The organism is Rhizobium sp. BK376, from assembly GCF_004341625.1.
In the GTDB taxonomy this organism is placed as follows: domain Bacteria; phylum Pseudomonadota; class Alphaproteobacteria; order Rhizobiales; family Rhizobiaceae; genus Rhizobium.
Genome location: NZ_SLZG01000003.1, coordinates 240,813 through 694,420, shown reverse-complemented (window position 1 = coordinate 694,420; position 453,608 = coordinate 240,813). Strand labels below are relative to the sequence as shown.

At 60.3% G+C, this 453,608-nt stretch carries 429 protein-coding genes, 4 tRNA genes, 6 pseudogenes and 1 riboswitch (1 of these 440 only partly in view); of the genes and pseudogenes, 165 read left to right on the top strand and 274 right to left on the bottom strand.

Features of this window, described 5'->3' with window-relative positions; translation table 11 throughout:
* Window positions 1-221: 221 nt before the first annotated feature.
* From EV561_RS11770 to EV561_RS11720, 11 genes are all read right to left on the bottom strand, one after another.
* Complete coding sequence (locus EV561_RS11770) at window positions 222-713, bottom strand: F0F1 ATP synthase subunit B (protein ID WP_132521508.1); 492 nt, start codon at window positions 711-713, stop codon at window positions 222-224.
* A gap of 2 nt (window positions 714-715) precedes the next feature.
* Window positions 716-1,300, bottom strand: a complete 585-nt coding sequence (locus tag EV561_RS11765; protein WP_132521506.1) for a F0F1 ATP synthase subunit B — start codon at window positions 1,298-1,300, stop codon at window positions 716-718.
* Window positions 1,301-1,375: 75 nt separating this feature from the next.
* Window positions 1,376-1,603, bottom strand: coding sequence for a F0F1 ATP synthase subunit C (locus tag EV561_RS11760; RefSeq protein WP_003588243.1), 228 nt, complete (start codon window positions 1,601-1,603; stop codon window positions 1,376-1,378).
* 67 nt (window positions 1,604-1,670) lie between these two features.
* Window positions 1,671-2,423: a F0F1 ATP synthase subunit A gene (locus EV561_RS11755; RefSeq protein WP_132521504.1), complete on the bottom strand. Its 753-nt coding sequence runs from the start codon at window positions 2,421-2,423 to the stop codon at window positions 1,671-1,673.
* A 79-nt stretch (window positions 2,424-2,502) separates the two neighbouring features.
* Complete coding sequence (locus tag EV561_RS11750; protein ID WP_132521502.1) at window positions 2,503-2,844, bottom strand: AtpZ/AtpI family protein; 342 nt, start codon at window positions 2,842-2,844, stop codon at window positions 2,503-2,505.
* A gap of 312 nt (window positions 2,845-3,156) precedes the next feature.
* On the bottom strand, window positions 3,157-4,323 hold the full coding sequence (locus EV561_RS11745; protein WP_132521500.1) for a cell wall hydrolase: 1,167 nt from the start codon (window positions 4,321-4,323) through the stop codon (window positions 3,157-3,159).
* A gap of 189 nt (window positions 4,324-4,512) precedes the next feature.
* A complete protein-coding gene (locus EV561_RS11740; RefSeq protein ID WP_132521498.1) occupies window positions 4,513-6,414 on the bottom strand; it encodes a potassium transporter Kup in 1,902 nt (633 codons plus the stop codon).
* 17 nt (window positions 6,415-6,431) lie between these two features.
* On the bottom strand, window positions 6,432-7,409 hold the full coding sequence (locus EV561_RS11735) for a magnesium transporter CorA family protein (protein WP_132521496.1): 978 nt from the start codon (window positions 7,407-7,409) through the stop codon (window positions 6,432-6,434).
* Between the two features lie 412 nt (window positions 7,410-7,821).
* Entirely contained in the window at window positions 7,822-8,970 is a 1,149-nt protein-coding gene (apbC, locus tag EV561_RS11730) for an iron-sulfur cluster carrier protein ApbC (RefSeq protein WP_132521494.1), read from the bottom strand.
* A gap of 414 nt (window positions 8,971-9,384) precedes the next feature.
* Complete coding sequence (locus EV561_RS11725) at window positions 9,385-10,122, bottom strand: autoinducer binding domain-containing protein (protein ID WP_132521492.1); 738 nt, start codon at window positions 10,120-10,122, stop codon at window positions 9,385-9,387.
* Window positions 10,123-10,356: 234 nt separating this feature from the next.
* Window positions 10,357-11,166, bottom strand: coding sequence for an IclR family transcriptional regulator (locus tag EV561_RS11720; protein ID WP_132521490.1), 810 nt, complete (start codon window positions 11,164-11,166; stop codon window positions 10,357-10,359).
* Window positions 11,167-11,286: 120 nt separating this feature from the next.
* On the opposite strand from EV561_RS11720, the gene EV561_RS11715 reads away from it, so the two are divergent.
* The 5 genes from EV561_RS11715 to EV561_RS11695 all read left to right on the top strand — a co-directional run bounded on the left by EV561_RS11715 (window position 11,287) and on the right by EV561_RS11695 (window position 15,432).
* Window positions 11,287-12,057 (top strand): SDR family oxidoreductase, encoded by a 771-nt coding sequence (locus EV561_RS11715; RefSeq protein ID WP_132521488.1) that lies wholly within the window; start codon window positions 11,287-11,289, stop codon window positions 12,055-12,057.
* Entirely contained in the window at window positions 12,057-12,992 is a 936-nt protein-coding gene (locus EV561_RS11710; RefSeq protein WP_132521486.1) for a 2-dehydro-3-deoxygalactonokinase, read from the top strand. The genes EV561_RS11715 and EV561_RS11710 overlap by 1 nt, the downstream gene beginning before the upstream one ends.
* On the top strand, window positions 12,989-13,621 hold the full coding sequence (locus EV561_RS11705) for a 2-dehydro-3-deoxy-6-phosphogalactonate aldolase (RefSeq protein WP_132521484.1): 633 nt from the start codon (window positions 12,989-12,991) through the stop codon (window positions 13,619-13,621). The genes EV561_RS11710 and EV561_RS11705 overlap by 4 nt, the downstream gene beginning before the upstream one ends.
* A gap of 6 nt (window positions 13,622-13,627) precedes the next feature.
* Window positions 13,628-14,515 carry an SMP-30/gluconolactonase/LRE family protein gene (locus EV561_RS11700; RefSeq protein WP_132521482.1) on the top strand — a complete coding sequence of 296 codons (888 nt, stop codon included), beginning with the start codon at window positions 13,628-13,630 and terminating at the stop codon, window positions 14,513-14,515.
* Window positions 14,516-14,811: 296 nt separating this feature from the next.
* Window positions 14,812-15,432, top strand: a complete 621-nt coding sequence (locus EV561_RS11695) for a PRC-barrel domain-containing protein (protein ID WP_132521480.1) — start codon at window positions 14,812-14,814, stop codon at window positions 15,430-15,432.
* Between the two features lie 71 nt (window positions 15,433-15,503).
* Here the strand turns inward: EV561_RS11695 and EV561_RS11690 are convergent, their stop codons facing one another.
* The 3 genes from EV561_RS11690 to EV561_RS11680 form a co-directional block, all read right to left on the bottom strand.
* Window positions 15,504-17,549: an NADH:flavin oxidoreductase gene (locus EV561_RS11690; RefSeq protein WP_132521478.1), complete on the bottom strand. Its 2,046-nt coding sequence runs from the start codon at window positions 17,547-17,549 to the stop codon at window positions 15,504-15,506.
* Between the two features lie 151 nt (window positions 17,550-17,700).
* Window positions 17,701-19,059 (bottom strand): EAL domain-containing protein, encoded by a 1,359-nt coding sequence (locus tag EV561_RS11685; protein WP_132521476.1) that lies wholly within the window; start codon window positions 19,057-19,059, stop codon window positions 17,701-17,703.
* Window positions 19,060-19,188: 129 nt separating this feature from the next.
* Window positions 19,189-20,928 carry a response regulator gene (locus EV561_RS11680; RefSeq protein ID WP_132521474.1) on the bottom strand — a complete coding sequence of 580 codons (1,740 nt, stop codon included), beginning with the start codon at window positions 20,926-20,928 and terminating at the stop codon, window positions 19,189-19,191.
* A 326-nt stretch (window positions 20,929-21,254) separates the two neighbouring features.
* On the opposite strand from EV561_RS11680, the gene mutL reads away from it, so the two are divergent.
* Complete coding sequence (gene mutL, locus EV561_RS11675) at window positions 21,255-23,108, top strand: DNA mismatch repair endonuclease MutL (protein ID WP_132521472.1); 1,854 nt, start codon at window positions 21,255-21,257, stop codon at window positions 23,106-23,108.
* 129 nt (window positions 23,109-23,237) lie between these two features.
* Entirely contained in the window at window positions 23,238-23,468 is a 231-nt protein-coding gene (locus EV561_RS11670; RefSeq protein ID WP_132521470.1) for a DUF2093 domain-containing protein, read from the top strand.
* 57 nt (window positions 23,469-23,525) lie between these two features.
* On the opposite strand, the gene lpxK is transcribed toward EV561_RS11670, so the two are convergent.
* The 6 genes from lpxK to EV561_RS11640 all read right to left on the bottom strand — a co-directional run bounded on the left by lpxK (window position 23,526) and on the right by EV561_RS11640 (window position 29,405).
* Window positions 23,526-24,572, bottom strand: a complete 1,047-nt coding sequence (gene lpxK / locus EV561_RS11665; protein WP_132521468.1) for a tetraacyldisaccharide 4'-kinase — start codon at window positions 24,570-24,572, stop codon at window positions 23,526-23,528.
* Between the two features lie 116 nt (window positions 24,573-24,688).
* On the bottom strand, window positions 24,689-25,417 hold the full coding sequence (locus EV561_RS11660) for an HAD family hydrolase (RefSeq protein WP_132521466.1): 729 nt from the start codon (window positions 25,415-25,417) through the stop codon (window positions 24,689-24,691).
* Window positions 25,418-25,439: 22 nt separating this feature from the next.
* Window positions 25,440-26,756, bottom strand: coding sequence for a lipid IV(A) 3-deoxy-D-manno-octulosonic acid transferase (waaA, locus tag EV561_RS11655; protein WP_132521464.1), 1,317 nt, complete (start codon window positions 26,754-26,756; stop codon window positions 25,440-25,442).
* Window positions 26,757-26,924: 168 nt separating this feature from the next.
* On the bottom strand, window positions 26,925-27,170 hold the full coding sequence (locus EV561_RS11650) for a DUF4170 domain-containing protein (RefSeq protein WP_132521462.1): 246 nt from the start codon (window positions 27,168-27,170) through the stop codon (window positions 26,925-26,927).
* Window positions 27,171-27,232: 62 nt separating this feature from the next.
* On the bottom strand, window positions 27,233-28,042 hold the full coding sequence (locus tag EV561_RS11645; RefSeq protein ID WP_132521460.1) for a 3'(2'),5'-bisphosphate nucleotidase CysQ: 810 nt from the start codon (window positions 28,040-28,042) through the stop codon (window positions 27,233-27,235).
* Window positions 28,043-28,058: 16 nt separating this feature from the next.
* Window positions 28,059-29,405: a TldD/PmbA family protein gene (locus EV561_RS11640; protein WP_132521458.1), complete on the bottom strand. Its 1,347-nt coding sequence runs from the start codon at window positions 29,403-29,405 to the stop codon at window positions 28,059-28,061.
* A gap of 117 nt (window positions 29,406-29,522) precedes the next feature.
* Here EV561_RS11640 and EV561_RS11635 point away from each other — a divergent pair, with 117 nt between their 5' ends.
* Window positions 29,523-31,337 (top strand): monovalent cation:proton antiporter-2 (CPA2) family protein, encoded by a 1,815-nt coding sequence (locus tag EV561_RS11635; protein ID WP_132521456.1) that lies wholly within the window; start codon window positions 29,523-29,525, stop codon window positions 31,335-31,337.
* A gap of 68 nt (window positions 31,338-31,405) precedes the next feature.
* Here the strand turns inward: EV561_RS11635 and EV561_RS11630 are convergent, their stop codons facing one another.
* From EV561_RS11630 to EV561_RS11620, 3 genes and pseudogenes are all read right to left on the bottom strand, one after another.
* Complete coding sequence (locus EV561_RS11630; protein ID WP_132521454.1) at window positions 31,406-32,284, bottom strand: patatin-like phospholipase family protein; 879 nt, start codon at window positions 32,282-32,284, stop codon at window positions 31,406-31,408.
* 19 nt (window positions 32,285-32,303) lie between these two features.
* On the bottom strand, window positions 32,304-32,864 hold the full coding sequence (rsmD, locus tag EV561_RS11625) for a 16S rRNA (guanine(966)-N(2))-methyltransferase RsmD (protein ID WP_132521452.1): 561 nt from the start codon (window positions 32,862-32,864) through the stop codon (window positions 32,304-32,306).
* Window positions 32,845-34,895, bottom strand: a pseudogene (locus tag EV561_RS11620) (pseudouridine synthase). The gene rsmD and the pseudogene EV561_RS11620 overlap by 20 nt, the downstream one beginning before the upstream one ends.
* 87 nt (window positions 34,896-34,982) lie before the next feature.
* On the opposite strand from EV561_RS11620, the gene EV561_RS11615 reads away from it, so the two are divergent.
* Window positions 34,983-35,441, top strand: coding sequence for a nucleoside deaminase (locus EV561_RS11615; RefSeq protein ID WP_132521448.1), 459 nt, complete (start codon window positions 34,983-34,985; stop codon window positions 35,439-35,441).
* Window positions 35,442-35,499: 58 nt separating this feature from the next.
* On the opposite strand, the gene EV561_RS11610 is transcribed toward EV561_RS11615, so the two are convergent.
* The 6 genes from EV561_RS11610 to EV561_RS11585 form a co-directional block, all read right to left on the bottom strand.
* Entirely contained in the window at window positions 35,500-36,135 is a 636-nt protein-coding gene (locus EV561_RS11610) for a hypothetical protein (protein WP_132521446.1), read from the bottom strand.
* A 135-nt stretch (window positions 36,136-36,270) separates the two neighbouring features.
* Window positions 36,271-39,177 (bottom strand): isoleucine--tRNA ligase, encoded by a 2,907-nt coding sequence (gene ileS, locus EV561_RS11605; protein WP_132521444.1) that lies wholly within the window; start codon window positions 39,175-39,177, stop codon window positions 36,271-36,273.
* 291 nt (window positions 39,178-39,468) lie between these two features.
* Window positions 39,469-40,944 carry a sodium:solute symporter family protein gene (locus tag EV561_RS11600; protein WP_132521442.1) on the bottom strand — a complete coding sequence of 492 codons (1,476 nt, stop codon included), beginning with the start codon at window positions 40,942-40,944 and terminating at the stop codon, window positions 39,469-39,471.
* Window positions 40,934-41,131 (bottom strand): DUF3311 domain-containing protein, encoded by a 198-nt coding sequence (locus EV561_RS11595; protein WP_132521440.1) that lies wholly within the window; start codon window positions 41,129-41,131, stop codon window positions 40,934-40,936. Before EV561_RS11595 ends, EV561_RS11600 begins: the two co-directional genes overlap by 11 nt.
* A gap of 172 nt (window positions 41,132-41,303) precedes the next feature.
* A complete protein-coding gene (locus EV561_RS11590; RefSeq protein ID WP_132521438.1) occupies window positions 41,304-42,284 on the bottom strand; it encodes a bifunctional riboflavin kinase/FAD synthetase in 981 nt (326 codons plus the stop codon).
* 27 nt (window positions 42,285-42,311) lie between these two features.
* Complete coding sequence (locus tag EV561_RS11585; protein ID WP_132521436.1) at window positions 42,312-43,160, bottom strand: TIGR01459 family HAD-type hydrolase; 849 nt, start codon at window positions 43,158-43,160, stop codon at window positions 42,312-42,314.
* Between the two features lie 336 nt (window positions 43,161-43,496).
* On the opposite strand from EV561_RS11585, the gene groES reads away from it, so the two are divergent.
* The 3 genes from groES to EV561_RS11570 all read left to right on the top strand — a co-directional run bounded on the left by groES (window position 43,497) and on the right by EV561_RS11570 (window position 46,541).
* A complete protein-coding gene (gene groES, locus EV561_RS11580) occupies window positions 43,497-43,793 on the top strand; it encodes a co-chaperone GroES (protein WP_065689628.1) in 297 nt (98 codons plus the stop codon).
* Between the two features lie 71 nt (window positions 43,794-43,864).
* Window positions 43,865-45,505, top strand: coding sequence for a chaperonin GroEL (groL, locus tag EV561_RS11575; RefSeq protein ID WP_132521434.1), 1,641 nt, complete (start codon window positions 43,865-43,867; stop codon window positions 45,503-45,505).
* A 589-nt stretch (window positions 45,506-46,094) separates the two neighbouring features.
* Window positions 46,095-46,541: a hypothetical protein gene (locus EV561_RS11570; protein ID WP_188079913.1), complete on the top strand. Its 447-nt coding sequence runs from the start codon at window positions 46,095-46,097 to the stop codon at window positions 46,539-46,541.
* Between the two features lie 74 nt (window positions 46,542-46,615).
* On the opposite strand, the gene EV561_RS11565 is transcribed toward EV561_RS11570, so the two are convergent.
* The gene (locus EV561_RS11565; protein ID WP_132521432.1) at window positions 46,616-47,326 is read right to left on the bottom strand and encodes a glutathione binding-like protein; all 711 of its coding nucleotides are present in this window, start codon (window positions 47,324-47,326) and stop codon (window positions 46,616-46,618) included.
* A gap of 217 nt (window positions 47,327-47,543) precedes the next feature.
* On the opposite strand from EV561_RS11565, the gene EV561_RS11560 reads away from it, so the two are divergent.
* Window positions 47,544-47,990, top strand: coding sequence for a DoxX family protein (locus tag EV561_RS11560; RefSeq protein WP_132521430.1), 447 nt, complete (start codon window positions 47,544-47,546; stop codon window positions 47,988-47,990).
* A 78-nt stretch (window positions 47,991-48,068) separates the two neighbouring features.
* On the opposite strand, the gene hisG is transcribed toward EV561_RS11560, so the two are convergent.
* Genes hisG through hisS form a run of 4 tightly spaced genes read right to left on the bottom strand, consistent with a single transcriptional unit; the run spans window position 48,069 to window position 51,792 of the window.
* Complete coding sequence (gene hisG / locus EV561_RS11555; protein ID WP_132521428.1) at window positions 48,069-48,764, bottom strand: ATP phosphoribosyltransferase; 696 nt, start codon at window positions 48,762-48,764, stop codon at window positions 48,069-48,071.
* Window positions 48,761-49,879, bottom strand: a complete 1,119-nt coding sequence (locus EV561_RS11550) for an ATP phosphoribosyltransferase regulatory subunit (RefSeq protein WP_132521426.1) — start codon at window positions 49,877-49,879, stop codon at window positions 48,761-48,763. Before EV561_RS11550 ends, hisG begins: the two co-directional genes overlap by 4 nt.
* A gap of 16 nt (window positions 49,880-49,895) precedes the next feature.
* A complete protein-coding gene (locus EV561_RS11545) occupies window positions 49,896-50,264 on the bottom strand; it encodes a VOC family protein (RefSeq protein WP_132521424.1) in 369 nt (122 codons plus the stop codon).
* A 4-nt stretch (window positions 50,265-50,268) separates the two neighbouring features.
* A complete protein-coding gene (hisS, locus tag EV561_RS11540; RefSeq protein WP_132521422.1) occupies window positions 50,269-51,792 on the bottom strand; it encodes a histidine--tRNA ligase in 1,524 nt (507 codons plus the stop codon).
* 180 nt (window positions 51,793-51,972) lie between these two features.
* On the opposite strand from hisS, the gene EV561_RS11535 reads away from it, so the two are divergent.
* The 7 genes from EV561_RS11535 (at window position 51,973) to EV561_RS11505 (ending at window position 54,744) form a co-directional block, all read left to right on the top strand.
* Complete coding sequence (locus EV561_RS11535; protein WP_132521420.1) at window positions 51,973-52,200, top strand: DUF6290 family protein; 228 nt, start codon at window positions 51,973-51,975, stop codon at window positions 52,198-52,200.
* The gene (locus EV561_RS11530) at window positions 52,184-52,453 is read left to right on the top strand and encodes a type II toxin-antitoxin system RelE/ParE family toxin (RefSeq protein WP_132521418.1); all 270 of its coding nucleotides are present in this window, start codon (window positions 52,184-52,186) and stop codon (window positions 52,451-52,453) included. The genes EV561_RS11535 and EV561_RS11530 overlap by 17 nt, the downstream gene beginning before the upstream one ends.
* Window positions 52,454-52,459: 6 nt before the next feature.
* Window positions 52,460-53,224 (top strand): hypothetical protein, encoded by a 765-nt coding sequence (locus EV561_RS11525; RefSeq protein ID WP_132521416.1) that lies wholly within the window; start codon window positions 52,460-52,462, stop codon window positions 53,222-53,224.
* Window positions 53,225-53,280: 56 nt separating this feature from the next.
* Window positions 53,281-53,544 carry a BrnT family toxin gene (locus EV561_RS11520; protein WP_132521674.1) on the top strand — a complete coding sequence of 88 codons (264 nt, stop codon included), beginning with the start codon at window positions 53,281-53,283 and terminating at the stop codon, window positions 53,542-53,544.
* Window positions 53,525-53,836, top strand: coding sequence for a BrnA antitoxin family protein (locus tag EV561_RS11515; RefSeq protein ID WP_132521414.1), 312 nt, complete (start codon window positions 53,525-53,527; stop codon window positions 53,834-53,836). Before EV561_RS11520 ends, EV561_RS11515 begins: the two co-directional genes overlap by 20 nt.
* Before the next feature lie 60 nt (window positions 53,837-53,896).
* Complete coding sequence (locus EV561_RS11510) at window positions 53,897-54,268, top strand: hypothetical protein (protein WP_245512647.1); 372 nt, start codon at window positions 53,897-53,899, stop codon at window positions 54,266-54,268.
* Window positions 54,269-54,345: 77 nt separating this feature from the next.
* Entirely contained in the window at window positions 54,346-54,744 is a 399-nt protein-coding gene (locus EV561_RS11505; protein WP_132521412.1) for a DUF305 domain-containing protein, read from the top strand.
* 63 nt (window positions 54,745-54,807) lie between these two features.
* On the opposite strand, the gene EV561_RS11500 is transcribed toward EV561_RS11505, so the two are convergent.
* Window positions 54,808-55,707 carry a LysR family transcriptional regulator gene (locus tag EV561_RS11500; RefSeq protein WP_132521410.1) on the bottom strand — a complete coding sequence of 300 codons (900 nt, stop codon included), beginning with the start codon at window positions 55,705-55,707 and terminating at the stop codon, window positions 54,808-54,810.
* 109 nt (window positions 55,708-55,816) lie between these two features.
* On the opposite strand from EV561_RS11500, the gene EV561_RS11495 reads away from it, so the two are divergent.
* The gene (locus tag EV561_RS11495; protein ID WP_132521408.1) at window positions 55,817-56,842 is read left to right on the top strand and encodes an NAD(P)-dependent alcohol dehydrogenase; all 1,026 of its coding nucleotides are present in this window, start codon (window positions 55,817-55,819) and stop codon (window positions 56,840-56,842) included.
* A gap of 63 nt (window positions 56,843-56,905) precedes the next feature.
* Here EV561_RS11495 and EV561_RS11490 read toward each other — a convergent pair whose 3' ends face one another.
* Window positions 56,906-57,955 carry an aldo/keto reductase gene (locus tag EV561_RS11490; RefSeq protein WP_132521406.1) on the bottom strand — a complete coding sequence of 350 codons (1,050 nt, stop codon included), beginning with the start codon at window positions 57,953-57,955 and terminating at the stop codon, window positions 56,906-56,908.
* Window positions 57,956-58,230: 275 nt separating this feature from the next.
* Between EV561_RS11490 and EV561_RS11485 the strand changes: the two genes are divergently transcribed.
* A complete protein-coding gene (locus EV561_RS11485) occupies window positions 58,231-58,935 on the top strand; it encodes an HAD family hydrolase (RefSeq protein ID WP_132521404.1) in 705 nt (234 codons plus the stop codon).
* A 3-nt stretch (window positions 58,936-58,938) separates the two neighbouring features.
* On the opposite strand, the gene EV561_RS11480 is transcribed toward EV561_RS11485, so the two are convergent.
* From EV561_RS11480 to EV561_RS11470, 3 genes are read right to left on the bottom strand one after another with little or no spacing between them, the layout of a single operon-like run.
* A complete protein-coding gene (locus tag EV561_RS11480) occupies window positions 58,939-59,514 on the bottom strand; it encodes a hypothetical protein (RefSeq protein ID WP_132521402.1) in 576 nt (191 codons plus the stop codon).
* A 54-nt stretch (window positions 59,515-59,568) separates the two neighbouring features.
* Window positions 59,569-60,177 carry a hypothetical protein gene (locus tag EV561_RS11475; RefSeq protein WP_132521400.1) on the bottom strand — a complete coding sequence of 203 codons (609 nt, stop codon included), beginning with the start codon at window positions 60,175-60,177 and terminating at the stop codon, window positions 59,569-59,571.
* Window positions 60,174-60,803: a DNA-3-methyladenine glycosylase I gene (locus tag EV561_RS11470; protein WP_132521398.1), complete on the bottom strand. Its 630-nt coding sequence runs from the start codon at window positions 60,801-60,803 to the stop codon at window positions 60,174-60,176. The genes EV561_RS11475 and EV561_RS11470 overlap by 4 nt, the downstream gene beginning before the upstream one ends.
* A 209-nt stretch (window positions 60,804-61,012) precedes the next feature.
* On the opposite strand from EV561_RS11470, the gene EV561_RS11465 reads away from it, so the two are divergent.
* The 3 genes from EV561_RS11465 (at window position 61,013) to EV561_RS11455 (ending at window position 63,431) form a co-directional block, all read left to right on the top strand.
* The gene (locus EV561_RS11465) at window positions 61,013-61,777 is read left to right on the top strand and encodes a L,D-transpeptidase (protein WP_132521670.1); all 765 of its coding nucleotides are present in this window, start codon (window positions 61,013-61,015) and stop codon (window positions 61,775-61,777) included.
* Between the two features lie 138 nt (window positions 61,778-61,915).
* Window positions 61,916-62,593: a L,D-transpeptidase gene (locus EV561_RS11460; protein ID WP_132521396.1), complete on the top strand. Its 678-nt coding sequence runs from the start codon at window positions 61,916-61,918 to the stop codon at window positions 62,591-62,593.
* A 166-nt stretch (window positions 62,594-62,759) separates the two neighbouring features.
* Entirely contained in the window at window positions 62,760-63,431 is a 672-nt protein-coding gene (locus tag EV561_RS11455; protein ID WP_132521394.1) for an outer membrane beta-barrel protein, read from the top strand.
* Between the two features lie 33 nt (window positions 63,432-63,464).
* Here EV561_RS11455 and EV561_RS11450 read toward each other — a convergent pair whose 3' ends face one another.
* The 4 genes from EV561_RS11450 to EV561_RS11435 are packed head-to-tail and all read right to left on the bottom strand — an operon-like array spanning window position 63,465 to window position 67,939.
* Window positions 63,465-63,902, bottom strand: a complete 438-nt coding sequence (locus tag EV561_RS11450; protein ID WP_132521392.1) for a hypothetical protein — start codon at window positions 63,900-63,902, stop codon at window positions 63,465-63,467.
* A gap of 44 nt (window positions 63,903-63,946) precedes the next feature.
* Window positions 63,947-65,260: a glycolate oxidase subunit GlcF gene (gene glcF / locus EV561_RS11445; protein WP_132521390.1), complete on the bottom strand. Its 1,314-nt coding sequence runs from the start codon at window positions 65,258-65,260 to the stop codon at window positions 63,947-63,949.
* A gap of 43 nt (window positions 65,261-65,303) precedes the next feature.
* Complete coding sequence (locus tag EV561_RS11440) at window positions 65,304-66,503, bottom strand: FAD-binding protein (protein WP_132521388.1); 1,200 nt, start codon at window positions 66,501-66,503, stop codon at window positions 65,304-65,306.
* Window positions 66,500-67,939: an FAD-linked oxidase C-terminal domain-containing protein gene (locus tag EV561_RS11435; protein WP_132521386.1), complete on the bottom strand. Its 1,440-nt coding sequence runs from the start codon at window positions 67,937-67,939 to the stop codon at window positions 66,500-66,502. Before EV561_RS11435 ends, EV561_RS11440 begins: the two co-directional genes overlap by 4 nt.
* Window positions 67,940-68,060: 121 nt before the next feature.
* On the opposite strand from EV561_RS11435, the gene EV561_RS11430 reads away from it, so the two are divergent.
* Entirely contained in the window at window positions 68,061-68,957 is an 897-nt protein-coding gene (locus EV561_RS11430; RefSeq protein ID WP_132521384.1) for a LysR family transcriptional regulator, read from the top strand.
* A 5-nt stretch (window positions 68,958-68,962) separates the two neighbouring features.
* Here EV561_RS11430 and EV561_RS11425 read toward each other — a convergent pair whose 3' ends face one another.
* Window positions 68,963-69,814 (bottom strand): LysR family transcriptional regulator, encoded by an 852-nt coding sequence (locus tag EV561_RS11425; protein ID WP_132521382.1) that lies wholly within the window; start codon window positions 69,812-69,814, stop codon window positions 68,963-68,965.
* A gap of 110 nt (window positions 69,815-69,924) precedes the next feature.
* Here EV561_RS11425 and EV561_RS11420 point away from each other — a divergent pair, with 110 nt between their 5' ends.
* Complete coding sequence (locus tag EV561_RS11420; RefSeq protein WP_132521380.1) at window positions 69,925-70,917, top strand: zinc-dependent alcohol dehydrogenase family protein; 993 nt, start codon at window positions 69,925-69,927, stop codon at window positions 70,915-70,917.
* 191 nt (window positions 70,918-71,108) lie between these two features.
* On the opposite strand, the gene EV561_RS11415 is transcribed toward EV561_RS11420, so the two are convergent.
* Both EV561_RS11415 and EV561_RS11410 read right to left on the bottom strand, forming a co-directional pair.
* Window positions 71,109-72,275: an adenosylhomocysteinase gene (locus tag EV561_RS11415; RefSeq protein ID WP_132521378.1), complete on the bottom strand. Its 1,167-nt coding sequence runs from the start codon at window positions 72,273-72,275 to the stop codon at window positions 71,109-71,111.
* Window positions 72,276-72,388: 113 nt separating this feature from the next.
* The gene (locus EV561_RS11410; protein ID WP_132521376.1) at window positions 72,389-73,291 is read right to left on the bottom strand and encodes a LysR substrate-binding domain-containing protein; all 903 of its coding nucleotides are present in this window, start codon (window positions 73,289-73,291) and stop codon (window positions 72,389-72,391) included.
* 252 nt (window positions 73,292-73,543) lie between these two features.
* Between EV561_RS11410 and EV561_RS11405 the strand changes: the two genes are divergently transcribed.
* The 5 genes from EV561_RS11405 (at window position 73,544) to EV561_RS11385 (ending at window position 78,918) form a co-directional block, all read left to right on the top strand.
* Window positions 73,544-74,053, top strand: coding sequence for an NUDIX hydrolase (locus tag EV561_RS11405; RefSeq protein WP_132521374.1), 510 nt, complete (start codon window positions 73,544-73,546; stop codon window positions 74,051-74,053).
* Window positions 74,054-74,115: 62 nt separating this feature from the next.
* Window positions 74,116-75,615: an inorganic phosphate transporter gene (locus tag EV561_RS11400; RefSeq protein WP_132521372.1), complete on the top strand. Its 1,500-nt coding sequence runs from the start codon at window positions 74,116-74,118 to the stop codon at window positions 75,613-75,615.
* A gap of 30 nt (window positions 75,616-75,645) precedes the next feature.
* Window positions 75,646-76,383: a 16S rRNA (uracil(1498)-N(3))-methyltransferase gene (locus tag EV561_RS11395; RefSeq protein ID WP_132521370.1), complete on the top strand. Its 738-nt coding sequence runs from the start codon at window positions 75,646-75,648 to the stop codon at window positions 76,381-76,383.
* Between the two features lie 150 nt (window positions 76,384-76,533).
* On the top strand, window positions 76,534-77,907 hold the full coding sequence (locus tag EV561_RS11390) for a glutamate--cysteine ligase (RefSeq protein WP_132521368.1): 1,374 nt from the start codon (window positions 76,534-76,536) through the stop codon (window positions 77,905-77,907).
* Window positions 77,908-78,060: 153 nt separating this feature from the next.
* Window positions 78,061-78,918, top strand: coding sequence for a DUF937 domain-containing protein (locus EV561_RS11385; RefSeq protein WP_132521366.1), 858 nt, complete (start codon window positions 78,061-78,063; stop codon window positions 78,916-78,918).
* A 113-nt stretch (window positions 78,919-79,031) separates the two neighbouring features.
* Here EV561_RS11385 and EV561_RS11380 read toward each other — a convergent pair whose 3' ends face one another.
* The gene (locus EV561_RS11380; protein ID WP_245512652.1) at window positions 79,032-79,289 is read right to left on the bottom strand and encodes a hypothetical protein; all 258 of its coding nucleotides are present in this window, start codon (window positions 79,287-79,289) and stop codon (window positions 79,032-79,034) included.
* 253 nt (window positions 79,290-79,542) lie between these two features.
* Between EV561_RS11380 and EV561_RS11375 the strand changes: the two genes are divergently transcribed.
* Window positions 79,543-80,496, top strand: a complete 954-nt coding sequence (locus EV561_RS11375; protein WP_132521362.1) for a LysR substrate-binding domain-containing protein — start codon at window positions 79,543-79,545, stop codon at window positions 80,494-80,496.
* Window positions 80,497-80,499: 3 nt separating this feature from the next.
* On the opposite strand, the gene EV561_RS11370 is transcribed toward EV561_RS11375, so the two are convergent.
* The 4 genes from EV561_RS11370 to EV561_RS11355 all read right to left on the bottom strand — a co-directional run bounded on the left by EV561_RS11370 (window position 80,500) and on the right by EV561_RS11355 (window position 83,709).
* On the bottom strand, window positions 80,500-81,135 hold the full coding sequence (locus tag EV561_RS11370) for a TetR/AcrR family transcriptional regulator (RefSeq protein WP_132521360.1): 636 nt from the start codon (window positions 81,133-81,135) through the stop codon (window positions 80,500-80,502).
* 268 nt (window positions 81,136-81,403) lie between these two features.
* A complete protein-coding gene (locus EV561_RS11365; RefSeq protein ID WP_132521358.1) occupies window positions 81,404-82,279 on the bottom strand; it encodes a dienelactone hydrolase family protein in 876 nt (291 codons plus the stop codon).
* 148 nt (window positions 82,280-82,427) lie between these two features.
* Window positions 82,428-82,844 (bottom strand): MAPEG family protein, encoded by a 417-nt coding sequence (locus tag EV561_RS11360; protein ID WP_132521356.1) that lies wholly within the window; start codon window positions 82,842-82,844, stop codon window positions 82,428-82,430.
* 115 nt (window positions 82,845-82,959) lie between these two features.
* Complete coding sequence (locus EV561_RS11355) at window positions 82,960-83,709, bottom strand: SDR family oxidoreductase (protein WP_132521354.1); 750 nt, start codon at window positions 83,707-83,709, stop codon at window positions 82,960-82,962.
* 110 nt (window positions 83,710-83,819) lie between these two features.
* Between EV561_RS11355 and EV561_RS11350 the strand changes: the two genes are divergently transcribed.
* A complete protein-coding gene (locus EV561_RS11350; protein ID WP_132521352.1) occupies window positions 83,820-84,734 on the top strand; it encodes a LysR family transcriptional regulator in 915 nt (304 codons plus the stop codon).
* A gap of 9 nt (window positions 84,735-84,743) precedes the next feature.
* Here EV561_RS11350 and EV561_RS11345 read toward each other — a convergent pair whose 3' ends face one another.
* Together EV561_RS11345 and guaB are read right to left on the bottom strand one after the other, a co-directional pair.
* Window positions 84,744-85,304: a hypothetical protein gene (locus EV561_RS11345; RefSeq protein WP_245512646.1), complete on the bottom strand. Its 561-nt coding sequence runs from the start codon at window positions 85,302-85,304 to the stop codon at window positions 84,744-84,746.
* A 71-nt stretch (window positions 85,305-85,375) separates the two neighbouring features.
* Entirely contained in the window at window positions 85,376-86,860 is a 1,485-nt protein-coding gene (guaB, locus tag EV561_RS11340) for an IMP dehydrogenase (protein WP_132521348.1), read from the bottom strand.
* A 327-nt stretch (window positions 86,861-87,187) separates the two neighbouring features.
* On the opposite strand from guaB, the gene EV561_RS11335 reads away from it, so the two are divergent.
* Window positions 87,188-87,496, top strand: a complete 309-nt coding sequence (locus tag EV561_RS11335; RefSeq protein ID WP_132521346.1) for a DUF1476 domain-containing protein — start codon at window positions 87,188-87,190, stop codon at window positions 87,494-87,496.
* Window positions 87,497-87,543: 47 nt separating this feature from the next.
* Here the strand turns inward: EV561_RS11335 and EV561_RS11330 are convergent.
* Window positions 87,544-88,460 (bottom strand): annotated as a pseudogene (locus EV561_RS11330) (MBL fold metallo-hydrolase).
* A gap of 324 nt (window positions 88,461-88,784) precedes the next feature.
* On the opposite strand from EV561_RS11330, the gene EV561_RS11325 reads away from it, so the two are divergent.
* Window positions 88,785-90,224: an MFS transporter gene (locus EV561_RS11325; RefSeq protein ID WP_132521342.1), complete on the top strand. Its 1,440-nt coding sequence runs from the start codon at window positions 88,785-88,787 to the stop codon at window positions 90,222-90,224.
* Window positions 90,225-90,230: 6 nt separating this feature from the next.
* On the opposite strand, the gene EV561_RS11320 is transcribed toward EV561_RS11325, so the two are convergent.
* The 5 genes from EV561_RS11320 to EV561_RS11300 all read right to left on the bottom strand — a co-directional run bounded on the left by EV561_RS11320 (window position 90,231) and on the right by EV561_RS11300 (window position 95,745).
* The gene (locus tag EV561_RS11320) at window positions 90,231-90,614 is read right to left on the bottom strand and encodes a VOC family protein (protein WP_132521340.1); all 384 of its coding nucleotides are present in this window, start codon (window positions 90,612-90,614) and stop codon (window positions 90,231-90,233) included.
* A gap of 64 nt (window positions 90,615-90,678) precedes the next feature.
* Window positions 90,679-91,398 carry an RlmE family RNA methyltransferase gene (locus tag EV561_RS11315; protein ID WP_132521338.1) on the bottom strand — a complete coding sequence of 240 codons (720 nt, stop codon included), beginning with the start codon at window positions 91,396-91,398 and terminating at the stop codon, window positions 90,679-90,681.
* Window positions 91,395-92,987: a Ppx/GppA phosphatase family protein gene (locus EV561_RS11310; protein ID WP_132521336.1), complete on the bottom strand. Its 1,593-nt coding sequence runs from the start codon at window positions 92,985-92,987 to the stop codon at window positions 91,395-91,397. Before EV561_RS11310 ends, EV561_RS11315 begins: the two co-directional genes overlap by 4 nt.
* A gap of 184 nt (window positions 92,988-93,171) precedes the next feature.
* Complete coding sequence (galE, locus tag EV561_RS11305; protein ID WP_348633731.1) at window positions 93,172-94,257, bottom strand: UDP-glucose 4-epimerase GalE; 1,086 nt, start codon at window positions 94,255-94,257, stop codon at window positions 93,172-93,174.
* Between the two features lie 561 nt (window positions 94,258-94,818).
* Window positions 94,819-95,745 (bottom strand): SDR family oxidoreductase, encoded by a 927-nt coding sequence (locus tag EV561_RS11300; protein WP_132521332.1) that lies wholly within the window; start codon window positions 95,743-95,745, stop codon window positions 94,819-94,821.
* A gap of 206 nt (window positions 95,746-95,951) precedes the next feature.
* Here EV561_RS11300 and EV561_RS11295 point away from each other — a divergent pair, with 206 nt between their 5' ends.
* A complete protein-coding gene (locus EV561_RS11295) occupies window positions 95,952-96,527 on the top strand; it encodes a sugar transferase (protein WP_245512651.1) in 576 nt (191 codons plus the stop codon).
* 201 nt (window positions 96,528-96,728) lie between these two features.
* On the top strand, window positions 96,729-98,087 hold the full coding sequence (locus tag EV561_RS11290) for an O-antigen ligase family protein (protein ID WP_132521668.1): 1,359 nt from the start codon (window positions 96,729-96,731) through the stop codon (window positions 98,085-98,087).
* A gap of 14 nt (window positions 98,088-98,101) precedes the next feature.
* On the opposite strand, the gene EV561_RS11285 is transcribed toward EV561_RS11290, so the two are convergent.
* The 3 genes and pseudogenes from EV561_RS11285 to EV561_RS11275 form a co-directional block, all read right to left on the bottom strand.
* Window positions 98,102-98,719, bottom strand: a complete 618-nt coding sequence (locus tag EV561_RS11285) for a pyridoxamine 5'-phosphate oxidase family protein (protein WP_132521328.1) — start codon at window positions 98,717-98,719, stop codon at window positions 98,102-98,104.
* A gap of 11 nt (window positions 98,720-98,730) precedes the next feature.
* On the bottom strand, window positions 98,731-99,195 hold the full coding sequence (locus tag EV561_RS11280) for a nuclear transport factor 2 family protein (RefSeq protein WP_132521326.1): 465 nt from the start codon (window positions 99,193-99,195) through the stop codon (window positions 98,731-98,733).
* A 65-nt stretch (window positions 99,196-99,260) separates the two neighbouring features.
* Window positions 99,261-99,810, bottom strand: a pseudogene (locus EV561_RS11275) (peroxidase-related enzyme).
* 106 nt (window positions 99,811-99,916) lie between these two features.
* Here EV561_RS11275 and EV561_RS11270 point away from each other — a divergent pair.
* A complete protein-coding gene (locus EV561_RS11270; RefSeq protein ID WP_132521324.1) occupies window positions 99,917-100,816 on the top strand; it encodes a LysR family transcriptional regulator in 900 nt (299 codons plus the stop codon).
* Here the strand turns inward: EV561_RS11270 and EV561_RS11265 are convergent.
* From EV561_RS11265 to EV561_RS11255, 3 genes are all read right to left on the bottom strand, one after another.
* Entirely contained in the window at window positions 100,813-101,616 is an 804-nt protein-coding gene (locus EV561_RS11265) for an anti-sigma factor (RefSeq protein WP_245512645.1), read from the bottom strand. The two genes, EV561_RS11270 and EV561_RS11265, sit on opposite strands and share 4 nt — an antisense overlap.
* The gene (locus tag EV561_RS11260; protein WP_132521322.1) at window positions 101,613-102,242 is read right to left on the bottom strand and encodes an RNA polymerase sigma factor; all 630 of its coding nucleotides are present in this window, start codon (window positions 102,240-102,242) and stop codon (window positions 101,613-101,615) included. Before EV561_RS11260 ends, EV561_RS11265 begins: the two co-directional genes overlap by 4 nt.
* Before the next feature lie 63 nt (window positions 102,243-102,305).
* Window positions 102,306-102,845, bottom strand: coding sequence for a hypothetical protein (locus EV561_RS11255; RefSeq protein WP_132521320.1), 540 nt, complete (start codon window positions 102,843-102,845; stop codon window positions 102,306-102,308).
* Window positions 102,846-103,039: 194 nt separating this feature from the next.
* Between EV561_RS11255 and EV561_RS11250 the strand changes: the two genes are divergently transcribed.
* The 3 genes from EV561_RS11250 (at window position 103,040) to EV561_RS11240 (ending at window position 105,924) form a co-directional block, all read left to right on the top strand.
* Window positions 103,040-104,092 (top strand): type III polyketide synthase, encoded by a 1,053-nt coding sequence (locus EV561_RS11250; RefSeq protein ID WP_132521318.1) that lies wholly within the window; start codon window positions 103,040-103,042, stop codon window positions 104,090-104,092.
* On the top strand, window positions 104,089-104,592 hold the full coding sequence (locus EV561_RS11245; protein WP_132521316.1) for an isoprenylcysteine carboxylmethyltransferase family protein: 504 nt from the start codon (window positions 104,089-104,091) through the stop codon (window positions 104,590-104,592). Before EV561_RS11250 ends, EV561_RS11245 begins: the two co-directional genes overlap by 4 nt.
* Before the next feature lie 84 nt (window positions 104,593-104,676).
* Window positions 104,677-105,924 (top strand): FAD-binding oxidoreductase, encoded by a 1,248-nt coding sequence (locus tag EV561_RS11240; RefSeq protein WP_132521314.1) that lies wholly within the window; start codon window positions 104,677-104,679, stop codon window positions 105,922-105,924.
* Between the two features lie 3 nt (window positions 105,925-105,927).
* On the opposite strand, the gene EV561_RS11235 is transcribed toward EV561_RS11240, so the two are convergent.
* The 7 genes from EV561_RS11235 to rirA all read right to left on the bottom strand — a co-directional run bounded on the left by EV561_RS11235 (window position 105,928) and on the right by rirA (window position 112,858).
* Window positions 105,928-106,455 carry a gluconokinase gene (locus tag EV561_RS11235; protein ID WP_132521312.1) on the bottom strand — a complete coding sequence of 176 codons (528 nt, stop codon included), beginning with the start codon at window positions 106,453-106,455 and terminating at the stop codon, window positions 105,928-105,930.
* Between the two features lie 25 nt (window positions 106,456-106,480).
* Window positions 106,481-107,434: a peptide ABC transporter ATP-binding protein gene (locus EV561_RS11230; protein WP_132521310.1), complete on the bottom strand. Its 954-nt coding sequence runs from the start codon at window positions 107,432-107,434 to the stop codon at window positions 106,481-106,483.
* The gene (locus EV561_RS11225) at window positions 107,431-108,447 is read right to left on the bottom strand and encodes an ABC transporter ATP-binding protein (RefSeq protein ID WP_132521308.1); all 1,017 of its coding nucleotides are present in this window, start codon (window positions 108,445-108,447) and stop codon (window positions 107,431-107,433) included. Before EV561_RS11225 ends, EV561_RS11230 begins: the two co-directional genes overlap by 4 nt.
* Window positions 108,448-109,341: an ABC transporter permease subunit gene (locus EV561_RS11220; RefSeq protein ID WP_132521306.1), complete on the bottom strand. Its 894-nt coding sequence runs from the start codon at window positions 109,339-109,341 to the stop codon at window positions 108,448-108,450.
* A 10-nt stretch (window positions 109,342-109,351) separates the two neighbouring features.
* The gene (locus tag EV561_RS11215) at window positions 109,352-110,356 is read right to left on the bottom strand and encodes an ABC transporter permease subunit (RefSeq protein WP_132521304.1); all 1,005 of its coding nucleotides are present in this window, start codon (window positions 110,354-110,356) and stop codon (window positions 109,352-109,354) included.
* Window positions 110,357-110,444: 88 nt separating this feature from the next.
* Window positions 110,445-112,040 (bottom strand): ABC transporter substrate-binding protein, encoded by a 1,596-nt coding sequence (locus EV561_RS11210; protein ID WP_132521302.1) that lies wholly within the window; start codon window positions 112,038-112,040, stop codon window positions 110,445-110,447.
* 329 nt (window positions 112,041-112,369) lie between these two features.
* On the bottom strand, window positions 112,370-112,858 hold the full coding sequence (rirA, locus tag EV561_RS11205; protein ID WP_132521300.1) for an iron-responsive transcriptional regulator RirA: 489 nt from the start codon (window positions 112,856-112,858) through the stop codon (window positions 112,370-112,372).
* A gap of 142 nt (window positions 112,859-113,000) precedes the next feature.
* Here rirA and EV561_RS11200 point away from each other — a divergent pair, with 142 nt between their 5' ends.
* Window positions 113,001-113,435 (top strand): NUDIX domain-containing protein, encoded by a 435-nt coding sequence (locus EV561_RS11200; RefSeq protein ID WP_165927796.1) that lies wholly within the window; start codon window positions 113,001-113,003, stop codon window positions 113,433-113,435.
* A gap of 29 nt (window positions 113,436-113,464) precedes the next feature.
* Here the strand turns inward: EV561_RS11200 and EV561_RS11195 are convergent, their stop codons facing one another.
* Entirely contained in the window at window positions 113,465-113,806 is a 342-nt protein-coding gene (locus tag EV561_RS11195) for a VOC family protein (protein ID WP_132521296.1), read from the bottom strand.
* Window positions 113,807-114,035: 229 nt separating this feature from the next.
* Window positions 114,036-115,532 (bottom strand): CoA-acylating methylmalonate-semialdehyde dehydrogenase, encoded by a 1,497-nt coding sequence (locus tag EV561_RS11190; protein WP_132521294.1) that lies wholly within the window; start codon window positions 115,530-115,532, stop codon window positions 114,036-114,038.
* 195 nt (window positions 115,533-115,727) lie between these two features.
* Here EV561_RS11190 and EV561_RS11185 point away from each other — a divergent pair, with 195 nt between their 5' ends.
* Together EV561_RS11185 and EV561_RS11180 are read left to right on the top strand one after the other, a co-directional pair.
* Window positions 115,728-116,042, top strand: a complete 315-nt coding sequence (locus EV561_RS11185) for a putative quinol monooxygenase (RefSeq protein WP_132521292.1) — start codon at window positions 115,728-115,730, stop codon at window positions 116,040-116,042.
* Entirely contained in the window at window positions 116,039-116,920 is an 882-nt protein-coding gene (locus EV561_RS11180) for a LysR family transcriptional regulator (RefSeq protein ID WP_132521290.1), read from the top strand. The genes EV561_RS11185 and EV561_RS11180 overlap by 4 nt, the downstream gene beginning before the upstream one ends.
* On the opposite strand, the gene EV561_RS11175 is transcribed toward EV561_RS11180, so the two are convergent.
* The 4 genes from EV561_RS11175 to EV561_RS11160 all read right to left on the bottom strand — a co-directional run bounded on the left by EV561_RS11175 (window position 116,915) and on the right by EV561_RS11160 (window position 118,376).
* Window positions 116,915-117,094, bottom strand: a complete 180-nt coding sequence (locus EV561_RS11175) for a hypothetical protein (RefSeq protein ID WP_132521288.1) — start codon at window positions 117,092-117,094, stop codon at window positions 116,915-116,917. The two genes, EV561_RS11180 and EV561_RS11175, sit on opposite strands and share 6 nt — an antisense overlap.
* Window positions 117,095-117,173: 79 nt before the next feature.
* Entirely contained in the window at window positions 117,174-117,614 is a 441-nt protein-coding gene (locus tag EV561_RS11170; RefSeq protein ID WP_132521286.1) for a DUF4174 domain-containing protein, read from the bottom strand.
* A 106-nt stretch (window positions 117,615-117,720) separates the two neighbouring features.
* A tRNA-His gene (locus EV561_RS11165) sits at window positions 117,721-117,797 on the bottom strand.
* 129 nt (window positions 117,798-117,926) lie between these two features.
* Window positions 117,927-118,376: a phasin gene (locus EV561_RS11160; RefSeq protein ID WP_132521284.1), complete on the bottom strand. Its 450-nt coding sequence runs from the start codon at window positions 118,374-118,376 to the stop codon at window positions 117,927-117,929.
* A 228-nt stretch (window positions 118,377-118,604) separates the two neighbouring features.
* Between EV561_RS11160 and EV561_RS11155 the strand changes: the two genes are divergently transcribed.
* Entirely contained in the window at window positions 118,605-122,663 is a 4,059-nt protein-coding gene (locus tag EV561_RS11155; RefSeq protein WP_132521282.1) for an ATP-binding protein, read from the top strand.
* A gap of 240 nt (window positions 122,664-122,903) precedes the next feature.
* Here the strand turns inward: EV561_RS11155 and EV561_RS11150 are convergent, their stop codons facing one another.
* Window positions 122,904-124,856 carry an acetoacetate--CoA ligase gene (locus EV561_RS11150; RefSeq protein WP_132521280.1) on the bottom strand — a complete coding sequence of 651 codons (1,953 nt, stop codon included), beginning with the start codon at window positions 124,854-124,856 and terminating at the stop codon, window positions 122,904-122,906.
* Window positions 124,857-125,007: 151 nt separating this feature from the next.
* Here EV561_RS11150 and EV561_RS11145 point away from each other — a divergent pair, with 151 nt between their 5' ends.
* Window positions 125,008-126,891, top strand: a complete 1,884-nt coding sequence (locus EV561_RS11145) for an AsmA-like C-terminal region-containing protein (RefSeq protein WP_132521278.1) — start codon at window positions 125,008-125,010, stop codon at window positions 126,889-126,891.
* A 64-nt stretch (window positions 126,892-126,955) separates the two neighbouring features.
* Here the strand turns inward: EV561_RS11145 and EV561_RS11140 are convergent, their stop codons facing one another.
* The 8 genes from EV561_RS11140 to EV561_RS11105 form a co-directional block, all read right to left on the bottom strand.
* Window positions 126,956-127,774, bottom strand: coding sequence for an ABC transporter permease subunit (locus EV561_RS11140; protein WP_132521276.1), 819 nt, complete (start codon window positions 127,772-127,774; stop codon window positions 126,956-126,958).
* Window positions 127,775-127,777: 3 nt separating this feature from the next.
* Entirely contained in the window at window positions 127,778-128,689 is a 912-nt protein-coding gene (locus tag EV561_RS11135) for an ABC transporter permease subunit (RefSeq protein ID WP_132521664.1), read from the bottom strand.
* Between the two features lie 4 nt (window positions 128,690-128,693).
* A complete protein-coding gene (locus tag EV561_RS11130) occupies window positions 128,694-129,836 on the bottom strand; it encodes an ABC transporter ATP-binding protein (RefSeq protein ID WP_132521662.1) in 1,143 nt (380 codons plus the stop codon).
* A gap of 135 nt (window positions 129,837-129,971) precedes the next feature.
* A complete protein-coding gene (locus EV561_RS11125) occupies window positions 129,972-131,072 on the bottom strand; it encodes a polyamine ABC transporter substrate-binding protein (RefSeq protein WP_132521274.1) in 1,101 nt (366 codons plus the stop codon).
* A gap of 247 nt (window positions 131,073-131,319) precedes the next feature.
* Window positions 131,320-131,706 (bottom strand): hypothetical protein, encoded by a 387-nt coding sequence (locus tag EV561_RS11120; RefSeq protein ID WP_132521272.1) that lies wholly within the window; start codon window positions 131,704-131,706, stop codon window positions 131,320-131,322.
* 144 nt (window positions 131,707-131,850) lie between these two features.
* On the bottom strand, window positions 131,851-132,879 hold the full coding sequence (locus EV561_RS11115; RefSeq protein WP_132521270.1) for a DUF1254 domain-containing protein: 1,029 nt from the start codon (window positions 132,877-132,879) through the stop codon (window positions 131,851-131,853).
* 17 nt (window positions 132,880-132,896) lie between these two features.
* Window positions 132,897-134,267, bottom strand: coding sequence for a DUF1254 domain-containing protein (locus EV561_RS11110; RefSeq protein WP_132521660.1), 1,371 nt, complete (start codon window positions 134,265-134,267; stop codon window positions 132,897-132,899).
* A gap of 193 nt (window positions 134,268-134,460) precedes the next feature.
* The gene (locus EV561_RS11105) at window positions 134,461-134,922 is read right to left on the bottom strand and encodes a cupin domain-containing protein (protein ID WP_132521268.1); all 462 of its coding nucleotides are present in this window, start codon (window positions 134,920-134,922) and stop codon (window positions 134,461-134,463) included.
* Between the two features lie 479 nt (window positions 134,923-135,401).
* On the opposite strand from EV561_RS11105, the gene EV561_RS11100 reads away from it, so the two are divergent.
* Entirely contained in the window at window positions 135,402-136,109 is a 708-nt protein-coding gene (locus tag EV561_RS11100; RefSeq protein ID WP_132521266.1) for a hypothetical protein, read from the top strand.
* A 36-nt stretch (window positions 136,110-136,145) separates the two neighbouring features.
* On the opposite strand, the gene EV561_RS11095 is transcribed toward EV561_RS11100, so the two are convergent.
* Window positions 136,146-137,015, bottom strand: coding sequence for a LysR family transcriptional regulator (locus EV561_RS11095; protein WP_132521264.1), 870 nt, complete (start codon window positions 137,013-137,015; stop codon window positions 136,146-136,148).
* Window positions 137,016-137,103: 88 nt separating this feature from the next.
* Here EV561_RS11095 and EV561_RS11090 point away from each other — a divergent pair, with 88 nt between their 5' ends.
* Window positions 137,104-137,349: a hypothetical protein gene (locus EV561_RS11090; RefSeq protein ID WP_132521262.1), complete on the top strand. Its 246-nt coding sequence runs from the start codon at window positions 137,104-137,106 to the stop codon at window positions 137,347-137,349.
* Here the strand turns inward: EV561_RS11090 and EV561_RS11085 are convergent.
* Window positions 137,331-139,169 carry a methyl-accepting chemotaxis protein gene (locus tag EV561_RS11085; RefSeq protein ID WP_132521260.1) on the bottom strand — a complete coding sequence of 613 codons (1,839 nt, stop codon included), beginning with the start codon at window positions 139,167-139,169 and terminating at the stop codon, window positions 137,331-137,333. The two genes, EV561_RS11090 and EV561_RS11085, sit on opposite strands and share 19 nt — an antisense overlap.
* 374 nt (window positions 139,170-139,543) lie before the next feature.
* Between EV561_RS11085 and EV561_RS11080 the strand changes: the two genes are divergently transcribed.
* The gene (locus tag EV561_RS11080) at window positions 139,544-140,539 is read left to right on the top strand and encodes an aldo/keto reductase (protein ID WP_132521258.1); all 996 of its coding nucleotides are present in this window, start codon (window positions 139,544-139,546) and stop codon (window positions 140,537-140,539) included.
* Between the two features lie 75 nt (window positions 140,540-140,614).
* Here EV561_RS11080 and EV561_RS11075 read toward each other — a convergent pair whose 3' ends face one another.
* From EV561_RS11075 to EV561_RS11070, 3 genes are all read right to left on the bottom strand, one after another.
* Complete coding sequence (locus EV561_RS11075; RefSeq protein WP_132521256.1) at window positions 140,615-143,149, bottom strand: HAMP domain-containing methyl-accepting chemotaxis protein; 2,535 nt, start codon at window positions 143,147-143,149, stop codon at window positions 140,615-140,617.
* 336 nt (window positions 143,150-143,485) lie between these two features.
* Window positions 143,486-143,626, bottom strand: coding sequence for a hypothetical protein (locus tag EV561_RS37165; RefSeq protein ID WP_165927794.1), 141 nt, complete (start codon window positions 143,624-143,626; stop codon window positions 143,486-143,488).
* Window positions 143,627-143,813: 187 nt separating this feature from the next.
* Entirely contained in the window at window positions 143,814-144,947 is a 1,134-nt protein-coding gene (locus EV561_RS11070; RefSeq protein ID WP_245512650.1) for an NAD(P)/FAD-dependent oxidoreductase, read from the bottom strand.
* Window positions 144,948-145,125: 178 nt separating this feature from the next.
* Between EV561_RS11070 and EV561_RS11065 the strand changes: the two genes are divergently transcribed.
* The 5 genes from EV561_RS11065 to edd all read left to right on the top strand — a co-directional run bounded on the left by EV561_RS11065 (window position 145,126) and on the right by edd (window position 152,164).
* Window positions 145,126-146,562 carry a glutamine synthetase family protein gene (locus EV561_RS11065; RefSeq protein WP_132521252.1) on the top strand — a complete coding sequence of 479 codons (1,437 nt, stop codon included), beginning with the start codon at window positions 145,126-145,128 and terminating at the stop codon, window positions 146,560-146,562.
* A gap of 13 nt (window positions 146,563-146,575) precedes the next feature.
* Window positions 146,576-147,874, top strand: a complete 1,299-nt coding sequence (locus tag EV561_RS11060) for an FAD-binding oxidoreductase (RefSeq protein ID WP_132521250.1) — start codon at window positions 146,576-146,578, stop codon at window positions 147,872-147,874.
* 129 nt (window positions 147,875-148,003) lie between these two features.
* Window positions 148,004-149,479 carry a glucose-6-phosphate dehydrogenase gene (gene zwf / locus EV561_RS11055; RefSeq protein WP_132521248.1) on the top strand — a complete coding sequence of 492 codons (1,476 nt, stop codon included), beginning with the start codon at window positions 148,004-148,006 and terminating at the stop codon, window positions 149,477-149,479.
* A gap of 10 nt (window positions 149,480-149,489) precedes the next feature.
* Window positions 149,490-150,188, top strand: a complete 699-nt coding sequence (gene pgl / locus EV561_RS11050; RefSeq protein WP_132521246.1) for a 6-phosphogluconolactonase — start codon at window positions 149,490-149,492, stop codon at window positions 150,186-150,188.
* A 152-nt stretch (window positions 150,189-150,340) separates the two neighbouring features.
* Complete coding sequence (gene edd, locus EV561_RS11045; RefSeq protein ID WP_132521244.1) at window positions 150,341-152,164, top strand: phosphogluconate dehydratase; 1,824 nt, start codon at window positions 150,341-150,343, stop codon at window positions 152,162-152,164.
* Window positions 152,165-152,384: 220 nt separating this feature from the next.
* On the opposite strand, the gene EV561_RS11040 is transcribed toward edd, so the two are convergent.
* From EV561_RS11040 to EV561_RS11015, 6 genes are all read right to left on the bottom strand, one after another.
* Window positions 152,385-152,738 carry a hypothetical protein gene (locus tag EV561_RS11040; RefSeq protein WP_165927793.1) on the bottom strand — a complete coding sequence of 118 codons (354 nt, stop codon included), beginning with the start codon at window positions 152,736-152,738 and terminating at the stop codon, window positions 152,385-152,387.
* A 174-nt stretch (window positions 152,739-152,912) separates the two neighbouring features.
* Window positions 152,913-154,001 carry a sn-glycerol-3-phosphate ABC transporter ATP-binding protein UgpC gene (ugpC, locus tag EV561_RS11035; RefSeq protein ID WP_132521240.1) on the bottom strand — a complete coding sequence of 363 codons (1,089 nt, stop codon included), beginning with the start codon at window positions 153,999-154,001 and terminating at the stop codon, window positions 152,913-152,915.
* A gap of 80 nt (window positions 154,002-154,081) precedes the next feature.
* Window positions 154,082-155,734: an alpha-glucosidase gene (locus tag EV561_RS11030; RefSeq protein ID WP_132521238.1), complete on the bottom strand. Its 1,653-nt coding sequence runs from the start codon at window positions 155,732-155,734 to the stop codon at window positions 154,082-154,084.
* A gap of 33 nt (window positions 155,735-155,767) precedes the next feature.
* Window positions 155,768-156,928: a carbohydrate ABC transporter permease gene (locus tag EV561_RS11025; protein WP_132521236.1), complete on the bottom strand. Its 1,161-nt coding sequence runs from the start codon at window positions 156,926-156,928 to the stop codon at window positions 155,768-155,770.
* 1 nt (window position 156,929) lies between these two features.
* The gene (locus EV561_RS11020) at window positions 156,930-157,940 is read right to left on the bottom strand and encodes a sugar ABC transporter permease (protein ID WP_132521234.1); all 1,011 of its coding nucleotides are present in this window, start codon (window positions 157,938-157,940) and stop codon (window positions 156,930-156,932) included.
* Window positions 157,941-158,032: 92 nt separating this feature from the next.
* Window positions 158,033-159,394: an ABC transporter substrate-binding protein gene (locus EV561_RS11015; RefSeq protein ID WP_132521232.1), complete on the bottom strand. Its 1,362-nt coding sequence runs from the start codon at window positions 159,392-159,394 to the stop codon at window positions 158,033-158,035.
* A 315-nt stretch (window positions 159,395-159,709) separates the two neighbouring features.
* Here EV561_RS11015 and EV561_RS11010 point away from each other — a divergent pair, with 315 nt between their 5' ends.
* Complete coding sequence (locus EV561_RS11010; protein WP_132521230.1) at window positions 159,710-160,735, top strand: substrate-binding domain-containing protein; 1,026 nt, start codon at window positions 159,710-159,712, stop codon at window positions 160,733-160,735.
* A 247-nt stretch (window positions 160,736-160,982) separates the two neighbouring features.
* On the opposite strand, the gene folD is transcribed toward EV561_RS11010, so the two are convergent.
* Window positions 160,983-161,882 carry a bifunctional methylenetetrahydrofolate dehydrogenase/methenyltetrahydrofolate cyclohydrolase FolD gene (folD, locus tag EV561_RS11005; RefSeq protein WP_132521228.1) on the bottom strand — a complete coding sequence of 300 codons (900 nt, stop codon included), beginning with the start codon at window positions 161,880-161,882 and terminating at the stop codon, window positions 160,983-160,985.
* Between the two features lie 329 nt (window positions 161,883-162,211).
* On the opposite strand from folD, the gene EV561_RS11000 reads away from it, so the two are divergent.
* From EV561_RS11000 to EV561_RS10970, 7 genes are all read left to right on the top strand, one after another.
* On the top strand, window positions 162,212-162,763 hold the full coding sequence (locus EV561_RS11000) for a hypothetical protein (protein ID WP_132521226.1): 552 nt from the start codon (window positions 162,212-162,214) through the stop codon (window positions 162,761-162,763).
* A gap of 38 nt (window positions 162,764-162,801) precedes the next feature.
* Window positions 162,802-163,359 carry a DUF6790 family protein gene (locus EV561_RS10995; RefSeq protein ID WP_132521224.1) on the top strand — a complete coding sequence of 186 codons (558 nt, stop codon included), beginning with the start codon at window positions 162,802-162,804 and terminating at the stop codon, window positions 163,357-163,359.
* A gap of 99 nt (window positions 163,360-163,458) precedes the next feature.
* Window positions 163,459-163,827 carry a metalloregulator ArsR/SmtB family transcription factor gene (locus EV561_RS10990; protein ID WP_132521223.1) on the top strand — a complete coding sequence of 123 codons (369 nt, stop codon included), beginning with the start codon at window positions 163,459-163,461 and terminating at the stop codon, window positions 163,825-163,827.
* Window positions 163,824-164,357, top strand: coding sequence for an SRPBCC family protein (locus EV561_RS10985; protein ID WP_132521221.1), 534 nt, complete (start codon window positions 163,824-163,826; stop codon window positions 164,355-164,357). The genes EV561_RS10990 and EV561_RS10985 overlap by 4 nt, the downstream gene beginning before the upstream one ends.
* Before the next feature lie 147 nt (window positions 164,358-164,504).
* Window positions 164,505-165,296, top strand: coding sequence for a thioredoxin family protein (locus tag EV561_RS10980; RefSeq protein WP_132521219.1), 792 nt, complete (start codon window positions 164,505-164,507; stop codon window positions 165,294-165,296).
* 80 nt (window positions 165,297-165,376) lie between these two features.
* Window positions 165,377-165,673: a hypothetical protein gene (locus tag EV561_RS10975; protein ID WP_132521217.1), complete on the top strand. Its 297-nt coding sequence runs from the start codon at window positions 165,377-165,379 to the stop codon at window positions 165,671-165,673.
* 126 nt (window positions 165,674-165,799) lie between these two features.
* Window positions 165,800-167,611 (top strand): tetratricopeptide repeat protein, encoded by a 1,812-nt coding sequence (locus EV561_RS10970; RefSeq protein WP_132521215.1) that lies wholly within the window; start codon window positions 165,800-165,802, stop codon window positions 167,609-167,611.
* Here EV561_RS10970 and EV561_RS10965 read toward each other — a convergent pair.
* From EV561_RS10965 to EV561_RS10860, 22 genes are all read right to left on the bottom strand, one after another.
* Window positions 167,608-169,647 carry a succinoglycan biosynthesis protein exop gene (locus tag EV561_RS10965; RefSeq protein WP_165927792.1) on the bottom strand — a complete coding sequence of 680 codons (2,040 nt, stop codon included), beginning with the start codon at window positions 169,645-169,647 and terminating at the stop codon, window positions 167,608-167,610. The two genes, EV561_RS10970 and EV561_RS10965, sit on opposite strands and share 4 nt — an antisense overlap.
* Before the next feature lie 143 nt (window positions 169,648-169,790).
* Entirely contained in the window at window positions 169,791-170,639 is an 849-nt protein-coding gene (locus tag EV561_RS10960) for a WecB/TagA/CpsF family glycosyltransferase (RefSeq protein ID WP_132521211.1), read from the bottom strand.
* A 473-nt stretch (window positions 170,640-171,112) separates the two neighbouring features.
* Window positions 171,113-171,652, bottom strand: a complete 540-nt coding sequence (locus EV561_RS10955; protein WP_132521209.1) for a hypothetical protein — start codon at window positions 171,650-171,652, stop codon at window positions 171,113-171,115.
* Window positions 171,652-172,017, bottom strand: coding sequence for a hypothetical protein (locus tag EV561_RS10950; RefSeq protein WP_132521207.1), 366 nt, complete (start codon window positions 172,015-172,017; stop codon window positions 171,652-171,654). The genes EV561_RS10955 and EV561_RS10950 overlap by 1 nt, the downstream gene beginning before the upstream one ends.
* Before the next feature lie 14 nt (window positions 172,018-172,031).
* Window positions 172,032-172,628, bottom strand: coding sequence for a rod-binding protein (locus tag EV561_RS10945; protein WP_132521205.1), 597 nt, complete (start codon window positions 172,626-172,628; stop codon window positions 172,032-172,034).
* A gap of 31 nt (window positions 172,629-172,659) precedes the next feature.
* Window positions 172,660-173,079: a hypothetical protein gene (locus EV561_RS10940; RefSeq protein ID WP_132521203.1), complete on the bottom strand. Its 420-nt coding sequence runs from the start codon at window positions 173,077-173,079 to the stop codon at window positions 172,660-172,662.
* A gap of 18 nt (window positions 173,080-173,097) precedes the next feature.
* Window positions 173,098-173,850: a flagellar biosynthetic protein FliR gene (locus EV561_RS10935; RefSeq protein ID WP_132521201.1), complete on the bottom strand. Its 753-nt coding sequence runs from the start codon at window positions 173,848-173,850 to the stop codon at window positions 173,098-173,100.
* A complete protein-coding gene (gene flhA, locus EV561_RS10930; RefSeq protein WP_132521199.1) occupies window positions 173,847-175,934 on the bottom strand; it encodes a flagellar biosynthesis protein FlhA in 2,088 nt (695 codons plus the stop codon). The genes EV561_RS10935 and flhA overlap by 4 nt, the downstream gene beginning before the upstream one ends.
* A gap of 183 nt (window positions 175,935-176,117) precedes the next feature.
* Complete coding sequence (fliQ, locus tag EV561_RS10925) at window positions 176,118-176,384, bottom strand: flagellar biosynthesis protein FliQ (RefSeq protein ID WP_132521197.1); 267 nt, start codon at window positions 176,382-176,384, stop codon at window positions 176,118-176,120.
* Between the two features lie 33 nt (window positions 176,385-176,417).
* Window positions 176,418-176,918, bottom strand: coding sequence for a flagellar hook assembly protein FlgD (flgD, locus tag EV561_RS10920; RefSeq protein WP_132521195.1), 501 nt, complete (start codon window positions 176,916-176,918; stop codon window positions 176,418-176,420).
* Entirely contained in the window at window positions 176,909-177,358 is a 450-nt protein-coding gene (gene flbT, locus EV561_RS10915; RefSeq protein WP_132521193.1) for a flagellar biosynthesis repressor FlbT, read from the bottom strand. Before flbT ends, flgD begins: the two co-directional genes overlap by 10 nt.
* Window positions 177,355-177,702, bottom strand: coding sequence for a flagellar biosynthesis regulator FlaF (gene flaF, locus EV561_RS10910; protein ID WP_132521191.1), 348 nt, complete (start codon window positions 177,700-177,702; stop codon window positions 177,355-177,357). Before flaF ends, flbT begins: the two co-directional genes overlap by 4 nt.
* Before the next feature lie 33 nt (window positions 177,703-177,735).
* A complete protein-coding gene (locus EV561_RS10905; RefSeq protein WP_132521189.1) occupies window positions 177,736-178,797 on the bottom strand; it encodes a flagellar hook-associated family protein in 1,062 nt (353 codons plus the stop codon).
* A gap of 3 nt (window positions 178,798-178,800) precedes the next feature.
* A complete protein-coding gene (flgK, locus tag EV561_RS10900; RefSeq protein ID WP_132521187.1) occupies window positions 178,801-180,312 on the bottom strand; it encodes a flagellar hook-associated protein FlgK in 1,512 nt (503 codons plus the stop codon).
* Between the two features lie 18 nt (window positions 180,313-180,330).
* Window positions 180,331-181,611 (bottom strand): flagellar hook protein FlgE, encoded by a 1,281-nt coding sequence (locus EV561_RS10895; protein ID WP_132521185.1) that lies wholly within the window; start codon window positions 181,609-181,611, stop codon window positions 180,331-180,333.
* Window positions 181,612-181,740: 129 nt separating this feature from the next.
* Window positions 181,741-182,412, bottom strand: coding sequence for a winged helix-turn-helix domain-containing protein (locus EV561_RS10890; protein WP_132521183.1), 672 nt, complete (start codon window positions 182,410-182,412; stop codon window positions 181,741-181,743).
* A gap of 280 nt (window positions 182,413-182,692) precedes the next feature.
* Entirely contained in the window at window positions 182,693-183,304 is a 612-nt protein-coding gene (locus EV561_RS10885) for a transglycosylase SLT domain-containing protein (RefSeq protein ID WP_132521181.1), read from the bottom strand.
* Window positions 183,213-184,709, bottom strand: coding sequence for a flagellar hook-length control protein FliK (locus EV561_RS10880; RefSeq protein WP_132521179.1), 1,497 nt, complete (start codon window positions 184,707-184,709; stop codon window positions 183,213-183,215). Before EV561_RS10880 ends, EV561_RS10885 begins: the two co-directional genes overlap by 92 nt.
* Window positions 184,710-184,711: 2 nt before the next feature.
* A complete protein-coding gene (gene motC, locus EV561_RS10875; protein ID WP_132521177.1) occupies window positions 184,712-186,016 on the bottom strand; it encodes a chemotaxis protein MotC in 1,305 nt (434 codons plus the stop codon).
* Between the two features lie 5 nt (window positions 186,017-186,021).
* Window positions 186,022-187,386: a MotB family protein gene (locus EV561_RS10870; RefSeq protein WP_132521175.1), complete on the bottom strand. Its 1,365-nt coding sequence runs from the start codon at window positions 187,384-187,386 to the stop codon at window positions 186,022-186,024.
* Window positions 187,383-188,018 carry a hypothetical protein gene (locus EV561_RS10865; protein WP_132521173.1) on the bottom strand — a complete coding sequence of 212 codons (636 nt, stop codon included), beginning with the start codon at window positions 188,016-188,018 and terminating at the stop codon, window positions 187,383-187,385. The genes EV561_RS10870 and EV561_RS10865 overlap by 4 nt, the downstream gene beginning before the upstream one ends.
* A 279-nt stretch (window positions 188,019-188,297) precedes the next feature.
* The gene (locus tag EV561_RS10860; RefSeq protein WP_245512644.1) at window positions 188,298-189,266 is read right to left on the bottom strand and encodes a flagellin; all 969 of its coding nucleotides are present in this window, start codon (window positions 189,264-189,266) and stop codon (window positions 188,298-188,300) included.
* Window positions 189,267-189,687: 421 nt separating this feature from the next.
* Between EV561_RS10860 and EV561_RS10855 the strand changes: the two genes are divergently transcribed.
* From EV561_RS10855 to EV561_RS10845, 3 genes are read left to right on the top strand one after another with little or no spacing between them, the layout of a single operon-like run.
* On the top strand, window positions 189,688-191,175 hold the full coding sequence (locus EV561_RS10855; protein WP_132521169.1) for a pyridoxal-dependent decarboxylase: 1,488 nt from the start codon (window positions 189,688-189,690) through the stop codon (window positions 191,173-191,175).
* Window positions 191,172-192,437: a tetratricopeptide repeat-containing protein gene (locus EV561_RS10850; RefSeq protein ID WP_132521167.1), complete on the top strand. Its 1,266-nt coding sequence runs from the start codon at window positions 191,172-191,174 to the stop codon at window positions 192,435-192,437. Before EV561_RS10855 ends, EV561_RS10850 begins: the two co-directional genes overlap by 4 nt.
* Window positions 192,434-193,981, top strand: a complete 1,548-nt coding sequence (locus EV561_RS10845; RefSeq protein WP_132521165.1) for a hypothetical protein — start codon at window positions 192,434-192,436, stop codon at window positions 193,979-193,981. The genes EV561_RS10850 and EV561_RS10845 overlap by 4 nt, the downstream gene beginning before the upstream one ends.
* 156 nt (window positions 193,982-194,137) lie before the next feature.
* On the opposite strand, the gene EV561_RS10840 is transcribed toward EV561_RS10845, so the two are convergent.
* The 15 genes from EV561_RS10840 to flgF all read right to left on the bottom strand — a co-directional run bounded on the left by EV561_RS10840 (window position 194,138) and on the right by flgF (window position 206,477).
* Window positions 194,138-195,331 (bottom strand): flagellin, encoded by a 1,194-nt coding sequence (locus EV561_RS10840; RefSeq protein WP_132521163.1) that lies wholly within the window; start codon window positions 195,329-195,331, stop codon window positions 194,138-194,140.
* A 244-nt stretch (window positions 195,332-195,575) separates the two neighbouring features.
* Window positions 195,576-196,772 carry a flagellin gene (locus EV561_RS10835; protein WP_132521161.1) on the bottom strand — a complete coding sequence of 399 codons (1,197 nt, stop codon included), beginning with the start codon at window positions 196,770-196,772 and terminating at the stop codon, window positions 195,576-195,578.
* A gap of 559 nt (window positions 196,773-197,331) precedes the next feature.
* A complete protein-coding gene (gene fliP / locus EV561_RS10830; protein ID WP_132521159.1) occupies window positions 197,332-198,069 on the bottom strand; it encodes a flagellar type III secretion system pore protein FliP in 738 nt (245 codons plus the stop codon).
* Entirely contained in the window at window positions 198,066-198,593 is a 528-nt protein-coding gene (locus tag EV561_RS10825) for a flagellar basal body-associated FliL family protein (protein ID WP_132521157.1), read from the bottom strand. The genes fliP and EV561_RS10825 overlap by 4 nt, the downstream gene beginning before the upstream one ends.
* Before the next feature lie 45 nt (window positions 198,594-198,638).
* Window positions 198,639-199,352, bottom strand: coding sequence for a flagellar basal body L-ring protein FlgH (gene flgH / locus EV561_RS10820; RefSeq protein WP_132521155.1), 714 nt, complete (start codon window positions 199,350-199,352; stop codon window positions 198,639-198,641).
* A complete protein-coding gene (locus tag EV561_RS10815; protein ID WP_132521153.1) occupies window positions 199,349-199,924 on the bottom strand; it encodes a MotE family protein in 576 nt (191 codons plus the stop codon). The genes flgH and EV561_RS10815 overlap by 4 nt, the downstream gene beginning before the upstream one ends.
* Window positions 199,921-201,039 (bottom strand): flagellar basal body P-ring protein FlgI, encoded by a 1,119-nt coding sequence (locus tag EV561_RS10810; RefSeq protein WP_132521151.1) that lies wholly within the window; start codon window positions 201,037-201,039, stop codon window positions 199,921-199,923. Before EV561_RS10810 ends, EV561_RS10815 begins: the two co-directional genes overlap by 4 nt.
* Window positions 201,036-201,536: a flagellar basal body P-ring formation chaperone FlgA gene (gene flgA, locus EV561_RS10805; RefSeq protein ID WP_245512643.1), complete on the bottom strand. Its 501-nt coding sequence runs from the start codon at window positions 201,534-201,536 to the stop codon at window positions 201,036-201,038. Before flgA ends, EV561_RS10810 begins: the two co-directional genes overlap by 4 nt.
* A 17-nt stretch (window positions 201,537-201,553) precedes the next feature.
* The gene (gene flgG, locus EV561_RS10800; RefSeq protein ID WP_132521149.1) at window positions 201,554-202,342 is read right to left on the bottom strand and encodes a flagellar basal-body rod protein FlgG; all 789 of its coding nucleotides are present in this window, start codon (window positions 202,340-202,342) and stop codon (window positions 201,554-201,556) included.
* A 19-nt stretch (window positions 202,343-202,361) separates the two neighbouring features.
* Window positions 202,362-202,730, bottom strand: a complete 369-nt coding sequence (locus tag EV561_RS10795; protein WP_132521147.1) for a flagellar hook-basal body complex protein FliE — start codon at window positions 202,728-202,730, stop codon at window positions 202,362-202,364.
* Window positions 202,727-203,146: a flagellar basal body rod protein FlgC gene (gene flgC, locus EV561_RS10790; protein WP_132521145.1), complete on the bottom strand. Its 420-nt coding sequence runs from the start codon at window positions 203,144-203,146 to the stop codon at window positions 202,727-202,729. The genes EV561_RS10795 and flgC overlap by 4 nt, the downstream gene beginning before the upstream one ends.
* Before the next feature lie 4 nt (window positions 203,147-203,150).
* The gene (gene flgB / locus EV561_RS10785; RefSeq protein WP_132521143.1) at window positions 203,151-203,543 is read right to left on the bottom strand and encodes a flagellar basal body rod protein FlgB; all 393 of its coding nucleotides are present in this window, start codon (window positions 203,541-203,543) and stop codon (window positions 203,151-203,153) included.
* Window positions 203,544-203,784: 241 nt separating this feature from the next.
* Entirely contained in the window at window positions 203,785-204,333 is a 549-nt protein-coding gene (locus tag EV561_RS10780; protein ID WP_132521141.1) for a flagellar protein, read from the bottom strand.
* 2 nt (window positions 204,334-204,335) lie between these two features.
* A complete protein-coding gene (gene fliI / locus EV561_RS10775) occupies window positions 204,336-205,733 on the bottom strand; it encodes a flagellar protein export ATPase FliI (protein ID WP_132521139.1) in 1,398 nt (465 codons plus the stop codon).
* 12 nt (window positions 205,734-205,745) lie between these two features.
* Window positions 205,746-206,477, bottom strand: coding sequence for a flagellar basal-body rod protein FlgF (gene flgF / locus EV561_RS10770; RefSeq protein ID WP_132521137.1), 732 nt, complete (start codon window positions 206,475-206,477; stop codon window positions 205,746-205,748).
* Between the two features lie 260 nt (window positions 206,478-206,737).
* Between flgF and motA the strand changes: the two genes are divergently transcribed.
* The 6 genes from motA to EV561_RS10740 all read left to right on the top strand — a co-directional run bounded on the left by motA (window position 206,738) and on the right by EV561_RS10740 (window position 211,942).
* The gene (gene motA / locus EV561_RS10765; protein ID WP_132521135.1) at window positions 206,738-207,610 is read left to right on the top strand and encodes a flagellar motor stator protein MotA; all 873 of its coding nucleotides are present in this window, start codon (window positions 206,738-206,740) and stop codon (window positions 207,608-207,610) included.
* A 5-nt stretch (window positions 207,611-207,615) separates the two neighbouring features.
* Window positions 207,616-208,560 (top strand): FliM/FliN family flagellar motor switch protein, encoded by a 945-nt coding sequence (locus EV561_RS10760; protein ID WP_132521133.1) that lies wholly within the window; start codon window positions 207,616-207,618, stop codon window positions 208,558-208,560.
* Window positions 208,561-208,625: 65 nt separating this feature from the next.
* A complete protein-coding gene (gene fliN, locus EV561_RS10755) occupies window positions 208,626-209,216 on the top strand; it encodes a flagellar motor switch protein FliN (RefSeq protein WP_132521131.1) in 591 nt (196 codons plus the stop codon).
* Window positions 209,217-209,245: 29 nt separating this feature from the next.
* Window positions 209,246-210,289, top strand: a complete 1,044-nt coding sequence (gene fliG / locus EV561_RS10750) for a flagellar motor switch protein FliG (RefSeq protein WP_132521129.1) — start codon at window positions 209,246-209,248, stop codon at window positions 210,287-210,289.
* A gap of 127 nt (window positions 210,290-210,416) precedes the next feature.
* Window positions 210,417-211,496, top strand: coding sequence for a flagellar biosynthesis protein FlhB (gene flhB / locus EV561_RS10745; protein WP_132521127.1), 1,080 nt, complete (start codon window positions 210,417-210,419; stop codon window positions 211,494-211,496).
* Window positions 211,497-211,501: 5 nt separating this feature from the next.
* Window positions 211,502-211,942 (top strand): hypothetical protein, encoded by a 441-nt coding sequence (locus EV561_RS10740; protein ID WP_132521125.1) that lies wholly within the window; start codon window positions 211,502-211,504, stop codon window positions 211,940-211,942.
* Window positions 211,943-212,041: 99 nt separating this feature from the next.
* On the opposite strand, the gene EV561_RS10735 is transcribed toward EV561_RS10740, so the two are convergent.
* The 13 genes from EV561_RS10735 to EV561_RS10675 form a co-directional block, all read right to left on the bottom strand.
* Window positions 212,042-212,788 (bottom strand): helix-turn-helix transcriptional regulator, encoded by a 747-nt coding sequence (locus EV561_RS10735; protein ID WP_132521123.1) that lies wholly within the window; start codon window positions 212,786-212,788, stop codon window positions 212,042-212,044.
* A 10-nt stretch (window positions 212,789-212,798) separates the two neighbouring features.
* Window positions 212,799-213,539 (bottom strand): helix-turn-helix transcriptional regulator, encoded by a 741-nt coding sequence (locus EV561_RS10730; protein ID WP_132521121.1) that lies wholly within the window; start codon window positions 213,537-213,539, stop codon window positions 212,799-212,801.
* A gap of 431 nt (window positions 213,540-213,970) precedes the next feature.
* Entirely contained in the window at window positions 213,971-215,650 is a 1,680-nt protein-coding gene (gene fliF / locus EV561_RS10725) for a flagellar basal-body MS-ring/collar protein FliF (protein WP_132521119.1), read from the bottom strand.
* A gap of 180 nt (window positions 215,651-215,830) precedes the next feature.
* Window positions 215,831-216,220 carry a hypothetical protein gene (locus EV561_RS10720; RefSeq protein WP_132521117.1) on the bottom strand — a complete coding sequence of 130 codons (390 nt, stop codon included), beginning with the start codon at window positions 216,218-216,220 and terminating at the stop codon, window positions 215,831-215,833.
* A 17-nt stretch (window positions 216,221-216,237) separates the two neighbouring features.
* A complete protein-coding gene (gene cheD, locus EV561_RS10715) occupies window positions 216,238-216,789 on the bottom strand; it encodes a chemoreceptor glutamine deamidase CheD (RefSeq protein ID WP_132521115.1) in 552 nt (183 codons plus the stop codon).
* Window positions 216,786-217,175 (bottom strand): response regulator, encoded by a 390-nt coding sequence (locus tag EV561_RS10710; RefSeq protein ID WP_132521113.1) that lies wholly within the window; start codon window positions 217,173-217,175, stop codon window positions 216,786-216,788. Before EV561_RS10710 ends, cheD begins: the two co-directional genes overlap by 4 nt.
* The gene (gene cheB, locus EV561_RS10705) at window positions 217,175-218,221 is read right to left on the bottom strand and encodes a protein-glutamate O-methylesterase CheB (RefSeq protein ID WP_132521111.1); all 1,047 of its coding nucleotides are present in this window, start codon (window positions 218,219-218,221) and stop codon (window positions 217,175-217,177) included. Before cheB ends, EV561_RS10710 begins: the two co-directional genes overlap by 1 nt.
* On the bottom strand, window positions 218,218-219,123 hold the full coding sequence (cheR, locus tag EV561_RS10700; RefSeq protein WP_132521109.1) for a protein-glutamate O-methyltransferase CheR: 906 nt from the start codon (window positions 219,121-219,123) through the stop codon (window positions 218,218-218,220). The genes cheB and cheR overlap by 4 nt, the downstream gene beginning before the upstream one ends.
* On the bottom strand, window positions 219,120-219,587 hold the full coding sequence (locus EV561_RS10695) for a chemotaxis protein CheW (protein WP_132521107.1): 468 nt from the start codon (window positions 219,585-219,587) through the stop codon (window positions 219,120-219,122). Before EV561_RS10695 ends, cheR begins: the two co-directional genes overlap by 4 nt.
* Before the next feature lie 4 nt (window positions 219,588-219,591).
* Window positions 219,592-221,916, bottom strand: a complete 2,325-nt coding sequence (locus tag EV561_RS10690) for a chemotaxis protein CheA (RefSeq protein ID WP_132521105.1) — start codon at window positions 221,914-221,916, stop codon at window positions 219,592-219,594.
* Window positions 221,917-221,931: 15 nt separating this feature from the next.
* Window positions 221,932-222,297, bottom strand: coding sequence for a chemotaxis response regulator CheY1 (cheY1, locus tag EV561_RS10685; RefSeq protein ID WP_132521103.1), 366 nt, complete (start codon window positions 222,295-222,297; stop codon window positions 221,932-221,934).
* Window positions 222,294-222,590 carry an STAS domain-containing protein gene (locus tag EV561_RS10680; protein ID WP_132521101.1) on the bottom strand — a complete coding sequence of 99 codons (297 nt, stop codon included), beginning with the start codon at window positions 222,588-222,590 and terminating at the stop codon, window positions 222,294-222,296. The genes cheY1 and EV561_RS10680 overlap by 4 nt, the downstream gene beginning before the upstream one ends.
* A 63-nt stretch (window positions 222,591-222,653) precedes the next feature.
* Complete coding sequence (locus tag EV561_RS10675) at window positions 222,654-224,312, bottom strand: globin-coupled sensor protein (RefSeq protein WP_132521099.1); 1,659 nt, start codon at window positions 224,310-224,312, stop codon at window positions 222,654-222,656.
* 744 nt (window positions 224,313-225,056) lie between these two features.
* Between EV561_RS10675 and EV561_RS10670 the strand changes: the two genes are divergently transcribed.
* The 4 genes from EV561_RS10670 to secD all read left to right on the top strand — a co-directional run bounded on the left by EV561_RS10670 (window position 225,057) and on the right by secD (window position 231,533).
* Window positions 225,057-226,514 carry a glycosyltransferase family 39 protein gene (locus EV561_RS10670; RefSeq protein WP_207910519.1) on the top strand — a complete coding sequence of 486 codons (1,458 nt, stop codon included), beginning with the start codon at window positions 225,057-225,059 and terminating at the stop codon, window positions 226,512-226,514.
* Window positions 226,515-226,587: 73 nt separating this feature from the next.
* Window positions 226,588-228,432, top strand: a complete 1,845-nt coding sequence (locus tag EV561_RS10665) for a cation:proton antiporter (protein WP_132521095.1) — start codon at window positions 226,588-226,590, stop codon at window positions 228,430-228,432.
* 14 nt (window positions 228,433-228,446) lie between these two features.
* A complete protein-coding gene (locus EV561_RS10660) occupies window positions 228,447-228,869 on the top strand; it encodes a hypothetical protein (protein ID WP_132521093.1) in 423 nt (140 codons plus the stop codon).
* Window positions 228,870-228,968: 99 nt separating this feature from the next.
* Window positions 228,969-231,533: a protein translocase subunit SecD gene (gene secD, locus EV561_RS10655; protein ID WP_132521091.1), complete on the top strand. Its 2,565-nt coding sequence runs from the start codon at window positions 228,969-228,971 to the stop codon at window positions 231,531-231,533.
* Between the two features lie 64 nt (window positions 231,534-231,597).
* On the opposite strand, the gene EV561_RS10650 is transcribed toward secD, so the two are convergent.
* The gene (locus EV561_RS10650; RefSeq protein ID WP_132521089.1) at window positions 231,598-232,473 is read right to left on the bottom strand and encodes an SMP-30/gluconolactonase/LRE family protein; all 876 of its coding nucleotides are present in this window, start codon (window positions 232,471-232,473) and stop codon (window positions 231,598-231,600) included.
* Window positions 232,474-232,713: 240 nt separating this feature from the next.
* Between EV561_RS10650 and EV561_RS10645 the strand changes: the two genes are divergently transcribed.
* Window positions 232,714-234,783 (top strand): ATP-dependent helicase, encoded by a 2,070-nt coding sequence (locus tag EV561_RS10645; RefSeq protein WP_132521087.1) that lies wholly within the window; start codon window positions 232,714-232,716, stop codon window positions 234,781-234,783.
* A 109-nt stretch (window positions 234,784-234,892) separates the two neighbouring features.
* Here EV561_RS10645 and EV561_RS10640 read toward each other — a convergent pair whose 3' ends face one another.
* On the bottom strand, window positions 234,893-236,053 hold the full coding sequence (locus EV561_RS10640; protein WP_132521085.1) for an alkene reductase: 1,161 nt from the start codon (window positions 236,051-236,053) through the stop codon (window positions 234,893-234,895).
* Window positions 236,054-236,137: 84 nt separating this feature from the next.
* Here EV561_RS10640 and EV561_RS10635 point away from each other — a divergent pair, with 84 nt between their 5' ends.
* The 3 genes from EV561_RS10635 to EV561_RS10625 all read left to right on the top strand — a co-directional run bounded on the left by EV561_RS10635 (window position 236,138) and on the right by EV561_RS10625 (window position 238,318).
* A complete protein-coding gene (locus EV561_RS10635) occupies window positions 236,138-236,515 on the top strand; it encodes a helix-turn-helix domain-containing protein (RefSeq protein WP_132521083.1) in 378 nt (125 codons plus the stop codon).
* Window positions 236,516-236,709: 194 nt separating this feature from the next.
* Entirely contained in the window at window positions 236,710-237,936 is a 1,227-nt protein-coding gene (locus tag EV561_RS10630; protein WP_132521081.1) for an alpha-D-ribose 1-methylphosphonate 5-triphosphate diphosphatase, read from the top strand.
* Between the two features lie 202 nt (window positions 237,937-238,138).
* Entirely contained in the window at window positions 238,139-238,318 is a 180-nt protein-coding gene (locus EV561_RS10625; RefSeq protein ID WP_207910513.1) for a hypothetical protein, read from the top strand.
* 488 nt (window positions 238,319-238,806) lie between these two features.
* On the opposite strand, the gene mmsB is transcribed toward EV561_RS10625, so the two are convergent.
* From mmsB to EV561_RS10585, 8 genes are all read right to left on the bottom strand, one after another.
* Window positions 238,807-239,688: a 3-hydroxyisobutyrate dehydrogenase gene (gene mmsB, locus EV561_RS10620; protein WP_132521077.1), complete on the bottom strand. Its 882-nt coding sequence runs from the start codon at window positions 239,686-239,688 to the stop codon at window positions 238,807-238,809.
* Window positions 239,685-240,782 (bottom strand): enoyl-CoA hydratase/isomerase family protein, encoded by a 1,098-nt coding sequence (locus EV561_RS10615; RefSeq protein WP_245512642.1) that lies wholly within the window; start codon window positions 240,780-240,782, stop codon window positions 239,685-239,687. Before EV561_RS10615 ends, mmsB begins: the two co-directional genes overlap by 4 nt.
* A 93-nt stretch (window positions 240,783-240,875) precedes the next feature.
* Window positions 240,876-242,471: a GMC family oxidoreductase N-terminal domain-containing protein gene (locus EV561_RS10610; RefSeq protein ID WP_132521654.1), complete on the bottom strand. Its 1,596-nt coding sequence runs from the start codon at window positions 242,469-242,471 to the stop codon at window positions 240,876-240,878.
* A gap of 19 nt (window positions 242,472-242,490) precedes the next feature.
* Window positions 242,491-243,483 carry a branched-chain amino acid ABC transporter permease gene (locus EV561_RS10605; RefSeq protein WP_132521075.1) on the bottom strand — a complete coding sequence of 331 codons (993 nt, stop codon included), beginning with the start codon at window positions 243,481-243,483 and terminating at the stop codon, window positions 242,491-242,493.
* A 1-nt stretch (window position 243,484) separates the two neighbouring features.
* Entirely contained in the window at window positions 243,485-244,372 is an 888-nt protein-coding gene (locus EV561_RS10600) for a branched-chain amino acid ABC transporter permease (protein WP_132521073.1), read from the bottom strand.
* Between the two features lie 249 nt (window positions 244,373-244,621).
* The gene (locus EV561_RS10595) at window positions 244,622-245,323 is read right to left on the bottom strand and encodes an ABC transporter ATP-binding protein (RefSeq protein ID WP_132521071.1); all 702 of its coding nucleotides are present in this window, start codon (window positions 245,321-245,323) and stop codon (window positions 244,622-244,624) included.
* 1 nt (window position 245,324) lies between these two features.
* Window positions 245,325-246,107, bottom strand: a complete 783-nt coding sequence (locus EV561_RS10590) for an ABC transporter ATP-binding protein (protein ID WP_132521069.1) — start codon at window positions 246,105-246,107, stop codon at window positions 245,325-245,327.
* An 8-nt stretch (window positions 246,108-246,115) separates the two neighbouring features.
* Window positions 246,116-247,324: an ABC transporter substrate-binding protein gene (locus tag EV561_RS10585; protein ID WP_132521067.1), complete on the bottom strand. Its 1,209-nt coding sequence runs from the start codon at window positions 247,322-247,324 to the stop codon at window positions 246,116-246,118.
* A 173-nt stretch (window positions 247,325-247,497) separates the two neighbouring features.
* Here EV561_RS10585 and EV561_RS10580 point away from each other — a divergent pair, with 173 nt between their 5' ends.
* Window positions 247,498-248,427, top strand: coding sequence for a LysR family transcriptional regulator (locus EV561_RS10580; protein ID WP_132521065.1), 930 nt, complete (start codon window positions 247,498-247,500; stop codon window positions 248,425-248,427).
* On the opposite strand, the gene EV561_RS10575 is transcribed toward EV561_RS10580, so the two are convergent.
* From EV561_RS10575 to mscL, 4 genes are all read right to left on the bottom strand, one after another.
* A complete protein-coding gene (locus EV561_RS10575) occupies window positions 248,424-250,385 on the bottom strand; it encodes an EAL domain-containing protein (RefSeq protein ID WP_132521063.1) in 1,962 nt (653 codons plus the stop codon). The two genes, EV561_RS10580 and EV561_RS10575, sit on opposite strands and share 4 nt — an antisense overlap.
* A gap of 211 nt (window positions 250,386-250,596) precedes the next feature.
* Window positions 250,597-251,631 (bottom strand): UDP-glucose 4-epimerase GalE, encoded by a 1,035-nt coding sequence (gene galE, locus EV561_RS10570; protein ID WP_132521061.1) that lies wholly within the window; start codon window positions 251,629-251,631, stop codon window positions 250,597-250,599.
* 223 nt (window positions 251,632-251,854) lie between these two features.
* The gene (locus tag EV561_RS10565) at window positions 251,855-253,021 is read right to left on the bottom strand and encodes a pyridoxal phosphate-dependent aminotransferase (protein WP_132521059.1); all 1,167 of its coding nucleotides are present in this window, start codon (window positions 253,019-253,021) and stop codon (window positions 251,855-251,857) included.
* Window positions 253,022-253,148: 127 nt separating this feature from the next.
* Window positions 253,149-253,583 carry a large conductance mechanosensitive channel protein MscL gene (mscL, locus tag EV561_RS10560; protein ID WP_132521057.1) on the bottom strand — a complete coding sequence of 145 codons (435 nt, stop codon included), beginning with the start codon at window positions 253,581-253,583 and terminating at the stop codon, window positions 253,149-253,151.
* A 211-nt stretch (window positions 253,584-253,794) separates the two neighbouring features.
* Between mscL and EV561_RS10555 the strand changes: the two genes are divergently transcribed.
* A complete protein-coding gene (locus EV561_RS10555; protein ID WP_132521055.1) occupies window positions 253,795-257,298 on the top strand; it encodes a PAS domain-containing hybrid sensor histidine kinase/response regulator in 3,504 nt (1,167 codons plus the stop codon).
* Window positions 257,299-257,362: 64 nt separating this feature from the next.
* On the opposite strand, the gene EV561_RS10550 is transcribed toward EV561_RS10555, so the two are convergent.
* Together EV561_RS10550 and EV561_RS10545 are read right to left on the bottom strand one after the other, a co-directional pair.
* Window positions 257,363-258,688, bottom strand: coding sequence for an MFS transporter (locus EV561_RS10550; protein ID WP_132521053.1), 1,326 nt, complete (start codon window positions 258,686-258,688; stop codon window positions 257,363-257,365).
* 228 nt (window positions 258,689-258,916) lie between these two features.
* Window positions 258,917-259,360, bottom strand: a complete 444-nt coding sequence (locus EV561_RS10545) for a nuclear transport factor 2 family protein (RefSeq protein WP_132521051.1) — start codon at window positions 259,358-259,360, stop codon at window positions 258,917-258,919.
* Window positions 259,361-259,505: 145 nt separating this feature from the next.
* Between EV561_RS10545 and EV561_RS10540 the strand changes: the two genes are divergently transcribed.
* Window positions 259,506-259,988, top strand: a complete 483-nt coding sequence (locus tag EV561_RS10540) for a GNAT family N-acetyltransferase (protein ID WP_132521049.1) — start codon at window positions 259,506-259,508, stop codon at window positions 259,986-259,988.
* A gap of 3 nt (window positions 259,989-259,991) precedes the next feature.
* Here EV561_RS10540 and EV561_RS37160 read toward each other — a convergent pair whose 3' ends face one another.
* Window positions 259,992-261,422 (bottom strand): diguanylate cyclase, encoded by a 1,431-nt coding sequence (locus EV561_RS37160; RefSeq protein WP_165927791.1) that lies wholly within the window; start codon window positions 261,420-261,422, stop codon window positions 259,992-259,994.
* Window positions 261,423-261,638: 216 nt separating this feature from the next.
* On the opposite strand from EV561_RS37160, the gene EV561_RS37155 reads away from it, so the two are divergent.
* Window positions 261,639-262,340: a hypothetical protein gene (locus EV561_RS37155; RefSeq protein ID WP_165927790.1), complete on the top strand. Its 702-nt coding sequence runs from the start codon at window positions 261,639-261,641 to the stop codon at window positions 262,338-262,340.
* A 67-nt stretch (window positions 262,341-262,407) separates the two neighbouring features.
* Here EV561_RS37155 and EV561_RS10530 read toward each other — a convergent pair whose 3' ends face one another.
* A complete protein-coding gene (locus EV561_RS10530; protein ID WP_132521045.1) occupies window positions 262,408-262,809 on the bottom strand; it encodes a hypothetical protein in 402 nt (133 codons plus the stop codon).
* A 608-nt stretch (window positions 262,810-263,417) separates the two neighbouring features.
* The gene (locus tag EV561_RS10525; protein ID WP_132521043.1) at window positions 263,418-265,460 is read right to left on the bottom strand and encodes a transposase; all 2,043 of its coding nucleotides are present in this window, start codon (window positions 265,458-265,460) and stop codon (window positions 263,418-263,420) included.
* A 419-nt stretch (window positions 265,461-265,879) separates the two neighbouring features.
* Between EV561_RS10525 and EV561_RS10520 the strand changes: the two genes are divergently transcribed.
* Both EV561_RS10520 and EV561_RS10515 read left to right on the top strand, forming a co-directional pair.
* Window positions 265,880-266,596, top strand: coding sequence for a nitroreductase (locus EV561_RS10520; protein ID WP_132521041.1), 717 nt, complete (start codon window positions 265,880-265,882; stop codon window positions 266,594-266,596).
* A 43-nt stretch (window positions 266,597-266,639) separates the two neighbouring features.
* Window positions 266,640-267,044, top strand: a complete 405-nt coding sequence (locus EV561_RS10515) for a cupin domain-containing protein (RefSeq protein WP_207910512.1) — start codon at window positions 266,640-266,642, stop codon at window positions 267,042-267,044.
* Between the two features lie 60 nt (window positions 267,045-267,104).
* Here EV561_RS10515 and EV561_RS10510 read toward each other — a convergent pair whose 3' ends face one another.
* The 4 genes from EV561_RS10510 to EV561_RS10495 form a co-directional block, all read right to left on the bottom strand.
* On the bottom strand, window positions 267,105-268,541 hold the full coding sequence (locus EV561_RS10510; protein WP_132521039.1) for a DUF1254 domain-containing protein: 1,437 nt from the start codon (window positions 268,539-268,541) through the stop codon (window positions 267,105-267,107).
* A gap of 206 nt (window positions 268,542-268,747) precedes the next feature.
* Complete coding sequence (locus tag EV561_RS10505) at window positions 268,748-269,623, bottom strand: dienelactone hydrolase family protein (protein ID WP_132521037.1); 876 nt, start codon at window positions 269,621-269,623, stop codon at window positions 268,748-268,750.
* Between the two features lie 56 nt (window positions 269,624-269,679).
* Window positions 269,680-270,114, bottom strand: a complete 435-nt coding sequence (locus EV561_RS10500) for an SRPBCC domain-containing protein (RefSeq protein ID WP_132521035.1) — start codon at window positions 270,112-270,114, stop codon at window positions 269,680-269,682.
* Window positions 270,111-270,446 (bottom strand): metalloregulator ArsR/SmtB family transcription factor, encoded by a 336-nt coding sequence (locus tag EV561_RS10495; RefSeq protein ID WP_132521033.1) that lies wholly within the window; start codon window positions 270,444-270,446, stop codon window positions 270,111-270,113. Before EV561_RS10495 ends, EV561_RS10500 begins: the two co-directional genes overlap by 4 nt.
* Before the next feature lie 179 nt (window positions 270,447-270,625).
* Between EV561_RS10495 and EV561_RS10490 the strand changes: the two genes are divergently transcribed.
* Complete coding sequence (locus EV561_RS10490) at window positions 270,626-271,402, top strand: adenylate/guanylate cyclase domain-containing protein (protein ID WP_132521031.1); 777 nt, start codon at window positions 270,626-270,628, stop codon at window positions 271,400-271,402.
* Window positions 271,403-271,487: 85 nt separating this feature from the next.
* On the opposite strand, the gene EV561_RS10485 is transcribed toward EV561_RS10490, so the two are convergent.
* The 3 genes from EV561_RS10485 to EV561_RS10475 all read right to left on the bottom strand — a co-directional run bounded on the left by EV561_RS10485 (window position 271,488) and on the right by EV561_RS10475 (window position 276,920).
* Window positions 271,488-273,701: a 3-hydroxyacyl-CoA dehydrogenase NAD-binding domain-containing protein gene (locus tag EV561_RS10485; RefSeq protein WP_132521029.1), complete on the bottom strand. Its 2,214-nt coding sequence runs from the start codon at window positions 273,699-273,701 to the stop codon at window positions 271,488-271,490.
* 136 nt (window positions 273,702-273,837) lie between these two features.
* Window positions 273,838-275,046, bottom strand: a complete 1,209-nt coding sequence (locus tag EV561_RS10480; protein WP_132521027.1) for an acetyl-CoA C-acetyltransferase — start codon at window positions 275,044-275,046, stop codon at window positions 273,838-273,840.
* Window positions 275,047-275,123: 77 nt separating this feature from the next.
* Window positions 275,124-276,920 carry an acyl-CoA dehydrogenase C-terminal domain-containing protein gene (locus EV561_RS10475; protein ID WP_132521025.1) on the bottom strand — a complete coding sequence of 599 codons (1,797 nt, stop codon included), beginning with the start codon at window positions 276,918-276,920 and terminating at the stop codon, window positions 275,124-275,126.
* A gap of 212 nt (window positions 276,921-277,132) precedes the next feature.
* Between EV561_RS10475 and EV561_RS10470 the strand changes: the two genes are divergently transcribed.
* The 3 genes from EV561_RS10470 (at window position 277,133) to EV561_RS10460 (ending at window position 283,099) form a co-directional block, all read left to right on the top strand.
* The gene (locus EV561_RS10470; RefSeq protein WP_132521023.1) at window positions 277,133-277,978 is read left to right on the top strand and encodes a protein-L-isoaspartate O-methyltransferase; all 846 of its coding nucleotides are present in this window, start codon (window positions 277,133-277,135) and stop codon (window positions 277,976-277,978) included.
* A gap of 83 nt (window positions 277,979-278,061) precedes the next feature.
* Window positions 278,062-278,799, top strand: coding sequence for a glycerophosphodiester phosphodiesterase family protein (locus EV561_RS10465; protein WP_132521021.1), 738 nt, complete (start codon window positions 278,062-278,064; stop codon window positions 278,797-278,799).
* A 349-nt stretch (window positions 278,800-279,148) separates the two neighbouring features.
* Window positions 279,149-283,099: a peptidoglycan-binding protein gene (locus tag EV561_RS10460; RefSeq protein ID WP_132521019.1), complete on the top strand. Its 3,951-nt coding sequence runs from the start codon at window positions 279,149-279,151 to the stop codon at window positions 283,097-283,099.
* 180 nt (window positions 283,100-283,279) lie between these two features.
* On the opposite strand, the gene EV561_RS10455 is transcribed toward EV561_RS10460, so the two are convergent.
* Window positions 283,280-284,308 (bottom strand): cell wall anchor protein, encoded by a 1,029-nt coding sequence (locus EV561_RS10455; protein ID WP_132521017.1) that lies wholly within the window; start codon window positions 284,306-284,308, stop codon window positions 283,280-283,282.
* A gap of 362 nt (window positions 284,309-284,670) precedes the next feature.
* Between EV561_RS10455 and EV561_RS10450 the strand changes: the two genes are divergently transcribed.
* Complete coding sequence (locus tag EV561_RS10450; protein WP_245512641.1) at window positions 284,671-285,012, top strand: hypothetical protein; 342 nt, start codon at window positions 284,671-284,673, stop codon at window positions 285,010-285,012.
* Between the two features lie 45 nt (window positions 285,013-285,057).
* Here the strand turns inward: EV561_RS10450 and EV561_RS10445 are convergent, their stop codons facing one another.
* Window positions 285,058-286,686: an ABC-F family ATP-binding cassette domain-containing protein gene (locus tag EV561_RS10445; protein WP_132521015.1), complete on the bottom strand. Its 1,629-nt coding sequence runs from the start codon at window positions 286,684-286,686 to the stop codon at window positions 285,058-285,060.
* A gap of 291 nt (window positions 286,687-286,977) precedes the next feature.
* Here EV561_RS10445 and EV561_RS10440 point away from each other — a divergent pair, with 291 nt between their 5' ends.
* Complete coding sequence (locus tag EV561_RS10440) at window positions 286,978-287,901, top strand: sulfite exporter TauE/SafE family protein (RefSeq protein WP_132521013.1); 924 nt, start codon at window positions 286,978-286,980, stop codon at window positions 287,899-287,901.
* Complete coding sequence (locus tag EV561_RS10435; protein WP_132521011.1) at window positions 287,901-288,707, top strand: TIGR02186 family protein; 807 nt, start codon at window positions 287,901-287,903, stop codon at window positions 288,705-288,707. Before EV561_RS10440 ends, EV561_RS10435 begins: the two co-directional genes overlap by 1 nt.
* A gap of 93 nt (window positions 288,708-288,800) precedes the next feature.
* Here EV561_RS10435 and EV561_RS10430 read toward each other — a convergent pair whose 3' ends face one another.
* Both EV561_RS10430 and EV561_RS10425 read right to left on the bottom strand, forming a co-directional pair.
* Window positions 288,801-289,718, bottom strand: coding sequence for an MBL fold metallo-hydrolase (locus EV561_RS10430; protein WP_132521009.1), 918 nt, complete (start codon window positions 289,716-289,718; stop codon window positions 288,801-288,803).
* 189 nt (window positions 289,719-289,907) lie between these two features.
* Complete coding sequence (locus EV561_RS10425; protein WP_132521007.1) at window positions 289,908-290,402, bottom strand: helix-turn-helix domain-containing protein; 495 nt, start codon at window positions 290,400-290,402, stop codon at window positions 289,908-289,910.
* Window positions 290,403-290,517: 115 nt separating this feature from the next.
* Here EV561_RS10425 and EV561_RS10420 point away from each other — a divergent pair, with 115 nt between their 5' ends.
* Window positions 290,518-291,081 (top strand): dihydrofolate reductase family protein, encoded by a 564-nt coding sequence (locus tag EV561_RS10420; protein ID WP_132521005.1) that lies wholly within the window; start codon window positions 290,518-290,520, stop codon window positions 291,079-291,081.
* A gap of 9 nt (window positions 291,082-291,090) precedes the next feature.
* Here EV561_RS10420 and EV561_RS10415 read toward each other — a convergent pair whose 3' ends face one another.
* Window positions 291,091-291,669 (bottom strand): TetR/AcrR family transcriptional regulator, encoded by a 579-nt coding sequence (locus EV561_RS10415; protein WP_132521003.1) that lies wholly within the window; start codon window positions 291,667-291,669, stop codon window positions 291,091-291,093.
* A gap of 91 nt (window positions 291,670-291,760) precedes the next feature.
* Here EV561_RS10415 and EV561_RS10410 point away from each other — a divergent pair, with 91 nt between their 5' ends.
* A complete protein-coding gene (locus EV561_RS10410; RefSeq protein ID WP_132521648.1) occupies window positions 291,761-292,726 on the top strand; it encodes an alpha/beta fold hydrolase in 966 nt (321 codons plus the stop codon).
* Between the two features lie 12 nt (window positions 292,727-292,738).
* Here the strand turns inward: EV561_RS10410 and EV561_RS10405 are convergent, their stop codons facing one another.
* From EV561_RS10405 to EV561_RS10395, 3 genes are all read right to left on the bottom strand, one after another.
* A complete protein-coding gene (locus tag EV561_RS10405) occupies window positions 292,739-293,206 on the bottom strand; it encodes a DUF3828 domain-containing protein (protein ID WP_132521001.1) in 468 nt (155 codons plus the stop codon).
* Between the two features lie 57 nt (window positions 293,207-293,263).
* Window positions 293,264-293,992 carry a ligase-associated DNA damage response endonuclease PdeM gene (gene pdeM, locus EV561_RS10400; RefSeq protein ID WP_207910518.1) on the bottom strand — a complete coding sequence of 243 codons (729 nt, stop codon included), beginning with the start codon at window positions 293,990-293,992 and terminating at the stop codon, window positions 293,264-293,266.
* A 374-nt stretch (window positions 293,993-294,366) separates the two neighbouring features.
* A complete protein-coding gene (locus EV561_RS10395) occupies window positions 294,367-296,877 on the bottom strand; it encodes a ligase-associated DNA damage response DEXH box helicase (RefSeq protein ID WP_132520999.1) in 2,511 nt (836 codons plus the stop codon).
* Between the two features lie 401 nt (window positions 296,878-297,278).
* Between EV561_RS10395 and EV561_RS10390 the strand changes: the two genes are divergently transcribed.
* Together EV561_RS10390 and EV561_RS10385 are read left to right on the top strand one after the other, a co-directional pair.
* Window positions 297,279-297,779 (top strand): Rrf2 family transcriptional regulator, encoded by a 501-nt coding sequence (locus EV561_RS10390; RefSeq protein ID WP_132520997.1) that lies wholly within the window; start codon window positions 297,279-297,281, stop codon window positions 297,777-297,779.
* 27 nt (window positions 297,780-297,806) lie between these two features.
* On the top strand, window positions 297,807-298,268 hold the full coding sequence (locus EV561_RS10385) for a carboxymuconolactone decarboxylase family protein (RefSeq protein ID WP_132520995.1): 462 nt from the start codon (window positions 297,807-297,809) through the stop codon (window positions 298,266-298,268).
* A gap of 89 nt (window positions 298,269-298,357) precedes the next feature.
* On the opposite strand, the gene EV561_RS37150 is transcribed toward EV561_RS10385, so the two are convergent.
* From EV561_RS37150 to EV561_RS10375, 3 genes are all read right to left on the bottom strand, one after another.
* Entirely contained in the window at window positions 298,358-298,525 is a 168-nt protein-coding gene (locus EV561_RS37150; RefSeq protein ID WP_165927789.1) for a hypothetical protein, read from the bottom strand.
* Between the two features lie 122 nt (window positions 298,526-298,647).
* Complete coding sequence (locus EV561_RS10380) at window positions 298,648-299,283, bottom strand: YitT family protein (protein WP_132520993.1); 636 nt, start codon at window positions 299,281-299,283, stop codon at window positions 298,648-298,650.
* A gap of 216 nt (window positions 299,284-299,499) precedes the next feature.
* Entirely contained in the window at window positions 299,500-300,444 is a 945-nt protein-coding gene (locus EV561_RS10375) for a methyltransferase domain-containing protein (protein ID WP_132520991.1), read from the bottom strand.
* A 144-nt stretch (window positions 300,445-300,588) separates the two neighbouring features.
* Between EV561_RS10375 and EV561_RS10370 the strand changes: the two genes are divergently transcribed.
* From EV561_RS10370 to EV561_RS10360, 3 genes are read left to right on the top strand one after another with little or no spacing between them, the layout of a single operon-like run.
* Window positions 300,589-300,855 carry a DUF6460 domain-containing protein gene (locus EV561_RS10370; RefSeq protein ID WP_132520989.1) on the top strand — a complete coding sequence of 89 codons (267 nt, stop codon included), beginning with the start codon at window positions 300,589-300,591 and terminating at the stop codon, window positions 300,853-300,855.
* 1 nt (window position 300,856) lies between these two features.
* The gene (locus EV561_RS10365) at window positions 300,857-301,366 is read left to right on the top strand and encodes a CAP domain-containing protein (RefSeq protein ID WP_132520987.1); all 510 of its coding nucleotides are present in this window, start codon (window positions 300,857-300,859) and stop codon (window positions 301,364-301,366) included.
* 18 nt (window positions 301,367-301,384) lie between these two features.
* A complete protein-coding gene (locus EV561_RS10360) occupies window positions 301,385-302,746 on the top strand; it encodes an MATE family efflux transporter (protein ID WP_132520985.1) in 1,362 nt (453 codons plus the stop codon).
* Here the strand turns inward: EV561_RS10360 and EV561_RS10355 are convergent.
* On the bottom strand, window positions 302,722-303,810 hold the full coding sequence (locus EV561_RS10355) for a quinone-dependent dihydroorotate dehydrogenase (protein WP_132520983.1): 1,089 nt from the start codon (window positions 303,808-303,810) through the stop codon (window positions 302,722-302,724). The genes EV561_RS10360 and EV561_RS10355 overlap by 25 nt on opposite strands.
* Window positions 303,807-304,163: a DUF952 domain-containing protein gene (locus tag EV561_RS10350; protein WP_132520981.1), complete on the bottom strand. Its 357-nt coding sequence runs from the start codon at window positions 304,161-304,163 to the stop codon at window positions 303,807-303,809. Before EV561_RS10350 ends, EV561_RS10355 begins: the two co-directional genes overlap by 4 nt.
* A 112-nt stretch (window positions 304,164-304,275) precedes the next feature.
* Here EV561_RS10350 and EV561_RS10345 point away from each other — a divergent pair, with 112 nt between their 5' ends.
* From EV561_RS10345 to EV561_RS10325, 5 genes are all read left to right on the top strand, one after another.
* Entirely contained in the window at window positions 304,276-304,704 is a 429-nt protein-coding gene (locus EV561_RS10345) for a hypothetical protein (protein ID WP_245512640.1), read from the top strand.
* 57 nt (window positions 304,705-304,761) lie between these two features.
* Window positions 304,762-305,409, top strand: coding sequence for a response regulator transcription factor (locus tag EV561_RS10340; RefSeq protein ID WP_132520979.1), 648 nt, complete (start codon window positions 304,762-304,764; stop codon window positions 305,407-305,409).
* Window positions 305,410-305,561: 152 nt separating this feature from the next.
* Entirely contained in the window at window positions 305,562-306,227 is a 666-nt protein-coding gene (locus EV561_RS10335) for a helix-turn-helix transcriptional regulator (RefSeq protein ID WP_132520977.1), read from the top strand.
* 15 nt (window positions 306,228-306,242) lie between these two features.
* Complete coding sequence (locus EV561_RS10330; protein ID WP_132520975.1) at window positions 306,243-307,745, top strand: thermonuclease family protein; 1,503 nt, start codon at window positions 306,243-306,245, stop codon at window positions 307,743-307,745.
* Between the two features lie 140 nt (window positions 307,746-307,885).
* Window positions 307,886-308,299 (top strand): tellurite resistance TerB family protein, encoded by a 414-nt coding sequence (locus EV561_RS10325; protein WP_132520973.1) that lies wholly within the window; start codon window positions 307,886-307,888, stop codon window positions 308,297-308,299.
* A 71-nt stretch (window positions 308,300-308,370) separates the two neighbouring features.
* Here the strand turns inward: EV561_RS10325 and EV561_RS10320 are convergent, their stop codons facing one another.
* Window positions 308,371-309,258 carry a transporter substrate-binding domain-containing protein gene (locus EV561_RS10320; protein WP_132520971.1) on the bottom strand — a complete coding sequence of 296 codons (888 nt, stop codon included), beginning with the start codon at window positions 309,256-309,258 and terminating at the stop codon, window positions 308,371-308,373.
* Between the two features lie 60 nt (window positions 309,259-309,318).
* On the opposite strand from EV561_RS10320, the gene EV561_RS10315 reads away from it, so the two are divergent.
* Window positions 309,319-311,241: a glycosyltransferase family 2 protein gene (locus tag EV561_RS10315; protein ID WP_132520969.1), complete on the top strand. Its 1,923-nt coding sequence runs from the start codon at window positions 309,319-309,321 to the stop codon at window positions 311,239-311,241.
* 60 nt (window positions 311,242-311,301) lie between these two features.
* On the opposite strand, the gene EV561_RS10310 is transcribed toward EV561_RS10315, so the two are convergent.
* On the bottom strand, window positions 311,302-311,622 hold the full coding sequence (locus EV561_RS10310) for a low molecular weight protein tyrosine phosphatase family protein (protein WP_132521642.1): 321 nt from the start codon (window positions 311,620-311,622) through the stop codon (window positions 311,302-311,304).
* 11 nt (window positions 311,623-311,633) lie between these two features.
* Here EV561_RS10310 and EV561_RS37145 point away from each other — a divergent pair, with 11 nt between their 5' ends.
* Both EV561_RS37145 and EV561_RS10305 read left to right on the top strand, forming a co-directional pair.
* Window positions 311,634-311,864 carry a hypothetical protein gene (locus EV561_RS37145; protein ID WP_165927774.1) on the top strand — a complete coding sequence of 77 codons (231 nt, stop codon included), beginning with the start codon at window positions 311,634-311,636 and terminating at the stop codon, window positions 311,862-311,864.
* 215 nt (window positions 311,865-312,079) lie between these two features.
* Window positions 312,080-314,095, top strand: a complete 2,016-nt coding sequence (locus tag EV561_RS10305; RefSeq protein WP_132520967.1) for a methyl-accepting chemotaxis protein — start codon at window positions 312,080-312,082, stop codon at window positions 314,093-314,095.
* Between the two features lie 105 nt (window positions 314,096-314,200).
* Here EV561_RS10305 and EV561_RS10300 read toward each other — a convergent pair whose 3' ends face one another.
* Window positions 314,201-314,755, bottom strand: coding sequence for an acyltransferase (locus tag EV561_RS10300; RefSeq protein WP_132520965.1), 555 nt, complete (start codon window positions 314,753-314,755; stop codon window positions 314,201-314,203).
* A gap of 393 nt (window positions 314,756-315,148) precedes the next feature.
* Between EV561_RS10300 and EV561_RS37140 the strand changes: the two genes are divergently transcribed.
* Together EV561_RS37140 and EV561_RS10295 are read left to right on the top strand one after the other, a co-directional pair.
* On the top strand, window positions 315,149-315,313 hold the full coding sequence (locus EV561_RS37140; protein ID WP_165927788.1) for a hypothetical protein: 165 nt from the start codon (window positions 315,149-315,151) through the stop codon (window positions 315,311-315,313).
* Complete coding sequence (locus EV561_RS10295; protein ID WP_132520963.1) at window positions 315,313-315,558, top strand: hypothetical protein; 246 nt, start codon at window positions 315,313-315,315, stop codon at window positions 315,556-315,558. Before EV561_RS37140 ends, EV561_RS10295 begins: the two co-directional genes overlap by 1 nt.
* Before the next feature lie 270 nt (window positions 315,559-315,828).
* On the opposite strand, the gene EV561_RS37570 is transcribed toward EV561_RS10295, so the two are convergent.
* Window positions 315,829-316,032 (bottom strand): hypothetical protein, encoded by a 204-nt coding sequence (locus tag EV561_RS37570; protein WP_132520959.1) that lies wholly within the window; start codon window positions 316,030-316,032, stop codon window positions 315,829-315,831.
* 41 nt (window positions 316,033-316,073) lie between these two features.
* Between EV561_RS37570 and EV561_RS10280 the strand changes: the two genes are divergently transcribed.
* The 4 genes and pseudogenes from EV561_RS10280 to EV561_RS10265 form a co-directional block, all read left to right on the top strand.
* On the top strand, window positions 316,074-317,510 hold the full coding sequence (locus tag EV561_RS10280) for a DUF1254 domain-containing protein (protein WP_132520957.1): 1,437 nt from the start codon (window positions 316,074-316,076) through the stop codon (window positions 317,508-317,510).
* 14 nt (window positions 317,511-317,524) lie between these two features.
* Window positions 317,525-319,051: a DUF1214 domain-containing protein gene (locus EV561_RS10275; RefSeq protein ID WP_207910511.1), complete on the top strand. Its 1,527-nt coding sequence runs from the start codon at window positions 317,525-317,527 to the stop codon at window positions 319,049-319,051.
* 60 nt (window positions 319,052-319,111) lie between these two features.
* Window positions 319,112-321,577 carry an arylsulfatase gene (locus tag EV561_RS10270; protein ID WP_132520955.1) on the top strand — a complete coding sequence of 822 codons (2,466 nt, stop codon included), beginning with the start codon at window positions 319,112-319,114 and terminating at the stop codon, window positions 321,575-321,577.
* A 352-nt stretch (window positions 321,578-321,929) separates the two neighbouring features.
* A pseudogene (locus tag EV561_RS10265) lies at window positions 321,930-322,919 on the top strand (sulfatase-like hydrolase/transferase); the annotation flags it as partial.
* Window positions 322,920-322,963: 44 nt separating this feature from the next.
* Here the strand turns inward: EV561_RS10265 and EV561_RS10260 are convergent.
* Together EV561_RS10260 and EV561_RS10255 are read right to left on the bottom strand one after the other, a co-directional pair.
* Window positions 322,964-323,037 (bottom strand) — tRNA-Gly (locus EV561_RS10260).
* 57 nt (window positions 323,038-323,094) lie between these two features.
* Window positions 323,095-324,189 carry a 2'-deoxycytidine 5'-triphosphate deaminase gene (locus EV561_RS10255; RefSeq protein WP_165927787.1) on the bottom strand — a complete coding sequence of 365 codons (1,095 nt, stop codon included), beginning with the start codon at window positions 324,187-324,189 and terminating at the stop codon, window positions 323,095-323,097.
* 73 nt (window positions 324,190-324,262) lie between these two features.
* Window positions 324,263-324,341: riboswitch (SAM riboswitch) on the top strand.
* 45 nt (window positions 324,342-324,386) lie between these two features.
* Here EV561_RS10255 and EV561_RS10250 point away from each other — a divergent pair.
* Complete coding sequence (locus EV561_RS10250) at window positions 324,387-325,571, top strand: O-succinylhomoserine sulfhydrylase (RefSeq protein ID WP_132520951.1); 1,185 nt, start codon at window positions 324,387-324,389, stop codon at window positions 325,569-325,571.
* 236 nt (window positions 325,572-325,807) lie between these two features.
* Window positions 325,808-326,200: a Co2+/Mg2+ efflux protein ApaG gene (gene apaG / locus EV561_RS10245; RefSeq protein ID WP_132520949.1), complete on the top strand. Its 393-nt coding sequence runs from the start codon at window positions 325,808-325,810 to the stop codon at window positions 326,198-326,200.
* A gap of 5 nt (window positions 326,201-326,205) precedes the next feature.
* Here the strand turns inward: apaG and EV561_RS10240 are convergent, their stop codons facing one another.
* From EV561_RS10240 to EV561_RS10230, 3 genes are all read right to left on the bottom strand, one after another.
* Entirely contained in the window at window positions 326,206-327,195 is a 990-nt protein-coding gene (locus tag EV561_RS10240; protein WP_132520947.1) for an Hsp33 family molecular chaperone, read from the bottom strand.
* Window positions 327,196-327,297: 102 nt separating this feature from the next.
* Complete coding sequence (gene argF, locus EV561_RS10235) at window positions 327,298-328,215, bottom strand: ornithine carbamoyltransferase (RefSeq protein WP_132520945.1); 918 nt, start codon at window positions 328,213-328,215, stop codon at window positions 327,298-327,300.
* Between the two features lie 72 nt (window positions 328,216-328,287).
* Entirely contained in the window at window positions 328,288-329,487 is a 1,200-nt protein-coding gene (locus EV561_RS10230; protein ID WP_132520943.1) for an aspartate aminotransferase family protein, read from the bottom strand.
* A gap of 425 nt (window positions 329,488-329,912) precedes the next feature.
* Between EV561_RS10230 and EV561_RS10225 the strand changes: the two genes are divergently transcribed.
* Complete coding sequence (locus EV561_RS10225) at window positions 329,913-330,437, top strand: GcrA family cell cycle regulator (protein ID WP_132520941.1); 525 nt, start codon at window positions 329,913-329,915, stop codon at window positions 330,435-330,437.
* 70 nt (window positions 330,438-330,507) lie between these two features.
* Here EV561_RS10225 and phoB read toward each other — a convergent pair whose 3' ends face one another.
* The 7 genes from phoB to phoR form a co-directional block, all read right to left on the bottom strand.
* The gene (phoB, locus tag EV561_RS10220) at window positions 330,508-331,191 is read right to left on the bottom strand and encodes a phosphate regulon transcriptional regulator PhoB (protein ID WP_132520939.1); all 684 of its coding nucleotides are present in this window, start codon (window positions 331,189-331,191) and stop codon (window positions 330,508-330,510) included.
* Between the two features lie 30 nt (window positions 331,192-331,221).
* Window positions 331,222-331,935 carry a phosphate signaling complex protein PhoU gene (gene phoU, locus EV561_RS10215; protein ID WP_132520937.1) on the bottom strand — a complete coding sequence of 238 codons (714 nt, stop codon included), beginning with the start codon at window positions 331,933-331,935 and terminating at the stop codon, window positions 331,222-331,224.
* Window positions 331,936-331,980: 45 nt separating this feature from the next.
* Window positions 331,981-332,796, bottom strand: a complete 816-nt coding sequence (gene pstB, locus EV561_RS10210; RefSeq protein WP_132520935.1) for a phosphate ABC transporter ATP-binding protein PstB — start codon at window positions 332,794-332,796, stop codon at window positions 331,981-331,983.
* Window positions 332,797-332,809: 13 nt separating this feature from the next.
* On the bottom strand, window positions 332,810-334,144 hold the full coding sequence (gene pstA / locus EV561_RS10205; protein ID WP_132520933.1) for a phosphate ABC transporter permease PstA: 1,335 nt from the start codon (window positions 334,142-334,144) through the stop codon (window positions 332,810-332,812).
* Window positions 334,141-335,622 (bottom strand): phosphate ABC transporter permease subunit PstC, encoded by a 1,482-nt coding sequence (gene pstC, locus EV561_RS10200; protein ID WP_132520931.1) that lies wholly within the window; start codon window positions 335,620-335,622, stop codon window positions 334,141-334,143. The genes pstA and pstC overlap by 4 nt, the downstream gene beginning before the upstream one ends.
* Before the next feature lie 57 nt (window positions 335,623-335,679).
* Complete coding sequence (locus EV561_RS10195; protein WP_132520929.1) at window positions 335,680-336,714, bottom strand: substrate-binding domain-containing protein; 1,035 nt, start codon at window positions 336,712-336,714, stop codon at window positions 335,680-335,682.
* Window positions 336,715-336,893: 179 nt separating this feature from the next.
* Window positions 336,894-338,114, bottom strand: a complete 1,221-nt coding sequence (phoR, locus tag EV561_RS10190; protein WP_132521638.1) for a phosphate regulon sensor histidine kinase PhoR — start codon at window positions 338,112-338,114, stop codon at window positions 336,894-336,896.
* A gap of 283 nt (window positions 338,115-338,397) precedes the next feature.
* Here phoR and ppk2 (EV561_RS10185) point away from each other — a divergent pair, with 283 nt between their 5' ends.
* Window positions 338,398-339,294, top strand: a complete 897-nt coding sequence (gene ppk2 / locus EV561_RS10185) for a polyphosphate kinase 2 (protein WP_132520927.1) — start codon at window positions 338,398-338,400, stop codon at window positions 339,292-339,294.
* Window positions 339,295-339,309: 15 nt separating this feature from the next.
* Here ppk2 (EV561_RS10185) and EV561_RS10180 read toward each other — a convergent pair whose 3' ends face one another.
* Complete coding sequence (locus tag EV561_RS10180; RefSeq protein ID WP_132520925.1) at window positions 339,310-340,542, bottom strand: hypothetical protein; 1,233 nt, start codon at window positions 340,540-340,542, stop codon at window positions 339,310-339,312.
* Between the two features lie 321 nt (window positions 340,543-340,863).
* Here EV561_RS10180 and EV561_RS10175 point away from each other — a divergent pair, with 321 nt between their 5' ends.
* Both EV561_RS10175 and EV561_RS10170 read left to right on the top strand, forming a co-directional pair.
* Window positions 340,864-341,838, top strand: coding sequence for a nitronate monooxygenase family protein (locus tag EV561_RS10175; protein WP_132520923.1), 975 nt, complete (start codon window positions 340,864-340,866; stop codon window positions 341,836-341,838).
* A gap of 115 nt (window positions 341,839-341,953) precedes the next feature.
* A tRNA-Thr gene (locus EV561_RS10170) sits at window positions 341,954-342,029 on the top strand.
* A gap of 65 nt (window positions 342,030-342,094) precedes the next feature.
* Here the strand turns inward: EV561_RS10170 and EV561_RS10165 are convergent.
* Window positions 342,095-342,901: a hypothetical protein gene (locus tag EV561_RS10165; RefSeq protein ID WP_132520921.1), complete on the bottom strand. Its 807-nt coding sequence runs from the start codon at window positions 342,899-342,901 to the stop codon at window positions 342,095-342,097.
* Window positions 342,902-343,325: 424 nt separating this feature from the next.
* Complete coding sequence (locus EV561_RS10160) at window positions 343,326-343,745, bottom strand: hypothetical protein (protein ID WP_132520919.1); 420 nt, start codon at window positions 343,743-343,745, stop codon at window positions 343,326-343,328.
* Window positions 343,746-343,777: 32 nt separating this feature from the next.
* On the opposite strand from EV561_RS10160, the gene EV561_RS10155 reads away from it, so the two are divergent.
* The 3 genes from EV561_RS10155 to EV561_RS10145 all read left to right on the top strand — a co-directional run bounded on the left by EV561_RS10155 (window position 343,778) and on the right by EV561_RS10145 (window position 346,585).
* The gene (locus tag EV561_RS10155) at window positions 343,778-345,811 is read left to right on the top strand and encodes an acyltransferase family protein (protein WP_245512639.1); all 2,034 of its coding nucleotides are present in this window, start codon (window positions 343,778-343,780) and stop codon (window positions 345,809-345,811) included.
* Window positions 345,812-345,950: 139 nt separating this feature from the next.
* The gene (locus EV561_RS10150) at window positions 345,951-346,175 is read left to right on the top strand and encodes a hypothetical protein (RefSeq protein ID WP_132520917.1); all 225 of its coding nucleotides are present in this window, start codon (window positions 345,951-345,953) and stop codon (window positions 346,173-346,175) included.
* Window positions 346,176-346,372: 197 nt separating this feature from the next.
* Window positions 346,373-346,585, top strand: coding sequence for a hypothetical protein (locus EV561_RS10145; RefSeq protein WP_132520915.1), 213 nt, complete (start codon window positions 346,373-346,375; stop codon window positions 346,583-346,585).
* A gap of 169 nt (window positions 346,586-346,754) precedes the next feature.
* Here the strand turns inward: EV561_RS10145 and ppk2 (EV561_RS10140) are convergent, their stop codons facing one another.
* The 4 genes from ppk2 (EV561_RS10140) to EV561_RS10130 all read right to left on the bottom strand — a co-directional run bounded on the left by ppk2 (EV561_RS10140) (window position 346,755) and on the right by EV561_RS10130 (window position 349,657).
* Complete coding sequence (gene ppk2 / locus EV561_RS10140; RefSeq protein WP_132520913.1) at window positions 346,755-347,669, bottom strand: polyphosphate kinase 2; 915 nt, start codon at window positions 347,667-347,669, stop codon at window positions 346,755-346,757.
* Window positions 347,670-347,835: 166 nt separating this feature from the next.
* A complete protein-coding gene (locus EV561_RS37135; RefSeq protein WP_165927786.1) occupies window positions 347,836-348,009 on the bottom strand; it encodes a hypothetical protein in 174 nt (57 codons plus the stop codon).
* Window positions 348,010-348,125: 116 nt separating this feature from the next.
* Window positions 348,126-348,386: a BON domain-containing protein gene (locus EV561_RS10135; RefSeq protein ID WP_132520911.1), complete on the bottom strand. Its 261-nt coding sequence runs from the start codon at window positions 348,384-348,386 to the stop codon at window positions 348,126-348,128.
* Window positions 348,387-348,460: 74 nt separating this feature from the next.
* Window positions 348,461-349,657, bottom strand: coding sequence for a LysR family transcriptional regulator (locus tag EV561_RS10130; protein ID WP_132520909.1), 1,197 nt, complete (start codon window positions 349,655-349,657; stop codon window positions 348,461-348,463).
* Window positions 349,658-350,104: 447 nt separating this feature from the next.
* Between EV561_RS10130 and EV561_RS10125 the strand changes: the two genes are divergently transcribed.
* The 6 genes from EV561_RS10125 to EV561_RS10100 all read left to right on the top strand — a co-directional run bounded on the left by EV561_RS10125 (window position 350,105) and on the right by EV561_RS10100 (window position 355,301).
* Window positions 350,105-351,013 carry an ABC transporter substrate-binding protein gene (locus tag EV561_RS10125; RefSeq protein WP_132520907.1) on the top strand — a complete coding sequence of 303 codons (909 nt, stop codon included), beginning with the start codon at window positions 350,105-350,107 and terminating at the stop codon, window positions 351,011-351,013.
* Window positions 351,014-351,091: 78 nt separating this feature from the next.
* A complete protein-coding gene (locus EV561_RS10120) occupies window positions 351,092-352,285 on the top strand; it encodes an ABC transporter permease (RefSeq protein ID WP_132520905.1) in 1,194 nt (397 codons plus the stop codon).
* The gene (locus EV561_RS10115) at window positions 352,282-353,241 is read left to right on the top strand and encodes an ABC transporter ATP-binding protein (RefSeq protein WP_132520903.1); all 960 of its coding nucleotides are present in this window, start codon (window positions 352,282-352,284) and stop codon (window positions 353,239-353,241) included. Before EV561_RS10120 ends, EV561_RS10115 begins: the two co-directional genes overlap by 4 nt.
* Complete coding sequence (locus EV561_RS10110) at window positions 353,238-353,987, top strand: ABC transporter permease (RefSeq protein WP_132520901.1); 750 nt, start codon at window positions 353,238-353,240, stop codon at window positions 353,985-353,987. The genes EV561_RS10115 and EV561_RS10110 overlap by 4 nt, the downstream gene beginning before the upstream one ends.
* A 76-nt stretch (window positions 353,988-354,063) precedes the next feature.
* Window positions 354,064-354,459 (top strand): VOC family protein, encoded by a 396-nt coding sequence (locus EV561_RS10105; protein WP_132520899.1) that lies wholly within the window; start codon window positions 354,064-354,066, stop codon window positions 354,457-354,459.
* Between the two features lie 47 nt (window positions 354,460-354,506).
* Window positions 354,507-355,301 carry a carbon-nitrogen hydrolase family protein gene (locus EV561_RS10100; RefSeq protein ID WP_132520897.1) on the top strand — a complete coding sequence of 265 codons (795 nt, stop codon included), beginning with the start codon at window positions 354,507-354,509 and terminating at the stop codon, window positions 355,299-355,301.
* Here EV561_RS10100 and EV561_RS10095 read toward each other — a convergent pair.
* A complete protein-coding gene (locus tag EV561_RS10095) occupies window positions 355,289-355,681 on the bottom strand; it encodes a PRC-barrel domain-containing protein (protein ID WP_132520895.1) in 393 nt (130 codons plus the stop codon). The two genes, EV561_RS10100 and EV561_RS10095, sit on opposite strands and share 13 nt — an antisense overlap.
* A 280-nt stretch (window positions 355,682-355,961) precedes the next feature.
* Between EV561_RS10095 and EV561_RS10090 the strand changes: the two genes are divergently transcribed.
* Window positions 355,962-357,671 (top strand): long-chain fatty acid--CoA ligase, encoded by a 1,710-nt coding sequence (locus EV561_RS10090; protein ID WP_132520893.1) that lies wholly within the window; start codon window positions 355,962-355,964, stop codon window positions 357,669-357,671.
* 513 nt (window positions 357,672-358,184) lie between these two features.
* Here the strand turns inward: EV561_RS10090 and EV561_RS10080 are convergent.
* Window positions 358,185-358,559, bottom strand: coding sequence for a VOC family protein (locus EV561_RS10080; RefSeq protein ID WP_132520889.1), 375 nt, complete (start codon window positions 358,557-358,559; stop codon window positions 358,185-358,187).
* A gap of 234 nt (window positions 358,560-358,793) precedes the next feature.
* On the bottom strand, window positions 358,794-359,723 hold the full coding sequence (locus EV561_RS10075; protein ID WP_165927773.1) for a hypothetical protein: 930 nt from the start codon (window positions 359,721-359,723) through the stop codon (window positions 358,794-358,796).
* A gap of 267 nt (window positions 359,724-359,990) precedes the next feature.
* Here EV561_RS10075 and EV561_RS10070 point away from each other — a divergent pair, with 267 nt between their 5' ends.
* The 3 genes from EV561_RS10070 (at window position 359,991) to EV561_RS10060 (ending at window position 364,120) form a co-directional block, all read left to right on the top strand.
* Window positions 359,991-361,175: an aspartyl protease family protein gene (locus EV561_RS10070; protein ID WP_132520885.1), complete on the top strand. Its 1,185-nt coding sequence runs from the start codon at window positions 359,991-359,993 to the stop codon at window positions 361,173-361,175.
* Between the two features lie 366 nt (window positions 361,176-361,541).
* On the top strand, window positions 361,542-363,167 hold the full coding sequence (pgi, locus tag EV561_RS10065; RefSeq protein ID WP_132520883.1) for a glucose-6-phosphate isomerase: 1,626 nt from the start codon (window positions 361,542-361,544) through the stop codon (window positions 363,165-363,167).
* Window positions 363,168-363,322: 155 nt separating this feature from the next.
* On the top strand, window positions 363,323-364,120 hold the full coding sequence (locus EV561_RS10060) for an alpha/beta hydrolase (RefSeq protein ID WP_132520881.1): 798 nt from the start codon (window positions 363,323-363,325) through the stop codon (window positions 364,118-364,120).
* Between the two features lie 3 nt (window positions 364,121-364,123).
* On the opposite strand, the gene EV561_RS10055 is transcribed toward EV561_RS10060, so the two are convergent.
* On the bottom strand, window positions 364,124-365,050 hold the full coding sequence (locus tag EV561_RS10055; protein WP_132520879.1) for a carbohydrate kinase: 927 nt from the start codon (window positions 365,048-365,050) through the stop codon (window positions 364,124-364,126).
* Between the two features lie 86 nt (window positions 365,051-365,136).
* On the bottom strand, window positions 365,137-365,826 hold the full coding sequence (locus EV561_RS10050) for an orotate phosphoribosyltransferase (protein ID WP_132520877.1): 690 nt from the start codon (window positions 365,824-365,826) through the stop codon (window positions 365,137-365,139).
* A gap of 412 nt (window positions 365,827-366,238) precedes the next feature.
* On the opposite strand from EV561_RS10050, the gene EV561_RS10045 reads away from it, so the two are divergent.
* Window positions 366,239-367,231 (top strand): GGDEF domain-containing protein, encoded by a 993-nt coding sequence (locus EV561_RS10045; RefSeq protein WP_132520875.1) that lies wholly within the window; start codon window positions 366,239-366,241, stop codon window positions 367,229-367,231.
* On the opposite strand, the gene EV561_RS10040 is transcribed toward EV561_RS10045, so the two are convergent.
* From EV561_RS10040 to EV561_RS10015, 6 genes are all read right to left on the bottom strand, one after another.
* Complete coding sequence (locus tag EV561_RS10040; protein ID WP_132520873.1) at window positions 367,192-368,370, bottom strand: GGDEF domain-containing protein; 1,179 nt, start codon at window positions 368,368-368,370, stop codon at window positions 367,192-367,194. The genes EV561_RS10045 and EV561_RS10040 overlap by 40 nt on opposite strands.
* 180 nt (window positions 368,371-368,550) lie before the next feature.
* On the bottom strand, window positions 368,551-369,591 hold the full coding sequence (gene pyrC, locus EV561_RS10035) for a dihydroorotase (RefSeq protein ID WP_132520871.1): 1,041 nt from the start codon (window positions 369,589-369,591) through the stop codon (window positions 368,551-368,553).
* A gap of 92 nt (window positions 369,592-369,683) precedes the next feature.
* Window positions 369,684-370,316 carry a nucleoside triphosphate hydrolase gene (locus tag EV561_RS10030; RefSeq protein WP_132520869.1) on the bottom strand — a complete coding sequence of 211 codons (633 nt, stop codon included), beginning with the start codon at window positions 370,314-370,316 and terminating at the stop codon, window positions 369,684-369,686.
* Window positions 370,313-371,101, bottom strand: a complete 789-nt coding sequence (locus tag EV561_RS10025) for an ATP-binding cassette domain-containing protein (RefSeq protein ID WP_132520866.1) — start codon at window positions 371,099-371,101, stop codon at window positions 370,313-370,315. The genes EV561_RS10030 and EV561_RS10025 overlap by 4 nt, the downstream gene beginning before the upstream one ends.
* Window positions 371,098-372,213, bottom strand: a complete 1,116-nt coding sequence (locus tag EV561_RS10020; RefSeq protein WP_132520863.1) for an ABC transporter permease — start codon at window positions 372,211-372,213, stop codon at window positions 371,098-371,100. Before EV561_RS10020 ends, EV561_RS10025 begins: the two co-directional genes overlap by 4 nt.
* 81 nt (window positions 372,214-372,294) lie before the next feature.
* Window positions 372,295-373,311 (bottom strand): sugar ABC transporter substrate-binding protein, encoded by a 1,017-nt coding sequence (locus tag EV561_RS10015; protein WP_165927785.1) that lies wholly within the window; start codon window positions 373,309-373,311, stop codon window positions 372,295-372,297.
* Between the two features lie 330 nt (window positions 373,312-373,641).
* On the opposite strand from EV561_RS10015, the gene EV561_RS10010 reads away from it, so the two are divergent.
* Both EV561_RS10010 and EV561_RS10005 read left to right on the top strand, forming a co-directional pair.
* Entirely contained in the window at window positions 373,642-374,886 is a 1,245-nt protein-coding gene (locus EV561_RS10010) for an ROK family transcriptional regulator (protein ID WP_132520860.1), read from the top strand.
* Entirely contained in the window at window positions 374,870-375,307 is a 438-nt protein-coding gene (locus EV561_RS10005; protein WP_132520857.1) for an RbsD/FucU domain-containing protein, read from the top strand. The genes EV561_RS10010 and EV561_RS10005 overlap by 17 nt, the downstream gene beginning before the upstream one ends.
* A gap of 23 nt (window positions 375,308-375,330) precedes the next feature.
* Here EV561_RS10005 and EV561_RS10000 read toward each other — a convergent pair whose 3' ends face one another.
* Window positions 375,331-375,921 (bottom strand): TetR family transcriptional regulator, encoded by a 591-nt coding sequence (locus EV561_RS10000; RefSeq protein WP_207910510.1) that lies wholly within the window; start codon window positions 375,919-375,921, stop codon window positions 375,331-375,333.
* Window positions 375,922-376,017: 96 nt separating this feature from the next.
* Between EV561_RS10000 and EV561_RS09995 the strand changes: the two genes are divergently transcribed.
* On the top strand, window positions 376,018-376,887 hold the full coding sequence (locus EV561_RS09995) for an SDR family oxidoreductase (protein WP_132520854.1): 870 nt from the start codon (window positions 376,018-376,020) through the stop codon (window positions 376,885-376,887).
* Window positions 376,888-376,930: 43 nt separating this feature from the next.
* Here EV561_RS09995 and EV561_RS09990 read toward each other — a convergent pair whose 3' ends face one another.
* From EV561_RS09990 to EV561_RS37130, 3 genes are read right to left on the bottom strand one after another with little or no spacing between them, the layout of a single operon-like run.
* Window positions 376,931-377,980 (bottom strand): 4-hydroxyproline epimerase, encoded by a 1,050-nt coding sequence (locus EV561_RS09990; protein ID WP_132520851.1) that lies wholly within the window; start codon window positions 377,978-377,980, stop codon window positions 376,931-376,933.
* A gap of 14 nt (window positions 377,981-377,994) precedes the next feature.
* Window positions 377,995-378,705 (bottom strand): SDR family oxidoreductase, encoded by a 711-nt coding sequence (locus tag EV561_RS09985; protein WP_132520848.1) that lies wholly within the window; start codon window positions 378,703-378,705, stop codon window positions 377,995-377,997.
* Between the two features lie 11 nt (window positions 378,706-378,716).
* Window positions 378,717-378,878, bottom strand: coding sequence for a hypothetical protein (locus tag EV561_RS37130; protein WP_165927772.1), 162 nt, complete (start codon window positions 378,876-378,878; stop codon window positions 378,717-378,719).
* A 209-nt stretch (window positions 378,879-379,087) separates the two neighbouring features.
* Here EV561_RS37130 and EV561_RS09980 point away from each other — a divergent pair, with 209 nt between their 5' ends.
* The gene (locus tag EV561_RS09980) at window positions 379,088-379,471 is read left to right on the top strand and encodes a hypothetical protein (protein ID WP_132520845.1); all 384 of its coding nucleotides are present in this window, start codon (window positions 379,088-379,090) and stop codon (window positions 379,469-379,471) included.
* 282 nt (window positions 379,472-379,753) lie between these two features.
* Here the strand turns inward: EV561_RS09980 and EV561_RS09975 are convergent, their stop codons facing one another.
* Window positions 379,754-380,587: an SDR family oxidoreductase gene (locus tag EV561_RS09975; RefSeq protein ID WP_132520842.1), complete on the bottom strand. Its 834-nt coding sequence runs from the start codon at window positions 380,585-380,587 to the stop codon at window positions 379,754-379,756.
* A 105-nt stretch (window positions 380,588-380,692) separates the two neighbouring features.
* Between EV561_RS09975 and EV561_RS09970 the strand changes: the two genes are divergently transcribed.
* A complete protein-coding gene (locus EV561_RS09970) occupies window positions 380,693-381,619 on the top strand; it encodes a LysR family transcriptional regulator (protein ID WP_132520839.1) in 927 nt (308 codons plus the stop codon).
* A 72-nt stretch (window positions 381,620-381,691) separates the two neighbouring features.
* On the opposite strand, the gene EV561_RS09965 is transcribed toward EV561_RS09970, so the two are convergent.
* Entirely contained in the window at window positions 381,692-382,570 is an 879-nt protein-coding gene (locus tag EV561_RS09965; protein ID WP_132520836.1) for an aldo/keto reductase, read from the bottom strand.
* 34 nt (window positions 382,571-382,604) lie between these two features.
* On the bottom strand, window positions 382,605-383,441 hold the full coding sequence (locus tag EV561_RS09960; protein ID WP_132520833.1) for an oxidoreductase: 837 nt from the start codon (window positions 383,439-383,441) through the stop codon (window positions 382,605-382,607).
* A gap of 122 nt (window positions 383,442-383,563) precedes the next feature.
* On the opposite strand from EV561_RS09960, the gene EV561_RS09955 reads away from it, so the two are divergent.
* A complete protein-coding gene (locus EV561_RS09955) occupies window positions 383,564-384,493 on the top strand; it encodes a LysR family transcriptional regulator (protein ID WP_132520830.1) in 930 nt (309 codons plus the stop codon).
* Between the two features lie 60 nt (window positions 384,494-384,553).
* On the opposite strand, the gene EV561_RS09950 is transcribed toward EV561_RS09955, so the two are convergent.
* Both EV561_RS09950 and EV561_RS09945 read right to left on the bottom strand, forming a co-directional pair.
* A complete protein-coding gene (locus tag EV561_RS09950) occupies window positions 384,554-385,204 on the bottom strand; it encodes a TetR family transcriptional regulator (RefSeq protein WP_132520827.1) in 651 nt (216 codons plus the stop codon).
* On the bottom strand, window positions 385,204-385,920 hold the full coding sequence (locus EV561_RS09945; protein WP_132520824.1) for a methyltransferase domain-containing protein: 717 nt from the start codon (window positions 385,918-385,920) through the stop codon (window positions 385,204-385,206). Before EV561_RS09945 ends, EV561_RS09950 begins: the two co-directional genes overlap by 1 nt.
* A 219-nt stretch (window positions 385,921-386,139) precedes the next feature.
* Here EV561_RS09945 and EV561_RS09940 point away from each other — a divergent pair, with 219 nt between their 5' ends.
* The 4 genes from EV561_RS09940 to EV561_RS09925 all read left to right on the top strand — a co-directional run bounded on the left by EV561_RS09940 (window position 386,140) and on the right by EV561_RS09925 (window position 390,110).
* Complete coding sequence (locus EV561_RS09940) at window positions 386,140-387,087, top strand: SDR family oxidoreductase (protein WP_132520821.1); 948 nt, start codon at window positions 386,140-386,142, stop codon at window positions 387,085-387,087.
* A 194-nt stretch (window positions 387,088-387,281) separates the two neighbouring features.
* Window positions 387,282-388,001 carry a hypothetical protein gene (locus EV561_RS09935; RefSeq protein ID WP_207910509.1) on the top strand — a complete coding sequence of 240 codons (720 nt, stop codon included), beginning with the start codon at window positions 387,282-387,284 and terminating at the stop codon, window positions 387,999-388,001.
* Between the two features lie 121 nt (window positions 388,002-388,122).
* Window positions 388,123-388,572 (top strand): MarR family transcriptional regulator, encoded by a 450-nt coding sequence (locus EV561_RS09930; RefSeq protein ID WP_132520818.1) that lies wholly within the window; start codon window positions 388,123-388,125, stop codon window positions 388,570-388,572.
* A complete protein-coding gene (locus tag EV561_RS09925) occupies window positions 388,569-390,110 on the top strand; it encodes an MDR family MFS transporter (protein WP_132520815.1) in 1,542 nt (513 codons plus the stop codon). The genes EV561_RS09930 and EV561_RS09925 overlap by 4 nt, the downstream gene beginning before the upstream one ends.
* A 27-nt stretch (window positions 390,111-390,137) precedes the next feature.
* On the opposite strand, the gene EV561_RS09920 is transcribed toward EV561_RS09925, so the two are convergent.
* Entirely contained in the window at window positions 390,138-390,560 is a 423-nt protein-coding gene (locus EV561_RS09920; RefSeq protein ID WP_132520812.1) for a lipocalin-like domain-containing protein, read from the bottom strand.
* A gap of 92 nt (window positions 390,561-390,652) precedes the next feature.
* On the opposite strand from EV561_RS09920, the gene EV561_RS09915 reads away from it, so the two are divergent.
* Entirely contained in the window at window positions 390,653-391,126 is a 474-nt protein-coding gene (locus tag EV561_RS09915) for a nuclear transport factor 2 family protein (RefSeq protein ID WP_132520809.1), read from the top strand.
* Window positions 391,127-391,200: 74 nt separating this feature from the next.
* Here EV561_RS09915 and EV561_RS09910 read toward each other — a convergent pair whose 3' ends face one another.
* From EV561_RS09910 to EV561_RS37125, 3 genes are all read right to left on the bottom strand, one after another.
* Complete coding sequence (locus EV561_RS09910; protein ID WP_132520806.1) at window positions 391,201-392,238, bottom strand: MBL fold metallo-hydrolase; 1,038 nt, start codon at window positions 392,236-392,238, stop codon at window positions 391,201-391,203.
* Window positions 392,239-392,289: 51 nt separating this feature from the next.
* A complete protein-coding gene (locus EV561_RS09905; protein ID WP_132520803.1) occupies window positions 392,290-392,949 on the bottom strand; it encodes a peroxiredoxin in 660 nt (219 codons plus the stop codon).
* Between the two features lie 172 nt (window positions 392,950-393,121).
* Complete coding sequence (locus tag EV561_RS37125) at window positions 393,122-393,295, bottom strand: hypothetical protein (protein WP_165927784.1); 174 nt, start codon at window positions 393,293-393,295, stop codon at window positions 393,122-393,124.
* A gap of 388 nt (window positions 393,296-393,683) precedes the next feature.
* Here EV561_RS37125 and EV561_RS09900 point away from each other — a divergent pair, with 388 nt between their 5' ends.
* The gene (locus tag EV561_RS09900; protein WP_132520800.1) at window positions 393,684-393,896 is read left to right on the top strand and encodes a hypothetical protein; all 213 of its coding nucleotides are present in this window, start codon (window positions 393,684-393,686) and stop codon (window positions 393,894-393,896) included.
* 77 nt (window positions 393,897-393,973) lie between these two features.
* Here EV561_RS09900 and EV561_RS09895 read toward each other — a convergent pair.
* The 3 genes from EV561_RS09895 to EV561_RS09885 all read right to left on the bottom strand — a co-directional run bounded on the left by EV561_RS09895 (window position 393,974) and on the right by EV561_RS09885 (window position 397,910).
* Window positions 393,974-394,050 (bottom strand) — tRNA-Arg (locus tag EV561_RS09895).
* A gap of 126 nt (window positions 394,051-394,176) precedes the next feature.
* Window positions 394,177-395,691, bottom strand: coding sequence for a HAMP domain-containing sensor histidine kinase (locus EV561_RS09890; RefSeq protein WP_132520797.1), 1,515 nt, complete (start codon window positions 395,689-395,691; stop codon window positions 394,177-394,179).
* 215 nt (window positions 395,692-395,906) lie between these two features.
* Window positions 395,907-397,910 (bottom strand): methyl-accepting chemotaxis protein, encoded by a 2,004-nt coding sequence (locus EV561_RS09885; RefSeq protein WP_132520794.1) that lies wholly within the window; start codon window positions 397,908-397,910, stop codon window positions 395,907-395,909.
* Window positions 397,911-398,357: 447 nt separating this feature from the next.
* Here EV561_RS09885 and rpmH point away from each other — a divergent pair, with 447 nt between their 5' ends.
* The 3 genes from rpmH to yidC are packed head-to-tail and all read left to right on the top strand — an operon-like array spanning window position 398,358 to window position 400,736.
* The gene (rpmH, locus tag EV561_RS09880) at window positions 398,358-398,492 is read left to right on the top strand and encodes a 50S ribosomal protein L34 (RefSeq protein ID WP_016552555.1); all 135 of its coding nucleotides are present in this window, start codon (window positions 398,358-398,360) and stop codon (window positions 398,490-398,492) included.
* Between the two features lie 31 nt (window positions 398,493-398,523).
* Entirely contained in the window at window positions 398,524-398,913 is a 390-nt protein-coding gene (rnpA, locus tag EV561_RS09875; protein WP_188079900.1) for a ribonuclease P protein component, read from the top strand.
* Entirely contained in the window at window positions 398,913-400,736 is a 1,824-nt protein-coding gene (gene yidC / locus EV561_RS09870) for a membrane protein insertase YidC (protein WP_132520788.1), read from the top strand. The genes rnpA and yidC overlap by 1 nt, the downstream gene beginning before the upstream one ends.
* Before the next feature lie 92 nt (window positions 400,737-400,828).
* Here yidC and EV561_RS09865 read toward each other — a convergent pair whose 3' ends face one another.
* Together EV561_RS09865 and EV561_RS09860 are read right to left on the bottom strand one after the other, a co-directional pair.
* Complete coding sequence (locus EV561_RS09865; RefSeq protein WP_165927783.1) at window positions 400,829-401,548, bottom strand: DUF1194 domain-containing protein; 720 nt, start codon at window positions 401,546-401,548, stop codon at window positions 400,829-400,831.
* A gap of 135 nt (window positions 401,549-401,683) precedes the next feature.
* Window positions 401,684-402,649, bottom strand: coding sequence for a lytic transglycosylase domain-containing protein (locus EV561_RS09860; protein WP_245512638.1), 966 nt, complete (start codon window positions 402,647-402,649; stop codon window positions 401,684-401,686).
* 191 nt (window positions 402,650-402,840) lie between these two features.
* Here EV561_RS09860 and yihA point away from each other — a divergent pair, with 191 nt between their 5' ends.
* Window positions 402,841-403,503, top strand: coding sequence for a ribosome biogenesis GTP-binding protein YihA/YsxC (gene yihA / locus EV561_RS09855; protein ID WP_132520782.1), 663 nt, complete (start codon window positions 402,841-402,843; stop codon window positions 403,501-403,503).
* 57 nt (window positions 403,504-403,560) lie between these two features.
* Here the strand turns inward: yihA and EV561_RS09850 are convergent, their stop codons facing one another.
* From EV561_RS09850 to EV561_RS09840, 3 genes are all read right to left on the bottom strand, one after another.
* On the bottom strand, window positions 403,561-404,118 hold the full coding sequence (locus tag EV561_RS09850) for a fasciclin domain-containing protein (RefSeq protein ID WP_132520779.1): 558 nt from the start codon (window positions 404,116-404,118) through the stop codon (window positions 403,561-403,563).
* A gap of 190 nt (window positions 404,119-404,308) precedes the next feature.
* Window positions 404,309-405,016, bottom strand: a complete 708-nt coding sequence (locus tag EV561_RS09845; RefSeq protein ID WP_132520776.1) for an anti-sigma factor — start codon at window positions 405,014-405,016, stop codon at window positions 404,309-404,311.
* Window positions 405,013-405,552 (bottom strand): sigma-70 family RNA polymerase sigma factor, encoded by a 540-nt coding sequence (locus tag EV561_RS09840; protein ID WP_132520773.1) that lies wholly within the window; start codon window positions 405,550-405,552, stop codon window positions 405,013-405,015. Before EV561_RS09840 ends, EV561_RS09845 begins: the two co-directional genes overlap by 4 nt.
* A 173-nt stretch (window positions 405,553-405,725) precedes the next feature.
* Between EV561_RS09840 and argB the strand changes: the two genes are divergently transcribed.
* The 3 genes from argB to EV561_RS09825 all read left to right on the top strand — a co-directional run bounded on the left by argB (window position 405,726) and on the right by EV561_RS09825 (window position 408,788).
* The gene (gene argB, locus EV561_RS09835; RefSeq protein ID WP_132520770.1) at window positions 405,726-406,613 is read left to right on the top strand and encodes an acetylglutamate kinase; all 888 of its coding nucleotides are present in this window, start codon (window positions 405,726-405,728) and stop codon (window positions 406,611-406,613) included.
* 233 nt (window positions 406,614-406,846) lie between these two features.
* Window positions 406,847-408,406 carry a DHA2 family efflux MFS transporter permease subunit gene (locus tag EV561_RS09830; protein WP_132520767.1) on the top strand — a complete coding sequence of 520 codons (1,560 nt, stop codon included), beginning with the start codon at window positions 406,847-406,849 and terminating at the stop codon, window positions 408,404-408,406.
* 43 nt (window positions 408,407-408,449) lie between these two features.
* Window positions 408,450-408,788 carry a DUF2147 domain-containing protein gene (locus tag EV561_RS09825; protein WP_132520764.1) on the top strand — a complete coding sequence of 113 codons (339 nt, stop codon included), beginning with the start codon at window positions 408,450-408,452 and terminating at the stop codon, window positions 408,786-408,788.
* A gap of 16 nt (window positions 408,789-408,804) precedes the next feature.
* Here EV561_RS09825 and EV561_RS09820 read toward each other — a convergent pair whose 3' ends face one another.
* Complete coding sequence (locus EV561_RS09820; protein ID WP_132520761.1) at window positions 408,805-409,569, bottom strand: isocitrate lyase/phosphoenolpyruvate mutase family protein; 765 nt, start codon at window positions 409,567-409,569, stop codon at window positions 408,805-408,807.
* Between the two features lie 134 nt (window positions 409,570-409,703).
* On the opposite strand from EV561_RS09820, the gene EV561_RS09815 reads away from it, so the two are divergent.
* Both EV561_RS09815 and EV561_RS09810 read left to right on the top strand, forming a co-directional pair.
* Entirely contained in the window at window positions 409,704-410,408 is a 705-nt protein-coding gene (locus EV561_RS09815; protein WP_132520758.1) for a pyrimidine 5'-nucleotidase, read from the top strand.
* Between the two features lie 107 nt (window positions 410,409-410,515).
* Complete coding sequence (locus tag EV561_RS09810) at window positions 410,516-411,163, top strand: calcium-binding protein (RefSeq protein ID WP_132520755.1); 648 nt, start codon at window positions 410,516-410,518, stop codon at window positions 411,161-411,163.
* A gap of 71 nt (window positions 411,164-411,234) precedes the next feature.
* Here EV561_RS09810 and EV561_RS09805 read toward each other — a convergent pair whose 3' ends face one another.
* The gene (locus EV561_RS09805; protein WP_132520752.1) at window positions 411,235-412,134 is read right to left on the bottom strand and encodes an LOG family protein; all 900 of its coding nucleotides are present in this window, start codon (window positions 412,132-412,134) and stop codon (window positions 411,235-411,237) included.
* A gap of 219 nt (window positions 412,135-412,353) precedes the next feature.
* Here EV561_RS09805 and dapD point away from each other — a divergent pair, with 219 nt between their 5' ends.
* The 3 genes from dapD to EV561_RS09790 all read left to right on the top strand — a co-directional run bounded on the left by dapD (window position 412,354) and on the right by EV561_RS09790 (window position 415,132).
* Entirely contained in the window at window positions 412,354-413,211 is an 858-nt protein-coding gene (gene dapD / locus EV561_RS09800; protein ID WP_132520749.1) for a 2,3,4,5-tetrahydropyridine-2,6-dicarboxylate N-succinyltransferase, read from the top strand.
* Between the two features lie 144 nt (window positions 413,212-413,355).
* On the top strand, window positions 413,356-414,546 hold the full coding sequence (gene dapE, locus EV561_RS09795) for a succinyl-diaminopimelate desuccinylase (protein ID WP_132520747.1): 1,191 nt from the start codon (window positions 413,356-413,358) through the stop codon (window positions 414,544-414,546).
* A complete protein-coding gene (locus EV561_RS09790; protein WP_132520744.1) occupies window positions 414,533-415,132 on the top strand; it encodes a hypothetical protein in 600 nt (199 codons plus the stop codon). The genes dapE and EV561_RS09790 overlap by 14 nt, the downstream gene beginning before the upstream one ends.
* A gap of 7 nt (window positions 415,133-415,139) precedes the next feature.
* Here the strand turns inward: EV561_RS09790 and truA are convergent, their stop codons facing one another.
* The 6 genes from truA to EV561_RS09760 all read right to left on the bottom strand — a co-directional run bounded on the left by truA (window position 415,140) and on the right by EV561_RS09760 (window position 419,753).
* Window positions 415,140-415,931: a tRNA pseudouridine(38-40) synthase TruA gene (truA, locus tag EV561_RS09785; RefSeq protein WP_132520741.1), complete on the bottom strand. Its 792-nt coding sequence runs from the start codon at window positions 415,929-415,931 to the stop codon at window positions 415,140-415,142.
* Window positions 415,931-416,866 carry a methionyl-tRNA formyltransferase gene (fmt, locus tag EV561_RS09780; protein WP_132520739.1) on the bottom strand — a complete coding sequence of 312 codons (936 nt, stop codon included), beginning with the start codon at window positions 416,864-416,866 and terminating at the stop codon, window positions 415,931-415,933. Before fmt ends, truA begins: the two co-directional genes overlap by 1 nt.
* 20 nt (window positions 416,867-416,886) lie before the next feature.
* Window positions 416,887-417,306 carry a type II toxin-antitoxin system VapC family toxin gene (locus tag EV561_RS09775; RefSeq protein ID WP_132520736.1) on the bottom strand — a complete coding sequence of 140 codons (420 nt, stop codon included), beginning with the start codon at window positions 417,304-417,306 and terminating at the stop codon, window positions 416,887-416,889.
* Window positions 417,303-417,590, bottom strand: a complete 288-nt coding sequence (locus EV561_RS09770) for a plasmid stabilization protein (RefSeq protein WP_132520733.1) — start codon at window positions 417,588-417,590, stop codon at window positions 417,303-417,305. Before EV561_RS09770 ends, EV561_RS09775 begins: the two co-directional genes overlap by 4 nt.
* Window positions 417,591-417,655: 65 nt before the next feature.
* Entirely contained in the window at window positions 417,656-418,171 is a 516-nt protein-coding gene (gene def, locus EV561_RS09765) for a peptide deformylase (protein ID WP_132520731.1), read from the bottom strand.
* 79 nt (window positions 418,172-418,250) lie between these two features.
* Entirely contained in the window at window positions 418,251-419,753 is a 1,503-nt protein-coding gene (locus EV561_RS09760) for a globin-coupled sensor protein (protein ID WP_132520728.1), read from the bottom strand.
* A gap of 205 nt (window positions 419,754-419,958) precedes the next feature.
* Between EV561_RS09760 and EV561_RS09755 the strand changes: the two genes are divergently transcribed.
* The 3 genes from EV561_RS09755 to EV561_RS09745 all read left to right on the top strand — a co-directional run bounded on the left by EV561_RS09755 (window position 419,959) and on the right by EV561_RS09745 (window position 424,709).
* Window positions 419,959-421,170, top strand: a complete 1,212-nt coding sequence (locus EV561_RS09755; RefSeq protein ID WP_132520725.1) for a DNA recombination protein RmuC — start codon at window positions 419,959-419,961, stop codon at window positions 421,168-421,170.
* Window positions 421,171-421,218: 48 nt separating this feature from the next.
* The gene (locus tag EV561_RS09750) at window positions 421,219-422,118 is read left to right on the top strand and encodes a ribokinase (protein WP_132520722.1); all 900 of its coding nucleotides are present in this window, start codon (window positions 421,219-421,221) and stop codon (window positions 422,116-422,118) included.
* 248 nt (window positions 422,119-422,366) lie between these two features.
* Window positions 422,367-424,709 carry a methyl-accepting chemotaxis protein gene (locus EV561_RS09745; RefSeq protein WP_132520719.1) on the top strand — a complete coding sequence of 781 codons (2,343 nt, stop codon included), beginning with the start codon at window positions 422,367-422,369 and terminating at the stop codon, window positions 424,707-424,709.
* Between the two features lie 83 nt (window positions 424,710-424,792).
* On the opposite strand, the gene EV561_RS09740 is transcribed toward EV561_RS09745, so the two are convergent.
* A complete protein-coding gene (locus EV561_RS09740; RefSeq protein ID WP_132520716.1) occupies window positions 424,793-425,737 on the bottom strand; it encodes a nucleoside hydrolase in 945 nt (314 codons plus the stop codon).
* Window positions 425,738-426,110: 373 nt separating this feature from the next.
* On the opposite strand from EV561_RS09740, the gene EV561_RS09735 reads away from it, so the two are divergent.
* Window positions 426,111-426,542 carry an Hsp20 family protein gene (locus EV561_RS09735; RefSeq protein WP_132520713.1) on the top strand — a complete coding sequence of 144 codons (432 nt, stop codon included), beginning with the start codon at window positions 426,111-426,113 and terminating at the stop codon, window positions 426,540-426,542.
* Between the two features lie 46 nt (window positions 426,543-426,588).
* Complete coding sequence (locus EV561_RS09730; RefSeq protein WP_132520710.1) at window positions 426,589-426,846, top strand: DUF1150 family protein; 258 nt, start codon at window positions 426,589-426,591, stop codon at window positions 426,844-426,846.
* 39 nt (window positions 426,847-426,885) lie between these two features.
* Here EV561_RS09730 and EV561_RS09725 read toward each other — a convergent pair whose 3' ends face one another.
* From EV561_RS09725 to EV561_RS09645, 17 genes are all read right to left on the bottom strand, one after another.
* Complete coding sequence (locus EV561_RS09725; RefSeq protein WP_132520707.1) at window positions 426,886-427,299, bottom strand: hypothetical protein; 414 nt, start codon at window positions 427,297-427,299, stop codon at window positions 426,886-426,888.
* Window positions 427,300-427,362: 63 nt separating this feature from the next.
* Entirely contained in the window at window positions 427,363-428,064 is a 702-nt protein-coding gene (locus tag EV561_RS09720) for a tRNA (guanosine(46)-N(7))-methyltransferase TrmB (RefSeq protein ID WP_132520704.1), read from the bottom strand.
* Complete coding sequence (gene metK, locus EV561_RS09715; protein WP_132520701.1) at window positions 428,061-429,314, bottom strand: methionine adenosyltransferase; 1,254 nt, start codon at window positions 429,312-429,314, stop codon at window positions 428,061-428,063. The genes EV561_RS09720 and metK overlap by 4 nt, the downstream gene beginning before the upstream one ends.
* 178 nt (window positions 429,315-429,492) lie before the next feature.
* Window positions 429,493-429,912 carry a helix-turn-helix domain-containing protein gene (locus EV561_RS09710; protein WP_132520698.1) on the bottom strand — a complete coding sequence of 140 codons (420 nt, stop codon included), beginning with the start codon at window positions 429,910-429,912 and terminating at the stop codon, window positions 429,493-429,495.
* Window positions 429,913-430,067: 155 nt separating this feature from the next.
* Window positions 430,068-431,669 carry an apolipoprotein N-acyltransferase gene (gene lnt / locus EV561_RS09705; protein WP_132520695.1) on the bottom strand — a complete coding sequence of 534 codons (1,602 nt, stop codon included), beginning with the start codon at window positions 431,667-431,669 and terminating at the stop codon, window positions 430,068-430,070.
* A gap of 91 nt (window positions 431,670-431,760) precedes the next feature.
* Window positions 431,761-432,939, bottom strand: a complete 1,179-nt coding sequence (locus tag EV561_RS09700) for a hemolysin family protein (RefSeq protein ID WP_132520692.1) — start codon at window positions 432,937-432,939, stop codon at window positions 431,761-431,763.
* Window positions 432,940-432,944: 5 nt separating this feature from the next.
* Window positions 432,945-433,454, bottom strand: a complete 510-nt coding sequence (gene ybeY / locus EV561_RS09695) for an rRNA maturation RNase YbeY (protein ID WP_132520689.1) — start codon at window positions 433,452-433,454, stop codon at window positions 432,945-432,947.
* Window positions 433,454-434,512, bottom strand: a complete 1,059-nt coding sequence (locus EV561_RS09690) for a PhoH family protein (protein WP_132520686.1) — start codon at window positions 434,510-434,512, stop codon at window positions 433,454-433,456. Before EV561_RS09690 ends, ybeY begins: the two co-directional genes overlap by 1 nt.
* A 29-nt stretch (window positions 434,513-434,541) precedes the next feature.
* Window positions 434,542-435,939 carry a tRNA (N6-isopentenyl adenosine(37)-C2)-methylthiotransferase MiaB gene (gene miaB / locus EV561_RS09685; RefSeq protein WP_132520683.1) on the bottom strand — a complete coding sequence of 466 codons (1,398 nt, stop codon included), beginning with the start codon at window positions 435,937-435,939 and terminating at the stop codon, window positions 434,542-434,544.
* A gap of 49 nt (window positions 435,940-435,988) precedes the next feature.
* On the bottom strand, window positions 435,989-436,786 hold the full coding sequence (locus EV561_RS09680; protein WP_132520680.1) for a lysophospholipid acyltransferase family protein: 798 nt from the start codon (window positions 436,784-436,786) through the stop codon (window positions 435,989-435,991).
* 30 nt (window positions 436,787-436,816) lie between these two features.
* Complete coding sequence (locus EV561_RS09675) at window positions 436,817-437,245, bottom strand: Fur family transcriptional regulator (protein ID WP_132520677.1); 429 nt, start codon at window positions 437,243-437,245, stop codon at window positions 436,817-436,819.
* A 39-nt stretch (window positions 437,246-437,284) separates the two neighbouring features.
* On the bottom strand, window positions 437,285-437,779 hold the full coding sequence (locus EV561_RS09670; RefSeq protein ID WP_132520674.1) for an N-acetyltransferase: 495 nt from the start codon (window positions 437,777-437,779) through the stop codon (window positions 437,285-437,287).
* A 2-nt stretch (window positions 437,780-437,781) separates the two neighbouring features.
* A complete protein-coding gene (tsaB, locus tag EV561_RS09665; RefSeq protein ID WP_132520671.1) occupies window positions 437,782-438,438 on the bottom strand; it encodes a tRNA (adenosine(37)-N6)-threonylcarbamoyltransferase complex dimerization subunit type 1 TsaB in 657 nt (218 codons plus the stop codon).
* Window positions 438,439-438,539: 101 nt separating this feature from the next.
* Window positions 438,540-439,106, bottom strand: coding sequence for a NifU family protein (locus EV561_RS09660; protein WP_132520668.1), 567 nt, complete (start codon window positions 439,104-439,106; stop codon window positions 438,540-438,542).
* Between the two features lie 119 nt (window positions 439,107-439,225).
* Window positions 439,226-439,717 carry a universal stress protein gene (locus EV561_RS09655; protein WP_132520665.1) on the bottom strand — a complete coding sequence of 164 codons (492 nt, stop codon included), beginning with the start codon at window positions 439,715-439,717 and terminating at the stop codon, window positions 439,226-439,228.
* Between the two features lie 285 nt (window positions 439,718-440,002).
* Window positions 440,003-441,070: a tryptophan--tRNA ligase gene (trpS, locus tag EV561_RS09650; RefSeq protein ID WP_132520662.1), complete on the bottom strand. Its 1,068-nt coding sequence runs from the start codon at window positions 441,068-441,070 to the stop codon at window positions 440,003-440,005.
* A gap of 111 nt (window positions 441,071-441,181) precedes the next feature.
* Entirely contained in the window at window positions 441,182-441,577 is a 396-nt protein-coding gene (locus tag EV561_RS09645) for a VOC family protein (RefSeq protein ID WP_132520659.1), read from the bottom strand.
* Between the two features lie 983 nt (window positions 441,578-442,560).
* Between EV561_RS09645 and EV561_RS09640 the strand changes: the two are divergent.
* Window positions 442,561-443,025 (top strand): annotated as a pseudogene (locus tag EV561_RS09640) (DUF882 domain-containing protein); the annotation flags it as partial.
* 23 nt (window positions 443,026-443,048) lie between these two features.
* Here the strand turns inward: EV561_RS09640 and murJ are convergent.
* The 4 genes from murJ to mutS all read right to left on the bottom strand — a co-directional run bounded on the left by murJ (window position 443,049) and on the right by mutS (window position 450,749).
* Complete coding sequence (gene murJ, locus EV561_RS09635; protein WP_132520656.1) at window positions 443,049-444,650, bottom strand: murein biosynthesis integral membrane protein MurJ; 1,602 nt, start codon at window positions 444,648-444,650, stop codon at window positions 443,049-443,051.
* Window positions 444,647-447,550 carry a [protein-PII] uridylyltransferase gene (locus EV561_RS09630; RefSeq protein ID WP_132520653.1) on the bottom strand — a complete coding sequence of 968 codons (2,904 nt, stop codon included), beginning with the start codon at window positions 447,548-447,550 and terminating at the stop codon, window positions 444,647-444,649. Before EV561_RS09630 ends, murJ begins: the two co-directional genes overlap by 4 nt.
* A gap of 158 nt (window positions 447,551-447,708) precedes the next feature.
* A complete protein-coding gene (locus tag EV561_RS09625; RefSeq protein WP_132520650.1) occupies window positions 447,709-448,002 on the bottom strand; it encodes a hypothetical protein in 294 nt (97 codons plus the stop codon).
* A gap of 17 nt (window positions 448,003-448,019) precedes the next feature.
* On the bottom strand, window positions 448,020-450,749 hold the full coding sequence (gene mutS, locus EV561_RS09620; RefSeq protein WP_132521628.1) for a DNA mismatch repair protein MutS: 2,730 nt from the start codon (window positions 450,747-450,749) through the stop codon (window positions 448,020-448,022).
* A gap of 321 nt (window positions 450,750-451,070) precedes the next feature.
* Here mutS and EV561_RS09615 point away from each other — a divergent pair, with 321 nt between their 5' ends.
* Window positions 451,071-453,359 (top strand): NADP-dependent malic enzyme, encoded by a 2,289-nt coding sequence (locus EV561_RS09615; protein ID WP_132520647.1) that lies wholly within the window; start codon window positions 451,071-451,073, stop codon window positions 453,357-453,359.
* A gap of 90 nt (window positions 453,360-453,449) precedes the next feature.
* Here the strand turns inward: EV561_RS09615 and EV561_RS09610 are convergent.
* Window positions 453,450-453,608, bottom strand: a pseudogene (locus EV561_RS09610) (type II toxin-antitoxin system RelE/ParE family toxin) (it continues 135 nt past the right edge of the window).

Genomic DNA, 453,608 nt, shown 5'->3' with positions numbered 1-453,608 from the left:
TACAAGTGGCTTGGGATTTCCCTCTTTCAACCGTTTCGATGTGCAGAAATGCCAATTGTTTGGGGAAGCCCGTGCGCCCAGCCAATCTCCCCACCTGTGGGGCAGATGCCCGGCAGGGCAGAGGGGGTTGGCACGACGCAAGCTTTTCGGAATAGCTGCACCCCCAAAAACAAAAAACCCCGCCGAAGCGGGGCCTTTCAAAATCATCAGATGCGAGCTGCTTAGTTCAGGCGGCTCTTCACTTCGCCGACGGCGTTCTGGAAGAGCTGCGACTGAACACCGCCATCTGCCTTCTTGGCGATAACCGAGCCTGCAGCAGCGATCGCGAGGTCAACGGCAGCGGAACGAACCGCCTTCATTGCGTCAACTTCAGCCTGCTTGATCTTGGCTTCCGAAAGCGCCGTGCGGTTGGCAACGAATTCTTCCGTCTTCTTCCGTGCTTCGGCCGTCAGCATCTCTGCCTCGCGCTCGGCGGCGGCAACGATATGGGCGGCTTCGGCTTCGGCTTCCTTGCGCTTGCGCTGGTATTCGGCCAGCAGGTGCTGGGCTTCTTCGCGCAGACGCTTGGCTTCCGCCAGCTCGTTACGGATTTGATCAGCGCGGTCGTCAAGCGACTTCGCCATCATGCCCGGAACCTTGAGGTAGACCATCAGGCCCAGGAAGATGATGAGGGCGACGAATGCAAAGAAAGTTTCGTCAAAACCGAATTCCATGATCAACCCTCCCGCTTGGCGGATGCGTCCGCGACGGCTGCAGCGACGTCACCCTGGGCGCCAGCTGCGCCGATCAGATGCTCGACGACGCTCGATGCTGTTTCCTCGGCGATCGATCCGACGTCGGCGAAAGCCTTGGTCTTCACTTCGGCGATACGTGCCTCGGCAGCCTTCAATTCTTCCGAAAGACTTGCCTCGATCGCGCGGCGATCTTCTTCGGCCTTGACCTTTGCGGCGTCGCGGGCTGCCGTTCCGATGGCATTGGCCTTGACGCGTGCTGCAGCCAGCTCGCTTTCGTAGGTCTCGACAGCAGCGTCTGCTTCAGCCTTCAGGCGGCTTGCTTCCTCGACGTCCTGTGCGATGCGGGCATGGCGGCTTTCGAGAATGCCGCCGACGCGCGGAATGACGGCCTTCTGCATCACGATATAGAAGATGACAAACGTGATCACCAGCCAGAGCAGCATCGACGGATACCACTTGGCGTCAAATGGCGGGAAAGTCGGATGTGCTCCAGGCGTGCCGGTCTCGGTCTGTGTCTCGCCGGCTGCCGGCGCGGCTTCTTCTGCGTAAGCCGGGGTCACGAACATGCTCACCTCCAGGTGTACAAATGTAAAAAATCACGGCCCGCTGGCCGCAGACCGTGATCTATCAAGCCGCTGAAATCAGACGGCGAAGAGCAGGAGGAGAGCTACGAGCAGCGAGAAGATGCCCAGAGCTTCCGTAACGGCGAAGCCGAATACCAGACGGCCGAACTGGCTGTCAGCGGCAGACGGATTGCGCAGAGCGCCGGAGAGGTAGCTGCCGAAAATGTTGCCGAGGCCGAGAGCCGTACCGGCCATACCAAAGCAAGCCAGACCTGCACCGATGAACTTTGCTGCTTCCGCTTCCATGTTGAACTCCTTTGAATGGTTGTTGCGGCGAATGACTGACGCCCTGAAGACGTCAATGTTGATATCCTCAGTGCCCGCCAGGATGGATTGCGTCGTTGAGGTACATGCAAGTCAGCACCGCAAAGACATAGGCCTGGAGAAAGGCGACGAGGAGCTCAAGACCGGTCAGGGCGACGGTCATGATCAGGGGAAGGATGGCACCGCCGACACCAAGCGCGCCAAGGGCTCCGAGCGAGGCAACGAAGCCTGCGAACACCTTGAGCGTGATATGGCCAGCGAGCATGTTGGCGAAGAGACGAACGGAGAGCGAAATCGGACGGGACAGGAAAGAGATGATTTCGATCAACACCACCAGCGGCAGAAGTATGCCGGGGACGCCTTGCGGCACGAAGATGTTCAGGAAGCCGAAGCCGTGCTTCCAGAAACCGTAGATGATGACCGTCAGGATAACGAAGAGCGCCAGCGCGAAGGTGACGATGATCTGGCTGGTGACGGTGTAGAAGTAAGGCACCATGCCGAGCAGGTTTGCAGTCAGCACGAACATGAACAGGCAGAACACCATGGGGAAGAATTTCATCCCCTGCGTCCCTGCCCCTTCCTTGAGCATCTTCGCGATGAATTCATAGGACATTTCCGCCACGGACTGCGAGCGGGTCGGGATAACGCCGCGGCTGGAGGTGGCAAAATAGAGGAAGCCGGCAGAAATGACGGCAGCAGCGACCATAAACAGCGAAGCATTGGTGAACGAAAAATCAATCCCACCGATTTCGATCGGTACAATCTTGTGGATCAGGAACTGATGGGTAGGACCGTTTGCCACCGCTTGTTCTCTCTTCTTTGTCCGCCGTCACGACGGAAACCAATGCCTTGAAAACCACGCTGTCAGCGAAGCTTCCGTCTCATTTCTTTCCTGTTCTGAGATCAGCGCCAGGTGATGCCACCTTTCCGGCTGCCCGCAGAACATTCAATACACCAGCACAGAAACCGAGAAGCAGCAGTATAATCATACCCCACGGCGCCGTGCCGACAAAACGGTCGAAGAGATAGCCCAGAACAGCGCCCACAATAATGGCGGCGATGAACTCGCTCGAGAGTTTCATCGCCTCAGCATAGCCTTTGCGGCTGGCCTCGGCGCGAATTTCCCCCTGCTCGTCCTCTCCCTCCGCAGCGCGCTTGCTCGCCAGTTCGGCTCCCAGTTGCGCCCGTCGCTTTTCCAGACCCTCGTCCCGATCATCCGACATGGTGCCATTCCTCCTCGTCTTTTCGCTGCTTACGCTACCGCTACCCCGGTAAACGCACGAACGAACGGGAGGTTTTGCCACCTTTCGGCCCGTTTTGAAGTCGCGCGCAACATAGTTTTAGGAAAAAGCATAGTCAAGGCGTAGGCAGTATATGTCCAGCCATAAATTAGCCATGAAGAATCATGGGCTTATGACAAATCGACGACGATCGCTCAAAACGGTCGCAAAGAATCCCTTGGGCGGAGGGCACATTCATCCGGCGGTTTCCCGCGGAAGCGCTGCTCATCCGGGCGATTAACCCAGCAGAGGTATTCAGATCCAGCCCCCGCCATAGGTGCGATAGAAGATGTGCATGCCGATGCGCCCGACCTTTTCCATCGTCGATGCCCAGCGTGGGTGAACGTAGACTGCATGGTAATGGGTGGCCGAGCCGATCTGCGGCAGCCAGATCTTGCCAGCGGTAACTGCCATGGCAACCTGCCGGGCGACCTGCCAGTGATAGGCGGAATTGACCTTGTCCTTGATCTTGTCGCAGGCGAAGGAGAACTGGCAGCCATTGTGCCAATCCTCGTTCTGGTAGACGACGCCGCAAATGGTCTTGGGATAGGCCGGATTGCGGACGCGATTGAGAATGACCTGCGCAACGGCTGCCTGGCCTTTCAGCGATTCCCCGCGCGCTTCGAAATAGATGCCGGTCGCAAGGCACTGCTGCTCATCGGGCGAGAAGACCGTCGGCGGCAGGATGCTTGCGGCCCAAGCGTGATCCTCAGGGCCGATCTGCGGCACGAAGCGGCCTTCGGTCCCCTGATCCTTGGTCAGAATGGAATCGAAGGGCGAAACCTTGCTGTCATCAGCCTGCGGCGACGCATAACCCAGCGCGAGAGAATCGGCGTTCTGATTTGTGACAAGGCTCGCCAGATAGGACGGAACGACATAGGCCGGCGGAGGCGGTAGCGGCTTTTCAAAGGCTGAGGCAACCACGATCGACTTGTCGGTGATGCGGGGCTTCGCAAAGGCAAGCTTCGTCGAGAGTGCCGATGGCGGCGGCGAGAGCAGGCTCTGCCGCTGCAGGATCGAGCCGGCGGTAAAATCCTTGGGCGGCTGCATGGGAAGGACCGACACGAGCCGAGGCTTCTTCTCGCTGCGGTTGATCCGATCCTCGTCCGGTCTCGGATCACTGCCCTTTTCGCCTTCGGAAAAGGCTATGCGGCGACCGTCCGGCAGCACCATGCCGCCCTCAGCACCGATTTTCTGAGCGTCCGCATTTGCAAAGGCGAGTTCGCCCTGGTGGATGGAACCGGCCGGCGAATTGGTGAGCACCATGCGCCAGTTGTCCCCTCCCCGGTCGAGCCCGGCGAGCAGACCCGCAAGATCGGCATGGGCAGCGACGGATGGAAAGATCAGCCAGGCGCAAAAGCCAAATACGGCAGGCGAAGTCCAGTTCTTCGGCAGCAGGCGCTTGCTATTTGAACTCATCATGCGACGCAACACCGGACTCCAACCGCACTCGGAAACATGAGACGCGATAATCCCTCATTAACCTTGATGGATGGTTAATTCTAATATGCGACAATTCATGCATGAGCCTTCAGTGGGGGAAGCGCTGTTTACACGCATGAAAAAGGCCCCGCGGAAACGAGGCCTTGATCAGCGTAATCTTGTTGCCGATCAGATGATGACGTGCGAACCCAGCTCGACGACACGGTTGGCCGGCAGGCGGAAATAGTCGGACGGATCGGTCGCTGCGTTGGCGAGCGCGATATAGAGCCTGTCCTGCCAATGCGGCATGCCGGACTTCGCGTCGGGCACGAGCTTGCGCCGGCCGAGATAGAAGGAGGTCGACATGATGTCGAACTTCAGCCCGGATTTACGCAAGGCAGCGAGCGCCTGGGACACATTCTGCGATTCCATAAAGCCGAAGCGCAGCTCGACGCGCGAAAAGCGCTCGGAGATCTTCTCCACCGTATAGCGATTGTCCGGTGAAACGCGCGGCTTGTTGATCGTACGGATTGTCAGGATGACGTTCTTGTCGTGCAGGACGTGATTGTGCTTCAGGTTATGCAGCAAAGCCGCAGGCGCGGATTCCGGGTCGCTGGTCAGGAAGATTGCCGTTCCGGGGACGGAGGCCGGAGAATGTTCGCTCTTGCGCTCGATGGAGCTTACGAAGGCGGCGAGCGGAATGTCGGTGTGACGCGTCTTTTCCATCAGGATCGCCGTGCCGCGACGCCAGGTCCACATGATGAGCGTGAAGACGGACGCGATCAGAACAGGGATATAGCCGCCATCGTGGATCTTCAGCAGGTTGGCGCCGAGGAAGATGAATTCCAGAACCAGAAGCGGCAGAAGCACGACAGTTGCCGTCAGCAGCGACCATTGCCAGCGCATCCGGACGAATTCGAAGGCCATGATCGAGGTGACGACCATCGCGCCGGTGACCGATATGCCATATGCGGTCGCAAGCGAATCAGAGGTGCGGAAACTTAAGACCAGGAAGATGACACCGAAGAACAGCACGGTATTGACCGACGGCAGGAAGATTTGCCCGGTATTCGTCTCCGAGGTGAACAGGATCTCCATGCGCGGCAGGAAGCCGAGATGGATCGCCTGGCGCGTCAGCGAGAAGGCGCCAGTAATGACCGCCTGGCTGGCGATGATGGTGGCGCAGGTCGCCAGGATGACCACGGGCAGGATCGCCCAATGTGGATACATCAGGAAGAACGGATCGGACATGGCCAGCGGCTCGTGCAACACGAGCGCACCCTGACCGAAATAATTCAGCGTCAGCGACGGGAAAACCAACGCAAACCACGCCCATTGGATCGGCCGACGGCCGAAATGGCCCAGGTCCGCATAAAGCGCCTCGGCACCCGTGACCGTCAGGAAGACGGCGCCGAGAACGACGATGCCGAAGAAGCCTTCATGCAGCAGGAAATTGATCGCGTACCAGGGATTGAAAGCGGCAAGGATGCTCCAGTCGTCGGCGATATGCATGATGCCGGAGAGACCCATGACGATGAACCACAATGCCGTGATCGGGCCGAAGAAACGCGCCACCGCACCTGTTCCATGCGACTGTATGGCGAAGAGAAGTGCCAGAATGGCAACGGAAATCGGCACTATATAGTCCGAAAGCTCCGGCGCCACGAGTTTCAGGCCTTCGACGGCAGACAGCACCGAGAGCGCCGGCGTGATCATCGCATCGCCGAGGAAGAGTGCCGCACCGGTCAGGCCGAGCAGCATCAGGACCGCTGTGTGACCGTTGGAAGTCTTCAATAGGAGGGCCAAAAGCGACAAGGTCCCGCCTTCGCCGTCGTTGTCGGCGCGCAGCAGAAAGAGAACGTATTTTATGGTGACGATGATGGTCAGGGTCCAGAACATCAGCGACACGAGGCTGATGACCTCGCCGCGCGTCAGGCCATCTGCAGCAACCGGCTTCAACGCCTCACGAAAGGCATAGAGCGGGCTGGTACCGATGTCGCCATAGACCACGCCGATCGAGCCGAGGGCGAGGGCAAAGAGTTTGTTCTTGCTCATTTTCCCTTCGGGAGAATGATCGGTTTGTTCAGACATTCAGGATCACTAGGCTCTCAGAGCCAGCCTTTCCAGCGAAAAAAGAAAAACGGGACGACGGCGGAAATCACCATCAGAAGCAACGATGCCGGATAGCCGAAGACGGCGTGCAATTCCGGCATGTGTTCGAAGTTCATTCCGTAGACCGAAGCGACCAGCGTAGGCGGCAGGAAAACCACCGATGCGATCGAGAAGATCTTGATGATTGCATTCTGCTCGATATTGATCAGCCCCAGCGACGCATCGAGCAGAAAGGTGATGTTGCTGGCAATGAAAGACGCATGCTCGGACAGCGACTGAATATCGCGAGATACATTGCGACACAGTGCCTTTGTTTCCCGATCCTCGTGAACAGCGGGGATCGTCTGCACAAATGTAAGAAGCCGGGATAGCGACATCAAGCTGTCGCGCACCTTGCTGACGAGACGGTGATAACTGGCAATCGTCTTCAGCTTTTCTTCAAGATAGTTGGAAGGATGCCGGACCTTCTTTGCCTTATCCCCGAATACATGGGTGGAGAGGATGTCGATGCGCGCAACGGACTGTTCCAGGATTTCGGCCGTGCGGTCGATGATCGTTTCCAGAAGCTTCGCCAGGAGTGCTGCGCCACTGCGCATATTCTCCGGAACCCGATGCATCCCGGCAATAAAGAGAGCGAGAGATTTCGGATGGGCATAGCGGATGGTCACCAGCCTGTTGCCGACCAGAATGAAAGCGACATCGGTCAGTGTCGGCGTTTCCGTATCGGCCTTCCACACCAGCGAAGCGGTCATGAATACCGCGCCATTCTCGACATAGAGGCGGCTGGAGGGTTCTATGTCCTTGAGATCGTCACGTGTGGGCAATTCGACACCGAGCAGTTTCTCGATACCGATTTCTTCCTCGTGGGTGGGCTCAAGCAAATCGATCCATAACGCATCGTCGGGAAGACTTGCGGACTCGGAAAGGCCGGTAAGCTCGAACGACTTGCAGTCTGTTCGGTAGGCCGTGATCAAAGGATCACTCCCTTCGTCCGGCGCGCACGACAAAGGCCATGGCGCTCGATGCGCTCCCGTTCCGATCCAGACTGCGACAAATGAAAAAAGCTCATAAAACTCCGGGCGTATCCTTTAGGCTTTCGGCCACGAATACCTGTTCATGCTTCATTGCGCAGCAGTACCAATCCTTCGACTGACACGATAACTTCGACCGAACGAAGCAGCTGGAACCACCTTGAGGCCCGAGGCTGTCGTCAAGCATGTCTGACCATAATCACGCCGGCGGCGCATATGCAGCAAAGCTCGGAAAGAATCAAGCCATAGCCCTCAATTGCGCGCATTCACCGCAGATTCCCGATGTCGGCAGAGTCATAGCACAGGCTTGGCTCAAGACAACCGGCACGAGGGCGCCACAGGGACGCCGGCCATCTTATTCGAAGACGATCGCGGGTGCTGCGCGCTGGGGCGCACCGCTGAGCTGCTCCCAAACCTTCACGGCTATGTCCCGATAAATCTTGGCGACCGGACCATCCGGCTCGGAAACCACGAGCGGCGTCCCCGCATCCGAGGTCTCGCGGATGGCGATCGTCAACGGAACCTCGCCAAGGAAGGGCACATCGATGCGCTCCGCCTCGCTGCGGGCGCCGCCATGGCCGAAGATGTCATAGCGGGCGCCGGTATCCGGGGCGATGAAATAGCTCATGTTCTCGATGATGCCGAGGACGGGCACCTCGACCTTGCGGAACATGTTAAGGCCCTTGCGGGCATCAATGAGGGCCAGATCCTGCGGCGTGGAGACGATGATGGCGCCGGCGAGCGGCACCTGCTGCGCCATGGTCAGCTGCGCATCGCCGGTGCCGGGCGGCATATCGACAACGAGGATGTCGAGCTCACCCCAGGCGACTTCCCGTAGCATCTGCATGAGTGCCGATTGCACCATCGGCCCACGCCAGATCATCGCGGTCTCCTCATCCACGAGGAAGCCCATCGACATGACCTTGAGGCCGTAATTCTCCATCGGGTTGATGATGCGGCCTTCGATCTGCGTCGGGCGGCCGGAGATCTTGAGCAGCCGCGGCATCGAGGGACCATATATATCCGCATCGAGGATGCCGACCTTCAGGCCGTTTGCGACGAGGCCGAGAGCCAGATTGACTGCGGTCGTGGACTTGCCGACGCCACCCTTGCCTGATGCCACGGCGACGATCGCGCCGATGCCGGGAACGCCGATCTTGGCAGCACGGGCCGGCTGCTGGGGGGCATGGGCATGACCATGGGAATGAGGCTGGGGCGCCGGGCGGGCGGTGGGGGCTCCGCCGGAGCCGACCTTCTTGTCGGCCGTCAAAGCGACAAGCGCTCCCTTCACACCCGGCATTTCCTTGATGACGCGCTCAGCGGCCTGGCGCAGAGGCTCGAGTTCCTTTGCACGCTCGGCGGGCACAGTGATGGAGAAATAGACCTTGGCATCGGAGATGAAGACGTCCGAAACCATGCCCAGCTCGACAATATTATGCTCCAGGTCCGGACCGCGAACGGTCTTCAGCGTTTCCAGAACCTGTTCTTTGGTGACGTCGGTCATTCCATCCTCACTGAAAGTCTTTCAGCTTAGATAGTCGAGCAATGGGAATTCGCCAATGGAAATCAGGGAATGGCAAGAAACCATTCCCATCCCTATGCGTTGCGTGGGGCCTCCCCCAGATGCAACAACACCGCCGGCACCAGGTCGCCAAGGAGAAGACGACCGATATCGGCGGTGTGTTACCATTCGCGCCTGTTTGATCAGCGCTGATATGAAAGTCCCCTCTGGACCTCTGAAAAATAAGATGCAGAAAGCGTGCCAATTCCTATCTGGTGGAGAAATATTAGTTTTTTCAGAGGCTTAATACATTTCTCGACCAACAGGTGTTGCCCGTCCTAGAAGAGGCAGCCCATTCTGCAGGCAGCAACGTCACGCCCTGCGCAAAAACTGGTCAAATGGGAAATATCAGGCAGTTTACTTGATGAGGCCGATGCGCAATGCCTTTGCGACCGCCTGCGTCCGGTTGACCGTATCGAGCTTCTTGGTGGCGCGATTGAGGTAGTGATTGACCGTATGTTCGGACAATCCAAGGATATCGGCGATTTCGGCGCTGGTCTTGCCGGCGGCTGTCCAGTTCAGACAATCGATCTCACGATCATTGAGCGTGTCGCTGATGCGGGTATCCATATTGCGGATTTCCGCCAGCCGATCAAAGACGTGGATGGAAATATAGCTCAGGTCCTTCATCTCTTCCGGCGAGAACGGCTCCCGGTCTCCCGCCAGCGATATCGCACCACGCATTCCCGATGCATCATGTGTTGGAAAATACGCGCAGCGCGGCATCCGGAAGCGCTCGAACAACGTCACGATGAGGTTTGTCTTGCCGTCGTCGCGCGCGGCGCTGCTTCCAACGGTGTCGTGGAAGAACGGCAGCGTCGAATTGCGCAGGCGCCGCAGAACGGGGCTGTTCACCATCAGGCCTTCCTGGTCGTAGATCGCCAGAAGTTCCGCCGGCCAGCTGGTGATCACGGAATTGCTCTGCAGATCGAAGGAGGTGATGGCCGGAAGATTGATGATCATGAAGGCCCGGCTGCGAAAGGCCTCCGTCAAGCGTTTCATGAAGCGGAAAACATCGAACTGGGTCTTCAGACCGGCGATCTCCTCGATGTAATCCTCACCTCGGGGAGATTTTCCTGTCTCTAATGCTGTCATTGTCAGTCTTCCAAGTATCACCGAATCGAAGAATTGCGGCCATGTCGCATGCCCGGCAACATGACCACGCCTAACGCAACGCTACGGACCTTGATCGCTGGCCTAACACCGCAGCGGCACGATTGTTCCCGCTGCGATTCAAAACCAACACACTCAAGTTAATCGGTAAAGTTACCCGAGGTCCAGCAGGACACGGGCTAAAATTGGAAAATTTCCAGTTGCAGGCGAATAATTCTACCGCCGAGGGCCGAGCAGGCTGTGCATATCGTTGATAATCGCTGCCGCTGCAGTGCTTGCCAGTGGAGCCCAGCATTCCAGATTTTCTAGCGTAACGCGATACGATGGACCGGTCACCGAAACTCCTGCGAGAATATTATGCCGGTCGGACCGTATGGGAGCGGCAACACAGCAGATGCCCGCCTCATGCTCCTCGCGGTCGAATGCATAACCTCGCGCTCTTATCGCCGCGATGTCGGCAAGCAGCGCGGAGGCATCGCGGTGCGTCCAGGCAGTGAAGGGCTGAAACGCGATCCCCGCAACAAGGGTGCCAAGGCTTTCGTCATCCATGGTGGAGAGGGCAGCCTTCCCGACGCCGGTGCAATAAGCGGGCGAAGCATTGCCGATCTGCGAATACATGCGCACCGACTGCCGCCCCTCCACCTTGTCGAGATAGATCACCTCGACACCGCGCAGCACGCCGAGATGAACCGTTTCACCCGTCTGCTCCTGAAGGCGGCGGAGATGCGGTTCGGCGACGATCCTGAGTTCATTGCGGGCCCAGCTACGCGAGGCAAGGTTGAGCAGACGAATACCGGGCTGGTAGCGCCCCTCGCGGTCGACGTCGAGCAGCCCCTCGCCGACCAGATGCGTCAACTGACGATGAAGCGTTCCGCGCGGCTGACAGGAGAGGGAGAGGAGATCGGTGAACCGCATGGGACGATCGGACATCGCCACGAGGTCAAGAAGCGCCATCAGCTTGCCAAGCGTGCCGGTATCCCCGCCCTGACCCTTGCCTTCGATCGCGTCGCCTTGTCCAGGGCTCATTTTCGAGTTCCTCTGTTGCCTTGACAGCTCGGCAGCGTAGATCGATAATTCCACATAGTCAAATTCAGTTCCAAATAATGGAACTTAATGGTTCGCAAATCGACAAATTGGGAGAGGAAATTGACCGGTCCAGTGGCTCAGTTTCCCGATCTAAAGGATCGGGCCGTACTCGTGACAGGTGGCGGCTCCGGCATCGGCGCTGCTCTGGTCGAAGGTTTTGCGCAGCAGGGCGCGAAAGTCGCCTTCATCGATATTGCCGAGGCGGAAAGCAAGGCGCTGGCCGAGCGGATATCCGCAACCTCGGCGCATCCGGTCTCCTTCTATCATGCGGACCTGCGCGACGTGGACAATGTCCGCAGCACGGTCGCCGCGATCGAATCCGATTTCAACGCGATCCGGGTGCTCGTCAACAACGCCGCCTGGGATGACCGGCATGACTTCGATACCGTAACGGAAGAATATTGGGACAACAGCCAGGCGATCAATCTCAAGCAGGTGTTCTTCGTCTCGCAGGCGGTCGCTCCGCTGATGCGGGCGGCGGGCGGCGGATCGATCATCAACTTCTCGTCGATCGCCTTCATGCTGAACATGCCACAGCTCTCGGTCTATACGACGGCCAAGGCTGGGATTATCGGGCTGACCAAGAGCATGGCCGGGCGTCTCGGGCCTGAGAATGTGCGGGTCAATGCTGTCCTGCCCGGCATGATCGTCACCGAGCGGCAGAAGGAGCTTTGGTTGACCGAGGATATCATCGCCAAAAGCGTCCAGCGCCAATGTCTCAAACGCGTACTGAAGGCGGAGGATCTGGTCGGTCCCTGCCTGTTTCTTGCATCCGACTGCTCGGCAAGCATCACCGCGCAGTCCATTATCGTTGATGGAGGCACTTTCTGATGGCGAAACCCGCATATGTCGCGGTTGACTGGGGCACGAGCAGCTTTCGGCTCTGGCTGATCAGCGAGGACGGCGAGGTGCTCGGCGAGCGCCGCAGCGGCGAAGGCATGACGACGGCGGCGCAGACAGGCTTTGCCAACGTGCTGCAATCGCATCTGACGGCCCTGTCCGCCCCCGAGGGCATTCCGGTCATCGTCTGCGGCATGGCAGGCGCACGGCAGGGCTGGGTGGAGGCAGGTTATATCGACACGCCGACGTCGCTTTCCGCGATTCTGACCGGCGCAGTCTCCGTGCCCGGCCAGTCGCGCGACGTGCGCATCCTTCCGGGGCTGGCCCAGAGATCCAAAGAAGCGCCCGACGTCATTCGCGGCGAGGAAACCCAGCTTCTCGGCGCGATCCCGACCGATAGCAGCGGCGAGCAGATCGTCTGCATGCCGGGCACTCATTCGAAATGGGTTCGCGTTGTCGACGGCATGGTCACCGGCTTTTCGACCTTCATGACCGGAGAACTCTTCGACGTCATCACCAAGCACAGCATCCTTGCCCATGCGGTGGCAGGGGCGCAGGACATGCCGGCCGATGACCAAGCCTTTGAGGCCGCCCTTCTCGCAGCCTTCAAGCAGCCCGCACTTGCCACCAACCTGCTCTTCGGCGCTCGCGCCGGCCAGCTGCTGCACGGCCTGACGGCTGCGGGCGCGCAGGCGCGCATATCGGGCACGCTTGTCGGCGCCGAGATCGCGGGCGCGCTTTCCGCAGCCGGCAAGGATGCGGCGATTACGCTCGTTGCGTCAGGGCGTCTGCAGACCCTATACGAAACCGCATTCCAATCCCTGTCTTTGTCCTATCAGACCATTGATGCCGATGCTGCCGTCCGCCGCGGGCTTTCCGCTGCGGCAAAGGCGATCTGGCCAGATCACGAAAGAAAAAGCGCATGAACCGCGTCCCCTTCCCTTCCATGAAGCGTCCCCTGATCGCCATCCTGCGCGGCATCAAGCCCGAAGAAATCGAGGCAACGGTCGGCGGCCTGATCGAAAACGGCCTGACTGCGATCGAAATCCCGCTGAATTCGCCGGACGCCTTCCGCTCGATCGAGATCGCCGCGAAGATGGCGCCGGCCGATTGCCTCATCGGCGCGGGTACAGTGCTGACAGTCGAAGATGTCGATCGGCTCGACGCCGCCGGCGGCCGATTGCTGGTCACGCCGAATGTCGAACCTGCGGTCATCAGCCGCGCCCATGAAAAGGGCATGGTCAGCATGCCGGGCTGCTTTACGGCAACGGAAGCGCTCGCGGCCGCCCGCGCCGGCGCAACGGGCCTCAAGTTCTTCCCCGCCGGCGTGCTTGGCGCTTCGGGCATCAATGCGATCCGTGCCGTCCTGCCGCCGGAACTGGTCATTGCGGCCGTCGGCGGTGTCTCCGACAAGAATTTCGCCGACTATACCAAGGCCGGTATCCTGGCTTTCGGTCTCGGCACGAGCCTTTACAAGCCCGGCATGACCGCGGCTGAGGTTGCCGAGCGCGCCAAGGTGACCATCTTAGCCTATGACGCCGCCATAGGAGCCTAAAGCGCAATGACCGACATTCATGATTTCCAGGGCAATATCCTCTGCAATACTTCTTCAGTCCTTGGAGAAGGCCCGACCTACGATCCCGATACGGATACGGTCTGGTGGTTCAATATCCTCGGCAAGGAACTGCACGAACTCAATCTTTCGACCGGCAGGAAAGACGTTCACAGCCTGCCTGTCATGGCAAGCGTTCTGGCGCGCGTCGATGCCGAGCGACAACTGATTGCGACGGAAGAAGGGCTCTTCATTCGCGATATCGGCACGGGCGAGCTGACTTTTTATGCCGCTCTCGAAAACGATAAGCCGGAGAACCGCTCCAACGACGGCCGTACCCATATTTCCGGCTCGCTCTGGATCGGCACCATGGGCAAGCGGGCGGAAATGCAGGCCGGCGCCATCTATCACGTTGCCGGCGGCAAGGTGACGAAGATCTTCGACGGCATCAGCATTCCGAACTCGATCTGCTTTTCGCCCGATGGCTCGATCGGCTATTTCACCGATACGCGCATCAGCCGGCTAATGCGTGTCCTCGTCGACCCGCAGACCGGCCTTCCGGCCGGCGAGCCGATCGTCATGGTGGACAGCATGGAAGATCCTGGCGGCATCGACGGCTCTGTCTGCGATGCGGATGGCTATATCTGGAATGCGCGATGGGGTTCCGGCTTCGTCGATCGCTACAGCCCCGACGGGTTGCGCATCGAGCGTTACCGTGTACCGGCGATGCAACCCTCCTGCCCTGCCTTCATCGGCAAGAACGCCGATCGGCTTGCGGTGACGACCGCCTGGGAAGGCCTTGACGAGGACGCCCGCTCCATGCAGCCGGAAGCGGGTGCTTTGATGGAACTCGGCATCACCGTTCGCGGCGTTTTTGACCCGGTTTATACGCTTTAAGATTGCATCATTGGTGAAGGCCTGCAAAGGCCTTCATTCTCCCATTTCCTACCCAATCATTTGCGGTCCTCAGCGTCGTCGTACGCGCGCTACTTGTGTCGAAACCGACGGAAAATTGGCGAATTTCGCACCTGCATTTCCGAAAAGTTCCATCAAGCATCTATATTCTTTCGCTTTTTTTCTGTGGAACCAAATAAAGCGCCAGTCATTCCCTTACTGAACCGGCTCGATGATGGTTAGTCTAGGAGAGACGCCGCGGAGCTGGATCAGCCATCTGAATGAAAGGTAGGTTCACGATGACAGGCAGGTTTCTCACTTCCGTAGCGGCGGGTGCAATCTTTGCGACAACATCGGTGCTCGCTCCCGCAGCTTTCGCACAGGCCACGCAGCCTTCCAACAACAATGCTCCGGCAGCAACGCAGACCGCTCCGGCAGCATCTGACGCGATGAAGCCAGCTGCCCCCATGGCGCCGGCTGACAACGCCCAGGCTCCGGCACCGGCTGCGACCACAGACACCGCCCAGGCCGATAGCTATCTGACCCAGCAGTCTCCGGACCAGGTCAGCGCCAACACCTATATCGGCCAGTCCGTCTATAACGGCAGCAATGAAAGCATCGGTAAGGTCAACGACCTGATCATGCAGAAGGAAGGCGGTATCGTCGCCGCTGTTGTCGGCGTCGGCGGCTTCTTGGGCATCGGTGCCAAGAACGTTGCGGTGCCGATCAAGAAGATCACGATCGCCCAGAATACGCAGGACGGCAGCGTCAAATTGTCGACGACCGAAACGGCCGACTCGCTGAAGGCCGCTCCGGAGTTCAAGACCCTTGAAATGCAGTCTGCGGCGAAGGCTCCGAGTTCGGGTGCAGGTATGACCGGTACGGACACTACGACCACCGGTTCCACGACGAACAAGTAGTGAGTAAGCATCCGGCAGCGCCTGAACAGGCGGAAACGGCGGCGCCCCACACGCCGCCGTTTTGCTATGTTTTACAGCAGAGAACAGTAGCGCAGCGCGTCATAGATCGCGGCGTGAATGTTGCGACTTGAGACGGCATCGCCGATGCGGATGAGATCGAACCGGCCTTCGTCGTTTCTGACCGGCAAAGGCGGCTGGCGGCGGATCAGGGCATCGTAGTTGACAGCACCTAGATTGCGCGACATCGGCTTGAGCTCGAGATAGAGATCGGCATTGGCCATCGTGCCGTGCTCGACGACCACCTGCGAGACGCGTCGTTCGGTCGCCGTCGTTTCGGAGAAATCCGAACCCAGTGTCGCAACCAGCGAATTTCCGTCGCGGCGGACGGATTTCAGCCTGATATTGATCGTCACGCGAACGTTCCTCTCGGCGAAAGTCTTCGCATAGGGCACATGGTTCATGCCGCCCATCTCCGGTGCGAAGAAACGCTCCGGCGATACGAGTTCCAGTTCGGCGCCAGCATTCGCGATGACCTCCGCGGCAGACATGCCTTGATGACCGCCATTGTCGTCGAACAAAAGCACGGAGCCTTCAGGCTTGATCGCACCCGCCAGGATATCCCAGCTCGACGTGACCAGTTCCTCGCCCGCATCGAGTTCGGGAGATTGGGCAATGCCACCTGTGGCGACGATGACGAGATCCGGCTCGAAGGCTAGGACGTCGTCAGCACCGGCATAGACGTCATAGTGAATGTTCACGCCGAGGCGTTCCAGCTCCGAGAGGCGCCAGTCGATGATGCCGACCATCTCCTTGCGCCTGGGATTGCGGGTAAGCAGGTTGACTTGCCCACCGGCCTGGCTCGTCGCTTCCAGCACCTCGACCTTGTGCCCGCGTTCCGCGAGGACGCGGGCGGCTTCCAGACCGGCTGGACCGGCACCGATGACCACGGCCTTCCGCGAAAGCTGGGCCTTGGCGATATCGTGCGGTATTTCGGCCTCGCGACTGGTGGCGGCGTTGTGAATACAGAGCGCCTCGCCGCCCTCGTAAATGCGGTCCAGGCAATAGGTGGCGCCGACGCAGGGGCGAATGCGCGCCTCTTCGCCGGCCATGATCTTCTTGACGATATGGGGGTCTGCGATATGGGCGCGTGTCATGCCGACCATATCCAGCTTCCCCTCCGCGATCGCGTGACGGGCGGTGGCGACATCGCTGATCCGCGCTGCGTGGAAGACCGGAAATTTCGTCGCCGCTCTTACTTCGCCTGCAAAATCCAAGTGAGGCGAAGCCGGCATGCCCTGGATAGGGATAACCTTGTTCAGCGAGGCGTCATGATCGATGTGGCCGCGAATGATGTTGAGGAAATCAATCGTGCCTGACCTTGCGAGGCGGCTGGCGATTTCCACGCCTTCTTCGCGCGACAGGCCCTTTTCCCAGTCCTCGTCGGCGACCAGGCGAATACCGACGATGAAATCCGGCCCGACAGCCTTGCGCACGGCTTCCGTCACCATCGTCGAAAACCGCATGCGATTTTCCAACGATCCGCCGAATTCGTCGTCTCGACGGTTTGTGGCGGGCGACCAGAAGCCGTCCATCAGGTGGCCATAGGCCTCGAATTCTATCCCGTCGAGGCCGGCTGCCTGCATGCGCTGGGCGGCGCTCGCATAGTCCGCGACGATCCGCTCGATATCCCACTCCTCCGCCTCCTTGGGAAAAGCACGGTGGGCAGGTTCTCGGATCGGTGACGGGGCAAGGACAGGCAGCCAGTCGCCCCTGTTCCAGCCGGTGCGGCGGCCGAGATGGGTGAGCTGGATCATCACGGCCGTGCCATATTCATGACAGTCGTCCGCAAGCTTTTTCAGCCACGGCACGATCTCGTCGCGATAGGCGTGAAGATTTCCGAAGGCCGGCGGCGAGTCCGGCGACACGACAGCCGAACCAGCCGTCATCGTCAGCGCTATTCCGCCCTTTGCCTTTTCCAGGTGATAGAGCCGGTAGCGATCCGTCGGCATGCCCTCCTCGGAATAGGCCGGCTCATGTGCCGTCGACATGATGCGGTTCTTCAGCGTCAGGTGTTTCAGCTGGTAGGGTTGCAGCAGCGGATCATTGGACGCGGTCATGTCTTACCCTCGGATTGCGAGCCGGTCTGAATAGCAGCTCTCAAAGAGGCATCATCACTACGACAAACAAGGAGGTGCCCTCCAAAGGCGGCGCTGAATGGCCCCGATGCGCCGCGAAGGGAAAAAGAAAGACGGTCAGCCGCTGGCGTTATCAGGCGCTGACGCGTTCGCCGGCGGCTTCGTAGTGGTTTTCGCGCAGATAGCGCAAGGTCGCGGCTCCGTCGACCGGCTTGCCGTAATAATAACCCTGCCCCATGCCACAGCCCAGCGCCCGAAGCTTGGCGGCCTCGCTGCGGTCCTCGATGCCCTCGGCCACGACCTGTAGGTCGAGGCCTTCGCACATGGCAAGGATCGCCTTGATGATATGCTCCGACGCGCGGTCGGAATTGATGCGGGACACGAAGGCGCGGTCGATCTTGACCTTGTCGAAGATGAAATCGCGCAACCGTCCCAGGCTCGACTGCCCCGTTCCGAAATCGTCGAGCGATATGCGAACGCCGGCAGCGCGCAGATCGGCGATGATGCGATGGGCGGTATCGGCAGAACTCATGACCGCGGTTTCGGTGATCTCCAGTTCCAGGCGATGCGGATCCAAACCGACACGGCTGAGGATGGCGAGGATACTGCCGCTTGTCCCGGGATCCATGAGCTGGGCCGACGAAAGGTTGAACGAGAGGAAGAGTTCACGCGGCCAGGAGAGGGCCGCTTCAGCAGCCTTTCTCAGAAGGGCTTCCGAGAGGGCATCGATGAAGCCGCGCTCTTCGGCAAGCGGAACGAAGACGGCTGGAGAGACAAAGCCGAGATCCGGATCATTCCAGCGCGCCAGTGCCTCGAAGCCCACCGTCGCATTGTTGGCAAGCGATACGATCGGCTGGAAATGCACTTCGATGGCGTCGGAAATGATGGCATTGCGCAGCGCCTGTTCCAGCTGCGTCGCACGTTTCATTTCCTGGGCGATTTCCTTGGAATAGACGGTGATCTGGCCGCGTCCGCGCCGCTTGGACCGATAGAGCGCCGTGTCGGCGTTCTTCAGCAGATCCTCGAATTCCTCGCCGGCGAAGGGATAGATCGCAAAACCGAAGGAAGCCGAAAGACGGACATTGCGGTCGCCCAGATCATAGGGCGCCGACAAGACTTCACGGATCATCTGGCCGAATTTTTCAGCACCGACGCGCTCGAAGACGAGCGGCAGGACGAAGGCGAATTCATCACCCTCATGGCGCGTGACGACAGCGCCGTCGGGAATGCAAGCCTTGAGCCGGTGGGCAACCTGGCAGAGAATCTCGTCACCGGCCTCAGTGCCGAAGAGATCATTGATCGGCTTGAAGGCGTCGAGATTGGCGATGCCGACGGTGAACGGCGCAGGATCGCTGGCCCGCTCCGCCGAGAGCAGCCGCACCTTGTCGCGCATTCGATAACGATTTCCCAATCCGGTCAGCGGATCGGTGTATGCCATCGCCTGCAACTCGTTCTGACTGACTTGCATGAGCGGTATTTCAGCCGATTTCATTTTCAGTCCCGAGGTTTCCTCCCACTAATGGGCGAGAATGGGGGGGAAGTCTTAAAAAAAAGATAGCGGTAAACGCGTTGAAAGCCCAAGTTCTGCCCCAATTTTAGGGGGTTGACGCAACTAAAAACTTCAAAGCGATTGGCGTAACTGATCGTCCTGCATGTATTTCTGAAATATCGTTTCAAGCATATCCGGACTGACCGGCTTGAGGATTACGTCATCCATGCCTGATGCACGGCATTCGGCACGATCCTTTTCGAAGGACTGGGACAGGACGCCGATGATCGGGGTTTTTGTTCCACTTTCCCCTTCCACCTGCCGAATGAGCCGGGCGGCTTCGAAACCGTTGAATCCCGGCAATGAAATATCCATTAGGACGAGCTTCGGGCGGAATTCGTTCCACATGCGTACCGCCTCGTCGCCCGTGGCGGCGATCCGGTAACGATAGCCGAGACCCTCTAGAATCTGGGAGAAGACGATCTGGTTGATTTCATTGTCTTCGGCCACAAGTATCTGGCACTCGTTGCTTTGAACGGTCGCCGGCGTCCACTTTTCGGCCGAAACCGTCTCCGCGCTCGAGCCCGTGGAACCGCCACGGCGCTCGCGGTTGAAATGACGGGCAATCAGGAAGGTCAGCTCATTTGCCAACTGAGAGCCGTCAACCAGGAGCGCAGGCACGTTCTGCCGTTCGGCGAGTTCGATGCAACGCTTGCAGAGCTGATTGTCGGCGATGACGAGGTCGATCCTGATGCCGTGGGCGGCCGAAACATCGAGGAAGGCGGCCAGCTCGTTTTCGTCATGAACAAGGCAGGTCTCGAATCTATATTTGGCGAGCGTTTTCAGGGCCGCTGACCCGGCCGCCATATCCGCCGTGACGACAAGGACCTTCCTGCCGGAGAAGTTCTCCGGGACGAAGGTCTCCATCGCGACGGGTTTCTGAGAGGCGGCATGCAAGGCGGCCGCCGGCACATAGGCGCGCCGGTAGGACAGGTCACCGGATTCCTTGATCGAGGAGGCCAGGGTGAACTCGTCGAAATCCCCGCCCTCCTTCGGAAGGTCCTGCATGGTCGCGACCAGGAAATAGCGGCCCGGCTTGCCGATCCTCTGCTTGCGCGTGACGATGTCGCGTTCGATGCCGTCGCGTGCGATCTGTCGCTGCCGCGAGATGGACATCTCGCCGGTTTCCAGTACGTGGCGGTCGCTCTCCTCGAAACGAATGGCGACTTCGCTGGAAAAGAGATCGACGCCTTTCCTGCCCAGCACTTCGTCAGCTGTCGTCTGGTATTTGCTGCAGAAAGCCTTGTTGACCGCGACATAGGTCATTTCCCGGTCTTTGACGAACAGCGGGAAAGGCAGATTGTCGAGGATGTCTTCGGTCAGCTGCACGCGTTCGAGATCGGCGCGCCATTGATCTTCGCGCTTCTTCTCCTCGGAAATATCCGAAATGATGCAGATGCCGAAGCCGGACGGAAGGCGGCGCTTGACGAAGCGGATCCATCGATCGGCACCATGGCGCTCGACGGTTTCGAAGCGCTCGCGCCAATGCGAGGCTATGTTCTGCGATATCCAGTTTTCGCGATTGACGGCGGCATTGGAATTGGCCGACGCGTCGCGCGGACGAATGCCGGTATCGAAAATCGCGCCCAGCATGTCGCGCAGGCGCGTGGTGGGGCGCAGGATATGCGCCGGCAGCGGGAAGAAATTCAGGACCTGACGGCTGGCAAAGAGCAGCAGATCGTTCCGGTCATAAACGAGAAACGCGGTGGTCAAGCCATCGCACACGGCATCGAGCAGCGCTGCCTGAAGACTCGCATCCGGCGGCACGTCTTCCAATCCCGAAACGACTGTCGTCCCAACACCGGCGGTCATTTTCTAGGTTCCCACATTTTTCCGGTATCACGGCATGCAGGCCGGCGCCCGAGGGCCGGGCCAATTGCGATGGCATGCTGGGATGGAGACTTGAAACAGACAGCCCTCGGCCGGAGGATGTGGCGATTCCAGCATCGGCGCCACTCAGCCTTAAATTGCGAAAATGCTGCCTGCGATCATTTCAAGCACTACAGCGCAGAATGTCATTTTTGTCTTAAGGTCAGATTAATTTTTAATCATAGGGTAGCGCCCACAATCGGGTGGACGGAAGCGCGATGGCGCCCTTTCTCCCTTTTCACGACGCAGCGAATCCCCGAGAATAGGCCATGGCCATCAGACAGCTTACAGAAACCCTGATCAACCAGATCGCGGCCGGCGAAGTCATCGAGCGACCTGCCAGTGCTGCAAAGGAACTGATCGAGAATGCCCTCGATGCCGGCGCGACGCGCGTCGAAATCGCCACCGCCGGTGGCGGCAAGGCTCTTTTGCGCGTCAGCGACAACGGCTCCGGCATGAATCAGACCGATCTCGAACTCGCCGTTCGACGCCACTGCACATCGAAGATATCGGACACGCTTGACGATATCCGCACGCTCGGCTTTCGCGGCGAAGCGTTGCCATCCATCGGATCGGTGGCGCGGCTGACGATTTCCAGCCGCAGGGCAGATGGCGAAGGCGGCGCGGAAATCGCGGTTGCCGGCGGCAAAGTGGTCCATCTGCGGCCGGCCGCGGCCAATGTCGGCACCATCGTGGAAGTGCGCGACTTGTTTTTCGCGACCCCGGCCCGGCTGAAATTCCTGAAGACGGAGAAGGCGGAAGCGGCTGCGATCACCGAGATCGTCAAGCGGATGGCAATCGCCTTTCCGAAGGTGCGCTTCGTGCTGTCTGGCAGCGACCGCTCGACGCTGGAGTTCCCGGCAACCGGCGACGATCACCTGGCGCGCATGGCTCAGGTACTCGGCAGCGAGTTCAAGGACAACGCCATCGAGCTCAATGCCGAGCGAGAAGATGTGCAACTGACCGGTTTTGCCGGCGTGCCGACCTTCAATCGCGGCAACTCGGCGCATCAATATGCTTTCGTCAACGGCCGCCCCGTCCAGGACAAGCTGATCCTTTCGGCAATTCGCGGTGCCTATGCCGAGACCATTCCGGCCGGGCGCTATCCGGTGGCCGTCCTGTCGATCGCTCTCGATCCGGCCTTGGTCGACGTCAATGTCCACCCGGCCAAATCCGACGTGCGCTTCCGCGATCCCGGGCTCGTGCGCGGCCTGATCGTCGGTGCCGTCCGCGAGGCGCTGGCGCGCGAAGGCGATCGCGCGGCAACGACAGGCGCCGACGGCATGATGCGGGCGTTTCGGGCCGGCTATCAACCTGGATGGCGGCCGTCTCCCGGCGCGAACGGGGCGGCGTGGAGCCCCCAGACTTCCCCTTATCGACCGATCGATAGGGAAATTGAGACCATAGGCTCCTCACGCGGCAGCCTCGGTGTTTCGGAGCGTCCACAGGCGTCGTTCGATGGTTTGACCATGCCGACCGCAAGGGCGGACGCTTCGCCGGCGCAGCGTCCGGAGCTGCCGCAGGGCCAGGAGGCGAGTTCACAGTTTCCGCTCGGGGCAGCCCGCGCGCAATTGCACGAGAACTACATCATCGCGCAGACCGAAAACGGTCTCGTCATCGTCGACCAGCATGCGGCCCATGAGCGGCTGGTGTTCGAAGAGCTGCGCAAGGCGATGCATTCCAAGCGAATGCCCTCGCAGGTGCTGCTCATTCCCGAGATCGTCGACCTGCCGGACGAGGATTGCGATCGGCTGATGGTGCATGCCGAAGGGCTTGCGAAACTTGGGCTCGCGGTGGAGCGCTTTGGCCCAGGCGCGGTCGCCGTGCGCGAGACGCCGGCCATGCTTGGCGAGGTGGATGCGCAGGGGCTCGTCCGGCAGCTTGCCGACGAGATCGCCGAGTGGGACACCTCCTCCGGCCTTGCAGCCAGGCTCGAATATGTGGCGGCGACCATGGCCTGCCATGGCTCGGTGCGGTCAGGTCGACGGCTGCGGCCGGAGGAAATGAACGCGCTGCTGCGCCAGATGGAGGCCACTCCCGGTTCCGGGCAGTGCAATCACGGACGGCCGACCTATATCGAGCTGAAACTCTCGGATATCGAGCGACTGTTCGGCCGAAGCTGAAAAAGCTGGAAAAATCGGTTTCGCAAGGGTAAGGCAGTCGAAGGGATGTGGAGGCCGCGTGCTCCATTGGACGCGCGCAAGCCTGTATAGTATATTTCATTCTTCTGATGGACGTGGAGACGGCGTGCGATGAATCTTTTCGAAGGACATGGAAATCGCGAGGCGAAAATTCGTTATCTCGACGGCGACTTCCAGATCCTGATGCCCGGCTCCTATGTCGTCTGCGCCATGTCCGGCAAACATATTCCCCTCGATGAGCTGCGCTATTGGAGCGTTGCCCGGCAGGAACCCTATGCCAATGTCGCGCTGGCGCTGGAAGCGGACAAGCGCGCCGGCGCCCTGCCAAACCAGAAGCGCTAAGCGGTTCCAACAAAAGCGTGCAGCGGTTTGCGTCCGGAATTGCGGAAAGCGCTACCGCTATTTTCCGGCCTTGCGCCCTTCCCTTATGCGACGCTGACGACAGGCTTCCATCGCACGGTCGATGATCAGATACGGCGCGCGCGGATCGGTGAAGGCCATTTCGACATCGATGACGCGGGCGCGATGCGCAAGTTCTTCGGCCTTGCCGTGACGCCCTGCTAGACGGACCATGTCCTTGGACGTCGTGACGATTTCAAGCCCTTCGCGGGTAGCAGCGTCAAGCATGTCAGTGATCTCGTCGTCGCTCAGATGCTCATGGTCGCCGAACGAGCGACGGCTTGCGATCTCCGCCCCTAGCGATCCGACTGTCCGGAAGAATTTTTCCGGATCGGCGATGCCGGCAAAGGCAAGCACCTTCCGGCCAGCCAGATCGCTTTGACCCAGCACCTTGAGCGAGGCTGCGAAGAACGGTTTTCCGGCGCGAGCGGCCATGCGCACGATCGCATCCGCGGCATTGCCGCTACCGACCTTCAGAAGGGCCGAAGCATAGTGTAGCTGCCGCCTGATTGGCGCGCGGACGGGGCCTCCTGGCACGATATGCCCATTGCCGATGCCGCGCATGGTATCGATCACCACAAGCGCATAGTCGATGACCAGCCGGGCGCTCTGGAAACCATCATCCATGATGATGAGATCGACACCTTCCCTGACAAGACGCTCCGCGCCTTCCGCCCGGCGCCGCGAGATCACTGTCAGCGCTTCGCGCGCCAGAAGCAGGGGTTCGTCGCCCACGGCTGTCGAGAGATGATGGGCGGGATCGACGACCGTCGTGACATCGAGAAGGCCGCCATAGCCGCGGCTGAGAAAGCCCGGCTTCAGGCCCTTCTCCTTTGCGGCACGGGCAATCGCGAGAGCCGTCGGCGTCTTGCCGGCGCCGCCGACAGTGAAATTTCCGATGCAGATGACAGGCAGCGGAACAGAGGCACGCTTGGCATGCGCCATGCGGTAGCCAGCAACACGACCATAGAGAAAGGAAAGAGGCCAGAGGAGCCGTGCACGCCAATCGGGCTTCGTCCACCAGAAAGGCGGTGCTTCAGATACCATGCAGTCTTACCGCCCCCATGACCCACATAGCTGATGTTGCGGGCAGAACCCTCAAAAATATTCGATTTGGCATGAAAGAAAGGCCAAACCGGCAGAAAAAGCAAGCCGTTGCCTAATCAGGCCGGCTGCGGTTCGGAGAGCAGGCTTTCCAGCTCCGTAATGTCGTTGAGGCAGTAGTCGGAGGCAGCCGCCAGCGACTCCCGCGAACCGGTCCCGGTCAGCACGGCGATCTTCAGGCCGGCACCGGCATTATGGCCCATGTGGAGATCGTGATTGTTGTCACCGACAACGGCGATCTGCTCCGGCGAGAGGCCGGTTGCCCGGCAGAAACCAAGGACCATTCCCGCCTCGGGCTTGCTGCCAAAACCGCTGTCATAGCCGGCGATATAGTCGACATGGTCGTGGAAACCGAAGCGGGTGGCCAACTGACGGATCGAGCGTTCATTGTCGCTCGAGGCAATGCCCAGCTTGTAGCCGCGGGCGTGCATGCGGCCGAAGAAAGCCTTGAGATCCGTTACCGGAACCGAGAAATCCGCAGCATTGGAAAAGAGTTGATCCAGGCGGTGTACGAGTTCCTCAAGATCGACCTCCGATCCGGCCGCAATCAGCCCCTCGGAAATCTGGCGCGTATTGCCGGCCGCAAGCAGGCTGTCCGGGACGATATGTCCGGTCTCCGGGTCCATGCCGCATTCGCGCAGGAGATGATCGGCAAGATCGGGATCATTCTTCGCGGCGATGCGGGCAAGCTCGCGATTGACCGGCAGCCAGCTATCGTCATAGTCGAGCAACGTACCGTCCTTGTCGAACAGGATGCCCGCAATCTTCAAAAGCTTCTCCGCCGTCATCCGTTTCCCCCTGCCCTCTTCTTCAGCCCTGGGCCATTTTGGGAAGAAGCCGCGCCTTGACCGTCAGCGGATTGATGTAGGGCTCAAGCCCCTTCAGCGTCGCCGTCAAAGCGCCGCGCATTTCCTGGACCGTGGCAAAACCTGCCTCGATCATGCCGCGTCGGGCCGAATCATTCGTCAGCAGGTAATGCACGCCCTTGGCCAGCATTTCGGTATCGCGCACCATCCTGGCGCTGCCGCTGCGGGCAAGACGCTGATAGGCCTCACGGAAATTCTGCACATGGCCGCCCGACAGAATGGCGCAGCCGAGCATGGCTGATTCCAGCGGGTTCTGGCCGCCCTCGGCGAACAGCGAGCGGCCGACGAAAGAGACTTCGGTCAGTCTGAGATAGAGGCCCATCTCGCCGATCGTGTCCCCGAGAAAGACATCGACATCGGGCGAGAGAATATCGTTGCGCGTCCGGCGAGCGACCTTCAGGCCCTGTCCGACCAGCATCTTTTCGATCTCGTTGGACCGTTCGGGATGGCGCGGGACGATGATGGTCAGCTGGCTGTTTCGCTCCTTCAGGGCACGATGGACGGTCGCTGCCGCACTCTCTTCGCCGTCGAAGGTGCAGACGGCAGCCCAGGTCTTGCGATCGCCGATCTGCTTTGCGTATCGGGCAAGAAGTGCGGCGTCATAGGGCGGCGCGTCGGTATCGACCTTGAGATTGCCCGACATGATGACCTGCCGGACGCCGAGATCACGGAAACGCTCGGCATCGATATCCGATTGGGCAATCACCAACGCCAGGTTCTCGAACAGCGCTTCGGCCAGCGACAGGCGGGTTTTCCAGCGGGAGAAGGAGCGATCCGATATACGAGCGTTGACGAGAATCTGCGGAATGCGGCGCTGGCCGAGCTCCATGATGGTCGTCGGCCAGATCTCGGACTCGGCAATAATGGTGCAATCGGGCTGCCAGTAGTCGAGGAAACGGCGAACAGCCGGCTTCAGGTCGAGCGGGACATATTGATGGATGACATCGTCGCCCAGCCGCTCCCTGACCAGCCTGGCCGATGTCACCGTTCCGGTCGTCAGGACCACGTGAATATCGCGTCGGCGGATTTCCCGGATGAGAGGCATGACGGCGAGGCTCTCGCCGACGCTTGCGGCATGGAACCAGACCAGCGGACCCTGGGGGCGATTGGCACTGGCATAGCCGAAACGTTCCAACCGGCGCGCGCGCTCCTCCTTGCCTCTGGCGGCACGGACGGCGAGGTAGGGGCTCATCAGTGGATAGATCGCGATGCCGCCCAGGCGGTAGGCACCCAAGGCAAAGCGCGCCCTCAGGCTGCTCATCTTGTTCGCCTCCGATCGCTGCTGATCGTCATCAAAGCCAAATCCCGATTATTGTTATGGCGGAAGGCCTGCAGTTAAGTTCTGAATGCGTCAAAAATAGTATTTATGGAACGACAGGCGGCAGATTGCCGCCTTAACTGACCGCATCAAATTTCCACGGGACGAAAATCAGCCCTTGATGGCAGATTCCGGGTCAAGCAGGCGATGCATGTGCACGATGAAGTAACGCATATGGGCGTTGTCGACGGTCTGATGTGCCTTTGCCTTCCAGGCCACGAGCGCACTCGCATAGTCGGGGAAAATCCCGACGATATCGAGATCCTTCAGATCGCGGAACTGAACCTCTTCAAGGCTTTCCAGTTCGCCGCCAAATACGAGGTGCAGGAGCTGCTTTTTGCTGCTTGAGTCCGTCATGATTGTCTCTTTTCTGCTGTCTCTCTCCTCCCCCCTTCATCTGAGGGATTTTGACCGAAAGGTCAACCATCTCGACGATGGGAGAGCTGACGTAAAAAGGCCTCAAGATGGGCGGCAGGAGCGCCGCAAAGCTCGCCGTGGCTAAGCTCGGGGCGATTATAGTTCAGCGCATGGCCGGATAGGTCGACGAGTGCGCCGCCCGCACGCTCCAGAATGAGATCAGCCGCCGCCAGATCCCAATCGTGGGAGTCGCGCTTGACCAGCGTTCCTTCCAGCCGCCCGTCGGCGACCATCGCCAGACGATAGGCGAGCGACGGCACATGCTTGGCACGCTCAATCGTCTTGCGAAAATCGGGATCGAAGCCGCTCAGCATTTCCTCGGCAGTCGCAAGCCTCTGCATCTCGGTTGCCGGTCGATCGGAGACGCCAATGGGGGTTCCGTTCTTCAATGCCGGGCCACCGGTCTCGGCGGTGAACAGCTCGCCCAGCGCCGGCGCATAAAGCACGCCGGCCGTCGGACGGCCGTTGGTCACCACGGCGACGCTGACGCACCACATTTCGAGTCCGGCAATAAAGCCGCGAGTTCCATCAATTGGATCGACGACGAAGAGCGTCTCGGAATTGAGCCTGGCCGGATCGTCGTCCGTTTCCTCCGAGAGCCAGCCATAATTCGGGCGGGCGCTTCTGAGGATCGATGCCAAGGCCTCGTTGGCGGCGAAATCGGCGGCGCTGACGGGGGAGCGCCCCTCGTTTTTCCACCAGACTTCCGGTTCACGGCGAAAGTAGCGAAGGGCTATCTCTCCTGCCTGGCGGGCGGCATCGACGATCAACTCCAGATCGTTCTGGCGACCGGCCTCGGCAATATCACTCATCGTTGCGCACCTCGCCTTACAGACCTGCCAGCGTCATGCCCTCGATGGCAAGCGTGGGAGAGGCGACGCCGAACTTGCGGTCGATGTCGTTTGCCGGCGTCGTGCGCATGAACATGTCCTTGAGGTTGGATGCGATCGTGACTTCGGAGACCGGGAATGTCAGTTCGCCGTTCTCGATCCAGAAGCCGGTGGCGCCGCGGCTGTATTCGCCTGTTATCATGTTGACGCCCTGGCCGATCAGCTCGGTCACATAGAAGCCGTTGCCGATGCCCTTGATCATGTCCTCAGGAGAAATATCGCCTGGCTCCAGCGCCAGATTGGTCGAAGACGGGGAAACCGTGGTGCCGCCGCGCACGCCGCGACCGTTGGTTTCCATGCCGATCTCACGGCCTGTCGACGTCGAAAGGAACCAGTGCTTCAGCACGCCGTCCTCGATCATGACCATCCGCTCACCGACGACGCCTTCGCCATCGAAGGGACGGGAAGAAGGACCGCGAACGATCAGCGGATCGTCTGTGATCGACAGGCCCGATTTCAGGACCTGTTCGCCCATGCGGTCGCGCAGGAAGCTGGTCTTGCGCGCCACCGAGGCGCCGTTGATCGCGCCGGCGATGTGACCGACGAAGCCGCGCGCAACGCGCGGATCGAAAATGACGGTCAGGTCCTTGCCCGTCGGCACCTGGCGCGGGTTGAGGCGCTTGATCGCGCGCTCGCCGGCGCGGCGGCCGATCTCGGCGGGATCGTCAAGCTCTGCGAAATAGAGGCGGCTGTCGAAATCATAATCGCGTTCCATGCCGGTGCCTTCGCCGGCAATCACGCTGACGGAGCGACCGAAGCGCGAGCCCATGTAGCTGCCGGCAAAACCGTGGGACGTGGCGAGCACCAGGCCGCCCATGCCGGAAGACGCGCCGGCGCCCGAGGAATTGCTGACGCCAGAAACGGCAAGGGCCGCCTCTTCCATGGCGAGCGAGGCTTCACGCAGCTGCTCCGTCGACACTTCGGTCGAGTCGAACAGCTCGAGATCCTTGTAGGTGCGGGCCAGCCTGCTTTCATCGGCGAGGCAGGCATAGGGGTCTTCCGGAGAGACCTTCGCCATGGCGACGGCGCGTTCGGCGAGCACCTGCAGGTCGAAGCCCGGATTTGCCGAGACGCTGGCGACGCGCTGACCCACGAAGACGCGGAGCGCGAAATCGTCGCTTTCGGAGGATTCGGTACTTTCGACCTTGCCGAGGCGAACGCTGACCGATTGAGAGCGCGAGCGCACCACGACGGCATCGGCAGCGTCGGCGCCGGCCTTTCGGGCGAGATCGATCAATTGGCTGGCACGGGAAAGAAGCTGAGCGGAATCGATTTCTGAGGACATGATTTGGCCTTTCCTTCGCGTTCCATTTATTGTGCACTACGAAAAGCATCAAGGGCGGGAATGTCGATTCTTCCCCGGGATGTCCGAAGCACCGCCTGCCCATGAAAGAAACAGACGATGTCAGCGCCCAACGCCCTCTTTACCGAAACACTCCTGCTGCTGGGCGGAGCCGTGGTCACGGCCCCGATCTTCAAGAAGCTAGGGCTCGGAACCGTGCTTGGCTACCTTGCTGCCGGCGTTGTGATCGGCCCGATCCTGCATGGCATCGGGGACGGGGAATCCGTTCTCGGCGTGGCCGAGCTCGGCGTCGTCTTTCTGCTTTTCATCATCGGACTGGAGCTTAAGCCTTCGCGGCTGTGGCAGATGCGGCGCGACATCTTCGGCCTCGGCACCGCCCAGGTCGTCATCACCGGCATTTTGCTGACCGGCGCCGCCTATCTCAGCGGCGTGACCGGATGGCGCGGAAGCATCATTGCCGGTTTTGGCCTTTCCCTTTCCTCGACCGCCTTCGCCATGCAGATCCTGGAGGAACAGGGCGACGTCAATACGCGCTACGGCCAGCGCTCCTTCTCCATGCTGCTGTTGCAGGATCTTGCGATCGTGCCGCTTTTGGCGCTGGTTACCGTTCTCGACGGTCCGAAGGAGGCAACCAATCCCGTTCCCGATTTCGCCATCGCCGTCGGCGCGGTCGGCGCGATGATCATTGCGGGACGCTATCTGCTGACGCCGCTCTTCCAGGTCATCGCCCGCACCGGCGCGCGAGAGGCGATGATCGCGGCCGCGCTGTTCGTCGTCATGGGCTCGGCGACGTTGATGCAGCTTGCCGGCCTGTCGATGGCAATGGGCGCCTTCCTCTCCGGTGTGATGCTGGCGGAATCCTCCTACCGGCACGAACTGGAGGCCGATATCGAGCCTTTCCGCGGCGTGCTGCTCGCAATCTTCTTCATTGCCGTCGGCCTGTCGCTGCAATTGCAGGTCATTCTCGATAATGTGCTTCTCATCATCGTGGCCGTTCCCATCATCATGGTCGTCAAGGCGGCAGTGATCTATTCGATCTGTCGCGTCTCGGGTTCGCCACACAATGACGCGATCCGCATTGCTTTCCTGCTGCCACAGGGCGGCGAATTCGGCTTCGTGCTCTTCAGCACCGCAAGTGCCAGCGGCGCCCTGCTGACGGGCAGCACCGCTTCGCTGCTGATTGCCATCGTGACGCTTTCGATGGCGCTCACGCCGCTGAGCACCGCGCTCGCAAAGCGCTTTCTGCGCGACGATGCGCATGAGGAGCTGGACGAGGATTTCGAAGGTGCCGGCTCGGATGTGATGATGATCGGCTTTTCGCGCTTCGGCCAGATCGCCGCGCAGATTCTGCTTGCCGGCGGCCGTGACGTCACTGTTATCGACTATTCCGCAGACCGCATACGGCAGGCATCCGCCTTCGGTTTCCGCATCTATTTCGGCGACGGCACGCGCAAGGACGTGCTGCGCTCCGCGGGTATCGACAAAGCCAAGATCGTGATGGTTTGCACGCATGATCGTGAGATTACCGACAAGATCGTGGAGCTCGTGCAGACCGAATATCCGCATGCCAAGCTATTCGTGCGCTCCTATGACCGCATCCATTCCATCGCTCTTAGAAACAACGGCGTCGATTATGAATTGCGCGAAACGGTGGAATCCGGCCTGCTCTTCGGCCGCAGGACGCTGGAGGCGCTCGGCATCGGCGAGGCCGATGCCTACGCAATCGAAGAGGATATCCGCAAGCGGGACGAACAGCGGCTGGTGCTGCAGACGACGGAAGGCCTGCAGGCCGGCCGCGACATGCTGTTCTCGCATCCGGTCAAGCCGGAGCCGCTGATGAAGCCGAAGCGGACGATGGACGTCTTCGACGACGATCTTGCTGCACCGACGGAAAAACAGACCGCCGATGCGTAGCCTAGCTCGTGGTTTCGTTCTCGGCCTCTGCATAAGTATCCGACGCCACGGCCAAAAAATACAGGCGATTAGCCATGCGCCTCGATCGCCTGCTCCAGCGCAAACTTGAGCTCGTCCTTAACGCCTGCCGACATGGCAAGCACTTCCCGAGCCTTCAGGAAATCCATGACGCCGGTGCGGCCGACTGTCGGCCTCAGGAAGATTTGCGGCGGCCTCAGCTTCAATTTCAGCGAGATCGAAGTCTGCATCATCAGCTGGCCGGAGCCGAAGATGCTTTCCATGCGGTTAGGGATATGCGCGCCGTCGCCTTCAGGGGCGCCGACGACATCGATGCCGATGACGATATCGGCGATATCCATCAGGCATTCATAGGGAACCGGATTGGCGATGCCGCCGTCGATCATCACGCGATTGTGCAGGCGCACCGGCATGAAGACCGCGGGGATGGCGGAAGAAGCAGCCAGCGCCGGGAAAAGCTCGCCCTCCTCCACGATCACTTCGCACTGTCCATAATAATCGGTCGTGATGACCTTCATGGGGATGAGGAGATCTGAAAACTTGGCGGGCAGCTCCTCCGGCAGGAAGGCCCGCAGGATCCGCTCCAGATTGAACTGGCCGATTCGAATGCCTTTGGCGACGGCATCGCGCACCGTTTGCGGGCGCATGCCCCAGATGCGGCTGACGACGGCCGCCTTGTTGCCGACGGTTGCCAGCGCATGTTCGCGGATCTCGGCGCCGCTCATGCCGGCTGCCATGCCTGCGCCCATGATCGCGCCGATCGAGGAGCCCGATATCGCCACTGGGCGGATGCCGAGTTCGTCCAGGGCTTCGATGATATGGATGTGCGACAGACCGCGAGCACCACCGCCGCCGAAGGCGACTGCCACGGAAGGCCCTGATGCAGCCGGGGTCAGAAGACTGAAACCCGCTCGCTCGGCGCTAGCCATTCGACACCCCAACCACCGTTTAAACCGGCTGATAGCGGAAGAAATGCATCTTGCTGTCGCCGAAGGTTCGTTCCTCCAGGAACATATAGGAAGATGGTACCGATACGACGACATCTGCGCGTTCTTCGAGGATCGCCAATGCGCCCGGCACCAGCCAGCCGCCGTTGGCCGCCGCCGCAAAGGCCTTTTCGCCCAGTCCCTTGCCATAGGGCGGGTCGGCGAAAAGCATGTCGAAGGGTTCGAGATTGCCGACACTGCCGAGATCGGTGGCATCGCGGCGCAGCATTCGCGTCCGCCCGTGGAGCCCGAGAGAATCGATGTTTTCCCAGAGAAGGCCGCGCCCTTCGACGCTGCTCTCGACAAAAAGCACATGACGGCATCCGCGGGACGCCGCCTCCAGGCCGACAGCACCGGTGCCGGCAAACAGATCCATCATCCGCGTGCCGTCGATGGCATCGGGATAGGCATGGCTCAGGATATTGAACAGGCTCTCGCGTGTCCGGTCGGCTGTCGGCCGGATCTCGTTCGATTTGGGCACGGCGAGAGGCCGTCCGCGAAATTCACCGCCGACGATCCGCACTGCCCATCAACCCCTTTTGCCCTTGGGACCGCCCCTGCCGGGACCACCCGACGGCCGGCCACCGCCTGCACCGTCACCGCGCGGCCTGCCCGAGAAGCCCTTCGCTCCCGGCTTTCCGCCCGGCTTGCCGCCAAAGGACTTTCCGCCCGGCTTGCCGCCGAAAGATTTGCCCGCAGGCTTGCCACCAGCAGGCCGCTCCCCGAAGGAACGCTCGCCGCCGGCGCGCTCGGAGCGCTGCTCGCCACCGAAAGATTTTGCACGCGGCCGCTCGGCGCCATCCGGATGGGGGCCGCGATTGCCGCGCGGCTTGTCGCCGTAAGACTTGGAACCGAAGGGCTTGTCGCCGCCAGCGGGATCGCCAAAAGACCTTTCGCCGCGAGGGCGTTCTGCACCTTCAGCGCGCGGCCGGCGATCACCGCGCGGCTTATCGCTAAACGGCCTGTCGCCACGAGGCGGACGATCACCGAAAGAACGCTCACCACGGGGACGCTCTTCGCCTTCAGCACGCGGCCTGCGGTCACCGCGCGGCTTGTCGCCAAACGGTCTGTCGCCGCGAACCGGACGATCGGAGAAGGAACGCTCGCCGCGGGCAGGACGATCCCCTCGCTCGGGACGGTCACCACGCGCCGGGCGATCTCCAAAGGAGCGCTTGCGGCCGAAACCGCCCTCGTCATCACGCGTCTCGCTGGAGCGGATCCACTCGCCATCCTCTTCCCGGACACGATTGACCTGGACTCTCGGCGCTGATGCCGGAGCAGCAGCGGGTGCGCCACGCTGCGGACGGTCGCGCTCACCGCGCTTGGCGTCGGTCTTGGCATTCTTTGCTGCTTTCTGGGCCGCCTTTTCGCCGAGCGGGCGGGCGCCGGGCGCCATCCAGACATTGGCGTTGCGGCGCGAGCCGAGCGCCGGGCGCTTCGGACGATCGTCGTCGCGGTGATCGTCACGCTTCGTATCGAGGCGGCTCAAGGCGCGCTCGCGCTTGTCGGCCGGCTTTTCGCGGCGCGGGCGCTGCTCGCGCTGGCCCTCGCCCCAGGAGCGCTGATCGTCCTTGGCGCGATCACCCTTCGATACGCTGCGCTGCGGCTTGTCGTCTTCTTCTTCGTCATCGGCCGAAGTGACGGCAGGCGCATTATAGATCGGCGCGTCGAAATTCGCCTTGGCGTCTTCGACGAGGCGCGGGCCGAGCTGGTCGCGCAGCGTGCGTCCGCGCACCTCGACGACCTCGCCCTCCGGCAGGTCGCCGAGCTGGAAGGGGCCGTAGGAGATGCGGATCAGGCGGTTGACGTCGAGGCCGAGCGCGCCGAGCACGTTCTTGATTTCGCGGTTCTTGCCTTCGCGCAGACCCATCGTGATCCAGACGTTGGAGCCCTGGGTGCGATCGAGCGTCGCGTCGATCGAGCCGTAGAGCACGCCGTCGACGGCAATGCCTTCCTTCAGCTTGTCGAGCGCTTCCTGATCGATCTCGCCATGGGCGCGCACGCGGTAGCGGCGCAGCCAGCCCGTCGTCGGCAGCTCGAGGACGCGGGCAAGGCCGCCGTCGTTGGTAAGCAGCAGCAAGCCTTCGGTGTTGATGTCGAGGCGGCCGATCGACATGACGCGCGGCAGCTCTTCCGGCAGGTTGTCGAAGACGGTCGGGCGGCCTTCCGGATCGGAATTGGTGGTCACGAGGCCGGACGGCTTGTGATAGACCCAAAGCCGGGTGCGCTCGATGCCGCGGATCGGCATTCCGTCCACTTCGATCTTGTCGGTCAGCGTCACGTTGACGACGGGGCTGTCGAGCAGCACGCCGTTCAGCCTGACACGGCCTTCCATGATCATGCGCTCGATGTCGCGGCGCGAGGCGACACCGGCGCGGGCCATCACCTTGGAAATGCGCTCGGCCTTTTCGCCGCCTTCGGTTTCCACCGCAGCGACCTTTGCCGAGGCCGTCTTCACCGGCTTGTCATCGCCGCGTTTGGCAGCCGGCTTCGTCTGCTTGTCGCGAAAAACGGGCTTGGACCCAGGCCGCTTGGGCTTGTCATTGACTGTCATTTGCTGTTTGCCTGAATTTTTAGACCCAAATGGCCTTTCGCGTGTCCTATCAGGTCACGCCGCTGCGGTTAAGTGGAAAAAACCTGAATGGTGAAGACAAATCACTTTATGGAGCTTGCGCTTGCCGAAGCCACCGCCGCCGGGGAAAGGGGCGAGGTGCCGATCGGCGCCGTCGTCGTGCTCGACAACCAAGTGGTCGGCAAGGCCGGCAACCGCACGCGCGAGCTTCGCGACATCACCGCCCATGCCGAGATTGCGGCCATCCGCATGGCCTGCGAAGCGCTGGATCAGGAGCGGCTCGTCGGCGCCGATCTCTACGTCACGCTGGAACCTTGCACCATGTGCGCGGCGGCAATTTCCTTCGCGCGGATCCGTCGCCTCTATTACGGCGCCGAGGATCCCAAGGGTGGTGCGGTCGATAACGGCGTGCGCTTCTATGCGCAACCAACCTGCCATCACGCGCCAGAAGTATATTCCGGATTAGCGGAGCAAGAGGCCGGGCAGATATTGAAGCAATTTTTCGCGGAAAAGCGGGACACGAATTAAGGCCGGAGATTTGCCTGGCCGCAGATGCAACGGCCCGGTTGACCGAGCCGTTCGATCATCAATTGCTGTCGAAGGGGTTCCACCAGGTGGCCTTGCCCTGCGCGGCTTCGGCATCCTTCTTACGCTTCTTTTCCTTCTTCGATTCCGGCGTGCCGAGATCGCTGAGGGCTGCCGGATCGGAAACCTGGCGATATTGCTGCGGCGGATCGATCAGATAGCGGCGCTGGTCGATATAGGTGCCGTCCTGGTCCTGGCGAGCGGCGCGATAGGCGGCCGTCTGCTGGGTTTCGGTCATCCGGGCGCTGGCGCTGTCGGCTTTCGCCAGCGGCGAGCGATAGTTGGGGTTGTTCTTGTTCGCCTCGGCGTCATCGATCAGACGCTTGCGGGTATCTTCCGGCGATTCCAGCCATTGCGGATTGTCCTTGCTGGCAAGCGACTGCTCGGGCTGCGCCAGCTGTTGGCGATTGTTTTCCGCGGGAACGACAAGGCCTGGACGGTTGGGGTATTTTACGCCCTTGTCCTTCGGCGCCACAGCCGAAATGGACGCGATGTCGCTGAGGTCATCGAAGAGCTGTTCGTTGGCCGTCTTGCCGGTACCATATGTCGGGCTGCTCATGCAGCCGGACATCATCCCGCATCCAGCCAAAAGTGCCGCAAAGCAGACGCCTACGCGAACCCTGTGCATCGCAATCATGAAAACCCTTCCCAGCCGCGCCGGTGCATTCATTGCCCGCCACGATCCTTGCGCTCAGTGGCGGAAAAATCGGGCCATTTTCAGGCAGCTTTTACCGGATGAACTGCGCAAACGCAATTCATCCGGTAACTTTCTTCACTGCAAGGCTGCAAGTTCACGCAATGCGGCAGCGTCGCGTGCAGACACCTCGGGATAAGCGGGGTCGGAGCCGACATCCCTGGTGATGCGCCAGGAGCGGGCGCACTTTGTGCCCTCTGCCAGTTTCGGCTCCACGCTGACGCCCGCAACCTCCGAAAGACGGAAGGCGTCAGCCGGGCCTTCGTCCGATAGGAGCGAGATATCCGAGGTGATGCAGATCTCCGCGAGATCCTCGCCCTCAAGCGCCTTCAGCAACTCCGGATCCGTCACATGCACGACCGGGGCGGCCTCAAGCGACGAGCCGATGCGCTTGTCCTTGCGTTCGATTTCGAGCGCGCCGGTCACAACCGAGCGAACCGCACGGATATTCTTCCACTTCTCGACCAGCGCCTCGTTCTTCCATTCCGCCGGAATGGTCGGGAACTGCTCGAGATGGATCGAGACTGCCGAAGGATTGCGCGAAAGCCACGCCTCTTCTGTCGTGAAGGGCAGCATCGGCGCAAGCCAGGTCACCATGCATTCGAAGATGGTGCGGATGACATGCAGGCTTGCACGGCGGCGCAGGCTGGAGGGCGCGTCGCAATAGAGCGCATCTTTGCGGATATCGAAGTAGAAGGCCGAAAGCTCGATATTCGAGAAATCGATGAGCGCACGGGCGATCTTCTTGAATTCGAAGGCGTCGTAGCCTTCGCGCACGACCTTGTCGAGTTCGGCCAGGCGATGCAGCATCAGCTGTTCCAGCTCCGGCAGATCGGCAAGCGCGATGACCTCGCCCTTGTCATGCGCCAGCGTGCCGAGCATCCAACGGATGGTGTTGCGCAGCTTGCGATAGGCATCGACGTTGGTCTGGATGATTGTCTTGCCGAGACGCTGGTCTTCCCAATAGTCCGTGGTCATGACCCAGAGACGCAGGATATCGGCACCAGCATCCTTCATGACGTCCTGCGGCGCCACGACGTTGCCGAGCGACTTGGACATCTTCTGGCCCTTTTCATCCATGGTGAAACCATGGGTGACGACCGTGTCATAGGGCGCGCGGCCGCGGGTGGCGGCGGATTCGAGCAGCGATGAATGGAACCAGCCGCGATGCTGGTCGGAGCCTTCGAGATAGACGTCGGCCGGCCATTTCAGATCGGGGCGATCTTCCAGCGTGAAAGTGTGCGTCGAGCCCGAGTCGAACCAGACGTCGAGGATGTCCATGACCTGTGCCCAGTTGGACGGATCATGCTCGTTTCCGAGGAAGCGTTCCTTCGCGCCTTCGGCGAACCAGGCGTCAGCACCTTCTGCGTCGAAGGCGTCGAGGATTCGCTGGTTGACAGCCTGATCCTTCAGGACATCGCCTTCCTCGTTCACGAAGACGCAGATCGGCACGCCCCAAGCACGCTGACGCGACAGAACCCAATCCGGGCGCTGCTCGATCATCGCGCGCAGGCGGTTCTGGCCAGCGGCGGGAACAAAGCGCGTATCGTCGATCGCCTTCAGCGCGCGGCTGCGCAGCGTCGTGCCATCGGCAAGGTCCTTGTCCATGTAGACGAACCATTGCGGCGTGTTGCGGAAGATGATCGGCTTCTTCGACCGCCAGCTATGCGGATAGGAATGCTTCAGGCGGCCGCGGGCAAACAGCATGTTGCGCTCGATCAGCGCCTTGATGACGCGATCATTGGCATCACCCTTCTTGCCGCTGTCGTCCATGACACGGGCGCCCTCGAAGCCGGGGGCATCAGCGGTATAGGTGCCTGAATCGTCGACCGGGAACGGGATCTTGGTGTCGATGCCGCGGGCTTCGAGCTCGCGCGCATGATCCATCCAGGCCTCGAAGTCTTCGCGGCCGTGGCTGGGAGCGGTGTGGACAAAACCGGTACCGGCATCGTCGGTGACGTGATCACCGGCGAGGAGAGGGACAGCGTATTCGTAGCCGCCGCCGAGGCCCTTGAGGGGGTGGGCAGCGGTGATCACGGCAAGTTCGTCGGCCGACACATCGCGCAGGCGCTTGAAGGCAAGCTTCGCCTTGGCGGCGGATTCCTCCGCCAGCTTGTCGGCAAAGATCAGCTTTTCGCCCGGGCGTGGACCAAACTCGTTCTCGGCAGCCGTGACCTCATAGAGGCCGTAGGCCACCTTGGGCGAATAGGCGATGGCGCGGTTGCCGGGGATGGTCCAGGGCGTGGTCGTCCAGATGACAACATGCGCGTCGGCGAGCTCGGCCGGACCGCCCATGATCGGGAACTTCACCCAGATCGTGTCGCTCTCATAATCATGATACTCTACCTCGGCTTCCGCCAGCGCTGTGCGCTCGACGACCGACCACATGATGGGCTTGGAGCCGCGATAGAGCTGACCGCTCATGGCGATCTTTAGGAGTTCGCCGGCGATGCGGCTTTCGGCATGGAAGTTCATCGTGAGGTACGGATTGTCGAAATCGCCGATGATGCCGAGGCGCTTGAACTCGTCGCCCTGGATCTTGATCCATTTTTCGGCATAGGCGCGACATTCCTTGCGGAATTCGATCATCGCATCGGGCTGCGTCAGGTCCGGCTTCGCCTTGCCCTTGGAGCGGTAGTTCTCTTCCTCGATCTTCCATTCGATCGGCAGGCCGTGGCAGTCCCAGCCGGGAACATAGTTCGAGTCATATCCGCGCATCTGGAACGAGCGGGTGATGACGTCTTTCAGGATCTTGTTCAGCGCGTGGCCGATATGGATGTTGCCGTTGGCATAGGGCGGGCCGTCGTGCAGTACGAATTTTTCGCGGCCGGCGGCGGAGGCGCGCAGCTTCTTGTAGAGGTCCATCTGCTGCCAGCGCGCAACCGTTTCGGGCTCCTTCTGCGGCAGGCCTGCTCGCATCGGAAAATCGGTCTCGGGCAGATAAAGGGTTTTCGAATAATCAATCTTTTCGGCGGTGTCGGTCATTGTCCTGACAATCGTTTGCTGCAGCCTTCAAACAGGCGCGTCTCGTTTGGGATTTTTGTGGCGTAACGGCGCTCTGAACAAGCGCCAAGAACCCGGACCTTCCGGCAGGTCACTGCACGCGGAAGGCCGGGCCAATAATTCGCATTGCTATGGACAGCCGAAATTGGGTCATCGCTGGCGGTTATTACGGCGTTTTTGGAGGAAAAGGAAGAGGAGATTCGCCGCTACCTCAAAGACAGGGCCGCGGGCGTTTCCGCCCGCGGCCCTGTCTTTGCAATAGAGATTTCGAGATTACGCCCTAGCGGCCACCCTTGCCGGCGTCAGCACGTTGATCACCACGGCAACGATGATATTGGCCACCAACGCCAAAAGGCCGATATAGACGGTGAAAGGCGCGCCGCCGAGGCTGATCGCCTGCAGCGGTTTCAGGCCGTTGATCCAGACCAGGTAGGTGCCGCCGAAGAAGCCGACGAACCAACCGACCAGCAGGCCTGGCGCGCGGAACCAGTTGGTGAACAGGCCGAAGACCAGCGCCGGCAAGGTCTGGAGGATCCAGATGCCGCCGAGCAACTGCAGGTCGAGGGCGAACTGCGTCGGCAGGAAGAGGATGACGAGGAGCGCGCCGATCTTGACGATCAGCGACGTTACCTTGGCCACCTTCGCCTCGCCGGCATGGCTGACATCAGGATTGACATAGGCCTTCCAGAAATTGCGGGTGAAGAGATTGGCCGCCCCGATCGACATGACGGCGGCCGGCACCAGCGCGCCGATTGCGATCGCGGCGAAGGCAAAGCCCGCAAACCAGCTCGGGAAGAGCGTCTTGAAAAGCTGCGGCACGACGTCGTTCGGGCTTTCGAGCGTCAGATGGGCGGCGTGGCCCATGTAACCCAGGAGCGCCAGAAGACCGAGCAGCAGCGTGTAGGCCGGCAGAAGTATCGCATTCTTGCGGATGGTATTGCCGCTGTTGGAGGCGAAGATGCCGGTCAGCGTGTGCGGATACATGAAGGCGGCAAGTGCCGAGCCAAGCGCCAGCGATGCATAGGCCACGTACTGGTTGCTACCGAGCAGGATGCTGCCCGATCCCTTCGCCTGGAAGGCCGCGTCCGCCGAGGCAAAGACGTTGGCATAGCCGCCAAGCTTTGCCGGAATTGCCGCCACTGCCGTAAGCACCACGATATAGATCATGATATCCTTGACGAAGGCGATCAGCGCCGGCGCGCGCAGGCCTGCCGAATATGTATAGAGCGCAAGGACGATGAAGGCGATCGCCAGCGGCAATTCCCCCTGCAGGCCCAAAGCCTTGAGAACGGCAGCCATGCCGACGAGCTGAAGCGCGATATAGGGCATGGTGGCGATGACGCCTGTGATCGCGACGGCGAGCTCAAGGCCGCGCGAACCGTATTGGCCATGAACGACGTCGCCGGCGGTCACATAACCGAAATCCGACGCCCGCTTCCAGAGCACCGGCATGACCATGAAGACGAAGGGATAGACGACGATCGTATAGGGCAACGCGAAGAAGCCATAGGCTCCGACGGTATAGACGAGCGCAGGCACAGCGATCACGGTATAGGCCGTATAGAAGTCGCCGCCGACGAGGAACCAGGTGATCCAGGTGCCGAAGCTGCGGCCGCCGAGGCCCCATTCATCGATATGGGCGAGCGTTTCGGGCTTGCGCCAGTGTGCCGCGATGAAGCCCATGACGGTGACGAGCAGGAAGAAGAAGATGAAGACGGCAAGCGCCGTGCCATTGATATCAGTCGTCATTGCGCATGCTCCGATAGGCGATCCAGATCAGGAAAGAGGTAATGGGAACCCAGAGGAGCTGGTACCAATAGAAGAACGGGAAGCCCCACAGCACCGGATCGTGACTGTTGTAAAAGGGAACCCAGAGAAGGCCGATATAGGGAATGATGAGCAGCCAGCAGGCTGCTGTTCCAAAACGTTTATCCATGATTTTCGACGCCTTTCGGAGATTTTGCGCAGCCCCACCACGCCTTTATGGGCCGCTCCGAATCCCTCGCAGCCCTAATATTAGGAATAGTGCCTGAGCATTTGAGCGCAAGCACTTTTGCCTTGAAATCTCCACAATTCCTGTGAGCGCCGCGTCACCTGCAAGCGCCGGGTCAGGCGCAGAGAATACGATCGAGTTCGCTGAGAGGTGTGACGCCTGACAGCACCGCCCTCGCCTCCTCCTCATCCCGCTTGATCTGCGCGACAAGCGGATCGAGGCCATCGAATTTCAGCTCCGGCCTGAGATAGGCGAAGAATGAGACGGAACAGACCTGGCCGTAGAGATCGCCGCTGAAATCGAAGACATAGGTTTCGAGCAACGGAGCGCCGTTCTCGGTCACCGTCGGGCGGCGACCGTAGCTTGCGACGGCATCATGCATTTTGCCGTCGGCGGTACGGAAACGGACGGCATAGATGCCGGATTTCAGTTCAGCTTCCGGCGGAAGCTGCATGTTGGCGGTCGGAAAGCCGAGCGAACGGCCGAGCTTTTCGCCGCCGATCACCTCTGCCTCGACCGTATAGCGATAGCCGAGCAGGCCCGCCACCTCGGCGACATCGCCTTCGGCAAGCAGGCTCCGGATACGGCTCGACGAGACGACTTCGGCATTCTCGTCGCGAAAGGCGTCGATTAGGGTAACACCGAAGCCATTATGGCTGCCGGCATTCATCAGGAAGGCCGGTCCGCCCTCGCGGCCGTGGCCGAAATGGAAATCGAAACCGGTGACGACTTCCGATGCACCGAGCCAGTCGATCAGGATCGAATGCACGAACTCATCGGCCGAGCGCTGCGAAAACGCGCGATCGAAAGGGTATTCGATAACGGCGCGGAAGCCCATCGCTTCCAGGATGCGAGCCTTCAAGGGCGCCGGCGTCAGCCGGAAGACAGGCTGATCGGGCCTGAAAACGGTGCGCGGATGCGGTTCGAAGGTCAGCACCAGCGCCGGGACGCCGCGACTTTCCGCAATCTCCAGCGCACGATTGAGCACGGATTGATGACCGCGATGGACGCCGTCGAAATTGCCGATGGCAACGACGCCTCCCTTCAGACCTTCGGGTAGCGGATCACGGGTCTCGTTGCGGTGGAAAACGGTCATCGGCACTCCTCGGATCAGGCCTGGGGATCAGACCAAGCGCGGCATCCAGTATTTCGGCGAGGCCTGCTCGCGGGCAAGGAAGGCGCCGAGAGCGGCTTCGTCGGTCTTGCCCTCGACCATATATTCACGCGCATGGATGCCATGGCTGATGTAGAGCAAATCCAAGCCGTAATCGAGCGCGCCGCGCACATCGGTCGGCATGCCGTCGCCGATTGCCAAAACGCGCTCCAGCGGAAATTCGCCGCGTGCGTCGCGGGCAGCCGCGATCGTCGCTTCGTAGATCGGCTCATGCGGCTTGCCGGCGACCAGCGTTTCGCCGCCGATCCGCGCATAGGCAGCCGCCATTGCACCGGCACAGGGGATCATGCGATGACCGCGCTCGACGACAAGATCGGGATTGGCGCAGATCAGGGGTACATTGCGGGCGCGGAAGGCGGCCAGCATGTCGCTGTAATCGTCCGGCGTCTCCGTTTCGTCGTCGAAAAAGCCGGTGCAGACGATGGATTCGGCTTCATCTGCCCCTACCCGTTCGACACCCAGACCGTCCAACAGCGGCGTGTCTCGATTTGGGCCGAGCAGAAAGACCTTTTTCGGTCCCTTGGCGATCAATGAGCGAGTAACGTCCCCTGACGTGACGATCCGGTCATAAGCGCTGTCGGGCACGCCGAGATGCCGGAGTTGCTCGACCACCTGCCAGCCTACACGCGGTGAATTGGTGATGAGAACCACGGTAAGGCCGCGGTCGCGCGCTGCCTCGAGTGCGACGGATGCTTCCTTATAAGCAGAGACGCCGTTATGGACGACACCCCAGACATCGCTGAGCACGACATCATAATGGTTGCTGATCTCGCTGAAGCTTTCGATGCGCTTTCCCATGCCGATCCCGTGCCGCTTGATGAGGATAAGCGGTCATGTCGCAAAACCGCCGCCAGAATACAAGGGCGGCGCCAAGGTTTTTGCATTGCAGTATAAATCGTGGCCGCGCGGCAGGCGGGTCGAACGAGGCCGCTATTTTTCGGAACGTTCGAGAAACAAAACTAAGTTGCGCTGATTTTCATAATTCCGGCACAAAATTTCGCGATAGGTCTTCTTGACTCAATTCCAAGCCGTCCCTAAATGACCCCTGCTAGCACTCGCCGAGACAGAGTGCTAGCATCAGTTCCGTGCGGATCAAGCCGATCCGCTGATGTCATTTGATCGAGGGATTAGACAATGGCAAGCACCAACTTCCGCCCCCTTCACGATCGCGTCGTTGTTCGCCGCGTTGAGTCCGAAGAAAAGACCAAGGGTGGCATCATCATTCCTGACACCGCCAAGGAAAAGCCGCAGGAAGGCGAAATCGTCGCCGTCGGTTCCGGCGCTCGTGACGATTCCGGCAAGGTTGTCGCACTCGACGTCAAGGCTGGCGACCGCGTTCTGTTCGGCAAGTGGTCGGGCACCGAAGTCAAGATCAACGGCGAAGACCTTCTCATCATGAAGGAAGCCGACATCATGGGCATCATCGGCTGATCAGCCGTCTTCCCTTTCCGATTTAGCCACGGGCCCAAAGCCCGGACAACTCGAATTCAGGAGTTTCAATCATGGCAGCTAAAGAAATCAAGTTTGGCCGCACCGCGCGCGAAAAGATGCTCAAGGGCGTCGACATTCTCGCTGACGCAGTCAAGGTAACGCTCGGCCCGAAGGGTCGTAACGTCATCATCGACAAGTCCTTCGGCGCTCCGCGCATCACCAAGGACGGCGTTTCGGTCGCCAAGGAAATCGAACTTGACGACAAGTTCGAAAACATGGGCGCCCAGATGGTCCGCGAAGTTGCTTCGAAGACCAACGACATTGCCGGCGACGGCACCACGACTGCAACCGTTCTCGCCCAGGCGATCGTTCGCGAAGGCGGCAAGGCTGTTGCAGCCGGCATGAACCCGATGGACCTGAAGCGCGGTATCGACCTCGCTGTTGCTGAAGTCGTCAAGGATCTCCAGGCCAAGGCCAAGAAGATCAACACTTCGGAAGAAGTCGCACAGGTCGGCACGATCTCCGCAAACGGCGAAAAGCAGGTCGGCCTCGACATTGCTGAAGCTATGCAGAAGGTCGGCAACGAAGGTGTTATCACCGTCGAAGAAGCCAAGACCGCTGAAACCGAACTCGAAGTCGTCGAAGGCATGCAGTTCGATCGCGGCTACCTCAGCCCCTACTTCGTCACCAACCCGGAAAAGATGATCGCCGACCTCGAAGACGCGTTCATCCTCCTGCACGAGAAGAAGCTCTCGAACCTCCAGGCTATGCTGCCGGTTCTCGAAGCTGTCGTTCAGACCGGCAAGCCGCTCCTCATCATCGCTGAAGACGTCGAAGGCGAAGCTCTTGCTACGCTCGTCGTCAACAAGCTGCGCGGTGGCCTGAAGATCGCTGCTGTCAAGGCTCCTGGCTTCGGCGACCGCCGCAAGGCCATGCTCGAAGACATCGCTATCCTCACGGGCGGCACTGTCATCTCCGAAGACCTCGGCATCAAGCTCGAATCCGTAACGCTCGACATGCTCGGCCGTTCGAAGAAGGTTTCGATCTCCAAGGAAAACACCACGATCGTCGACGGCGCTGGCGCCAAGTCCGACATCGAAGGCCGCGTTGCCCAGATCAAGGCTCAGATCGAAGAAACCTCTTCCGATTATGACCGCGAAAAGCTGCAGGAACGCCTTGCCAAGCTCGCTGGTGGCGTCGCCGTCATCCGCGTCGGCGGCTCCACGGAAGTCGAAGTCAAGGAAAAGAAGGACCGCATCGACGACGCTCTGAACGCAACGCGCGCTGCTGTTCAGGAAGGCATCGTACCGGGCGGCGGCGTTGCCCTGCTTCGTTCGTCCACGAAGATCACCGCAAAGGGTGAGAACCAGGACCAGGAAGCCGGCGTAAACATCGTTCGCAAGGCGCTTCAGTCGCTGGTTCGCCAGATCGCTGAAAACGCTGGTGACGAAGCTTCGATCGTTGTCGGCAAGATTCTCGACAAGAACGAAGACAACTACGGCTACAACGCTCAGACGTCTGAATATGGCGACATGATCGCCATGGGCATCGTCGACCCGGTCAAGGTTGTTCGCACGGCTCTGCAGAACGCAGCTTCGGTTGCTTCGCTGCTGATCACCACCGAAGCCATGATCGCCGAACTGCCGAAGAAGGATGCCCCTGCTGGCATGCCGGGCGGCATGGGCGGCATGGGCGGCATGGACATGATGTGATAGGCTGAAGGCCTATTACTCAGATGTCTTTGCCAATCAGGCATTGACGAAGGGCGGCTCTCGGGCCGCCCTTTTTGCGTCTATCATACACAACCAAAAACAATTTCCTGTTGTCTTCGGCCTATTATCTCTTTATTCTTGCATTAAATGATTTACCCGTGGATTTAATGCACCCCGGCTAAAGTATGACAACTTTTTGATGAATTGATCGCAAAACAATTGTCTTTGCGGCGAAAGCCCCATTGCCGTTTTCTTAAAACATTCTATAAGTCCATCCCCAGCGATTTAAAGGGGTTTGCTGGGGTTGCTCATCAATCCTCCTCAAATCGACACGTACGGCGCGCAATTAAATAAAATTGAAACTTGCGCGCGAAAACCGTACATGCAATGTTATCTGCAGCGACGTGGCTTGTTCTGATATTTCCAAGGCGCCCATGATGTCGCCGGGTGAATTTCAGTCGGGCTTTACTGCTCCATTACGCTACCCGCGACGGCGCTATGCGGTCACCGTCGCAGCATTCTGATATCGAAATGCAATTTGGTTACAATGCGCGGCTGTGGAGAAGTCCCGCCTGATCTGGGGAACATCTTGTTTAAGATTGCCAAAGCCAATCTTGCCACACCTTTTCTTTCCGGTTTGCCGGAGGCACAGACTTCTGAATACGATCTCCTGTCGCAATTCTGCGTGTCGGAAGGCTGGGTCGGAGACCTTGCGAACGGTGTCATCAGACTAGGGAGCTGGAGTGCCGTGATGCATGGCCTCACCTCTTCCGAGTGCGGCCTCTTAAGCCTGATGCGCTGCTACGAAGCCCATGACCGTGCCCATATACTCGAACTGTTCGAGCAGGCAGCAACGTCATCCTCGTCCTTCTGCTTTTCCACCACGGTCCTTGCCGCCAGCGGTCATCGCCAACCGGTGTTCTGCATCGGGGAATCGATCGGCACAGAGGAAAAATATACCGGCAGCATGGTCGGCGTCTTCATGTTCCCGCGCTTCAAGCTGGAGCCGGGCAGCCAGCTCTCCGCGAGGCAATAGACGCAGGATTAGCGGATCTCTTTGCAAAGCCGGCCAAAATGGCCGGCTTTTCTGGTTTTAAGAGGACGAGGGCCTTAGGACGGACGCTTCGGCGTATTCAGTCCCTTTTCGCTTGCAGGGCGCGCCGCAGCGCGGGCAACCCAGTCCATGACCCGCGGGAAGCTTGCGAGTTCCAATACCTCTCTGCCCCCGTAGAAAATGTCGACGCCGCGAACCCAGGGGAAGCTTGCGATGTCGGCGATGGTATATTCATCGCCCATGATCCACTGTCGGCCTTCCAGACGCGCTTCCAGTATGCCGAGCAGGCGCTTTGCCTCGTCGCGATAGCGTTCTACCGGATAGGAATTGTTGGCGACCTTGTCGGCAGCGAATTTAAAGAAGTGGCCGAACTGGCCGAACATCGGACCGATGCCTCCCATCTGGAAGAACACCCACTGGATGACTTCGTAGCGGCGAGCGGCATCGGCCGGGATCAGCTTGCCTGTCTTTTCAGCCAGATAGAGGAGGATGGCGCCAGACTCGAACAGACCGATCGGATTGTCGCCGGGACCATGGGGATCGATGATCGCCGGGATACGACCGTTCGGATTGAGCGAAATGAATTCCGGGCTCTTCTGGTCATTTGTGCCGAAAGAGATGGTGTGCGCCTCATAGGGAAGGCCCATTTCTTCAAGGGCGATCGAGATTTTCACGCCGTTGGGCGTCGGCAGCGAATAGAGCTGGATGATGTCGGGATTGCTGGCCGGCCAGCGCTTGGTGATCGGAAAAGAGGATAGATCTGCCATGGGGTCTCACTTATCGGTTTGTATGGAATGGTTTAGCAAAACGCCGCGAGCACCATAAAGGATGCGACGGACATGAAAAGAGCGCTTTGGCTGAAGGTCGTTCTCTTTTTGTGAACAAAGTGTCTGTGGTTGTTTATCTTTTCAACTCTCCTGAAACAACGGATATTCCACTCCAGAAATTGCCCGACCGGCAATCAACCCATCAGCGGAGAGTTCCATGTCCAACGTCAACAACACAGTCATACTCGTGGCGCGCATCCTGCTCGCCTTCATGTTCATCTATACCGGTTTCGGCAAGCTCAGCGATCCGTCCGCCACCGCGGGCATGGTTGCTGGCGCAGGTATCCCCGCCGCCACGTTGCTGACCTATGTCGCCGGCCTCTTCGAACTTGTAACCGGCCTTTGCGTTCTCGTCGGCTTCCAGGTTCGTATCGTCGGCTGGCTGCTTGCTGCCTTCTGTGTTTTCACCGGCGTCGTCTTCCATCTGCCGACCGTCAACGTTCCGGACTTCCCGGCAATGGCAAACGGCTGGATCAACGGCCTGAACTTCGTGAACTTCCTGAAGAACATCACGCTCGCCGGCGCCTACATCATGCTCGCCACCAACGGTGCAGGCGCCTACTCGCTGGACGCACGTCGCGGTGCCCAGGTCGCTCACGCCTAATTACTTGACGAATAGCCTCCCAAGCATCCCTGCCCGCCGTCACAAACGGCGGGCATTTTTGTATTCTGAGATAGTTGATCAGAGAGCCATATTCACGGCTTCGATGATGCGTGAAACGGTCGGATTGCCTTCGTGTGCATCCTTGCGCGCCCTGACGAGGCAGGCCTGCGAGCGCAGGATCACGCCATCGGACAGGACCTTCAGATGGTTTGCCTTCAGTGTGGATCCGGTCGAAGTAATGTCGACGATGATATCGGCCGAGCCGGAGGCGGGTGCGCCTTCCGTGGCGCCCAGGCTTTCGACGATACGATAGAGCTGAATGCCGTGCTGGCTGGAGAAGAACTGCTGCGTCAGCCGCCAGTATTTGGTGGCGATCGTCAGGCGGTGGCCACGGCGGGCACGAAAATCGGCGGCCACATCATTAAGGTCGGCCATGCTGTCGACGTCGAGCCAGATTTCCGGCACGGCAACAACGACATCGGCCTTGCCGAAGCCGAGGGGCGCACAGAATTCGACGCGCCGGTCGGCCTCCGCCAGGCCTTCGCGGATCAGGTCTTCGCCGGTCACGCCGAAATCGATCGAGCCGCTGCCGATCTCGCGAGAGATTTCCGACGCCGACAGAAAGGCGATCTCGACATCCTCCCAGCCTTCGACCCGGCCGCGATAGGAGCGATCATTGCCGACCGCGGAGATCTTCATTCCGGCTCGCTCGAAGATTGCGGAAGCGTCTTCCTTCATCCGACCCTTGGAGGGCAATGCGATGGTGATTGTCATGCCACCCTCTCCTCTTCGATCCTGTCGAGCCAGAGCGAAAAGCCGACGGCGGGAATGTGATCCTTGGCACCAAGCAGCGTCAGCAACCGGTCGAAGCGGCCGCCGCCCGCAAGCACGGGCGCGGTCTCATCAGCCGTGACCTCGAAGACCAAGCCCGTATAGTAATCCAGGGGGCGGCCGAAGGCGGCGCGATATTCGATCGATGCGGTGTCAATGCCGCTATTGGCAAGGGCTGCGACACGCGCATCGAAGCGTTCAAGCGCCGGCCCCAACTTCAAGCCGGCAGCATCGGCAAAGCCTGCCAGCGCCGAGGCCGCGTCGTCCAGCGGGACGCTCAGCGACAGGAATTCCTGAAGGATGCCGAAGGATGCGTCGTCCATCCTTGTCGAGGAGAGGACGAGCTTTTCGCGCAGCCGGCGCGCGATATCCTGCGGCGAGCGGCTGACATTGCTGGCGTAGCCCGTCGCCTGCATCGTCTCGGCAATGTGGGCGACCAGCGCCGGCTCATCTCCGAGCGCAACCAGTTCCAGAATTCGCGGGTTAAGCCCCGTCACCGGCTGCGGGCTTGAAAGCCGCGCCAGCAGCGCTTCGAGCTGCACCATGTTGCCGAAGGCGTGTACGAGCCGCTTCTGCCAGCCGGAGGGCAGGCCGAGCGCCTGCACGACCGCCTCGAACACGGCCTGATCGCCGAGAACGACCCTCAATGCCTTGCCCGGCAGCAGCCGATTGAGGATGCCGACCGCATCGCCGATGGCGCGGGCGTCAGCGCTTGCCATGTCCTTATCACCGAGATCTTCGATACCGGCCTGATAGAATTCATTCGAACCGTCGCGGCGCTGGCGGAAGACTTCGCCCAAATAGGAGTAGCGCTTCGGCGTGCCCGTCGCGGTCTCGATGTGGCGCAGGCAAACGGGAATGGTGAATTCCGGGCGCAGGCAGAGGCTCGCGCCCGTCTCGCTTTCGGTCATGAAGATGCGGCGGCGCAGGTCTTCGCCGGCCATGTCGAGAAAGGGTTCCGCCGGCTGGATGACCGGCGTTTCGGCCCGCGTCGTCTTGCGGCTCGTGAACTCCGTCAACAGGTCTTCGGCAAAATCAGGTAGGCCGATCAAAGGCATGGAGCGATACTTTTCTTCACGGTTCAACCGGCTGCATCAGTTCGATGCGGTTTCCGAAAGGGTCGTAGGTGTAACACCGCTCATACCCTTCCCAGGGCTCATCCTCAACCACACGGCAGACCGCTGCTTCAAGTCTTTTCCTCAGCGCAGAGAGATCATCGACCAAAAATGCCGGATGCGCCTTGCCCGCAGGCTTGAATTCGGGGTCTACGCCCAGATGAACGCGGACATGGCCCGCCTCGAACCAACAGCCGCCTCTGGCGGCGAGATTGGCAGGCTTCACACGCTCGGGAATACCGAGAATATCCTGGTAAAATTCCCGAGCCTTGTCTTCTTGCCCCGCCGGCATCGCCAGCTGCACATGATCAAGTGCGACGATGCCCATGGCCTTACTTACCGTCCGCGGCTCGGCGCCTGTCTTCCGCCTGTGCCGCCAGAATCTCCCTGACCTTGGCCACGAGCGCTGCCTCCGGAACCGTCTCCTGCGCGACACGCGCCTCGCGCCATGTCGCGTTATCCTCAATCTCGCCGGAGAGGCGCTTGCCCTCGATCAGGTCCTTGATCTGGATCACGCCTTCGGCCCGCTCGTCGCCGCCCTGGATGATGGCGATCGGGCAGCTGCGGCGGTCGGCATATTTCAGCTGGTTGCCGAATTTCTTCCAGTTGCCCTGGTACATCTCGGCGCGAATGCCTGATGCGCGCAGTTCCTGCGTCATCCGCTGGTAGCGGCCCATAGCCTCGACATCGCCGTCCATCACAGTGACGAGAACGGGTTCGATGACATCGTTCTGGCCGAGCTTGCCGAGGTTCTTCAGCGCCGTCATCAGGCGCGAGACGCCGATCGAAAAGCCCGTTGCAGGAACCGGCTGGCCCATGAAGCGCGAGACGAGACCGTCGTAACGTCCGCCGCCACCGACGGAGCCGAAGACGACCTTTTCGCCCTTCTCGTTTGTCACGTCGAAGGTCAGTTCCGCTTCGTAGACCGGACCGGTGTAATATTCGAGGCCGCGAACGACTGACGGATCGATCTTGATGCGGTCCGAGTTGTAGCCGGCACCGGCAACGAGGCTGCCGATGAAATTCAGCTCCTCAACACCCTCGACACCCTGCGACGTTCCGGCCACGAGGTCGGCGAGTTGCGCAGCACTTTCCGCATAGTCCTTGATACCGACGAAGAAGAGAACCTTCTGGATCTGCTCCGCGTCGAGGCCAGCGCCCTTGGTAAAATCGCCGGATTCATCCTTGCGGCCGGGGCCGAGCAGGAGAGACACGCCTTCCGGGCCGAATTTGTCGAGCTTGTCGATGGCGCGCAGCACGTTCAGCCGCTGGGCCGCCTTGTCGTCGCCGCCGAGGCCAATCGCTTCCAGCACGCCGTCGAGAACCTTGCGGTTGTTGACGCGGATGACATAGTCACCGCGCTTGATGCCGAGCGCTTCCAGCGTGTCGGCCATCATCATGCACATTTCGGCATCGGCCTGGACGCCGGGCGCTCCGACGGTGTCGGCATCGAACTGCATGAACTGGCGGAAGCGACCTGGACCGGGCTTCTCATTGCGGAAGACGTAGCCGGCGCGATAGGTGCGATAGGGCAGCTGGATTTCGTTGAAATTCTCCGCGACGTGACGGGCGAGCGGCGCCGTCAGGTCGTAGCGCAACGACATCCACTGATCGTCGTCGTCCTGCAGCGAGAAGACGCCCTCGTTCGGGCGGTCCGCATCGGGCAGGAATTTGCCGAGCGCATCGGTATATTCCAACAGCGGCGTTTCGACCGGATCGAAACCATAATGCTCATAGACTTCGCGGATCTTGGCGATCATTTCGTTGGCAGCCCTGATATCGGCGGCCGAACGGTCTACGAAGCCCCGCGGCAGGCGGGCCTTGAGCTTTTGCGGTTTCTTCTGCTTGTCGTTCATTTTGAGGTGCGATCCGGTCATTATGACAGTGGCGGTTACCTAGCGGATTGGGCGGGGTGCGGCAAGTGTAGGCCGACAAAACAGACGCTGGCAGACAGCAAACTAAGATGATAAATTGGGATACACGCATCCCAAGGAACATTCGGGCCAGAGAAAAATCGGCCAAGGAAAATTCAGGCCATGAGCAAGCAAACTGCTATCCGGCTTCCAGACGAAACATATGAGCGGCTCCAGATCCTTGCTGACCGAACCGGACGCACAGCCACTTACTATATTCGCCAGGCGATAGAAACGCATTTGGAAGATCTCGAAGATCTTTATCTGGCCGAAGAAGCCGTAAAGCGGCTCAACAACGGGGAATCCGAGATCATCAGCGGCGAGGAATTCTGGCGTGGCCTGGACGATTGAGTTCGACCGTCTTGCACGCCGCAATGTCCAGAAACTTGACCAGCAGACCAGACGTCGTATTCGCTCTTTCCTTTATGAGCGCCTTGCGCCTCTGGACGACCCACGTCAATTGGGCGAAGCCTTGCAAGGATCGAAGCTCGGCAACTTTTGGCGCTATCGCATCGGCGACTACCGCATCATCTGCGATATCCGGGATCAGCAACTTGTCGTGCTCGTTGTCGAGATCGGCCATCGACGCGAAATTTACCGATAAAGAACAATGATTGCCGAAGCAGCCGTCTATCTCGCCACCCTGCCCGTCACAACCAAGCCGCATCGTCCCTTCATTCGCTACTCGGTCAACCTATGGTCGCGTGCCCGCCGTTGCAGCAAGGAATGGGCGGAACACGAGGAGCGCAGCCGGAAAGCGGTTCTCGATGCGATAGCGGGCCTTAGGCAGAAGCGCACCGCAGTCGTCCTCGGCTCTGGATTGCTGCGCGATGTGCCGATCGAGGTGTTGGCGAAGAATTTCGACACCGTCGTGCTGATCGATCTCGTCCATCTTGCATCGGTGCGGCTCTGGCTGAAGGCGCGGGGCTATCGGAACATCCGATTGATCGAGCGCGACCTGTCCGGCTATGACGAACTGATCTCCGGCGGATCGCCGGAGCCGCTGGCATTCCTGAGACAAGTGCCCTACCTCGATTTCGTCGTATCCGCGAACCTGCTATCGCAGATCGGCCGCGGCGTCGTCCGCAGGATCGAAAGCGAACCACAGGGCACGGTGCAAGACGGAGCAAGCAGGCTGATCGCCGCCCACATCGAAGGCCTTGCCGCCATTCCCTGTAGGACATGCCTGATCACCGATATCTCCTACGCCGTCATCGACCGGATGGGGAAGACGCATGAGGAGGCCGATCTGCTGCTGGGTATCACGCCGCCCCTCGCGCCGGATCGCTGGACATGGCCCGTCGCGCCGCTTGGCGAGGAAAGCCGCGACTACCAGATTATTCATCAGGTGATTGCAGCAAGATCCGGCGTGTAATAGCCTGGGTGCAATCAAAGATTTATTGTATCACTTTTATTTTCAGGTATTGTCCGATGAGAATTTTATGGGATGAGCCGAAGCGCCTCGCCAATCTCGACAAGCATGGGCTCGATTTCGTCGATCTGGATCTCGAATTCTTTTTTACGGCCGTCGTTCGCCCGGCGAAGATGGGACGTCTCATGGCCATCGGGCGTCTTGGTAACGGCGTTATTGTCGTGATTTTCGTAAGGCTGGACTCTGAGGGATTATCGATCATCTTCATGCTGGCGGCTAGAAAGACAGAAAGGGGATTGCTGAATGGAAAAGAAAAGATCTGAAGCACCTGCCGAATTTCAGGAGGGCCGCGGCTACTCCGGAGAAGACTGGGATGACGTATCCGACAACCCCGAGTGGACCGAAGAGGATTTCAAGAATGCCCGGCCTTTCGCCGAGGTTTTCCCAAAGCTTGCCGAAAGCATCAGGCGCGCCCGCGGACGGCCCGCGGTGGAAAGGCCGAAGCGGCAGATTTCGCTGCGGCTCGATCCTGATGTCATCGATGCCTTCAAGGCGACCGGCAAGGGCTGGCAAGGTCGCATCAACGATGCGCTCCGCAAGGCGGCGAAGCTTTAACGCAGAACGACGACGGAAACCCCGTTGGCTTCCCATCCTCGGTGACCTATCTTTGCCGCCATGAAGCGCCCTTTCGCCATTGCCCTAATGATCATCGCCTGGCTGCTCTATGGCGCCATGCCGACGCTAGCGGAGTGTCCGATCTGCGATTCCGCTGTCCCGATGAGCGCCGAGATGGCCCAATCACCGGTAATGGAAGGCATGAGCGGGATGAGCATGCATGGCGATGGCGGGTTCGCCGGCCATCGTAGCAATCCATGCGCCGGAGATATGGCACATGTGGCCTTCTGTGCCGCCTGTCTGATCCTGCCGCCTTCCATTGCAATCGATACGGATAGACCGCTCGCCTTCTCCTATCCGACACCGGGCCTTTCCGATCCGCTTCACGACAATCGCCCTGTCCCGCTGGCGCCTCCTCCGCGACTTGCCTGACGACGTCATCTTGTTCACGACGCGGCGGGACATCCTGCCCGCGATCCAGCATCCTCAGACAGCGAAAAGGAAAACGCATGTCTTTGAAGTCCATTCTCCTCACGGCTGCGCTTGCATCCGCCTTTGCAGCCCCCTCGATCGCCGATGACATGTCCGGCATGAAGATGTCCGGAAAAGGCATGTCCATGTCGATGGACATGAGCAAGCCCACGGGAGACCAGGGGCCGTCGAGCCAGGCCTTTGCCAAGGCCAATGCCAAGATGCACAAGGACATGGCCATCGACTACAGCGGCAATCCCGATGTCGATTTCGTCCGCGGCATGATCCCACATCATCAGGGCGCGATCGACATGGCCAAGATCGAACTGCAATATGGCAAGGATCCGGAGCTTAGAAAGATGGCGGAAGCCATCATCAAGGCGCAGGAAGCGGAAATTGCCGAAATGGACGCCTGGTTGAAGAAGCACGGCAAGTAGGCCTTTTGCAACTTGAAGTGCCGGAGATATCTCCGGCATTTCCTCGCTGCCCTGGCTCCGGTATCATTCCATCATTCCCGGCAGCCTTGCGGCCAGCATATCGATGACCGCGCGCATCTTCAGCGGCAGATGCGGGGTTCGCGGCCAGACGGCATGGGCCTCGTAGCTTATGCAGGAGAAATCCTTCAGGACCGGCACAAGAGCACCGGATTGAAGATCGTTGCGGACCAGCCAGCGGGTGAGCCATGCGAGCCCCATGCCGGCGACGGCGGCATCGGCAATCGCTTCCAGATCATCGAAACGCAGACGCGCAGGGGGAACGAATTCCTGCTGTGTGCTGTCCTGCGAGAAGAACCAGGTTCGCAGTTCGCCCGACCTTACATAGGCCAAACAATCGTGGCCATCGAGATCCGCGATAGATAGCGGCGTGCCGCGGCTCTCCAGATATTCGGGCGAGGCAAAACAGAGCATGCGGTGATGCGCGAGCCTGCGGGCCAGCAAACCGGAACTATCCTTCAATGGCCCGTTGCGGATGGCGAGATCAAAGCCCTCGTCGAGGAGATCGACCACGCGATCGCTAAAGGAAAGATCGAGTTCGAGTTTCGGATGCTGCCGGGCAAACTCCATCAGCAAGGGCGAGATGCAGCGCCGTCCGAACAGTACCGGCATGGAGATGCGAAGACGGCCGGTGACTTCGCTCTTGCCTGATTCCAGCATCGCCTGGCCCGAGCGGATCTCGTCGAGCGCACGGCGGCAGCGCAAATAGAGGGCCTGCCCTTCGTCAGTCAGGCTCTGCGTGCGGGTCGTGCGATGGAAAAGCCGGACGCCGAGGCGCGCTTCAAGCCGGGCGATGGTCTTGCCGATCGCCGAGCGGGAGAGGTTCATTCGGACGGCGGCCGCAGAAAAACCTCCCGCCTCCACGGCTTCCACGAATTCCGGGATGCCTGAGATCACATCGTTCATCGCGATTGTTTCCTATTAGGAACCAAAGTTCCGCAATCTTATCGCCACTGGCGAAATCAGATCAACGATAAAAGAAAATCCTTGTTTGATATCAGCAGGGAGAAAATGCATGCCCAAAATGATGAAGCGCTGGACGCTCGACACGGTCGGCATCGATGCGGAGTTGAAGTTCACCGAGGCCGCGGTTCCCGACCCCAGCCCGGGCGAGGTGCTGGTGCGAGTGAAGGCCGCCTCGCTCAATTACCGGGACAAGCTTGTCCGGGAAACCGGAATGGGGCTGCCGTTACAATTTCCCTTCGTGCCGGCTTCCGATATGTCCGGCGTGGTCGAAGTGGTTGGCGAAGGCGTGACGCGATTCCACTCCGGCGACAGGGTCATATCCACCTTCGCTCCCGGTTGGATCGACGACAAGCCGCTCGGCTCTGCCCGAAACCCACCCTACCGGACGCTCGGCGGCTTCCATCCCGGCGTTCTCTCGGAATATGTCGCCTTTCCCGCCGATTGGTTCGTAAGCGCCCCGGAAACCCTCGACCATGGCGAGGCAAGCACGCTGACCTGCGCCGGCCTGACGGCCTGGTTCGCGCTGGTGGAGCGCGGCAAGGTCAAGCCCGGCGATACAGTGCTGGTACAAGGGACCGGCGGCGTCGCAATGTTCGGGCTGCAGATTGCAGCGGCCCAGGGCGCAGATGTCATCGTCACCTCGGGTGACCGGGAGAAGCTCGAAAAGGCAAAGGCACTGGGCGCGCGTCATGGCATAGACCGCAAGACCGGCGACTGGGTCGAGCAGGTCTATCAGCTCACCAATGACCGGGGCGTCGACCATATCTTCGAAATCGTCGGCGGCCCGCATCTCGGCCAGTCGCTAAAGGCAGTCGCCCTGAATGGTCGGATCTCGCTGATCGGGGTCTTCGAGGGCTTCGATATATCGGGGCCGGCCGGACCGCTATTGCTGAAATCGCCTGTTATACAGGGCATTGCAGTCGGCCACCGCCGGGCGCTCGAAGACTTCGTCCGCGCTGTAGATCGGATCGGGCTGAAGCCGGTCATCGAGCATCGCTATTCATTTTCCGAAGTCCCCGCCGCCTTCGACCATCTCGATCGCGGCGCCTTCGGCAAGATCGTCGTCGAGATCTGATGGAAACGCCGCCGCTGCGAATAACAGCGGCGGCGTCTGTCTTTCACGGGGCGACTAAGCCGCTCAAGCCTTCGGTTCGAAAGGCTGCGGGCGGCGGCCGGCGGCCTGGCGGGGAAGCATCCAGCCCGGATATTCCGGAGCCAGCGCGCTGACCTCGTCGAGCTTGGCCATATCGTCGGCGTCGAGTTTCAGCTTGACGGCGTCGAGGTTCTCGTCGAGCTGTTCTAGACGCTTGGCGCCGATGATGATGCTGGTCACGAAGGGTTTTTCAAGTATCCAGGCGAGCGCGACCGTTGCCACGTTGGTGTCATGCTTGGCAGCAATTTCGCGCATGGCGGCGACGCAAGCCCAGGCGCGGTTCTCGTCGACAGGCGGGAAGTGGAAGTTGGCGCGACGGCCTTCGCCGTTGCCCGGAGCGCCCGGACCGTACTTACCGGACAGCAGACCGCCTGCCAGCGGCGACCAAACCATCAGGCCGAGCTTTTCCTCGTTCATCATCGGCACGATCTCGCGTTCGAGGTCGCGGCCGGCGATCGAATAATAGGCCTGGACGGTCTCGAAGCGGGCAAAGCCCTTGCGTTCCGAAATGCCGAGCGCCTTGGCGATGCGCCAAGCCTGCCAGTTCGAGACGCCGATATAACGAACCATGCCGCTGGACACGAGGTCGTCGAAGGCGCGCAGCGTCTCGTCAATCGGGGTCACCGTGTCGGTCGCGTGGATCTGGTAGAGGTCGATATGGTCCGTCTGCAGGCGCTCGAGGCTTTCTTCGACCGAGTCCATGATATGGCCGCGCGATGCACCGCGATCGTTCGGCTTGTCGCCCATGACGCCATAGACCTTGGTGGCGATGACGACATCCTTGCGCGGGACTTCGAGGTTCTGCAGCGCCTGGCCAAGGATCTCTTCCGAAACGCCGAAGGAATAGACGTCGGCCGTGTCGATAAAGTTGACGCCCGCAGCCAGCGAACGCTCGACGATCTTGTCGGCCGTATCCTGATCGACATCGGCGATGGCGCCCCAGGTCGAACCGGCGCCGGCTTCGCCAAAGGTCATGGTGCCGAGGCAAAGTTCGGAGACGAACAGGCCGGTATTGCCGAGTTGATTATAACGCATGGTGAAAATTCCTTATGTTCAGCCGCAAAAGCAAAGCCGCTGGCTGGCGAATGTCCGTTTCTTTCTTATTGGCCGTCGCATGTTGGCGGGAGAGAAGCACATGCCTGGCGAGCAGCGAGATAATGCACCAGGATCGCTTTTCAACGCGAGCCCCTTTTGCCCTCACAAAACTGTTACCTCGCCGGCGCTCTTGCCTCTCTCCTCTACTTGAATAGATTCCCTTGCTTGCATTCCTGTGACGGGCCTGTGACGAGGAAGCATCGGAGGATATTTTGATGACTCTGCGTCCGCTTACGACGATCGGCTTCGATGCAGACGATACGCTCTGGCAAAACGAACAATTCTACCGCCTGACCGAACAGCTCTTTACCGAACTGCTGGGAGACTACGCCGAGGGCGAGCGTATCTCGGAACGGCTGCTGGAGGCCGAGAAGCGCAACCTCAGCCAGTATGGCTTCGGCATCAAGGGGTTCACGCTCTCGATGATCGAAACTGCGATCGAGATTACCCAAGGCGAGGTGCCGGCGTCAGTCATCGCGCAGATCCTCGACATCGGTCGCGACCTGCTCTCTCATCCCGTCGAAACGTTGCCGGAGGTGAAGGAAACGCTTGAGGCATTGGCGGGTCGTTACCTTCTCGTGATGATCACGAAGGGCGACCTTTTCGATCAGGAGCGCAAGCTCGCCCAATCAGGATTGGGGGATTTCTTCGATGCGGTCGAAATCGTCTCGGACAAGACGGCGGTCACCTATCGCCGCATCTTCTCGAAACTCGGCGACGGACCGGAGCGGGCGATGATGGTCGGCAACTCGCTGAAATCGGATGTGGTGCCGGCGATTGCCGCGGGCAGCTATGGTGTCTTCATACCGCATGCGCTGACCTGGGTGCTCGAACATGTCGAAGAACCGACGGAAGCGCCGCGCTTCCGCAAGATCGAGCATATCGGCGAGCTCAGGCCGTTGATCGAAGGGCTGTCTTAGCCATCAGGGTGTCCGAACGATAGTCTGGGGAGACGATGGTCGCTGATTTTGCTTCAGGTAATCTCGGTAGCTACTGATGGCCCGGGGCGCGAACTGTTCGAGATTTGAAAGATAGTGGCTGCCGTCCAGCACGATATACAGCTGCCGGTCTTTCCCTGCTTCCTCCAGTGCCAGATAGTTTAATTCGTGCGTTCGTCCCCCTTTGCCCGAGGAAATTTCCGTGATGTAGTGGACGACGGTTTTCGATCGATCAAGCTGGTAATCGCCGGAAAAAGGGCCGTAACAGCTCGTCTCGACAACTGAGTTGTCATCCGTCGAGATCATCGTTTCGGTGCGCAGAAGCATGCAGATGATTGCGACGATGAGGGTGACCAACACCCATATGCCGGCGAGAAAGACGCGGGCGGGCGTAAAAAATGGCGTGCCCCTCAAGGTTTCGACTTTGTCACCGTCCCCTTTCCACCAAAAAACACCGAAGCCGACCATGGCGAATTGCGCGACGACTGCACCGAGAAATACGATGCCCATGCGCTGACCGCATCCAAAACCGGACAGAGCGCCCTGATCGAGAACAAGCATGACCCCACCCCTGCAGACGAAGATCGTCTGTAGCAGGAAAGTCCCAACAAACGCTTATTGTGGTTGCGCTTCGCCTTTCGGCGGGAATAGCGAAGGTTGCGGCGACGGTGCGACAGGCGCCTTGGGCGGGAAGAGCGAAGGCTTATCGGCGGGCGCGCTTTGATCCGGTGTCTGCGATTGCGCAGGCACCGACCCTGTCGGATTGGGGTCGATCAGGATTTCATAGGGCGCGCCGAGGCCGCGGCGGCGGGTGACGCGGGAATAGTAGGGCTTGATCAGCCAGGTCGTATCAGCCTGCACGGTCACGTCGGCGATGTTCCCATCCTCATCCGTACCGAAGAAGGATTCGTCTTCGCTGGAGGAGAGATCGAAGATCGCCATGAAGGCATAGCGGCTCTTCGAGGAAAAGGTGATCCTTACGTGCTGACCCTTCTTGAGCGGCAGCGTATAGACCTTGCCCTTGCCGAATTTCGTCCAGCCCGCAAGCCGCATGGTAACGGCGGGAAAACCCAGCTTTTCGATCGTTTCGCCGGGATCGAGCTCGGGAGGCTGCTCACCCTGTGCCTGCGCCGGTTTCTGGTCCCCGGCGTCCTGCGCGCAGACGTGCTGGCCCGCCAGGGCAATTGCGGAAAAAAGCGAGAGGCCGAGGACGAGGCCCTTCATGGACGCACCAATGCGGCTCGCATCGCCTCGACGTCGTGGCGGCAATAACAACCTTCAAGGTGATCGTTGACGAGACCCATAGCCTGCATGAAGGCATAAACTGTGGTGGGACCGACAAAGGTCCAGCCCCGCTTCTTCAGATCCTTCGAGATACGGACGGATACGGGCGTCGTCGGATTGGCGGCAATCGTCTCGCGGTCGACGCGCGCCGGTCGTTCCTCGGGCCTCGGCTCATAGGTCCAGAAATAGTGGGCGAGCGAGCCGAACTCGCCTCTGAGATCGATGGCGCGGCGGGCATTGTTGATCGTCGAGACGATCTTGCCGCGATGGCGGATGATGCCAGCGTCGGCAACGCAGCGTTCGATGTCCGCGTCGTCGAACAGGGCCACCTTCTCGAAGTCGAAACCGGCAAAAGCTGCGCGGAAATTCTCGCGCTTGCGCAGGATGGTCAGCCAGGAAAGCCCGGACTGGAAGCCTTCAAGGCAGATCTTCTCGAAAAGGCGGATATCGTCGGTGACGGGACGCCCCCATTCCTCGTCGTGATAGCGCAGGTATTCGGGAAGCCCCCCGTGCCACGAACAACGGTCCCTGCCGTCCTCGCCAGTGATAATGCCCGTGCCGCTCATTTTTGCGATTCGCCCCTGTTTTTTCTAAGCTTTACCATTTGCAAACCCTCTTTCCATACCGGCCAGTAACCCTGACGAAAAGTTTATAGGCTTCGCGGCATTTTAATGAACACCCGTTTACCTTTCGCTGGCGCGCCGGTGACACGATGCCCCATCGAAAGGGTGCCCGCGCGCCCATCCTCGGTCCATTGTAGAGAGTTTGTCCGATGATGAAAAAGTGCTTTCTGCTGCTGGCCGGCATTGCCGGCTTGATTGCCTCCCCCGTTCTTGCAGACGACCGCTATCAGTCGCGTCCGCCTGTCATCGTCAGCCCCGATCTGACCGCGCCGTGGATCAACCAGCTCGGCGGCGCGCGCGTGCAGCCGGTGGTCTATCCGCGTGCGCCGGCACCTGTTGTCGCCCAGCAGCAGCCGCGCGGCCTCTTTGCGCCGCGTGTTGTCCATCCGCTCTTCGGCGGCGCGCCGGTACAACAGGTCGCGATGGGTCGGCCGGGCATCCCGGCGATCCAGGGTCACCTCGATCCGCAATTCCTGCCGCAGGTGGTCGACTACCAGACCAAGGAACGTCCCGGCACGATCGTCATCGATACCAATAATCGCTTCCTTTATCTCGTGATGGAAGGCGGCAAGGCACGGCGCTATGGCGTCGGCGTCGGCAAGCCCGGCTTCGAATGGGCGGGCGCCCATACGATCACCCGCAAGCAGGAATGGCCGGATTGGACGCCGCCCTCCGAAATGCTTTCGCGCGAAGCTGCAAAGGGTCATTACCTGCCGGCACATATGGAAGGCGGCGAGGCAAACCCGCTCGGCGCCCGCGCCATGTATCTCGGCTCCACGCTCTATCGCATTCACGGAACCAACGCTCCCTGGACGATCGGCAATGCCGTTTCCTCTGGCTGCATCCGTCTGCGAAACGAGGACGTCACCGACCTCTACGACCGCGTCAAGGTCGGCACCCGCGTCATCGTGATGTAAATTCGCAATTAAGGGTGGCGAGCGGCCAGTTTATCTGCTCGCCATCGTACAAAAAACCGTGTTGTCGCCTTCTTGAGCTTGAAATCTAATCCGGTTTGATTAGCCTCCCGTGCGATTTGTACACGAGGGGAATTCAGGATGAAGCATTTTATACGGCTCGTGGCGGCGAGCGCCGTTGCGATGGCATGCATGATGGCTGTCGCTGACGCAGGCCCCACGACGACGGCGACGGACGCAGTCCGCGGCATCAAGCCGACCAACCAGATCAAGCCGCAGTTTCACAAGCGTCTGGTCCGACTGGCGACCGATGAGGCTCCGGGCACCATCATCGTCGATACCAACAATAAGTTTCTCTATCTCGTCGAAGGCAACAACCGCGCCACCCGCTACGGCATTGGCGTCGGTCGCGACGGTTTCGGCTGGTCCGGCGTGGTGAATGTCGGGCGCAAGGCCGAATGGCCGACATGGACGCCCCCTGCTGAAATGCGGGTCCGCGAAGCCAAGGAAGGACACAAGATCCCGCCCTTCATGCCCGGCGGTCCGGACAATCCGCTCGGCGCACGTGCCATGTATCTCTACCAGAACGGCCACGACACGATCTTCCGCATTCACGGGACCAACCAGCCCTGGACGATCGGCCTCAACCTTTCTTCCGGCTGCATCCGCATGATGAACCAGGACGTGACCGAGCTCTACGATCGCGTCCCTGTTGGCACCAAGGTCATCGTCGTCGGCCCCGGCAACAAGCAGGGCGAGGTCAGCTACCAGGATCGCGGGGTCGACGTCCTGCGCACGCTGTTCGGCCTCGGTGGCTGATTTGCAACTGTCGTGAATTGCGTTTCGGAAGGGGGGCAGCCAAGGGCTGCCCCTTTCAGTTTACTGTCAGATTCGCCGATTATGCAGTTTACAGAGTCGGAACTGTAATAGCGTTGTCACGAAAGGCAGCCATCAATGCGGTTCCATTGCGATCCGGGGAATCCAAATGAATCGTGCATGCCGCATTCGCCAGTCGGCCCTTGCCGCACTGACTCTCGCCGCCCTCGTTTCCGTTGCGGGCACTGCCTCTGCTGAAATGCAGCTCTCCATCTATGGCGGCGTGCAGGGAGCAACCGGCAGCAACGTCAAGACATCTGATGGTGCCGATTTCGATCCGAACTGGTCGGGCAAGTCCTTCGCGAACCCGCCCTATTACGGTATCCGCGGCACGTGGTGGCTGGACGACCTCAACAAGCCCGATTGGGGCATCAGCCTCGACTATACCCATGCCAAGGTCTATGGCGACCTCGGCAACACGCCGGGCTGGAGCCATTTCGAATTCACCGACGGCCTTAACCTGCTTACGGTCAACGGGCTCTATCGCTTCCAGGATCCGAGCCGCAAGTGGACGCCGTATGTCGGTCTCGGCGCCGGCATCAACGTTCCGCATGTCGAGGTCACCCGGGCATCGGGCCGGACCTTCGATTATGAGTTCGGCGGTCTCGCGCTGCAGGCCCAGGCGGGCGTCAGCTACCAGATCACCAAGCACTGGTCGACGTTCCTCGAGTACAAGGGCAACTACAGCTTCGTGAACGACGTTCCGATCGATAGCGGTGCAACGCTGAAGACGAATGTCTTCACCAACGCCCTGAACTTCGGCGTGTCCTTCAACTTCTGACGTTGCGAGCGTGCCGCCGTTGGCGGCAAGCTCTTATTGCTCGGAACAGGTCAGCCGGCCCTTGAACTGTGCCGGCTGTGACTGACCCTTGGCATTAAAGGTCAGAAGATAATTTCCCCGCATGGGGTTCGCGCTGCCATCGACCGTGAGCAAGAGGTCGAAATTGTTGGCGGGATCATCAACGTCGTTCTGCGCATAGATCCTCAAGCGTAACTCGCTATCGGACGCCCAGCTCTGCATGAGCTGATCGGAGTCGAGCATCAGCCGCCGGAAGCCTTCCGGAACGCGGTCGGACTTTGTGACCAAGGCACCACGAAAATGGTTGAGCTTGTGGCCGCCGTCTTCAGCAAAGCCTGCATCGATATTCAACTTGATATTCGTGTCGTCGACCGCACAGTTGTAGCGATTTGCGGCGTAAGTCGGTTCGATACCGATAATCATTGCCGCCGCCAGGAAGAACAGATGCCGCATGCTGTGATCTCCCATTATCGGGGACGCAATGTCTCCCGCTGTGACTATGCTATTTTGAGGCCTCTTAATTTTCCCGGAAGTTCGCCCCCATAAATCCAATCGAGCAATTCTACGGTATGGAGGATGGGAATATCAGTTCCGGTTGCGATCTGGGTAATGCAGCCAATATTGCCGGTTGCGATGATATCCGGTTTCGTCGCTTCGATGTTCCTGATCTTACGGGCTTTCAGCTCGGTGGAGATTTCCGGCTGCATAATATTATAGGTGCCGGCCGACCCACAGCAGAGATGGCCCTCGGCGGGATCGCGGACGATAAAGCCCGCCGCCTTAAGCAGTTGCTTGGGCAGGCCTGTTATCCTTTGGCCATGCTGCATGGAGCAGGCGGAATGATAGGCGACAGTGATGCCGCGCGGCAAATGGGTAGGTAAATCCAGGGTCGCCAGATATTCGGTGACATCCTTTGCGAGCGCCGAAATCTTCGCCGCCTTTTCGGCATAGGCGGGATCGAGACGCAGCATATGACCATAATCCTTGATCGTCGTGCCGCAGCCTGATGCCGTGATGATGATGGCGTCGAGGCCGCCATTGTCGATCTCGCGTGTCCATACATCGACATTCGACCGCGCGCTTTCGAGCGCCTGTTCCTTGCGCCCCATATGATGAACCAGCGAGCCGCAGCACCCCTCGCCCTCTGGCCCGACGACCTCGATGCCGAGCCTTGTGAGCAGCCGAATCGTCGCTGCATTGATCGCTGGGTCGAGCACCGGCTGGGCGCATCCGGTCAGGATCGCAACGCGGCCGTGCATCGGCCCCTCGGCGGGATGCAAGCCGGGACTTGAGAATGATGAGGGCGCTGGAACGGAGCGTGGGGCGAGGTCGAGCATGGCCACAAAAGGTTTCAGCGCCGGCATGCCCTTCAGCAACCCCTTGAGGGGACGGCCGAGCCTCGCAAGATTGAGGGCGAGGCGAAAACGGCCGGGATAGGGCAACACCGCCGCCAGGATGCCGCGCGTCAGCCGGTCCATGAAGGGGCGCTGGTAAGTGTTTTCGATATGCGCACGGGCATGGTCGACCAGATGCATATAGTCGACGCCGGACGGACAGGTGGTCACGCAGGCGAGGCAGGACAGGCAACGGTCGATATGGGTGACCACCTCGGTATCGGCCGGACGGCCATTTTCCAGCATGTCCTTGATCAGATAGATTCGCCCGCGCGGACTATCGAGCTCGTTGCCGAGCGTCACATAGGTGGGACAGGTCGCCGTGCAGAAGCCGCAATGCACACATTTGCGCAGGATCTTTTCCGATTCGGCCACATCGGGATCTGCAAGCTGTTCGGCGGTGAAGTTGGTTTGCATTAATCGAGCCTCTCTCGGAAGGTCGTGGCACTCGACATCGCCATCACCCCATCTTCCCCGGATTGAAAATCCCTGCCGGATCGAAGCTCGCCTTGACCCCCTGCGACAACAGCGCGACAGCTTCGGGCTGCGGCTGGAAGGCGGCCTCCCCTGCCCTTGCCGTCGCAGACGCGCGGAGCAGCGTGGCATGGCCGCCGCCGAGGGCGTGGATGAAACGGCGGATGAGGGCGCCGTCCGGCTCTGCTTCCATGCGCAGCCAGACCAGACCGCCCTGCCAGTCGTAAAATGCATCGACGCCCGCCTCGAGCCGGAGGGCTGCCACCAGCTGATGGCCGGTGCCGGGCGCGACGGATACCCGCCAGACCGGGCGTTCCGTGCCATCGGCAAAGGGAAGCACATCGCGGATTTCACGCCAGAGCCGACCGCTGTTCTCCGCATCCAGGCGGGCAACCCGGCCGAAGGCTGACATGGCCGCGCCGAGCTTTTTCATCCGCACGTCGACGGAATCAGGCAGGCCTTCGATACGCAGTACGGTCGCCTCACCTTGCGGCAATTTGCCCCCTAGGAATTTCCAGGCAACCGTCAGCGGCAGATGCGCTGCTCCCGAGACTTCGACCGGCAGCGCCATTGCAGCTGCCATTGCCTGCGCGGCTTCCGCGTCGTTGAGCCCTGAGACAATGAGCGTTGCCTCGGTCTTCGGCGCGGGCGGCACGCGGAAGGTCACTTCGGTCAAAAGGCCGAGCGTCCCATGCGAGCCGGCGATGACCTTGGCGAGGTCGAGGCCTGTCACGTTCTTCATGACGCGCCCACCGGCCTTGACGATCTCTCCCTTGCCGTTGACGAAGCGGACACCGAGCATGCTGTCGCGGGCAGCACCGGCCACGAAGCGCCGTGGACCGGAGACGTTGGCGGCAAAGACACCGCCGATGGTCGGCTCGCCCGATGTCGCCATCAGCGGCCTGTGATCCATCGGCTCGAAGGCCATCATCTGGTTGTTGGTGGCAAGTGCTGCCTCGACCTCGGCGACCGGCGTGCCGGACCGAGCGGTCATCACCATCTCGCCGGGATTATAGGCGACGATGCCGCTCATCCCCGTCGAGCGGAGCCTGGCGCTTGCCGCAACCGCATTGCCGAAGCCTGAGCGGGTATCACCACCAGAAATGGCAAGCGGCACGCTGACCCTGGCATGAGAGCGGATGAATTCCGCCGCCTCTTCCTCTGTCGTCGGTATCAAGTCGCTCATGCGGCGCTGCGTCCATCGAGGGGGAAGACCTTGGATGGATTGAGGATCCAGCCCGGATCGAAGGCGGAGCGGACCGCCATCATCTGCTTGAGGTCTGCCTCGGCATATTGGTGGCGCATCAGGTCGCGCTTCTCGATGCCGACGCCGTGTTCACCGGTCAGGCAGCCGCCGGCGTCGACGCAGAGCCGCAGGATATCGTTGCCGGCAGCTTCGGCCTTTGCGGCATCTTCGGGGTCATTGGCGTTGAAGAGGATCAGCGGATGCATGTTGCCATCGCCGGCGTGGAAGACGTTGGCGACGCGCAGGCCATAATGATCGACGATCTCGGAGGTCTTCTTCAGCACATAGGAGAGCTGGCTCAGCGGCACCGTGCCGTCCATGCAGATATAATCGGCGATGCGGCCGGTCGCGCCGAAGGCAGATTTGCGGCCCTTCCAGATCAGCGCCGCCTCTGTTGCCGACTGGCATTCGCGCACGGTCTTGACGCCATGGTTGCGGGCGATATCGACAATGCTTTTCAACATCGCATCCATTTCCGCCTCCGACCCCTCGACCTCGACGATCAGCAGCGCGCCGACATCGAGCGGATAGCCGGCCTGGGCAAAGGCTTCGCAGATCTCGATCGCCGGCTTGTCCATGAATTCGATGGCAACGGGAATGATGCCGGACGCAATGATATCTGACACGCAGGAGCCTGCCTGTTCCGACGTGTCGAAGCCGAAGAGCACCGGCCTTGCCCCTTCCGGCTTGGCAATCAGGCGCACCGTCGCCTCGGTGACAATCCCGAGCTGGCCTTCCGAGCCGCAGACAAGGCCGAGGAGATCATAGCCGGCCGCGTCGAGCGCCTTGCCACCCAGCTCGATGACCGTGCCATCAGTTAAAACCATGGTCACGCCGAGCAGATTGTTGGTCGTGACGCCGTATTTCAGGCAATGGGCGCCGCCGGAATTCATGCCGACATTGCCGCCGATCGTGCAGGCCAGCTGCGAGCTCGGGTCCGGTGCGTAGAAGAAGCCGTCCGCGGAGACTTTTTCGGAGATGTTCAGGTTCGTCACGCCGGCTTGAACAGTCATGGTGCGGTTTGCGAGATCGATGTCGAGGATGCGGTTCATCTTCGAAAGGCCGAGAACGACGGCATCCTCCTGCGGTATGGCACCACCGGACAGCGACGTTCCTGCTCCCCGCGGCACGACCGGAATTCCATAGCGATTGCAGTATTTCATCACCGCTGCGACTTCTGATGTCGAGCGTGGCAGGGCAACCGCCAACGGCACGCGCCGATAGGAAATGAAGCCGTCCGTTTCGAAGGGAACAACTTCGCGCGGTTCATGGATCAGGCACTCCCGCGGCAGGAGATCGACCAGATCGGCAACGATCTCGGTACGGCGCGCCAGCACCTCGGCGCGCGGCGCCAGAAATGGAATGGCGTGGGCCATGATTTCTCCTCCCCCGGAGATAGTTCGCACATTTCCTCGTAGCTCAAGGCGTAGCACTTTCCCGAATTCGGCGCAAATGCTAAGCACTTATGTAAAAAGGGGAAAAAGTGGCCAGCAACGCATGACCAATCTCGGCGATCTGGAAATTTTCGCAAGCGTGGTGTCGACAGGCAGCATGTCGCTGGCAGGGCGTGCGCTCGGTTTTTCGCCGGCCGTCATCTCCAAGCGCATCAAACGGCTGGAGGATCGGCTCGGCACCCGCCTACTGCAGCGAACGACACGCCAGATTTCGCTGACCGAGGCCGGCCAGGGCTTTTACGATCGCGTGCTTGCGATCCTCGCCGGCCTGGAGGAAGCAGAGGATTATATAGCCGGCCGTTCCGCGCAGATGCATGGCACACTGAAGATATCCGCCCCTACCTCGTTCGGGCGCATGCATATCGCGCCGCATCTCAAGGCCTTCATGGATGCGCATCCGGAGCTTGCCATCCATCTGGTGCTGACGGACGAATTTACCGATATCGTCGGCGGCGGCTTCGACCTTGCGATCCGAATTGCGGAACTCACCGATTCCAGCCTGGTTGCCCGCCGCTTGGCCCCCGTACGCCGCGTGCTCTGCGCCTCCCCCGCCTATATCGCCGCCAGAGGCCAGCCCGGAGATATCGAGGAGCTTCGCAGGCATGTCTGCCTGCCGGCACACAATAACGACGCCTGGCGCCTCGATGGTCCGAAGGGCTCTATGACCCTGCGTCCCGAAGGTATGCTCGTCACCAATTCCAGCGAGGTCATCCGCGAAGCCGTCATAGCCGGCCTCGGTATCGCACTGCGCTCCACCTGGGATATCGGCCAGGAGCTGCAGGACGGCCGGCTGGTTCAGGTCTTGCCCGCCTATGAGGGCTCGCACAATGTCACGCTTTCGGCCGTCTATCCGAGCCGCCAGTTCCTGCCGGCCAAGGTGCGGCTCTTCATCGATTTCCTCGCGGAGCTCTATGGGCCGGTGCCCTACTGGGAGCGGTGATTGCTTCAATTCGCCAGCCGCTCGATCACAAGATCGAGCAAAGCCCTCAGTCTCGCCAGCCGTTTCAGGTCGCGGTGATAGCCGACCCAGGTGTCACGGCTGGGCGGAGCGCCGTCGACCTCAATGCGCTCGAGTGCCGCAATGCTGTCGCCGAGAGGGCGTGGCAGGACGGCGAGGCCGGCGCCGTTGGCGCAGAGGGTTGCCTGGACATCGCGATTGTTGCTGCGCATCGCAACCTCGGCCTTGGGCAATACACGCTTGAGCCAGGCGACATCGGGCATGCCGCCGAAGGCTTCGTCCATGGTGATCAGGCGGGCGTCTGTTCCATCGCCGAGGCGAGGATGGTCGCCGCCTTTCTTCACGTAGAGGCCGTATTCGATGCGCATCAGCCTGCGAGAAATCACCTCCGGCTCCGTGAAGGGCGCGATGCGGAAGACGAGATCGGCCTCGCGGCGGGCGAGACTGAGCAATCGGCTTTCGGTGATCAGCTCGACGACGATCCTGGGATAGGCGGCGGAGAATTCCGCGAGGACAGGTGAGAGAACATGCGCGCCGAACCAGTCGGATGAGGATAGCCGCAGCATTCCGTCCAGTTGCTGGCCCTGGCCGGCGAGCGAGCGGCGGAGCGCGAGAGCCTCCTCCTCCATCCGTTCGGCATAGCCCATGATGGCAGCGCCCTCATCGGTCAGTACGAAGCCATCCGCCGTACGTTGGAACAGCGTCTGGCCGACCGCTGCCTCCAGGCTCCTCAGGCGCCGGCCCATGGTGGGCTGTGTCAGCTTCAACTTTCTGGCTGCCGCACCGAGCGTTCCCTCGCGGGCAATGGCCAGGAAGATTTCGATGTCGCTCCATTCCATTGCCGGACCTCCATCCAAACAAAAATGCATGGATAGCGTACGATCTCTTTTATTTCCATTCCTTATTCGAGGGAACATAGTCTCGACATCGAAAGCCAAGGAGCAAGGCGATGTCCACTTCAACAGTCATGAAAGCCCTCGTCGTCGACAGCCATAACGCTGCTTTCCGGCTGGCTGAGGTACCGCAGCCGTCGCCGGCTACGGGAGAGGTTCTCGTTCGCATCAAGGCGAGCGGCGTCAATCCGCTGGATACCAAGATCAGGGCGGGCGCAGCAGGGCATGCCCGCCACCCCCTGCCCGCCATTCTCGGCATCGATCTTGCCGGGATCGTCGAGGCCATCGGTGACGGCGTTTCCGGTTTCCGGGTCGGCGACGAGGTCTATGGGATGACCGGTGGCGTCGGCGGCATCCAGGGATCCCTAGCGCAATATGCTGCCGTCGATGCGCGACTGCTCGCAGTCAAGCCCGGCAATCTATCGATGCGCGAGGCAGCTGCCCTGCCGCTGATCTTCATCACCGCATGGGAGGGCCTTGTCGACCGTGCCCATGTCCAGGCCGGGCAGAGGGTGCTGGTCATTGGCGCGGGAGGCGTCGGCCATATCGTCATCCAGATCGCCAAAGCATCCGGTGCCGATGTCTATGCCGTCGATAGCGCGAGCAAGGCCGACGATATCAGAAGCCTGAGCGCGACACCGATCGACCGGAATGAGAGCATCGAAAGCTACGTCAAGGCCCATACCGGTGGAAAAGGTTTCGACCTCGTCTATGACACGGTTGGCGGCGCGGGGCTCGACGCCGCGTTCCAAGCCGTCGGCCGTTTCGGCCATGTCGTCAGTTGCCTTGGCTGGGGCACCCATGCGCTGGCGCCGCTATCCTTTAAGGCCGCCACCTATTCCGGCGTCTTCACGCTCTTGCCGCTGCTGAGTGGCGAAGGTCGCGTCCATCACGGAGAGATCATGGCTGAGGCCACGAAGCTCGCCGAGGCCGGCAGGCTGGTGCCGAAACTCGACAGCCGCCGCTTCACCTTTGCCAATGCGGGGGATGCGCATGCGCTGATCGAAAGCCGTGGGGCGGATGGGAAGCTGGTGGTGGAGGTTGATTGAGGGTGCGGCTTGGTCTCTTCTCCCCTTGGGGAGAAGGTGCCGGCAGGTCAGGCGCAACGCGTTGCGCCGGGGATGAGGGGTTCCTACACGCATAAAACTGCTATTTGCTTTCGCTCATAGCGTCGCTTCGCTCCACCCCTCATCTGCCCTTCGGGCATCTTCTCCCCAAGGGTAGAAGATGGAAGCACCCCTTACCGCGCCAATTCCAGATAAGCGCCAGCCACCATCGCATCGATATCCGCGGGGACCGGCACGACGCAGGCCTCGGCACCGAGGCCGCCCTTGGCGACACGTTCCAGGCAGCGGGCCTGCAGGGTGAAGCCGAGGTCCATGGACTCGACCGTATTGCCGAGGGGGCGCGGACCGGCGAGGTTGGCCATGTGGCCGGCACCCAGAACATGGAAGCTGCGGCCATCCTTCAGGTGGAAAGTCTCGATGTGATCGGCCTCGAAGCGATCGATGCCTTTAACCTCAGGGCTGTTGCGGAAGGCTTCGACGTCGATCTCGTGCGGGAAATGGCCGCCGTTCATCAGGATAGCGCCGTCCTTGATCAGCGGCAGGTCGGCGGCTGTGACGATTGCGGGAAAGCCCGTGACTGTCACGAGGATATCGGCAGAGCGGATCGCCTGTTCGCGCAGTGGTGTGACGAAACCGTCGAGATGGGCTTCGAGCGTGGTGACCGGATCGATATCGACGACGCTGACGGTCGAGAACGCGTTGCGGAAACAGGCCGCCGTTCCCTTGCCACAGGCGCCGTAGCCGAAAACCGTCACCCGCTTGCCGTTGGTCGAGCGGTTGGTGAAGCGCAGATAGCTTTCGAACAGGCTCTGGCCGACGGCGTGCTTGTTTTCCGCGAACTGCTTGATGGGGCTGTCGTTGATGACGAGAACAGGCATGGCAAGCTTGTCGCGCATGGGCATCAGCCGCGTGCGGCCCGATGTGGTTTCCTCGGTGCCGCCAAGCAGATTGGCATAGGGGCGCTCGGCGACGCGGGCAAAGAGATCGCCGCCATTGTCGAGCAGCATGTCCGGCCTTTCGGCAAGGATGGCGTCCAGGCTGGCGGCGTGCTCCGCCGGATCGGTTGTCTGCGTGGCGAAAACCTTGATGCCCTGGCTGCGCAGATATTCCACAGTCTGAGGCTGCGTGCTGTTCAGGTTGCCGGTGCAGACAAGCTGCGCGCCGCCGGCTCTCAGCGTCATCAGCAGCGCTACCGTCTTCGGCTCAAGATGAATCCCTGTCCCGATCGACAAGCCTTTGAAGGGACGCGTATCGCGAAATTCCGACGCGGTCGCCTGCAAGAGGCGGCAGCTGCGGCCGACCCAGTCGATGCGGGAAAGAGAAGAGGAAGCATTGTCCATGAGAATGACCTGGCCTGAGAGATTGATCCGGCATCATTCCTATCGGCAATGGACGATCTGTCCATGGACATAAATCTGCGCCAAGGAGCAGAAAAACTGCCCTTTGGCCGATCTCAAAGCTCCAGCGAACCCTGCAGCGTCAGCCATTCGCCAAGCGCCGAGAACGGCTTCTTGGATGCGTCCGCGGTGCGAAAGCTAATGCTAAAGCCGGCCGGACGGCGGATAAAGCCGTATGGGGCAATCAACGTCTTGCGCGCGAGGTCATCTCCAACAGCAGTCTTCGGGGCGATGGCAACACCGATGCCCGAGCGGGCTGCGGCGATTGCCAGGAGCAGATCCTCGAACTGCTGCAGCCGCGCGAAACCGCGAGACGGCACGCCGCTTTCGGCAAACCAGTCGTCCCACAGGCGCGGTGCGGAGCGGATGCCGAGGCCGGTCGCCTTTCCCAATGCATCGGGGCCGTCATTGAGGTTCAAACGGGAGGCGAGCTCAGGCGTGGCAACCGGGCCGAACTCGTCCTCCATGAAGCGGATCGCCGTTATATCCGGCGACGGGCGATATTCGCCGCCCATGATCACGGCGTCGAATTCCGGATGACGCGACAGCGGTTCGACGACTGTGATAGGAATGATGTCGAGATCGATGTCGGGCAGCGCCGCCTGCAAAGCGCCGAGCCGCGGCATCAGCCACCAGACAGCGAAGGCGGAGGGCACGCCGATCCTGATTTTCGGGCGGCCGGCTGCCTCGAGCTCCATGGCTGCCCGCTCCAGAATACCGAAGGCGGCGGCAACGGATTCGGCCAAGCTGCGGCCCTTTTCCGTCAATTCAAGGCGACGGCCGTTTCGCTCGAAAAGCGTCATGCCGAAATGTGCGTCGAGCACAGCCAACTGTTGACGGACCGCGCCGCGCACCACGCCGAGCTCCTCGGCAGCCTTGAGAATGCTACCGCAGCGGGCGACGACTTCGAAAACGCGCAATGCATTCAGGGGCGGCAGACGGCGAGACATAGATTTCATCTAAAGCATCGTGACGACCTATGGAAAGTGCCGGACGATTATATTACATAAGCGGCATTCCATACCTGTGAATTGTCGCTTTCAGGATATCCTTCGGCGGAGATCCAAGGCCGGATCGCGACGTGTTTCCCATATGTAACGGAGATCAAATTTTCCGGTGGATACGCATTTTTACCGAATACGTGCCATATGTATAACGTACAATGCTTATATACGGCTGATTCTTTACTAAACTCAAAGGTGACCCGACAATTGACCCTTATCGCTCGACTGGCAAATGATGTGCAGCTCATGTTTCGGCGCCCGCCGCGACAGCAGTATGGCGCGCTTTGCTATCGAGTGAAGAAGAAGAGCGGCGAACCGGAAATGCTGCTTTTGACGAGCCGCGATACCGGCCGCTGGGTCATTCCGAAGGGCTGGCCGATGTCGGGCAAGCTGTCGCACGAAGTGGCTGCCCAGGAAGCCTATGAGGAAGCCGGCGTGCGCGGCACGGTCGAGACCGAAATGCTCGGCGCCTTCATCTATAACAAGATGCTGCGCGACGGCGTCAAAATTGCCTGCCGGGTGCAGGTCTATGCGCTTGAAGTCTCGGACCTTGCCAAGAATTTCAAGGAAAAGGGCGAGCGCAAGCTGGAATGGGTTTCCTTCGAGGAAGCCGCAATCCGCGTCAACGAACCTGAGCTGAAGGCTCTGATCCTGGCCTTTTCCCGCCGTCTGGGCAATCGGCAGACAACAAGCGAAGGCCAAGTTTCTTCAAAGTGATCGCCGCCGTTGCATTGCTGCCGTTGCGGCAGTAGAGCACGGCAAGCGACAGAAGGAACAGAATGCCTGACCGACCGGTAAAACTGGCTAAACGACAGCTCGACAAGGACCTCGACAAGATAAGCTATGTCGAGGATGCGAGCGAGCACGTCTCCCAGCGGCTGGTGGCGCCCGGCTTCGGTCTGATCTTCCTCGGCCTTGCGATGCTGTTTGCCGGCATCTACGTGCTCGACAGGCCCGATGCGACGCTTGCCATCGCGGCTGCTGCGCTCGCCGCCTACATGGCCATGAACATCGGCGCTAAAGATGTTGCCAACAATGTCGGCGCTGCCGTTGGCGCGCGGGCTATCGGCATGTCGCAGGCGCTTGTCATGGCGGCGATCTTCGAGGTTCTCGGCGCTATCATTGCTGGCGGACCCGTCGTCACGACGATCTCCACCCATATCATCGACACCACGCAATTCGCCACTAACGGCAAGCTCGGCTGGCTGATGATGGCCGCACTCCTGTCTGCGGCAGTCTGGATCAATCTCGCCACATGGCTGAAGGCGCCTGTTTCCACCACCCACGCGATTGTCGGCGCCGTCATGGGGGCGGGCATTGCGGCGGTTGGACCGGAGCTGGTCAACTGGCGCGTCATGGCGGTCATATCGGCGGGATGGGTGTTCACGCCGCTCCTTGGCGGCCTGATTGCCGCCGGCTTCCTGTTCTTCATCAACACTTTCATCGTCTATCGCGACGACAAGATCGCCGCCGCGCGATACTGGATCCCGATCCTGATCGGCGTCATGGCAGGTGCATTCGCGGCCTATCTCTCCGTTCAGGTGGCTCCGACCGAATGGTTCTCGGATGTTTCCACGATCCTCTTCGGTATCCTGTGCGGATGCCTGGCATGGCTTGCCGCGCGGCCGCTTGTCGCCGCGCAATCGCAGGGCCTCGAAAACAAGAACAACGCGTTTCGCACCCTCTTCCGCCTGCCGCTGATCGGCGCGGCGGCGCTGATGTCCTTTGCGCATGGCGCCAACGACGTCGCCAACGCGATCGGGCCGCTGGCGGCGATCGTGCGCTCGGGCGCGTCGGCGCTTCTTTCCGGCAACAACGCGCCGCTATGGGTAACGCTGATCGGCGCCTTCGGCATCTCGGTCGGTATTCTCCTCTATGGGCCGCGCCTGATCCGGCTGATCGGCGAGCAGATCACCAAGCTCAATCCGGTGCGCGCCTATTGCGTTGCGTTGTCGGCGGCGCTTACGGTCATCGTTGCGTCCTGGTTCGGCCTGCCTGTCAGTTCGACCCATATCGCCGTTGGGGCCGTCTTCGGCGTCGGCTTCTTTCGCGAATGGTACAATCGGCATTCCAAGCGCCGCGCGAACTACATGCGCATGCGGGCGAAGCAATGGGAGATCGAGGATCCGAAGGTTCACAATCCGGATGAGGCGCATCGCCGCCTGCTGGTGCGCCGATCGCATTTCATGACCATCATCGCCGCCTGGGTCGTCACCGTTCCTGCTTCGGGTACGCTGGCTGCTCTCACCTACTGGCTCATGGCCGCGCTTTTCGTTTAAGGGACTTTCGTTCAGCAACCGGGGACAATCATGCGCGCAAACTTCCGCATGCAGCGGCTTTTCGTCGAGGCAGACATCCGAGCGGGCGTCGGGATCGAGGTCGGGCAGGACCAGTTCAACTACCTGGTCAACGTGCTGCGCATGGGCGACGGCGCCGAGATTCTGCTCTTCAACGGCCGCGACGGAGAATGGAGGGCAGTCTTAAGCTTTCCAAGCCGCAAGCGCCTGCTGCTGACGCCTGTCGAGGAGACGCGGCCGCAACCGCCGGCATCGGATCTGCACTATCTGTTTGCGCCGCTGAAAGTCGGCCGGCTCGACTACCTTGTGCAGAAGGCCGTCGAGATGGGTGCGGGCATTTTGCAGCCGGTCATGACGCAGCACGTGCAGGGCAAGATCACCAGTATCGATCGCCTGAGGGCGAACGCGGTCGAGGCGGCCGAGCAGTGCGGCATCCTCGCCATTCCTGACGTGGCGGAACCGGTGAAGCTTTCCGAGCTTCTCGATCGGTGGCCGAGCGAACGCCGCATCATCTATTGCGACGAGGGTGATGCCGGGCAGAACCCGCTGCCGCTGCTGTCTGGCATCAAGGAGAAACATCTGGCCCTGCTGGTCGGTCCCGAGGGCGGGTTTTCCGAAGACGAAAGAGCAAGGCTGCGCAGCCTTGATTTCGTCACAGCGATCCCGCTCGGCCCCCGCATCTTGCGCGCGGATACGGCGGCCGTTGCGGCGATGGCGGTCATTCAGGCCGCAATCGGCGACTGGAACTGACTTTCCTGTTTTAGGGGATCAAGGTAAAATCCTATTTTTTTGATCCTCTATTGAAAGAATTTCACTTGCACCGTACCTGAGTGCGGTCCTATCAGCCTTCCCAGTCGGCCTCAGGTTTTTCCGGGCCTTTCCAGAGTTCAAGGTAATCCCATGGCCCGCGACACCACCGACCAGACACCGCTCTCTTCGGTTTCCGAACTCACCACCTACCTTGCCGAGGGGAGCAAGCCGACGGAGCGCTTCCGCATCGGCACCGAACACGAGAAATTTGCCTTCTTCCGCGCCGACAACAGCCCGGTTCCCTATCTTGGCGACGCCAGCATTTCGGCGCTGCTCAAGGGCATGCGCGACAAGCTCGGCTGGGAAGAAATCGTCGACGCCGGCAATATCATCGGCCTTGCCGAACCCCATGGCATGGGCGCGATCTCCATCGAGCCGGGCGGCCAGTTCGAACTGTCGGGCGCACCGCTTGAGACCCTGCACCAGACCTGCAAGGAATCGAACCAGCATCTGGCAACCGTGCGCGAGATCGCCGAGCCGATGGGCATTCGCTTCCTCGGCATCGGCGGCAGCCCGAAGTGGACGCTGGCCGAGACGCCGCGCATGCCGAAATCGCGCTACGACATCATGACCCGTTATATGCCGAAGGTCGGCACCAAGGGTCTCGACATGATGTACCGCACCTGCACGATCCAGGTGAACCTCGACTTCTCCTCCGAAGAGGACATGCGCAAAAAGATGCGCGTCTCGATGAAGCTGCAGTCGCTTGCGACGGCTCTTTTCGCCTCCTCGCCCTTCACCGAAGGCAAGCCGAACGGCCTCAAGTCCTGGCGCGGCGATATCTGGCGCGACACGGACAATCAGCGCTCAGGCCTGCTCGACTTCACCTTCCGTGACGATTTCCGTTTCGAGCATTATGTCGAATGGGCGCTCGACGTGCCAATGTATTTCATCGTGCGCGACGGCCGCTATCATGACTGTACGCATGTCACATTCCGCCAGTTCATGAACGGCGCGCTGAAAGGGGAGGTCGCCGCGTGGGAGCCGACCATGGGCGACTGGACGAACCATCTGTCGACGCTCTTCCCCGACGTGCGGCTGAAGCGGTTCCTCGAAATGCGCGGCGCCGACGGCGGCCCCTGGCGGCGCATCTGCGCACTGCCGGCCTTCTGGGTCGGCCTGCTCTATGACGATGGTGCGCTCGAGGCTGCCGATGTCCTGACCAAGGATTGGTCGTATGATCAGGTCAACGCACTGCGCGACGTCGTATCCGTCGAGGGTCTGAAGGCTTCGATCGGCGGCCATGGTCTCTATGACATCGCGCGCGAAGTCGTGGAAATTTCCCGCCTCGGATTGAAGTCCCGCGCCCGGTTGAATGGCGAAGGTCAGGACGAGACCGTGTTCCTCGCGCCGCTCGACGAAGTGCTCGCCAAGCGGGGGACACTCGCGGACGATCTGCTGATGCTCTATAACGGCCGCTGGAACCAGTCGGTCGAGCCCGTCTTCGAGGAATACCAGTACTGATCCGACTACCGATCGGCTTTCATACCGATTTTCAGCAATTTTCTTGGGCAGGCGCAATCGGCAAAAAGCGGTTTGCGCCCTCCCTTTTCCCGCTATACTGCCACCACCATAGGCAATGCGATTCCGGGCTTCCCGGGGGAAAAGGGGACTTCCATGCTGCCACTCTTCGATATGATGATGCAGGCCCAGAACGGGGCGGCGATGGAGGCGATGAGCAAGCAGTTCAACCTTGCCCAGGAACAGACCACCAAGGCGATGGCCGCGCTGATGCCGGCCTTTTCCTCCGGCTTCAAGCGTAGCGCCACCGATCCCTATAATTTCACCAGCCTGATGCAGTCGATCGCGTCTGGCAACTATGCCAAGTATTTCGAGGATATGAGCAAGGCCTTCACGCCCGAGGGCATTGCCGATGGCAACAATGTGCTGGCGCGGCTCTTCGGTTCCAAGGACGTCTCGCGGGCGATCGCAGCACAAGCCGCGCAGATGACGGGTATCGGCCAGGAGATCTACAAGCGGATGTTGCCCGTCATGGCCGACACGCTGGTCGGCGGGTTGTTCAAGGAGACGACGGGGCAGATCAATGTCGCAGCCAACCCCTTCCTCAACACTGACATGGGCGAGATGATGCAGACCTGGCTGCAGACGATGGGCTTTGCGCCGAAGCAAAAGCCGACGCCGCAGCAAAGCATCTTCGACAACCCCTTTACCCAGGCGATGGAACTGATGTTCGGCGAACAGGCACCGGAGCGCGCGCCCGCCAATCCTTTCCTCGACAATCCCTTCGCCAAGGCTTTCCAGGATATGATGCGCGGCGCTGCCCGCCCGCCTGAGCCGGCCAAGGAGCCGCCGCCGGCTGTAGCCGGCATCGACATGGCGCAGTATACCAACATGCTCAACGCCATGTTCGACAGCGGTCTCGAGGTTCAGAAGAACTATCAGAAGAACATGGAAGCCATCTTCGATACCTATCTGAAGCCGGCGGATACGCCGTCTGCTCCCGCGAAAAAGTAAGCGATCACTTACAAAGCGAACAAAAAAACCCGGTGCTGGTTGGGAAACCGAACACCGGGTAAAAGGCAGGGCTATTGGCTATCACCCTGCGGGGAACTGTTTGACGTCAACCGCTATCGGCGCAACGAGTCCAGAAAGGCCATGCGTGAGCGGCGGCTGACACGCCGGCTGGCGGCTGCAGTCAGATGGCTCGACGGATCCTCGAAGTAGGCCGAGGATAGAAACGCCGAATCCAAGTCGTGACGCGTCAATCCGATATCACGCAACTGGTTGTCGTCGAGATCGTACAGGCTGCTGATCTCCTTGCGATTTCGCAGTGCGCCCAAAAGGGACGTCACTGTTGCAAGGGTAAGCACAATACGCGCTACCATCGTCGGTCGCCGGGACGTTGCGAGGTCGCAGTCCAATATCTGTTCAGGCATATGATATCCTCCTTTCGGCACACAGCGGCCCTCCCCTTCCCCAGGAGGTCCCAAGGACGAGCGAAGGCTGAAATCCCCGGACGAGGCAGGCTGTCCGGTCGATCACTGTGCTGATTTGCAATCGAAAGATGCCAAAGCCCTATTGATCAGTCCAACGAATGTTTCTAATGATTATCATCAAGCACATTTATAGGTGGAACCCATGGCCACGCCGCTCGATATCGATCAGTTGCAGACCTTCATCGCCATCGTGGATTCCGGCAGCTTCACGAAGGCGGCCGATCGCGTCTTCAAGACGCAGTCCGCCGTCTCGATGCAGATGCGTCGCCTGGAAGAGCGCGTCGGCAAGCAGCTTTTCATCAAGGACGGCCGCGGCAACCGGCTGAGCGCCGAGGGCGAGAAGCTGCTCAACTATGCAAGGCGCATCATCCGGCTAAACAACGAGGCGATCGCCGCCTTCGACGACAACAGGCTGGAAGGCACGCTGCGGATCGGTACGCCTGACGACTATGCCGATCGCTTCATGCCCGAGATCATCGGCCGTTTCGCCAAGACCCATCCGAATGTCGAGATGTATATCGTCTGCGAACCATCGCCCGACCTTGCCGATCGCATGCTCAAGGGCGAGCTCGACATTGCGCTGGTAACGCACAATCCGCGGCTTCGGGTCTCGGATGTGGTGCGTACCGAGCCGCTCTGCTGGGTCAGTTCCGCGAACCATCCGATCCGCGAGGATGCGCCGGTGCCGCTCGCGGTCGGACGCCGCGACTGCCAGTGGCGGCAGGTCGCCTGCGCGACGCTGGATGCCGTCGGCCGCGATTATCAGATCCTGTTCACCAGTTGGTCCTGTACGGTTGTTGCCGCAGCGGTGCTCGCCGGCATGGCCGTTTCCGTCGTGCCGGAATCCGCGCTGCGCACCGGGATGAAGGTACTGAGCCAGGCCGATGGTTTTCCGCCTCTGCCCCCGGTGCAGATCGGTATCATGAAGCGCGCCGGCGTATCGCCTTCCCTCATGAACGCCATCACCACGCATATTTCGGCTTGCCTGGACAACATGACGCCGCCGATGGTCGACGACGATCTGGAAGGCGATGTGAAGTCCATCACGCGTATTTATCCGCGCATGCGATCGGGGCAGATACTTCCCAGCTGGTGAGCGTCAGGCGGGATCCGGTTCGGCAAACAGCGTTGCCCGGATCACCGTCTTCCATTCCGCAAGCATGCGGGACGCAAGCTCGTCGTCGCTCATGACCGCCAGACGGATCGATGCGCCGATCAGATGGCTGAACATGTAGCTTCTCGCCTGCATGTCGATACGGCTGTCTGGCGGAATGAGATGGCTGATGCCCTCTCGGAATATCTCGGCCGAGCGCTTGCTATGCTGAATATTCAAGCGAAGCAGGTCCTTATCGGTTTCGGTACCGAGCCAGACGCCAAGATAGGCAAGATCGTTGCGGTACTCCCGATAGTACCAATCGATAATCGAGCAGACGATATCCAGCGCATGGTCGAGCGATTCCACCGAGGCGAAAGCTGTTTCGCTCTTCGCCTGGACCGCAACCGAATGACGATCGAACAGCGCTTTGACGATTGCCGCCTTTTCCGGAAAATACTGGTAGAGCGAACCAATCGGCACGCCGGCCTCGACGGCCAACTCCGTCATCTTCATCGCGTTTACGCCCTTGTCGGCAATCAGCTTGGCCGCAGCGGCAAGAATTGCATCCACGCGCTGTATGCTGCGCTCCTGCTGAGGCTGCCTGCGTGGCCTGATGCGGGACAATCTGTCTGGGCTCATCCTGTTTCCATCGTCTGACATCGCACGATCCGTAGCCGGATTCGAACCGGAGAGGATCGTCCCGATATCACACGACCGCGTTCAGGCCGCGTAAACATGGATATTTCAATTTTAAGTATTATATCTCAAAATGAAAAAACGGGGCCACGAAGCCCCGAATTAGTACGTCCCGAGGCAGGAATCGCCTTATTTGCCGGTGATCAACGACGCGCTGACTGTCCCGATCTCAAGCAGCAGTAGTCAAGCGGCGAACTCGGTTACGGCCTGCTCAGGCAAGGTTTTTCTTCAGGAAATCCACCGTGCGCTTCCAGGCGAGGTCTGCCGCGGTCTTGTCATAGCGTGCGGCTGATGTGTCGTTGTTGAAGGCGTGATTGGCTCCATCGTAGATGTAGATTTCGAAGGTCTTGTTGTTTGCGGCCAGCGCGTCGCGATAGGCATCGATGCCGGCATTGGTGCGGTCGTCGAGACCGGCATAGTGCAGCATCAGCGCTGCCCTGATGGTCGGCACGTCCTCGATTGGCGGCTGCATCCCGTAATAGGCGACTGCCGCCTTCAATTCCGGCGATTTGGTTGCAAAAAGATTGGCAAGACCACCGCCCCAGCAGAAACCCACCACTCCGACATTGCCGTTGACGCCATCGATATTGGCGAGATAGCTCAGGCTCGCCTCGGCATTGGAAACGGTCATCGTTCGGTCTAGCTTGCCGAACATGTCACGGGCCTTGTCTTCGTCATTAGGCGTTCCGCCGAGCGGCGCGAGAAAGTCGGGGGCAAGAGCGACAAAGCCTTCCAGCGCCATGCGGCGCGCGACATCGCGGATATGCGGATTGAGGCCGCGGTTTTCGTGGATGATGATGACGCCCGGTGCCGGCGCAGACACATTCTTTTGCCGGACGAGATAGCCTTTCATATCTCCGCTGGTGCCGGGATAAGTGACATCCTTCGCCTCCAGCCTGTCGTCGTCCGGCTTGATCATTTCGGCAACCGCCTTGTTGGCCGAAAGCAACGGAGCGATGGCTGCGGCGGCACCTGCCGAACCGGCGAGCTTCGTCAGCTTTTCCATGAAAGCACGCCGGTCGAGCGTCAGATGCGTATATTCATCATAGGCATTGATCATCGCCTGTGTGACGACGGGCTTTTCCATCTTGATCCTCCATGGTCATCGCAGGCCCTCTGCCGACGAGGAAACCGTCCCATGGGAAGATATGTCAGGGACGACTTATGGAAGAACACAAGTGCGTTACCGCTTGCGGTTGACTACACTGGCGTGTGGTTGACCGCGTCGGCGCGTGTCAGGAAAAGGCCATCCAGATGCCGAGCCATCCCCACATCGCGACGACAACCAGAAAACCCAGCGCGAACAGCGGGCTGCGATAGCGCAGATTGTTGCTCGTCACGTGGACGAAGGCATGCGCATAGCGCGAGACAACGAAAATCCAGGCGAGGATAAGCGCCGGCAGGTTATCGGCCTCGGTGATGAAGAGCACGATGGAGACGGCGTAGAAGAGGACCGGGAGTTCGAACTGGTTGGCGATGCTGTTGCGAACAACGAGGCTTTCGGCGGGCTCGTCACGATTTTCGCGGAACTGTTCCTTCTGTATCTTCCCCGCCTTTACCCCCGCGGAACGCCGGATGCTGAGAAGGCCATAGAGAATGAAGACGAGGACGGCATGCGCCAAAAGAGGCCAGAACATTTCATAGCCGGTCATTCGGCGCTCCTGTGCGGTTCAAGTTCGGCAGAAGCAGTAAATGAAATCGACTGCCGCTGCCAGCATCCGCAACAAGCATCCGCCGCTATTTCGCGGCGGATGTTTCATTCAGCAATCAGACCTGTGCCTGTCCGCCGTCAGCGAAGAGTTCGGCGCCGTTGACGAAGCTGGAATCATCCGATGCCAGGAAGAGCGCGGCGCCGGCGATCTCGTCGACATGGGCGACGCGACCAAGCGGGACCTGGGTTGCCATATAGTCGAGAAGGCCCTTCTGCTGGGCGGCGTCCTCGCCGGCAAGACCCACCAGGCCGGGCGTTTCGGTGGGGCCTGGGCTCAGCGTGTTGATGCGGATGCCGCGATCCTTAAGGTCGAGGATCCAGTTACGGGCGAAGTTGCGGACCGCGGCCTTGGAGGCGCTGTAGACGCTGAAATTCGGCGTGCCTGTTATGCTGGTCGTCGAACCGGTAAGGATGACGGAAGATCCCTTGACCAGCAGCGGCAGGGCCTTCTGCACGGTGAAGAGGACACCCTTCACATTGCGGTCGAAAGTATCGTCATACTGCTCCTCGGTGATTTCTCCGAGCGGCAGCATCGAGCCGCCGCCGGCATTGGCGACGAGCACGTCGATGCGACCGGCTTCGGCCTTCACCCGTTCATAGAGCCGATCGAGATCGGCCAGATTGCTGGAATCCGCCTGAACGGCAATTGCGCCGATCTCTTCGGCTGCCGCCTTCAATGCATCGGCGCGGCGGCCGGTGATGAAGACGCGGGCACCTTCTGCGACGAAGCGTCTGGCTATGCCAAGACCGATACCGGAATTGGCACCCGTGACCACGGCAACCTTGCCCTGAAGTCTTGCTGTCATTGTTCTTCTCCGTTTGAACTCGACTGCAGTGTCGATGCCAATTGAGATATGGACGCGGCCATCGTTTCTAAATAGAAAGAAATGAAAACTATCATTGCAGGATTGAAACGATGGCACTTCCCGATTTCGAGGGCCTGGCAATGTTCGCCAAGGTGGCAGAGGAGCGATCCTTTGCGCGGGCAGCGAAAGCGATGGGGCTTTCCGTCGCCACCGTCTCGCGCGGCGTGGGCAGGCTCGAGGAGCGGCTGGGCGCGCGGCTTTTCAACCGCACGTCACGCAAGTTGTCGCTTACCGATTTCGGCCGCCAGCTCGCGGAACGGGCATCGCGGATCTATTGCGACGCAGAGGAGATCGAGAATGCGGCGCGCGAGCTTTCCAGCCGGCCGCGAGGCTTGATCCGGCTGGCGGCGCCGATGACGTTCGGCGTCCATTGGGTGGCACCGATCCTGCCCGATTTCTTCGAGCTCTATCCTGATATTCAGATCGACCTTCATCTGAGCGATGCCGTCGTGGATCTTGTGGCAGACGGTTTCGATGCGGCCTTGCGCATCGCCGTCCTGCCAGACTCGTCGCTTGTCGCGCGCCGGATCACGCCGGTATCGCCGTTCATTCTCGCAGCACCGGCCTATCTTGAAAAGCACGGCTGCCCGCAACATCCGCGCGATCTCGCCGCCCATCATATCCTCGGCTACACCTATCGGCCGCGGCAGGATGTCTGGCGGCTCAGAAGCAATGCCGGAGAGGAAGAGGTGGTCACGCCGAACGGGCCGCTGCGCGCCACCAATTCGGAGGCGCTGGTGCCGCTTGCCCTGCGCGGCCTCGGCATTTGCGAGCTGCCGGAATTCATGGCGAGCGAGTACATTGCCGATGGGCGTCTCAAACCAATCCTGACCGACTGGTCGCTGCCGAGCGGCGCGCTCTATTTCGTCACGCCATCAGCACGCGCTCGCCCCGCCAAGGTCGATGCACTGGCGGATTTCGTGGCGACTCGGCTTTCCAATCCGACATGGCGCTGGCCGCGCTGAGGCTTGATGCTACTCGGAATCGCCGTGAGAGAGGCCGCGATAAGCGGCAAAGCGCGCCAGCATGATGACGATGACGACCAGCAGCGCGAATTTCATCCGCACGAGGATCGGCAGGGTGACTGATAGAAGAGTAACGGTCCCGTCCGAGGGACTGGCCGGCGGGTAGAGCAGCAGGCTTGCCATATTCTCCGCATAATCCACCAACGTATAGAGGACCGGCAGCGCGAAGATGACCGCGACGGCGCCGGGCGGGAGCGCCCGACCGAAAAAGAAGCCTCCGGGCTCCGCCTTCTGCATCAGAAGGAAAAGGAGTGCGCCGAGCAGCGCAGGGAAGATCAGCTCGGGGCCGAGATAGAGTGCGTGCTGGATGGCAGCGGCATCGGGATGAGTACGCAGAAACTGCAGCATGTCGAGAACGTCGCCGCTCTCATAGCCGGCAATGCGGGCGTCGAGCATGTCCCGTCCCGCGGCAACAGCGCGGAACGGCAGAACGAAGCCGAGATAGGTCCAGGCGAAGAGAGCAGCGCAGAGGACGGCGAGGATCGCCGTCACTGCTCTGGTTTTACGCAATTCCGGACGCAAAACCGCATCACACTTTTGCTGGAATTGCTCTCTCGGGGGCTTGCGGCCCGACATATCGATCAGGCGCCGGCGCCGGGATAGTTCGGGCTTTCGCGGGTGATCGTCACGTCATGCGGGTGGCTCTCGCGCAGGCCAGCGCCGGAGATGCGCACGAAGGTGGCGCGTTCCTGGAACTCCTTGAGGTCCTTGCCGCCGACATAGCCCATGGCAGCCTTCAGGCCGCCTGCGAGTTGGTGCAGAACGCCCGAGACCGGGCCCTTGTAGGGAACCTGGCCTTCGATACCTTCAGGCACGAGCTTCAGCGTATCGCGGACTTCCGCCTGGAAGTAACGATCCGCGGAGCCGCGCGCCATGGCACCTACGGAGCCCATGCCGCGATAGGCCTTAAAGGAACGGCCCTGGTAAAGATAAACTTCGCCCGGGCTTTCGTCGGTGCCGGCCAGCAGCGAGCCGATCATCACGGCGGAGGCGCCCGAGGCGATCGCCTTGGCGACGTCGCCGGAGAACTTGATGCCGCCATCGGCGATGACAGGAATGTTCTGCGCCTGCGCTGCCTCGACCGCCGACATGATGGCGGCAAGCTGCGGAACGCCGACGCCGGCGACGATACGCGTCGTGCAGATCGAGCCCGGGCCAATACCGACCTTGACCGCATCCGCACCGGCATCGATCAGCGCCTTGGTGCCTTCGGATGTCGCGACGTTGCCGGCCATAACACGCACCGAGTTGGAGAGCTTCTTGACGCGGGTGACGGCTTCGAGAACGCGGGCCGAATGGCCGTGTGCCGTATCGACGACGAGGAGGTCGACGCCAGCCTCGATCAGACGTTCGGCGCGCTCGAAACCATCATCGCCGACGCCGATGGCGGCAGCGGCACGAAGGCGGCCCTGCGCATCCTTTGACGCATTGGGGTTCAGCTGCGACTTTTCGATATCCTTGACGGTGATGAGGCCGACGCAACGGCCTTCGCCGTCGACGACAAGCAGCTTTTCGATGCGGTGCGCGTGCAGCAGGCGCTTGGCTTCCTGCTGTTCGACGCTTTCCTTGACCGTGACCAGGTTCTCCCGCGTCATCAGCTCGTAGATCTTCTGGGACGGATCGGATGCAAAGCGGACGTCGCGGTTGGTGACGATGCCGACGAGGCGGCCGGACTTCTCGACGACGGGAATGCCCGAGATGCTGTGCATCTTCATCAGGCCCAGCGCATCGGCCAGCGTCGCATCGGGACCGATGGTGACGGGATTGACGACCATGCCGCTTTCGAACTTCTTGACCTGGCGGACCTGTTCGGCCTGCTCGCTGGGGGTCAGGTTCTTATGGATGACGCCGAGGCCGCCGGCCTGCGCCATGGCGATGGCAAGGCGGCCTTCAGTGACCGTGTCCATGGCGGATGAAAGGATCGGAATATTCAGGTCGAAATCAGTCGCAATCCGCGTTGCGACACTGGTCTGGCCAGGCAGAACCTCGGAATGCCCGGGTTGCAGCAGCACGTCATCAAAGGTGAGAGCGTCTAGGCCGGTTGGCGTTTCTACGATGCGAGCCATTGCCAATTCCTTCATTCTTCAGGAAATGCAGAACCATCCGGAACGAATCGTCCGCCCGGCGGCGTTGCAAGAGTTACTTGGAAGTTGGCGAGGGCTGGTAACACGTCTATGACAGGAAGGGAATACCAAAAGCGCATGTGCGACATGCGCAAATGAGGGAGGTGACGACCTTCCCTGCCAAAATTATCGACCTCAAAAATTTTGCACTGCATCGAAGAATATCTTCTGCATCTACACCAATTTTAAAATACTTCCATGTATAACTCCCCTCATAGCCTTCGGACAAGAGAGGCTAATATTTAATTTACCAAAACGGGGACTTTAATTATGACAGCATTACAACGCCGGGCACGTGCGCTCGAGAATAACTATGCCTATGAGCAGGAATTCATGTTCAAGGCGCAGGCTCGCCGCAACAAGCTGATTGCGCTCTGGGCCTCCGCCATGATGCATCATGACGATGCGCAGGCCTATGCCAACGAATTGATTGCAGCCGACATTGCCCAGCCGGATGGAGCTTTCGATCGCCTTCGCCACGATTTCAACGAGTCCGGTGTCGTTGTGCTCGACGACGAACTTCGCACCCGCATGGCCAACATGCTGAAGGACGTCGCTGCCGAAATGTACCGCAGCTGATCGTCGAAGGCCGGCGAAACATGCGCTTCGCCGGCATCTCTTCTTACTTATAGGTCGAACTGATAGCTCTTCGGCACGTAGCGGAAGCCGCTGCCGTTCTTCTCCACAAAACCAACAGCCGGGAACGGCATGTGAAAGCCGAGGAAGGCGATCCTGTCCGTTGCGATCATGTCGAAGACGCGGCGGCGGCTTTGTGCTGCCTGCGCCTTGTCCATATCGAAGCGAACTTCCCAATCGGGATTCTGCAGCGACAGAATATAGTGATTGGCGGTATCGCCGGTCATGACCAGTTGCTTGCCGTCGGACTCGACATGAAAGACCATGTGGCCGGGCGTATGGCCCGTTGCAAGCATCGCAGTCATTCCCGCTACAACCTGATCGCCTTCCCCGATGAACGTCGTCTTTTCGGCAAACGGCGTGACGTTCGACAGAACGAGCTTGTGGCCGCCTTCGGCTGCGGTGCCTTCACGCGCTTTGTCGGACCAGAAGTCATATTCCTTGCGGCCAGCGACATAGCGCGCATTCGGGAAGGCCGGAGCCCCGTCTTCCACCATGCCGCCGATATGGTCCCCGTGCAGATGGGTCAGCGCGACCACGGTTACCTGTTCGGGCGCATAGCCTGCCGCCTTTAGGCCGGCGAGCAGCAATCCGTTGCCCCTCTCCCGTCCCGGTTTGCCGAAGCCGGTATCGACGACGACCAGATCAGAACCGGTGTCGATGATAGCAGGCGCATAGGTGTTCACGAACCTGTCGGTCGGCAGGAAATTGTCGGATAGCATTTTCTGAACCGTCTCAGGCTGCTGGTTCGCGCCGAAGGTTTCCCAGGGCTTCTCGATAATGCTCAAGCCGTCGCGGACGACTGTCACAGTGAAGGAGCCGAGCTTGAACTGGTGTACCGGCGGAAGCAATGCGGCAGTCATGTTTTCATTTCTCCAGTTTGCGCGGCTGATGCCGCGCGGGTCATCATCAAATGGTTTGCCAAAAGAGCTGTCGTCTTGCGACGTTGGATAGAGCCTGCGGGTGAAGGCGGGCGAATTGGTCACGCCTTCAGGCCCTTTAAAATCGCCTTCGAACCGAGTATCTACTCTATGCGTTTAGCAATTCGATGCGTTTAGCATATGTCAAACATATTGCCGTAGACTGCAGTGCAAGTGGCTTCACGAAGACGTGATCGCGAGAGGTTTCCGGAGCGGATTCCGGGATTGGCAGCGGCCACGCTTAGGACTACAGAGCGGGTGCCCGCGCCAGCGGCCCTTTCCAGAAATGACAACTTCCAAGGCGCCCGCCTATGAATCGTATTGTTCCTCTGATCCTTGCCGTCGCCCTTTTCATGGAACAAATGGACTCCACGGTCATCGCGACCGCGCTGCCAGCCATCGCTGCGGATCTTCATGTCGGGCCTATTACGCTAAAGCTTGCACTCACCTCCTACATGGTGGCACTGGCAGTCTTCATCCCTATCAGCGGCTGGATGGCTGATCGCTTCGGGGCAAAATTCATTTTCCGCTGCGCCATCGGCGTCTTCGTCGTCGGCTCGATCATGTGCGCCTTCTCGGGCGGGTTGCTTGAATTCGTCTTCGCCCGCTTCCTTCAGGGCGTCGGCGGCTCGATGATGACGCCGATCGGACGACTTGTGCTGGTGCGCACGACGAAGCGCAGCGATCTGGTTTCCGCCATGGCGCTGCTCAGCATCCCGGCTCTCGTCGGACCGCTCGCGGGACCGCCGCTCGGCGGCTTCATCACCACCTATTTCTCCTGGCACTGGATCTTCCTGATCAACGTGCCGGTCGGTGTCCTCGGCGTCGTCCTGGCGACGATCTTCCTGCCTGAGGTCGAGGCCGTGCAGCCGCCGAAGCTGGATTTCATCGGCTTCCTGCTCACCTCGTTTGCGGCTGCAGGCGTCGTCTTCGGCATGTCCGTCATCAGCCTGCCGGCCCTGCCGCCGATCGTCGGTATCAGCGCCGTCGTCATCGGCTTCGTTTGCGGCTTCGTCTATATCGGCCATGCCCGTCGGCATCCGGCGCCGATCCTGAACCTCAATCTGCTGCGCAACGGGACGTTCCGCGCGTCGGTCACAGGCGGCACGCTGTTCCGCATCTGCATCGGCGCGATGCCGTTCCTCACGCCGCTGATGCTGCAGCTCGGCTTCGGCTTGAACCCGTTTCAGTCAGGCCTTATCACCTTTGCCGGTGCGATCGGGGCGATCACAACGAAGTTTATCGCACGTCGGGTCTTTGCAGCCGTCGGCTTCAAGACGGCGCTTCTGTCGGCCGCTTTCGTGACGACAGTCACGACCATCACCACGGGAATGTTCGAGCCATGGACCTCACATCTGCTGATCGTCGGCGTGCTTCTGATCGGCGGCTTCGCGCGCTCGTTCTTCTTTACCGGCATCAATGCGCTGGCCTTTGCCGACATCGATGACAAGGAAGCAAGCCAGGCGACCTCGATGAGTTCAGTCATGCAGCAGATCAGTCTTGCGCTTGGCGTTGCCGTTGCCGCGCTGATCCTTGAAACCAGCACCTTCTTCAGCGGAACGTCGCTGACGGTCTTCGACTTCCATGTCGCGTTCTACGCGATTTCGGTGCTGACGGTCATTGCGACCATCCCGTTCATCCGGATGGATCGCAGCGCCGGCGCCGTCGTCTCGGGCCACAAGGCCGGCCTGAAGCGCGTGGCACAGCTTCAGCCGCAGTTGCAGCAGACCCAATCGCCGATGGTCAAGTAGGAAGGGCTATTCCGCGGTCTCGCAAACGGCGGACAGCTTGTTGCCGTCAGGATCCCTTACATAGGCCGCATAAAAATGCGCGTGGTAGGATCGCAGGCCAGGAGCGCCTTCGTCCACGCCGCCATGGGCCAATGCCGCAGCGTGGAAGGCATCGACATCGGCACGGGTTTCCGCATGCAGCGCGACCATCGATCCATTGCCGACAGTTGCTGAACGGTGGTTGAAAGGGGTGACGACCCATAGCCGGCAGCGCGTGTCGCCATCCGCCGCATAGCCGATCTCCTCCTCAGCATCGCGCTGGCGCCTGTAGCCGAGGATCGGCAGTACGGTGTCATAGAAGCTTCGTGCGCGGGGCATATCGTTGGTGCCGAGGGTTACATAGAGAAGCATGTGTTGATGTATACGCCTTTGACTATCGATGAACGTACATCATCGAACGAAAGGCCCGGCTAAATCAACCCTCTGCGGCTTCGCCCACGGTTTTGCGGCCCTTGAAGCCTTTTGCCAGCAGGAACATCTCCACGGATTCCGCGCGTGACGACGCCGGCTTGACGTGCACGACCTGGCGGAAATTCTGCTTCAGCAGCGTCAGCAGGTCGCGTTCCGTGCCACCCTGGAAGGTCTTCGCCAGAAAGTGCCCGCCTTCTGCCAGAACCTCGACGGCGAAGTGAGCCGCCACTTCGCAGAGATGCATCGTGCGCAGATGGTCGGTGCGTTGATGGCCGGTCGTGGGAGCTGCCATGTCCGATATGACGAGATCCGGCGTTCCGCCGACAGCCTCCATGAGCATCTGCGGCGCCTGGGGATCGAGGAAGTCGAGCTGCAGGATCTTCACCCCGGGCAGTTGCGTCATTTCCAGGAAGTCGATGGCCGCAACGCGGATGTCTTCATCCGTTGAGCCCGTAACATTGGCGGCGATCTGCGACCAGCTGCCCGGCGCAGCGCCCAGATCGATGATGCGGCGTGCACCCTTCAGGATGTGATGCTTCTCATCGATTTCCAGCAGCTTGAAGGCTGCACGGGCGCGATATCCCTCGAGCTGCGCGCGTTGGACATAGGGATCGTTGATATGCCGCTGCAGCCATTGCCGCGACGAGGCTTTCAACTTCTTCTTCTTGACCGTCTGGCCAAGTTTACGGCCGGTTCGGTTACCGGCGATCGGCGGCTTGGTCATTCCTGCGGCCCTTTCGAATCCCTTGGGCGGTGGCGGCGCGCGCGGTTGCGGCGCCATACGCCATCATCGGCCATCATATCGGTGAGCAGCCCTTCGCGAAGGCCGCGATCGGCAACCCGCATGCGCGGGCTCGGCCAACGGCGGCGGATCGCCTCCAGGATCGCACAGCCGGCAAGCACAAGGTCGGCGCGATCAGGGCCGATGCACGGATTGGCGGCGCGGCCGGCAAAATCCCATGACAGCAGCTTTGCCTGCATCGCCGTCACCTCCGCATCGGAGAGCCAGACGCCATCGACCTTGCGGCGATCGTATCGCGGAAGATCGAGATGAACGCCGGCAAGCGTCGTCACCGTTCCCGATGTGCCGATCAGATGAAAATTGCCGGCTTCGACAAGCGCCTCATGGATAGGCGGGCAATCGAAGCTCGCCAGCATCCCCTGCACTTCAACGACCATCGTCTCGAATACGTCGGGCGTCACGTCGCGGCCACCGTGGCGCTCGGACAGCGTCACGACGCCAACAGGCAGCGATGTCCAATGGGTAATGTGATTGGCAAGGCGGCTGGAACGGTTTTCGTCGATTCTGATGACGGCGATTTCGGAGGAGCCACCACCGATATCGAAGAGGACGACCGACCGTGCTTCGGGACCGACCAGCGACGAGCAGCCCGATACGGCCAGCCGCGCCTCAGTTTCGCGATCGATGATTTCCAGCTCAAGCCCCGTCTCTGATGTAACGCGGGCAAGGAAGGCTTCGCCATTCTCAGCCGCGCGGCAAGCTTCGGTCGCGATCAGCCGCATGCGGCGAATCTCGCGGCTCTTGAGTTTAGACGCGCAGATGCGCAACGCCTCGACAGCGCGATCCATGGCATCGCCGGACAGCCTGCCGCTGGCGCCAAGCCCCTCGCCCAGGCGTACGATACGTGAAAAGGCGTCTACGACGCGGAACTGCCCCGGCCGGGTCGGCTGTGCGATCAGCAGCCGGCAATTGTTGGTGCCGAGATCGAGCGCCGCATAGAGATCGGCCGGATAGGAGCGTTCTTCATCGGCCGCCGCATGCGATCGAGCCGACCCGCCATCGCGACGAGAATGAGGAGGTCGCGCGTCATGAACCCTGTTATCGGCATGGCCCGGTGCGTGATCGCCACCGGATCTTCCGGTCGGCGTCACGATTTGCGGCTGCTTTTCCTGCGCGAGCGGACGGCCCTGCAAGCCGCGTTTACCGCGGTGCTTGCGTCTCTGCTTTCCCTTTCGGGAAACCGATTGGGAATTCTCCTCCGTAACGGTCCGTTGGGGAGCAGCCTTGCTGGCTTGCATGGGAGCGGGTGGCGTTGCGCCAGCCTGCGAGCCGCCACGGGAACGGCGGCGACGCTTGCGCTTATGGGCCGGGGAGCCAGCATCGTCTTCTGTCGGGCGCATCGCCGCCAGATCGGTCTTGCCGCTCTGGCTGGATTCGGCAGAAAAAGCGGCATTGCGGGGAGGCCCGCTACGCTTACGCTTGCCACGCCGGGAGGATTTGCCCTTCCTGCGTTCTTCTGCCGTCGATGCCCCGCCGGATTGCGGCTTTGCGCCGCTGTCGGGGTCTCTCACTGTGTCTTTTCCACCGCGCCGCGCAACGCCAAAAAGGCATGCAGCAGGCGCTCATTCGATTTTTCGTTGGCGTGAGGATACCAGCAGGACAGGCTTTAGCCAAATTCTTTTTGATACCAGAGATTTCGGGCGCTTCTGCACCCTTGCGGGAGCAGAAGCAATCTCATCGAAACAGCCTGTAAACCTAGCCGGCTACCGGATTTCCACGAAACTCCCAGTTGCTTGGCGCGCGGGTCCGCGGCATCTCGTCCTGCAGCAGCGATGCCTGCCAATGCCATGTGCTGGCGCACATGTCCTCCAACGTTCTCGTCGCCGTCCAGTTGAGATAGCGCGCAGCCTTTTGCGGATTGGCATAGCAGACCGCGACATCGCCGCGTCGCCGCGGCTCCAGGCGATAGTGGACGCTTCGCCCGCTGACGGCCTCGAAGGTCCTTGCCATCTCCAGGACACTGTGACCTTTTCCCGTTCCGAGATTGAAGGTGTGCCAACCGCGGCTTTCCCGAAGGAAATCCAGTGCTGCCAGATGACCTTCCGCAAGGTCCATCACGTGGATGTAGTCGCGAATGCCGGTACCGTCGGGCGTTTCGTAATCGCTCCCGAAAACGCTGAGGCGCGGCAGCTTACCCGCAGCTACCTGAGCGATATAGGGCATCAGATTGTTCGGCAGGCCGATCGGATCCTCGCCGATGAGGCCGCTCTTGTGAGCGCCGACGGGATTGAAGTACCTCAAGCAAGCGATCCGCCAATCGGAATGCGACTGCGCCACGTCATACAGCATATCCTCGATATGCAGCTTGCTTCTTCCATAGGGATTGGTCGTCCGCTTGGGATGATCCTCATCGATCGGCGTGTAGTCCGGATGGCCGTAGACCGTGGCACTCGAGCTGAACACCAGTTTCCTGATCTCCATGGCGTCCATTGCCTTGAGGAGGCTGATCGTCCCCTGGACGTTGCTCGAATAATAGTTCACCGGCGCGATGATCGATTCATTCACGGCCTTCAGGCCCGCAAAGTGAACGACGGCGGTGACCTGATGCTCCCTTAGAACCTTTAGAAGGAGCCTGGTATCGGCGACATCGCCTTCCACGAAAGCCAATCGCTTTCCCGTAATCGCAAAGAGGCGGTCGACCACCGTAGCGCTGCTATTGCAGAGATTGTCGTAAAGAACGACCCGATGGCCTGCCTGTGTGAGAGCCACGGCCGCGTGACTCCCAATGTACCCTGTACCCCCAGTCAGCAGAACGCTCACACTATTACTCCGCTGTATCATGGCATCGACGGTAGTTTTCCCGACATCCGTCTTTGCGTCCCCACAACTATCCGGTCATCGTCCTCAGCAGAACGAAGCCAGACCCCCGATACTCACTCGAAATCCCCACCTTACAAACAAGAAACGCGCACCAAATAGTATTTCCGGGAGCCATCATTACGAAGACATGCAACATACAGCATTACATTATCAAAAACTGACGAATGTATTTACATATTACTTATAATATATTTCGTATTTCACAACTTTGCCTTCTCAATTCACACAGTGCGCCTTCCGTCACGAGAGGTCAATGCAACCCTTAATAAGTACTTCGAGCTAGACACCTGCCTCAGCCATAATCAGAGACGGGTTGCAATGACGCGCAGCGCTCGTTAAGGCCGAAAACGACTACCAAAAGGACTAGCGATCCAGTGAGAGGGTCTAAATTGCCCTTCCGTCCGGGCTAACGCTGCGTAAGGTCGCCGAAACCTTACGCTTCGGTAAAAAAGTGGTGATAAACGGGATGTTTCACCGCTTCTACGGGGCATACCGATTGCACAGCGAGAAATTGATCTACGGCTATACTGAGGTTCGTTCGACTGTAAGTAGAAGTCCCTCATCAATCGAATAGGGCGGCGTCCAGCCCGTAATCGTCGTGGTCTCAGTCATATCGACCTGCAGCGAGCCCAACAGTCGCTGCGAAGCCGCGCTGCGTCCGAGAAGCGAAGCAGCGTGCTGCAGAATGGCGGTCGGCACCGGCAGAAGACGCGGCTTGACCCCCATCGCCCCGGCCAACCGCCGTAACAGATCCGCGATGGAAAGGTCCGCACCGTCGCTGACAAGGAAAACATGGCCCGACGCTTGAGGATGATCGGCACTCAGCAGGATGAAATCCACCAGATTGCGGACAAAGACCAGCGAGCGTTTGTTCGCTACGCGTCCCAACGGTAGGGGAATGCCGCGGCGGACCCATTTCATCATGCTGGCAAAATTGGCCTTGACGCCCGGCCCGTAGACGAGCGGAGGCCGGATGACCACGATTTCCAGTCCTGTCGCCTGCCCCAATGTGAAAAGCGCCTGTTCGGCCTCCCATTTGGATTGTCCGTAGGGGTCCTCGGGTCGAGGGACGTCGGAGGCCGTGAACGGCCTTCCCTTCTCCGTCGCCTCACCATTCACCTTGATCGAGCTTACGAAGACAAAGCGCTTCGCCCCTGACGCAACGGCCTGGCGAGCCAGGTTGAGCGTCACATCGACGTTGGCTGCGCGGAAGGCGGCAAGCGGATCGGCCGCCTCATCATTCATGACGTGAACGCGGGCGGCCAGATGGATGACGGTATCAATACCTTTGAGGGCCTCAGACCAGTCCGTGGCGGCATCAATCGCTCCGATCGGATGGAAGCCGGTTTGCGGTTTGCGACTAACCGGCCTGTAGGGCAGCTGCCGCCTGGAAAGCTCGGCGCAGAGCGCCTGCCCCACGAAGCCCGTTGCCCCCGTCACCAATATCATGCGGCGCTCCATCCATTGTCCCCCGCCTGCTTAGGCGTCGATCGGGCCTTTCGCAACATATGTCCGGCCGTTTGCACAGGCGCGGAAGCCAGCCAATTCGAGCAAAACGCGATCAAAGCGATTGTGAAAGGCAGGCGGATATGAGATTTCACGCGACACCACCACGTTCGCCAGAGATAAAGCCGCTGAGAGCGGTGCAGGGAATAATCGTGTATCCGATTGCCAAACGCCTTTTCGATCTGTCGGTCGCCTGCTTGGCCTCGATCGTTTTCCTCATTCCGATTCTGATCATCGCGGCGGCGGTCAAGATCACCTCCAAGGGTCCCGCGCTCTACTGGTCGGACCGGGTCGGGCGTGGCAATCACATTTTCCGCATGCCGAAATTCCGTAGCATGCGGGTGGATACGCCTGCCGTCGCGACCCATCTGCTCACCAATCCCGGCGCCTATCTGACGCCGATCGGATCTTTCCTGCGCAAGTCCAGCCTAGACGAGCTGCCGCAGCTGTGGTGCATCCTGAAGGGTGAGATGAGCCTCGTCGGGCCACGGCCGGCATTGTTCAACCAGCACGATCTGATCGCGCTTCGAACGGAACGCGGCGTCGAAGCGCTGGTCCCCGGGCTGACCGGGTGGGCGCAGATCAACGGGCGCGACGAGTTGCCGATACAGCAGAAGGTGAAACTCGACGAAGACTATCTGCGCCGGCGCTCGTTTCTTCTGGATTTGCGCATCCTCTTCCTGACGGCTGCGCAAGTAGTTCGCAGCCACGGCGTGACCCATTAACAACAGTGGACACTGATTTAGCTTGAGAGACGTGATCGCCTCAATCTCGGCAAAAAGAGTTGTGTAATTGCCGGCCACGATCTCTCGCAGGCGCGTAGAAATCTCGATATAGCAACTATAGCATTGCGTGTAGACGAAGGCGGCTGTCTACACGAAAGCCGATCGATCGAGGAGCCGCATGATGAAGTTGTGTCGGTGTCCATGACCTTTGAAATTTCCAAGACCAAGATGCCATTGCTTCTTACACTGTTCGGAAGCTTGCTATGGATCCTTGCAGCATCAGCGCTTCTGGTCGAAACGGACACCTATCGCTACGTCTGCGGTATACTTGCCCTGATAGGGCTGACCTACTATCTGCGCATGCCCAACCGACCGCGCACGAACCGGCTCGGGTGGCTTTGCATGGCCTGGGGCGCTTATGTCATCATTCGCTATCTGATCGTCTATTTCACGACGTCGCCGCATGAAGTCGGTGCATCCGACTGGCTCTACGCCTTTCCCTTTTTCTTCCCGATCCTGGGCTTCGCGTTCGCCCTCTATACGCCTTACATGGAAAGGATCATCGCTGCCTTTCTTGGCATAACGCTGGTCATGCTTGCGGTAACCGTCAGCCTGCATATCCGGGAGATTTTTGCCGGCGACACGATCCGTCCTCTCATCATGAACAACCAGATCCATGGCGCGGTCGCCTGCGGCCTCATCATCATCTTCACGAGCTTCTGGTTGCTGCATTACCTGACTGACAGCAGGGCAAATCCGCTCATCGCCCGTTTTGCTTTCGTCGCGTCGCCGCTGATTTTCGCGCTCTGTCTGATCGCCATCTATGGCGCCAAGTCAAAAGGCGTGTGGCTCGCGATGGGCATCACGCTGCCTGTGCTTGCCGTCGTCATGCTGCGCTATGTGAAGCTGAAATCCGGCATCCTCGTCATTGCCTGTCTCGCCGTAGCGCTCGTTGCCGCCATTTACGGGGTGCGTGGAAACCTGATCCAGACGGCCGGCCCGACCGTAACCTCGGCCGCGTTGATGATCGACGAAATCACCGGCGGCCACGATATCAATGGCGTGGTCAATGGAACGATCGGCTCCACCGCCACGCCCGTTTCCATGGATCAGCGGCTTCAGCTCTGGTCTAACGGTTGGGAAGTCTTTTCCTCGGCACCGATTTTCGGCTGGGGAAGCAGATGGCTGGAGCGTTGGTACCACACCAAATATGCGGATGTCCCCTATACGCTGCTTCACAATGGCTATCTGGAAATGCTCGTTCGCTACGGTCTCTTCGGCGCCGTCGTGATGTCGATCATTCTTGGCATGCTCGTCGTCTCCGTCCGCCGTGCCTTGCAGGTCGGCGTGATCCCGAGGGCCGCGATGCATGCCTATATGGTGGGGCTGTTCTTCTTTGCCCTGACGCTGCTCAGCAACTCCAACAACAGGCTGGCGATCGGCGAAAGCTTTGCCCTCGTCAGTTCCGCCTTTGCCTGCTGGTGCAACATGCGCGTTCATGGACTAGCCGCAACCTCCAGGCTACAAACGACAGCGCGGGCGGTTGCCGTCAACGAATGACCGGCAACCGGAGCCTATGACTTGCTTTTCAGCTGAGCGATCTCGGCTTCGAGCGCCTTGATCCGCGCGTCCTTCTCGGTCATGAGAGCAAGGACCTCAGCCGCTTCGAAACGCTGCGGAATATGCTGCGGGCAATTCGCGTCCCAGGCCTCGACGGTAAAGAGGATCACCTGCTCCGGGCGGGCGCGGTAATCATGGGGCATCAGGCGGCCGATCAACGCGGCATCGTCTTCGACGACGCGAGCGGTCCCCCAGATTTTCACCCGCTGGCGCGTGCCGTAGTCGATCAGGAAGAGATGAGCCTTGGGGTTTTCAGCCAGGTTGCCCTGGCTGATATATTGGCGGTTGCCGGAGAAATCAGCGAAGCCGATCGTCTTTTCGTCCAGCACCGTCAGAAAGCCCGGCGGGCCACCGCGGTGCTGGATATAGGGCTGGCCATCCTTGCTGGCTGTGCCGAGGAAAGCGCTGATCTGGCTTTCGATGAAGACCTTCAGATCCGGCGTAATCTCCGTCATCCACGACCCGCGCTCTTCCATGCTCGCATAGCCGTGCCGCGAGCCCTTGCGCGCCTGGATCTCCTTGACGACGGGAGTAAATGCGATATCGCTGGAATAAGTGCGGGACATGTCCATGACGTTAGCCTCTAGAAGCCGAGGTCGCTCAGCGACGGATGATCGTCGGGCCGGCGGCCGAGCGGCCAGTGATATTTACGGTCTTTCTCGGCGATGGGGGCATCGTTGATGCAGGCCAGCCGGCGGCGCATCAGTCCGTCATCGTCGAATTCCCAGTTCTCGTTGCCGTAGCTGCGGTACCAGTTGCCGCTGTCGTCGTGCCATTCATAGGCAAAGCGCACTGCAATGCGGTTGCCATCGAATGCCCAGAGTTCCTTGATGAGGCGGTAATCGAGTTCGCGGCTCCACTTGCGAGTAAGAAAGGCGACAATGGCCTCGCGACCTTCGATGAATTCGGCGCGATTGCGCCAATGGCTGTCGACGGTATAGGCGAGCGACACGCGCGCAGGATCGCGGGTGTTCCAGCCATCCTCGGCCAGGCGCACTTTTTCGATGGCGGTTTCGCGGGTGAAGGGCGGAAATGGTGGGCGGCTCATAGCTTTCGTCCTTTTTCAAGAGAACCCGCTGGCGCGAATGACGCCAACGGATAAATCAATCTACATCAAGCGGCGTCGCGTGCGCGAACCAGCGGAAAATCGATTTCGGTCTTCAGCGCTTCGTTGAGATAATTGGTCCAGGTGTTGAGAGCGACGTCCAGTATGATCTCTATCACCTGCGCGTCCACTGTAACCTGCGGATTTGACCGCATCGACATCGGCTTCGCTGACGCGGCCACGCGCATGAGCAAGCTTTGCCGCAAAATGTACGGCCACGTCAGCCTTGGCGTCGTTCGAATGGCCGTCGCGATTGGCCGTGATTTCGGCTTCGTCCAACTTGGCGATATTCTTCGCGAGATAGCTATGGGCGGAAAGGCAGTAGCTGCAGCCGTTAACCTCGGCTACGGCGAGAGCGATGCGCTCACGCGTTGCTGCTGAAAGGGTGCCCTTTGCGAGTGCTCCAGAGACGCCGAGATAACCCTCCAGCGCCGCCGGGCTTGTCGCTACGAGACGGAAGAGGTTGGGGACCACCCCAAGCTGCTTCCCGGCCTCAAGCATAGGCTGAGATTTTGCGGGGGCGTCCTGGACTGTTGCCGGGGTTGGAATGCGAGACATAAATTTTACCTCCAAAAGATATTCCACGAGTTGTATGTAATTTCTTCCATTTCTTTGCGCTATCTGGCAAATTCGAGAGCGTTGTTCTCAAAAAATGGGAGGATGAATGGACCGTCTGGAATCCATGTCGATCTTTGTGATGGTGGTGGAAACCGGCAGCCTTTCCGCCACGTCGCGTAGGCTCGACATGCCGCTCGCAACGGTTAGTCGAAAGGTTGCCGATCTCGAGGATCATCTGCGGACACGGCTTTTCAGCCGCAGCGGCCGAAAACTCTCGCTGACGGACAGCGGGCTGGCCTATTTGGCCTCCTGCAAGCGTATTCTCGAACAGGTGGACGACGCCGAGCGCACCGCGGCCGGGGAATACCAGACGCCGCGAGGCGAGTTGACCATCACGGCGCCCGTGGTCTTCGGCCGGTTGCACGTTCTGCCGGTCGTCGTCGCCTTTCTACGGGCCTTTCCAGAGATCGACATCAGGCTCGCGCTCGTCGACAGGGTCACACATCTCTCCGACGAGCATCTGGACCTGGCGCTACGCATCGGCAACCTGCCCGACAGCGGCATGATTGCCACGCGTCTCGGCTCCATCCACCGCGTCTTCTGCGCAAGTCCTGCCTATCTTCTGGAAAGGAGCACACCGACAGCACCGGAGGATCTGCAGCATCATAGCCTCATCGCCTTCGAAGGCATGGGAGCGTCGCCATCGCAGGCATGGTCATTCAGCAGGGGCGGAGGCGATTTCCAGGTGCCCGTCCGGCCGCGGCTGTCTGTTACGACGGCGGAGGCGGCCATCGATGCTGCCGCCGCCGGCCTTGGGATTGCCCGGGTCCTTTCCTATCAGATTGCCGAGCAGCGCAAGGCCGGGACGATCGTCACGATCCTCGAGGAGTTCGAGCCGGCGCCGTGGTCCGTCAATTTCGTCTATGTCGGGCAAGGTCTGCTGCCGCTGAAATTGCGCGCCTTTCTCGACTTCGCCATTCCCCGGCTACGCACACGGCTGAGCTAGGCCGTCAGCCTTCCGCGCACGCTGTCGGCGAGTTCTTTCATCCGGTCGGCGGAATCATGGCCGATCAGCATGAAGGCGTGGGTGGCATTCGACCAATAGACGACGTTCATGCCACGGCGGCGCTCCATGTCGGGTGCCGCCGCGCCCTTGTCGGAAGGTATGATGCAGAGCGCCATGGGGCCGGTTTCAGGATCGAGATAGGCGATCTGCGCCAGCGGTCTGTTGTCATATTCAAGGATCTGCGCCCGGCGGAAATCCACACCGGGAAGAGCCACGGTTTCCGGCGACAACGGCAGGCCGACTTTGAAGCCGACCTCGGCGAGCTGCGCCATCTGCGTATTGCGGTCATTGGGAAGCGCACTCAGCGTATCTGTCGTATAGAGCGCCAGATACTCCGCCACCACGGCCCGCCAGTCGCTGCCCTCGTCCGGCCTTGAAATTTCGCGGCCGACCCGGCTGATGGTCTGGTCGACGGCGATGCCGGCGACGAGACACGCTGCGGCCGCGGCGAAGAAACTCCGGCGGCTCATGCCACCCGATGCCTGCCTGCGTCCAGATGTTGTGGGAATGGCGGCCAGCATGGCGTCGAGCCTTGCTGCAGGCGCCTTGTCAAGCAACGGTTGGAAAGCTTCGCCGAACGGCAGGTTGCTGCGCGACAGGAAATCGAAGCGTTCCGCCACGCGTTCATCCGTCTCTATCAATTTCTCGATGTGCTCACGCTCGGGCGAGCCAAGCTCACCGTCCATGAAAGCGACCAGCAATTCATCCGAGGGCATCTGTCTGTCTTCGTTCTGGGTCATCCCTGGCCCCCACTTGTTCGTCTTGCACCATCCGGCGGTCCCATGCCATCCGCCAGTTTCGCCCGCGCTGTCGCCAGGCGGCTCATCACAGTCCCGATCGGCACGTCGAGAATTTCCGCCACCTCGCGATAGGAAAGGCCTTCGACATAGGCGAGGAAGACTGCGGTGCGCTGGGCCTCCGGCAAGGCCTGCACCTGCTTCAACACCTGGCCGGCGAGAATATGCGTCTCGGTTTCCCGGGCCCCATCGAAAACCAGCGTCTCATCGGCATCCACGAAACCCTGTCCCATACGCACGCGGCGAGAACGGATTTCGTTCAGCCAGATGGAATGGAGGATGGCAAACAGCCAGCGATCCAATCTCGTTCCGGACACGAACTGCCCGGCGCGTTCCAGCGCCCGCACACAGGTCGCCTGAACGAGGTCGTCCGCCACGTCGCGCTGACGCGACAGGACGACGGCATAGCGCCAGAGCCGCGTCAAATGCTGCGACAGCCCTTTCCTGATGTCGTCTTCGCTCGCTATGGCACCCTCCGCGATGACTGCCTTTTTCGGAGTCGCCGGCCAACCCGGCGACTCCCTTTGTGGCCGACTATAAGCAGGAAATGAAGAATGAGCGATTGACACGCGCATATTCCTTTCGCAAGTGCCGAAATCATTCGCCGATCTGCTCATGCCGGCTCTGGCGCATCAGATCTTGGAGGGGTTCTGGATCGCTTCGTTGAGGTCCTGATATTCCTCGCAGCCGGTGCCGCAGAGCGTCTGGATGGTCTTCAGCTGATCCTTGGCGAGATCGATCTGGCCCTTGATGACGTAGGCTTCGCCGAGATATTCGCGGACCTTCGGATATTTCGGGTCCATCGCGACGGACTTGAGGTAGTAGGAAATGCCTTCATCCGTGCGGCCGAGCTTGCGGGTGGCATAGCCGCGATAGTTCAGGGCTTCCGCGGTGTTCGGATCCTTCATCGTGTCGAGGACTTCGAGGGCTTCCTCATAGCGATGATCCTTCTTGGCGAGCGAATATGCATAATCGGCGCGATTTTCATCGGTGATGTTCGCACCCTGCTGCTTCACGCACTTCTTGGCCTTCTTGTCGTAGATTTCGCCTTTCTTGCAGGTCGGCGTGTCGCTGCTGTCATCACCGATCGCAAAGACCGGAACGGAAAGCGCGCCGAGGGTCAGGCAGGCGCCGAGAGCGACAGAAGCAATGCGGATCATGGCAGACGTCATGGAATTTCTCCTTGGCAAATGGAACGTTGCGGCCAGAGAACACGCCATCTTCCGATTTTATTCGGCCGGTCATTCTTTTTTTCGATGAGTGATCTAGCCGGCCGCGATCACATTTTCGTGATCACGGTTAGTGAATATTACTGCCGGCAAAAGTGTTCCTAGATCGCTGCCGAGGGCCTCCAAGGAGAAACACATTGATCGATTCCGTAAAGCTACTGAGCTTGGCCGTCGCCGCTCCGGAGCATGTCATCTACCAATCGGACGCGGCCGAAACCGCCGCCAGGCTTTTCTCCAGCCGCTTCAGCGACTTCGGACATCTGGCACGTGTTTTTGGAAATGCGGGTATCTATAAGCGCCACACAGCGCGGCCGCTCTCGTGGTTCGAACAACCGCATGCATGGCATGACCGCATGGAGGCTTACACCGAGGTCGCCGGGCAGCTGTTCGTCGAGGTGACGAACAAGGCCCTTTATCGCGCCGGATTGAAGCCTCGGGATATAGATTGCATCGTCACCGTCTCGTCGACCGGCTTTGCGACGCCGAGCCTGGAAGCACGGTTTGCCGCCGAAATGGGCTTCCGCAGCGATATTGAGCGGGTGCCGATTTTCGGCCTCGGCTGCGCGGCGGGCGTTTCCGGCTTCGGTATCGCGACGCGGATGGCGAAAGGCCGGCCAGGCGCCACGGTTCTCTTTGTTTCCATCGAGCTTTGCTCGCTCGCATTCCGGCTCGATGAACTGACCCGCCCCAACATCATCGCGACGGCGCTCTTCGGCGACGGGGCCGGTGCCTGCATCCTCAGAGCCGGTGAAGGCGGATTGGCGGAAGTGGAATCGACCGGCGAACATCTGTTTCCGAATACGCTCGGCATCATGGGCTGGAAAATCGACGACATCGGCTTCGGCATCATCCTGGAGCAATCGCTGCCGCCCTTTGCCGAGAAGTATCTCGGAGAGGCAGTCGCCGGGATCCTTGCGCGTTCTGATCTCAAAATGGCGGATATCGATCGCTTCATCTGTCATCCCGGCGGCGCCAAGGTGCTGACGGCGATCGAGAGCTCGCTTTCGTTGGAGCCGGGGTCGCTGGACCATGAACGCGACGTGCTGAGCGACTATGGCAACATGTCGTCGCCCACGGTTCTTTTCGTACTGGAGCGGGCGATCATCGCCGGCCTGCCAAAGCGTTCCGCGATGATCGCGATGGGCCCGGGCTTTGCGGCAAGCTGCGTCACGTTGAAGGCACTGGCATGATGTGGCCCTCGGTCGCGCTCCTGCTCTTCGTCACGCTGCAGCGGCTTGGCGAACTCCTCTATGCCCGCCACAATACGCTGGCACTGCTTTCCCGCGGTGCCAGGGAGGTCGCTGCCGAGCATTATCCTTACATGGTGATGCTGCATACCGTCTGGCTCGCCGGATTATGGCTGCTGGCTCCGGATCGGCCGATCGATCTTCTCTGGTTCGCCGTCTTCATGCTCCTGCAACTGCTGCGCATCTGGGTGCTCGTCACCTTGAAGGAGCGCTGGACGACGCGGATCATCGTGCTGCCAAATGCTCCGCTGGTGCGCTCGGGGCCCTACAGGATATTGCGGCATCCCAACTATGCGATCGTCATCGGCGAGATTGCGGCGTTGCCGCTTGCTTTCGGCCTGCCCCTCTATGCGCTGGTTTTCTCTGTCTTCAATGGCGTGATCCTGACCGTTCGAATCCGGGCTGAGAACGCCGCCTTGTCCAGAACGATGCTTCAGGCTTGAAATATTTTTGTTTTTCCCGTTGCGTCGCAGCAATTCGATAGGCATTTTCATCCTTTAGAATGAATGCAGTAGATCGCAGGGTTCATGACAAAAGACGCAATCGTGCTTGGCGCCGGCATTGTCGGCGTGTCAACCGCCATCCATCTCCAGCGGCGCGGACGTCAGGTAATACTCATCGACCGGAAGGCTCCCGGCAAGGAAACCTCCTTCGGTAATGCCGGCCTCATCCAGCGCGAAGGCGTGGTGCCCTACGGCTTTCCGCAGCAGATCGGCATATTGCTGCGCTATGCGCTGAACAATCGCATCGATGCCCACTACCACCTGCGGGCGCTGCCCAGCCAGCTTGCGTTCCTTGCGCGCTACTGGTGGCATTCGAATGCCAAGCGGCACGAGATGATCGCCAGGGCCTATGCGCCGCTGATCGAGAATTCGATCCTGGAGCACAAGGATCTCATCGAGGCCTCGCATGCCGAAGCGTTGATCCGCAAGGACGGCTGGATGAAGGTTTTCCGCACGGCGGCTAGGCGGGACGCGGAGCTTGCTGAAGCTTCGAAGTGGCAAAAGGAATTCGAGGTCTCCTATGAGGCGCTCAGTGCGTCCGATATCGCCCGCATGGAGCCGAACATCACGGAAAGCTTCGTCGGCGGTATCAGATGGACCGATCCGTGGTCGGTGCTCGATCCGCATGCGCTGATCGCCGCTTACCGCAGCTATTTCGAAAGCCTCGGCGGACGTTTCGTTACCGGCGATGCCGCTTCACTCGGCCAGTCGGGTTCGGGCTGGAAGGTGATGACGTCGGAAGGCTCCATCGCGGCCGACGATGCGGTCATGGCGCTCGGCCCGTGGGCGGATATCGCGACGCAGCGGCTCGGCTATGCCTTCCCGCTCGGCGTCAAGCGCGGCTACCACATGCATTATTCGACGCAGGGCAATGCCATCCTCAACAACTGGACGCTGGATGCCGAGCGCGGCTATTTCCTGGCGCCGATGAACCAGGGCATCCGGCTGACCACCGGTGCGGAATTCGCATCCCGTGATGCGCCGAAGACGCCGGTCCAGCTCGACCGCGCGGAAGCCGTTGCCCGCACGATATTCCCGATCGGCGAAAGGCTTGATCCGGAACCCTGGATGGGCGCCCGCCCCTGCACGCCCGACATGATGCCCATTATCGGCAAGGCGCCGCGTCATAACGGGCTGTGGTTCGCCTTCGGCCACGCCCATCATGGCCTGACGCTCGGCCCCGTCACCGGCCGTGCGCTGGCCGAACTCATGACCGGCGAGACGCCGTTCATCGACATCTCGGCCTATTCGCCGCAGCGTTTCGGAGTCTAATAGCTATCTAATCGCGGCAAGCGCCTCGACTGCGGCATCGACGATGCCGTGGACCGTGTTGTCTATACCAACGGTGACGACGCCGGGTTCGCCGGTCGGGACTTCGAGCGTGCTCAGCTGGCTTTCCAGCAGCGCGGCCGGCATGAAGTGGCCTTTTCGCTCGCCCATGCGCTTGGTGAGCAGTTCCTTGGAACCTTCAAGATAGACGAAATAAAGATGGCCGCCGGCGGCAGCGCGCAGCCGGTCGCGATAGGAGAGCTTCAGGGCGGAGCATGTGACGACGACGCCCTCGCGGCGGGTCGTCCTTGCATGCAGCCTTTCGCCGATCAGGTCGAGCCAGGGCATCCGGTCCTCGTCGGTCAGCGGAATGCCCTTGCTCATCTTCTCGACATTGGCGGCCGGATGCAGGCTGTCGCCCTCGACATAGGAGAGACCGAGGCGGGTAGCCAGCGCCTGACCTACAGACGATTTTCCGCTGCCGCTGACACCCATGACGATGATCGCGGGCGGCTTCTTCCGTCGGTCCTGCATACCTTTCTCCTTCTATGCCACGTCGTCAGTCGAGCGGGAAATGGCAGGCATATTGATGCGTGCCTTCGCCACCGAGCTCTGGCGTTACGTTACGGCAACGGTCCTGAGCTTTCCAGCAACGCGGATTGAAGTGACAACCGGTGGGCGGGTTGAGCGGCGACGGCAGCTCGCCCTGCAGGCGGATACGGTTCTTCTCACGTTCGGGATCGGCGATCGGCGTCGCCGACAGCAGAGCCGCCGTATAGGGATGGCGCGGCTTTGCAAAGACTTGTGCGGCAGGGCCAACCTCGACCGGACGACCGAGATACATGACCATAATGTCGTCAGCGATATGATGGACAACGGAGAGGCCATGCGAGATGAAGAGATAGGCAAGGCCCATCTCCTTCTGCAGGTCCATCAAGAGGTTCAGCACCTGTGCCTGGATCGACAGGTCGAGTGCGGATACAGGCTCGTCGAGAACAAGCACCTTCGGCCGCAGCATCAGGGCGCGGGCAATCGCGATACGCTGGCGCTGGCCGCCGGAGAACATGTGCGGATAGCGGTCGTAGTGCTCAGGCCTGAGACCGACGCGCGCCATCATCTCCTCCGCCTTCTTACGGCGAGCGGCTGCATCGAGATCGGTGTTGATCTTCAACGGCTCTTCCAGGATCGAACCGACCTTCTGGCGCGGATTGAGCGAGCCGTAAGGGTTCTGGAACACGATCTGCACCTGGCTGCGCAGGCTGCGGTCACCGACATGCGCCGGCTTGCCGTCGATCAGCAATTCGCCGGCCGTCGGATCCTCGATCATGGTGACGAGGCGGGCGAGCGTCGACTTGCCGCAACCGGATTCGCCGACGACGGCGAGCGTCTTGCCCGACTGAAGGCTGAAGCTGACGCCGTTCAGCGCCTTGACCGTGGCCTCCGGCTTGAACATGCCGCGGCGGACTGTGTAGTAGCGGGCGAGATCGCGCCCTTCGAGAACAGCACCCGTCATGCGAGGCCTCCTGCGGATTCGGTCGCGACAAGGCCGGGATGGCCGACCGGCTTGCCGCCTTCAAGTGGATAGTTGCAAAGCGTCCGGCCGAGTTCCGGCCCCTGGCGCTTGACGCCGCGATCGCATTCGGGCGTCGCGAAGGAGCAGCGCGGTGCGAAGAGACAGCCGGTTGGGCGGTCATGCTGCCCGGGAACGACGCCTGCGATCGACGGCAGGCGCTGGCCGACCTCGGCACGCTCGGGCAGGGCCGAAAGCAGGGCTGCCGTATAGGGGTGATGCGGGTTGCGGAACAGGTCCTTGACCGGCTGTTCTTCAACCTTTTGCCCGGCATATTGCACCTGGACGCGCTCGGCGGTCTCGGCGACGACGCCCATGTCGTGGGTGATGAGGACAAGGGCCATGCCCTGTTCCTGCTGCAGGCGCACCAGGAGGTCGAGGATCTGCGCCTGGATTGTCACGTCGAGTGCCGTCGTCGGTTCGTCGGCGATCAGGAGCTTGGGATTGCAGGCGAGCGCCATCGCGATCATCACGCGCTGGCTCATGCCGCCCGACATCTGGTGCGGGAAGTTCGACAGGCGATCCTCCGGCGCCGGGATGCCGACGAGGTTCAGAAGCTCGATCGAGCGATCGCGGCGCTCCTTGCGGCCCATGCCCATGTGCACGCGCAGGGTCTCGCCGAGCTGGAAGCCGACCGTAAAGCACGGATTGAGGCTCGACATCGGCTCCTGGAAGATCATCGCCATGTCCTTGCCGATGATCTTGCGACGCTGGCGGCCGGAAATGCCACGCAGGTCCTGGCCATCGAACGACATGCGGTCAGCGGTAATCTTTGCCGTCCAGGGCAGAAGCCCCATCATGGCGAGCATCGAGACGGACTTACCCGAGCCGGATTCGCCCACGATGGAGAGGATTTCACCCTTGTCGCAGGTGAGCGAGACACCATCGACGGCACGGAACAGGCCGGACGCAGTCTGGAATTCGACGGTGAGATTTTCAATATTGAGAAGCGGCATTTAAGACCTCTTCAGCTTCGGGTCGAGCGCATCGCGCAGGCCGTCGCCCATCAGATTGATGGCGAGAACCGTGATCAGGATGCAGAGACCGGGGAAAGTGACGAGCCATGGGTTGCTCTGGAGGAATTCACGCGAATCCGCCAGCATCGTGCCCCATTCCGGCGTCGGCGGCTGGGCGCCCTGGCCAAGGAAACCGAGGGCGGCGGCGTCGAGGATCGCCGCAGAGAAGGACAGCGTCGCCTGGACGATCAGCGGCCCGAGACAGTTCGGCAGGATCGTCTTGAACATCAGCCGCAAAGGACCGGCACCGGAAACGCGCGAGGCGACGACATATTCCTTCTCGCGTTCGGACATGACGGATGCGCGGGTCAGGCGCACGAAATGCGGCTGGTTGACGATCGAGATCGCAATCATCGCATTCGTCAGGCCCGGACCGAGGATCGCGACCAGCACCAGCGCCAGCAGCAGCGACGGAACGGCGAGAATGATGTCCATCAGGCGCATGATGATCGTATCGGTGCGGCCGCGGACATAACCCGCGACGAGACCGATCAGCACGCCGGCCAAAGCCGACAGCGAGGCGACGACGAGGCCGATGAACAGCGAGAAACGCGTGCCGTAGATCAGGCGCGACAGGAGGTCGCGACCGTTCGCATCAGTGCCGAGCAGGAAGGAATCGTTGCCCCCGGCCGCCCAGGCGGGTGGGAGACGCTGCAATTCACTTCCATAGGGCAGGTTCGGATCATGCGGAGCAACGACGCCGGCGAAAACAGCCAACAGGAAGACAAACAGGAAGATCGCCAACCCGATGACGGCGCCCTTGTTACGCGAGAAATAATACCAGAACTCCGCCGCTGCGGAGGGTCGATCAGATTTGGCGCTTGCCACACTCATGAGCCGCTCCTTAGTGACGAATACGTGGATTGATGAAGCCGTAGAGCAAGTCCACGATCAAATTGACCAGCATAACGATGCCAGCGATCAGGAGAAGCCCGCCCTGGACGACCGGGTAGTCGCGCTTGAAGACAGCGTCGATCATCCATTTTCCGACGCCCGGCCAAGAGAAGATACTCTCAGTCAGGATGGCGCCGCCGAGGAGCACGCCGACCTGCAGGCCAATCGTCGTTACGACCGGGATCATGGCGTTGCGCAACGCATGGACGCTAATGACGCGCGTTGGAGTCAGGCCCTTAGATCGGGCGGTGCGCACATAATCCTCGCCAAGGATTTCCAGCATGGCCGAGCGCGTCTGGCGCGCGATGACCGCAAGTGGAATGGTACCAAGCACGACGGTCGGCAGGATCAGCGAATTCAAAGCCGAGGCAAAAGCGCCCTTCTGCCCGGACAGGAGACTGTCGATGAGCATGAAACCTGTAACGGGCTTGAAGAAATACATCAGCGAAATGCGGCCCGACACCGGCGTCCAGTGCAGCCAACCGTTGAAGACGATGATGAGGAGCAGGCCCCACCAGAAAATCGGCATGGAATAGCCGACCAGCGCCACGCCCATGATGCCCTGGTCGAACCAGGTGCCGCGCTTGACGGCGGCAATGACACCGGCTGGAATGCCAAGACAGATCGCCAGGATGATAGCGCAGAGCGACAGCTCAAGCGTGGCCGGAAAGAAGGTCAGGAATTCGGTCAGAACCGGCTTTTTCGTGAAGAGCGACAGGCCGAGGTTGCCGTGCACGATGTCGTTCAAATAGCCGAGATATTGCATCACGATGGGGCGGTCGTAACCGAGATCGTGCATGATCTGCGCATGACGCTCCGGCGCCATCACGCGCTCGCCGGACATCAGCATGACCGGATCGCCGGGTAGCAGGCGAATGAAGGAAAAGGCGATGATCGATACACCGAGGAATGTCGGGATCAGGACCGCAAGACGGCCCAGAAGAAATCGCAACATGGTAGTTGTCCAATATTTTTCCGGCGGTCAGGACTGATCCTGACCGCCGGCTAGCCCGGCTTCACCGGGCATTCTTACATAATGTTGCTTATTCGGCGATATCGACGCCGTCGAAGCGGTGAACACCGACCGGATCCTGTACAAAGCCGGAGACCTTGGCGCTCATCGGAACGAACTCGGTCGAATGGTCGAGCGTTGCCCAGGGGGCTTCCTTCTTGAAGACTTCCTGCGCCTGTTCGTAGAGCTTGGTGCGCTCCGCAATGTCAGCCGTCTGCTTCGCCTTCTTCGTCAGGGCGTCGAAGTCCTTGTTGCACCACTGAGCGCGGTTGTTGCCGCCGACGGCATCGCAGCCGAGCAAGGTGTCAAGGAAGTTGTCCGGGTCGCCGTTATCGCCGGTCCAGCCGAGGATTGCCGCACCGTCGCGGTCCTTGGCGGAGGAGAGCTTCAGGTACTGAGCCCAGTCATAAGTCACGATCTCAACCTTGACGCCGATCTTGGCAAGGTCTGCCTGCATCAGTTCAGCAGCGCGACGAGCGTTCAGCATGTAGGGACGCGAAACCGGCATCGCCCAGATCTTCATGCTGAGATCCTTGACGCCAGCATCGGCCAGCATCTTCTTGGCTGCATCCGGATCGTACTTATCGTCCTTGATGTTCTTGTTGTAGGACCACATGGTCGGCGGGATCGGGTTGGTTGCAACCTGTGCGGAGCCCTGGAAGACGGCATCGACGATCGCCTGCTTGTTAATCGCCATGTTGAGCGCCTTGCGCACTTCCGGCTTGTCGAACGGAGCAACCAGCGTGTTGTAGGCGAGGTAGGCGACGTTCAGGCCCGGCTGTTCCAGAACCTTGAGGCTCTTGTCGGCCTTGAGGTCCTTGATGTCGGCAGCGTTCGGGTAAGGCATGATCTGGCATTCGCCCGACTTCAGCTTCTGAGCGCGGACGGATGCATCCTTGGTGATCGCGAAGACGAGATCGTCGATCTTTTCCTTACCCTTGAAGTAGGTTTCGTTGGCCTTGTAGCGGATGACGGCATCCGGCTGGTAGGCAACGAAGGTGAAGGGGCCGGTGCCGAGCGGCTGCTGGTTCAGCTGCTCCATCTTGCCGTCGGCCTGAAGCTTGTCGGCATATTCCTTCGACATGATCGAGGCGAAGTCCATGGCGAGGTCGGCGATGAACGGCGCTTCAGGGTGGTTGAGGGTGAACTTGACGGTCAGATCGTCAACCTTTTCAACCGACTTGATGAGCGTCGGGAAACCCATGCCGGCGGCATATTCGTAGGATACGCCAGAGATGTACTTTGCCCACGGGCTGTCTGCCTTAAGCTGGCGCTCAAAGGAAAAGACAACATCGTCGGCATTGAGATCGCGCGTCGGCGTAAAGAAATCGGTAGTCTGGAACTTCACACCCTTGCGGAGCTTGAAGGTGTATTCCTTGCCATCGTCGGAAACCTTCCAGCTCTCGGCAAGGCCAGGCTCGACTTCGGTGCTGCCATGCTTGAATTCGACGAGGCGGCTATAGACGGTGCGCGAAGACGCATCAAACGTCGTGCCTGCGGTGTAGATGCCGGGATCGAAACCTTCCGGAGAATCCTCAGAGCAATAGACGAGCGTTTTGGACCAGGCGGACGTCGCCATGACCGAAGCCAAGACGGTCGCTGCCATCAGGACAGAGAACTTTTTCATTGTATCGTTTCCCAGGTTGTTCTTCTTCTGAAGTCGAGGATCCAGGCACCCCTGCCCCGATCGACGGCAGATGGAACGATATTTGAAGTGTGAAAGCAACACGCCGTTTCGAAAATTTTTCCGGTTGGTCCAGTTTGGAAATTTTCAATCAAAAATCGTCTTGGATAGGAAATAATCGGATTAAAAAATGAGCAAAATCGACGGATTCGGAACAATTCTGTCATATTTCCGACGCCTTATGAAGTGAATGCGACGCACCCCCGTAGTCCGCGTAAAAAAAAGGCGGCCGTGGATACGACCGCCTTCTCGTTGAATTGAAACTTTGAACTTCACGCTGCCGGTGCAGCGATGACAGCCTTCTTGGCTACAACCTTGTGGTCGAGATCGGTAAGGCCAAGTAGGAAATTGATCTGCGGGCGCGCCTTAACGAGATCATCGATCGAGTACTCGGTCAGCACATCGAAGAAAGCGTTCAGCGCCTTGCGCAATGCCGAATTCAGGCCGCAGCTATCGACCAGCGGGCATTCGACGGCGCCATCCTCGAAACATTCCGCCATGGCGAAGCTGTCCTCGGTCACACGCACGACATCGAAAAGGCTGATCTTCTCCGCCGACTTGGCAAGACGCACGCCACCATTGCGGCCGCGCACGGTTTCAACGAGACCCGCCTTGGTCAACGGCTGGAGAATCTTGAAGAGGAACAGTTCGGAGACGCCGTAAGCTCTTGCGATTTCCGGAATACGGCTCAGATGACCGTCATTGGCCGCACAATACATCAGCATGCGCACCGCATAGTTGGTCTGCTTCGTCAAACGCATGCCGATCTCCTGAATCACAGCCTTCTGGACGGTATATAGTGCCTTTCGTAGTTTTGAACAATTCCAAAAGATGAAATTCATAGTCACGTTAACAGGACCGTGATACCCGATGCGTTCTGCAATCGGGGACGGAGAACAGGCCATGGAACAAGCGATCCGCGCAATTGCGCTCGCCTGCATCATCCACCCGTCGACGAAACGGCTGCTGGTCTTCGAAGGGCGAGACCGGACACGGGACCTCACCTATAACCGGCCGTTCGGCGGTGGCATCGCATTTGGTGAAACTGCGGAAATGGCGGTCCGGCGAGAAGTCATGGAAGAGATCGGCGTCGAGATCGTTCCGCAACGATTGCTGACGGCCATGCAATTAATCTTCGTTTCCGAAAACAAGCACCGGCATGAGATAGCCCTGCTCGTAGAATGCCGCTTCGCTGAAAACAGCCTTTACGCCCACGATATCTTTCCCGACCTCGAGGGCAATGGCGAATTTGGATTCTGGCGATCCGCGGAAAGCCAAACTACTCTATTTCCCGACGGGCTGCCGCATGTCCTGGCATCGTTCCATCTGCTTGGATGACGCAAAGGCAGCCGGCACGCGGACGGGCGTCAAGCAGAAACCCAGACCGCCATCTCCATTCCGCCGGGTTCGCGGAAATGAAAGCGGCGGCCGCCGGGGAAGTTGAAGGGCGCGCGGGTGACGACACCGCCTGCCAGCTCGACCGTGCGCAAGGCCGCTTCCAGATCGGTGGTGCGCACGACAGGCAAGGGTGCGGCCGTGGCTTCCGCAGCATCGCCCTGGATGCCGGCGTCTATGCCGGCCGCCTCGATGGCATGATAGGTCGGGCCGTAGCTGACGAAGCTCCATTCGAAAGCCTCCTCGAAGAAGCGCCGGGTCTTCAGCCCATCCGATGACGGAAATTCGAGATAGTCGATCTGGTACGTGACCATGGAGCTCTCCATCGCTGCGCCGTATTTCGTGAAATTGCGCAGTAAGGTGTTGGTTCCGTTCACGGGCTCGATCAAGCGATTGCTTTAGCAGGCCCGAATTTAGTTCATGTTTTGTTCTAAATCATCCCCGCTGATGCGGCAAGAGAAAATCGGACTTGGTTGCAGAAACAAAACTGCCGCCAATCCACGAGGGAAATGGCGGCAGGAAAATTTCGACTGAAGCCGGCCCTTACTTCATGGTCGGCATGACGAATTCAGCGCCGTCCTTGATGCCTGATGGCCAGCGGGCAGTGATCGTCTTGGTCCTGGTCCAGAACTTGATCGAGTCCGTGCCGTGCTGGTTCAGGTCGCCGAAGCTCGATGCCTTCCAGCCGCCGAAAGAGTGGTAGGCCAGCGGAACCGGGATCGGGACGTTGACGCCGATCATGCCGATGTTGATGCGCGAGGCGAAGTCGCGGGCGGCATCGCCGTCGCGGGTGTAGATCGCAACGCCGTTGCCGTATTCATGCTTCATCGGCAGGTCGAGCGCTTCTTCATAGTTCTTGGCGCGAACGACCGAGAGGACAGGCCCGAAGATTTCGGTCTTGTAGATATCCATGTCGGGCGTGACGTGGTCGAAGAGGGTGCCGCCGACGAAATAGCCGTCCTCGTAGCCCTGGAGCTTGAAGCCGCGGCCGTCGACGACGAGCTTGGCGCCCTGCTCGACGCCACGATCGATCAGGCCGTTGACCCTATTATAGGCGTCCTTGGTGACCAGCGGTCCCATGTCGGCCTTTTCGTCGGTATAGGGGCCGATGCGCAGCGATTCGATCTTCGGCGTCAGCTTTTCGACAAGGCGGTCGGCGGTTTCTTCGCCGACCGGAACGGCAACCGAGATCGCCATGCAGCGCTCGCCGGCGGAGCCATAGCCGGCACCCATCAGCGCGTTGACGGCCTGGTCCATGTCGGCGTCAGGCATGATGATCATGTGGTTCTTTGCGCCGCCGAAGCACTGGGCGCGCTTGCCGTTCATGGCAGCCGTGCCATAGACGTAGCGGGCGATCGGCGTCGAGCCGACGAAGGTGACGGCGCCGATATCCGGATCGGTCAGGATCGCATCGACGGCTGCCTTGTCGCCGTTGACGACGTTGAGGATGCCTGCCGGTAGACCAGCCTCGATCATCAGCTCGGCCAAGCGGATCGGCACGGAAGGATCGCGCTCGGAAGGCTTGAGGATGAAGGCATTGCCGCAGGCGATCGCCGGCGCAAACATCCACATCGGGATCATGGCCGGGAAATTGAACGGGGTGATGCCGGCGCCGATGCCGACGGGCTGGCGGATCGAATACATGTCGATTGCCGGACCTGCGCCCTCGGTGAACTCGCCCTTCTGCAGATGCGGGATGCCGCAGACAAATTCGCAGACTTCGAGGCCGCGGATGAGGTCACCCTTGGAATCCTCCACCGTCTTGCCATGCTCGCTGGAGAGCAAGGTGGCCAGCTCGTCCATATGCTGGTTCAGCAATTCGACGAACTTGAAGAAGACGCGGGCGCGGCGCTGCGGGTTGGTTGCTGCCCATTTCGGCTGCGCCGCCTTGGCGTTTTCGACCGCTGCGCGGATCTCTTCAACGCCCGCAAGCGCGACAGTCGCCTGCACTTCGCCCGTTGCGGGATTGTAGACGTTGCTGACGCGTCCGCTCTTGCCGGCGACCTGTTTGCCGCCGATGAAATGGCCGATCTCACGCATGGATGTTCTCCTCCTGATTATTGGATGGGCAACAATTGCACTTCAATTTGCACAAATCAATGCGCTGATATAAGCAACCGTTGTGCAGAAATTGCAGTTCCATCGCACCGGCTGTCTCTTCAGCCGTTATGCGAGACTTGGCGCAGCAAAGCGGCGGGACAAGATGTCGGAGGCGGACAAAGGGACCTGAGAGCGATGAGCGAAAAGCATATTGTCAGAATGGCGGAGTTGGAGATCGATCCCACGCGGCTCGATGCCTATCGCGCGTTGCTGGCCGAGGAAATCGAGGCGTCGATCCGGCTCGAAGAGGGCGTCCTTTCGCTGAACGCGGTCACCATCAAGGACAAGCCGCACCAGATCCGTATCCTCGAAGTATACGCCAGCCAGGAGGCTTACGAGGCGCATCTGAAGACGCCACATTTCTTGAAATACAAGCAGCAGACCGCCGATATGGTGGTATCGCTGACGCTGATCGACGTCGAGCCGATCATTATGCGCGGCAAGCCATGAACTGGGACGACGTTCGCATCTTCCTCGCCGTTGCCCGGACAGGGCAGCTTCTGGCCGCTTCCAAGCGGCTGGGCCTGAACCATGCCACGCTTTCGCGACGGCTGACCTCGTTGGAGGAGGCGCTGAAGACCCGGCTCTTCATCCGGCGCACCAATGGCTGTGAACTGACCGAGGAAGGGGGAAGCTTTCTCGTCTCGGCGGAACGCATGGAAACCGAAATGCTTGCGGCCCAAACCAAACTGGGCCGGACCGACACTGCAATCGCCGGCACGGTCCGCATCGGAGCGCCCGACGGCTTCGGCGTTTCCTTTCTTGCGCCGCGAATGGGAAGGCTGATCGAGCGCCATCCGGAACTGCGCATCCAGTTGGTGCCGGTCCCCCGCTCCTTCTCGCTGTCGCAGCGCGAGGCCGATATCGCCATCACGCTGGAGCGGCCTGAAAAGGGCCGGCTCATTTCCTCCAAGCTCATCGACTATACGCTCGGCCTTTATGCGTCGCGGACCTATCTCGACAAGGGGGGCGCGCCTGAAACCGTGGACGCGCTGAAACAGCATCCGCGCATCGGCTATGTGGAAGACCTGATCTTTACCGCCTCGCTGGATTTCACCGGCGAAGTGATGCGCAGCTGGGATGCCGCCTTTGAGATATCGACGGCGATCGGCCAGACGGAAGCCGTCCGTTCCGGTGCCGGCATCGGCATCCTGCACGACTACATCGCCCGGCAATATCCGGAGCTCGTCCGCATCCTGCCTGACATCTCCATCCGCCGCGCCTATTGGACGACCTATCACGAAAGCGCCCGCGATCTCGTTCGCGTGCGCACCGTTGTCGATTTCCTGCAGGAGCTGGTGGGCGAAGAGCGACAGATATTCCTATAGGCGGAAATTGCTGCCGGTCACGTGCTTCGGCGGTTCGTTGTTCTCGTCGGGATTGGGCAAGGGCACCTCGTCGGGAAGCGTATCGGGCTCCGGTTCCTTGATCGGCGGCGTCGGCTTCCCGCCAGGCCCCGGCATTGGCGGCTGATCGGGGATAGGTTCGTTCGGTACGGACATGACCAAACTCCTTTCTCTGTCTCGCGTCTTGGCTGGGCTCGCGTCTTGGCTGGGCTTTCATCTCAGCTGCGGATGGCCGCTATTGCTGCGCCTGCGGGCCGGGTTCGGCAGCGCGAACGGGCATGCCGTCGATGATGGCGAAGAGTTCGTCTGCGACGACGGGCTCGGCGGCCCTGAGCTTCACCGTGCCATCCTTCCCGATCAGCACCATGGCAAAATCGCCATCCTCCGGCCTGTCGAGATCCCTGCGGATCGCTTGACCGTCAATATCCTGACCGGACCCAAAGAGAAACGAAACGGCGTCGCCACGCAGGCGCAGAATGATCATGTCCCGCTCTTCGAGGTCGTTTCTCTGAGCCAGAAGCAGGTTTTCCTGACGGGCAGCGCGGGCATAGTTCTCATCGGAAAATACAATGAGAACGCGGTTCTTCCACTGGAACTGATCAAGGCTTGCAACAGGCGCATAGGCCCCGCTCGTCTCGTCTACCTTGGTTGCGCCGTAAAGAAGGGATTTCGTCATGCTCGCATCTCCACTTGTGTAGGGAGAACGGAGGCCACCCATGATGGGTTCCATGGAACGTGACGGGTGACGGGAATCACCGGGGAGAATGAGGATTTTAGTGGAATGGTACGGTTGGGGGGTCTCGAACCTCCGACCTCAGGTGCCACAAACCTGCGCTCTAACCAACTGAGCTACAACCGCACAAATCGTCGCCTTGGCGCGACGGGGTCCCAATACGAGGACTTCGAAATTATTTCAAGTCCTATCTGGCATAATATAGAAAAAGGCCGGACATGAAGTCCAGCCTCTTGCCTTGGGAGGCTATTTAATTCAGGCAGCCTTGAAGGAAGACATGGCCTTTTCAGCGGCTGTCTTGGCAGGCTTTGCAACGGTCTCGACAACCTTCTTGGAGGCTTCCTGCATGGCCTTGGCCTGCTCGACGGTCACTTCCGCCTGCTTGCGGATGAAGGAGGTCTGAAGCTCGACGAATTCGGCAACCGACTTGACGCCAAGCAGCGCTTCCATGTGCGCGAAGGAGTTTTCAGCGTTGGTGCGCAGGGCGTCGATCGCCTTGAGGCCGAGTTCCACGGTGCCGGCCTGTGCGCTCTGCATCGTAGCCTCGACGGTCTTGCTTGCATCTTCTGCAGCGACCTTCATCTTGGCAAAGGCTTCCTTGGACTGGAAAGCGCCCTTTTCAGCGAAATCGCGCAGGGTTTCCTGGAACTTCGAAGGGTCGAAGGAGGAGATTGAAAAAACGTCATCTTTCTTTACGGTAGCCATGCGTAAGCGCTCCTGTTGGCGGGCCCTCTCCGGAGGCGCCCGATGATGAATTCGATAAACGTCATATAATGCAGTTCGTTGTGCGTTGCAACATTTTTTGTGCATCGCACAACGCGTTAACCTTTCCGCCCGAAAGCCGGGCGCCTCGCTGGACCTCAAACGGGGGCGCCGTTATTAATGAAACGTTAATTGAAGGAAGGCCTTGAAGCCCGAGCAGCAGGTTGGAAAATGCCCGCAATCCAGTATCCGTTCATCGATATCGCCGTCCATCCGCGTGTGCGGGAGCGCTTTGCACGCGGCGAGGCGATGGTCCTGTTCTCGACCGGATTGGACCGGGTGCTCTGGGCCAATGGCGCGGGCGCCGATCTGTTCGGCTATTCGGCCATTTACGATTTTCTTGAGCAGGGCGCGCGGCCCGGCGATGTCTCTTTCCGGCAGATCGCGGCCACGGCCCACCAACTGGCATCGGTCGGCGACAACCGGAATTTCCTGATCCGCATGGCATCGGGCTTCCGACGCACCGTCGTCAACGCCGCCGTCGAAATGATCCGCGTTCAATCCGGCGAAGATGCGGTTCTCTTTTCTGCGCCGGTCTCGACCCAGCCGCTTTCGGCCGCCGAGAGCGCCCGGCGCATGCTCGACGGTTTTGACGATGCCGATACGCATATGGCCGTGATCGGCCGCGAGGGCGACGTCATCGCCGCATCCAGCCATTTCAAGGCGCTCGACATCACGCCGCAGACGGCGCGGATGCTGATCAACATGGCCGGCGCCCAGCCAGACCGGCTGATCAAACGGCCTATCCCGACCGGCCAGGGCTACCTGCCGGCAGCGCTTGGCAAGCTTTCCGAAATTCCGGCGCTGAACCTGCTCTTCGTCGTCGAAACCGTCATCGGCCATCTCGATCCGGTCGAGAACTTCGAGCCGGAAGAAGAGGCAGGCGCGCCGCAAGCTGTTACCGCTGCCGCAGCCGTTGAATCTGCAACAGCCCTGGAGGATGCGACTGAAGAAACAATGCCGGTCGTCGAGCAGCGGGTCCCAACGCTGGAGACGGTGCCGCATCCAGCCGAGCGAGCGGCAGATGGCCAATTCGCCGATGTCCTCGACGCCGTCGCCGACATCGAGGAGACTGCGGACGATGTAGCGCTGGACGCCGAGGCGCCGGATGAATCCGATGCAAGCCTCGAGGATGTCGACGCGCTCGCCGTGGTCGATGGCGCGACGGTGGAGGATATCGAGGCTGCCGGCCGGTATGAGGTGACTGACGTATCTGGCGAGACCGAAGAGCCCAAGCTCGAGCAGACGCAAACGGCCTTCGACGAAACCAATGCTCGCGCCGAAACGCATGATGAGGCATTGCCAGAAGCTGAGCCCGCCGCGCCCGCCGTCGATACGGCTTCGGTAAGCGAACAGCTCTTCGGGCAGAGCGAGCCGACTGAAGAGACCACGCGACCCGAGGAAAGCCACGTCGCCGAGACCGCACATGCCGCATCTCCGGTAGAGCCCGTCGTTGAGCATGCGGCAATCGAAGCCGCTGCCAATGAGCCCAAGCAGCAGGAAATTCAGGCAGCGGCTGCCGAGACGGCAGCACCGGATGGACCGCAGGCCTTTGCCTACAAGCCGAATGGTCGCGCCACCCGTTTCGTCTGGAAGATCGATGCCGAGGGACGTTTCAGCGAAGTCTCCCATGAATTTGCCGATGCCGTAGGCCCGCATGCCACCAATGTAACCGGCGTCGCCTTCACCGATATCGCAGCGCTCTTCAATCTCGACCCGGACGGAAAGATCGCCGAGTTGCTGGCGCGGCGCGATACGTGGTCCGGCCGCACGATCTACTGGCCGATCGAAGGGACGAGCCTGATGGTGCCCGTCGATCTGGCCGCCCTGCCGACCTATACGCGCAGCCGCGAATTCGACGGCTTCCGGGGTTTTGGCGTGGTGCGCCTTTCCGACGCGATCGAGGATCCGTCGAGGCTTGGCCTGACGCTGGCCCCGGCCTCCGATGAAGCGAAGCAAGCCGAGGAAACGCAGTCGGAGGCTGGAGAGCCGTCCGAGAATGAGGTCGCGCCAATCTTCGACGCAATTGAGCCGGAGACGGATAGGTCTGATGAAGCGGTGGAGCCTGTTGCCGGCCACGGAATTGATGTGGCGCAAAGCGAAGCCGAGTCCGAGCAGCTAGAGACGCATCAGGATGAGGAAATAGCGGACCACGCTGCCGCCGAGGAGCTTGAGACCGACAATCCCGAGCTTGAATTCCCACCGTTGTCGGAACCCCCTGCGCTGAAAATCTCCGATTCGCCGAACAGGCGTCTTTCGGACAAGATCGTACGGCTGCACGAGCACCGCCTGAACATTCGTGATGGCCTCTCCGCAAGCGAACAAGCCGCTTTCAACGAGATCGCACGCCAGCTCCAGCCATTCGGCCAGCGCAGCGAGCAGGCGACGGAGGCGGCGGAGGCCGAACCCGCGGCGAATATCGCTGATGAGGCCCTTGCTGGTGATGCCGGAAGGCAGAACATCCCGGCAGACCAAGAGGCACAAACGGAAGCTCCCCGCGAGAGCGAGAGCATGGCTGAGGCTGAGACTGCAGCCGAACAGGAGCAATCGGTTGCCGCGCCGGAATCCGTGGCCGTGGCCGTCGAAAGCGACAATGACAATCAGGAGCCGGCAGCAGACGAACAGGACGGAGAGCGTACGTCGGCAGCAGTCAGCGAACCGGAAGAGGATTTCAATCCGCTGGACGTGCTGAGCACGGCTATTCCGCCGCGCGTGAAGATGACGAGCGGACTTTCCGCCGACACGGTCGACCAGATGCCGGTGGCGCTTCTCGTCCATGCCGGCGACAAGCTGATGCACGCCAACCCCGAACTGTTGCGCCTGACGGGCTACGAATCGCTTGCCGATATCGAACGAGTGGGCGGTCTTGATGCGCTGCTGCAGCGCCATGACCTCGAGGGCAAGACTGAGCGGCCGGGCACGATGATGGTGGTGCGTTCCGACGATGCGCTGATCCCGGTCACCGCACGGCTGCAGTCGATCCGCTGGGAAGACGGCAGCGCCCTGATGCTGGCGCTGATGCCTGTTGAAAAGGATGAAGGTCGCGACGAAACGCCCGCCGATATCAGGGAAGAGGCTCGCCCCGAACGCATGCTGGAAAAGGTCGCCAAGCTGCAGGTCGAGGTCGAGGAACTTCAATCGATCCTGGAAACGGCAACCGACGGCGTGGTCATCATCGGGCCGGAAGGCGAGATGCGTTCGATGAACCGGTCTGCAAGCGCGCTGTTCAACTATGACGACCAGGAAACGCGCGGAAAGCCCTTCGTCATGCTGTTTGCGCATGAGAGCCAGAAGGCGGTGCTCGACTATCTGAGCGGGCTTTCCGGCCATGGCGTCGCGAGCGTGCTGAACGACGGCCGCGAGGTCATCGGTCGCGAGGCGTCGGGCGGCTTCGTGCCGCTGTTCATGACCATGGGCCGGCTCACCTCGTCGAACGGCTACTGCGCCGTCATCCGCGATATCACGCAATGGAAGCGCACCGAGGAGGAACTCCGCAACGCCAAGCGCGCCGCCGAGACCGCCAATGCCCACAAGAGCGATTTCCTGGCGCGCGTCAGCCATGAAATCCGCACGCCGCTCAACGCGATCATCGGCTTCTCCGACATGATGGCCGGCGAGCGCTTCGGCCCGATCGGCCACTCGCGCTATATCGAATATGCCAACGACATCGGTCGTTCCGGTCGGCATGTGCTCGACATCGTCAACGACCTGCTCGACATTTCCAAGATCGAAGCGGGCGAGATGGACCTCGAATTCGGCGCCGTCGGCCTGAACGAGGCGATCTCGGAGGCCGTCTCGCTGGTGCAGCCGCAGGCCAACAGCCAGAGGGTCATCATCCGCACGGCGCTGTCGCAGTCGGTACCGAACGTGGTCGCCGACCTGCGCTCGATCAAGCAGATCGCCCTCAACATCCTGTCGAACGCGATCCGGTTCACGCCCTCAGGCGGCCAGATCGTCGTCTCCACCTCCTACGAGCCGTCAGGCACCGTCGTCATGCGCATTCGCGACACGGGCGTCGGCATGACCCGCACGGAGCTGGAACAGGCGATGAAGCCCTTCCGGCAGGTATCGACCAATTCCCGCCAGCGCGGCGACGGCACTGGCCTCGGCCTGCCTCTCACCAAGGCCATGGTCGACGCCAACCGCGCGATCTTCTCGATCAACTCCGCACCGAACGAAGGCACGCTGGTAGAAATCACCTTCCCCTCGCCGCGGGTTCTGGCGAATTAGGTTTTTTGTCTTGCACCCAACGAAAAAAAGGCAGCCAGAGGCTGCCTTTGAGAGTGGATGCTGTTCAAGGAGAGCTCGAGTCGATCAACGTCATGTTTCGGGAGCGGGGAAGCTCCTTGCCGCCTAACTCATGAGGCGGCCCCAAGTTGGTTTTACCTTTGACCCACGCCTCTTAACGCGGGGTTAAGATCGGAAGGCCAGCTTTTGCCTGTTAAATCTGGCCTTCGGGTCCCCGATTCCTCAGCTCTTCAATTCCTCGAGCCCGTCGAACAGGCGCAATGCATCCGGGTTGGCGAGCGCTTCCCTGTTCTTGACAGGGCGGCCGTGGACGACCTCGCGTACGGCGAGTTCGACGATCTTGCCCGACTTGGTGCGCGGAATATCGGCAACGGCGATGATCTTTGCCGGCACGTGACGCGGCGAGGCGCCGGAGCGAATGCGATTGCGGATTGCCTTGGCAAGGCCCTCCGTCAGCTCCACCCCTGAGGCGAGGCGGATGAAGAGGACGACGCGGACATCATCTTCCCAATCCTGGCCGATGCAAAGCGCCTCCGCGACCTCGGGCATTTGCTCGACCTGATTATAGATCTCAGCTGTACCGATCCGCACGCCGCCCGGATTGAGCGTGGCGTCGGAACGGCCGTGGATGATAAGGCCGCCATGCTCCGTCCATTCGGCGAAATCGCCGTGGCACCAGACGTTGTCGAAACGCTCGAAATAGGCGGCGCGGTATTTGACGCGATCCGGGTCGTTCCAGAACATGACCGGCATTGAGGGAAATGCCCTGGTGCAGACCAGTTCGCCCTTCTCCTCGCGAACGGGTTTGCCGTCCTCGTTCCAGACATCGACCGCAAGGCCAAGGCCCGGCCCCTGGATCTCACCACGCCAGACCGGCGACAGCGGATTGCCGAGCACGAAGCAGGAGACGATATCGGTGCCGCCGGAGATGGACGCAAGCTGGATATCGCTCTTGATTCCGTCATAGACGAAGGTGAAGCCTTCTGGCGACAGCGGCGACCCGGTCGACGTCATCAGCCGCAGGCTGGAGAGATCATGGGAGCTGATCGGCGTGATGCCGCTCTTGCGGACAGCATCGATATATTTTGCGGAGGTGCCGAAGATCGCGAACTTCTCTTCCTGTGCATAGTCGAAGAGGACATTGCCATCGGGCGCGAAGGGCGAGCCGTCATAGAGGCAAAGCGTCGCACCTGCCGCCAATCCGTTCACCAGCCAGTTCCACATCATCCAGCCGCAGGTGGTGAAATAGAACACCTTTTCTCCGGGCCGCACGCCGCAATGAAGACGATGCTCCTTGACCAGTTGCAGCAGCGTTCCGCCGGCGGAGTGGACGATGCATTTGGGAATGCCGGTCGTGCCCGAGGAAAACAGGATGTAGAGCGGGTGTGCAAAGGGCAGCGGAACGTACTCCACCGCCTTTGCCGGGAACGGCGCGATGAAGGCATCAAGCGTCTTCGAACCCGGCACTGCCGCTGCGACGGAGGGTGCATCGCCGGCATAGGGGACGATGACTGCAGGCGTGTTCAGGCGGCTGGTGATGGCGGCGACTTTCTCGCTCACCTCCTGGAGCTTGCCATTATACCAGTATCCGCTGCAGGCGATGAAGAGCTTGGGCTCGATCTGGCCGAAGCGGTCGAGAACGCCCTGTTCGCCGAAATCGGGCGAGCAGGAGGACCAGATGGCACCGATCGAGGCTGCTGCAAGCATGCAGGCGATGGTTTCGGGCATGTTCGGCATCATCGCAGCGATGCGATCACCCTTGCGAATGCCGATCGCGCGATAGGCCTGCTGCAGCCGCGAGACCGTTGCCGTCAGCCGATCCCAGGACCAGCGGTCGCGCACCTTGTCTTCACCGCGGAAGATCAGCGCATCCCCCTCGCCGCTCTCAGTCAGAAGATTCTCGGCGAAGTTCAGCTCGGCATCGGGAAAGAAGCGCGCGTCCAGCATCCGGTCGCCATCGACGAGCGCTCTTTCGCCTCTGTTTCCCTTGATGCCGCAGAAATCCCAGACAGCCGTCCAGAAGCTCTCCCGATCTTCGATCGACCAGGCATGAAGGCCGGCGAAATCCGACAGGGACAAGCCGAAACGCTCGTTGCAGGCCTGCATGAAGGCATACATCGGGGCTTGCCTGCGGGCCTCTTCGGAAGGCGTCCAGAGCGGTATTTCATTCTGCATTGCATCACCTCCATTTCGTGACTTCTATATCATGCTGCATCGCCTATAAAAACGATGTTCGCCGAGCGGCATTTGCATATCAGAAGCATTTCCTATATCGGGCAAACGCAGGCAAAATCATGCGCAACTGTTTGAAAGTTTCTGCAGCATCATGAGGGCGTCAAGAAATAGAAGATGGCGGCTTGCCATGAGGTCTGTGGGGCGATGGCTGCCTGCCGTTGCGCGCACGACGGGCACGGTCGTGCTCACGATCGTCATCGTTTTTGCCGTATTCCGGGCAACGGCCCCCTTCCTGATTTCCAGCGGCCTCGTGCGTTCGGGCATCGAGGACGTGCTGTCGAAGTGGACGGGCTACAAGGCGGAGATCGAGGGCGCGCCGACGCTCGACTTTTGGCCGACGCCGCGTGTCACGCTCAACCAGGTGACCATTCGCGAGCGTACCACCGATGGCAAGGTGCTCGGTCATGTCGACAGCCTGTCCGCCGATTTTTCGCTGTGGGCCGCCATCAGGGGCCGTGCAGATTTTCATGAATTTCATTTCCTCCGCCCGATCATCTACATCCGCCGCGACGAAGCCGGCCTGATCGACTGGACGAATGAGGGGCTTCTCGCCAAGGCGATCGACCGGGCGGAACGTTCTTCTTCCACTACGCCGGGCATGAGGCCCGACCAGGACGCCAAGATCGGCACGCTAACCATCGAAGACGGCATATTGCAGATGGCCGACGAGCGCAGCGGCAACACCTACAAGCTCGACAGCATCAATGCGGATATTTCCTGGCCCCGCCTTTCCCGTCCGATGAGCGCCGTTCTACTGGCCCGTCTCAACGGTCAGGACATCAAGGTCGATTTCAATTCGGATCAGCCGCTGCTCTTCTTTGCCGGAAAGAACGTCGACGCCAAGACGACCTTCACCTCTCCCATGATCAGGGGCAGCTTCACCGGAACTACCAATATCTCCAATTTTTCGGCTCTCGCAGGCAACCTTGATCTTGCCATTCCAGACGTGCCGTCATTCCTGGTCTGGAGCGGCGAGCATTTGCCGGGCGGCGACACGCTGAAGAGCGTCTCGCTCAACGCCAATATCTCCACAGTCTCCAGCGGCCTGCGCTTCAACGACCTCAGCTTCAAGGTCAATGACGCGGCCGCAACAGGCATCATGGATTTCGGCTACACGGCCGCCGGCAAGCCGAAAATCTCCGGCACGCTCGCCTTCGACCAGATGAACCTCAATCCGTTCCTGGCAGCCTTTTCGATGCGGCTTGCGGCGGATACGGCAATCGACGCGTTGCTCAACGGCAATCCCCTGCAGCGCCTGGACATGGATGTCAGGCTGTCGGCAAAAAATGCCGCGCTCGGTCCGTTCCGGTTCGACGACATCGGCGCAAGCCTGCTCGTTGCCGGCGGTACAGCCAAATTCGATATCGGCGACAGCTCTTTCGAGGGCGGCGACCTGACCGCGCATCTCGAAGTGATGGAGCGCGATTTCGACGGTGGCGGCAAGCTGCAGATTTCCATCCGCGATGCCGATTTCGGCGGATTGATCAGCCGTTTGAAACTGCCAGGCCCGCTGCCTCTTACGACGGGCTCGCTCGATCTGTCGCTCGCAACGTCAAAGCCGATCTGGGCCGCCAATCTTTCCGACGTAACAGGCACGCTGCATTTCCGGGGCAAGGCCGGTTCCTTCCGTGAATTCAATATCTCGGCCTTCCGTGCACTCGCAACCCAGAAGACCTTCTTCCGAATGAGCGACGTTGCCGATACTGCCTTCGATTTCGACAGCATCAGCGCCAACGCAACGGTTGCCAAGGGATCGGCAGATGTTCGCGATCTCAAGATCGTCGGACGCAACGAGACGATAACGCTGAACGGCTTGATACCCTACCGCAGCAATGGCCTGGCGCTTTCCGGGACCCTTGCGGCGACCGATCCGGCAAACGCGGCTGACCTGCCGATGCTACCGTTCTTCCTTGGCGGCACGTGGCCGGACCCGGTCGCCTCGCCCGTCACAGCCCTTCTGCAAAAGCCACAATAGAACTCCGGCGCTTTCCCCCTGAAGCGCCGGCGATCTCTAACCTTTTTGCTTTTTCAATTCGGCTTCAGCGGCCTGCGGCAGCTGCCTGCTCGTCGCGCTGACGCTGCACCTCGCGGCGCTTGGTCACGACTGACGCGCAGATGACGCCGATCGCTACGATGCCGACGAGAATGGTGCAGATCGCGTTGATCTCGGGCGTCACGCCGAGCTTCACCTGGCTGTAGATCAGCATCGGCAGCGTCTTGGCACCGGCCCCGGATGCGAAGCTTGCAATGACCAGATCGTCGAGCGACAGGGTCAGCGCCAGCACCCAGCCAGAAAAGACGGCTGGCGCAATGATCGGCAGCGTCACCTCGAAGAAGGTGCGAACCGGGGTCGCGCCGAGATCGAGTGCAGCCTCCTCGATCGAGCGATCGAAGCTTAGCAGCCGCGATTGCACGACGATGGCGACGAAGCACATGGTCAGCGTCGTATGCGCCAGCGTGATCGTCCAGAAGCCGCGCTCCACACCCGCCGTCACGAAGAGCAGAAGCAGCGACAGGCCGGTGATGACATCAGGCATGACCAGCGGTGCATAGACCATGCCTGAAAACAGGATGCGCCCGCGGAACCGCGTGTAGCGCACCAGCGTCAGCGCCGCGAGGGTGCCGAGAACGGTGGCGAGCGTTGCCGAGAGCAAGGCGATGCGCACCGTCAGCCAGGCCGCGTCGAGCATGTCCGTGTTCTGCAGAAGGCGTCCGTACCACTGCGTCGAAAAGCCGGCCCAGACGGTAACGAGCCTGGACGCATTGAAAGAGTAGATCACGAGCAACAGGATCGGCAGATAGAGGAAAGCAAGGCCGAGCGTGACCGAAACGATGTTGAAGCGGGACCATTTGAGCATCGTCTATCTCCCCGCCTCGTCGGCCTTGGCCTGCGCGTTCTGGAAAAACACAATCGGGATGACGAGGACCAGAAGCAGGATGGTCGCGACCGCCGATGCCACCGGCCAGTCGTGATTGCCGTAGAATTCCGACCAGAGCGTCTTGCCGATCATCAGGGTTTCGGAACCGCCGAGCAGATCGGGGATGACGAATTCGCCGACGGCAGGAATGAAGACCAGCATGCAACCGGCGATGACGCCGGGAATCGACAGCGGAAAGGTCACCCGCCAGAAGGCCGTGATCGGCGGACAGCCGAGATCCTGCGCCGCCTCGATCAGAGTGCCGTCCATCTTTTCCAGCGAGGAATAGAGCGGCAACACCATGAAAGGCAGATAGGAATAGACCATGCCGATATAGACGGCCGTGTTGGTATTCAGGATCACCAGCGGCTGATGGATAATGCCGAGATAGAGCAGCAACTGGTTCAACAGTCCCGTCGTGCTGAGGATCGCCATCCAGGAATAGACGCGGATGAGGAAGCTTGTCCAGAAGGGCAGGATGACCAGCATCAGCAGTGTCGGGCGAATAGAGCGCGGCGCCTGCGCCATGCCATAGGCGATGGGATAGGCGACCAGAAGCGTCAGCAGCGTCGAGATGCCGGCGATCTTCAGGCTCTGGAGATAGGCGTTGAAATAGAGCGGGTCTCCCGCAAGCCAGGTGTAATTGTCGAAGCTCAGTTGCTGGAACTTGTCCCACAGGCCGCTGATGCCGTCGGCGAGGTAGAAGGCCGGCGTATAGGGTGGCACTGCGACTTCAGTCGTCGACAGCGAAATGCGGAAGACGATGAAGAAGGGCGCGAGGAAGAAGAGCAGCAACCAGGCAAAGGGGATGATGATGACGAGGCGCTGGGTGAATGACGAGCCGATCGATTTCATCATCTCAATCCTTCAAGAGCACGCCGGCATTCTCGTCGAAGGATACCCAGACCTGCTGGTCGTAGCCGAAGGGTTCCTCGACCGCTCGCACGGCGTTCAGCGAGGAGGCCTTCACCACCTGGCCGTTCTTCAGCTTGACGTGGAAGACAGTCATGTCGCCGAGATAGCCGATGTCCCAAATTTCGCCTTCGGTCGCGTTGGTGGAGGCGTTAGCCGGCGCATTCCTGCTGACGCGCAGCTTTTCCGGGCGGACGGCAAAGCCAGCGCGGCTGCCTGTGGCCGGGCTTTCGGTCGTGGCGGTCCTTATCGTGAAGCCGTTGTCCACCGCGATCTCGACGATGCCTGATGCGGCTGTTGTGACATTTCCGTCGAAGATGTTCACGTCGCCGATGAAGTCAGCAACGAAGCGGCAGTTCGGGGCCTCGTAGACCTCAGCCGGCGTTGCCACCTGCACCACCTTGCCGTGGCTCATGACGGCGATGCGGTCGGCCATGGTCATCGCCTCTTCCTGGTCGTGGGTGACGACGACGAAGGTGAGGCCGAGGCTCTGCTGAAGGTCCATCAGCTCGAACTGGGTTTCCTCGCGCAGCTTCTTGTCGAGCGCGCCGAGCGGCTCGTCGAGCAAGAGCACCTTGGGCCGCTTGGCGAGCGAGCGGGCGAGCGCCACACGCTGACGCTGGCCGCCGGAAAGCTGATTGGGCTTGCGCTTGGCGAATTGCTCCAGCTTCACGAGCTTCAGCATCTGCGCGACGCGCTCGGCGATTTCGTTCTTCGGCATGCCGTCCTGTCGCAGGCCGAAGGCGATGTTCTTTTCGACCGTCATATGCGGAAAGAGCGCGTAGGACTGGAACATCATGTTGACGGGGCGGCGATAGGGCGGCGTGCCGGCAAGGTTCTGGCCGTCGAGGACAATTTCGCCCGAGGTCGGCTGCTCGAAGCCGGCGAGCATGCGCAGAAGCGTGGACTTGCCACAGCCGGAGGCGCCGAGAAGTGCGAAGAATTCGCGGGTGTAGATATTGAGCGAGAGATCGTCGACGGCGGTGAAATCGCCGAATTTCTTAGTGACATTATTGAAGGAAATGAACGGCTTTTCAGAAGGATCCGTCCAGGGAGCAAAGGAACGCCGGATATTGCCGAGAGACTTCATCATCTATCCCCAAATGAAGCGCAGCGAAGACGGCTCTTCCCCATCCGCCCTGCCCGCTTAAAGCGTGCTGCACACTTTTGCGCGACATGCTCTAAAGAAAGGCCCGGGCGTTGCCGCCCGGGCCGGATGTGTCGGTTATTGGCCGGTCAGGACCTTGGTCCACAGTCGCGTCGCGAGACGCTGCGTTTTCGCATCCCATGGCTTCACGGTGAAGAGCAGGTTCTTCATCATGTCTTCAGTCGGATAGACGGCCGTGTCGTCCAGCACTTCCTTGTTCATGAACTGCTGCGATGCCTTGTTGCCATTGGCATAGGAAACGAAGTTGGATGCCTTGGCAATGACCTCAGGCTTCATCATGTAGTTCAGGAATTCATGCGCTTCGGCGACATGCGGCGCATCGGCCGGGATCGCCATCACGTCGAACCACATCTGCGCGCCCTGCGACGGGATGGAGTAGTCGACGTTCACGCCGTTCTTGGCATCGGCTGCGCGATTGCGGGCCTGCAGTACGTCGCCGGAATAGCCGAAGGCGACGCAGATGTCGCCGTTTGCCAGCGCATTGATGTATTCGGAGGAGTGGAACTTGCGGACATAGGGCCGGATCGAGGTCAGCAGTTCCTCGACCTTCTTGAAATCCTCAGGCTTGTTGGAATTCGGATCAAGGCCGAGATAACGCAGGGCTCCGGGGATAACGTCCTTCGGCGCATCAAGAATGTAGATGCCGCAATCCTTGAACTTGGCGGCGATCTTCGGATCGAAGATCACTTCCAGGCCTGGCTTGGCGTCGGTGCCGAGAATCTGCTTCACCTTGTCGACATTGTAGCCGATGCCGTTGGTGCCCCACATGTAGTCGACGGCATATTCATTGCCGGGATCGTAGGCGGAGATGCGCTGCTGCACCATGTCCCACATGTTGGACATATTCGGAAGCTTGGACTTGTCGAGCTTCTGGAACACGCCGGCCTGGATCTGGCGCTGCAGGAAGTCGGCGCTCGGCACGACGACGTCATAACCTGTATGGCCGGCGAGCAGCTTGGTCTCCAGCGTCTCGTTGGAATCGAAGGTGTCGTAAACGACCTTGATGCCGGTTTCCTTGGTGAAGTCGGCGAGCACGGAATCGTCGATATAGTCGGACCAGTTATAAATATTGACCACCCGGTCTGCGGCGGAGGCGGAGGCTACCAGTCCGACGGCAAAGAATGCGGTCGCTGCCAAGCGCTTGAAAATGGATTTCATTGTCTCTCCTGTTCCGTTCAAGGGCATCTTTGCGATACCCAACCCTCTGTTTTTCCCGTCAGACTAGAAAGGAATTCGGACGGCCACAAGGGGAAAGATGAGGAGCGAGACGGTTTTGCAAAACTGCGAAAATGGGAAGGCCGACGCCCGCTGGTCCCGGCTTGCGAAACCGCAGGCGCCTTCTTTCCTGTCGTCTCTCAGCGACCCTTCCTGCTTCGCAAGCGGTTGGGACATCGCAAGCGCACGATCAGCGGCAGTAATCCCAGTACCCGCGAGTCTGGGAGCTGTTGGACCAGTACCAGCACAGGCTAGGACTTGGCGGACGCGGTGCCACCGCAACTGCCGTTGCGGCAACGACGGTACCAAGTGCTACGCCTGCCACGACCGTCCCGTAATATGGCCGGCGGACCCAGGGTCGATAGTATGGACGCCGCGCGACTGTCGTCGAGCCGTGGTGCACGACTGTGTTGCCGGCTGGTCCACGACGAACCGTTGTGCCATGGCGCCTGATAACCTCGACCTTATGGACCAGTGGATTGGCAGGCGCTACTTGGATCGTGGGAATATTACCCATCGGCATGGCGCCTGCCACTTCCGGCGAAACGACCATCGTCAATGCCATCAAAAATTTCATCGATTTCCTCATATCGCGATCTCCTCAATCGTCGTCTTTCAGGTTTTCAATGGGGCCGTTTTCCCAGCGCTGCTGGCGAAATTTATATTAGCGCATTCTGCATTTCCTGCCGGGGCTTTGCGAACCGCTGGACTATCCGCGGTGTCAATCCACCGGCTCTGCCTTCGGAAAGGTCCACTTGCCATCGACGATGTCGGGCGAAGGGCGATAGAGCCGCACCATGTAATTCCAGCCCTTGGTGATCGGCAGGCAATTGGCAATCTTCCCGTCGCAGCCACCGAACTGGACATGCACCGATCCATCGCCGTCTGCTTTGGCCGTCAGGTTGTTCAGCGTATAGGCGTTCAGCTTGTTGGCCCGGTAGTAGCCCTTCGCGTCATAGACGCTTATCGACCAGAAGCCGTCCACCGGCACGTCCTTGACGTCGAGACCGTAGACGGTCTTGCCGTCGTTCTGGTCTGGCGTGACGTTGAGATAGATCGCCTCCTTCCCGGGATTGCCGCCCCACGCGGAGGCAGCGCCGATCAGTCGTCGAACGGGATCGACCTCATCCTTCGTCCCGAACATGCGGTTCGTGTCGGGCAAGGTCGCAGCAAGCTCAAGGAGCGCGGCTCTGACCTTGGCCTGGCTTGCCTGATCCCATTTCGGAACCTCGAAACTGCCGGGCGCGGATTGTTCCACCTTGATTGCATCCTGCAGGTCATGCGCCTGCTTCATATCGTCCGGGTCCTGCGGGTTAACCAGCGTCCGCACGCCCACGATCACATATCGCGTGCCGATCTTATCCTTTGAAAGCGTATAGCTTCCGGCCTTATAGGTGACCTCGGGCGTGTATTGATCCTCATCGATCACCTGCATCGACATGAAGCGCTTGCCGGCATCCGGCATCGTGATGGTGACAGGGCCGGCGTCGAGATCGAAGACTGCAGCGGAATAGAGCGTGTCGCGGTTCGTCCGGATGACGAGCTGCTTGTCGATCGGGCTGAGCTGGCGATGGTGCATGAATTTTCCGAAGCCGTCGTCCTTGGCTATGTTGCTGAAATAGAGATCGGATTCAGCCCGGACGAAATTGTCCGGCGTAACGGGAACGGCATCCCCCTTCGTCTGCGGGAATGCCGGACCGGCGCAGATCAGCGCCAGAAACGCAACCGTGGTCAGGTATCTATTCGTCATGGCGGCCTTCTCCTCGATCAGCTCGTGCGTTCCAGCGGCGGTGCCTTCCATTTTCCGTCGATCGCCTCCTGCTTCGGCCAGTAGAGACGCATGACCACGAAGAACGGCCCTTCCGGCGCGGGCAACCAGTTGGCCTCAATGTCCTTGTCCGGCGAGTCGTGCTGGATATGGAGGGTGATACCGCCGTCGGCGTCGCGCTTGAGATCGGGAAGCATCGGCGAGTTGATGAGGTAGCGATTGAGCGGATTGGCGCTGAGCAGGCTGGATGGGAGCTTGTAGAGGGTCAGCGACCAGAAGGCATTGACCGGTGGCAATCCGTCCGGTCCGAAGTGAATTGTGTACTTGGCGCTGCCATCAAGCGACTTGCCATCGGAATCGATGAAATAAACGGGATAGAGCGCCTCTTCCTTGGAGTTGCCGTAGATGCCGAGCACTGCGCCCGCCATGCGGGACATATAGTCGCCGTTCAGGAAGGCACGTGTCCCGAAGCCGTTGGCGCTGGAGCGCTTGCCGGTATCTAGCTCGGTTTTCTTGTAGTCGGCGAATTCCGCCCAGGCATCGGCCATGCCCGCCTTGATCGCCTTCTGCAGATCTGGCGACAGCGCCTTCGGATCGAATACCTTGCCTCCCCCGACGCCGATCCTGGCGAAGCGCGCCATGATGTCAATTTCGGCAGGATTGGTTGGGCAGAACGGCAGGATGAAATTAAGAACGGCGAAGAAGCGCGGCGACGTCTTCTCCGCCTTGCCGCTCAACGGCTTGATGAAATCGATCTTCGGCGCTGCCGCGGGCGCAGGCTTGCCGAGAAATGCCGATAGAGGCTCCACCTTGTAGCCGGCCTGTATCTTCTTAACATTGTCTATATCGGTGGGGTTGAAGAGCTGCGTGCGATAGAGCGCCATTGCGAGTTCCGTCTCGCAGTGGATGACTGCCTTGATGCCGGGAGGCGTCTCGCCCGTCCAGCCGGGTCCCGCCAGCAGGAACTTGCCGGCCTCGTTGCCCGTGGCGCGGCTGCCGACATAGGCGAAGTTGAAAGTGTACATGTCGATGAACTGGATCGAATAGTACCGGCCCTTCTCGACCTCGGGCACGGTGAAGACCAGCGGCTCCGCCCGCAGATCGATACCGACAGAGGAATAAGGCGTATCGGAATTCGGCGTCTGGATCGCCTTGTCATCGGGCGTATAGACCCTCGCCGTATTGAAGAGCGTGTTCCAGGTGCCCTTGTATTCCGGGTCCTTCCTGTCGACGAAATAGGCGTACTGGATGCGATAGTTGTCGACCATCGGGAAGCCGTAGATCGTGGCCTCCTTGGCGATTGCCCGCGCCTCCTGAGGCGTCACATCCGGCACCGCCCCCTTTGCAGCAGCCGCATTCGGCATCAGCATCCGGGGCAGAAATGCGACGGCCGCGCCCGCTGCCACAAAATCCCGTCTCCGCAGCATCGCAAATCTCCCCATGACGCCGACCATTCGGATCTGGAGTGTCGGATGGCGATGGTTCGAAAGGAAGTACGCAACGGTAAATGCGACGTAACAGGAGAGGTCTGACACTATCCCGTTTCAGCCAATCTTCGATGTCTCACGATTGCTGAAAGGGCGTGCCGTCCTTGTGTACGAAGCGCCCATCAGCATTCGAACTCATCATGTCTATATCGGAGCAGGTCGTCAGATCGGCCGGCTGGCGCGAGCCGACTTCGAGATAGATTGCCGCTGCACCCGACCTGTTGATCATGTGGTGGCCATTGCCTGTACCTTTGGCAAAGGTTGCGCAATCACCGGCCCGCAGAACCGTTTCCCCGCTATCCTCGACGAGCGTCAGCTCTCCTTCCAGCACATAGACCAATTCGTCTTCGTGCGAATGCCAGTGGCGCTGGCTCGACCAGCCGCCCGGCGGCAGATGCATGAGGTTGACCCCGAAATCCGTCAACCCGCCTGCGTTGCCCAGGCGCTGCCGCACACGCTCGGCACAGGGCCTGTCGAATGGTTTCGGATAGCCGGAACCTTTGATTTTCGGCACGGTGGCGACATCAATCCTGGGCATGAGGGCCTCCTAGAGAGTGGCGAAATGGATCTGGATTATCGGCTATCCGCGAGTGATATGGGGCTCGAACGACTGAAAGCTCGTCTAGTGTTGCAGGCGGAGCCAAGAACCCCTCATCCGGCTGCCGCCACCGACCAGGGCCGAGCTGCGGGTCTCGCCCCGTCCTTCGGACCCCCGAGTGGAGAAGAGAGATGCCGCACCGACGATGTCCTTGACGTTGAGGTTTGGCAAGACGGCGCGGCTTGCCTCCATCCTCGCGATCTTACAGAGTTTTGAATTGTCTATTTTAGCTACGCGTAAAACGCGCAATGGCCGTCAGCTATGCGCAAGGGCCGCCGCCTAGATTGAATCCACAAACGAACCTGGCGACATGATGAGCATAGAGGCAATCCGGGCCTGCCGCCTGCAGTCACCGCGATCAGCGACAGATTGAAGGTTTTCCGCTTCGCTCAATCAATAGCAACAAAGGATAATAACCCATGAGACTGGCGATAATGCTTCGGGGACATCATTTTGTGCAGAGCGACCGTTTCGGGAACCCGATGGATGCGCGGCACAATATTCCGTCATTGCTGGATAGGCTGATCAATCCAATACGAAGAATTAGCCCGGGAGCGAAAGTCTATCTCGTCACCTATGACAGTCCAGTGCTCGAAGACATCAAGGCGCAGATAGGACCTTGTGAAGTTGTTCTGATCAACCCGATCGGAAGCAGTCAGGCGGAAACGTACAAGGAAGGCTTGGAATACATTCATGGGAAGGGCGATTTCGATGCGCTCGTCGTATCCCGTTTCGATCTCAAGTTTAAAAAGAGCTTCGATACCTGGGCGGTCAAACCAGATAACCAGTCCATCTTTTTCCCCTGGCGTGAATTTCTGAGCTACTGGCGAGATCATCGCCGCGTTGGCGACGCGGTTCATATCATAGGCAATGAGGCACTTCCGGCGTTTCATGCCGCATTGACTATGTGCCTGCTGGCCCAGCGAAACCATCTTCACCTTATGTACTATTTTCTCCGGACCATGCGATCCGAGTTGCGATTCATCGAAGGTGGTTATTGGTCGTCAAACACTCTGTTTGCCAATCCGGAATGCGACAATCCGCTGTATGACATATTCAATCGGCAACGTTTGCAGCAGATGGCTGGAACCACTGGCATGATACTCGATGAAATCAGAGCCGAGTGAGCGAAGAGCCGGTATTTCGATGCCAGCTCCGCGCCATCAATAGGTCGGCCGCTTGCCGGCGAAGAGATCGGCGTGGCTTTTCAACAAACGCGCCATGCGGTCGATCACTGTGCGAATCTCGCGGCGGTGGCGGTCTTCGTTGTTCATGACGATCCATTGGAAATGACGAAGTGCCGTAATCTCCTCCCCTGCCCGCTCCAGCCTCGGTTCCAGATCGCCGACGAAGCAGGGCAGCACCGCGATACCAGAGCCTGCCAGCACAAGGTCGTAAAGCGAGCGGGGGCGATTGACTGTCAGCGCAATCTCGGCCTGGCGGTTCTGGTGCGGCCAGCGCAGATAGGCGGAAATCGCCTCGTCCTCGCTGACGGCGATCCACCGTTCCGGACCTGCGGCGCGCAAGTTGCGGGCGCGATAGGCGGCATAGGCGACCTCGCCGGCCTTGATCGCCGCCAGATTGGCCTCTTCCGGCTCGAAGGCACGGAGACCGATGTCGCTCTCGCGGTGGGCGAGGCTCGCACGGCGTTCGGCGAGATAAAGGTCGATGCGGAAATCATCGCGCTCCGAGCAAATGGCCGGCATGTTCTGGCTCATCAGCCAGCCGACCCAGGTTCCGGCCGCAATACGCACGACCGGCCTGCCTGACGCCTCGCGTTGCCAGCTGTCGATGCTACGAGCGGCCGACTCCATGTCCAGCAGACGGTCGAACAGCGCCTGCCCATCGCCCGTCAGGCTGTAGCCGGTCTGGCTGCGCAGGAAGAGCGTTCGGCCAAGCTGCTGCTCGAGATCCAGCATCCGCCGGCCAATCGTCGCGGGGCTCAGGCCGCTTGCAGAGGCCGCGCCAGTGAGCCCACCGCCGCGGGCGACACCGAGAAAGAGCTGATAGGAATCCCAAGTCGCGTTTTTCATAGGTGAAAAACATAAGCGGATTTCAGCCGTTTATAAAGCAAAAGGTGATGCGTAATTGAGGGGATGGCTTCACGAAAGGAGGCATCTCATGATCGACTATATCGGCATCATCGCGTGCATTGAATTGAAGGCCGAGGCCAACCGGGCCCGGTGGCTCAGAGATGAGGACGCCTATTACGACGATTTCGGCAATGCGCCCAATCTCGACGGCTGGCTGCGGAGGCTGTCTGGGTTCTTTCAACCGCGAGCCGCAGCGCTGAGATCCGCCGGGGAGGACTGCAAACCTGCCGCCCCGCCCCTTGCCGATCGTCGGTGTCAGGCAGCGCGCCTGTAATCGCCAGGCCGGTCAGTTGCGAGACGGAACTGGCCGATCAATGCCATCAGGTCGTCCGCCTCGCGGGCCAAGCGGCGGCTGGATTCGGTGGCTTCCTCGACCATCGACGCATTCTTCTGCGTCATCTGGTCCATGGCGTTGACGGCGCCGTTGACCTCTTCCAGCGCTGCCGACTGGTCCTTGGCGGCGGTGGCGATCACTTCGACATGGCTGCTGATTGTGATGATCTCGCGGCTGATCGTGGCGAGCACCCGTCCCGTCTCCTGAACGAGACCGGAGCCGGCGCCGACTTCGCGGCTGGAATCGTTGATCAGCGTCTTGATTTCCTTTGCGGCGTCGGCCGAGCGCTGCGCAAGTTCCCGCACTTCCATCGCAACGACCGCAAAGCCCTTGCCCGCCTCCCCGGCGCGAGCGGCTTCGATGCCTGCGTTCAGCGCCAGCAGATTAGTCTGGAAGGCGATGTCGTCGATCACCTCGATGATCTGCTCGATCTTCTGGGAGGATTCCTCGATGCGGCCCATCGCGCTGATCGCATTCTCGACGACGGCGCCGGAGCTGTCGGCCGTCTTCTTGGTGGTCGAGACGGCCTGGTTCGCTTCCCGCGCGCGGTCGGCCGAGGAGCGGACTGTCACGGTGATCTCATCCACGGCGGCTGCCGTCTGTTCCAGCGATGCCGCCTGCGATTCCGTCCGTTTGGACAGTTCGTCGGCGGAATGGAGCATCGAGTTGCTGTTGTTCTGAATGGCGCGGGCATTGTCGCTGATCTTCGACAGCGTATCCTGCAGCCGCGAGAGCGAACCGTTGAAATCCGTACGCAGCTGTTCCAGGCGGCCGACGAAGGGCTTTTCGATCGTCTGGGAAATATCACCACGCGAGAGGCGACCGAGGCCGGCTGCCAGCTCCGTGACGGCGAAATCGATCTGGTTGTCGAGGTTGCGCTTGTCTTCGTCGTTGCGGGCGCGCTCGGCTTCGGAGAGTGCGCGCTGCTCGGAGGCGCGGATTTCCATCTCCTGCTTGGCATGGGCATTGTCGCGGAAGATCGAGAGCGCGCGGGCGATGGCGCCGAACTCGTTCTTCTTCTCGATATAAGGCACCTGCGCCGACAGGTCGCCATTGGCGATGCGGCTGACGGTTCCGGTCAGGGTCTCGATCGGACGGACCGAATTGCGGATCGTCAGATAGGCGAGGCCGCAGACGATGAGCATGACCGCCGCGCCGACGCCGAGCACCAGCACCTGGAGATCGCGCATGTCGGCATAGTAGACTTCCATCGGGATGCCGATGAAGAGGATGCCGACATTCGCACCCGATGCATTCTTGATCGGGAAATAGCCGGTCATGAACTTATGGCCGAAGAGATCGGCAGGGCCATAATAGGCCTCGCCCCGAGCAAGCACCGGCTGGGCCGGATGGTCGGGCGCAAGGCTGGTGCCGACGGCGCGGTCGCCGTTTTCCTTCTTCAGGTTGGTCGAGACGCGGACATAGCTGTCGCCGCGCTTTTCGAAGATGGTGGCAACGCCGGCAATCGACTGGGCGACACGATCGACGATGGAATGGTCGGCGAATACAGGGATCTTGTCCTCCGTGACACCCGACAGCGCGTTGTCGCGCATATCGACCCTGGCATCGGCAAGGGCTGCCCCATAGAGGACGGCCATGGCGCGGCTGGCATCGCGCGCATCAGACACTGCATTGCGCATCACATAGCCGCTGAGATTGTAATAGGTGACGCAGCCGATCACCGCCGTGCTGATGCATAACAGAGCGAGCGTGATCGCAACGATCTGGCGGACGATCGACGTGGAGAACAGGCGCGGCATTACAATTCCTCATTGATACAACGGACAACATGGTAAACAAAAACGGTTAAGGAAAATCGTCCTCCTGAACAGTAAAAAGGCGAGGTATATTGCGGTACCGGCGACCAGGACTTCGCCAATGACTGAATTCCTTCAGCGTTGAAGGAATTTTATTTCTACCATGTCAAAAAATATAAACCAGGGATTGAATTTGCGATTTCGCAAACGAAAATTGCCCCACAGTCTCGAAGAGCCGATCCCGAATTCGTGACTTTTTCCCTTCGCAATTCGGCGCTAGCCTTGTCACCGTGCCGTCTTCAACGGCGAGGTCGACGCCGCCTGCCCTTCATTCGAAGATTCTCCAAGGCGCCACTTCATCATTTCAGGAGCTTCAGATGCAGTATTGCAAGTTTGGCAGCACGGGCCTTACCGTTTCCCGCCTTTGCCTCGGAACCATGACCTTCGGGCTCCAGACCGAAGAGGCGGGCGCGCACACGATCCTCGACAAGGCGGCCGAGGGCGGCGTCAACTTCATCGACACGGCAAACGTCTATCCGCTCGGCGGCGGCCCATCGCTCGCCGGCACGACGGAGGACATCGTCGGCCGCTGGCTGAAGGGCAAGCGCGACGATTTCATCATCGCCACCAAGGCCGTCGGCAAGATGGGCGCCCATCCCTGGCAGCAAGGTGCATCGCGCAAGAGCCTGCTGGATGCGATCGATGCGTCGCTGCGCCGTCTCGGCACCGATTATGTCGACCTCTATCAGCTGCATTCGGACGACCAGGAAACGCCGCTCGACGAGATGCTGCTGGCGATGGAAACCATCGTGCAGTCGGGCAGGGCACGCTATGTCGGCGTCTCGAACTACCTTGCCTATCGCCTCGCCCGGGCGCTCGGGCGTGCCGATGTCATGCGTGTCGCCCGCTTCGTTTCGGTCCAGCCGCGCTACAATCTGCTGTTCCGCCAGATCGAGCGGGAATTGCTTCCGCTTGCGACAGAGGAAGGGCTGGCGGTCATTCCTTACAATCCGATCGCCGGCGGGATGCTGACCGGCAAGCATCAGGTCAGCGACAAGCCGACGGAAGGCCGTTTCAGCTCGCAGATGCGCGATGCCGGCGCCCGATACCAGGAGCGTTACTGGCACGAGCGCGAGTTCTCGACGGTCGAGAAGCTGAAGGGCATCGCGGCTGAAAGCGGCATTCCGCTGGTCAAGCTGGCTATCGCCTGGGTCGCGGCCAATCCAACTATCACCGCGCCGATCATCGGTGCCAGCCGTGCCGAACAGCTGACCGACACACTCGATGCGATCGACATTACCCTCGATCCGGCGCTTAAGGCACGGCTCGATGATGCAACGGTCGAATATCGCTGGGGCGACGCCGCGCGCTGAGTCGGCAGTTTCCGAAAGTAAAAAGCCCGCCGCACCTCCGTGCAGCGGGCTTTTTCAATGGGTGGCCTGCAATCCTCAGGCGGCGCGGTAGTAGGACTGGTCGGCGCCGCTATCGATCTTGAACTGCTGGATGAGCCGCAGGAGCGAATCCGCCTCGTTCGCCAGCTCGCGGCTGGAGGCGGTGGTTTCCTCGACCATGGCGGCGTTCTTCTGGGTCATCTGGTCCATCTGGTTGACTGATGAGTTGACCTCCTGAAGCGCGCTTGCCTGGTCATGGCTAGCGCGGGCGATCATCTCGACATGCTGGCTGATGGTGACGATCTGGCCGCTGATCTGCGCCAGAACCGTACCCGCTTCCTGCACGAACTGTGATCCGGAATTCACTTCGCGAGACGAGGTATTGATGAGACCCTTGATCTCCCTTGCCGCATCGGCGGAGCGCTGGGCGAGTTCGCGGACTTCCATGGCGACGACTGCGAAGCCCTTGCCGGCTTCACCGGCGCGGGCTGCTTCAATACCGGCGTTGAGCGCCAGCAGGTTGGTCTGGAAGGCGATCTCGTCGATGACGCCGATGATCTGCTCGATCTTCTGCGAGGCATCCTCGATGCGGGCCATGGCGTCAATGGCGTTGGCGACGACCACGGAACTATCGTCGGCGCTACGCTTGGCTTCTCGAACGATCGCATCGGCATCCTTGGCGCGCTCGGCAGACGAGCGGACGGTGACCGTGATCTCGTCGACGGCGGCTGCGGTTTCCTCGAGAGAAGCCGCCTGCTGTTCGGTGCGCTTGGAAAGATCCTCGGCTGACGCAGCCATTTGGTTGCCGTTGCTCTGGATCATCTCCACATTGTCGCGCACCTGGCTCAGCGTTTCCTGAAGGCGCAAGAGCGAGCCGTTGAAATCCTGGCGGAGCTGTTCGAGACGGCCGATGAAGGGCGTTTCGATGGTCGCCGAGATGTCGCCATGCGCAAGACGCTCGAGGCCGGCTGCGAGTTCGCTGACCGCAAAGTCGATCTGGCGGTCGAGTTCGCGCTTCTCTTCATCGTTGCGCTGGCGTTCGTGTTCGGCAGCCGCACGTTCCTCATCGCTCTGCTCCTCGATGCGGATCTTGGAGATGGCATTTTCCTTGAAGATGCCAAGGGCACGGGCCATGTCGCCGATTTCGTCGCGGCGCTGCTCGCCCGATATCGAGGTTTCCAGGAGACCGTCGGCGATGCGACGCATGGCGGCCGTGATCTGGCCGATCGGACGCTGCAGGGTGAGCACCAGCGCAATGCCGCCGGCGACCGAAAGGACGATGCCGAGGACGGTGGCGAGGATCGAGATCCAGTTTGCCTGCTCGCGCTCGACCCCGGCGCTCTGCTTCTGCGTTTCAGCAAAGGTGGTCAGCTTGCCCCAGACTTCGTCGAGCTGCTGGCGGGCGCTTGCATATTGTGTCGTGCGCTGGGTGATCGTGTCGACAAGCTTGGTGCTGTCGCTATCGAGCGACTTCAAAGCCGGGTTGATCGCGTCGTTGATGTCGCCGACGAAATCCATGCCCGTAGCACTCTGATCCAGCGTATTGAGATCCTGGCCGAGCTTGGCGATTTCCTGATGGAAACGAACCAGATTGTCCTTGTTGATGCCGGCAAGAAAATCCGCCATCACTAGCTGCAGCGAATAGATCGAGGCCTCGACGCGGCGGGTGTCCTCGATGACGGCGTTGGTCTGCACCACGCGGCTGTCAAGCTCAACAAAGGTGGTCGTGGCCGACCGCATCATCTGCGTCGCCTGCAGCTGGGTGTAGGTCGACATCTGACGGAAGCGGGAAAGCAGGCGGGAGATGCCGCCAATGGTGTCGTCGGTCGTGGATGCGGTTGCGGCGTCGATGCCGGCATTCAGATCCTTGATCGTGCCTGCAAGCGAGTCGACCATGCTCTTCTGGTTCTGCGGCAGGGCGAGCGCGATCGAGCGCTGAGCCTTGACGACGTCGCCGATGCGATCCTTGATCGCCTTCAGCTTGTCTGTAGGCGTCTGCGCCTTGTTGAAGTCATCGGCAACGCTGACGAGCGTGTCGCCACCCTTTAGCAGCCGGTCGGCCGAGCGAAGCGTCGCTGTGGCATTGCCCTCGTCGGTGCGGACCGAATCCTGCATCTGCTGGGCGTCGAAATCGATGTTGAAGCGAACGCCGATCAAGGCGCGCTGCGCGTCGCTGATCGATTTGCGAAGGTTCACTTCCTGCTGGTGCAGATCCCAGAGGCTGCCGACGACCTTGGAGATATCGGCCGTCTTGGCGGCGGCATCTGCCAGGCTGTCGCGACCATCGGAATCCTTGCCGAGCTGCGACAGGGTGGCATCGAGCACCGAGCCCTGCGACTTGACGTCGGCATAGAGCTTGTCGCGCGCCTGCTCGTTGGTGATGCGCAGGAAGTCGTCCATGGAGCTGTAGAGGTTCTTGAAACCCGTCAGCGACTGCAGGACGTTGTTTGATATCTCCATGCGCCCCTGCAAAAGGCCGGAGGCGTAAAGGCCGGTCAATCCGACCGCTGAAATGCTGATGACGAAAGGCAGGACGAAGAGCAGAACCTTCGTCTGGATCTTGAAGCGGGAAAGAATCTTATCGATGAACATGGTGGTTCGGGCCTTTCATACACCACTCCCCCGCCGACGCCTGCACGGCGTTGACTGGGTGCACAACAGCAACCTCGGATTTTTGACAGGCGGGGTTTCGTCGGTGACGAAGGCAGTCATTGCCAGGTTCTAATCGATTAGAACCCCCTTTATCGTTGACGAGATTTTGGAGGCCATATCTTAATTTTCAGATAAGGGGTCGTAGCGCGAAACAGCAGTGGGACTTAAATCCAAGCATTGCGCTGAAAGGTCGCCGATCGGCAAGTATAAACCAGTCTATACATGCACAGCGCAAGCAAATGCGGCAGTGCTTCGATAAAAATCAGACCGGAATAATCAGAAGCTGCGTGCCGCCAGGTAGGCAATGCAGGCAGCGGTCACGCCGGTGGCCAGCATCAAAAGCCGGGCAGCCAGCAATTTTGTGTTTGTCTGGGTATCAGCAATTGCGATGGCGCGAGCGCGCTTGGTCTTGTTCATGAGTCCGTTTCCCATTTCACACCGACACGATAACCGCTAATGCGGCAGACCGGCAACTGCTAATATAGGAAATCGTGCAGCTGACGACATCGGGACAGAATGGCGCAGGTCCCTTAAGGAAGTCTTGAACGCAATGGTGAAGAAGAGGTAGCCGGCTCAGCGGTCGGGCAAGCCACTATGCAGGCTCTCAGGCTGCCTCCCCGGCAACATGGCCCGATGCCCAGGCCCACTGGAAATTGTAGCCGCCAAGCCAGCCCGTGACATCGACGCATTCGCCGATGAAGAAGAGGCCGGGGATCGTCTTGACCTGCATGCTGCGGGAATCGAGGCACGCCGTATCGATGCCGCCAAGCGTAACCTCGGCGGTACGATACCCTTCCGAGCCTGATGGCTTGATCCGCCAGTCCTGGACCGATGCCGCGAGGCGCTGCAGACGCTTGTCGGACTGGTCGGCCATGTTGCCGTCCATCTCTTCCGCCTCGACCACATGTTGCGCAAGACGCTTCGGCAGGATCTCCGCAAGAGCCGTCTGGGCAGATTGGCGGCCATTGGCCTGCCGTGCCGCCTTCAGGCGTTCGAAGACGTCGATATCGGGTTCGATGCCGATCGATATCTCATCCCCTTCCCGCCAATAGGAGGAAATCTGCAGGATCGCCGGTCCGCTCAGGCCGCGATGCGTGAAGAGCAATGCTTCGCGAAACGAGGTCTTGCCGTGGCGAATTTCGGCAGGCGCCGCAATGCCCGACAGTGGCGTCAACCGCTGCAGCAGGGAGGGCTCGATGGTGAGCGGCACGAGGCCTGGGCGTGTCTCCACGACGGGCAGCGAGAATTGCTCGGCGATGCGATAGGCAAAGCCTGACGCTCCCATTTTCGGGATCGATTTGCCACCGCTTGCGATGACCAGGGAGGTTGCGTCGATCGGGCCATCCGATGCGTGGATGCGGAAACCGTCTCCATGGCGCTCGACCGAGGCGATCTCCGTTCGCAACCTGAGATCGACGGAGGCTGACCGCATCTCGTCGACAAGCATGCGGATGATGTCCTTGGCGCTTTCATCGCAGAAGAGCTGGCCGAGCGTCTTCTCATGCCAGGCGATGCCATAGCGTTCGACCATGGCAATGAAATCCTGCGGCGTGAACCGCGCAAGCGCCGACTTGGCGAAATGCGGGTTGGCGGAGAGAAAGTTCTTCGGGCCGGCGTTTATATTGGTGAAGTTGCAACGGCCGCCGCCGGAAATGCGGATCTTCTCACCGGGTGCGGCGGCATGATCGAGCACTGTCACCGAGCGCCCGCGCCTGCCGGCGCGAATGGCGCACATCATTCCCGCTGCGCCCGCGCCGATGACGACTACATCGCATTTCTGAGCCAAACCACATTCCTTTTAGTGTCCGACGCTCTCATTTTTCCATCAGGGAGCGAATGTCAACGCCGCCACCCCCTCGCCAATTGCCAAACTGCGGTTATGATGACAATTCCGACCAACCCGATGACGGTGTTTTATGCCCGCCAAGAAGACTCCGCTGAAAGCTTCCAAACAGGTTTCGAAAGTCGTGACCATGCCACCCAGCCTCCGTTCGGCCCGTGGCGTCAACAACTGGAAGGACGCAGCGCAATGGCTGCGGATGCGCGGGATCGAGGACATAGAATGCATCACGCCCGATCTTGCCGGCGTGCCGCGCGGCAAGATGATGCCGACCTCCAAGTTCACCTCCAACACCTCGCTGGCGCTGCCCTCGGCCATCTATCGCCACACGATATCGGGCGAATACCCCGAGGAAACCGAGAGCTTCCGCTACGAGCCGCGCGACAGCGACCTGAAGCTCGTGCCCGATCTTTCGACGCTATCGGTCGTACCTTGGGAGACGGATCCGACGGCGCAGGTGATCTGCGACATCGTCAATTCCGAGGGCCAGGAAGTATCCTATACGCCGCGCAACGTGCTGAAGCGCATTCTGGCGCTCTATGCGGACCGAGGCTGGAAGCCTGTCGTGGCGCCCGAGATCGAATTCTATCTGGTTGGGACCAATGACGACCCGGACTACCCGCTGCGTCCGCCGAAGGGCCGGTCTGGCCGCTCCATCCTTGGCGGACAGGGTTATTCGATCGCCGGCATCAACGAATTCGACGAGCTGATCGATGATATCTATCACTTCTCCGAGAAACAGGGGCTGGAGATCGATACGCTGATCCATGAGGAAGGACCGGCGCAGCTCGAGATCAACCTACGCCACGGCGATCCGATCGAGCTTGCCGACCAGGTCTTCCTGTTCAAGCGCACGATCCGCGAGGCAGCGCTGAAGCACAATATCTATGCCACCTTCATGGCGAAGCCGATGCAGGGGCAGCCGGGATCGGCGATGCATATCCACCAGTCGGTGGTCAATATCGAGACCGGCAAGAATGTCTTCTCGAACGCGGATGGTTCGCCCTCGAAGGAATTCTTCCATTTCATCGGCGGCATGCAGAAATTCGTGCCGAATGCGCTGGCGATGCTTGCGCCCTACGTCAACTCCTATCGCCGGCTGGCGCCGAACATGTCCTGCCCGGTCAACAACGCCTGGGGTTACGACAACCGCACCACGGCATTCCGCGTGCCGGTTTCCGATCCACAGGCGCGCCGCGTCGAGAACCGTCTGCCGAGTTCCGATGCCAATCCCTATCTGGCGCTTGCCGCCTCTCTTGCTTCGGGCCTGCTCGGCATCATGAAGGAGATCGAGCCGACGGCGCCGACGGACGATGCGGCCAACGAAGGATCGATCGACCTGCCGCGCGGGCTTCTGGAAGCCGTCGCCCTGATGGAGGAGGAAGAAGCCTTCGAGGAGGTCTTCGGCAAGGAATTCATCGGGCTCTATGCCGGCGTCAAACGGGGCGAATTCGAAACCTTCATGCAGGTGATCAGCCCCTGGGAGCGGGAATTCCTTCTGCTCAACGTGTGAGGGAGCATTCCCCATGAAGCTGCAGCAGACGTGGCAGAGCCCGATCGCGCCGGGCCTGTCCCTCTATCAGGCAACGGTCGGCGATCGAGAGACCTATCCCGCCCTCGACGGATCGCGGCGGGCCGACGTCGCGATCATCGGCGGCGGCTATACCGGTCTGCAGGCGGCCTACACGCTGGCAAAGGCGGGCGTCGACATCGTGCTGATCGACGCCAACCGCTTCGGCGACGGCGCTTCGGGGCGCAATGGCGGCCAGCTCGGCACGGGGCAGCGCTGGTGGCCGGAGGAGATGGAAGAGACGCTCGGCTACGAGCGCTCGAAAGCGCTGTTCGATCTTGCCGAACGCGCCAAGCAGCATCTTCTCGATTTCGCCCAGGAACACGCCATCGACATTGATTTCATCCCCGGCCAGATGAATGTGGCGCACAAGCGGAGCTATGTCCGCAGCTACGCCGAGAATGCCAGGATCGCAGCAGAGCGCTATGATTATCCGCATGTGCATTTCATGGACGAGGCCGAGACACGGGAGCGGCTGGGCTCGAAGCGCTACTATGGCGGCGTCCGCGATATGGGCACCGGGCATATCCACCCGCTGAAGCTTTTGGTCGGACTGGCGCGTGTCGCGCAGGCGGCGGGTGCTGCCCTGTTCGAAATGACCAGCGCGACGGCAATCCGGAAATCCGGCAGCGCAACCGTCATCGAGACATCGACCGGCACGATCACCGCCGGCCGGGTTCTGATCGCCTGCAACGGCCATATTGGCGACCTCGAGCCGATCACGGCAAGCCATGTCATGCCGATCCGCTCCTTCATCGGCGCGACGGCCCCTCTCGACCGATATCCCGATATCCTGCCCGGCGGCGAGGCGGTGGCCGATTCCCGTTTCGTCGTTCGCTATTTCCGCAAGTCGATCGACGGGCGGCTGCTCTTCGGCGGACGCGAGGCCTATACATCGGACAATCCGCGCGACATCACGCAGCATATCCGCCGCCAGATCGCCGAAATCTATCCGGCCCTGAGCGAGGTAGAGATCACCCATTCCTGGGGCGGCACGGTCGGTATCACGATGCCGCGTCAGCTTTTCGTGCGCGACGTCATGCCCGGCGTGACCTCGATCGGAGGCTATTCAGGCCATGGCGTCATGCTGTCAAATTACTGCGGTAGGCTTTACGCTGAATCGGTACTGGGGCGTCCCGGCGAACTTGATCTTTTCAAGGCGTTGGACATTCCGCCGTTTCCGGGAGGCCGCCGCATGCGCAGCCCCCTGCTCTTCCTGGCGCTTACCTGGTTTGCGTTGCGCGACAGGTTTTGACAAGTCGCGGTTTCCTCTTGGAGGAATCCGTTTTACAAGCAGGATTGAGATTCACCGCAATGCACACTGGCCTTTTTAAATCGATTAGATTAAAAGAGGCCTCAACCAAGTCTGATTGAGAGATACCTCATGAGCAGCCAAATCATTCCCGTTGAGCCATTTGACTATGTCGTTTTCGGCGGTAGCGGCGACCTCGCCGAGCGCAAACTCCTCCCTGCCCTCTATCATCGCCAGATCGAGGGCCAGTTCAGCGAGCCGACCCGCATCATCGGCGCCTCGCGCAGCGCGCTGTCCGATGACGAATATCGCAAGTTCGCACAGGATGCGTTGAAAGAGCACCTCAAGAAGGGCGAATATGACGAGGCTGAGGTCGCCAAGTTCTGCGCCCGGCTGTTCTACGTTCCTGTCGATGCCAAGACCGACAGCGGCTGGGACAAGCTGAAGAAGCTTCTCGACGAAGGCAAGGATCGTGTTCGCGCCTTCTACCTCGCCGTCGCACCCGGCATCTTCGGCGATATTTCGCAGAAGATTCACGACCACAAGCTGATTACCAAGTCGACCCGCATCGTCGTCGAAAAGCCGATCGGCCGCGACCTCGCTTCCGCCCTGCAGCTGAACGACACGATCGGCAAGGTCTTCAAGGAAGAGCAGATCTACCGTATCGACCATTATCTCGGCAAAGAGACGGTGCAGAACCTGATGGCGCTGCGCTTCGCAAACGCGCTCTACGAGCCGCTGTGGAACGCTGACCACATCGATCACGTGCAGATCACGGTTGCCGAAACCGTCGGTCTGGAAGGCCGTGCCGGCTATTACGACACCGCTGGCGCTCTGCGCGACATGGTGCAGAACCACATCATGCAGCTCGTCTGCCTGACGGCGATGGAAGTTCCCTCCTCGATGGACTCCGAGGCCGTTCGCGACGAGAAGCTTAAGGTTCTGCGCGCGCTGAAGCCGATCGATGCTTCGAATGTCGAGCACTACACCGTTCGCGGCCAATACCGCGCCGGCGCCTCTGCAGGCGGAGCCGTCAAGGGCTACCTCGACGAGCTGGAAGGCGGCGTTTCCAACACCGAGACCTTCGTCGCCATCAAGGCGGAGATCAACAACTGGCGCTGGGCCGGCGTTCCCTTCTACATCCGCACCGGCAAGCGTCTCGCCGGCCGCGTGTCGGAAATCGTCATCACCTTCAAGCCGATCCCGCACTCGGTCTTCGATAGCTCCGCCGGCCGCATCAACCAGAACCAGTTGATCATCCGCCTGCAGCCGGACGAAGGCGTCAAGCAGTCGCTGATGATTAAGGATCCGGGTCCGGGCGGCATGCGCCTGCGCAACGTCTCGCTCGACATGAGCTTTGCGTCTTCCTTCAACGTCCGCAACCCCGACGCCTACGAGCGCCTGTTGATGGACGTCGTCCGTGCGAACCAGACCCTGTTCATGCGCCGTGACGAAGTCGAAGCGGCGTGGAAGTGGGTCGATCCGATCCTCAAGGGCTGGGAAGAAGCCGGCCAGCAGGTGCAGGGCTACACAGCCGGCACATGGGGCCCAAGCCAGGCGATCGCGCTGATCGAGCGCGATGGCCGCACATGGCACGACGACCTGTAAGGTGATAGCGATGACAGCGAACATGAATGCATTTGCCAGCGGCGCGGAACTTGCCGCCAAACTCGCGGACAAAGTGGCCGAGACACTCTCTGCCACCATCTCGGCCCGCGGCTCCGCAAGCATTGCGGTCTCCGGCGGCTCGACGCCGAAGGCCTTTTTCGGTGAGCTGTCATCGCGCGCCATCGACTGGGCAAAGGTGACGATCACGCTCGTCGACGAGCGTTTCGTGCCCATCGAAAATCCGCGCTCGAACCATCAGTTGGTCAAGGACAACCTGCTGAAGGACAAGGCTGCGGCAGCGACCTTCATCCCGCTCTATCATGAGGCGGCAACCGTTCAGGAAGCCGCCGCCATCGTCACCGAGAAGACGAAGGGCATCTGCAATCCGTTCGACGTCGCCATCGTCGGCATGGGTGGCGATGGCCATACCGCTTCGTTCTTCCCAGGCGGCAATAATCTTGCCACCGCGCTCGATCCGAAGACGCCGCGCGGCGTCATGACGATGGAAGCGGAAGGTGCGGGCGAACCGCGCCTGACCTTCACCTTCTCCAGCCTTCAGGATGCCAAACTGCTGGTTCTCCATATCGAGGGCGACAGCAAGAAGGATGTGCTCGCCAAGGCCGAAGGGCCGGGCGACGAAATGGAAATGCCGATCCGCTCCTTCCTGCGTCGGGCGGCTTCCACAGTCGAGATATACTGGGCTCCCTAAAGGCCGCCTTCGGGCAGCGTCGGAGCTGATGCGAACAAAATGTGCAATATGCCGTGCGCCCTCGGGCGCGCGGACGGATAGTCTTTGTCTTTAATCCATGCTGGCGGCTCGATGATCGTAGCGGCCTGCGAACAACCAGCCAGGGGGTGACCATGTCCGCTGACGCACGCATTTCCGCGATTACCGCACGCATTGTCGAGCGCTCGAAGCCTACGCGGGAAGCCTATCTCGCACGTCTGCGCAGCGCCGCATCAAAGGGTGCCCAACGCAGCGTGCTCGGTTGCGCCAACCTTGCCCATGGCTTTGCGGTCTGTTCCACCTCCGAGAAGGAGGCGCTTGCGGGCGACCATGTTCCCAATCTCGGGATCATCACCTCCTATAACGACATGCTCTCGGCCCACCAGCCGTTCGAGACCTATCCCACAATCATCCGTGCGGCAGCGGCCGAGGCCGGCGGCATCGCGCAGGTCGCCGGCGGGGTGCCTGCCATGTGCGATGGCGTCACTCAGGGCCAGCCGGGCATGGAACTGTCGCTGTTTTCCCGCGACCTGATCGCGATGTCGGCGGGTGTCGGCCTGTCGCACAACATGTTCGATGCAGCGCTCTTCCTCGGCGTCTGCGACAAGATCGTGCCGGGCCTCGTCATCGCTGCACTCTCCTTTGGCCATCTGCCTGCGATCTTCATTCCGGCCGGGCCGATGACCTCGGGCCTCGCAAACGACGAGAAGTCGCTCGTGCGCCAGCTCTTTGCCGAGGGCAAAGTCGGTCGGCCGGAGCTTCTGGAAGCGGAATCCAAGTCCTATCACGGTCCCGGTACCTGTACCTTCTACGGCACGGCCAATTCCAACCAGATGCTGATGGAGATCATGGGCTTCCATATGCCCGGCGCGTCCTTCGTCAATCCCAACACGCCGCTGCGCGATGCGTTGACCCGAGAGGCGACCAAGCGGGCGCTTGCCATAACAGCACTCGGCAACGAATTCACGCCGGCGGGCGAGATGATCGACGAGCGATCGATCGTAAACGGCGTTGTCGGCCTGCATGCGACCGGCGGCTCGACGAACCACACGATGCACCTCGTCGCCATGGCGCGCGCGGCCGGCATAGTGCTCACCTGGCAGGATATTTCCGAGCTTTCGGATCACGTCCCGCTGCTGGCGCGCGTCTATCCGAACGGGCTTGCCGACGTGAACCATTTCCACGCAGCCGGCGGCATGGGTTTCCTGATCAAGGAGCTCCTGAAGCACGGGCTTATCCATGACGACGTGCGCACCGTCTTCGGCCACGGGCTCGACGCCTATTCGATCGACGTGAAGCTTGACGCGAACGGTACCGTCAAACGCGAACGGACGGCCGAGAAGAGCGCCGATCCGAAGGTGCTTACCGGCGTCGACACGCCCTTCCAGCCGACTGGCGGGCTGAAGATGCTGCGCGGCAATATCGGCAAGGCGGTCATCAAGATCTCCGCCGTCAAGCCGGAGCGTCACATCATCGAGGCTCCCGCCGTCATTTTCCACGACCAGTTGGAAATGCAGCAGGCTTTCAAGGACGGCAAGCTCAACCGCGATTTCGTCGCCGTTGTGCGCTTCCAGGGACCGAAGGCGAACGGCATGCCGGAACTGCACAAGCTGACGCCGGCGCTCGGCGTCCTGCAGGACCGCGGCTTCCGCGTGGCGCTTCTGACCGACGGGCGCATGTCGGGTGCTTCAGGCAAGATCCCGGCGGCGATCCATGTGACGCCGGAAGCCGTCGACGGTGGGCCGATCGCTCGCATTAGGGAAGGCGACATGATCCGCATCGATGCGGTAGCCGGCACGCTGGAAGTGCTGGTCGACGCCGCCGATATGGCCGAGCGCGAGCCGGAGAGGATCGATCTCTCCGCTAACGAATTCGGCATGGGCCGCGAGCTCTTTGCACCGTTCCGCCATGCTGCGGGGCCGGCGGATCAGGGGGCGAGTGTGCTGTTTCATCATTGATGGGGTATGGATGAACGGGCGTCTGGCCTTCGCGCCCTGCCGCCCCCTCATCCGCCTGCCGGCACCTTCTCCCCCGCTGGGGAGAAGAAACTCGTGGCGATGCTTCGCCTGGTATTGAACGGCGAGATAAGAATGGCGCGGGCACGTCATTCCCTTGTCCCTTCAGGGAAAAGGTGGCGGCAGCCGGATGAGAGGGCCATTGGCACACCCCTCAAATAGCTTATCCGCGAATATCCAGAACGCGATCCCGATGCGCCGGATGGGTAGAGTAGACGAAGATCTTGTTCAGTTCCTTCTCCGTCATCAGACGCAGGAAGCGGACTTCGATCGTGTTGTTGGCGAAGACCTTCATCAGCATGCAGCCGACCTTGGTGATGCGGGCGTCGGGAATATCAAGATAGAACTGCTGCGGGAGATTGTATTGCGTCAGGATCGCGAGGATCGCGCCGCTCTGTGAGATGCGGATGATGTCGCAGCGACGGGACGCCATGTGCATGACGCCCTTCTCGGTAAATTCGATGCGCGCGGCATTCATCGTATCCTCCATGCGGAACCGCACTTCGCGGTCGTACATGAAGGATTCTTCCTTGTTCAAAAAGTGGTTGTGACCCGGAGTCCCTGGCGCCGCCATCTCTAAAATCCCTAAAACATTGGCAACCATAACGCTAACATCGGAAGGCTTAACAGATGGTTTTGAACCATGGGTTTCCGGGGGCGAATATGAATTATGAGTGGACTTTTTTTGGGGTTATCGGCGGTACGTCTGCCCCTCGGAATCGAAGAGATGAAGCTTGTTACGATCGGCGGCAAAACGCATCTTCTGGCCCCTATGGGCATCGAGAATTCCTGGAATCTTGGCGATGATCGGCTCGCCCTCGACCAGGCCTTCGATATAGAGCAGGGTTACCTCGCCGAGCGCTTCGACAATCGATATCTCGCCCTCGAAAAGATAGTCGTCGCCGGTCGCGACGCGCAGATCCTCGGGACGCACGCCGAAGCTTGCCTTCTTGCCCTTTTCGGACTCGGCGCTCGGGACATCGAGCGTGACAGACTTGCCGCCGGTCAGGGTGACCGTCGTCGTTGCGCCGCTGGCCGTAACGGTCGCCGGGATGATGTTCATGGCGGGCGAGCCGATGAATTTGGCGACGAAGAGGTTGGCGGGACGCTCGTAAAGCTCCAGCGGCGCACCGACCTGCTCGACGCGACCGGCCGACAGCACGACGATACGATCCGCCAGCGTCATCGCCTCGACCTGGTCGTGCGTGACGTAGATCATCGTCGTGTCCGGCATGGAATCGTTCAGCCGCGCAATCTCGATGCGAGTGGCGACGCGCAATGCGGCATCGAGGTTCGACAGGGGCTCGTCGAAGAGGAAGACCTTCGGGTTGCGGCAGATCGCCCGGCCGATCGCCACGCGCTGGCGCTGGCCGCCGGATAGAGCCTTCGGCAGCCGTTCCAGATATTGGGTCAGTTGCAGGCTGGCGGCGGCAGCCTTCACGCGCCGGTCGATCTCCTGCTTGTTCTCGCGGGCGATCCGCATGCCGAAGGCCATGTTGTCGTAGACCGTCATGTGGGGATAGAGCGCGTAGGACTGGAAGACCATGGCAATGCCGCGACGCGATGGAGGCACCTCGTTGACCACCTTGCCGTCGATCACCATCTCGCCGCCGGTGATGCTTTCCAGCCCGGCGATCATGCGCAGCAGCGTCGACTTTCCGCAACCGGAGGGGCCGACGAAGACGATGAATTCGCCCTGCTTGATGTCGAGATCGATGCCGTGCAGCACGTTGACTGCGCCGTATGACTTTTTGATGCCCTTCAATTCAAGTGCGGTCATGCCCTCTCCCCTCCCCTTGATATTTTTGGCTTTGCGCAATTCCAGACGCAAAACCGTTTCACACTTTTGCTGGAATTGCTCTAGGCCAGACGCGCGAAGTAAGCTCCCCAGGCCGGAATATCGATCTTGTTGCCGTAGTTGTTGCTCGCAAATCCGTGCCCTGACAAAGCCTGCCAGTTTCCATCGGGCAGTTCGGTCAGCGTCTCTGCCGCACCCATGTTGAAGACGCAAAGGATGGTCTCGTTGCCGTAGGTGCGGGTGTAAAGCAGCGCGTCGCCCTGCGGCTCGAAGAAGGCGATCTCGCCCTTGGCGAAGGCAGGGTATTGCTTTCTGAAGCCGATGAAGCGGCGATAGTGCTCCAGCACCGAATTCTCGTCGCCGCTCTGGACGCTGACGGCGCGCAGGATGTGCTCGACCGGCACCGGGAGCCAGGGCTTGACTGTCGAGAAGCCGCCCTGTGCGACCTGGCTGTCCCAGACCATCGGGGTGCGGCAGCCGTCGCGACCCTTGAATTCCGGCCAGAACTGGATGCCATAAGGGTCCTGCAGATCCTGATAGGCGAGATCGGCTTCGGTGAGGCCCAGTTCCTCGCCCTGATAGAGGCAGACGGAGCCACGCAGCGTCATCAGGATCGAGGAATAGAGCTTGGCGAAACTGTCGCGATCGGCAACCAGGCTGCCCCAGCGGCTGACATAGCGCATCACGTCGTGGTTGGAGAATGCCCAGCAAGCCCAGCCATCAGGAGCCGCCTTGCCGAAATCCTGCATGACCTCCTCGACGCGCTCCGGCGAGAGCGGATCGGGCGCCAGGAATTCGAAGGCGTAGCACATGTGCATCTTGTCGCCGCCTGACGTGTATTCGCCGACGATCTCAAGGCCGCGCTGGCTGTCGCCGACTTCGCCGACCGCTGCGATCGCCGGATATTCCTCGAGCACGGCGCGGAAGCGCTTCAGGAAGGCGAGGTTCTCCGGGCGGTTCTTGTCGTAGACATGTTCCTGAAAATTGTAGGGATTGACCGCCGGCGCCGTCGACGCATTGCGGCGGGATACCTCCAGCGCCGGATTGTCGCGCAGTTCGCGGTCATGGAAGTAGAAGTTGATCGTATCCAGCCGGAAGCCGTCGACACCGCGGTCGAGCCAGAAGCGCACGACCTCCAGCAGGCGGTCCTGGACCTCGGGATTGTGCAGATTGAGATCGGGCTGCGAGACCAGGAAGTTGTGCATGTAATATTGCATGCGGGTGGGGTCCCAGGCCCAGGCGGAGCCGCCGAAGATCGACAGCCAATTGTTCGGCGGCGTGCCGTCCGGCTTCGCATCGCTCCAGACGTACCAGTCGGCCTTCTTGTTGCCCTTGCTGGAGCGGCTTTCGACGAACCAGGGATGGCGGTCGGAGCTGTGAGAAATGACGAGATCGATCAGAACCTTGATACCGAGACGGTGTGCCTCCGCGATCAGGCTATCGAAATCGGCAAGCGTGCCGAAGATCGGGTCGACATCTTCGTAATCGGACACGTCGTAACCGAAATCCCGCATCGGCGACATGAAGAACGGCGAGATCCAGATGGCATCAGCGCCGAGGCCCGCCACATGCGGCAGGCGCGCGGCGATGCCCTTCAGATCACCGATGCCGTCGCCGTTGCTGTCCTGATAGGAGCGCGGATAGATCTGGTAGATCACAGCACCACGCCACCAGTCCTTATCAGGTGCCGAGAGGGATTGAGGGGCAACGCTCATTACTTAGTGTCCTGTATCAATGCGGATTATGGATCAGCCCCCCTTCACCGACCCGGCAAGCAGACCGCGCACGAGATAGCGCTGCAGACCGAAGAAGACGAGGAGCGGGACTACGATGGTGACGAAGGCCGAGGCCGTCAGGATTTCCCAATTGCCGCCGCGCGAACCGAGCAGCGCGTTGAGCGCCCCTGTTAGAACCAGATGGTCCTTGTCGGTGCCGAGGAAGACCATGGCGATCAAAAGGTCGTTCCAGACCCACAGGAACTGGAAGATCGCGAAGGAGGCGAGCGCGGGGAAAGACAGCGGCAGGATGATCTTCACGAAGATATCGAAATCGCTGGCGCCATCGACACGGGCGGATTCGATGATCTCGCGCGGCAGGCCGGCGATATAGGCGCGCAGCAGATAGATGGCGAGCGGCATGCCGAAGGCGGTGTGCGCCAGCCATATGCCCGGATAGGTCTTGGAAGGCACACCGAAGAGCTGGCCGATCTCGTTATAGATGCGAAGAAGCGGGATCAGCGACATCTGCAGCGGCACGACGATGAGGCCGACCACGACCGCAATCAACAGCGCACGCCCGGGAAACTCCATCCAGGCGAGCGCATAGGCGGCGAAGGCTGCGACCAGGATCGGGATGATCGTGGCCGGGATCGTGACTGTCAGCGAGTTGATGAAGGACTGGCCGATGCCCTCGCTCGTCAGAACGTTCTTGTAGTTTTGCATGGTGAATTTCGGCGGGGTCGCAACGGAGAGATAGACGCGCCGGCCGCTTGCGTCGCCGAAGGGGGCGTTCTTGCTGTAGCGATAGGTGCCGTCGCTGTTGATCAGCAGCGTTTCGCCATCGCCAAGATCGGCAGTCGTTCCGGCCTCGTAGGCCGAGGGCGCCTGGACGCGCGTGCCGAATGAGCGAACGGTGCCGCCACCACCGGGACCAAAGACGGAACCGGAGATGACATAATTGGCGCCGTCCTGCTGCGCCTTGTCGCCGCCCGCGAGACGAACGGCCGACATCTGCGAGGAACCGGCAAATGCCGTCCACCAGCCGGAGACGGTGATCTGATCCTTGTCGCGCAGCGCGCTGACGAAGATGCCGAGCGTCGGCACCAGCCAGATGATGACGATGATGAGGACGACGAGGTGGACGAAGAGGCGCGCCGCACCGATGCGGCGAAGGCTTGATGTGGCCTGCATCTTAGCGCCCTCCCAGTTCGCGATTGGCGCGACGCACGTTCCAGATCATGATCGGCGTGACGGCGAGCATGATGATCAGCGCGATGACGGCGCTTCGGCCGCTATCGCCGCCGCCACGGAACAGCCAGTTGAACATGAGATTGGCGAGAACCATCGTGTTCCACTGACCATTGGTCATGGTCAGCACGATATCGAAGACCTTGAGCACGAGAATGGTGATCGTCGTCCAGACGACGGCGATCGTGCCCCAGACCTGCGGCACCATGATCTTCCAGAAGATCTGCCAACCATTGGCGCCATCGATGACGGCAGCCTCGATGGTCTCTTCCGGAATGCCGCGCAGGGCCGCTGACAGGATGACCATGGCAAAACCTGTCTGGATCCAGATCAGGATGATCATCAGGAAGAAATTGTTCCAGAAGGGTACCGAGATCCAGACTTCAGGCGTGCCGCCGAAGAGCTGGACGATGGCGTTCAGGAGGCCGATCTGCACGTCGTTGCCGCCGCGATACTCGTAGATGAACTTCCAGATGACGGATGCGCCTACGAAGGAAATCGCCATCGGCATGAAGACGATGCTCTTGGCGATATTGCCCCACCAGATGCGGTCTGTCATGACGGCGATGACGAGGCCGAAGAAGGTGCAGGCGGCCGGGACGACGGCGAGCCAGAGGATGTTATTGAAGATCGACTGGCGGAATTCATCGTCGTTGATCGCCCAGTGATAATTGGCAAGACCGACGAACTGAGCGCCGTTGCGATCGTAGAAGGACAGGATGAAGGTCGCGATGACGGGATAGACGAGATAGACGGCCAGCAGGATCAGCGCCGGCCCGAGAAAGAGCCAGGGGCGAATGACCGAACGATAGCGCAGATTGCGCGAAGCCACCTGGACATCCCCCTTGTCCGGCAGCGCCATGTCGAGCAACTTGTTCGAGGCCCAGAAATAGAGCACGCAGGCGCCCACTCCAAGCACGACGGCCCCCAAGGCCGACAGGATTTGCGAAAGCATCCACCCCTCCCCTTATCTCGTTTTTATTGGCAGTCGCGGCAGGCGAGATCACCGGCCACCCCACGTGACCGGTGATTTGAGCGATGAGATGCTTACTTGATGCCGTCCCAGGACTTCTGGATGGCGTCGCCAGCTTCCTGCGCCGACTTGCCGCCGACGAAATCGACCATGCCGGTCCAGAAGGAACCTGCGCCGATCTTGCCGGGCATCAGGTCCGAGCCGTCGAAGCGGAAGGTCGTTGCCGTCGTCAGGAGTTCACCTTCCTTGCGGAGCGTGTCGTTGGCATAGGCAGCCTTATTGACGCCCTTGTAAGGGGTCAGGAAGCCTGATTGCGCCATCCAGATTTCCTGAGCAATCGGCGTCTGCAGGAACTGGATGAAGGCGCGAGCGGCCGGCGAATCCTTCGTGATCGTCGCAAGCGTACCGGCGCCGAGGACAGGCTTGCCGAGTTCCGGATGGGCAGCGGCGGGCGGGAAGTAGAAGAAGTCCGCATCCTGGCCGAGCTTCGTGCCTTCAGGGAAGAAGCTTGGGATGAACGAGGCCTGCTTGTGCATGTAGCACTTCGGCGGAACCGCAAAGAGGCCCTTCGGGCTATCGCGGAAGTCGGTCGATGCTACGGCCGCAACGCCACCGTCGACATATTTCGGGTTCTTGGCGAACTTGCCGAACTCGTCGATCGCGGCAACGACCTTCGGATCGTTGAACTTCAGCTCGTTGGTGGTCCAGTTGTCGTAGTCCTGCGGCGTGTTGATGCGCAGCATGATGTCTTCGACCCAGTCGGTTGCCGGCCAGCCCGTGGCGCCGCCCGAGCCGAGGCCGATGCACCAGGGAACGCCGCCGTCCTTGGCGATCTGGTCGGTCAGCTTTTCAAGGTCCTCCAGGGTGGTCGGGATCTGGTAGCCGCCTTCCTTGAAGTTTTCCGGCACGTACCAGACGAGCGACTTCAGGTCGGCCTTGTAGGGGAAGGCATAGAAGGCTTCCTTGCCGTCCTTGCCCTTGTAGGTGCCATAGCCGACCCAGCTGTCGCCGGCGCCGTAATTGTCCTTGACCCACTTTGCCAGGTCGTCGCCGAGCGGCGTCAGGTGCCCCTGACTTGCGAGGTTTGCCAGAAGACCCGGCTGCGGCAGGATCGCGACATTCGGCGGCGAACCGGCCTGCGTGTCGATGACGATCTGCTGCTCATAGTTTTCGGAGGAGGAATACTTGGCGTTCACGCCGGTCGCTTCGGTGAAATAATTGAGAACGCTGGTGAACAGCGCTTCGTCTTCGCCGCGCCACGGGCCGAAGATGGTCAGTTCCTGACCCTTCAGGTCGGCATGGCCGGCCTTGAAATCGTCATAGCTCTTCCAGTTGAACTTGGAATCCTGGCCAGGCGGAAATTTCAGGTCGGCGGCGGATGCGGTGCCGGCGACCATTGCCGCCACGGCAACGCTCAGCAAAAGTATCTTCTTCATGTGATCAACCTCCCATCACATAAGGGGATCGTCCCCCAAAGCTCAAAATGCGCAATTCCTCAAAGCGCTTTGGCTACTAAATTCATTCTACTGAGGCGCGTTTGAAGTCAAGTGAATTTGCGAAATCGACCGTTATGCAGCGGAAATCTCGCAATGCAGCATCGATTAAACGGAAATATGGAGCGATTTTTCTTGAGTCAAGCCGTTCGCGTGCTACATATTTTAAAGCGCTTTGGAAGACGTTAAGGCGCTGAAGCAGCGCGGCTCGTAACGTTTCGAAGACGTTCATGCGCGCCGGGAAGAGGATTGCAGGCCGTGAATCTGAAGCAGCTATCGCAAATGTTAGGCCTGTCGCAGACCACAGTCAGCCGCGCCCTCAACGGATATCCGGAAGTCAACAGAGAAACGCGCGAACGCGTGCTTCAGGCTGTCCGCGAGACAGGATATCGTCCCAACAAGGCCGCACAACGGCTGGCGACCGGAAAGGCCGGGTCGCTCGGCCTCGTCATGCCGACGGCGCCCGGCCATCCCTCCGACGTGCATTTCGGCGAGTTCCTGACCGGCCTTGGCGAGGAGGCGCTGCGGCACGACTTTCACTTCGTCATCACCCCCGCCGACCCGAACGACGAAGTGGGTGCGCTCCGGCGGCTTGCGATCAGCGGCAACGTGGACGCGTTGTTCGTCGCCTATATGCGCGGCCACGATCCGCGGCTCGACATGCTGAAATCGCTGTCCATCCCTTTTGTCGTGCATGGCCGCTCAATCGGCAGCGAGCCGGACTATCCCTATCTCGACATCGACAACGAGGCGGCCTTCTACGACGCGACGAAACTGCTGCTCCAGCTCGGACATCGCCGGTTCGCCGTCATGAACGGGCCAGAGCATCTCGACTTCGCGATCCGCCGGAAGATGGGCGTGAGTGCTGCCCTTGCCGAACGAGGGCTGACGCTTGACGAGGCCTGTGTTACCCACACCGCAATGACGGACGAACAGGGGCTGTTTGCCATGGAGCGCTTCCTGCAGCTACCCGAGCGGCCGACGGCCATCCTCTGTTCGAGCACGGTGCTTGCGCTCGGCGCCATCCGCATCATCAACCAGGCCGGCCTGAAACTCGGCGAGGATATCTCGCTGATTGCCCATGACGACGTGCTGCCGCTCTTGAAACCGGAAAATTTCTCCGTTCCGCTGACGACCACCCGCTCGCCGCTGCGCGCCGCGGGCGTGCGCATCGCCGAGCGTCTGATCGGCCAGATCAAGGATCTCGGCAGCTATCCGGAACAGGAATTGTGGAAGGCGGAGCTGATCGTGCGGGCGTCTACGGGGGCGGCGCCGGCGGGGTGAAGTGACTTGTAATGCGACGCAAAAATTCAAAGTAGGCGTGTGACCGTGGGGACCCCTCATCGCCTCGCTATCGCTCCGGCACTTCTCCCCAAGGGGAGAAGAGACAAGTGGCGGCGCTTCGCCGATTTCTACCGTTGAGGAGTGAGCGACTCGGGCGCCGCGCCCCTCTTCTCCCCTTGGGGAGAAGGTGCCCGAAGGGCGGATGAGGGGTTCCCACGCGCCCTATCGGCAGTCTCGCCAGCCACCATCAAAACTTCGGCGCGACCTTCCCGGCGGCGCGGTAGGCGGCGATGACGGTGTTTGCCATCAGCATGGCGATCGTCATCGGACCGACGCCACCCGGGACCGGGGTGATGACGGAGGCGACTTCGGCGCATTCCGCAAAGGCGACGTCGCCGACGAGGCGGCTCTTGCCCTCGCCGCGCTCCGGCGCATCGATGCGGTTGATACCGACGTCAATGACGGTTGCACCGGGCTTTACCCAATCGGCCCTCACCATTTCCGGACGACCGACGGCGGCGACCAGGATATCGGCGTTGCGGGCGACGGATGGCAGGTCCTTGGTGCGCGAATGGGCAATGGTGACGGTCGCGTTGGCATTGAGCAGAAGCTGCGCCATCGGCTTGCCGAAGAGGTTGGAGCGGCCGATGACGACGGCGTTCAGGCCCGACAGGTCCTCGCCATGGGTGCGGCGCACGAAGAGCATGGCGCCAGCCGGCGTGCAGGAGATCAGGCCGGTTGCGAGATCGCCGGTCGCAAGCTTGCCGGCATTGACGACATGCAGGCCATCGACATCCTTTTCCGGCAGGATCGACTGGATGATGGCGTCTGAGTTCAGGTGCTTTGGCAGCGGCAGCTGGACGAGGATGCCGTTGACCTTGGGATCGGCATTGAGCGAGGCGACAAGGCTTGCGAGCTCTTCCTGCGTGGTCTCGGCCGGCAGCGTGTGCTGGATGGAATTGAAGCCGCATTCCTTGGCCATGCGGCTCTTGGCAGCGACATAGGTGTGGCTTGCCGGATCGTCGCCGACGATGACGACGGCAAGGCCCGTCTTCAAGGCGGTTTCCGTCTCAAGGGCGCTCGCAGCGGCCTTGACCTCATCGATTACCGAAGCTGCAACCTGCTTGCCGTCGATCACATCAGCCACGCGTTTCTCCCCGAGAATGGTTTCTGCGGCAATCTACAAGCCGAAGGACGAGCAGATTTGCCTCCTAGCGCCCTATGCTGTCAAAAAGCGCCAATTGCAAGGAGAATCCAACGCCACTGGGACGCAAGGGCCTTCGCGGATATTGCCCCATCCTTCGGGACCTGCGCCGAATTTCCATTTACAACGCTGCCGTTTGCTCGTACGTTAATATTCTACCTATAGCATCATATAGACAGAAGCATCCCCCAAGCGGATGCTCGCCATTCGGCCAAGGCCGATGCGCAAGGAAACCTGACCAGCCCAGACATTTCGCAGCGCCGGAGGAAGTGATGGGAATTGTACTGGCCTTCGTTCCGTTTGTCGTCTTCGCAGTCGTCGACCATTTCGTCGGTGCGACAGAAGGGCTGATTGCCGGCGCCGTGGTATCGGCAGCAATGCTCATCCGCGATCTCGTGACGCCCGGTCGCGCCCCGAAGGTGCTTGAGATCGGAACGGTGATCCTGTTTACCGCGCTCGCGCTCTACGCCATCCTTGCCAGTCCGACATGGCCGATCGTGGCCGTCAGGCTGCGAGTCGACCTGGGCCTCCTTTCCATCGTCCTCATTTCCATGGCGATTCGGCGGCCGTTCACTCTGCAATATGCAAGGGAAAGCGTTCCCCGCGAGCTTTGGGACAGTCCGGTATTCATCCGCACGAACTATATCATCACGGCGGTATGGGCCTTGGCCTTCGTCGTCATGGTCATCGCCGATCTCCTGCTTCTCTACGTCCCCTCGTTGCCGCAGCGGGTCGGCATCATCGCAACGATCGCAGCACTCGTCGCAGCGGTCAAATTTACCCAATGGTATCCCGAGAGCATAAGGGCAAAGGCCACGAGTTGAATTGACGTTCGCCCAAAGGGCGACCCGGAGGAAACGTGATGGCAGACATTGTCAAAGGGACAATTTCCTTCGCCGCGTCGAACTACTCCTTCACCTTTCTCATCAGCGGCCTGTTGTTTTCGATCGCCGCCATCGCGCGAGCGACGAGACCTGCCGGCCTGTCGTTCATCATCGAAAAGCTGCTTGCCTGGCACGTATTCTGGGTCGTTGGCGTTGGCAATTTCTACAATTTTGTCATGCATGCCTTTTTCGGGCGAATGTCCGCCGCCTTCATCGGTTGGGCAGACAGCCCATTCCAATTCGAAGTCGCGACCGCGAGCCTCGGTTTTGCCGTCGTCGGCTTCATCGCGGCATTCCGCAGCTTCGATCTGCGCCTCGCAGCCATCGTCGGTCCCAGCGTCTTCACGCTCGGCGCCGCTGCGGGACATATTTGGCAGATGATCATGGAGCACAATTTCGCTCCCGGCAACGCGGGCGTCATTTTCTACATGGACATCATCATCCCGCTGTTCGGTTTTCTGCTGCTGTGGCTGCAGCATCGCTACGGGCTGGCCTCATTGGGTTTGCGGCCGAAGTTCGAGACGCAGAGACCGTAAGTGCGCGACGCCGCAGCACAATGATGGGTAATTCGGGCGCCCGCCCGTCATTCAACTAATCGGTTGACTATTAATTCGCGCGGGTCCATATTCAACCACATGGTTGAATTAGAGACGATTGAGATGGATTCGATCTTTCACGCCCTCTCCGACGCCACGCGCCGGGAGATGCTTCATGAACTCGCCGATGGCGAGCGAACGGTCGGCCAGCTTGCCGAACCCTTCGCAATCTCGCTTGCGGCGGCCTCGAAGCACATCAAGGTGCTGGAAGGCGCCGGGCTGATCCGTCGCGAAATACGAGGCAGAACCCATCTGTGCCGCCTCGAGCCTGGACCGCTGGCCAGCGCACATCAGTGGCTGGGCTTCTACGAACGCTTCTGGACCGGCCGTCTGGATGTGCTCGAACGACTGCTGCGCGAGGAGGACGCACGCCAATCCCCCAACCCCAAAAGAGGAGATGACCAATGACCGACATTGCGAGCCCGAGCGCCTATGGCATGCTGACCGAGCCGGCGACGATGAAGATCCAGCGCCTTCTGCCCGGCCCGATCGAGCGCATATGGGCGTATCTCACCGATGGAGATCTGCGCCGCCAGTGGCTGGCCGCGGGCCAGATGGAGATGAAGGTTGGTGCGCCTTTCGAGCTGGTCTGGCGAAACAATGAACTTACTAACCCGCCCGGTCATCGGCCGTCCGGCTTCTCCGACGAGCATCGAATGGAGAGTCATATTGTCGAGCTCGAACCGCCCCACAAGCTCACCTTCACCTGGGGAAACGGCGGCGAGGTTTCCTTCGAACTGGAAGAGAAGGACGCCGGAGTCTTGCTCACCGTCATCCATCGCCGCCTGCCCGACCGGGCTATCACGCTGATGGTCGGCGCCGGCTGGCACATGCACCTCGACATTCTGGTCGCCCGCGTCACGGCCACGGAGCCCGAGCCTTACTGGGACGGCTGGAGCCGCCTCAGGGCGGACTATGACCGGATGCTGCCGGCCTGACGGCAGGCAGACGAACTGAACGACAGAAATCGAAACCCATGCCGACGGCGCGCTGCGCCGGCGGGAGGGCGAGGTCGACCCGCTGAAAGGCAGTTCGACCGGAATTGATCGTCAACGCAACAGGCATACACCAACAGGAGGTTCGCTATGCTTAATCAAGTTGTTTCACGCGATGAATGGTTGAAGGCGCGGCTCGGGCTGCTCCAGGAGGAGAAGGAACTGACGCGGCGCAGCGACGAACTGGCGCAATGGCGTCAGAAGATGCCCTGGGTTCGGATCGACAAGGAATATCGGTTCGAAACCGACAAGGGAACCGTTTCTCTGGTCGATCTCTTCAAGGGACGCTCCCAGCTTCTCGTCTACCACTTCATGTTCGGGCCGGACTATAGCGCGGGCTGCCCGTCCTGTTCGTCGATCGCCGACGGGTTCAACGGCATCGCCGTCCACTTGCAGAACCACGACGTGATGTTTTCCGCCGTGTCGCGCGCTCCCCTTGCGAAGCTCAAAGCGTATCAGGAGCGGATGGGATGGACCTTTCCCTGGGCCTCGTCCTATGGCGGCGACTTCAACGCCGATTTCAATGTCTGGTTCAGCGAGGAGCAACAGCGCGGCGGAGGCATCGACTACAATTACCGGCGCGAAGCGGCGTGGCAGCCACGCGAGGACGAAGGTTCTGTCGCAGTCCCCTCGCGCAAGACACCTGACGGAGCGGCCTCTGGTGCTGCAATGTCCGGAACCGACACGGCGACTTACGCACGGGAAAGGCCGGGCCTGAGCGCTTTCGCGATTGAAGACGGCGTCGTCTACCATACCTATTCCGCCTATTCCCGCGGGCTCGATGGGCTGTGGGGCATGTACCAGTGGCTCGACCGCACCCCGAGAGGCCGAAACGAGACAGGCATGTGGTGGCGCCGCCACGACGAATACAAGCTGGGCTGAGTGAGACGCGCAAAGGCAGGACCGGGATTTCAACTCCCGGTCCTGTGCCGCGTAGCCGCATCTCGGCGGAGGAGGAAAACATGAGCAATATTCATATTGACGACGGCGCCCGCGGCGCTGGCAGCGAGAATGGCGGCAACGCCGCCGCCTTAGGCGCAATCGACTTGCTATGCCTCGCGGCCGCGCCGACCTTTGCGATCATGGCGCTGATGACGGTTGCCCTCGGCGGCGACCAGATGGCTATGATGTGCTCGACGGCGCAAGCTGGCTCGCTGCTAGGCGGCATGGTGCCGATGTACCTGCTGATGAGCGTCTTTCACTCAGCGCCCTGGCTGCGATTGATCACCAATTATCGAAGCGGTCCGCTTCAATCCTGAAACGCGTTCGTTGTCCGCGATCCCCAACGCGCGACGGGAAGGTCAGCCTATGGCAAGGCTGAACCTCTAAAATACGAGAGTTACAGCGTTCAGCTGCCGTCCTTCCGTTTTTGAAAGCCGCCTTGAATGAACCAGTCGCCAGCCGCTTCCTCGTTTGATGCTTCGGCGCTTCTGTCCGTCCTGACGCAGGTCAGCAATCTGATGGGTGCGGGCGACAATGACGGAGCGATCGCCCTGCTCCTGTCGTCGGATCATCTCGTTCGCCGCGCGCCTGTTGCCTGCAACATGCTGGCATTTCTGCTTCTGCAGGCGGACAGACCGCAGGAAGCGGTTGCGTGGTTCGACGCGTCGCTCGCCATCAAACCTGAGGATGCCCAAGTGGTTGCCGGCCTCGGCATGGCATACCAAACCGTCGGCGATCTGGGACGAGCATTGGAATGTTACGACAAGGCAATTGCGCTAAGGCCGGAAGATGCCGGGCACTGGTATCACCATGGGGTGGTACTTGCGGACCTCGGCCGCTCGGACGAAGCCCTCTCCAGTCTCGACCGGGCAGTCGCCCTGAAGGACGACTATAACCTGGCATGGGCGAGACGCAGCCGTCTGCTGATGTCCGCCGGGAACCTGGCGGAGGCCGTTGCCTCGGCGGCGCGGTGCTGCCGACTGGCGCCGGGTGAGGTATCGTCCTGGGTGCTGCTCGGCGATGCCCTGCAGACGGATGATAATCTTCAGCAGGCTATCGCGGCCTACGACCGGGGGCTGTCGCTTGCCCCGACTGATTTTTACTGCCTTTGCAACAAGGCGCAGGCACTGAAGAAGGCAGGGCTCACGGAACCGGCGCTGGCATGCGCCCAGAACGCGCTGCGGGCCGACCCGACCAATCGGGAAGCGCTTCTCCTTTGCGGAAACCTCGAGTACGAACTCGGCAATGAGCAGGCAGCGCGCATCTGCTTTCGCTCCCTCGCCAGCATGGGAGCAGTTCGCAGCTACCCGGCAGCGCACCAGCCCGCAAGACTTCGCGCGCTCATGCTTTTCTCGCCCATGGCCGGCAACACGCCCTATGAGGATTTGATCAAGGGCGCCAGCTTCGATGCGGATGTCGCGATCGTGCTGCCGGATTACCGCTACGATCCAGGCGTCTTGGGTCACAAGGCCCACGTCGTCGTCAATCTGGTTTCGGAGACTGATTTCGGACTTGATGTGATCGCCTCTGTTGCCGACCTCATCAGCACCCTTCAAAAGCCGGTCATCAATCATCCCGGATTGATATCGGGAACGGATCGCCAATCGATCTCGCAGCGTCTTGCCGGGATTTCGGGTGCGGTCATGCCAACGACGGTCCGCATGGATGGCGCCGATCTTCGGCACCTGCTCAGTGAAAGTGAGATCCAGGGCTTTCCATTGATCGTCCGCCATGCCGGGACGCATGGCGGCGAGAAGATGGAACTGGTTTCCGATCCGGCCGCGTTGCTTAGCTTTGCCGAAGAGGCGGGAGACCGTGCCCTCTATCTGACCGACTTCGTCGACTACAGTTCCCCGGACGGCTTTTTCCGGAAATACCGGCTGATCTTCGTCGGCGAAGAGATCCTTCCCTATCATCTGGCGATCGGCGATGTCTGGAAAGTGCATCACGCGTCGACGCGGATGGCCGAAGCGGAATGGATGCGCAACGAAGAGCAGGCCTTTCTCGACAACCCGGGCCGTGTCTTCGGACCGGAGGCGATGGCGACCCTTGACGCGATCCGGCGCGAAATCGGTCTCGATTATTTCGGCATAGATTGTTCGGTCGATTCCGACGGACGGATCGTGATCTTCGAGGTGAATGCCTCGATGCTCATCCACCTTCACAATGAGGGGTTCGACTACAAGACGCCGCACGTCATGAGAATCAAGGCTGCTTTCGAGCGCCTGCTGGAGCGGCGGTCGAACGAAGCCTAGCGGCGGGCGCCGTTTCGCTTCGCGGCATAGCTTTCCACCTTTGCTCGCAGGGATGCCATGCGAGCCTGGAGTGCGGCGATATCCTCGGTAACTCCCGGGGTCTGGATCGGGGTCGGGACCGGCGCGGCAGTTGGAGCGGCGGGCGGTGCCTTCGGCAGATCGTTGGCAACAGGAATGGCGGCGTCGAATTTCTGCGGCGACGGAGCGATCGACGAGCGGCGCGGCTCCATGACCGGCTCGCTGCGGTGGAGGGAATGCTCAGCCGCGATGGCCGCCTCGCCTTCCACTCCATCGAGCAGGGCATCGACGATCCACTTGCGAAGGAATACGAGGCAAAGGGCAATACCAAGGCCCATCAGGAAGCCGACGGTCTCAGCGGCCGTGAGATTGTCTTCGATCGGCGCGTTCGGAGCGACGGCAGGGCTGGCCACGGATAGCGGCACGGGCGCTGCCGACGGCTTTGTCTCAGCGCCGCCCTGAAGGCTGTTTTCGTAGCGTTCGCGGGCCGCCTCGACTGCATCCTGCAACTGCCCGAAGCGCGCCATGTCGACCCCGATATCCTTGCTCTTCATTGCGGTTGCGCGATCCGCAGTCGCCTTCTGGTCGGCAAGCGCTGCCTTCAGGTCGGAATCGCCGGCAGCGACGAGGCGCTGAAGTTCCGTTTGTATGTTAGTGCGCAGCTCGTCGACCGTTGCCTGCTGGGCGAGCAGGCGCGGGTGGCGCGGGCCAAGCTCGGCCGAGAGCTGCGAGAGCGTCGTCTTCGCTGCGGCATAACGGTCGCGCATATCCTCGAGCGCCGGCGAGGAGCGCAGGTCCGGCGAAAGGGAGCCGTCGAGAACATCCGACAGCTTCGCGGTCTTTGCCGCGGTGAGTCGGATGCGGGCGGCGTCGACGGCCTTATCGGCATCAGCAGCCTGCTTATCGAGCTCACTCTTGTCCTGCTGCAGGTCAATCGCAGCCTTTATCTTGTCCTGGCCAGTTTGCGTGTTGAAGGCGGTAAGCGCTGCCGATGCCTGGTCATAGGCCTTGCGGTTCGCATCGATGGCGGATGCCTGTCCCGGCGTTTGCATTCCCTGCGAGATGACGGCGTCATAGACTGTCGCATCGGCCAGCATATTGGCGATCCGCGCCGATTTCTCTGCGCTGGGCGCCGTGACGGAAAGATACAACAGTCCTGCCGGACGGTTCGGGGTCACCTCGATCGCGCTTCGTAAGGTAGCCTGGGCGCGGGACAGCGCGTCCGACGCGGCGCCGCTGCTGGACAGGAGATCGACGGCGACGCCGATCGGCCCTGCCGTCCCGCCGGTGAATTCCGGGTCACGGTCAAGCTTGAGCTTCGCCACCACCTGGGACAGGAGGTGTGGGGAGGCGATCCGCTTGGTAAGAATATCCATAAAGCCGGGTTGCGACGCTGCTCCCGACTGAAGCTGGAGACGAGCGGTCGCAACATATTGTGGCGGCCCTGCCAGGAATGCCGGCAGAACTGCGCCTGAAATCGCGACGGCGGCAACGAAGGCGATGGACGATAGGCCAAAGCTCCAGCCCCGACGGGTAGGCTTCGCTGCTTGGTTGATTTTCACGATTTCGGGTGCTGGGCCGATTTTCGCTTCCCGCGGTGCGACCTTGGCCACGGGCTGAGGCGCCGGCGGTGCGATGCGTTCCTCGGCAATCTCCTGCTTCGGCAAGATTTGAGGCTGGGGCGGCAATGCTGCAGGAGTTGGCAATGCTGCCGAAACAACGGCTCGCGCCGTGTTTCTCGTCATCGGCGGATCGCTACGCAATATGCCGCGGATGCGGTCTGTCAATGGAGGTTCGGCGACTGGCTCGGAAACAGTCTTGCGTCCGGAAACGGGATAGGGGTCGCCGCGGAGAGCGCGCTGCAGGATGTCGATCAGCTCGGCATCGCTGGGTCCCTGGATATTGGCGGGAGCGGGATAGCGGTCGTCCTCGCGATAGGGCGCACTGCCTCCGCGCGATGCCTTTTGGGCATCGATCTCAGGAAAAGGCGAGTTCCTGTTCGCATGGCTGAACGACATTGAGGGCCCATCTCGCGCACTTCTTGGCCGACGCAACATCGCCGCTCAAGGTCCGATTGATTAACCCACTCTAAATTACTATGGCAAAGAAAGTGTTAACGTGGCGGCAATGACGAGCTGCCGGGACGGCCTGCCGGCAGCCATCAGCGACCGAACTTTTCGGGCGCCGGCAGTCTCCTTTGGGCGTCGGCGCGTACGGAACCGACCGTCTGCCGCAGTGTCGAATAGCGTGGGCCGAAGCGATGCCACACGACCTGGAAGAGGAAGACCGGCACGCCGACGATATAGCGGCGCCAAAGTCGGGACGGCTCCTGCAGGAGGCGGAAGATCCACTCCAGCCTGAGCGCACGTACCATGCGGGGCGCACGCGGAACCGTCCCGGATACGAAATCGAACAGAGCGCCCACGGTCATGACAAGGCGTGCATGCTGCGGTCGGATATGATCGGCCACCCATTTTTCCTGCAACGGCGTCCCCATTCCGACGATCAGGACATCGAGCTTCTGCCGTTCGATCTCCGATGTAACGGCGCTGCTGTCGACCTTGTCGAAATAGCCGTCGGATATCACGACGAATTCGTGCCATGGCGCATGATTGCGAAAATTCTCTGCCGCCTTTTCGACGATGTCGCGGCGACCGCCGACGAGACCTATACGCTTCGGCTGTTCCATGAAAGTCAGGAGGGCCGGCACGAAGTCAGTGCCGTTCAGATTGGCCGGGAAGGAGGCGCCGTGAGCGACGCGCGAGGCAATGTCCACGCCGATGCCATCGGGGAGAACGAGGTTGTGCACCAAGACATCGCGGTAGTGCTCATCGCGCAGCATGACGAGCATATTATGCGCGTTGACGAAGGAAATGACCGTCTGCCCGAGCGGCAGGGAAGCCAGCTCGTTTATGAATGTCAGGGCATCATCCCAGCCGAGGTCGCAAACCGGCAAGTCGAATATCATTCGACGTGACGCAAGAACGGCAAAGTTCGCGATCAAGTTCACTTACACCTCCTGCCATGGACGCGTCATGCGCCCTACTCTGGCAAACCCGTTACGCACGCAACGCGCCGGCACGCAGCAGCGGCCGGCCAACCCCTATGGCAGTCACTCTTCTTATGATCGGGTGGGACCCGTCTGCCCGGCTGAAAGCCTCTGCGGTCTGTCGCAGCGGCCATGGACAAGGAAAAAGCGATCGCTTGCGATGCTTATAACAAAGCTCTCACAAGCTTCCCTTACGGAAACCACTAGAAATTGCATTGGTCCCGCAACACATTGTTAACTATGGGCGCGCCGAACGCCGCCTCGCCTTTGGGAAGCGTCCCATTTTCGTCTGCGCACCGGTGAGCCTGTTTACGGCTCTCTAACCCTGCTTTGCCCCAGGAGCGAACAAGCGGTTAACGCAGAAGAGGCCGCAACGCGAGCGAAGCGGCCTCCTCCGAATAAAACCATGGATCGAATAATCTGCTCGGCAGACGTCAGTGCGCAGGGGCCTTGGCGTCGGCCGGCACGGGATCGCCCGGGACGATCTTTACCGGCTTCAGGTTCTTCTTGACAGGAGCGGCATCGTTGGCACGAACCTCGTCCTTGGAGAGATAATCGAGCTGTTCGACCAGAACGCTGTCGACATAGTCGCCGCCAAGCCGCTCGTTCATGTTCTTCTTGATGTCGTCGCGAAACGCAGCAAGGTTGAAGTTGGAAGTGTGCGAGAGGTCGACCATCTTGTTGCCGACCAGCAACGAGAAGAGCTCGTCCGTGGTCAGCTGAGTGAGCGGGACCTTGAGGTCCTTCGCCTTGTCCTTGTCCATCATGAAGGAGATCGTGGTCAGAAAATAGCCGGTCACCTGCTCATTGGCGATCACCGGAATGTTGATCGACTCGCCCTTCACATATTCCTGCTGCGCCTTTTCGGTAGCAGCCGGATCAGGCGCAGGCCTCGTCGCCATCCACACGGAGCCATAGACGGCTCCGAGCGCGACCACGCATGCCCAAACACCTGTAATGATGAACTTGACCATCAGGCCTCACGGACGATGAATTGTTCCTGGGAATAGGTGCCATCGGTTTCGGCATCATGCATGGCATTCTTCAGGATCTCGGTGACGGCGCGAACCGCCTCCAGATGCGCCTCTACGCGCCGGGCGTTGAGGACCAGCTTTTTTTTCAGGCCATGAAGCTGCTCGATATGAACGAGCGCAAGTTCGGCCGGATCCGTATCCCTGAACAGCATCGACAGCTCGTAAAGGCACCGGCTCTTGTGCGTATTCGACAGCTTGAGGTCGAATTCCGGATCACGGCCGATACGGGTATTCTCGTTGTCGATGATCATTTCAAGCCGGCCGAGAACGGACTTGATGCGGTAGTCGTTCGAAATTATTTCCATTTCCCCACCCCTGCTTACGCTTTTTTCGCCATCAAGCTCTGATTGGTCGCAGACGCATCCGAGCTCCCGTCTGTGGAGGCGGTATCAAGCGTCTTGCGCTGGAAATCGGTGATCATGCTCAGCGCCATCTTGCGATCGTTCTCATCGGTCGATGCGTTGACGATGCCCTTGCTGCGCGTCTTGTCGAGCTGTTCCTTGTACATCTGCTCGGCAATACCCACGCCGCCGTTCTTGGCAATCGTGTTGCCGAGCTGTTCGGCCATCATGCCCTTCCACATTTCGCCCGCAGTGCCCTTGCCGTACAGCGTTTCGCTGTTCGGCAGCATGTTCTTGACGAAATTCTGCAGGACCATGGCTTCGAACTTGTGGTAGGTCGCCGGGACCTTCTCGGTCGAATGAGTGCGATCCTTGGCATTGCCGAGGCCAGCCTTCGTCGCTGCGCTGTTCAGGACATCCACCGTCGACTGAAAGCCGTTGCCGGCTTCTGCAAGACTGGTTGCGGCAAATGCCGCGCGGTTTGCCTGGAGTTTGGCCTGCGCTGCCTGGACATCGGCCGGATCGGCCGCCTTGACAACGTCCAGGACCAAATCACTTGGCGGTGAGATAGCCACGTCACGTTCCTTTCACTTGAAATCGCGACGATTATGTTTCGTGAACCTTGCTGGAGGCTGGCGTTAGCGACGCCATGCGCTGGTCCATCAAATCGTAGACTGCATTATCGTCAGCCTCGCGGTTTTCCAGCTCGCGGGCCTCCTTCATGTTGTCCTCGAGACGATCCGCCTTGGTGCGCTCCTTCATGATCTTCATCTCGATCACCGTCTGCATGCCCGCAAGCTGCTGGTCCTTGACTGACAGACGGGCGAATCGCTGGGTGTAATGATGCGAAAACGCCGCATGCATCGGGTCGGTGGAGCTGATGGCTGCAATGGTCTGATCGATCGACTGTGAGACTTCGGTGCGCTGCCGCGTGTTGTCGGCCAGCTCCTGTTCGGCCATGCGCTCGAGATGCCGCTGAACCGTAACAAGGCGCTTCAATTTTTCAGATCGCGTTTTTTCGACCATTCGGTGCCGCCGTCGTTGCTAGTGACCATTGTAGACGCTGAGGAACGAATCGGAAAACTGCGTGACCAATTCGGCGATGCTCAAATAGAGCATGAACAGGCCGCCCATCACCAGATAGGGCGTGGAAATGAAATAGACCGGGACATGCGGCGCCAGCTTGTTGATGAAGCCGATCGAAAACTGGAACATCAGCGCATAGAGGATAAATGGGCTGGCAAGGCGCAGCATGATGAACGTGGTCTGCTCCAGCGTATCCGTCACCGAGACCAGTGTGGCGCGCACTTCGATATGGCCGCCGAAAGGCACGACCGAATAAGAGTCGATCAGCGCGCGGAAAACATAGTGATGGAAGTCCAGGATGAAGAGGACCATCATCGCGCAGAGGTTGATGAGAGCGGTCACCGTCGTCTCACTCGAATCGTCAAGGATGTCCGGCCCGCTCGGAGAGCTCAGGCCGATCATCGTCGAGATCACGGTTCCCAGGAACTGCAATCCGAGCGTGTATAGGCGTGCCATAAGACCATACATCAGGCCGATCAGCGTCTCGCTGAAGATCAGGCCGACATAGGTCGCGTCGCCTGCCGAGGCCTTGGGATAAATGGTGCTCCATAGCATCGGCATGACGGCCAACGACATTGTCAGCGCCAGGAAGAGCCTGATCTGCGGCGGGAGACGCCCAGAGGAAAATCCCGGGAGAACCATCACGCAAGTGCCTATCCGGCAAAAGGTGAGAAACAGAGCGAGGATGGTCCCCTGGGGGTCAGAAATCATGCAATAGAGCCTAGAATCTTGATTTCGATCCCCCTTGCCAATTCCAGATGAGACAGGACCGGGAGAGTCGCGAACAAGCGTTCGATGATCATGCGCACATAGGAGCGCGTTTCCGGCGACGTGACAAGCACGAAGGGTAGCCCGCGGTCCATGAATTCACGGATAACTCCGGTCGCCTGCTCGCTGAACTCTTCGAGCGCACGCGGATCGATGTCGAATTCGATAACGTCGCCCTTCGCATCGCGCTTGAGCGCCTGGTGGAAGGCGAGGTCCCACTTGCTACCGAGTCGCAGGACACGCAGCACGCCGTTGTCCGCAAGGTCGCCGCAGAGCTGCTGGGCCATACGCACGCGCACGTGCTCGACGATCTGTTCGGTCTTGCGCACATGCGGCGCGAGTTCGGCGACCGCTTCCAGGATGAGGTGAAGATTGCGGATCGAGACGCGCTCGGCAAGGAGCAGCTTGAGTACCGCCTGCAGGCCCGAATAGGACATGTGCGAGGAGCAGATTTCGTCGGCAAGCTTCTTGTATTCCGGATCGAGGCGTTCGATCAGCACCTTGACGTCCTTATAGGACAGCAGCGCGGGCAGGTTGTTGCGGATGACCTCGCTCATATGGGTCAGAACAACCGAAACGTTGTCGATCGGCTGGAAGCCCTCGCGCTTCAGATCTTCCGTGAAGGCTTCGAGTACTGAATAGGCCGGCAGACCGAAGGCTGGTTCGCGGATCTCGTCGCCCGGAACGGTCGGCTTGCGACCGGAGCCGGTGACTACGAGCACTTCGCCAACGCGCAGCATATTGGAGGCAACCGTCGTGCCGTGGATGCGGATCTGGTAGGATTTGTCGGCTATGGCGAGATCGTCCGTGACCTTGATTTCCGGCACCACGAAACCGTATTGCGTCGCGAATTTCTTGCGCATCTTGCCGACGCGGAAGGCGAGTTCCTGATGGGCGCCGAGCAGGCGGGTGGAAACGATCTTGCCCAGGGCGAGCTCGACTTCGGCGGTCTTCAGCGCAGACTTGACCGAATCCTTCTCGTCTTCCTTCGTCTGCATCACCTTCTTTTCTTCCTGCTCGCGGAGAAGCTTGTTTTCAGCTTCCGCCTGACGCGGGATGAACCAGGCGCCCGTTGCCATGAGGCCACCGAGGATCGCGAAGGGAATGAACGGAAGACCCGGCATGATGGCGAGGATGCCCATCAGCACGGCGGCAACGGCGAGCGCTCGCGGATAGCCGCTCAGTTGGCGGACGACGGCCTGGTCGGTCGAGCCGACGGAGCCGCCGCGGGTAACGAGGAAGCCGGCCGCGAGAGAGATGACCAGCGCCGGCATCTGCGAGACGAGACCGTCGCCGACGGAAAGCTTCACGAAGACGTCGGCAGCCTGACCGATCGGCATTCCGTGACGGAAGTAGCCGATGATGATGCCGCCGAAGATGTTGATGGCCGTAATGAGAAGGCCGGCGACAGCGTCGCCTCGAACGAATTTCGACGCACCGTCCATCGCACCGAAGAAGGAGCTTTCCTCTTCGAGATCCTTGCGTCGCCTCTGAGCTTCCTGCTCGTTGATGATGCCGGCCGACAGATCGGCGTCGATCGCCATCTGCTTGCCGGGAATGGCGTCGAGGGTGAAGCGGGCGCCGACTTCCGCGATACGCGTTGCACCCTTCGTAATAACGATGAAGTTGATCGTGATCAGGATCAAAAAGACGATCAGACCGATGACGAAGTCGCCGGACATCACAAGGCTCGCGAAGCCGGCGATCACGCCACCCGCTGCATGGTTGCCCTCATAGCCGTGAGACAGAATCACGCGCGTCGTTGCGATGTTTAGCGATAGTCGCGTCATCGTGGCGATCAGGAGGATCGTCGGAAAGGACGAGAATTCCAGCGGCTTCTGGATCCACAGTGCGACCATGAGGATCAGCACCGAAAGTGCCAGCGAAAACGCCAGGCCCATATCGATGAGGAACGGCGGGATCGGCAGGAAGAGCACGCAGATGATGATCATCACGCCGAAGGCGAAGCTGACATCCCGCAGGCTCGGGTTGGCTTTTGGAACCGGTATTGCAGCTGGCTGTGCCATGGTTCAGATCCATCTCTTCATGAGAGGGGGCAAGCGACAACGCCATTTGCCCTATTCGATCCGAGCGATAGAAGACGAAGCTTGCGCGAGGGTGGCTTCGTGGCCTTTTAACGAAAACGCCACGCACCGGTTTCGGCGCGTGGCGGGTGGCTTTCGCAAATGGCCAGGCCGGACGGCTCTTCGCTAGAATCCCGACTGTATCCGGGAGAAGACGAGATTTGTGAAAATCCCGATATGAGAGCCGATGAAAGGGGCCGTGATGCCGGCTACCAGCATCACCGTAACGATCTTCGGCACGAAGGTCAGGGTCGCTTCCTGGATCTGTGTCAGCGCCTGGATCAATGCGATCACGACGCCCACGATCATGGCTGCTGCGACGGCAGGGCCTGCCGCGACAAGAACTGTCCAGAGCGCCGCCCGAAAGATATCCAGTGCATCGGCTTCATTCATTGAAGCGACCTTCCCTAATTGTTTAGCGGCTCGTCATGAACTGCTGCCATCGCCTGAACCCGACGAATCATCCGACGAAGGCGGCGGATCGATGGTAGTGCCTGCCGGGGCGACTGTCACGCCTGCCTGAATCAGCACCTTCTGTCCATCATCAGTAATGGCAATGACACCGTCGGAATAGATGCTGACTTCCTTCACGGTTCCGGTAACCGATCCGTCTGCACTCATGATCTGCTTGCCGATGTAATCGGCAGCCTGCGAGACATATTGATTCTGCAGCGCAGTTTCGAAGTGCGAGTTTGTCTGGATCTGTTGCTCGACCTGCGAGAAGCTTGCCAGCTGGGCAATCTGCGCGCTGGCGTCCATCGGCTCGGTCGGATCCTGCGTCTTCATCTGAGCGATCAGAAGCTGCAGAAAGTCGTTGTAGTTGACGGTCGCGGCCGCGCCGGCGGAGGCAGCGTCGTTGGAACCGCTGGCACTGTTGCTACCCGAGGCCGAATTGGCCTGCATCTGGCTGACTGGATCTATCGCCATGGAGCAATCTCCCTACGAATCTGCTCGACCGTTGCCGCCGGCATTTCCAGGTTGTGCAGGATCTTGTCCTCGGTCGCATAGAGACCGCGGATCGCCTTGAGAGCATCGAAGGCGCGACCGGTTGCCACCAAGCCATCAACACGCTTCAGTTCTGCCAGAACTTCCTCGTTCTTGAAGCAGGAGAGCAGCATGACAACCGACTTGCGGAACATCGCAGTCGACTGCTCCTTGCCTTCAGGGTTTATGAGGATCATCTGAGCGATGAAATAGAGCTGGCGAAGTGGTGTCGTCGCATCCTCAGGCTGGAGAACGTGATTCTCCAACAGGAACGTCACGTCATTCAGGAACTCCAACGCAACCTTACGGTCAACGCGCAGCACGGCCCCATTTATAAATATTTTTTCTCCGGCTTTAAGCGATATGCGAAGAGTACTTTTCATTTGAGTCCATCCCTGATGATGGTGGTGACGTCAATAATGCTCTGGTAGTTGTTCGACTGCCGCTTCCTGATCCTGTCGCATTCCTTCAATATCCAGATTGCGATTGAGATGAGATTTGCGCGCAGTTCGATATCAAGTTGGTTCTCCGGATTCTTCAGATCCTCGATGAAGCTGATCCAGACGCGCCGCGTATAAAACAAGGCTTCGATAGCCTCTTTGCCATACTTCTCCTTGTCGCGGGCGGCCGATAGAAGTCCGACCGACCGCTCCAGAACCTGGCGTTCCCGCTCCCTGGCGTCTGCCACCGCGTCCTGCATGACTTCCGCATATGAGAACTGATACATTCATGCATCCTTCTGATCATCGACCTTTGATCATCAAAGGTAATTTACGAGACTCAACTGCTGGATCTTCGAGACCAGCGTGTAGGCTGTCTCTAGCTGTGTTTGCAGAGCGTTTGCCCTCGTGGAGGCTTCGTAGGGATCAACACCCTGAAGATCCGCGATGTTGTTGTTGATGATGTCCTTTTGCGCACTGAGGGCATCATTGGCTTTGCTGACGCGAGACTGGGAGAGGCCCAGTTCGCTCGCCGAGGCATTGAGCGCATCAACCGACTGGCGCGAGTAGCTGATCGCCGCATCCGTGACCGCATTCATCGTGTCGGAGCTCAGATTCTGGCCCATCAGCGCTTTCGTGACGGTGGCGGCGAGAGCGAGATATCTCATTCCATCGCCGTTCGAGTTCGTCGACGATTCCACCACTTCGGAGTTGCTGATCCGGCTCGTCATGTTCTGATCCGACGCGCTGGACCAGCTTGCCCAATTATCGGGCGCAGGCGAGCTGTCATCGGTAAACATCGGCTGGACGGTGTTCTGGATGAAGTCCGTCATCTGGGCATTCGTCAGATCAGCGGTCGACGTGACCGGAGGCACGAGATTTCCCATATAGGTGGTCAGCGCGTCGTTAATCGCCGATACGGCAGCATCACTGTTGTCTGTCATGGGCTGCACGTCGGTGTTGATGCCGGCAAAAATATACTCGCCGTTGACCATCGTATTCGCATCGCCGACAAGCGCTGAAAGCGCGGAATTCGCGGTGTTCTGGGAGAGCGTAACGTTGTCGCTCGTCTGGTTGCCGCGCAGGGCGAGAAGCTGGTCCAGAAAATCCTGCGACTGGGTGGACATATCGGACAGAGCGTTCTGCGACGCCGTCAACCGTCCTGCCGCGATGGAATTGCTGCTGACAATAGAATCGATGCGCGACACTTCGCGAGTGAAGTCGATGCTCTCGGAGACGTTTCCACCGAGAGACACGCCGAAATCCGCATAAACACCCGTCGTCGCCTCCTGAGAGGCGTCGGACATCTGGTTCTGCGTCTCGCGAATCGTGAGACGCATGGCATTTTGAATTGCATTGCTTGAAATGAAAGAGGTCTTCATAATTTAGCTCGCAGAATCCAATAGCGCTTGCAGCATATCGTTTACGGCAGAGAGAAGCTTCGTACCTGCCTTGTAGGATTGCTCGATATCCATCATCAGCGTCAGTTCCTCGTCCAGATTAACGCCGGTGCTATTGGAATAAGCGTCCGACGAACGGGTAAGGGCGGCTGACGTATTCTCTGCAGCCGTATTTGCCGAGCTGCGCTGACCTTCGACCCATCCAACCGAATTGGAGGCGAAGCTGAGAATGCTGGAGCTTGTGTCGACCCCTGTCGAAGGGTCGAAGCTCATGTCTGCATCCATGCCGTTCGAATAACTGTCCAGGAGAGTGGAGTAACCACTATCGCCGGTGGGATTCTGGCTGGTGCTGAGAGGATTGATGGTGCCGTCGCGCAGACGAGTGGGATCGCCGCCCTGCGATGTCACGACTTGCGCGCTAACCGCAATGGTCCCGGCCATCCCGTCGATGACCGTCGCGCTGGTGGGCGTCTCGCCATCACCCGCGCTGTTCTGGGTCCAGACGAACAGGCCGGGCTGCGTGCTCAGCGTGGTGGGCGGCGTGCCGCCATCCGTCGTCGTTTCCGAGAACATCGTGACGAGACCGCGAGCGATTTCATCGAGCTGCTTCTGATAGGTCGGCGCAACATCGTCCCGAAGCTGTATCAGCGACTGGAGACTGCCCTGCCCGTTCGTATCCGACCCCTGCCCCGAAGCCAACGGCACGCCGTCGATGTAGATGGCATTGCCGGTCGTTCCGGCCGTGTAGCCATTCGTCGGCTGGAAAGTCACCGTCCGCGGGAGCGTCTCGAAAAGCACCGTTCCCGTGGACGTGTAGATCGCCATGTCGTTGTTGTCGCGGGTGACGGTCTTGATGCCGACCAGCTGCGAAATCTGACCGAGAACGGCGTCGCGCTGATCGAGCGCATCCGAGAGTGCGGGCGAAGCCGCTCCTGACGCGGAAGCTGCAGCGACGGTCGCCGACTGCACTGCATCATTGGCCTGCTTGAACTGCGCCAGAAGATTGTTCAGCGAGTCGACGTCGGTGCTGATTTCCTTGTCAGCATCCTCCCGGAGGCTTTGGACAGCCTGCGTCGACTGATTGAGCGAGGTTGCAACGTCCTGAGCGGCCGTCACGGCGCCCTGCGCCGCCGTGAGGCTGCTCGGCGAACCGGCATAGGTCTGGAGTGCCGTCTGGAGCGTTGCAAGGTAAGTCGCGGGCGACGTCTCGTAGTCGTTGCCGCCCATCGTGGCCTTGATGTCCTCCAGGCCTTTCAACAGCCGTTGCTGCGCTGCGTCATCCGACGTGCTTGACAGGAACTGGGTCTGAAGCGAGGCATCCTGGGATCGCGCAATCTGCACAACGGTTGCGCCGGCCGACGTCGTCGATACAACCGCTTCGCGGCGGTTGTAGTTCGTGTTGCCGGCATTCGCGATATTGTTCGATACGACACTGCTTTGCGTGCCGGTATTGTTGAATATCGATTGTGCAGTGTTGAGTGCAGACGTGAGCGACATGACTTAACTAAGGTCCTGTTATCGCGCGAGGTTGACCAGAACGTCGAGCAGGTTGGCGCCGGTCTGGAAGACCTTCGAGTTTGCGGTGTAGTTTTTCTGCGCCTCGATCATCTCGGTCAGCTGGCCTGCGAGGTCGACATTCGATTCTTCGACCGCGCCAGAAACGAGCTTTCCGAACTGGGCAGACTGGGGGAAGCCCGTGATCGTCACGCCCGAATCGCCATTGGCGGAATAGACGTTGCCGCTGAGCGACGTCAGATTGTCTTCGCTCGGAACCGTTGCAAGCGGGATGCGGTAGATCGGCTTGCTGCTGCCGTCCGCGTAGAGAGCCGAGACCGTACCATCTGTACCGATCGTCACGCTCTTGACCGCCGACGGTGCCTGGCCGTTGATGTCGCCGGTCGCGCCGAAGGTGGCCGCAAGCTGCGTGAAGCCCGTGAGATCCATCGAGATCGACAGCCCGTTGGTGGGATCGTTCATGGTGAAGGATCCACCGTTGGTCAGCGCGCCATTCGCGTCGAAATCCATCGTATCCGTAGCGACCGGACCGTTCGCATACGGGAACGGCGAGCTGCCGCTCGCAGCATCGGCGTGATTGTAAACCGCAACGTCCCATTCATCGCTCGGGTCGGCCGGAAGATCCTGCGTCTTGGTGAAGTAGACGTCGTAGGTGACGGCATTGCCCTGGCTGTCGTAAGCGATGACCGAGCTCTTCTCCGAATAAGTCGTACCACTCGTGTTCGGATAGGTCGAAGCAGGATCCTGCGTAGCTGAAATCTTCGCGTCGTTGGAGTTCAGGTTACCCTTCAGCGTGCCTGACGTCGAAGCAATCGCGGTCAAACCGCTCTGGGCGGTATTAACGGGAACGAGACCGGTGAAGCCGTTGACGACAACGGAGGGCGAGCCCGAATTGTACGAGTAGCCCATCAGCGTGAAGCCGGCGCTATTGACCAGATTGCCGTTATTGTCCGGCGCGAAATCGCCGGCGCGAGTCAGGAAAGGCGTTCCATTGGCGTCCTGAACAATGAAAAAGCCGTCGCCGCTGATGGCCATATTCGTCGTCGTCGTCGTGTAGGAAATGTCGCCCTGATCCGAAATGGCGCGCTGGACGGAGGTTTCTACGCCACCGGAATTGTAATTTCCGGTGCCCGAGGGCAGCACCAGCGTGGAAAATGCGGTCGATGCTGACTTGTAGCCCGTAGTATTAACGTTGGCGATATTGTCTGAAACCGTGCTCAAACGGTTCGCCTGGGCATTCATCCCAGCGACCGACGTTTTCATACTGCCGAAAATGCTCATCTGAAAATCCTCATTTTCCTCGTAGTACCAAGTTATTTTATGGGCCTTGCGTGAAGCTGGCTGGAAGGAAGAAAAGCCGGATCATCATGAAACAGCTTTCCGGAGGACGTTATCGTCGGCTGCTCGACGTCAATTCCAGTCGATGCAGTAGCCAAGGAAGCGCTTGGAATCGACCGGGTCGAAGCCGAGCTTCTTGCGCAACTTCTTGCGCAGCTTGGAAATGTGGCTTTCCACGACGTTCTCTTCGACCTCTTCGTCGAAGATGCCGTAGATGGCGTTGAATATCTGGGTCTTGGTAACCCGGCGCCCGCGATTGGAAATCAAATATTCCAGGATACGACGCTCGCGCCGCGGCAGGGCAAAGATCTCGCCATTGATTTCCGGATCACGGCCGTCCGCAAACACGCGGATCGCCCCGATGTCGGTGTAGTTGGTGATTGCCTTCAGGCGGCGACGGATAGCTGCCGCGCGCGCCAGGATTTCCCGGGGATGAACCGGCTTGCGCACCACGTCGTCAACACCGCAATCAAAGAGTGCAAGAGTCGATTCTAGTGATGGTTGATCGCTGACCGCGATGACCGGCGCCATGGAGCGATCACGAATCGCCCGCGGCAGCTCGTGCACGTGCTGTCCCTGACCGATCAGGAATGCCTCAACCGCCGCGATGTCGCCCTCGGCCGCCGTCTGGACCCATTCGCCAAACTCGCGCGGATCAAAACCCGTCGAGGGAATTCCTTCGCGCCCAAAAAGAGATGTATAGCCATCTTTAACAAGCTCACGCTCATCAACCACTACGATCATTCGTCCGCCTCCGAATCAGTGTGGTGTTACCCGATGAGCGATGAGTACGAATCGCGGGAATCACGAACAACTGTGGGAAGTCAGTGGCAGAAATTAATAATTGATTAAGATTCAAGCGCCGATTTGAACTACATCTAGTGGCTATTGAACCAAATTGACACAAAAGGACGGTGGAAAAGTTAAGAGATTATGACGGTCACTCTTGCCGTCCTTTTTCTTTCCGCATTCTCGCCACATTGGAGGACTCTTGGATGTGGCAGAAATACAACTTAACAGCTTATCAATTCTGGCAAAATGAGGCCGCGTTCGGGGTCCATTTGCCATAGCCTGTCGCCACGAGATTGGCGATCACCCGACACACATATACCTTCTGCGCGGGATTGTTGTTCGGGCCGGCGTGATAGCGTGCAACCGCCATCGTCCAGGTCTCATGCCTGTCATGGAGATCGCGCAGGAATTTGGCCGCATATTCGACATTGCTATGCGGATCGAACATGGCTTCCACAGAAGAAAAATTCTCGCCATGGAAGTATTGGTTGATCTGCATGCAACCAACGTCGATCAGCTTCGCGCCGCCTTGACGGGCTATCGCAAACTCCTGAAGCGCTGCACTTTCCGAAGGCGGAAATACCGCCTTCCCCTCGATGTTCATGGCGTAGGCATCAAGCGATCCCTTCCGCCCCGTTTCCGTCAACCCGACCGAGTAAAGGATGCCCTCCGGGATGCCATATTTCGCCGCTGCGGACCGGATCTCGCGTTCACACAGGCCCGACGCAGAACTGCCGGCGGAGGCCTGTGCGTCAGAGATAGACGTCGCCAGAGCCGCCGCGCCGATAGCTGCCAGAAGTGTTATCTTCCGTGCCCATTTCGCCCGAGGTCCTACCGATGTCATTTCCATCGAACTGCTGCCCTGAATAGTTTTGTCCGCGTGCCTGTCCGTTGCTCTGTCCCTGGTTTGGCAGGGATTGCTGCTGGGACTGACCCTGGAAGCCAGACTGGGAATTCGCCTCCGTCTGCGACGGAGCCACGAGCGTCACGGTGATCTTGTCGACCGAGTAGCCCTGAGAGCGCAGCGCGTCCATCATTGCGCCCTGATCGTTATGAAGCTGGCGATAGGCCTCGCCGGATTGAACCTTCAAATCGACCGTGAGATCATCGCCCGACAAGCGCATCGTCGCCGTGACGACGCCGAGATCGGCGGGGTTCAACTCGATTTTCAAAGTGTTGACGACCTTGCCGGTGCCTGTCCAGCTTGCCTCGTTGGAGAGCGCCGAACCCGGCTGCATGGCGCTCGACCATTCCCCGTCGCCGCTCATCGAGCCGATGACGGCCGAGGAATTCGATCCCGGCGCGAGACCGAGATAGCGACGTGAATCGAGCACGGTTACATCTGCACCCGATGCGCCGCCGGTCGATGCCTTCACATCGACTTCTGCGGCCTGATCCTTGCCCTTGCCGATCGACATATCGAGCGACTGTCCGCGTCCGTCGGCACGGCTCAACCTGAAAGCCTTGCCGGAGGCATCGGCGTCGCCAGTGTCGGCAACCGATGTATCAGCTCCGGCATGGAGCGATGCCGACTGAACGTCCTTTACGGTCGCATTGCGGTCCGCGTCCTTCGAGGAACGCTGACTACCTGAGGCCTGCGGTGCATTGCTCAGGATCGCCTGTGCCGCAAGCGCCGGATCGCCACCGGATTGACCGTGAAGCAGTGACAGCGCATCGGAAGCGGCGCCCTTGGAATGAGATTGTTCAGACTTGCTGCCGTCGTCGCCGATTGAGGACGCCGTGTCCTTGGTCGTCTTGCCGACGTGTTGCTCTTCCTTGAGCCCGTCGCCCGCAGAGGAGGTTTCGAGGGAAGACGCGCCCTTTCCGCCCTGCTTCTGACCCTTGGCCATCTGAGCCGCATTTGCAGCCTGCAGCTTCGACGCCGCAGTTGCCGACTTTTCGTCGGTGCCGGTCTTTTCGGCAGCGTGGTTCACTTGTCCATTGAACGATGTCTTTTGAAGATCAATCAACGGCTTGCTTCGGCGTCCGCGGCCTGATGCGCCGGTGACCAACCCTGTCAGGGCACCGGCGCTCCCGCCGTCCTGAGCACCATCGTTGCCGTCCAATGCGCCCGAGGCTTCGCCATCGGACTGATCGTCACCGTCGCCACCCGCGGCCTTGCTCAGAACATCGAAGAAATCGTCACCATGGCTACCGCCATGGCCGTGGCCCTTGGCGCTGCTGGCGCCTTTCGTAGCGACAGTTGAACCCGCCCCTACCGGAGCGCTTGGAATACCGACACCCACCATGATCAATGACTTTCCTGTTTCAACAGGCCGTCGATTGCATCCAGCTTCGAGCGGCTTGTCGTGACGAATGTATTGAACGGAGAAGCGGCCTCCTGCCCATCTCCCTTCTGGGTCGGGGCCGCATCAGCGGCTCCTTGCCCAACACTCGCCGCAATCTGGGGTTGGTTCCCCTCCGTCTGCGAAGCAGCGGCGCCACCGTGTTCAGCATTATCTTCATTAGAAATATTAATTTGCGAGCCTTGCGCGAGGCTTTTGGCATCCGGTTCGCGCATAACGGCATCTGCTACAGCCTTTGCGGCATCGCGAAGAGCACGGTCTCGCGGGTTGAGCTCGCCCTCGGGGATCTGATTGATATCCCGGACTGCAACGCCGATATCTGGTGAGGAAATATTGGCGATGCCGCCGTAAAAACTTGCGAGCGCATTGAACGAATCACTGCCATCGCTGCCGATATCCTGCGCTCGGGTGGAAGCAAGCTTTGCCAGATCCATCTTGCCGGCGACCGCCGATCGCCGCGCAATGCGCAGGTAGACTTCCCGCTGCCGCGGTGGGTCCATGAAGGAAAGAATGTCGATAATATCCTGCTGCTTGACGTCGGCGCTGTGATCAACCACCAGCTGCACAAACTGATCGGCGAACTGGCCGGCATAGGGCGAATGCAGGAACCGGCGGACATACCGCTGCGAGTAGCCGAGAGCCTCGGGAATCATTCCAGCTTGCGCTGTCAGCGTGACAGAGCGACGCAGGGCGGCCTCTTCGACAATCGTTCCGGGCGCAGTCAACCTCGCCCAATCGAAGAGCTGCAGCGCCGCCTTCGGGTTCTTCCCCATCATGACGTTTCCGGCAACCAGCGAAAGGTAAGGACCGATCTTCTTGTCGCGATATTCCTTGGCGACATCGGCCAGCGAATTGACGACGAGCAAACCCTTGCCGCTCAGATATTTCCGCAGGAGGTCGGCGACGCGGTTGTCGAAATGTCCATCGACATCGCGGGACATAAGATATTCGAGCGTGTCGGGATTGCCGCCGCTCATCGCGTAGATCATGACGGCATCGACGTTGCGGCCATCGTCGAAAACGGACTTGTCCGCGTTGCGCAGGCGCTCGTCCAGCGTCGACAGCATGAAGCGCTGCATTTCGCCGGCGGAATTGTCGCCAAGAACGACTGAATCCTGGACGAATTGCAATGAGCGCAGCATCTTGTAGGGAGGAAGATCGCCCTGATCTTCAGCGCGACCGGCTCCCGACACGAGCGTGCCGAGAGCCAGGGCCAATGCGATGCTGTAGCGATGCCTTGCGCGCGCCATTGAAGCTAGCCTTGGTTACCCTGAATCAGAATCTCGATACGCCGGTTGGCATCATTGAAGGGGTCGTTCGGCAGCTTCAGCCGCCGATCGGCGAAGCCCGATACCTGCGATATTCTCTTCTCGTCCAGCCCGCCCTGAACCAGCATGTAGTAGGCGCTTTGCGCACGGTCCAGAGACAATCTCCAGTTGTCGTTCTGCCCATCCTTGAGGAAAGGCCTGCCGTCCGTGTGGCCGCGTATCACCACCGCGCCCTTCTTGTCGGAAAGGATCTTACCGATCTTTTCCATGGCAAGAACCATCTCCTTGCGCGGCACTGCTGAGCCGACGTTGAACATCGGATCATTGCCCTGGTCGGAAATCGTCACCAGCAGGCCGCCTTCGGCCGGGGTCACCTGCAGTCCCTCTGCCAATTGGCCGGCGACGCCGCTGATCTGCTTGTCGATTGCCTGCTTCAGATCCTGGGCCTGCTGCTGCTCAGCCTTGGTGGGAGGCGGCGTCGATGCCTTGTTCGGCGACGCCTGATCCAGCGCGGCATCCGCCTTATCGTTGGCTGCCTGATCCTGCGCGCCCTGCGACGGAGTTTGCGGCTGCTTGCCCGGATGCTTTTTCTGATCCGGCGTTTGCGGCTTCGTCACCTGGCTGTCGGCCTGGTCCTCGGGCGTCTGCGGCTGCTCTGTCACTTCGCCCTGATCCGTCGCCGTGGCCTTTGCCATCGCGACGACCTCACCCTTCGCCGCAGCCTCGGCAGCGGTGCTCTCCTCGCCCTGCGGCGTATTCTTCGACGTTGTGGAGATCTGAACCTGCTTGGTCCAGAAATCCGGGTCGAAGGGGTCGCGATAGGCCTTCCCGCCGTCGGCACCCGTTGCGGGACCGGATTCGGCCGCACCGCCCTCGCCCTTGGCGCTCACATTGGCCTGTTGCCCGACTTCCTGGGCGATCTCCGCCAGAACGGAATAGGGGTTCTCGAAGAAATCCGCCTCGGAGTAGTTCGTCTGGTCGCCGCTCGTCGAGGTCTGGTCGTCTCCGGTCTTGGCAGAAGCACCGTTGGTCTGCTGGTCTTCCTTCTGCTTTGATTTCTCAGCTTTTTCTTCGCCGTCCGCCTGATCGACAGGCTTCTTCAACCCCTTTTGCGTCGGCTTCTCGTCGGCTAGCTTGATGGGATTGAAATAGGATGCGACCGAGGCCTGCGTCTGCTGGTTTGCAGCATTGACCAGCCACATCACAAGGAAGAAGGCCATCATCGCGGTCATGAAGTCCGCATAGGCGATCTTCCAGGCGCCGCCATGGGCGCCGTCATGGGCGCCGCCGCCATGACGCTTGACGATGATGATCTCGTGCTTGCCGCTGTGGTGGTTTTCGCCCTCACTCATTCCAGAACCTTCCTCAAGCTATCGGCCCAGGCAGACATGCGGGTCACCAGAACGCTTTCACCAATCGTCACAGTGAGATCGACATCCTCCGCCTCGACGTGCCGCAGCAGTTCCGCGTGCTCGCCGAGATGCTCGGAAAGATTGTCGAAGAGATCGCGAGGACCGCTGACTGTAATCGGCCCGGCCTCCCCGTCGAGGATGGCGACCGTGACCAAAGTTGCAAGGTCAGCCACTGCCCTCTCGATCAATTCCTCGGTCATGATGGGCGAGAGCGCCTTTGCAGTCTCGACGCTGACAGCGTCACCGAGCGCCGCCGCAATGGCCTTCAGCTTCTCGGCGATCTGTTCGGCCATCTCCACCTTGTACTTGGCCTCGAGTGCTTCCAGTTCTTCGCGATGGGTGGCCTCGATCGCTTCCAGTTCGGCGCGATGCTTCTCACCCAGCTCGAGCGTCGCGGCTTCCTGCCCTTCGGCATAGGCCTCGCGCCGCTCTGCCTCCACATCGACCGGGGGCTCTGCGGGAATATCCGCAAAGATCGGCTCCTCTGCGAAGGATATCGTCGGAATGACTGGAGGGGGTGGCGCCTGTTCGGCGCTGAAGTCCTTAAGATAACGGGAAAGAGAGGGGCTCATGATTCGTACGCCTCCTCTGTGAGCGGATATTGCTGCCAGACGTGGCCCGCTGGGCCTTCAATCTCATTCTTCATGCTCAAAACGTCGATCATCACGCTTGCGGTTTCCGTCCTGCAGCCGAAAATTCGGCCTGGGCATACCGGCCAGAGCAGCGGGAGCATGCCTTCTGGTCCGAAAGTACGAAGTCAAACTTGTGCGAAGATGAATGATGCCGACACATGATCCGCGGAAAGCGATCGACCTTGTGGTCGACCGCCTCCGCGTTTGGAACGCCCGCGGTCATTTACCCTGAAGCAGAATGAGAATCTTGCTTGCCATGGTGTTGGCCATTGATACCGACTGGACGGCCATCTGCTGTGCTGCCGTCAGCGCCGATACGCGGCTGGACGCCTCGTCCATATCCGTATCGACGAGATTGCCCACAGTCTGGGTGACGGTATCGCCGAGCTGCGAGACGAATGTCGACTGCTCGTCGACGCGCTTGCTGACAACACCAAGATCTGCTGCCGAGGAGGTCAGCTGCTTCAGGATCGAATCCACGACGCTGATCATATCGCTCATCTGATCATCGCTGGTGGAATTCGATATGGTGACGGCAGTGCCGTCCGCAGGGGGCGTGCCGCCGGTGGCTGCAAGCAGATAGTAGTTCCGCGCCGGTGACGAGGCTCCATCCGGATTGAGCTGACTGGCGTCGATATCCTTGGTAAACAATCCGCGGCTCGGATCAACGGTATCGATGAGCACGGCCGGCGTCGCATCATAGTTTACGGTTGCGAGAGAGACCGATCCATCGGTCCCACGGACAAAGTTACTGACGATCGTCTTCGTCGAGTTGACGTTCTGGTCGTCGTTATAGAGCCAGTTCTCGCCGGAAATGGTTGCCGCCTGCGTGATCGTATTGAGCTGGTCCTCATACTGACCGAGGGTGACGTTCATCTGATCTTTGTCGACACCCGGCGATTTCGCCGAGACCAGCAAGGATTGGATCTTGGTGACGACGTCAATCGCCGAGGTCAGTCCGGTATAGGCGGTATCGACCTTCGCGGCACCGAGCGAAAGTGCGTCCCCGATCGTCGACAGGGTCGAGGTGTCGGAACGCATCGTCGTTGCCATCGACCAGTAGGACGGATCGTCGGCAGCCGTCTGAATGCGCAGGTTGGACGACACCTGCTTCTCAACGGTATCCAGATCCTTGTTCACCCCGCGTAGGATGACAAGCGCGCCGAGTGTGAAAGCGTTGGATGTCACGGTGCTGCTCATGGAATGGCCCGTTGTTTTCATGGAAAGGAGCAGGCCGGAGAAACCGGCAGCGACCATTCGGCATCATGCCCACCAGCGGGAAAATCCCGGCGTGGCTCGTCGCTTGGAGCAAATCACTTGCGATTTATAGTTAACAAAACCTGATGGCATCAGGCAAGTGACTAGCTGCCATGGCGTTGTCAGACACAAGCTACGATCCAGTTCCGTCGATCGGGTCGCTGCTTTTTGCAGGCCATAAGTGCAATGACCCCATTCAAATTCGCCTAAACGGCAAGTCAGCCTCGCGCCAACTTAGGGGGGTTACTGTCTCCCGACGACAAATTGCGATCGATCACCGGAATGCCATCCGCATTGCGACACATTGATTAGCCGCCATAGGCCGCGATATTTTTTAACATGCGGAGCAGGGATGCTGACCCTTCAGAGTGCAGGAATTCAGGGAGAAGACGAGCGCCGCCCGGCGACAAGCCTTGACCCGGAGGATTGGCAGGCACTGCGCGACCAGGGTCATCGGATGCTGGACGATATGCTGGATCATCTGGAGACGCTACGCGAGCGACCACTATGGCAGCCCGCGCCTTCTTCCGCCCGCGCGCTGTTTGACGAAGAGCTGCCGGCCCAGCCCATGGAACTGGCTGACGTCCATGCGATGTTTCGGGACAATATTCTCCCCTACGGCGGCGGAAACATCCATCCCGGCTTCATGGGCTGGGTTCAGGGCGGCGGCACGGTTGCCGGAATGCTGGCCGAGATGCTGGCGGCCGGGCTGAATGCCAATCTCGGCGGCCGCGACCATATGCCGATACAGGTCGAACGCCAGATAGCTGCCTGGGCACGGGACCTGTTCTCCTTCCCGAAATCGGCGGGAGGGCTGTTTCTCACCGGCGCGTCCCAGGCGAATTTCGTCGCTGTCCTCCTTGCGAGAACAAAAGCCCTCGGCGCGGCGGCTCGCACCCAGGGAGTAGCCTCAGGCCCCCGACTTGTGGCCTACACGTCGAGTGAAGTGCACGGTTGCGTGCCACGCGCGATGGAGATGGCGGGGATCGGCAGCGATAACCTTCGACGCATTGCCGTCAACGCGCTTGGGCAGATGGATGTTGCGGCCCTTCAAACACAAATTGCCCGCGATCTGGAAGCCGGAAACCAGCCGTTTCTGATCGTCGGAACCGCAGGCACTGTCAATACCGGCGCCGTCGACGATCTGATCGCACTCCGCAAAATCGCCGACACCCATGACCTCCATCTTCACATAGACGGCGCGCTGGGCGCTTTGGGAGTCTTGTCCGAAGAGTTGGCGCCGCTCTTTGCGGGCATCGAAACATGCGATTCGCTTGCGTTCGACTTTCACAAGTGGGGTCAGGTCCCCTATGACGCAGGCTTCCTTCTTGTGCGTGACAGCGAACTGCAACGCGAGACATTCGCCTCCCAATCAGCCTACTTGACGCGCGCCAAGACTGGCCTGGCGGGTGGCGACTGGTGGCCCTGTGACTATGGTCCGGATCTGTCGCGCGGCTTTCGAGCATTGAAGACCTGGTTCACGATCAAGACCTATGGCCTCAGGGCCATCGGAGATTCGATCAAGGCCAACTGCCTCCTTGCCCGCCGTCTGGGCCAGAGGATCGAAAACGAGCCGGCTCTGCGCCTTCTTGCGCCTGTCGCGCTCAATATCGTGTGCTTCTCCTATTCAGGCCGTGGGGGCAACGTGCCTGCTGAAATCAACGCGCGGATCGTCGAACGGCTCCATGCCGAAGGCTCCGTCGCACCATCCCTGACCCTTATCGACGGCCGGCCTGCAATCCGCGCTGCCATCGTCAATCATCGTACGCATCACTCGGACATCGACGCGCTCGTTCGCAGCGTCCTGAAGTTCGGGTCACAAGAGGAATTTGCCCCATGAAGAGATCTTCTGCGCTGGCCCTAGACGCCGCTCGCCACGAAATCGATGAATCCGGTCGTGTCATCGGCATGGCAGCACTCGTTTCAATGGCCTATGAGCAAATCGATATGACCCCGCTCTGGGACAGATTGATGGAGCGGGCCATGAAGCAGGGTAGCGATTGCGCGGCTGCAATGTTCGACCTGGCGACGATCCTGCAAAGCCGAGGAAGCACCGAGGCTGCGCTCCAGGTCTTGCGTGGAGCGGTGGAACTCCGCCGCGACTTCTCGATTGTCCACGGGAACGGCAAGGGGCCTAGACTGCTGGCATTTGTCACGCCGGGCGATTTCATGGCGAACACGCCGCTCGATTTTCTGCTGGTCCACAGCGATTGCGTTCTTCATCTTTATCATGTCGACGCCGAAATGACTGAACTGACGGACCTGCCTGCCCATGATGTGGCGTTCATGGCGATCGGCGAGTCGGCCGAAAGCGCTCCCGTTCTGGAGCGGATGCGACAGCTGCTGGCTGAGTTCCCGGGACCTGTCATGAACAACAAGCCGGAATTGATCAGCAGGCTGACGCGCGACGGCGTCAGCAGCATGCTCGCCGACGAACCTTCAATTCTGTCTCCGAAAACCTTTCGCATCAGCCGCGAGGAGGCCCTCAATATCGCTCTGAGCAGGAGAGCCGTCGATGACTTAGCGCCGGGTCTTTCGCTTCCGATCATCGTGCGGCCGATCGGCACGCATGCCGGAAATGGCATGAAGCTTATCGAGAAACTCTCTGATCTGATGGAATGGCTCGATAGGGACACGGCATCCGAAATCTACATCGCACCATTCATCGATTTTCGCGGCCCGGATGGCCTTTATAACAAGCAGCGCGTCGTATTCATCAACGGCAAGGCATATGCGAGCCATATGGCGCTGTCCGAACACTGGATCGTTCATTACCTGAGCGCCGGCATGGCCAAGAATGCCGCAAAGCGCGCGGTCGAGCAGGAATGGATGGAGAATTTCGACACCGATTTCGCCGCCCGGCACCGCGCGAGTTTCGAGGCGCTCTATCGCCACGTCGGGCTTGACTATTTCGGTATAGATTGCGCCGAACTGCCTGACGGACGCCTACTTGTCTTTGAACTGGACGTGGCGATGTTCGTCCACAGCATGGATGATGCCGTGGTATTTCCCTACAAGCATGTCGCCATGCGCAAACTGTTCGCCGGCTTCGTCGAGGCCGTCGGCGAGGCTGCCGTCAATGGGACAGTGTCGCGCGCATGAATGAAACAGCTGATATCAGGAATGCACTGCTTGCCGCTCTGACTTCGGGCGGTGACGAGAGATTGGACTGCGATCCCGCGACCGGTCTCAACATGTATGGTTACGGCCCCCTGCCCCGGCCACAGGATCTCGCTTTCAGCTCATCGACGGCATCCACCATTTCCGCGCAGGCTTTCAGCTTCGTCGAAACCTATTACGCGCAGCTTCTGCAGGATATGGAGCGCCAACCGGCTGCCGACATCTATGCGCGGGAAATGAACCACATCCGCGCCGATCTGCTCAGGCTGCTCGGCATCAGGGATGATCTCGATCTTTCCGGGGTCGAGGCCATCATGGCGGCCTCGGGAACGGATATTCATCTCTTCGCAGCCGCGATCCTGTCCCGCCAGGGCGGCCAGCCGCTGATAACGGTCACCCTCATGGGCAGCGAAACCGGAAGCGGCGTCATGACGGCCGCGTCGGGGCGTCATTTCATGCAGCGCGTCAGCAGTGGCAGCAACGTCACCAGGGGCGATGAAATCAATCCTGGTGACTCCACGATGAACACGTCAGTCGCCGTGCGAAACAAGGATGGCACGCTGCGCTCAGAGGACGAAGTCGAGGACGAGGTCCGGGGCGTCGTCGAACTGGCGCGCGCTGCCGGCATGCGCTCACTCCTCGTCTCCGCCGACGTTTCAAAGACCGGGCTCATTGCGCCGGGTCTGGAAAGCGTCTTCCGACTCAAGGCCCGTTTCGGGTCGATGCTCGATGTCCTGATCGATGCCTGCCAGTTCAGGATCTCTGCTGCAACGATTCGCGCCTATCTGGCGCATGAGTTCCTCGTTGCCCTCACCGGGTCGAAATTTCTGACAGGCCCGGTCTTCAGTGGCGCGCTCCTGTGCCCGCCCGGACTGGTCCATTCACTGAGCCTGCGGCGCCTGCCTCCCACGCTTGCCGACTATTGCACGAGAACGGATTGGCCCGAAGGTTGGGCGGCGCAGGACATACTGCCGCACCGCGCGAATTTCGGCCTTCTATTGCGATGGAAGGCGGCGCTGTTTGAACTCGATCGGTTCGCGGCCATCCCGGTGGACAAGGTGAGGATGGTCATGTCCGCTTTTGCGGAGGCCATAGGCATCCGGCTTGAGCGAGACGAAGCCTTCGAGATGCTCGATACCCGGCCGATAGATCGAAACCGGTTGTGGTATGGGGCGGATCCCGCAAGCTGGGACGAGATACCGTCGATCTTCTCGTTCTATCTGCGCAATCCCTATAGCGGCACTATTTTGACGGCCGCCGAGACAGCATCAGTCTACAAGGATCTTGCTTCCGGGAAGGACGCCGCCCTCATACGCATCGGCCAACCGGTTTCCTGCGCGGCGGATTTGAACGGCCAGCCTGCAAGCGCGCTTAGAATATGCTTGAGCGCGCCGCTGATTGCTGAAGCGAGCCAGGGTTCGGACGCACTGCAAAGACTTATCTCGCAAGCCATGACAGCCTTGGACGGCGTAGCCTATAGCGCTGCGAAACTCTCGGCCCGGTCGGTTCACGCACGATCCGCCTAGAGCGTCGTCCGGCAGATCAGCAGGTAATGACTTTTGCCTAGTGGGTCGATCGGTACCCTCTGATGAACTCACTGCAATCGACAGAACAATGAAAACAGAAAGCCGCGCCCTTCCGGGCGCGGCTTTTTGATTTCGAAGATCTGGCTCTGCCGAAGATTAACGGAAGAGCGACAGGATGTTCTGCGAAGAGGAGTTGGCGATCGAGAGCGACTGGATCGCGAGCTGCTGTTGGGTCTGGAGAGCCGTCAGCTTGCTCGATTCTGCTTCCATGTCTGCGTCAACCAGCTTGCCGACGCCCGAGTTGACGGAGTCGCTGAGCTTGGAAACGAAGTCGGTCTGGAGGTCGATACGCTGCGAGATCGAACCCAGCGATGCTGCCGCACTCGTCATCGCCGTCAGAGCCGCGTCGACGCCCTTGAGCATCGCGTCGAGGTCCGACTCGTTCATGTTGGTGACGTCCATGCTCAGGATAGAACCTGGAGCCTGTATGGTATTGCTTCCCGGCGTGTTGGTCGTGTCGACACCCCAGCTCGTGGTGCCGTCGTTGGCGACAACTTCCTGATTGGTTCCGGTGACGTCCGCAGCCTTGACCCAGACACCCTGAACCTGGACGTAATCGCCGGCGGCTATGCCATTGGCACTAGCCGCGACATTTGCGTGCGTGCCGTTGGTGTCGAAGGTGGCGCTTGCGCCCGTCAAGTCATCCTGGGTGTAGGACAGAACGGTCGTGTCCGTAGTGGTACCGTTGTTGTTGACCGGGACCGTGACGGTGTTCGGCGTGACATCGTATGTGTGATCGAGAATGCCGCCGTTGCCACCAGTCGTGTCGATCAGAACGTTCGTGCCGTCGAGCGTGTAGCTGATCGTCTGGACCGAAACTTGGCCGCTGCTGTCACGAACGAAAGCACCGAGGACGCTCTTGGTGGTAGAGCCGGACGGATCGCCCTGCAGCCAGTTTTCGCCGGAGAAGGAAGCGGAGGAGATGATGGTCGACAGCTGGCCCTGGAGCTGTTTGATGTCGCCCTGGATCTTCGACTTGTCAACGCCTTCAGCCTGAGCAGCAACGATCTTGGCCTGCATCTGGTCGACGAGGTCGATAGCGCTGTTCATGCCCTGATAGGCGGTCTCAGCAGTTGCCGCACCGAGGCCGAGAGCGTCGGAGATTGCGGAGTTTGCGTCGTTGTCGGAACGCATGGTGGTTGCGATCGACCAGTAAGCGGCATTGTCAGATGCCGAACCGACGCGCAGACCGGACGATACCTGAGCCTGGGTCTTGTCGAGACTGGTGTTAACGCCCTGAAGGGTCTGAAGAGCAGACATTGCTGCGCTGTTGGTCAAAATACTAGTCATAAATAGGTGCCCCAATTGATTGGTTAAAGAAGGGCATTCCGGATTTCGCCGGGAACGACAGTCGGCCTCATGCCTGTCAACTGGTTAATCTTTATAGTTAACTCGTCGTTTCGATGACGATAGATAACCACGGTATGGTTAACGAATGTTAAACAGAGCCGTATCACCGGTAACGATTGGCAATAAAAAAACCGCGCCCCCGGAGGGGCGCGGCTCTTGATTTCGAAGACCTGTCTCTGCCGAATTAACGGAAGAGCGACAGGATGTTCTGCGAAGAGGAGTTGGCGATCGAGAGCGACTGGATCGAGAGCTGCTGCTGGGTCTGGAGAGCCGACAGCTTGCTCGATTCTGCTTCCATGTCTGCGTCAACCAGCTTGCCGACGCCGGCGGTAACCGAGTCGCTGAGCTTGGAAACGAAGTCGGTCTGCAGGTCGATACGCGAAGAGATCGAACCCAGGTTTGCTGCGGCGCTCGTCATTGCGGTCAGAGCCGCGTTGACGCCCTTGAGCATCGCGTTGAGGTCGTCCTCGCTCATGTTGGTGACGTCCATGCTCATGATCGAACCTGGAGCCTGGATAGTGTTGGCAGCCGTCGGCACGTTGCTCGTGTCTACGCCCCAGCTCGTGACGCCGTCGTTGGCGACAACGTCCTGGTTGGTTCCGCCAACGTCCTTTGCCTTGACCCACTGGCCCTGAACCTGGACGTAATCGCCGGCCGGGATGCTAGCGTTGCCGGTCGCGACATTTGCGTGCGTGCCGTTGGTGTCGAAGGTGGCGCTTGCGCCCGTCAGGCCGTCCTGGGTGTAGGCCAGAACGGTCGTGTCCGTGGTGGTACCGTTGTTGTTGACCGGAACGGTCACGGTGTTCGGCGTGACATTGTAGCTCTGGTCGAGAATGCCCTGGTTGCCACCAGTCGAGTCGATCAGAACGTTCGAGCCGTCGAGCGTGTAGCTGATCGTCTGGACCGAAACATCGCCGCTGCTGTCACGAACGAAAGCACCGAGAACGTTCTTGGTGGTCTGACCGGACGGATCGCCCTGCAGCCAGTTTTCGCCGGAGAAGGAAGCGGAGGAGATGATGGTCGACAGCTGGCCCTGGAGCTGCTTGATGTCGCCCTGGATCTTCGACTTGTCAACGCCTTCAGCCTGAGCAGCAACGATCTTGCCCTGGATTTCGTCGACGAGGTCGATAGCGCTGTTCATGCCCTGATAGGCGGTCTCGGCAGTTGCCGCACCGAGGCCGAGAGCGTCGGAAACAGCGGAGTTTGCATCGTTGTCGGAACGCATGGTCGTTGCGATCGACCAGTAAGCAGCGTTGTCAACAGCCGAACCGACGCGCAAACCGGAGGAAATCTGAGCCTGGGTCTTGGTGAGGTTGTTGTTAACGCCCTGGAGGGTCTGGAGCGCAGCCATTGCTGCAGAGTTAGTGTGAATACTAGTCATAAGGTGTCCTCTCGAAACGAGATAAATATTGAAGCGAGGACATACCGGACTTAGACCGGCGATGGCGGTTCAGCTTCATGCCACTCGGCTCCCCCGTTTTCTGGAGCCAAATCCGTCATGTGCTGAGAATGTCGCAGCTATTGTTTGCCAAGTGATTAATTACATGCAGAAGATTTCCGCTTGATTCGGGATAGTTTCCCAGAGGTAAAGTTATCCTCAACCGACGCGTTTACTTGCGGAAATCGCCTCGCGCCATGGCCGCATTGCTAAAGTAGTGAAGGCGCAATTTTCTGATTGCGGCATTGAACGCGTCGCCGATCGGACAGCCGCCCTATATCTCTCTAAAGATCTGATTTTGCAGCATATATTTCCGAGACCCTACCGATTACGGACAGGTTTAAGAAAACGGCGCCGGGAGATCTTCCAGCCCGTGAGAACCTGGCAATCGAACCATCGGAAAAGTTCGGCGATCTTTAAAAAATATCGGAGGAGACCTGGGGATAACTCTCCGAAAGGGTTCCTCGATCGTCTATTTGTGATCAGGACACCGCGCCAGTCGTTAATGAAACGAGCGCACCAAGCTGCCGACCAAAAGGTTCCAGCCGTCAATCAGGACGAAGAAAAGGATCTTGAAGGGAAGAGAGATCGAAGTCGGCGGCAGCATCATCATGCCCATGGCCATGACGATGGTGGAGACGATGAGGTCGATTACCAGGAAGGGCAGCACCACGAGGAAGCCGATTTCGAAGCCGCGGCGGATTTCCGAGATCATGAAAGCGGGGATGAGGACCCGGTAGTCGATCTTGTTGCCATCCGTGGTCGCCTGCCCGCGTTCCTGTGCCAGATCGACGAAGAGTTTCAGATCCTTGTCACGCGTGTTGTTCGACATGAACGTGCGGAAGGGTTCGGCGATGCGCTGCACCGCCTCCGTTTCGATTATCTGATTGGCAATCAGCGGCTGGGCGCCGTCCTTCCAGGCCTGATCGAAAGTCGGCGCCATGACATAGAAGGTCATGAACAATGCCAGGCTGAGCAGGATCATGTTGGACGGCGTCGTCGACAGGCCCATGCCGGTGCGCAGGATGGAGAATGCGATGATGAATCGCGTGAAGCTGGTCACCATCATCAGGATGCCGGGCGCGACGGAAAGAACCGTCAGCAGGCCGAACGTACGAATGATCCAGGACGCCGCCGAACCGTTGACAGGCAGGTTCAGCAAATCCGCCGGCGACTGCTGAGCCACCGCCAGTTCCGGTATCGCCATCATGACGAGAAGCAGGATAAGAAATCGAATCATTCAATCACGAAGGTTCTAAACATAACCTTCGATACGCGTCCTTCCGAGCGCAGGTCAACACGCTCCTGGATGTCATCCCTAAGATATTGAAAGCCACGCGGACCCTCGATCTGCTGCAGCGAGACCGTGCGGATATAGGCGAGGATATCCTGATGAATATCCTCAGCCATTTTGACATCTGGCGGTCCCTTGAACATCAGCGCGACCTCTAGCCGCACCCAGTTTTCCGAGGGATAGGCGAGGTTTGAGGTAATCGGCTCCAGTTGGACGATACCGTTCGCTTCGGTGGCGATGTGCGGCAGCCCGGCATCGTCGGGCTTCTTGCCCGCCTCGGGCTTCTTTGCGTCGGCCGCCTCCTGCTCCTTCTTGGCTTTTTCGGCCGCGGAGATCGACGGGGCGATCAAGGTGCCCACAAACCAGCCGCCGCCGCCGCCGATTACGGTCACCACCGCAAGGCTCACGATCAGCATGATCAGCGGCGACGTTTTTTTTGCCGGTGTACCCTCGGCTTCCTGCTCTGCCATGGCCTGTCCGCCTGTTGCTTTCTGTTCCTGTACCGCGCCGGCCCGTCAGAGCGGCGACAGAAGATCGACGGCCTGCTGGCCCCGCGGCGGCTGCTGGATTTCCGTCAGGCGGCCGCGACCACCGTAGGAGATGCGCGCCTCGGCGATCTTGTCGTAGGAAATCGTGTTGTCCGACGTAACGTCTTGCGGCCGGACGATGCCGGCGACGTTGAGAATGCGGATCTCCTGGTTCATGCGTACTTCCTGCGAGCCACTGATCATCAGGTTGCCGTTCTCCAGCACGCCGGTCACAACGGCGGCGACGAGGAGGTTGACCTGCTCGGAACGCTGCATCTTGCCCTTGGCATCGGTGCTGGTGTCGGAACCGGACGTGGCGGTGCCCTGCGTGGTCGGCTTCCAGCCGAAAATCTCGGCAGCGACGTTGTAGTTCATGTCGCTCTTGTTCGTTCGGTCGCGGTTGGTCTCGTTGTCCCAGTTCGCCTTGTCGTTGATCGAGATGTTCACCGTCAGGATGTCACCCACGTTCAGAGCGCGCGAATCCTTGAAGAGCGCTGCCTGGGAGTCGCTCCAGAGCGAATATCCCTGAGCGACCTGATGCGGCCGCTTGGGATAGAGCGACATCTGCGGGGTCTGGGCATATTGAAGCCCGCTGCCGATCGGGCTCATGGCCGGCGCCCTGCCGATCTCTCTCAAGGCCTGGCTCTGGCAACCGGCGAGGGAAAGGATAGCGGCGATCGCGACCGGTAGACGCATGTTCATTGTGTATCCTTCGACGTATTCGGGTCACTGGCGCTTGATATGATATTGGTCACGACGGCCGCTTTCTGCGGGTCCATTTCAGCCATGATCAGACTGGACTGCCGAGGCGTGAGCTTCATGATGATGGCAGCCGCGATGGTGATCTTGGTACCGTCCAGGCTGGCCGCCGCCGCATCGGGCTTCATGTTCTTGTAGATCTCGACCAGTCCGGTGTCCGCGTTTTTCAGGAAGTCGTCACGGCGCTTCAGCCAGTCGGTATATTCAGCCTTGCGCTTATCCATGATGGCTATGCGGGCATCGACGTCGGCCTGAAGCTTTTCCAGCTCCTGCTTCTGAAGAAGATAGCGCTGGTCGCGCGCCGGATCAGCAATATTGGTGCAGAACTGCCGGATTTCGTCCTGGCTGTTGGCCGGATTGGCGTTTGCGACATTTGCCGGCGCGGCGGCAGCGGGTGCCGCCGGAGTGCTGTCCTCTGCTAGGGCGCTGGAGCCAGCAACCATGGCGAGGATCATCGCCGGCGCCATGAGGCCGCGGCAGGTCGAGAGCATTTTCGTCTTGATATCCGTCATCATTGCAGGACGAGCTCCGCTTGAAGTGCTCCGGCTGACTTGATGCCTTGGAGGATCGCTATGATACCGTCCGGCTTGACGCCGATATTGTTAAGTCCGGCCACAAGTGTCTTGAGATCGGGACCATCGAGTACGGCGACCCGTCCGCCGGTCTTCTGGGCTGTGATGTCCGTCTGGTTTTGAATGGCCGTCTGGCCGTCGGTAAAGGGCTCGGGCTGGATCACCTGCGGATTTTCGCTGACCTGGACGGTGAGCGTTCCATAGCTGACCGCCACCGGCGATACGCGCACATCGGCCCCGATGACGATGGTGCCGGTGCGCTCGTTGATGACGACCTTTGCCGGCGTATCCGTCTGGACTTCGAGGTTCTCGAGATCCGCCATCAGCCGCGTCAGGTCGGCCATTTTCGGCTTGTCGATCGCAACTTCCTGAGAATCCTTGGCCTCCGCGATCGGCGCGCCGAAACGAGAGGTGGCGTAGGCGTTGACCGTATCGGCAATGCGGATGGCCGTTGAAAAATCCGGATTGCGAAGCTGCAGGACCAGATTGACGGAATCCTTGAAGCGCGAGGGCAGCTCGCGTTCGATAATGGCGCCGCCGGGCACGCGGCCCGCGGTCGTCACGCCTTCTGTCACGGTAGCCGCCGCTCCCTGAGCCTGAAAGCCGGAAACGATGACCGAGCCCTGGGCAACGGCGTAGATCTGACCGTCCGCACCCGTCAGAGATGTCATGATGAGCGTACCGCCGCGCAGCGACGTCGCGTCACCCAGCGAGCTGACAGTCACGTCGATGCGGCTGCCTGGGCTTGCGAAGGGAGGCAGATTGGTGGTCACCATGACCGCGGCCGTGTTCTTGGCGGCCGACTGGCCGCCCTGTGTCGAGATGCCGAGGTTCTGCAGCATCGCGCGCATGGACTGTTCGGTAAACGGCGAGGAACGCAGCCCGTCGCCGGTTCCCTGCAGGCCCACGATCAAGCCGTAGCCGATGAGCTGGTTGTCGCGCCCTGATTGCAGCGACGCGATATCCTTGATGCGCGAATTCATTGCCAGGGCCGGGTCGGCAAAGACCAGGCCGGGCAATGTCAGCAGCGCTGTTATGATGCGACGCAACCGTTTCATTTTGCTACCACACGAATGGTCCCGTCCTGAAGAACGGTGCCTGTAACGATGATGCCGGAATCCATGTTCCTGGCGCGAACGACATCGCCGACAGATCCGTCGTCCAGCGGCGTGCCTGCCGCCGTGATCGTCATGGCGCCGACGCTCATGACAAGGCGAGCATTGGCGCCGCGCGTGACCGCAAAGGGCTGGCGCAGCGCCGACATGGAGATGGTTCGGCCGGGCAGCAGCGTCCGCTTGGAGACGAAGCCTACGACTTCGTTGATCTTCTTGGCGTAGTCACCCGTCAGATTGGGATTGGTGACATCGAGCTCTTCCAGCTGTGCGCTGCTGATGACGTCGCCGGGATAGATGACCTCGGTCGGAACGACCGCGGTGCCCATGTTCGCGGTGCCCATATCCTGGGCTCCGGCATAAGACGCAGGCAGAAGGCCGGCGCAGAAGCCGGCGATCGCGAAGGCTGTCATTGCAATGCGCTTTGCCCGGCGAAACATCATGTCCGGCCCCTTTTCCGTTACTTGAGGTTCTTACTGACGATCTGTTCCATCTCGTCAGCGGTCGTGATTACTTTGGAATTCATCTCGTATGCGCGCTGTGCCGTGATCAGCTCGGTGATTTCCTTGACCGGATCGACGTTGGACGATTCCAGGTAACCCTGCTTGATGTAGCCAAAGCCATCCTGGTTCGGATTGCTGATGACGGGGTCGCCCGAAGCCGAGGTCTGCTGGAAGAGGTTGCTGCCCACGGCCTGAAGGCCCGCTTCGTTGACGAAGTTGGCAAGCTGCAGCTGTCCGAGCACCGTCGGTACGGTCGCCGTTCCGATCGTCGCCGATATTTCGCCTGTTTCGCTGACCTGCAGATTCGTAGCGTTGCTTGGGATGGTGACGTTCGGCGTGATCAGATTGCCGTCGACGGTCACCAGCTGACCAACGTCGTTCTTGTTGAGCGAGCCGGCGCGCGTGTATTCGGTCGTGCCGTCAGGCATCTGCACCTGGAACCAACCCTTGCCGACGATCGCCATATCGAGATCGTTCTCCGTCTGTGAGAGTTCACCCTGGATATGGATATTGCGGACGGCTGCGGTCTGAACACCGAGACCGATATTGGCGCCTTCCGGCACCGTCGCCTGATTGGGACGATTGGCGATGCCCTTGGCGCGTTCGGTCTGGTAGAGAAGGTCGGAGAATTCAGCGCGCGAACGCTTGTAGCCGGTCGTGTTGATGTTCGCGATGTTGTTCGCGATCACTTCGAGATTGGTCTGCTGGGCATCCATGCCGGTCGCAGCAATGGCGAGCGCTCTCATGTGTCTTCGTCCTATCCCGTTAGATCGTCATTTTTGTAATGTCTTGCCAGGCTGAAACCAGCTTGTCGCGGAAGGCCATGGCCGTCTGGAGCGACTGGTTGGCCTGCATGACCGCATCGACCACCTTACGGGTGTCCATCGTTCCCTTGATGCCGGCGAAGGAGGCGTTTTCCGCCTGCTTGAGATCGCCGACCATGTTGTTGGCCACATTGCCCAGGACCGAGGCGAAGCTCTGGCCGTTCGAGCCGTCGGATTTCGCCATGCCGGGAGTGGCTAGGCCCGGGGCGATCAGGCCGGTGGCCTGCGAGGGGGCGGCGTCGTCGGTGGCGATGTTGCCGAGACCGCGGGTCATCGACAGGGATGAAATGCTCTTGATTGCGTCGATCATTGGGAGTTCTTCAGCAGGTCGATGGTGGAGGAGATCAGATCACGCGATTGCTTGATCGTCTGGAGATTAGCCTCGTAAGAGCGGTTCGCTTCACGCATGTCCGCCATTTCGACGAGGACGTTCACGTTCGGCATCTTGACGTAGCCCTTGGCGTCGGCAGCCGGATTGTCCGGGTCGTATTCGTTCACGAACTTCCCCTCATCCTGGCCGACCTTCTTCACCCCGACTGTGGTCACGCCGCTAGCGCGATCGACTTCGGCCCCGAATGTCACCGTCTTGCGGCGATAGGGATCAGCGCCGGGCGTGTCCCCGGTCGAGCGGGCGTTGGCGATATTTTCCGAAACGACGCGCAAGCGTGTCGACTGTGCTTCCAGGCCTGAGCCTGCGATCTTCATTGCGGCGGACAAGGGGTCCATGGGTTTATCCCTTTACTGTCATCATCATCATGCGATGAAAGGAACTGACCAGCGCCGTGTTCAGGTTGAATTGGCGCTGTATTTCGCCGGTCTTGGCCAGTTCTTGCTCCAAGCCGACGGTATTTCCTGATTCCTGAACGCCGATTTCCTGGTTCAGCTGAGCGTCCTCGACATTGACGTCGCCGCTTTCGCTGAACTCATTGCCGGAAAAATGCGCCGGATTGGTCCTCGCCATGCCGACATTGGTATCGTCGAGCACCGCGTTGAACGGCGTTACGTCCTTGGCGCGAAATTTCGGCGTGTTGGCATTGGCGATATTGCCGGTAACAACCTCTTGACGCACCTGCAGCCATTCGGCTTGGCGTGACGCCAGGTCAAAAAGTTGAATCGGTTGCATGGCTTCTCTCCGTTCTTACAACGTGAAACTAGGGCGATAATCTTGCGTGGGACTTACGGGAAATTCGAACTTCCGAATAAAGTCCAAAAGCTTTGCCGGCAGGCGATTCGCTGATGTCAACACCCCGTATTTTCGGGCCGGCTCACAGCCTTTCCGAATTCCGGAAAAATTAAGCGAATCACCCACAATCCTGACGTGTGAACGCATTCCCGCGGATCCTTCGATCCCCGGAAGAGCATGTTCAATCATGCGCATAGATCTCGCCTTTCGATGTGACGATGACCCACTTGCCGTTACGCTGTTCGATGGTCGCGAGCCTGCTGTTGTCGGGCAGGATCGAGCCGACGCGCACGAGGTAAATGCCGGAACCATCCTGGATCAGGGCGCGGCCGTTCGCTACGTGGAGGAGGTGAAAGGCAGATTTTCCGGGGAACGGCTGGTCTTCCGGCGGCTGACCCTTCGGATCGTCTTTGCCGATATCGGTGATGGTGGCCGTGTTGATCTGATCGGGAAGCGTCGTCTGCGGTGTCGTGTCGTTCTTGTTGACCATGGCAAGAGGCGAAACGCTGAAGACATTGCGTGCTGGCCAATCGGGAAGGATACGGGTGCGGTCATCCTGGGTCGCATGAATACCGAACTTGTCGGGATTGAAGAATACGTACCAGGGAAAGAAGGCCGACAGGGCGGCCAGCACCAGACCCGTGCCCTTCAGCAATTTGTCCGACAGGGCGGACTTTCTGGCGGCCCCTTTCAGCGGAGCGACTGGCACATCTGCATCGGAATCGGTCACGTCTAGTTTCTCCTTGCCACGGCCGGCTGGGGCGGCGGTGCGGCACCATTTTTCAAAGCAGTGGCGAGATCGGTGAAGGCATCAAGCGACGGTCGCTCGCCGGGAGACTGCTTCAGGATGTCGTAGATGATCGGCACCTGCCTCACCGCCATATCGAGATCGGAATCCATCCCCGGCCGGTAGCCACCGATAAGGCGCAGGTCCCTTGTTTCCTCGAAGCGGTGAACGAGTGCCTTGAGCCGTGACACCAGCTTTTCCTGATCCGGAGTCCAGGCTTTTCTGGCGAGACGCGAAACCGAGGCGAGCGGATCGATCGGCGGATAACGCCCCTCTTCAGCCAGGCTGCGCTGCATCACGATGTGGCCGTCGAGAATACCGCGTGTAGAGTCAGCAATCGGGTCGTTGTGGTTGTCGCCGTCGACGAGGATCGAGATGATCGCGGTGATCGTCCCGGTTCCTTCCGCACCTGGACCTGCTCTCTCAAGCAGACGAGGCATTTCGGTGAAGACCGAAGCCGGATAGCCGCGCGCGATCGGCGGTTCGCCGGATGCGGTGGCGACCTCGCGGATCGCGTGAGCAAAACGCGTGACGCTGTCGATGATCAGCAGCACGTTGTCGCCGGCATCGCGAAAATGCTCGGCGATGGTAATGGCCGAAAGCGGCGCCATCTTGCGCAGCATCGGGCTCTCGTCGCTGGTCGCGACGACCGCGATCGATTTCTTCATATGCTCGCCGAGCGTATCTTCGATGAACTCGCGAACTTCGCGGCCGCGCTCGCCGACGAGTGCAATCACGACCTTGTCGAAGGCTTCGGCCCTTGCCAGCATGGACAGCAGCGTCGACTTGCCGACGCCGGAGCCTGCAAAAATGCCGAGACGCTGCCCGAGGCAGAGCGGGGAAAAGATATCGATCGCGCGGACGCCGGTCTTGAAGCCCTTCTCGACGCGGCTGCGCGTCATCGACGGAGGCGCCGAGTTGGAAATGGAGCGACGCTCGGTGCCGTGATCCAGCGGCCCCAAGCCGTCGATCGGTTCGGCAAGCGAGTTGATCGTGCGCCCACACCAGCTGTCGGTCGGCGCGATGCGAAAGGCGCCCCTGCGGATGACGGTGTCATGGATGCCGATCGGTTCGCCGGGCTCGATCGGACAGACATATGCCAGTTCCGGCTCTACGCGAACGACCTCGCCAAGATGAATACCGGTCGAGGAGCGGTGCGCGACGAATTCGCCGAGCCGCACATGCCTGGAGAGGCCGGCGACTGTGTAATGTCCGGCCGCGATCGTGCGGACATGGCCGCCATGGGCGACCAGATGGTCCGGCATCGTATAACGCCCGGCAAGGCTCGCCAATTGCCCGAGCTTCGGAGACAAAGCGTTCTCCGGCAGCAGATCCTCGATCATCAATCAGCCCTCTTAACTGCCGCCGAGGGTCTTGATGGCGTCGCTGATGGAGCCTTCGCTGGTGCTGGTCAGCGACGAAATGCTGTCGAAGGCGCGGCTGACCTCGATGAGTTCGGTCATCGCGCGCATGCCATTGACGTTGGAATTTTCGAGATAACCCTGGGCAACGCCGAAGTTCGAATTGTCAACCACAGCCTGGGGCGGGTCCGTCGTGATGACGCCGCTGTTGGAGTAGCGCTGGAACCCCTTGCTGATATCGGCGGTGTAAAGGCCGATCTTGCCCATCTCCTTGCCGTTCTGGAAGACAGAGCCATCATAGGCGATGGTCGGTTCGCCGCCCTTGGGGTCAAGCTGAATGGGTGCGCCGCCGGCATCGAGAATGGAATAGCCGCGGATCGATTGAAGTTCGCCGGTCTGCGACATCGTGAGACGGCCGTCTCTTGTCAGCACCGTGCCGGCGGGCGTGTTGAGGGCAAACCAGGCATCGCCCTTCACGGCAACGTCCAAAGGGCTGCCGGTGTTTTCGAGCTCGCCATTATCAGTGGAGAGATAGTCGTTGCCTTGGGAGACGAACGCGACTTTGGAGTTGAGCTTGTTCTCGGTATTGCTGAGAACCTGGTCGAATTTGACCTCGGTTGCGCGAAAGCCCGTCGTATTGATGTTGGCCATATTGTCGGCGATCGTCGTGAGACGCCGCTCGAGTGCCATCTGCGACGATAGCGAAACGTAAATACCGGTCTGCATTTTCTACGCCCTCCGAACATTGGAGCATAACGAAGAACCATCGGCGGCCGCCGGGGTTCAGCCATCTCGTTAACCGGGCATGGATGCCCTTACCCGGGACCATGCACCCGCTTGCTTGTGCGAAGCTGACATGTCGAAACGCGACGGCGAGAAGCCGGTCGGACGGCTTCCTCGGTCGGATGGCCTCCCCGGTCGGACCAGCCTCACGCAAGGCAGCGCCGGTAGTTCATGGATGAAACAATGATCAGATGTGGACCGACATGAATATTATTATCGGATTTGTCGTGATTTTCGGCTGCGTGATCGGCGGGTTTATGGCCGAGCACGGACCGGTCGATCGGCTGGTACAGCCTTACGAGCTCCTCATCATCGGCGGAGCCGGGCTCGGAACGTTCATCATGTCCAACTCGATGAAGGTCGTGAAGGATTCGGGCAAGGCGCTCAGCGAGGCTTTCGCCAGCAAGGTGCCGAAGGAACGCAACTATCTCGACGTGCTCGGCGTACTTTATTCGCTGATGCGCGACCTGCGCACCAAGTCGCGCAACGAGATCGAAGCCCATATCGACAACCCGGACGAATCGACCATCTTCCAGTCGGCCCCGACGGTTCTGAAGAACAAGGAACTGACGGCCTTCATCTGCGACTACGTTCGTCTCATCATCATCGGCAACGCCCGCTCGCATGAGATCGAGGCGCTGATGGACGAAGAAATCGAAACCATGCTGACGGACAAGCTCAAGCCGTATCACGCGATCACGGCGGTCGGCGACTCCTTCCCCGCCATCGGTATCGTCGCGGCCGTTCTCGGCGTTATCAAGGCGCTGGGTTCGATCAACGAGTCGCCGGAAGTGCTCGGCGAACTCATCGGCGCCGCACTCGTCGGCACCATGCTTGGTATTCTTCTGTCCTACTGCGTATGCAACCCGTTGTGCTCGCAGATCAAGATCGTCCGCACGAAGCAGCACCGGCTCTACATCGTCGTGAAGCAGACACTGCTTGCCTACATGAACGGCTCGGTGCCGCAGGTTGCGCTGGAATACGGCCGCAAGACGATCTCCGGCTACGAGCGGCCTTCGATCGATGCTGTCGAGCAGGAAATGATGAACCCCGGCGGTGAGAACAAGGCGGCTTGACGAGAATGAGCAACGAAACCGCGAATATGCAGCCTCCTATGGATCGTGCATTGCTGGCCAAGTTGACCGGCGGCCTCGGCGACGGCGCGACCGTCGCAAAGCTCTCGACGAGCCTCGCCAATATCTACATCGATTTTCTCCCTGATATCATCAAGAGCGAAACCGGGCTCGACGTCTCGGTGACCTATGCCGGGTGCACGTCCGGCCTGATCGACGATCTCGTCGGTGATCTCGTCGAGCATCATGCCGTCGTGGAAGGATCGTTGCGGAACTGGTCGCCGCGTTTTGTTCTTGCCTGCGGCACCGGCTTCGTCATCACCCTGATGGAACATATGCTCGGCGCCGTTCCCGACACGGTGGAAGAGCCGCCGGCTCGACCACTCTCGGTTATCGAGCTCGATCTCGCCGTCATGGCGTTCGACAAGATCGGCAGCGTCCTGCGCTCTGCCGTCAATGCGCCAGGCGGCTTCGAGCCCATCATGGGCGCGCCCTTCAATATCGAAGAGCCGCCCAAGAACGCCGAGGAGCACCCTGAGGAGTTCGGCGCAGCCGTCAAAATGACGATCACGCTTGGAAGCGTGGCGACCGATTTCTACGTCATCATACCGCAGAAAGTACTCCTGAAGACTGTCATCAGCGCGCCCCGGGCGAAGAGCCAGTCCGCCAAGTCCCAGGAATGGACTGATATGATCAGCGAGCAGGTACGACGGTCGCAGGTTACCCTGGAAGCACGTATCCGCTTGCAGTCGCTGACGATCGATACGATTTCAAGACTCGCCGAAGGCGATGTCATTCCTTTCATGGACAGTGAAGACGTACGCGTCGAGGTCAGCGCCAACAGCAAGGACCTCTACATATGCGAATTCGGTCGTTCAGGTGAAAATTACACCGTGCGTGTCAAGGACAACATCAGCTCCGATGATGACCTTCTCAAGCATCTCATGAATTAATCGGTTCTTTCGCGCCGCCGCCATCAAGGCAGTTTGAGGCAAGTTTCAACTGGAATAGTGATTTCATGGCTACGAAGAAGACAAAGAACAGCGAAGACGATCTCGACCTCCCGGGCAATGAGGCCGAGCTGAATGAGGCCATCGACGGCCTGCGTGGTGTCCTCCAGCAGGACGCCTCCGGCGAAGCACCGAGCTTTGGCGGCGGCGATTTCGGTTCCGACAGCTTCGGCGGAGATGCGCTTGGTGGCGGCACATTCGGCGAAAGCGCGTTCGGCGGCGGTATTGGCGAAGAGAGCTCGGGCCTGCCGGCATTCGGTGAGGGATTCGGCGGCGATGATCTTGGTTCGTCTTTCTCCGGCGACACCTCCTTCTCGACGTCGGCGACGGCCGGCAGCGCACTGAACGCCAATCTCGACCTGATCATGGACATCCCGATCGATGTCCAGATCGTCCTCGGCTCCAGCCGCATGCAAGTCTCGGGCCTTATGAACCTGACCGAAGGCGCAATCATCGCCCTCGACAGGAAGATCGGCGAGCCCGTTGAAATTACCGTGAATGGCCGCAAAATTGCTCGCGGCGAGATTACTGTGTTGGAAAATGACGACACGCGATTCGGCGTGAAGCTCATTGAAGTAATGAGTACCAAGAAAGCCTGATCCCGGTTTTTGGGACGGAGAGGAAGACCATGATGGACTTTGACGATTTCGGCGGCGCGCTTGCCGAGAAACCGTTATCCCAGGCTGAAAAGGCGGCGGCGGTCCTGCTTGCTATGGGCAAGCAGGTGGCCGGACGCCTGCTGAAATATTTCACCCAAAATGAATTGCAGCTCATCATTGCCTCGGCGCAATCCCTGCGCCCGATCCCGCCGGACGAGCTGGCCGGGCTGGTGGCGGAATTCGAGGATCTCTTCACCGAAGGCACCGGTCTGATGGACAATGCCCGGGCGATCGAGAGCATTCTCGAGGAAGGACTGACGCCTGACGAAGTCGACAGCCTGCTCGGCCGCCGTACTGCATTCCAGGCCTACGAGACCTCCATCTGGGATCGCCTCGGCGAAACGGAACCCAGCTTCGTCGGCAAGTTCCTGCTGCGCGAGCACCCCCAGACGATCGCTTACATTCTTTCCATGATGCCATCTTCCTTCGGCGCAAAGGTGCTGATGGAACTGCCGGACACGCGCCGCGCCGACATCATGAACCGTACCGTGAACCTCAAGGACGTCAGCCCCAAGGCTGCCCAGATCATCGAAAAGCGTGTCATCACGCTGATCGCCGAGATCGAGGCAGAGCGCAATTCGGGCGGCTCCAACAAGGTGGCCGAACTGATGAACGAGTTGGAAAAGCCCCAGGTCGAGACGCTGCTCGATTCGCTCGAATCGCTCAGCAAGGAGGCCGTCGGCAAGGTACGTCCGAAGATCTTCCTCTTCGAAGACCTCATGCTCATGCCGCAACGCAGTCGCGTCCTGCTGCTCAACGACATTTCCGCGGATATCCTCACGATGGCTTTGCGCGGCTCGTCGGCGGAAATGCGCGAAGTCGTTCTGGCCTCGATCAGCCCGCGCCAGCGCCGCATGATCGAATCGGATCTCTCCACCGGCACGACAGGCATCAATCCGCGCGAAATCGCCATCGCTCGCCGTGCCATCGCACAGGAGGCCATCCGGCTCGCCAACAGCGGCCAGATCGCCCTCAAGGAGACCGAAGAGGGCAATGACGCGCAGGCGGCGTGATCTGCTGTTGACAATCCGGCAGCGGCAAGTCGACGGCGTTGCTCCAGGCGCGCTCCAAGTCTAGGTTTTCTCAACATCAGGCCGCGCATGATGCGCGGCCTTTGTCCGTTTATGAAGGACGGTAGAAGTGGCCGACGAGGACAAGGACAGTAAAACAGAAGACCCGACCGGCAAAAAAATGCAGGACGCGGTTCTCAAGGGTAATATCCCGGTCTCCAGGGAAATTACCCTTTTCGCCTCGATGCTTGCCACATTCGTCTATCTTATCTTCTTCCTGCCCGACCGGGTGGGGCGCATGGGCGAGATTCTGCGCGACCTGTTCGAAAAATCGGATCAGTGGAACATCGAAACCGGCCCCGACGTGATGTCGCTTTTCGCTCGGATCGGCTGGGAAGTCGCTTACCTGATGCTCCCCGCCATTGCGCTTTTCTTTGTCTTCGGCATCGGCTCATCCTTTGCACAGAACATGCCGTCCTTTGTCTGGGACCGCCTGATGCCCGACTTCAGCCGCGTGTCACCGACCAAGGGCTGGCAGCGGATCGCCAGCGTTCCCGGCCTCATCGAATTCGGCAAGGCGCTCACCAAGGTTCTGATCGTTGGCGTCATCATGTTCTTCGTGCTGCGCAGCGATTTTCTGCATGCGATCGATGCGCTTTATTCTGATCCGCAGACGCTTTTCGTCAGGCTCTTCGACGTCACACGAAAGATCCTGCTGGTGGTGCTTCTGGCTTCGGCCGTCATTGGCGCCATCGACCTTTTTTGGACGCGCCATCATTGGTACGAGCAGCTGAAGATGACGAAGCAGGAGGTCAAGGACGAATTCAAGCAATCGCAGGGCGACCCGGCGGTGAAGGGCCGTCAGCGTGCTCTCATGCGTGCGCGTGCGCGCCAGCGCATGATGAACAACGTCCCGCGTGCGACGCTTGTCATCGCAAACCCGACGCACTTTGCGGTCGCGCTGCGCTATGTCCGCGAAGAAAACGATGCGCCCGTCGTCGTTGCCAAGGGGCAGGACCTGATTGCCTTGAGAATCAGAGAGATAGCAGAAGAGGCCGGCATCCCCGTTTTCGAAGATCCACCACTCGCGCGCTCCATGTTTGCGCAAGTCTCGGTCGATAGTGTCATCCCATCGGTCTTTTACAAGGCAGTCGCCGAATTGATCCATCGCATCTATGCGGCGCAGTCGAATAAGAAACGGGTACGATAAATCGAATGAAAAAATGCCCCTACTCTGCCCAACGTGAACAAATCCTGGCTGAAGCAATCAGCCCGGTCGCCAGCGAACTCAGGCTGCTGGATGCAGCCGACCTCATTTCGCTGCTGCGCTTCGAATGCTACGGCAATCTCGCCGATCTGGTGGCCTCGGCCGCAGAGCTTTATTTTCACCCCGGCACGGTCAATTTCGGCCTCAGTGGTGACTACAAGCTGGAATGGGGCGGCCCGGCCGAAGTGGGGATCGATCTGGAGATCAAGCCCCGTGGCGTCACGATCTATGCCCGGCTGGCCCTGGCGGAGAATCACGCCGGTATCGAGATCAATCACATCGCGTTTCAGAACGCATCGGCGGATCCGGACGAGAATACGGCCATCCTGGCACGCAGCCTTGCCGATGCCCGTTATGCGACCAACGGTCTTACGGCTCTCGCCAGCTGATTTTCCGATCAGATCTGCTGAACTGCATGGCCGGCCCACAAAGCCGGTCAATTCTTTTGGCATTTCTGAAGGATGAATTGCGCGCCTAAAAGAGACGTCTCAGCTGATATAGCCGAGACGGATCGCCTTTGCGATTGCCTGGATTCGGTTGACCGAATCGAGCTTGATCGTGGCGGAGCCGAGATAAGCGTTGACCGTGTGCACGGAAAGCCCAAGCTTCTCGGCGATCTCTTCGCTGATCCTTCCGTCGCCTGCCAATTGCAGACAGGCGATCTCGCGTTCGCTGAGCGCTTCGGCGGCCACCGAGCGACGTTCATCGAGCGACAACAGGTCCATCATGATCTGACAGCTCCTGCCATGCAGATCCACGATCATGTCGCTTGTAAGGTCGATGAAATTTGCGGTGAAGACCACATAGCCGTTGCCGACCGCGCCGAGCCGAATCGGAAAGGCAACGCCTGCAAAAGGCAGGAGATGCGGCTTCAAGCGGACGGTAAAGGCGGCAAAATCCGGCGTCTCCGCCGTACTGTCGTCCTCACGTCCGTTCCACATCAACGGCAACAGTGACTTGTCGATATGCTCGATCAGGGCGGCGCCATAGGCATCGACGAAAAGCTTGCCGGCGGTGGCATTGGTGGCGCCCCAATTGTCCAGCTCGCAAACCAGGCGCTGCGTGCTGGGAAGCCCCGAGCCGCCGATGCGATAGACGGCGAAATTGCGGGCATCGATCAATTTCTGCATCGAGACCAGCTTCGGGAATACATCAGAACGGCTGGAAACCCGCTGGACGCGAACGGGCCGCATTTCGTTCGGTCTCGTCGTCGTCCTGTCCGGCGGATAGCGCATCGAAAGCCCTTTAAACGAGATTATTTCTGACCGCGAAGGCGATCGCTTCCGATCGCGTCTTGGTCGCCGTCTTTCGCATGACGCTGGTGATATAGTTGTTGATCGTGTTGCGCGAGATGCCGAGGATCATCGCGATTTCGTCGCTCGTCTTTCCTTCCGCGATCCAGAAAAGACATTCCAGCTCGCGCTCGGTCAACTCGAAGTCGCGATCGCTCTTGGTCTCGCCGTAGCGATTGAAGCTCGAATAGTATCCGGCGAGAAGCCCGACATCGCGCAGCCGCTCCGGCGACAGAATGAAGCCTTCGCGAAAAAGCAGCATCAGCGAGAGCCGTGTGCGTCCGACATTGAATGTCAGCGAACAATATTGCCTGCTGACACCCTCGGGCAGCAGGACGTCGTCAGGAAGACCTGCGAAATTCGGCTGGAACAGCTGCAGGCACTTTTCCATTTCGGTTGTGCGGATATAGCCACTGACAAGCTCCGACGCCAGCCGCCGGACGAGGTCGAAGGGCCAGTCCGAGGAGACCACGAAATCGAGACCGCTCTCCTGTATGAGGTCGCAGCGAACCAAGAGGTAATGGGCTGCGCCGACATAATCGGTCAGGGCGCAAAGTCCGGACTGCAGATGCTCGGAACCAGCAATCTCGGTCAGCCGCAGGATGAGCTGCTCACGCGACAACACCTTCCCGGAAGCGGCCAGAACAGCGGCCTCCTTATCGCTCTTGCTCGCCTGCAATATCTGCATGTCCATTTGCACTTCCTGCAGCTGTTAAACGATTAACGTCAAACCTGAGCATTGCTCGACCAGGACTTAACCACCCCATGTTCATGCGGGACGGAGCATTTTCGCATTCGCTAGAATCACTAAGATTGTAATCATCCGATTATGAGTCCGCATCTCCACTTTTTGGGAGTTTACGAAAATTGCATTTCGTGCCTGCGATTCGCACCAAATATCGCATTCGCCACAATAGGTATGATGATATTAGGTTGATTCTTCACCAGCAGCAATGGAATTCAAGGCCTGCCCTTCGTCCATCCACGACGCGGTAATAGGGAAAGAGCGGGTCTGGGGGGCTCCACAGGGCTCTCATCGCGAGAAAATTCCGAGAATTTACTTCGGGCAACCGACGAATTCCCCGGCACAAATGAAAAGGGCCGGGAAATCCCGGCCCTTTTTCATCACGCTGCGGCATCGACCGCCCATTTTCGAAGGATTTTCGCTGCGCGTTCCTCGCTCATTTCCACCATGCGCGCGAGGCGACGTTCCGGGCCTTCCTTGAGGCGGCGGTTGAAGCTGCCGTCGTCGTCGCCCATCGTCAGCAGATCGTCGGTGCTGTCGAAACCGAAGTCGGAGCCGAAGCCGTCCATCAGCGCTGCGCCAGGGCCGCCGCCTGCCGGTGCGAAATCCGGGAGTTCGAGGCCGGCTGCTTCCGGCAGAGCCTCTCCTGCCGCCGCACCACCGCGGATCGAGCGGATCAGCGGACGGAAGCCCATCCAGACGATCAGGAATGCCACGACCACGAAGGCGGCCGAGTTGATGATGCCTGCGAGATTGCTGCTCAACATCTGCATGATCGACGGGCCGGAAGCATTGTCGCTCAGCAGTTGGTCGTCGAGGAAGTCCATCGCGTTGACGGTCACGACGTCGCCGCGAGACGTATCGACACCGGCAGCGGATGCGACGATCTTCTGCATCTCGGCCAGATAGGCGTCGATCTTTGCCTGGTCGGCAGGCTCGCCGACCATCTTTGCGAGGCGGCCCTTGTTGACGACGACAGCGATGGACAGCTTGTCGATCTTGTAGCCGTTGCGAACCGTCGCAACCGTCGTGCTGTTGATTTCGTAGTTGGTCTGGTTGTCCTGCTTGTTGGACTGGTCTTTCGACTGCGGTCCACCGCCGCCCGCCTGCGGAGCCGCCTGCGGAACGTTCTGCTCGACCGTTGCGGCCGTGTCGGACTGGTTCTGCTGCGACTGCGAGTTTTCCTTGCTCGTGCGAACGGAGCGCTCGACCTTGGAATCGGGATCGTACTTGGTTTCCTGCGTCTGCTGGGTGTCCGTATTCAGCTGCGCGGTTACGCTGGAGCGAAAGTTGTCCGCGCCAAGGAAAGGCGCCAGGGCCTTGTCAATATTGGCTGCAATGTCGCTCTGCACGTTCTGCACGACGCCGAGATTGCGGTTGAGCTGGCTGTTGCTCGGATCATCGCCCGAGGCCAGAAGCTGGCCGGTGGAATCGAGGATCGTCACGTCGTCGACGGCAAGCCCGGGTACGGCGGAGGCGACAAGATGCCTGATCGACTGCGCGGCCCTCTGACCGGCAGCAGCACTTGCCCGGATCATGACGGAAGCCGTCGGCTTCTGATTGGGCGTCCTGAAATTGCCCGCGTCCGCCATGACGAGATGCACCCTGGCAGATGAGATGCCATTGATCGAGGTAATCGTCCGGGCGATCTCGCCTTCGAGCGCACGTACACGCGTCACTTCCTGCATGAAGGATGTGAGGCCGAGCGAACCGACATTGTCGAAGAGTTCGTAGCCGGCATTGGTGCTGTTCGGCAATCCGCGCTCCGCGAGAAGGAGACGGGCCTTGCCTGTCGTGCCGGCCGGAACGGTAACGCTAGAACCATCAGTACCGACCTGGAAGTCGATATTGTTTTCGGCAAGAACCATGCTGATCTGGTTCAGATCAGCCTTTTCCAATCCGACATAGAGGGTTTCTTGAGCGGGTTTGTTGACGAAGAGAGCAGCCCCGAGGACCACGGCGATAGAGACGACTGCAACGCCGCCCAGAATCATAAGCTTTGTTCGCCCTAGATTCTGAAGGTTCTTAACGACCTGAAGTAATTGATTTAACAGATTCATTCTGTTCTCGCACGTTTCGTCAAAGACAAAAATGGCTTTGTGCCCTGCAGCGAAACTAGTGGGCGAAACTTGTGCGAGCGTTTCGTCCGAACCGGACAAAACTGAAAAACCGCTGCTATTTCATAGACGATCCGCCAACGGGCGGACTTAAGACCGGGCGATCAGACTGCCCAGAGACGATCAGAAAAAGTCGAAATCACCAGCTGCTTTGCCCAGCGGCTGCGAATGACCATGGCGCAGGCCGCCCGCAAGGGCCTTCTGCATTTCGGCGAGCTTCACCAGGCTGAGAGCGGTCGTGACATCGACCATCCAGCCATCCGGAATGCCTCCGGTGATCGTGTCGATGAACTCTGCAATCCCGCGCGTCTTCTGCACTGCGAGATCGATGCCCTGCATGACCTTCATGGATTCCGGTGCTTCAAATATGCTGGGGCCGCCAAGCTCGATCAGCTGAGGCTCGATCCGCTCGATCAGGTATGCGACATCGTGCAATTCCGAAACGATACGCATCAGGATGGCGGGCAGAGCCTCGTCTCCGGATGCCGGCTCGGTATGCGGGACAATGTTCATAAAATAATCCTCGCGCCTTAAAAAAATTCGATCGTATTCTCTGCAGGTTTCGGCGCAAAGACCGGGCGCTGTTCGAGGGCCACGGTTTTCTGCGTTTCGGCGCCGGTCAACGGATATTGCCGTGCACGGCCCGAGATCGGCCAGTATTCTATCTTGCGTCCATGTTCCCCGCCCGTGCTCGATCCGACGACGGGAATGCCTTCGTCCCTGAGGAACTGCACAGCGAAAGCTGCGTTCTGCTCACCAACGTTGGAGAAGGTCGCAATCGTCTTCGCTCCACCGAAGATCTTTGCCTCCAGGCGGTCACGGCGCGCGCCCTTCTTCAAAAGTCCGTTGATCAGCAGTTCCATCAGATGGACGCCATAGCGCGTCGCGTCACCGCCGGTCATCGGCGTTGCGGCGTTTCCGGGCAGCAGGAAATGGTTCATACCGCCGACACCGGCGATGGGATCACGCAGACATGCAGCTACGCACGAGCCGAGAATGGTCGTCAGGACGACGTCTTCACTGACGACCTTATACTCGCCTTGAATGATGTGCATGCGTCGAGCTGCACTATCGGTGATCATTTCAATGCTCCGAACACGGCCTCGATGGCGGCCTTCATCTTTTCGATGGTGAAAGGTTTGGCCAGGACGTTGTTTGCGCCCAACTGAGCCGCCTTTTGCACCAGGGCACGGTCGCCCTGCGCCGTCAGGATGATGAAGGCCGCCTTCTTGGTCGCCGGATTGGCCCGAACGTGCTGCAGAAAGACGATGCCATCCATCTTCGGCATGTTGAAATCCGAGATGACGAGATGGTGGGGCTGCTCGGCCATGATCTTCATGCCCTGCTCACCGTCGCCAGCTGCGGTAATCTGTTTGAAACCCAGTTGTGTCAGCGCATCACTCAGCAGAAGACGGCTGGTGACCTGGTCGTCGACGATTAGAACTTTAATTTTCTCCGCAAGAGACATTACTCGCTCTCCTTTCGGGCGGCTGTCATTTTCAGTATTTCATCTCCGATGGCATTCAGCGGAAGCTGCTGCTCAACGCCGCCAAGTTCGTACGCAACCCTTGGCATTCCGTAAACAACGCACGTTTTTTCGTTCTGACCCACAGTTCTCGCACCGGAATGACGCATTTTGAGCAGGCCAGCGGCCCCATCGCGTCCCATACCCGTCAAAATGACGCCCACGGCGTTTCGACCGGCAAGTTCGGCGACGGAGTCAAAGAGCACATCGACCGAAGGACGATGGCCGTTTACCGGCTCCTTTTCGATAAGACGGCAATGGGGCGCTGACGCATTTGCGACCTGCAGATGACGCTCGCCGCCCGGTGCCAGGTAAATCTTGCCGATCTCAAGCCGCGCGCCATCGGTTGCTTCCTGGACAACAGGTGCACAGAGGCGATTGAGACGCTCGGCGAAGCTCTTGGTGAAGGTCGGCGGCATATGCTGGGTGATGACGGTCGGCGGGCAATTCGCTGGGAATTTTTGTAGAACCGCGATCAGCGCTTCCACGCCCCCGGTCGACGAGCCGATCGCCACGATCTTGCGGCCCACCCGGAAATCCGCGACCGAGGGTGGCGCCGCCGGTGCCTCGGCTGAAGGAGCGCGCTGATACTGACGCTGCGAGCGGGCGGCAGCCTTCACCTTGTCGGCGAGATCGCCGAAGGGGTTCCGGTCGCCCGGAGCCGGCTTGCCGACGCAATCGAAGGCGCCGATTTCGAGCGCCGCAAGCGTCGCCTCTGCGCCGCGATGCGTCATGGTCGAGACCATGATGACCGGCATCGGCCGGAGCTTCATGATCTTCTCCAGGAACTCCAGGCCGTTCATGTTGGGCATCTCGATATCGAGCGTGACCACATCCGGGTTGAGCTGCTTGATGGCGGCGCGCGCTTCCATGGCGTCGCCGGCTTGGCCGATAACATCGACATCGGGGTCGGAACTCAGGACAGCGGTAATAAGACCGCGCATCGTCGGTGAGTCGTCGACAACTAGGACTCGGGCAGGAGCCGTCATGCTCTTCTCCCTGAATTTTTGCCGGTATAGCGATAGGTGGTGATGCCGATATTGTCGAAGAGATGCTTGGCATCTCCCGAAACGCGCTCGGAATGACCGATATAGAGGTGACCGCCTTCCGGCAGCAGGCCGGCAAAACGGGACCAGATCTTCATCTGCGTAGGCTCGTCGAAATAGATGACGACGTTGCGACAGAAGATGACGTCGAAATTGCCCTTGAATGGCCATTGCGCCATCAGGTTCAATTCGTTGAAGGTAATCAGGCGCTTGACGCGATCGTCGACCTGGAACTTGCGACGCCCCTGTACCTGGACCTCCTGGAACCATTGCTTGCGCATGGCAGGCGACACGGTTTCCAGCGAGCCCTCGTCATAGGCGCCGGCGCGGGCAAGACCAAGGATCTTCGGATCGATATCAGTTGCCAGGATGCGGAAATCATAGTCCGCGGCGTTCGGCATCAACGACAGGACCGTGAGCGCGATCGAATAGGGCTCCTGCCCGTCCGAGCAGGCAGCCGACCATATGCGGACCCGACCGCCGCTTCTTGCCCTTGCCAGAAGGTCCGGCAGCACCTCGTTGCGCAGGTGCTCGAAGTGATGGTTTTCGCGGAAGAAGCGCGTGAAATTCGTGGTCAGGTGCGACAGCATCTCGCGTCTGGCGCCAGCGCCGGCCGGCGACGATACGAGCGAACAATATTCCCGGAAGCCCGAGAGTCCGAGGCTGCGGATATGCTTGGAAAGCCTCGAATAGACCAGCGAGGCCTTCGATTCATTCAGCGAAATGCCGGCATCCGCATAGATCATCGCCGCGATTTCGGACAGATCACGGCGCGTCAGCGGATATTCACCGCTGGCGAGGACCTCGTCGGAACCCAGCAGATCCTTTGCTCCCATCAAGCTCATGCAGCCTCGCTTTCAATATCCGGGAACAGGGCCTCGAGCTCGACGAGACAGATCATCCGGCGATCGATCGCCAGAATGCCGCGTGCGAACCGCTTTTGCAGATCGGAAGAAATCTCCGGCGTCGGCTGAATGTTTTCTTCGGTGATGGTCAGTATGTCGGAGACCGCCTCGACCAGCAGGCCGACCGACTGGCGCTTGACCTGGGCGACGATAATGACGTGCCGGGGGGAAGGCTCGGCGGGTTGCATGCCCAGCCTCAGGGACAGATCGATGATCGGCAGCACCTCGCCGCGAAGGTTGATGACACCCTTCATGTAAGATGGCGCATGCGGCATGGCGGTTGCCGGCGTCCAGCCCCGGATTTCGCGTACCGACATGATGTCGACGCAGAATTCCTGGTCGCCGATGCGAAACGCAATCAGCTCGCGGGCACCCTGGATCAAATTCTTGACGGCGTACGACATTACCTTATCCCGCTGCTGCGTAAGACATTTCGGCCTTCAGCGACTGACCGCGCGAGGCAGCGACAACCGCGTCCACGTCGAGGATGAGCGCCACACGCCCGTCGCCGAGAATGGTTGCAGCAGCGATGCCCGGAACGTGGGTGTAGTTCGCTTCGAGGCTCTTGATGACGACCTGGCGCTGGCCCTGGATGGCATCAACCATCAGAGCGCGCTGACCGCCGCCTTCCGATTCCACCAGGAGCGCCACACCTTCGACAGGGTTGGCCTGGGTGGCGCGGAAATTCAGGATCCGGCCGACATCGACCAGCGGGCAGAAGGAATTGCGGATCGAGATCAGGCGATGGTTTGCGCCGAAGGAATGGATCGCAGCGGCTTCCGGCTGGAGAGTTTCCACGATCGCGGTCAAGGGCACGACCAGCGTCTGGCCGGCAACCGTTACCACCATGCCGTCGAGAACAGCGAGCGTCAGCGGCAGGCTCATCGTGAAGACGGAACCCTGGCCCGGCTTCGAGGTGATGTTGATACGGCCGCCGAGTGCCTGGATCGAGCGCTTGACGACGTCCATGCCGACACCGCGGCCGGAAATATCGGAGATCTTGTCGGCGGTGGAGAAGCCCGGCAGGAAGATCAGGTTGTCGATTTCTTCGTCCGTCAGGTTGGCGTCGGCAGGGATCAGGTCGTTGTCGATCGCCTTCTGCCGGACCTTTTCGCGGTTGATGCCGGCGCCGTCGTCGGCAAGTTCGATCAGAATGCGGCCGGAACGATGCTTTGCCGTGAGGCGAACCGTACCTTCGGGATTCTTGCCGAGCGCGGTGCGTTTTTCCGGGCTCTCAACGCCGTGGTCGACAGCGTTGCGGATCATGTGGGTCAGCGGCTCGGCCAGCTTGTCGATGACCGTCTTGTCGACTTCGGTGTTTTCACCTTCGGTGATGAGGCGGATCGACTTGCCCGTCATGTCGGCGATTTCGCGAACGATACGCGACATGCGCTGGAAGACGGGCTTCACAGGCTGTGCGCGGATGGCCATGACCGAGTCCTGGATCTCGCGGGTGAGCTGCTGCAGCTCCTCGAGACCCATGTTGATCGATGAGGTACCGGTCGTGTCGTTCTCGATGACGCTCTGCGAGAGCATCGCCTGGTTGATAACAAGCTCGCCGACGAGGTTGATCAGGCGGTCGACGCGATCGAGATCGACGCGGATCGTCTGGCCGGCGCTGTTGGCGGCGGCATTGTTCTGTGCGGCGGCAGCAGCGGCGGCTGCGCTCGGCTCTTTCTTTTCGGCACGGGAGGCAGCGGCGGCAAGCTGCGTGACATTGCTTGCTGTTTCCGCTGCTGCGACGGCTTCTGCCGCATCGCTTCTCGTCTTCGGCTCATCGGCGGCCTCGGCCGGCGCGGGCTCGTCGTCCAATGCGGAGAGATCGAACGGAACCGGGATCATCGGCAGCTCGTCGTTACCGCTGTCATCGCTGATCACGTCCTCGGCCGGATGGATCTCGAGTTCGCAATCCCATTCCGCAAATTCGAAGACGGTTCGGATAGCGTCTTCGCCCTTGTCGGTCTTGATGGAAATCGCCCACTTGAAATAGGCCGCTTCCGGATCCAGCTGGTCGAGGCCAGGCAGGGCATCCATGTCGCAGCGAATGCTCATCTCGCCTAGGCGCGAGAGATCGCGCAGCAGCAGAGTGGCGTCATTGCCCTTCGAATAGAGATCGGCGCGCGGCTTGAAGCTGATTTCGAACTGCGGAAGCTCGGGATGAACGTCCTCGGCACCGTCGAATTCATCGAAGGTGAAAGGTATCGGCTGGAAGCCGCTATCGTCTGTCGGAGCGGGCGCTGCCTTTACGACCACGGGTGCCGGCGCTGCAGCCTTGGGAGCGGCGGCAGGCTTCGGAGCGGCGGCAGGCTTGGGTGCAGGCGCTTCTGCATGGGCCGAGGGAGCGGGCATTTCGCCATGGGCGAGTGCCTCGAGTTCCTTGACCAGGCCGCGGCTTCTCGACTCATCGACGCTGCCGCCATCACGGGCAGCGTTTGTCAGGTCGGCAAGCACATCGGCAGCCTTGAGCATGACCTTCAGGACATCCTGGGTCGGCTCAAGCTTATTGGAACGAACGCAATCGAGAGTGGTCTCGAAGACATGGGCAAAAGAGACCAGATCATCCAGACCGAATGCACCAGCTCCACCCTTGATGGAATGAACGGCACGGAACACGGCATTGACGGTTTCCGGATCGCGGTCTCCGTCATTCATTTTCAGGAGACCGGATTCCAGTTCCGCGAGCTGCTCCTCGCACTCCTGGAAGAAGATCTCTTTGATTTCGTTCATATCCATAGGAAAAAATCCTGTTTAAGCGGTTACACGCTCGATGGCATCGATCAATTTGGCCGGGTCGAAGGGCTTGACGATCCAGCCGGTCGCACCAGCCTGGCGCGCGCGGTTCTTCTTCTCGGCATCGCTCTCCGTGGTCAGGACCAGGATCGGGATCGCGCGATACTTGTCGTTGCGGCGAACGCCCTCGATGAAGCCGAAGCCGTCGAGACGCGGCATGTTGATATCGGTCACGATGACGTCAGGATTGCTCTCCTCGAGAACTTCGAGGCCTTCAACGCCGTCTTCCGCCTGGATGGTCTCGAAACCTGCATTGTTGAGCGTAACGAGAAGCATGTTACGGATCGTCCGTGAATCATCCACGGTAAGCACTCTCTTCTTCATTGCCGGATCTCCTTGGCAAGCAGATGATCGATATTGATGCCGATCAGCTGCATCGTTTTGTGAAATGCGTCCGATACCTTCGTGAAGGTGAAGGACAGCTTGTCTTCATCCCAGGTCTTGGCGGCGGCCATGAGGACCTGAACGCACAGAGCCCCGACCTTCTCGACGCCTGATGCGTCGATCACGACATTGCTGCCGCGAAGCCCCATCAACTTGCTGCGAAGCGTCGAGGCCTCATTGAGGTCCAGCACCGTAGCCAGACTGATCGATTTCTCGCCTTTCCTGCTCGCCATTACTTCATTCCTTGTCTGTTGGTTTCAGGCCCCAGCGCCTGCGTACGCATAAGATAAAGTGCATCAGTAAACATTCCGCCCGCCTCCAGCGGCTGCCGAGTAGAGCGGGAAGTCTAATTCATCCATTTCCTCGGCATCGCCGGTAATCTGTGCCTGAACATTGCGCTCCAAGGCCGGCAGGGACGCGACCGTGTCTATCCTGCGCTGCGCCGGACCGTCGCTGGCATATTGCTTCTCGCGCGCGATGCGGAACTCCCGGATCGTCTCGCCGAGTTCGAGAATGACCGTGTGGAGATGATCGGCGCCCTCGCCGGAACGGGCAGCCAGCGTGCTGGTGCCTGCCACGCGCTCGCTCAAGGCGCCCACGTCATCGGTCACGGTCTGAAGATCGACCGCCTGGCCGTCGGTGGCGCTGGCTATGCCCGAAATGGCCTCGTTGATGTCGGCCACCTGGCGCACGATGCTGCCGATGGCCTCCTGGGTGCGGCCGACCATCTGCACGCCCGAATCAACCTGCGCCTTGGTGCCCGTCACCAGCGTCTTGATTTCGCGGGCGGCATCGGCGGAACGTTGGGCAAGCGCCCTCACCTCCTGCGCGACGACGGCGAAGCCGCGGCCGGAGTCGCCGGCGCGCGCTGCCTCGATGCCGGCGTTCAGCGCGAGGAGATTGGTCTGGAAGGCGATCTCGTCGATGACGCCGATGATCTGGCCGATTTTCTCGGCAGAAGATTCGATATCCGCCATGGCGGTGATCGCCTGACCGACGACATGGCCGCTCTGTTCGGCAGCGATGCGTGTCGAGGCGACGGCTTTTTCAGCGGAACGCGTGCTGACGGCATTGCCGCGAACTTGCTGGGCCAGGCCTTCCAGGCGCTTGGCGGACACCTGAAGCTGCCGGGAATGATCGGTGGATGCTTCGCTAAGGTTGCGGCTGTCGCGGGCAATAGTGCCTGTCGCAGCTTCGGCAGCCTGGACCCGTCCGCCGAGAGCGGTAAATTCCGTCTGGATATCGTCGAGCGCGCCGTTGAGGGTTTCAACTAGGCCCGAATAGGCCTCCGGCACTTCGTTCGTCACGCGCGCGGTCAGATCGCGTTCGGCGAGAGCCCGGATCACATCGCCGAAGATGTGACCGATATCGGCCTGATCCATCTGACGCTGCTCGGCGAGTGCACGCTGATGACTGACGCGCAACTGATTGAAGCGCAAGGAGACGGCAATCTCGACGTCGACCATGACCAGCCGGACGACAGCCGCCATGAGTTCGCCAAGTTCGCGAGCCCGGCGCTTGGTGCCCGGAAGGATCGCACGACCGCCCATCTCCTCCAGAAGACCGGACAGCAGATGCTCGAGCACGATACCATGACCGGCGACGTGCCAGCGCGGGTCGAGGCCCATCTTGCTTTCCGAATCCGAAAGGATCTTCACCCGCTCGGCATAGAGGCTGTCGAAGCGGGCGTCGGTCAGCACATCCCAATGGGAGGACTGCAAATCATGAAGGCGCTCGACCTGGCGTTCGCTCGAAAAATTTCGCGATGCGTCCGGAAAGGATTGGAAGCGGTGGAAGAGATCGCGCAGGCCTTCCTTCAGCTGCGCCTGCAGCATGGGGCGATGACGGCGAACCATCTCGCACTGCTCGGCATCGAGACCGGCAAAGCGTAAGCGGTCGCGAAGGCTGCCTGCCTGCGCCCGCTGTGCCTGATCTGATGGCGAATCCTGCGCCAATGCCGTCCCCACCGAAATGCCGCGCAAAACGCCCGGCGAAACAAAATTATCCAGTTTAAGCAAAACGATAGCGAAAGGAGACACGCACGCTGCTGGCGACACGCTGCCGCCGGCAGGCAAAAGCCCGCTCATTCACCAAAATCTGTTCCTGGAACTATCTGATGAAATAGATACCGGACCTACCCGGTACGACGGTGGCGGCTTCATGCCTGGTGGGAACGAGCAACAGCTTCCCATTCCGACGTGTAGTGCAATGTTTATGGTTAATTCCTTGCTTGAAGGTTAATAAGACGACACCGCCGTTCGCTTTTGAATTAAATTGCTTTTTTCTAATGACCGGTATTCTTGCCGTTGCAGAATAGCCGCAAGTCACAAGCAAGCTTGGCGCTATAGATCGGTAAGAAGAGAATGCACAAAGCAGTTAAGGAAGAGCAATGATTGTTCTTGGCATGAGCGCTTCACTGATCGCCGGCATGACGCTGTTTGCGATTGCGTTTCTGGCGCGCCTCGACAGCCGCGACAAGGCTGTCCTCAGAGTTCTCTGACCTCCTCCCGCAATAGGCGACACCAAGCCTTCATAACCACGCTTCATCTGCGCGCCGCGGACGTGCCGATACATTTGCCATCTGCTAGGCGATGGGCTGGCGCCGGGCGCAATAGTTGCCTATGAAGGCCACCATCGAACCGCCGCCAGATCGAGTGCAGATGACCAGCCTCTCCTATACCGACACAAGTAACAGGACCCTGTCGCTTCGATTTGGTCTTGCGATCGTGTTTTCCGTCACGCTCTGGCGTGTGGTTATGCTCCATTTCAACAGGACCGACCTGTTTCTGGATGAGGCACAATACTGGTTCTGGGGCCAGAACCTCGATTTTGGCTATTATTCCAAGCCGCCGATCATCGCCTGGGTGATCCGCTTCTTCAATGCGATCTCCGGATCGGACTCGACCTTCTGGATCCGCCTTTCGGCGCCGCTGTTCCACATGGCGACAGCCTTGATGCTGATGCGCATCACCCGCCGCCTCGGCTGGGAGGAGATCGAGGCCTGGGTCGGCGTGACCTTCATCACGCTGCCGGCGGTTTCCCTGTCGTCGACGTTGGTCTCTACGGATACGATCCAGATCCTTTTCGTCGCCATTGCGATATGGGCGTTCCTCGGCCTCAACAAGCGCGCATCCGTCATCGAAGCTCTGCTGCTGGGCGTCAGCCTCGGCCTCGCCTTCATGACGAAATATTCGATCCTGTTCATGCTGCCCGGCGTTGCGGTCGCGATGATCCTCATGCCTTCAGCGCGGATATCCTGGCGCGACTGCCTGATTGCGGCCGTCGCCGGCGCGATCGTCGTCTCACCGAACCTCTGGTGGAACCTGACGCATGACATTGCGACCGTGCGCCATACGGAAAGCATTGCGCATTGGAGTGGCGGCAAGGGCGGCGGCTCGACGCTTCATCTCGTTGGCGCCATCGAATTCTTCCTGGCGCAATTCGGCGTCGTCGGTCCCATCGTCTTCTTTGCCACGCTCTGGGGCGCCTGGCGGATGATCCGCGGCGAGGCAAACGACAGGGAAACGCTGCTCGTCTGGCTATCCATGCCCGTGGTCGTCCTAATCACCCTGCAGGCCTTCTTCGCCAAGGCCTATGCCAACTGGGCAGTCACAGCCTATGTCGCCGGCACGATCCTGGCGGTCTGGTTGCTGCGCGCAACGAAGCGCGGGCTGGTCACCTCCGTCATCATCAACGGCATTCCGGCGGTGCTCCTGCCCATCCTCACCATCTTTGCCGCAGACCTGAAGCTGCCCAATGGCGATCTCGTGATGAAGCGCTATATGGGCCGCAGCGCGATCAGCCTTGACATCGCGGGTATTGCGAACGACGCGCATCTCGACACGATCGTCGCCCAGGATCGCGATATTCTTGCCGACCTCTTCTATACGCTGAAGGGCAAGCCCTATCATATCTATGCCCGCAATCTCGGCGGTTTCCCGTCAAGCTATTATGAGCAGAACTTTCCGCTTCCAGCAAATACGGGCGGTAATGTCCTATATGTCTCGACCTCGCCGTTCGAATGCTCTGCAGGAGCGGACGAAATGGTCAAGACATGGAAGCCGGAATTCGGTTATATGCGCGGCAAGACACTCTATGCCTATCGCGTAACACCGACCTGTCTCGCCCCTCCCTCGGAGACAGCGTCAGCCGAATGAATGAACGGCCACCACTTCAAGTGGGCCGCGAAAATCATATGTCAGAACGGTCTCAAGCTTCGGGGAGAATTCAATGCCGCATGACACGCCTCTGATTTCAACGATTGTTGGCGGTCTAGTGCTGGCATTCATCTTCGGCGCCATCGCCAACCGGCTGAAGCTGCCGCCCCTTGTCGGCTATCTCATCGCCGGCGTGCTGGTCGGGCCGCATACGCCCGGTTATGTCGCCGACCAGAACCTTGCGCCGGAGCTCGCGGAAATCGGCGTCATCCTTTTGATGTTCGGCGTCGGCCTGCATTTCTCGCTGAAGGATCTGCTCTCCGTGCGCGGTATCGCCGTTCCCGGCGCGATCGTGCAGATCGCCTTTGCCACCCTGCTCGGCTGGGGTCTCGGCGAGATCCTTGGCTGGTCGACCGGCGGCAGCCTCGTCTTCGGCCTGGCGCTCTCGGTCGCCTCGACCGTCGTCCTGCTGAAAGCGCTGCAAGAACGACGCCTCGTCGAAACCGATCGCGGCAAGATCGCCGTCGGCTGGCTGATCGTCGAAGACCTTGCCATGGTGATGGCGCTGGTGCTCATCCCGGCTGCCGCCAGCATTTCAGGCGATGGGCACGGGGCCGTCGAGCCGCTGTCGGCAGCTCTCAACCGGATGCTTGGCCTGGACCTCGGCATCGGCGGCATCATCGGCATGACGCTTTTGAAGGTGGTGCTGTTCGTCGCGCTGATGCTGGTTTTCGGTCGCCGCGTCATTCCCTGGACGATGCATCGCATCGCCCATACCGGGTCGCGCGAACTGTTCCGCCTCGGCGTACTGGCGATCGCGCTCGGCGTCGCATTCGGCGCATCCAAGCTCTTCGGCGTCTCGCTGGCGCTCGGCGCCTTCTTCGCCGGCATGGTGCTTGCCGAAAGCGAACTCAGCCATCGCGCCGCCCAGGAGAGCCTGCCGCTGCGCGACGCTTTCGCCGTGCTCTTCTTCGTTTCCGTCGGCATGCTGTTTGATCCGAACATCATCGTCAACGATCCGCTGACGCTGCTTGCAACGGTCTTCATCATCGTTATCGGCAAGTCGGTGGCTGCCTTCGTTATCGTGCTTGCCTTCCGCAAGCCGCTTAGCACCGCACTGACGATCTCCGCAAGCCTTGCCCAGATCGGCGAATTCTCCTTCATCCTGGCGGCGTTGGGCGTCGATCTCGGCCTGCTGCCACCCGAAGGTCGCGACCTGATCCTCGCCGGCGCGATCATTTCGATCATCCTGAACCCACTGGTCTTCTTCATCTGTGACCAGCTGAAGCACGGTCTCGAGAAGAGAGGCATCGCACGGCGCGATCCGGAAGCCGAAGCTGCCCCGGATACCGTGAGCGGTGCGGAAAGTGCGCCGGCCACTTCTGCTCATGCGGAAGCGGCAACGGACGACGAACCTCATCCCACCGCGCTTTCAGGCCATGTCGTCCTGATCGGCTATGGACGGGTCGGCAGCATCGTCGGCCAGAGCCTGAGATCGTCGGGTACGCCGTTCGTCGTCGTCGAGGATTCGGACAAGCGGATTGCCGAGTTGCGAGATAGCCACATCGAGGCCATATCGGGCAATGCGGCACTGGCCGAGGTCCTTGCCTATGCCAATATCGCCGCCGCCCGAAGCCTCGTGGTCGCCATTCCGAATGCCTTCGAGGCATGCCACGTGACCGAACGCGCACGCGCGATCAATCCCTCCATATTGATCGTAGCCCGGGCGCATTCCGACGCAGAGGTTGAAGAATTGAAGCGCTACGGCGCCGATACCGTGATCATGGGCGAGCGAGAAATTGCAATGGGCATGGTTGACCGGCTCGCTCAAGTGCATCATGACAGGCCGCACTATGAAGATGAGGGACGGGCTGGTATCATGGAGGATGAACCGGTCACCGTTTCCGCAAAAGAATAAGGTCGCTTCAACCCTTGGATCCGTTCGAACCCGGCTTTGCCGATAGCGAAGAGATGGACAGCCATGAGACGCCCCGCGCCGTGCCGCGGGTGATCGCATCGCTCGTCGTCGCCTTCTTCGCCTATATCGGCTTTGCGCTCGGCGGCGGATTCGGAGCGGCCCTCAACACCGAGACAAGCTCCTTTGCAGCCGGCAAGAGCACCCAGCCGCTCTATCTGTCGCTGCGCGACACGGCGCGCGGCATCGTTGCCGCCGAACGCGACGCAGCGCCGAAGGGAACGTGGCATGAAGGCGCGACCGCGCTGCTTCCGGCCCCGCCCTCGCTTTCGCTTCTCAACCTTCCCGCATCAGCCCATGACTATGCCGATGCCTCCCCGACGGCCTCCCTTTCCTCGCGTGCCTATCTGGCGCGCGCGCCGCCGGTTTTCGTAGGCTGAGCTTACGTGCGCGCCCCATGCGGCGCATTTCAGACATGACGACAGACAACGCCGCCAGCGACAGTATCGCTGGCACAAGCGTATTGAAGGATTAACAACATGCGCACCTCACCATGGCTGGTGCTCACCTATACGGTGATCATCGTGCTTGGCCTCTTCATCGCCCTGCCGAACGTGCTTCCGCAGTCGACGCTAGACCGTATCCCGGCCTGGCTGCCGCATAACCAGGTCTCCCTCGGCCTCGACCTTCGCGGTGGTTCCCACCTCGTTCTCGAAGTCGACCAGAACGATCTGACCCATGAGCGGCTGCAGACGCTGCTCCAGGATTCTCGCCGCGTCCTGCGCGAGAAGAACATCCAGACGAAGTCGATCATCCTCAACAAGGACCAGATCGTCGTCACCCTGAACGACCCGTCGCAGAGCGATGCTGCCATCGAGCAGCTCAAAACGCTTGCGAACCCGGTTACAACGGGCCTCAGCGCCGGCCAGTCCGACCTGACGATCACGCCAAACGGTAGCGCAGTGACCGTTGCGTTTTCGCCGGCCGGCATTGCCGCCAATGTCGATTCCGCCGTGCAGCAGAGCCTTGAAGTCATTCGCCAGCGCGTCGACCAGGTGGGCGTCGCCGAACCGACCATCCAGCGCATCGGCAGCAACCGCGTCCTCGTCCAGCTTCCGGGCACGCAGGACCCCAGCCGCCTGCGCGAACTGCTCGGCTCGACCGCCAAGATGTCCTTCCACATGCTGGCCGATACGGGCGACCTCAACAATCCGGGTCCTGGCGTTACCGTCATGAAGGACGAAAAGGGCAACAGCTATCCGGTGCTCGACCGCGTCGAACTTTCCGGCGACCGTCTGTCGGATGCCCGCGTCAGCTTCGACCCGAATACGCATGAGCCGCTCGTCACCTTCCGCTTCGACAGCGCCGGTGCGAACCGCTTTGCCGAGATCACCCGCCAGAATGTCGGCAAGCCCTTCGCCATCGTGCTTGACAACAAGGTGCTGAGCGCGCCTGTCATCCGCGAGCCGATCACCGGCGGTTCCGGCCAGATTTCCGGCAGCTTCACGGCCGACAGCGCCACCACGCTCGCAGCCCTGCTGCGCGCCGGCGCCCTGCCCGCCAAGCTCACCGTCATCGAAGAACGCACCGTCGGCGCCGACCTCGGCAGCGATGCGATCAAGATGGGCATCTATTCCGGCATCGTCGGTTTCGTCCTCGTCGCCCTCTTCATCTTCGTTCTCTACGGAACGTGGGGCATCCTGGCCAACGTGGCCCTGCTCATCCACACGATCCTGACCTTCTCGGCCCTGACACTCGTCGGTGCGACGCTGACGCTGCCTGGCATCGCCGGTGTCGTTCTCGGCATCGGTCTGGCAGTCGACGCGAACGTTCTCATCAACGAACGCATCCGCGAAGAAACGCGCAAGGGCAAGAGCGCCTTTGCGGCCATCGATACCGGCTTCCGCCGGGCCTATTCGACCATCATCGACGGCAACATGACGGCGCTGATCGCCGCCTGCATCCTGTTCTACTTCGGCTCCGGCCCGGTTCGCGGCTTCGCCGTGACAATGGGTCTCGGCCTCATCATCTCGATGTTCACCTCGGTCGCCTTCGTGCGCGTCGCGATGATCGGCATCACCCGCCGCATGAAGCTGAAGGTGCTCAACATCAGGCCGCTGATCCCCTTCAGCCCCTATGACAAGCACATCAACTTCATGAAGGCGCGCTTTTTCGGCGTCAGCGTCTCGGCGCTCCTGTCGATCGCCTCCATCATCCTGTTCATCCATCCGGGCCTGAACTATGGCGTCGACTTCCGCGGCGGCATCCAGATGTCGGTCAAGACCCAGGACGCGGCGGATCTTGCTAAGTTCCGCGAGGGCCTGGACACGCTCGGCCTCGGCGAGATCACGCTGCAGTCCTTCGGCGACAAGAACAGCATCCTCGTCCGCGCCCAGCGTCAGGACGGCGGTGAAGAAGCCCAGACGGCTGCAGTGACCAAGCTGAAGGCCGAAGTCGCGAAGATCGATCCAACGGCGACGGTCGAAGGCACCGATGTCATCGGTCCGAAGGTTTCGGGCGAACTTGCCTGGGCCGGTATCCTGTCGGTCGTCATCGCAAGCTTTGCGATGCTGTTCTACATCTGGTTCCGCTTCGAATGGCCGTTTGCCGTCGGCGCCATCGCGACGCTGGTGCTCGACGTTACCAAACTGGTTGGCTTCTTCGCCATCACCGGTCTGGACTTCAACCTAACGGCGATCGCCGCCCTGCTGACGATGGTCGGCTATTCGGTCAACGACAAGGTCGTCGTCTACGACCGCATGCGTGAAAACATGCGTCTCTACAAGTCGATGCCGCTGCGCGAGATCATCGACAAGTCGATCAACGAGACGCTGGCTCGAAGCCTCTATACCAACGCGACGGCCTTCCTCTCGCTGCTGCCGATGGCGATCTGGGGCGGCAGTGCCGTGTCCAGCTTCGCGATCCCGATGGCCTTCGGCATCCTCGTTGCCGGCGCGTCGTCGATCTTCATCGCAGCGCCGATCCTGCTCTTCCTCGGTGACTGGCGTCGCCGCCATGCGAGCCATTCCGCCGCGGCAAACGACGAAAAGCCGACCGAGGCCAAGGCTGCGAAGGATACAAAGCAGATCCCGGCTGCGGAATAACGGCAGTTTGATGAGAATGGCGTGCCCGGCATCCGGGCACGCTCCTCCGGCTTCTCGCCGGGTGTCAGTCCAGGGAAGGCATGTGCAACGGCAAGCCCGGACGGGGTACAGGAATTCGCTCGATCGCGCCGTGCTCCTGTTCCGTGATGACGGCGTATTTGCCGTCAGGCGCAAAAGCGATATTGCCTGGCCGCGCGCCGTTGGTCCTGATGTGACCAATCATCTTACCGCTTTGATCGACTAGCGAAATTTCCCCCTGCCCATACATGGCGCAATAGAGAATTCCGTTGCGGTCGAAGGCTATGCCGCATGGCCCCTTCAACTGATCCGTGATTGGCGATTGCAGCAGATGGGCAAATACTTCCTGCCGTCCGCCAACGATCTGGCGATAGATATTTCCCGTCAGCGTCTCGCTGTAATACAGCAGCCCTTCCGCATCGAAGGCGATGCCATTAGCGAGCAGGAGGCCCGTCGCTAGGACCCTCAGCACCCGTCCTTCAATCGGATCGATCTGGTAGACACGGCCATTATAGGAAGCATCGATGAAATCGGCTCTGATATCCGTGCCGTCCACAAGGTCGGAAACGCGGACACCCGAATCCGTCAGGTAAAGCAGGCCGTCGGGACCGAAGGCAAGGCCGTGGGGAAAAAGAAACGGGCCGTCGGCAGCCCCCTCGATGGTCTGCAGAACCTGGCCTTCGGGCGATATTTTCACGACGGAATTTTCAGGGCCGCCGGCCACCCAGAAGCAGCCGTCACCATCCACCGCAAGCCCGGACGGTCTGCCACCCGGGCGACAGATTTCGCGCAGGGAACCGTCATTTTCAATGAGAGACAAGCTACGGCGACTGTCTTCCAGCTCAACGAAAGCGATACGTCCATCCAGCAGCGCGACCGGCCCCTCGGGCTGGCGCAGTCCAACTGCGATAGTGTCGTTCATGCGGAAGCGTCCCTTGCGGTCGACAGTCCAACGGAATGTAAGGCTATCCTGTCCAAGTCGCGTTGTAAACGTATGTAATTCCCCCTCACGTTCCATTGTTGCGCCGCGTCAAACCACGCGGCCTTCTTGACAGCTTTGATTATTCTGGAACATTCGTCGAACATTCCTATGCACTAAAGGGCTGATTCGCTTTTCTGCGGCTTCCATCGGGGTCGACCATCCAGCCGGTCAGGAGAAATGATGAGCGCGGCCTACCTGGAAAAATTGAACCCGGAACAGCGCATGGCTGTCGAGCACGGCACCGGGATCGAGGGGCAGCATGTTGCCGGACCGCTGCTGGTCATCGCCGGTGCAGGTTCGGGCAAGACCAATACGCTCGCCCACCGCGTCGCGCACCTGATCCTCAAGGGCGCCGATCCACGCCGCATCCTGCTGATGACCTTTTCCCGCCGCGCGGCTGCCGAGATGGGACGGCGCGTCGAGCGGATCTGTGCACAGGTGCTCGGACCGAATGCCGGCATCATGGCCGATGCGCTCTCCTGGAGCGGCACTTTCCACGGCATCGGAGCGCGGCTGCTGCGCGACTATGCCGAACAGATCGGTCTCGACCCCGCCTTTACCATCCATGACCGGGAAGACAGCGCCGATCTCATGAACCTTGCGCGGCACGATCTCGGCTTCTCCAAGACGGAAAGCCGTTTCCCCACGAAGGGAACGTGCCTCGCCATCTACTCGCGCGCCGTCAATTCGGAAGCGGCGTTGGAAGAGATCCTGCGCCATGCCTTTCCCTGGTGCGCCACCTGGGAAAAGCAGCTTCGCGATCTCTTCGCCGCCTATGTCGAGGCCAAGCAGGCTCAGAACATTCTCGATTACGACGACCTGCTGCTCTACTGGTCGCACATGATGCAGGAGCCGCTGATCGCAGAGGATATCGGCGGCCGCTTCGATCACGTCATGGTCGATGAGTATCAGGACACGAACCGGCTACAATCCTCGATCCTGATGGCGCTGAAGCCTGATGGCCAGGGCCTGACCGTCGTCGGTGACGACGCGCAGTCGATCTATTCGTTCCGTGCGGCAACGGTGCGCAACATCCTCGATTTTCCGACCTCGTTCACGCCTGCGGCCAATGTCGTGACGCTCGATCGCAACTACCGCTCGACGCAGCCGATCCTGGCTGCCGCCAATGCCGTCATCGACCTTGCCTCGGAACGCTTCACCAAAAACCTGCGCACCGAGCGGCAGTCGGCCGAGCGGCCACGACTGGTGACGGTGCGCGACGAGACGGACCAGGCGCGCTATGTCGCCGACATGGTGCTCGATCACCGCGAGGAAGGCATCCGGCTGAAACAACAGGCCGTGCTTTTCCGCGCATCGCATCACAGCGGGCCGCTGGAAGTGGAGCTCACTCGCCGCAATATTCCCTTCGTCAAATTCGGCGGCTTGAAATTCCTCGACAGCGCTCATGTGAAGGACATGCTGGCCGCGTTGCGCTTTGCCCAGAACCCGCGCGACCGCGTCGCCGGCTTCCGGCTGATGCAGCTGCTGCCGGGCGTAGGCCCCTCGACAGCCCAGCGCGTCCTCGATCGCATGGGCGAAGAGCCGAGCCCGCTTGCGGCTCTGTCAGATATTCCCGCTCCACCACGCACGGGCGACGACTGGGCTGCCTTCGTTTCGACCCTGCAGGAGGTGAAGAGTGGCAAGGCCGGCTGGCCGGCGGAAATCGGGCTGGTGCGGCAATGGTATGAGCCGCATCTGGAGCGCATGCACGAGGATGCTTCAACGCGGCTTGCCGACCTGATCCAGCTGGAGCAGATCGCCGCCGGCTATGCCTCGCGCGAACGCTTCCTCACCGAGCTGACACTCGACCCGCCCGACGCCACCAGCGACCAGGCCGGCGTTCCGCTGCTCGACGAGGACTACCTCATCCTCTCGACCATCCATTCCGCCAAGGGCCAGGAATGGACAAAGGTCTTCATGCTCAACGTCGTCGACGGCTGCATCCCGGCCGATCTCGCGGTCGGCTCGTCCAGCGAGATCGAGGAAGAGAGGCGGCTGCTCTATGTCGCGATGACGCGGGCAAAGGACAGCCTGCACCTTGTTGCTCCGCAGCGTTTCTTCACCCACGGGCAGAATGCGCAGGGAGACCGGCATGTCTACGCCTCACGCACCCGCTTCATTCCTGCCACGCTGCTGCAATTCTTCGAGGTCTGCGGTTGGCCGAAGGTCAGCTCAGAATCCGCTGCGATTGCCCAGGCACGCCAGGTCCGCGTCGATGTCGGCGCCCGCATGCGGGGCATGTGGCGGTAGCCGCTAAGGTGCGAACCCCTAAGCAGAGCAGGGATTCGCCAGCAAATACCGCTGATCAGCAGGCGTCGGCAAAGTTATCCTGCACCGAACGCCCGCACGATCCCTGCGGTCAGGCTGCGCCCTGTACGGCGCTATCGCTCGAATATACGGGGAAGTCCGTGAAACCCACCTCCCCGCGCCGGGTGTAGTAGCTCGACCGATCCGCCACGGCCAACGGCCAGCCATGCCTAAGACGCTCGGCGAGATCCGGGTTTGCGATATAAGGCCTGCCGAAGGCGATCATGTCCACCAGACCGGTGCCCAGCGCGTCCTCAGCCTGCTCGCGGCTGGTGAAGCCGCCGCACCAGATGATTGTGCCCGGAAACGCCGCCCGAACCTTGGCAAGCACGGCGTGGTCGATGTGGTGCTTTTCGAACTCGGCAGTCTCCATATTGCCCGTGGGCATCAGTTCGTAGAGCAGGTGAATGTATGCGACACCACGGCGACCCAGTTGCTCGGAAACGTAGAGCAGTGTCTCCTCGGCGAGAGGGTCCTCGGGCATGGAGTTGAAATAGCCGAAGGGTGAGAGGCGAACGCCAACTCGCCCGGGACCCAGCTCACGCACCGCCGCGTCGACAACTTCCATCAGGAACCGCGTGCGATCCTCCACGCTACCGCCTCCGTAGCGGTCAGTGCGCGTGTTGAGGGCCGAGTTCATAAACTGCTCCAACAAATAGCCGTTGGCTGCATGCAGTTCGACCCCGTCGAAACCGGCACGGCGCGCGTTGGCGAAGGCCTGAGCAAAGGTACCCACCAGGGCCGATACTTCTTCCGTTTCGAGACGTCGCGGCTTGCCTGCGCGCATGTAGCCCAACTTGCCCTCGGCATCGTGGGCAAACACATCCGAATTCTCGGCCGGCTGCTCGGTCACGCCCCAAGGGGCTTCGCCGTTTGGCATGAGCGACGGATGCGCCATTCTGCCAACATGCCATATCTGTGAAAATATCGTGCCGCCTTTGCGATGCACTTCATCGGTCACCAGACGCCAGCCCTGTATTTGAGCATCCGTATAGAGGCCGGGCGTCTTGGCGTAGCCTTTGCTGGATGGTGCAACGTCGGCTACCTCAGCGACAATCAGGCCAGCGCCGGCCCTTTGCCCATAATAAGTGGCCATCAATGCATTCGGGACGTCGCCATCGGATGTCCGCGTGCGGGTCATGGGCGGCATGACGATACGGTTCTTCAGCTGAACGATACCGCCCAGCCATTGAGATTCGAACAGGCTCACCATAAATACTCCTTCGGTTATTGCCGGTCGAAGATTTATCTATTGGCGGCTATCCCAATCTACACACGCTTTGGTCAGTGGTGACACATGAACATCATCAAGAGACTGCCGGGCTTGCCGGTCGAGCGCACGCTGGGTGTCATCTCCGGGCGCTGGAAGGCGGTTCTGCTTTACACACTGCTGGATGGCCCGCAACGCACCTGCGAGCTTGAGACGCGCATTGCAGGCATTTCCCAGAAAGTCCTGATTGAGCAGCTGCGAGTGCTCGAGGAACATGGGATGGTGAGCCGACAGCCTTCTGCCGGCAGTTCTCAAGGCATCGAATACCTGCTCACCCCGCTTGGCGAAAGTTTGCGGCCTATCCTTGATTCACTCATCGCATGGGGAGCCCATCACGCCAAGGAACTCGATGAGGTCGACAGGCTTCTGCCGTGCGAGGCTGTCGTGCGAGATCGTGTGATCTGACGGCCATCGCTATCCGGTCCGTGAGCCGGTGAAGGCTTGGCCGTCACGCCGGTGGTAGAACATCAAAATAAGGCGCGTGCCTCTGCGTCACCTTCTCAAATCTGTCATATCGGCTGGGTAGAAGCAGCCCGCGGCGCGCAGCCTGTCGTGGGACTTGGCTGCTGCGCCTCTTCTTTTTTGCGGGAACGAGACAGATGCAGAACAATTCGGCAGTGATCATCGAGGGCGCGACCGTGGTGTTCGGCGACCGTCTGGAACCCGCTTCCGTTCGCATCGAAAATGGCCGGATCACAGCGATCGACGGTGCCCGCGACGGAGCTGATATTGTCGACGGACGTGGCCATCTCCTTGCCCCGGCTTTCGTGGATATTCATGGCGACGCGTTCGAACGGCAGGTCATGCCGCGTCCCGGCACCATGCTCCCAGTTGCCCCCGCGCTGCTCGAAACGGACCGCCAGCTTGCCGCCAACGGCATTGCGACCGCCTACCACGCCCTGACGCTGAGCTGGGAGCCGGGGCTTCGGTCGGTGGAAAACGGTTATGCCATCGTCCGCGCGCTCGACGCGCTGGCCCCGCGGCTGACCGTGGACAATCGCGTGCAGCTGCGCTGGGAAACCTTCTGCTTCGAGGCTATCGACCTTATCCGCGAGGCGCTTGCCGGTCCGCGCAAGCCGTCGATTGCCTTCAACGACCATACATCGATGGTGATGCTGCATCCCTCTGTACCGTTGCAGGAACGGCCGTTCGACTTCGATCCGGCCTTCCCGACGGTCGATCCCGAAACGCCTGCATTTGCGGAGAAGATGACGGAACGCGCCAAGCGGGCAAAGATCCCGGTATCCGACATGGTCGCGCTCGTCCGCAGCATGTGGGAGCGCCGGTCGCAGGTGCCTGCTGCGATCGAGGAAGTCGCGGCCCTTGGCCAGGCCGTCGACGCGCCGATGTTGTCGCATGACGACAGCCAGATCGAAACCCGTGATTTCTTCCGCGTCCGGGGCGCGCGGATCAGCGAATTCCCGATGAACAAGAGGGTGGCGCAGGCCGCCCGCGACGCTGGCGACTTCATCGTCTTCGGCGCGCCGAACGCGACGCGCGGCGGTAGCCACATCGCTTCGATCGGTGCCGCCGACATGATCCGCGAGGGCCTCTGCGACATTCTCGCATCGGACTATTATTACCCGGCGATGCTGCTCGGCCTGGCGAGGCTCAAGGCCGATGCCGTGGCACCGCTCCATGCGCTCTGGCAGCTCGTTTCCGGCAATCCGGCGCGCGCGTTGGGGCTTTCCGATCGTGGCGTGATCGAAGTCGGCAAGCGGGCGGATCTCGTATTGGTCGATTGGCCGGACGGCGCTGTCCCCGCGGTGCGTCGCACCTGGGTCGCCGGCCGGGAAGCCTATCGCGCCGCTCCAGCGGGCCATTGAAGCGACAGGAAGTCGCATTGCGCATGACATTTTCCCGGCTTCGGCGCCGGCTCGTTCGGATTACGTTCATGTAAAACGGATAAACTAACCGCAGATTGTCACTAGACCGCTCAAAAGACTGGGCGATCCCTGCAGAATGGCCGAACTCCCAATCAAACCGGCCTTCCATTCGTCGGGCATCTGTCTGACGAAGGAGATGAAGATGGAATATGAAGAAGACTTGAAGCTCGAACGGCGGCGTTATTTTCAAAAGGCGATTCTGGCCGTTTTCATTTGCGCAGCACTTGCTGCACTCGGTGCCTGGCTTATCCAGCCTCAATCGGCCTCGGCAACTGCGCCCCTGTCCTTCGCGCAGCCGGTGGATTCGACCGTTTCGGTCTAGGCTTTCTTGCGACGGTCTGACCCGGTCAATTCGCCGTATGGTTCGACGCAACCGGCGACACGCTTCGCCCGGTGACCAGGGCGCTGGGCAGATTTTCGCATATGATCCCGGCCAGCGCGATTGCTGACACAAGAGCAATCACTGTTCCCCACGACTGCCGGCGGAAGGGCAGTGGCCACAGGGATCGAGAGACTTCTGGATCGTAAAGCATTTCGTCCGCCCCCTCCATATTCACGCGAAAGCCATGATCATCGACGCGATCGTTCCGAGGCAGATCAGGATCACGATCGCTTTCTCTGTTTTGGCGTCCATCATCGTTCTTAGCTTACGTCCGGTGAATTTGGATTGTCTAGTACCCTGATGGACAATATCTGGTAACGAAATCCGTGGCGACTGGCCGCTTTGCTAATTTCAGCGGGTTACGGAGCAAATATTTGCGCGATGGCCGACATCGCCGGCGAGCGCCTTTGCCGCCCTCGCGCCGCTCCTTAAATCCGCTCCCGAAACATCTCGATGATGGCGGAGAAATCACGCGCGCCATTGCCCTGTTTCTCGAACAGGGAGAAAAGCTGTGCAGCCTCGGCACCCAATGGCGTGGCCGCGCCGCTCGATAGGGCCGCCTCCTGCGCCAGCCGAAGATCCTTGAGCATCAGCGCCGCCGCAAAGCCGGGCCTATAGGAATTGTTGGCCGGCGAGGTCGGAACCGGGCCTGGAACCGGGCAATAGGTAATGATCGACCAGCATTGGCCCGAGGAGGTCGAGGCGACGTCGAACAGCGCCTGATGCGAGAGCCCGAGCTTCTCGCCGAGCACGAAGGCCTCGCAGACGCCGATCATCGAGATACCGAGGATCATGTTATTGCAGATCTTCGCCGCCTGGCCGGCGCCCGCGTCTCCGCAATGGACGATCTTCTTGCCCATGGCTTCCAGAAGCGGTTTGGCGCGCGCAAAGCTTTCCTCCGAACCGCCGGCCATGAAGGTGAGTGTCGCAGCGGTGGCGCCGCCCGTGCCGCCTGAGACCGGGGCGTCCAGCGAAAGGCATCCCGCCTGTTTGGCCATGGCGTGAGCCTGCCGGGCGCTGTCGACATCGATCGTCGAGCAATCGATGACAAGCGTGTCCTTGGCCGGCGAGCGGGTGATATCGCCCCAGACAGTCAGGACCTGCGCGCCTTTCTGCAGCATGGTGATCACGACCTCCGCATCGGCAATCGCGTCAGTCAGCATATTGGCGGGCTTCACGCCGGATTTTTCGGCAGCGGCCAGCATGTCGTGGGAAAGGTCGAAACCGGTGACGGTATGGCCCGCCTTGACGAGATTGGCGGCCATGGGCCCGCCCATATTGCCGAGACCGATGAATGCGATCCGTGTCATGATGGATTTTCCTTCCCGTCCTGATTCTCAAAAAGCTTAGGCTTCTGCGCAAAGAAGCGATCGATCGTCGCCTCATCCACCTTTGCGAGGCTGGCGGGAGACCATTTCGGATTGCGGTCCTTGTCGATGACGGCCGCGCGGATGCCTTCGTAGAAATCCGGGCTGTGCAGGACCTGCAGGCAAGCGCCGAGTTCGCGCTCCAGGCATGTGGCAAGGCTCTTGCTCCTGCGCCCGGCCCGCAGCAGCCGCAGCGTCAGCTTCAGGCTGGTCGGCGAACGGGTGGCGATGACCTTCAAAGTATCCTGGGCAAAAGCCTCTGGGGCCATGGCGAGAGCCGCCAATATTTCTTCGACCCTGTCATGGGCAAAAGCAGCATCGATCAGCGCCCTGGCGTTGGCAAGCTTCCCATCTGCGGGTTCGCCTGACCTGCCGGCGATGACATCATGCACATGCGCTGCAGAAGCGTCCGACGGCAGGTCGCCGATCGCGGCAACCAGATCGGTCAGGCCGGATGATGCCACGCAATGGTCGGCAAGGCCGGCATAGATGGCGTCGGCCGCATTGATGTCGAGGCCCGTTAACGCCATCCAGGTCCCGAGTTCTCCCCGCGTGCGCGGCAGCAGCCAGGTTGCACCGACATCGGGAAAATAGCCGATGCCTGTTTCCGGCATGGCGAGCCTGGTCCGCTCGGTGACGACGCGGTGACTGCCATGGGAAGAAAGACCGACGCCGCCGCCCATGGTGATGCCGTCCATCAGCGCGACATAGGGTTTGGGATAATGGGCGATCGCATGGTTCAATCGAAATTCCGCCCGCCAGAATGAGCTCGCATCGCCGGTGCCATCGCGGCCGCTGACGTGAAGTGCGCGGATGTCACCTCCGGCGCAGAAGCCGCGCCCGCCTTCGCCCATGATGACGACGCTGGCAATCGTGTTGTCCGTCGCGAACGCCCGCAGGGCAGCAGTGATCGCCTCGACCATCGGCAATGTGAGGCTGTTCAGCGCCTTCGGCCGGTTGAGGCGGATGACGCCCGCTGACCCGCTGCGTTCGATGATGATGTCTTCGGTGCCCGATTCCGTAAGTGACATCTGCATTCAAAGCTCCGTTTTATGTCCGACGCCCCGCTTACCCAAGGACATGTTTACCCAAGGAGATGGGCCTTCCATAGTATCTGTCCAGCGCCGGGCTCAACGATTGTCGGCCAGGATCATTTCGGCTGCCTTCTCTGCGATCATGATCGTCGGCGAATTGGTGTTGCCCGAGGTGATTGATGGCATGACCGAGGCATCGGCGATCCTGAGCCGCGCCAAAGCCCGCAGTCTCAGCCTGATATCGACGACACTCTGCGGGTCGTTGCCCATGCGGCAGGTACCAACCGGGTGGAAAATCGTCGTGCCGATATCGCCGGCGGCGCGCTCCAGATCGGCTTCGCTCTGGTAGGAGGGGCCGGGCTTGAACTCTTCCGGCTTGAAGCGGGCGAAGGAAGGCTGGGAGACGATCTTTCGCGTCAGCCGGATGGAACGCACAGCGATCTCGCGGTCGCGGGACGTTGAAAGGTATTTCGGGCTGATCGTCGGCTGGGCGGCAAAATCGGGGCTCGCCAGATGTACCGAGCCGCGGCTTTCCGGCCTCAGGTTGCAGACGCTGGCCGTGATTGCCGGAAAGGAATGGAGAGGGTCGCCGAACTTGTCGAGCGAGACCGGCTGCACGTGATATTGCAGGTCGGGGGTTTCCTTGTCGGGGCCAGAGCGGGTGAAGATGCCGAGCTGGCTCGGGGCCATCGCCATCGGGCCGGAGCGGCGCATGAGATATTCGAGCCCGATCGCCGCCTTGCCGATCAACTTCGTTGCCTTCTCGTTCAAAGTCGGCACACCTGTGACCTTGTAGGCCATGCGCAATTGCAGGTGATCCTGCAGATTCTCGCCGACGGCCTTGACCTCGCGCACGACATCGATGCCGGCCGCGCTGAGCACGTCGCCGCGACCGATGCCGGAGAGTTCCAGAATATGCGGCGAGCCGATCGAGCCGGCAGAAAGCACGGTTTCCTTATCCGCGTAGGCACGCTTGGCGGTGCCGTCGTGCTGGAATTCGACGCCAGTCACGATGCCTTCCTCGACCAGCAGACGGCGTGCCTGCGCCTTGGTCAGGACGGTCAGGTTCTCTCGCTTGATTGCCGGCCGCAGGAAGGCCTTGGCGGTGTTCCAGCGGATGCCGGAGCGCTGGTTAACGTCGAAATAGCCAGACCCTTCATTGTTGCCACGGTTGAAATCCGCGGTTTCAGGAATGCCCGCCTCGCGCGCCGCCGCCTGGAAGGCATCGAGAACGGCCCAGGTGACGCGCGCTTTCTCGACGCGCCACTCGCCGCCCGTCCCGTGCATCTCGTCCTTGCCCCTGTAGTGATCCTCCGAGCGGGTGAAATAGGGCAGCACGTCGTCCCAGCCCCAGCCGGTGCAGCCGAGTTGGCGCCAGAGATCATAGTCCCGCGCCTGGCCGCGCATGTAGATCATGCCGTTGATCGAGGAGCAGCCGCCGAGCACCTTGCCGCGCGGATAGTTCAACGCCCGGCCATTCAGTCCTGCTTCCGGCGCCGTCGTGAAGCACCAGTCTGTCCGCGGATTGTTGATGCAATAGAGATAGCCGACCGGAATGTGGATCCAGTGATAGTTATCGTTGCCGCCGGCTTCGAGGAGCAGGACGCGGTTGTTGCGGTCCTCGGATAGGCGGTTGGCGAGCACGCAACCGGCGCTGCCGGCCCCGATGATGATGTAGTCGAAGCGATCCATTTTTCCGCCGTTCACCGCCTCATCGACGATATTCAAACCCCAGCTTCCGTCCGAGACGCGAGGCGTAGAACTCACCGATGACGCCGCGGCGGAAGAGCAGGACGCAAACCATGAAGACGATGCCCGTGATGATCGTCACCGGGAATTCCGAGGTGGCGAGATAGTTTTCCAGCGTGACGACGAAGGCCGCCCCGAAGAGCGGGCCGATCAGCGTGCCGATGCCGCCGAGCAGGGTCATAAGAATGACCTCGCCGGACATCTGCCAGGCAACGTCGGTGAGCGTTGCGAACTGGAACACCAATGCCTTGACCGCACCTGCCAGGCCGGCCAGCGCCGCCGACATCACGAAGGCGCCGAGCTTGTAGCGCACCACTGAATAGCCGAGCGAAATGGCCCGCGGCTCGTTCTCGCGGATCGATTTCAGGATCATGCCGAAGGGGGAATTGATGAAGCGCCAGATGATCAGCACGCCAATAATGAAGACGGCGAGCACGAAGTAATACATCGTATTGGTGTTGCTGAGATCGATGACGCCGAAAAGATGACCGCGCGGGACCGACTGAATGCCATCCTCGCCCTCGGTGAATTTCGCCTGCAGGCAGAAGAAGGAAAACATCTGCGCCAGGGCCAGTGTGATCATGGCAAAGTAGATGCCCTGCCGGCGGATGGCGAGGAAGCCCATGACAAGGCCGAGCACGGCCGCACCCGCCACACCCGTCAATATGCCGAGCTCCGGCGGAAAGCCCCAGGATTTCACCGTATAGGCGGTGAAATAGGCCGCGCCGCCGAAGAAGGTCGCGTGGCCGAAGGAGAGCAGGCCGGTATAGCCGAGCAGCAGATTGAAGGCGCAGGCAAAGAGCGCGAAGCACAGGAGCTTCATCAGGAAGATCGGGTAGACGAAGAAGGGCGCCAGCAGAAGCAGCAACAGGCCGATGACCAGGAAGCCGGCCTGAACCGACATGGCCGTGCGGCGGCGTTCCTTCGATTTGATCGTATGGGTCATCTCAGCCATATTAAGCATCCCGCCCGAAGAGACCCGCGGGCCTGAGGAGAAGCACGATCGCCATGATGACGAAGATAACGATATTCGAGGCTTCGGGATAGAAGACCTTTGTCAGTCCCTCGGCAATGCCGAGAAGATAGCCCGTCACGATCGCCCCCATGATCGAACCCATGCCGCCGACCACCACGACGGCGAAGACGACGATGATGATGTTCGATCCCATCAGCGGCGACACCTGATAGATCGGCGCCGCCAACACGCCCGCGAAAGCGGCGAGTGCCACGCCCAACCCATAGGTCAGGGTCAGAAGAACAGGCACGTTGACGCCGAAGACCTGAACGAGGACGGCATTTTCAGTGGCAGCGCGCAGATAGGCGCCGAGCTTGGTCTTCTCGATCAAAAGCCATGTACCGATGCACACGACTAGCGAGACGATAACGACCCAGCCGCGATAGATGGGCAGGAACATGAAGCCGAGATTGACGGCGCCGGTGAGTGCTGCGGGCGGTGCGTAGGGCTGCCCCGAAGCGCCATAGAGATAGCGGAAGGTGCCCTCGATCGTGAGCGCCAGGCCGAAGGTGAAGAGGAGGCCATAGAGCGGGTCGAGATCGTACAGCCTCCGCAGGAACAGCCGCTCGACGACCGCACCGAGGATGCCGACGATGAGCGGTGCGAGGATCAGCGAGGGCCAGTAGCCGATGCCGGTATAGGCAAGCAGCAGATAGGCCGCGAAGGCGCCGAGCATATATTGCGCACCATGGGCGAAATTGATCACCCGCAGCAGGCCGAAGATGATGGCAAGGCCGAGGCTCAGCAGCGCGTAGAAGGAGCCGTTGATGAGACCGATCAGGAGCTGGCCCAGGAAGGCTTGAAGGGGGATGCCGAAGATTATGGTCATGGGGTGCGGGTCTCCCATTCTCTTCTTGGAGATCGCGGATATGTCCTTAAGACCCCTTCTGGCCTGCCGGCCCCGGGGTCGAGCCACCGGTCTCGACCCGTCCTTCGGACCCCCACAAGGGGGGAGAAGACTCGTAGCACCGCCTTGCCCCAATCACGGCTTGAACAATGGGGCACCAAAGCCCCTCCCCCTTGTGGGGAGGGGTTGGGGAGGGGTCTTTTGTCAAAAAAATCCAGAGCCCTCATCCCCCTACACCCCCAGAACCTTGTGCAGCATCCCCATCCGTTCCGGCAGTTCGCCGACCGGGAATTCGGCGACCATCTGGCCGTGGTCCATGAGGTAGAAGCGATCGGCGATGCGGCTGGCAAAGCGGAAATTCTGCTCGACGAGGAGAATGGTCATGCCCCGCTCCTTAAGCTTCTTGAGCACCTCGCCGATGCGCTGGACGATGACGGGCGCAAGGCCCTCGGTCGGCTCATCGAGCAGGAGACAGCGCACGCCTGTGCGCAGGATACGCGCCATGGCGAGCATCTGTTGCTCGCCGCCCGAGAGTTTGGTGCCAGTGCTGTTGCGGCGTTCGTAGAGATTGGGGAAGAGTTCGTAGATTTCATCGAGCGTCATGCCACCCTTCGCCACAACAGGCGGCAGCATCAGGTTTTCCGAGACGCTGAGGGTGGAGAAGATGCCGCGTTCTTCCGGCACGAAACCGATGCCGCGATGCGCGGTCTTGTGCAGCGGCACCTGCATCATGTCGGCTCCGTCAAAGCTGATCGTGCCCTTTCGGGAGCGGATGATGCCGACGATGGTGCGCAGCGTCGTCGTCTTGCCGACGCCATTGCGGCCGAGGATGGTGATCGTCTCACCCTGGCCTACCTTCATGTCGACTCCGTGCAGCACGTGGCTTTCGCCGTACCAGGCATTGAGGCCCTGGATTTCGAGAAGCGTCGTCATCTCACGTCTCCTCCGTGCCCATATAGGCCTCGCGGACACGCGCGTCGTTGCTGACGGTGGCGTAATTGCCCGCGGCAAGGATCTCGCCCCGCTGCAGCACGGTCACGTGATGGCAGATATTGGAGACGACGGAGAGATTGTGTTCGACCATCAGGACGGCGCGATCCTTTGCGACGTCGCGGATGATGCCCGATACGACGCTCACATCTTCCTGTCCCATGCCGGCCATGGGCTCGTCGAGGAGCAGCACCTTCGGGTCGAGCGCCAGCGTGGTGGCGATCTCCAGCACGCGCTTGCGACCGTAGGAGAGATCGGCGGCCACTGCATTACGCTCCTTGGTCAGCCCGACGACGCCAAGAAGTTGGTCCGCCCGATCGTTGAGGCTTTCGAGCGCTGCGAGTGGCCGCCAGAACTGGTGGGCCAGATTGTTGGGCCGCTGGAGCGCGACGCGCACATTGTCCAGCACCGTCAGATGCGGGAAGACCGCCGATATCTGAAAGGAGCGCACGAGGCCCATGCGCGCCACTTTGTCGGGCGGGGTTTTGGTAATATCCGTTCCCATCAAGGTGATCGTGCCGTGGGTCGGCTGCAGGAATTTGGTGAGGAGGTTGAAGACCGTCGTCTTGCCGGCACCGTTCGGCCCGATCAGCGCGTGGACGCTCGCATCGTGCACATCGAGATCGACATTCCTGACAGCGGTGAAGCCACCGAAATCGCGTCTCAGGCCGCGGGCGGACAAGACCACCCGCGGTTCCCTGTTGTTGTTGGCCGCAGAGACAGCCATCGCAGCGATCAGCCGTGGACCAGCGGGCAGCCGCTCTTGGCGGGATCGATATAGGCATCCTTGCCGGGGATCGTGGCGAGCACGTTGTAGTAATCCCAGGGTGCCTTGCTTTCTTCAGGCTTCTTGACCTGCAGCAGGTACATGTCGTGGATCATGCGACCGTTCGGGCCGACCTTGCCGCCGCGACCGAAGAAATCGTCGACCGGCATTTCGTGCAGTTCCTTGGCGACAGCTTCGGTGTCATCCGTCCCGGCCTTCTGGATCGCTTTCAGATATTGCGTCACGGCGGAATAGGTGCCTGCGTGGACCATGTTGGGCATCTTGCCGGTACGTTCGAAGAAGCGCTTGCCGAATTCGCGGCTCTTGTCGTCGAGGTTCCAGTAGTAGCCCTCGGTCAAGGTCAGCCCTTGCGCTGCCTGCAGGCCAAGGCCGTGAACTTCAGCCAAGGTGAAGAGGAGAGCCGCCAGATGCTGGCCTCCCTGGGTAATGCCGAATTCGGCCGCCTGCTTGATGGCATTCGATGTGTCGAGGCCGGCATTGGCAAGGCCGATCACCTTGGCGCCGGAGGATTGTGCCTGCAACAGGAAGGAAGAGAAGTCGCTGGTCGACAGCGGGTGGCGGACGGAGCCGACGATCGTGCCGCCGTTTGCCTTGACGAAATCGCTCGTCTGCTGCTCCAGCGAATAACCGAAGGCATAGTCGGCGGTCAGGAAGAACCAGCTGTTGCCGCCCTGCTTGACCATGGCGCCGCCGGTGCCGACTGCAAGCGCATGCGTGTCGTAGGCCCAGTGGAAGCCGTAGGGAGTGCAGGCCTTGCCGGTGAGGTCAGTAGTGGCAGCGCCTGTGTTGATGGTGATCTTCTTCTCATCCTTGGAGAGCGCCTGCACGGCAAGGCCAACGGAAGAGGTGGTCAGTTCCATGATCGCGTCGACATGATCCTGATCATACCACTGGCGTGCAATGTTGGAGGCTAGGTCCGGCTTGTTCTGATGGTCGGCATCGACGATCTCGATCGGGGCACCAAGCACCTTGCCGCCGAAATCCTCGACCGCCATCTTGGCAGCCTCGACCGAAGACTTGCCGCCGAAATCGGCGTAGACACCCGACTGGTCGTTCAGGATGCCAATCTTGACCACGTTGTCGGAGATGCCGGCGGCGAAAGCAGCGGTGCTGCCGGCCAGCAGAAATGCCAGGGACGCGATGATGTTCTTTCGCATTACTTCTCTCCTCCCAGAGATTTGGCAGATTGCGAATCTGTTCAGAATTGACCAGCCGTTCTCCTCAAAACGACTTTTCAGAATATTACGATCAAGGAAATCGCGCGTTGACGCAAGCATAGTTTGCAATTAATTCCAAACAGGGTCTGTTCATTTTTGAACAGAGGAGGAGCATGAACGGGTCGCAGCATTTCACCTGGGACGATCTGCAATTCTTTCTCGCCGTGGCGCGGACGGGGCAGCTTTCGACCGCTGCGCGGCAATTGCGCAGCAGTCATGCCACCGTCTCCCGGCGCATCGACCGGCTGGAGTTCGCACTCAAGGTCAAGCTCTTCGAACGCAATCCGCGCGGCTATGTGCTGACCAGCATGGGCCAGCGATTTGTCGATACCGCCGAGCGGATGGAGCAGGAAACCGAGCGGCTTCAGGCCGATCTGGCGGCGGGCTCCACCACACAGCGCGGTGTCGTGCGCATCAGCGCGCCGGAGGGATTTTCCAACTTCTTCTTTGCGACGATTTTGCAGGATTTCAACGCGCGCTATCCCAACATTGCGCTCGAGCTCGTGACGATCCAGCAGATCATGTCCCTGTCCCGCAAGGAGGCCGATCTCGGCGTGGTGCTCGACGAGCCAAAGGGTGGCCCCTATTTCGTGGAGAAGCTCACCGACTACCATCTACAAGTCTATGGATCGCGGGACTATCTGGCCGTCAATCCACCTGTGACCTGTCGCGAAGATCTGCTCGATCATCCCTTCATCGGCTACATCGAAGACATGATCTTTGCGCCGGGGCTCGACTATCTCGGCGACATACATCCGCGCATCCGGCCGCAATTCCAGAGTTCCAGCATCTTTGCGCAATTGACGGCAACGCGAAACGGGCTCGGCCTATGTGTTCTGCCCTACTTCATCGCCGACGGATACCCTGACCTGCAGATGGTGCTGCCCGGTGAGGTCGATCTGAAGCGGCACTACTGGATCACCTGTCATCGCGATCTGAGGCATGTGCCGCGTGTCAGGGCAGTGATCGATTTTCTGGTGGAAGCGGTGGAACGCAATGCCCCGGCCTTCCTCGGCCGGGCTTCGGCAATCCTGCCCGACTAAGCGTTGACGGCCTTGGGCAGCATCGTGCCGGCCTCGTTCTGCCGCACGAATTCGATTGCGCGGTCGAGGGACAGGGGCCGGGAGAAATGATAGCCCTGCGCCAGCCGAACGCCTGACGCATAGAGGGCCTTGGCGATCTCGGCCGTCTCGACGCCTTCAGCCACCGACGCGATGCCGAGATTGTGGCAGAGGTCAGCGACGGACCTTGTGATGTTCATGCAGCGCATGTCTTGCTCGAACTGCATGACGAAGCTCTTGTCGATCTTGATCTTGTCGAATTCCAGCCGATGGATGTGGCTGAGGCTTGAAAAGCCGGTGCCGAAGTCATCGAGCGCGATGGTGATGCCGGCTGAACGCAGCATGCCGATCACTTCATAGGCCGTATCGAAATCCGACAGCAGCGCCGTTTCGGTGATCTCGAACTCGATGCGCCTCGGATCGACCGTCGCGGCATTGATCATGGCCAGCAGCGCCATGGATGTCTCCTGGTCGCAGATATCGCGTGCCGAGAGGTTGAAAGACAGGCGAACCGGAGCAGGGATGACGGCGAGCGCCTGAAGCGCCTGCGCAAACAGCGTGCGGGTCATCTTGCCGATGACGGCGGTACGCTCGGCCGCCGGAATGAAGGCATCCGGGCTGATGCGGCCGAACCGAGCGCTGTCCCAGCGGGCGAGCGCTTCCAGGCCAACAACGCGGCCATCGGCAAGGTCGACGATCGGCTGATATTCGAGCTTCAGTTCCCTGGCGAAATCATCGCCCTGCAATTCCAGCTCGATGAGGTGGCGCTGCTTCAGGATCGTTTCGAGATCGTCCGAGAAGAATTCGACGCCACCGTTCCGCTTGTTCTTGACCTGATAAAGCGCCAGATCCGCCTTTTCATAGAGTTCTTCTACGGTATGGCCGCCACCCTCGGGATAGACGATGCCGCATGAGCCGGAGACGCGGATCGAGCCGCCGGGAACCTCATAGGCCTGCCGCAGGGCGGCGCAGAGCGCGTGCCCCCTGTCGGAAACGTCATCGCGGCTCATATCCCGCGGAAAGATCACGCCGAATTCGTCGCCGCCGAGGCGTGCGACCGTGCCATGGCTGCCGATCAGCGCCTGGAAGCGCGCGGCCGTTTCCTTCAGCACCTGATCGCCGGCGGCATGGCCGAACACATCGTTGACCGGCTTGAAGCCATCGAGATCGACGAGGCCGACGATCGGCGCCTGGTCGGGATGCGCTTCGAGGAGGATCTGCAGCTCGCGGAAGAAGCTGCGGCGGTTGGCAAGGCCTGTCAGCTGGTCATGCAGCGCATTCCTGCTGTTGACCAGGTTCAGGCGCTCGGCCTCCTTCTGCTTCTCCTCCAGCTCTTCCGTCAGCCGGACGAGACCGGAAAAATTCTGGAAATAGCTGTTGATCACGCGAATGAAGGGATAGGCGAGAAACATGACGCTCAGGGCTGTCGCCTGGAAGACCGGATTGCCGGAAAACATGAAAACCACCACCATCATCGAGAAGGTGATAGCCGTCGTCACGAAGGCCGCGGCCGGCAGATGCATGAGACAGAAGATGCAGGATATGCCTGTGACAACAAGAAAATAGGCAATCTGTCCCTGCTGAAACGGGTTGCCGTACTGGTAAAGCGCGATCGCCCAGCCGCCGAAACCAACAGTCAGAACGCCTGAGACGTAGATGGTCCGCCGCATCACCTTGTAGGCGCGTTCGGCATCAAGACGGCCCTTGCCGTTCATCTGCCACCAGATGATGCGGAACACGCAAACAACGCTCAGCGCAACCGGGATATCGAGTGCCAGCCAAAGCGGTGCTGCATGAATATGGGTAATCGCGACGGATAGCGCGTTGATCACGAGGAGAACGTAGAGAATAGGAATCTGTGCCGACAGGGCGTCGTACTGAGCCAACAGGAACTTCGGGTTGTCCTTCTGCAAACGCAGACCTGAAAGCAGACTTTTCATGGTTTCCCTCTCTCGATAATCATGAAACCACGGAAAACTTGATTTTCAGTTATTTTTCAGGAGTAAAAATTTACACAACCGGCACGTCTTTGAATATATTATCTTCCGCGACAGGGAAGTTCTCTATTATTTACACATCTGCAAAACTTCTTTTCTCAAATTAATACTCAGCAATATCTATACTTCAAACAACAATGGCGTCTGGCCTCACTCAGGCATTTGCGGCTGCAAGGACCTTCTCTGCGCCGCCAAGATCGAAGTTCGAACGATGGGCAAGATAGTTTTCCCAGGCGAGCGACGATCTGACGATCGTTTCCATGCAATTGAATTTCGGCGTCCATCCAAGCTCGCGGCGAGCGAGCGAAGCATCTGCCACGACACAGGCAGCATCGCCCGGCCGACGCGGCGCCATGTGGATCTTGAAGGCACGACCGTGCACGCGGGTGACCATGTTCAAGACGTCAAGCACCGACCAGCCCATGCCATAGCCGCAATTGGCAACGAGCGAATGACCGCCGCCACGCAAGCGCTGCAAAGCTTTCAGATGGGCATCGGTCAGATCGGTGACGTGGATATAGTCGCGCACGCCCGTGCCATCATGGGTCGGATAGTTGGTTCCGTAAATCTCGACCTGCCTGCGCCTGCCGAGAGCGGCCTCGCAAGCGACTTTCACGAGATGGGTCGCGCCGTCGGTGGACTGTCCGGTGCGACCCTTGGGATCGGCGCCGGCAACGTTGAAATAGCGCAGCGTGACATGATTGAAATCATAGGCTGCCGCAGCGTCCCGCAGCATCATTTCCGACATGAGCTTGGACTGGCCATAAGGGCTTTCGGGACGGAGCGGCGCTGCTTCCTGAACCGGTTCGCAGGAGGCCTGGGGACCATAGACGGCCGCCGTCGACGAAAAGACGAAATTGCGGATGCCGGCCTTGATGGCAGAGCCCATGAGCGAGCGCGTCTTGACCGTGTTGTTTTCATAATAGGCCAGCGGATCGGCAATGGATTCAGGCACGACAGCGGAGCCGGCAAAATGAATGATGGAATCGATGTCGTTTTCCGCAAATATCCGCTGCATCAAGGCTTCGTCTGCAACGTCACCAAGATAGAAGCGCGCAGCCGGGGCGACCGCCCAGCGAAAGCCGGTCGAAAGCCGATCGACGACGACAACCTGCTCGCCGGCATCCAGCAAGGCCCAGACCATGTGACTGCCAATATAGCCGGCGCCGCCTGTTACCAATACCGCCATTCTTCGCACCCCTGCCTACTCGTACGGGAAGCATATGAGGCCCGCTTTCTTTCAGATTTGACTATCAAAGGGCGCTTTGCACTCCTTCGGAACACAAAGATTACTTGCGTGGTTAGCCCCTCATTTCGACAATTATTCAAGTTTTATCGATCTGCTCTTTCGGCAGCAAAAAGCCCGGCACGGAGCCGGGCTTTGGATCTGCTACGGCAAGTTGTCCAGTCGGTCAGAGACGCTTGATATAGTCGCTCAGGCGTTCGGCTGCGTCGGCGATCTGGCCCGGGTTGCGCAGGAAACAGGCGCGCAGGAAGGCTTCGCCGCCCTCGCCGAAGGCCGTTCCCGGGGCGAGCCCGACACCTGTCTTGTCCACGATGTCGATCGCTGCCTTGCGGCTGTCGACGATGCCGTCGACCTTCAAGAAGGCATAGAGCGCGCCTTCCGGCTTCAGCGTCTCGACCCTGTTGGTGGCGATGAGCGTGTCGCAAAGGATATCGCGCGAGCGGGTCGCCCTTTCGATGTTGGAGCGGACGAAATCGTCGCCTTCGTTCAGCGCGGCAACGGCACCTTTCTGCATGAACTGGGCGACACCCGATGTCGAATATTGCACCAGGTTTTCGATGACCTGCCCCGTCTCCGGCGGCGCCACGATCCAGCCGACCCGCCAGCCGGTCATCGACCAGTTCTTCGAGAAGGAGTTGACGAAGAGGATACGATCATCCGCCTCCTTGACATCGAGGAAGGAGGGCGCGCGGCCGCCGCCGTAATAGTAAAGTGCGTAGATCTCGTCGGCCATGATCCAGAGCCCGTGCTTGCGGGCAAGCGCAAGCATATCCGAGAGGTCTTGGCGCGTCGCGGTCCAGCCGGTTGGGTTCGACGGCGTATTGATGAACATGCCCTTCGTCTTCGGCGTGATTGCTGCCTCGAGCCGTTCGAGGTCCAGCGTCCATTTGCCGTTTTCGAACTGGAGCGGCACGCCGACGCGGCGGGCGCCCGATATCTCCAGCGCTGCGGCAATATTCGGCCAGGCGGGGGTCAGATAGATCATCTCATCACCTGGCGAGGTGATCGCCTGGACCGAGAGCTGAATTGCCTGCATGCCCGAGCCGGTCACATAGAAATGCTCTGGCGACAGAGAGACGTCGAAATGCCGGACGTAGTAGTCCGAGAGCGCCTGGCGAAGCTCGGGAATGCCGCGCTGCCAAGTATAGAACGTCTCGCCGGCAGCAAGTGCCGCCATGGCAGCATTGTTGATGAAATCAGGCGTCGAAAGGTCGCCCTCGCCGGCCCACAGCGGCAGAAGGCCGTCGCGGCCGCGGGCATAGTTCATCACTTCCACGATCCCGCTTTCGGGCGCGGCAAGCGCGCGCGGGCTCAGGCTGGTCAATATCGACATGCAAAGTCTCCGGTTTTCGCCTTCATAAAACAGTTTAGAGGGCAAATCCCATGACTTTGACTTAGCCAAACATCGATTTCTGTGATGAATGACGCTCTGCCTCTGCGATCAAGGCTTATGCAAGACCTCAGACTGCCGGGCGCTTGGCCAAGAGATCGCGGATTTCCGTGAGAAGCGCGACATCAGCCGGCGGCGGGGCGGCCTCGGCAGCCTTTTCCTCATGCCGTTCGACCTGCTTGCGCAGCGTATTCACGCCCTTGACCATCATGAAGATGATCCAGGCGAGGATCAGGAAGTTGATTACGACAGTCAGGAAGCTGCCATAGGCGAAGACGGCGCCCTGGGCGCGGGCTGCAGCGAGCGACGGCGCGTTCACCGCCGATGAAAGCGGAATGAAATAGTTCGAAAAATCAAAGCCGCCGAAGACAGCGCCGACGACCGGCATGATGATGTCGTCAACCAGCGATTTGACGATGCCGCCGAAGGCGCCGCCGATGATCACACCGACGGCGAGATCCATGACGTTGCCGCGGGCGATGAAGGCCTTGAACTCATTGAGCATCGAATAGTCCCCTTTGCGTTGCCGTTGAACATGCCTTTGAATTCGTTAGCTACATCTTTGACGACGATCTTCAATAGTCAACTGTTCTTATTTGAAGCGCCTGCATCGCCCGGGCCCGCCGGCTTTGACTTAAGGCTTAGATGCAGACCGATGTTCAATACACGCGGTTTGACCTAAACTGCCCCGGGGGAGAAAGATGCCGGGAGGGTCGATGCTTCCAGGATGGGTCATATTCGGCTCCGCGTTCGGCTATCTGTTGCTGCTGTTCGCAGTCGCCAGCTATGGAGACAGAAAGAGCCGCCTGCAGGCGTCGCCGCTGCACGGCCGCCCGCTGGTCTACGCGCTCAGCCTCGCCATCTACTGCACATCCTGGACCTATTTCGGCAGCGTCGGCCTCGCCTCTCAAAAGGGACTGGAGTTTCTCGGCATCTATATCGGGCCGATCCTGGTCTTCACGCTCGGCATGCCGATCCTTCGCCGGATCATCGAACTTGCCAAGGCGGAGAAACTGACCTCCGTCGCCGACTTTATCGCCGCACGCTACGGGAAGAATTCCACCGTCGCGATGATCGTGGCGCTGATCTCCCTGGTCGGAGCGATCCCCTATATCGCTTTGCAGCTCAAGGCGGTTTCCGCCAGCGTGTCGGCGATGGTCAATCCGTCGGATTACGGCATCGGCAGCGGCAACCTCTATTTTCTCGACCTGCCGCTGATCGTCACGATCGTGCTCGCCTGCTTTGCCACGATGTTCGGCACGCGCCACACGGATGCTACCGAGCATCAGGACGGTTTGATCCTTGCCATCGCGATGGAGTCTCTCGTCAAGCTTTTGGCCTTCCTGACGCTCGGTTTCTGCGTCATGTGGCTTCTCTTCAGCGGACCCGGCGACCTTTGGGCCAAGATGACCGCGAACGACACGGCAATGGCTGCCCTCGAATACAAGACACCACTCAGCCGCTGGATCACGCTGACATTGCTGTCGGCCTTTGCGATCATCATGCTGCCCCGGCAGTTCCATGTGGCCGTGGTCGAGAACCACAGCGCCAAGGAACTGCGCTTCGCCGGCTTCCTTTTTCCGCTCTACCTGGTCGCGATCAATCTCTTCGTCATCCCCGTGGCGATCGGTGGCGTGCTGCTCTTCGAGGGACACGGCAATGCGGATCTCTATGTCCTGTCGCTGCCGCTCATGGGACAGATTCCTGTCGTCTCGCTCATCACCTTCATCGGCGGTTTCTCCGCAGCCACGGCCATGGTGATCGTGGAATCGGTGGCGCTGTCGATCATGGTCTCCAACGATATCATCATGCCGATTTTCCTCAGGCGAAAGCTGATGGGGATAGGCCTGCAACGCGACGATTTCGGTCACAAGCTGCTGCATATCAGGCGGACGGCGATCTTCGGCGTCATGCTGCTCGGCTATGCCTATTATCGTTCCACGGATAGCACGACCGGCCTCGCCTCGATCGGCCTTCTTTCCTTCGCCGCGATCGCGCAGATGGCCCCTGCCCTGTTCGGCGGTCTGATCTGGCGACGGGCAAACGCCCGCGGCGCAATCCTCGGGCTCTGCTTCGGTTTCGTTACCTGGGCCTATCTGCTGTTCCTGCCGAGCCTCGGCGGGCCGGATTACTCGCAGGTTTCCTCTGCCATCCTCTCCTTCGTCTTTCCCGGCGCGAGCCTCTTTGCCGCACCGACCGCCGATCCCCTGGTCAACGCGACGGTGCTGAGCCTTCTGGTGAATACGGCAGCCTTCATCCTCGGATCGCTGACCCGCAACGCCCGGCCGCTGGAGCGCATCCAGGCCGGCATTTTCGTCAAGCGGCATTCCCGTTCGCAATTTGCAACGCGGGGGTGGAAGACGCGGCTCAGCGTCGGGGACCTCAAGATCGCCATCGCCCGCTATCTCGGCGAGGAGCGTATGCAGCGTTCCTTCAACACCTATGAGCGCACGGCCGGGCGACGGCTCGAGGACGACCAGCCGGCAGACATGGCGCTCATTCATTTTTCCGAACAGCTTCTCGGCAGCGCCATCGGCTCGTCCTCGGCAAGGCTGGTGCTGTCGCTTATCCTGCAGAAAACCGAGGATGCCTCGGCAGATACGGCCTGGCTCCTCGATCAGGCGAGCGAGGCGCTGCAGTATAACCAGGACATGCTGCAGACGGCGCTTTCGCAGATGGAGCAGGGTATCGCCGTCTTCGATTCCCATCACCGGCTCACCATCTGGAACCGGCGCTTCCGTCAGCTTCTCGACCTGCCAGAGAATGTCGGGCAAGTCGGATATCCGCTCGCCGATATCGTCGCCATCCTCAGCGATCGCGGCGACATAGCTGCCGCCGACCAAAGCCAAGTCGTTCGCCATTTCCTGACGCTCGGCAAGCCGTTTCCGCTGGTTCTTGCCAGCGGGGAGCGCATCATCGAAGTGCGCTCCAACGCCATGCCGGACAAGGGCTTCGTCGCAACACTCACGGACATTACGCAGCGCGTCGCCGCCGACAAGGCATTGAAACAGGCCAACGAAACCTTGGAACAGCGTGTTGCCGAACGCACGGCCGAGCTCACCCGCGTCAACCGGGAGCTCGGCGAAGCAAGGGCTGCCGCCGACGAGGCCAATATCGGCAAGACGCGCTTCTTTGCGGCAGCCGGCCACGATATCCTGCAGCCTCTCAATGCGGCCCGGCTTTATTCCTCGGCGCTGGTCGAGCGGCTGGGCGAGAGCGAAAACAGTCCGGTCGTCCGCAACATCGACTCCGCGCTGGAATCGGTCGAGGCGATCCTGGGTGCCGTTCTCGACATTTCCCGGCTCGACACGGGTGCGATGAAGCCGCGATTCGGGACTGTCGCGCTATCAGGTCTCCTGGAACGCATCGAGACGGATTTTGCGCCGATTGCCCGCGAAAAGAAGCTCAAGCTCGTCGTCATGCCGACGAAGCTGAAAGTACGCTCGGATCCCAATCTCCTGCGCCGCCTCGTGCAGAATCTCGTCTCCAATGCCATCAAATATACCGTCACCGGCAAGGTGCTGATCGGTGTGAGACGGCGGGGCAAATCCGTTGTCATTCAGGTCATGGATTCAGGCATCGGCATTCCGGCTTCGAAATTCCGCACCGTCTTCAAGGAATTTGCCCGATTGGACGAAGGTGCGCGCACCGCATCGGGGCTGGGGCTCGGGCTTTCGATCGTCGACCGCATCTCCCGCGTGCTCGACCATCCCGTCGAGCTGCGCTCGGTACCGGGCCGTGGCACGGATTTCCGTGTCACCATTCCGATCGACCTGACGCAATCGGATACCAAGGCTGTAGCGGCGACCACCTCGTCCGATGGAGTCGCTCAGACGCTCAGGGGCCTTCGCGTTTTGTGCATCGACAACGAGACGAATATTCTCGAAGGCATGCGGCTTCTGATTTCCGGCTGGGGTTGCGATGTGCTCACGGCGGAATCGATCGCGGGGCTCGCCGCGATGCCGGCGAATGGAGCCCCGGACCTCGTCATCGCGGATTATCATCTCGGCGACGGCACCGGCATCGAGGCCATAGGCAAGCTACGCGAGACATTCGGCGGCGACCTGCCTGCCCTTCTGATCACTGCCGACCGTTCGCCCGATGTGCGCGCCGAGGCGGAGAAATATGGCATCGGCCTGCAACAGAAGCCGGTGCGTCCGGCGGCGCTTCGCGCCTATCTTGCCCAGGTTTCGAGCCTGAAGCGCGCTGCGGCGCAGTGAAATCGACCCTTTCCGGGACCATGGTTTAGGGAGCGCCTGCGGGCAGGCGCTCCCCTTTTCGGGATCAGTGGGCGCGGCTACCGCTTGCAGCCGGAGCACTGTCGACGATCCAGCGGCGATGCGAGCCGAGGGCGATCAGGAGCAGCACCGAGAGGAAGCAGCAACCGGCGAGAATATAGAAGCCGATATCGCCATTTCCGGTCGCTGCATCGACATAGGCCTTGATCTGCGGCGAGGCGAAGCTGCCGAGATTGCCGAGCGAGACGATGAAGGCGATGCCGCTCGCAGCCCCGACGCCGCCGAGATAGCGCGTCGGCAGGCTCCAGAAGACCGGCTGCGAGGAGGCAAGGCCCGGAACGGCGATGCAGGCGGCGATCACCATCACCCACGGGTTCATGGTCAGGCCGATCGTGCCGAGTGCGATGGTGCCGAGCGTCAGCATGACGATGCAGACGATGCGGTGATTGTCGTGCTTGTCTGCATAGACCGTGAAGATGCGGGTTGCGATCAGCGCGCAGAACCAGGGCAGGCCGAGCAGCACGCCGACCCAGGTGTTGATGCTGCCGCCCATGGCCTGCGCCAGACGGGCCGGGAAATAGAAGGTGATGGGGCCGACGCCGACCTGGATGAAGAGATATATGCCGATGAAGGCCAGCACGCGCCAATCCTTAAGCACGCTGAAGACGGAGTGGCGCACCTCGGAGAGCTTGCCGCGCTCCTCGGCCTCGATGACTGAAGTCAGCGCCTTCTTCTCTTCATTGGTGAGCCATTTCGCCTCGCTGGGACGGCTCGTCAGGTAAAAGAGGCCGACAATGCCGACGATCGTCGCCGCAAGGCCCTCAACCGCAAACATCCACTGCCAGTTGCTGAGCCCGAAGACATCATGGTGCGTCAGCAGCCAGCCGGAAAGCGGAGCGCCGATGACGAGCGAAAGGGGCACGCCGAGATAGAAGAGGCCGGTGGCGCGGGCGCGTTCCTTGGCGGGGAACCAGTAGGTCAGATAGAGCAGCACGCCCGGATAGAAGCCGGCCTCGCAGACGCCGAGCATGAAGCGGACGATGTAATAGGTCGTCGCGGTATGGGCAAAGACCATGCAGGCAGAGACGATGCCCCAGGTGATCATGATGCGGGAGAGCCAGAGACGGGCGCCGACGCGCTGCATGATGAGGTTGCTCGGCACTTCGAAAGTGGCGTAGCCGAGGTAGAGGATGCCGGCGCCGAGCGCATAGGCCGCATCCGAAATGCCGGTATCGGCCTGGTAGGCCGTCTTGGCAAAGCCGACGTTGGAACGATCGAGAAAGTTCAGGACCAGCATGAGCCCGAGGAAGGGCAGAAGCCGCATGGTCGCCTTGTGGACAGCGCTCTTCAGCGCCGGATTATCATCTTTCATGTCACTCCTCCCAGAGCGTGGCCGGTTTTGGAAGGAGGAACGACACGGCCCGGGCCGTTCCGCTGTCATCGGGCCGGGCAATGAGAGACCGGCCGCCGTCATGCATCGGCAGCCGAAGGCATACCCGCGCATATTGCATATACGCAGATTATCTTCATGGGCAAAGATGTCAAACAGGCTCAGCGAACTTCCGCTTCTTTTCACAGAGCGGCAGGCCGCTGTTCCGGCCTAGGGTTTCAATCCAAGCTCGGCGAGGCCGCTGCCATCCATGGCGAAGGGCACCGAGCCATGCACATGGGCGATCTTCCAATCACCGCTGATCTTCCTGAGCCCGACGGTCTGGCGGAACCAGAGATCGACCTTGACGCCATCTGTCTTGGTGCCGGTCATGTGTACCAGCCCGCGCCAGAGGGCCACATCAGCACCGGCGATCAGCTCCGTATCGCGGACATCGCCGCCGATCGGCCCGTCCCAGGTGTCGAACCATTGCTGCAGGTCTTCGGCATCCCGGCCCTTGTATTGCAGCGGCGGCGCCAGCGTATATTGCACGACGTCTTCCGTGAGATAGGATTCCGCCTCTACCGCTCGCTTGGCGCCGATCGCGTCGCCCCAGGCGGCAAGCACCGCCTCGATCGCGGCTTTCTCGCCCTTCATCTCCACCTTTTCGGTCATGGCATGTCTCCTCTTCGGTTGATGATAGTCCAAGGACGAAGGGGGTGGACGCCACCCGACATTATCCGCCAATCTTTCTGCTATTCACCGTGGAGGCGGTGAGCTAGAGCATCTAAAGTGTTCTATGGAGCGAACGGACGGTAACATGCTTATACGCCCGGTAGTTGAGAGTGATCGAAGCGCGATATGGGGGATTATAGGCCCGACGATCCGCGCTGGGGAAACTTACGCGCTGGATCCTGATCTTTCCGAAGCGGATGCGCTTGCCTACTGGCTGGGACCGGACCGCGAAACGTTCGTTACCGAAGACCAGGGCGCTATCGTCGGGACCTATTACATCAAGGCCAACCAGGCGGGTGGCGGACGGCATGTCTGCAATTGCGGCTATATGGTCGACCCCGCGGCCGGCGGAAAGGGCGTTGCCCGCAGGATGCACGAGCATTCGCTCGATCATGCCAGAGAGCGCGGATTTCGGGCGATGCAGTTCAATTTCGTCATCAGCAGCAATGTGCGGGCGGTAAAGCTCTGGACCTCCGTCGGCTTCGATGTCGTCGGCCGCCTCCCCGGCGCATTCCTTCATCCGACCGAAGGCTATGTCGACGCGCTTGTCATGTACCGCAACCTCTAGCGTTCAACGGCGCGCCGCGGCCGACCGACGGACATCCTTTTCGGACCCTGACGCGGCCACGTTCGAGGCCGTGACAACGCTGCCGCGGCCGAGGGACTTTGCCTGGTAGAGCATGGCGTCCGCCGCATTGAGGGCGGCATCGCAGGTCGTGTCCTTGTCCGCGACCTCGCTGATCCCGAACGAGGCGCCGATGGCAATATTGCAACGCGGCAGGGCGATCGGGCTTGAGAGCGAGGCAGACAGGCGGCGGCAAACCTGCTCGGCTTCCGCAAGCGACAGGTCTGGCATCAGGATCGCGAATTCGTCGCCGCCCAGACGGAAAAGCCGGTCCTCCTCCCGCGTTCCCGACCGAAGCCTTGCGGCGACGACTTTCAACAGCTCGTCACCCATCGCATGACCATGGCTATCGTTGACGCCCTTGAAGCCGTCGAGATCGATGCAGACGACCATCAATGGTCCGGCGTCAGACAGCGTCTTGAATTCTTCAGCCAGCAGCGAGCGATTGGCGATGCCCGTCAGGAAATCATGCGTGGCCGCGTGCCGCATCTGCCGCTCGCGGCTGACCAGCATCTGCGCTGTCCCCTGGGACATACGGACGAGGAAGAAACCGCCGGCCAGGAGAACAAGGCTGACGGTCACGATCAGCGGCAGCGACTGGTAAAGCACATCCGCCGCCGGTGCGGGCGGCCGCCAGGAGAGGACCTCGACCTCGCCTTCCGAACCCACGGCGATTTCTACGCGGGCGCGGTCTGATGTAACTGACGACAGCGGGCTGACATGCGCGTCGTCAAGCAGAAAGCGCTCTCCGAAAAAATCCTGCAGACTGCCGGCGATCGGCATCGCCGTGATCAGGATCGGCGCGCGATCGCCCTTCGGCTTGGCTGTGCCGAAATCCGGCTGAAACAGGCTGGCGGAAAGAAGAACGGCCTCTTCCCCCAAAACCTCTATTCGGCTGATGGCAACGGGCTTGGGAATGCCGGGCTTGGCAGGCGTGAGTTCCCTTTCGCGCACGTTTGCCACGAGCTGAGACGCATCCTTTACGATTGCGGCCGGCCCTCTCATGAAGAATGGGCGGGCTTTCACCGTATCGTCCGTTCGCGAATAGAGGATCGCATCGCTGGAATTCAGAACAGCCGCAAAGCGCGTTCGCGAGGTGCCGATTAGCGAAGCGCCGATGTTGCGGTCAGTCCATTCGAAATTGAAGGTGTTGTCCAGATTTGCGATCGCCTCGTCCCAGATGGTCCAGGCGGTCAGCGAAAATTCGATATCGCTGATCCAGAGCGCGATATTGCGCTCGACCAGCGCTTCCTGCCGATGCCGCGCCTCGGCATCGATCCGGGCGACGCCATAATAGGGGAAGGTCGCCATCCCGAGGATCAGCAGTGCTATGCCGGCAATGGTGGGGCCAATGAGTCTGAAATGAACGAAGCGCATCGCCAATGCCAAGCTGTCCCTGGAGCCGATCATAATAGTTGATTGGCGCCCATAGTGGTCTGCAGAGCTTACGATGGGGTTATCGTAGGATGATAAATTAGAGATTGCCGGAGAATTCTGCCGCTCATGCGCTTGAAAGGCCTGGCGGCCACCTTGCCGCCAGCTTGCCACAATCTGCCGCCTATCTCTGTGCGCCGGGAGCGTGGAGGAGACATCATGAGACTGATTCTTGGCCTTGTGGCCTTTCTTGTCGCCGCGGTTGCGGCAATCGCCTTTGCCTATCCGGCGGCTGCGGCCGTCGCCTGCCCTTCCTGCTATGGCTTTGCCGACATGGGCGGCAATCTCTATCTCGAAAAATCGATGACGGCGCAGGAGCGCCAGGACGCGCAGGCGATCGTGGCGCAGGCGCGCGATCGGGTGAAGACATTTTACGGCGCGCTCGACGGCAATCCGCGCATCCTGATCTGCAAGACCGATGCCTGCTACGACCCGATGGGCGGCAAATCGCATGGGATCGCGCTGCTCGACAAGGCGCTCTTCCTCTCGCCGCGCGGCGAAAACGCAGTCATCGCCGCCCACGAGCTTTCCCATATCGAGCTGCACAGCCGGCTCGGGCTTGAGAAGACCTGGAACAAGGCCATTCCGCAATGGTTCGACGAGGGCCTTGCCGTCAATATTTCCAACGATCCGCGCTACCTGAAACCGGAAGGGACTGCCGACCGATGCATCCTCGAGCCGGAGGCAGACATGCCGACCACCCGCGACGCCTGGGTGGAGAGCGCCCAGACCCGCGACCTCTACGCCAAGGCGGCCTGCAAGGTCAGCCGCTGGCTTGCCGCGCATGATGGGGCGCAAGGGGTGGTGAAGCTGGCGGCCGACGTCGCTGCCGGCGAGACCTTCGAGGCGGCGGGGCGATAGGCCGCCCCCACAGCGCTAGCCTGGCTTGCGCCGTACCGGGTCCGGTCCGGGTGCTGACCGCAGATTTTCATTTCCGGCCCTTTTCTTCCCTGGCCCGCTGCAGTTCCTTCGCCCGCTCCACCAGCGCATTGAGCGTCTTCACGATTTCCGCATGGCGCTCCACGCTCTTGCCGACGCAGGGCGGACAGGCACGGTGATAGCGCTCTTCATATTGCGCTTCCGTCAGGAACCCCTTGCAGCGCTTGGCGCGGCGACAGGGGGAAAGGCTGCAGCTCTTCCAATAGCCGAGAACGGTGGCCGGGAGCTGGTGAGCTTCTGACAGGCGCGGTGCTGCTCGCGCTCTGTGAGCCTTCGGTACTCGCCATAGGTAAGGCCGGGCATGAAGAGCCGCCTGTCCTCCTCCATCTCCCGGCGTCGTTCCTCTTCGCTTTTCATCGCCATCCCCTTCCGGACATGCTCCATCATCCACGCGGCCAATCCGGCCGCATGCGTTGCTCCAATTGATCGGAGAGCCCACACGAATGCGGAACCTCATTTTTGTATAAATCTGTGGCTCCGCATTCGCGTGGCCTTCGGCGTTCTTTCGGGGCATCCCTCCCCTACAGGTGATCACCTCGCCTCGCTGCATGGCTTCATTCGCGATTTCCTTTCGGGAAATCCTGCCACTTGCACGGCTCAACCGAACCGGGCACGGCTGCCCGGGGGAGGCTTGATAGGGCAGACATCAGTAACCCGATACTTACCCACGACTTTCACCTCTTCCGCCCTTCCCGCACGTTACGGATCAAACGAAAGCGCCGGCCCCCGCCTGCCCGCGAACGTCTCGCGAAACACTCCGGCGACGGAAGCGGGGGCATTGTAGGCATGGGTGATGGGGGTGGGGATGTAGAGGAGGATAAGTGATTGTTATCGCTTATCCGGCTCGCCAGAACAGCGGCGTCAATTGAATATCGAGGGCCGCTTTGGATCTAATGCGACCTCACCATTAGCCGACCTGAACCGTCGCACTATAAAGACAGGTTCGTGCGGCTGCTTCAAACCTAGTTAGGTTCCGCCCACCTGCGTGCCGCAACTGCTTTATGAGATCATTCTGATGATATTGTCATATCTGTCTTGAATGTGGTTCTCCTTCGACGTGCCTTTAATTGCCTGTCGAAGGAATACCTCTAGATCCTTTTGAGTGATCGGCATGACTATGCCGTTGTCATTCTTATTTGCGATCGCCGATATGTGCTTAAAATAGCTGTCTTTTATCTTATCGCCTCGGTACGCGATTATCCCAAAGTAGCCAGAAGTTTTATTCAGATAGTACTGGACCTGATGAAAATCATCAGAGTGAAGATCTTCGTAGTTCTTGCATTCCCACACTACCTGCGTTGCACCATGCTTTTGCCTAATCATCTCCCAGAACCCGCTTGGCGCTCTATTTGATGCAATCCAGTCCCTAATAACAGAACTGTCGTATGTCCGCTCTTTTGCTTGCACGTTAGTCAGGTACCTAAAAAAACATAGCTTAATGACCGTGCCCACGATATCTTCAAATCTAGTTGCTCCCTCACTTCCCACGGGAAGAGTCTTTAAATCTTCAAGTGTCTTTTTCAATGTTTCCTTGTACTCGTCCAAGCCAAAACTATCAGGCAGGTCCTCCAGAATTCCTTCATGCTGTAGTATTGTTTCTTCTGAGAGATTACTCAGTACAATCGGACGAAGATTCAGGGCCGCAGAATAGGTCGGGTGGACAACGAAGGTGGTCGCATGATCAATCAACGGCTTGGTGTTAGCGTCCGCGCCGGTATCTTTGTAAACGACTCCTCGCTTTCCCCTCAGTCCCAGAAATCCGATTGAATAAAACAGCTCAACAAATCTGAACGGCACGGTATAATCGTAGAACCATGAACTGCAATGCTTGTTTATTTTTTCTTCAAGTAATAGTTTTTGTATAAAATCCTCGATTGCAGAGATGGTAAATTCATTGCCAAGTCCAAAGAAATACTCGATAATAACGCTTATATTCGGATAATTTTCCGCATACTCATCCCCCAAATCCTTCAATCTACTCGTACTGTATCTCTTTTCAGCATCTCTAAGATCAGAATCTTGTATTTTTTGATGGTTTTCATTTATCGCTGATTTAATTGCGTAGTCACACAACATAAGCACATCGCGCGGTCGATGTTGGCTCAATGCCATCACGCGCTGTATAGCGTCACCGGGCTTATCCTCTTGAAAGAAATAGCCCCACGCATCGACTAACTTAGGTTTTGTATTGAAGGGGTGAACTAGACGTCGTGCAACGAACTCAGCGAGCTTTGCTTCCGTCCACTCTAAAAACACTACTGACGTCTCGAGCCTCGAAAACTCATTGTCGACGGCTTTTATCCTATCGTAAATATTTTCGCGAATAAACACACATGGCTTAATGCACGGATTGCTAGCAATGAGACGCACTGACGCGTGCATAAGTGCCATCAGGCAAATAATCGCCGTATCAGACCCATCCCACGACTCATCGAGACGATCAATAAGAAAGGTATAGTGATAGTTAGCATCGTCGCCGTAAACTTGTATCGCTCTAAAAAGTTCGTCTCGTCTCTTAATTTGTCGCAGCCATAGTCTTTCGTTGTCCGACTGAAAAGCTTGGAAAATCTCGTCGCATAGATTGAGAAACCGCTCTTCGAAGTCCAAATTCTCGATGAGCGTACGCTCTTTTTGGACGACATCCGGTGCGCTTCCATAGTCGAATTTTTTATCCTTAATCCATTGCTTTATTAATTCACCGAGGAGCGCTCTTTCTACCGCGTAGACGAGGGATTTGAATGGCCGTTGCCTTGTGTCCTTAAAATCAGCGACGTCGAGCGGAAGTTTGATTAGGTCAAATATTTGAGGAAGTATGGTGACCGTGCGTGGAGACTTCCTCTCCATTTCTATTGTAATAGCTGTTTTTCCGCTGCCGCGCCTTCCAATAAAAAAACAACTATTGTTAGATTTGTTGAGCGCCGCAAGTGTTGCGGGCGTCGACACGAACAACTCGGCTGACCGTCTAATTATATCGTACTCAGCAAATGCCTTTCCTAGATCAACGCGCTGAAGGGCATCTCTCGGTAGTTGAATTTCCTTCATTGCAGCAACGTCACCTTAGATTGAGTCGGGCCTCAACAATTGAGCGTCATTGGTGAAATGAGTCAATATTTCTGCACCTAGAGTCACATGATTGTCTTATGGGTGAAAGGAATTAAACGGCATTATCATTTCGCCACTTTCGGCCGGAAGTAACCATGAGAGGGTGACGGCGACGCCTTGCGGCGGTTCGACGAGCAGACCGCAGCAAGTCTTCTCCGGTTCGCCATCCAGACGCACACCCCCGAATCCATCCGCTAAACCCGAATTAACCTCGGCGCCGGCATGACTTCACCTAACCTTCCGTATGCCTTCGCCTGATCAAACGTCGTGCCTCGCCAAACACTCCGCAGAATTGGTCCGCCTATCCCGGCTTGGTACCTTTCTGGTTGCCAAGGGCATAGCAGAGAAGGCGAGTGGTCATGGACGTGTATGAGGCTGTCAAAAGCCGGCGGGCGGTGCGTGGGTTTGTCGATCGGGAGGTCCCGAGCGAGGTGCTGGAGCGCGTGTTTTCCGCTGCTGCCTGGGCTCCGTCCGGATCGAATATCCAGCCGTGGAACATCTATGTGGTGACGGGCGCGCCGCTTGCCGAGCTGAAGAAGCGCGCCGGCAAACGCGTGGTCGCAGGGGACCCCTGGGACGAGCGGGAATATGAAATGTACCCGTCCGCGCTGAAGTCTCCCTATCGCGAACGCCGGTCCACCTTCGGTCATGAGCGCTACAGCGCGCTCGGCATTGCCGATGGCGACTGGGAGGCGAGCCAGAGAGCGGCTTCCGCGAACTGGAAGTGCTTTGGCGCGCCCGCCGCCCTGTTCTGCTACGTCAGCCGCGATCTCGGTTTCCCCCAATGGGCCGATCTCGGCATGTATCTTCAAACAGTCATGCTGCTTCTGCGCGGCGAAGGGTTGCACAGCTGCACCCAGATGGCCTGGTCGGTCTATCGCAAGACCGTTGCCGAGATCCTGTCGCCGCCCGAAGGGCTCATGCTCTTCTGCGGCATGTCGATCGGCTACGAGGACGTCAAGGAACCCTACATCCGCACGGGCCGGGCGCCGCTTGCCGAAACCACCACCTTCGTCGGCTCGACTTCGCAACGGGTGCCGCACATCGCGCCCGGGGATTCGTTGCTGGATTTATGAAATCTGTGCCCCGCTCTCATCAACAACCACAGGGACTACGACCATGAATTCAACTTTGTTAAGGCTCGTTGTGTCGGCTGCACTTTGCCTGCCCGGCACCTTGGCGGTTGCCGCCGAAAATGAAGTCCACGTCACGCCGCTCATGCAAAAGGACCTGCCAAACTATCCGGGCAAGGAGGGGCTGATGATATTGGTCGAATATGGACCGGGAGCCGCCGATCCCATCCACAAGCATGACGCCAACGCCTTCGTCTACGTTCTGGAAGGCCAGATCGTGATGCAGGTGAAGGGAGAAAAGGAAGTCACCCTGTCGCCGGGGGAGACCTACTACGAAGGTCCTTCCGACATTCACGTGGTCGGCCGCAATGCGAGCAAGACGAAGCCGGCGAAATTCGTCGTCGTGCTGCTCAAGAACAAGGGCGCTCCGGTTCTCACACCCGTGAACTGACCTCGGGCGTCATCGCAAGGGATGCCGGCCGGCCCTCCCTTGCGATCTCTTGGTCCGCTGTCACGCCTTCGTGACTGAGGGTATCACCCATGATCCATCGAGGATCGACGGCGATTTGTCGTCCGGCCAATAGAGCCGCATCATCAGGATGAACTTTTCCTTTGGTGCGGGCAGCCAGTTGGATTCCTTGTCGGCGCCGGGAGATTTGTTCTGGATGTATATGTCGACCGAACCATCCGGATTGGCCTTCAGATCCTGCCGCGCACTGATCGAATAGCGGTTGAGCGGATTTTCGACGAAGAAATACTTGTCGTTATACATCGTTATCGACCAGAACCCCCGCACGGGCGGCATCTGGTCCTTGGGAAAGGTCAGGATATAATTTTCCGACCCGCGATAGGCGCGGGCGAGAACTCTGTCCTTCGATTTCGTCGAGGTCGGATAGATGGCATCCTCGGGACGGTTGGCGCCAAGCCCGATGGCCGCAATCAGAGCCCGCTGCACATAATCCGTTCCGTAGATGCCTGTCTTGGTCGTGTAGCCCCAGCCGTTAACATCCTTGATGTCGCCGTCGCTTGCCTTGAAGTGCAGCATGATGCGCCCGAATGCGATTTCGGGGATGCGCTTGATGAAATGCGCATCCAGCTTGCTCTTGTCGAAATCCTGCCCCGGCACGATCCCGATTTCTGCCATCCTGGCAACCATGTCGGCGTCGGCGTCAGAGGGCGGATTGGCCTTCAAAAGCTCAGCGAGTAGCGTGAAATATTCGACCGCATTCATCCGGTTGACCTGGTCGCGGACCGCTGCCTTCATATCGATCTTGGGATCGACCTTGCCGAGCGGCGGTTGCCACTCCTTGCCGTAGCTGCTGAGCGGGACGAGCTTGCATTCATCCTGCAAGGCGTGGACTTCCTTGTAGTCCTCCGGCGTGCCGGTGCAATAGATGCGTCCGAGTATCCAGACGATGCTGGTCGGCGACTTGTATTCCGTGACGCCGTCGGGGAGTTCGCCCTTCCATCCGGGACCGGTGATCGCATAGGTTTGCGCTCCGCCGCCCGTCGTTCTCTTGCCCGGCACCTGGAAGACCGTGGTCCATCCGTCAAGCATGGGAAACAGGAAATACCGGTCCTTCATGTCAGGGATCGAAAAGACCCAGGGTTCCTTCTCCACATCGATGAATGCCGTCGTGTAGAGCGTATCCGCATTCGGCGCCGTGACATCCTTGAACGATGCATCGGGATATTCACGCAGCTTGATGATCTGCCCCATCGGCCCTTTCGTACCCTTGACCTTGGGGACGTTGGTCACCACCCGACGCGTCATCTCCATCGTTACCAACGGATAGCCGTAGATATACGCATCGACGGCGAGCCAGAAATCGCTTCTCCCCTCGAAGGGATCGACGAGCGGATCATCGACGGCATGTGCAGGTGAAAGCGAGGTTGCAGCAAGCAAGGCAATGCCGCCGAGCGACACGGTACGACGTGTGACTTTCATTTTCTCCCCCGATGTATTGGCTTACGTTCCGGAGCCTGAATTGGCTTGCCCGACGTTTAAGCCACCCCTCGCAACATTAGCATCGCCTAAATAAATGAGAAATACAACGTAGGGCTTAGCCGAAATTGGGGGCTTGAGCAGGCGCAGCGGCTGTGGCGTGACCGCTTCTGACGGGGGAGCAGATATCGACGGGGCTTGCTTGACGATTAGCTCAAGCCCAAATCCGCCAGCCAATCGCGAAACAGATTGATCCATCCGTCCGATGGCATCCCCTGCTTCGCCATGCCGAAGCCGTGCTCGCCCCGGCGGTAGATGTGCATTTCGGCGGAGCGATCGGCGTCGGTCCAGTCGGAATAGAGGCGTTCGACCATGCGGTAGGCGACGATGTCGTCCTGCGCGACGACGGTGAAGAGCGGCGGGGCATCTTCAGGCACCTGACGTCCCCGGGTTTCGCCGCCATAGATCGGTGCTGCGAAGGCGAGCGGGGCTGCGCGCGGATCGAGCGCCACATCGGTTACCAGAAACGCGCCGGCGGAGAAGCCGATCATGCCGACCTTGTCCGCCGAGAGCCCCCATTCTGCCGCCCGTTCGCGCACGATGGCGATGGCGCGGCGGCCGTCGTCAGCGGCGGCTTGCCGGGCAGCATCAAATATCCCGTATGGCGTCACCTCGTCCATGCCGCGCAGCGCCTTGCGCCCTCGCTGCGGCATGTCGATGCCTGATATCAGTGCCTGCTCCCAGGCTTCGTAGTCTTCAGGCGCTTCCGGCGTGCCATGCACCCGGTATTTCAGCAGAAAGGCGGTGTAGCCCGCAGCCGTCAGCCAGCTTGCGACGTCAGTCCCCTCGTGCTCCATCGCCAGGATGCGCCAGCCGCCGCCGGGGCAGACGATCACGCCGACGCCGTTCGGCCTTTCCGGCCTGAAGACGCTGAGCGTCGGCTCCGACACGTTGCGCAGCATCGTCGCGGACCTGGCCGTGCCGACCGGTTTGCTGAAGATGATTTCCGGCCCCACGCCCTCCAGCCTGGTCGGCGGCCCCTCGGGCCAGAGGCGGATCACATCGTCGGGCGGGGTATCGGTCATGGCTAATTCCTCGAGCAATTGGGCGTCATCGCGCCTGATTGATGGACGGGCGGCTATCAGGCACTGCGGCGCGATCCGCCGGCAAAGATGTCGCTGAATCGTTCGGAGATGGCGCCCCAGCCCTTCTCGTGAGCCCTTGCCATCTCGTCGTTGGGCAGGCCGGAGTGCACCAGGGTCAGGAGCGTGCCCTCGCCATCCTGCTCGAATGTGACGGTGACCGTCGATTCCAGGCCCAGCGTATTTGGCGACATCCAGGATATGCGGATCAGGCCCGGCCGTTCCATGTCAAGGAACCGCCCATAGTGCGGCGTGCTGCCGAGGGAGAGCCAGTACCAGAGCCCATCGACCGTGGGATCGACGATCAGTTTCTCGTTTCCATGCCAGGGTGTGCCGGGAATGCTGGGATCGAGCCAGGCATCGAATACCTTGCCCGGCGACGCCGGGATCGTCCGTTCGAGCTTGATTGCCACGGTTTCTGCAGTTGCCCTCATTTGCTGTCTTTCTCCTCCCTGTTCCTCTCCTTGAAGTAACCCTCGAATTGATCGAGGCGCTCGTTCCAGAAGTGCTCGTATTCGTTCATCCATTCAGCCACCTCGCGAAGCGGTTCGGCCCGGAACGAGATGAAGACTTCGCGGCCCTGTTTCCGGCGTTCGATCAGGCCGGCCCTTTCCAAGAGCTTCAGGTGTTTCGTCACCGCGTTCAGGGCCGTGTCGAAGGGTTTTGCGATATCCAGGAAGCGCGCCGGCCCATTGGCCAGCTGCCCGATGATCGCGCGGCGCGTGGGATGCGAAATCGCCGTCAATATATCCGTCAAGTGATCCATGCCTACATTACACCATATGGTGTAATGTTTTGCAAGCCTGCCATGCCGTGGGCCACAGGGCGGATATCCCAATTACTTCCGATAACCCTAATATTTCAACAGTTGCAAAAATCTGAAGGATGGCACAAGCTCAAGCTGTCATAAACCAGCGAGCCATTCGGGGGGACGGATAGCGGAAGATGACAATAGTTTCCGATCAGATCGGATCAACCCATCATGCCAACGCCCTCATCTGCCGGGGGTGCTGGGACCAGATGCGCGTGCCGATCCCGATCCGCGGGCCGCTCGCCCTTCCCCTGCGCGCCTTCGGCATCACCCGCAGCAAGATGAACCCTAACATCTGCACGATCTGCGAGCGTTCGTTTCGCTACGTCAAAAAGCAGCGTCACATAACCGCCAACGCCACCATTCTGTTTGCAGATATCAGGGGGTTCACGGCACTGTCGGAGCGCATCGAGGTAGTCCGCCTCAGCGAGATCGTCAGCCTTTTTCAGGATCTCTGCGCGCAGGCGATCTGGGCGCATGACGGCATCGTCAACAAGCAGATGGGCGACGGGCTGATGGCGATCTTCAATTTTCCGATCGCCAACAGGGATCACGCCTATGCGGCGATCATGGCCGCGCTCGACATCCAGAAGAGCTGCAGCGCAGCGCTCGACGCCTTGAACCTGGATCTGGAGGGAATGCCTGATGAGAAGCTGGGCGTCGGCGTCGGTATCCATAGCGGCGATGTCGAGATCGGCGAGTTTTCCACCTTCCGCAGCGATTTCACCGCGATCGGCGGCGCGGTCAACCTAGCGGCAAGGCTGGAATCCAAGGCCACAGCGGGCGAGATCCTGGTGTCGTGTGAGACGGCTGGCCGCGAGCCCGACCTTATGAGCGGGACCGAGACGCGCCTGCTTACGCTGAAGGGGATCGAGCAGTCGGTGACGGCAAGGGTGCTTGTGAGGCGTTGATGGCTCCCCCCTTCTCCCCGCGAGAAGAGGGCTGGGCGGAGGTGGCTTGGTCTCTTCTCCCCCGCGGGGAGAAGAGGAAAGCCGGCTAAGCGGCCTGCTTCTTTCCATAGGGATCAAACCGGCCGTAGAAGGTCTCGCCCTTGGCGGTCATGTCCTTCAGCAGCGCGGTCGGCTTGAAATGATCTCCGTAAGCCGTAGCTAACTTTTCGCAGAGCGTGACGAAGGCCTTTACGCCCATGCCGTCGATATAGGAGAGCGTGCCGCCGGTGTAGGGCGCAAAGCCGAAGCCGAGGATAGAGCCGACGTCTGCCTCGCGCGGATCGGTGACGATGCCCTCCTCCATGGTGCGGGCGGCTTCGAGCGCGATGGTCACCAGCAGGCGCTGTTTCAGCACTGTCACGTCGACTTCGGAAGCCTTCTTCTGCGGGTAGAACTCCTTGAGGCCGGGCCAAAGCGACTTCTTGGCCGGTTTCGCGGGATAATCATAGAAGCCCTTGCCGTTCTTGCGGCCACGGCGGTCGAGCTCGTCGACCATCCTGTTGATAAGCTTCATATGTTCCGGGGCGACGGCCGCGGGGCCGAGATCGGCGACTGACGCCTTCAGGATCTTCTGGGAAAGGTCGATCGCGACTTCGTCGTTGAGCGATAGCGGACCGACCGGCATGCCGGCCATCTTGGCGGCATTCTCGATCATGGCCGGCGGGACGCCTTCGATCAGCATGTCATAGGCTTCGTGGATGTAGCGGAAGACGCAGCGGTTGACATAGAAGCCGCGCGTGTCGTTGACGACGATTGGCGTCTTCCTGATCGCGGCGACGAAATCGAGCGCGACTGCAAGGGCGCGGTCTCCCGTCTCCTTGCCTGTTATAACCTCGGTCAGCATCATCTTCTCGACCGGCGAGAAGAAGTGGATGCCAATGAACTGGTCCGGCCGCTTCGAGTTTTTCGCAAGGCCTGTGATCGGCAGCGTCGAAGTGTTGGAGGCGAAGATCGCCGTTTCCGGCAGGATAGCCTCGACCGCCTCGATGACCGCCTTCTTCACCTCACGGTCCTCGAAGACGGCTTCGATGACGAGATCGGCATCCTTCAGGTCCGCATATTCGGCCGAGGGCGTGATGTTGCCGAGAAGGGCTGCGGCCTCTTCCTGCGTCAGCCTTCCCTTACCAATAGAATCCTTGACCAGGGTCTCGGAATGCGACTTGCCCTTGGTGGCGGCCTCGATCTCGCGGTCGATGAGCGTGACCCGGATGCCCGCTGCAGCCGTGACATAGGCGATCGCACCACCCATGAAACCGGCGCCGACGATGCCGACATGCTTCAGCTCTGCCTTGGGGATGCCGGCCGGGCGACGGGCGCCCTTGCCGAGTTCCTGCATGGAGATGAACAGCGAGCGGATCATCGAGAAGGCTTCGGTCGACTGCAGTACCTGGGTGAAATAGCGCTGCTCGATCTTGAGGCCTGTGTCGAAGGGTACCTGCAGGCCTTCATAGACGCATTTCAGTATCGCGAGTGCGGCGGGATAATTGCCTGCGGTCTCGCGGCGGAGGATGGCGGGCGCTGCCGGCCAGAGCTGGGCGGAAGCTGGCGTCCAGATGCCGCCGCCAGGCACCTTGAAGCCCTTTTCGTCCCAGGGAGCGATGGGTTTCAGACCGTCCTTGATCATCTGCTTTGCGGCTATGATCAACTGGTCCGGTTCGACGACCTGATGCACGAGGTTCATCGCCTTGGCGCGGGCGCCGTTCAGCGACTGGCCCGTCGTCATCATCTGCAGCGCCGATTGCGCATCCGTCAACCGCGAGATTCGCTGCGTGCCGCCGGCGCCGGGGAAGATGCCGACCTTCACCTCGGGCAGCGCGATCTTGACGCTCTTCAAATTGGAGACGACCCGGCCGTGGCAGGCAAGCGACATTTCGAAGGCGCCACCCATGCAGGTGCCGTTGATCGCCGAGACCCAAGGCTTGCCCGAGGTTTCCAGCTTGCGGAAGAGGCCGGTCATCTGCCCGACGAGATCGAAGAGTTTTTGCGCTGCCGCAGCCGGGTCCTTCGCCTTCTCCTCGTTGTAGAAGGTGAACATCGATTTGATCATCGAAAGATCGGCACCGCCGGAGAAGGTGGACTTGCCTGACGTGATGACCACGCCCTTGAGAGTAGTGTCGGCGCTCGTTTCCACGACGATGGCGTTCAGCTCGTCCATCACCTCCTCGGTGAAGACATTCATCGACTTGCCGGGCATGTCCCAGGTGACGAGGGCGATATTGTCGGCGTCGGTTTCGACGGTGAAGTTCGTGTAGGTGGTCATGTGGGATTTCCTTTTCCCGGACGATCTTTGCGGCAAAGCCCCTCCCCTGGTGGGGAGGGGTTGGAGAGGGGAATTTGCGGTGAAACCCCTCCCCTCGCTTACGCTCGACCCTCCCCAAAAGGGGGAGGGTTAGCCCTCAAACCCTCTCGATCACAGTCGCCGTGCCCATGCCGGCGCCGATGCAGAGCGTTACCAGCGCGGTGTTGAGGTCGCGGCGCTCCAGCTCGTCCAGCACGGTGCCAAGGATCATCGCGCCGGTTGCGCCGAGCGGATGGCCCATGGCGATGGCGCCGCCGTTGACGTTGATCTTGTCGTGGTCGATCTCGAAGGCCTGCATGTAACGCAGCACGACGGCAGCGAAGGCTTCGTTCAATTCAAAGAGGTCAATGTCGGCGAGCGTCATGCCGGTGCGCTTCAACAGCTTTTCCGTAACGTCGACCGGGCCGGTCAGCATCAGCGCCGGGTCCGAGCCGATATTAGCAAAGGCCTTTATACGGGCGCGGGGTTTCAGGCCCATCGATTCACCGCCGGCCTTGGAGCCGAGCAGGACGGCAGCCGCGCCATCGACGATGCCTGACGAATTGCCGGCATGGTGGACGTAAGTGATGCGCTCGACCTCCGGATGCGCCTGGATGCCGACGGCCTCGAAGCCGCCCATCTCGCCGGGCATCTGGAACGAAGGATTGAGCGCCGCCAGCGCCTGCATATCGGTGCCGGGGCGCATGTGTTCGTCATGGGCAAGGATCACAAGACCGTTCTGGTCCTTGACCGGAATGACAGACTTGTCGAACCAGCCACTCTTCCAGGCATGAGCTGCACGCTTCTGGCTCTCGACCGCATAGGCGTCGACGTCGGTGCGGGAGAAGCCGTATTTGGTGGCGATCAGGTCGGCCGAGACGCCCTGCGGCATGAAGTAGGCCGGGAAATTCACCGACGGATCCATGAACCACGCGCCGCCCGACATGCCGAGACCGACGCGCGACATGCTCTCGACGCCGCCAGCAATGACGATGTCGTCAGCCCCTTGCGCGATCTTGGCCGCGCCGAAATTCACGGCATCGAGGCCGGAGGCGCAGAAGCGGGAGATCTGCATGCCGGGCGCCGTCGTCGAATAGCCGGCCTCGAAAGCGGCAGCCTTGGGGATCACGGCACCTGCATCCATGACCGGATCGACGCAGCCCATGATGATGTCGTCGACGGTCGCGGTATCGAGCCCGCTGCGGTCTCTGATCGCCTCCAGCGTCTTGGCGGCAAGGCGCACGGAGGGAACCTCATGCAGGCTCCCGTCCTTCTTGCCGCGCCCACGCGGCGTGCGGACGTGGTCGTAAATGAAAACGTCGGTCATTTCAGTCTTCTCCCTGGCGGCCGTCGGGCCGTTGAATTCGTCTTCTCTTCTCCCCTCGGGGAGAAGGGGGGCCCCCGTCAAAACGCCTCGGCGCTCAGCGTCATCATCGTTTCCGCACCGGTTTCGATGCGGGCCTTGCGCAGCGCGGTCTCCGGCATGATGCGCTCCATGAAGAAGCGCGCGGTCACGAGCTTGTTGCGCAGGAACTCCTCGCGGGCGGTCTCGCCTGCGGCAAGCCCTTCCGTTGCCGCCTTTGCCATCTTTGCCCACATATAGCCGAGAACGACAAGGCCGAAGAGGTGCATATAATCGGTCGAGCCGGCGCCGGCATTGTCGGGCTTGGCCATGGCATGCTGCATGAACCACATGGTCGCGGCCTGCACGTCGTTCAAGCCCTTTTTCAACTGCTTGGTGAAGAAGGAGAGCTTTTCGTCATTGCGGTTTTCCTCGCAGAAATCGCCGATTTCCTTGAAGAGCGCCATGACGGCACGGCCGCCGTTGAGGCCGAGCTTGCGGCCGACAAGATCGAGCGCCTGGATGCCGTTGGCGCCCTCATAGATCATGGTGATGCGGGCATCGCGGACATACTGGCTCATGCCGTTTTCCTCGATATAGCCATGGCCGCCGAAGACCTGCTGCGCCATGACCGCATGCTCGAAGCCCTTGTCGGTCATCACACCCTTCAGGATCGGGGTGACAAGACTAAGGATATCGTCGGCGGTCTGGCGCTCCTTTTCGTCCGTCGCGCGGTGGGCAATATCAGACTTCAGAGCAGTCCAGAGCAGGAAGGCGCGGCCGGCCTCGTTGAAGGCGCGCATGGTCATCAGCGAGCGGCGGATATCCGGATGAACGATGATCGGGTCGGCCTTTTTGTCCGGCGCCTTGGGGCCGGAGAGCGAGCGGCCCTGGAGCCGGTCGCGGGCATAGGCGACGGCATTCTGATAAGCGATCTCGGCGACCGAGACACCCTGCAGGCCGACGCTGACGCGGGCTTCGTTCATCATCACGAACATGGCGTTGAGGCCGCGGTTTTCAGCGCCGATCAGATAGCCGGTCGCCTCGTCGTAATTCATGACACAGGTGGCGTTTGCATGGATGCCCATCTTATGCTCGATCGCACCGCAGGAAACGCCGTTGCGCGCGCCGAGCGAACCATCCTCGCCGACCATGAACTTCGGGACGATGAAGAGCGAGATACCCCTGGTACCCTCGGGCGCGCCTTCGATGCGGGCGAGCACCAGATGGACGATATTGTCCGTCATGTCGTGTTCGCCGGCAGAAATGAAGATCTTCTGGCCTGTGATCTTGTAGCTTCCATCGGCTTGCGGCACCGCCTTGGTGCGCAAAAGGCCGAGATCCGTGCCGCAATGCGGTTCGGTCAGGTTCATCGTGCCGGACCATGTGCCCTCGACCATCTTTTGCAAATAGGTCTTTTTCTGCTCGTCCGAGCCATGAGCGAGGATGGCGGCAATCGCGCCCTGCGTCAGACCAGGGTACATCATCAGCGACATGTTGGCAGCAGAGGTGTATTCGCAGACTGCAGCATGCAGCGTATAGGGCAGCCCCTGGCCACCGAACTCTTGCGGCACGGCAAGCCCGATCCAGCCGCCTTCGCGATAGGCGTCGTAAGCGTGCTTGAAGCCCTTCGGTGTCGAGACAGTGCCGTCAGCGTGGCGGGTGCAGCCTTCCTGATCGCCGGAATAGTTCAGCGGAAACAGAACCTCCTCCGCCATCTTCGCCGCCTCGCCGAGGATGGCCTCGATCATGTCAGGGGTAGCGTCGGCAAAACCGGGAAGATTGTTATAACGCTCCAGCCCGAGAACGTCGTTGAGAACGAAAAGCGTATCGTTCACAGGGGCCTTGTAGGTGGGCATTGTCTCAAATCCTCCAATTCGCAAGCCGGCGGCCATAATGCATATAAAATATTGACGTGCGCGTAAACGTCAAATTTATGCGATCAAACACTATCCTTGCCAATCGACGGCAGCATTACAACATCACAACAAGAAAATCGCTTGCGGCAAATACAACTCCGAATGATGGTATCCCGCGTCAAATTCCACCGACGGGCTTATGGAGGACGACCATGCCTGCGACAGGCAGAGCGACACTCGACGAGATCAGGCATTTCTATGCCAGGCTGATGGCGGCGGCGAGCAAGTCCGCCGATCCGCGTCTGGAGCGGATATTCGAGATCGTACCACGAGAGGCTTTCCTGCCGCCCGGTCCCTGGCACATCATGGTCGGGTCGCAATATTTTGAAACGCCGAGCGCCGACCCGATCTACCTTTACCAGAATGCGCTGGTTGCGCTCGACGTCGGCAAGGGCATCAACAATGGCGAGCCGTTTCTGCATGCAGCATGGATCGGCGCGGTCGCGCCCCAAAGCGGCGAGACCGTCACCCATATAGGCGCGGGCGCGGGATACTATACCGCGTTGCTGTCGATGCTGGTGCTGCCGAACGGGCATGTCTATGGCTTCGAGAGAGAGGATGGCCTGGCGAACCGGGCGCGGGACAATCTCGTCCCCTTCGAGGGCGTCGATATCATCCAGGCGGACGCGACTATACAGCCCCTTCCGCCCTCTGACGTCATCTATGTCAATGCCGGCGTCGCCCGTCCGCCGCTTTCCTGGCTGAAGGCGCTGCGCCCGGGCGGGCGGATGATCTTTCCCTGGCGCCCTGCCGACGACATCGGCCTTGCCATGCTCGTCACCCGGACTGACGCCGGATTTCGGGCAAAGCCGTTGATGCCATCCTGGTTCATTCCCTGCGTTGGCGCATCAAGCACCGACGAATGCGTTCGCACGCCAAACGGACGTGACGCACGGCGCGTACGCTCGCTATGGCCGACCGAAAGCCGCGCTCCCGACGATAGTGCCATGGCGGTCTATCGCGACGTCTGGTTTTCATCCGACGAGCTTGATTACTAGGCCCTGGTACTAGGCCCTGTCGCAAGGCCGACACTTGAATCGGACAAAAGCGGATCCTTCTTCATAGCCCAGGTGAAATACCGATGACTTTCGGATCATGGACGGATGCCTCGCACAAACCGCTCGTCATCGCCCATCGCGGCGGCGCGCTGCTGGCGGCGGAAAACAGTGCGGAGGCCTTTCGCGCGGCAGAGGCGGCCGGCGCCGATGCGGTCGAAACCGACGTGAGGGTGACGGCGGATGGTGTGCACGTCTGCGTCCATGACGCCGATCTGCAGCGGCTATGCGGCGATCCGCGTACCGTTGCCGAGCTTGACCTTGCGACTTTGCGGCAATTGCTGCCCTCCGTGATGACGCTGCCGGAGGCCATATCCGCATCGTATCCGCTCGGCCTGCTGCTGGATGTGAAGCTGATGGAGGAGACCCATCTTCCAGCCATTATCGCTTCCGTGGCCTCCGCCGGCGCGACCGCGCGCACCATCCTCGGCTTACGCGATGTCGCGCTGATCCGGGCGGCACGGGGAATGGCGGCCGACATGGCGATCCTCGCGCTTGTCAGTGATCCGGATTCGGCTGTCAACGCCCGGCTCGCAGGCGCGAACTGGTTCCGGCTCTGGCAGGGGGCGCTGACCGAAGAGAGAGCGAAATCGGTGCGCGAGAGCGGATTGCGGCTCGCAATCATGGTCGGCCAGCCCCGCAGCGTACCGCTGCCGGAATATCCGCCTTACCCCGTCGGCAAGGTGGATGGCGATGGGCTTGCAAGGATTGCCGAAAGTCTGCCCGATGCGATCATGCTCGATGATCCCAAGCTTCTGGCCTAGGGCAATTTATAGTTTTATTTGTGTCGATACTAATTTTAGAAATTGCAAATGCCGGCCTGGTTGCGGAGCGAATGGCCAACTCGCAACAAAAGGTTAAAAAAATCCGACGGAAATTAACCGCTTGTTTACCACGTCTAATGAATTGTGCGCGGTGAAAGTGGTGATCCGTGTTTCCCTTTATTGTCTCGCGTTTTCCAGGGAACGCCGCCCGGCCGTCAGCTTGAGGAAAGTCTAATAAGCTAATCCTTGCCAGACGGTTGCCGATAGCCTTTGCCTCGGATCAGGAGGACGGCAGTCGGATTGAACAGGAAGTGGCCCATTAAGGGCTCAACGTCGAAGCGAGCAAAAGATGAGCGGATCGCGATCAAATCCTCCCGGCATGAGCGACAGGACCTCTCTCGATGCGTTGAGCCGCACGATCGAGGGACTGGAAGCTCGTATCGAGGGACTGATGGGATCAGGTGGCGTGCACGACGCACGCCAGCGCACGGCGCCTGCCTATGCTGCCGCTACCGATCGCGTGGCCTATGCCGAAAGGGCGCCGATGGCAGCCCGCGGCGAACGCGACGCCTATGGCAGCCGCGGCCAGGAACGGCCGGCTCGCGCCGAGCAGCGCCCGGAGCCCATCAGCCGGCCCGACCCGCTCACGGAAATCCGCCAGCGCCAGCGCGCGCTTGAGGCGAGCCGCGAACGCAGCTATAGCCGCCACGACGAGCCTTCCCATCCCGAACCGCAGTCCTTTGCTTCGCGCTCCTTCGAGCGGCCGGCGCAGCGAACGGCCGCGCCTGCCCCGCAGCGCCCGGCAAGCCCGCTTGCAAACCCGGATGCGATGACAGAGATCGCGCAGGCTCTCGTCAGCCTCCGCAAGGACCTGAAGCAGGATATCGCCGACGGCGTCGGGCGCGAGATGAGCGCGCTCAGGGCAGAAATCCGCGCCATCAAGGCCAATGCCGAGGATCGCAACTTCGCCGGCGACGTGCGTGACGACCTGGCGCGGCTTGCCGAGAGCATCAACCAGCTCGGTCATACGGGCGGGGCGCCGGAAACGGCAGGGCTGAAAACGGAATTTGAAGAACTGCGCTCGCTGATGGACGGGCTTGCCCGCGAGGATTCCGTGCGCGGCATGGAAAACCGCTGGGACGGCATCGAAGACCGGCTGCAGGCGCTCGATACATCGGGCCTGCAGGAAGAGCTGGTTTCTCTTGCCTATCGTCTCGACGACATGAAGCGCCAGCTCGGCGGCATGAATGACAGCCCGGCCGTGCATGCGCTGGAACAGAAGCTGATCTCCATCGCCACGGCCATGGAGCAGCTTGGCAATATGATGCAGCCGCAGGGCGTCGCGCTCAGCGAACAATTCTCCGCAATCGACATGCGGCTGGACGAGATCAGCCGGGCCATTGCCGCCACCGGCCGGACAGCCGCGAATGCCGCCGATCCCATGCTGATCCAGCGTCTGGAAGGCCGCCTTGCCAATCTCGGCGACCAGATCGACCTCATGGGCCGCCAGACCGCGCAGCAGCAGCCGGTCGACGACCTCGCGCACCGGATCGAAGCGCTGACCATGCGCATCGAGGAACTCGGCAACGGGGAATCGGTCGCAAAGCTCGAAGAGCGCCTCGACCAGCTCTCCTACCTGATGGAGCGCTCGCAGAAAGCAGAACCGCAGCCGGACCTGACGCGTCATCTTGCCGATATCTCGCAGAAGATCGACGCGCTCGAGCATGGCTCGGTCAACGATGTGCTGGCGGAACGCCTCGACTACCTCGCCCGCCGTATCGAAGCGATCGATTTCCAGCCCGCACCTCCCGCCTCGGCCCTCGATGAGGATGTGGTCTACCGGCTGGAAAGCCGGCTCGCCGATATCGCCGACAGACTTGAGGCCAGCACGGCCGCAGCCCCGACGGATTCGCATGCGCTGCGCGGTCTGGAGGAGCAGATCGCCTATCTCTCCCGGATGATCAGCGAACCGCGCGGCGACGCCGGCGGCGAGTTCCCCGCCGAGTTCGACCGCCGCATGGGCGCGCTCGAAGACTATATGGCGACCAGCGACGAATATATTATCGAGGCGGCCCGGCAGGCGGCGGAAGCTGTCGTCGAGGCCTATTCCCGCAATGGAACGCTTGGCGGCAGTGCCGTCCCGGCCGCCGACATGTCGGCGATCGCGGCACTTGCCGAAGATCTGCGGCATCTCGAGGATATCAGCCGCAACAGCGACGAGCGGACGCATCGGACCTTCGAAGCGCTGCACGGCACGCTCGTACAGATCGCCGACCGGCTGGACCACATGGAAACAAGCCGGGAAAGCAGCCGGCCCGCGCCGCGCATGCCGGCAGCCGAATACAATGTCGATCCGTTTCATGTCGAGGAAGAGCAGAGCCATCAGGCCTATGCGAGCGCGGCAAACGCGCCGGTCATGACGGCTGCCCCGGTGCGCCCGGCCCCGATCATCCGCACCTCGACGGTCGCGGAACAGCCGGTTGCAGCGTCGATGGCAGCTGCCGCTGCGAGCACGGCGATGGACGCCGCAGCGATGGCGGAAATCAAGGCGGAAGCAAAGAAGGCCGGCATCAAGTCCAGCCTGTTCGCCAGCCTCGGAAAGCGGTTTCTCTCCGGCCGCAAGGCCGCGGAACCGGCTGCTGTAACCGGCGAGCGCCCTATGATCGATCCGGCCCCCTCGATCGATCCGGTCGATGTCATGCCGTCGGAGGAAGCCAACGAGTTGCTGGAGCCGGGCTCGGGCGCGCCTGATGTTCGCAAGATCCTCGAGCGCGTCCGCGCCAGCCAGACGGCGGCCCGTTCCGGCAATGCCAAGGCCCCGAGCGAAAGCGAACGTGCCGACTATATCGCCGCTGCCCGTCGCGCCGCACAGGCGGCTGCAATGGAAGTGGACCAGACGCAGCGCATCTCGCCCAACGCCAAGGACGGCGGCAACAAAGGCGGCAAGGCATTCTCGCGCTTCCGCCGGCCTATCCTGCTTGCCATCGGCGCAGCGCTTCTAGCGATCATGGCCTTCCCGCTCGTCAACACGCTGACGCATGGCAAGAAAGCGCCGCCGCCGGCTGAAATCTCCGCCCTGACCTCGGCCACCGAGAACCCGGCGAAGCCCGTCGCTACGCCAACGGCACCGGTAGCTCAGGCCAATCTCGGCAATGTAGCCGCAATGCCGCCCTCGATCGATGAGAACGTACAGCTGCCGGCTGCCCAGCCGCCCGTTGGCGTCCCTCCGGCTGGAACGGAAAATCACCTGACGTCGGCAAGCCCGCTCGATGCCGGGGGCGAGACGTTCACGCCGCCTAGCGCTGCGGCCCCTGCGCAGGGCGCATCCGGCTTTGTGCCCAGCACGCCGGCGCCGGCTGCCCCTGATGTCACGGCCGCCGCACCGCAGGCAGCCGCTCCGGCAGCAACGACGGCAACGGCACCCGGCGCTCCTGCCCAGCCGTCGATCATCGTTCCCAGCACCATCCAGCCGCCTGCGCTTGCCGATGCGGCAAAGAACGGCGATCCGCTGGCGCTCTTTGAAGTCGGCGCGCTCTTCACAGACGGCCGCGGCGTGCCGGCGGACATGAAGCAGGCAGCCAGCTGGTACCAGCTTTCGGCCGATCGCGGCTTTGCGCCGGCGCAATATCGCCTGGCCAGCCTTTATGAGAAGGGCAACGGCGTCGATCGCGACCTTGCCAAGGCCAAGGATTATTATGAGCGCGCCGCCAATGCCGGCAATGCCAGCGCGATGCACAACCTCGCAGTCCTGTATGCGTCAGGCGCTACCGGCCCGCAGGACTACAATACGGCGGCCGACTGGTTCACGAAGGCCGCCAATCTCGGCATATCGGACAGCCAGTTCAACCTTGCGATCCTTTATGCCCGCGGAAACGGCGTGAAGCAGGATCTCGGCCAATCCTACAAGTGGTTCGCCATTGCAGCCAAGGGCGGCGACAAGGATGCGGCGCAGAAGCGCGACGAAGTCGCCAACGCCATGAAACCGGACCAGCTGAACGCCGCCCGCACCGCGGTCGACACCTGGAAGCCGCAGCCGGTCGACAGCAAGGCCAACAGCGCCGACATTCCCGACGATTGGACCGGCAAGGGCGTCCACACCGCCTCGGTCGACATGAAGAAGGCGATCCGCAACATCCAGGCCATCCTCAACAATAACGGCTTCGACGCCGGCCCGCCGGATGGCTCGATGGGCGAAAAGACGGTCGCCGCGCTGAAGAGCTTCCAGAAGTCGATCGGCATGGAGCCTGACGGCAAGGTGACGGACAAGGTCGTCAAGGCATTGCTGGCCAAGAACAAGTAAGCGCTATTGCGCTCTACCCAAAAAGGCCCGGTCGGAATCCTCCGCCGGGCCTTTGTGCATGTCAAGCGGCCCTGCTCGCGACGGTCTCCCTTCGCGCGCATCATGATTTCCGGTCGGTGTCGGCTCGCAACTCAAGCCGGCCGATAAGCGCTCTTCACTTCCGGCGGTGCGGTGCGGCAATCAGAGCGGGGTGTGACCGCTACCGCTGTTCTGGCCGTGGTCACCCTTGCCATGGTCGCCCTTGCCATGGTCGCCCTTGCCATGGTCGCCCTTGCCATGGTCGCCCTTGCCATGGTCGCCCTTGCCGTGGTCGCCCTTGCCGTGGTCACCCTTGCCGTGGTCGCCCTTGCCGTGGTCGCCGTGGCCGTGGTCGCCCTTGCCGTGATCACCCTTGCCGTGGTCGCCCTTGCCGTGGTCGCCGTGGCCGTGGTCGCCCTTGCCATGGTCGCCCTTGCCGTGGTCGCCCTTGCCGTGGTCGCCCTTGCCGTGATCACCCTTGCCGTGGTCACCCTTGCCGTGGTCGCCCTTGCCGTGATCACCCTTGCCGTGGTCGCCCTTGCCGTGATCACCCTTGCCGTGATCGCCCTTGCCGTGGTCACCCTTGCCGTGGTCGCCCTTGCCGTGGTCACCCTTGCCGTGGTCGCCCTTGCCGTGGTCGCCGTGGCCATGGTCGCCGTGGCCATGGTCGCCCTTGCCGTGGTCACCCTTGCCGTGATCACCCTTGCCGTGGTCGCCGTGGCCGTGGTCGCCCTTGCCATGGTCGCCCTTGCCGTGGTCGCCCTTGCCGTGGTCGCCCTTGCCGTGGTCGCCGTGGCCATGGTCGCCCTTGCCGTGGTCACCATCGCCTTGATCACCCTTGCCCTGGTCGCCACCACTTTGGTTGCCGTTGCCCTGGTCGCCATTGCCCTGGCTGTTGCCGCCGCCCTTGTCGTCGTTCGAGGATCCCTTGTCGCCGGCTGAATTGGATGCGCTGTCATTGCCGGAGGTCTTGCCGCCGGTCGAGCTGCCGGAATTGGGACCGCGCCCATTCCGGCTACCGAAGTCTTCAAATCCCTTGGCCGCCGGAATTGTGTTCACCGGCCGATTGACCACGCATTCTACGGATCCCGCTCCGGCATCCGAGCAATTGGCCGTCCGCGCCTGTGCCAGGCTGCTGCCGCCCATCAAAAGTGCAATGCTTGCTGCAATCAAAATACCATGACGTTTCATTTTGGGGCCTCTCCGGTAACGCTTAACAAACCGTTAATGGGCGAACGATTATGTAAACGATCGGTTAAAGGCAATAGTATTGTACGGAGCAATACTTCAGTATTAATAGTAACGTTAATTTTTAATTGGTAAAATTTTAATCAATTTCAATTTAATTCAAGATATACTGCGCCACTCTGATGCTTTTTCTGGAATACATATGCGTCGTGGACCTCCCTGCGCGCACGAAAACGTGTTCAGCTAGTCCGTTTGCTGCGATTCCTGCGATCTGGATTTCTGGAGCGGTTTTCTATTTGTCATTGAAGATCGCAGCGCCGCCCCAGCTGCGCTCGACCACGATCATTGCGCGGAAGGAAAGCCTTATGTCTGCAATATCAAAGCGTCTTCGACTGCAGCGTCTGCTCTGCAGTCGCGCGGGCTATCTGGCGGCGGTACTCGCGTTTCCGGCTGGCGATGCGCTTGCCATCAGCCGATACAACTCCGGGTCCATGACATGTTCGGCCATCCAGGACACTCTCGACAAGGAGCGGGCAGTCATCTTCCGCTATCCATCGAGGAGCGGAGCGCAGCTTTACGATCGCTATGTGAGCAATGGCTCCCTCTGCGGCACCGGGACGGAAGCAAGGCAATCTGTTATCCCGAGCCGCGACGGCGGATGCGCAGTCATTTCCTGCCTGCAATCCTGGGGCGGCAACAATCGCTGAGACGGGGAAGCGAAGCCGGCTGATCGCGCCGGCCTCTCGATCTTATTAGCGGGCTAACGGCAGGCCGGGAGCCTCGTAGCCGGTGCGCTCGACATATTCCGTGTAGCCGCCGCCATATTGGTGGATGCCCTCTGGCGTCAGTTCGAGCACGCGGTTGGAGAGTGCAGCCAGGAAATGGCGATCGTGCGAGACGAAGAGCATCGTGCCCTCATACTCGGACAGCGCCTTGATGAGCATTTCCTTGGTGTCGAGGTCGAGGTGGTTGGTGGGCTCGTCGAGAACGAGCAGGTTCGGCGGGTCGAAGAGCATGATCGCCATGACGAGGCGCGCCTTCTCGCCGCCCGACAGGACCCGGCATCTCTTTTCGACATCGTCGCCGGAAAAGCCGAAGCAGCCGGCCAGCGCGCGCAGCGGCCCCTGTCCTGCCTGCGGAAACGCGTCCTCCAGCGACTGGAACACGGTGCGCTCGCCATCCAGCAGGTCCATAGCGTGCTGGGCGAAATAGCCCATCTTGACGCTGGCGCCGAGGGCGACGCTGCCCTGGTCCGGCTCGGTCGACCCCGTCACCAGCTTCAGAAGCGTCGACTTGCCGGCGCCGTTGATGCCCATGATGCACCAGCGCTCGCGACGGCGCACGACGAAATCGAGGCCCTCGTAGATGCTGCGGCTGCCATATTTCTTGTGCACGTTCTTCAGGCTGACCACGTCTTCGCCTGAGCGCGGCGCGGGCTGGAATTCGAAGGCGACCGTCTGGCGGCGCTTCGGCGGCTCGACGCGGTCGATCTTCTCCAGTTTCTTAACGCGGCTCTGCACCTGCGAGGCATGCGAGGCGCGCGCCTTGAAGCGCTCGATAAACTTGATTTCCTTGGCAAGCATCGCCTGCTGGCGCTCGAACTGCGCCTGCTGCTGCCTTTCGTTCTGCGCCCGCTGCTGCTCGTAGAATTCATAGTCGCCGGAAAAGCTGGTGAGCGTGCCGCCGTCGATTTCGATGACCTTGGTGACGATGCGGTTCATGAACTCGCGGTCGTGCGAGGTCATCAGCAATGCGCCGTCATAATCCTTCAGGAACTGCTCCAGCCAGATCAGGCTTTCGAGATCCAGATGGTTGCTCGGTTCGTCGAGAAGCATGACGTCGGGGCGCATGAGGAGGATGCGGCCGAGCGCCACGCGCATCTTCCAGCCGCCCGACAGCTTGCCGACATCGCCGTCCATCATTTCCTGGCTGAAGCTCAGGCCCGCCAGAACCTCGCGGGCGCGGCCCTCCAGGGCGTAGCCGTCGAGCTCTTCATAGCGCGCCTGCACCTCGCCGTAACGCTCTATGATCCGGTCCATCTCGTCGAGCTTATCCGGATCGACCATCTCGGCTTCCAGCTCGCGCAATTCGGCAGCAACGACGCTGACGGGGCCTGCGCCATCCATGACGGCCGAAACCGCGCTCTGCCCGGACATCTCGCCGACATCCTGGTTGAAATAGCCGATGGTGACGCCGCGCTCGACCGCCACCTGCCCCTCGTCGGGAAGCTCTTCGCCGTTGATCATCCGAAAAACCGTGGTCTTGCCGGCGCCGTTCGGGCCGACGAGACCGATCTTCTCGCCCTTGTTGAGGGCTGCTGACGCTTCGATGAAGAGAATGCGGTGGCTGAGCTGCTTGCTGATATTTTCGATACGGATCATAGTCTGGATAGGTCGCCTTGGGAGTTTCGGGCGCCCTTATGCCACGGGTTGTGCGGCTTGTCGCAAATTTTCAATGTCATATTCCGTCATGCAGTCATTTTGCCCGCGGGTGGCAATCACTTGCCCCCTGGGGGAGCGCTGCAGCCGCTTGACAGGCGCTTGCCTGATCGCGCCGCGGCATAACGCATTTTACTAAACCTCTGGCAATGATTTCACGATAGGATCGGTCATTCAAACGGGGAAAATTCAAAAGGCGCCTGGTCTCACTGGCGCCGATAACGGGGACAGGCCGTGACAATCTACCTGCCGATCGCCGAACTCTCGGTGAATATCTTCATCATCCTCGGCATGGGTGCGGCCGTCGGATTCCTGTCCGGCATGTTCGGCGTCGGTGGCGGCTTTCTCATCACGCCGCTTCTGATCTTCTACAACATCCCGCCCGTCGTTGCGGTCGCCACGGGAGCCAACCAGGTGGTTGCCTCCTCGATCTCGGGCGCGCTCACGCATTTCCGGCGCGGCACGCTGGACATGAAGCTCGGCACGGTGCTGCTCATCGGCGGTCTGGTCGGCGCGACCGTCGGCATCTGGATATTCTCGCTGCTCAGACGCATCGGCCAGCTCGATCTCATCATCTCGCTGCTCTATGTCGTCTTTCTCGGCACGATCGGCGGGCTGATGCTCTGGGAGAGCCTGAACGCCATGCGCCGCGCCGCGCGCAACGAACCGTCCGCGGCGAGAAGGCCAGGCCACAACTGGGTGCACCGGCTGCCGCTGAAGATGCGCTTCAAGAAATCCAAGATCTATCTCAGCGTCATTCCTGTCATCGCGCTCGGCTTCGGGATCGGCATCCTCACCTCGGTCATGGGCGTCGGCGGCGGCTTCATCATGGTGCCTGCCATGATCTACCTGCTGCGCATCCCGACCAATGTCGTGGTCGGCACCTCGCTGTTCCAGATCATCTTCGTGACCGCCTATACGACCGTCGTGCAGGCCGCGACGAACTATTCGGTCGATATCGTGCTTGCCTTCGTGCTAATGGTCGCCGGCGTGATCGGCGCGCAATATGGCGTGCGCGTCGGCCAGAGGCTGCGCGGCGAACAGCTGCGCGCGCTTCTCGGCCTGCTGGTGCTTGCCGTCGGCCTTCGCCTTGCGGTGGGGCTGGTCGTCACACCTGCCGATATCTATTCCGTCGTCATCGAGGGGGCGGGCCGTTGATGCGTCCTGTCCTGGTTGCCCTTGCGCTGCTCATTGCGCCTATTGCTGTGCAAGCCCAGGTGCTGCTCGACCAGCCGTCAACGTCGACCTCGTCGCGCGAGGACATGGAGATCGGCACCTCCACCAGCGAGATCGCCATCACTTCCGATTTTACCGGCGCGGACCTGACGATTTTTGGCGCGCTGTCGAACACCGATCAGTTGCTGCTGGCGATCGGGCAATATGACATCGTCGTCGTCCTGGAAGGGCCGCGGGAGAACGCCACTGTTCGCAGAAAGGAGCGGGTCTTCGGCATCTGGGTCAACACCCGGTCCATGACTTTCGAGCGCGTGCCCGAGGCCTATTCGCTTTCCAGCACCCGCGCCATCGACAGCATCACCACGCCGCTTTCGCTCAACGACCACGGCATCGGCATGGATCATATTCCGCTGACGCCGATCGGCTTCGTCAGCAACAATGCCAGCGACCTGACGGAATTCCGCGATGCCTTCCGGCGACTGCAGGAGGCCGGAGGCCTCTATGTCCGCGATCCCGCCGGCGTCCGCTTCGTCAGCTCCAGCCTGTTCAGGGCAACCTTGCGCCTGCCGGCCGACGTGCCGAACGGCGTGCACACGGTCCATGCCTATCTCTTCAAGAGCGGCAAGTTCGTCGTGGAAAGAACCCTGCCGCTGCGCGTCATCAAGACAGGCATCGAGCAGACCATCACCGACGCCGCGCATGAGCGGCCGATCACCTACGGCTGCTTTGCCGTATTGCTCGCCGTCATCACGGGATGGACGGCAAGCTTCGTCTTCCGGAAAAACTAGAGCGCGTAATCGCAAACTCGGCAGTGACGCACGAGGCAGCGATCGACTAGTGGTGCGCTGCCTCGTTTCGTTTCGCTGTAACGCAATAAGCGCTCAGTAGTCCCAGAAGACCGGTACCCAACGGAAGGCGTCGCCATCGACGGCAACATGGCCGACGGAGGGGAACGGCATATGCGTGGCGACAAGCAGCTCGCCGGTCTCTGCCAGTTCCCGCAGAAGCCGGACGCGAACGCGGGCCGCCTCTTCAGGATCATGTTCGAAACCATTGAACCAATCGGGGTGTTCGAAGCCAACAGCGAACACGGCGTCGCCGGCAAACATCAGGCGGTCTTTGCCCGAGGCCACGCGGACCACGCTGTGCCCGGGAGTGTGGCCGCCGGTGCGGGAGACGACCACGCCCGGCGCAACCTTGTACTCGTCATCGAACAGCCGCAGGTGGCTCTCATACTCTTTCCGGAACTTCTTGGCGGCCGCCCGAAGCGCGTCCGGAAAACCCGGCGGCATCGAGACGTGGGAGAAATCGGGCTCTTCCCAGAATTTGACCTCGGCTGCTGCCACGTGGATCCTGAGGTCCGGACGCAGCCGTTCCTTCACGCCGTCGACGAGAAGCCCGCCAACATGGTCCATGTGCATGTGGGTCAGCACCACGTCGGTGACGGATCCAAGATCGATGCCGACCGCCTCCAGTCGCCTGATCAACTGCCCTGCCCGCGGCAAGTTCAGGTCCGGGTCCAATCCCAGCCCGGCGTCGATGAGGATGGTCTGGTCGCCGCTGCGCACCACGACCACATTCAGTGCCCAATCGAAGGCGTCCTGCGGCAGGAACATATCGCCGAGCCAGGCCGCACGATCGGCCGGCTTGGCATTGTGTCCCAACATTGCGGTTGGCAGCGGCAGCACGCCATCGCTGATGACAAGTACGTCAATCTCGCCGATCCGCACCGCGTAGCGCGACGGAACCAGTTCTTCGCGTCCCGATTTGGCGGGATGTAAGGTATTGTCCAAGCTCATCTTTGCCTCCTGAAGACCATACGTTTTCGGATGTGCTTGAGTACCACCGCTGGCAGAGCGGATGTAATCATCCGGTGGTCTAGGCTGCGTACACCCGATGTATATCGGGAGCCGGTGTCCACGCCGCACTCGAAATCGGGGCAGACGGTTCTTCAGCAGGGTCAGGCAGTGTCGGCGAATGACGACGCGCTACTTGCGCGCCATCACTTCCAGGTAGGCGGCCGTCAGCCGTTCCAGCACGGAAGGCTTTCCAGGCGGCAATGGTATGCCGAGGTGGGTCTCCCTGAGCTCGTCCATGAAATCGTCCCATAGGGGCTGGCCGCCCTTTTCCAGCAGTTCCGCACGGATCGAGAGTTCTTCCGACACGGGCAGGTGCTTGCGGCCCCAGGCGCCCATATGGGCAAAGAGCGGCACGAGTTCGATTGCCATTTCGGTCAGGCTGTAGATGGCCTTTTGCTTGTGCGTCGGATCATCGCTGCGCGTCAGCAGGCCACGCTCTACCAGCCGCTTCAGCCGGTCGGCGAGGATGTTGGAGGCGATCCCCTCCTCCGAATTCTGCAGCAGCTCGCGAAAATGCCGGCGATTGCCGAACATGATATCGCGGATGATGATCAAGCTCCAGCGGTCGCCAAGGACCTCGAGCGTCAGGTTGATCGGGCAGCCGGAGCGGTGAATCGCGTCCATTCGAATCTCCAAAGAAACTGCTTGCATTTTGCCATCGGTTTACTTAGCCTGCAAGTGCTTGCTTTTTGCAACCAGTTTTAATCTTGGTGCAGTATCTCGAAGCGGAGGAAGAGAGATGAGAAAGCTTGTTGTCTGGAACCTGATGACGCTTGACGGCTATTTCGAGGGAACGGCGCCGTGGGCGATCGATTTCCATATGCTGGCCTGGGGCGATGAACTCGAACACTACGCACGGGGCCTGGGAAACGAGGGCGACATGCTGGTCTTCGGCCGCAAGACCTACGAGGGCATGGCCGCCTACTGGCCGACGGCGACGGAAACGCCGGAGATCAAGGAATATATGAACGGAATTTCGAAGATCGTCGCATCCCGCACAATGGATAGGGCCGAATGGAACAACAGCCGCGTGGTCCGCGACCCCGTTGAAGAGTTGAAGGCGCTCAAGCAGCGGCCGGGCAAGACGATCTTCGTCTTCGGCAGCGCTGAACTCGCGGACTCGCTCGCCAGGGCCGGGCTGGTCGATGAATACCGCATCTGTCTCGTGCCCCTCATCCTCGGCAGCGGCAATCCGCATTTCAAGCCGGCGAGCGAGCAGGTGCCGCTGAAGCTGCTGGAGGCAAAGCCGCTGAAGACCGGCGGTGTGATCCTGCGCTACGAACCGGTGAAGAACGCGGCCTGATCGGACCGCTCAACCCCGCAGAGCTGCGGCAACCAGCGCCGCAGCCGCCTCGCCGGCCGTCTCCATGTAAGACGGGTCCCTGTGCATGAGCACCACGGCAAAGCTGCCGTCGAGCAACAGCACGACCTGGCGGCCAAGCTTGCGGGCATCAAGGATGGATTCGGCCTCGAAAATCTCCGTCAGCCAATTCTCTACCCGCTTCTTGTGTTGAGCGCCGATCTTCATGGCCGGGTGACCGGGCATATTGGCCAGTTCCGCCGAGGTGCGCAGGAAGCCGCAGCCTTTCCATTTCGGGTGGCGCGCCGACTTCGCCAGCTGCTGGAAGATCGCCCTGACCTTCACGTCCACCCCGCCTTCGGCTTCGGCAAACCATTTCTGGAACAAAGCCAGGTTTGGCTGATCGCGGCCTTCGAGATAGGCGGCGATCAGTTCGTCCTTGCTATCGAAATGGTAATAGAGCGTGCGCTTGGTGACACCAGCCTTTTCCGCAACGGCATCGACGCTGACGGCGCGAATGCCCTCTCCATAGAAGAGCTTTGCAGCGGCGGTCACGATGCGGTCGCGGGTGGTTTCGGGTGCGGTCTTCATGTCCCCAAGTATACCGACTAGTGAGTATCAACGGCAATATCGGATCGCTAGAGTGTTTCCCTATCTGAAGTGGATCGACGGGACCGACGGTATGGAACAGGTGGCTGAGCGCGGGCCGAGCACGACGAAGCATGCGTTGGCATCCGATGCTGAACCGATCGATATCCGGTGCCGCGACGGTGTGGTTCTTCGGGGCCATATCTGGCGCGCGGCGGGCGGAAGTAGCTGCGGCAACGTCATCATCAACCCGGCGACCGGCGTGCTTGCTCGCTATTATCACTACTATGCGCGGTTCCTCGCCGAACATGGATTCGACGTCCTGACCTACGATTATCGCGGCATCGGGCTATCGAGACCGCCGCGATTGCGCGGCTGCAGCTATCGATGGCGGGACTGGGGCGAACTCGATTTCGATGCAGCGTTGATTGCCATGCATGAGCGAAATTGCGAGCTGCCGCTCCTGGTGGTCGGTCACAGCATCGGCGGCTTTTTGCCGGGCCTTTCTGATCATGCCGGTCTCATCGACCGGATGCTGACGGTCGGCGCGCAATATGCCTATTGGCGCGACTACGCGCCGGCGCATCGCATGCGCCTCGTCTGGAAGTGGCATATCGTGATGCCTGTTCTAACCGCCGTTTTCGGCTATTTTCCCGGAAAGCGGCTCGGCTGGCTCGAAGACCTGCCGGCCGGCGTCGCCAATGAATGGAGTTTTCGCGGCGCGCGGATGGAACGCAGCCACCCTGTCCCGGAAAGAGGCGATGTCATCGCCCGCTTCGATGCGGTCGAGGCATCGATCCTCGCTGTGACAGTCTCGGACGACGATATCGGAACCGCAGCGGCCGTCCGCCGCGGGCTGAGCTACTATCGGCATGCGGAGGTGGCACAGGCTGCCCTCGAGCCATCGGATTTCGGCCTGGATGCGATCGGCCATTTCAGCCTTTTCCATGCCCGTCATGCGGCAGGGTTCTGGCTGGACACGGTTCTCTGGCTGCGCGACGCCGTCAATCCCTGGCCGCAGCGGCGCGATGCGGAGGCCTTGGCGACGCTTCCGGGATAAGCCGGATGCCCGTCAGTATTGGGCGTTTGCGAAGATGTCGCCGAGCGACCAGGAATTGTCCCCCGCCTTGTCGGCGATGTCGTCGACCTTCCAGCCGCCATGTTCGCGCACCAGCGTGTAGTAGAGCGTCACCGGCCCTCCATTCTCGAAATTGACGACCACCTTGGCGTTATCGCCATCGACGTCAGGCTTGCCGATCTTCACATGCGTGGCTTTTCCATCCTGGCCTGCGATGACGGGATCGAAATCGATGGCGCCGACATCGCCGGGCTGGGTCTTCTTGAGGTCGTCCTGAAAGAGACCGTTCAGGTGATCGGAGAAATAAGGCGCATAGGGCGTGGGGCCGTCCGTCGATTTGCCCTGATTGCTGTAGAGCGCCTTCAGCAGCGCTTCGGGCGTCTCGAAGCCGGCTGCAAGGGCCTGGGTGGTGATGGCGGATAGGCCGAAGAACAATGCAAGGGCAAAGGACGGAAGTCGCATGCTGGCTCCTGTGATCGCGTTGGATAGTGGCATGCTACTGAAACAAATTTGGATGCGTCAGGCCGAAAGCCGCCCGAACCTGACCGAATAGATGCGGTCGCGGCCGAGCAGATGGGCGATCAGCGCGGCATGATCGAAGAGGCCGTGCATCGCCTTGTGGCGCAGATCCAGGCCGCCGCTCATGACACCGAAGGCCGGCATCAGCAGGCGGGCGCCGTCGGTCGCGAAACAGGGACGGCGGATTGCCCTGTCGCGGCGGCGAACCGTCGCCGACGGGTGCAGGTGGCCCGATATCTCGCCCTTCTGCAGGCCGCCCCTGGGCTCGTGGCGGAAGGTCAGGCCGTTATACTGCATCTCGTCGACGGAATTGCCCGGCAGGTCCACGGTTCCATCGGGATCGTGGTTGCCATTGATCCAGACCCATTCACGGCCACGCGCCATCTCGACGATACGCCCGCGGAAGGCATCGGGCAGATGCGCGGAGCCGACGCGATCATGGAAATTGTCGCCGAGCGAGATAACGAGCTTCGGATCGTAGCGGGAAATGACGGCTGAAAGCACGGTCAGCGTCGCCAACGTGTCATAGGGCGGCAGCATTATGCCACGGCGGGCAAAGGCTGCGCCCTTTTCCAGATGCAGGTCGGACACGACAAGGATGCCGTCATCGGGCAGATAGAGAGCGCCGCGCGGATCGCAGACGGCAGCGACGCCGTGGACCGATGTGTCCACGCCGGGGGCAATGTCGGTCGTCATTGTCGTGCGGGCCGCAAGGGCTAGGCGATGCATCACGTCTGTTTCTTTCCAGTGTCGAGACCGAGGGGCCGACCTCTGTCACGAGTGGGAGTATCAATGGGCTGTTGCCGAGTAGCCGGCTTGGCCTTGTTTAGCAGGTTCCTGAACTGGCTTTTTTTCGTCTTCTCCCCTGGTTAGCCAGAGGAGGGGGCTGAGTATCAAAACAAAAAGAAAAAATCGCAGCATTCGCCACTTAATAATCTCACGGGGGTCGCCGTAAGGGTTTTCTTGTTTCCCCTTATTTTTCGTCTCCATGCCCAAAGGCCTCTTCAAGCTTAAGTCAGCAATCAACTGTTATTTTGACTATTCGAGCATTTTATTGGGTTCATCCTTGTGGGCTCCTTTTACGATCTCCCTTTCAGGGGAGATCACGCCATCGCCTCGGCAATCAGATCGTCCGCAGCTTCCGCCAGCAGATGGTCATGCGCCTCGCCCGGCACCGCTTCCTTGCCGATCTCCAGCATAACAGGCACGGCAAGAGGCGAAATATGGTCCAGCGCCCGGTGGGTGATGTGGCCCTTGATTCGCCTCAGCATATCGCCGATCCGTGAAATATCCAAAAGCCCGGTCGCCGCATCCTGTCTCGTCGCCTGCAGCAGGATATGGTCGGGCTCGTGGCTGCGCAGCACGTCGTAGATGAGGTCGGCGGAGACAGTCACCTGCCGCCCGGTCTTTTCCTTGCCGGGATGACGGCGCTCGATCAAGCCCGCAATCACGGCGCAATTGCGGAAGGTGCGCTTCAGGAGGAATGATTCGTCGAGCCAGGCCTCAAGATCGTCGCCCAGCATGTCCTCGTCGAAGAGTTCCGACAGGTCGAGCTTGCCGTTCGCGATCATCTCCCCCATGTCCTCGAGGCCCCAGATGCCGAGCGAATAGTCCGTCGCCACGAAGCCGAGCGGCTTGGCGCCGGCGCGTTCCAGCCGGCGGGTCAGCAGCATGCCGAGCGTCTGGTGCGCCAGCCTCCCCTCGAAGGGATAGGCGACCATGTAGGCGCGGCTTCCCCTCGGAAACGTCTCGATCAACAACTCGTCGCGCTTCGGCAGTATCGATTTTTCCTGCTGGATCGCCAGCCAGTCGCGCACCTGATCCGGCAGATGGCTCCAGCGATCCGGATCGGAGAGCATGGTACGGACCTGATCGGCGAGATAGGTGGAAAGCGGGAATTTGCCGCCGGCATAGGAGGGAATCTTCGGGTCGTTCGAGAAGGCCTGGCTCGCCAAGGCCTCGTTCTCGCGGATACCTTCGAAGCGCAGCACTTTGCCAGAGAAGATGAAGGTGTCGCCTGATGACAGCTGCTCGAAGAAGTATTCCTCCATCTTGCCGAGCGTGGCGCCGCCGCGGCCGATGCGCCCGCCCTCCCCGCGCTTGACCATTCTGAGATTCAGCATCGGGCTTTCAACGATGGTGCCAAGATTGAGGCGATATTGCTGGGCGACCTGCGGGTTGGAAACGCGCCAGAGCCCTTCAGGCGTCTTGCGGATACGGGCATAGCGCTCGTAGGTGCGCAGCGCATAGCCGCCGGTCGCGACGAAATCGACGATGCGCTCGAAGGTTTCCCAGGAGAGATCGGCATAGGGCGAGGCACTCACGATCTCGTCGTAGAGCTGCAGCATGTCGAAGGGTTCGGCGCAGGCCATGCCTAGCACATGCTGGGCGAGTGCATCGAGCGCACCGCGGCCGACGGGCGGCGTGTCCTGCGCGCCGATATAGTTCGCGTCGAGGGCTGCCTGGCACTCCATCACCTCGAAGCGGTTGGCGGGAACGAGGATTGCCTTGGAAGGTTCGTCCATGCGGTGATTGGCACGGCCGATGCGCTGGGCAAGGCGCGACGCACCCTTGGGTGCACCGACATGGATGACGAGATCGACGTCGCCCCAGTCGATGCCGAGATCGAGCGTCGAGGTGGCGACGACGGCCCGGAGCTTGTTCGCAGCCATAGCGGCCTCGACCTTGCGGCGCTGGGCGACATCGAGCGAGCCGTGATGCAGCGCGATCGGCAGGTTGTCGTCATTGACGGTCCAGAGCGCCTGGAACAGCATTTCGGCCTGGGAGCGGGTGTTGACGAAGAGCAGCGTCGTCTTGTGATCGAGCAGCTGCCTGTAGACGTCAGGAATGGCGTATTTGGCCGAATGGCCGGACCAGGGGATACGCTCCTCGGTGTGCAGGATGGAAATATCCGGCTTGGCGCCGCCTTCGACCATGACGAGGCCCGCGTGATGCTCGCAACCTTCCTGTTGCGCCACCAGCCATTTCTGCAGGTCCATCGGTTCGGCTACCGTTGCGGACAGGCCGATCGTCTGCAGCCCGGGCGCCAGCTTGCGAAGCCGGGCAAGACCAAGGGAAAGCATATGGCCACGTTTTGACGTGACCAGCGAATGCAATTCGTCGAAGATGACGTATTTCAAATCCTTGAAGAAGCGTTCCGCTTCGCCATTCGCCAAGAGCAGGGCCACCTGCTCCGGCGTCGTCAAAAGGATATCGGGCGGTGACAGTTTCTGGCGCTGGCGCTTGGCATTTGGCGTGTCGCCGGTGCGGTTTTCGATGGTGGCGGACAGACCCATCTCGGTCACGGGCTTTGTCAGATTGCGCTCGATGTCGACGGCGAGCGCCTTCAGCGGCGAGATGTAGAGCGTGTGGATGCCAGTGAAGGCCGAGCCGGGCGGAATCTTGCCGCGGCGGGTCAGATCGGTGAGCGAGGGGAGAAAGCCGGCCAGCGTCTTGCCGGCACCGGTCGGCGCGATCAGAAGCGTGCTTTCGCCGGCTTCGGTGCGGGCGAGCAGCTCCAGCTGATGGGCGCGCGGCTGCCAGCCCTTTTCCGCAAACCAGCGGGTGAAAGGGACGGGCAGGCTGACGCTGGTTTCGACATCGATCTGATCCACGGCATGAATGTAGTTCAAATAGGAGAGAATTGAAGCAGATCCCTCCTATGGGACAAGTCAACTCGCAGTCCTGACCAAGAGCTCGTTTCGGAACATCTGACATGCGGGCGTGTTTTCCTGTGACAGTCACGGCAAAGGTGCTGCATGGATTCGAAGTTCGGAAACCGCTTGATGATTGCCGCGCTTGCGGTCGGCTTCGTCATTTGCGTGGGCTATTCGCTGTCGAGCTCTCATTTGCACAAGGGTAAGGACCCTTCGGAAAGCTCCAGCCCGGCGAGCTCCCAGTAGGACGATGAATTTGGAAAGCGGCGGGCATTTCGTCGGCCCGGCGGCGATGATGTCCGGCTTCTTGACACGTGCGCCGAATCATGGATAAATATTATCCATGATAGGAGATGGTCATGAAACTCGGTGACGGTGTCGAACAGGCAATCCATTGCGTGGCGGTGCTTTCCGGCCTTTCGGAAGAAGGCGTGCTGTCGGCGGCGGCCCTTGCGGAATTTCACGGCGTTTCGGTGAGCTATCTGCTGAAACACCTGCAGGCGCTCTCGGGCGCAGGCCTCGTCAATACCGTGCCCGGGCCGAAGGGCGGCTATCGGCTGGCGAAGGCGCCTAGGGAAATTTCGCTGCTCGACATCGTCCTTGCCGTCGAAGGACCGCAGCCAGCCTTCCGCTGCAGCGAAATCCGGCAGCGTGGACCGAATCCATTGCCTGGCCGCTACTTTACCAAGCTCTGCCAGGTCAGTGCAGCCATGCTGAGGGCCGAAAAGGCCTATCGCGCCGAACTCGCCAAGGTGTCAATTGCCGACCTTGTGGCTGAGCTGAATGCAGACGACGACGGCGGCATTGCCGCTCGCGGCTGCGCCTTTCTTGAACTTCACGAACGCAAAGCGAGCCGCTGAGGGCTCGCGACCAAAGGAGAAAACACCATGCAACCCCGTTTCAACTTCGCCAAAGCTTCTGCTGATGCCTATAAGGCCGTCGCCGCCCTGGAACAGTATGTCCAGACCTCCGGCCTCGACCGCCGCTTCATCCACCTGATCAAGCTGCGCGCATCGCAGATCAACGGCTGCGCCTATTGCGTCGACATGCATGTCAAGGAAGCGCGCCATGATGGGCTTTCCGAACAGTGGATCAACCTGATGTGCGTCTGGCGGGAATCCCCGATCTATGACGCGCGCGAACGCGCCCTGCTCGGCTGGGTCGATGCCGTGACGAAGATTTCGGAAACCGGCGCTCCGGATGCCGACTACGAGGCGCTCAAGGCGCAGTTCTCAGAAGAGGAAATGACGAAGATCACCGTCGCCATCGGCGCGATCAATATCTGGAACCGTCTTGCCGTCAGCTTCCGTGCACAGCATCCGATCGATGCGGCCACGAAGGCTGCGTAAGAAATTTCCTTTTGCGCCGGCGGCAACGTTGTTGGCACGGCGAAAACAGCACATGACCGACCCGAATAAATCGGGTCGGTGACCTTCAATCAGGCGTGGTCAGCGCCCTTTTCCGTCGCGCCGGCATGTTGCTGCTCGCGGGACGCATGGACGTTTTCGAATATTTCCCGGACAACCTGTGCGATCTTTTCCGCAGAAGAACCCTTGGCGTATTCTTCCTGCATGCGGCGTCTGACAAGCTTTTCCAACTCTGACATATCTTCACCTCATCTATCCGGCGCAAGAGAATTGTCCTCCTGCGCCAGACGAGTGGCAAGTTACGAATAGTTTATCATTGGCATGGGCTTGGGGGCATAGGCGGGGGTTTGGGCTCGGCGCATCAGAGCGCGACGTAGCGATCCGACCGATGGTTGATCGCGATGAAGAGATTCATCACGACAGCGCCGAAGACGGAGTAGAGAATGACCGGTGGCGTCGTGACGAAGAAGGCAGTCGCCAGCACGCAAAGGTCGATCCCCATCTGGACGAGACCGGCACGGATGCCGAAGCGCTCCTGAACATAAATGCCGAGAATGCCGACGCCGCCGAGGCTGGCGCGATGGCGATAGAGCGCCAGCAATCCGTAACCGAGAAGGAGACCGCCGACGAGTGCCGCCCAGGCCGGATGGATGGCGGCAATCGCCATCACCTTCGGCTGCAGCGTCGTCAGGAGCGAGGTCAGGCCGATGGCGATGAAGGTCTTCGTCGTGAAGGCCATGCCGAGCTGCTTCCAGGAGAGGTAGAAGAACGGCAGGTTGAGCAGGAAGAAGGCAAGGCCGAAATTGATGCCGAACGCATAGTGCAGGAGGAAGGCGACGCCGGCGGTGCTGCCCGTCAGCAGACCCGCGCTTGCCAGCAGGTAGAGGCCGATTGCGGAGACGAGGCTGCCGGAAAAGACGCCCTGCACGTCTTCGATCGGCGTATGACGCGTGGCAGCTGTATTTCCAAAACCAAGGGCACTGATGAGCTGGGCCATGTCGTCATTCTCCAACGGCGGACGAGTTCAAGAACGCTTCAAGGCAGGCTTGAGCGTGGCGGGTCATGTGAGGTGAAATCCAGCCGAGCGGTCCACAGGCGTCTATGACGCTGTTCTCTCCAGCTATTGGCGCGGATTATCGGGACTTCCCGCCATCTTCGCAAGCAAAATACGTAAGCAATACTGACCTATTTTAACTTCGCAAGAATCGTTCCTTCAGGGCGATTTCCGCGTAACGAACAGGATGCCGGAAATGGGTTTTCCGCCATCTTTGCGAATGGTGGTTCTGGCAAGCTCGACGACGCCGAAGCCATGCCTGTCGCAAAGTGCCCTGACATAGGTTTCCGAATGGGCATAACGCAGGGAGTGGCGCAGTTGCACCCCATCGCCCTCCCCGCCATCCTCGACCGAAAAGGCAAAGACTGCCTTCGGCAAGGCCAGCTCGCCTGCGATCGCAAAGACGCTTTCGAGATTGCCGAGATACATCAGGACGTCTGCGGCAGTAATCAGGTCGGCGCGATGGGCCACAAGGCCTTCGCCTGTGACGCCCGAGCTAGCCGGCGGCAGGGAGAGATCCGCCTGGGCGAGATGGTCGTAGACGCCCTTGGCATCCGCCTTTGCCAGCATGTTCTGTGAGAGGTCGAACCCTTCCAGCCGGTCGACGCTGGCCCGGATTTCAGGGCCGAGCAATCCGGTGCCGCAGCCGAGATCAATCGCAAGGCGGAAATGCCGGGGGATGGCCAAGGCTTCCGATATCAGCGCCGCGAGCTTCTGAGGCACCGTATAATCCAGCTTCTCGACCAGCGATTTCTCGAAGCGATCGGCGTAGTCATCGAAGAGACGTTCGACATAGCGGCTGGGCGGGACATCAGGCATTTCGGTCGCGCCCAAAACAGCAAGCTTCAGCCGCGCGCCGAATATATCGTCGGGATCGAGCGCCAGCACCCTTTCGAAGGCTGCGGCAGCGCCGGCGGCGTCCTTCGCCTTTTCGCGGTAGGTTCCCAGCTGATGCCAGCCGGCGGCCCAGGCAGGCGCCAGTTCCAGTGCCTGTTCCATAAGTTCGGCTGCCGCGGCCGGATCGCCGCTCTCATCCAGCATCTTGGCATAATCGGCGCGGCGATCGGCTGTAACGTCGCCGGAAGATAGCTGGGCTCTGGGCATGAAAAAACCTGTTGGGAACAGCCGCTATCTGGCGGTGGCCACAAAAAAACTCAAGTCCTATTTCAGGCAGAGCCCCGCAATGCCGCAAAAGCGCTTGCGACGTTCGATTCGTGGCCTTATCCCAGGGCAAACAGGAGATTGCGAATGTCGGATCAGATGAACAGATTTCTCGGGGATTCGCCCGCCCGTACGATCGTCAAGCTGATCGTGGTGTCGCTGATCGTCGGCTTCGTGATGAAGGTCATGGGCTGGCAGCCAATGGATCTGATCTACAATATCCGGCATGTCGTGCTCGACATCTGGCACACCGGCTTTGCCGCGCTCGGCAAGTTCGGCGACTATCTTATCCTGGGCGCGACCATCGTGATCCCGATCTTCATCGTCCTTCGTCTCTTCAACTACAATCGCTGACATGACCATAGAAACCACCCTTTTCACACGCCGTAGCGCGCTGCGCTTCACCGCCCTTGCGCTTGCTGCCGGTGCTGCAAGCTGTGCGACCCAGTCGCCGCAGGTGTATAATGCGCCCGGCAACGACCAGACGGCGGCCGCACTTCCGCTCGTCAACGCGCTGCGCGCCAAGAATGGCCTGCCGGCGCTTGCAATCGATCCGGCCGCCAAGGCCGCCGCGCTCTATCAGGCAAAGCGCATGGCAAGCCTGAAGAAGATGGCGCATTTCATCGGCTTCGGCGACGATTTCGGCCGCCGCGTGAAGGCAAGCGGCGTCAAGCTGCCCGCTGCGGAAAACATTGCCGAGGGTCAGCAGACCGTCGATGCGGTGGTCAACGCCTGGATCCACTCGCCGCACCATCTCGAAAACATGCTTGGCCACTATACCGGCCTTGGTGTTGCACTGGCGCGCGATCCCTCTTCCAACAACCTTCCCTATTGGTCCATGGTGCTGTCTTCAAACGCCGTATGATGACGGGAAGGCAGCGACATGGATCAGGGGGCACGGGACAATAGGCTGGCGTTCGATGTGACGCACCGGCTGGTGCTGTCGATCGCCGTGCCGATGACGCTTGCCTTCATGACGACGCCGCTGCTAGGCCTGACCGGCACCGCCGTCGTCGGACGTCTTGGGCAGGCGGAATCGCTGGCCGGTCTTGCGATCGGCGCCGTTCTCTTCGACCTGATCTTCGCCAGCTTCAATTTCCTGCGCTCCTCGACCACGGGCCTGACGGCGCAGGCCTATGGCCGCGGTGACCTGCATGAACAGCAGGCCGTCTTCTGGCGTGCGCTTCTGTCAGCCATCGCCTGCGGCGTGCTGCTGCTGGTGCTCTCGCCCATTCTGCTGTGGCTGGGGCTGAAGCTGATGGGACCGGAAGGCGGCGTGGCGGATGCCACGCGCACCTATTTCTCCATCCGCATTCTTTCCGGCCCCGTGGCGCTCGCCAATTATGCGATCCTCGGCTTCGTGCTCGGACGCGGACAGGGCAAGATCGGGCTCATCCTGCAGACGCTGATCAACGGCATCAACATCCTGCTTGCCATCGCGCTCGGCCTTGGCCTCGGCTGGGGTGTTGCAGGCGTCGCCTGGGGAACGTTGCTTGGCGAAACCGTCGGCGCGGTGACCGGCCTTGCGATCGTGCTCAATGAATTTTCCGGCTCGAGACGGCCGTCGCGATCGGAGCTGCTGTCGCGGCAGAAGCTGGGCGAGCTTTTCGCGCTGAACCGCGACATCCTGATCCGCACCTTCGTTCTCCTCGGCGCATTCACGCTGATGACGCGGATCGGCAGCCATTTCGGCGCGGTCACGCTTGCGGCCAATGCGGTGCTGATGAATTTCGTGCTGATTTCCGCTTTCTACCTGGACGGTCTTGCCAATGCCGCCGAGCAGATCACCGGCCGGGCGATCGGTGCGGGCTACCGTCCCGCCTTCGACCGCGGAGTGAGGCTCACCATGGGATGGTCCTTCAGCCTGGCTGCGATTGCCGGCCTCTTCTTCCTCGCATTCGGGCCTGACATCATCGCCGCGCTCACCACCTCGGAGGATGTGCGCTCAGCGGCCGAGAGCTACCTGCCGCTGGCGGCGATCACAGGAATGACCGGCGCGCTTGCCTATCTCATGGACGGTGTCTTCATCGGCGCCACATGGTCTCGCGACATGCGCAACCGCATGCTGATGGCCTTTGCCGGCTATCTCATCGCGCTTGCGATCTTCGTTCCCTGGCTTGGAAACCTCGGGCTCTGGTTGTCGCTCAACGGCTTTCTGCTCTTCCGCGGCGTCTTCCTGATGATGCTGGTCAAGCCGAGGGCCGACCAGACATTTGCTAGTCAGATTGGCCGATCGGCCCAGTAATCCAGCTTGGTATCGCGCAGGTCGCGGATCGAATTGACGCGCTCGCGGTCGAGCAATGTCGAAAGGCCGGCAACGATCTTGCCCGGCAGGCCGGGGCCTTCGTAGACCATGCAGGAATAGAGCTGCACCAGATCCGCACCCGCACGGATCTTTTCCAGCGCCGTCTCGGCGGACGAGACACCGCCGACGCCGATGATCGGCATGGCCGGGCCGACGCGCCGGCGCATCTTGGCAAGGACAGTCGTCGACTTTGCAAAGACCGGCTTGCCCGAGAGGCCGCCTGCCTCCTTTGCCTGCCGCTGGTCTTTCAACCCGTCGCGGGACAGCGTCGTGTTGGAGACGATCAGCCCGTCGAGGTCATGGGCCAGCGCTTCGGCTGCGATATCGTCCATGCCCTCCTCTGTCAGATCGGGTGCGATCTTCAGGAAGACCGGAATTTTCCGGCCGGCCTTTGCCGCTTCCTCGTCGCGGGCGGCAAGCACGGCCGACAGCAAAGCAGCCAAGCTCTCGCGCGCCTGCAGATCACGCAGGCCGGGCGTGTTGGGCGAGGAGATATTGGCGGTGAAATAGCGCGCGACGGAATAGAAGCGGCGGATGCCGGTCACGTAGTCGCTGACGCGATCAGTGCTGTCCTTGTTGGCGCCGATATTGACGCCGATGATGCCCTTGCCGCGGATCGAGGAGAGGCGCCGGAAGGCAGCCTCATGGCCTTCATTGTTGAAGCCGAGACGGTTGATGACGCCGTCATCCTCGACCAGCCGGAAGATGCGCGGGCGGGGATTGCCTGCTTGCGCCTTCGGCGTGACGGTGCCGATTTCGGTGAAGCCGAAGCCGAGGCGCAGAAGCGCTTCCGGAACCTCGGCATTCTTGTCGTAGCCCGCCGCCATGCCGAGAGGGTTTTCGAAATCGAGACCGGCGACCGTCTGACGCAGGCGTGGATCGCTTCTCGTCCGGCAGGCCGGAACGAGGCCGGATTTCAGCGCGGCGATCGACATGCCATGCGCCGTTTCCGGGTCGAACATGAAAAGGCCGCGCCGGCCGATATCCTTCAAGGCGCCGATCATTCACCCATCTCCGGAAAGACATGCGCGCCGTCAGCGCCAATCAGCAGCGGCTTTTCCCAGAGCACCGACGTCAGCGGCAATTCGCCATAGAGATGCGGGAAGAGATCGCCGCCGCGCGAGGGCTCGAAGACAAGCTTGTCGCCGAGGGACGCGGCATCCATCGCCACCAGCAGCAGGCCGGACTGGCCGGCAAAATACCGGGCGGCGGTCTCCTTGGCCTGGACTGCCGTCGAGAGATGGATGAAACCGTCGGTCAGATCGATGCTCGCGCCCTTAAAAACTCCGCTTTGTCTGGCTTCCTGCCAGAGCGCGTCCGGTACGATCTTGTAAACGACTGACGTCACGGTCATCATCCTCTTCGGGCCAGGGAGTGGCTGTCGCTAGCGCTTTGCCGAAAAGCGGCGCGGATGTCCACGGACGAAGGCGAATATTTGCATCTGTGCTCTTAAAAATCCGGAGGATGACATGACCAAGGCAATGGCAACAGCATGTCTGGCGTTCCTCTTTCCGCTCTGCGCCGGCGCCGCCGAGCCGGATGCGGCACGCTTCGAGCTGCAGCGCAGCGGCGATCACTTCGTCCGCCTCGACAAGCAGACGGGCGCCATGTCGATCTGCCAGGACAAGGACGGCAACCTCGTCTGCCGCATGGCGGCCGACGAACGTGCGGCCTATGACGCCGAACTCGACCGCCTCTCCGACCGCGTGACGGCGCTGGAGAAGTCCGTCGCTGCGAACGAGGGCAAGTCGACGCTGCCCACCGACGCCGAAGTCGACCGCTCTATCGGGATCATGGAGCGGATGATGCGCAGCTTCATGGGCATGGTGAAGGAATTCCAGAACGAGGAGCAGACCGACAAGCCTCTTCCGCAGAAGACCCGGGCGTTATATGAATAAAATGTGATGCAGGCCGCATCCGCAAGGGGGTGGCCAAGCTCTTGGGAGGGGGCTTCAATGAGCGAGCAAACCATCATCATTGCGGACGACCATCCGCTGTTTCGCGGCGCGCTACGGCAGGCGGTCGGCGGCATGGAGGGGGAGCAGATCATCGTCGAGGCCGGCGATTTCCAGGCGGCGCGCGCCGCGGCCTCCGCCCATGTCGAGGCGGATCTCATGCTGCTGGATCTCTCGATGCCCGGCAGCAGCGGCTTTTCCGGGCTGATGGCGCTCAGGGCCGAATTTGCGAGCCTCCCGATCGTGATCGTATCGGCGAGTGACGATTCCACCACGATCCGCCGGGCGCTCGAATTCGGCGCTTCCGGCTTCATTTCCAAATCCTCCGGCATCGACGATATCCGCCGCGGCATCCAGGCGGTGCTTGCCGGCGATATCTTTACGCCCTCCAACTATCAGGAAGGCCAGGAACAGGACCCCGATATCGCCGACCTCGTGCGCCGCCTGCAGACATTGACGCCGCAGCAGAGCCGCGTACTCACCATGCTGGCCGAAGGGCTGCTCAACAAGCAGATCGCCTATGAACTCGGCGTTTCCGAAGCGACCATCAAGGCGCATGTTTCGGCAATCCTGTTGAAGCTCAATGTGGACAGCCGCACGCAGGCCGTCATCCAGCTCGGCCGCATCAACATGGCGATGGTTGCTTGAACGGCAATCTCGCGTGATCGGCGAACCGTTAACAAAGAGCTAATAAAGGATTTTATTCCTGTCAAACCCTTTACTCGCAGACAGGCCTCGGCTAATCTCAGGCCTGACTGAAGATGTGCCGGGCGTGCCGGCTTTCCGGGCCTTGAGCGACGATGCTGTCACACGAGCAGATATGGGGGGCGATCGACAGACTTGCCGAGCGGCATGATCTGACGCCGTCCGGCCTTGCGCGGCGTGCAGGCCTCGACCCGACCTCCTTCAACAAATCCAAGCGGCTGAGCATCGACGGGCGGCTGCGCTGGCCTTCGACGGAATCGATCGCCAAGGTGCTCGACGCAACCGGCGCCAGCATGGAGGAATTTCTCGGCCTCATGCGGCCGATGCCGCTTGCGGGCGGCATTCCGGAAGGCGCTTTCCCCCCGCAGGGAGGCTCCATTCCCCTGCTCGGCTTTGCGCAGGCGGGCGCCGGCGGCTTTTTCGACGATGGCGGCTTTCCCGCCGGCCAGGGCTGGGACGTCGTGGAATTTCCCGCCGCACCCTCGCAGAAGGCCGGCGTCTATGCGCTGGAAGTCCAGGGCGACAGCATGATGCCGCTCTACCGCGACGGCGACGTGCTGATCGTCGAGCCCGGCGCGCAGGTGCGCCGCAACGACCGTGTCGTCGTCAAGACACGGGAGGGCGAAGTGATGGCCAAGGTGCTGCTGCGCCAGAGCCCGCGCAGCATAGAGCTGCTTTCGCTCAATCCCGATCACCCCAATCGCAGCCTGGAACTATCGGACGTCGAATGGATCGCCCGGATTATATGGGCGAGCCAATAGGAAAGTTTTCTTGTTATGCGTCGAGAGATTTGGCTGGCCGGACTGGCGGGAATGGTTGTGGGCTCCTGGCTGACGCTGATCGGAGTCCAGTTTGAAATCCGCGGATGGATCATCGCGCCGCGGCCGGTGAAGGTTGCGGAAAATACTCCCGCCGCCGCTCCTGCTGCGCCACCGGCACCTGTCGCCTCGGCATCGCCGGCGACTGCAACGCCTCCCCCGGCACCTTCAACGCCTCCTGCAGCAACATCACCTGCGCCGGCGACCGAAGCAGCCAAGGCTGTGACGCCGGCAGATAATACCAAGGCGAACAATCCGCCGGCCCCGGCAGCCGCACCGGTTACCGCGCCGCCTGCGACGGTGACACAGGCCGCTGCTCCTCAGGCGACGGCGGAAAGCAAGCCCGCGGCGGTGCCATCTCCGGCACCCACTCCGCCCGGCGACGCGCACGCCAAGGCTTCCCCGCCGCCGGTCGTCGTCAAACCTGCAGAAAGCAGCAAGCCGGAGGAAAGCAAATCGGTGGCGACATCAGAGCCCGCCGTTGACAAGCCTTTGCCCTCTCCCGCCCCGCAGCCTTCTCCAAATTCATCGCCGGCGGCGGCGGTTGCTGCCGCTGTGCCCGGCCATCCCTACAAGGCGACATCGAAAGAGGCATCGGTCGCGATCCCGATTCCGCGGCCACAAAGCCCATCGGAGATAGCTGCCAGGAACGTCGTGACGGCCAGCCTCGGTCACCCCGGAAAGGATGAGCTCCACATCGATCCGGTCCCGACGTCCGCAGTCATGGCGCCTGTGCCCGCAGCGCCCGCGACCACAACGCCCGTTCCGGGTCGGACCGTTGCGGTGCAACCGCCATCTCCGATACCACAACAGCAATCTCCGCTACCGCAACAGCCATCTGTGGCGCCGCAGCTGCCCGCATCGCCGGAGACGGGCCTATCCCCGTCCGAACTGGCGGATGCGGCGAAGAAGAGCGCTCGGCAGGCGCCGGCAGCGCCCGCGACGCCGGATGGATCTCAGACGCAGCCGGCAGCACCTGAAGGCCCGGCGGCGCCCGCGCCGCAAAACGCGACACCCGGCAAGACCGTACAGCTGGTACGTCCCTTTTCCAATCGCGCCGGCGAGCTGACGATCGGCGGCAGGAAAATCCAGCTCCAGGGGGTTCTGCCGACAGATCCCGGCCGAATCTGTGTCGATGACAGCGGCAAGACCTGGCCCTGCGGGGCGACAGCGCGCACGGCGCTGCGCATGTTCCTGCGAGGCCGCACCGTCGATTGCGATATGCCCGAGTCTGCCGGTCAAACCGACACGGTTGCCTCCTGCCGCTATGCCAAGACCGATCTCAGCGACTGGCTGGTGCGCAACGGCTGGGCAGAGCCGGCGCCGGGCGCATCGCTTTCGGACGCCAATCAGGAAGCGCGCGACCAGAAGCGCGGCATCTACGGCAGCGATCCACGCAAGGGCGCGAAGTCCACGCTGGCACCCGCGCCGCCAGTGGAAGATCCGCTCAATCCGATTTGAACCAGGGGCCGATTTGTGCGGGGGGCCGGTTTGAGCGGGAGGCCCGATTTTAGGCCGGATGGCCGATATGAGCGGGAAGGCTTGCAACGGGCAACCGGACTTTCTAACTTGGTGCGACCGTCAAAAGGATAGCCCGAACGATGAACCACCCGCTTTCCGCTCAAGAAGCCCTGATCTACGTCATGGTCATGGCATCAGCCGTAGATCGGACCATGAATGACCGCGAGCTCAGCAGGATCGGCGAATTGATCCAGGCGCTGCCCGTCTTCAAGGGTTTCGATGACGAGAACCTGATCTCGGTGTCCCGCGATTGCGCCAAACTGCTCTCCGGGCCGGAAGGGCTGGATATTGTTCTGGAAACGGTGCGCGATACGCTTTCGCCGCGCCTCTACGACACCGCCTATGCGCTGGCCGTCGAAGTCGCTTCTGCGGATTTTTCCGTCAAAGCCGAGGAATTGCGGCTGCTTAGCCTGTTGCGCGATCGGCTCGGGCTCGACAAGCTGACCTGTGCCGCCATCGAGCGCAGCGCCATTGCCCGCTATCGCAAGGGCTAGCAAACCCAGCAAAGGTGCGGCCGCGGTTTTACTATTCGAAGAAAAGCGAAAACGCTTTGATCTCAGCCAGATCAGTATAGCCCGTGGGGAAAATAGCGCAGGTAAATTTCCTGCAGGCGGCCGGTGCGCGACAGGGTCGCCAGCGCGTGGTTGATGGCTGCCGTGAGGTCCGCATCCTGCTGGCGCAGCATGATGGTCATGCCTTCGCTCAGGAATTGCTGCGAGACATAGGGGCCATCGAATAGGGCGCAGCATTTTTCCGAAGCAGGCGATGATGCCCAGAAGGAAAATTGCAATCCATCGGCGAATGCCGCATCAACCTTGCCATCCCTAACCGCAGAAAGCAGTGCTTCCTTGCTATCGAAGGGAACGGACTTGATCGCCGGGAAATAGGCGGCGAGCATGGCTTCATGCGCCGTGCCCTTGACCACGCCGACTGGATGGCCGGCAAGGGCAGCCGCGGTCGTGCCATCGAGCGGCTTGCTCAGATTGCGGATGAAACGGGCCGGCAGCATCAGATAGGGCCGCGAAAAGGCATATTGCTTGCGCAATTCCGGCGTCACAGCAATGCCCGCAATGACGGCATCCCCCTGGGAAGCGGTGAGCGCCGTCTGGAGATCGCCAAAGGGCATTGCCTGGATCTGGCATTTTTCCGAAACGCCCAGTTCGTCGCAGATCTCCCTGATCAAATCGATATGGAAACCCGCGAGCTTGCCGCTCTGGTCGGTGAAATTGAAGGGGGGAAAGTCGACCGAGGTCAGGAACCGCAGCCTGACGAGGGTGGAAAGATCGGGTTTGGGAAGACGTTCGCGAGCGTCAAAGAGGATGGGCAGACCTGATGAGACGGGTTCCGCATGGGCGACCGGCACAGAGAGGAGAAATGCAACTAAAATCGCGCCTAGGCTGTAAAATCTTAAAAACCCCTTAAAATTTAGGGATGAAAGTAGCGCGCGTCTCAATATGATCCACCCTCGGGGATAGCAGGGGCGTCACCGCCATGGTGATGGTGTAGCAGAGTCATGCGTATCGGGGAATATCCACCGCAATTGACCATAGTCCGGACCGTTGCACCGGAGGTCGTATCGCCAGCCGCGGGCGTCGGCTCTGCGTCTTCTGACGAGTTGCCTTCCTTTTTGCAGCAGGAGATCTCTGCGCTCAGTGAGCTCGGGATCGGCAAGCCCTACATCGAGGCGGCGGCACAGCGGGCGATTGCCAACGGCACGAGCATCGAGCAGGAACTCATCGCAAGCGGGCTGGTGGAGGAAAAGGCGTATTACGCCGCCCTCGCCCGGGCGTTGCGCCTGCCTTTCGTCGAAACGGTCGAGGATGGTGCGATCGTTGACAGTCCCTCGCTGGACAGCCAGTTGATCCGGCCAAGGATGCTGCGGCTGACCCATTCGCGCCATGCCCCGACGATCGCTATCGCTCCCGAGGCCTGGCGGATTGGCGATATACGGTCGTCGATCGCCCGCCTGCCGGGTCTCAAGGATTCGCTGGCGATCGCCAGCCCGTCCACCATGCGAAAAGCCGTCTGGCGGGCCGGTTCGGCAAGGCGCGTACGTGATACGATCGCCGGGCTATTCGAAAGCCAGCCGCGTTTCAGCGCCCGCGTCGTCTTTCACGGCAATCAGGGCTTCTATACCGGCGTTGCCGCAAGCCTGCTGATTGCCGGATTGCTCGTCAGCCAAGCGGTACAACTCTCGCTGCATGTCTTCCTGTCGCTTCTCTATTTCGCTGCGCTATTGTTGCGCGCCGGCGCGGTGCTACAGCGCAAACGACGCCGGCGCTCATCGAGCCTTCCGGGTGACGGGCCGCTTCCGATCTACACCGTCATGGTCGCGCTATATCGTGAAGCCGATATCGCGGGGCAATTGATCGCTACCCTGAAACGGCTCGACTGGCCCGCGTCCCTTCTGGATATCAAGCTTGTCTGCGAGGCCGACGACATCGAGACCATCGCGGCGCTGAAGGCGGAGAAGCCAGGCCCGCAATTCGAGATCATCGAAGTGCCTCCGTCGCAGCCGCGGACCAAACCGAAGGCGCTGACCTACGCGCTTGCCGGCGCGCGTGGCACCTATCTTGCCGTCTACGACGCGGAGGATCGGCCTCATCCGCAGCAATTGCGCGAAGCCCACGCCCGCTTTTCCAGCGCGCCCGACAACATCGCCTGCCTGCAGGCGCCGCTTGTCAACGCGAACGGACGGGAATCCTGGATCAGCGCGCTTTTCTCGCTTGAATATTCCGCCCTCTTCCGCTCGCTGCTGCCGATGCTTGCGACACACCGCATGCCGATGCCGCTCGGCGGAACGTCCAACCATTTTCGCACCGATATATTGCGAGCCGTCGGCGGCTGGGATCCGTTCAACGTGACCGAGGACGCCGATCTCGGCATGCGGCTCTATCGCCTCGGCTATCGCGCCGACGTGATCCGCCGCCAGACCGTGGAGGACGCCCCCGTCACTGTGGGCGTCTGGACACGGCAGCGCACGCGCTGGTTCAAGGGCTGGCTGCAGACCTGGCTGGTGATGATGCGCGATCCCGCGGCCCTGCGTCGCGAGATGGGAATGCGTGGTTTCGTCGTATTCCAATTGCTGATCGGCGGCATGCTGCTCTCATCGCTGGCGCATCCGCTCATCCTGGCGTTTCTTGTTCGCTCCGTTATCGACATGCTTGCCGTTCCGACCGACGATCTCCCGCTTGCGACCCGGGCGCTGTTTGCCATCGACTTCGTCAATATAGTCGGCAGCTATGCGACCTTCCTGGTTCTCGGGACCGCGGCGATGATCGAGCACGAGAAGCGCCATATCGGCTGGCGCTGGATGATGGTGCCCTTCTACTGGATGCTGGTGTCGCTAGCCGCGTGGCGCGCCGTTTTCGAGCTGCGATCCAACCCATTCTTCTGGCACAAGACCCCGCATGTGCCCGTGGTACGGAAGTCTTAGTGAAGGCATCTCCATACTGTAATAACGCTATCCGCGAAACGCACACCATGGCGGCCGTCGCTAGAGATACCTTGGAATTTTTGCCTCAAGTATTCGGATGAGTGCCGGGTCCATGTAGTCATAGTCGTCGGGGATATCGAGACACACCAACCGCTTGCCGATGAGCGACTTCTTATATTGTCGCAAAACCTTGTTGCGGTGCGATTTCTCCATCACGAATATTATATCGGCCCACTCGATCTGGTCGCTGCTCAGCGGATTGCAGGCGTCGTTGTTCGTTCCTGCGGACGAAACCTCGATGTTCTCCCATCCTGAGAACACCTGCTCTGCGGTCGGGCTGCGCAGTTTATTCTGGCTGCATACAAATAAAACGTTTTTGATGTCGGACCTCGATGGAAATTCACGTCGTATTGCGTGTTTCAACCATGATTACACCAACGTATTCAGGGATGCATCGAAATATGAAACCCGGTGGTTTAGCTACGGAGTTCTGGCAGGAAATAATGGCGTTCCAACGTCTGCCACGCAGCAGAGCCGCCGCTCACCCTGACGGCATCCACAACCCAACTGCCAAAAAATCGGGAACATCATCACTATCAGGATTTATTGCTGCGGATTCTTAGGGCTCAATTAATCAATATCGACTCTATTTGTACCGAAACGACATCGGCCCCAAGACCGATCGCATGACGCAAGTCGTTTGCGCCTTGTTTGCAAGGATATCCAATATTTCGGTTTCACCTGCGTGCATCAGGTTCCGCGCGTTACACATCGTTGCCTTCGGGTTGATGTCCGCGCGCTCCGTCGTGTGGCGCGATTACACCCAGATGGGCAAATCATGTTCAAAAGTCTTAAGATCAAGACCAAAATTCTTTCCGTGATCGTTCTGCTGGGCGCGATATCCTTCATCGGCCTGCTTTACGTCGTCAGCGAGTTCCGCAGGGCGGACCAGACCTACAGCACCTTCCTCGATCGCGAGGCGGTTGCCGCAACGCTTGGAACACGGTCGAGCACGTCGGTGCTGACATCGGTGTTGCAGACGAGCCTGCTGCTCGCCTTCGACCCGAGCAGCGACGCATACAAGGCGACTATCGCCTCGAAGAGCCGTTTCGACGAAGCCAAGAACCGTCTGTCGCAGGCGGAAGCGCTGGTGCCGGCTCAGAAGGCCCAGATGGATGAAATCCTGACCGGGATGGACGAGCTGAACGATCTGGCAGCCAAGGTTGCCGACCAGCGCAAGGCCGGCGACACCAAGGCAGCGACTGCCTCGATGACGGCGCTCTACGACAAGATGAACATTCTCATCCCGAAGATGCAGACCAACAACAACGCCCTGACCGACCGCATGAACAAGGGTGCCGACGCCGTCTCTGCCCGCGTCAATATGGCGATCGACTGGAGCCTCGGCATCCTCGGCACGCTGACGCTCGCCGCGATGGCGCTCGGCGTCTATGTCGCTCAGGCCGGGATCGCTTCGCCGCTGACGCGCCTGCATCGCCGCATGGTATCGCTGGCTGAAGGCGATACCAGGGACGAGATCGACGGCCGCGACCGCGGCGACGAAATCGGCCAGATGGCATCTGCCGTCTCCGTCTTCCGGGACAACGCCATCGAGCGCGCCCGTCTGGAAGCCCAGGCAGACGCCGATCGCAGCCTCACGGAAAGCGAACGTACGCAGCGCGAGGCACAGCGGATTTCTGAAGCCGCCTCGCTGCAAAGGGCCGTGGAGGCGCTGGGCGATGGCCTGAAGCGGCTCGCCGACGGCGACCTCGTCACGCGCATCGACACGCAGTTCGTCGAACATCTCGATGCCCTTCGCCAGGATTTCAACAATTCCGTCGACAAGCTGAACGAGACCCTGCAGACGGTCGGCTCGAATGCCCGCGCCATCAACGCCGGCGCAAACGAGATCCGCGGTTCCGCAGACGAGCTTTCGAAGCGCACCGAACAGCAGGCAGCCTCCGTCGAGGAAACCGCAGCGGCGCTCGAACAGATCACGACGACGGTCAAGGACGCCGCAAAGCGTGCCGAGGAAGCAAGCCAGCTCGTTGCCCGCACCCGGGCCGGCGCTGAAAAATCCGGCGAGATCGTCCGCAATGCGGTTCGCGCCATGCAGCAGATCGAGCAGTCCTCCGTCGAGATCGGCAATATCATCGGCGTCATCGACGATATCGCCTTCCAGACCAACCTTCTGGCGCTGAATGCCGGCGTCGAAGCTGCCCGCGCAGGCGAGGCCGGCAAGGGCTTTGCTGTCGTCGCACAGGAAGTGCGCGAGCTTGCACAGCGCTCGGCCAATGCTGCCAAGGAGATCAAGTCGCTGATCACCACTTCGGGCGGCCATGTCCAGACCGGCGTCAACCTGGTCGGCGAAACCGGCAAGGCGCTCGACACGATCGTGGCGGAAGTGCAGGAAATCAACCAGCACGTCCATGCGATCGCAGAAGCCTCGCGCGAGCAGTCGGCCGGCCTGCAGGAGATCAACACGGCCGTCAACACGATGGACCACGGCACGCAGCAGAATGCCGCGATGGTCGAGGAAAGCACGGCGGCGAGCCACAGCCTTGCCTCGGAAGCTGCGGCCCTGACCTCGCTGCTCGCCCAGTTCCGCCTGACCGGCACGGATGGCGGCCAGACCTTCCGTGCATCGCCAACACAGACCTCCGCAGGTCACGCACCGCGGCCGGCCGCCCGGCGCCCGGCTATTGCCCCTGTTCGCGCCGCCGAAGAAGGCAAATCGCGCCCCACCGCCTCGCCGGCCCGTGCACTTGGACAGAAGCTGATGAGTGCTTTCGGAGGCGGCAACGCAGCTGTCGCCGCCGCTCCGGCGAAGGATGCGGACTGGACGGAATTCTGAGATAGGGCCTGCAATACAGGCCTCACGGCAAGCGGGCGGAGCACCACGTGTTCCGCCCGTTTTCTTTTGGGGAATTATGATTCCGTCGGGCTTCGACGGTGACGGCTATTCCGCGGCGTTCCTGCTGGCCGTGTCGCCGCGCCACTTCAAGAATCTGGCGGGTGAGCCCACGTAGACGCCGTAGGGCTTCGTATCTCCCTTGACGACGGCATTGGCCCCGATGACACAGCCTTTGCCGATATGCGAGCCGCCGAGTATCTTTGCGCCGCCGCCGATCCATACATCGTCTTCGATGACGATCGGCTTCTTGGTCACACCCTGCATCCGGATCGGCTGGGTGACGTCATCGAAATTGTGATCGAAGGAAACGACCATCACATGTCCGGCAATCCGCACATCATTGCCGATCTTGATCCCGCCGCGTCCTAGCAGGATGACATAGTCGTTCAGCGAGACATTGTTTCCTATCTCGATGCTGTCCTTCTGGGCATCGACAACCACGCCGCGGCGAAATTTGACCCGTTGTCCAAGCTTTACGCTGCCGTCTTTCCACATAATCGTTGTGCCGCGCGGAATTCTGGTCTTCCTTGCGATCTCAAGGACACCGCGCGTAAAAATCGCCTTCAACCTGAAGAAGTTCGTTAAACTTATCTTTCTCAACTGAAGCGATCTCCTTTTCCGCCGAGCTTGACATAGCTCTCTGGCGGGAACCTGAAAGGCAGATGCTGGCTGATCTGCAGTCGTTATATAATGTGCTTGTACTGAAATTTGGAGCGGGTGAATGGAATAAAACTCCGCATTTAACTCATTGTATTTACCGGATTTAATTGAACTACTTGCCAAATTACCACAATTAGTACCGATTTCTGAGAGTGCATAGCGCACCTAGTTGCCCGCGCTCCGGGCGGAGTATCTATAGGAAAAAGGCATTTCAGCGGCGCAGATGCTTTCACAGAAACCACCTTTTTGATGACGACGAGGACTGATAGCGGACACATACCTTGACTCTTAGGTCTCTCAATGAGAACATAAAGTGAACGTACGGGGGCGCCGATGACGAAAACAGAAAAGGTTATCGAAAATGCGATGACGTTCATTGCAGCGTCGCAGGCCGCACGTCAACGTGACATTGAGCGACGCGCCGAATGGCAAAGTCGCATCGAGCTTCGCGGTCCATTGCTGCCGCGCCCTGTGCAACTTTCATTGGATCTACACTGATGTTACCGGAAAAGCACGATATCGCGACCACTGAGCATGATCTCAAGTGGGAGATCGAGGCTGTTCTGGCCTATCACGACGAGGATGCAAAAGCGGCCGTCGCAACGCTGCTGGCCGACGTCCATCATCTCCGTATGCAGCTGGCCATCGCGACGAACACGATGAGCCCCGGCTTCACCCGAGGATGGCAACCGAGCCCGGACAAAAATGAAGCACGGGCGCGGGATCAATCTAACGCCGTATGATGGCGATCCGGAGTTTGACATGGCAACTCTGGCCAGCCTTCCGGAATGGTATGTCCTATTCGCTCGTTGTGTTCATTGTGGAAACCAAGTAGCGATCGATCGATGGGACGTCGCCCGTCGATGTGGCAAAGGCATCGCGCTTGCTGAAGTCTGTCCGCGCCTAAAGTGCAATCGATGTGGAAACCGAATAGGCAACAGGCTGTTTCTGGGTAAGCTACCTCGCGATTGAAAGAGTGGTCGTAGCGTACGCAGACGCATGCACACCGACAGCTAATCAAGCAATTTTTGATTCGCCATGCGCGGCAGTGACATTGACGGACCGGGCAACTGGTTCCCGCGCTGGAACGTTGCGCCCGAGCTGTGCCTGCGGTCGCCTTTCGGCCCAAAGCGGACTAGCAGCGCTGCTTTCTCCCAGCCCAGTTTACGCTTTGATTTACCGTAACGTACTTCCGCGCGCGAATTGATGCGTGTCATCTCGACAGGTCGCCTGTTCACCGATCTGCAAGAGGTTTCCAATGTCCGCAATTCGAACGCTTGCGCTTGCTTCCCTTATGGCAGGCACGATCCTCACCATTGCGACGAACGCCTTTTCCCAGTCTGCCGACAAAGACGAGCTTCTCAATCTTCCGACGAGCAAGGAGAACATAGAAGCTGGGCTGGAGGCGGATGCCTACCAGACCGGGCTTTCAGCCTACATCTGGGGTTATCCTCTCGTTCGCATGGAGCGGGTGGCTCGGGAGTACAGCGACGTCCCGGCGCCGAAACCACCCACCAGTTACAGAGCGCCCCTCAACCAGATCGGTTGGGCAACGCTGCTCGCAACGCCTGACGCCAAGGACATGCCGACCGCCAATAACGACACGCTCTATCTCAGCGCGGTCGTCGATCTCGGCAAGGAACCGTTTATTCTGCACGTGCCCGATACCAACGACCGCTACTACGTCGTCGACGTCTTCGACATGTGGCAGAACCTCGAGCACTATATCGGACGCAGGGCGACCGGCACCAAGGAAGGTAACTATGCGCTGGTGCCACCAGGCTGGAAGGGCGAATTGCCGAAAGGCGTGAAGCGGCTTGATGTCGGAACTGACAAGGTCTGGCTCTGGGGTCGCCTGCGCGTCAATCAGGGCGAGGACATGAAGCCCCTGGTCAAGCTGCAAGAGCAGTTCACGCTCCGACCGCTGAAGGAATGGAAGAATTCCAGCTATGTCGCCGCTGCTGCCAAGTTGCCGGACATGCCTGATGTCGGTGACGATCCTCTCGGCTTCTACAAGCAACTGGCCTTTGCACTGAAGTCCAACGCGGTGCCCCCGCAAGACGCCGCCCTGTTCGGCCAGTTCGCCCGCTTCGGTCTCACCAAGGATGGCTTCGACGATTCAAAGCTTAGCCAGCAACAGCGTGATGCGCTGATCCGCGCTCTGAAGGATGGGCCGAAAGTGGCCGTTTCCGCGCTATCCAGTTCTGGCACGGAACGCAACGGATGGAGCTGGGTCCGCGGCCTCGATGATTTCGGTTATACCTATCCTCTGCGTGCTCTCGTTGCCGGCCCCTATCTCGGTGGTCAGGGCGAGAAGGAGGCGATGTATCCATTGCGCTCGACGGATTCCAAGGGCGAACAACTCGAAGGCAGCAAGAAGTACGTTATCCATTTCGCCAAAGCGCCGCCCGTCAACGCCTTCTGGTCGCTGACGGTCTACAACGCCGCCGACAAGATGCTCGTCGACAATCCCATCCGGCGATACAAGCTCGGCACCGATACCAAGGGCCTCAAGGTGAACGCCGACGGTTCCTTCGATGTGCCTTTGCAATCGACCGAACCGGATGGCGCGTTCGCCGCCAACTGGCTGCCCGCACCAACAGGGCCGTTCTACATGATCTTGCGCCTCTACCAGCCGAAGGAGGAAGTGCTTTCCGGAAAGTACGACCTTCCTCAGGTCGATCCGGTTCAGTGAACGGAGGATTTCCAATGAACAGCGATGATCTTGCCGAACACCGGCTCCTCAATCGGCGCGAACTCCTGACACGCACAGCGGCAACCGTTTCCGTTGCGGCGCTCGTCTCAATGCCTCCTGCGCTGGCAGTGCCTACGCCGGCAATGGCTCAGGATGGACAGAATCCGTTGGGCGGACAGCCAGCGAGCGGGTCCACGCCGTCGACCAGAGATTTCGACTACCAGATCAAATACCAGCGGGCATTCGAGGCAGTGCTCTGGAACATGCCTGCGATCGCGATCTATTCGATACGCCGCGCCGCCTTCGACAGTCTCGGCATGAAGGACAACGACATCATTGCCTATTCGGCGGTCGGGACGCCAAAGCTCGAAGCCATCACCGCCAATAGCACGACGCCCTATATCGCCGCCTACACCGACCTGCGGAAAGGGCCGGTCGTCCTGGAAGTGCCCGCCGCCGGACCGGATGGCAGCCTCTACGGCCAGGTCGTCGACGCCTGGCAGTTCACGATCGCCGATGTCGGGCCCTCAGGTATTGACCGGGGCAATGGCGCAAAGCTCCTGTTCACGCCTCCGGGCTATGCGGAAGCGGTGCCGGACGGATATCTCCACGTCGCCTCGCCGAACTATCGCATTGCCTTCGCCTTCCGTTCGGTCCCGGCAGCGGGCAAGACTGCGACCGACGCCCACACCTATGCCCAGCGGCTGCGGATGTACTATCTCAGCGAGGCCGGCAATCCGCCGCAGCAGAAGTTCGTCGACCCGATCGATCAGCGTTACCCGACCCTGCCGTTCTATGACGAGCGGCACTTCGAAGACATGCATGCCATCATGAGCGTCGAGCCCGTGAGGGAGCATGACAAGGTGATGATGGGCATGCTGAAATCCCTCGGCATCGAGAAGGGCAAGCCATTTGCGCCGGATGAGACGGCGAAGCGGGCGATGAACCAGGCGGTGGTCGATGTCTGGTTCTACCTTCAGGACTGGTACGACCACACGCCGGATACGATGCGCTACTGGCCGGATCGCCACTACGTCTCGCTGCTCCAGGCCGACAACAACAAGGCCTTCTCCTTCATCTACGACGACTATGTCGATCTCCTGCCGCGGGCGGCAGAGTATTTCTGGTGCACTTACATGCCGAAAATGCTGAGCGACGCGCCGGCCACGCAATACATGATGGCGATGGCGGACAAGGATGGAAATCTGCTCGAAGCCGGCCAGCTCTACAAACTCGACATTCCCGCCGAGATGCCGGTCAAGCAGTTCTGGGCGATCACCGTTTACGATCGCGCCACCATGTCCTTCATCTATAGCGATTTGGATCGGACGACGCTGTCCTCCTACGATCTCGACAAGATGAAGAAGAACGCCGACGGCGGCGTCAGCATCTATGTCGGTCCGAAAGCGCCCGAGGGTCTGGAGGCGAACTGGATCCCGACGGCGGGCAAGCGGCCACTGCCTGCGGTGCGCTTCTATGGCCCGACCGATGCCTTCAACAACAAGACGTTCAAGCTCGCGGATTTCGAACTCGCATCGTGATCCAAAGATTGATCCGTCTCAGTAATTCAGAGGCCCTTCCCTCGAAGTGAGGCAAAGACCATGGCACGTTCGAAAATCGAAAAGCAGGGGTTTATTTCTCTCGTAAGCGTCATCGCCGCGTTGATCGCGGTCGCCCACCCTGCTCCTGCCTTTGCGCAAAGCGCCCAGTCGGGTCCGTCTTCCGTCTCGGTCCTCCCCTATCCCGATCCCCAATTCAGAGGGACGATCGGGCGGACGACATCGGATTCGAAATCGGACTTCCCGCAACCGGTCTTGGCACCGAAGGGCGCTCCCAACGTGCTTCTAATCATGACCGACGATGTCGGTTTCGGCGCTTCGAGCACGTTCGGCGGACCTGTAGCAACACCTACGCTAGACTCCCTGGCGGCGAGCGGCATCAAATACAACGAATTCAACACGACGGCCCTTTGCTCCCCGACGCGGGCGGCGCTGCTGACGGGTCGCGACCAGCACAATGTCCACACGGGCATCATCATGGAGCGCAGCCTCGGCTATCCCGGCTATGACTCCCTGATGCCGAAGAGCGCGGGAACTGTCGCCGAGATCCTGCGGGGGAACGGCTACAACACCGCCTGGTTCGGCAAGAACCATAACGTGCCGGCATGGCAGAGCAGCGCTGTCGGACCCTTCGACCTCTGGCCGACCGGGCTGGGCTTCGACTACTTCTATGGTTTCATCGGCGGCGACGTGAACCAATGGGACCCGACGGTCTTCGAAAACACCACGCCAATCGAGCCGAAGGAGAAACTGACCGGCGCGGCGAAGGCGAATTATCACCTGGATTCCGATCTTGCCGACCAGGCCGTCCACTGGCTGCAGCAACAGAACTCTCTTGCGCCGGACAAGCCGTTCTTCGCCTATTACGTGCCCGGAGCGACCCACGCGCCGCACCACGCGCCGAAGGAATGGACCGCGAAATTCAAAGGGCAGTTCGACCAGGGCTGGGACAAGCTTCGCGAGGAGACCTTCGAGCGCCAGAAGAAGCTGGGTGTCATTCCGCAGGACGCCGTTCTAACGCCGCGGCCTGCCAACCTTCCCGCCTGGGACTCCCTTGATACCAAGCACAAGGAGCTGTTTTCGCATATGGCGGAGATCTATGCCGCCTATCTTGCCTATGACGACCACAATATCGGCCGCGTGATCGACGAGGTGAAGAAGGAAGGCAAGCTCGATAACACGCTGATCATCTTCATCGAAGGTGACAACGGCAGCAGCGCCGAAGGCAGCCTTCAGGGTACGGCCAACGAGATCGGCGTCATCGGCAACGGCGCGAAGGAGAGCTTCGACTACCTCTATTCGATCAAGGACGAACTCGGTGGTCCGCTGCACTATAACCATATGCCGGTCGCCTGGTCCTGGGCCTTTGACACCCCTTTCCAATGGACGAAGCGTTATGCCTCGCATTTCGGTGGAACGCGCAATGGCATGGTTATGAGCTGGCCGGCGCGGATCAAGGATGCCGGCGGCCTCAGACAACAGTTCCATTACGTGACCGACATCATGCCGACCATCCTGCAGGCCGCTGGCGTTCAAGCGCCAGACTCGATCAATGGGGTAAAGCAGCTTCCGATCGACGGCGTTTCCATGGAGTACACCTGGGCAGATGCCAAAGCGCCGTCGCAGCGGACGACGCAACTCTTCGAGATGTTCGGTAACCGCGGCATCTATCACGACGGCTGGATGGCTTCGACGACGCCGCTCGTCTTTGCCTGGGAGCCGGAGCCGAAGGGCGTGACGGAAGCAAGCTTCAAATGGGAACTCTATCACGTCGACGAGGACTTCAGTCAGGCAAAGGATCTTGCCGCCACGATGCCTGACAAGCTTAACGAGATGAAGGAACTCTGGTGGGCTGAGGCGGGACGCAACAACGCCCTGCCGCTGAACTTCAGTCCGCAGGCAACGGTCGAGGCGATGTTCCAGAGGCCGAGCCTCACCCGCGGCCGCACCCACTTCGTCTATCATCAGGGGACGGTGCGCATTCCGGAGGGAACCGCACCGGCCGTCAAGAATACCTCCTTCACCATCACCTCAAAGCTGACCGTGCCCTCCGACGGCGGCGAAGGGGTGATCATCACCCAAGGCGGACGCTTCGCCGGCTGGGGTCTGCTGATGATCGATGGAAAGCCGACCTGGGTCTACAAGAACAGCCAGCAGCCGGGCGACGGAATCCGAATTTCCGGAGCCGACAAACTTGCACCGGGCGACCACACCATCGGACTTGATTTCGCCTATGACGGAAAGAAAGGGGAATTCGGCAAAGGAGGAACCTATGTCCTTTCGGTCGACGGCAGCCAGGTCGCACAAACCAGGATCGATCACACCATTCCGTTCATCTACTCCGTAGACGAAACGCTTGACGTCGGTGAGGACAGAGGTACCCCCATACTCGATGACTATTCCGACCGGATGCCTTTCGCCTTCAACGGCACGATTGGCGAGGTAGATCTGGATCTCAAGGGCGGCGACGCATCGGTGGCCGTCGAGCCGGAGGATCCGGATCAGTAAGCCGAGCGAAGGCAAATAACGTGGAAACGGCATCTTGAATCCAGAGGTGTCCCCGTCACCGTCGTCCGCCATTGGCGCGATCCTGCTAAGGCAGTAGTCGGCTCTTTGCTGTGATCGCTGTGATCGCGCCAGATTCGGCTATTTGATAACTTCTCGATGCGTGCATTGTCGCCAATCCCGAAGCGAATCCGTCCAGCAATCACTGATGTTTACGCGAAGATTTACTTTACTGCACTTCCGCATCGGCTCGTCTCCGCGCAACAGTTCGTTAATCAGCGCGCTCACGCAAGCATAGCTGATTGCTGACGTGGCTTCCCCCAATCACAACCGTGAACCTTCGGAGGCTCGATCGATGAGATTTTCTGGCAGACCAGCGGCGCTAAGGCTCCTGCTGTTAAGCGGCTCGGCCTATGCACAACAGGCGACAAACGCATCCGACAAACCCAACATCCTTGTCACCTTTGGTGACGAAATCGGACAAACCAACATCTGAGCCTACACCATGGGAGTGGTTGGATACCGGACGCCTAACATCGATCGCATCCCACAAGAGGGTGCTATCTTCACCGATTATTATGCCGAACAGAGCTGCATCGCCGGTCGTTCGACGTTCATTAGGGGCCAGTCGACATTGCGAACCGGCCTCTCCAAAGTTGGCCTGCCTGGTGCGCCCATCGGCCTACAGGCGAATGACCTGACCATAGCCTCGGCGCTCAGGGACAAAGGCTATGCCACAGCGCTGAAGTCGCTCGACGACATGGGCATCGCCAACAATACGATCGTGGTCTATACGACCGATAACGGCCCACACGAAAACACCTGGCCGGACGCCGCCAACTCGCCTTACCGCAACGAAAAAACATCTAACTGGAAAGGCGCCCACCGGGTGCCGGCAATGGTCCGCTGGCCAGGGCACATCAAGCAGGCGATCCAGCTTAACGGCATTTTCTCCGGCATGGACTGGTTCCCAACACTGCTTGCCGCCACAGGCGATACGGATATCACGCAACGATTGCTCAACGGAACGACGATCGACGGTGAGCAGTACAAAAACCATCTCGACGGCTTCAATCAGCTGGACCATCTGACCGGCAAGTCCCCTGACAGCGCGCGTCACGAATTCCTCTATTTCAATGACGATGGCGACCTGGTGGGCTTACGCTATGAAAATTGGAAGCTCGTCTTCGAAGAACAGCGCGCGCCCGGCACTATGCAGGTTTGGGCAGAGTCATTCGTCAAGCTGCGCCTGTCGAAAATGTTCGATTTGCACGCAGACCCATACGAGAAAGCGGATATCACGTCGAACACTTATTGGGATTGGGTCTTCACCCATGCCTACCTCGCAGCCCCGGCCCAGGCCGAGGTGGCAATATGCTTTCGGGCGATTGGAGCGGGTGAAGGGAATCGAACCCTCGTATTCAGCTTGGGAAGCTGCTGCTCTACCATTGAGCTACACCCGCGATGCCAGACAGAATTTCAACAGTTCCCCGCTGCTGTCAAGGCTCGCTGACGTGAGATCACAGGCGGAAATGCTTCGACAGCTTCAGTCCCTGCGCCTGATAGTTCGAGCCGAGGCCTGATCCGTAGAGGCTGCGCGGGTGTTCCAGCATGTGTTCGTAGACCAGGCGGCCGACGATCTGGCCGTCTTCGAGGATGAAGGGGACTTCGTGGCTGCGCACTTCCAGCACTGCGCGGCTGCCGCGGCCGCCGGCGGGGGCGTGGCCGAAGCCGGGGTCGAAGAAGCCGGCATAATGCACGCGGAATTCGCCGACGAGCGGATCGAAGGGTGTCATCTCGGCTGCAAAATGCGGCGGCACATGCACTGCCTCGCGGGAGACGAGGATATAGAATTCATCCGGATCGAGGATCAGTTCCGTGCGGCCGCGGCTGTAAAGCGGCTCCCAGAAATCGAAGATGTCGTGCTGGTTCTTCTTGTCGACGTCGACAACCGCAGTGTGATGCTTGCCGCGATAGCCGATCAGGCCATCCTTGTCGCCAGTCAGGTCGATCGAGAGCGCGATGCCGCCGCCCGTCACGTTGGGCAATTTGCTGGCGACCAGCGTCTCCCTCTCGTGCAGCGCCAGCAATTCCGGTTCGCCCAGCATGGCGTGGCCGATGCGAAAGCGGATCTGCGACAGGCGGGAGCCACGGCGCACAACGATCGGGAAGGTGCGCGGGCTGATCTCCAGATAGAGCGGGCCGCAATAGCCTGCCGGTATCTTGTCAAACTCTTGCGCATAATCCGTGATGACGCGCGTGAAGATATCGAGGCGGCCCGTCGAGCTTTTCGGATTGGCCGATGCCGACATGTTCTCGGGAAGATCGAGATGCTCCATCAGCGGCACGATATAGACGCAGCCGGTTTCGAGCACGGCGCCTTCAGTCAGATCGATGACATGAAGGCTCAGGCGGTCGAGCTTGTCCGAGACGAGATGCGAGGGGCCCGGCATGAAACTGGCGCGCACGCGAAAAGCCTTGGAGCCGAGGCGCAGGTCCAGGCTTGCCGGCTGAATCTGGTCGAGATCGAGATCCTTTTCCGTCCTCAGCCGCCCCTCTTCGAAGAGCGCTGCAATGGCGCGGTCCGCCAAGATTCCTGTATCGCGAGCCATCATGCCTCATCCATAATTTGCCGCAGACAAAACCAAACTCAGGGAATTGACGCAAGCGGTCAACGGCAGTATTGCAATCTTATCCCGTGGTGATTTGGCCGGTCGGCTTGCAGCCACGTTAAACAAATGGCTAAAAAGACCGGGTTGAAACCGGTCTGCTTTTGCGGCCGGTTTTTTTGTATCACGAAGGTGGTGATGGCATGAGCAAGACTTGGCGCCCCGCAACTCAACTCGTTCACGGCGGCACGCTCCGCTCGCAATATGGCGAGACATCGGAAGCGATTTATCTCACGCAGGGCTTTGTCTACGACACATCGGAAGCGGCCGAGGCGCGCTTCAAGGGCGAGACCGAAGGCTTCATCTACGCGCGCTACGGCAGCCCGACCAACGACATGTTCGAGAAGCGCATGTGCGCGCTCGAAGGTGCTGAAGAGGCGCGCTCGACTGCTTCGGGCATGGCTGCGGTCACCGCCGCCATCCTCTGCCAAGTCAAGGCCGGCGACCATATCGTTGCCGCACGCGCCCTTTTCGGCTCCTGCCGCTGGGTAGTCGAGACGCTGGCGCCGAAATACGGCATCGAATGCACGCTGGTCGACGGCCGGAACCTCGAGAACTGGGAAAAAGCGATCCGCCCGAACACCAAGGTCTTCTTCCTGGAAAGCCCGACCAATCCGACGCTTGAGGTGGTCGATATCGCCGGCGTTGCCAAGCTCGCCAACCAGATCGGCGCCAAGGTGGTCGTCGACAACGTCTTTGCGACGCCGATCTTCCAGAAGCCGCTGGAACTCGGCGCGCATATCGTCGTCTATTCCGCCACCAAGCACATCGACGGACAGGGCCGCAGCCTCGGCGGCGTCATTCTCTCCGACAAGCAGTGGGTCGACGAGAACCTGCAGGACTACTATCGCCACACGGGTCCGGCCATGTCGCCGTTTACCGCCTGGACGCTGCTGAAGGGCATCGAGACCCTGCCGCTGCGCGTCAAGCAGCAGACGCAGAATGCTGCCAAGATCGCCGATTTCCTCGCCGAGCAGGGCAAGGTCGCCAAGGTGATCTATCCGGGCCGCAAGGACCATCCGCAGGCCGATATCATCGCAAAGCAGATGACCGGCGGTTCAACGCTGGTCTGCTTCGAGCTGAAGGGTGGCAAGGATGCGGCGTTTGCGCTGCAGAACGCGCTTGAGATCGTGAAAATCTCCAACAACCTCGGCGACAGCAAGAGCCTGATCACGCATCCGGCGACGACGACCCACAAGAACCTCACCGACGAGGCCCGCGCGGAACTCGGCATTTCGCCGGGCACCGTTCGCCTGTCGGCGGGCATCGAGGATACGGACGACCTGATCGAGGATTTCGCACAGGCGCTCGCCAAGGTTTCGGCCTGATCAGCCAACGACTGTCCGGGTGAAAGCCCGGGCAGTCCCACACTGCCCCATCATCAAAATTTCACAGTTTGAGGGACTGTAGAGAGGCGAGATTGCGGCGTTAACCCTGCGTATTAGCCTTAATATTCGAAATGCCGCATAAAAACCGCCGTTAAGGGTCTATTCACCATTCCATTCCTTGACGGGCAAGGTGGCGTATAGGATATCGGTAACATATCTTGATTAAGGTGTTAGGCATGTATCGCGCCCTCACACGGGATATCGAAGTGGTTGTCGAGCCGTTTTATCTGGAGGAGCAGTCCGATCCGGATGATGATCGCTATGTCTGGAGCTACCGCATCGTCATCTCGAACAACTCGACAGTCGCCGTTCGTCTCGTGTCCCGTTATTGGCACATTACGGACCAGAACGGTCAGGTCGACGAAGTCACCGGACCCGGCGTGGTCGGCGAACAGCCGCGGCTGGGGCCGGGCGACACTTATGAATATTCCTCCGGCTGCCCGCTCGACACACCATCCGGCATGATGTTTGGCCATTACCAGATGGAAGCCGACAACGGGGAGGTCTTCGATGTCGACATCCCCGCCTTCTCGCTGGATTCACCCGGCCTGATGCGCACCTTGAACTGAGGCCATTACGCCTCGGTTACTTCCTCGACCCCGAACTTGTAAGTGGTCGAGCAGAACTCGCAGGTCACGGAAATCTCGCCATCCTCCTGGCTCGCCTCGATCTCTTCGGCAGAGAAGCCGGTAAGGACGCCTTTCAGCTTGTCGCGCGAACAGCTGCAACGATCGTAGACCGCCTGCGATTCATAAACGCGCACGCCGCGCTCATGAAACAGCCGATAAAGCAGCCGCTCGGTTCCGACCTGGGGATCGGTGAGTTCGTCGGCATCGATCGTCTCGACCATCGTGCGGGCTTCCGACCAGGAATCATCCTCGACATGATCGCTGAGGCCATTATCTCCGTCGCCACCGTGGAGATCGCGCTGGCGCATGCGCTCCGGCGCATCGGGCAGGAATTGCGCTATGAGGCCGCCTGCCCGCCAGCGATGGCGCGGCTTTCCCGCCTCATCGCGATCGAAGAGCTCGGCGGCGCCGAGACGAACGCGCGTCGGGATTTGCTCCGACTGGCGGAAGTAGACACCGGCAATATCCTCCAGCGAGGTGCCATCGAGCTCGACGATGCCCTGATAGGGCTGCGAATAGCGTCCCTGATCGATCGTAAAGGCGAGCACGCCCTTGCCGAGCAACTGCTCCGGTTCTGTCTCGCCGGCCTTGATCGCCTTTTCCAGAGCCTCTTCGTCAAAACGGGCATAGGCGCGCACATTCTCCGGCGTGGAAAAATCCGCAACCAGGAGATCGACCGGGCCGTCGCCCTTGGTCTGCACGGTGAATTTGCCCTCGAACTTCAACGAGGTGCCGATCAGGACAGTCAGAACGATCGCCTCCGCCAGAAGGCGCGCAACCGGTGCCGGATAGCTGTGCCGCTCCAGGATGGCGTCGAGCATCGGCCCGAGCTGGACCGCGCGGCCACGAACGTCGAGGCCTTCCACCTGAAAGGGAACGACATGATCGTCGCCTGCGAAATCGAACTGGCCCAGCGATGCTGCATTTTCCGTCATAGCTCTATTCCTTGTCTGTCAAACGAGATGCGATCCGACCTATCCTTCGGCCTCGCATAACATTTGCCGGTTCGCAGCTTATGACGCAGCGTCCGGATATTTTCAGATCGCGCCCAGGCACCAGGCAAGAATCGATTTTTGTGCGTGCAGACGGTTTTCCGCCTCATCGAACACAACGGATTGCGGGCCGTCGATCACCTCGTTCGTCACCTCCTCGCCGCGATGCGCGGGAAGGCAGTGCATGAACAAAGCTTCCTTGCGGGCCTTCGACATCAAGGCCGCATTCACCTGATAGGGTTGGAAGACATTGTGACCCCGAGCCCGATGTTCCTGATTCATGGAGACCCAGGTATCGGTTACCACGCAATCGGCGCCTTCGACCGCACGGTCGGCATCATGATAAAGCATGATTTCGGCGCCCTCATCGCGGGCCCAGTTCAGATAGTTATCCTTCGGCTCGGAACCAAGGGGTACCGCCATATTCATGCGATAGCCGAAACGGGCAGCGCCCTCGACCAGCGAATGCAGCACATTGTTGCCATCGCCGGTCCAGGCGATCGTCTTGCCCTTGATCGGGCCGCGGTGCTCCTCGAAGGTCATGATGTCGGCCATGATCTGGCAGGGATGCGTGTCATCCGTCAGCGCGTTGATGACTGGCACGGTCGCATGTTCGGCAAGCTCCAGCATGCGCGAATGCTCGGTCGTGCGGATCATGATGGCGTCGACATAACGCGAGAGCACCTTGGCCGTATCGCCGATGGTCTCGGCGCGGCCGAGCTGCATTTCCGTGCCCGACAGGAACAGCGTCTCGCCGCCGAGCTGGCGCATGCCGACATCGAAGGAGACGCGAGTTCGTGTGGAGGGCTTCTCGAAGATCATCGCCAGCATCTTGCCGGCCAGCGGCTTGTCGGCGGAGCCCGCCTTCAGAGCCTGCTTTCGCACCATCGCATCATCGATGATGGTGCGCAGATCGGAAGCCTCTACGGCTGAGAGATCGAGGAAATGCTTGGGTGATGCCATGGTCCTGCCCTGTACCCTAAAACTGATAACGCCTGCTGCGGGGCCAACGCCCCTTCAGCAGGCGCGGGAAAATCAAGCCGATTTCTTGGCGCGTTCGGCGCGCAGCTTCTCGGCGGCGTGCTCGATGCGGTTCAGCCCTTCGCGTGCTTCCTCGGCCGTGACGGTCAACGGCGGCAGCATGCGGATGACGTTGTCGCCCGCCGGCACGCCGAGAAGATGCTCGGCGCGGATCGCAGCCAGCAGCTCGGCCGAGGGGATCGCGGCCTTGATGCCGAGCAACAGGCCATCGCCGCGCACATCCTCGATGATATCAGGATAGCGGTCCTTCAGCGATGCCAGCCCCTGGCGGAAGACGAGTGATACGTCGCGCACATGCTGCAAGAAACCGTCACCAAGGATAACGTCGAGCACCGCATTGCCGACAGCCATGGCCAGCGGATTGCCGCCATAGGTCGTTCCATGGGTGCCGGCGACCATGCCGGAGGCCGCTTCCGCCGTAGCAAGGCACGCGCCAAGCGGGAAGCCGCCGCCTATGCCCTTGGCCACGGCTATGATGTCGGGGGTGACACCGCTCCATTCATAGGCGAAGAGCTTGCCAGTCCGGCCGACGCCGGTTTGTACCTCGTCGAGGATCAGCAGCAAGCCATGTTCGTCGCAGAGCTGTCGCAGCGCGCGCATGAACTCGGGCGAGGCCGGACGCACACCGCCTTCGCCCTGCACAGGTTCTATCAATATGCCGGCGGTCGCATCGGTGATCGCGGCGCGCACGGCCTCGATATCACCAAAGGGCACCTGATCGAAACCCGGCGCTTTGGGGCCGAAGCCTTCGAGATATTTTGCCTGGCCGCCTGCGGCGATCGTACCGAGCGTACGGCCATGGAAGGCGCCTTCGAAGGTGATGATATGGAATTTCTCCGGATGGCCCTTCGAGAACTGATAGCGCCGCGCGGTCTTGATCGCGCATTCCAGCGCCTCGGCGCCGGAATTGGTGAAGAACACCTTGTCGGCAAAGGTGGCATCGGTCAGGCGCTTGGCCAGCACTTCCTGACCCGGCACTTCGTAGATATTCGACAGATGCCAGACCTTGTCCGCCTGCGCCTTCAGCGCGCCGACGACATGCGGATGACTATGACCGACCGAGGTAACGGCAACGCCTGCGCCGAAATCGAGATATCGCTCGCCGGTTTCCGTGATGAGCCAGACGCCTTCGCCTCGCTCGAACCGCAGTGGAGCACGCATATAGGTGTCGTACAGCGGGGTGGCGGTTGCCATGACGCAATTCTCCTCGGTCAAACCATGCTCGGACGCGGATTTTCGCACTAAGAACCGGTCCGGAAAAATCAAAAATGCCGCCTTGCGGCGGCGTTGGCACTATTTACTTTTCGCACCGCGATGTCAACAAAACTGAGGATTTAGCAGGTGCGGCAGAGCGACCGTTTCGCGGTGGTATATTTGCAACTTCTTATGTTGCAAATATGACTCTGCGGAACAGCAAGTTGGGGAAAACGCCGAAATCGATTCGAGATGATTCGAGCGACTCTTGTCACGGAGTCAGCCTCACACTAGGTTAAAACTCAATTACTAGACTGCATGCGGCGGAACTAGTCACCACAATTTAAGAGCGTTTTCAGCTCCAATATACTTGGGGCGATGGTGAGGGATTCTGCCATGAGAAACGCGACAGGCGGAGACAGGTCATGAATTGGACAGACGAGCGCGTTGAGAAGCTGAAGAAACTATGGTCCGAGGGCTTGAGCGCCAGCCAGATTGCCGCTCAGCTCGGCGGAGTGAGCCGAAACGCTGTCATCGGCAAGGTGCATCGCCTGAGCCTGCCGGGCCGCGCAAAAGCGGGCGGCACGGCCACAACGGCACGCGCTCCGAAGCGCAATGCCACTGTTCCGCGCGCGCCCACCTACGCCTCCCGCGTCGCAACCAGGACGGTTACCCGCCAGCAGGGCGCGACCATGCTCAAGGAAGAGATCGAAGTCGACGAGATGGAGGAAATGGAGTTCCGTCCGGCCTCCAACGTCGTCGTTCCGATCTCGCGCCGTCTCGGCCTGACGGAGCTTACCGAACGCACATGCAAGTGGCCGGTCGGCGACCCGCTGAAGGACGATTTCTATTTCTGTGGCTGCGAGTCCCCGGACTCTTCGCCCTACTGCACCTACCATCAGCGCCTCGCCTATCAGCCGGTAAATGACCGCCGGCGCGCTGCGCGCTAAACTCATATCGCCACAAAGAGAAAACGGGCCGCAAGGCCCGTTTTTCGTTTGGCTTTGAGCTGGAGACGGCTCACGCTTCCATGGAGTAGCCGGCACCGCGAACGGTGCGGATGACATCCTGCATGTTGGAGAAGTTCAGCGCCTTGCGCAGGCGACCGACATGAACGTCGACGGTGCGCTCGTCGACATAGATGTCGTGGCCCCAGACACCGTCCAGAAGCTGCGACCGCGAGAAGACCCTGCCCGGAGAGGACATCAGGAATTCCAGCAGGCGGAACTCCGTCGGTCCGAGGCGGACTTCGCGGCTCTTGCGATGGACGCGGTGCGTCTCGCGGTCGAGCTCGATGTCGCCACAGCGCAGGACCGTCGAGAGCACTTCCGGCCGGGCGCGACGCAGCATCGCCTTGACGCGGGCCATCAGTTCCGGCGTCGAGAACGGCTTGACGACATAGTCGTCCGCGCCGGTCGACAATCCGCGCACGCGCTCGCTTTCCTCGCCCCTCGCCGTCAGCATGATGATCGGCAGGCGCTCGGTCTCCGGCCGCATGCGCAACCGGCGGCAGAGCTCGATGCCGGACACGCCGGGGAGCATCCAATCCAGGATCAGAAGATCGGGAGTACGCTCCTGGAGGCGCATTTCAGCCTCGTCACCTCTCAGGATCGTGTCCACTTCGAAGCCTTCGGCCTCGAGATTATAGCGAAGAAGCACGCTCAGTGCTTCTTCGTCTTCTACGACAGCAACTCTAGGAACCATTCGTTTGTGGTCTCCTTCAACGGCGTGGGGTTATTCCGTCACGGCACCGACGGTATTGGCGGTATCATCCTTCGGGCGTTCGCCTTCGACCTGCGCACCGGTTGCCATGTAGTAGATCGTTTCGGCAATGTTGGTGGCGTGGTCGCCGATGCGCTCGATGTTCTTGGCGCAGAAGAGAAGATGCGTGCAGGTCGTGATGTTGCGCGGATCTTCCATCATGTAGGTGAGCATCTCGCGGAAGAGCGAGGTGTACATGGCATCGATTTCCTCGTCGCGTTCGCGGATCGAGACGGCCTTGTCAGGCGAGCGGGTCGTGTAGACGTCGAGCACTTCCTTCAGCTGGACGAGCGCCAGTTCGGAGAGATGCTCGATGCCGCGGGCGAGACGGCGCGGAACGCCCGTGCCCTGCACGGCGAGCACGCGCTTTGCGGTGTTCTTGCCGAGGTCGCCAACACGCTCCAGGTCGGCGGCGATACGGATCGAGCCCATGATTTCGCGCAGGTCGGCAGCCATTGGCTGGCGGCGGGCGATCGTGACGATCGCCTTGTCGTTGATCTCGCGCTCGGCGTGATCAAGGACGACGTCGTCGGAAATGACCTTCTGGGCAAGGGCAGCGTCGCCGTTGACCAGGGCGCGAACGCTGTCGCCGACCATCTGCTCCGACAGGCCGCCCATCTCCGAGATGCGGCGCGACAGGAACTTCAGATCTTCGTCGTAGGCTGAGAGAATGTGTGTCGAAACCATGTTTCTGTCCTCATATTGAAAGGGCGAGCGCACTCAGGGGCATCATCAACCGAAACGGCCCATGATGTAGTCCTGCGTGCGCTGATCGTCGGGATTGGTAAACATCTTGTCTGTGTCGTTCTCCTCGACCAATTGGCCGAGATGGAACATTGCGGTGCGTTGCGAAACGCGGGCTGCCTGTTGCATGGAGTGCGTCACGATGACGATCGTGAAATTCTCCCGTAGTTCATGAATGAGTTCCTCCACCTTGGCCGTCGCAATCGGGTCGAGCGCCGAGCACGGCTCGTCCATCAGAATGACCTCGGGACTGACGGCAACCGCGCGGGCGATGCAGAGGCGCTGCTGCTGGCCGCCGGAAAGGCTCGTGCCCGCCTCCAGGAGCCGATCCTTTACCTCACCCCACAGCCCCGCCCTCTGCAGGCTGGTCTCCACGATGTGGTCGAGATCGGCCTTCGACTTGTGAAGGCCGTGAATGCGCGGCCCATAGGCGACGTTTTCGTAGATCGACTTCGGGAACGGATTGGGCCGCTGGAACACCATGCCGACTCGGGCGCGCAGCTCGACGACATCAATCACCGTATCGTAGATGTCCTGATCGTCAAGCGTGATGCGGCCGGTCACCCGGCAATTCTCGATCGTATCGTTCATGCGGTTTAGGCTGCGCAGGAAGGTGGATTTTCCGCAGCCGGAGGGGCCGATCAGCGCCGTCACGGTGTTTTCGCGGATATTGAGGTTCACATCGAAAAGCGCGCGCTTTTCGCCGTAGAAGACAGAAACGTCCTGGCCGATCATCTTGTAGGGGGGAGTGATCATTTTCTGGCTCAGGGGCTTTCCGGCTGCGGTCTTGACCATGGTGTTCATCTTGTCCGCTCTCCTACCACCGGCGCTCGAAACGACGGCGCAACAGGATGGCTCCGATGTTCATCGCGACGAGAAAGATGAGGAGGACGATGATCGCTCCCGACGTCCGTTCGACAAAGGCGCGCTCGGCCTCGTTGGACCACATGTAGATCTGGACCGGCAGCGAAGTCGACGGATCGAGCGGTGACGTGGGATAGCTGGTGACGAAGGCAACCATGCCGATGAGGAGCAGCGGTGCCGTCTCGCCCAGCGCATGCGCCAGGCCAAGGATCGTGCCTGTCAGGATGCCCGGCATGGCGAGCGGCAGCACATGATGAAACACCACCTGCATGCGCGAGGCGCCAAGGCCGAGCGCGGCGCTGCGGATCGACGGCGGCACGGCTCTGAGCGCTGCACGGGTGGCAATGATGATCATCGGCAATGTCATCAGGCTGAGGACGAGCCCTCCGACCAGGGAGGCGGAGCGCGGAAGACCGGCAAAATTGATGAAGACAGAGAGGCCGAGCAGGCCGTAGACGATCGACGGCACGGCGGCGAGATTATTGATGTTCACCTCGATCAGATCGGTGAACCGGTTCCTCGGCGCGAACTCTTCCAGATAGATCGACGTCGCCACGCCGATCGGCAATGCCAGAACCAGTACTGTCGCCATCAGGTAGAGAGAACCGACGAGCGCAACGCCGAGGCCGGCCGATTCAGGGCGGCTCGAATTGCCGGACACGAACAGGCCCGTATTGAAACTTTCGTGCAGCGCGCCATCGGCCGCAAGCTGCTTCATCCAGGCGATCTGCTGGTCGGAGACCTTGCGGTTGCTCTCCGGCACGGTCAGATCGATCTCGCCCTTGTGGGCGGAATCGATGTTCGCACTGGCCAGAAATGTGACTTTCACCGTCTTGCCGACGATCGACGGATCAGCCGTGACTTGGTTGCGCAATTCGACGCGTGCGCTGTCCGAAACCATGTCCGCCGCCTTGCGAACGGCGAGGCGGTTGGAGGGATCGATTGAGAGCGCCTTGAGCAACGCATCGCGCACCAGAAGCGGATAGTTGGCAGCGTTCAGCACATTCGGGTCGCTGGCGCGCGCGTTGCGCGGATCGATCGTCTTCTCGCTGAACTCGATCGGCAATGTGATCGTCGTCTGAACGAAGGCAGTGTAGCCATGCCGCACGATCGAGGAGACGAGAATGATGAGGAAGACCAGCCCGAAGGTGATGGCAGCGATGCCATAGGCGCGGAAACGGCGCTCGGCGGCATAGCGGCGACGCAGGCCTATATCGCGATGCCTGACCGGTCGGGAGAGTGCGCCTGCCCCGTTCGCCGGAGCCGTCGGAGATACGACTTTGCTCATTCGTATTGCTCCCGGTATCTGCGCACGATGTAGAGAGCGTAAACGTTCAGGCACAGGGTCAGGCAAAAGAGGGTGATGCCGAGCGCGAATGCGACAAGGGTCTGCGGCGAGGTGAATTCGAGATCGCCGGTGAGCTGATTCACGATCTTGACCGTGACAGTCGTCATCGGCTCGAACGGGTTGATCTGCATGCGAGCCGCGACACCGGCAGCCAGCACGACGATCATGGTCTCGCCGATCGCGCGCGAGGCGGTCATCAGCAGGGCGCCGACGATGCCCGGCAGCGCGGCGGGCAGGATGATGCGCTTGACGGTCTCGGAACGGGTCGCGCCGAGGCCGAGCGAGCCGTCGCGCAGGGACCGCGGCACCGCCATGATGATGTCGTCTGACAGCGACGACACATAGGGGATCAGCATTACGCCCATGACGAAGCCGGCGGTCAGTACGCTCTGCGCCTCGATGAAATTCGTATAGTCTCCGGTCAGGAAGCCGTTGATGTCGCTGGAGAGGTCCCGCAGGAAGGGGCCGACCGTGACGAGCGCGAAAAAGCCGTAGACGATGGTCGGGATGCCGGCCAACACTTCCAGCATCGGCTTGGCAACCGACCTGACGCGGACCGAGGCATATTCGGCCATGTAGATTGCGGCGAAGAGGCCAATCGGAACCGCCACCACCATCGCGATCAGGCCGATGTAAAGCGTTCCGGCAAGCAGCGGAATGAGGCCGAAGGATCCGACGGAATGGGAGCCGACATCGGCGAAACGGGGGTCCCACAAGGTTCCGAAGAAGAACTGCGATGCCGGGACGAGATTGAAGAAGCGGATCGTCTCCGACAGCATGGAGGCGACAATGCCGACCGTCGTCAGGATTGCGATGGAGGATGCGAGGATCAGGGCGCCCAGGATAACCTGTTCGACACGATTTCGGGCGCGGAAACGCGTATTGACCGACTGCAATCCGTAGGCCGCGCCGCCCAAGGCAATCACAAGCGCAACCACGGCCATGACGACGCGGCTCACAAACCGCAAGTCGTTATATTTCGCCGCGGCGTCGATCATGTAGCCTGTCGGGCGCGCTGCGAGCGGCACGCCTTTCTGCGCCAGGGCCAATTGCAGATCGGTCGTGCCGGCATTGACACCTGCCAGCTGGCGGTCGTCGAGGATCCTGATGCCATGGGCGATCGTCCGCACCATGCCGTAGCTGAGATTGAGCTCTGCCTCCGGCAGGGCCTGCACCTCTTCCGGAAAGGACCTCAGCACCATGGAATCGATGATCTCCGGGCTGATCGACAGCCATGCGCATATCAGCGCAAGCGCCGGCAGCGTCGCCCAGATTGCCGCATAGGCGCCGTGATAGCCGAAACGCGAATGCAATGCCGACGGCCGGCCACCAGCCAGCGATGCCGCTCGCGTTCGTCCAAGGACGAAAGCAGCAGCGCCGATGATCAGCAGCAACAGCAGCAGCAGTGACAGGTTCATTCAAAATCCCCGGCAACGCCGGCGCGGAATTGGAAATCCACGCCGACGCACAATCGTTTACATGATCTTTCCATCCTGGAAGTCCTTGCGAATCTGGTCGCGCTCGGCATCGGGCGCAGGCACCAGCCCGTATTCGGCGAGCGGGCTGTCAGGCCCGATCATCTGGTCGGAAATGAAGAAATCGACATATTCCCTCAGGCCCGGAATGACGCCGAGATGCGCCTTCTTGACGTAGAAGAACAGCGGCCGCGACACCGGATAGGTACCGTTGGCAATGGTTTCGCCCGACGGCACGATGCCGCTGACCGTTGCGACCTTCAGCCTGTCGGCGTTGTTCTGGTAGAAATACAGCCCGAAGACGCCGATACCGTGCTTGTTGGCATCGATGCGAGCCAGGGTCTCAGGATAATCGCCGTCGATGTCGACAGCCGCGCCGTCCTTGCGGACCGCAATGCACTTGGCAGTCTGCTGATCGGGATCTGAAACCGACTGCTTGATGACATCGAGTGCACCGGAATCCTTGCAACCCGCAGCAAGTACCTTCTCTTCGAAGACCTCACGCGTTCCGTGCTTTTCGCCCGGAATGTAAGCCGCAATCTCCATATCCGGCAGAGCCGGATTGATCTCGGACCACTTCTTATAGGGATTTGGAACCAGCTTGCCGTTCACGACCACTTCGGCGGCAAGCGCCTTGTAGAGATCGGTGGGAACGAACTTGATATCGGGATTGCTCTTGTCGAAGGCAAAGACGATGCCGTCATATCCAATCCTGACTTCCTGAATGTCGGCGACGCCAGCAGCCTTGCAGGCCTGCACTTCGCTATCCTTGATCGGGCGGGAGGAATCCGCGATGTCGACGGTATCGGGACCGACACCCTTGCAGAATTCCTTCAGCCCGGCGCCAGAGCCGCCGGATTCGACAACCGGCGTCTTGAAGTTGGGGAAACTCTCGCCAAAGGATTCAGCGACAATCTTGGCATAGGGAAAAACGGTGGACGAACCGGAAACTTGAATTTGATCGCGCGCAACAGCCGTTCCAGACAGGATGGCGGATGCAAGCAACGCTGCAATAGATAACTTTAAGGCATTCATTGAGAATCCCCCGGAGGGCTTGTGTGGCGGCGGCGAACGATAGGATTCGCCTTTCAGCGTCCATCTATTAGCGGTCCAAGCACCGCCCTTTTATGTCAAGCGAATGAAACAATTATGACAAAGCAAGTAATTGAAATATATTAATTAAAATAAAAAGTAGCGCCGTATTTCACAGAGTGTCAGAAGCGTACGGTAAAGACCGTCCCCTTGCCGACCTCGGATTTGACGACGAGGCGGGCGCGATGGCGGGTGAGGATGTGCTTGACGATCGCAAGCCCCAGGCCCGTTCCCTTTTTCGAACGACTGTCCTCGACGCTGACGCGATAGAAACGTTCGGTGAGGCGCGGAACATGCTCCGCCGGGATGCCCGGCCCCTTGTCTGCGACCGACACTTCGACGGCGCCACTCTGCTCCTGGCGCAGGGAAACATCGACGATCTTGCCTTCCTGGCCATATTTGCAGGCATTTTCGATCAGGTTCTCGAATACCTGGACAAGCTCGTCGCGGTCTCCCAACACCTCCACCTTTCCATCCGGTATCTGGAGGGCAATTGTGACGTCGAGATCGGTGGCGAGCGGCAACAGCGAGTCCCTGACATGACCGAGCAGCGGCACGAGATCCACCTTCTGGTCAGGCGCGATATGCGACTTCAATTCAAGGCGCGACAGCGACAGGAGATCGTCGACGAGGCGGCTCATGCGCGTCGTCTGGTCGAACATGATCCCGAGAAAGCGCTCCTGCGCCTTCGCATCGTTGCGGGCCGGTCCTTGGATGGTCTCGATGAAGCCGCGCAATGAGGCGAGCGGCGTTCGCAATTCATGGCTGGCATTGGCGACGAAGTCGGACCGCATGCGATCGATATGGCGCAGCTCGGAGATATCGCGGAAGGACAGCGCAAAGAAGGCGCCGGAGCCGGTATTCGTCCCTGGCAGCCGGATCGGCGCGCTTCGGACAATATAGACGCGTTCGGACGGCAGCCGTTCTGAATGCTCGATCTGGTTCGGCGTATTGGTGACGATGGTTTCGCGAACCATGTCGAGAACACCAGGCGACCGCAGCTTTGCAGAAATATGGGCACCAAGCGAGATGGGGCCGAGCGCCTTTTCGGCAGCCGGATTCTGATGGAGGACCGAGGCATCCCGCCCGAGGACCAGAACGGGGACATCAAGAGCATCGAAGCCGGCGACCACAGGACGCAGCAGGCTTTGAAGATCGATGTGTTCCGGCTCGGCCTGCGCCGGCGCCGGCACCCGCACGACCAGCGGCCGTCGCGCCAATGCAACGAAGATGGTCGCGATCCATATCCAGAGGACCACGCCAACGTCGATCTTTTCGACGAGCGCGAAGATGGCAATCAGCGTCGAAAGGAACAGGATGGCAAACTCCTGCCTCAATCGCATCGCCAGCTTTTTCAGGAATGACGACTCGTCTTCCAAGGGCACCTCGCCGCGTTCCAATCTTGAATCCAAGATTCCGTCTGATAGCGCGGATTCATGACAGAAGTTTTCTTGACTATCCACAGGCGCCAATAATCCGGCTAAGGAATTCCGCGCAAGGGCCATCCGATCCGAAAAAGCCTTGAAAGAAAATATTAATCAGGCTTTTCTTTCACTTAGGTTTTTTTTGCCGCACCCTTGGAACGGCGAAAACCAAGAACAGGACAAAATCGTGCGGGAGGGGGACATGGGATTGGACAGAGAAAGCCGGGCTGTAGAGTTGCATATTCACGGCAAGACGCGAATTTTCGACGTTGATGACCCGGTGCTACCCGATTGGGTGGAGGAAAATGCGGTTTCCTGCGGCGATTACCCCTACAAGAAAAGGCTGAAAGAGGCGGAATATCTGGAGCAACTCGAGGCGCTGCAGGCCGAGCTCGTGAAGGTGCAATTCTGGCTGCAGGCGACAGGCAAGCGGATTCTCGCGCTTTTCGAGGGGCGCGATGCGGCCGGCAAGGGCGGCTCGATTGCGGCGACTGCCTCGCATATGAACCCCCGCCTCGCCCGGATCGTCGCTCTTTCCAAGCCGAGCGACCGGGAAGCCGGACAATGGTATTTCCAGCGCTATGTCGCGCAGTTTCCGACGGCGGGCGAATTCGTGCTCTTCGATCGCTCCTGGTACAACCGCGCCGGTGTCGAGCCCGTCATGGGTTTCTGCACGCCGGAGCAATATGAAATCTTTCTGAAGCAGGCGCCGCAGATCGAGAGGATCATCGAGCACGAAGGCATCTACCTCTTCAAATTCTATCTCGACATCGGCCGGGAGATGCAGATCAAGCGCTTTCACGATCGTCGCCACGATCCGCGTGCCGTCTGGAAGCTCTCCTCGATGGATATCGCAGCCCTCTCGAAATGGGACGATTACGGCAAAAAACGCGATCGCATGCTGGAAGAGACCCACACTAAATATGCGCCGTGGATCGTGGTCAGGGCGAACGACAAGCGCCGCGCCCGGCTCAACCTCATCCGCCATCTCTTGAGCGGGCTGCACTACGAGGGCAAGGATGAAGCCGCCATCGGCGAAATCGACGACAAGATCATCATGCTTGGGCCGGATTTTCTGAAGGAAGTCTGCAAGGATTGAGGGGACGAAACCGACTTACTCGCCCGGGAGCACCCTGATCGCATAGACATTGACGCCGCTGCCCTTGCCATCGACATTGCTGTTGATGATCAGCTTGCCTGCCGAAGCGCTGGCCGAGGCCTGACTAAGACGGACCTGAAACAGCGCATCCGACTTCAACCGCGTGACATCGAAACGATGGCGGCCGCAGCCGCCGAGCGACTGGAAGTCGCATTCGACCGTTATCTGGCTCGGCGTGTCCGAGGTCGCCTGCAAGGTCAGCGCGATCGTCGAGGCCTTGCCGGCCATCTGCTGCACGACATTTGCCGGCACCTCGATTACGGCATCGCCGTCCGCGCCGCTCGCACTGGAGGTTATACGGACCGCAGGGCCTTCGTTTTCGGAGACGTTTTCCGCCTTCGACTGACCTCCGGCGGCAACTTTCTGGGCGTCGGTCGGTTTGAAAATCTCGATCCATTCGTTCGAGAACGTATCCTGCGGGTCGATCGTCGCCAGACCCGAGTTACCGGTGCCCGGGCTTGAATCGGAATCGTCGTTGCCGTCATAATCCTCCGCCTCGACATGCGCCGGAGGATTGCGGACACTGGTGTCGCGCTCCGCCGCCGTCATCAGCACGCCCGAGGTTTTCACCCACCAGGCGCCCATGCCGAGCGCTGCCACCACGATGCAGAAGACCAGGAGGCGCGAAAAGAACTTGCGCGGCTTGCGCCGCACCACCGCTCGCTCCGGCTTGAAATTCATCGAGCGTGCGGCTGCCGGCATCGCATCCGGCTCCCCTTCGGGCGCTTCGACACCGAGGTGATCGCCAGGCCCGGCGCGAACATCGTCGAGATCTGCGTCCGATGTCTCATGCTCGGCGAAAGCCGGCTCCCGTCGTGTCTCGCCCTGCACGGCCGGACCAGCCTCAACGACCGGTTCGCTGCGCGACGGCGGCTGAACCTCCCGGGGCTGACTCTGGGGCTGGGGCTGCGGTGGGGCCGCGGGACGGGTGGGCGGTCGAAGCGCGCCAGCATCCGGCGGCACCACGCTCGCCTGGAGACGCATGCGCTCTTCGCCCTCGATCGACCTTATCGTCGCTTCCAGACGCTGGCGCTGGCCCGAAATGATATCGGTGTCGGTAATATCCTGCTTTCTGAGCCCTGCCTCGAGCGCCTGGCGCGCCGACTGATAGATGCGGGCGCGGATTTCCGGATTGGCGCGATCGGATCGCTGTAGCGCGTTTCTGATAGCCGTTTCTAATCCGCTCACGTCCGATCCTCTACTCTAACTCTTACCGCAGGCCTAATCTTTACCAATGCCTAACCAAATTCGGTAACGTCTGGTCCGACGATGCGCAAGCCTTGCCGGAAATCTGCCGTCACTCCGACGGGGATAAATGCGCATGACGGCACAATATGGAAAATAGTCGTGGAGGGAACGGCAGCAATGCTCTCAATGGGCGATGTTGCAGAATAGCCTCGAATGATCGGATGCAGGTCGGGCGGTCGCCGGCTTCCTGCGCCGTCTTTCCCGTCCGACTTATATCTGCTAGTGCTCTAACGTTTCCGTAAACGTCAAACATGGTGATAAATGGCCCTTCCCCCGATCCTGAAAACCCATCTCAGGCTGCCGGTCGTGGCCTCGCCACTCTTCATCATATCCCATCCCGAACTGACGCTCGCCCAATGCAAGGCTGGCGTGATCGGTGCCTTTCCGGCCCTCAACGCCCGGCCGGAAAGCCAGCTCGACGAGTGGCTGGCCGAGATCACCGAGGAACTGGTCGCCCACAATGCGGCCAATCCTGATCGCCCGGCAGCCCCTTTTGCCGTCAACCAGATCGTTCACACATCCAACAAGCGGCTCGAGCACGATCTTGGTCTCTGCGTCAAATATAAGGTGCCGATCGTCGTCTCGTCGCTGGGAGCGGTTCCGGAGGTGAATGCGGCCGTCCATTCCTATGGCGGCATCGTGCTGCACGACGTCATCAACAATCGCCACGCCAATTCCGCAATCCGCAAGGGGGCCGATGGGCTGATCGCGGTGGCGGCCGGTGCCGGCGGCCATGCCGGAACGCTCTCCCCTTTCGCGCTGGTGCAGGAAATCCGCGAATGGTTCGACGGGCCGCTGCTGCTTGCCGGCGCGATTGCCAGCGGCGGCGCGATCCTTGCCGCCCAGGCGATGGGCGCCGACATGGCCTATATCGGCTCGCCCTTCATCGCGACCGAGGAGGCGCGTGCCGCCGATGCCTACAAGCAGGCGATCGTCGAAGCGAATGCCGGCGAGATCGTCTATTCCAACTATTTCACCGGCGTGCACGGAAACTACCTGAAAACCTCGATCCGCGCCGCCGGCCTCGACCCCGAGGCCCTGCCGCAGGCCGATCCTTCGAAGATGGATTTTGAGCAGGCAACAGGCAGCGCCAAAGCCTGGAAGGATATCTGGGGCGCCGGCCAGGGCATCGGCAGGGTCAAGGCCGTAGAGCCGGTCAGCACCCTCGTCGACCGCCTGGAACGCGAATACCGGCAGGCTCGTTTTCGGCTATCGCTCCAGGGACAGGACAGTTGATCATCCACAGCGGCACGCTTTTTTGCCGACCCCTCAAGAGAGCGCTTGAAATCTCCCCGCATTGACTGTATCAGCGCCATGCAAATCGCCGGGCCGATCAAATCAGCCCCGAAATGCCGCTTTAGCTCAGGTGGTAGAGCACATCATTCGTAATGATGGGGTCGCAGGTTCGAGTCCTGCAAGCGGCACCAGCTTTTCAAACCAGATAATTGAACCCTCGCTTCAGCTCACTCTCGTGTCCCAGCGAGAAGCTCAGTTAATCATCAGATCCACTGAAAACGTTTCCTGGTTCGTCGTTATAGGAAAAAGTCTTGGTTATGATGCCTGATGTCAGCGCTTCGGCGTTTCGAACGTAGTAGAGGCCTTGCGGGGTCGCTAATCCCATCATAGCGAACACGGCCTGGTGGTTGACGCCCATTTCGTCAAGATAAGAGGACAGATACTCATTAAGGGCCGGAGACGGATCAGTGGAAATTTCGTCGAGGTTTCGATGGCCTGGATTCGCCAGACTCGTAACTAGGAGTCCGTTGGTTATTTGGTGAACGCCGATGGACGAGTTCACTGCTGCTGCGCGAACCGCCCCTCCTGCCAATGCAAAGGGACAGGCCGAAAAGCAATACGCGCCGCCTGAATGAACTTCACCGGTCGAGGGCCCAGCTTTCGCAATCTTCTCGGGACAACGAGGCTGCATCATCGGGCAGCCCTCCAACTGCGTTCTTCCGACGGCCGTTTCCAAGCCTGCAGCGCGTATTATGCGCCCTATCGAAAGAGCTGCGTCTACATCTCCACCCATCGACTGGAACACAACCGGCGGCTTCCGTCCTTTGAGGCGTTTCAGGAGCTTGTTGAGACTCTTGGGCGATTCCGCGGTTATTTTGCCTTCTGCGGATATCCATTGAATGCATGCCGGCAGGCAACTGTGGTTGTGGACGAGCACGAAATCCATCGGGCGCGCTTCTAGCGATTGCTGGGCTGCTGCGGCCGCTGTGTTTCCAATCGCGATCAGAAGGATAGCGGAAATAACAACGCAAACGACTGCGAGAGAATTAAGGCGAATCGACAATGAATGCCCCCATAAGTAGCAGGCAATTTCTATTGTCTGGCAGCGTTACACACAAGCAGCCAGCAATTATCAACAGTTAGCAGTCAAGGAAGAACCCAAGCCTCGATTTCTGACTCGTTTACAATGTACTATGTCATTATTGACTCTCCGCGAAGTCGTGAAAATAGTCGGCAAGCCCATAAGGATAAAATACTTTGCAAATGAATATTTTTGTCCGTCGTGCCGCCATTATGCGGTCAGATTCTCAATTGGAGCGATGTTTCTACTCACAGGTTGCGCGAGCACTTCGTACACGGCCACCGCAAAATCCGGTCAAAAGACGTTTCTGGGTCTTGCAATAGCTATGAACGAGGGCTGCCAGTCTGGAGGCGCTTCTTATCCTGAAACCCCCGTGTACCCACAACACGGTCAGCTCAGCTTTGAGCTAAATGAAAGCCGCTTCAAGAACGGCATTGACGGGCAGTTCCGAGCTTGCGCGGGTCGAAAGGTTAATGGTGCCGGAGTTTATTACCGCTCCGACCCTGGCTTTGCGGGATCTGACCGACTGGTCGTCAGAACATCCGACCGTGCAAACCACGAAATAAAGATCAAGGTCGTCAAATAATTTCGGCTTGGAGACGATGGTGCCCTTCAAGGACACAACCGCCCTGGCGGAGATGGTGACGGAGAGCGGGCTGCCACCAAAAACGGCCCTGGCACTTATGCCCGATAGAGGCTCTGGGTCGCTGTCCTCTCGCGCCTCCGCTCCAGGACTCGGCGACATCGCCGTTGCCGGCATAAGTGGGCGGTGACCAAAATCGATTTGGTCGAAGCCGGGCGAAATTTCACCAAGATGTTCAGGCACGCCGAAATTTCTTCCTTTCAAAGGGTTTCAAGTTGAATATCGAATACCCCCGCCGATCGATTTCCGGCGCATCACGGCCAGGCATGCCCTACCGGGCTGATATCGACGGTCTAAGAGCAATCGCCATTCTGCCCGTCGTCTTCTACCATGCCGGAATTTCAGGCTTTGGCGGCGGGTTCGTCGGTGTCGACGTCTTCTTCGTGATCTCCGGTTTCCTGATGGCGGGCCTGATCGGGGGAGAACTCGAACGCAACGAATTCAGCCTGATACGCTTTTACGAGCGTCGCATCCGGCGGATTTTCCCAGCGCTGTTTGCGGTGATGATTGCATGTGCGGTCGCTGCCTGGCTGCTGCTGATGCCGGTCGAGATGGAGTATTTCGCGCGCAGCCTGAAGGCGGCGGCAATGTTCGGTTCGAACTTCCAGTTCGAAAAGGAAACCGGATATTTCGACATCGCGGCGCAGACGAAGCCTCTGCTGCATACCTGGTCACTCGCCGTCGAAGAGCAGTTCTATATCCTCTTCCCGCTGCTTCTTATCACAATCCATCGGTTCGCGCCCCGGCGGCTGACCGCTGTTTTGGTGATCCTGTTCGTGGCCTCGCTGGTGGCCAGCGCCTGGATGGTCGAGCGCTCCCAGAGTGCCGCCTTCTATCTGCTTCCGTTCCGGGCGTGGGAATTGCTGCTGGGATCGCTGGTCGCTGTCAATCCGCTGCCGCAGAGGATTGCCGACCTGCCGAAAGAGGCTCTGGTGGCCCTTGGCCTGGCGCTGATCGCCGTTGCGGTATTCGGGTTCGACGACCGCATGGCTTTTCCCGGTATCGCGGCACTGTTGCCCTGCCTTGGAGCGGCACTCGTTATCCAGTTCGGGAATGGCAGCCAGGTGACTGCGAAACTGCTGCGCTTTCCGCCGCTGGTGTCAGTGGGCCTGATCTCCTATTCCCTCTATCTCTGGCATTGGCCGCTGATCGTCTTCACAAGAATGCTGGACGGTCATTCGCTCGATATAGCAAAGACCATCCTCGTCGTCCTTGGCTCGATTGCGATTGCGGCTCTATCCTGGGCCTTCATCGAGCGCCCGTTCCGGGGAAGCCGAAGCCATATTGGACGGAAGTCCGTCTTTGGCGGCGCGATCGTGGTTGCCGTCGGAGCAGTCATTCTCGGCAATACCGTCGTCCATATGAAGGGTATTCCCGGCCGCCTGCCTGACAACGTTCAAAAGATATACTCGGCGACGTATGACGCAGGACCGTATGGCGTCTCGCCCTGCTTTATCGATGACAATGGCGGTCCATCGATTTCCGATATTCGTGCAGGCAAGCTTTGCAATGTCGGCGCCCAGTCATCGCAAGACCCGGCCTTCGTCGTCTGGGGCGACTCGCATTCCGGCGCAATGGCCCCGGCGATCGGCGTTGCCGCTCGCGATGCCGGCGTTTCCGGACTGTTTGCCGGGCATGCGTCGTGTCCGCCGCTTCCGCGCGTCCCGCTTTCAGCGCGTGGTGATACCGAGCGATGCGGGGCATTCAACGATGCGGTCAAGGACCTGATCCTGTCCCGGCACATTCCGCTCGTTTTCCTGGCGGCCTACTGGCCGAAATACATCCACGACGCCGAACTGCCAAACGAAGGCGTTTATTTCGATCCCTCCGTTCCGCCGCCGCTGACAGACAAGTCGGCCCCGATCAAGGCGGCCTTGTCGCGCCTGCTGAATGACCTGAAGAAGGCCGGAACCCGCGTCATTCTCGTTCACGATGTTCCGGAGATGGGCCACTACATTCCGGAAGCCGCGGCCAAGGCGGCCATGGAAGGAACGTCAACCGATCTCGCACCGCCCTGGGACTATGTAAGCAAGAGGCAGGCGCTTTCCCGCGAAGTCCTGACTCAACTCGCGCAAACCTATAATGCGGAGATCGTCGATCCGCTGCCTGCCTTCTGCGCCAACCAGCATTGCGATGCGCTGCGCAACGGTGTGCCGCTCTACAAGGACGCGGATCACATTACCGCTACCACGTCGGCGAGCATCGCCTATCTGTTCCGTCAGGCATTCCAACCTCTGCAGCGGCGGTGACTGAGTGGGCCGGATTGAGGTCACGGAAGATCGTTCGAAAGAATGTTTCGACGCAGCCTCAGCCCGCCTTGCATTTGCCCTTTCAACATAGTTCAGTGCCGCCATATGCGGCATCCCAAGAACTGGGGAGGTGTTGAGCTTGGATCTGGTAGAGCGACTGGCCGATTGCGTTGAGCATATGGAAGAGCTTTCGAGGCGCATCGGCAGGATCAAGGCTGGCGACGTGCATCATCAGGTGCGCTTTGGCGATGGGCCGTGGGAGGACAGCACCCAACTCGTGCTGGATCACTACGAGCAGCTCCTCGGGACCTTCAAAACCCTGGGAGAAGATATTCGCCGCCGCATCGACGCCGGGGAAATCTGACAGCGGTCTATCCGCTTTCGCGCCATTTGTGAGTATTCGGCTCCTGAAAAATGGAGACGGATTCGACGTAAGCTTTTGCAATAATTGTATTTTTCCGACAGAAAAAATCTTCCTGCCTCGTATGCGTTTTTTCTCATATTCCTTGGAACCATCAGCCTCTCCGCGCGTTTGGGTATGTTGCAAGAGGGAGAAAGGTCATGGCAAGAAGACCGCAGAAGAATGCCTATCGTGCTGGTGCGAGTGCCTTTTTGAAGGGCATGGGTGGTGAGCATAATCCGCATGCGTCCGAAAGCGCCGATTGCAAGGCTTGGGAGCATGGTTATCTCGATCGTCAGAAGATGTTGAGCAACACGCGGCGACCCGTCAGCAGTGCCGGGCGGCAACCGGTTTCAAGACCTACAGCGCATTGATATGCAAGCTGCGACCGAGGCATCTGGCGGCGGCTTTGCCAGGCAGTGCTTCGGGCAGGATATCCGGCGAGCGGTATCGACCGGCTGAATTCGAAGATCCGGGAATTATATAGCGGCCGCCCCTGACGGAACGGCCGCTTTCTGGTTGAGCCGCAACCGCGCTGCGATATCAGTAGATTTCCGGAACGTACATTTCCGGCGGAACCGGCGCGCGGTGATAATCGGCGTTGCGGACGCGTTCCGGCAGGATGATTTCGTCCTTCGGCACGTTTTCGTAAGGAATCTGCTTCAGGAGATGGGCGATGCAGTTCAGTCGGGCCTTCTTCTTGTCGACTGCTTGAACGACCCACCACGGCGATTCCTTCGTGTGGGTGCGGTCGAGCATCTCTTCCTTGGCCTTGGTGTATTCTTCCCAGTGGACGCGGCTCTGCAGGTCCATCGGCGAGAGCTTCCACTGCTTCAACGGATCCTGGATACGCATGTTGAAGCGGAATTCCTGTTCCTCGTCGGTGATCGAGAACCAGTATTTCAGGAGGATGATGCCGGAGCGGACCAGCATACGCTCGAATTCCGGCACGGTGCGGAAGAACTCTTCCAGTTCGTCTGGCGTGCAGAAACCCATGACGCGCTCGACGCCAGCGCGGTTATACCAGCTGCGGTCGAAGAGGACCATTTCGCCGGCGGTCGGCAGGTGCGGGACATAGCGCTGGAAATACCATTGGTGCCGCTCGCGCTCCGTCGGGGCGGGCAATGCGACAACACGGCAGACGCGCGGATTGAGGCGCTGCGTGACGCGCTTGATGGCGCCGCCTTTGCCGGCGGAGTCGCGGCCTTCGAACAGCACGACCACCTTCAGCTTCTTGTACTGTACCCAATCCTGGAGGCGGACGAGTTCGTGCTGGAGGCGAAAGAGTTCGCGGAAATAGAGCTTGCGATCGATATTGGCTTCCGTAGCGCTGCTCAGGCCCTCGGCGACCAGCTCATCGAGCCTGTCCTCTTCAAGCTGCATTTCCAGCTCTTCGTCAAAACTGTCGGCGATCTCTTCTTTGATACGGTTCAGCTGCTCTTCGGAATTCTCGATCATAGTGCGCGTCCTTCTGCTTGAAAGTCCACACTGCCAATGGCATGTGTCGCTTTGATAACAAAGATGCGACGAGCAGTCTCCTAGCTCACGCGCAAATGAAAACGGCGCCTGAGTGGCGCCGTTCAATTCCGTTTCGGACTTCTTTCAAGCAGCGATCAGCTGAACCTCAGTTGTGGGAAAAATGCTGATGATGATTGTTGTGATGATAGTGGTGCCAGTTGTGCCAATGATGGTGGTATTCATGGTGGTGCCAGTGATGGTGATAGTCACGGGCTTCGGCAAATGTCGCAGTGGCGGCAAATGCACTCAGCGCAAAAAGCGCCGTTACAAGCATCTTCATTCTCTTCTCCTTAAACGCCCGGCAGTGGGGCCGGATCGCAATATGATATTACCAACGACATAAGGAGAATGCAGAAGACGGCCGTTTGTTCCGTCGCGTAAGTTTCGGGTGACGCTTCAGCGCGCTACCAGACGGCTTCTGACCTTGCCAACGCCCGCCACTTCCTCAGCAATTTCAATGGCCCGCGCAATGTCACCGCGGTTATGGACGGTGCCTTCCAGAATGGCGTAGGAGCCGAGCATGGAGACTCTAATGTTAGATGCATTGATGTCATAGGCGTCACTCAGCGCGCTGTCGACAGCTGCCGCCATCAAACCGGCGCTGTTCGCCCTGCCGGCTGCTTCATCGGCATCAAGGTTCGAAAAACGCTGTACCATGACGGTCTCCATCTGTTGGGACTGGTTCAACGCTTCGCTACCGGTTTCGTTTCATCAAAGGCCTGTGAACAGGGCTATTGCTGGTCGCCGACGATTTCCGCGACCGCCTCCCGGATCAGCCGGCACGCATCGATCGAGGCTTTCCGGCCATTGTGGGCCAGATGATAGGATAGCGGCAGCGGCTGCTCCAGCTCGAGGATGCGCACCTTGTCCGCGATCGGCCTGGCGCTGACATGGCCGAGGAAGGAGACGTAGCCGTGATTGGCTACGAGATCGACGATAACGGGAAGCGAATCCACCGAGGTGATATCCCGTCCGCGGTGACGGCGCGGCCTGCCCCGCCCGTCGCTCAGGCCTGTGGCCGCATGGCCGATGCCGGTGCGGGGGCTCGGCAGGCAGAGCGGACGGTTTTCGATCAGCGCGGCGAGATCCTTCTCCGTGCTTTCGATCGGAGCGATCGCCACCATCTCCGTCGCCAGAAGCTCCACATGCTCGAAACTGTCGAGGCCAAAGACGGAGTCGACGATCGCAACGTCGATCCGGCCCGATCTCAGCGCCTCTCTCAGGTCATCCGCTGTCATCAGCACCAATGACAGCGCGCTCCTGTTGCCGCTGGTGTTCCAGCGCGACACGAGAGAACCGAGGCAGCGGGCCACCCAGCTTTCCGACCCCGTCGGGATGATCGAGCCGATGCGCACGGCGCGGGTCGTGCGCTGGAACCGATCGTCGGCCGCAGCCTTCATTTCGCTCCACGCATTGCCGATCGCCGACAGCACGGCATAGGTGTTTCGCCCTTTCTCCGTCAGCACCGAGCCTTGCGCCTGACGCTCGAACAGCCGGCACCCCATCAGTTCCTCCAGATTGGCGATCTGCAGGGACAGTTGCGGCTGGCCAAGCCGGAGACGGCGGGCCGCCCGATTGATGCTGCCCTGGTCGGCGACTTCGAGGAAGCGTTCGATCGTGGCGATCTTGAGCGGCAGGCGCGAGGCCCAGGCGGAAAAGTCATCCGGCGACGGCGGATCGGCGGTCAGCTCTGCCAGCGCGCGCATCTGGATGAGGATGGGCTGCAACCCCTTCTGTATCCGGGAGCTCGCAAGCAGGGTCACCAGTTCGCCGGACGCGCGCTCGACCAGCTTTATCGCAAGCTCCGCCTCCAGTCTGCGCAGAATGCCGGAGACGGTGGAAGCGGACAGGGACAGGCGCCGGGCAGTTTCCCGCACCGAGCCGAGAGAGAAGACCGTATCGGCAATATAGAGCGCCCCCAGGTGCACGCGCCTCAATCCTTCCTTCGTCGCAGGCAGCATCCGCCTGCGTCATCGGACGGACGATATGGCGTGTTCCGCAGAAAAGATATCCCGTAGAAAAAGTTACGCGGCTATCATTCCGGTCAGCTCGTCACCGATCCCGCCATTCTTCGGAATGCGTAAAAGAGGATTGGAAGAGCGCCAAAAGCACAATGGGAACAAAAACAAATCTTACCGGCCTTCAAAAAAGAAAAGTCGTTTCGCGCTTATCGTCAGGACCGTCGCCATAATCGCGCCGCAACTGCGACAGACGGGGCGGCGTAACGTCGATTTTTTTTCGATGGGCGCTACTTCTTCGAAACAGACATGCGGGGAGCTTTTCCCACGGCATGGGCAAACATGTGTCCGGGGACCGGCGCCCGCCGAACGGACGTGTGCAAACGATCAGTTCAACGGGGTATGAAGGGAATTAACATGTTGAAGAAACTCGCAATTGCCGCCTCTCTCGCGGCCTTCGTCGCAAGCACCGCATCGGCAGCCGATGTCGTCGTCTCCTCGAAGATCGACACGGAAGGCACGCTGCTTGGCAACGTCATTCTGCTGGCGCTCAACGCCAACGGCATCAAGACGCAGGACCGCATCGCGCTCGGCACGACACCGGTGCTGCGCAAGGCGATCACGGCAGGCGAAATCGACATCTATGCCGAATATACCGGCAATGCCGGTTTCTTCTTCAACAAGTCCGATGATGCGGCCTGGAAGAACATCGACGCCGGCTACAAGCTTGCCAAGCAGCTCGACTACGACGCCAACAAGATCGTCTGGCTGACGCCCTCCCCGGCCAACAACACCTGGGCGATCGCCGTGCGAAACGATGTTGCAGGCCCGAACAATCTGAAGACCATGTCCGACTTCGGCAAATGGATATCCGGCGGCGGCAAGGTCAAGCTTGCGGCTTCCTCTGAATTCGTCAATTCGGCTGCGGCACTGCCGGCCTTCCAGACGACCTACAGCTTCCAGATCAAGCCGGACCAGGAAGTCGTTCTTTCCGGTGGCGACACGGCTGCGACGATCAAGGCTGCGGCCGACCAGACCAACGGCGTCAACACCGCCATGGTCTACGGCACCGACGGCGCAATCGAAGCCGCCGAGCTGACGGTCATGGAAGACGACAAGAGCGTGCAGCCGGTCTATGCGCCGACCCCGATCATCCGTGAGGCCGTGCTGAAGGCCAATCCGAAGATCGAGGAAATTCTTGCTCCGATCTTCCAGAGCCTGACCGCCGACGAACTGCGCAAGCTCAACGGCCAGATCCAGGTCGACGGCCAGCCGGCCAAGTCGGTTGCAGAATCCTTCCTGAAGGAAAAGGGTTTCCTGAAGTAATCATCCGCCGATTGCCGTTACGGCCCCGCCTTGATACAGCGGGGCCGTTCGGATTTTACCGACCCCAAGGAGTGCCTGATGGAAGATGCGCAAGCGGTCCGCATTCTGGACCGCCTCGGAGTGGTCCTCGTGGCCGCAGGTGCTTTGGCGACGGCGCTGATGCCGTTCATCATCGTCAAAGCCAACCGCATCGCCGCCGGCAAGCCCCTGCTGTTGTCACAGCTCCCGTTCCAGCCGTTCGCTGGCACGCTCGCCATTCTTCTCCCTGTGGCCGCGCTCGGCATTCTCTTGATCCTGACTGCCCTCTCGGCCCTCTTCCTGCGCAGCGCACCGGCTCGCCTGATCGTCTCCACGCTTTGCATCGCGCTGCTGATCCTGACGATCGGGCTCGTCTCTTCGGCCGCCGCACCGCCGACAAGCACATCGGCGCGCATCACGCCGGGCGGCTCCTTCTGGGTGCTGCTTGCCGTCGTCGGGCTTCTCATCTCCGATGCGCTGGTCAAGATCAAGCTGACACCGTGGATGCGCGTCGCTTCGCTCTTCGTCTACTCGGCGCTGCTTTGGCTCTTCCTCCGTTCGGGGCTGCTCAACAACCTGTCGATCATGAAGGAATTCGCCACGCGTTCCGACCAATTCTGGGGCGAGGCGCTGAACCATCTCTTCCTTGCCTTCGGATCAGTCGCGATCGCCATCGTGCTGGCGCTGCCACTCGGCATCTTCTGCTTCTGGGTTCCGAAGCTGCGCGCCATCGTGCTGCAGGCGCTGAGCCTGGTGCAGACCATTCCGAGCCTCGCGCTCTTCGGCATCCTGATGCTGCCGCTCGGTTATATCTCGACGCATGTGCCGCTGGCAGCCGACCTCGGCATTCATGGCATCGGCACGGCACCGGCGCTGATCGCGCTCATCCTCTATTCCCTCCTGCCGATCGTCGCCAACACGGTCGTCGGGCTCGAGGGCGTCGATCCCTCCGTGCGCGATGCCGCTGCCGGCATGGGGTTGACGCGGACGCAGATCCTCATGCGCATAGACCTGCCGCTCGCCTTCCCCGTCATCCTGACGGGCATCCGCATCGTGCTGGTGCAGGCAATCGGGCTGGTCACTGTCGCAGCGCTGATCGGCGGCGGCGGCTTTGGCCTCTTCATCTTCCAGGGACTCGGCCAGACGGCCATGGACCTCGTGCTCCTCGGCGCCGTGCCGACCGTCTTTCTCGCCTTCTCATCGGCCGTCATCCTCGATGCGGTTATCGACAGCATCCGGGGGCAGCACCCATGACCGACAAAACCGAAAACATGATCGAGTTGAAGGGCGTCACCAAGCGCTATGAGCCCCTCACCGTGGTCGACAATGTGACCATGAGCGTCGAGAAGGGTACGATAACAGTCATCGTCGGCACATCCGGTTCGGGCAAGTCGACGCTGATGCGGATGATCAACCGGCTGGTGCCAGTATCGGCGGGGCACATTTCGGTCGGCGGCCGCGACATCATGAGCGTTCCGGCGACGGAATTGCGCCGCCGTATCGGCTATGCGATCCAGGGCCACGGCCTCTTCCCGCACCGGACCGTCGCGCAGAATATCGCGACCGTGCCGCAACTGCTCGGCTGGGACAAAGACAAAACGGGTCGTCGCGTCGACGAGCTGCTGAACCTTTTCCATCTCGATCCCGGGACCTTCGCCGGAAAATATCCGCATGAACTGTCGGGCGGACAGCAACAGCGCGTGGGCGTTGCCCGGGCTCTCGCCGCCGAACCGGAAGTCCTGCTGATGGACGAGCCCTTCGGCGCGCTCGACCCGGTCATCCGCGGCAAGGCGCAGGACGACCTTCTGGCGATCCAGAAACAGTTCGGCACCACGATCATCCTCGTCACGCATGACATGGACGAAGCCTTCCATCTCGGCCACCAGATCGCCGTCATGAGCGAGGGCAAGCTGTTGCAATGCTCGACGCCCGAGAAGATCCTGACCGAACCTGCCGATCCCTTCGTGCAGCAACTCACCGGCACCTCCGGCCGGGCACTGAAACTGATGTCGCTGACGTCGCTGAAAGGCGCCATGGAACCGGTGCAGCCCGGGCTTAACCATGCGCTCCCCGAAACGCTGAATCTGCGTGACGCGCTGGCCGAGATGATCTGGCAGGGCGTCGGCGAGGCCGCGGTGCAGGACGCCAACAAGGTGCCCATCGGCTCGATTTCGCTCCAGCACCTGCTGCAGCTGGGTCGCAAGGCATGAAGCTGCTCTTCGCCAACATCTTCCGGCTTGCGGCATTGGCGCTGCTTTTGATCCTGCTGTTCCGCACGGAATGGCTGACGCCGCTGCTCGCGCCGCTTACCAATTTCAATGCGCCGCCGATCTACACGCAGAATTCGCTGGCGCTGCTGACGCTGTCGCATATCGAGCTGGTCGCGGTCTCGATCGTCGGCAGCGCTGTCCTTGCCGTCATCGGCGGCATTTTCGTTACGCGAAAGAGCGGTGCCGACTTCCTGCCGCTGTCGCGCGCGATCGCCAACGCCGGGCAGACCTTTCCGCCGGTCGCCGTGCTGGCGCTGGCCGTTCCCGCGACCGGCTTCGGGATGGTGCCGACGCTGATCGCGCTCTTTCTCTATGGGCTGCTGCCGATCTTCGAAAATACTGTCGCCGGGCTGCAGCAGGTGCCGGACTCGATCATCGACGCGGCCGACGGCATGGGAATGAATGGCCGGCAGCGGCTGTTTTCGGTCGAATTGCCGCTGGCGCTGCCGCTGATCCTCGAAGGGCTGAAGATTGCGACCGTCATCAATATCGGTACGGCGACGATCGGCTCCACGGTTGCCGCAAAAGGGCTTGGAGAAGTCATCATCGCAGGACTGATTTCGGACAATACCGCCTTCATCCTTCAAGGCGGCCTGATCGTCGGCCTGATCGCGGTCCTCCTCTACGATGCGATGGGCATCGTCGAAGGCGTCATCACCCGCAAGATCGGATTGCAGTCACATTAAAGCGCTTTCCATGCTTCGGCCCGGGCTGTAAGCCGAAAGCTACGCTTGCAGTGAGAATTGGTAACGGGAGGTCGCCATGGCGAAGATGATCCATTCGATGATCCGCGTGCTGGAAGAGGCGCGATCGGTCGAGTTTTACAAAAAGGCTTTCGGCCTTGACGTCGCTGACCGCATCGAATTCGAGACCTTCACACTCCTCTATCTCAGCAACAGGGAAACCGGCTTCGAACTGGAGCTGACCGTCAACCAGGGGCGGATCGAATCCTACGAGCTGGGGCAAGCGTATGGCCATCTCGCCGTTTCCGTCGATGAGCTGAAGCAAGAGCACGAGCGGTTTACCAGCCTCGGCCTCAATCCCGGCGATATCATCGAGCTCAACCGCGACGACAGGCTCTTTGCCCTGTTCTTCTTCGTGACCGACCCCGACGGTTACAGAATAGAAGTGCTGCAGCGGCAAGGCCGGTTCCAATAGGCTCTGGCTGCATGACGGACGGCAAACGAATCAGATAGCTTCGCCGCATGCGTGTGGCTGCCTTTCAACGACTGGCGATCTTTGATGCTGTCGAGGTGGCGGCAGATGTCCTGTTGCGCGATATCGCGTGGGCGGACGCGAACGGCGTCGACCTCCTCGTCTTTCCGGAAGCCTATCTGCAGGGGCATACGTACAGTCCAGGCCTGACCAAACGGCGTGCCCTCTCGCTTGACGATCCCCGGCTTCTTGCCGTTATCGACCAGACAAGGACGACGAAGGCCACGGCGATCGTCGGCTTTTTCGAGCGCCGGGCCGACGGTGTCTATAACAGTGCAATGGTGATTGCAGGCGGACACCTCAAGGGCGTCTATGCCAAAGCCAACCCGATCGAAACCGGCTGCCTGCCAGGGAGCGCCTTTCCGGTGTGGGATATCGGGGACTGGCGCTTCGGCATCAATATCTGTTCTGATCTCCGGCGGCCTGATCTGGCCCGGACTGTTGCAAACCAGGGGGCGGGCCTCATCTGCTGCCCCATCAACATGATGCTCAGTCCCACGAAAATCTCCCGCTGGCGGGAGCCCTGCCTTGCCGGCTTCAGGGATTGCGCGCTGCAGACGGGCTGCTGGGTGGTTTCATCCGATGTCGTCGGGACGAATTCCGAGGGCTGGGCGAGCTATGGCTGCACCGTCATCGTCGATCCGCAGGGCCGTGTCGTTCAGCGCGTCGATGAGTTTGTCGAGGGCGTGACGGTTTTCGATCTGCCGTCTCCGCAAAATGAAACCCTGCCCGCCAGAAGCGAACAGGGTCTCCTCCTCGCCACGAGACTGGATTACATCCAGTAGGGCGGAATGCCGTAGTAATCGTAGACCCTGCGGCCATTGTCGGCGTACCAGGTATCATCATCGTCGGCATAGCTCGGAGCGCCTTCGATCTGGTCCCTGGTGAGGTCGATGCGATAGCCGTCAAGTTGCTGATCGTAGCTCAACTTTTCCCACGGCAGGGGATAATGGTCATGCCCGATGCCGAGGAAGCCGCCGAAACTCAGAACGGCGTAGGCGACGCGGCCACCCCGCTTTTCGAGGATCAAACGTTCGATGGAACCGATATGCTTGCCGTCGGCGCCATAAACGCGGGTGCCTTCTACACGATCGCTGGCGATCAGCGACGGCGTATCCTTAACATTAGGGTCGCGGCGGGCAGCGTCGGTGGTCTCGTGCAACATGTTGCACCTCCTTTTTGCTGTTTCCTCGTGGTTCATCCACAGTTGGTCAACGAGTCCGTCTTGCGAAGGTTCCCGCATTCAAAGACGACAAATTTCGTTGAAGAAATTGCCCCTTACACCGGAGCCTAAATTAACCCTTTGTTGCTTGTGCTTTCAAAGCAATGACATAAGCTTGACCGGCGGGAGAAGCGGTGGACTTTTCAATCGGCCTGTATCGAGCTACCAGTTCGGCGGCTCGGGATGCCGGCAAAATGTCGGGTCCGCCTGGGAGGAAGACGGCATGAATACGGTTTCGGTTTCGTCCAGCGGATCGTCGGGAGCGCAGGCAGGCGCCAAGATATGGCTCGCCTCTTATCCTGAGAGTATCCCAGCTGAAATTCCGTCGCTCGATCATGCCTCAATCACAGAACTCTTCGAAGAATGCTGCAAGCGCTATGCGGGCCGCAATGCATTTTCGAGCATGGGCAAGTCGATCACCTATGGCGATCTCGACACCCTGACTCGCAACGTCACCGCATGGCTGCAGAGCACCGGCCTCGAAAAGGGTGACCGGGTCGCCGTCATGATGCCGAACGTGCTGCAGAACCCGATTGCGACTTACGCCATCCTTCGCGCGGGCCTTATCGTGGTCAACGTCAATCCGCTCTATACGCCGCGCGAGCTGGAATATCAGCTGCGGGACTCCGGCGCCAAGGCGATCTTCGTCCTGGAGAATTTCGCCCACACGGTCGAACAGGTCCTGGCGCGCACCGACGTGCGCCATGTGGTCGTCACATCGATGGGCGAGATGCTCGGCCTCAAGGGGCTGATCGTCAATTATGTCGTGCGGAAGGTGAAGAAGCTGGTGCCGGCGTGGTCCATCCCCGGCCATACGTCTTTCCGGCGGGCGCTGGAGCAAGGGCGGCGCTTAACCTTGAAGCCAGCTAGCATCCAGGGCAGCGACATTGCCTTCCTGCAATATACCGGCGGCACGACCGGCATAGCGAAGGGAGCGATGCTCACCCACGCCAACCTGCTGACAAACCAGGTGCAGATGCAGCTCTGGCTCAACTCGGCCTACATCACCAAGAAGCGTCCTGAAGTGCTGAACTTCGTCTGCGCCCTGCCCCTCTATCATATCTTCGCATTGACGGTGAATTCGCTGATGGGCCTGTCGATCGGCGCCCACAATGTGCTGATCGCCAATCCGCGCGACATTCCGGCCTTCATCAAGGAACTCGGCAAATATCGCTTCGACATCTTTCCGGGGCTCAACACCCTGTTCAATGCGATGATGAACAATCCCGATTTCGCCAAGCTCGACCTGTCGCATGTCAGCACGCTTGCCGGCGGCATGGCGGTACAGCGGCCCGTTGCCGAGCGCTGGCAGAAGATGACCGGCACCTGGATCACCGAGGGCTACGGCCTCTCCGAGACATCACCTGTTGCCAGCGCCAATCGCTTCGATACGCCTGAATTCACCGGGACGATCGGCCTGCCCATGCCTTCCACCGATTTCGATATCCGCGACGAAGCGGGCAATTCGCTGCCGCTTGGGCAGGTCGGCGAGATCTGCATCCGCGGCCCCCAGGTCATGGCCGGCTACTGGAACCAGCCGGAGGAGACGGCGCGGGTGATGACGCCGGATGGCTTCTTCCGTTCCGGCGACATGGGCTTCATGGACGAGCGCGGCTTCACTAAAATTGTCGACCGCAAGAAGGATATGATCCTCGTCTCCGGCTTCAACGTCTATCCGAACGAGATCGAGGAAGTCGCCGCCATGCATCCCGGCATCCTCGAAGCCGCCGTCGTCGGCGTGCCCGACGAACATTCCGGCGAAGCAGTGAAAATCTTCATCGTCAAGAAGGATCCGACGCTGACGGAGGAGGACGTGAAGGCCCATTGCGCAACCAATCTCACCAACTACAAGCGACCGCGCTTCATCGAATTCCGCACCGAGCTGCCGAAGACCAATGTCGGCAAGATCTTGCGCAAGGAGTTGCGGGGGTAGACCGCGGGTCGATCATGGCCGCAGTGCCTTGCAAGAGCACGATCACGTCTCGACGGCTATCGCGCCATTGTGGACTTGCTGGCCAGAGATGTAAGTGTGCTGCGCAGCAAGTGGAAGCACTTCTATGGCTCCTCTCCCCACCCCGCCTAAGCTAAAGCTGTCGCGACTGCGCGACATTGGCTGGTCGCTGTGGGACCCAATAGGCTTATTGGGTCCTGGACAGAGGTGGGACGAAGCGCAAGCGTTCGCGGACGAATATGATGCGTACTTGATCCAGGCCGCTGGACTGTTACGACGAGGAACTCCGGACCAAGACGTTATAGAACTTCTCGTGAGCGTCGAGACGGCCCAAATGGGCTTGGGACAGCAACCCGATACCTACGCACGCGCAAGATCGACTGTGGCCGCTATTAAAGCAGACAATGATCTCTGGACTCACTCTGAATAAGAGTCCGCTCCTGGCGCGAAGCCGTCTAAGCGGCTATCGGCCGGAAGGCGCTGCTGACGCTTATCTCATTTCGTCGGCTGAGACCGTGCGGTGAGTTTATTTCCGTCCGGATCACGAAGATAGGCGACGAAGGAACCGTTCGGACGCTCCGCAGGCGGGCTCTCGATCGCTGTGCCACCATGCGTGGTACCGGCCTTGTGCCACGCTAGAACATGGTCGTGGCTCGCGGCGGCGATACCGATCGTCCCACCGTTGGCCGCAGTCGCCGGCTGGCCGTTTATCGGTTTCGTGATCATCAGCCGACCGCCCTCGTGGGCATAGATCAGCCTGCCTCTCGCATCCATTTCGCCGGGCTTGCCCCCCAATGCAGCAAACGTGGCGTCGTAGAAGCCTCTGGCCCGCTCCAAGTCGTTGCTGCCGATCATGACGTGGGTGAACATGCTTCATCTCCGGTAAGGTACCCAATGGCTCACCATCCTAGTGTACCCAATCCTAGCCATGGGCCCAGTCGCGAAACTCCCGATTAAATCGACACTTGTTTTCCCGACTTTTGCGATGCCGCAAAATAACGAGTTTTGCGGCAGCCGCAATAACTGCCCATGGCGCTCTCCGGTCGCGGCTGCTATCGGCTGAAAGCAGTCATTTTCAAACAGATTACTCTGACTTGCCTCGCCTCATGGCCCGGAGGCGGCGTTAGCCTTTTGGGCTCTGCGCTCAAGCGCGCGCTTTATTGCGTGATCAAGAAAGGCCAATTTATCGAAACTGTAACTATCTTCCTCTGGCACGCTCTCGCGAATGCTCGCAATCGATTCTCCTGCACGAAGGCGCTGGGCAATTTCGATGCCCCGTGCGGCACGCTTGCGCTCCGACTCCCGCCAAAATGCCGTAGTTTGAGGGTTTCTGAACCTATACGGCTTCGTGCCGGCGCCGGAGAGGACCACTCCCACAAAGTGATCGAAGTTCGCGTCGTCGGCCCAGACGGCCCAGAAGATCGTTTCCGCTCGCACGTACAGATCTAAGTCTAAAAGGGAGGCGGCAAGACGATCTGCAATCGCGTCGCTGTAGAGGCCGGAATTCGTTACATAGGCCACAAACCGCCATCGGCAGTGGCTTATCGGGTCATCGGCCAGCTTTATGACGATGTCGGCGATCTGGTCCTTGGGCGGGCTAGCTTCGTCAAGATACCACGCCCCGCGCTGACGCTCGCTTGATTTTTCGGATTGAAGAAGTTCGATGAGCGGGTCTAGGTCAATCCCCTTGCGCCATCGTCCAAACACGGTGCCCCATAGCGCATTGTAAGCGAAGTCCGGCCCCAGGTCCTCTCCGCCATGTATCATGCGAAGCAGATCATTGGTCGTGTAGGCAGCTAAATCGGAAGACATTGATAAAGCGGTGGTCACGCCACACGCATTTTGTTGATGCAGCTGCGTTATTTGCTTAACAAAGACACCTATGTCAATCGCAATGACGACTGTGGGCGCGATCCCGCCACCAATCTCAGCAACTACAAGCGACCACGCTTCATCGAATTCCGCACCGAGCTGCCGAAAACCAATGTCGGCAAGATCTTGCGCAACGAGCTGCGGGGGTAGGTTCTCCGGCACGCTCTCTTCACGGAATTCGGTAGCGAATGTGAGCCCGCAGCGACCACATTCGCTCGCCTATTTTTTTGTTGCCTATCCGCGAATTCGGCACTCGTAAAGACCGCCTATTGATTGCATTAAATTGTTCGAATAGCTTCAGACTCACGCAACGTGGGGCCGGGCGCGTGGATAGAACTGATCAGGTAATGGATGCGCCTTCGAGCCGCACGCCGTCGCTAGCCCTCATCATGGCGCCGATGAGTTCAATCCATCCTCAGGACGTAATAAATGCTCAAAGCAGACTTGGGTGATCGTAGCGCTGGTCCCATTCGAACTTCCAGGGGCTGGGTGCAGTACGCCATTGTGGCCGCCTGCTTGATTATAGCCGGATTCCTAATTGCTTACACCTGCATTGACAGTTTCCAGGATAACGTCCGGCAATGGGCGGGGATCGCCCCAGCTGCTCTGCCGAAGGACTTCTACACCCGCTTTGATATTCAGCCACTGCCCCGGGCTGTGGTCGACCGCAGTCCAGCATCCGAGCATGTCGCTACGCTGCTTCGAGAACCTTGCGATTGGGACGCCACCTATGCATTCGCCGTAGATCTGCAGAAGGCGGGTTATTCAAGAGAGGCTGCAAAGGTTTTCACTACGTTCTCCGAAAAATGCAGGCCTTCGGATGTGGCACTCTATTCGGCCGCGGATATGCTTTATGGACTAAGCGACCTCCCCGCCGCCATCAAAATCAGCGATGAATTGATTACGATCGCTCCGGACCTAGCGCAGCCCTATTACCTTCGTGCGCAAGTTTTCCACGACGCAAAGCGCGACAAGGAGGCAATCGACGCATTCCAGACGCTTCTGGGTCTCACTGCGGATCTGAGCTCTCTGAATAGCGAAGTGTTCCGCAAGATGTCCTTGAGCTACGCCGCTCTCGGCCAATTCTGCGAAGCCATGACGCCAATCCAAACATGGATCTCGCTCAACCCAGCCAAAAACGATAGCCCTACCTGGCAAGCTCTGATCCAAAACTATAGCTCCAAAGGCAATTGCGAGGGATCGTATGCCTCTGGCAAGGATCATTTCGCCACATATGGAAGGGACGTGATCGTGGTGACAGCCGTTGTTAACGGCGTTCGCGGTCGCTTCATCGTCGACACCGGAGCCAGCGTTGTTTCAATGACGCAACATTTTGCTGATGCGGCTAAGATACCGATGTCAGGCGGCTTTTCCGTTCGAGTGCAAACAGCAAACGGTGTCTCGACAGCAGAACCAAGCTCCGCAGGCAAAATTCAGGTCGGCCATGTCGAGGCAGATGACGTTGCGGCGGTTGTCCTGTCAGGCGACAATAAGCCGCTTGGTGACGGAATCGATGGTCTGTTGGGCCGCTCGTTTCTATCGCGCTTTGATGTAACCTTCGGCGCGAAGGAATGGCGCATAGAAGCCAAAAACGAAGCGCACTCCTCGGGCTGATACAATCGTCATCGACAAACGCGTGTTCCGGGGCCTCCAGCGTCGGGCAGAAAGTCCAGATTCCTACCCGTGGAACGAGGACGGCCTTGGAGGAAAGGCGCCGCTGGACGCATTCAAGGTCCAGTGTCATTTGTCACGTAATTGAGCGTTCTCATCGAGCGCCTCCCCCTTGCCACCCGTCCGCTTTTTTATATTTCACGTCTGCACGAACTTGATTTACGCATCACAAAGCGAATAGTTTCCGCGACCCTCCGGCGTTCATGTTTTTCAGGATGAGCATGCATTCCGGAGCTTTCAAATTCGCATGATCGTCGCCGAAAAGATCTACACTTTCGGGATCGTGCGATGAACCCCAAGGAGCTTCCCATGCAAGCGATCGTCGAAAAACTGAAGAGCACCGCAGCCGCCACCAAGGCAACCGATATCCGCGCGGCTTTTGCCGCCGATTCCAATCGTTTCTCCAACTTTTCCGTATCGTTCGACGACCTCTTGATGGACTACTCCAAGACGGCCGTGAACAAGGAGATCCTTGATCTGCTCGAGCAGCTCGCCAAGGAAGGCGGCGTCGAGGCCAAGCGGGAGGAAATGTTCACCGGCAAAGAAATCAACTTCACCGAAGGCCGCGCCGTTCTCCATACCGCGTTGCGCAACCGCTCCAATACACCGGTCATGGTCGACGGCAAGGACGTGATGCCTGATGTCAACGCGGTGCTCGCTGCCATGGGCAAGTTTGCCGACGGCATCCGCTCCGGCCAGTTGAAGGGCGCCACCGGCAAGGCGATCACCGACGTCGTCAACATCGGCATCGGCGGCTCCGACCTCGGCCCTGTTATGGCGACGCTGGCGCTGGCGCCCTTCCATGACGGCCCGCGCTCGCACTTCATCTCGAATATCGACAGCGCCCATATCGCCGACACCCTGAAGCTGGTGCAGCCGGAAACGACGCTCTTCATCGTCGCCTCCAAGACCTTCACGACAGTCGAAACAATGACCAACGCGCAGACGGCACGCGCCTTCATCGCCAAGGCGCTCGGCGAGAAGGCCGTGCAGCATCACTTCGCTGCCGTCTCGACGGCGCTCGACAAGGTCGCCGCCTTCGGCATCGACCAGGATCGCGTCTTCGGCTTCTGGGATTGGGTCGGCGGCCGCTACTCGCTCTGGTCGGCAATCGGCCTGCCGATCATGATTGCGATCGGCCCGGAAAACTTCGGCAAGTTCCTCGACGGGGCGCATGCCATCGACAATCACTTCCGCAAGGCTCCAATCCGCGAAAACCTGCCGATGCTGCTCGGCCTCATCGGCTTCTACCATCGCAACGTCCTCGGCTATCCGACTCGCGCCGTCCTGCCCTATGATCAGCGCCTGTCGCGCTTCCCGGCCTATCTGCAGCAGCTCGACATGGAATCGAACGGCAAGGGCGTCACGATCGACGGCACGCCGGTCGAAGGCCAGTCCGGCCCGGTCGTATGGGGTGAGCCCGGCACCAATGGCCAGCATGCCTTCTACCAGCTGATCCACCAGGGCACGAGCATCATCCCGGCCGAATTCATGATCGCCGCCAACGGTTTCGAGCCCGACCTCAAGCACCTGCACCAGCTGCTGGTCTCGAACGTGCTCGCCCAGTCGGAAGCACTGATGAAGGGTCGCACTTTCGCGGAAGCCAAGAAGCAGCTGACCGACAAGGGCATGGACGACAAGAAGGCGGATTTCATCGCGCCGCATCGCGTCTTCACCGGCAACCGCCCGTCGATCACCTTCGTCTACGACAAGCTGACGCCGTTTGCACTCGGCCGCCTGATTGCGCTCTACGAACATCGCGTCTTCGTCGAGGGCGTGCTCTTCCGCATCAATTCCTTCGACCAGTGGGGCGTAGAGCTCGGCAAGGAACTGGCAACGGGCCTGCTGCCCGTCGTCGAAGGCAAGCAGAGCGCCGAAGGTCACGATTCCTCGACGCAGGGCCTCGTGGCTGCGCTGGCGAAACTGGCCAGGTAAACCTCCCGCCGCCTTGGCGCGAAATGACAGCCGACATCGACGGCCCCGCTCGAAGACCGATGCGAGGCCGTTTCTATTTTGGCCGGGCGAACAGGTTGCGAAAGTCAGTTCAGAGCCGCTAAGCTCCCCCTGGGGAGAATAGCTGGGAGGCTGGAATGACGGACGACGAACTGGTGAAATTCGAGGCCGAAGGCGCCGCAGCCCTGCCCGCGCCTGACGAAGAGGGCGTCGTTGCCAATGAAGGCGCCGAGATCTGGTTTGCCGCCTATGGCGCCGGCCCTGCCGTCATCATGCTGCATGGGGGTCTCGGCAACAGCGGAAACTGGGGCTACCAGGTGCCTGCCATCGTCGCTTCGGGCCGTCGGGCTGTCGTTATAGACAGCCGAGGCCACGGCCGCAGCACCCGAGACGATCGCCCCTATCGCTACGAGCTGATGGCTTCGGACGTCCTTGCTGTCATGGATAGGCTGAAGATCGACAAGGCTTCCTTTATAGGCTGGAGCGACGGCGCCTGTACCGCCCTGGTCTTTGCCGATCGGCATCCGGAGAGGACATCAGGCGTCTTCTTCTTTGCCTGCAACATGGATCCGAGCGGCACCAAGCCCTTCGTGGCGACGCCGGTCATCGATCGCTGCTTCAGCCGCCACCGGAAGGACTATACAGCCCTGTCGCGCACGCCCGACCAGTTCGATGTCTTCGTCCAGGCGGTCAGCAAGATGATGGCGACGGAGCCTAATTATTCCGCGAAGGATCTGGCACGGATCCGCGTACCGGTCGCGGTCGTGCTCGGCGAGCAGGACGAATTCATCAAGCCCGAACATGCCGATTACCTTGCCAGCAGTATCCCGGATGCGGAATTGATCCTGCTTTCGGGTGTCAGCCATTTCGCACCGCTGCAGAGACCCGACTATTTCAACCGCGAAATACTCGGGTTCCTCGACAGGCTCAGCTGAAGCTCAAAGCCCGATTTCGTGCGCCCAGGGCGGGTTTGCGCCGGCACGCGACACGGTGACCGCGGCCGCCTTGGCGCCGAGGGCGAGTGCGTCGCGCAGCGCCTTTTCATCCAGCGAAGCAACCTGGACTTTGGTGAGCAGGTTGTTCATCTTCAGAGAGGCGAGGATGCCGGCATCGAACGTATCGCCCGCGCCAACCGTATCGACGACGGTGACACGTTCGCTCGGCACCGAGACCTTGAGTGACTTCGTATAGCCGTTGGCGCCCTCGGCACCCTTGGTGATGACGACAAGCTTGGCGCCGTGGTTCAGCCAGTGGGCGGCCAGCGCATCATGATCGCCTGACAGGCCGAACCAATCCAGATCCTCATCGGAGAATTTCAGGATATCTGACATCGCGGCCATCCGGTTGATGCGGGCCATATGCGCCTGCTTATCCCTGATGAAGCCCGGGCGGATGTTCGGGTCGAGCGAGATGACGCGCTTCTCGTGCTCGCGCTTCATCAGGGCTTCATAGGTCTCGCCGCAGGGGCTGGGGATCAGGCTGATGGCGCCGAAATGCAGCGCCTCGCAGCTATCGTCGAGAGTGGGCAGGTCGGCTTCGGTGATCATCCGGCCGGCGGTTCCCTCGTCGTAGAAGGCGTAGGTCGCCTGGCCGTTGACGAGCTTGACGAAGGCGATCGTGCTCGGGCGGGCAACGATGGCGCAAGGAGAGGAATCCACCTTGCTTGCCTTCAGCGTCTCAAGCAGAATCTCGCCCATCATGTCATCGGCAAGGCCGGTGAAGAAGGCCGTCGGCACGCCGAGGCGGCCGAGCGCGATGGCCGTGTTGAAGATCGCGCCGCCGGCATAGGGCGCAAAGCCCTTTTCGCCGAGGGTCGTATCCCGCGGCAGCATGTCGATCAGGGCTTCGCCACAGCACAATATCATTCCGGCCTCCCAGAGAACCTGTCGTTAAATATCGGTCGTCAAATCGATTAGATAAAATCGCGGCAAAAGCAAAGCGCCGCGACGCTTTAAAGCGTCGAAACGCCGCCATGCGCGCTGGACCATTCCAGCGGGCGATTGAGAAAGGCCTCGACTTCTGACAGCGTCTTGTCGTCGAACAGCTTCTGCGCCTTGGCGACGGCGAGGACATCTCGCCATGTGGCGATATGGTGGAACTTCACCTCGCCAGCGGCAAACCGCTCCTCGGCTTCTGCAAAGATGCCGTAGTAGAAGAGTGCGATGCCATGTTCGACAACACCGCCGGCAGCGCGGATGGCATCGATGAACTTGAACATGCTGCCGCCCGCCGTGGTCAGGTCTTCGATGACCAGCACGCGTGCACCGGCCGGCATCTCGCCTTCGATCTGCGCATTGCGGCCGTGGCCCTTCGGCTGCTTGCGGACATATATCATCGGCAGGCCGAGACGATCGGCCAGAAGGGCTGCGAAGGGAATGCCCGCAGTCTCGCCGCCCGCAATGCAATCGAACTGCTCGAAGCCGGCGTCACGCATCAGAATGCTTGCCGCAAAATCCATGACGGTCGAGCGGATACGAGGATAGGAGAGAAGCTTGCGGCAATCGATATAGACGGGGCTCGCAATGCCTGAGGCATATTTATAGGGGGTCTCGGCGTTGAAGTGGACCGCCTTGATCTCCCAGAGCATCTTTGCCACCAGTTCGGCCATCACGGCGCGGTCGGGAAATGTCGTCTGGATCATCGCTCTCTCTTTCAGCTGTCGGACACTTCTGCGGCATAGCAGCAAGCGGAAAAGAGTTCCAGAAGCGAGCGGCATTTCACCAGCTTCTATTTTTGCGACCTTGAGGCAAGTGTCTCGCAAGAATTTCGCCATGTCCCATAGTGAGATCGAAGCATTGCTGTGAATTGTTCCATGAGGCGAATAGAAAATTTTTGCAACAGACGGTTTAGCTCGAAGAAAATCCAATCTTTTCAACTGAATTATTCGTAAATTTAGAATGTTCTTACATTCCTTTGTTTCCAGTCGTTCGGCAGTGCGCGCCACAGCCACGTACCACAATTCACTAAAATTCGAATATCGCGATTAACATCCAGGTTGGATTTTCAAACCTACCTTCGGTTCGAAACGACGGGCTTACGGAGGAGAATTTGGAATGAATCCAAGAATGTCCATTGCATTGGGAAGGTCTTTTTCTCCCCTGACCATGAAGATCTTCTCGATCTGCTTTGTGGCGACACATGCTCCCTTGCTTGTACTCGCAGGCTATCTTGCGATCGGCTATGCCAGCGATCCGATACCGGTGCTTGTGACCGTGCTTAGCGCAACACTCGTCGGCACGATTTTCTGCCTCTATTCCGTCTGGCGGCTGATCCAGCCGCTGCAGGACATCGTCACCATGATCGACGCCTATCGCAGCAATGGCACGGTCAAGCCGATGACCTCCTCGCCACGGCAGGACGAGATCGGCCGGGTGGTCAATGGTGTCTCGGCGCTGATCGTCGAGCTCGACGCCACCCTTTCGCAGCTTCGCCGCCAGGCAAGCACTGATGTCCTGACCGGGCTCGGCAACCGTCGCTGGCTGCGAGAGATCGTGGGCATGGAATTGCAGCGGGCATCGCGCGAGAAGACACCATTCAGCGTCATCATCCTCGATCTCGATCATTTCAAGCGCATCAATGACCAGTTCGGCCACGATGTCGGCGACCAGGTTCTGATGATGACGGGCGCGACCATCCAGCACAGTCTGCGGCCCTATGATATCGCGGCCCGCATCGGCGGCGAGGAATTCTGCATCGTCCTGCCGCGTACTCCCGCCGCGATGGCGATCGCCATCGCGGAACGGCTGCGTCGCGAAATCGCCAGCAAGAGTGTCGGCCCGCTGACAGCAGGCGCCATTACTGCGAGCTTCGGCGTCTATCGGGGCGATCCGGCAACCGAGTCTCTGAAGATGATGATGACCGCGGCCGACCGAAAGCTTTATGCCGCGAAGAATGCCGGCAGAAACGCCGTGCATTGGCACGTTGCCCCAGCTTTCGCACATGAATTGACAAATGATGCCGGGGGATCACACGCGGCGACCGCGTCAAAGCGGTCGCATCACCCGGATCAGGATACGATTCGCGACGGTTCCGGGGGCACGCTGTAAAGGAAATCCGCCAGCTCGACCCGATTGCGGCCAGCGCGCTTGGCCGCATAGAGCGCCTTGTCGGCGGAATTGAGCACATTGTCGAAGGCCAGGCGATCGCTGCTGCCAATTGCTATGCCGGCGCTGACGGTGCATTTCAGCAGCTTGCCATCGACAACCATTTCGCGGGCCGCAAAGCCGCTACGCACGCGCTCGGCCACCTGTTCCGCGCGGCCGGGCAGGATCTCCTCCAGGACCAGCGCAAACTCCTCCCCGCCCATACGAGCCACGACATCGGAGGCACGCAGGTTTCGAGACAGCTCATCTGCAAAAAACTTCAGGATGGCGTCGCCAGTAGCGTGGCCATAGTGATCGTTTACCGCCTTGAACCGATCGATGTCGAAAACAACAACGGCCATGGACGAGGTGAAGGCACGCTGACCATAGAGATCAAACAGGGCGCGGCGATTGAGAAGGCCTGTCAGCGGATCAGTGTTGGCTTCGACGCGATGGAGCGCAGCCTGACGCCATTGATGCAACGCCAGCGAAAGGGCACCGATGCCGGTCATCCCCGCAATGCAGACGGCGAGGCTCACATCTTCCGCCCAATTGTCCGGCGCATGGCCAAGAACTAGCTTGCCATCCGAGATCAAAACCGAAGCACACAGAACGAACGTGATCGCTGTCAAAGCATACAGAGCCGAAATGCCGTAAAGAGGCGCAGGGGCTTCATGACGGCTCAGCCAATATTCGCGCGCAGTTGCAAACAGCAGCGCTGCGATCACGATGTTATCGCCCATGAAGGCAAGTCCGTCATAGCCCGATGCCATTGCCGGCAAGGTGGCAAACATGCCCGTAAAGCTTCCGAGCAGTATCCGCCAGCGCGAGAGATGTCCCTTGCGGAATTGATATCCAGCAGCCCAGATGACCGAAAAGCCGATCATGAACATCACAAACGTCATGCCGCCGACAAAGGGGACAGGCGTTGCGACGTAAAAGCTGTAGGTAAAAATGCCTGCAACGACCAGAAAGAGGCCGCCGGTACAGGTCAAAAGAAATGTCTCCGGACGCCGTGCGAACCAGCTTCCCATCAGCGTAAACGCCAGACAGGTGGCCGAAACGCCCAGGGCGATCAGCAGAGAATTATAATCAAGCATCATGCTGCCTTCTCCACGGTTACCCCGCGACGCAAATATTTGCATGCAAGTTATCGCGTAAGAAGTATCAAATTAGTTACCTGTTCAACTAAAGATGTCGCAAGTCGAAGCTTAAGTTAACACATTGAAATATGTATGATTTTAGATATACGCACAGATGATATGAAATGGTGTTTCGCCACGTCAGTTTTCGGTGTCCCAATGTAGTGCAAACATTGGATCAAATACTGTCACAGGGCCTGCACCTGTCTCGATTTTTTCGGGATAGGAAACGGATTCGGGGCGGCGGACGAGCGTGATCGTCTCCTCGTTCGGCGCAAGGCCATACCAGGCGGGCCCATTCAGCGAGGTGAAAGCTTCCAGCCTGTCGAGAGCGCCTTCCTGTTCGAAGACGTGGGCGAGGCAGCTCATCGTATTGACCGAGGTATAGATGCCGGCGCAGCCGCAGGCGCATTCCTTCAGCGGATCGACATGCGGGGCACTGTCCGTGCCGAGGAAGAAGCGGCGGTCGCCGCTGGTTGCCGCAGCCCTTAACGCCAGGCGATGGCTCTCGCGCTTGGCGACCGGCAGGCAATAGTAATGCGGGCGGATGCCGCCGACGAGGATCGCATTGCGATTGATGATCAGGTGATGGGTGGTGATCGTGCCGGCAAGATTGCGTTCTGCCGACTTGATGTAATCGACGCCGTCGGAGGTCGTCACATGTTCCATCGTCACCTTGAGCTCAGGCAGGCGCTTGCGAAGCGGATCAAGCACGGTCTCGATGAAGACGGCTTCCCGGTCGAAGATATCCACCTCCGGGGTGGTCACCTCGCCATGCACGCAGAGCGGCAGGCCGATCTTTGCCATACGCTCCAGAACGGGCATCGCCTTGTTCATGTCGCGAACGCCGCCATGGGAATTGGTGGTCGCGCCGGCGGGGTAGAGCTTTACGGCCATGATCAACCCGCTCTTCTTGCCTTCCTGGACATCGTCGGCGCTGGTGTGTTCGGTGAGGTAGAGCGTCATCAGCGGCTCGAAGCGATCGCCCTTGGGCAAAGCTTTCATGATGCGTTCGCGATAGGCCTTCGCATCATCGGTCGTCACGACCGGGGGCACGAGATTGGGCATGATGATGGCGCGGGCAAAATTCCGGCTGGTATCGCCGATCACGCCTTCCAGCATGGCGCCGTCACGCAAATGCAAATGCCAGTCATCGGGACGGCGGATGGTAAGCTTTTGCATGGGGTGATCTCCGGACTGTTTGGCGGTTGCGCCTCGATAGCATCATAGGCGGCGGCAAAACAATCCGGAATGATTTGTAACGAGCGCTCTCGTCAATCCTGGACGACTTCGATCGTAATGTCGGCGGGACGACGGTTTTCAAGAATTCGACGGCCGTTCGGCAGGTCGTTCTCATAGACCTTGGCGTGCGATTGCTCCTCGGTCAGCTTGTAGCCACGCCAGCGCGCCCAGAGCCGCTCTTCCAGAACTTCCATCGGCGGGGCGAGCATGATCGAATAATCGAACTGGCCTTCCAGCTCCGCCCATTTCCCCTCGCTGAAAAGCAGGTAATTGCCCTCGACGATGATGAAGCGATGGTCCGGCGACACGACGCGGGCCGAGGCGATCGCGAGCTCCCTCGACCGGTCGAAGACCGGAACCAGGACTTCCTGGTCGCCGGGGCGCACGGCCTTGATGATGTCGAGGAAGGCGCGGACGTCGAAAGTCTCGGGTATGCCCTTGCGGGCAAGCTGTCCTCGCTCGATTAGGATGGCATTGTCCATGTGGAAGCCGTCCATCGGCAGGACTTCGGCGCTCTCGCCCTTCGCCTTGATGGCATTGGCGAGATTGTCCGCCAGCGTCGATTTGCCGGCGCCCGGAGGGCCGGCGATGGCGATCATGAAGCGTTTCCTGTCGCCGGCGCGCGAAATGATATCGCCGGCGATGTCTGCAATCGTTGATGTCATGCGGCAACGGTCTCCGCCGGCGGAGCTTTGGCGCCGGTCATGAAGGCGACGGCATCGGACATGGAATAATCCTTGGGATTGATCACGGTCAGGCGTCGTCCGAGGCGGTGGATGTGAATGCGGTCCGCCACCTCGAAGACGTGCGGCATATTGTGCGAGATCAGAACGATCGGCAAGCCGCGGGAGCGCACGTCGAGGATGAGATCCAGCACGCGGCGGCTCTCCTTGACGCCAAGCGCTGCCGTCGGCTCGTCCATGATGACCACTTTCGAACCGAAGGCTGCCGCGCGGGCGACTGCGACACCCTGGCGCTGACCGCCTGATAGCGTTTCGACCGTCTGGTTGATGTTCTGGATCGTCATCAGGCCGAGGTTCGAGAGCGCCTTTCGCGCATCCGCCTGCATGCCGCGGCGGTCGAGCTTACGAAAGAGCGTGCCGATGATGCCGGGCGAGCGGCGTTCGCGGCCAAGGAAAAGGTTCTCCGCAATGCTGAGCGCCGGCGACAGGGCAAGGTTCTGATAGACGGTCTCGATGCCGGCAGCGCGTGCCTCCAACGGCGAGCGGAAATGAACCGGCTTGCCATCCAGGTGGATTTCGCCTTCATCAGGGGATACCGCCCCGGCAAGCGCCTTGATCAGGGTCGACTTGCCGGCGCCGTTATCGCCGATGACTGCAAGGATTTCGCCGGGAAAAAGCTCGAAATCCGCGTGGTCCATGGCCGTCACCCGGCCATAGCGTTTGACGAGGCCGCGGCCTTGAAGAACGGGTTGAAGCTGTTCGCTCATGCCGAAGCCTTTCTGATCCAGTTGTCGATCGCGACGGCGACGATGATGAGGAGGCCGACCGCGAATTCCTGCCAGAGCACGTCGACACCGGCGAGCGCGAGGCCGTTTCTGAAGACACCGACGATCAAGGCACCGATGAGCGTGCCGGCGATGGAACCACGTCCGCCGAAGAGGCTGGTACCGCCGATCACGACAGCGGTGATGGCGTCGATGTTGAGCGTTCCGCCTGCCTGCGGGCTCACCGCGCCGATACGGCCGATCAGCACCCAGCCGCCGATGGCGCAGATGAGGCCACCGATCGTATAGACGGCAAAGAGGGTCCGCGTCGTGTTGATACCGGCAAGACGCGCTGCTTCCGGATCGTCACCGGTCGCGTAGATATGCCGGCCGAAGGCGGTGCGGGTCAGGGCATACCAGGCAAAGAGCGCCATCAGCAGCATCAGGATGGAGCCGAGGATGAAGCGCGCGCCGATATTGAAGGTCAGGCCGAAGAGCGCGATGTGCGGGCCGATCGGCGTGCCCATGAACTGCAGGAAGGGCGCGGTCGCCTCGATATCCTGCGCACGGATCGTCTGGCTCTGCGAATACCAGAGATTGAGCGAGCCGAAGACGCTCCATGTGCCGAGCGTCACGATGAAAGGCGGCAGCTTGAAATAGGAGATCAGCGCGCCGTTGAAGGCGCCGCAGAGGATGCCGATCAACAAGCCGATCATCCACGCAAGAGCCACGGGCATGCCCATATCGATCGCAAGCTTGCCCATAACGACATGGCTAAGCACGAGGATCGCGCCGACGGACAAATCGATGCCGGCCGTCAGGATGACCAGCGTCTGCGCAATGCCGACGATGGCGATGATCGTTACCTGCTGCAGGATCAGCGAGAGATTGAACGGCGCAAAGAAGCGACCGCCGACCCAGACGCTGAAGACTAGGATGCCGATGACGAGAACGATCAACGGGATGGCGGTGGGATTGGAGTGCAGGAAGTGCTGCAGGCGCCGGATGAGCGTCTGTGTCTCCTCAAAGCTTGCGACACTCTGGTCGCTGCTCGTCAGGACGCGTTCATAGTCGGCAGGCCCGGAGGGGCCTTTGGCTTCGTTCGGAGTAGTCATGATGTTTATCCTGCATGGTCCGGTGAGGAACGGCCCTAAGGCCGCTCCCTTGATTGACGGATCAGGCTATAGAACCGAATATCAGCCCCAGCACTTCTTCAGACCTTCGTCCGAAGTGATCGACGGCACGCCATCGACCGGCTTGTCGGTGATCAGCGTAGCGCCGGTATCCGTGAAGTCGAGGCCCGGCGTCTTTTCCGGCTTCTTGCCGGTCTTGACGAATTCGGCGATGGCTTCCATGGCCTTGGAGGCCATCAGCAGCGGATACTGCTGCGAGGTGGCGCCGATAACGCCGGCCTTCACGTTCTTGACACCAGGGCAACCGCCGTCGATCGAGACGATGGTGACGCTGCCGTCGTCCTTGCCGGCGGCCTTGAGAGCCTGCCAGCCGCCCGCAGCAGCCGGTTCGTTGATCGAGTAGACGAGATTGATCGACGGATCCTTCTGGAGAAGGTTTTCCATCGCCTTCTGGCCGCCCTCTTCAGCGCCGCCGGTCACGTCATGGCCGGAAATGCGCTTGTCGTCTTCGTCGCCGTAGTGCTTGGGATCCTTGATGTCGATGCCGAAGCCCTTCATGAAGCCCTGGTCGCGCAGGAAGTCGACCGTCGGCTGGTTGGCGGCGAGATCGAGGAAGGCGATATGCGCATCCTTGGCCTTGTCGCCCATGGTCTTGGCAGCCCACATGCCGATCAACTCACCGGCCTTGAAGTTGTCGGTCGCGAAGGTCGCGTCGACGGCGTCGATCGGATCGGTCGGCGTATCGAGGTCGATGACCAGCAGGCCGGCCTTGCGGGCCTTCTCGATGGTCGGAACGATTGCCTTGGAATCGCTCGGCACGATGGCGAAGCCCTTGGCGCCGGCGGAGATCAGGCTCTCGATGGCGGCAACCTGGCTGTCATTGTCGCCGTCATATTTGCCGGCGAAAGTCTGGAGATTGAGGCCGAGTTCCTTCGCTTTGGCCTGCGCACCTTCCTTCATCTTGACGAAGAAGGGATTGGTGTCGGTCTTGGTGATGAGGCCGACGACATCGGCCGCAAAGGCGGAGCTACCCATCATGGCAAGCGCAGCAACGGCGCCGAGTAGAACAGATTTTTTCACATGATCCTCCCGAGAATATGAAACGCCGGAACCCTCCGGTCCCGGATCAATGTCGCGACAATGACTGCTGAATTTCTCCTATGCGGGCTTCCTCCAAAAGCCTTGCCGCATTCTTTACGGCAACGATTAAGAACCAAGGAAATAGGCTTGTCAATAAATAAATCCAATTGAATTATTAATCCAATGTGGCATGCTGCCGATAACTTGAGCAGTCAGCTTGACGGCGCCGTTTGTCTGGAGGAGAAGGCAAGTGATGCTGTAACACTTTGAATCTGCATGATCCTTTTTTAAGCCCCTGGATCGTGCACAAGGGTCAGGAGGAGATGACCCATGTCATCCCTAAGGAGGACGGACAATCCTGTTCCGCCTCAAATTCTCGATTCCAGCGGCGGCGCGAACCAGGTTCGCGTGCGTGCCTATAATGAGCGGCTCGTGCTTTCGCTGGTGCGTCGCCATGGCGCGCAGTCGAAGACCGATGTCGCCCGTCGGAGCGGGCTGTCTGCACAGACCGTTTCCGTGATCATGCGGGCACTCGAGAAGGAAGGGCTTCTGACGCGCGATGCGCCGGTGCGCGGCAAGGTCGGCCAACCGTCCATCCCGATGCGGCTCAACCCGGATGCCGTCCTCTCTTTCGGGGTGAAGATCGGGCGGCGCAGCGCCGATCTGGTGCTGATGGATTTTGTCGGCCGCATCCGACTGCAACTGCACAAGATCTATCCCTATCCACTGCCCCAGGACCTGCTCGGCTTCATCGCATCCGGAATCAAGGAACTTGAGACGAAGCTCGACGAAAAAGAGCGCAGCCGCGTGGCCGGCATCGGCATCGCGGCCCCCTTCGAACTCTGGAACTGGGCTGAAGAGGTCGGCGCACCACAGGGGGCGATGGAGGTCTGGCGCGGCTTCGATCTGCAGGCCGAGATATCAGACAAGGTGCCCTACCCCGTCTTCCTCCAGAACGACGCCACCAGCGCCTGCGGCGCGGAACTCGTCTTCGGCGTCGGTCCGCATTATCCCGACTTCGTCTATTTCTTCATCGGCTCGTTCATCGGCGGCGGCATCGTGCTGAATTCCTCGATTTTCGGCGGGCGCACGGGAACGGCAGGCGCGATCGGCCCGCTGCCGGTGCGCGGCCACAACGGCGAGAGCGTCCAGCTTCTCGAGATCGCGTCGATCTTCGTATTGGAAAACATGCTGCGGGAGCGCGGCATCGATCCGCAGCCGCTCTGGTATTCCGCCGACGACTGGATCGATTTCGGCGAGCCACTGGAAGCCTGGATACAGGAGACGGCCAAGGCGCTGGCGCAGGCGGTCGTCGCCGCTGCCTCGATCATCGACTTCAGCGCAGCCGTCATCGACGGCGGTTTTCCCGGCTGGGTCAGGGAACGCGTCGTGACCGCGACGATCCGTGAAGCCAGGAAGCTGGATTTGCAGGGCGTCGTAATGCCCGATATTGTCGAGGGAATCGTCGGTGCCCAGGCACGCGCCATCGGTGGCGCCAGCCTGCCGATCTTTGCCCGCTACCTCATCGACCAGAACGTCCTCTTCAAGGAAATCGAGCATGCTGAAGGGCCTTGACCCACTGCTGAGCCCCGACCTTCTCTTTACGCTGCGCGCGATGGGGCACGGCGACGAGATCGCCATCGTCGACGGCAACTATCCGGGCCTGGAGCACGGCAGACGCCTGATCCGGCTCGACGGGCACGGCGTGATCGCTGTGCTCGACGCCATCCTGAGCGTGCTGCCGATCGACGATTTCGTCGATCACGCAATCTTCCGCGCCACCGTCAAACAGGATCGCGATGCCGCCGACCCTGTGCATGAAGAAATGATCGCCTGCTGCGCGCGCCACGTGCCCGACATCAAGGTCGTACCGCTGCTGCCCAAGGACTTTTACGAGCGCGTCCGGCAGGCGCATGCGCTGATCCAGACGAGCGAACCTCGGCTCTACGGCAATATCATCCTGCGCAAGGGCGTGATCTATCCGAAGGGCGATTGAAACTCAGGTCTGGCGCACGTGCTTCAGTCGCTGATGCGATCGGGCGCAGCGAGAAGCGTGACGGCCTTGACGATATCGCGTTTCAGCGCCGCCTGGTGCTCCACGGCCTCAGGGTCGAGTGAGGGTCCGAAGGGATTGGTGGCGGTCCAAGCTGTTGCGAGCGCCATCAGCGCCGTCAGCAGGAAGCGCGGCGGGAAGGTCGAGCCAACGATGCCCTCGTGCTGAGCCTTCTGCAGCGCCTCCGTTTTGGCAATAAAGGATGCAATCCGCTCGGACGAGCCTTCCGGCCTCTGTTCCAGGCCGAACCATGTCATCAATCGCATCAGGTCCGGATGCGCCATGGCGAAATCGAAAAAACGCCCCGCGTAACCCGGCACGTCTTCCGGCGTGAACGGCATCTCCTCATAGACGCCCAGCAAGTGCTTCTGAAGAACCGTCGAGAACAGCGTCTCCTTGTTCTCGAAATAGATATAGATCAGGTTCTTGTTGCAGCCGGCAGCCTTTGCGATGCGATCGACGCGCGCACCTGCAATGCCATAGGTCGAGAATTCCGCCATGGCAGCGTCCAATATTCGTTCCCGTGTCGCCTCGGCGTTCCGCACCCAGACCTCCATTTGTCTCTCCTCCGAATAGCAATTGACTAAACGGTTAGATAGACATATTTTCTAACTGACTAGTTAGTTAGAAAATTCGATCAAAGGAGTTTTGTGATGACGCAACGCACATGGCTGATTACCGGCGTGAACAGTGGCCTTGGCCGACAGATGACGGAGCAGCTTCTGGCACGGGGAGATCGCGTCGCCGGGACCGTCCGGCAGATGGACGCGATGAGCGAGCTGAAGGCGCGCTATGGCGATCTGCTATGGCTGGCGCATCTCGACGTGACCGATACGCCGGCCATTCATCGGGTGGTCAACAAAGCCTTTTCCGAACTGGGCACGATCGACGTCGTGGTCAACAACGCCGGTTACGGCCTGTTCGGTGCGGCGGAGGAATTGACGGACAAGCAGATCAGCCATCAGCTCGATACCAACCTGATCGGCTCGATCCAGATGGTGCGCGCGGCATTGCCGCATCTGCGGGCGCAGCGTAGCGGCCGGATCATTCAGGTCTCGACCGTCGGCGGGCAGATCGCCTATCCCGGCGGCTCGCTCTATCATGCCAGCAAATGGGGTATCGAAGGCTTCTTCGAAGCGCTGATGCAGGAGGTTGCGCCCTTCGGCATTGAAGCTACGATCGTCGAGCCGGGTGGCGCGCGCACGGAATTTGCGTTTTCCAGCGCTAAACTCGGCCCGAAGATAGAGGCCTACGCCGATACGCCCGCGGGCATGGTGCGGCGGATGGTCGAAGAGGGTTCACGTGTCCCGCCGGGAGATCCCGCCAAGATGGCAGCGGCCATGATTGCCAGCGTGGCCCAGTCTCCCGCTCCGAAGCGCATCGTTCTTGGCAGCGACGCCTATACCATGATCCACAAGGCGCTGACCGATCGGCTTGCCGCGCTGGAGGCGCAGAAGGACCTCGCCTTCTCGACCGACTTGCCGGGCGTGGAGCCCGGGCGACCGGTGGTTCCGATCCGGTAAAAATCAGGTTCGGACATGGTCACATGTCCGAACCTCTATTCGCTCAGCGTCCGTCGCCGATACCGCCCGCCAGGGGGCCCCAGACATCGGTCAGCGCAAAGCCTTCGGCCATCGGGTCGAAGGGATCGAGTGCCACCTGCGACAGGCCGAAGGTGAAGCCGCGACCTGCGATGGTCGGGATGATCGCCGGCTTGCCCGCCACGGTCGTTTCCGCCGAAAGGCCGACTTCGAACTCCGAGCCAATGATCGAGCGCGACTTGAAGATATCGCCGACCTTGGCCTTGCCGCGGGCGTGCATGGTGGTCAGATTGGCCGAACTGCCGGTGCCGCAAGGCGAGCGGTCGACACGGCCGGGCCACATGGTCGTGCAGGTGCGCACAGAACCATCCGGATCGATATCGCGGAACATGACGTAAGCGACGCCGGAGATCGCCGGGATTTCGGGGTGAACGACCGGGATCGAGCTGTTGATCAGGTCCTTGAGGACCATGCCGGCCTGTACGAGGGCCGCAGCCTTCGACTTCTCGATGGTAAGGCCAACCTGACCGACATCGACCAGCGCATAGAAAATGCCGCCGTAGCAGATGTCGATCTTGATTTGTCCCCAATCCGGCGTGTCGAGCGCGACATCAAGCTCATGCACGAAGGACGGCACCATCGTCAGCTTGACCTTTTCGCAGCGGCCATCGCGGCAGGTGGCGACCGCCTTGACGAGGCCGGCAGCGGTATCGAGCGTGACCACCGTTTCCGGCTCCTTCATCTCGACCATGCCGGACTCCAGGAGCGCCGTCGTGGCGCAGATGGAATTCGAGCCCGAGCTTGCATGCGCCTGGTCCGGCTGCAGAACGATGAAGCCGGCATCGGCATCCGGATGCTTGGCGGGAAGCAAAAGCACGACGGAGCCCATCGGCGTGCCGCGCGGTTCGAGCACGAGGAAACGGCGCAGCTCCTGGCCCTTGGGATCGGTGTTCATCCAGTACAGCTGCTCGGCAACTGTCTTGCCCGGGATCTTCGGCACGCCGCCGATCGCCACCCGGCCGATCTCGCCTTCGGCATGAACATCCAGAAGCTGGATCGTACGCTTCCATCTCATTTCATTTTCTCCAATCAGACATGTCTTGTTACGCCGCCGTCGACGCGGATGTTCTGGCCGGTGATATAACCTGCGCCATCGGACAGCAGGAAGGCTGCCGTCTTGGCGATTTCCTCCATGTGGCCGATGCGCTTCATCGGGATCTTGTCGGCGGTCTCGGGCTTGTGGTTGAGGCTATCGATATAGCCGGGCAGTATGCAGTTCATGCGAATGTTGTTGGCCGCATAGCGATCCGAATAGAGCTTGGTGAAGGCGCCCGCGGCAGCACGGTAGGTGCAGGAAACAGGAAAGACCAGCGACGGCTCGTAGGCGGCAAAGGTGGTGATGTTGACGAAAGCGCCCTTGCCCTGCTCCAGCATGACCGGCGTGACGAGACGGGCCATGCGCACAAGGGAGAGGATCATCATGTCGGAGCCGAGCGTCCAGTCTTCATCCGATATATCGAGCAGATCGCCCTTCGGCGGATGGCCGGTGTGATTGACGACGGCGTCGATGCGCCCGTAGCTCTTCATGGTCAGATCGAAGATCGCCTTGATGTCCTCGGCCTTTTCGGCCACGCCGCGCGAGGCGACGCCACCCAGTTCTTTCGCCAGTTTCTCGCAGCTGTCCGAAGGCGACATGAGCGCCAGGCGATGGCCGTTCGAATGGAGTTCGCGGGCGATCGCCTCACCCATGCCGCGGCCACCGCCGGTGATGAGGGCTACTGGTTTTGACGTGTCGGGCATTGGCTATCCTCCTAATAGCGATTGATGCGGAACGCGGTCATGTCGACCGCGGGCGTGATGTCCGTGATCATATCGGCCATCAGTCGCGCTGTCGTCGCCGAAAAGTAAGCCCGAAATGCTGCACGGATCACCCCGGCAGCCGCAACGATCACAATCTGCGGACCGTCTCCCATGCTGTCCCCGCGTCGAATATTTATCGCGGCGATCATCCGCACCGAACTCACTGAAGTTGTGATATATCAGGCGACGCGATCTGCCTAGATTTTTTTGACGAATCCACTAGCCAAACGCGGCCTCAGCAGCAAAGCAGGTCGATTTTTCTGGAACTTTTCCTCGTCTGCGCCTTTTATTTTAGCGATACCGAAAATCAGGAGATTGGGCAATGAGATCGGTTTCGCTCGTCCTTTTCGCATTGGCATTGCTTCTGCCGGCCTTCGCGCTGGCCGAAGTCATGACTGCGAACGACATACGCAGCGATATCATCGGCAGAACGATGTATGTCGCAACCCCTCTCGGCGGTGAGTTACCGCTGAATTATCACACTTCGGGGCAACTGGAGGGCACGGGCAGAGCGCTTGGCTTTGCCGCCTTCGGCAAGCCGACCGATACGGGCAAATGGTGGATCAAGGACAACAAGCTCTGCCAGCAGTTCCAGACCTGGTACCAGGGAAACACGAATTGCTACAGCCTGGAGCGCGCCGGTGAGGATCGTGTCCGCTGGACACGGGACAACGGTCAAAAGGGCACAGCCCGGATCGGCGATTGAGCCTGCGTATTTGAACGGAAGTTCGGAAAATGAAAGAGCCCGATGCGGGAGGAGGATGCATCGGGCTCTTGATCCTGACTGGCAACTGGGAGGAGGAGGAGTGTTGCCAGTCGACGAAGGAGCGCTGGGAGGAGGAGTGCGCTGCCTTCGAGGGAGTAGATATAGATTGAGCGGAGACATTCCTAGAGGTTTTGCCGCAATGCAGTAATGCATTTACCGCATGGCTTCCTTCCGAAACTCCTGAAAAAACGATGAGCAACGGCGGACTGAAGAGATTTCTGCCTAATTTGCAGTCGCAAAATGGGCGCGCATAAAGTCTATATAGCCCTGATCCGTCATTTCACGACGGGCCTTGATGAAGCCGCGGGCATCGTCTCCCACGAGATAACGCAGCCGATCCGTGCCGTCGGTCGCCGCTTCATGAACGACAGCAGCGACGTCGACGGAATTCATGGTGCGGGCGGCAGCCATTCCTGCAAAGGCCTGCTGCGAGCTCTGCAGGAAGGCGTGGTAATCGGGCGGCGTGACATTGTCCGTTCCGCCCTGCGTCGCGCGCTCCACGAAACTGGTCTCGCTGACGCCGCCATGCGGTATCACCAGCTTTACGCCAATGTTGAGCGCCAAAAGCTCATAGGACAGCGCTTCCGTGAAGCCCTCCAGGGCGAATTTGCTGGCGCAGTAGAGCGATATCATCGGCAATGTAAAAAGCCCGGCACCGGAACTGACATTGATGATCATACCGGCCTTGTTCTTGCGAAAATGGGGCAAGATGGCGCGGGTGACATCCATCACCCCAAAGACGTTGACATCGAATTGTTCGATGACCTTCTCGCGCGGGACTGCCTCGAAAATGCCGTTCTGACCGTAACCGGCGTTGTTGACGAGGGCATCTATCCTACCGAAGCGGTCGATGCCGGCTTCGATCGCTTCGGCGATGCTCTGGCGATCCTGCACGTCGAGCCTCGACACGAGGACATCGTCCAGCCCGTTCAGTTCCTTTTCCCGATCGGGATTTCTCATCGTGGCGACGACGTTCCAGCCCCTGGAGGCAAAGAGTTTCACCGATGCCTTACCAATGCCTGATGAGGCGCCGGTGATCAGAATTGTCCTTCTCATGCTCTTCCCTTTCGCAAAGCACTTGGTTCGAGCCTCAAAATAAGCTGCTGGCACTGTGCGGATAACCAGCATATTTTCGGATGGGTTCATGAGGGAAATCGCACAATGCGCATGGCAGGCCTGGTCGAACTGAATACATTCGTCACGGTGGCGACGACGCGCAGTTTTCGTGCTGCAGCGCTTGAACTCGGCATGTCGCCTTCGGCAGTCAGCCATGCCGTTGCGACGCTGGAGGCGCGGATCGGCGTTCGGCTTTTCAATCGGACCACGCGGAGCGTCTCCCAGACGGAAGCGGGCGAAGAATTCCTGGCGCGCGTCGGTCCCGCCCTGCGCGATATTTCGGGCGCAGTGGAAGCCGTCAACCAGTTTCGCGCCAAGCCGAGCGGGAGGCTTCGGATCGACACTTCGGAAGGCGCGGCGCGGCACCGCCTCATGCCGATCCTGCTGGAATTTCAGAAGCGCTATCCCGATGTCCATCTTGATATCACGACTGAGGGGCGAATGGTCGATATCGTGGCGGAGGGATATGACGCCGGCATCAGGCTGGTCGAAACCGTGCCGCAGGACATGATCGCGATCATGCTGAAGCCGGAAGAGCGCTTCGCTGTCGTGGCCGCGCCCTCCTATCTCGATAAAAGAGAAGCACCACAGACCCCTCAGGATCTTCTCGCGCATGACTGCATTCGGTTACGGCTGCCAAGCGGCACCCTCTATCGATGGGAATTCGAGCGTCGCGGCGAGGAAATCCGGATCGACACCAGGGGGCCGATGACGCTGCAAAGTGCTGTACTGATGCGCGAAGCCGTGCTCGGCGGCGCGGGCATTGGCTATCTCATCGTCGATAATGTGGCAAAGGACATAGCCGAAGGGCGGCTGGTGCATCTTCTTGAAGAGTGGACACCGCCCTTTCCCGGCATCTGCCTTTACTACCCAAGGCACCGACATCCCACTGCGGCACTGACGGCTTTCGTCGGCCTCGTCCGCGAGATGACGAGGGCCGCCACCTCTTCCGTGGAATATCACGACCGATGAAAAAAATAAGGGGGCGTCACGCGCCCCCTTTGTTCTGCCTGTGCGGTCTTCAAACTCCGCAAACCAGAAGCATCACGCGGCCTTGAACAGCTTCTTGCCTTCGGCGTCGAGGGCCTTGAACTCCTCGTCGGAGATCGTGATGTTCACGGCGGCGACGTTTTCTTCCAAGTGCTTGACCTTAGAGGTACCGGGGATCGGCAGCATGACGGGGCTGCGCTTCAGTACCCAGTCGAGCGCTATCTGGCTCGGCGCGGCATTGTGCTTCTTCGCAATCGTATCGAGCAGCGAGCCGGGCTTGGCAAGATCGCCGGCCGCGAGCGGGAACCAGGGGATGAAGCCGATATTGTGCTTTTCGCAATAGTCGAGAACATCCTCGCTGGTACGGTCGACCAGATTGTAGCGGTTCTGGACCGTCGCGACCTTGAAGACCTTCGAGGCGGCCTCGATGTCGGCGACGGAGACTTCGCTCAAGCCGGCATGACGGATAAGCTTGCTGTCGAGCAAAGACTTGACGGCGTCGAACTGTTCCTTGGCGGGAACCTTCGGATCGATGCGGTGCAGCTGCCAGAGGTCGATCTGCTCGACACCGAGGTTGCGCAGGCTCTTGTGCACCTGCTGGAGCAGGTATTCAGGACGGCCAAGCGGAATCCACTGGTCCGGGCCCGTGCGGGTAAGGCCGGCTTTGGTCGCAATGACGACCTTGCTATAGGGATGGAGTGCCTCCTTGATCAGGCGCTCGGACACATCCGGACCGTAGGAATCGGCGGTATCGATGAAATTGATGCCGAGTTCCGGCAGGCGCTTCAGGGTGCGGATGGATTCTGCGTGATCTTCCGGCTCGCCCCAGATGCCACGGCCCGTGATGCGCATCGCGCCGAAGCCGAGGCGATTGACGCTGAGGTCACCGCCGATCTTGAAAGTACCGGATCTTGCTGCGTTCAAATCAGACATGGTCTTTTCCTTCCTAACAAAAATGTTTCAGTGCTCACTCAAAATCCGTGGAGCTCGATACCGGCTCCCAGGCATCAAATTCGGTCTTCAGCAGCCCGAGCTTTTCTCGTACGAAATCGATCGCATCGCGACCAAGCAGGAGATGGGTCGGCGGATTGTCCGATGCAACCAGCTTCAGCATTGCGTCCGCTGCTTTTTTCGGATCGCCGGCCTGCTTGCCGCTGCGTTCCAGGCGGCGTGCACGCAGCGGTTCGAAAACCTCGTCGTAATCCGATATCGATCGCTCCGCACGAACCATGGAACGGCCGGCCCAGTCGGTGCGGAATCCGCCCGGCTCGATGGCCGTCACATAGATGCCGAAACTCCTGACTTCCTTGCCCACGCTTTCCGATATGCCTTCCAGCGCGAACTTGCTGCCATGATAAAAAGAGATTCCCGGAAACGTCGTAATCCCGCCCATCGACGTGATGTTGAGTATCCGGCCGCTCCTGCGCTTGCGCATATAGGGCAGCACTGCCTGCATGACAGCGACGGGGCCGTAAACATTGACTTCAAACTGGCGGCGCAGATCCTCGATCGTCGATTCCTCCAGCAATCCCTCGTGGCCGTAGCCGGCATTGTTGACCAGCACGTCGATGCCGCCGACGTTGCTTTCCACCTCTGCGACAACGGGTGCGATGGCAGCGGTATCCGTCACTTCAAGCAGCCTGCCAAAGGAATGGCCCGGCTTCAGCGCATCGAATTCGCGGCGGGCCTGTTCGTTGCGCAGGGTGCCCACGACCTTATGGCCGTCTGCAAGCGCGGCTTCAGCGAGCGCACGACCGAAACCGGTCGATACGCCGGTGATGAAGAATGTCTTGGTGTCTGGCATCGGCAATACTCCTTGTTGGGCAGGAGGAAGATAAACCGTCCCGACATTTTCGATAATCTGATCAATGGACGATACCCTTTTTAGAAAAACTGATTAATCTCGATCCGGCAGCGGAGGATTTCATGCGTCAGGACATGCTGGATGGCTTGGTGACTTTCGTCATCGTCGCCGAAGAAAAGAGCTTTTCAGCAGCAGCCGTGCGGCTCGGCGTTTCGCCTTCCGCCGTCAGCCAGTCGATCAGCAAGCTGGAACAGCGGATGCGGCTCGCCCTCTTCAACCGCACGACGCGAAGCGTCAGTCTGACGGAAGCGGGTTCACGCTATCTCGAACGTGTCGTTCCTGCCGTGCGCGATCTGACGGCTGCAGCAGCCGAGCTTGGCGAAGCATCGGATCGGCCTGCCGGGTTGCTGCGCATCAATGTCGCGCGGGCAGGCTATATGATAGCGCTCCAGCCGATCCTGCGCGATTTTCTCGACGCGTATCCGGATATCGGGCTGGAGGTGCGTATCGAAGCGTCGCTGGTCGACATCGTCGGCGAAGGGTTCGACGCCGGCATCCGCTTCGGCGATCTGGTGCAGAAGGATATGGTCGCCCTCAAGATCGGCCCCGCGATCGATGCGCACATCATTGCGGCACCCGACTATCTCGCGCGCTATGGCGTGCCGAGACATCCGCGAGATCTGCTCAATCACAATTGCATCAGTTTCCGCCATTCGAGCAGCGGCCAGATCGAGCGGTGGGAATTCGAGAAAGACGGAGAGAAGATCGAACTCGCGGTCAGCGGCCGCCTCATTCTCAACGATTCAGCGGCGCTGACACAGGCGGCACTCGACGGCATCGGCATTGCCTATATGATCAACGGCTATATCGACCGCTTCCTGGATGATGGGCGCCTGGTTCGCATTCTTTCCGACTGGAGCCCCGATCTTGCGGGCCTGACGCTCTACTATGCTGACCGCCGGCGCGTGCCGGCCAAGCTCAGAGCTCTGATCGACTTCCTGCGCAGGCGCGGGAACGGCATCAAGCCGCAGACGGCCGGCGCGCTGACCTAGAGTTTTGACGCAATTCCGAACGCAAAACCGTTTGACACTTTTGCTGGAATTGCTGTGGGGTCAACCTTTAACACTCTCAGAGTTGATCTCTTTACCGAAGCTTGCCAGCACCTTCCAGAGGTCGCGGAAGATCTCACGTGCGAAGGCCTCGAGCGGCCCCTTTTCTGGCATTTGGTGCCATCTTTCACCGCCGGCGCGCATTGCACCGACGACGATGGCGGAGAGAAGACGCATCCGAAAACGCTCTTCCTCGCTATCGCCCGTGCGTGCAGACAGCGCCTCGGTCAATTTCTGCTCGAGCTTGGTGTATTTGAGCTGGTCGCGGGCGCAGAGCGCCGGCGTGTTGCGGATAAGATCGCCGAGCGCCATGCTCTGCGGATCGGCAGCGGCAACGATGGCTGAGGTCAGGGATTCCTCGATGACCTTGACGACCGGCTCGCCGGCAGGCCGGGCGGAAATGGCGGCCGCGAGCCCATCGGCAAAGGCATCCTGCCAGGCAAAGACAACCTCTTCCTTGCTTGGAAAATAGTCGAAGAAGCTGCGCTTGGAGACGTCAGCCGCCTCCGTGATATCCTCGATCGTCGTTGCCTCGAAGCCGCGCTCAAGGAAGAGTCTCATGGCCGCCTGCTCAATGCGTTCCCGCGTCTGGCGCCGCTTGCGCTCGCGGCGACCTTCCCTCACATCCCCGTCCATATGCCTGTCGTCTGCCATTAAAGTCTCGATTCCGTCCCCGCCGCCTCCATCGCATTGCTTCTGGCTGCCAGTTCGGCAGCAAGTGTCGCGATATCGGCGTTCACATCCCTGCTACGATATCTGTGCTTGCGAGGCGAGACCTCAAGCGGCTTTCGACGCGAAATCCGGTAGACGCTGGCGGGAGGCAGGTTTCGCACTGTTCCGCCGACACAGACAGCGTCAAGGCCAAGCCGATCGAGGATATAGCGCGGCACCGGGCAACGCGGGCCATAGGTAAACTGATAGAAGGCGCCTCCTGACTTCAGGACGCTGAAGGCGCCGCCCACGATGCCGGTGATCATCAGCGGCGGCATCGAAAGAAGCGGCAGCCCGCTGACAACGGCACCAAAGGGCGAGTTCTCAAACAAGCCGCATTGGGCAATCCGGGACGCGTCCATCTGCAGCACCCGAGCATGCGGAAAACGCTCCTTCAGGACATCGGCAAACTTGGAGCCGAATTCGATGAGCGTAAGATCCGCTTCATCGATGCCACGGGAGAGAAGAGCCCGCGTGAAGACGCCGGTTCCCGGCCCAAGTTCCAACACACGACCGTTCTCCATCGCAATTTCCCGCGTCATGATCCGCGCAAGCGTTTCTCCCGATGGTGCGATTGCCGAAACCTGCCGGGGATTGGTGATCCAGGAGCGGAAGAACTGCACGAAATCGGAGCATGCCGTGGCCGAAACTGCATTCATTGAGACTATCCAATCTTTGACGACGATTTCGAATATGGCGCAGAGGTAGGGCGGAACAGCGTGGCAATTCAAAGGCATGAAGGCCTCCAGCCATGGCAATTTCACGTCACAATGGCGCGATATCCAAATGCATAATTATAACTATTGTATTTTTGCATTAAGTGCAATATTTATATTTTCGCTCCGGTCACCCAACCTCTGGCTTAGAGGAGAAACCTAATGTCGAATTTCACCATCAGGGATATTCCACCGCAAACAGGCCGTATTGCAGTCATCACCGGCGCCACCAGCGGCATCGGCTACGAGACGGCCAAGGCGCTTGCAGGCGCCGGTGCGCGCGTGATCGTTGCCTCGCGCAATGAGAAAAAGGGTGCCGAGGTGCTCGCGAGTATCCGTGCAACCCATGCCGGTGCCGAAGTCTCCTTCGAGCCGCTGGATCTTTCGCGCCTCTCGTCGGTGGCGGATTGCGCGAGGCGCATTGCGGATTCCGTTTCCCACATCGATCTACTGATCAACAATGCGGGCGTCATGTCCATCCCGACGCGGCACGAAACGGTTGACGGGTTCGAGATGCAGTTCGGTGCGAACTATGTCGGCCATTTCGCGCTCAACATGAGGCTTCTGCCAAAAGTCTTTGCCGCGCGCATGCCGCGCGTCGTCACGGTCAGCAGCCTTGCCCACCGGGGCGGCAGGATCGACTTCGACGATCTGCAGGCAAAACAGCGCTATACGCCCTGGAAGGCCTACTGCCAGTCGAAGCTTGCGACGCTCATGTTCAGCCTGGAGCTGGAGCGACGCGCACGCGCCGCCGGCTGGAACCTGATGAGCACGGCCGCCCATCCCGGCTATGCCCGCACCGGCCTGCAGAGCGCCGGCCGATCATGGGATCGCGATACCATGTCCGCACTCGAACGGCTCGGCAGTTTTCTGGAGCCTTACCTTTCCCATTCGGCTGCCGAGGGCGCCCTGCCTACACTTCTCGCCGCTACCTCGCCGAGCGCCCAGGGCGGCGCCATGTATGGACCCAACGGCTTCTACGAACTCAAGGGGCCGCCGAAACTTGCGAAGATCGTACCGCGCGCACTGGACAAGGCTGTGTGGAAGCGGCTCTGGGACGTCTCCGAGGGATTGACGGGATTGAGGATCCCGGTGCCTGAGGCAGCCTGAACGGCCGGCCGATCCCGCCAGCCCCGCGTAAGTTTATGATCATACGATCGGGCCAATGGAGTTCATTGGCCGGTCATCGGGCCATGGCGGGCGCCATCTTGCCCATCGTGCCGACGGTTGCCGGAGAGCTTTAATCCGTCATCGCGGCGCCGGCGGCATTTTGCCGGGGTGCCTTACCCAGGGAAAATGCACTCATGGTTTCCGCGCTCGCTACAACCCGCCTGATATCGGCCCAGCTCGCCCTGCAGATGCTGCAGACCGACGTGCCCACGTCTTCAAGCTCTGATGATCCCCTGCTGGGAGATTTCGGCGATGTTTCCAACCTGCCATCACAATCCCAGGCATCGCTGACCAGCCTGCTCAACGGTCTCCCGTCTACCGACCAGACCAGTGCGAGCGACCCTACTACCGGCGCCAGCACCGATGATCCGGACATGACGTCTTCCGATTTCATGTCGCTTTTGCAGAGCAATCTTCAGACCGCGGTCCAGAACGGCGACAGCGGCCAGGCCCAGGCGATGCTGAATGCAATCGCGAATGGCACGCTGACGGTCACCGACCCGACCGCCGGCCAGTCCATCACGGCCTGGAACCCGGATAATTCCGACAACACGGGTTCTACCAGCACGGACACCACCAGCAACGACGCGACCACGGTTCCGACGCAGGACTGGAACGATTTTCTCAACGCCCATCTGACCCGCGGCTCGGACGCCGCCTTCGTCAAGAACAGCGACGGCAGCTACACCGACAAGGTCACGGGGGAGGAATCCTATTTCGGCCAGGTCGGCAACCAGTTCTATTACCTCAGCTGGCCGGCGGCGTCGGCTGGATCTGCTGACTCAAGCGCATCCGGCTCGACCGCTTCCAGCACCGGCACAACGTCCTCCAGCTCGACGAATACCGGCGCCTGATCGGCTCCGCCTCTCTCATAGAAGCCCGCGCTCAATTATCCGTGCGCGGGCTTTTGCATGCTTGCTCTCCGGCGAAATGTTGGCCTATAGATAGGTAGGAAACCTATCTATAGGCTCTCTCATGGCGATCGACGGACTTTTGCAGGACATGGAAGATGCGATGGCGCTTGCGGAAGAGCTGCGCCCGGTGCTCCACCGTCTCTATCGGCAGCTTCGCCGTGAAAGCGACGATCCCAACATATCGCCGCTGCAGGCGCTGCTGCTGGTCGCCATCATCCGCCAGCCGGGGATCGGCGTGGCCGAACTGGCGCGTCTGGAAAAGCTGCGTGGCCCGACGATAAGCGGCCACATCAAGACGATGGAACAGGCGGGATACGTCACCCGCAGCGCGCCTGATCCAACGGACGGGCGCCGCAGCGGGCTGGTCGCTACGCCTGAAGGATGCGCTGTCATCGACAATATCAAGCGCCGGCGCACGGACTGGCTGGCCTTCGAGCTTTCGAAGCTATCCACATCCGAACGCAAGGCCATTCGCGGCGCCATTGGCCCGCTCGGAGAGATCGGCAAATGACGACAGGAAAGCAGAATACGGTGGCGGCTGCGCCACAGGATGGCGCTGGACAGCCGGATCGCCGCGAAATTCGCGCCGTCATACTGGGCCTGATGATCGTTCTCGGGCTGGGCGCGATCGACCAGAGCATCGTTGCGACCGCCCTGCCGCGCATCGTCAGCGACCTCGGCGGCATCACGCATCTCTCCTGGGTCGTCAGCGCCTATGTGCTTGCCTCCACCAGCACCATGCCGCTATATGGCAAGCTCAGCGACCAGTATGGCCGCAAGCCGTTGATCTACGTGGCAATCCTGATCTTCCTGCTCGGTTCGGTACTGAGCGGCGCAGCGCAAAGCCTGCTGCAGCTGATCATCTTCCGGGCCATACAGGGTATCGGTGCGGGAGGCTTGCTGCCGCTTGCTCAGATCATCATCGGCGATCTCGTTCCGCCTGCCCAGCGTGGCCGCAGCCAGGGCTCGATCGCTGCGGTCTTTGCCGTCTGCAGCGTCATCGGCCCGGTTCTCGGCGGCATCATCACCGATCTTCTGTCATGGCACTGGATCTTCTACGTCAACCTGCCGGTCGGCGCCGTCGCGCTCGTCATGATCGGCCGGGCGATGAAGCGGCCGCATCAGTCTCATAGCCGGCGGATCGATTATCTCGGCGCGGCGCTGCTCACCGTCAGCACGACGAGTTTCCTGCTGGTCCTCGCCCTCGGCGGCTCCGAATGGCCGTGGAATTCGCCCAATATCATCGGTCTTGCGGCACTGGCCCTGGTGGCCGGCATATTCTTCGTCTTCCATGTGCGCCGCGAACCCGAGCCCGTGTTGCCGCTCGACCTTTTCAATAATCGCACCTTCGTCGTCGCTTCCGTCGTCATGGCACTGGCTTTCATGGGCATGCTCGGGGCCAGCCTGTTCTTCCCGCTGTTCTTCCAGGTGGTCATGGGCGTGAGCGCTGCACATTCGGGCTTCCTAACGGGGCCGCTGATGATCGGCGTCGTCATCTCGTCCATGGTGAACGGTCGCGTGCTGCTGCCCCGGTCCGGCCGCTACAAGCCCGCGCAGGTCTTCGGACTGACGCTGGCGACGCTCGCGTTCGCGGTCTTGTCCTGGGGTGCTGCAACGAGCCAGGGTTTTGTCGTCATCGAGCCCGCCGTCTTTGCGCTCGGCCTCGGTCTCGGCCTTGTCATGCCGAACATGACGATCGCGGTTCAGAACGCCCTGCCCTTCACCCATCGCGGCGTCGGCACGGCGACGCTCGCCTTCTTCCGATCGCTCGGCGGCCTGATCGGCGTCACCGGTTCCGGCGCCATCCTGGCGCGCCAGGTGAGCGGCATGAACCTGCCGCCGCTGACGGAGGGCAATGTGGGCGCGCTTGCCAATGTCTCGCCGGAAACACAGGCGGCCGCTCTCGTGGTCTACCGGCGCGCGGTCGCAACGACCTTTACCGCAGGCACGATCATCGTTCTGCTCGCCCTGATCGTGCTGTTCTTCCTGCCGGAGGTTCCACTGCGGACTCATCACGGCGAACACAAGGATCAACCGGGCAAGCGATAGTCTTTCCGCCCGGTACTGCGAAAGACGTCAGACCTTTCGAAACCTCAGCCGGAAAATCACGGCTTCGCCCGTCCTCGGGTCGATTCCTGGCGCGTCGCTGATCAGAAGCTCGTCGCCGTCAAGCATGAAGGGACGGACAAGATCCATCTCCCAAATCGGGTTCCAGGCTCCCTCCACATGATGGATCACCTTGCCGTCTTCCAGAGTGTATGCGGCACAATAGGCGAGCATCGTGTCGAACAGCCCGATCTTTTCCTTGTCGGTTGGCGCCGAGGCCATGGGCTTGCCTCGGTCGCGACGAAAGACCGTCGCCATCATCCGGCCGTCCGCATGATAGGCGATGTAGCCGACGGGATTTGCGCCCATGGCATCGGCGATTTCGCCCGTTGCGACGACCTCGCGCGTCCAGGAGATCATTTTCCATGTTCCGAGCAGGGCGGTGTTTTCCATCTCGATCGTCCTTTCGAAAAGAAGCGTACCATAAGTTGCGACATTGCTAAAATAAGCGCAAATTCATCTCATCGAAGAGGAGGGTTATTTCGATGGTTGACCGCAGCGAACTCGAAAGCACCGTTCGGACATTCTACAGCGCTCGAAACAGGAACGATCTCGACGCCATGATCGCAATGCTCGACCCGGACTGCAGCTTCCGTATCGCCGGAAGCAACCAGCTGGGGCCTATCACCCAGCTGGTCCGGGGCGAAGAATCCCTGCGGGCCGCCATGGGCGCACTCGTGGACGACTGGGACCTGTCGGAACTGCACATCATCAGCCTCCACGTCGATGGCAACACGGCCTTCGTCCACCGCGCCGGGAAAGTCTGCTTCGTTCCGTCAGGCGCAGTCATCGAGACCGAGCTGCTGGACAGGCTCACATTTTCAGACAGCGGCTTGATTACCGATTACCTGGAATTCATCGACACCCATCTGGTCGCGGATACGGCAGGCCTGCTGAGCCCCCAGGAGGCAATCCCTTTTGCCCCTGAGCCAGTCAGCGAGAGCCGCCTTCAGCTATAAGTTCAGACACAGGTTTGTCGCCGACGCGGGCAAAACGCGCCGGAGGGCGATCATATCAAAACGAGGCGTCATCGTTACCGCACGATCGGCCCATCCGCCTTCTTCCAGGCGTCGATGCCGCCCTCGATATGGCAGGCGCCTTTGAGACCGGCATCCTGGGCCGCCTGCACTGCCATGGCCGAGCGCTCGCCGAAGGCGCAATAGAAGACGATCCGCTTGCCTGTCGTCTCCGCCAGCTCATGCAGTACGCCGCCGATGCCGATATTTTCCAGCAAGTCGGGATAGGGCGCATGCAGCGCGCCCGGGATCGTTCCGTGCCTTTCACGCTCCGACCTTTCGCGCAGGTCCACGATCGCGATGTCGGGACGGCCCCTCAGCACCATGGCATCAGCGGCTGAAACGGCCCAGCCCTTCCGCGCGATCTCGTCCTGATGCAGGCCGACATGGATGTTGGCCGGCACGGCCACATCCATCATCTTCGGATTGGGCAGGTTCAGATTGTTCATCAGGTCGATATATTCATCGACCGATTTTACCCGCAGGCGCGGATTGAACATCTTTTCCTCGCCAATGGTCGAGACGGTGTCGCCCTTGTAGTCATGCGCGGGGTAGAGCAGCGTTTCATCCGGCAATTTGAGCAGCTTGTTGAAGATGGAATTATACTGGTCGCGCGGATTGCCGTTCTGGAAATCGGTGCGGCCGGTGCCGCGAATGAGCAGCGTGTCGCCGGTGAAGACGCGACCGCCCATCAGGAAGGAATAGGAATCGTCCGTGTGCCCGGGCGTATAGAGCACATCCAGGCTCAGCCCCTCGATCGAGACACGATCACCTTCGGTGACGCGCATGGAAACGACGTCGGCAAGGGTCTGCTCACCCATGACCGTCGTGCAGTGGGTGCGGTCGCGCAGAGCACCCAGTCCGGTGACGTGGTCGGCATGCAGATGGGTGTCGACGGCCTTGACCAGCTTGAGGTCGAGCTCCTCGATGAGCTTGAGGTAGCGGTCGACCTTCTCAAGCACGGGATCGATAATCAACGCCTCACCGCCGCGTCGGCTGGCAATGAGGTAGGTATATGTGCCGGAAACGCTGTCGAAAAGCTGGCGGAAGATCACAGTCGGCTCCCTTTGCGCAAATCTGCCCGGATATAGGAATGCTGGTCGCTATCACTTTGGCTGCGGCACGATGCGGATATAGGGCTTCGGCGCAAGCCAGCCTTCCGGATAGAGCGCCCTTGCTTCCTCGTCGCTGACGGAGCCGGCGATGATGACCTTTTCCCCACGCTTCCAGTTGACCGGCGTCGCGACCCTGTGGCTCGCCGTCAGCTGGAGTGAGTCGATCACCCGCAGGACCTCATCGAAATTGCGGCCTGTCGTCATCGGATAGACCATGATCAGCTTGATCTTCTTGTCCGGGCCGATGACGAAAACGTTGCGGACGGTCTGGTTATCGGCCGGCGTACGCTTTGTCGGATCGCCAGATACCGGCGCCGGAAGCATGCCGTACAGTTTCGATACATTGTAGTCGACGTCTGCGATCATCGGGAAATTCGGGGCAGCGCCCTGTGTTTCCTGGATATCCTTTGCCCAACCCGCATGGCGGTCGAGCGGATCGACCGAGAGGCCGATGATCTTGACACCGCGCTTGTCGAATTCGGGTTTGATCCTCGCCATATAGCCGAGTTCGGTCGTGCAAACGGGCGTGTAGTCCTTGGGATGCGAGAAAAGCACAGCCCAGGAATCTCCCATCCAGTGATGAAACCGTATCGGGCCTTCGGTTGTCTGCGCGTGAAAATCCGGAGCCGTATCGTTGATCGCAAGAGTCATCGCACCCTCCTACCCTTGAAAGAAGCTTTTCAAGATCTTCGTGGACGTATTTTCTTATATTTTAGCATTTTAAGCAATGTTAACTCTTTGTACCCAGGTGAATGTAGCAATGAAGCCTAAAACCAGAAAACCCCGCTCTATGGCGGGGTTTCCGGTCTGAATTCTGACGCAGCTAGTTGCTTCCGTCGTTGGCGCGGGACTTAGGCCCCACCTTGGCTGTCGCGGAAGCGGTTTTGCCATCGGGCTGCTGACCGAAATAGGTACCGCCGAGATGACCGCCGGCGCTGGTATTTTCGACCTGCCGCTCGGTCCTCTTCTGGATTTCGTGTGCATCGGTCTTGCTCATTATCGTCTCCATTGTTGAGGTGGTGACCTATTCTCAACGACCGAACGCCGATGCCGTTCCGATTTTTCTATGTATTCCTTATCGTTTTGGCACGATCCCCTAGATTGGCGCGGGTTGTTTGACGGGGCTGCAGCCATACAATGAAACACATCGAATCGTTTTCCTCATCCGATGCTCCCCTGATGAAGGTTCCCAGGAAAACCTTCCCCCTGGCCGGCTCCCTTAGCCGGCCTTCTTTTTGGGAGATCAACCTGATTGCCGCCAGATAAAAATGTGGCGCCGGACGGGATGAAAGCAGAAGTTGCTGTGCTATCGTGGCGTCGACCAAGTCTTAAGGCCCGCCTCAGAATGAAGGTTCGGCCGAGGCACATTGCACCGGAGCCTCAAAATGACAGTTGTTCAGGAAGATTCTTCAACCACGGTCCCCTCGCATCCGGAGGAGATGAAATCAGTCTTCGATCTGCGCGTGGGGAAGTACATTACCTTACAGGGCAGTGCCCGGATAACGCCGGCGGGCGTGATCAGCACCGGCATCGCGGTCGCCGCCGTGGCGCTTGCATTTGGCTATCTCAGCGCGTCCACCAGGCGCCGCAGGTATTAGGTCGACGCATATCGAGTCAAGAAGCCAATCGCCTAGCAGCAACTATCGCGTCAGTATTCTTAGAAAAAGGAGAGAAATGGCGCACCCGAAGAGATTCGAACTCCTGACCCCCAGATTCGTAGTCTGGTGCTCTATCCAGCTGAGCTACGGGTGCGTGTTGCAGCGATGTTGTTAACCGCTGGCGTGGGCGATCCTCTAAAGGGTCCGGTCGGTGAAAGCAAGTACCCTTTGTCAAAAAAACGTAATTTTCCTTCGCGGTCGCGAGATGGGTTCGCGAAGCTCAGTTTTCGTGGACGTTGCGGTTACGATAGTCGTCGAGTGAGACGGGGCGATCGGGGATTTCGATGCGGAATTGCGTGCCGGCTGCCGGCTTTTCCACAAGCGCGATCGTGCCGCCATGGGCAAGCACGAGTTCGCGCGCGATCGCAAGGCCAAGGCCGGTGCCGCCCGATCGAGCCGAGCCGCGGAAAGCGGTGAAGAGGTTTTCGCGCGCCTTCAACGGCATGCCGGGGCCGGTATCGTCGACAGTTATGCCGACGACGCTGCCCAGGCGATGGGCCGACACGGTGATGCGGCGAATGCTGTCCGGCTCGGTCTCGCCATAGGCAACGAGGGCCTGATGGGCGTTGCGGCAGAGATTGTGGATCACGCGGAAGAGCTGCTCGCTGTCGGCGTCGACCTCCAGGTCACGCCCGATCTGCTCGCTGAATTCGATGCCGCTCTCCGGATCGATCGCCAGAATGTCCCTCACCTCTTCGATGAGATCCTGAAGCCGCAGGCGACGGCGCTTCGGCGCCGATTCCGAGGTCTGGCCATAGGACAGCACCTCGGTCGTGTAACCGACGGCGCGGTCGATGGTGCGCAGCAGCTTGGGCGCAAACCGCTTGACCATCGGGTCATCGACATCGACCAGGCGGTCCGACATGAGCTGGGCAGAGGACAGGATATTGCGCATGTCGTGATTGATCTTCGAGACCGCGAGGCCGAGGGCAGCGAGGTTCTTCTGCTGCTTCAGCGTCTTCTGAAGCTGCGACTGCATATTGGCCAGATGCCGTCCGGCGACCGAGAGCTCGTCGCGCCCGTTATCGGGCACAAGCACGCGCCGTTCGTCTTCCGGATCCTCGGCATAGGTCTGCATGCTGTCGGTCAAGCGCCGGATGGGGCGGATCATGATGCGGTTGATGGCAAAGAAAATCAGCGTCGCGGTGAAGAGCGAGATCAGGATCGACACGAGGAAGACATTGATGGAATAGCTGATCATCGCCTTGCGCAGCAGCGTATCGCGCAGGACCACCTCGACGCCCATGTTGGAACTTCCAACCGGGCCGAAGACGCGAATGATCCGATCGCCGCCGAACAGAAGCGTGTCGAGCGCATCGCAGATCGTCGAGGGCAGCGAGACATTGGTCAAATCATACTGGTCGTCGACGGAGGACGGCATCTGGGCGGTTGCCAGCAGCCTGGAGGTGCCATCCTTGCGCAGCACGATGGCGCGCGTGCCTGTCGCCATCAGGGTTTCTCGCTGCAATTCGCGCGGCAGCTCGACCGGCTGTAGTCCGTCGATGACGATTGCCGCGGCGGCCGCCGTATTCAGGCGATCCTCGAGCCAGCGTATGCGCATGTTGGCGATCGAGGGGAGAAAGATCAGCACTTCGGCGAGCATGACGAAGACGACGGTGAGCAGCAGGAGCTTGCCGGACAGGCCGCCGAATATGCCTGTAGGGCGGCTCAGAAGCGACGACCCCTTGGCGGAAGCCCCACCGCTGGCGGCACTCGTATCCTGCCTCATGTCCATTCCGGATATTCCCGCTTCATTGCAAGGCGCGCCTGGCAAAGCCGGCGTTGGACGCGATAATAAGGGATCGCAACCGATTTTCCAATCTCTCCCCAGGCGAATCTAGAGCCCGCTTACTTTGCCTGGATTCCGCGTAGGAATGCGACAGGGCGCAGATGATATGAAAAGCGCCGCGCGTTGCCGCACGGCGCTTCGTCAGGCGCTTGCCTGATCGATCAGAATTCTTCCCAATCCTGCTGGGCCACGGCTGCATTTCCGCCACCGGAGAAAGCCCTCGCGACCTTGCCAACCATGCGTCGCGCCGGCGACCCCATGGCGGCATGCGACTGCGAACGGACCAAGGTGGGCGCGGCGGGTGCCGCATTGCCGACCTTGAAGCGAGAGATCAGGCGCAGCAGGCCATCGGCTTCGCCGGAGAGCTTGTGAGTGGCGGCAGAGGTTTCCTCGACCATCGCGGCATTCTGCTGGGTCACCTGGTCCATCTGGTTGACGGCGGTATTGACCTCCTGAAGGCCGGTCGCCTGTTCGCGGGCAGCAGTGGCGATAGAGTGGATGTGATCGTTGATCGCAAGAACGCGGGTCTCGATTTCGCCCAGCGTCTCGCCGGTCGCCTGCACCAGCTTGACCCCGACCTGCACTTCACCGCCGGACTTGGTGATCAGCGCCTTGATGTCCTTGGCGGCGGTGGCGGAGCGTTGCGCCAGTTCGCGCACTTCCTGGGCGACGACGGCAAAGCCCTTGCCCGCCTCGCCGGCGCGGGCGGCTTCGACGCCGGCATTCAGCGCCAGAAGGTTTGTCTGGAAGGCGATCTCGTCGATGACGCTGATGATCTGGCTGATTTCGCGGGAGGCCTGTTCGATGCGGCCCATGGCAGCGACGGCATCGCGCACGACAACGCCGGAACGGGCTGCATTTTCCTTGGCCTCCGTCACCATCGTGCTCGCTTCCTGGGCCCGAGCCGTCGAATTCTGCACGACGGCGGTGATCTCGTCGAGCGCGGCCGAGGTCTCTTCCAGTGCGGCGGCCTGCTGTTCGGTGCGCTTGGAGAGATCGTCGCTGGCGTGACGCAGCTCGTTGCTGTTGCCGGTGATCGACTGCGTGGTCTCGTGGACCTCTCGCATCGTCTTCTGCAGGATTGCCAGCGTGCTGTTGACGTTCTGCTGCAGTTCGGCGAAAGCACCCTGGAAACTGCCGCGCATGGTCTGTGTCAAATCGCCCTCGGCAAGGCTTGCGATCACGCGACGGGTCTCGGTGACGCCGGTATCGACGCCGGACAGAAGCTCGTTGATGTTGCGGGCGAAACGGTTGAGGTTGGCGTCCTCGTAGTCCTTCTCGATGCGGCGGCTGAAATCGCCTTCCGCGGCAGAGGCAACGACGAGCGACATGCTGGATTGCAGATCGTCGCTCTTGGCGCGCATGGCAGTTTCCTGCGCGTTCATCCGCCTCACCGCAAGACCATTCTGCTTGAAGACCTCGACGGCAGCAGCCATCTCGCCGATTTCATCCCTGCGTCCGGCGAAGGGAACAGCCGCATCGAAATTGCCCTCGGCAACCTCCTTGATGGCATTCGTCACCTTCTTGATCGGGCGGCTGAGATGGGCAGTGCCGATATAGAAGCCCATGCTGACACCCGCTCCGATACCAAGGGCAATAATTCCAAGCACCAGCCAGAAGACGATGCTGCGGAAAACCTCCAGATCGGCATTTACCTCATCGAGCGCATCCTTGTCGGTCTGTACGACGGCGTCGATCTCGGCCTGGAAGGCCTTGCGGTTGGCTCTGTTGGCGTCGTTGTTACCCTGCTTGTTTGCAGCGTCGGGGCTCTCGACCGTTCCGAGCCGCGCGGTCTCGGTGCGGAAAGTCCGGAATTCCTGGGCGCGGGCCAGCAATTTGTCGAATTCAGGCTTTTCGCTTGCCGGAACGAGCGGCGACCATGAGGCAAAGCCCTTATCGATCTCGTCAAGATCCTTCATCAATCCGTCTGCGAAGGGCTTTGCTTCCTTCGTCGAGCCCGAAGCATAGATCCCACGGGACTCCATGACGACGGCCGTGACGTAGCGGTTCAGCCGCTCGCCCATATAGGCGCGGCTCGCCGCCTGCTCGTAGGCCTGCAGCTTTTCATTGTATTGGCGCATCGCATAAAGGGCAGTCACGCCAATCAGCAACGCCGCACAGGCCATGACGGAAACGAGCAGGTTAATCTTGCCGCGAATATTCAACGGTGTATCTCCTTGGGGCGGAGAACAGAAGTTCCCCGGATATACCGCTCAAGATTGACTAAAATGCTTAATGTTACCTTGCGCCGTCCCTAATATAGATCGGCGGAAAATTCATACAGTTGCACATGATTCTCTTCGGGAAAGCGTAAAAATTGCGAAATACTGAGGTTGCTTGGCTGGAAAGAGCAAACTGCGGATATTTTCCAGATCAAAAGCACAACTTAGGGAAACATGCCTGAAGCCACATAGCGCGAGGCGCGAACCTATCAAGGAATATCTCGCCCGAGATGAATCTGCCCGGCGATAATTGACTTCGAGAGCCTTCAACCTTATAAGCCCGCGCACGCTCGATCTTGGAGCCTGCTTTTGCGGGCCTGTTCGCGCTGCATAACGCTCCTTGCTAAAATGCAAACTCAAGAAGGGCCGCACTCCGCGGTGTTAAAATAAATGAAGCGTACCTATCAACCATCCAAGCTTGTCCGCAAGCGTCGTCACGGTTTCCGTGCGCGCATGGCAACGAAGGGCGGCCGCAAGGTCATCGTTGCCCGTCGTGCCCGTGGCCGCAAGCGTCTTTCGGCCTAAGGCCGGAATGCCCGATAGAGATGGCGGGCGAATGACGAATAATCGACCAGAAAAGACTGTCGGGCGGCTGAAAAGCCGGCCGCAGTTTCTTGCTGTTCGGGAGGGAGAAAAGCGCCGCGGCAGCTTCTTCCTGATCGAGGCACTCGATCGCAAAGAGCCCGATACCGATCCTCGCGTCGGCTTTACCGTTACCAAAAAACACGGAAACGCGGTGGAAAGAAACCGCATGCGGCGCCGGCTGAAAGAAGCGGTGCGTCTCCATGGCGGAATTGCAATGCAGCCCGGACACGACTATGTGGTTGTCGCGCGGCGTGAGGTATTGACTGCGCCCTTCGATGTGCTGGCCGACGAGCTCGTCGCCCGCTTCGAAAACAGGCAGAAACACCGGCGGTCCCGTGAGGACCGCCCCAGGAAGGTATGATGCAAAACAACCGCAATTACTTCATCGCGATTGGCCTGTCTGTGCTGATTGTCCTAGCCTGGCAGTTTCTTTACATGAATCCGCGCATCGAAGCGCAGCGCAAGGCCGACGAATTGGCCAAGGCGCAGCAGCACACGACGCAGCAAGCCCAGACGGGACAGGCCCAAACGGGTCAAGCACAAACGCCGGCGGCAGGCACGGGTGCTCCGGTCAACGGCTCTCTTCCGGCGACCGGCCAGTCGACGCCGACGGTGGAGACCGTTGATGAAGCGCTTGCCAAGACCCCGCGCGTCATCATCGACACCCCGGCGCTTACGGGCTCGATCAATCTCGTCGGCGCCCGCCTCGACGACCTGAAGTTCAAGAATTACCATGAGACCGTCGACAAGAGCAGCCCGATCGTCACGCTCTTCGCACCGGCCGACACCAAGGACGGCTACTTTACCGAACTCGGCTATGTCGGCGACGCAGCCGCAGGCACCGCGCCCGGCCCCGGCACGCAATGGAAGCTCGCAAGCGGCGACAAGCTGACGGAGAAGACGCCGGTCACGCTGACCTACACGAACGACAAGGGCGTCACCTTCAGCCGCACGATCTCCGTCGACGATCACTATATGTTTACCGTGGCCGACAAGATCAGCAACGCCGGTCAGGCCCCGGTCGCGCTTTCGAGCTATGGCCGCGTCACGCGCTACAACAAGCCTCTCGTCGCCTCGACCTATGTCCTTCACGAAGGGTTCATCGGCGTGGTCGGCGACAGCCTGCTCGAATACAAGTACGCGGCTGTCGAAAAGGAAAATGTTGCGCCTCCGAGGGCGACAGGCGGCTGGCTCGGCATAACGGACAAGTATTGGGCCGCAACGATGGTGCCGCCGCAGACCGGCGCCTATGATGCCCGCTTCTCGCACTTCACCGATGGAACGCCGCGTTTCCAGGCCGACTACAAGCAGGAAGCTGTGACCATCGCTCCCGGCCAGTCCGTCGACCTGAAGAACCTCGTCTTTGCCGGCGCCAAGGAAGTGCCCGTTATCGATCAGTATGAGCAGACCTATTCGATCCCGCGCTTCGACCGCCTGATCGACTGGGGCTGGTTCTATTTCATCACCAAGCCGATGTTCAAGCTGATGGACTTTTTCTATCACTTCTTCGGCAATTTCGGGGTCGCGATCCTCTGCACGACCATCGTCGTCAAGGCGCTGTTCTTCCCGCTCGCCAGCAAGCAATATGCATCCATGGCGAACATGAAGCGCATGCAGCCGAAGATGGAAGAGCTGAAGAAGAAATTCGGAGACGACAAAATGGGGCTGCAGCAGGCAACGATGCAGCTCTACAAGGAAGAGAAGATCAATCCGATCGCCGGCTGCTGGCCGATCGCCTTCCAGATCCCGATCTTCTTCTCGCTCTACAAGGTGATCTACATCACCATCGAGATGCGCCACGCGCCGTTCTTCGGCTGGATCCGCGACCTTTCCGCGCCGGACCCGACCTCGATCGTCAACCTGTTCGGCCTGCTGCCGTTTGCCGCTCCGACGGTTCTGCATCTCGGCGTATGGCCGCTGATCATGGGCGTCACCATGTTCCTGCAGATGCGCATGAACCCGACCCCGCCGGACCCGACCCAGGCAATGATCTTCAACTGGATGCCGCTGATCTTCATGTTCATGCTGTCGAGCTTCCCTGCCGGCCTCGTGATCTACTGGGCCTGGAACAACACGCTCTCGGTCATCCAGCAGTCGATCATCATGAAGCGCCATGGCGTGAAGGTGGAACTCTTCGACAACCTAAAGGGTCTCTTCCGACGAAAACCGGAACCATCGAAATAAACTCAAAAAGCCCCGCTTCGGCGGGGCTTTTTCGTATCGGGGATACAGTTATCCCGATTCCACATTTGCGTGGTTGCGAATTCGCAGAAATCCTATCTGGCTTCATCGAAGGCGAAATATCCGCTAGCTCCGTACGATAGTTCCGCAACGAGCTTTTTCCTGATGGCAACGGAATAATCCGCATATTTGTTGATATGCATGACGAAGGCGTCCGACCCGAGGACGACATGTCCAGCGTAATAGCGGGCAAGGTCTCCCCCATCGTCGGATATGGCCAGCCCGTTGATCGTTACGCGCATTTCTTTCGCGCGACGGCGCGCGTGATGCAGCGAGATAACGTTTTCCCGCTTTGGACCCAGGGTTTCCCGACCGTCACCCGAGATGTCGATGACCGATCGGCGGGCGCATAGATCGGAAGACGAAAGTCGGTCAAGCGCCGCCCAGATGCCATTACCAATGTCGGTATTGCCATAAACCGCCCGGAGATTGGTTTCGATCTTGCGTGCGAAGAACTCTGCGCCCTCTCCACGGTTCACAACGACCCAATCCAGCTCTTGCGATGGCAGCTGGCCGTCGCCCCAGAACACCGCGGACACCGCAACGATCCCTGCCCCTTTCATTGCGTGTAGAACGGCCTTGTCACGGAATGCCGTCGCTATCGAACTGGTCTGGAACCGATACTCTCCTTCATCGACACTATCGGAGCCGTCTACCGCGAGAACAAGCGCGACATCGACGCAGCCAAGCGCTGGAAACACCGTGCCTGCAATGTGGAACAGTGCGGAAGACAGACATAGCAACGTCGGTCGCATGGCCCCCCACCCATGTTTGGATTCATCGAAACCAAACCAGAGGCATAATATCATGGCTGCGAGTGAAACTCTGTAACCCAAAAGATTGGAATCGGCCGCCGAACGGAGCGGCCATGCCATCCGTCGTAAGCTGATTCAATTCTTGAAGACGGTGCAGGCGCCGCCGGCGGAGCGGATCTGGGCGCAGACCTTGTCCGCCTCGGGCCTGGTCTGTCTCGCGATGCGGGCAACATAGCGCGGCCGGAAGCCAAAGCTTCTGTCGCGCTTGCGGAAAATCAGAGGCTGTTCGGCATTCAGCGGCGCCGGTAGGCGATTGACGACTCGGAAGAAGAGGCTGCGGGCGACCTGTCCCTGCGGGTTCGAAGCGAGCTGGACGCCCCAGGGCGCCCATATGCCCTCCGGCTGGAAGGCGGGTTCCTTCAGGTTTTTCGTCCGGGCGAGCGCAACGCAGGCGTCAACGAAGGACTTGTCCTTGTCGAGGGGAGCGGCCGCGACGTCAGGCGGCGTATTCTTCCATTCGTCGGCGGTGTGACCGGTGATCGAAAGCACGTAGCCGCGCGTTTCATAGGGAAGGCCGCCCGAGGCAAGGAAGTTGGACAAGCCGGCCTCTCCTGCATTGTATGCGGCGGCGGCCAGACCGAGATTGCCGAAGCGATTGCGAAGTTCGTCCAGATATTCCGCCGAGGCGCGCAAGGATTTCAACACGTCGAGGCTGTCTTCCAGTCCGCGAAGCTTTGCCGTTCCCGGCATGAACTGGGCGATCCCCTGCGCACCTTTCATGCTCAGCGCATCCGGCTGGAACCGGCTTTCCTTCCAGATCAGCCTTGCAAAGTAATCCGGCGGCAGCCTGTTGGCGCCCGCGAAGTGCTCGATCGCGCCGCAGAGATCCTTGTCATAGCTTTCCTTGCGAATGCAGAGCGTTGCTCCGGGATCGGTCTGAGAGGGGCCGAGATACATGCAGCCTGAAAGAGCCGGCTTGGGGTCCGGATGTGGCTCCGGCTGGGCGCTGGCCGGCTGGGCGGCGGAATGGAAAAACGGGATGGAAACGCAGAGGGTAAGGATCGTCCTCAGGACGCGGGACTGCTGGTCACTCTTTTCCAACCGGTCACCTCAGCTTCTTCGATACCGATACAAGCATTCCCTCAAGCCGCGGGGCAGAGACTAATATACTTTTTAGCATCGGCAAATATGTGTCATACGCACGGTTGGCCCGGTCCGCGGGCGCTTTCCCTTGACAATCGGACGCAAAAGCCTGAATCGGTCCGCTTCCCTGATATGAGAGACGAGACAGAATGGCCGGAACGACGGAAAAGGATGACAAGCCCCTCTTCGGGCGCCCCTGGATCTTTATCCGCGGCGTGCCGGCGATGAAGTTCCTTCCCCCCGAAGGGCCACCGGAAGTCGCTTTCGCGGGCCGCTCCAATGTCGGCAAGTCGTCGCTGATCAATGCGCTGGTGGGTCACAAAGGTCTGGCGCGCACCTCGAATACGCCGGGCCGCACGCAGGAGCTCAATTATTTCGTGCCCGAGGGCTATTCCGGCGAAGCGGGCGACCTGCCGCCGATGGCGCTGGTCGACATGCCGGGCTATGGCTATGCCCAGGCGCCGAAGGAGCATGTCGATGCCTGGACCAAGCTCGTCTTCGATTATCTGCGCGGCCGTTCGACGCTGAAGCGCGTCTACCTGCTGATCGACAGCCGTCACGGCATCAAGAAGAATGACGAGGAGGTCATGACCTTGCTCGACAAGGCAGCCGTTTCCTATCAGGTGGTGCTGACGAAGACGGACAAGATCAAGGAAGCGGGTGTGCCGAGGCTGATTGCCGAGACGACCGAAAAGATCCGCAAGCGGCCTGCAGCCTATCCCGGGATTATCGCGACCTCCTCCGAAAAGAACGAGGGGCTGGACGAGTTGCGCCGCGCGATCGGCGATACGGTCGAGATAGCCAATATCTGACGCAAAAGGGCCGCCGCACCCGATCGGGCAAGCGACGGCCAAAGCTGCCGAGAAACCTTACATTTTCGGCAACAGGACCTTGTCGATCACGTGGATCACGCCGTTCGACTGCTTCACGTCGGCAATGGTGACGTGAGCGGTGCCCCCGGCCTCATCAGTCAGGGTTATCTTGCCGCCCTTGTCCATTGCCTTGATGGTGCAGCCGCCGACTGTCTTCAGGTCGTATTCGCCACCATTGCCCATTGTCATCTTCTTGATGGCCGAGGCCATCTCATCGCCGGCGACGACATGGCAGGTAAGGATCTTCACGAGTTGCGCCTTGTTCTCCGGCTTCAGCAGCGTCTGAACCGTGCCGGGCGGCAGTTTATTGAAAGCCTCATTGGTCGGAGCGAAAACGGTGAACGGGCCTTTGCCCTCAAGCGTATCGACAAGGCCGCCAGCCTTGACGGCGGCGACCAGCGTGGTGTGATCCTTGGAGTTCACGGCGTTTTCGACGATGTTCTTCGTCGCATACATCGGCGCGCCGCCGACGACAGGGTTCTTCGCATAGGCGAGGCTCGAGCCAGCCGAAAGCGCTGCCGCAATCGCAACGATGCGGATCGTAGTCCTGATCATATGTCTAATCCTCTTCCTCTTTTGGCCCCCTATCGCAGCTTGCCTTAGCGCTTGCCGTTCATCGCCGGGGGTATTGGAAGTACGAAGAGGCCGGAAAAAGAGTTTCAGCCGAAATGAGATTCTTCAAAACCCGCGGCGCACTTCATCGCTGCCGCCCGTAGCGGTGACGGAGACCGTTTCGAAGAATCGTTCAGGGGATACGCGCGGTGCCCGAGGCCACGACGTCGCCGGTCGGCTTGCCGGTCGGCGAACCGCCGAAGGGCTCGATGCTGACGGCAAGCACGTCGCCCTCGGAGATCTGGCCGCGAATATTCTGCGGGATCGCGAGTTCGCCCTCGCCCGTCTGCGGCAGGACGCCAAGGGCGATCGCGGGATCGCTGCCCTTGATCAGCCACAGCTCCAGCGATTTTTCCTCAGGCTGGCCCGAGGCCACGGGTGTCACGCGCAGCTTGCCGCTTTGGGCGTTATAGCTCGCCATCAAGGCAATGGCGCTGTTCTGAGCCGAGAGGGCCGCTACCAACGGCTTGCCGCCCTGTTGAGGCTTGATGAGGTTGGCGTTGAAAATGACGACGCCGGCAGCAAACACGAGAGAGGCAAGCGCCACGACGCGCCAGAGCAGCAAGGAATTCCAAAGATTTCCGCCCGCGCGATACTCGCCGAATATCCGCTGCTCGATCTTCGGAAAGACCGCCGCCGAAGGCACGATGCTCTCATATTCCTCATTGAAGCCGGAAAGGTTCTGTTCCCAGCGGGTAACGATCGCGGCAAACTGCCGGTCGCTGCGCATCCGCTTTTCCACCTTCTGCCGATCTTCCAGCGAGAGCACTCCAAGCACATATTCACCGGCGAGCACCTCGTCGCGGGAGCGTCCCCCTTTGCTTTGATCCGGTGTGGTCATCGGTCCATGCACTCTCTCAGTTTGATCAGGCTTCGGCGCAGCCATGTGCGCATCGTATTCAGCGGAACCGCATATTGCTCTGCAAGTTCCTGGTAGCTCAGACCTTCGGCATAGGCGCTTCTAACAGCCTGTGCACGATCAGCTTCCAACTCTTCCATGCACCTGTCAATCCGCCTTCCCTCTCCCTTTATCTCCGCCTGGCGTTCGGGCCCTGGCTCGGCGTCCGCCAGATCGTAGACCGTGTCGATTTCGTCCGCCACAGGCTTTCTCGAGCGTATCATATCAATCGATTGATTGCGCGCGATTGCCATCAGCCACGGCATGGCCGGGTTGTCGGATGCGGCAAAACGATCAGAGCGCTGCCAGATCTTCACGTAGGTTTCCTGGAGAGATTCTTCTGCATCGGTCCTGTCTTTCAGGATACGGAAACATGCGGCAAAGAGTTTCGGACTTGTTTTCTTGTAGAGATCGGAAAACGCATTTTGATCCTGCAGAGCAACACGGCTGATAAGCACGGCGATATCGTCACTGGCCATCAAATCCCTCGAATGCGTCCAAAGTTGATCATATTCGTAAAATCACATGGACAGCAAGCCATGCAGGCTCGTCGCCACAGCCTCTAGTACGCAGAAAACTAATCCCGAGATCATTATTCCATCTGTCAAAAAGTTGAGATAAAAGGCCGCGATCAATTCCCAAGGGGTATGCCATGAACGAGTCCGAGAGCGAAATCCAAGCACGTCTTCTGGCCCAGGCGCTGCCCTTCATGCAGCGCTACGAAAACAAGACGATCGTGGTGAAATATGGCGGCCACGCCATGGGCAATCCCGAACTCGGCAAGGCTTTCGCCAGCGACATCGCTCTCCTCAAGCAATCCGGCGTCAATCCGATCGTCGTCCACGGCGGCGGGCCGCAGATCGGCGCGATGCTGAGCAAGATGGGCATCGAATCGAAATTCGAAGGCGGCCTTCGCGTCACCGACGCCAAGACGGTCGAAATCGTCGAGATGGTTCTTGCCGGCTCGATCAACAAGGAGATCGTCGCCCTCATCAACCAGACCGGCGAATGGGCGATCGGCCTCTGCGGCAAGGATGGCAACATGGTCTTCGCCGAAAAGGCGCGAAAGACCATAAAGGACCCGGATTCCAACATCGAGCGGGTGCTCGATCTCGGCTTCGTCGGCGAGGTGGTCGAGGTCGACCGCACGTTGCTCGACCTGCTTGCCCGCTCGGAAATGATCCCGGTCATCGCCCCGGTTGCTCCCGGCCGCGACGGCGCGACCTATAACATCAACGCCGATACTTTCGCCGGCGCCATCGCCGGTGCGCTGAACGCTACCCGCCTGCTTTTCCTGACGGATGTTCCCGGCGTTCTCGACAAGCAGGGCAATCTCATCAAGGAACTCTCCGTCGCCCAGGCGCATGCCCTGATCGCCGACGGCACGATCTCCGGCGGCATGATCCCGAAGGTCGAGACCTGCATCGATGCGATCAAGGCGGGTGTCCAGGGCGTCGTCATTCTGAACGGCAAGACGGCCCATTCGGTCCTGCTCGAGATCTTTACCGAGCACGGCGTCGGAACATTGATCGTCCCCTGAGCGATCGGTTCCAGAGGCTTATACGGCGGCGGCAATGCGATACACATCATCGTGTTGCCGCAGGAAAAACGCGCCGCAACCGGTCCATCCGGCTTCTTTCTTCATTCGAACTGTGATGTTGTCTCCGCCGAAATAGCGGTGCATGCCTCAGCCGTGGCATCCGACAGGCCGGCCGGCGGGGTCGCGCTGTCATTTGCAAGGGCCGACAACGCCGCCCTGGCCGGAATCATCACATGTCGAAATCGTCCGAAGCCGTGCATCCCGAAGGAACGTCGGCCGTCGTCTGGGCCGGCTTCATCGCCATGTGCGCCGGCATGTTCATGGCGATACTCGACGTCCAGGTCGTGGCCACATCCCTGCCGACGATCCAGTCTGCCCTCGACATCGATCCCGACCAGATGAGCTGGATACAGACCGCCTATCTCATCGCCGAGGTGGTCGCCATTCCGCTGACCGGCTTTCTGACGAGGCTGCTGTCGATGCGCTGGCTTTTCGTCACGGCGCTCGGCCTGTTCGTGTTCGCCTCTGCAGGCTGCGCGTCCAGCGGAAGTTTCGGTGAGCTCGTCGCATGGCGCGTGCTGCAAGGCTTTTCCGGCGGAACGCTGATACCCTCGGTGTTTTCTGCCGTCTTCATCCTGTTTCCCGAGCGACGGCAGGCTGTCGCCACGACCATTGCCGGCGTCCTTGCGGTTCTTGCTCCAACGGTCGGGCCGATCGTTGGAGGCTGGCTCACGGAGACCTACTCCTGGCACTGGCTGTTTCTCATCAATATTCTTCCCGGTATTGCCGCGGCTCTTGTTGCGGGATCGTTTCTGCCCAGGCGAAAAATTGACCTCTCCGAACTCCGGCAGCTCGACGTCCTGTCCCTGGTCGTGATGGCGATTGCGCTGACAAGCCTGGAGCTTTCCCTGAAAGAGGCGCCGACCAACGGCTGGATATCGCCTTGGGTAATCGGCCTGCTTGCACTGTTTCTTGCTGCCGGATCTCTTTTCGTCTGGCGATCGCGCCGCAAACGGCATCCTGTCGTCGATCTTCATAATTTCCGCGACCGGAATTTCGTGGCGGGCTGCATTCTCAGTTTCGTGCTTGGGATCGGCCTGTTCGGTTCCGTCTATCTGATGCCGGTTTTCCTCGCTTTCATCAGGGGACACAATGCGCTGGAGATCGGAATGACCATGCTGGTCACCGGCATCGTCCAACTGATCACGGCGCCGATCGCCGTCGCGCTGGAAAAGCGCATGGACGCGCGCCTGCTCTCGGCGATTGGCTTTGCGCTTTTTGCGCTCGGGCTTGGAATGAGCACCTTCCAGGACCCGCGATCGGATTACGATGCGATGTTCTGGCCGCAGGTCATTCGCGGCGCCGCCATCATGTTCTGCCTGCTGCCGCCGACGCGCCTGGCGCTCGGCACGCTGCCGCCGGAGCGCATTCCCGATGCCAGCGGCCTTTTCAATCTGATGCGCAATCTCGGCGGCGCCATCGGGATCGCGCTGATCGATACGGTCATCTACACCCGATCGGAGCCGCTCGGGCAAAAGCTATGGGAGCGTCTGCAAAGCGGCGACGCCGGCGCGGCGGCCTTCATCGGCGCACCGGCGCAGACTGTCATCGGACACACCGGCGCCTTTGATGCCGATGTGACGGCAACGCTTGATCCACTGGTCCAGACCGCCGCCAGCGTCGAGGCTATCAACGAGGCCTGGCTCGCCATCGCGATCCTGACGGCCTGCGCCATCCTCTGCGTGCCGTTTGCGAGAAAAGCGATGCCGCAGAGCGAGATTCAAAGTATATGAACTCGCCGGACGGCATGAAATTATCACAGTGCGGAGATTTCCAATGAGGACCCTATCGATCCTGGCGGCAACGTATTTGACGATGGCCGGCCTCGCCAATGCTTCCGACCCCCTGCTTGGAAACTGGAAAACGCAAAACGGCGAGACATCGGAGATCAGCCGTTGCGGTTCAGGCTACTGCATCACCGCCAAGACCGGACAATATGCGGGACGGCAGATCGGCACGTTCAGCGGCAAGGATGACAGCTACAGCGGCAAGATCACCGATCCGCAGACCAACAGGACCTATAGCGGAACGCTCAAGGTGTCGGGCGACAGCATAAAGCTGACGGGCTGCGCGATGAACGTGCTATGCAAGTCCCAGACTTGGACGCGCCGCTAATGCTGCATGAGCGCGGTCAGCGGTAGACCGCCGCAGCCTCGGCCTTCAGCCATTCGATCATCGCACGATAGGGTCCCGGGCCGTAGCTGATGCGGCTGACGCCGAGTTTGGCCATCGTGGCATTGTCGGGCGTCGTCGGGCGGACCATGATGTTGACCGGCAGGGCGACTTTTTCGCACAGCCCGCCGATCAAGTCAGGGTCGACTAGGCCGGGCGCGAAAAAGCCGCTGGCTCCGGCGGCTTCGAAGGCTTTGGCGCGATCGAGCGCTTCGTCCATGACGCCGGCATGTTTTGCGGTATCCGCCTCCTGCAGGAAGATGTCGGTGCGTGCGTTGATGAAAAGCGGCATGCCGCGGCGGTCGGCCATCGCGCGGATTGCACGGATACGCTCGGCCTGCAGCGCGATCGGATGAAGCCCGGCGCCGCCGACAGCCTGATCCTCGAAATTGATACCGACGGCGCCGGCATCGATAATCTTGGAGACATTGGCGGCGACATCGTCCGGCGCGACGGCATAGCCGCCCTCAAAATCGACGGAAAGCGGAAGATCGACGCCCGATGCGATCAGCCGGGCGATCTCGACCAGGAACGGCAAGGGGATATTTTCGCCATCGCCGAAACCGTGGGCGGCGGCGATCGACCAGCTTCCGGTCGCAAGCGCCTTGGCGCCTGAGGCAGCGACCGCGCCTGCCGTCCCGGCATCCCAGATGTTATAGAGAATAACCGGGCTGCCCTTGACATGCAGCGCCGTGAACGACTTTGCCTTCTCGACCTCACTCATCCCATTTCCTCCCCGAATTTGCGACGCTCTTACGTCATAGCGCCCGCCATACATGTCGGCAATGACAGCTGCTGACAGCATGGGCAGACATATTTCCATTTCCCTCGCCTGATACCCATGCCATAACGCCCGTCATGACACAGACAAAGACCAAGGCCGCCAAGGCCGATTTCGCTGATATCCGCGACTGGGTGTTCGATCTCGACAACACGCTCTATCCGCATCACGTCGATCTCTTCTCGCAGATCGACAAGAACATGACGGCCTATGTGTCGACGCTGCTGCAGATGGAGCGCGACGAGGCGCGGAAACTGCAGAAGCAGTACTATCTGGACCACGGCACGACGCTGCAGGGGCTGATGATCCATCATGGCGTCGACCCTGACGACTTCCTCGAAAAAGCGCATGCCATCGACTATTCGCACCTGATGCCGCAGCCGGAACTGGCTTCAGCCATCAAGGCGCTTCCGGGGCGGAAGTTCATCTTCACCAATGGCAGTGTCAGCCATGCGCGGGCGACGGCCGGCGCGCTTGGCATCCTCGATCATTTCGACGATATCTTCGATATCGTTGCGGCCGGCTATGTTCCCAAGCCCGCAAGCGCCACCTACGACAAGTTCATGGCGCTCAACCGGGTCGATACGAAAAAGGCGGTCATGTTCGAGGACCTGCCGCGCAATCTCACGGTCCCGAAAGCACTCGGCATGCGCACCGTGCTGCTCGTGCCGCAGAATCTCGAGGACACGGTGACCGAATGGTGGGAGCGGCACAGCGACGAGGACGGGAACGTCGACTACATCACCGACGATCTGACGGCATTTCTTAACGAAATTATCTAAGTCGCTGGATTACAAAAGTTTCATCCATCTTACAGGAGTTTAACTGGTCCTTACGATGGGTGAGGCCTACCTTCGATCTTGTCCACTCGGCAACGAAAGGTAACAAGATGAACGGGAAAAAGATTCTGATCGCGGCGCTTTCTTCGACCCTGCTGGTCGGCGCAGCCGCGACCGCAACACTGGCCGCGACCGGAGATAATCACGGCAAGATGGGCCATCACGGCAAGATGCATCAGGGCCGCCAGGGCTGGCACCGCATGGGCCCGCCGCCGGAAGTCATCTTCATCCGCATGGTCAAAGAGTTCGACACCAATGGCGACTTCAAGGTCTCCAAGGAAGAATTCACCACGGGCATCGACAAGATCTACGACCAGATCGACGCGAACCACGACGGCCAAGTCACGCCTGCCGAACTCAAGACCTACCGCCAGGACAAGATGAAGGCCTGGAGGGACGCGCACAAGAACGACACGGCGCAGAACGACCAGAACGGCGACCAGAACGGCAAGCCCGGCGACGGCGACCAGGCTCGACCGGAACACGGGCGCCATGGCGGCCACGGTCCGCGCGGCTCCTGGATGCGTGAAGCCCGCATGATGGAAGTGATGATGTTTGCCCGCGTCGACACTGACGGCAGCGGCCAGATCAGCAAGGCAGAGGCCGAAGCCTTCGCCAACAAAATCTTCGACCGGATGGATCGCAACCATGACGGCGTGATTTCGATCGACGACATGCCGGATCGGCCGTTCCCGTAAGCATTCGAAAGCCGGCGCTCCTCCCCGTCGGAAAGGCCCGCCTCGCATCGCGATGGCGGGCCTAATTCATATCAGGGCTCGACGGCCTCCGGGCTGAGGTCGTGCTCGCCTGCGTGCTCGTAGAAATCCGCGACGATCTTCCACGCTTCTTCGGCGGTCTCGACGAAGCTGATCAGCTTGACGTCGTCAGGCGCAATCGTTCCAAACTCCGCCAGTGCCTCAAAATTGATGACCTTATGCCAGAAGGCGGCACCGAAAAGGATGAGCGGCAGGCGCTCCATGCGTCCCGTCTGGATCAGTGTCAGGCATTCGAAGAACTCGTCCATCGTGCCGAAACCACCGGGGAAGACCGCGATGGCCTTGGCCCGCACCATGAAATGCATCTTGCGGATGGCGAAATAGTGGAAATTGAAGCTCAGCTCCGGTGTCACGTAGACGTTGGGCGCCTGCTCGTGCGGAAGAACGATGTTGAGGCCGATCGAAGGCGCTCCCACCTCGGCTGCACCGCGATTGCCCGCTTCCATCACGCCAGGGCCGCCGCCTGTAACGATGACATATTCATGGAAATCAAAGCCAGCCGAATATTTCGAGCAGAGACGGGCAAACTTGCGTGCCTCATCATAATAGATCGAGGCCGCTTCCAGGTTGGCGCGCTGCGTCTCGTTGCGCGCTGCCCAGGCAGCCTGCCCCGGCGCCGGAATACGCGCGCCGCCGAACATGACGACGGTCGACTTGATGCCGCGCTCCGTCAGCAGCATTTCCGTCTTCAAAAGCTCCAGTTGCAGGCGGATCGGCCGCAACTCCTCGCGGCACAGGAAATCCTCGTCTGCATAGGCAAGACGATAGGCCGGCGACAGCGATTGCGGCGTCTTCGGCACGGCCTCGGCGCGTTGCTTGTCGGCGGAACTCGTCTTCAGCGGATCCCAGACCCCGTCCTTGCGCCGCAATTTGCCGTTCTTCGCCTTTGCCATTTCAGAATGCCTTTCAATAGATAATCCGGCCGGTCGCCGCTATTGCGGGACAGCCTCCGGATTCATATGCCGCCTGAAGCCTTGAAGCCAAGTACAATCCAATCCGAAAAATCATTCCATTTTCCGGGGCCTTGCTGTAGAGCAGAACACCGGTCAACCGACAGTATTTCCGGATATTCTCCGGCATGCACGATATCCATTGAAGTTTAAGGATTTCCCATGAGCGCCACCGATCTCACCTCGCTTGAAAAGACCATCGAAGCTGCTTTCGACAATCGCGACAATGTGAATACGTCGACACGCGGCGAAATTCGCGACGCTGTCGAAGCTGCTTTGGAGCTGCTCGACGGGGGTAAAGCGCGGGTGGCCGAGCGGGGCAGTGACGGCAACTGGACCGTCAACCAGTGGCTCAAGAAGGCGGTCCTTCTCTCCTTCCGCCTCAATGACATGGCGATCGTCGACGGCGGCCCGGGCGGTTCCACCTGGTGGGACAAGGTACCGTCGAAGTTCGAAGGCTGGGGCGAAAACCGCTTCCGCGAAGCCGGCTTCCGCGCCGTGCCGAACGCTGTCGTCCGCCGTTCGGCCTATATCGCCCCGAACGCAATCCTGATGCCGTCCTTCGTCAACCTTGGCGCCTATGTCGGCGAAGGCACGATGGTCGACACCTGGGCGACCGTCGGCTCCTGCGCCCAGATCGGCAAACATGTGCATCTCTCCGGCGGTGTCGGCATCGGCGGTGTTCTGGAGCCGATGCAGGCTGGCCCGACGATCATCGAGGACAATTGCTTCATCGGCGCCCGTTCGGAAGTCGTCGAGGGCTGCATCATCCGTGAAGGATCCGTGCTCGGCATGGGCGTCTTCATCGGCAAGTCGACCAAGATCGTCGATCGCGCCACCGGCGAGATCACCTATGGCGAAGTGCCGCCCTACTCCGTCGTCGTCGCCGGATCGCTTCCGGCAGCCAAGCCGATGGGCAACGGCCAGCCCGGCCCCAGTCTCTACTGCGCCGTCATCGTCAAGCGCGTCGACGAGCAGACCCGCTCGAAGACCGGCATCAACGAGCTGCTGCGCGACTAAGAGCTGAAGAACGAGGCGCCACGGTTTCGCGGCGCCTCTTTAGGAAGGACGCGGAGCAGCCCATTTTTCACGGGCGATAATTTTCATGACGTCTTTCCAGACTTGCCATCGCTTTGCCATTTCCCGCCGGATAATCCGCCCCCGATGACATCAGATCCCGTTGCCAATCTTCAGACTTTGATTCGCTGCCCTTCCGTCACGCCGGCCGAAGGCGGGGCGCTTTCTGCGCTTGCAGACATGCTCTTGCCCCTCGGCTTCAAGGTCGATCGCATGACGGCATCGGAGGCCGGAATGCCCGACATCGAAAACCTCTATGCGCGGCTCGGAAACGCCGGCCCGCATCTGATGTTTGCCGGACATACGGATGTGGTTCCAGTCGGCGACGAAGCGTCCTGGAGCCATCCGCCCTTTGCGGCTGACATTGCCAACGGCGAGCTTTTCGGCCGTGGCGCGGTCGACATGAAGGGGGGGATTGCCTGTTTTGCGGCGGCTGTCGCCCGCTACATCGAGAAGCATGGCGCGCCCAAAGGCTCCGTCTCCTTCCTCATCACTGGCGACGAGGAAGGCCCTGCGATCAACGGGACGATCAAGCTCCTGCAATGGGCCGCCGAGAAGGGCGAGCGCTGGGACGCATCAATCGTCGGCGAACCGACCAATCCGGACCGGCTCGGCGACATGATCAAGATCGGCCGTCGCGGCTCGCTTTCGGGAAAGATCATCGTTCATGGCGTCCAGGGTCATGCGGCCTATCCGCACCTGGCCGACAATCCGGTGCGCGGCATGCTGGCGCTGGCCCAGGCGCTGATGGACCCGCCGTTCGATAGCGGGACCGAGAATTTCCAGCCGTCGAACCTTGAGGTGACGACAGTTGATGTCGGCAACACGGTGACCAATGTCATTCCGGCAAAGGCAACGGCGAGCTTCAACATCCGCTTCAACGACACCTGGACGGCAGACACGCTGAAGGCGGAGATCATTGCGCGGCTGGACAAGGCCGCAGCAGACCAGACACTTCGCCCCGGCCGTGAGCCGGCTAAGTATGAAATCATCTGGGCAGACCGACCGAGCCATGTCTTCCTGACGCGCAACAACGCTCTGATCGCCTCCCTCTCCTCCTCGATCGAGACGGTCACCGGCCAGGCGCCAAAACTGTCGACGACGGGGGGCACCTCGGATGCGCGCTTCATCAAGGATTATTGCCCTGTCGTGGAGTTCGGGCTTGTCGGCCAGACCATGCACATGGTCGACGAGCGCGTCGCGCTTTCGGACCTGGAGACGCTGACTGTGATCTATGAAACCTTCATCGAACGATGGTTTGCGAATGCCGTCGTTTAAGGAGGTCCAATATTATCTCGCCGGTCTCTGGCTGCTGGTTCGCATGGACCAGCGCGGCTTTCGCTATCTCGATATTTCCGATCGCGGCGTCCTGCGCTCCTTCTGGGCGATCCTTTGGTGCATCCCACCGATGGGTATTACATGGATATGGTGGGAGCGTCTCTATCTGGCTGCCATGCCGCCGCAAAGCTCGGTCGGGCCTGCCTTCTTCTTTCGGCTTGGACTGGTGGAAGCGGCAAGCTGGCTGGTGCCGCTGATCCTCGCCGGCGTGATGCTGCTCATCTTCAAGACGGGCGAAAAATTCGCGCCGATCGTGGTGACCGTCAATTGGCTCGGCCTGCCGCTGTCCTATCTCAATGCGCTTTTGATCGCATTCGTCGCTTTCGTGCCGGGATCGGAAGGGCTGACCGCCATACTCTGGTACGCGCTGATGCTGGCGCTGATCTTTGTGCTCGCCCGCATCCTGCGGATGATCTGCGGCGCGTATCCGCTCTTCGTCGGTGGTTTGACGCTGGTGCTGCTGGTACCTTCCATGCTGCTCACCGATTTCCTGCAGCGCTTCCTCGGCATCTATCCGCCAAGCTGAAAACCGATCACTCGTCTGCCTCGTCAAGCGAGACGGGGCAGAAATCCGGATCGTCCGGATAATCCACCTGCATGAAATAGAGCCCTTCCGGCGGAGCGACAGGGCCGCAGGCCTTGCGGTCACGAGCCTCCAGCGCCGCTCTTACGTCATCGGGCGTCCACTTGCCTTCGCCCGCCATTTTCAGCGTGCCGGCAAAGGAACGTATCTGGTTGTGGAGGAAACTTTGGGCCGTGGCGCGGATTTCGATCAGATCGCCGCTGCGCGTCACATCCAGCCGGTCGAGCGTTCTGACAGGACTGTTTGCCTGGCAATGGGCGGAGCGGAAGGTGGTGAAATCGTGCTTGCCGACCAGTGTCTGCGCCGCGGCATGCATGACCTCGTGGTCCAGATGCTTTGCGACCCACCAGGCACGGCCGAGTTCGAGGGCGAGCGGTGCGCGGCGGCTGATGATGCGATAGAGATAGTGCCGGCGCAGCGCTGAAAAACGGGCGTCGAAGCGAGCATCGACCTCTTGTACGTCGAAAACGGAGACCCGCTCGCCGCCGAGTTTCAAATGGGCGTTCAGCGCGTTCTGCAGCTTGAAGGTCGACCATTCCTTCGAGAGATCCGCATGCATCACCTGGCCCATGGCATGGACGCCGGAATCGGTGCGGCCGGCACCGCGGATGGATACGGTCTCTGATGTCAGCGACAGGATCGCCTTTTCGATCGCGCCCTGAACCGAAGGGCCATTGTCCTGACGCTGCCAGCCGACATAGGGGATACCGTCATATTCGACGGTCATGCGGTATCGCGGCATCAGGCAAGCCTCGTGCCCGGCGCTATCGGTGTGCCGCGCAGGAAATCGGCCGCATCGAGCGGCTTGCCGCCGGCCCGCTGCAGTCTCGTCAGGCGCACGGCGCCGCTCGCACAGGCGATGACCAGATCGTCCGTCAGCACCTCGCCGGGCTGGCCGACGCCTTCTGCAACCGCAGAACCAAGCACCTTGATCCGCTCAGGTTTCCCGGCAATCGCCGCCTCGAACCAGGCGCCGGGGAAAGGCGAAAGGCCGCGAATGTGATTGTGCACCTCTACGCCCGACTTGGCGAAATCGATACGCGTCTCGCCCTTGTCGATCTTGGCGGCATAAATCACGCCTTCTGCCGGTTGGGGAGTCAGGGGCAATTCGTCCAGTTCGAGCTTCATCATCGCCTCGGCCATGGCCTTGGCGCCGACGAGCATCATCTTGTCGTGTAGTTCGCCGCCGGTCATGGCCTCGCCTATCTCGATCTCTCGTGTCAAAGCGACCGGACCGGTGTCCAAGCCCTTGTCCATCTTCATGACCATCATGCCGGTCTTCTTGTCGCCGGCCATGATCGCGCGTTGGAGGGGAGCGGCACCACGCCAGCGCGGCAGCAGCGAGGCATGGCCGTTGTAGCAGCCATAGCGCGTGCCATCGAGAATCGCCTGCGGCAACAACAGGCCGTAGGCAACGACAACTGCAACGTCGGCCTTGAAGTCAATGAAACGCTGACGATCTTCCTGGTCTTTGAAGTTTACGGGCGTCAGCACGGGTAATCCCAGCAACTCGGCGGCCTGATGCACCGGAGATTTCTGCAGATCGAGGCCGCGCCGCCCGCCTGGACGTGGCGGCTGCGTATAGACCGCGACGACCCTGTGGCCAGCATCGACCAGGGCGCGCAAGGTCGGGACCGAGAATTCGGGCGTACCCATGAAGATGATGCTAAGCGACATTCAAGCGTCCACTATTTTGTTCAGGCGCCTTCAAACGGGTTTACGAGCTTGAGATCAAGCCCCTCGAAGTCTTTTGTATTGCGCGACGCCAGCGTCGCGCCATGGGCAAGGCAGATCGCAGCGATCATGGCGTCCTGAACCGAGATCGGCCGGCCGATCGCTTCGCGCCGAGCGCGCAGCCTTCCGGTCTCGATCGCGGCATGCCGATCAAAGGCCAGTATTCTGCCGCCATAAGTATCCAACAGCCGGTCGAATGTTTCGAGATAGCGCCTGGACCGTGTGCGCAGCCAGAACCGCTCAGCTCCATAGGACTGCTCCATCACCACGATATCGCAAAGATGGAGTTCGTTTTCGGGCTGCTGCAGAAGCCAGGACCGCACACGCGGATCCGGCGCGGGCTTCGTGGCATCCGAAATGACATTGGTGTCGAGCACGATCACTCGAAATCCTCGAACGGTCGTCCGAAATCCTTCTTCCGCTCCGCCTCGATCTCCTCCATGATCTTGGCGAATTCATCCTTCTCTTCCGCCGTCAATGGCGCGAATACTTCCTGCAGGCTCTCCCACGCGGAACGCACTGGCTTATCCTCGGCATCGTGATCAGCCATCGCTTTTCGCAGAAGCGACTTCATTTCATCGGAAAGGCTATTGCCATTCTTCTCGGCGCGCTCGGCGATGTCGCGCTTCATTGCTTCCGGCACATTGCGGATCAGAAGATCACCCATAGGCACCTCCTATTTTGATATCATCGATATCATAGGGGTGACGGGAAGCATTTTCAACCGCCGGCTCAGAGCGCCTTGGTCTTGGCCGCCTTGGTGAACTTCTTGATCACCATTTCCCGCTTCAGCCGCGAGATATAATCGATGAAGAGCACGCCGTTCAGGTGGTCGATCTCGTGCTGCAGGCAGGTGGCGAGAAGACCATCGGCATCCACCAGCTGTTCCTTACCGTCGCGGTCCAGATACTTGACCTTGACCGTCGCCGGCCGCTCGACCTCGGCATAGTAATCCGGGATTGACAGGCAACCCTCTTCATAGACCGAACGCTCGTCCGAGGAGGCAAGGATTTCGGGATTGATGAAGACGAGCGGCTGCTTTTCCTCACCCTCGCGGGCAACATCGATGACCAGCATGCGGCGGGGCACGCCGATCTGGATTGCGGCTAGCCCGATACCGGGGGCATCGTACATGGTTTCAAGCATGTCGTCGGCAAGGCGCTTGATATCGGCATCCACGCGCTCAATCGGAGTGGACGCTTGGCGCAGCAAGGGATCGGGCAGAATGATAAGAGGCTTGATCGTCATGAAGTCTCCCATAACGCATCTTGTTACGGGAGGGAATTATCAACTTGGCGGGCAAAGTGTTTTTTGCCGAAAGCCGCGCTCAGGCTGCGCGGCGGTCCATGACCGGCTCGATCGCTTTCCCGTCGAGGCGCGTTGCAAAGCCGCTCAGCAGGTCGATCAAATTGTCTACTTCGGTACGGAGTTGCTTCGTCTCGGCCGAGGTACGCTCGACCATGGCCGCGTTCTGCTGGGTGATGGTGTCCATATTGCGGATGGCGACACTGACCTCGCTGACGCCCAGCGCCTGATCCTTGGCGGCTGATGCAATGTCCGCGACGAAGCGGTTGATGCCGTCGATGCGGCTGATCATGTCGGTCAGCGCCGTGCCAGTATTCGAGACGATATCGACGCCCGCATCGACCTGCGCGGAGCTCTGGGAGATCAAGTTCTTGATCTCCTTGGCTGCTTCGGCCGAGCGTTGCGCCAGCTGGCGAACTTCCTGCGCGACCACGGCAAAGCCCTTGCCCGCATCCCCCGCACGTGCTGCCTCGACGCCGGCATTCAGCGCCAGAAGGTTGGTCTGGAAGGCGATCTCGTCGATGACGCCGATGATCTTGGAGATTTCGGTCGAGGATTTTTCGATCTCGGCCATGGCGGAAACCGCGCTGGTGACCAGTTCGCCCGAGCTCTTTGCCTGATGCTGGGTGTCGCTGACGGCAGCCGAGGCCTTCTGAGCGTTCGCAGCCGTCTGGCCGACGCTGACCGAAAGCTGCTGCAGGGCCGCCGAGCTTTCCTCGACGCCTGCCGCCTGCTGCGCGGTGCGCATGGCAAGATCATCAGTTGCCTTGGTAATCGTGTCAGTGCCGCTCATGATGCCGTCGGAGCGCTTGCGCACCGAGACGATGGAGTGACGCAGTGACGCAACGGCGTTGTTGTAGTCTGCCGCCATCTGGCGGAAGTTGCCCGGCAGGTCCTCCGGCAGCGTCGCTTCCAGATTTCCCTTCGACAGAGCGTCTAGGCCGCGACGCAGATGGTCCATGGCGATCTGCTGGTCGGCCTCGGCCCGGGCACGTTCTGCCTCAAGCGCCTGGCGCTTCTCCTCGATGGCCTGAAGGTAGACGGAGATCGAATAGTCGATGTCGAGTAGAGAGGCCTTGATCACGGCGGAGAGCTTCTCGCCCAGTGCCTTGGCGTGCTGCCTGCCGAACATGAAGGGCCATTGCTTCTCCATGACGCCCTTGACCAGTTCCGACATGACCAGCGCATAGCCGCCGATATACCAGCGGGGCTCAAGGCCGATACGGGCATGGGTCTTGCCGACAGTCGTAACGCCGGAGACATAGGTCTGATCGAAATTGCCGTTCGAAAGATTGCCCCAATGGCCCTGTTGCGCCTTTTTCGCCCCAGCCATATGCGACTTGTCGCGGAAGAAATGGGAAACGGCAGGCGTCCGGCCCATCTTGTCGTAGAACTTGTCGAGAGCACCGCCCAACAAGCCGGTCAACGTGGGGCGCAGATCGCGAAGGGTCCGGCGCGTCGCCTCGTCCATCTCAATGAAATCCAGGCGTTCTTTCAGCGCGGTCTCTGATGTCTCGGACTTCATTGTCAAATCTCTATTCTGGTAAACGCGGGGCCCGAATGGGCGGCGAACGAAGAAAATGTCATTTGGCAATACACTTCTGCGAATATCGTTGATCATTGGTTAAGTAGCCTCTCAAAAAGTGAAGTTCGGTAAGTATCTCTTGCTCCGGTAACTTTGTTCACGTTTTGATCTGGATATTGCAATTTATTTTGCTATGCTCGCGCCCATGACCCCTACAAACGTTCCCGCCGAAACCGTCATCATTCTTGGCCGTGCCATTCCGACGACGACGCTGCTCGTCTCGGCCGGCATTCTTGTCCTGTGCGTGGTGGTCCTCTTCTTTTACGCCGCGACTGCCAGGCAGCGATCGCAGGAGGCGGCGGATCGCGCCGCAGACAGCGAGAGGGGAATGGCGGAACTGCTGCGAGTCCAGGCCGAGATGCAGGGCCGTCTTGCCACCATGGCCGAGGTATTCGGATCGAGACAGGCGGAACTCAACCAATCGATAGGCCAACGGCTCGACGGCATGACGCAGCGTGTCAACGCCACCATCGGCGAGCAAACCCGGACGACACATGAGAACCTCAGGCGCCTTCAGGAACGCCTTGCGGTCATCGATGCCGCGCAGACCAACATCCAGTCTTTGGCGAAGGATGTGGTCGGGCTTCAGGCGATCCTTTCCAACAAGCAGACCCGCGGCGCCTTCGGCCAGTCGCGTATGGAGACGATCGTCGCGGACGGGTTGCCGATGGGTGCCTATGCCTTTCAGCAGACACTTTCGAACGGGTCGCGGCCGGATTGCACGATCCAGATGCCGAACGGCCTGCCGCCACTGGTCATCGACGCGAAATTTCCGCTTGAGGCCTGGAATGCCATCCGAGACGCCGGCGGTCCCGAGCAGGCCAAGGCGGCGGCCCAGCAATTCCGGCGCGACATGGACGTCCATATCCGTGATGTGTCGGAGAAATACCTGATCCAGGGCGAGACGCAGGACACGGCTTTCCTCTTCGTGCCATCGGAATCGATCTTCGCCGAAATCCACGAGAATTTCGAAGCGATCGTGCAAAAGGCGCATCGGGCGCGGATCGTCATCGTTTCGCCGTCGCTGCTGATGCTGTCGATCCAGGTCATCCAGTCCGTTCTCAAGGATCAGCGGATGCGCGAGCAGGCGCACCTGATCCAGGGCGAAGTGGCGCATCTGATGGACGACCTTTCGCGGCTCGACGAGCGGGTTCGCAAGCTACAGGGGCATTTCGCCATGGCGCAGAAGGATGTCGACATGATCGTCACCTCGGCGGACAAGCTGACGCGGCGCGGCCAGAAGATCGAGGCGCTGGAATTCGAGGCCGGTCCCAAATCTGAAACCGTGGCCGAGACGCCGAAGGCCGTTGAGAGCCGCACGGGACTTCTGAAACTGCGGGTGGTTGACGAGGACTGATCGCTTCAGGCAGTGTCGCGCCAAAATCAGTTAGGGCGGACCCATTCCATGATCACTGTTTTCGGCTCCATCAATATGGACCTTATCGCCACCACCGAGCGCCTGCCGAAGCCCGGCGAGACCGTTGCCGGCAACGGCTTCTCGACGGCAGCCGGCGGCAAAGGCGCCAACCAGGCGCTCGCCGCCCGCCGCGCCGGTTCGTCGGTGCGCATGTCCGGAGCCGTCGGTCAGGATGGATTTGCGAGCCCCGCCCTTGAATTGCTGGATGGCGCCGGAACCGACCTTTCCGCCGTCAAGCGTGTGTCGGAGCCAACAGGTACGGCGCTCATCCTCGTCGGTGGCGACGGAGAAAACATGATCGCGGTCGTCCCGGGCGCAAATGGGACCGTAACGGCCGCTGATGCGACGGCGGCCGTTGCGGCGCTTCAGCCGACCGATAAGCTGATGCTTCAGCTTGAAATCCCGGTCGCTGCCGTCGAGCAGGCGCTGTCGGAGGCGAAGGCGAAGGGTGTTACGACGATCCTCAATCTCGCGCCGCTCATTCCCGACGCGCCCCGCCTCGGTCGGCTGGCCGACATCGTGATTGCCAACGAGACGGAGTTCGAGCGGCTGGCCGGACAGGAGGGCATGACTGCCGCAGACCGCGAAGAGGCGCTGAAGCGTCTGCACGCAGAGACCGGCCAGACCTTGATCGTGACGCTCGGCGGCGATGGTGTCATTGCCATTCGCGACAGCCATATTTCCAGGGCAAAAGGACTCGTCATCGAACCCGTCGATACCGTCGGGGCCGGCGATACGTTCTGCGGCTATTTCGCAGCCAGCCTTGATGATGGACTGGAGTTCGATGCGGCGCTACGCCGCGCCGCCGTTGCCGGATCGCTTGCCTGCCTCAAGGCGGGCGCGCAGCCGTCCATTCCCGTCGCATCCGAGGTAGCCGCGGCGCTCTGAGACAGCCCTGAGGTCGCGGTTGAAACAAGATGCGTCGCATTGAGCGAAACGCTGGTTTTCCAGCGTTTCCGGCCCATTTGGCGAAGATGCAATTAATCAAATTTTTGTGGTTGTGGACCATATTTGGCGCAGCCTGCGGCACATATTGCTGTGCCGACGGATCCCCCGGCGATCCCATGATGGGATCCTCCTGTACCGACCTTGCCCGCGGATAATGTCATCCGAAGCATCGTTTTCTCGAGGGAATGATGTCCATCTTCCGTATGAAGTCGCTCGCGGCCAAGCTCATCTTGGTGACCGGTGTCGCGATTGCGCTCGTGCTTTTCATCTCGAATTTCTATTTGATCTCTCAAACACGTGACCGTGTTCAGACCCTGACCATGGATCAGGCGAACTCGGAGGCCAAGTCGATCTCCAATGAGATCGCCGCCAATATCGGCGAACTCGCCAGCGCCGCCCGCTCGATGGCCGGCATTGTCGGCCGCGCACATGCCGGACATAATCTCGATCGCAAGGGCATCATCAACATCCTCAAGGCAAATGTTGAGCAGAATGCCTTCGCCTTCGGCAGCTGGTTCTGCGAACAGCTTGGCACCTTCGACGGCAAGACGATGGAACTGGCCAACAACAAGGATCAAGGCGTAAACGAGAAGGGTGCCTTCACGCCCTACTGGTCGAAGACCAAGGATGGCGGCATCCAGTTCTCCACCTTCGACAACGACTATACGGCTGAATGGTGGAAGCTCGCCGCCGACAGCGGTAAGGGCGCCATCACTGCGCCTTATATGGCCGAGGGCACCGACGTTCCGACCCTCATGAGCTCGATCGCCTATCCGGTCCTGTCGAACGGCAAGATGATCGGTGTTGCCGGCGTCGACATCTCGCTCGCCTCGCTTTCGGACAAGCTGCAGAAGCTGCACCCCTTCGGCAGCGGCCGCGTCATGCTGGTTTCCCAGGGTGGCAAGTGGCTGGTTGCGCCCGATGCCAAGCTGCTGATGAAGGACTATCAGGGCGACGGCATCGAGAAGGTCAAGTCCGCGCTGAGCTCACAGACACCGGGCCTCATCAAGGATCTCGGCAAGGATACCAGCGAGCCCTATGACCGCGTTGTTTATCCCTTCGCTGTCCCCGGCCTGAACGCCACCTGGGTCGTTCTCGTCGATGTGCCGCACAGCGCCGTCGCCGGACCGGTCACTGACCAGACCTATACGATGATCATTGCCGGCCTGATCGTGCTCGCTGCCGTCATGCTCGCACTCTACTTCGCGGTTCGCTCCTTCGTGCAGAGCCCGCTCGGCGGTCTCGTCGCCAGCGTCGGCAGCCTCAGCGCCGGCAATTACGCCGAGCCGGTTGCCGGCCAGGATCGTGCAGACGAAATCGGCTCAGTCGCCAAGGCTCTCGAAGGCTTCCGCTTTGCGCTTGCCGACACGAAGCGGCTAGAAAGCGAAGCCAACGAGCAGCGTCACGCCGCCGAATCCGAGCGCACCCGCTCTGAAGTGGAACGCAACGACTCCGTCGCGCTGCAGCGGCGCATCGTCTCGACGCTGGGTGAAAGCCTGGCCGAGCTCTCGCATGGCAATCTCGGCTATCGCATCGCCGAGACCTTCCCGGGCGAGTATGCCCAGCTGAAGGAAGACTTCAACAATGCGCTCGCCAGCCTCGAAGAGACCATCGGCACGATGAACCTCAGCGTCGGCAATATCGGCAACGGTACCGGCGAGATCAGCAACAGCGCTTCGGATCTCGCCCGCCGCACCGAACAGCAGGCAGCAAGCCTCGAGGAAACTGCCGCAGCGCTGAATGAGCTTACCGCCCAGGTCAACTCCAGCGCCGAGAACGCCCGCACGGCTGCGGCAAGCGTCAATGCAGCATCCGAGGATGCCGAGAAATCAGGCGGGATCGTCCAGAAGGCGATCGCCTCCATGCAGGGTATCGAGCAATCCTCGACCGAGGTCTCGCGCATCATCGGCGTCATCGACGAGATCGCCTTCCAGACCAACCTGCTGGCGCTGAATGCCGGCGTCGAAGCGGCCCGCGCCGGTGAAGCCGGCAAAGGCTTTGCGGTCGTTGCCCAGGAAGTGCGCGAACTGGCCCAGCGTTCGGCCAATGCCGCCAAGGAGATCAAGACGCTCATCAACACCTCGGCCGGTCAGGTCAAGGAAGGCGTCGATCTCGTCGGCCGGACCGGCAGCGCGCTGCACAAAATCGCCGAGCAGGTCATGGAGATCAACGGCCTCATCCGCCAGATCTCGGCATCCGCCAGCGAACAGGCAATCGGGCTCAAGGAGATCAACTCCGCGATGAACCAGATGGACCAGGTCACCCAGCAGAATGCTGCCATGGTGGAAGAAACGACTGCCGCCAGCGTCGCGCTGAACGACGAGGCCCAGACCCTGAAGGCGCTGGTCACCCGCTTCCGCATCTCCGGCCAGGGTGCTCAGCCTATCGCCGCGCTGCGCGCTGCGGCCCAGCAGATGCGCGCACCCACGCCGGTCCGCCGCGCGGCTCCCGCGCCGGCACCGGCTCGCCGCCCTCAGCCGCAGGTCCAGGGCGCAACCGCGCTTGCTCAGGATGATTGGGAAGAATTCTGAGAGACGATAAGCTGCCGAAGTTAAGAAGCCGCCGGAGCGATCCGGCGGCTTTTTTCATGCAAACAAATATCTCGTCTGTGACGTCAAATCCTGGCGAATCGCTCGGTCAGGAGCGCGAAGAAGCCGTCGGCGTCGACATTGCGCATGACCTTGGCATTGCGCTTGCGGTCGGTCACGTGCCACCAATCGACCACGGTCATGCCGACCGTCAGTTCCGACTTGGTCTCGATCTCGACATTGCACTCCCGGCCCTGAAACAGCTCCGGCTTCAAGAGATAGGCAACCGTCGTCGGGTCGTGGAGCGGGCCGCCGTCGGATCCATACTTCTCGACATCGAAACGCTCGAAGAACTGCAGCATCTCGACCATGGCAATGGCAGGCGGCGTACCGATATCGGCCATGCGCTGGACGCGATCCTTTTTCGTCAGCAGCTGATGCGTGACATCGAGCGGCATCATGACGATTGGAACACCGGAGCGGAAAACGATATCGGCGGCTTCGGGGTCGACGTAGATATTGAACTCGGCAGCCGGCGTGATGTTGCCGCCCTCGAAGAAGCCGCCGCCCATCATGACAAGCTCACGCACCCGGCCGACGACATCGGGCGCCTTCTGGAAAGCCATGGCGACATTGGTCAAGGGGCCTAGGGTGCAGAGCGTGACGGAACCTTCCGGCTCGTTGCGCAATGTCTCCACGATGAAATCGACTCCGTGCTGCGCCTGCAGCGCCATGGTCGGCTCGGCGAGTTCAGGGCCGTCGAGACCCGTCTTGCCATGCACATGTTCGGCGGTCACCAGTTTGCGGGCGATCGGCCTGTCGGCGCCGGCAAAGACCTTGATGTCGCGGCGGTCGCACAGCTCGCAGATGATGCGCGCATTGCGGCTGGTCAGAGACAGCGGCACGTTGCCGGCGACCGTCGTGATGCCCAGCACCTCGAGCTCTTCCCTGCTGCCAAAGGCCAGCATGATTGCGGCGGCATCATCCTGTCCCGGATCGGTATCGATGATAATCTTTCGTGGCTCGGCCATGGTCCCTGGGTCTCTTTCAATTCCTTGCATTGGCGCCCGAAGGCGCCTTCTGCGCTGTTCCCTAACTCCGTAAAGGGAGCATTTTGAGGCCGCTGTCAGCAACCCTTTGGGCCAGACGAATCGCAATTAGCCCACAGCCGGATTGCGTTTTGCCATCGCCAGTATGGTTTGATGGGGACCGTTGCCGCCTTTGTCAAGCAACAGCAAAGCCTGCTCCGGGAAGTAGCCGGCCAGAATAAATGTAACCACAGAGATTTCACCCGACGGAAGACCGTCGTCTTGCGCTTACTGGGGCCGATGCCCATATTAGCATTATCCGGATGCTCGATACGAGGTCCGGGAAGGTCGCTTGCCCCCAAGGACTTAAAAGACGATGAGCCGAATTACGCCTTTTGCCAGCCCACTCCTTCTGGGGTTCGACGCAATGGAGAAGACGCTTGAGCGGATCTCCAAGGTCAGCGACGGGTACCCTCCCTACAATATCGAACGCCTGCGCGCCGACCGCATCTCCGGCGAGCCCGAGCGGTTGCGCATCACGCTGGCCGTCGCCGGCTTTTCCGAGGAAGAGTTGGATGTGACGACGGAAGAGAACCAGCTGATCATCCGTGGCCGACAGGTCGAACACGAAGAGCGGGACTATCTCTATCGCGGTATCGCCGCACGACAGTTCCAGCGCATGTTCATGCTGGCCGACGGCATGCAGGTTCTCGGCGCCGGTCTCAAAAATGGTTTGCTTTCGGTCGACCTCATTCGACCGGAACCGGCCCGCATGGTGAAAAAAATTAACATTTCGGTCTCACAGTAGGACAACGGCTCAATGCCGCTGGGTCCCTCATGCTGGAGGCACGCGAATGCTGCTGAGAGAAGTCACTGGTCGACTGACACAAACCGAACTTGCCCATCTGGGCAGCGGCGAAGTCGGTTACATCCGCAAAATGCGTTCCGAAGAGGTCTCGCGCTGCTTCCCCGAAGCGCCGGATATCGATCCGGATGTTGACCTCTGGGCACTTTTCGGCGCCGACGGCACGCCGATCCTTCTGACCGACAATCGCTCTAGCACCTTCTACAAGGCAGCCGAAGACGAACTGAAGACCGTCAGCCTTCACTGATTGAAAATGCCTGACGAGGCGGCCATCTGCCGCCTCCGATCAAATCATCCTCTTGATCGCTGCAATGATATCACGGCCGGAATGCACCAGAATACCCGCCCCAAGCGCCGCCAGCATGTCGGCTGACAGGTTAGCGTCCGCATCCTTCGTGGCAATTGCCAAGCAGGGCGGCTCGTCGGGCCAATAGAGCACCGCGCCAACCCGCGTCATCAGGACAAACAGATCGTCAAAGAGTTCGGCGCCGCCGGGTCGGAAGATGGTAATGTTCGATATCTGCGGTCCGATGCCGACATGAAGTGTTCCGCCGCCTCCTTCCGGATAGGTCAGCTCAATCATTCCCGCTTCGTTGACTGCCCGGGTCATGCGAGGGCCAAAAACCTCTTCGACATGGCTGCGCGCGAAGCTCGCGGTGTTGCCATTCTCGAAACGCTGTAGGTAGACTTCAAAGCTCATGGTGCCTTCCCCCGTTGACGCCGGCGAATAGATCGCAGGCGATGCTTCGAGGCAAGGTGGAAATCAGATCCTGCGGAACGTCAGATAGGCGGACGATCGCCCTTCGCGCCGGGCCTTGGCCTCATAGCGCGTGCTCGGCCAACCCTCATAGGGAGTGAGCCAGTCGGCTGCATTTTCGGCCAGCCAATCGAAACCGCCGTGGTCGCGGCAGTGCTGCAGCGTCCAGTTGACGTAGGTATCAATATCAGACGCAAAGCAGAATAGACCGCCGGGCTTCAGGACGCGATGGAAGCGGTCCAGATTGACCTTCGAGACGAAGCGCCGTTTCCAATGCTTCCGCTTCGGCCACGGGTCCGGATAGAGCAGGTCGATCTGATCGAAGCAGGCGTCCGGCAGCCAGTCCAGCAATTGCGTCGCATCGTCATTATAGACGCGGATGTTGCGCGCGCCCGTATCGTCGATGCGCGACAAGAGCTTCTGCATGGAATTGACGAAGGGCTCTACGCCGACAAAGCCGGTCGAAGGTTGCTCCAGCGCACGATGGATCAGATGTTCCCCACCGCCGAAGCCGATTTCCAGGCGCAATCTTTCGACCGGCACCGGGAAAAGCTTGCTCAGCGGCTCCGGGGGAGCCGCTGAGAGGTCGATCAGGAATGCCGGGAGCAGCGTCTTCAGCTTTTCGGCCTGCAGCTCGCGCAAGGGTTTTCCCTTGCGCCGGCCGTAGAATGCTTCCGTCGCCCGGCTCCGGCGCTCCGGTTCCGTCATGCAGCTTCCCGGGTGTTCAGCGCTTCCTTGAGCGCCTTTACCAGATCCGTGCGCTCCCAGGAGAACGAGCCGTCGCGGCCAGCCTTGCGACCGAAATGGCCGTAAGCAGAGGTCTTGGCGTAGATCGGCTTGTTGAGATCGAGATGACGGCGGATGCCTGTTGGGGACAGGTCCATGCTCTTGCGGATCGCGAACTCGACCTGATCTTCCGTTACACCCTTGCCGGTGCCATGCAGGTCGACATAGATCGACAGCGGCTGAGCAACGCCGATAGCGTAAGCGATCTGGATCGTGCAGCGATCGGCAAAGCCGGCAGCAACAACGTTCTTTGCGAGATAGCGTGCGGCATAGGCGGCCGAACGGTCGACCTTGGTCGTGTCCTTGCCGGAGAATGCGCCGCCGCCATGGGCTGCCGAACCGCCGTAGGTGTCGACGATGATCTTGCGGCCCGTCAGGCCCGTATCGCCATCCGGTCCGCCGATGACGAACTTGCCGGTCGGGTTGATGTACCAGCTGCAATCGGCAGCGATCGGCAAATCGCCGAGAGCTTCGCGGATATAGGGCTCAACGACGGAGCGAACCTTGGCAGAATCCCAGCTCTCGTCGAGGTGCTGGGTGGAGAGCACGATGGAGGTCACTTCCGAAGGCTTGCCGTCGACGTAGCGAACGGTGACCTGGCTCTTGGCATCGGGACCGAGCTTGGCGACTTCGCCCTCGCCCTTCTTGCGGGCGATCGAGAGCAACTGCAGGATCTTATGCGAATAGTAGATCGGAGCCGGCATGAGGTCCGGCGTTTCCTTGCAGGCGTAGCCGAACATGATGCCCTGGTCGCCGGCACCTTCGTCACCCTGCTGGTCGGACGCGTTGTCGACGCCCTGAGCGATGTCAGCCGACTGCGAATGCAGCAGGATGTCGATCTTGGCGGTCTTCCAGTGGAAGCCGTCCTGCTCGTAGCCGATATCCTTGATGGCGCGGCGCGCGGCGGCCTTGAACTTCGACGGATTGATGACGTCGTTGCCGTTCTTGTCCTTCTTCATCAGGCTCGGCGGAAGACGAACTTCGCCGGCGATGACGACGCGGTTGGTCGTGGCCAGCGTTTCGCAAGCAATGCGCACGCCCCAGGGGTTGACGCCGGTCTTGGCGGCTTCGCGGTAAACAAGATCGACGATTTCGTCGGAGATACGGTCACAAACCTTGTCCGGATGACCTTCGGCAACTGACTCGCTGGTAAACAGGTAATTCGCGCGCATGTGGGATTCCCCTCAAAGAACAAATCTTCCTTCAGTGTTAGTCAGTTCGCGACGGAAAGACAAGGCACAGAAGGACATAAATATATCTTTATATGGGGCCGATATTGGTAATTTTTTGCAGAAAACACAAAAAAGGCGGCCAAATAGGCCGCCTTTTGTATATTCAAATATGAATGAATTATTCCGCGTCGGCCTCAGCGGCCAAAGCCTTGACCAGTTCCACTACCTTGCGGCGGACCTTGGAGTCGGAAATCTTCACAAAAGCGCGGTTGAGCTGAAGACCTTCCGAGGAGGACAGAAAGTCGACAACGTAGTTCGAGCTGGAGGCCTCGGCCATGCCGGTCAGCGCTCCGGACTGCTCGCCCGGCGCATCCTCGAAAAAGAAGGAAACCGGAACGTTAAGAATGCTCGAGATGTTCTGCAGACGGCTGGCGCCAACGCGGTTGGTGCCCTTCTCATACTTCTGGATTTGCTGGAACGTAATTCCCAAGCTTTCGCCCAATTTTTCTTGACTCATGCCAAGCATAGTGCGCCGGAGGCGGATCCGACTGCCGACATGGATATCGATCGGGTTCGGCTTCTTTTTATTCTCAATCATCATTTAGCCCTAACAAACGGTTGAATTGTAATCCTGCGACCCGGCCCGCCCTTGAAGCACCCCATAACGCCACGTTGTACATGAGGTGCTTACAGCCTTCTAATTTACGTTAAGAAGGTCCACGAAATCCACTATGCAATTTTAGGGGTTTTTGGTCAATTCGCCCTTGAAATAAAACCCAGACGTGAAATCAGAGCGATCAAACCCATACCTCCCACAATCAACCAGAAGTATATTCTCCTTTCCTTATCGTTGATATACGAATGAGTTGCACTACCCAGAGTAGCGTCGACAAATCCTTGCTGATTAAAATCGATTCCGGAAATCAAACGTCCGTGAGCATCGACAAACGCCGAGATCCCGGTATTGGCGCTGCGAATCAGCGGCAACCCCTGCTCGACAGCCCTGACGCGCGCCTGCTGGAAATGCTGAAAGGGTCCGGGTGTCTCGCCAAACCAGGCATCATTTGTAACGTTAAGAATAGCATCCGCTTTTGTGATATCCGGCGTCATTTCGTCCGGAAAGATGATCTCGTAGCAGATCAGCGGATAGAGCTTCACCCCACTTGGCAGCGTCAGCAGCGACCGGCGCGAGGCGGCGGAAAAGCCGCCCGGCATTTCGACCACATTCTCTATGCCGAGGTTCTGCAGGATGTTCTCGAAAGGCACGTATTCGCCGAAGGGCACGAGATGGACCTTGTCCGAGGCACCTATGATCTGGCCTTTCCCATCGATGACATAGACGGAATTATAGTAGCGCGGCGGCGCACCCGGCCCCATGTCCTCGGCGCGGACGGCTCCGGCAATCAGGATCTGGTTGTCATCAAGGACGTCGGCAATGCGCGTCAGGGCGTCCTGGTTATCGGTCAGGATGAAGGGGATCGAAGTCTCGGGCCAGACGATGATATCGGGCTTCTTGCCGCCGTCCTTCGGCGGCTGCGCTGACAGCGACAGATGCTTCTCGAAGATCGCAGCGCGGTCCGCATCCGTATCCATCTTGTCTTCCTGATCGATCTCCGGCTGAACGATGCGCACGATCGGCGCTTTCCCAGCCGCATCGGCCGGCGGCTCCGGCTGATGCAGGGCGTAATAGCCATAGCCGAGATGGGCGGCGAAAAAGATGATGGCAAGGCCGATCCCCGGCGCGGCGCCTTGGCGGGTGCCGAGAAGGGCGGGGGCCGAGAAGACGAACACGGCAAGGACCGTCACTCCGAGCATCCCGACCAGATGCGCCGACTGCATCATGAGAGGGATCGGCATGATGCCATAGCCGATGGCGTTCCAGGGAAAGCCGGTAAAGGCGAAAGTTCTCAGCCATTCGAGAATGCCGAAACCGAGGGCCAGGGCGGCGATCCGCCCCATGCCGTCGGACCAGACCAGTCGGGCGAGCGCCGTCGCCACGCCATAGAAGATGGCAAGGAAGGCAGGCAGCCCGAGGATTGCCAGCGGCAGGGCCCAGGCGAATTCATCGGCATCGATCAGAAGCGCATGGCCGAGCCACCAGAGGCCAGCGACGAAATAGCCGAAGCCGAACAGCCAGCCGGTGGCAAAGGCCGGCCAGAGCCGCCGCAGGAAGCCGCTGCCGGGCGCCGCTGCCGCCCCATCCAACAGCCAGACCAGCAGCGTGAAGGAGACGAACATGGCGGCGAAGAAGCCGAAGGGCGGCAATGCCAGAACGCCGATCGCCCCTGCGAGAATGGCCAATAATGCGCGCTTGAAACCCCATGCGAGAATGATCCTGCCCGCAAGCCATTCCATGCGCGCGCTCCTATCTCTGCCGCGAATCACCTGATGCGCAGTCTTTCAAAAAAGCGGCGTCTTGTCGTGTTTCGTGAGGGAAGCCGCCGGCTTAGCCGGCAGCGCTCCGTCCGGCAGCCGGATCGTCCGAAAGATTGTCCGGCGGCGGGGCTTCGCGGTCCGGCGTGCTGCCATCACCATCCGTCTTGGCCGGACGGCGGCGGACGGCGTGGCGCTTGCGGGTGATGCGCACGCGCTTGATGCGCCGCGGGTCGGCATCAAGAATGTGGAATTCAAAGCCCGGAAGGGCCTGAACCACCTCGCCGCGAACAGGAATGCGGCCAAGTGCAGAGAAGATCAGGCCGCCGAGCGTGTCGACCTCGTCCACTTGTTCGCTGATGTCGAAATCAGGGCCGATCGCCTCGGCGATCTCTTCCAACTCGACGCGGGCATCGGCGATGAACATATCCTCCGACACCTGCTTGAACATCACTTCTTCGTCATCATGTTCGTCATCGATATCGCCGACGACCATTTCGACGATGTCCTCATGCGAGGCTAGGCCATCCGTGCCGCCATATTCGTCGATGACGAGCGCCATCTGCGTGCGGTTGACCTGCATGCGGCGCAGGAGATCGGAAGCCAGCATCGAGGGCGGCACGAAGAGGATCTTGCGGATGATGCCGGCTTCGGCCACGGTCTTCTGCAGGTCGACCCGGGCGAGATCGAAATTCGGCTTGGCCGAGCGCGGCGCCTTCTGAATGTTTTCGGCAACAATCTCGACGATCGGGGCCGGCGCCGCCTTTGTCGATTTCGCAGGCGCCCGGCGCTTGTTGCGCGCCTGCTTTGCGACATAGGAAAGAAGATCGCGGATATGGATCATGCCGCGCGGATCGTCGAGCGTGTCGCAATAGACCGGCATGCGGGAGCGACCGGATTCCTCGAAGAGGATCATCAGTTCGCCGATGGTGATGTTCTGGTCCACCGCCTCGATATCGGCGCGCGGCACCATGATGTCGGCGACGCGCACCTCGCGGAAGCGCAGGATGTTGTGCAGCATCGCCCTTTCGTCGGGCGAGAAGGCATCGTCGCCTGCCGCATCGGTCATCAGCGCATCGGCAAGGTCCTCGCGCAACCGGGAGCCCTGCGCCGGACGCAAGATGCGTGTTGCCCGCGTCCAGAAGGATGATCGGTTGACGTGCTTGCCGTTGCTACTACTGCCACCCTCATCGGAGGAGGCGTCGGCACCGTCTTTGGCCTCGGTGGCCGGCTTCGCTGTAAAGTCGCTCATGGTTCCTAATCGATCGGGTCTTGCCCCGCATAGGGATCAGATAGGCCAAGGTTCGCCAAAATGCGAGTCTCGAGGCCCTCCATAGTTTCGGCTTCTGCATTATTCATATGGTCGTACCCAAAGAGATGCAAGAAGCCGTGCACCATAAGGTGCGTCAGATGGTCGTCAAAACTCTTTTCCAGTTCGACCGCCTCGCGCTCCACCGTCTCCCTGGCGATGATGATATCACCCAGCATCGGCCCCGGCTTGCCGCCGGGCTGAAGTGGAAAGGCCGGGAAAGAGAGCACGTTGGTCGGCTTTTCCTGGCTGCGCCATTCCGCGTTGATCTCCCGGATCGAGGCATCGTCGGTAAAGACCAGGGAAAGCTCCGGCGCTACCTCGGGGAATGGCTGACCGGCAACCTTGTGCAGGTAGGTCGCGGCCGTGCCGAGAACGCGCTCTGCAAGCGTCTGAAGCGTCTCCTCAGAGGGCCAGTCGCCCTCTTCGACGCTGATCTGGATATCGAGTTGCGGCATTAGTTCTGTCGATCGACCTCGATGCCATCAGCCGGCGCCGCATAGGTGGCGTCGTAGGCCCTGACGATGCGGCCGACAAGCGGGTGACGCACGACATCCGTATCCTTGAAGCGCACGATCGAGATGCCCTCGATGTCGTGAAGCAGGTGCAAGGCCTCGACGAGACCGGATTTCACGCCGCGCGGCAGATCGATCTGGCTCGGGTCGCCTGTAATGATCATCCGCGAATTCTCGCCGAGACGCGTCAGGAACATCTTCATCTGCATCGCGGTCGTGTTCTGCGCTTCGTCCAGGATGACGGCCGCGTTGGCAAGCGTACGGCCGCGCATGAAGGCGAGCGGCGCGATTTCAATGACGCCGGCGGTAATGGCACGGTCGACCTTGTCGGCCGGCATCATGTCGTAAAGCGCGTCATAGAGCGGGCGCAGATAGGGATCGACCTTTTCCTTCATGTCGCCTGGCAGGAAGCCGAGACGCTCGCCAGCCTCGACGGCTGGACGCGACAGGATGATCTTTTCGACAGCGCCGCGCTCCAGAAGCTGGCAGGCATGCGCGACGGCGAGATAGGTCTTGCCGGTACCGGCCGGGCCGACGCCGAAAACGAGCTCGGCGCGTTCAAGCGCCCGCATATAGGCGTCCTGCGTCGGGGTTCGGGCAACGATGGTCTTCTTGCGGGTCGAAATCTGCGCCATGGTGAGCTTTGCCTTCTTTTCCATGGTCGGCAAGCTCAGTTGGTCGTCTGTGGCAACCGCCATGCGGATTGCGCCCTCGACGTCGGATCGTTCCACGCTCCCGCCTTTCTGCAGCTTGTCATAGAGATAGTCGAGCGTGCGACGCGCCTGGTTGGTGGTGAGCACATCCCCCGTGATGACAACGGAATTGCCCCTGGCGCGGGCATCGATGCCGAGCCGCTCTTCAAGAAGCTTCAGATTCTGATCGAACTGACCAAATAGCTCGCTGGCGAACCTATTGTTCTCGAACGTCAGGACGAAGTGATTGGCGTCGCTCGCGATGCGTGGCTGGCGCGATGAGGAAGAAACCAATTCTTGTCCGTTCAAGCGGTCAGGCTCCTTTGGCTGTCCGAAACCTATAGCACTTCAGCAAACAAGCTGTTCGTGCTGGTTCCGGTGATTCGCACGTTAATAATGTCACCGATTTGCGATGCTTTTGCATCAACATTCACAGACTGAAGCCAAGGGGATCGGCCGATCAACTGTCCGGGCATTCTGCCGGGCTTTTCGAGCAGGAGATCGATGACCTTGCCCACACAGGCCTCGGCGAACTCCTGCTGCTGCTCCAGAAGCAGCGCCTGCAGACGTTCCAGCCGATCAGCCTTGATCTCTTCGGGCACCTGGTCCTTCAGTTCCGCGCCGGGTGTTCCAGGGCGCGTTGAATATTTAAACGAGAAGGCCTGTGCGTAACGCACATCCTCCACGAGCTTTAGTGTATCCGCAAAATCCTCGTCTGTCTCCCCCGGAAAACCGACGATAAAGTCACCCGAAAGGGCGATATCGGGGCGTGCAGAGCGGATTTTATCGATCAAGGCCAGATATTCTGCCGTCGTATGGCGACGGTTCATAGCCTTCAGAATGCGGTTCGAGCCCGACTGGACCGGCAGGTGGAGGTAGGGCATCAGCTTGCGCAGATCGCTATGGGCGCCGATCAAGCGGTCGTCCATGTCGCGGGGATGGCTTGTGGTGTAGCGCAACCGGGCAAGGCCTGGAATTTCCGCCAGACGGTAGAGCAGATCGCCGAGGCTCCAGGCCTGACCGTTCGGGCCTGCTCCGTGCCAGGCATTGACGTTCTGGCCGAGAAGCGTGATTTCGCGGACGCCGCCGTCCACAAGTTTCTCAGCCTCTTCGACGATCTGCTGGACCGACCGGGAAACCTCCGAGCCGCGGGTATAGGGAACCACGCAGAACGTGCAGAACTTGTCGCAACCTTCCTGGACGGTCAGGAAAGCCGTGACGCCGCGCGAGCGGATCTTGCCCTTCTCGGCAATCGGCAGGTGCTCGAACTTGTCTTCCAGCGCATATTCCGTATCGACGACCCGCTGGCCCTCCTTGGCGCGGCGCAGCGCGTCGGGCAGACGGTGATAGGTCTGCGGGCCGATGACGACGTCGACGGCAGGCGCGCGACGCAGGATTTCCTCGCCTTCGGCCTGGGCGACGCAGCCGGTGACCCCGATCATCATCTCGCGACCGACGGCTGCCTTGCGCTTCTTCATGTCACGCAGGCGGCCAAGCGCCGAGTAGACCTTTTCGGCGGCCTTTTCGCGGATATGGCAGGTATTGAGCAGGACCAGGTCGGCCTCTTCCATGTCTTCGGTCGGCTCATAGCCATCCTTAGCCAGCGCATCGCTCATGCGCGTGGAATCGTAGACATTCATCTGGCAACCATAGGTCTTGATGAAGACCTTACGGGTGTTTGAGCCATCGCGGATAGTGGTATCCGGGGCGTCGAGAACTGCGCTTTCCTGGGTCATGGGCGCTATTTAGTGGTTTTTAATCTCGGTGAAAATCGAAATCTTGAGATCAGTCGATCTCGCGTCCCAGCAACCGGCTTGTAAGCATGATGCGGATGCGGCTGGCGATGGTGGCGCTGACTTCCTTGCGGTTGCTGTCGGCGCGATATTCAACGGCCTCGCCGAAGCAGACATCCACATCGATCGCGCCGCAGGCCAGGATACCTTTCAGATGCGGCAGCAGCTCGATATCGCCGGGCCATGCGGTAACGGGGCGATAATAACGTCCCATGGCGAGACCGTGAATGCGGGTATAGGCGACGGCGACCGGCTGGACATAAACCGTGCCGTTCGGCGCGCCTGGCAAAGCTGCGGCCGCGGCTCCGAAGAGCGAGGATTTTACCTCCAGCAACCGGTTGCCGTCGGAGGTTGTCCCTTCGGGAAACAGCACCATGATCTCGCCGCCTGCCATGCGCTCGGCAATCTCGTTTACCTGGTTGCCGGTCGATCGTTTCTGCTCCCTGACGACGAAGACGCTGTTTTGCAGCCGGGCGAGGAGACCGAAGATCGGCCAGTCACGCACCTCGATCTTGGCGATGAACGCAACGTCGGCGACGGCCGAGAGGACGAGAATATCGAGCCAGGACGAATGGTTGGAGGCGAGCATCAATGGCCGGCGCCGTTCAGGCGTGCCGATGACATGGATGCGGATGCCGAGCCAATAGCAGAGAACGCGATGCCAGATGCGTGGCAGATAGCGGCTCAGTTTCCAGCCGAAACGGAGGCAGAGCATCTGCAGCGGCAGCATGAACAGACTGACGACCGATATGACGATGGCGGCACAGGCCATGCGCAGCCAATAAGTCAATATGTCGTCTCCCGGGCTTCCGGCATCACCTCAACGCTCGTCCTTCTTCAGCGGAATTCCGTAGAGCTCAAGCCGATGATCCACCAGTTGGAAGCCATGCTCCCGCGCAATGCGCTCCTGCAGCGCCTCGATCTCGGGAGAGCTGAACTCGATGACGGTCCCATTCTTCAGGTCGAGGAGGTGGTCGTGGTGTTCTTCCGGCAGTGTCTCGTAGCGGGAGCGGCCGTCGCGGAAATCGTGGCGGGCGATGATGCCCGCATCCTCGAAGAGCTTGACGGTGCGATAGACCGTGGAGATCGAGATCTTGCTGTCGACTTTAACGGAGCGGCGATGGAGCTCCTCGACGTCAGGATGATCTTCCGATTCCTGCAATATCCGGGCGATCACCCGGCGCTGATCGGTCATGCGCATACCGCGTTCGGCGCAGAGCTCCTCCAGTGTCTTGGTGGCATCGGTCATGGCAGGTGGTCTTCGCGGCTATTTCGTTTCCGCTAGGGACTAGCGAAGAACACGGCGCATGACAAGCGCCGTCGATTTTGCGCCTTTGTCGTCAGCGTAGTAGGCCTTGCGCTCGCCGACCTTCTCAAAGCCGAGCTTGCGATAGAGGCCGAGCGCCGGCGCATTGCCGCCATCGACTTCGAGAAACATGGTCTCGCCGCCGCGAGCCTGGGCCTCGCGCAGGGCCGCTTGCATCAGCCGCCAGCCGAGCCCCGTCCGCGCGAGCTTCGGCTGCACGGCGATCGTCAGGATCTCACCTTCACCGGCGGCGTGCCTTGCGAGCACGAAACCCGGAAGCGGCTTCCTCAGGAAGGCATTGGTCTGGCGGGCGACGAAACCGAAGACCGGCTCCTGGCTCAAAAGGCTATGAAACTCGCCGTCATTCCAGGCTCTTGGAAAACGCTCGGCGTGCAGGACGGACACCTCGTGGCAATCCTGCGGCTCCATCATCACGATCTCGAATTCGGGCTTCAGGGTGAGATAGGATTCGAGCATGGTCATATCCGGGCAACGGCATAGCCGGCCTGCGGCCGGGCATCAGGTCCACGTAGGTAAAGCGGCTTCGGCTTTTCGCCGACGGGTTTCAATGCGCCCAGCCGGGCGACGAGGGCAATCGGGAAGCTGTCGGGCTGATCATTCGCCGGCTCACTTTTCAGCAGCGGCGCGGCAGAACCTGTGATCGTACCGTCGAAACCGCCGGCAAGCGTCCGGGCGTCGGCAACAGGCAGCGCCTGCGCCTCGCTGCTGGGCGCACCATTCTCGTCGAAGGTTTGGAGATAGATCTCGTCGCGCTTGGCATCGCGGGCTGCGAGAACCGGCTGGCCGGGCGCTTGCTCGAGTGCAGCGGCGGCCATGGTTTCCAGAGTCGTCACGCCTACTGCCGGAATGCCGAGGGATAAGGCAAGCCCGCGGGCTGCCGCGACGCCGACGCGAATGCCGGTGAAGGAGCCGGGGCCGATCGTGACGGCGATGCGATCGACAGCATCCAGACCGAGACCGGCTTTCGCCAAAGTCTCGTCGAGAATTGCCATCAAACGTTCAGCATGCCCTCGCCCGATCGTTTCCGTGACCTCCCCAAGCACAGAATCTCCATCGCTATTATACACAGCGACAGCACAATCAACACCTGCCGTGTCGAGCGCCAGTACGATCATTTAAGAAATATCCGAAAGGCCGGCTTCAGTTGGTTTTCATACAATTCCGAATTTTCACGCGATTCGGATGGGAAGCCGTTTCGCGCTTTTCCGGAATTGCCTTAAACGGCTTCGACTTCCTGAACTTCAGGCACGAAATGGCGCAGCAGGTTTTGCACGCCGTGCTTCAACGTCGCCGTCGACGACGGGCAACCGGCGCAGGACCCCTTCATGTTCAGATAGACCTTGCCATCGCGGAAGCCGCGGAAAGTGATGTCACCGCCATCCTGGGCCACCGCCGGACGAACGCGGGTGTCGAGCAATTCCTTGATGGTCAGGACGATGGTTTCATCGCCCTCATCGAAGAATTCGCCGCCGGCATCGAGTTCCTCTTCGCGCGAAGACGAAGCGCCCATGACGGGCTTGCCGGACATGAAATGCTCCATGATCGAGCCGAGGATGGCCGGCTTCAGGTGCTGCCATTCCTGCTCTTCCTTGGAGACGGTGATGAAATCATAGCCGAAATAGACGCCGGTCACGCCCGGAATCTCGAACAGACGGGCAGCAAGCGGCGAAACGTCGGCATCCGCAGCGTTGCGGAACTCGGCCGTGCCCGATTCCATCACCACTTTGCCGGGGAGGAACTTAAGGGTGGCCGGATTCGGGGTGGCTTCGGTCTGTATGAACATCGTCGTCTCCGTGCGGCGGGCGCGTCCACCCTGCCCGATCTTTAGAATTCTTCAAAAGAGATATGCCTATTCAGACCCGCATTCAAGAGCCTTACACTCAAGAAATGCAGGGAATGCAATCAACCGACCGCGTCGATTTCCTCATCCGTCAGCGTGTCCGGCAGGATCGTCACGGGGATCGGGAAGGCGGCACCACGTCCGGCCACCGAGGAGACCAGCGGCCCGGGTCCCTCCTTGGCGGAACCGGCAGCGAGGACAAGGATCGCAATGTCCCGGTCTTCTTCAATCGCGGCGTTGATCTGCTCGGTGACAGCACCTTCGCGGATGACGACCTCGGGATCGATGCCGATGGTCTCGCGCACCTGCTGGGCCGATTTGGCAACCACGGCCTCGGCCTCTTCGCGAGCCTCGGCCCGCATGATCTCCTCGACGCCCAGCCATTGCTGGAAATCGCCCTCGGGGATCACATAGAGCAGAACGAGCCCGCCATTGGAATTTTTGGCCCGCCGGCCGGCATAGCGGACAGCACGCTGGCATTCGGGCGTTCCGTCGATCACCGCCATGAATTTCCGGCGATGACCTTCGAGCCTGGAGAGTCGCGTTGATACCATGGGCGCGACTCTGACACCTGATTTTGAGGTTTTGCAAGCCCCCGATTTCGGTGGCGCCTTGGGGCAGGCCCCCTCACCCTACCCTCTCCCCGAGGGGAGAGGGGGAAGTGCAACATTTGGAAAAGGCCCTCTCTACCCTGCCGGGCATCTCCCCCACAAGGGGGGGGAGAAGACTCGCAGCAACTGCTTTGCCTCAATCGAGGCTTCGACAGAGCGGCAGGTTAGCCCCTCCCCCTTGTGGGGAGGGGTTGGGGAGGGGTTTAGATCTCCCTCATCGCAGTCACCTCAGTGGATAAAGCCGATAATATCCCGCACCTGCGTCATCGTGACTTCGGCACGCGCCCGAGCGCGCTCGCTGCCATCGCGAAGGACGCTGTCGATATGGCCGGGATCGGCCATCAGGCGGCGCATTTCGGCATTGATCGGCGCGAGCGTGTGAACGGCAAGATCGACCAGGGCCGGCTTGAAGACCGAGAACTGCTGGCCGCCAAATTCGGCGAGCACGTCAGCCTTGGACCGGTCGGCGAGCGCCGCATAGATGCCGACGAGATTGTCGGCTTCCGGGCGGTTGGCAAGGCCGGCGATTTCGCTCGGCAAGCCTTCCGGATCGGTCTTGGCCTTGCGGATCTTCCTGGAGATCGCTTCCTCGTCGTCCATCAGGTTGATGCGCGACAGATCGGATGCGTCCGACTTAGACATCTTCTTGGTGCCGTCGCGCAGGCTCATCACGCGGGGCGCCGGGCCATCGATCAGCGGCTCGACCATCGGGAAATAGGCATGCACCGGCTCGTCACCGACAGTGATGTCGATGCCGTAACCCGTGCGACGAATGTGCTCCATGTAATCCAGATTGAATTTCATGGCGATGTCGCGGGCAAGCTCCAGATGCTGCTTCTGGTCGTCGCCGACGGGCACATGGGTCGCGCGGTAGACGAGGATGTCGGCAGCCATCAGGCTCGGATAGGCGTAGAGACCCAGCGAAGCCTGCTCGCGATCCTTGCCGGCCTTGTCCTTGAACTGCGTCATGCGGTTCATCCAGCCGAGGCGGGCGACGCAATTGAAGATCCAGGCAAGTTCGGCGTGCTGCGGCACGGCCGACTGATTGAAGACGATATGCTTTTTAGGGTCGATGCCGGCGGCAAGAAAGGCAGCGGTGATCGAGCGGATCTGGCCGGGCATGTCCTCATGCACGAGCTGCGCCGTCAGCGCATGCAGGTCGACGACGCAATAGATGCAGTCGTTGTTTTCCTGCAGCGCCACGAACTTGCGGATCGCGCCGAGATAGTTGCCGAGATGGAGATTGCCGGTCGGCTGAACGCCCGAGAATACGAGCGGCTTGAATTCTGATGTCATGTCGTCCTCAATAGGCTGGTGGAGGGCCCCAGGGCGTCTCGCGCCCATGTAGCTAACGTCGCGGCTTATGCATGGCGCCACGGTCGCGATCAAGAGGCGAAGTGCCGCTCCTCAAGAAGAATGCTCAATCAAATCCCAGGTGTTGCCGTAGGGATCGGCAAAGACAGCGACAGTGCCGTAGGCCTCATGGCGAGGCTCTTCGAGAAAGCGAACGCCCCTAGCGACCATCGCAGCATGATCGCGGGCGAAATCATCGGTTTTCAGGAAGAAACCGACACGGCCGCCCGTCTGGTTGCCGATCGCCGCTTTCTGCTTTTCATCCGCTGCCTGCGCCAGCAGCAGAGAAGCTCCATGCCCGCCCTTCGGCGCGATCACCACCCAGCGCTTGTTCTCCTCCGGCAATGGCTGATCCTGGAGGCAATCGAAGCCGAGCGCGCCGCAATAGAAATCCTTGGCGCGGTCATAATCGTCGACGACGAGCGTCACGAGAAAAAGTGAGTGGGTCATGGTAGGCTCCATAGCTGAGGGTGTTTGTCAGGGGATTGCGGAAAAGGGTCAAGAGAGCATTTTTCGCTTGGCTCGGCCCGGTAGCCCCTCATCCGCCTGCCGGCACCTTCTCCCCGCTTGCGGGGCGAAGGGACTCGCGGCAGCCTCTCCGTCCTTCTCCAACCCCTCGCGGGGCACGTCCCCTCGCCGCGCTTGCGGGGAGAGGGTTAGGGTGAGGGGCAGCCCCCGACCATACCACAGGACGGAATCCGCCCTTGGCAATCTCGATTTTTCAAAGTTCGGACGGGGCGCTGAAAGCTGCCTCGTAGTGAAGTAAAATAAGTGACACCTTTCAGCGCCCCGTTCGGCGGTTTATGCCCGCAACTCCGATCCCTCTGCGACTTCCGTTGAACCCGAGTGCCAATTCGGACGGAAACCATGTGTGCCGCACAAAGCCGCCCGCGATCGAAGATCGCGGATAAGCCGGCTTTGATTCAAAGGTGGAGCATGTTCCCTTTCGCCCGGCGAGCCGGGCGGGACATGCTCGCCACGCCCGAAGCGAAACCCGAAGAGTCACCTCTTCGCCGTCTCCGGAGGGAGACCATTTTCTGCGGACCCCGAGCATGAGGCTTTGCGTCTTCCCCTCACGACCCGCGCCGATCCCGCCTCACTGCCACGCCTGGCAGCGTATCCGAGGACGAGATTTAGCAAGTGTATGCGCCTGAGATGGAGAGGGGACGCGAGGGCAAAATAAATGTCGCAAGTCTCTGAAAGTTCACCGTCACCCGCGCCGCGCTCTTCATCTCAAGCAGGCCAGTAAAGCTATCAATACACATCAATAATTTATGTGAATATTTCTCACTTTTTGATTTTAATCGTTTTTTAATGATAATTAGCGAGTAATTTTACTACTATTTTAGTATATTTTTACGTATAGATTTTTTAGCCGGAAAACCATTTCCTTCGAGGTCATCGGGCGGGACGCTCGCCTCGGAGGTAGGTCAATGCAACGAGCCTATTCGATCGCGTTCGTGATTCTGGTCGTTCTATTTTCCGCAGCGACAGGCAATACAGAACCCGTCCGTCGTTACGCCATGGGCAATCGGCAAGAGACAAGCGAAACGCATCGGGAAGCCAGCGACTCTCATCAAGAGGTCGGCCGGTCCTACATGTTGCAGACGGTGAGCGTCCAGGCTGGCTGCTTTCCGGAAAAATTGCGCAATGTCCTCGCTCATATTGCCGCCGAAACTCATCACGAGCCCGTCGTCACCTCAGGCCTCAGGGCACATGCGAGCCGAACAGGCTCTCTGCATCGGCGCTGCATGGCGGCCGACATCCGCGTGCCCGGCGCATCCTATCGCGCAGTGATCGCAGCCGCGGCCAGTGCGCCTGAGATCGGCGGCATCGGCACGTATTGCAACGGCATTGTGCATGTCGATATCGGGCCGAAGCGGTTCTGGAATTACTGCTCGCGCGGCCGCCACTACTTCCGTCAGGGTTCGCCGTTGATCGCTTCGGCGGATGACTCGGCAGGGCGCTTGCGGTTCAAGTTGCGACGGACCATCGCCAAATCCACTCCACCGATCACGAAGGCGACGACGAAATACACGACCATTGCAACAAGTATCAGTAAGGCCAAGGTGCCGGTCTTGGTCAGCAGCGTCGAGCCGGAAGAAAGAAGCGGCTCCCAGCGATGAAGCAGATAGACGATGACGCCGCCCATGACGCCTGACGCGACAAGCAGCAGCACGGTGCGGCGCGCCAGCGCCCACTCCCAGGTGAGATGACCACGGCGATAGAGCGTCACGAAGAGCTGCACCGCGTTCAGCCATCCCGCAACGGCCTCTGCCAGAGCGATGCCTCGCTCGTGAAGGATCGGGAAGAGAAGGATCGACAGCGCAGAATTGACGAAGACCGCGACCGCGGTGAAGCGCATCGGCGACTTCGTGTCCTCGCGTGCATAAAAGCCCGGCTGCAGCGCCTTGATCAGAACAAAGCCCGGCAGGCCCAGGCCGAAGATGGCGAGAATGGAACCGACGAGAGTGGTGTTGTTCTGGGTGAAGGCGCCGCGCTCGTAAAGCACGCGGATGATATCGTCCGACAGCAGCCAGATGGCGACGGCGGCGGGAAGGGTCAGAAACAGCACGAATTCGATCGAACGGTTCTGTAGATTGGCGGCCTCTTTCACGTGGCCGGATTTCAATGCGCGGGCAAGCTCCGGCAAGAGCACGATGCCAACGGCGACGCCGACGACGCCGAGCGGCAGCTGATAGATGCGGTCGGCATATTGCAGGGCGGCGATCGCGCCCTCCTTGCCCGAGGCGATGGCCTGGCCGATCACGAGGTTGATCTGCGTCACGCCGCCGGTGATGGCGGCGGGCACGGCTAGGAGAAGCAACCGTTTGACGTTCGGCGTGAAGCGCGGAAAGCGCAGACCGATGTTGATGCCGGCATGGCGCACGCCGATATAGACCACCAGCAGTTGGAGCACGCCTGCGACGAGCACCGACCAGGACAGATACCAGGCGGTGGCCAGGGGGTCGGCACCAAAGTAGATCGCGTAGAACAGCGCGCTGATCATCACGAGGTTCAGGAAGATCGGCGCGACGGCGGCGGCGAAGAAGTGATGCAGCGAATTCAGCATCCCGCTCATCATCGCCGTCAACGACATCGACATCAGATAGGGGAACATGACGGCTGCAAGCCGAACGGTCAGGTCGAACTTGTCGGCATCGTCGGCAAAGCCCGGCGCGATGATCCAGCGCACGATCAGCGGCATTGCGAGTTCCATGACGACGGTGATCAGGAACAGCACTGAGAACAGGACCCCGAAGACTTCCTCCGAGAAGCGCTTGGCGCCGTCGATGCCGTGGGCCTCGATCTCCTTGGCGAAGAGCGGCACGAAGGCGGCGTTGAAGGCGCCTTCGGCAAAGAGCCTGCGGAAGAGGTTCGGAAAACGGAAGGCAGCGTAAAAGACGTCGGCCATCGGGCCGGTGCCGAGGGCAGCTGCCATCAGCGTTTCGCGGGCGAACCCGAAGACACGGCTTCCGAGCGTCGCTCCGCCGACGGTTACGAATTTCTTGACGAGACTCATGCGGCGGAATCGGCTTTCTTTTCAGCGTTCAGCGAGCGCGTGGCGGGAGGGGCGATGATGCCCGACGGCATGCGCTCGCGCATCTCATCCTCCTCGCCTGCCATCACCGCCTTCAGCCGCGCGGTGATGTTGGCCCGCTTGTTGTCGTTGGAAATCTTCTGCCCGACGAGATCGGTCACATAGAATGTGTCGATGACCTTCTCGCCAAACGTGGTGATACGCGCCGACTGGATGTCGAGCGACAGGTCGGACAGCACGGCCGTGATCTCGGAAAGAAGACCCGTGCGGTCAAGGCATTCGACCTCGATGACCGTGAACTTGTTCGACAGCGTGTTTGAGATGACGACCGACGGCGGAATGGTGAACGCCTTGTTCTTGCGGCGGTTCTTCGTGCGGTTCGCGATGACTTCGGGCAGGCGCTTGCGCCCGGAAAGCACGTCCTCGATCATCTTGCCGATGGTGGCTGCGCGGCGTAGCTCGTCCTCATCGTTGGGGAATTCACGATTGACATGGATCGTGTCGAGCGCCCGGCCGTCGGAGGTGGTGAAGATCTGTGCGTCGGCAATATTGGCGCCGGCCGCGGCACAGGCGCCGGCAATGACGGTCAGCAGGCGCGGATGGTCCGGCGACAGGACCGTGATCTCGGTGATAGCGTGGAAACTGTCGGTGCGCACCATTGTCGCAAGCGTCTGTCCGGCCTTGTCGGCCTGGCGGATGAAGGTCGTATGCCGGATCTGGTCTTCGAGCGGTACCGAGAGCAGATAGGGCTGGTAGTGCAGCTTCGTATAGGTCTTGCGATCCTTCTGGCTCCAGTCGGAAAGCGCATTGTAGAGCGCTTCGGCAGCAAAGGCCGCCCGCTCCTTGCGCGAGACCTCAGAGAAGCCGCCGGCAAGCAGCAGTTCGGTCTCATAATAAAGAGTGCGCAGAAGCTGGCCCTTCCAGCCGTTCCAAACGCCGGGACCGACCGCGCGGATATCGCAGACGGTGAGGATCAGAAGCAGCTTCAGCCGATCGAGAGATTGAACGCGATCGGCGAAATCGGTGACGGTCTTACGATCTGTCAGATCACGGGTCTGCGCCGTCATCGACATGATCAGGTGTTCTTCGACCAGCCAGACCACCAGCTCGGTCTGCTTCGGCGACAGGCCGAAGCGCGGGCAGAGCTTGCGCGCCACCTTAGCGCCGGCCTCCGAGTGATCCTCCTGGCGTCCCTTGGCGATGTCGTGCAGCAGGACAGCGACGTACAGCGCCTCCCGGTCTTCGACGGCGGGCATCAGCTTGTTGACCAGCGGATGGATGTCGTCGGCCTTGCCCTTGTCGATCTCGGCAAGCACGTCGACGGAGCGAATGAGATGTTCGTCGACCGTATAGTGATGATACATGTTGAATTGCATCATCGAGACGATCTTGCCGAATTCGGGAATGAAGCGGCCAAGCACGCCGGCTTCGTTCATCCGGCGAAGGATGAGCGCGGGATCGCGCTTGGAGGTCAGGATCGAGATGAAGAGACGGTTTGCCTCCTCGCTCTCGCGCACATCGTTGTCGATCAGCGACAGCGAGCGCGTCACCCGCTTCAGCGCGTCCGGGTGGAACTCTAGCCCATTGATATCGGCGACATGGAACAGGCGAATGAGGCTGACCGGATCGCGCTTGAAGACATCAGGATTGGCGAGCGCGATGCGGCCGCGATCTTCTACGAATTCCAGCGTACCGGGAATCTTGCGCGAACGATGGGTGAAGCGGTTGAGCACGCCGGTCAGGCCCGGCGTCGCCTTGGCCTGCTGGTCCTCAAGGGCTGCACAGAGAATGCGTGTCAGGTCACCGACATCCTTGGCTACCAGGAAATAGTGTTTCATGAAGCGCTCGACGGCCGAAAGGCCGGGACGAGCGTGGTAGCCGAGAGCTTTTGCGATCTCCGGCTGGATATCGAAGGAAAGGCGCTCTTCCGCCTTGTTGGTCAGGAAATGCATATGGCAGCGCACGGCCCAGAGGAAATCCTCGGCCTTCTGGAACAGGCGGTATTCCTGTTTCGACAGCACGCCCACCTTCACCAGATCGGCGGGGTCGCGAACGTGGTAGTAATATTTGGAGATCCAGAAGAGCGTGTGCAGGTCGCGCAGGCCGCCTTTGCTTTCCTTGACGTTCGGTTCGACGACGTAGCGCGTGTCGCCGGCCTTGCGGTGGCGTTCGTCGCGTTCGGCAAGCTTGGCGGCAATGAATTCAGGCCCGGTGCCGGTGACGATCTCCTTGTCGAAGCGCGCCTCCATTTCGCGCACCAGCGGCTCGTAGCCGCAGATGTAGCGAGTCTCCAGGATCGCGGTGCGGATCGTCATGTCCGACTTGGAGAGACGGATGCTTTCCTCGACCGTGCGGGTGGCATGGCCGACCTTGAAACCCATGTCCCAGAGCATGTAGAGGACGAACTCGACCGCCTTGTGGACCTCCTCGTCCGGCTTCGGCATGAAGAGGAAGAGCAGATCGATGTCCGAACCGGGCGCCAGCGTATCGCGGCCGTAGCCTCCGGTCGCGGCAACGGCAAAGCGATCCCTCTGCCTGGGATATACATGGGTCGTCGAGAAATCGTAGAGCAGCGTGATGATCTGGTCCTGCAGCCAGGAAATACGGTAGGCGCAATTGAGCCCGCTACCGTCCTCGGCCAGTAATTCCCTTGCCTTCTCGCGACCCTCGGCACTCGCCTTTTTCAGAACGGCGAGCAGATCGGCGCGAAGGACATCCGGCCTGTTGCGGTTCGCTTCGGCAGCGGCATCGCATTGCTTTCGAAGAAGATCGATATCAAGAATGCCGGAAAAATCGAGATCATGCATAGCCATGCTGCGCTGACCGGAGTCCTCTTGGATGGCTGCAGCCTCTTCCTGGCGCGCCCGTCGTTTCGTCTGCATGCGCTATAGCCTCTCTGTCCGGCGATTGACACAGGCAATATAGGAACGAGATCCGTTAAATTTGACAGAATGCCAAATTTAGAGCGATCGAAAAGCCCAGTGATCTACCCGGTCGTCATGGCGCCGAGATGACGCCATTGCTGTACAAATCGGCGGTTTCAAGGCCTCAGCGACGCAATCGTACGTCTCAAGTCGCTGGCATTGTAGAGAACGTGGCGCGATTGCGCACCGATTTCGTTCAGCGTTTCCTTCTCGCATTCCCAATAGCCGGCCTTGGCGATCTTGCTGCTGAGTTCGGAAATCTGATTGCAGGCCATGACGAGATCGAGCATGCCGCGGGCGGAATGCCAGGCTACCGGCTCACCATCGGGCTCGGCCTTGCGGGCGGCCTCCATCGAGGTGAACCGCTGTGCAAGCGTGCGCACCTCGCCAACCAGGCTTTCCATGAACATCGGCACCGTCTCCGTCGTCAGATCGTCTTGTCGAGTTTTTTCTTCAATTCGTAAAGGGCATCGAGAGCCCCGCGCGGAGTCAAATCATCGAGATCGAGCGCCTTCAGCGCCTCCTCGACCTTCGAGGGGCCGCGACGCCCGGCTGCCTCCTCACGCCTTACCGCCACCTGGAACAGCGGCAGGTCGTCGATCAGCTGGCTGGCCGGATTCTTGCGGTCGGCATCCTCGAGCCGGGTCAGCACGTCGCGGGCACGGGCAACGACCGAGGCCGGCAGGCCGGCGAGCCGGGCCACCTGAATGCCGTAGGAGCGATCGGCAGCACCGGGTCCGACTTCATGCAGGAAGATGACGTCGCCGTCCCACTCCCGAACGCGCATAGTCGCGTTGGACAGACGGTTCAGCTTCTCGGACAACACGGTCAGCTCATGGAAATGGGTGGCGAAGAGGCCGCGGCAGCGGTTGGCCTCATGCAGGTGTTCGACCGCGGCCCAGGCGATGGAGAGACCGTCGAAGGTCGCGGTGCCACGGCCAATCTCATCGAGGATGACGAGCGAGCGGTCGGTCGCCTGGTTGAGGATCGCCGCCGTCTCGACCATCTCGACCATGAAGGTGGAGCGGCCGCGGGCGAGATCGTCTGAGGCGCCGACGCGTGAGAACAGCCGGTCGACAATGCCGATATGGGCGGATGCGGCCGGAACGAAGGAGCCCATCTGCGTCATGATGGCGATCAGCGCATTCTGGCGCAGGAAGGTCGATTTACCGCCCATGTTCGGGCCGGTCAGCAGCCAGATCGCACCATCCCTGCCATCTTCCTGTGGCGAGAGATCGCAATTGTTGGCGACGAAGGGACCACCAGCCTGCCGGCGCAGCGCCTGTTCGACAACCGGATGCCGGCCGCCACCGATCGCAAACATTTTCGAACCATCGACCTGCGGGCGGCAATAGGCCTGCTCGTCCGCCAGAAGCGCAAGGCCGGATGCGACGTCGATGATCGCGAGCGCCCGGGCTCCCGATTTTATCGCTTCGGCCTCGCCGACGACGGCCGTCACCATGCGGTCGAAGGCTGCGAGCTCGATCGTCAGCGCCTTGTCGGCGGCGTTGGCAATGCGGCTTTCGAGATCGGCGAGTTCAGTCGTGGTGAAGCGCATCGCATTTGCCATGGTCTGGCGATGGATGAAGCGTGCCTTGGCTTCCGATGTGTCGGTCATCGGGCCGGCATTGCCCGCGGTGACCTCGATGAAATAGCCGAGCACATTGTTGTGCTTGATCTTGAGCGACTTGATGCCGGTTTCGTCGGCATATTGCAGCTGTAGGCCGGCGATGACGCGCCGGGACTGGTCGCGCAGCGCACGTACCTCGTCAAGCTCGGCATCGGCGCCCTCGCGCAGGAAACCGCCGTCGCGTTTGAGAAGCGGCAATTCGTCGGCGAGCGTGCCTGCGAGCATTGCTTCAAGCGCGTCAGGAAGCGCCCGCAGGCCGGCGAGCGCAATGGACAGTTCTTCCGGCAACATCGCATTTGCAAGCTTCCCGGCGATATGGGCAGCGGCACCCAGACCCTGGCGGATCGCCCAGAGATCGCGCGGGCCGCCACGGTCGAGCGCCAGCCGCGACAGGGCGCGCGGCATATCAGGGACATGTTTCAGCGCATCGCGCAGATCGCTGCAGAGCGAGGGCTCTTCCATCAGGAAGCCGATCGAATCCAACCGCTCGTTGATCCGAGCCGGATCGGTCAGGGGCGACATCAGCCTTTCTGCGAGAAGCCGGGCACCGCCGCCCGTCACCGTGCGATCGATCGCCTTCAGCAGCGAGCCGTTGCGGTCGCCCGAGAGCGTGCGCGCCAGTTCGAGATTGGCGCGGGTCGCCGGATCGATGAAGAGGGTGGAAGCGCCACTTTCGCGCTCCGGCTTGCCGAGCGGCGGGCGTTCGGCAATCTGGGTCTTTTCGACATAGGCGATCGCAGCGGCTGCGGCTGCGAGTTCGGCGCGGGTGAAAGTGCCGAAACCATCCAGGGTCGAAATGCCGAAATAGCGGGTGATGCGGCCTTCGGCACTGGCGCTGTCGAAAAGTACGGCCGGCTGCGGCACAGCGGTGCGGCCGAGCACGTCAAAGACCGGCTTCAGCTCGGCATCGTGGAACATCGTATCGGGCAGGATCAGCTCGCGCGGGTCGATGCGCAGGATATCGGCGAGCAGCCGTGAAGCTTCCGTTTCAGCGAGACGGAAGACGCCGGTCGAAATATCGATCCAGGCGAGCGCCAGCTGCGGCTCGCCGGCACCGCGGATGCGGGTCAGCGCCATCAGATAATTGGATTCCGAGGGCGAGAGCAGCTTTTCCTCGGTGATGGTGCCTGGTGTGACAAGCCGAACGACATCGCGTTTGACCACAGATTTGGAGCCGCGCTTCTTTGCTTCCGCGGGATCTTCCACCTGCTCGCAGACGGCGACGCGGAAACCGAGCGCAATCAGTTTCTGCAGATAGTCGTCGGCCGCATGCACCGGCACGCCGCACATCGGGATATCCTGGCCCATGTGCTGGCCGCGCTTCGTCAGCGTGATGCCGAGCGCGCGGGAGGCATCGACGGCGTCCTCGAAGAAGAGCTCGTAGAAATCGCCCATGCGATAGAAGAGCAGCGAACCGGGATTGTTCGCCTTGATCTCTATATATTGCTCCATCATCGGCGTGGCCGAGGCCCGGCTTTCGTCGGTGGCGAGTTCGGCAGCCGAGAAGGCATCGATGCTGGCGATCATTCGTTCGTTCACGGCAGTGCAGTTTTTCCTGAAAAATGAGGTGCCACCCTATCCACGCGCCGCTATAGAAGACAACAGCAATCGGAAAAGGGGAGCCGCTCGCCCACAGGAGGTTTCAAGGACGCGTCCAAATCGGCTGAAAAGCCTGGGCCGTCCTTCATAGGGCACATGTCGGTCTATCTGAGGCCGAGGCGGAAATTTTAATCGTTTGTAACAGGACGACTTTTCCCAAAAGCGTCGTGTCAGCCAAAAAAACCGTCATTATAGGAAATGGCGGCAACCGGATATCAAGGTCTGATGCCAAGAGGGTTTGGAGGATATATGCCTGAGATGAACGACAAGCCGCGCCCAGCCAACGGGATTACCGATCAGGAAGCGCTCGATTTCCATTCGCAGGGTCGCCCCGGCAAGCTGGAGATCAATCCGACCAAGCCGATGGCGACGCAGCGCGATCTGTCGCTTGCCTATTCGCCGGGTGTCGCGGTTCCGGTCAAGGCGATCGCCGCCGATCCCGGTACTGCCTATGACTATACGTCCCGCGGCAACATGGTCGCCGTCATTTCCAACGGCACCGCCATCCTCGGCCTCGGCAATCTCGGCGCGCTGGCATCGAAGCCGGTCATGGAAGGCAAGTCCGTTCTCTTCAAGCGCTTCGCCGACGTCGATTCCATCGACCTCGAAGTCGATACGGAAAATGTCGACGAGTTCATCAATTGCGTGCGCTATCTCGGCCCCTCCTTCGGCGGCATCAACCTCGAAGACATCAAGGCGCCGGACTGTTTCATCATCGAGCAGCGCCTGCGCGAACTCATGGATATCCCGGTTTTCCATGACGATCAGCACGGCACAGCGATCATCGCAGCTGCCGGTCTTATCAACGCGCTGGAGCTGACCGGCCGCGACCTGAAGACGACGAAGCTCGTCTGCAACGGGGCGGGTGCCGCGGCAATCGCCTGCGTCGAGCTCATCAAGGCGATGGGCTTCAATCCCGAGAACATCATTCTCTGCGACACGAAGGGCGTCATCTACCAGGGCCGCAGCGAAGGCATGAACCAGTGGAAATCGGCGCATGCGGCAAAGACCGACAGCCGCACGCTGGAAGAAGCCATGAAGGACGCCGACGTCGTCTTCGGCCTTTCGCAGAAGGGCGCCTTCTCGGAAGAGATGATCCGCTCGATGGCGGACAAGCCGATCATCTTTGCCATGGCCAATCCCGACCCGGAAATCACGCCGGAAGAAGTGGCCCACATCCGCGACGACGCGATCATGGCCACAGGTCGTTCGGACTACCCGAACCAGGTCAATAACGTTCTCGGCTTTCCCTATATCTTCCGCGGTGCGCTCGACGTGCGCGCCACGACCATCAACGACGAGATGAAGATCGCCGCCGTCAAGGCGCTGGCCAGTCTTGCCCGCGAGGATGTGCCCGACGACGTCGTCGCTGCCTACCAGGGTGCCCGGCCGCGCTTCGGGCCACAATATATCATTCCCGTGCCCTTCGACCCCAGGCTGATCTCGGCCATTCCCGTTGCGGTCGCCGAAGCGGCGATCGAGACGGGCGTTGCGCGAAAGGCCATCACGGACATGGCCGCCTATGCGCGGGAACTCTCGGCCCGCCGCGACCCGATCGCCTCCACGCTTGCGCGGCTCTATGAACGGGTTCGCCGGCACCAGAAGCGGATCGTCTTTGCCGAGGCCGAAGAAGAGCAGGTCATGCGCGCGGCCCTCTCCTATGCCAACCAGCAGCTCGGCACCGCCATCCTGCTGGGCCGCGAGGACCTCATTCACGCAACTGCGGAACGGGCGGGCATCGACCTCAACCGGCCGGGACTGGAAATCGTCAACGCTCGCATCTCGACACGCGTCGATGCCTATATCGACTACCTCTATGCGCGGCTGCAGCGAAAAGGCTATCTCTTGCGCGATGTCACTCGCCTGATCCATAACGACCGCAACCATTTCGCCGCCTGCATGGTGGCAATGGGCGACGCCGACGGCATGGTGACGGGGGTTACCCGCAACTACTCAACCGCGCTGGAAGACGTGCGCCGCTGCATCGACCCCAAGCCGGGACACCGCGTGATCGGCGTTTCGCTGGTGCTGGCCCGCGGACGCACCGTCTTCGTTGCCGATACCGCCGTGCACGATATGCCGACGGCGCTCGAGCTTGCGGAGATTGCCGAGGAGACCGCAAGCCTTGCCCGCCGCATGGGCTATGAGCCGCGCGTCGCCCTGCTCGCCTATTCCACCTTCGGCCATCCCTCGGGCGAACGTTCGGAGCGGGTGCGCGAGGCTGTCGCCATCCTCGATCAGCGCCGGGTCGATTTCGAATATGACGGAGAAATGGCGGCTGACGTTGCGCTAAACCGCAAGATCATGGAGGGGCAATATCCCTTCTGCCGTCTCTCCGGCCCCGCCAACGTGCTCATCATGCCGGCTTTCCACTCGGCCTCGATCTCGACCAAGATGCTGCAGGAACTGGGCGGCTCCACCGTCATCGGTCCCCTGCTCGTTGGCCTCGACAAGCCGGTGCAGATCACCTCCATGGGCGCCAAGGATTCCGACATCGTCAACATGGCGGCGATCGCTGCCTATGGGGCTGGGACGTAAGTTCAACTCGACAGCGGCGGCCTTCCGACCGCCGCTGTCGCCTAGCCTTTGGCTCGATTGTCAGCATGTCCGGTCAGACGGCGCTGGGTTTTAATCCGTGGAAAGCTCATCCGGCCACATCTGGGCTCCGTGGAGAACGCGTAGGATTCGGATGCGATCGGGCAGTATGATTTAGGCAAGGATGTAGGGCGTTCGCGGGACAACCAGTTCTCGTGTGCCCTCGATGCGTCCGATCCTGCCGCTTTCCGG

Coding starts and splice junctions, on each gene's coding strand:
- EV561_RS10510 (WP_132521039.1), bottom strand. CDS start 268,541: ATGAAAGTCACACGTCGTACCGTGTCGCTCGGCGGCATTGCCTTGCTT.
- EV561_RS09850 (WP_132520779.1), bottom strand. CDS start 404,118: ATGATCAGGACTACGATCCGCATCGTTGCGATTGCGGCAGCGCTTTCG.
- EV561_RS11180 (WP_132521290.1), top strand. CDS start 116,039: ATGAACTGGGACGACGTTCGCATCTTCCTCGCCGTTGCCCGGACAGGG.
- EV561_RS11630 (WP_132521454.1), bottom strand. CDS start 32,284: ATGGCTAGCGCCGAGCGAGCGGGTTTCAGTCTTCTGACCCCGGCTGCA.
- mmsB (WP_132521077.1), bottom strand. CDS start 239,688: ATGACACGGATCGCATTCATCGGTCTCGGCAATATGGGCGGGCCCATG.
- EV561_RS10495 (WP_132521033.1), bottom strand. CDS start 270,446: ATGGATCACTTGACGGATATATTGACGGCGATTTCGCATCCCACGCGC.
- EV561_RS09700 (WP_132520692.1), bottom strand. CDS start 432,939: ATGAGCGACTTTACAGCGAAGCCGGCCACCGAGGCCAAAGACGGTGCC.
- EV561_RS10650 (WP_132521089.1), bottom strand. CDS start 232,473: ATGAACGACACTATCGCAGTTGGACTGCGCCAGCCCGAGGGGCCGGTC.
- EV561_RS11470 (WP_132521398.1), bottom strand. CDS start 60,803: ATGAGCGGCACGGGCATTATCACTGGCGAGGACGGCAGGGACCGTTGT.
- EV561_RS11125 (WP_132521274.1), bottom strand. CDS start 131,072: ATGAAATCCATTTTCAAGCGCTTGGCAGCGACCGCATTCTTTGCCGTC.
- phoU (WP_132520937.1), bottom strand. CDS start 331,935: ATGGTTTCGACACACATTCTCTCAGCCTACGACGAAGATCTGAAGTTC.
- EV561_RS10585 (WP_132521067.1), bottom strand. CDS start 247,324: ATGCGAAAGAACATCATCGCGTCCCTGGCATTTCTGCTGGCCGGCAGC.
- EV561_RS37125 (WP_165927784.1), bottom strand. CDS start 393,295: ATGAGCAAGACCGATGCACACGAAATCCAGAAGAGGACCGAGCGGCAG.
- EV561_RS11235 (WP_132521312.1), bottom strand. CDS start 106,455: ATGCAGGACCGACGGAAGAAGCCGCCCGCGATCATCGTCATGGGTGTC.
- EV561_RS11560 (WP_132521430.1), top strand. CDS start 47,544: ATGTCCAACGTCAACAACACAGTCATACTCGTGGCGCGCATCCTGCTC.
- EV561_RS11515 (WP_132521414.1), top strand. CDS start 53,525: ATGGAAAAGAAAAGATCTGAAGCACCTGCCGAATTTCAGGAGGGCCGC.
- EV561_RS09935 (WP_207910509.1), top strand. CDS start 387,282: ATGGTTTCCGCGCTCGCTACAACCCGCCTGATATCGGCCCAGCTCGCC.
- flgF (WP_132521137.1), bottom strand. CDS start 206,477: ATGCAGACCGGTATTTACGTTTCGCTATCGTCGCAGATGGCACTCGAG.
- EV561_RS10815 (WP_132521153.1), bottom strand. CDS start 199,924: ATGATGACGGATATCAAGACGAAAATGCTCTCGACCTGCCGCGGCCTC.
- EV561_RS10275 (WP_207910511.1), top strand. CDS start 317,525: ATGAACAGCGATGATCTTGCCGAACACCGGCTCCTCAATCGGCGCGAA.
- cheR (WP_132521109.1), bottom strand. CDS start 219,123: ATGAGCTTGATGGGAGCAAAGGATCTGCTGGGTTCCGACGAGGTCCTC.
- EV561_RS09760 (WP_132520728.1), bottom strand. CDS start 419,753: ATGAAGTCCGAGACATCAGAGACCGCGCTGAAAGAACGCCTGGATTTC.
- EV561_RS10985 (WP_132521221.1), top strand. CDS start 163,824: ATGACCGACATTGCGAGCCCGAGCGCCTATGGCATGCTGACCGAGCCG.
- EV561_RS10370 (WP_132520989.1), top strand. CDS start 300,589: ATGTCGGATCAGATGAACAGATTTCTCGGGGATTCGCCCGCCCGTACG.
- EV561_RS10385 (WP_132520995.1), top strand. CDS start 297,807: ATGCAACCCCGTTTCAACTTCGCCAAAGCTTCTGCTGATGCCTATAAG.
- EV561_RS37150 (WP_165927789.1), bottom strand. CDS start 298,525: ATGTCAGAGTTGGAAAAGCTTGTCAGACGCCGCATGCAGGAAGAATAC.
- EV561_RS10010 (WP_132520860.1), top strand. CDS start 373,642: ATGTCATCCCTAAGGAGGACGGACAATCCTGTTCCGCCTCAAATTCTC.
- trpS (WP_132520662.1), bottom strand. CDS start 441,070: ATGACATCAGAATTCAAGCCGCTCGTATTCTCGGGCGTTCAGCCGACC.
- EV561_RS11520 (WP_132521674.1), top strand. CDS start 53,281: ATGAGAATTTTATGGGATGAGCCGAAGCGCCTCGCCAATCTCGACAAG.
- EV561_RS09965 (WP_132520836.1), bottom strand. CDS start 382,570: ATGTCTGATTTGAACGCAGCAAGATCCGGTACTTTCAAGATCGGCGGT.
- rirA (WP_132521300.1), bottom strand. CDS start 112,858: ATGCGTTTGACGAAGCAGACCAACTATGCGGTGCGCATGCTGATGTAT.
- EV561_RS11230 (WP_132521310.1), bottom strand. CDS start 107,434: ATGACGGGTGCTGTTCTCGAAGGGCGCGATCTCGCCCGCTACTACACA.
- EV561_RS10135 (WP_132520911.1), bottom strand. CDS start 348,386: ATGGTACAGCGTTTTTCGAACCTTGATGCCGATGAAGCAGCCGGCAGG.
- apbC (WP_132521494.1), bottom strand. CDS start 8,970: ATGACCGACGTCACCAAAGAACAGGTTCTGGAAACGCTGAAGACCGTT.
- phoR (WP_132521638.1), bottom strand. CDS start 338,114: ATGCGATTGAGGCAGGAGTTTGCCATCCTGTTCCTTTCGACGCTGATT.
- EV561_RS10625 (WP_207910513.1), top strand. CDS start 238,139: ATGGAATATGAAGAAGACTTGAAGCTCGAACGGCGGCGTTATTTTCAA.
- truA (WP_132520741.1), bottom strand. CDS start 415,931: ATGCCGCGATACCGCATGACCGTCGAATATGACGGTATCCCCTATGTC.
- EV561_RS09815 (WP_132520758.1), top strand. CDS start 409,704: ATGACACAGACAAAGACCAAGGCCGCCAAGGCCGATTTCGCTGATATC.
- EV561_RS10515 (WP_207910512.1), top strand. CDS start 266,640: ATGAATTCAACTTTGTTAAGGCTCGTTGTGTCGGCTGCACTTTGCCTG.
- EV561_RS10575 (WP_132521063.1), bottom strand. CDS start 250,385: ATGAAAAGTCTGCTTTCAGGTCTGCGTTTGCAGAAGGACAACCCGAAG.
- EV561_RS10410 (WP_132521648.1), top strand. CDS start 291,761: ATGGAACAGGTGGCTGAGCGCGGGCCGAGCACGACGAAGCATGCGTTG.
- EV561_RS10825 (WP_132521157.1), bottom strand. CDS start 198,593: ATGGCAGAGCAGGAAGCCGAGGGTACACCGGCAAAAAAAACGTCGCCG.
- EV561_RS11600 (WP_132521442.1), bottom strand. CDS start 40,944: ATGACGACTGATATCAATGGCACGGCGCTTGCCGTCTTCATCTTCTTC.
- EV561_RS10730 (WP_132521121.1), bottom strand. CDS start 213,539: ATGGACATGCAGATATTGCAGGCGAGCAAGAGCGATAAGGAGGCCGCT.
- EV561_RS11525 (WP_132521416.1), top strand. CDS start 52,460: ATGATTGCCGAAGCAGCCGTCTATCTCGCCACCCTGCCCGTCACAACC.
- EV561_RS10030 (WP_132520869.1), bottom strand. CDS start 370,316: ATGACATCAACGATTGCAGACATCGCCGGCGATATCATTTCGCGCGCC.
- EV561_RS11320 (WP_132521340.1), bottom strand. CDS start 90,614: ATGCTTCTCTATGTAACCCTCGGCACCAACGATATGCCCCGCGCACGA.
- EV561_RS11015 (WP_132521232.1), bottom strand. CDS start 159,394: ATGAAGAAGATACTTTTGCTGAGCGTTGCCGTGGCGGCAATGGTCGCC.
- EV561_RS11435 (WP_132521386.1), bottom strand. CDS start 67,939: ATGGCCCACGCCATTCCATTTCTGGCGCCGCGCGCCGAGGTGCTGGCG.
- EV561_RS09745 (WP_132520719.1), top strand. CDS start 422,367: ATGTCCATCTTCCGTATGAAGTCGCTCGCGGCCAAGCTCATCTTGGTG.
- EV561_RS09915 (WP_132520809.1), top strand. CDS start 390,653: ATGGTTGACCGCAGCGAACTCGAAAGCACCGTTCGGACATTCTACAGC.
- EV561_RS10095 (WP_132520895.1), bottom strand. CDS start 355,681: ATGTTGCACGAGACCACCGACGCTGCCCGCCGCGACCCTAATGTTAAG.
- EV561_RS11545 (WP_132521424.1), bottom strand. CDS start 50,264: ATGGGCATCGTCGCACTTGATCATGTGCAGCTGGCGATGCCGGCGGGG.
- EV561_RS11670 (WP_132521470.1), top strand. CDS start 23,238: ATGAATCTTTTCGAAGGACATGGAAATCGCGAGGCGAAAATTCGTTAT.
- EV561_RS10360 (WP_132520985.1), top strand. CDS start 301,385: ATGGATCAGGGGGCACGGGACAATAGGCTGGCGTTCGATGTGACGCAC.
- EV561_RS11350 (WP_132521352.1), top strand. CDS start 83,820: ATGGCACTTCCCGATTTCGAGGGCCTGGCAATGTTCGCCAAGGTGGCA.
- EV561_RS37135 (WP_165927786.1), bottom strand. CDS start 348,009: ATGAAGATGCTTGTAACGGCGCTTTTTGCGCTGAGTGCATTTGCCGCC.
- EV561_RS10640 (WP_132521085.1), bottom strand. CDS start 236,053: ATGGTGAGCCTGTTCGAATCTCAATGGCTGGGCGGTATCGTTCAGCTG.
- EV561_RS09905 (WP_132520803.1), bottom strand. CDS start 392,949: ATGACTCTTGCGATCAACGATACGGCTCCGGATTTTCACGCGCAGACA.
- EV561_RS10465 (WP_132521021.1), top strand. CDS start 278,062: ATGACTTTCGGATCATGGACGGATGCCTCGCACAAACCGCTCGTCATC.
- EV561_RS10520 (WP_132521041.1), top strand. CDS start 265,880: ATGGACGTGTATGAGGCTGTCAAAAGCCGGCGGGCGGTGCGTGGGTTT.
- EV561_RS10555 (WP_132521055.1), top strand. CDS start 253,795: ATGCTTCCAGGATGGGTCATATTCGGCTCCGCGTTCGGCTATCTGTTG.
- EV561_RS09995 (WP_132520854.1), top strand. CDS start 376,018: ATGACGCAACGCACATGGCTGATTACCGGCGTGAACAGTGGCCTTGGC.
- EV561_RS11420 (WP_132521380.1), top strand. CDS start 69,925: ATGTCCACTTCAACAGTCATGAAAGCCCTCGTCGTCGACAGCCATAAC.
- edd (WP_132521244.1), top strand. CDS start 150,341: ATGTCCGCTGACGCACGCATTTCCGCGATTACCGCACGCATTGTCGAG.
- EV561_RS10505 (WP_132521037.1), bottom strand. CDS start 269,623: ATGACCGATACCCCGCCCGACGATGTGATCCGCCTCTGGCCCGAGGGG.
- EV561_RS11070 (WP_245512650.1), bottom strand. CDS start 144,947: ATGATGTGCGCCATTCGCGCCGGCAGGCGCGGGCGCTCGGTGACAGTG.
- EV561_RS10280 (WP_132520957.1), top strand. CDS start 316,074: ATGTCCGCAATTCGAACGCTTGCGCTTGCTTCCCTTATGGCAGGCACG.
- EV561_RS11105 (WP_132521268.1), bottom strand. CDS start 134,922: ATGCCCAGGATTGATGTCGCCACCGTGCCGAAAATCAAAGGTTCCGGC.
- EV561_RS11210 (WP_132521302.1), bottom strand. CDS start 112,040: ATGAAAAAGTTCTCTGTCCTGATGGCAGCGACCGTCTTGGCTTCGGTC.
- EV561_RS11500 (WP_132521410.1), bottom strand. CDS start 55,707: ATGAACGATGTGATCTCAGGCATCCCGGAATTCGTGGAAGCCGTGGAG.
- EV561_RS37145 (WP_165927774.1), top strand. CDS start 311,634: ATGGAAATTCACGTCGTATTGCGTGTTTCAACCATGATTACACCAACG.
- EV561_RS10630 (WP_132521081.1), top strand. CDS start 236,710: ATGCAGAACAATTCGGCAGTGATCATCGAGGGCGCGACCGTGGTGTTC.
- EV561_RS11040 (WP_165927793.1), bottom strand. CDS start 152,738: ATGTACGACCGCGAAGTGCGGTTCCGCATGGAGGATACGATGAATGCC.
- EV561_RS09730 (WP_132520710.1), top strand. CDS start 426,589: ATGCTGCTGAGAGAAGTCACTGGTCGACTGACACAAACCGAACTTGCC.
- ppk2 (WP_132520913.1), bottom strand. CDS start 347,669: ATGATCGAGAATTCCGAAGAGCAGCTGAACCGTATCAAAGAAGAGATC.
- EV561_RS09970 (WP_132520839.1), top strand. CDS start 380,693: ATGCGCATGGCAGGCCTGGTCGAACTGAATACATTCGTCACGGTGGCG.
- EV561_RS10975 (WP_132521217.1), top strand. CDS start 165,377: ATGAGCAATATTCATATTGACGACGGCGCCCGCGGCGCTGGCAGCGAG.
- EV561_RS11640 (WP_132521458.1), bottom strand. CDS start 29,405: ATGTCCTCAGAAATCGATTCCGCTCAGCTTCTTTCCCGTGCCAGCCAA.
- EV561_RS10810 (WP_132521151.1), bottom strand. CDS start 201,039: ATGAAACGGTTGCGTCGCATCATAACAGCGCTGCTGACATTGCCCGGC.
- EV561_RS11080 (WP_132521258.1), top strand. CDS start 139,544: ATGCAGTATTGCAAGTTTGGCAGCACGGGCCTTACCGTTTCCCGCCTT.
- EV561_RS11385 (WP_132521366.1), top strand. CDS start 78,061: ATGCTGCCACTCTTCGATATGATGATGCAGGCCCAGAACGGGGCGGCG.
- EV561_RS11645 (WP_132521460.1), bottom strand. CDS start 28,042: ATGAGTGATATTGCCGAGGCCGGTCGCCAGAACGATCTGGAGTTGATC.
- apaG (WP_132520949.1), top strand. CDS start 325,808: ATGTATCGCGCCCTCACACGGGATATCGAAGTGGTTGTCGAGCCGTTT.
- EV561_RS11170 (WP_132521286.1), bottom strand. CDS start 117,614: ATGACGAAATCCCTTCTTTACGGCGCAACCAAGGTAGACGAGACGAGC.
- glcF (WP_132521390.1), bottom strand. CDS start 65,260: ATGCAAACCAACTTCACCGCCGAACAGCTTGCAGATCCCGATGTGGCC.
- EV561_RS10615 (WP_245512642.1), bottom strand. CDS start 240,782: ATGCAGATGTCACTTACGGAATCGGGCACCGAAGACATCATCATCGAA.
- EV561_RS10970 (WP_132521215.1), top strand. CDS start 165,800: ATGAACCAGTCGCCAGCCGCTTCCTCGTTTGATGCTTCGGCGCTTCTG.
- flgD (WP_132521195.1), bottom strand. CDS start 176,918: ATGGCGATAGATCCAGTCAGCCAGATGCAGGCCAATTCGGCCTCGGGT.
- miaB (WP_132520683.1), bottom strand. CDS start 435,939: ATGACCCAGGAAAGCGCAGTTCTCGACGCCCCGGATACCACTATCCGC.
- EV561_RS09710 (WP_132520698.1), bottom strand. CDS start 429,912: ATGATTGAGAATAAAAAGAAGCCGAACCCGATCGATATCCATGTCGGC.
- EV561_RS11770 (WP_132521508.1), bottom strand. CDS start 713: ATGGAATTCGGTTTTGACGAAACTTTCTTTGCATTCGTCGCCCTCATC.
- fliG (WP_132521129.1), top strand. CDS start 209,246: ATGATGGACTTTGACGATTTCGGCGGCGCGCTTGCCGAGAAACCGTTA.
- EV561_RS11380 (WP_245512652.1), bottom strand. CDS start 79,289: ATGGTAGCGCGTATTGTGCTTACCCTTGCAACAGTGACGTCCCTTTTG.
- EV561_RS09770 (WP_132520733.1), bottom strand. CDS start 417,590: ATGGGTGATCTTCTGATCCGCAATGTGCCGGAAGCAATGAAGCGCGAC.
- EV561_RS11710 (WP_132521486.1), top strand. CDS start 12,057: ATGGCGAAACCCGCATATGTCGCGGTTGACTGGGGCACGAGCAGCTTT.
- EV561_RS37155 (WP_165927790.1), top strand. CDS start 261,639: ATGAGACTGATTCTTGGCCTTGTGGCCTTTCTTGTCGCCGCGGTTGCG.
- EV561_RS10365 (WP_132520987.1), top strand. CDS start 300,857: ATGACCATAGAAACCACCCTTTTCACACGCCGTAGCGCGCTGCGCTTC.
- EV561_RS11025 (WP_132521236.1), bottom strand. CDS start 156,928: ATGCAGGCCACATCAAGCCTTCGCCGCATCGGTGCGGCGCGCCTCTTC.
- tsaB (WP_132520671.1), bottom strand. CDS start 438,438: ATGATCGTACTGGCGCTCGACACGGCAGGTGTTGATTGTGCTGTCGCT.
- EV561_RS11680 (WP_132521474.1), bottom strand. CDS start 20,928: ATGACCGCCGGTGTTGGGACGACAGTCGTTTCGGGATTGGAAGACGTG.
- EV561_RS10305 (WP_132520967.1), top strand. CDS start 312,080: ATGTTCAAAAGTCTTAAGATCAAGACCAAAATTCTTTCCGTGATCGTT.
- EV561_RS11635 (WP_132521456.1), top strand. CDS start 29,523: ATGTCAGCGCCCAACGCCCTCTTTACCGAAACACTCCTGCTGCTGGGC.
- EV561_RS10435 (WP_132521011.1), top strand. CDS start 287,901: ATGCGTCCTGTCCTGGTTGCCCTTGCGCTGCTCATTGCGCCTATTGCT.
- EV561_RS10055 (WP_132520879.1), bottom strand. CDS start 365,050: ATGATATTGTGCTGTGGCGAAGCCCTGATCGACATGCTGCCGCGGGAT.
- ugpC (WP_132521240.1), bottom strand. CDS start 154,001: ATGACCGCACTTGAATTGAAGGGCATCAAAAAGTCATACGGCGCAGTC.
- EV561_RS10840 (WP_132521163.1), bottom strand. CDS start 195,331: ATGACTAGTATTTTGACCAACAGCGCAGCAATGTCTGCTCTTCAGACC.
- EV561_RS11280 (WP_132521326.1), bottom strand. CDS start 99,195: ATGAGCCGCCCACCATTTCCGCCCTTCACCCGCGAAACCGCCATCGAA.
- EV561_RS10380 (WP_132520993.1), bottom strand. CDS start 299,283: ATGGCCCAGCTCATCAGTGCCCTTGGTTTTGGAAATACAGCTGCCACG.
- EV561_RS11415 (WP_132521378.1), bottom strand. CDS start 72,275: ATGGACAATGCTTCCTCTTCTCTTTCCCGCATCGACTGGGTCGGCCGC.
- EV561_RS11100 (WP_132521266.1), top strand. CDS start 135,402: ATGAGACTGGCGATAATGCTTCGGGGACATCATTTTGTGCAGAGCGAC.
- flgC (WP_132521145.1), bottom strand. CDS start 203,146: ATGGACCCCTTGTCCGCCGCAATGAAGATCGCAGGCTCAGGCCTGGAA.
- EV561_RS11485 (WP_132521404.1), top strand. CDS start 58,231: ATGACTCTGCGTCCGCTTACGACGATCGGCTTCGATGCAGACGATACG.
- EV561_RS11430 (WP_132521384.1), top strand. CDS start 68,061: ATGACCAATCTCGGCGATCTGGAAATTTTCGCAAGCGTGGTGTCGACA.
- EV561_RS09720 (WP_132520704.1), bottom strand. CDS start 428,064: ATGACGGAACCGGAGCGCCGGAGCCGGGCGACGGAAGCATTCTACGGC.
- EV561_RS10740 (WP_132521125.1), top strand. CDS start 211,502: ATGAAAAAATGCCCCTACTCTGCCCAACGTGAACAAATCCTGGCTGAA.
- EV561_RS10040 (WP_132520873.1), bottom strand. CDS start 368,370: ATGATGCTTGATTATAATTCTCTGCTGATCGCCCTGGGCGTTTCGGCC.
- EV561_RS11095 (WP_132521264.1), bottom strand. CDS start 137,015: ATGAAAAACGCGACTTGGGATTCCTATCAGCTCTTTCTCGGTGTCGCC.
- EV561_RS11290 (WP_132521668.1), top strand. CDS start 96,729: ATGACCTTTGAAATTTCCAAGACCAAGATGCCATTGCTTCTTACACTG.
- EV561_RS10600 (WP_132521073.1), bottom strand. CDS start 244,372: ATGACCATAATCTTCGGCATCCCCCTTCAAGCCTTCCTGGGCCAGCTC.
- EV561_RS10250 (WP_132520951.1), top strand. CDS start 324,387: ATGAGCAAGACTTGGCGCCCCGCAACTCAACTCGTTCACGGCGGCACG.
- EV561_RS11090 (WP_132521262.1), top strand. CDS start 137,104: ATGATCGACTATATCGGCATCATCGCGTGCATTGAATTGAAGGCCGAG.
- EV561_RS10995 (WP_132521224.1), top strand. CDS start 162,802: ATGGCAGACATTGTCAAAGGGACAATTTCCTTCGCCGCGTCGAACTAC.
- EV561_RS10315 (WP_132520969.1), top strand. CDS start 309,319: ATGCGTATCGGGGAATATCCACCGCAATTGACCATAGTCCGGACCGTT.
- EV561_RS37160 (WP_165927791.1), bottom strand. CDS start 261,422: ATGCGCTTCGTTCATTTCAGACTCATTGGCCCCACCATTGCCGGCATA.
- EV561_RS10665 (WP_132521095.1), top strand. CDS start 226,588: ATGCCGCATGACACGCCTCTGATTTCAACGATTGTTGGCGGTCTAGTG.
- EV561_RS09960 (WP_132520833.1), bottom strand. CDS start 383,441: ATGCCAGACACCAAGACATTCTTCATCACCGGCGTATCGACCGGTTTC.
- EV561_RS11150 (WP_132521280.1), bottom strand. CDS start 124,856: ATGCAGAATGAAATACCGCTCTGGACGCCTTCCGAAGAGGCCCGCAGG.
- EV561_RS11215 (WP_132521304.1), bottom strand. CDS start 110,356: ATGTTGCGATTTCTTCTGGGCCGTCTTGCGGTCCTGATCCCGACATTC.
- EV561_RS09950 (WP_132520827.1), bottom strand. CDS start 385,204: ATGGCAGACGACAGGCATATGGACGGGGATGTGAGGGAAGGTCGCCGC.
- murJ (WP_132520656.1), bottom strand. CDS start 444,650: ATGAGTCTCGTCAAGAAATTCGTAACCGTCGGCGGAGCGACGCTCGGA.
- EV561_RS11595 (WP_132521440.1), bottom strand. CDS start 41,131: ATGGATAAACGTTTTGGAACAGCAGCCTGCTGGCTGCTCATCATTCCC.
- EV561_RS10195 (WP_132520929.1), bottom strand. CDS start 336,714: ATGAATGCCTTAAAGTTATCTATTGCAGCGTTGCTTGCATCCGCCATC.
- mutS (WP_132521628.1), bottom strand. CDS start 450,749: ATGATCGCCAGCATCGATGCCTTCTCGGCTGCCGAACTCGCCACCGAC.
- ileS (WP_132521444.1), bottom strand. CDS start 39,177: ATGACCGACACCGCCGAAAAGATTGATTATTCGAAAACCCTTTATCTG.
- hisS (WP_132521422.1), bottom strand. CDS start 51,792: ATGAACGACAAGCAGAAGAAACCGCAAAAGCTCAAGGCCCGCCTGCCG.
- EV561_RS11650 (WP_132521462.1), bottom strand. CDS start 27,170: ATGACGGACTCAAGCAGCAAAAAGCAGCTCCTGCACCTCGTATTTGGC.
- EV561_RS10070 (WP_132520885.1), top strand. CDS start 359,991: ATGCTCAAAGCAGACTTGGGTGATCGTAGCGCTGGTCCCATTCGAACT.
- EV561_RS11115 (WP_132521270.1), bottom strand. CDS start 132,879: ATGACGAATAGATACCTGACCACGGTTGCGTTTCTGGCGCTGATCTGC.
- pstA (WP_132520933.1), bottom strand. CDS start 334,144: ATGAGCAAAGTCGTATCTCCGACGGCTCCGGCGAACGGGGCAGGCGCA.
- EV561_RS10115 (WP_132520903.1), top strand. CDS start 352,282: ATGACCGACAAAACCGAAAACATGATCGAGTTGAAGGGCGTCACCAAG.
- EV561_RS11725 (WP_132521492.1), bottom strand. CDS start 10,122: ATGACAGCATTAGAGACAGGAAAATCTCCCCGAGGTGAGGATTACATC.
- EV561_RS11425 (WP_132521382.1), bottom strand. CDS start 69,814: ATGGAATGGAGCGACATCGAAATCTTCCTGGCCATTGCCCGCGAGGGA.
- fliF (WP_132521119.1), bottom strand. CDS start 215,650: ATGAATCTGTTAAATCAATTACTTCAGGTCGTTAAGAACCTTCAGAAT.
- phoB (WP_132520939.1), bottom strand. CDS start 331,191: ATGGTTCCTAGAGTTGCTGTCGTAGAAGACGAAGAAGCACTGAGCGTG.
- EV561_RS09920 (WP_132520812.1), bottom strand. CDS start 390,560: ATGGAAAACACCGCCCTGCTCGGAACATGGAAAATGATCTCCTGGACG.
- EV561_RS11690 (WP_132521478.1), bottom strand. CDS start 17,549: ATGACCGCGTCCAATGATCCGCTGCTGCAACCCTACCAGCTGAAACAC.
- flaF (WP_132521191.1), bottom strand. CDS start 177,702: ATGTATCAGTTCTCATATGCGGAAGTCATGCAGGACGCGGTGGCAGAC.
- EV561_RS10635 (WP_132521083.1), top strand. CDS start 236,138: ATGAACATCATCAAGAGACTGCCGGGCTTGCCGGTCGAGCGCACGCTG.
- yihA (WP_132520782.1), top strand. CDS start 402,841: ATGGCCGGAACGACGGAAAAGGATGACAAGCCCCTCTTCGGGCGCCCC.
- EV561_RS10885 (WP_132521181.1), bottom strand. CDS start 183,304: ATGACATCGGTAGGACCTCGGGCGAAATGGGCACGGAAGATAACACTT.
- rpmH (WP_016552555.1), top strand. CDS start 398,358: ATGAAGCGTACCTATCAACCATCCAAGCTTGTCCGCAAGCGTCGTCAC.
- EV561_RS10355 (WP_132520983.1), bottom strand. CDS start 303,810: ATGATCGGCGCCTTGAAGGATATCGGCCGGCGCGGCCTTTTCATGTTC.
- EV561_RS11740 (WP_132521498.1), bottom strand. CDS start 6,414: ATGTCTGAACAAACCGATCATTCTCCCGAAGGGAAAATGAGCAAGAAC.
- EV561_RS37140 (WP_165927788.1), top strand. CDS start 315,149: ATGACGAAAACAGAAAAGGTTATCGAAAATGCGATGACGTTCATTGCA.
- EV561_RS09890 (WP_132520797.1), bottom strand. CDS start 395,691: ATGGACATGAGGCAGGATACGAGTGCCGCCAGCGGTGGGGCTTCCGCC.
- mscL (WP_132521057.1), bottom strand. CDS start 253,583: ATGCTCAATGAGTTCAAGGCCTTCATCGCCCGCGGCAACGTCATGGAT.
- EV561_RS10935 (WP_132521201.1), bottom strand. CDS start 173,850: ATGATTTCTGACCCCCAGGGGACCATCCTCGCTCTGTTTCTCACCTTT.
- EV561_RS11225 (WP_132521308.1), bottom strand. CDS start 108,447: ATGCCGCTTCTCAATATTGAAAATCTCACCGTCGAATTCCAGACTGCG.
- EV561_RS10565 (WP_132521059.1), bottom strand. CDS start 253,021: ATGTCGATATTGACCAGCCTGAGCCCGCGCGCGCTTGCCGCGCCCGAA.
- EV561_RS09735 (WP_132520713.1), top strand. CDS start 426,111: ATGAGCCGAATTACGCCTTTTGCCAGCCCACTCCTTCTGGGGTTCGAC.
- EV561_RS11495 (WP_132521408.1), top strand. CDS start 55,817: ATGCCCAAAATGATGAAGCGCTGGACGCTCGACACGGTCGGCATCGAT.
- EV561_RS10880 (WP_132521179.1), bottom strand. CDS start 184,709: ATGGTGGGTGTCGGTATTCCAAGCGCTCCGGTAGGGGCGGGTTCAACT.
- EV561_RS10175 (WP_132520923.1), top strand. CDS start 340,864: ATGGCCCTTCCCCCGATCCTGAAAACCCATCTCAGGCTGCCGGTCGTG.
- EV561_RS10405 (WP_132521001.1), bottom strand. CDS start 293,206: ATGCGACTTCCGTCCTTTGCCCTTGCATTGTTCTTCGGCCTATCCGCC.
- EV561_RS10100 (WP_132520897.1), top strand. CDS start 354,507: ATGCGTGTGGCTGCCTTTCAACGACTGGCGATCTTTGATGCTGTCGAG.
- EV561_RS10295 (WP_132520963.1), top strand. CDS start 315,313: ATGTTACCGGAAAAGCACGATATCGCGACCACTGAGCATGATCTCAAG.
- EV561_RS37165 (WP_165927794.1), bottom strand. CDS start 143,626: ATGAACAAGACCAAGCGCGCTCGCGCCATCGCAATTGCTGATACCCAG.
- EV561_RS09740 (WP_132520716.1), bottom strand. CDS start 425,737: ATGGCCGAGCCACGAAAGATTATCATCGATACCGATCCGGGACAGGAT.
- EV561_RS11765 (WP_132521506.1), bottom strand. CDS start 1,300: ATGTTCGTGACCCCGGCTTACGCAGAAGAAGCCGCGCCGGCAGCCGGC.
- EV561_RS11300 (WP_132521332.1), bottom strand. CDS start 95,745: ATGATATTGGTGACGGGGGCAACGGGCTTCGTGGGGCAGGCGCTCTGC.
- EV561_RS10045 (WP_132520875.1), top strand. CDS start 366,239: ATGAATCCAAGAATGTCCATTGCATTGGGAAGGTCTTTTTCTCCCCTG.
- EV561_RS09670 (WP_132520674.1), bottom strand. CDS start 437,779: ATGCTCGAATCCTATCTCACCCTGAAGCCCGAATTCGAGATCGTGATG.
- EV561_RS11750 (WP_132521502.1), bottom strand. CDS start 2,844: ATGTCGGATGATCGGGACGAGGGTCTGGAAAAGCGACGGGCGCAACTG.
- EV561_RS11085 (WP_132521260.1), bottom strand. CDS start 139,169: ATGCCGCGCCTGTTCTCCACGTCGATCGTCCGCCAGATCGTTGCGATC.
- EV561_RS10500 (WP_132521035.1), bottom strand. CDS start 270,114: ATGAGGGCAACTGCAGAAACCGTGGCAATCAAGCTCGAACGGACGATC.
- EV561_RS09630 (WP_132520653.1), bottom strand. CDS start 447,550: ATGCAGACGAAACGACGGGCGCGCCAGGAAGAGGCTGCAGCCATCCAA.
- EV561_RS11705 (WP_132521484.1), top strand. CDS start 12,989: ATGAACCGCGTCCCCTTCCCTTCCATGAAGCGTCCCCTGATCGCCATC.
- metK (WP_132520701.1), bottom strand. CDS start 429,314: ATGCGCGCGAATTACCTGTTTACCAGCGAGTCAGTTGCCGAAGGTCAT.
- motA (WP_132521135.1), top strand. CDS start 206,738: ATGAATATTATTATCGGATTTGTCGTGATTTTCGGCTGCGTGATCGGC.
- EV561_RS09980 (WP_132520845.1), top strand. CDS start 379,088: ATGAGATCGGTTTCGCTCGTCCTTTTCGCATTGGCATTGCTTCTGCCG.
- EV561_RS10345 (WP_245512640.1), top strand. CDS start 304,276: ATGACCAAGGCAATGGCAACAGCATGTCTGGCGTTCCTCTTTCCGCTC.
- EV561_RS09755 (WP_132520725.1), top strand. CDS start 419,959: ATGACCCCTACAAACGTTCCCGCCGAAACCGTCATCATTCTTGGCCGT.
- EV561_RS11285 (WP_132521328.1), bottom strand. CDS start 98,719: ATGGACATGTCCCGCACTTATTCCAGCGATATCGCATTTACTCCCGTC.
- EV561_RS10605 (WP_132521075.1), bottom strand. CDS start 243,483: ATGGCTGAGATGACCCATACGATCAAATCGAAGGAACGCCGCCGCACG.
- EV561_RS10105 (WP_132520899.1), top strand. CDS start 354,064: ATGGCGAAGATGATCCATTCGATGATCCGCGTGCTGGAAGAGGCGCGA.
- def (WP_132520731.1), bottom strand. CDS start 418,171: ATGACGATCAAGCCTCTTATCATTCTGCCCGATCCCTTGCTGCGCCAA.
- EV561_RS10430 (WP_132521009.1), bottom strand. CDS start 289,718: ATGAGCTTGGACAATACCTTACATCCCGCCAAATCGGGACGCGAAGAA.
- fliI (WP_132521139.1), bottom strand. CDS start 205,733: ATGATCGAGGATCTGCTGCCGGAGAACGCTTTGTCTCCGAAGCTCGGG.
- EV561_RS09615 (WP_132520647.1), top strand. CDS start 451,071: ATGCCTGAGATGAACGACAAGCCGCGCCCAGCCAACGGGATTACCGAT.
- EV561_RS11160 (WP_132521284.1), bottom strand. CDS start 118,376: ATGGCTACCGTAAAGAAAGATGACGTTTTTTCAATCTCCTCCTTCGAC.
- EV561_RS11660 (WP_132521466.1), bottom strand. CDS start 25,417: ATGACGGCGGAGAAGCTTTTGAAGATTGCGGGCATCCTGTTCGACAAG.
- EV561_RS11190 (WP_132521294.1), bottom strand. CDS start 115,532: ATGCGTGAGATCGGCCATTTCATCGGCGGCAAACAGGTCGCCGGCAAG.
- argF (WP_132520945.1), bottom strand. CDS start 328,215: ATGGCATCACCCAAGCATTTCCTCGATCTCTCAGCCGTAGAGGCTTCC.
- EV561_RS10255 (WP_165927787.1), bottom strand. CDS start 324,189: ATGATGGCTCGCGATACAGGAATCTTGGCGGACCGCGCCATTGCAGCG.
- EV561_RS10145 (WP_132520915.1), top strand. CDS start 346,373: ATGGCAAGAAGACCGCAGAAGAATGCCTATCGTGCTGGTGCGAGTGCC.
- EV561_RS11490 (WP_132521406.1), bottom strand. CDS start 57,955: ATGCGTTATAATCAACTCGGCAATACCGGCCTGTTCGTCTCCGAACTT.
- EV561_RS10480 (WP_132521027.1), bottom strand. CDS start 275,046: ATGACCGACGTTTTCATTTACGACCACGTCCGCACGCCGCGTGGGCGC.
- cheY1 (WP_132521103.1), bottom strand. CDS start 222,297: ATGAAGAAGAGAGTGCTTACCGTGGATGATTCACGGACGATCCGTAAC.
- EV561_RS11335 (WP_132521346.1), top strand. CDS start 87,188: ATGACAGCATTACAACGCCGGGCACGTGCGCTCGAGAATAACTATGCC.
- EV561_RS10455 (WP_132521017.1), bottom strand. CDS start 284,308: ATGAAACGTCATGGTATTTTGATTGCAGCAAGCATTGCACTTTTGATG.
- EV561_RS10990 (WP_132521223.1), top strand. CDS start 163,459: ATGGTTGAATTAGAGACGATTGAGATGGATTCGATCTTTCACGCCCTC.
- galE (WP_132521061.1), bottom strand. CDS start 251,631: ATGGCGGTATTGGTAACAGGCGGCGCCGGCTATATTGGCAGTCACATG.
- EV561_RS11200 (WP_165927796.1), top strand. CDS start 113,001: ATGGAACAAGCGATCCGCGCAATTGCGCTCGCCTGCATCATCCACCCG.
- EV561_RS10475 (WP_132521025.1), bottom strand. CDS start 276,920: ATGCCCACCTACAAGGCCCCTGTGAACGATACGCTTTTCGTTCTCAAC.
- EV561_RS09930 (WP_132520818.1), top strand. CDS start 388,123: ATGGCGATCGACGGACTTTTGCAGGACATGGAAGATGCGATGGCGCTT.
- EV561_RS11760 (WP_003588243.1), bottom strand. CDS start 1,603: ATGGAAGCGGAAGCAGCAAAGTTCATCGGTGCAGGTCTGGCTTGCTTT.
- EV561_RS11510 (WP_245512647.1), top strand. CDS start 53,897: ATGAAGCGCCCTTTCGCCATTGCCCTAATGATCATCGCCTGGCTGCTC.
- pstB (WP_132520935.1), bottom strand. CDS start 332,796: ATGAACACCATGGTCAAGACCGCAGCCGGAAAGCCCCTGAGCCAGAAA.
- EV561_RS11410 (WP_132521376.1), bottom strand. CDS start 73,291: ATGAAATCTATGTCTCGCCGTCTGCCGCCCCTGAATGCATTGCGCGTT.
- EV561_RS10230 (WP_132520943.1), bottom strand. CDS start 329,487: ATGGCAACCGCCACCCCGCTGTACGACACCTATATGCGTGCTCCACTG.
- waaA (WP_132521464.1), bottom strand. CDS start 26,756: ATGAGCAGCCTGAGGGCGCGCTTTGCCTTGGGTGCCTACCGCCTGGGC.
- EV561_RS10490 (WP_132521031.1), top strand. CDS start 270,626: ATGACAATAGTTTCCGATCAGATCGGATCAACCCATCATGCCAACGCC.
- flgH (WP_132521155.1), bottom strand. CDS start 199,352: ATGAACATGCGTCTACCGGTCGCGATCGCCGCTATCCTTTCCCTCGCC.
- pgl (WP_132521246.1), top strand. CDS start 149,490: ATGACAGCGAACATGAATGCATTTGCCAGCGGCGCGGAACTTGCCGCC.
- EV561_RS10720 (WP_132521117.1), bottom strand. CDS start 216,220: ATGAACATTGTCCCGCATACCGAGCCGGCATCCGGAGACGAGGCTCTG.
- EV561_RS10460 (WP_132521019.1), top strand. CDS start 279,149: ATGAGCGGATCGCGATCAAATCCTCCCGGCATGAGCGACAGGACCTCT.
- EV561_RS11460 (WP_132521396.1), top strand. CDS start 61,916: ATGAAGCATTTTATACGGCTCGTGGCGGCGAGCGCCGTTGCGATGGCA.
- mutL (WP_132521472.1), top strand. CDS start 21,255: ATGGCCATCAGACAGCTTACAGAAACCCTGATCAACCAGATCGCGGCC.
- EV561_RS11270 (WP_132521324.1), top strand. CDS start 99,917: ATGGACCGTCTGGAATCCATGTCGATCTTTGTGATGGTGGTGGAAACC.
- EV561_RS10025 (WP_132520866.1), bottom strand. CDS start 371,101: ATGAGCGAACAGCTTCAACCCGTTCTTCAAGGCCGCGGCCTCGTCAAA.
- EV561_RS10415 (WP_132521003.1), bottom strand. CDS start 291,669: ATGAAGACCGCACCCGAAACCACCCGCGACCGCATCGTGACCGCCGCT.
- ybeY (WP_132520689.1), bottom strand. CDS start 433,454: ATGCCGCAACTCGATATCCAGATCAGCGTCGAAGAGGGCGACTGGCCC.
- EV561_RS11475 (WP_132521400.1), bottom strand. CDS start 60,177: ATGAAGGGCCTCGTCCTCGGCCTCTCGCTTTTTTCCGCAATTGCCCTG.
- EV561_RS10980 (WP_132521219.1), top strand. CDS start 164,505: ATGCTTAATCAAGTTGTTTCACGCGATGAATGGTTGAAGGCGCGGCTC.
- EV561_RS09830 (WP_132520767.1), top strand. CDS start 406,847: ATGTCGAAATCGTCCGAAGCCGTGCATCCCGAAGGAACGTCGGCCGTC.
- EV561_RS11585 (WP_132521436.1), bottom strand. CDS start 43,160: ATGGGAAAGCGCATCGAAAGCTTCAGCGAGATCAGCAACCATTATGAT.
- zwf (WP_132521248.1), top strand. CDS start 148,004: ATGAGCAGCCAAATCATTCCCGTTGAGCCATTTGACTATGTCGTTTTC.
- ppk2 (WP_132520927.1), top strand. CDS start 338,398: ATGGGATTGGACAGAGAAAGCCGGGCTGTAGAGTTGCATATTCACGGC.
- galE (WP_348633731.1), bottom strand. CDS start 94,257: ATGATACAGCGGAGTAATAGTGTGAGCGTTCTGCTGACTGGGGGTACA.
- pdeM (WP_207910518.1), bottom strand. CDS start 293,992: ATGCATCGCCTAGCCCTTGCGGCCCGCACGACAATGACGACCGACATT.
- EV561_RS11240 (WP_132521314.1), top strand. CDS start 104,677: ATGACAAAAGACGCAATCGTGCTTGGCGCCGGCATTGTCGGCGTGTCA.
- EV561_RS10330 (WP_132520975.1), top strand. CDS start 306,243: ATGCGTCGAGAGATTTGGCTGGCCGGACTGGCGGGAATGGTTGTGGGC.
- flgB (WP_132521143.1), bottom strand. CDS start 203,543: ATGCAACCGATTCAACTTTTTGACCTGGCGTCACGCCAAGCCGAATGG.
- EV561_RS09750 (WP_132520722.1), top strand. CDS start 421,219: ATGATCACTGTTTTCGGCTCCATCAATATGGACCTTATCGCCACCACC.
- EV561_RS10485 (WP_132521029.1), bottom strand. CDS start 273,701: ATGACCACCTACACGAACTTCACCGTCGAAACCGACGCCGACAATATC.
- EV561_RS09945 (WP_132520824.1), bottom strand. CDS start 385,920: ATGAATGCAGTTTCGGCCACGGCATGCTCCGATTTCGTGCAGTTCTTC.
- EV561_RS10350 (WP_132520981.1), bottom strand. CDS start 304,163: ATGATGACCGTGACGTCAGTCGTTTACAAGATCGTACCGGACGCGCTC.
- EV561_RS10450 (WP_245512641.1), top strand. CDS start 284,671: ATGTCTGCAATATCAAAGCGTCTTCGACTGCAGCGTCTGCTCTGCAGT.
- EV561_RS10270 (WP_132520955.1), top strand. CDS start 319,112: ATGGCACGTTCGAAAATCGAAAAGCAGGGGTTTATTTCTCTCGTAAGC.
- EV561_RS10225 (WP_132520941.1), top strand. CDS start 329,913: ATGAATTGGACAGACGAGCGCGTTGAGAAGCTGAAGAAACTATGGTCC.
- EV561_RS11370 (WP_132521360.1), bottom strand. CDS start 81,135: ATGAGCCCAGACAGATTGTCCCGCATCAGGCCACGCAGGCAGCCTCAG.
- EV561_RS10735 (WP_132521123.1), bottom strand. CDS start 212,788: ATGCGCTATCCGCCGGACAGGACGACGACGAGACCGAACGAAATGCGG.
- EV561_RS10020 (WP_132520863.1), bottom strand. CDS start 372,213: ATGACTACTCCGAACGAAGCCAAAGGCCCCTCCGGGCCTGCCGACTAT.
- EV561_RS11615 (WP_132521448.1), top strand. CDS start 34,983: ATGGTGAAGACAAATCACTTTATGGAGCTTGCGCTTGCCGAAGCCACC.
- EV561_RS09925 (WP_132520815.1), top strand. CDS start 388,569: ATGACGACAGGAAAGCAGAATACGGTGGCGGCTGCGCCACAGGATGGC.
- EV561_RS11255 (WP_132521320.1), bottom strand. CDS start 102,845: ATGACGTCTGCCATGATCCGCATTGCTTCTGTCGCTCTCGGCGCCTGC.
- pgi (WP_132520883.1), top strand. CDS start 361,542: ATGCAAGCGATCGTCGAAAAACTGAAGAGCACCGCAGCCGCCACCAAG.
- EV561_RS09655 (WP_132520665.1), bottom strand. CDS start 439,717: ATGGTATCAACGCGACTCTCCAGGCTCGAAGGTCATCGCCGGAAATTC.
- EV561_RS10050 (WP_132520877.1), bottom strand. CDS start 365,826: ATGATCCAGACGACATTTCCCGACCGCGCCGTGATGGCCGAACTGGTG.
- EV561_RS10695 (WP_132521107.1), bottom strand. CDS start 219,587: ATGTCGTACGCCGTCAAGAATTTGATCCAGGGTGCCCGCGAGCTGATT.
- EV561_RS10645 (WP_132521087.1), top strand. CDS start 232,714: ATGAGCGCGGCCTACCTGGAAAAATTGAACCCGGAACAGCGCATGGCT.
- EV561_RS09940 (WP_132520821.1), top strand. CDS start 386,140: ATGTCGAATTTCACCATCAGGGATATTCCACCGCAAACAGGCCGTATT.
- EV561_RS09840 (WP_132520773.1), bottom strand. CDS start 405,552: ATGGCCAGTGACGATATCGCCGTGCTTATCAGCCGTGTTGCTCTGCAG.
- flbT (WP_132521193.1), bottom strand. CDS start 177,358: ATGAAAAGTACTCTTCGCATATCGCTTAAAGCCGGAGAAAAAATATTT.
- EV561_RS10760 (WP_132521133.1), top strand. CDS start 207,616: ATGAGCAACGAAACCGCGAATATGCAGCCTCCTATGGATCGTGCATTG.
- EV561_RS10855 (WP_132521169.1), top strand. CDS start 189,688: ATGCTGACCCTTCAGAGTGCAGGAATTCAGGGAGAAGACGAGCGCCGC.
- EV561_RS10425 (WP_132521007.1), bottom strand. CDS start 290,402: ATGGACGCGATTCACCGCTCCGGCTGCCCGATCAACCTGACGCTCGAG.
- EV561_RS10710 (WP_132521113.1), bottom strand. CDS start 217,175: ATGTCTCTTGCGGAGAAAATTAAAGTTCTAATCGTCGACGACCAGGTC.
- EV561_RS11120 (WP_132521272.1), bottom strand. CDS start 131,706: ATGAAATTTTTGATGGCATTGACGATGGTCGTTTCGCCGGAAGTGGCA.
- EV561_RS10545 (WP_132521051.1), bottom strand. CDS start 259,360: ATGACCGAAAAGGTGGAGATGAAGGGCGAGAAAGCCGCGATCGAGGCG.
- dapE (WP_132520747.1), top strand. CDS start 413,356: ATGACATCAGATCCCGTTGCCAATCTTCAGACTTTGATTCGCTGCCCT.
- EV561_RS11175 (WP_132521288.1), bottom strand. CDS start 117,094: ATGTCCGTACCGAACGAACCTATCCCCGATCAGCCGCCAATGCCGGGG.
- yidC (WP_132520788.1), top strand. CDS start 398,913: ATGCAAAACAACCGCAATTACTTCATCGCGATTGGCCTGTCTGTGCTG.
- EV561_RS37570 (WP_132520959.1), bottom strand. CDS start 316,032: ATGACACGCATCAATTCGCGCGCGGAAGTACGTTACGGTAAATCAAAG.
- EV561_RS10965 (WP_165927792.1), bottom strand. CDS start 169,647: ATGTCGTTCAGCCATGCGAACAGGAACTCGCCTTTTCCTGAGATCGAT.
- cheD (WP_132521115.1), bottom strand. CDS start 216,789: ATGATCACCGATAGTGCAGCTCGACGCATGCACATCATTCAAGGCGAG.
- EV561_RS10895 (WP_132521185.1), bottom strand. CDS start 181,611: ATGAGCATTTTCGGCAGTATGAAAACGTCGGTCGCTGGGATGAATGCC.
- EV561_RS11075 (WP_132521256.1), bottom strand. CDS start 143,149: ATGTTCATCGATAAGATTCTTTCCCGCTTCAAGATCCAGACGAAGGTT.
- EV561_RS11745 (WP_132521500.1), bottom strand. CDS start 4,323: ATGATGAGTTCAAATAGCAAGCGCCTGCTGCCGAAGAACTGGACTTCG.
- EV561_RS11245 (WP_132521316.1), top strand. CDS start 104,089: ATGATGTGGCCCTCGGTCGCGCTCCTGCTCTTCGTCACGCTGCAGCGG.
- EV561_RS10795 (WP_132521147.1), bottom strand. CDS start 202,730: ATGATCGACGCAATCAAGAGCATTTCATCCCTGTCGATGACCCGCGGT.
- rnpA (WP_188079900.1), top strand. CDS start 398,524: ATGACGAATAATCGACCAGAAAAGACTGTCGGGCGGCTGAAAAGCCGG.
- EV561_RS10060 (WP_132520881.1), top strand. CDS start 363,323: ATGACGGACGACGAACTGGTGAAATTCGAGGCCGAAGGCGCCGCAGCC.
- EV561_RS09790 (WP_132520744.1), top strand. CDS start 414,533: ATGCCGTCGTTTAAGGAGGTCCAATATTATCTCGCCGGTCTCTGGCTG.
- EV561_RS10595 (WP_132521071.1), bottom strand. CDS start 245,323: ATGACGACGCTTCTCGAAATCCAGGGCCTCAATGCCTGGTACGGCGAA.
- EV561_RS10120 (WP_132520905.1), top strand. CDS start 351,092: ATGGAAGATGCGCAAGCGGTCCGCATTCTGGACCGCCTCGGAGTGGTC.
- EV561_RS09675 (WP_132520677.1), bottom strand. CDS start 437,245: ATGACCGATGCCACCAAGACACTGGAGGAGCTCTGCGCCGAACGCGGT.
- argB (WP_132520770.1), top strand. CDS start 405,726: ATGAACGAGTCCGAGAGCGAAATCCAAGCACGTCTTCTGGCCCAGGCG.
- EV561_RS11065 (WP_132521252.1), top strand. CDS start 145,126: ATGCCCGCCAAGAAGACTCCGCTGAAAGCTTCCAAACAGGTTTCGAAA.
- fmt (WP_132520739.1), bottom strand. CDS start 416,866: ATGTCGCTTAGCATCATCTTCATGGGTACGCCCGAATTCTCGGTCCCG.
- EV561_RS11060 (WP_132521250.1), top strand. CDS start 146,576: ATGAAGCTGCAGCAGACGTGGCAGAGCCCGATCGCGCCGGGCCTGTCC.
- EV561_RS11220 (WP_132521306.1), bottom strand. CDS start 109,341: ATGAGTGTGGCAAGCGCCAAATCTGATCGACCCTCCGCAGCGGCGGAG.
- flgK (WP_132521187.1), bottom strand. CDS start 180,312: ATGTCGCTCACGTCTGCACTCAACACTGCACAATCGATATTCAACAAT.
- EV561_RS11535 (WP_132521420.1), top strand. CDS start 51,973: ATGAGCAAGCAAACTGCTATCCGGCTTCCAGACGAAACATATGAGCGG.
- EV561_RS11020 (WP_132521234.1), bottom strand. CDS start 157,940: ATGCTTTCGCAAATCCTGTCGGCCTTGGGGGCCGTCGTGCTTGGAGTG.
- cheB (WP_132521111.1), bottom strand. CDS start 218,221: ATGACGGCTCCTGCCCGAGTCCTAGTTGTCGACGACTCACCGACGATG.
- EV561_RS10340 (WP_132520979.1), top strand. CDS start 304,762: ATGAGCGAGCAAACCATCATCATTGCGGACGACCATCCGCTGTTTCGC.
- EV561_RS11110 (WP_132521660.1), bottom strand. CDS start 134,267: ATGCTGATGCCGAATGCGGCTGCTGCAAAGGGGGCGGTGCCGGATGTG.
- EV561_RS10240 (WP_132520947.1), bottom strand. CDS start 327,195: ATGACGGAAAATGCAGCATCGCTGGGCCAGTTCGATTTCGCAGGCGAC.
- lpxK (WP_132521468.1), bottom strand. CDS start 24,572: ATGGTATCTGAAGCACCGCCTTTCTGGTGGACGAAGCCCGATTGGCGT.
- EV561_RS11395 (WP_132521370.1), top strand. CDS start 75,646: ATGCGCGCAAACTTCCGCATGCAGCGGCTTTTCGTCGAGGCAGACATC.
- EV561_RS11130 (WP_132521662.1), bottom strand. CDS start 129,836: ATGAAGTCTCTCGGCAATATCCGGCGTTCCTTTGCTCCCTGGACGGAT.
- EV561_RS09975 (WP_132520842.1), bottom strand. CDS start 380,587: ATGAGAAGGACAATTCTGATCACCGGCGCCTCATCAGGCATTGGTAAG.
- EV561_RS10550 (WP_132521053.1), bottom strand. CDS start 258,688: ATGAAAGATGATAATCCGGCGCTGAAGAGCGCTGTCCACAAGGCGACC.
- EV561_RS09645 (WP_132520659.1), bottom strand. CDS start 441,577: ATGACCCACTCACTTTTTCTCGTGACGCTCGTCGTCGACGATTATGAC.
- EV561_RS10540 (WP_132521049.1), top strand. CDS start 259,506: ATGCTTATACGCCCGGTAGTTGAGAGTGATCGAAGCGCGATATGGGGG.
- EV561_RS11145 (WP_132521278.1), top strand. CDS start 125,008: ATGAGGGCGTCAAGAAATAGAAGATGGCGGCTTGCCATGAGGTCTGTG.
- EV561_RS09865 (WP_165927783.1), bottom strand. CDS start 401,548: ATGCGACCGACGTTGCTATGTCTGTCTTCCGCACTGTTCCACATTGCA.
- EV561_RS09825 (WP_132520764.1), top strand. CDS start 408,450: ATGAGGACCCTATCGATCCTGGCGGCAACGTATTTGACGATGGCCGGC.
- EV561_RS10845 (WP_132521165.1), top strand. CDS start 192,434: ATGAATGAAACAGCTGATATCAGGAATGCACTGCTTGCCGCTCTGACT.
- EV561_RS11590 (WP_132521438.1), bottom strand. CDS start 42,284: ATGACCGTTTTCCACCGCAACGAGACCCGTGATCCGCTACCCGAAGGT.
- motC (WP_132521177.1), bottom strand. CDS start 186,016: ATGGCGCGCGCAAGGCATCGCTACAGCATCGCATTGGCCCTGGCTCTC.
- EV561_RS10335 (WP_132520977.1), top strand. CDS start 305,562: ATGCTGTCACACGAGCAGATATGGGGGGCGATCGACAGACTTGCCGAG.
- EV561_RS10955 (WP_132521209.1), bottom strand. CDS start 171,652: ATGGTCAAGTTCATCATTACAGGTGTTTGGGCATGCGTGGTCGCGCTC.
- pstC (WP_132520931.1), bottom strand. CDS start 335,622: ATGAACCTGTCACTGCTGCTGCTGTTGCTGCTGATCATCGGCGCTGCT.
- EV561_RS10000 (WP_207910510.1), bottom strand. CDS start 375,921: ATGGAGGTCTGGGTGCGGAACGCCGAGGCGACACGGGAACGAATATTG.
- EV561_RS11505 (WP_132521412.1), top strand. CDS start 54,346: ATGTCTTTGAAGTCCATTCTCCTCACGGCTGCGCTTGCATCCGCCTTT.
- EV561_RS10865 (WP_132521173.1), bottom strand. CDS start 188,018: ATGAGCCCCTCTCTTTCCCGTTATCTTAAGGACTTCAGCGCCGAACAG.
- hisG (WP_132521428.1), bottom strand. CDS start 48,764: ATGACAATCACCATCGCATTGCCCTCCAAGGGTCGGATGAAGGAAGAC.
- secD (WP_132521091.1), top strand. CDS start 228,969: ATGCGCACCTCACCATGGCTGGTGCTCACCTATACGGTGATCATCGTG.
- EV561_RS11315 (WP_132521338.1), bottom strand. CDS start 91,398: ATGACCAAGCCGCCGATCGCCGGTAACCGAACCGGCCGTAAACTTGGC.
- EV561_RS11195 (WP_132521296.1), bottom strand. CDS start 113,806: ATGGTCACGTACCAGATCGACTATCTCGAATTTCCGTCATCGGATGGG.
- EV561_RS10110 (WP_132520901.1), top strand. CDS start 353,238: ATGAAGCTGCTCTTCGCCAACATCTTCCGGCTTGCGGCATTGGCGCTG.
- EV561_RS11155 (WP_132521282.1), top strand. CDS start 118,605: ATGCCCGCAATCCAGTATCCGTTCATCGATATCGCCGTCCATCCGCGT.
- EV561_RS10835 (WP_132521161.1), bottom strand. CDS start 196,772: ATGACTAGTATTCACACTAACTCTGCAGCAATGGCTGCGCTCCAGACC.
- EV561_RS11360 (WP_132521356.1), bottom strand. CDS start 82,844: ATGACCGGCTATGAAATGTTCTGGCCTCTTTTGGCGCATGCCGTCCTC.
- EV561_RS09900 (WP_132520800.1), top strand. CDS start 393,684: ATGACAGTTGTTCAGGAAGATTCTTCAACCACGGTCCCCTCGCATCCG.
- EV561_RS10325 (WP_132520973.1), top strand. CDS start 307,886: ATGAACCACCCGCTTTCCGCTCAAGAAGCCCTGATCTACGTCATGGTC.
- EV561_RS11135 (WP_132521664.1), bottom strand. CDS start 128,689: ATGAAATCGATCGGCTCGTCATTCACCCAGCGCCTCGTCATCATCATC.
- EV561_RS09955 (WP_132520830.1), top strand. CDS start 383,564: ATGCGTCAGGACATGCTGGATGGCTTGGTGACTTTCGTCATCGTCGCC.
- EV561_RS11565 (WP_132521432.1), bottom strand. CDS start 47,326: ATGGCAGATCTATCCTCTTTTCCGATCACCAAGCGCTGGCCGGCCAGC.
- EV561_RS10890 (WP_132521183.1), bottom strand. CDS start 182,412: ATGATCGTAGTGGTTGATGAGCGTGAGCTTGTTAAAGATGGCTATACA.
- EV561_RS11480 (WP_132521402.1), bottom strand. CDS start 59,514: ATGCTTGTTCTCGATCAGGGCGCTCTGTCCGGTTTTGGATGCGGTCAG.
- EV561_RS10610 (WP_132521654.1), bottom strand. CDS start 242,471: ATGGATCGCTTCGACTACATCATCATCGGGGCCGGCAGCGCCGGTTGC.
- EV561_RS11450 (WP_132521392.1), bottom strand. CDS start 63,902: ATGCGGCATCTGTTCTTCCTGGCGGCGGCAATGATTATCGGTATCGAA.
- EV561_RS09845 (WP_132520776.1), bottom strand. CDS start 405,016: ATGACCACACCGGATCAAAGCAAAGGGGGACGCTCCCGCGACGAGGTG.
- EV561_RS11265 (WP_245512645.1), bottom strand. CDS start 101,616: ATGACCCAGAACGAAGACAGACAGATGCCCTCGGATGAATTGCTGGTC.
- EV561_RS11355 (WP_132521354.1), bottom strand. CDS start 83,709: ATGACAGCAAGACTTCAGGGCAAGGTTGCCGTGGTCACGGGTGCCAAT.
- fliP (WP_132521159.1), bottom strand. CDS start 198,069: ATGATTCGATTTCTTATCCTGCTTCTCGTCATGATGGCGATACCGGAA.
- EV561_RS09805 (WP_132520752.1), bottom strand. CDS start 412,134: ATGGCAAAGGCGAAGAACGGCAAATTGCGGCGCAAGGACGGGGTCTGG.
- EV561_RS10470 (WP_132521023.1), top strand. CDS start 277,133: ATGCCTGCGACAGGCAGAGCGACACTCGACGAGATCAGGCATTTCTAT.
- EV561_RS10420 (WP_132521005.1), top strand. CDS start 290,518: ATGAGAAAGCTTGTTGTCTGGAACCTGATGACGCTTGACGGCTATTTC.
- groL (WP_132521434.1), top strand. CDS start 43,865: ATGGCAGCTAAAGAAATCAAGTTTGGCCGCACCGCGCGCGAAAAGATG.
- EV561_RS09725 (WP_132520707.1), bottom strand. CDS start 427,299: ATGAGCTTTGAAGTCTACCTACAGCGTTTCGAGAATGGCAACACCGCG.
- EV561_RS11440 (WP_132521388.1), bottom strand. CDS start 66,503: ATGAGCGACTTGATACCGACGACAGAGGAAGAGGCGGCGGAATTCATC.
- EV561_RS10375 (WP_132520991.1), bottom strand. CDS start 300,444: ATGCCCAGAGCCCAGCTATCTTCCGGCGACGTTACAGCCGATCGCCGC.
- EV561_RS11455 (WP_132521394.1), top strand. CDS start 62,760: ATGAATCGTGCATGCCGCATTCGCCAGTCGGCCCTTGCCGCACTGACT.
- groES (WP_065689628.1), top strand. CDS start 43,497: ATGGCAAGCACCAACTTCCGCCCCCTTCACGATCGCGTCGTTGTTCGC.
- EV561_RS37130 (WP_165927772.1), bottom strand. CDS start 378,878: ATGGGAGACGGTCCGCAGATTGTGATCGTTGCGGCTGCCGGGGTGATC.
- EV561_RS10090 (WP_132520893.1), top strand. CDS start 355,962: ATGAATACGGTTTCGGTTTCGTCCAGCGGATCGTCGGGAGCGCAGGCA.
- EV561_RS10850 (WP_132521167.1), top strand. CDS start 191,172: ATGAAGAGATCTTCTGCGCTGGCCCTAGACGCCGCTCGCCACGAAATC.
- flgA (WP_245512643.1), bottom strand. CDS start 201,536: ATGATGTTTCGCCGGGCAAAGCGCATTGCAATGACAGCCTTCGCGATC.
- EV561_RS11365 (WP_132521358.1), bottom strand. CDS start 82,279: ATGGAAAAGCCCGTCGTCACACAGGCGATGATCAATGCCTATGATGAA.
- EV561_RS09810 (WP_132520755.1), top strand. CDS start 410,516: ATGAACGGGAAAAAGATTCTGATCGCGGCGCTTTCTTCGACCCTGCTG.
- EV561_RS11720 (WP_132521490.1), bottom strand. CDS start 11,166: ATGAGCCCTGGACAAGGCGACGCGATCGAAGGCAAGGGTCAGGGCGGG.
- EV561_RS10390 (WP_132520997.1), top strand. CDS start 297,279: ATGAAACTCGGTGACGGTGTCGAACAGGCAATCCATTGCGTGGCGGTG.
- EV561_RS09660 (WP_132520668.1), bottom strand. CDS start 439,106: ATGTTCATACAGACCGAAGCCACCCCGAATCCGGCCACCCTTAAGTTC.
- EV561_RS11550 (WP_132521426.1), bottom strand. CDS start 49,879: ATGCCTTTGATCGGCCTACCTGATTTTGCCGAAGACCTGTTGACGGAG.
- EV561_RS09625 (WP_132520650.1), bottom strand. CDS start 448,002: ATGTTCATGGAAAGCCTGGTTGGCGAGGTGCGCACGCTTGCACAGCGG.
- EV561_RS11400 (WP_132521372.1), top strand. CDS start 74,116: ATGCCTGACCGACCGGTAAAACTGGCTAAACGACAGCTCGACAAGGAC.
- EV561_RS10905 (WP_132521189.1), bottom strand. CDS start 178,797: ATGAAGACCTCTTTCATTTCAAGCAATGCAATTCAAAATGCCATGCGT.
- EV561_RS10445 (WP_132521015.1), bottom strand. CDS start 286,686: ATGATCCGTATCGAAAATATCAGCAAGCAGCTCAGCCACCGCATTCTC.
- EV561_RS11465 (WP_132521670.1), top strand. CDS start 61,013: ATGAAAAAGTGCTTTCTGCTGCTGGCCGGCATTGCCGGCTTGATTGCC.
- pyrC (WP_132520871.1), bottom strand. CDS start 369,591: ATGCAAAAGCTTACCATCCGCCGTCCCGATGACTGGCATTTGCATTTG.
- fliN (WP_132521131.1), top strand. CDS start 208,626: ATGGCTACGAAGAAGACAAAGAACAGCGAAGACGATCTCGACCTCCCG.
- EV561_RS11140 (WP_132521276.1), bottom strand. CDS start 127,774: ATGCTCAAATGGTCCCGCTTCAACATCGTTTCGGTCACGCTCGGCCTT.
- EV561_RS11030 (WP_132521238.1), bottom strand. CDS start 155,734: ATGAGCGTTGCCCCTCAATCCCTCTCGGCACCTGATAAGGACTGGTGG.
- EV561_RS10125 (WP_132520907.1), top strand. CDS start 350,105: ATGTTGAAGAAACTCGCAATTGCCGCCTCTCTCGCGGCCTTCGTCGCA.
- fliQ (WP_132521197.1), bottom strand. CDS start 176,384: ATGAATGAAGCCGATGCACTGGATATCTTTCGGGCGGCGCTCTGGACA.
- EV561_RS10525 (WP_132521043.1), bottom strand. CDS start 265,460: ATGAAGGAAATTCAACTACCGAGAGATGCCCTTCAGCGCGTTGATCTA.
- EV561_RS10680 (WP_132521101.1), bottom strand. CDS start 222,590: ATGGCGAGCAGGAAAGGCGAGAAATCGATCAGTCTGGCTACGGTGCTG.
- flgG (WP_132521149.1), bottom strand. CDS start 202,342: ATGAGAGCGCTCGCCATTGCTGCGACCGGCATGGATGCCCAGCAGACC.
- EV561_RS10950 (WP_132521207.1), bottom strand. CDS start 172,017: ATGGAAATAATTTCGAACGACTACCGCATCAAGTCCGTTCTCGGCCGG.
- EV561_RS10080 (WP_132520889.1), bottom strand. CDS start 358,559: ATGTTCACCCACGTCATGATCGGCAGCAACGACTTGGAGCGGGCCAGA.
- EV561_RS11610 (WP_132521446.1), bottom strand. CDS start 36,135: ATGATTGCGATGCACAGGGTTCGCGTAGGCGTCTGCTTTGCGGCACTT.
- dapD (WP_132520749.1), top strand. CDS start 412,354: ATGAGCGCCACCGATCTCACCTCGCTTGAAAAGACCATCGAAGCTGCT.
- EV561_RS10690 (WP_132521105.1), bottom strand. CDS start 221,916: ATGGATATGAACGAAATCAAAGAGATCTTCTTCCAGGAGTGCGAGGAG.
- EV561_RS10590 (WP_132521069.1), bottom strand. CDS start 246,107: ATGGCTGTCTCTGCGGCCAACAACAACAGGGAACCGCGGGTGGTCTTG.
- lnt (WP_132520695.1), bottom strand. CDS start 431,669: ATGGAATGGCTTGCGGGCAGGATCATTCTCGCATGGGGTTTCAAGCGC.
- EV561_RS09985 (WP_132520848.1), bottom strand. CDS start 378,705: ATGCCCGACACGTCAAAACCAGTAGCCCTCATCACCGGCGGTGGCCGC.
- guaB (WP_132521348.1), bottom strand. CDS start 86,860: ATGGCTCGCATCGTAGAAACGCCAACCGGCCTAGACGCTCTCACCTTT.
- EV561_RS11325 (WP_132521342.1), top strand. CDS start 88,785: ATGAATCGTATTGTTCCTCTGATCCTTGCCGTCGCCCTTTTCATGGAA.
- EV561_RS11695 (WP_132521480.1), top strand. CDS start 14,812: ATGACAGGCAGGTTTCTCACTTCCGTAGCGGCGGGTGCAATCTTTGCG.
- EV561_RS10580 (WP_132521065.1), top strand. CDS start 247,498: ATGAACGGGTCGCAGCATTTCACCTGGGACGATCTGCAATTCTTTCTC.
- EV561_RS09990 (WP_132520851.1), bottom strand. CDS start 377,980: ATGAGATGGAAGCGTACGATCCAGCTTCTGGATGTTCATGCCGAAGGC.
- EV561_RS11185 (WP_132521292.1), top strand. CDS start 115,728: ATGAGCGAAAAGCATATTGTCAGAATGGCGGAGTTGGAGATCGATCCC.
- flhA (WP_132521199.1), bottom strand. CDS start 175,934: ATGGCACAGCCAGCTGCAATACCGGTTCCAAAAGCCAACCCGAGCCTG.
- EV561_RS10005 (WP_132520857.1), top strand. CDS start 374,870: ATGCTGAAGGGCCTTGACCCACTGCTGAGCCCCGACCTTCTCTTTACG.
- EV561_RS11700 (WP_132521482.1), top strand. CDS start 13,628: ATGACCGACATTCATGATTTCCAGGGCAATATCCTCTGCAATACTTCT.
- EV561_RS09820 (WP_132520761.1), bottom strand. CDS start 409,569: ATGAGTGAGGTCGAGAAGGCAAAGTCGTTCACGGCGCTGCATGTCAAG.
- EV561_RS11375 (WP_132521362.1), top strand. CDS start 79,543: ATGGCCACGCCGCTCGATATCGATCAGTTGCAGACCTTCATCGCCATC.
- EV561_RS11390 (WP_132521368.1), top strand. CDS start 76,534: ATGGCCCGCGACACCACCGACCAGACACCGCTCTCTTCGGTTTCCGAA.
- EV561_RS11685 (WP_132521476.1), bottom strand. CDS start 19,059: ATGAAATCGGCTGAAATACCGCTCATGCAAGTCAGTCAGAACGAGTTG.
- EV561_RS10940 (WP_132521203.1), bottom strand. CDS start 173,079: ATGGTCGAAAAAACGCGATCTGAAAAATTGAAGCGCCTTGTTACGGTT.
- EV561_RS10870 (WP_132521175.1), bottom strand. CDS start 187,386: ATGAGTGAGGGCGAAAACCACCACAGCGGCAAGCACGAGATCATCATC.
- EV561_RS11000 (WP_132521226.1), top strand. CDS start 162,212: ATGGGAATTGTACTGGCCTTCGTTCCGTTTGTCGTCTTCGCAGTCGTC.